At 58.4% G+C, this 378,766-nt stretch carries 362 protein-coding genes and 27 pseudogenes (1 of these 389 running past the window's edge); 177 read left to right on the top strand and 212 right to left on the bottom strand.

What is annotated here, in order from left to right; genetic code table 11:
- The 4 genes in view from AC1DV9_RS12345 to AC1DV9_RS12360 are tightly spaced (at most 60 nt apart) and all read right to left on the bottom strand, a layout consistent with a single transcriptional unit that may run on beyond the window.
- Nucleotides 1–213, bottom strand: partial view of a glutamine amidotransferase gene (locus AC1DV9_RS12345; RefSeq protein ID WP_477948092.1) — the start only. It extends 552 nt beyond the left edge of the window; only the first 213 of its 765 coding nucleotides appear in the window; it begins with the start codon at nt 211–213; its stop codon lies off the left edge, out of view.
- A 60-nt stretch (nt 214–273) separates the two neighbouring features.
- Nucleotides 274–1,278 carry a rhamnose ABC transporter substrate-binding protein gene (locus tag AC1DV9_RS12350; protein ID WP_477948094.1) on the bottom strand — a complete coding sequence of 335 codons (1,005 nt, stop codon included), beginning with the start codon at nt 1,276–1,278 and terminating at the stop codon, nt 274–276.
- Nucleotides 1,279–1,332: 54 nt separating this feature from the next.
- Nucleotides 1,333–2,343 carry an ABC transporter permease gene (locus AC1DV9_RS12355; RefSeq protein ID WP_477948096.1) on the bottom strand — a complete coding sequence of 337 codons (1,011 nt, stop codon included), beginning with the start codon at nt 2,341–2,343 and terminating at the stop codon, nt 1,333–1,335.
- Nucleotides 2,340–4,892, bottom strand: coding sequence for an ATP-binding cassette domain-containing protein (locus tag AC1DV9_RS12360; protein WP_477948098.1), 2,553 nt, complete (start codon nt 4,890–4,892; stop codon nt 2,340–2,342). The genes AC1DV9_RS12355 and AC1DV9_RS12360 overlap by 4 nt, the downstream gene beginning before the upstream one ends.
- A 287-nt stretch (nt 4,893–5,179) precedes the next feature.
- Between AC1DV9_RS12360 and AC1DV9_RS12365 the strand changes: the two genes are divergently transcribed.
- The 3 genes from AC1DV9_RS12365 (at nt 5,180) to AC1DV9_RS12375 (ending at nt 8,532) form a co-directional block, all read left to right on the top strand.
- Nucleotides 5,180–6,418 (top strand): ROK family protein, encoded by a 1,239-nt coding sequence (locus AC1DV9_RS12365; RefSeq protein WP_477948099.1) that lies wholly within the window; start codon nt 5,180–5,182, stop codon nt 6,416–6,418.
- A 231-nt stretch (nt 6,419–6,649) separates the two neighbouring features.
- Entirely contained in the window at nt 6,650–7,678 is a 1,029-nt protein-coding gene (locus tag AC1DV9_RS12370; protein WP_477948100.1) for an endonuclease/exonuclease/phosphatase family protein, read from the top strand.
- Between the two features lie 545 nt (nt 7,679–8,223).
- The gene (locus tag AC1DV9_RS12375; protein WP_112444331.1) at nt 8,224–8,532 is read left to right on the top strand and encodes a hypothetical protein; all 309 of its coding nucleotides are present in this window, start codon (nt 8,224–8,226) and stop codon (nt 8,530–8,532) included.
- A 125-nt stretch (nt 8,533–8,657) separates the two neighbouring features.
- On the opposite strand, the gene AC1DV9_RS12380 is transcribed toward AC1DV9_RS12375, so the two are convergent.
- A complete protein-coding gene (locus AC1DV9_RS12380) occupies nt 8,658–9,458 on the bottom strand; it encodes a transporter substrate-binding domain-containing protein (protein WP_477948102.1) in 801 nt (266 codons plus the stop codon).
- 127 nt (nt 9,459–9,585) lie between these two features.
- On the opposite strand from AC1DV9_RS12380, the gene AC1DV9_RS12385 reads away from it, so the two are divergent.
- From AC1DV9_RS12385 to AC1DV9_RS12400, 4 genes and pseudogenes are all read left to right on the top strand, one after another.
- Nucleotides 9,586–11,901, top strand: coding sequence for a putative bifunctional diguanylate cyclase/phosphodiesterase (locus AC1DV9_RS12385; RefSeq protein WP_477948103.1), 2,316 nt, complete (start codon nt 9,586–9,588; stop codon nt 11,899–11,901).
- Between the two features lie 260 nt (nt 11,902–12,161).
- Nucleotides 12,162–12,635: a ProQ/FINO family protein gene (locus AC1DV9_RS12390; RefSeq protein ID WP_442208195.1), complete on the top strand. Its 474-nt coding sequence runs from the start codon at nt 12,162–12,164 to the stop codon at nt 12,633–12,635.
- 83 nt (nt 12,636–12,718) lie between these two features.
- Nucleotides 12,719–12,929 (top strand): annotated as a pseudogene (locus AC1DV9_RS12395) (cold-shock protein); the annotation flags it as partial.
- 99 nt (nt 12,930–13,028) lie between these two features.
- Nucleotides 13,029–13,671 (top strand): annotated as a pseudogene (locus AC1DV9_RS12400) (L,D-transpeptidase).
- Nucleotides 13,672–13,758: 87 nt separating this feature from the next.
- Here AC1DV9_RS12400 and AC1DV9_RS12405 read toward each other — a convergent pair.
- The gene (locus AC1DV9_RS12405) at nt 13,759–13,908 is read right to left on the bottom strand and encodes a DUF1127 domain-containing protein (RefSeq protein ID WP_442208194.1); all 150 of its coding nucleotides are present in this window, start codon (nt 13,906–13,908) and stop codon (nt 13,759–13,761) included.
- 212 nt (nt 13,909–14,120) lie between these two features.
- On the bottom strand, nt 14,121–15,497 hold the full coding sequence (locus tag AC1DV9_RS12410) for a dihydroxyacetone kinase subunit DhaK (protein WP_442208193.1): 1,377 nt from the start codon (nt 15,495–15,497) through the stop codon (nt 14,121–14,123).
- Between the two features lie 26 nt (nt 15,498–15,523).
- Here AC1DV9_RS12410 and AC1DV9_RS12415 point away from each other — a divergent pair.
- Nucleotides 15,524–16,639, top strand: a pseudogene (locus AC1DV9_RS12415) (type IV secretory system conjugative DNA transfer family protein); the annotation flags it as partial.
- 286 nt (nt 16,640–16,925) lie between these two features.
- Here the strand turns inward: AC1DV9_RS12415 and AC1DV9_RS12420 are convergent.
- From AC1DV9_RS12420 to AC1DV9_RS12430, 3 genes are all read right to left on the bottom strand, one after another.
- Nucleotides 16,926–17,264, bottom strand: a complete 339-nt coding sequence (locus tag AC1DV9_RS12420; protein ID WP_477948106.1) for a hypothetical protein — start codon at nt 17,262–17,264, stop codon at nt 16,926–16,928.
- Between the two features lie 365 nt (nt 17,265–17,629).
- Nucleotides 17,630–18,046 carry a hypothetical protein gene (locus AC1DV9_RS12425; protein ID WP_477948108.1) on the bottom strand — a complete coding sequence of 139 codons (417 nt, stop codon included), beginning with the start codon at nt 18,044–18,046 and terminating at the stop codon, nt 17,630–17,632.
- An 836-nt stretch (nt 18,047–18,882) separates the two neighbouring features.
- Nucleotides 18,883–19,026: a hypothetical protein gene (locus AC1DV9_RS12430; RefSeq protein WP_162702813.1), complete on the bottom strand. Its 144-nt coding sequence runs from the start codon at nt 19,024–19,026 to the stop codon at nt 18,883–18,885.
- A gap of 333 nt (nt 19,027–19,359) precedes the next feature.
- Between AC1DV9_RS12430 and AC1DV9_RS12435 the strand changes: the two are divergent.
- Both AC1DV9_RS12435 and AC1DV9_RS12440 read left to right on the top strand, forming a co-directional pair.
- Nucleotides 19,360–19,864 (top strand): annotated as a pseudogene (locus AC1DV9_RS12435) (hydrolase).
- Between the two features lie 169 nt (nt 19,865–20,033).
- Complete coding sequence (locus AC1DV9_RS12440; protein ID WP_477948110.1) at nt 20,034–20,729, top strand: hypothetical protein; 696 nt, start codon at nt 20,034–20,036, stop codon at nt 20,727–20,729.
- 101 nt (nt 20,730–20,830) lie between these two features.
- On the opposite strand, the gene AC1DV9_RS12445 is transcribed toward AC1DV9_RS12440, so the two are convergent.
- Nucleotides 20,831–21,184 (bottom strand): response regulator, encoded by a 354-nt coding sequence (locus tag AC1DV9_RS12445; RefSeq protein WP_477948112.1) that lies wholly within the window; start codon nt 21,182–21,184, stop codon nt 20,831–20,833.
- Between the two features lie 320 nt (nt 21,185–21,504).
- On the opposite strand from AC1DV9_RS12445, the gene AC1DV9_RS12450 reads away from it, so the two are divergent.
- Nucleotides 21,505–22,707, top strand: a complete 1,203-nt coding sequence (locus AC1DV9_RS12450) for a GAF domain-containing sensor histidine kinase (RefSeq protein WP_477948114.1) — start codon at nt 21,505–21,507, stop codon at nt 22,705–22,707.
- 172 nt (nt 22,708–22,879) lie between these two features.
- Here AC1DV9_RS12450 and AC1DV9_RS12455 read toward each other — a convergent pair whose 3' ends face one another.
- Nucleotides 22,880–23,284 (bottom strand): GFA family protein, encoded by a 405-nt coding sequence (locus tag AC1DV9_RS12455; protein ID WP_477948568.1) that lies wholly within the window; start codon nt 23,282–23,284, stop codon nt 22,880–22,882.
- 859 nt (nt 23,285–24,143) lie between these two features.
- Entirely contained in the window at nt 24,144–24,521 is a 378-nt protein-coding gene (locus AC1DV9_RS12460) for a response regulator (RefSeq protein WP_442208187.1), read from the bottom strand.
- 548 nt (nt 24,522–25,069) lie between these two features.
- Between AC1DV9_RS12460 and AC1DV9_RS12465 the strand changes: the two genes are divergently transcribed.
- Entirely contained in the window at nt 25,070–25,285 is a 216-nt protein-coding gene (locus AC1DV9_RS12465; RefSeq protein ID WP_112389242.1) for a cold-shock protein, read from the top strand.
- 334 nt (nt 25,286–25,619) lie between these two features.
- Here the strand turns inward: AC1DV9_RS12465 and AC1DV9_RS12470 are convergent, their stop codons facing one another.
- Nucleotides 25,620–25,826, bottom strand: a complete 207-nt coding sequence (locus AC1DV9_RS12470) for a hypothetical protein (protein WP_112446079.1) — start codon at nt 25,824–25,826, stop codon at nt 25,620–25,622.
- Between the two features lie 322 nt (nt 25,827–26,148).
- Between AC1DV9_RS12470 and AC1DV9_RS12475 the strand changes: the two genes are divergently transcribed.
- Both AC1DV9_RS12475 and AC1DV9_RS12480 read left to right on the top strand, forming a co-directional pair.
- The gene (locus AC1DV9_RS12475) at nt 26,149–26,391 is read left to right on the top strand and encodes a hypothetical protein (protein WP_477948116.1); all 243 of its coding nucleotides are present in this window, start codon (nt 26,149–26,151) and stop codon (nt 26,389–26,391) included.
- Between the two features lie 239 nt (nt 26,392–26,630).
- Nucleotides 26,631–26,882: a hypothetical protein gene (locus tag AC1DV9_RS12480; protein ID WP_477948117.1), complete on the top strand. Its 252-nt coding sequence runs from the start codon at nt 26,631–26,633 to the stop codon at nt 26,880–26,882.
- Between the two features lie 500 nt (nt 26,883–27,382).
- Here the strand turns inward: AC1DV9_RS12480 and AC1DV9_RS12485 are convergent, their stop codons facing one another.
- From AC1DV9_RS12485 to AC1DV9_RS12530, 10 genes are all read right to left on the bottom strand, one after another.
- Nucleotides 27,383–28,078, bottom strand: coding sequence for a DUF1684 domain-containing protein (locus AC1DV9_RS12485; RefSeq protein ID WP_477948119.1), 696 nt, complete (start codon nt 28,076–28,078; stop codon nt 27,383–27,385).
- A gap of 359 nt (nt 28,079–28,437) precedes the next feature.
- Nucleotides 28,438–30,099 carry an alpha-amylase family protein gene (locus AC1DV9_RS12490; RefSeq protein ID WP_477948121.1) on the bottom strand — a complete coding sequence of 554 codons (1,662 nt, stop codon included), beginning with the start codon at nt 30,097–30,099 and terminating at the stop codon, nt 28,438–28,440.
- Between the two features lie 747 nt (nt 30,100–30,846).
- Nucleotides 30,847–32,316, bottom strand: coding sequence for an HAL/PAL/TAL family ammonia-lyase (locus tag AC1DV9_RS12495; protein WP_477948123.1), 1,470 nt, complete (start codon nt 32,314–32,316; stop codon nt 30,847–30,849).
- Nucleotides 32,313–33,314: an ornithine cyclodeaminase family protein gene (locus tag AC1DV9_RS12500; protein ID WP_477948125.1), complete on the bottom strand. Its 1,002-nt coding sequence runs from the start codon at nt 33,312–33,314 to the stop codon at nt 32,313–32,315. The genes AC1DV9_RS12495 and AC1DV9_RS12500 overlap by 4 nt, the downstream gene beginning before the upstream one ends.
- A gap of 11 nt (nt 33,315–33,325) precedes the next feature.
- Nucleotides 33,326–34,645 (bottom strand): LLM class flavin-dependent oxidoreductase, encoded by a 1,320-nt coding sequence (locus AC1DV9_RS12505; RefSeq protein WP_477948127.1) that lies wholly within the window; start codon nt 34,643–34,645, stop codon nt 33,326–33,328.
- Nucleotides 34,642–35,706: an LLM class flavin-dependent oxidoreductase gene (locus tag AC1DV9_RS12510; RefSeq protein ID WP_477948129.1), complete on the bottom strand. Its 1,065-nt coding sequence runs from the start codon at nt 35,704–35,706 to the stop codon at nt 34,642–34,644. Before AC1DV9_RS12510 ends, AC1DV9_RS12505 begins: the two co-directional genes overlap by 4 nt.
- Nucleotides 35,707–35,720: 14 nt before the next feature.
- On the bottom strand, nt 35,721–36,650 hold the full coding sequence (locus AC1DV9_RS12515) for an ABC transporter ATP-binding protein (RefSeq protein ID WP_310295334.1): 930 nt from the start codon (nt 36,648–36,650) through the stop codon (nt 35,721–35,723).
- Nucleotides 36,647–37,288: an ABC transporter permease gene (locus AC1DV9_RS12520; RefSeq protein WP_477948131.1), complete on the bottom strand. Its 642-nt coding sequence runs from the start codon at nt 37,286–37,288 to the stop codon at nt 36,647–36,649. Before AC1DV9_RS12520 ends, AC1DV9_RS12515 begins: the two co-directional genes overlap by 4 nt.
- Nucleotides 37,289–37,296: 8 nt before the next feature.
- Entirely contained in the window at nt 37,297–37,914 is a 618-nt protein-coding gene (locus AC1DV9_RS12525; protein WP_112389250.1) for an ABC transporter permease, read from the bottom strand.
- Between the two features lie 93 nt (nt 37,915–38,007).
- Entirely contained in the window at nt 38,008–38,889 is an 882-nt protein-coding gene (locus tag AC1DV9_RS12530) for a glycine betaine ABC transporter substrate-binding protein (protein WP_112446071.1), read from the bottom strand.
- Nucleotides 38,890–39,390: 501 nt separating this feature from the next.
- Here AC1DV9_RS12530 and AC1DV9_RS12535 point away from each other — a divergent pair.
- The 4 genes from AC1DV9_RS12535 (at nt 39,391) to AC1DV9_RS12550 (ending at nt 42,313) form a co-directional block, all read left to right on the top strand.
- Nucleotides 39,391–39,720 (top strand): hypothetical protein, encoded by a 330-nt coding sequence (locus tag AC1DV9_RS12535; protein WP_477948133.1) that lies wholly within the window; start codon nt 39,391–39,393, stop codon nt 39,718–39,720.
- Nucleotides 39,721–39,781: 61 nt separating this feature from the next.
- The gene (nadE, locus tag AC1DV9_RS12540; RefSeq protein WP_477948135.1) at nt 39,782–40,603 is read left to right on the top strand and encodes an ammonia-dependent NAD(+) synthetase; all 822 of its coding nucleotides are present in this window, start codon (nt 39,782–39,784) and stop codon (nt 40,601–40,603) included.
- 835 nt (nt 40,604–41,438) lie between these two features.
- The gene (locus AC1DV9_RS12545) at nt 41,439–41,630 is read left to right on the top strand and encodes an XRE family transcriptional regulator (protein ID WP_112389254.1); all 192 of its coding nucleotides are present in this window, start codon (nt 41,439–41,441) and stop codon (nt 41,628–41,630) included.
- 554 nt (nt 41,631–42,184) lie between these two features.
- Complete coding sequence (locus tag AC1DV9_RS12550; protein ID WP_477948137.1) at nt 42,185–42,313, top strand: hypothetical protein; 129 nt, start codon at nt 42,185–42,187, stop codon at nt 42,311–42,313.
- A 123-nt stretch (nt 42,314–42,436) separates the two neighbouring features.
- On the opposite strand, the gene AC1DV9_RS12555 is transcribed toward AC1DV9_RS12550, so the two are convergent.
- The 6 genes from AC1DV9_RS12555 to AC1DV9_RS12580 all read right to left on the bottom strand — a co-directional run bounded on the left by AC1DV9_RS12555 (nt 42,437) and on the right by AC1DV9_RS12580 (nt 46,896).
- Complete coding sequence (locus AC1DV9_RS12555; protein ID WP_477948139.1) at nt 42,437–43,543, bottom strand: Fic family protein; 1,107 nt, start codon at nt 43,541–43,543, stop codon at nt 42,437–42,439.
- A 484-nt stretch (nt 43,544–44,027) separates the two neighbouring features.
- Nucleotides 44,028–44,408, bottom strand: a complete 381-nt coding sequence (locus AC1DV9_RS12560; RefSeq protein ID WP_112389258.1) for a DUF6481 family protein — start codon at nt 44,406–44,408, stop codon at nt 44,028–44,030.
- Between the two features lie 31 nt (nt 44,409–44,439).
- On the bottom strand, nt 44,440–44,664 hold the full coding sequence (locus tag AC1DV9_RS12565) for a hypothetical protein (RefSeq protein WP_477948140.1): 225 nt from the start codon (nt 44,662–44,664) through the stop codon (nt 44,440–44,442).
- Between the two features lie 124 nt (nt 44,665–44,788).
- A complete protein-coding gene (locus AC1DV9_RS12570) occupies nt 44,789–44,998 on the bottom strand; it encodes a cold-shock protein (RefSeq protein WP_037135461.1) in 210 nt (69 codons plus the stop codon).
- Nucleotides 44,999–45,436: 438 nt separating this feature from the next.
- Nucleotides 45,437–45,706 carry a DUF982 domain-containing protein gene (locus tag AC1DV9_RS12575; protein ID WP_477948142.1) on the bottom strand — a complete coding sequence of 90 codons (270 nt, stop codon included), beginning with the start codon at nt 45,704–45,706 and terminating at the stop codon, nt 45,437–45,439.
- Nucleotides 45,707–45,741: 35 nt separating this feature from the next.
- Nucleotides 45,742–46,896 carry a sensor histidine kinase gene (locus AC1DV9_RS12580; RefSeq protein WP_477948144.1) on the bottom strand — a complete coding sequence of 385 codons (1,155 nt, stop codon included), beginning with the start codon at nt 46,894–46,896 and terminating at the stop codon, nt 45,742–45,744.
- 166 nt (nt 46,897–47,062) lie between these two features.
- On the opposite strand from AC1DV9_RS12580, the gene AC1DV9_RS12585 reads away from it, so the two are divergent.
- The gene (locus AC1DV9_RS12585; protein WP_477948145.1) at nt 47,063–47,800 is read left to right on the top strand and encodes a Crp/Fnr family transcriptional regulator; all 738 of its coding nucleotides are present in this window, start codon (nt 47,063–47,065) and stop codon (nt 47,798–47,800) included.
- Between the two features lie 19 nt (nt 47,801–47,819).
- Here AC1DV9_RS12585 and AC1DV9_RS12590 read toward each other — a convergent pair whose 3' ends face one another.
- Together AC1DV9_RS12590 and AC1DV9_RS12595 are read right to left on the bottom strand one after the other, a co-directional pair.
- The gene (locus AC1DV9_RS12590; protein ID WP_477948146.1) at nt 47,820–48,050 is read right to left on the bottom strand and encodes a DUF6894 family protein; all 231 of its coding nucleotides are present in this window, start codon (nt 48,048–48,050) and stop codon (nt 47,820–47,822) included.
- 136 nt (nt 48,051–48,186) lie between these two features.
- Nucleotides 48,187–48,687, bottom strand: a complete 501-nt coding sequence (locus AC1DV9_RS12595) for a sigma-70 family RNA polymerase sigma factor (protein WP_477948148.1) — start codon at nt 48,685–48,687, stop codon at nt 48,187–48,189.
- 1,287 nt (nt 48,688–49,974) lie between these two features.
- Between AC1DV9_RS12595 and AC1DV9_RS12600 the strand changes: the two genes are divergently transcribed.
- Entirely contained in the window at nt 49,975–50,205 is a 231-nt protein-coding gene (locus AC1DV9_RS12600) for a hypothetical protein (protein ID WP_477948150.1), read from the top strand.
- A gap of 1,020 nt (nt 50,206–51,225) precedes the next feature.
- Here AC1DV9_RS12600 and AC1DV9_RS12605 read toward each other — a convergent pair.
- The 4 genes from AC1DV9_RS12605 to AC1DV9_RS12620 all read right to left on the bottom strand — a co-directional run bounded on the left by AC1DV9_RS12605 (nt 51,226) and on the right by AC1DV9_RS12620 (nt 54,230).
- Nucleotides 51,226–51,483 carry a GlsB/YeaQ/YmgE family stress response membrane protein gene (locus tag AC1DV9_RS12605; protein ID WP_477948152.1) on the bottom strand — a complete coding sequence of 86 codons (258 nt, stop codon included), beginning with the start codon at nt 51,481–51,483 and terminating at the stop codon, nt 51,226–51,228.
- A gap of 341 nt (nt 51,484–51,824) precedes the next feature.
- Nucleotides 51,825–52,031, bottom strand: a complete 207-nt coding sequence (locus AC1DV9_RS12610; protein ID WP_477948153.1) for a hypothetical protein — start codon at nt 52,029–52,031, stop codon at nt 51,825–51,827.
- 1 nt (nt 52,032) lies between these two features.
- Complete coding sequence (locus tag AC1DV9_RS12615) at nt 52,033–52,233, bottom strand: hypothetical protein (protein WP_477948154.1); 201 nt, start codon at nt 52,231–52,233, stop codon at nt 52,033–52,035.
- A 1,493-nt stretch (nt 52,234–53,726) separates the two neighbouring features.
- A complete protein-coding gene (locus AC1DV9_RS12620; RefSeq protein ID WP_477948156.1) occupies nt 53,727–54,230 on the bottom strand; it encodes a DUF4142 domain-containing protein in 504 nt (167 codons plus the stop codon).
- 631 nt (nt 54,231–54,861) lie between these two features.
- Here AC1DV9_RS12620 and AC1DV9_RS12625 point away from each other — a divergent pair.
- Nucleotides 54,862–55,587 (top strand): Crp/Fnr family transcriptional regulator, encoded by a 726-nt coding sequence (locus AC1DV9_RS12625; protein ID WP_477948157.1) that lies wholly within the window; start codon nt 54,862–54,864, stop codon nt 55,585–55,587.
- Between the two features lie 172 nt (nt 55,588–55,759).
- On the opposite strand, the gene AC1DV9_RS12630 is transcribed toward AC1DV9_RS12625, so the two are convergent.
- The 5 genes and pseudogenes from AC1DV9_RS12630 to AC1DV9_RS12650 all read right to left on the bottom strand — a co-directional run.
- A complete protein-coding gene (locus tag AC1DV9_RS12630) occupies nt 55,760–56,041 on the bottom strand; it encodes a hypothetical protein (RefSeq protein ID WP_477948159.1) in 282 nt (93 codons plus the stop codon).
- Between the two features lie 804 nt (nt 56,042–56,845).
- Nucleotides 56,846–57,871: an ATP-dependent DNA ligase gene (locus tag AC1DV9_RS12635; protein ID WP_477948160.1), complete on the bottom strand. Its 1,026-nt coding sequence runs from the start codon at nt 57,869–57,871 to the stop codon at nt 56,846–56,848.
- A 50-nt stretch (nt 57,872–57,921) separates the two neighbouring features.
- Nucleotides 57,922–58,818 carry a DUF72 domain-containing protein gene (locus AC1DV9_RS12640; protein ID WP_477948162.1) on the bottom strand — a complete coding sequence of 299 codons (897 nt, stop codon included), beginning with the start codon at nt 58,816–58,818 and terminating at the stop codon, nt 57,922–57,924.
- 48 nt (nt 58,819–58,866) lie between these two features.
- Nucleotides 58,867–59,262 (bottom strand): CBS domain-containing protein, encoded by a 396-nt coding sequence (locus AC1DV9_RS12645; protein WP_477948163.1) that lies wholly within the window; start codon nt 59,260–59,262, stop codon nt 58,867–58,869.
- 365 nt (nt 59,263–59,627) lie between these two features.
- Nucleotides 59,628–59,771, bottom strand: a pseudogene (locus AC1DV9_RS12650) (HipA domain-containing protein); the annotation flags it as partial.
- Between the two features lie 13 nt (nt 59,772–59,784).
- Here AC1DV9_RS12650 and AC1DV9_RS12655 point away from each other — a divergent pair.
- Nucleotides 59,785–59,937, top strand: a pseudogene (locus AC1DV9_RS12655) (universal stress protein); the annotation flags it as partial.
- On the opposite strand, the gene AC1DV9_RS12660 reads toward AC1DV9_RS12655, so the two are convergent.
- Entirely contained in the window at nt 59,885–60,043 is a 159-nt protein-coding gene (locus AC1DV9_RS12660; protein ID WP_477948164.1) for a hypothetical protein, read from the bottom strand. The pseudogene AC1DV9_RS12655 and the gene AC1DV9_RS12660 overlap by 53 nt on opposite strands.
- A gap of 408 nt (nt 60,044–60,451) precedes the next feature.
- Between AC1DV9_RS12660 and AC1DV9_RS12665 the strand changes: the two genes are divergently transcribed.
- The 3 genes from AC1DV9_RS12665 (at nt 60,452) to AC1DV9_RS12675 (ending at nt 63,152) form a co-directional block, all read left to right on the top strand.
- Nucleotides 60,452–61,504 carry a sensor histidine kinase gene (locus tag AC1DV9_RS12665; protein ID WP_477948165.1) on the top strand — a complete coding sequence of 351 codons (1,053 nt, stop codon included), beginning with the start codon at nt 60,452–60,454 and terminating at the stop codon, nt 61,502–61,504.
- A 66-nt stretch (nt 61,505–61,570) separates the two neighbouring features.
- Nucleotides 61,571–61,960 (top strand): response regulator, encoded by a 390-nt coding sequence (locus AC1DV9_RS12670; RefSeq protein WP_477948167.1) that lies wholly within the window; start codon nt 61,571–61,573, stop codon nt 61,958–61,960.
- An 85-nt stretch (nt 61,961–62,045) separates the two neighbouring features.
- Nucleotides 62,046–63,152, top strand: a complete 1,107-nt coding sequence (locus AC1DV9_RS12675; protein WP_477948168.1) for an AI-2E family transporter — start codon at nt 62,046–62,048, stop codon at nt 63,150–63,152.
- A 525-nt stretch (nt 63,153–63,677) separates the two neighbouring features.
- Here the strand turns inward: AC1DV9_RS12675 and AC1DV9_RS12680 are convergent.
- Complete coding sequence (locus AC1DV9_RS12680) at nt 63,678–63,893, bottom strand: hypothetical protein (protein ID WP_477948170.1); 216 nt, start codon at nt 63,891–63,893, stop codon at nt 63,678–63,680.
- A 69-nt stretch (nt 63,894–63,962) separates the two neighbouring features.
- Entirely contained in the window at nt 63,963–64,172 is a 210-nt protein-coding gene (locus tag AC1DV9_RS12685) for a cold-shock protein (protein WP_477948171.1), read from the bottom strand.
- 646 nt (nt 64,173–64,818) lie between these two features.
- On the opposite strand from AC1DV9_RS12685, the gene nhaA reads away from it, so the two are divergent.
- Nucleotides 64,819–66,006 carry a Na+/H+ antiporter NhaA gene (gene nhaA / locus AC1DV9_RS12690; protein ID WP_477948173.1) on the top strand — a complete coding sequence of 396 codons (1,188 nt, stop codon included), beginning with the start codon at nt 64,819–64,821 and terminating at the stop codon, nt 66,004–66,006.
- A 30-nt stretch (nt 66,007–66,036) separates the two neighbouring features.
- Here nhaA and AC1DV9_RS12695 read toward each other — a convergent pair whose 3' ends face one another.
- A complete protein-coding gene (locus AC1DV9_RS12695; RefSeq protein WP_477948175.1) occupies nt 66,037–66,246 on the bottom strand; it encodes an acetyltransferase in 210 nt (69 codons plus the stop codon).
- A 125-nt stretch (nt 66,247–66,371) separates the two neighbouring features.
- Between AC1DV9_RS12695 and AC1DV9_RS12700 the strand changes: the two genes are divergently transcribed.
- The 3 genes and pseudogenes from AC1DV9_RS12700 (at nt 66,372) to AC1DV9_RS12710 (ending at nt 69,096) form a co-directional block, all read left to right on the top strand.
- Complete coding sequence (locus AC1DV9_RS12700) at nt 66,372–67,727, top strand: chloride channel protein (RefSeq protein ID WP_477948177.1); 1,356 nt, start codon at nt 66,372–66,374, stop codon at nt 67,725–67,727.
- 274 nt (nt 67,728–68,001) lie between these two features.
- Nucleotides 68,002–68,388 (top strand): annotated as a pseudogene (locus AC1DV9_RS12705) (GFA family protein).
- A gap of 108 nt (nt 68,389–68,496) precedes the next feature.
- Nucleotides 68,497–69,096 carry a hypothetical protein gene (locus AC1DV9_RS12710; RefSeq protein ID WP_477948179.1) on the top strand — a complete coding sequence of 200 codons (600 nt, stop codon included), beginning with the start codon at nt 68,497–68,499 and terminating at the stop codon, nt 69,094–69,096.
- Nucleotides 69,097–69,473: 377 nt separating this feature from the next.
- Here AC1DV9_RS12710 and AC1DV9_RS12715 read toward each other — a convergent pair whose 3' ends face one another.
- Nucleotides 69,474–69,692 carry a hypothetical protein gene (locus AC1DV9_RS12715; RefSeq protein WP_477948180.1) on the bottom strand — a complete coding sequence of 73 codons (219 nt, stop codon included), beginning with the start codon at nt 69,690–69,692 and terminating at the stop codon, nt 69,474–69,476.
- Nucleotides 69,693–69,881: 189 nt separating this feature from the next.
- Between AC1DV9_RS12715 and AC1DV9_RS12720 the strand changes: the two genes are divergently transcribed.
- The gene (locus tag AC1DV9_RS12720; RefSeq protein ID WP_477948182.1) at nt 69,882–70,322 is read left to right on the top strand and encodes a MarR family winged helix-turn-helix transcriptional regulator; all 441 of its coding nucleotides are present in this window, start codon (nt 69,882–69,884) and stop codon (nt 70,320–70,322) included.
- 88 nt (nt 70,323–70,410) lie between these two features.
- Complete coding sequence (locus AC1DV9_RS12725; protein WP_477948184.1) at nt 70,411–70,827, top strand: hypothetical protein; 417 nt, start codon at nt 70,411–70,413, stop codon at nt 70,825–70,827.
- Between the two features lie 85 nt (nt 70,828–70,912).
- Here AC1DV9_RS12725 and AC1DV9_RS12730 read toward each other — a convergent pair whose 3' ends face one another.
- The 6 genes from AC1DV9_RS12730 to AC1DV9_RS12755 form a co-directional block, all read right to left on the bottom strand.
- On the bottom strand, nt 70,913–71,215 hold the full coding sequence (locus tag AC1DV9_RS12730; RefSeq protein WP_477948186.1) for a hypothetical protein: 303 nt from the start codon (nt 71,213–71,215) through the stop codon (nt 70,913–70,915).
- 16 nt (nt 71,216–71,231) lie between these two features.
- Nucleotides 71,232–71,627, bottom strand: a complete 396-nt coding sequence (locus AC1DV9_RS12735; RefSeq protein WP_477948188.1) for a response regulator — start codon at nt 71,625–71,627, stop codon at nt 71,232–71,234.
- A gap of 717 nt (nt 71,628–72,344) precedes the next feature.
- Complete coding sequence (locus tag AC1DV9_RS12740; protein ID WP_477948190.1) at nt 72,345–72,833, bottom strand: invasion associated locus B family protein; 489 nt, start codon at nt 72,831–72,833, stop codon at nt 72,345–72,347.
- A gap of 44 nt (nt 72,834–72,877) precedes the next feature.
- The gene (locus tag AC1DV9_RS12745; RefSeq protein ID WP_477948192.1) at nt 72,878–73,138 is read right to left on the bottom strand and encodes a hypothetical protein; all 261 of its coding nucleotides are present in this window, start codon (nt 73,136–73,138) and stop codon (nt 72,878–72,880) included.
- 62 nt (nt 73,139–73,200) lie between these two features.
- Nucleotides 73,201–73,545 carry a hypothetical protein gene (locus tag AC1DV9_RS12750; RefSeq protein ID WP_477948598.1) on the bottom strand — a complete coding sequence of 115 codons (345 nt, stop codon included), beginning with the start codon at nt 73,543–73,545 and terminating at the stop codon, nt 73,201–73,203.
- 31 nt (nt 73,546–73,576) lie between these two features.
- The gene (locus tag AC1DV9_RS12755; RefSeq protein WP_477948194.1) at nt 73,577–74,563 is read right to left on the bottom strand and encodes an AraC family transcriptional regulator; all 987 of its coding nucleotides are present in this window, start codon (nt 74,561–74,563) and stop codon (nt 73,577–73,579) included.
- Nucleotides 74,564–74,735: 172 nt separating this feature from the next.
- On the opposite strand from AC1DV9_RS12755, the gene AC1DV9_RS12760 reads away from it, so the two are divergent.
- A complete protein-coding gene (locus tag AC1DV9_RS12760; protein WP_477948196.1) occupies nt 74,736–75,503 on the top strand; it encodes an alpha/beta fold hydrolase in 768 nt (255 codons plus the stop codon).
- A gap of 189 nt (nt 75,504–75,692) precedes the next feature.
- Here AC1DV9_RS12760 and AC1DV9_RS12765 read toward each other — a convergent pair whose 3' ends face one another.
- Nucleotides 75,693–76,400 carry a GlxA family transcriptional regulator gene (locus tag AC1DV9_RS12765; RefSeq protein WP_477948570.1) on the bottom strand — a complete coding sequence of 236 codons (708 nt, stop codon included), beginning with the start codon at nt 76,398–76,400 and terminating at the stop codon, nt 75,693–75,695.
- A 114-nt stretch (nt 76,401–76,514) separates the two neighbouring features.
- On the opposite strand from AC1DV9_RS12765, the gene AC1DV9_RS12770 reads away from it, so the two are divergent.
- From AC1DV9_RS12770 to AC1DV9_RS12790, 5 genes are all read left to right on the top strand, one after another.
- Nucleotides 76,515–76,934 carry an MbcA/ParS/Xre antitoxin family protein gene (locus tag AC1DV9_RS12770; protein WP_442208156.1) on the top strand — a complete coding sequence of 140 codons (420 nt, stop codon included), beginning with the start codon at nt 76,515–76,517 and terminating at the stop codon, nt 76,932–76,934.
- On the top strand, nt 76,931–77,641 hold the full coding sequence (locus tag AC1DV9_RS12775; protein WP_477948198.1) for an RES family NAD+ phosphorylase: 711 nt from the start codon (nt 76,931–76,933) through the stop codon (nt 77,639–77,641). The genes AC1DV9_RS12770 and AC1DV9_RS12775 overlap by 4 nt, the downstream gene beginning before the upstream one ends.
- 322 nt (nt 77,642–77,963) lie before the next feature.
- Nucleotides 77,964–78,350, top strand: coding sequence for a helix-turn-helix domain-containing protein (locus AC1DV9_RS12780; protein WP_477948571.1), 387 nt, complete (start codon nt 77,964–77,966; stop codon nt 78,348–78,350).
- A gap of 325 nt (nt 78,351–78,675) precedes the next feature.
- Complete coding sequence (locus tag AC1DV9_RS12785; protein WP_112517401.1) at nt 78,676–78,906, top strand: helix-turn-helix transcriptional regulator; 231 nt, start codon at nt 78,676–78,678, stop codon at nt 78,904–78,906.
- Nucleotides 78,903–80,153, top strand: coding sequence for a HipA domain-containing protein (locus tag AC1DV9_RS12790; RefSeq protein WP_477948200.1), 1,251 nt, complete (start codon nt 78,903–78,905; stop codon nt 80,151–80,153). Before AC1DV9_RS12785 ends, AC1DV9_RS12790 begins: the two co-directional genes overlap by 4 nt.
- Here the strand turns inward: AC1DV9_RS12790 and AC1DV9_RS12795 are convergent.
- Nucleotides 80,150–80,374: pseudogene (locus AC1DV9_RS12795) on the bottom strand (hypothetical protein); the annotation flags it as partial. The gene AC1DV9_RS12790 and the pseudogene AC1DV9_RS12795 sit on opposite strands and share 4 nt — an antisense overlap.
- An 88-nt stretch (nt 80,375–80,462) precedes the next feature.
- Nucleotides 80,463–80,744, bottom strand: a complete 282-nt coding sequence (locus AC1DV9_RS12800; RefSeq protein WP_477948202.1) for a hypothetical protein — start codon at nt 80,742–80,744, stop codon at nt 80,463–80,465.
- A gap of 971 nt (nt 80,745–81,715) precedes the next feature.
- On the opposite strand from AC1DV9_RS12800, the gene cyoA reads away from it, so the two are divergent.
- From cyoA to cyoD, 4 genes are read left to right on the top strand one after another with little or no spacing between them, the layout of a single operon-like run.
- On the top strand, nt 81,716–82,546 hold the full coding sequence (cyoA, locus tag AC1DV9_RS12805) for a ubiquinol oxidase subunit II (protein ID WP_477948203.1): 831 nt from the start codon (nt 81,716–81,718) through the stop codon (nt 82,544–82,546).
- A complete protein-coding gene (cyoB, locus tag AC1DV9_RS12810; protein ID WP_477948205.1) occupies nt 82,546–84,501 on the top strand; it encodes a cytochrome o ubiquinol oxidase subunit I in 1,956 nt (651 codons plus the stop codon). The genes cyoA and cyoB overlap by 1 nt, the downstream gene beginning before the upstream one ends.
- The gene (locus tag AC1DV9_RS12815) at nt 84,498–85,115 is read left to right on the top strand and encodes a cytochrome (ubi)quinol oxidase subunit III (protein WP_477948207.1); all 618 of its coding nucleotides are present in this window, start codon (nt 84,498–84,500) and stop codon (nt 85,113–85,115) included. The genes cyoB and AC1DV9_RS12815 overlap by 4 nt, the downstream gene beginning before the upstream one ends.
- The gene (cyoD, locus tag AC1DV9_RS12820; RefSeq protein ID WP_112389356.1) at nt 85,115–85,498 is read left to right on the top strand and encodes a cytochrome o ubiquinol oxidase subunit IV; all 384 of its coding nucleotides are present in this window, start codon (nt 85,115–85,117) and stop codon (nt 85,496–85,498) included. Before AC1DV9_RS12815 ends, cyoD begins: the two co-directional genes overlap by 1 nt.
- Nucleotides 85,499–85,729: 231 nt before the next feature.
- Here the strand turns inward: cyoD and AC1DV9_RS12825 are convergent, their stop codons facing one another.
- On the bottom strand, nt 85,730–87,916 hold the full coding sequence (locus AC1DV9_RS12825; RefSeq protein WP_477948209.1) for a bifunctional diguanylate cyclase/phosphodiesterase: 2,187 nt from the start codon (nt 87,914–87,916) through the stop codon (nt 85,730–85,732).
- A 140-nt stretch (nt 87,917–88,056) separates the two neighbouring features.
- Here AC1DV9_RS12825 and AC1DV9_RS12830 point away from each other — a divergent pair, with 140 nt between their 5' ends.
- Both AC1DV9_RS12830 and AC1DV9_RS12835 read left to right on the top strand, forming a co-directional pair.
- Complete coding sequence (locus AC1DV9_RS12830; RefSeq protein WP_477948211.1) at nt 88,057–88,293, top strand: hypothetical protein; 237 nt, start codon at nt 88,057–88,059, stop codon at nt 88,291–88,293.
- 26 nt (nt 88,294–88,319) lie between these two features.
- Nucleotides 88,320–88,928, top strand: a complete 609-nt coding sequence (locus AC1DV9_RS12835; RefSeq protein WP_477948573.1) for a J domain-containing protein — start codon at nt 88,320–88,322, stop codon at nt 88,926–88,928.
- 173 nt (nt 88,929–89,101) lie between these two features.
- Here AC1DV9_RS12835 and AC1DV9_RS12840 read toward each other — a convergent pair whose 3' ends face one another.
- The gene (locus AC1DV9_RS12840) at nt 89,102–89,377 is read right to left on the bottom strand and encodes a hypothetical protein (protein WP_477948212.1); all 276 of its coding nucleotides are present in this window, start codon (nt 89,375–89,377) and stop codon (nt 89,102–89,104) included.
- A gap of 87 nt (nt 89,378–89,464) precedes the next feature.
- Nucleotides 89,465–89,947, bottom strand: coding sequence for a hypothetical protein (locus AC1DV9_RS12845; protein ID WP_477948214.1), 483 nt, complete (start codon nt 89,945–89,947; stop codon nt 89,465–89,467).
- 184 nt (nt 89,948–90,131) lie between these two features.
- On the opposite strand from AC1DV9_RS12845, the gene AC1DV9_RS12850 reads away from it, so the two are divergent.
- Together AC1DV9_RS12850 and AC1DV9_RS12855 are read left to right on the top strand one after the other, a co-directional pair.
- Nucleotides 90,132–90,536, top strand: coding sequence for a copper resistance CopC family protein (locus tag AC1DV9_RS12850; protein ID WP_477948215.1), 405 nt, complete (start codon nt 90,132–90,134; stop codon nt 90,534–90,536).
- Nucleotides 90,537–90,666: 130 nt separating this feature from the next.
- Nucleotides 90,667–91,479 (top strand): DUF1206 domain-containing protein, encoded by an 813-nt coding sequence (locus tag AC1DV9_RS12855; protein WP_477948217.1) that lies wholly within the window; start codon nt 90,667–90,669, stop codon nt 91,477–91,479.
- Between the two features lie 152 nt (nt 91,480–91,631).
- On the opposite strand, the gene AC1DV9_RS12860 is transcribed toward AC1DV9_RS12855, so the two are convergent.
- The 3 genes from AC1DV9_RS12860 to AC1DV9_RS12870 are packed head-to-tail and all read right to left on the bottom strand — an operon-like array spanning nt 91,632 to nt 95,759.
- On the bottom strand, nt 91,632–92,705 hold the full coding sequence (locus AC1DV9_RS12860) for a lipocalin-like domain-containing protein (RefSeq protein WP_477948219.1): 1,074 nt from the start codon (nt 92,703–92,705) through the stop codon (nt 91,632–91,634).
- Nucleotides 92,695–95,103, bottom strand: coding sequence for an ABC transporter permease (locus tag AC1DV9_RS12865; protein ID WP_477948220.1), 2,409 nt, complete (start codon nt 95,101–95,103; stop codon nt 92,695–92,697). Before AC1DV9_RS12865 ends, AC1DV9_RS12860 begins: the two co-directional genes overlap by 11 nt.
- A complete protein-coding gene (locus AC1DV9_RS12870; protein ID WP_477948222.1) occupies nt 95,103–95,759 on the bottom strand; it encodes an ABC transporter ATP-binding protein in 657 nt (218 codons plus the stop codon). The genes AC1DV9_RS12865 and AC1DV9_RS12870 overlap by 1 nt, the downstream gene beginning before the upstream one ends.
- 658 nt (nt 95,760–96,417) lie before the next feature.
- On the opposite strand from AC1DV9_RS12870, the gene AC1DV9_RS12875 reads away from it, so the two are divergent.
- Both AC1DV9_RS12875 and AC1DV9_RS12880 read left to right on the top strand, forming a co-directional pair.
- Nucleotides 96,418–96,870, top strand: a complete 453-nt coding sequence (locus AC1DV9_RS12875) for a hypothetical protein (RefSeq protein ID WP_477948224.1) — start codon at nt 96,418–96,420, stop codon at nt 96,868–96,870.
- Between the two features lie 176 nt (nt 96,871–97,046).
- On the top strand, nt 97,047–97,511 hold the full coding sequence (locus tag AC1DV9_RS12880) for an OmpA family protein (protein ID WP_477948225.1): 465 nt from the start codon (nt 97,047–97,049) through the stop codon (nt 97,509–97,511).
- 63 nt (nt 97,512–97,574) lie between these two features.
- Here AC1DV9_RS12880 and AC1DV9_RS12885 read toward each other — a convergent pair.
- Nucleotides 97,575–97,949 (bottom strand): annotated as a pseudogene (locus AC1DV9_RS12885) (SDR family NAD(P)-dependent oxidoreductase); the annotation flags it as partial.
- 54 nt (nt 97,950–98,003) lie between these two features.
- Nucleotides 98,004–98,135: pseudogene (locus tag AC1DV9_RS12890) on the bottom strand (glutathione-dependent formaldehyde dehydrogenase); the annotation flags it as partial.
- Between the two features lie 156 nt (nt 98,136–98,291).
- Between AC1DV9_RS12890 and AC1DV9_RS12895 the strand changes: the two are divergent.
- Complete coding sequence (locus tag AC1DV9_RS12895) at nt 98,292–98,693, top strand: DUF2177 family protein (RefSeq protein WP_477948226.1); 402 nt, start codon at nt 98,292–98,294, stop codon at nt 98,691–98,693.
- Between the two features lie 274 nt (nt 98,694–98,967).
- Complete coding sequence (locus AC1DV9_RS12900; protein WP_477948227.1) at nt 98,968–99,321, top strand: DUF3140 domain-containing protein; 354 nt, start codon at nt 98,968–98,970, stop codon at nt 99,319–99,321.
- 306 nt (nt 99,322–99,627) lie between these two features.
- Here the strand turns inward: AC1DV9_RS12900 and AC1DV9_RS12905 are convergent, their stop codons facing one another.
- The 3 genes from AC1DV9_RS12905 to AC1DV9_RS12915 form a co-directional block, all read right to left on the bottom strand.
- Nucleotides 99,628–100,140, bottom strand: a complete 513-nt coding sequence (locus AC1DV9_RS12905; RefSeq protein ID WP_477948229.1) for a hypothetical protein — start codon at nt 100,138–100,140, stop codon at nt 99,628–99,630.
- A 196-nt stretch (nt 100,141–100,336) separates the two neighbouring features.
- Nucleotides 100,337–100,747, bottom strand: a complete 411-nt coding sequence (locus AC1DV9_RS12910; RefSeq protein ID WP_477948231.1) for a hypothetical protein — start codon at nt 100,745–100,747, stop codon at nt 100,337–100,339.
- A gap of 291 nt (nt 100,748–101,038) precedes the next feature.
- Entirely contained in the window at nt 101,039–101,407 is a 369-nt protein-coding gene (locus tag AC1DV9_RS12915; RefSeq protein ID WP_477948233.1) for an EF-hand domain-containing protein, read from the bottom strand.
- Between the two features lie 292 nt (nt 101,408–101,699).
- Between AC1DV9_RS12915 and AC1DV9_RS12920 the strand changes: the two genes are divergently transcribed.
- A complete protein-coding gene (locus AC1DV9_RS12920; RefSeq protein WP_477948235.1) occupies nt 101,700–102,113 on the top strand; it encodes a GlcG/HbpS family heme-binding protein in 414 nt (137 codons plus the stop codon).
- A 110-nt stretch (nt 102,114–102,223) separates the two neighbouring features.
- Here the strand turns inward: AC1DV9_RS12920 and AC1DV9_RS12925 are convergent, their stop codons facing one another.
- From AC1DV9_RS12925 to AC1DV9_RS12950, 6 genes are all read right to left on the bottom strand, one after another.
- The gene (locus AC1DV9_RS12925; RefSeq protein WP_477948237.1) at nt 102,224–102,925 is read right to left on the bottom strand and encodes a type 1 glutamine amidotransferase domain-containing protein; all 702 of its coding nucleotides are present in this window, start codon (nt 102,923–102,925) and stop codon (nt 102,224–102,226) included.
- Nucleotides 102,926–103,069: 144 nt separating this feature from the next.
- Nucleotides 103,070–103,459 (bottom strand): tautomerase family protein, encoded by a 390-nt coding sequence (locus AC1DV9_RS12930; protein WP_477948239.1) that lies wholly within the window; start codon nt 103,457–103,459, stop codon nt 103,070–103,072.
- A 198-nt stretch (nt 103,460–103,657) separates the two neighbouring features.
- Nucleotides 103,658–103,894, bottom strand: a complete 237-nt coding sequence (locus AC1DV9_RS12935; protein WP_477948241.1) for a tautomerase family protein — start codon at nt 103,892–103,894, stop codon at nt 103,658–103,660.
- Between the two features lie 36 nt (nt 103,895–103,930).
- Nucleotides 103,931–104,563 (bottom strand): DsbA family protein, encoded by a 633-nt coding sequence (locus AC1DV9_RS12940; RefSeq protein WP_477948243.1) that lies wholly within the window; start codon nt 104,561–104,563, stop codon nt 103,931–103,933.
- A 69-nt stretch (nt 104,564–104,632) separates the two neighbouring features.
- On the bottom strand, nt 104,633–105,346 hold the full coding sequence (locus AC1DV9_RS12945; protein WP_477948244.1) for an SDR family NAD(P)-dependent oxidoreductase: 714 nt from the start codon (nt 105,344–105,346) through the stop codon (nt 104,633–104,635).
- Between the two features lie 171 nt (nt 105,347–105,517).
- Nucleotides 105,518–106,063 (bottom strand): VOC family protein, encoded by a 546-nt coding sequence (locus tag AC1DV9_RS12950; RefSeq protein ID WP_477948246.1) that lies wholly within the window; start codon nt 106,061–106,063, stop codon nt 105,518–105,520.
- Nucleotides 106,064–106,804: 741 nt separating this feature from the next.
- Between AC1DV9_RS12950 and AC1DV9_RS12955 the strand changes: the two are divergent.
- Nucleotides 106,805–109,088, top strand: a pseudogene (locus AC1DV9_RS12955) (FdhF/YdeP family oxidoreductase).
- Between the two features lie 632 nt (nt 109,089–109,720).
- On the opposite strand, the gene AC1DV9_RS12960 reads toward AC1DV9_RS12955, so the two are convergent.
- Entirely contained in the window at nt 109,721–112,561 is a 2,841-nt protein-coding gene (locus tag AC1DV9_RS12960; protein ID WP_477948248.1) for an ATP-binding protein, read from the bottom strand.
- Between the two features lie 248 nt (nt 112,562–112,809).
- Here AC1DV9_RS12960 and AC1DV9_RS12965 point away from each other — a divergent pair, with 248 nt between their 5' ends.
- From AC1DV9_RS12965 to AC1DV9_RS12975, 3 genes are all read left to right on the top strand, one after another.
- The gene (locus tag AC1DV9_RS12965) at nt 112,810–113,478 is read left to right on the top strand and encodes a response regulator transcription factor (RefSeq protein ID WP_477948250.1); all 669 of its coding nucleotides are present in this window, start codon (nt 112,810–112,812) and stop codon (nt 113,476–113,478) included.
- Nucleotides 113,479–113,620: 142 nt separating this feature from the next.
- On the top strand, nt 113,621–114,655 hold the full coding sequence (locus AC1DV9_RS12970) for an alpha/beta fold hydrolase (RefSeq protein ID WP_477948252.1): 1,035 nt from the start codon (nt 113,621–113,623) through the stop codon (nt 114,653–114,655).
- A gap of 161 nt (nt 114,656–114,816) precedes the next feature.
- Complete coding sequence (locus tag AC1DV9_RS12975; RefSeq protein ID WP_477948254.1) at nt 114,817–115,854, top strand: LLM class flavin-dependent oxidoreductase; 1,038 nt, start codon at nt 114,817–114,819, stop codon at nt 115,852–115,854.
- 44 nt (nt 115,855–115,898) lie between these two features.
- Here AC1DV9_RS12975 and AC1DV9_RS12980 read toward each other — a convergent pair whose 3' ends face one another.
- The 3 genes from AC1DV9_RS12980 to AC1DV9_RS12990 all read right to left on the bottom strand — a co-directional run bounded on the left by AC1DV9_RS12980 (nt 115,899) and on the right by AC1DV9_RS12990 (nt 119,009).
- On the bottom strand, nt 115,899–116,360 hold the full coding sequence (locus tag AC1DV9_RS12980; RefSeq protein ID WP_477948256.1) for a YybH family protein: 462 nt from the start codon (nt 116,358–116,360) through the stop codon (nt 115,899–115,901).
- Nucleotides 116,361–116,556: 196 nt separating this feature from the next.
- Nucleotides 116,557–117,783: a YbfB/YjiJ family MFS transporter gene (locus AC1DV9_RS12985; RefSeq protein WP_477948258.1), complete on the bottom strand. Its 1,227-nt coding sequence runs from the start codon at nt 117,781–117,783 to the stop codon at nt 116,557–116,559.
- 140 nt (nt 117,784–117,923) lie between these two features.
- Complete coding sequence (locus AC1DV9_RS12990; protein ID WP_477948260.1) at nt 117,924–119,009, bottom strand: NAD(P)H-dependent flavin oxidoreductase; 1,086 nt, start codon at nt 119,007–119,009, stop codon at nt 117,924–117,926.
- 287 nt (nt 119,010–119,296) lie between these two features.
- Here AC1DV9_RS12990 and AC1DV9_RS12995 point away from each other — a divergent pair, with 287 nt between their 5' ends.
- The 6 genes from AC1DV9_RS12995 (at nt 119,297) to AC1DV9_RS13020 (ending at nt 124,554) form a co-directional block, all read left to right on the top strand.
- Nucleotides 119,297–120,022: an SDR family NAD(P)-dependent oxidoreductase gene (locus AC1DV9_RS12995; RefSeq protein ID WP_477948262.1), complete on the top strand. Its 726-nt coding sequence runs from the start codon at nt 119,297–119,299 to the stop codon at nt 120,020–120,022.
- Entirely contained in the window at nt 120,016–120,522 is a 507-nt protein-coding gene (locus AC1DV9_RS13000) for a RidA family protein (RefSeq protein WP_477948264.1), read from the top strand. The genes AC1DV9_RS12995 and AC1DV9_RS13000 overlap by 7 nt, the downstream gene beginning before the upstream one ends.
- Entirely contained in the window at nt 120,519–121,508 is a 990-nt protein-coding gene (locus AC1DV9_RS13005) for an enoyl-CoA hydratase/isomerase family protein (protein WP_477948266.1), read from the top strand. Before AC1DV9_RS13000 ends, AC1DV9_RS13005 begins: the two co-directional genes overlap by 4 nt.
- A gap of 87 nt (nt 121,509–121,595) precedes the next feature.
- Nucleotides 121,596–122,144 (top strand): hypothetical protein, encoded by a 549-nt coding sequence (locus AC1DV9_RS13010; RefSeq protein ID WP_477948268.1) that lies wholly within the window; start codon nt 121,596–121,598, stop codon nt 122,142–122,144.
- A 19-nt stretch (nt 122,145–122,163) separates the two neighbouring features.
- Nucleotides 122,164–122,799, top strand: coding sequence for a cysteine hydrolase family protein (locus tag AC1DV9_RS13015; protein ID WP_221119542.1), 636 nt, complete (start codon nt 122,164–122,166; stop codon nt 122,797–122,799).
- Between the two features lie 207 nt (nt 122,800–123,006).
- Nucleotides 123,007–124,554 carry an aldehyde dehydrogenase (NADP(+)) gene (locus tag AC1DV9_RS13020; RefSeq protein WP_477948270.1) on the top strand — a complete coding sequence of 516 codons (1,548 nt, stop codon included), beginning with the start codon at nt 123,007–123,009 and terminating at the stop codon, nt 124,552–124,554.
- Nucleotides 124,555–124,605: 51 nt separating this feature from the next.
- Here AC1DV9_RS13020 and AC1DV9_RS13025 read toward each other — a convergent pair whose 3' ends face one another.
- The 4 genes from AC1DV9_RS13025 to AC1DV9_RS13040 are packed head-to-tail and all read right to left on the bottom strand — an operon-like array spanning nt 124,606 to nt 128,447.
- The gene (locus tag AC1DV9_RS13025; protein ID WP_477948271.1) at nt 124,606–125,199 is read right to left on the bottom strand and encodes an NADPH-dependent FMN reductase; all 594 of its coding nucleotides are present in this window, start codon (nt 125,197–125,199) and stop codon (nt 124,606–124,608) included.
- A gap of 51 nt (nt 125,200–125,250) precedes the next feature.
- Nucleotides 125,251–126,279 carry a D-cysteine desulfhydrase family protein gene (locus AC1DV9_RS13030; protein ID WP_477948273.1) on the bottom strand — a complete coding sequence of 343 codons (1,029 nt, stop codon included), beginning with the start codon at nt 126,277–126,279 and terminating at the stop codon, nt 125,251–125,253.
- Between the two features lie 35 nt (nt 126,280–126,314).
- Nucleotides 126,315–127,124 carry an SDR family NAD(P)-dependent oxidoreductase gene (locus tag AC1DV9_RS13035; protein WP_477948275.1) on the bottom strand — a complete coding sequence of 270 codons (810 nt, stop codon included), beginning with the start codon at nt 127,122–127,124 and terminating at the stop codon, nt 126,315–126,317.
- Between the two features lie 36 nt (nt 127,125–127,160).
- The gene (locus AC1DV9_RS13040; protein WP_477948276.1) at nt 127,161–128,447 is read right to left on the bottom strand and encodes an epoxide hydrolase family protein; all 1,287 of its coding nucleotides are present in this window, start codon (nt 128,445–128,447) and stop codon (nt 127,161–127,163) included.
- 213 nt (nt 128,448–128,660) lie between these two features.
- Between AC1DV9_RS13040 and AC1DV9_RS13045 the strand changes: the two genes are divergently transcribed.
- Nucleotides 128,661–129,329 (top strand): VOC family protein, encoded by a 669-nt coding sequence (locus tag AC1DV9_RS13045; protein WP_477948575.1) that lies wholly within the window; start codon nt 128,661–128,663, stop codon nt 129,327–129,329.
- Between the two features lie 259 nt (nt 129,330–129,588).
- Here AC1DV9_RS13045 and AC1DV9_RS13050 read toward each other — a convergent pair whose 3' ends face one another.
- On the bottom strand, nt 129,589–130,521 hold the full coding sequence (locus AC1DV9_RS13050) for a LysR family transcriptional regulator (RefSeq protein ID WP_477948278.1): 933 nt from the start codon (nt 130,519–130,521) through the stop codon (nt 129,589–129,591).
- Between the two features lie 245 nt (nt 130,522–130,766).
- Between AC1DV9_RS13050 and AC1DV9_RS13055 the strand changes: the two genes are divergently transcribed.
- The 12 genes from AC1DV9_RS13055 to AC1DV9_RS13110 all read left to right on the top strand — a co-directional run bounded on the left by AC1DV9_RS13055 (nt 130,767) and on the right by AC1DV9_RS13110 (nt 144,852).
- Nucleotides 130,767–131,438: a response regulator transcription factor gene (locus AC1DV9_RS13055; protein ID WP_477948280.1), complete on the top strand. Its 672-nt coding sequence runs from the start codon at nt 130,767–130,769 to the stop codon at nt 131,436–131,438.
- Nucleotides 131,439–131,577: 139 nt separating this feature from the next.
- On the top strand, nt 131,578–134,238 hold the full coding sequence (locus tag AC1DV9_RS13060) for a PAS domain-containing protein (RefSeq protein WP_477948283.1): 2,661 nt from the start codon (nt 131,578–131,580) through the stop codon (nt 134,236–134,238).
- A complete protein-coding gene (locus AC1DV9_RS13065; RefSeq protein WP_477948284.1) occupies nt 134,235–134,609 on the top strand; it encodes a response regulator in 375 nt (124 codons plus the stop codon). Before AC1DV9_RS13060 ends, AC1DV9_RS13065 begins: the two co-directional genes overlap by 4 nt.
- Nucleotides 134,610–134,742: 133 nt before the next feature.
- Nucleotides 134,743–137,745 (top strand): PAS domain-containing protein, encoded by a 3,003-nt coding sequence (locus AC1DV9_RS13070; protein WP_477948286.1) that lies wholly within the window; start codon nt 134,743–134,745, stop codon nt 137,743–137,745.
- A 174-nt stretch (nt 137,746–137,919) separates the two neighbouring features.
- The gene (locus AC1DV9_RS13075; protein ID WP_477948289.1) at nt 137,920–139,218 is read left to right on the top strand and encodes an epoxide hydrolase family protein; all 1,299 of its coding nucleotides are present in this window, start codon (nt 137,920–137,922) and stop codon (nt 139,216–139,218) included.
- Nucleotides 139,219–139,860: 642 nt separating this feature from the next.
- On the top strand, nt 139,861–140,121 hold the full coding sequence (locus tag AC1DV9_RS13080) for a SemiSWEET family sugar transporter (RefSeq protein WP_477948291.1): 261 nt from the start codon (nt 139,861–139,863) through the stop codon (nt 140,119–140,121).
- A complete protein-coding gene (locus AC1DV9_RS13085) occupies nt 140,118–141,215 on the top strand; it encodes a sialidase family protein (protein WP_477948293.1) in 1,098 nt (365 codons plus the stop codon). The genes AC1DV9_RS13080 and AC1DV9_RS13085 overlap by 4 nt, the downstream gene beginning before the upstream one ends.
- A 978-nt stretch (nt 141,216–142,193) precedes the next feature.
- Complete coding sequence (locus tag AC1DV9_RS13090; protein WP_477948295.1) at nt 142,194–142,394, top strand: hypothetical protein; 201 nt, start codon at nt 142,194–142,196, stop codon at nt 142,392–142,394.
- Nucleotides 142,395–142,915: 521 nt separating this feature from the next.
- Nucleotides 142,916–143,146: a hypothetical protein gene (locus AC1DV9_RS13095; protein ID WP_477948297.1), complete on the top strand. Its 231-nt coding sequence runs from the start codon at nt 142,916–142,918 to the stop codon at nt 143,144–143,146.
- A gap of 352 nt (nt 143,147–143,498) precedes the next feature.
- Nucleotides 143,499–143,741: a hypothetical protein gene (locus AC1DV9_RS13100; protein ID WP_477948299.1), complete on the top strand. Its 243-nt coding sequence runs from the start codon at nt 143,499–143,501 to the stop codon at nt 143,739–143,741.
- Between the two features lie 9 nt (nt 143,742–143,750).
- The gene (locus tag AC1DV9_RS13105) at nt 143,751–144,317 is read left to right on the top strand and encodes a 3'-5' exonuclease family protein (protein ID WP_477948300.1); all 567 of its coding nucleotides are present in this window, start codon (nt 143,751–143,753) and stop codon (nt 144,315–144,317) included.
- A 283-nt stretch (nt 144,318–144,600) separates the two neighbouring features.
- Nucleotides 144,601–144,852, top strand: coding sequence for a hypothetical protein (locus AC1DV9_RS13110; protein ID WP_477948302.1), 252 nt, complete (start codon nt 144,601–144,603; stop codon nt 144,850–144,852).
- Between the two features lie 551 nt (nt 144,853–145,403).
- Here AC1DV9_RS13110 and AC1DV9_RS13115 read toward each other — a convergent pair.
- From AC1DV9_RS13115 to AC1DV9_RS13140, 6 genes are all read right to left on the bottom strand, one after another.
- Nucleotides 145,404–145,634, bottom strand: a complete 231-nt coding sequence (locus tag AC1DV9_RS13115; protein ID WP_112444000.1) for a hypothetical protein — start codon at nt 145,632–145,634, stop codon at nt 145,404–145,406.
- A gap of 830 nt (nt 145,635–146,464) precedes the next feature.
- Nucleotides 146,465–146,740: a hypothetical protein gene (locus AC1DV9_RS13120; protein WP_477948304.1), complete on the bottom strand. Its 276-nt coding sequence runs from the start codon at nt 146,738–146,740 to the stop codon at nt 146,465–146,467.
- Nucleotides 146,741–146,751: 11 nt separating this feature from the next.
- Complete coding sequence (locus AC1DV9_RS13125; RefSeq protein ID WP_477948306.1) at nt 146,752–147,051, bottom strand: DUF982 domain-containing protein; 300 nt, start codon at nt 147,049–147,051, stop codon at nt 146,752–146,754.
- A 77-nt stretch (nt 147,052–147,128) separates the two neighbouring features.
- Nucleotides 147,129–147,602, bottom strand: coding sequence for an Hsp20 family protein (locus AC1DV9_RS13130; RefSeq protein WP_477948307.1), 474 nt, complete (start codon nt 147,600–147,602; stop codon nt 147,129–147,131).
- A 165-nt stretch (nt 147,603–147,767) separates the two neighbouring features.
- A complete protein-coding gene (locus tag AC1DV9_RS13135; protein ID WP_112443995.1) occupies nt 147,768–148,058 on the bottom strand; it encodes a hypothetical protein in 291 nt (96 codons plus the stop codon).
- Between the two features lie 94 nt (nt 148,059–148,152).
- Nucleotides 148,153–148,425 (bottom strand): usg protein, encoded by a 273-nt coding sequence (locus AC1DV9_RS13140; RefSeq protein WP_112389380.1) that lies wholly within the window; start codon nt 148,423–148,425, stop codon nt 148,153–148,155.
- Between the two features lie 274 nt (nt 148,426–148,699).
- On the opposite strand from AC1DV9_RS13140, the gene groES reads away from it, so the two are divergent.
- From groES to AC1DV9_RS13155, 3 genes are read left to right on the top strand one after another with little or no spacing between them, the layout of a single operon-like run.
- Nucleotides 148,700–149,014: a co-chaperone GroES gene (gene groES / locus AC1DV9_RS13145; RefSeq protein ID WP_168600401.1), complete on the top strand. Its 315-nt coding sequence runs from the start codon at nt 148,700–148,702 to the stop codon at nt 149,012–149,014.
- A gap of 52 nt (nt 149,015–149,066) precedes the next feature.
- Nucleotides 149,067–150,695, top strand: coding sequence for a chaperonin GroEL (gene groL, locus AC1DV9_RS13150; RefSeq protein WP_477948310.1), 1,629 nt, complete (start codon nt 149,067–149,069; stop codon nt 150,693–150,695).
- Between the two features lie 54 nt (nt 150,696–150,749).
- On the top strand, nt 150,750–151,049 hold the full coding sequence (locus AC1DV9_RS13155) for a hypothetical protein (protein ID WP_477948312.1): 300 nt from the start codon (nt 150,750–150,752) through the stop codon (nt 151,047–151,049).
- Between the two features lie 83 nt (nt 151,050–151,132).
- Here AC1DV9_RS13155 and glgB read toward each other — a convergent pair whose 3' ends face one another.
- From glgB to AC1DV9_RS13180, 5 genes are all read right to left on the bottom strand, one after another.
- The gene (gene glgB, locus AC1DV9_RS13160) at nt 151,133–153,340 is read right to left on the bottom strand and encodes a 1,4-alpha-glucan branching protein GlgB (protein WP_477948313.1); all 2,208 of its coding nucleotides are present in this window, start codon (nt 153,338–153,340) and stop codon (nt 151,133–151,135) included.
- Entirely contained in the window at nt 153,337–156,633 is a 3,297-nt protein-coding gene (gene treS / locus AC1DV9_RS13165) for a maltose alpha-D-glucosyltransferase (RefSeq protein WP_477948314.1), read from the bottom strand. Before treS ends, glgB begins: the two co-directional genes overlap by 4 nt.
- A 1-nt stretch (nt 156,634) precedes the next feature.
- Nucleotides 156,635–159,814: an alpha-1,4-glucan--maltose-1-phosphate maltosyltransferase gene (locus AC1DV9_RS13170; RefSeq protein WP_477948315.1), complete on the bottom strand. Its 3,180-nt coding sequence runs from the start codon at nt 159,812–159,814 to the stop codon at nt 156,635–156,637.
- A 295-nt stretch (nt 159,815–160,109) separates the two neighbouring features.
- Nucleotides 160,110–160,475 carry a response regulator gene (locus AC1DV9_RS13175; protein ID WP_112389387.1) on the bottom strand — a complete coding sequence of 122 codons (366 nt, stop codon included), beginning with the start codon at nt 160,473–160,475 and terminating at the stop codon, nt 160,110–160,112.
- Entirely contained in the window at nt 160,472–162,148 is a 1,677-nt protein-coding gene (locus AC1DV9_RS13180) for a sensor histidine kinase (protein ID WP_477948317.1), read from the bottom strand. Before AC1DV9_RS13180 ends, AC1DV9_RS13175 begins: the two co-directional genes overlap by 4 nt.
- Before the next feature lie 122 nt (nt 162,149–162,270).
- On the opposite strand from AC1DV9_RS13180, the gene AC1DV9_RS13185 reads away from it, so the two are divergent.
- From AC1DV9_RS13185 to AC1DV9_RS13225, 9 genes are all read left to right on the top strand, one after another.
- The gene (locus AC1DV9_RS13185) at nt 162,271–162,531 is read left to right on the top strand and encodes a hypothetical protein (protein WP_112389389.1); all 261 of its coding nucleotides are present in this window, start codon (nt 162,271–162,273) and stop codon (nt 162,529–162,531) included.
- Complete coding sequence (locus AC1DV9_RS13190; protein WP_477948319.1) at nt 162,528–162,902, top strand: GFA family protein; 375 nt, start codon at nt 162,528–162,530, stop codon at nt 162,900–162,902. Before AC1DV9_RS13185 ends, AC1DV9_RS13190 begins: the two co-directional genes overlap by 4 nt.
- Before the next feature lie 59 nt (nt 162,903–162,961).
- Entirely contained in the window at nt 162,962–163,429 is a 468-nt protein-coding gene (locus AC1DV9_RS13195) for an MFS transporter (RefSeq protein ID WP_477948321.1), read from the top strand.
- A gap of 307 nt (nt 163,430–163,736) precedes the next feature.
- On the top strand, nt 163,737–163,874 hold the full coding sequence (locus AC1DV9_RS13200) for a hypothetical protein (RefSeq protein ID WP_477948323.1): 138 nt from the start codon (nt 163,737–163,739) through the stop codon (nt 163,872–163,874).
- A gap of 24 nt (nt 163,875–163,898) precedes the next feature.
- The gene (locus AC1DV9_RS13205; protein WP_477948325.1) at nt 163,899–164,186 is read left to right on the top strand and encodes a hypothetical protein; all 288 of its coding nucleotides are present in this window, start codon (nt 163,899–163,901) and stop codon (nt 164,184–164,186) included.
- A 124-nt stretch (nt 164,187–164,310) separates the two neighbouring features.
- Entirely contained in the window at nt 164,311–164,886 is a 576-nt protein-coding gene (locus tag AC1DV9_RS13210) for a type 1 glutamine amidotransferase domain-containing protein (RefSeq protein ID WP_477948327.1), read from the top strand.
- 27 nt (nt 164,887–164,913) lie between these two features.
- Nucleotides 164,914–165,111, top strand: coding sequence for a hypothetical protein (locus AC1DV9_RS13215; protein WP_477948329.1), 198 nt, complete (start codon nt 164,914–164,916; stop codon nt 165,109–165,111).
- A 601-nt stretch (nt 165,112–165,712) separates the two neighbouring features.
- A complete protein-coding gene (locus tag AC1DV9_RS13220) occupies nt 165,713–166,066 on the top strand; it encodes a DUF3140 domain-containing protein (RefSeq protein ID WP_477948331.1) in 354 nt (117 codons plus the stop codon).
- Between the two features lie 70 nt (nt 166,067–166,136).
- A complete protein-coding gene (locus AC1DV9_RS13225; protein ID WP_477948333.1) occupies nt 166,137–166,409 on the top strand; it encodes a hypothetical protein in 273 nt (90 codons plus the stop codon).
- A gap of 19 nt (nt 166,410–166,428) precedes the next feature.
- Here the strand turns inward: AC1DV9_RS13225 and AC1DV9_RS13230 are convergent, their stop codons facing one another.
- The 7 genes from AC1DV9_RS13230 to AC1DV9_RS13260 form a co-directional block, all read right to left on the bottom strand.
- Nucleotides 166,429–166,653, bottom strand: a complete 225-nt coding sequence (locus tag AC1DV9_RS13230; protein ID WP_477948335.1) for a hypervirulence associated TUDOR domain-containing protein — start codon at nt 166,651–166,653, stop codon at nt 166,429–166,431.
- Nucleotides 166,654–166,744: 91 nt separating this feature from the next.
- Complete coding sequence (locus AC1DV9_RS13235) at nt 166,745–167,107, bottom strand: hypothetical protein (protein WP_112389396.1); 363 nt, start codon at nt 167,105–167,107, stop codon at nt 166,745–166,747.
- Nucleotides 167,097–167,375 carry a DUF6894 family protein gene (locus tag AC1DV9_RS13240; RefSeq protein ID WP_477948337.1) on the bottom strand — a complete coding sequence of 93 codons (279 nt, stop codon included), beginning with the start codon at nt 167,373–167,375 and terminating at the stop codon, nt 167,097–167,099. The genes AC1DV9_RS13235 and AC1DV9_RS13240 overlap by 11 nt, the downstream gene beginning before the upstream one ends.
- 8 nt (nt 167,376–167,383) lie before the next feature.
- Nucleotides 167,384–168,340 (bottom strand): SDR family oxidoreductase, encoded by a 957-nt coding sequence (locus tag AC1DV9_RS13245; protein ID WP_112516767.1) that lies wholly within the window; start codon nt 168,338–168,340, stop codon nt 167,384–167,386.
- Between the two features lie 119 nt (nt 168,341–168,459).
- Entirely contained in the window at nt 168,460–169,074 is a 615-nt protein-coding gene (locus AC1DV9_RS13250) for a general stress protein (protein WP_112540224.1), read from the bottom strand.
- Between the two features lie 21 nt (nt 169,075–169,095).
- Nucleotides 169,096–169,407, bottom strand: a complete 312-nt coding sequence (locus AC1DV9_RS13255; protein WP_477948339.1) for a PepSY domain-containing protein — start codon at nt 169,405–169,407, stop codon at nt 169,096–169,098.
- Between the two features lie 60 nt (nt 169,408–169,467).
- Nucleotides 169,468–169,800, bottom strand: coding sequence for a hypothetical protein (locus AC1DV9_RS13260; protein WP_477948340.1), 333 nt, complete (start codon nt 169,798–169,800; stop codon nt 169,468–169,470).
- Nucleotides 169,801–170,067: 267 nt separating this feature from the next.
- Here AC1DV9_RS13260 and AC1DV9_RS13265 point away from each other — a divergent pair, with 267 nt between their 5' ends.
- The 3 genes from AC1DV9_RS13265 to AC1DV9_RS13275 all read left to right on the top strand — a co-directional run bounded on the left by AC1DV9_RS13265 (nt 170,068) and on the right by AC1DV9_RS13275 (nt 173,687).
- A complete protein-coding gene (locus AC1DV9_RS13265; protein WP_477948577.1) occupies nt 170,068–172,638 on the top strand; it encodes an HWE histidine kinase domain-containing protein in 2,571 nt (856 codons plus the stop codon).
- A 340-nt stretch (nt 172,639–172,978) separates the two neighbouring features.
- The gene (locus tag AC1DV9_RS13270) at nt 172,979–173,203 is read left to right on the top strand and encodes a hypothetical protein (protein ID WP_477948342.1); all 225 of its coding nucleotides are present in this window, start codon (nt 172,979–172,981) and stop codon (nt 173,201–173,203) included.
- 142 nt (nt 173,204–173,345) lie between these two features.
- Nucleotides 173,346–173,687, top strand: a complete 342-nt coding sequence (locus tag AC1DV9_RS13275; RefSeq protein WP_477948344.1) for a hypothetical protein — start codon at nt 173,346–173,348, stop codon at nt 173,685–173,687.
- Nucleotides 173,688–173,709: 22 nt separating this feature from the next.
- On the opposite strand, the gene AC1DV9_RS13280 is transcribed toward AC1DV9_RS13275, so the two are convergent.
- Both AC1DV9_RS13280 and AC1DV9_RS13285 read right to left on the bottom strand, forming a co-directional pair.
- Entirely contained in the window at nt 173,710–175,239 is a 1,530-nt protein-coding gene (locus AC1DV9_RS13280; RefSeq protein WP_477948345.1) for a PAS domain S-box protein, read from the bottom strand.
- A 789-nt stretch (nt 175,240–176,028) separates the two neighbouring features.
- Nucleotides 176,029–177,066, bottom strand: coding sequence for a FecR family protein (locus tag AC1DV9_RS13285; protein ID WP_477948347.1), 1,038 nt, complete (start codon nt 177,064–177,066; stop codon nt 176,029–176,031).
- Here AC1DV9_RS13285 and AC1DV9_RS13290 point away from each other — a divergent pair.
- A complete protein-coding gene (locus AC1DV9_RS13290) occupies nt 177,065–177,283 on the top strand; it encodes a hypothetical protein (RefSeq protein ID WP_112445408.1) in 219 nt (72 codons plus the stop codon). The genes AC1DV9_RS13285 and AC1DV9_RS13290 overlap by 2 nt on opposite strands.
- Nucleotides 177,284–177,837: 554 nt before the next feature.
- On the opposite strand, the gene AC1DV9_RS13295 is transcribed toward AC1DV9_RS13290, so the two are convergent.
- Nucleotides 177,838–178,038, bottom strand: a complete 201-nt coding sequence (locus AC1DV9_RS13295) for a hypothetical protein (protein ID WP_477948349.1) — start codon at nt 178,036–178,038, stop codon at nt 177,838–177,840.
- A 712-nt stretch (nt 178,039–178,750) separates the two neighbouring features.
- Entirely contained in the window at nt 178,751–178,942 is a 192-nt protein-coding gene (locus AC1DV9_RS13300; protein ID WP_477948579.1) for a DUF2934 domain-containing protein, read from the bottom strand.
- 216 nt (nt 178,943–179,158) lie between these two features.
- On the opposite strand from AC1DV9_RS13300, the gene AC1DV9_RS13305 reads away from it, so the two are divergent.
- The gene (locus AC1DV9_RS13305) at nt 179,159–179,371 is read left to right on the top strand and encodes a hypothetical protein (protein WP_112389410.1); all 213 of its coding nucleotides are present in this window, start codon (nt 179,159–179,161) and stop codon (nt 179,369–179,371) included.
- A gap of 404 nt (nt 179,372–179,775) precedes the next feature.
- Here the strand turns inward: AC1DV9_RS13305 and malQ are convergent, their stop codons facing one another.
- The 5 genes from malQ to AC1DV9_RS13330 all read right to left on the bottom strand — a co-directional run bounded on the left by malQ (nt 179,776) and on the right by AC1DV9_RS13330 (nt 186,795).
- A complete protein-coding gene (gene malQ / locus AC1DV9_RS13310; protein WP_477948350.1) occupies nt 179,776–181,551 on the bottom strand; it encodes a 4-alpha-glucanotransferase in 1,776 nt (591 codons plus the stop codon).
- Between the two features lie 104 nt (nt 181,552–181,655).
- Nucleotides 181,656–183,437 carry a malto-oligosyltrehalose trehalohydrolase gene (gene treZ, locus AC1DV9_RS13315; RefSeq protein WP_477948352.1) on the bottom strand — a complete coding sequence of 594 codons (1,782 nt, stop codon included), beginning with the start codon at nt 183,435–183,437 and terminating at the stop codon, nt 181,656–181,658.
- Between the two features lie 25 nt (nt 183,438–183,462).
- On the bottom strand, nt 183,463–184,239 hold the full coding sequence (locus AC1DV9_RS13320; protein WP_477948354.1) for an SDR family oxidoreductase: 777 nt from the start codon (nt 184,237–184,239) through the stop codon (nt 183,463–183,465).
- Between the two features lie 911 nt (nt 184,240–185,150).
- Entirely contained in the window at nt 185,151–186,461 is a 1,311-nt protein-coding gene (locus AC1DV9_RS13325) for a type II toxin-antitoxin system HipA family toxin (RefSeq protein ID WP_477948581.1), read from the bottom strand.
- Nucleotides 186,454–186,795, bottom strand: coding sequence for a helix-turn-helix transcriptional regulator (locus AC1DV9_RS13330; RefSeq protein ID WP_477948356.1), 342 nt, complete (start codon nt 186,793–186,795; stop codon nt 186,454–186,456). The genes AC1DV9_RS13325 and AC1DV9_RS13330 overlap by 8 nt, the downstream gene beginning before the upstream one ends.
- A 552-nt stretch (nt 186,796–187,347) precedes the next feature.
- Here AC1DV9_RS13330 and trpB point away from each other — a divergent pair.
- Nucleotides 187,348–188,607, top strand: a complete 1,260-nt coding sequence (gene trpB / locus AC1DV9_RS13335) for a tryptophan synthase subunit beta (protein WP_477948358.1) — start codon at nt 187,348–187,350, stop codon at nt 188,605–188,607.
- A gap of 29 nt (nt 188,608–188,636) precedes the next feature.
- Nucleotides 188,637–189,224, top strand: coding sequence for a response regulator transcription factor (locus AC1DV9_RS13340; RefSeq protein WP_477948360.1), 588 nt, complete (start codon nt 188,637–188,639; stop codon nt 189,222–189,224).
- 470 nt (nt 189,225–189,694) lie between these two features.
- Here the strand turns inward: AC1DV9_RS13340 and AC1DV9_RS13345 are convergent, their stop codons facing one another.
- The 3 genes from AC1DV9_RS13345 to AC1DV9_RS13355 all read right to left on the bottom strand — a co-directional run bounded on the left by AC1DV9_RS13345 (nt 189,695) and on the right by AC1DV9_RS13355 (nt 191,753).
- The gene (locus AC1DV9_RS13345; RefSeq protein ID WP_477948362.1) at nt 189,695–190,252 is read right to left on the bottom strand and encodes a fasciclin domain-containing protein; all 558 of its coding nucleotides are present in this window, start codon (nt 190,250–190,252) and stop codon (nt 189,695–189,697) included.
- Between the two features lie 173 nt (nt 190,253–190,425).
- Nucleotides 190,426–191,079 (bottom strand): ChrR family anti-sigma-E factor, encoded by a 654-nt coding sequence (locus AC1DV9_RS13350; RefSeq protein WP_477948583.1) that lies wholly within the window; start codon nt 191,077–191,079, stop codon nt 190,426–190,428.
- Nucleotides 191,076–191,753, bottom strand: a complete 678-nt coding sequence (locus tag AC1DV9_RS13355; protein WP_477948364.1) for a sigma-70 family RNA polymerase sigma factor — start codon at nt 191,751–191,753, stop codon at nt 191,076–191,078. Before AC1DV9_RS13355 ends, AC1DV9_RS13350 begins: the two co-directional genes overlap by 4 nt.
- A 588-nt stretch (nt 191,754–192,341) precedes the next feature.
- Between AC1DV9_RS13355 and AC1DV9_RS13360 the strand changes: the two genes are divergently transcribed.
- The 4 genes from AC1DV9_RS13360 to AC1DV9_RS13375 all read left to right on the top strand — a co-directional run bounded on the left by AC1DV9_RS13360 (nt 192,342) and on the right by AC1DV9_RS13375 (nt 194,834).
- Nucleotides 192,342–192,665, top strand: coding sequence for a hypothetical protein (locus AC1DV9_RS13360; protein ID WP_477948366.1), 324 nt, complete (start codon nt 192,342–192,344; stop codon nt 192,663–192,665).
- Between the two features lie 98 nt (nt 192,666–192,763).
- Entirely contained in the window at nt 192,764–193,372 is a 609-nt protein-coding gene (folE, locus tag AC1DV9_RS13365; RefSeq protein WP_477948368.1) for a GTP cyclohydrolase I FolE, read from the top strand.
- On the top strand, nt 193,369–193,716 hold the full coding sequence (locus AC1DV9_RS13370; protein WP_477948370.1) for a thiol-disulfide oxidoreductase DCC family protein: 348 nt from the start codon (nt 193,369–193,371) through the stop codon (nt 193,714–193,716). The genes folE and AC1DV9_RS13370 overlap by 4 nt, the downstream gene beginning before the upstream one ends.
- 131 nt (nt 193,717–193,847) lie before the next feature.
- Entirely contained in the window at nt 193,848–194,834 is a 987-nt protein-coding gene (locus AC1DV9_RS13375) for an NAD(P)/FAD-dependent oxidoreductase (RefSeq protein ID WP_477948372.1), read from the top strand.
- 298 nt (nt 194,835–195,132) lie between these two features.
- Here the strand turns inward: AC1DV9_RS13375 and AC1DV9_RS13380 are convergent.
- Together AC1DV9_RS13380 and AC1DV9_RS13385 are read right to left on the bottom strand one after the other, a co-directional pair.
- Nucleotides 195,133–195,473, bottom strand: a pseudogene (locus tag AC1DV9_RS13380) (putative quinol monooxygenase).
- Between the two features lie 333 nt (nt 195,474–195,806).
- Nucleotides 195,807–196,711, bottom strand: a pseudogene (locus AC1DV9_RS13385) (SDR family oxidoreductase).
- Nucleotides 196,712–196,787: 76 nt separating this feature from the next.
- On the opposite strand from AC1DV9_RS13385, the gene AC1DV9_RS13390 reads away from it, so the two are divergent.
- Nucleotides 196,788–197,411 (top strand): TetR/AcrR family transcriptional regulator, encoded by a 624-nt coding sequence (locus tag AC1DV9_RS13390; protein ID WP_112540269.1) that lies wholly within the window; start codon nt 196,788–196,790, stop codon nt 197,409–197,411.
- Nucleotides 197,412–198,115: 704 nt separating this feature from the next.
- Here AC1DV9_RS13390 and htpG read toward each other — a convergent pair.
- The 6 genes and pseudogenes from htpG to AC1DV9_RS13420 all read right to left on the bottom strand — a co-directional run bounded on the left by htpG (nt 198,116) and on the right by AC1DV9_RS13420 (nt 206,862).
- The gene (gene htpG / locus AC1DV9_RS13395) at nt 198,116–200,008 is read right to left on the bottom strand and encodes a molecular chaperone HtpG (protein ID WP_477948373.1); all 1,893 of its coding nucleotides are present in this window, start codon (nt 200,006–200,008) and stop codon (nt 198,116–198,118) included.
- A gap of 255 nt (nt 200,009–200,263) precedes the next feature.
- Nucleotides 200,264–200,503: pseudogene (locus AC1DV9_RS13400) on the bottom strand (DNA polymerase Y family protein); the annotation flags it as partial.
- A gap of 2 nt (nt 200,504–200,505) precedes the next feature.
- Nucleotides 200,506–200,722: pseudogene (locus AC1DV9_RS13405) on the bottom strand (ribonuclease); the annotation flags it as partial.
- A 59-nt stretch (nt 200,723–200,781) separates the two neighbouring features.
- Complete coding sequence (locus AC1DV9_RS13410; protein WP_477948375.1) at nt 200,782–204,681, bottom strand: CHAT domain-containing protein; 3,900 nt, start codon at nt 204,679–204,681, stop codon at nt 200,782–200,784.
- Nucleotides 204,678–205,469, bottom strand: a complete 792-nt coding sequence (locus AC1DV9_RS13415) for a hypothetical protein (RefSeq protein ID WP_477948377.1) — start codon at nt 205,467–205,469, stop codon at nt 204,678–204,680. Before AC1DV9_RS13415 ends, AC1DV9_RS13410 begins: the two co-directional genes overlap by 4 nt.
- A gap of 94 nt (nt 205,470–205,563) precedes the next feature.
- Entirely contained in the window at nt 205,564–206,862 is a 1,299-nt protein-coding gene (locus tag AC1DV9_RS13420; RefSeq protein ID WP_477948378.1) for a CHASE2 domain-containing protein, read from the bottom strand.
- 227 nt (nt 206,863–207,089) lie between these two features.
- Here AC1DV9_RS13420 and AC1DV9_RS13425 point away from each other — a divergent pair, with 227 nt between their 5' ends.
- Nucleotides 207,090–207,662, top strand: coding sequence for a DUF805 domain-containing protein (locus AC1DV9_RS13425; RefSeq protein WP_112389438.1), 573 nt, complete (start codon nt 207,090–207,092; stop codon nt 207,660–207,662).
- A gap of 851 nt (nt 207,663–208,513) precedes the next feature.
- Here AC1DV9_RS13425 and AC1DV9_RS13430 read toward each other — a convergent pair.
- The 16 genes from AC1DV9_RS13430 to AC1DV9_RS13505 all read right to left on the bottom strand — a co-directional run bounded on the left by AC1DV9_RS13430 (nt 208,514) and on the right by AC1DV9_RS13505 (nt 226,532).
- Nucleotides 208,514–209,299 carry an SDR family oxidoreductase gene (locus AC1DV9_RS13430; RefSeq protein ID WP_112516698.1) on the bottom strand — a complete coding sequence of 262 codons (786 nt, stop codon included), beginning with the start codon at nt 209,297–209,299 and terminating at the stop codon, nt 208,514–208,516.
- Nucleotides 209,300–209,344: 45 nt separating this feature from the next.
- Nucleotides 209,345–210,118, bottom strand: coding sequence for an SDR family NAD(P)-dependent oxidoreductase (locus AC1DV9_RS13435; RefSeq protein ID WP_477948380.1), 774 nt, complete (start codon nt 210,116–210,118; stop codon nt 209,345–209,347).
- Between the two features lie 10 nt (nt 210,119–210,128).
- Nucleotides 210,129–211,463, bottom strand: a complete 1,335-nt coding sequence (locus AC1DV9_RS13440; RefSeq protein ID WP_477948382.1) for a dihydroorotase — start codon at nt 211,461–211,463, stop codon at nt 210,129–210,131.
- Nucleotides 211,464–211,479: 16 nt separating this feature from the next.
- Complete coding sequence (locus AC1DV9_RS13445) at nt 211,480–213,171, bottom strand: thiamine pyrophosphate-requiring protein (RefSeq protein ID WP_477948383.1); 1,692 nt, start codon at nt 213,169–213,171, stop codon at nt 211,480–211,482.
- Nucleotides 213,164–214,072, bottom strand: a complete 909-nt coding sequence (locus AC1DV9_RS13450; protein WP_112389547.1) for an allantoinase PuuE — start codon at nt 214,070–214,072, stop codon at nt 213,164–213,166. Before AC1DV9_RS13450 ends, AC1DV9_RS13445 begins: the two co-directional genes overlap by 8 nt.
- Entirely contained in the window at nt 214,072–215,109 is a 1,038-nt protein-coding gene (locus AC1DV9_RS13455) for an NAD-dependent epimerase/dehydratase family protein (RefSeq protein WP_112540169.1), read from the bottom strand. Before AC1DV9_RS13455 ends, AC1DV9_RS13450 begins: the two co-directional genes overlap by 1 nt.
- Before the next feature lie 32 nt (nt 215,110–215,141).
- Entirely contained in the window at nt 215,142–215,894 is a 753-nt protein-coding gene (locus AC1DV9_RS13460; protein WP_477948385.1) for an SDR family NAD(P)-dependent oxidoreductase, read from the bottom strand.
- Between the two features lie 8 nt (nt 215,895–215,902).
- On the bottom strand, nt 215,903–217,336 hold the full coding sequence (gene hydA, locus AC1DV9_RS13465; RefSeq protein ID WP_112389446.1) for a dihydropyrimidinase: 1,434 nt from the start codon (nt 217,334–217,336) through the stop codon (nt 215,903–215,905).
- Nucleotides 217,333–218,592: an MFS transporter gene (locus AC1DV9_RS13470; RefSeq protein ID WP_112389447.1), complete on the bottom strand. Its 1,260-nt coding sequence runs from the start codon at nt 218,590–218,592 to the stop codon at nt 217,333–217,335. Before AC1DV9_RS13470 ends, hydA begins: the two co-directional genes overlap by 4 nt.
- A 3-nt stretch (nt 218,593–218,595) precedes the next feature.
- Nucleotides 218,596–220,686 carry a dipeptide ABC transporter ATP-binding protein gene (locus AC1DV9_RS13475; protein ID WP_477948584.1) on the bottom strand — a complete coding sequence of 697 codons (2,091 nt, stop codon included), beginning with the start codon at nt 220,684–220,686 and terminating at the stop codon, nt 218,596–218,598.
- Nucleotides 220,683–221,558, bottom strand: a complete 876-nt coding sequence (locus AC1DV9_RS13480) for an ABC transporter permease (RefSeq protein ID WP_477948387.1) — start codon at nt 221,556–221,558, stop codon at nt 220,683–220,685. The genes AC1DV9_RS13475 and AC1DV9_RS13480 overlap by 4 nt, the downstream gene beginning before the upstream one ends.
- 3 nt (nt 221,559–221,561) lie before the next feature.
- Complete coding sequence (locus AC1DV9_RS13485) at nt 221,562–222,575, bottom strand: ABC transporter permease (RefSeq protein ID WP_112389450.1); 1,014 nt, start codon at nt 222,573–222,575, stop codon at nt 221,562–221,564.
- A gap of 71 nt (nt 222,576–222,646) precedes the next feature.
- Nucleotides 222,647–224,317, bottom strand: a complete 1,671-nt coding sequence (locus AC1DV9_RS13490) for an ABC transporter substrate-binding protein (RefSeq protein ID WP_112516707.1) — start codon at nt 224,315–224,317, stop codon at nt 222,647–222,649.
- A gap of 163 nt (nt 224,318–224,480) precedes the next feature.
- Nucleotides 224,481–225,512, bottom strand: coding sequence for a GlxA family transcriptional regulator (locus tag AC1DV9_RS13495; protein WP_477948390.1), 1,032 nt, complete (start codon nt 225,510–225,512; stop codon nt 224,481–224,483).
- Nucleotides 225,513–225,863: 351 nt separating this feature from the next.
- Nucleotides 225,864–225,998 carry a helix-turn-helix domain-containing protein gene (locus tag AC1DV9_RS13500; protein WP_477948585.1) on the bottom strand — a complete coding sequence of 45 codons (135 nt, stop codon included), beginning with the start codon at nt 225,996–225,998 and terminating at the stop codon, nt 225,864–225,866.
- Nucleotides 225,999–226,001: 3 nt separating this feature from the next.
- On the bottom strand, nt 226,002–226,532 hold the full coding sequence (locus tag AC1DV9_RS13505) for a helix-turn-helix domain-containing protein (RefSeq protein WP_477948392.1): 531 nt from the start codon (nt 226,530–226,532) through the stop codon (nt 226,002–226,004).
- Between the two features lie 533 nt (nt 226,533–227,065).
- Between AC1DV9_RS13505 and AC1DV9_RS13510 the strand changes: the two genes are divergently transcribed.
- Nucleotides 227,066–227,674 (top strand): SOS response-associated peptidase family protein, encoded by a 609-nt coding sequence (locus AC1DV9_RS13510; protein ID WP_477948394.1) that lies wholly within the window; start codon nt 227,066–227,068, stop codon nt 227,672–227,674.
- A gap of 157 nt (nt 227,675–227,831) precedes the next feature.
- On the opposite strand, the gene AC1DV9_RS13515 is transcribed toward AC1DV9_RS13510, so the two are convergent.
- Entirely contained in the window at nt 227,832–228,110 is a 279-nt protein-coding gene (locus tag AC1DV9_RS13515; protein ID WP_477948396.1) for a hypothetical protein, read from the bottom strand.
- Nucleotides 228,111–228,507: 397 nt separating this feature from the next.
- Here AC1DV9_RS13515 and AC1DV9_RS13520 point away from each other — a divergent pair, with 397 nt between their 5' ends.
- Entirely contained in the window at nt 228,508–231,066 is a 2,559-nt protein-coding gene (locus tag AC1DV9_RS13520; RefSeq protein ID WP_477948397.1) for an AAA family ATPase, read from the top strand.
- Nucleotides 231,067–231,254: 188 nt separating this feature from the next.
- On the opposite strand, the gene AC1DV9_RS13525 is transcribed toward AC1DV9_RS13520, so the two are convergent.
- Both AC1DV9_RS13525 and AC1DV9_RS13530 read right to left on the bottom strand, forming a co-directional pair.
- Complete coding sequence (locus tag AC1DV9_RS13525; RefSeq protein WP_477948399.1) at nt 231,255–231,560, bottom strand: putative quinol monooxygenase; 306 nt, start codon at nt 231,558–231,560, stop codon at nt 231,255–231,257.
- Nucleotides 231,561–231,671: 111 nt separating this feature from the next.
- A complete protein-coding gene (locus tag AC1DV9_RS13530; RefSeq protein ID WP_477948401.1) occupies nt 231,672–231,929 on the bottom strand; it encodes a hypothetical protein in 258 nt (85 codons plus the stop codon).
- 408 nt (nt 231,930–232,337) lie between these two features.
- Between AC1DV9_RS13530 and AC1DV9_RS13535 the strand changes: the two genes are divergently transcribed.
- Nucleotides 232,338–232,610 carry a hypothetical protein gene (locus tag AC1DV9_RS13535; protein ID WP_477948402.1) on the top strand — a complete coding sequence of 91 codons (273 nt, stop codon included), beginning with the start codon at nt 232,338–232,340 and terminating at the stop codon, nt 232,608–232,610.
- Between the two features lie 821 nt (nt 232,611–233,431).
- Here AC1DV9_RS13535 and AC1DV9_RS13540 read toward each other — a convergent pair.
- Genes AC1DV9_RS13540 through AC1DV9_RS13550 form a run of 3 tightly spaced genes read right to left on the bottom strand, consistent with a single transcriptional unit; the run spans nt 233,432 to nt 235,883 of the window.
- Complete coding sequence (locus AC1DV9_RS13540) at nt 233,432–234,460, bottom strand: DUF2955 domain-containing protein (protein ID WP_477948404.1); 1,029 nt, start codon at nt 234,458–234,460, stop codon at nt 233,432–233,434.
- Complete coding sequence (locus AC1DV9_RS13545) at nt 234,450–235,559, bottom strand: HlyD family secretion protein (RefSeq protein ID WP_477948405.1); 1,110 nt, start codon at nt 235,557–235,559, stop codon at nt 234,450–234,452. Before AC1DV9_RS13545 ends, AC1DV9_RS13540 begins: the two co-directional genes overlap by 11 nt.
- 45 nt (nt 235,560–235,604) lie before the next feature.
- On the bottom strand, nt 235,605–235,883 hold the full coding sequence (locus AC1DV9_RS13550) for a hypothetical protein (RefSeq protein ID WP_477948407.1): 279 nt from the start codon (nt 235,881–235,883) through the stop codon (nt 235,605–235,607).
- Between the two features lie 398 nt (nt 235,884–236,281).
- Here AC1DV9_RS13550 and AC1DV9_RS13555 point away from each other — a divergent pair, with 398 nt between their 5' ends.
- The 5 genes from AC1DV9_RS13555 to AC1DV9_RS13575 all read left to right on the top strand — a co-directional run bounded on the left by AC1DV9_RS13555 (nt 236,282) and on the right by AC1DV9_RS13575 (nt 242,839).
- Nucleotides 236,282–237,559, top strand: coding sequence for an alpha/beta hydrolase (locus AC1DV9_RS13555; RefSeq protein WP_477948587.1), 1,278 nt, complete (start codon nt 236,282–236,284; stop codon nt 237,557–237,559).
- A gap of 36 nt (nt 237,560–237,595) precedes the next feature.
- Nucleotides 237,596–239,767 (top strand): mechanosensitive ion channel family protein, encoded by a 2,172-nt coding sequence (locus tag AC1DV9_RS13560; RefSeq protein ID WP_477948409.1) that lies wholly within the window; start codon nt 237,596–237,598, stop codon nt 239,765–239,767.
- A gap of 40 nt (nt 239,768–239,807) precedes the next feature.
- Nucleotides 239,808–240,239, top strand: a complete 432-nt coding sequence (locus tag AC1DV9_RS13565; RefSeq protein ID WP_477948410.1) for a hypothetical protein — start codon at nt 239,808–239,810, stop codon at nt 240,237–240,239.
- 69 nt (nt 240,240–240,308) lie between these two features.
- On the top strand, nt 240,309–240,956 hold the full coding sequence (locus AC1DV9_RS13570; RefSeq protein WP_477948412.1) for a MarC family protein: 648 nt from the start codon (nt 240,309–240,311) through the stop codon (nt 240,954–240,956).
- Nucleotides 240,957–241,069: 113 nt separating this feature from the next.
- Entirely contained in the window at nt 241,070–242,839 is a 1,770-nt protein-coding gene (locus AC1DV9_RS13575) for an adenylate cyclase (protein WP_477948413.1), read from the top strand.
- A 54-nt stretch (nt 242,840–242,893) separates the two neighbouring features.
- On the opposite strand, the pseudogene AC1DV9_RS13580 reads toward AC1DV9_RS13575, so the two are convergent.
- Nucleotides 242,894–243,165 (bottom strand): annotated as a pseudogene (locus AC1DV9_RS13580) (transposase); the annotation flags it as partial.
- A 137-nt stretch (nt 243,166–243,302) separates the two neighbouring features.
- On the opposite strand from AC1DV9_RS13580, the gene AC1DV9_RS13585 reads away from it, so the two are divergent.
- Both AC1DV9_RS13585 and AC1DV9_RS13590 read left to right on the top strand, forming a co-directional pair.
- Nucleotides 243,303–243,476, top strand: a complete 174-nt coding sequence (locus tag AC1DV9_RS13585) for a CrcB family protein (RefSeq protein WP_477948588.1) — start codon at nt 243,303–243,305, stop codon at nt 243,474–243,476.
- Nucleotides 243,473–243,909 (top strand): annotated as a pseudogene (locus tag AC1DV9_RS13590) (EamA family transporter). Before AC1DV9_RS13585 ends, AC1DV9_RS13590 begins: the two are co-directional and overlap by 4 nt.
- Before the next feature lie 235 nt (nt 243,910–244,144).
- Here the strand turns inward: AC1DV9_RS13590 and AC1DV9_RS13595 are convergent.
- Nucleotides 244,145–244,650, bottom strand: a pseudogene (locus AC1DV9_RS13595) (DUF6428 family protein).
- 42 nt (nt 244,651–244,692) lie between these two features.
- On the opposite strand from AC1DV9_RS13595, the gene AC1DV9_RS13600 reads away from it, so the two are divergent.
- The 8 genes and pseudogenes from AC1DV9_RS13600 (at nt 244,693) to chrA (ending at nt 250,643) form a co-directional block, all read left to right on the top strand.
- Complete coding sequence (locus AC1DV9_RS13600) at nt 244,693–245,049, top strand: ArsR/SmtB family transcription factor (RefSeq protein ID WP_060718455.1); 357 nt, start codon at nt 244,693–244,695, stop codon at nt 245,047–245,049.
- A pseudogene (locus AC1DV9_RS13605) lies at nt 245,046–245,555 on the top strand (arsenate reductase ArsC); the annotation flags it as partial. The gene AC1DV9_RS13600 and the pseudogene AC1DV9_RS13605, both read left to right, overlap by 4 nt.
- Nucleotides 245,529–245,987 (top strand): arsenic resistance N-acetyltransferase ArsN2, encoded by a 459-nt coding sequence (gene arsN2 / locus AC1DV9_RS13610; RefSeq protein ID WP_477948589.1) that lies wholly within the window; start codon nt 245,529–245,531, stop codon nt 245,985–245,987. The pseudogene AC1DV9_RS13605 and the gene arsN2, both read left to right, overlap by 27 nt.
- A gap of 5 nt (nt 245,988–245,992) precedes the next feature.
- Nucleotides 245,993–247,066: an ACR3 family arsenite efflux transporter gene (arsB, locus tag AC1DV9_RS13615; RefSeq protein ID WP_477948590.1), complete on the top strand. Its 1,074-nt coding sequence runs from the start codon at nt 245,993–245,995 to the stop codon at nt 247,064–247,066.
- Complete coding sequence (gene arsC / locus AC1DV9_RS13620) at nt 247,063–247,491, top strand: arsenate reductase (glutaredoxin) (protein WP_477948592.1); 429 nt, start codon at nt 247,063–247,065, stop codon at nt 247,489–247,491. Before arsB ends, arsC begins: the two co-directional genes overlap by 4 nt.
- Nucleotides 247,448–248,191, top strand: coding sequence for an arsenical resistance protein ArsH (gene arsH, locus AC1DV9_RS13625; RefSeq protein WP_162702708.1), 744 nt, complete (start codon nt 247,448–247,450; stop codon nt 248,189–248,191). Before arsC ends, arsH begins: the two co-directional genes overlap by 44 nt.
- Nucleotides 248,188–249,429, top strand: a complete 1,242-nt coding sequence (arsK, locus tag AC1DV9_RS13630; RefSeq protein WP_477948416.1) for an arsenite efflux MFS transporter ArsK — start codon at nt 248,188–248,190, stop codon at nt 249,427–249,429. The genes arsH and arsK overlap by 4 nt, the downstream gene beginning before the upstream one ends.
- Nucleotides 249,426–250,643 (top strand): chromate efflux transporter, encoded by a 1,218-nt coding sequence (chrA, locus tag AC1DV9_RS13635; protein WP_477948418.1) that lies wholly within the window; start codon nt 249,426–249,428, stop codon nt 250,641–250,643. Before arsK ends, chrA begins: the two co-directional genes overlap by 4 nt.
- Nucleotides 250,644–250,650: 7 nt before the next feature.
- On the opposite strand, the gene scpB is transcribed toward chrA, so the two are convergent.
- The 3 genes and pseudogenes from scpB to AC1DV9_RS13650 all read right to left on the bottom strand — a co-directional run.
- Nucleotides 250,651–251,328 (bottom strand): SMC-Scp complex subunit ScpB, encoded by a 678-nt coding sequence (gene scpB, locus AC1DV9_RS13640; protein WP_477948420.1) that lies wholly within the window; start codon nt 251,326–251,328, stop codon nt 250,651–250,653.
- A gap of 114 nt (nt 251,329–251,442) precedes the next feature.
- Nucleotides 251,443–251,787: a DUF1403 family protein gene (locus tag AC1DV9_RS13645; protein ID WP_477948422.1), complete on the bottom strand. Its 345-nt coding sequence runs from the start codon at nt 251,785–251,787 to the stop codon at nt 251,443–251,445.
- A gap of 4 nt (nt 251,788–251,791) precedes the next feature.
- Nucleotides 251,792–251,893 (bottom strand): annotated as a pseudogene (locus AC1DV9_RS13650) (hypothetical protein); the annotation flags it as partial.
- A 1,222-nt stretch (nt 251,894–253,115) separates the two neighbouring features.
- On the opposite strand from AC1DV9_RS13650, the gene AC1DV9_RS13655 reads away from it, so the two are divergent.
- Entirely contained in the window at nt 253,116–253,469 is a 354-nt protein-coding gene (locus tag AC1DV9_RS13655) for a hypothetical protein (protein ID WP_477948424.1), read from the top strand.
- Nucleotides 253,470–253,668: 199 nt separating this feature from the next.
- On the opposite strand, the gene AC1DV9_RS13660 is transcribed toward AC1DV9_RS13655, so the two are convergent.
- A complete protein-coding gene (locus tag AC1DV9_RS13660; RefSeq protein ID WP_477948426.1) occupies nt 253,669–253,998 on the bottom strand; it encodes a hypothetical protein in 330 nt (109 codons plus the stop codon).
- A gap of 300 nt (nt 253,999–254,298) precedes the next feature.
- Between AC1DV9_RS13660 and AC1DV9_RS13665 the strand changes: the two genes are divergently transcribed.
- The 4 genes from AC1DV9_RS13665 (at nt 254,299) to AC1DV9_RS13680 (ending at nt 257,588) form a co-directional block, all read left to right on the top strand.
- Nucleotides 254,299–254,493 (top strand): ribosome modulation factor, encoded by a 195-nt coding sequence (locus AC1DV9_RS13665; protein WP_477831467.1) that lies wholly within the window; start codon nt 254,299–254,301, stop codon nt 254,491–254,493.
- A gap of 119 nt (nt 254,494–254,612) precedes the next feature.
- Entirely contained in the window at nt 254,613–254,756 is a 144-nt protein-coding gene (locus AC1DV9_RS13670; protein ID WP_162698809.1) for a hypothetical protein, read from the top strand.
- 600 nt (nt 254,757–255,356) lie between these two features.
- Nucleotides 255,357–255,686, top strand: a complete 330-nt coding sequence (locus tag AC1DV9_RS13675) for a hypothetical protein (RefSeq protein WP_112540142.1) — start codon at nt 255,357–255,359, stop codon at nt 255,684–255,686.
- Nucleotides 255,687–256,796: 1,110 nt separating this feature from the next.
- Entirely contained in the window at nt 256,797–257,588 is a 792-nt protein-coding gene (locus AC1DV9_RS13680; RefSeq protein ID WP_477948428.1) for a GNAT family N-acetyltransferase, read from the top strand.
- A 238-nt stretch (nt 257,589–257,826) separates the two neighbouring features.
- On the opposite strand, the pseudogene AC1DV9_RS13685 reads toward AC1DV9_RS13680, so the two are convergent.
- Nucleotides 257,827–258,051 (bottom strand): annotated as a pseudogene (locus tag AC1DV9_RS13685) (HNH endonuclease); the annotation flags it as partial.
- 113 nt (nt 258,052–258,164) lie between these two features.
- Here AC1DV9_RS13685 and AC1DV9_RS13690 point away from each other — a divergent pair.
- Entirely contained in the window at nt 258,165–258,614 is a 450-nt protein-coding gene (locus AC1DV9_RS13690; RefSeq protein ID WP_477948430.1) for a hypothetical protein, read from the top strand.
- Nucleotides 258,615–258,837: 223 nt separating this feature from the next.
- Nucleotides 258,838–259,167 carry an HNH endonuclease gene (locus AC1DV9_RS13695; protein ID WP_112389470.1) on the top strand — a complete coding sequence of 110 codons (330 nt, stop codon included), beginning with the start codon at nt 258,838–258,840 and terminating at the stop codon, nt 259,165–259,167.
- A 238-nt stretch (nt 259,168–259,405) separates the two neighbouring features.
- Here the strand turns inward: AC1DV9_RS13695 and AC1DV9_RS13700 are convergent, their stop codons facing one another.
- The gene (locus AC1DV9_RS13700) at nt 259,406–260,377 is read right to left on the bottom strand and encodes an alpha/beta fold hydrolase (RefSeq protein WP_162698807.1); all 972 of its coding nucleotides are present in this window, start codon (nt 260,375–260,377) and stop codon (nt 259,406–259,408) included.
- Between the two features lie 70 nt (nt 260,378–260,447).
- On the bottom strand, nt 260,448–260,966 hold the full coding sequence (locus AC1DV9_RS13705; protein WP_112389472.1) for a Dps family protein: 519 nt from the start codon (nt 260,964–260,966) through the stop codon (nt 260,448–260,450).
- Between the two features lie 373 nt (nt 260,967–261,339).
- Between AC1DV9_RS13705 and AC1DV9_RS13710 the strand changes: the two genes are divergently transcribed.
- The 5 genes from AC1DV9_RS13710 (at nt 261,340) to AC1DV9_RS13730 (ending at nt 266,070) form a co-directional block, all read left to right on the top strand.
- Nucleotides 261,340–262,914 (top strand): ATP-binding protein, encoded by a 1,575-nt coding sequence (locus tag AC1DV9_RS13710; RefSeq protein WP_477948432.1) that lies wholly within the window; start codon nt 261,340–261,342, stop codon nt 262,912–262,914.
- Nucleotides 262,907–263,548 carry a response regulator transcription factor gene (locus tag AC1DV9_RS13715; protein ID WP_112389474.1) on the top strand — a complete coding sequence of 214 codons (642 nt, stop codon included), beginning with the start codon at nt 262,907–262,909 and terminating at the stop codon, nt 263,546–263,548. Before AC1DV9_RS13710 ends, AC1DV9_RS13715 begins: the two co-directional genes overlap by 8 nt.
- A 91-nt stretch (nt 263,549–263,639) precedes the next feature.
- The gene (locus AC1DV9_RS13720) at nt 263,640–264,011 is read left to right on the top strand and encodes a response regulator transcription factor (protein WP_112389475.1); all 372 of its coding nucleotides are present in this window, start codon (nt 263,640–263,642) and stop codon (nt 264,009–264,011) included.
- A 26-nt stretch (nt 264,012–264,037) separates the two neighbouring features.
- Nucleotides 264,038–264,343 (top strand): UBP-type zinc finger domain-containing protein, encoded by a 306-nt coding sequence (locus AC1DV9_RS13725; protein WP_112516722.1) that lies wholly within the window; start codon nt 264,038–264,040, stop codon nt 264,341–264,343.
- A gap of 53 nt (nt 264,344–264,396) precedes the next feature.
- Nucleotides 264,397–266,070: an FAD-dependent oxidoreductase gene (locus tag AC1DV9_RS13730; protein WP_477948435.1), complete on the top strand. Its 1,674-nt coding sequence runs from the start codon at nt 264,397–264,399 to the stop codon at nt 266,068–266,070.
- Between the two features lie 92 nt (nt 266,071–266,162).
- Here the strand turns inward: AC1DV9_RS13730 and AC1DV9_RS13735 are convergent, their stop codons facing one another.
- Nucleotides 266,163–267,278 carry an FAD binding domain-containing protein gene (locus tag AC1DV9_RS13735; protein WP_477948437.1) on the bottom strand — a complete coding sequence of 372 codons (1,116 nt, stop codon included), beginning with the start codon at nt 267,276–267,278 and terminating at the stop codon, nt 266,163–266,165.
- Nucleotides 267,279–267,288: 10 nt separating this feature from the next.
- On the bottom strand, nt 267,289–268,512 hold the full coding sequence (locus AC1DV9_RS13740; RefSeq protein WP_112389479.1) for an MFS transporter: 1,224 nt from the start codon (nt 268,510–268,512) through the stop codon (nt 267,289–267,291).
- Between the two features lie 153 nt (nt 268,513–268,665).
- Between AC1DV9_RS13740 and AC1DV9_RS13745 the strand changes: the two genes are divergently transcribed.
- Complete coding sequence (locus AC1DV9_RS13745; RefSeq protein ID WP_477948439.1) at nt 268,666–270,960, top strand: FdhF/YdeP family oxidoreductase; 2,295 nt, start codon at nt 268,666–268,668, stop codon at nt 270,958–270,960.
- 127 nt (nt 270,961–271,087) lie between these two features.
- On the opposite strand, the gene AC1DV9_RS13750 is transcribed toward AC1DV9_RS13745, so the two are convergent.
- From AC1DV9_RS13750 to AC1DV9_RS13760, 3 genes and pseudogenes are all read right to left on the bottom strand, one after another.
- Nucleotides 271,088–271,381 (bottom strand): type II toxin-antitoxin system RelE/ParE family toxin, encoded by a 294-nt coding sequence (locus tag AC1DV9_RS13750; protein ID WP_477948441.1) that lies wholly within the window; start codon nt 271,379–271,381, stop codon nt 271,088–271,090.
- A complete protein-coding gene (locus tag AC1DV9_RS13755) occupies nt 271,378–271,620 on the bottom strand; it encodes a type II toxin-antitoxin system ParD family antitoxin (RefSeq protein WP_112389482.1) in 243 nt (80 codons plus the stop codon). Before AC1DV9_RS13755 ends, AC1DV9_RS13750 begins: the two co-directional genes overlap by 4 nt.
- A gap of 420 nt (nt 271,621–272,040) precedes the next feature.
- Nucleotides 272,041–272,639 (bottom strand): annotated as a pseudogene (locus AC1DV9_RS13760) (ribonuclease activity regulator RraA); the annotation flags it as partial.
- A 152-nt stretch (nt 272,640–272,791) separates the two neighbouring features.
- On the opposite strand from AC1DV9_RS13760, the gene AC1DV9_RS13765 reads away from it, so the two are divergent.
- Entirely contained in the window at nt 272,792–273,442 is a 651-nt protein-coding gene (locus tag AC1DV9_RS13765; protein WP_112445647.1) for an HD domain-containing protein, read from the top strand.
- Nucleotides 273,443–273,451: 9 nt separating this feature from the next.
- Here the strand turns inward: AC1DV9_RS13765 and AC1DV9_RS13770 are convergent, their stop codons facing one another.
- Nucleotides 273,452–274,411: a GlxA family transcriptional regulator gene (locus AC1DV9_RS13770; protein WP_477948443.1), complete on the bottom strand. Its 960-nt coding sequence runs from the start codon at nt 274,409–274,411 to the stop codon at nt 273,452–273,454.
- Nucleotides 274,412–274,595: 184 nt separating this feature from the next.
- The gene (locus AC1DV9_RS13775) at nt 274,596–275,450 is read right to left on the bottom strand and encodes an alpha/beta fold hydrolase (protein WP_112389484.1); all 855 of its coding nucleotides are present in this window, start codon (nt 275,448–275,450) and stop codon (nt 274,596–274,598) included.
- Between the two features lie 125 nt (nt 275,451–275,575).
- Here AC1DV9_RS13775 and AC1DV9_RS13780 point away from each other — a divergent pair, with 125 nt between their 5' ends.
- Nucleotides 275,576–276,463: a LysR family transcriptional regulator gene (locus tag AC1DV9_RS13780; protein ID WP_477948445.1), complete on the top strand. Its 888-nt coding sequence runs from the start codon at nt 275,576–275,578 to the stop codon at nt 276,461–276,463.
- Between the two features lie 127 nt (nt 276,464–276,590).
- Here the strand turns inward: AC1DV9_RS13780 and AC1DV9_RS13785 are convergent, their stop codons facing one another.
- Nucleotides 276,591–277,694, bottom strand: a complete 1,104-nt coding sequence (locus AC1DV9_RS13785; RefSeq protein WP_477948447.1) for an aldo/keto reductase — start codon at nt 277,692–277,694, stop codon at nt 276,591–276,593.
- A gap of 97 nt (nt 277,695–277,791) precedes the next feature.
- Here AC1DV9_RS13785 and AC1DV9_RS13790 point away from each other — a divergent pair, with 97 nt between their 5' ends.
- Entirely contained in the window at nt 277,792–278,682 is an 891-nt protein-coding gene (locus AC1DV9_RS13790; RefSeq protein ID WP_477948449.1) for a LysR family transcriptional regulator, read from the top strand.
- A gap of 145 nt (nt 278,683–278,827) precedes the next feature.
- On the opposite strand, the gene AC1DV9_RS13795 is transcribed toward AC1DV9_RS13790, so the two are convergent.
- The 5 genes from AC1DV9_RS13795 to AC1DV9_RS13815 form a co-directional block, all read right to left on the bottom strand.
- Nucleotides 278,828–279,604 carry a molybdopterin-binding protein gene (locus AC1DV9_RS13795; protein ID WP_477948451.1) on the bottom strand — a complete coding sequence of 259 codons (777 nt, stop codon included), beginning with the start codon at nt 279,602–279,604 and terminating at the stop codon, nt 278,828–278,830.
- On the bottom strand, nt 279,601–280,440 hold the full coding sequence (locus AC1DV9_RS13800) for a cytochrome b/b6 domain-containing protein (protein WP_477948453.1): 840 nt from the start codon (nt 280,438–280,440) through the stop codon (nt 279,601–279,603). The genes AC1DV9_RS13795 and AC1DV9_RS13800 overlap by 4 nt, the downstream gene beginning before the upstream one ends.
- 108 nt (nt 280,441–280,548) lie before the next feature.
- A complete protein-coding gene (locus tag AC1DV9_RS13805) occupies nt 280,549–281,175 on the bottom strand; it encodes a hypothetical protein (RefSeq protein ID WP_477948455.1) in 627 nt (208 codons plus the stop codon).
- Nucleotides 281,176–281,240: 65 nt separating this feature from the next.
- A complete protein-coding gene (locus AC1DV9_RS13810; protein ID WP_477948457.1) occupies nt 281,241–281,831 on the bottom strand; it encodes a TetR/AcrR family transcriptional regulator in 591 nt (196 codons plus the stop codon).
- Nucleotides 281,832–281,888: 57 nt separating this feature from the next.
- Nucleotides 281,889–282,716, bottom strand: coding sequence for an oxidoreductase (locus AC1DV9_RS13815; protein ID WP_477948459.1), 828 nt, complete (start codon nt 282,714–282,716; stop codon nt 281,889–281,891).
- Between the two features lie 91 nt (nt 282,717–282,807).
- Here AC1DV9_RS13815 and AC1DV9_RS13820 point away from each other — a divergent pair, with 91 nt between their 5' ends.
- On the top strand, nt 282,808–283,719 hold the full coding sequence (locus tag AC1DV9_RS13820; protein ID WP_477948461.1) for an AraC family transcriptional regulator: 912 nt from the start codon (nt 282,808–282,810) through the stop codon (nt 283,717–283,719).
- A 47-nt stretch (nt 283,720–283,766) separates the two neighbouring features.
- Here AC1DV9_RS13820 and AC1DV9_RS13825 read toward each other — a convergent pair whose 3' ends face one another.
- The 5 genes and pseudogenes from AC1DV9_RS13825 to AC1DV9_RS13845 form a co-directional block, all read right to left on the bottom strand.
- The gene (locus AC1DV9_RS13825; RefSeq protein WP_477948593.1) at nt 283,767–284,456 is read right to left on the bottom strand and encodes an aspartate/glutamate racemase family protein; all 690 of its coding nucleotides are present in this window, start codon (nt 284,454–284,456) and stop codon (nt 283,767–283,769) included.
- Between the two features lie 276 nt (nt 284,457–284,732).
- Nucleotides 284,733–284,885 (bottom strand): annotated as a pseudogene (locus AC1DV9_RS13830) (aldo/keto reductase); the annotation flags it as partial.
- Nucleotides 284,886–285,009: 124 nt separating this feature from the next.
- Entirely contained in the window at nt 285,010–285,765 is a 756-nt protein-coding gene (locus tag AC1DV9_RS13835; protein ID WP_477948463.1) for an SDR family oxidoreductase, read from the bottom strand.
- A 116-nt stretch (nt 285,766–285,881) separates the two neighbouring features.
- The gene (locus AC1DV9_RS13840; protein WP_477948465.1) at nt 285,882–287,246 is read right to left on the bottom strand and encodes an MFS transporter; all 1,365 of its coding nucleotides are present in this window, start codon (nt 287,244–287,246) and stop codon (nt 285,882–285,884) included.
- Between the two features lie 137 nt (nt 287,247–287,383).
- Entirely contained in the window at nt 287,384–287,917 is a 534-nt protein-coding gene (locus AC1DV9_RS13845) for a TetR/AcrR family transcriptional regulator (protein WP_310295092.1), read from the bottom strand.
- Nucleotides 287,918–288,916: 999 nt separating this feature from the next.
- Here AC1DV9_RS13845 and AC1DV9_RS13850 point away from each other — a divergent pair.
- Nucleotides 288,917–289,336 (top strand): DUF4112 domain-containing protein, encoded by a 420-nt coding sequence (locus tag AC1DV9_RS13850; protein ID WP_477948467.1) that lies wholly within the window; start codon nt 288,917–288,919, stop codon nt 289,334–289,336.
- 507 nt (nt 289,337–289,843) lie between these two features.
- Nucleotides 289,844–289,963 (top strand): annotated as a pseudogene (locus tag AC1DV9_RS13855) (LysR family transcriptional regulator); the annotation flags it as partial.
- A gap of 958 nt (nt 289,964–290,921) precedes the next feature.
- On the opposite strand, the gene AC1DV9_RS13860 reads toward AC1DV9_RS13855, so the two are convergent.
- The 5 genes from AC1DV9_RS13860 to AC1DV9_RS13880 are packed head-to-tail and all read right to left on the bottom strand — an operon-like array spanning nt 290,922 to nt 295,750.
- The gene (locus AC1DV9_RS13860; RefSeq protein WP_477948469.1) at nt 290,922–292,301 is read right to left on the bottom strand and encodes a dipeptidase; all 1,380 of its coding nucleotides are present in this window, start codon (nt 292,299–292,301) and stop codon (nt 290,922–290,924) included.
- The gene (locus tag AC1DV9_RS13865; RefSeq protein WP_477948471.1) at nt 292,298–293,044 is read right to left on the bottom strand and encodes an SDR family NAD(P)-dependent oxidoreductase; all 747 of its coding nucleotides are present in this window, start codon (nt 293,042–293,044) and stop codon (nt 292,298–292,300) included. The genes AC1DV9_RS13860 and AC1DV9_RS13865 overlap by 4 nt, the downstream gene beginning before the upstream one ends.
- Nucleotides 293,041–294,057 (bottom strand): ketopantoate reductase family protein, encoded by a 1,017-nt coding sequence (locus AC1DV9_RS13870; RefSeq protein WP_477948473.1) that lies wholly within the window; start codon nt 294,055–294,057, stop codon nt 293,041–293,043. The genes AC1DV9_RS13865 and AC1DV9_RS13870 overlap by 4 nt, the downstream gene beginning before the upstream one ends.
- Complete coding sequence (locus AC1DV9_RS13875) at nt 294,054–294,755, bottom strand: creatininase family protein (protein WP_112444628.1); 702 nt, start codon at nt 294,753–294,755, stop codon at nt 294,054–294,056. The genes AC1DV9_RS13870 and AC1DV9_RS13875 overlap by 4 nt, the downstream gene beginning before the upstream one ends.
- 14 nt (nt 294,756–294,769) lie before the next feature.
- Complete coding sequence (locus tag AC1DV9_RS13880) at nt 294,770–295,750, bottom strand: GntR family transcriptional regulator (protein WP_477948475.1); 981 nt, start codon at nt 295,748–295,750, stop codon at nt 294,770–294,772.
- 202 nt (nt 295,751–295,952) lie between these two features.
- Here AC1DV9_RS13880 and AC1DV9_RS13885 point away from each other — a divergent pair, with 202 nt between their 5' ends.
- The 6 genes from AC1DV9_RS13885 (at nt 295,953) to AC1DV9_RS13910 (ending at nt 302,928) form a co-directional block, all read left to right on the top strand.
- Nucleotides 295,953–297,530, top strand: a complete 1,578-nt coding sequence (locus tag AC1DV9_RS13885; RefSeq protein ID WP_477948477.1) for an ABC transporter substrate-binding protein — start codon at nt 295,953–295,955, stop codon at nt 297,528–297,530.
- Between the two features lie 79 nt (nt 297,531–297,609).
- Nucleotides 297,610–298,548, top strand: a complete 939-nt coding sequence (locus AC1DV9_RS13890; protein ID WP_477948479.1) for an ABC transporter permease — start codon at nt 297,610–297,612, stop codon at nt 298,546–298,548.
- Complete coding sequence (locus AC1DV9_RS13895; protein WP_477948481.1) at nt 298,545–299,393, top strand: ABC transporter permease; 849 nt, start codon at nt 298,545–298,547, stop codon at nt 299,391–299,393. Before AC1DV9_RS13890 ends, AC1DV9_RS13895 begins: the two co-directional genes overlap by 4 nt.
- On the top strand, nt 299,390–300,397 hold the full coding sequence (locus AC1DV9_RS13900; RefSeq protein ID WP_477948483.1) for an ABC transporter ATP-binding protein: 1,008 nt from the start codon (nt 299,390–299,392) through the stop codon (nt 300,395–300,397). The genes AC1DV9_RS13895 and AC1DV9_RS13900 overlap by 4 nt, the downstream gene beginning before the upstream one ends.
- Nucleotides 300,394–301,401 (top strand): oligopeptide/dipeptide ABC transporter ATP-binding protein, encoded by a 1,008-nt coding sequence (locus AC1DV9_RS13905; RefSeq protein WP_112389500.1) that lies wholly within the window; start codon nt 300,394–300,396, stop codon nt 301,399–301,401. The genes AC1DV9_RS13900 and AC1DV9_RS13905 overlap by 4 nt, the downstream gene beginning before the upstream one ends.
- A gap of 12 nt (nt 301,402–301,413) precedes the next feature.
- Nucleotides 301,414–302,928 carry a carboxypeptidase M32 gene (locus AC1DV9_RS13910; RefSeq protein WP_477948485.1) on the top strand — a complete coding sequence of 505 codons (1,515 nt, stop codon included), beginning with the start codon at nt 301,414–301,416 and terminating at the stop codon, nt 302,926–302,928.
- Between the two features lie 3 nt (nt 302,929–302,931).
- On the opposite strand, the gene AC1DV9_RS13915 is transcribed toward AC1DV9_RS13910, so the two are convergent.
- Together AC1DV9_RS13915 and AC1DV9_RS13920 are read right to left on the bottom strand one after the other, a co-directional pair.
- Nucleotides 302,932–303,846, bottom strand: a complete 915-nt coding sequence (locus AC1DV9_RS13915; protein WP_477948487.1) for a proline iminopeptidase-family hydrolase — start codon at nt 303,844–303,846, stop codon at nt 302,932–302,934.
- Between the two features lie 53 nt (nt 303,847–303,899).
- Entirely contained in the window at nt 303,900–304,682 is a 783-nt protein-coding gene (locus AC1DV9_RS13920) for a LuxR family transcriptional regulator (RefSeq protein WP_477948489.1), read from the bottom strand.
- Between the two features lie 121 nt (nt 304,683–304,803).
- Here AC1DV9_RS13920 and AC1DV9_RS13925 point away from each other — a divergent pair, with 121 nt between their 5' ends.
- The 7 genes and pseudogenes from AC1DV9_RS13925 to AC1DV9_RS13955 all read left to right on the top strand — a co-directional run.
- Nucleotides 304,804–305,694 (top strand): proline iminopeptidase-family hydrolase, encoded by an 891-nt coding sequence (locus AC1DV9_RS13925; protein ID WP_477948491.1) that lies wholly within the window; start codon nt 304,804–304,806, stop codon nt 305,692–305,694.
- Nucleotides 305,695–305,745: 51 nt separating this feature from the next.
- Nucleotides 305,746–306,684 (top strand): ABC transporter permease, encoded by a 939-nt coding sequence (locus tag AC1DV9_RS13930; RefSeq protein ID WP_477948493.1) that lies wholly within the window; start codon nt 305,746–305,748, stop codon nt 306,682–306,684.
- Nucleotides 306,681–307,532: an ABC transporter permease gene (locus tag AC1DV9_RS13935; RefSeq protein ID WP_112389505.1), complete on the top strand. Its 852-nt coding sequence runs from the start codon at nt 306,681–306,683 to the stop codon at nt 307,530–307,532. Before AC1DV9_RS13930 ends, AC1DV9_RS13935 begins: the two co-directional genes overlap by 4 nt.
- Nucleotides 307,529–309,238: a dipeptide ABC transporter ATP-binding protein gene (locus tag AC1DV9_RS13940; RefSeq protein ID WP_477948494.1), complete on the top strand. Its 1,710-nt coding sequence runs from the start codon at nt 307,529–307,531 to the stop codon at nt 309,236–309,238. Before AC1DV9_RS13935 ends, AC1DV9_RS13940 begins: the two co-directional genes overlap by 4 nt.
- A 19-nt stretch (nt 309,239–309,257) precedes the next feature.
- Nucleotides 309,258–310,772 carry an ABC transporter substrate-binding protein gene (locus tag AC1DV9_RS13945; RefSeq protein ID WP_477948496.1) on the top strand — a complete coding sequence of 505 codons (1,515 nt, stop codon included), beginning with the start codon at nt 309,258–309,260 and terminating at the stop codon, nt 310,770–310,772.
- A 65-nt stretch (nt 310,773–310,837) separates the two neighbouring features.
- Nucleotides 310,838–312,184 (top strand): amidase, encoded by a 1,347-nt coding sequence (locus AC1DV9_RS13950; RefSeq protein WP_477948498.1) that lies wholly within the window; start codon nt 310,838–310,840, stop codon nt 312,182–312,184.
- 34 nt (nt 312,185–312,218) lie between these two features.
- Nucleotides 312,219–312,296: pseudogene (locus AC1DV9_RS13955) on the top strand (IS6 family transposase); the annotation flags it as partial.
- Here AC1DV9_RS13955 and AC1DV9_RS13960 read toward each other — a convergent pair.
- Nucleotides 312,274–312,552: pseudogene (locus AC1DV9_RS13960) on the bottom strand (non-homologous end-joining DNA ligase); the annotation flags it as partial. The pseudogenes AC1DV9_RS13955 and AC1DV9_RS13960 overlap by 23 nt on opposite strands.
- Before the next feature lie 464 nt (nt 312,553–313,016).
- Here AC1DV9_RS13960 and AC1DV9_RS13965 point away from each other — a divergent pair.
- Nucleotides 313,017–313,193, top strand: a complete 177-nt coding sequence (locus tag AC1DV9_RS13965) for a hypothetical protein (RefSeq protein ID WP_477948500.1) — start codon at nt 313,017–313,019, stop codon at nt 313,191–313,193.
- A 429-nt stretch (nt 313,194–313,622) separates the two neighbouring features.
- Here the strand turns inward: AC1DV9_RS13965 and AC1DV9_RS13970 are convergent, their stop codons facing one another.
- Complete coding sequence (locus AC1DV9_RS13970) at nt 313,623–313,898, bottom strand: hypothetical protein (protein WP_112389510.1); 276 nt, start codon at nt 313,896–313,898, stop codon at nt 313,623–313,625.
- Nucleotides 313,899–314,143: 245 nt separating this feature from the next.
- Between AC1DV9_RS13970 and AC1DV9_RS13975 the strand changes: the two genes are divergently transcribed.
- The 3 genes from AC1DV9_RS13975 to AC1DV9_RS13985 all read left to right on the top strand — a co-directional run bounded on the left by AC1DV9_RS13975 (nt 314,144) and on the right by AC1DV9_RS13985 (nt 315,954).
- On the top strand, nt 314,144–314,449 hold the full coding sequence (locus AC1DV9_RS13975; RefSeq protein WP_477948502.1) for a hypothetical protein: 306 nt from the start codon (nt 314,144–314,146) through the stop codon (nt 314,447–314,449).
- Nucleotides 314,450–314,573: 124 nt separating this feature from the next.
- Nucleotides 314,574–315,119, top strand: coding sequence for an IS110 family RNA-guided transposase (locus tag AC1DV9_RS13980; protein WP_477948504.1), 546 nt, complete (start codon nt 314,574–314,576; stop codon nt 315,117–315,119).
- A gap of 709 nt (nt 315,120–315,828) precedes the next feature.
- A complete protein-coding gene (locus AC1DV9_RS13985) occupies nt 315,829–315,954 on the top strand; it encodes a hypothetical protein (protein WP_477948505.1) in 126 nt (41 codons plus the stop codon).
- An 829-nt stretch (nt 315,955–316,783) separates the two neighbouring features.
- Here the strand turns inward: AC1DV9_RS13985 and AC1DV9_RS13990 are convergent.
- The 5 genes and pseudogenes from AC1DV9_RS13990 to AC1DV9_RS14010 form a co-directional block, all read right to left on the bottom strand.
- Nucleotides 316,784–317,113 (bottom strand): annotated as a pseudogene (locus AC1DV9_RS13990) (DUF993 family protein); the annotation flags it as partial.
- Between the two features lie 120 nt (nt 317,114–317,233).
- A complete protein-coding gene (locus AC1DV9_RS13995; RefSeq protein WP_477948594.1) occupies nt 317,234–318,466 on the bottom strand; it encodes an ABC transporter substrate-binding protein in 1,233 nt (410 codons plus the stop codon).
- A gap of 23 nt (nt 318,467–318,489) precedes the next feature.
- A complete protein-coding gene (locus tag AC1DV9_RS14000; RefSeq protein WP_477948506.1) occupies nt 318,490–319,542 on the bottom strand; it encodes an aldo/keto reductase in 1,053 nt (350 codons plus the stop codon).
- A gap of 10 nt (nt 319,543–319,552) precedes the next feature.
- Nucleotides 319,553–319,903, bottom strand: a complete 351-nt coding sequence (locus AC1DV9_RS14005) for a TIGR04076 family protein (protein WP_477948507.1) — start codon at nt 319,901–319,903, stop codon at nt 319,553–319,555.
- Entirely contained in the window at nt 319,896–320,666 is a 771-nt protein-coding gene (locus AC1DV9_RS14010) for a GntR family transcriptional regulator (protein WP_477948508.1), read from the bottom strand. The genes AC1DV9_RS14005 and AC1DV9_RS14010 overlap by 8 nt, the downstream gene beginning before the upstream one ends.
- Nucleotides 320,667–320,766: 100 nt before the next feature.
- On the opposite strand from AC1DV9_RS14010, the gene AC1DV9_RS14015 reads away from it, so the two are divergent.
- The 6 genes from AC1DV9_RS14015 (at nt 320,767) to AC1DV9_RS14040 (ending at nt 326,332) form a co-directional block, all read left to right on the top strand.
- Nucleotides 320,767–321,576 carry an ABC transporter ATP-binding protein gene (locus tag AC1DV9_RS14015; RefSeq protein WP_477948510.1) on the top strand — a complete coding sequence of 270 codons (810 nt, stop codon included), beginning with the start codon at nt 320,767–320,769 and terminating at the stop codon, nt 321,574–321,576.
- Nucleotides 321,573–322,313: an ABC transporter ATP-binding protein gene (locus tag AC1DV9_RS14020; RefSeq protein WP_477948512.1), complete on the top strand. Its 741-nt coding sequence runs from the start codon at nt 321,573–321,575 to the stop codon at nt 322,311–322,313. Before AC1DV9_RS14015 ends, AC1DV9_RS14020 begins: the two co-directional genes overlap by 4 nt.
- Nucleotides 322,310–323,221, top strand: a complete 912-nt coding sequence (locus AC1DV9_RS14025; protein ID WP_477948513.1) for a branched-chain amino acid ABC transporter permease — start codon at nt 322,310–322,312, stop codon at nt 323,219–323,221. The genes AC1DV9_RS14020 and AC1DV9_RS14025 overlap by 4 nt, the downstream gene beginning before the upstream one ends.
- Entirely contained in the window at nt 323,218–324,189 is a 972-nt protein-coding gene (locus AC1DV9_RS14030; RefSeq protein ID WP_477948515.1) for a branched-chain amino acid ABC transporter permease, read from the top strand. Before AC1DV9_RS14025 ends, AC1DV9_RS14030 begins: the two co-directional genes overlap by 4 nt.
- Before the next feature lie 4 nt (nt 324,190–324,193).
- The gene (locus AC1DV9_RS14035) at nt 324,194–325,654 is read left to right on the top strand and encodes an aldo/keto reductase (protein ID WP_477948517.1); all 1,461 of its coding nucleotides are present in this window, start codon (nt 324,194–324,196) and stop codon (nt 325,652–325,654) included.
- 294 nt (nt 325,655–325,948) lie between these two features.
- Complete coding sequence (locus AC1DV9_RS14040) at nt 325,949–326,332, top strand: MFS transporter (protein ID WP_477948519.1); 384 nt, start codon at nt 325,949–325,951, stop codon at nt 326,330–326,332.
- A gap of 1 nt (nt 326,333) precedes the next feature.
- Here the strand turns inward: AC1DV9_RS14040 and AC1DV9_RS14045 are convergent, their stop codons facing one another.
- Entirely contained in the window at nt 326,334–326,969 is a 636-nt protein-coding gene (locus AC1DV9_RS14045) for a GntR family transcriptional regulator (protein WP_477948596.1), read from the bottom strand.
- 621 nt (nt 326,970–327,590) lie between these two features.
- Between AC1DV9_RS14045 and AC1DV9_RS14050 the strand changes: the two genes are divergently transcribed.
- Genes AC1DV9_RS14050 through AC1DV9_RS14060 form a run of 3 tightly spaced genes read left to right on the top strand, consistent with a single transcriptional unit; the run spans nt 327,591 to nt 330,955 of the window.
- Nucleotides 327,591–329,207 (top strand): transposase, encoded by a 1,617-nt coding sequence (locus tag AC1DV9_RS14050; RefSeq protein WP_477948521.1) that lies wholly within the window; start codon nt 327,591–327,593, stop codon nt 329,205–329,207.
- Between the two features lie 6 nt (nt 329,208–329,213).
- The gene (locus AC1DV9_RS14055; RefSeq protein ID WP_477948523.1) at nt 329,214–330,095 is read left to right on the top strand and encodes a TniB family NTP-binding protein; all 882 of its coding nucleotides are present in this window, start codon (nt 329,214–329,216) and stop codon (nt 330,093–330,095) included.
- The gene (locus AC1DV9_RS14060) at nt 330,056–330,955 is read left to right on the top strand and encodes a TniQ family protein (protein WP_477948525.1); all 900 of its coding nucleotides are present in this window, start codon (nt 330,056–330,058) and stop codon (nt 330,953–330,955) included. Before AC1DV9_RS14055 ends, AC1DV9_RS14060 begins: the two co-directional genes overlap by 40 nt.
- Here the strand turns inward: AC1DV9_RS14060 and AC1DV9_RS14065 are convergent.
- On the bottom strand, nt 330,947–331,990 hold the full coding sequence (locus AC1DV9_RS14065) for a P-loop NTPase fold protein (RefSeq protein WP_477948526.1): 1,044 nt from the start codon (nt 331,988–331,990) through the stop codon (nt 330,947–330,949). The two genes, AC1DV9_RS14060 and AC1DV9_RS14065, sit on opposite strands and share 9 nt — an antisense overlap.
- Nucleotides 331,991–332,763: 773 nt before the next feature.
- On the opposite strand from AC1DV9_RS14065, the gene AC1DV9_RS14070 reads away from it, so the two are divergent.
- From AC1DV9_RS14070 to AC1DV9_RS14085, 4 genes are all read left to right on the top strand, one after another.
- Nucleotides 332,764–332,946, top strand: coding sequence for a hypothetical protein (locus AC1DV9_RS14070; RefSeq protein ID WP_477948527.1), 183 nt, complete (start codon nt 332,764–332,766; stop codon nt 332,944–332,946).
- Nucleotides 332,939–333,310 (top strand): hypothetical protein, encoded by a 372-nt coding sequence (locus AC1DV9_RS14075; RefSeq protein WP_477948528.1) that lies wholly within the window; start codon nt 332,939–332,941, stop codon nt 333,308–333,310. The genes AC1DV9_RS14070 and AC1DV9_RS14075 overlap by 8 nt, the downstream gene beginning before the upstream one ends.
- A 51-nt stretch (nt 333,311–333,361) precedes the next feature.
- Nucleotides 333,362–334,117, top strand: a complete 756-nt coding sequence (locus tag AC1DV9_RS14080; protein WP_477948530.1) for an SOS response-associated peptidase — start codon at nt 333,362–333,364, stop codon at nt 334,115–334,117.
- 165 nt (nt 334,118–334,282) lie between these two features.
- A complete protein-coding gene (locus AC1DV9_RS14085; RefSeq protein WP_477948531.1) occupies nt 334,283–334,636 on the top strand; it encodes a hypothetical protein in 354 nt (117 codons plus the stop codon).
- On the opposite strand, the gene AC1DV9_RS14090 is transcribed toward AC1DV9_RS14085, so the two are convergent.
- A complete protein-coding gene (locus AC1DV9_RS14090; RefSeq protein ID WP_477948533.1) occupies nt 334,633–335,202 on the bottom strand; it encodes a hypothetical protein in 570 nt (189 codons plus the stop codon). The genes AC1DV9_RS14085 and AC1DV9_RS14090 overlap by 4 nt on opposite strands.
- Between AC1DV9_RS14090 and AC1DV9_RS14095 the strand changes: the two genes are divergently transcribed.
- Together AC1DV9_RS14095 and AC1DV9_RS14100 are read left to right on the top strand one after the other, a co-directional pair.
- Complete coding sequence (locus AC1DV9_RS14095) at nt 335,191–335,658, top strand: hypothetical protein (RefSeq protein ID WP_477948535.1); 468 nt, start codon at nt 335,191–335,193, stop codon at nt 335,656–335,658. The genes AC1DV9_RS14090 and AC1DV9_RS14095 overlap by 12 nt on opposite strands.
- 265 nt (nt 335,659–335,923) lie before the next feature.
- Nucleotides 335,924–336,559, top strand: a complete 636-nt coding sequence (locus AC1DV9_RS14100; protein ID WP_477948537.1) for a hypothetical protein — start codon at nt 335,924–335,926, stop codon at nt 336,557–336,559.
- A 2,260-nt stretch (nt 336,560–338,819) separates the two neighbouring features.
- Here AC1DV9_RS14100 and AC1DV9_RS14105 read toward each other — a convergent pair.
- From AC1DV9_RS14105 to AC1DV9_RS14140, 8 genes are all read right to left on the bottom strand, one after another.
- A complete protein-coding gene (locus AC1DV9_RS14105) occupies nt 338,820–339,620 on the bottom strand; it encodes a c-type cytochrome (RefSeq protein ID WP_477944666.1) in 801 nt (266 codons plus the stop codon).
- Nucleotides 339,617–341,242 (bottom strand): b(o/a)3-type cytochrome-c oxidase subunit 1, encoded by a 1,626-nt coding sequence (locus AC1DV9_RS14110; RefSeq protein ID WP_477948539.1) that lies wholly within the window; start codon nt 341,240–341,242, stop codon nt 339,617–339,619. Before AC1DV9_RS14110 ends, AC1DV9_RS14105 begins: the two co-directional genes overlap by 4 nt.
- A complete protein-coding gene (locus AC1DV9_RS14115) occupies nt 341,232–341,795 on the bottom strand; it encodes a cupredoxin domain-containing protein (protein ID WP_477944669.1) in 564 nt (187 codons plus the stop codon). Before AC1DV9_RS14115 ends, AC1DV9_RS14110 begins: the two co-directional genes overlap by 11 nt.
- Complete coding sequence (locus AC1DV9_RS14120; protein WP_477944670.1) at nt 341,792–341,968, bottom strand: hypothetical protein; 177 nt, start codon at nt 341,966–341,968, stop codon at nt 341,792–341,794. Before AC1DV9_RS14120 ends, AC1DV9_RS14115 begins: the two co-directional genes overlap by 4 nt.
- Nucleotides 341,969–341,975: 7 nt before the next feature.
- Nucleotides 341,976–343,223 (bottom strand): c-type cytochrome, encoded by a 1,248-nt coding sequence (locus tag AC1DV9_RS14125; RefSeq protein ID WP_477944671.1) that lies wholly within the window; start codon nt 343,221–343,223, stop codon nt 341,976–341,978.
- On the bottom strand, nt 343,220–343,879 hold the full coding sequence (locus AC1DV9_RS14130; RefSeq protein ID WP_477944690.1) for a c-type cytochrome: 660 nt from the start codon (nt 343,877–343,879) through the stop codon (nt 343,220–343,222). Before AC1DV9_RS14130 ends, AC1DV9_RS14125 begins: the two co-directional genes overlap by 4 nt.
- Before the next feature lie 231 nt (nt 343,880–344,110).
- Entirely contained in the window at nt 344,111–344,533 is a 423-nt protein-coding gene (locus tag AC1DV9_RS14135) for a cupin domain-containing protein (protein WP_477944672.1), read from the bottom strand.
- A complete protein-coding gene (locus tag AC1DV9_RS14140) occupies nt 344,530–344,790 on the bottom strand; it encodes a hexameric tyrosine-coordinated heme protein (RefSeq protein WP_477944673.1) in 261 nt (86 codons plus the stop codon). The genes AC1DV9_RS14135 and AC1DV9_RS14140 overlap by 4 nt, the downstream gene beginning before the upstream one ends.
- 235 nt (nt 344,791–345,025) lie before the next feature.
- On the opposite strand from AC1DV9_RS14140, the gene hmpA reads away from it, so the two are divergent.
- Both hmpA and AC1DV9_RS14150 read left to right on the top strand, forming a co-directional pair.
- Entirely contained in the window at nt 345,026–346,234 is a 1,209-nt protein-coding gene (gene hmpA, locus AC1DV9_RS14145; protein WP_477944674.1) for an NO-inducible flavohemoprotein, read from the top strand.
- A gap of 78 nt (nt 346,235–346,312) precedes the next feature.
- Entirely contained in the window at nt 346,313–346,777 is a 465-nt protein-coding gene (locus tag AC1DV9_RS14150) for an Rrf2 family transcriptional regulator (RefSeq protein ID WP_037111757.1), read from the top strand.
- 202 nt (nt 346,778–346,979) lie between these two features.
- On the opposite strand, the gene AC1DV9_RS14155 is transcribed toward AC1DV9_RS14150, so the two are convergent.
- Nucleotides 346,980–347,111: a hypothetical protein gene (locus AC1DV9_RS14155; RefSeq protein WP_477944675.1), complete on the bottom strand. Its 132-nt coding sequence runs from the start codon at nt 347,109–347,111 to the stop codon at nt 346,980–346,982.
- A gap of 468 nt (nt 347,112–347,579) precedes the next feature.
- On the opposite strand from AC1DV9_RS14155, the gene AC1DV9_RS14160 reads away from it, so the two are divergent.
- From AC1DV9_RS14160 to AC1DV9_RS14175, 4 genes are all read left to right on the top strand, one after another.
- Complete coding sequence (locus AC1DV9_RS14160) at nt 347,580–348,029, top strand: carboxymuconolactone decarboxylase family protein (protein ID WP_477948541.1); 450 nt, start codon at nt 347,580–347,582, stop codon at nt 348,027–348,029.
- A gap of 32 nt (nt 348,030–348,061) precedes the next feature.
- Nucleotides 348,062–348,472, top strand: a complete 411-nt coding sequence (locus tag AC1DV9_RS14165; protein WP_018900510.1) for a hypothetical protein — start codon at nt 348,062–348,064, stop codon at nt 348,470–348,472.
- Between the two features lie 125 nt (nt 348,473–348,597).
- Nucleotides 348,598–349,500: a LysR family transcriptional regulator gene (locus AC1DV9_RS14170; protein WP_477944679.1), complete on the top strand. Its 903-nt coding sequence runs from the start codon at nt 348,598–348,600 to the stop codon at nt 349,498–349,500.
- 122 nt (nt 349,501–349,622) lie between these two features.
- Nucleotides 349,623–350,570, top strand: a complete 948-nt coding sequence (locus AC1DV9_RS14175) for an NADP-dependent oxidoreductase (protein WP_477944680.1) — start codon at nt 349,623–349,625, stop codon at nt 350,568–350,570.
- A gap of 92 nt (nt 350,571–350,662) precedes the next feature.
- Here AC1DV9_RS14175 and AC1DV9_RS14180 read toward each other — a convergent pair whose 3' ends face one another.
- The 9 genes from AC1DV9_RS14180 to AC1DV9_RS14220 form a co-directional block, all read right to left on the bottom strand.
- Nucleotides 350,663–351,598, bottom strand: a complete 936-nt coding sequence (locus AC1DV9_RS14180) for a helix-turn-helix domain-containing protein (RefSeq protein WP_477944681.1) — start codon at nt 351,596–351,598, stop codon at nt 350,663–350,665.
- A 305-nt stretch (nt 351,599–351,903) separates the two neighbouring features.
- Nucleotides 351,904–352,815 (bottom strand): helix-turn-helix domain-containing protein, encoded by a 912-nt coding sequence (locus AC1DV9_RS14185; protein WP_477948543.1) that lies wholly within the window; start codon nt 352,813–352,815, stop codon nt 351,904–351,906.
- A gap of 91 nt (nt 352,816–352,906) precedes the next feature.
- On the bottom strand, nt 352,907–355,732 hold the full coding sequence (locus AC1DV9_RS14190) for an ATP-binding protein (RefSeq protein WP_477948545.1): 2,826 nt from the start codon (nt 355,730–355,732) through the stop codon (nt 352,907–352,909).
- Between the two features lie 108 nt (nt 355,733–355,840).
- On the bottom strand, nt 355,841–358,447 hold the full coding sequence (locus tag AC1DV9_RS14195) for an ATP-binding protein (protein WP_477948547.1): 2,607 nt from the start codon (nt 358,445–358,447) through the stop codon (nt 355,841–355,843).
- Nucleotides 358,448–358,475: 28 nt separating this feature from the next.
- Nucleotides 358,476–359,810 (bottom strand): MFS transporter, encoded by a 1,335-nt coding sequence (locus AC1DV9_RS14200; protein WP_477944688.1) that lies wholly within the window; start codon nt 359,808–359,810, stop codon nt 358,476–358,478.
- Between the two features lie 294 nt (nt 359,811–360,104).
- Complete coding sequence (locus AC1DV9_RS14205) at nt 360,105–360,962, bottom strand: helix-turn-helix domain-containing protein (protein WP_477948549.1); 858 nt, start codon at nt 360,960–360,962, stop codon at nt 360,105–360,107.
- Between the two features lie 91 nt (nt 360,963–361,053).
- A complete protein-coding gene (locus AC1DV9_RS14210) occupies nt 361,054–361,989 on the bottom strand; it encodes a helix-turn-helix transcriptional regulator (RefSeq protein WP_477943351.1) in 936 nt (311 codons plus the stop codon).
- A 300-nt stretch (nt 361,990–362,289) separates the two neighbouring features.
- Nucleotides 362,290–363,219, bottom strand: a complete 930-nt coding sequence (locus AC1DV9_RS14215) for a helix-turn-helix domain-containing protein (RefSeq protein WP_477948550.1) — start codon at nt 363,217–363,219, stop codon at nt 362,290–362,292.
- Nucleotides 363,220–363,315: 96 nt separating this feature from the next.
- A complete protein-coding gene (locus AC1DV9_RS14220; RefSeq protein WP_477948552.1) occupies nt 363,316–364,293 on the bottom strand; it encodes an NADP-dependent oxidoreductase in 978 nt (325 codons plus the stop codon).
- A gap of 575 nt (nt 364,294–364,868) precedes the next feature.
- Between AC1DV9_RS14220 and AC1DV9_RS14225 the strand changes: the two genes are divergently transcribed.
- Both AC1DV9_RS14225 and AC1DV9_RS14230 read left to right on the top strand, forming a co-directional pair.
- Nucleotides 364,869–365,339 (top strand): DUF4126 family protein, encoded by a 471-nt coding sequence (locus tag AC1DV9_RS14225; RefSeq protein WP_477948554.1) that lies wholly within the window; start codon nt 364,869–364,871, stop codon nt 365,337–365,339.
- Nucleotides 365,340–365,861: 522 nt separating this feature from the next.
- Nucleotides 365,862–366,305: a hypothetical protein gene (locus tag AC1DV9_RS14230; protein WP_477943347.1), complete on the top strand. Its 444-nt coding sequence runs from the start codon at nt 365,862–365,864 to the stop codon at nt 366,303–366,305.
- On the opposite strand, the gene AC1DV9_RS14235 is transcribed toward AC1DV9_RS14230, so the two are convergent.
- From AC1DV9_RS14235 to AC1DV9_RS14265, 7 genes are all read right to left on the bottom strand, one after another.
- Complete coding sequence (locus AC1DV9_RS14235; RefSeq protein ID WP_477948556.1) at nt 366,302–366,940, bottom strand: TetR/AcrR family transcriptional regulator; 639 nt, start codon at nt 366,938–366,940, stop codon at nt 366,302–366,304. The genes AC1DV9_RS14230 and AC1DV9_RS14235 overlap by 4 nt on opposite strands.
- A gap of 123 nt (nt 366,941–367,063) precedes the next feature.
- Nucleotides 367,064–367,540, bottom strand: a complete 477-nt coding sequence (locus AC1DV9_RS14240) for a hypothetical protein (RefSeq protein ID WP_477948558.1) — start codon at nt 367,538–367,540, stop codon at nt 367,064–367,066.
- Between the two features lie 141 nt (nt 367,541–367,681).
- Complete coding sequence (locus AC1DV9_RS14245; RefSeq protein ID WP_477943344.1) at nt 367,682–368,329, bottom strand: TetR/AcrR family transcriptional regulator; 648 nt, start codon at nt 368,327–368,329, stop codon at nt 367,682–367,684.
- Between the two features lie 150 nt (nt 368,330–368,479).
- Nucleotides 368,480–368,941, bottom strand: coding sequence for a carboxymuconolactone decarboxylase family protein (locus AC1DV9_RS14250; RefSeq protein ID WP_477943343.1), 462 nt, complete (start codon nt 368,939–368,941; stop codon nt 368,480–368,482).
- 67 nt (nt 368,942–369,008) lie between these two features.
- Entirely contained in the window at nt 369,009–370,214 is a 1,206-nt protein-coding gene (locus AC1DV9_RS14255) for an adenylate/guanylate cyclase domain-containing protein (protein ID WP_477943360.1), read from the bottom strand.
- Between the two features lie 23 nt (nt 370,215–370,237).
- Entirely contained in the window at nt 370,238–371,869 is a 1,632-nt protein-coding gene (locus AC1DV9_RS14260; protein WP_477943342.1) for an MDR family MFS transporter, read from the bottom strand.
- Nucleotides 371,870–371,968: 99 nt separating this feature from the next.
- Nucleotides 371,969–373,138: an HlyD family secretion protein gene (locus tag AC1DV9_RS14265; RefSeq protein ID WP_477948560.1), complete on the bottom strand. Its 1,170-nt coding sequence runs from the start codon at nt 373,136–373,138 to the stop codon at nt 371,969–371,971.
- Between the two features lie 323 nt (nt 373,139–373,461).
- On the opposite strand from AC1DV9_RS14265, the gene AC1DV9_RS14270 reads away from it, so the two are divergent.
- Entirely contained in the window at nt 373,462–374,955 is a 1,494-nt protein-coding gene (locus AC1DV9_RS14270) for a mechanosensitive ion channel domain-containing protein (protein ID WP_477943340.1), read from the top strand.
- Between the two features lie 900 nt (nt 374,956–375,855).
- On the opposite strand, the gene AC1DV9_RS14275 is transcribed toward AC1DV9_RS14270, so the two are convergent.
- Nucleotides 375,856–377,010, bottom strand: a complete 1,155-nt coding sequence (locus AC1DV9_RS14275) for a porin (protein ID WP_477943339.1) — start codon at nt 377,008–377,010, stop codon at nt 375,856–375,858.
- Nucleotides 377,011–377,714: 704 nt separating this feature from the next.
- On the opposite strand from AC1DV9_RS14275, the gene AC1DV9_RS14280 reads away from it, so the two are divergent.
- Nucleotides 377,715–378,335, top strand: a complete 621-nt coding sequence (locus AC1DV9_RS14280; RefSeq protein WP_477948562.1) for a hypothetical protein — start codon at nt 377,715–377,717, stop codon at nt 378,333–378,335.
- Nucleotides 378,336–378,412: 77 nt separating this feature from the next.
- Here AC1DV9_RS14280 and AC1DV9_RS14285 read toward each other — a convergent pair whose 3' ends face one another.
- Nucleotides 378,413–378,670, bottom strand: coding sequence for a hypothetical protein (locus AC1DV9_RS14285; RefSeq protein ID WP_477948600.1), 258 nt, complete (start codon nt 378,668–378,670; stop codon nt 378,413–378,415).
- Between the last annotated feature and the right edge of the window lie 96 nt (nt 378,671–378,766).

Raw genomic sequence — 378,766 nt, forward strand, 5'->3', positions numbered from 1 at the left:
GGCTGCGTATGCCGAAAGCTGCTCCTTTGTTGTCGGGAACTCGCTTTCGCACCGCTCTCCGCCGATCTGGGTCACGTCAAACCCATGTCGTGTCAGGGCTTCGATCCAGCGAAGTCCTCCATTGGAAAAGCGAGCTGACGCGCTAACCTCATAGCCTTTCGACGCAAATGAGGTCACGTGGAAAGTCTCGCCAGCGAGAAGGACCGGCTTCATTTCGTTCTCCGATTTTTTGTTGGAGGTGGAGCGCTGGTAGCGCGCTCCACCCGTCAGGCTTCAGAACTTGAATTCATCGACGTTCTTCGGGGTGACGATCTCGGCTGGCCCAAGAAGCACTTCGCCCTTCGCACCGACCTTGTAGGAGCCCAGGCGTCCTGCCTCGAAGCTCTCGCCCTCCTTGCCCGTCACCTTGCAAGACGCCACCGCCTGCGCTGCGTAATAGGTCAGGTAGCCGAGATCCTCGACGTTCCACCAGATGTCCTGGACCGATCCGTTCTGGATGTATTTCTTGATGAGCGTCGCCGGTGCCAATCCCGTCAGCTTGACCTTGCCAAGTAGGCCCGCCTGATCCATAGCGCGTGCGGCTGCAGGCAGACCTATCCCGGCTGGGATGATGATACCCTTCAGGTTGGGAAATGCCTGTGCGAGCGCCAGCGCCTGCTGCTGGTTGACCTGCTCGCTTTCCTGGCCGTAGGCGACCTGGACCAGCTTCATCTTCTCGTATTTCTTGTCGCCCGCCATGCGCTTCTTCATGAAGTCGATCCAGGCGTTCTGGTTGGTTGCTGTCGGCGTCGATGACAGGATTGCAAACTCTCCGTCGTAGTTGATCATCTGACCCATCGATTCCAGCATCATCTCCGCCAGGCTGTCGCCGGCGGCCTGGTTCAGGAAGAGTGTTCTTGCTGCCTGCGAAACGTCTGAATCGTATGAGACGACCTTGACGCCCTGCTTTTCGGCGCGACGCAATGCGGGTGCGACCGCATTCGCGTCATTGGCAGAGATTGCGATCACACCAACCTTCTGGGAAACCAGATTATTGATGAAGTCGATCTGGGCCTCAGCGGTCGCTTGCGACGGCGCCTGCTTGACCGCCTTGCCACCGATCTCCTTGGCCGCCTCTTCGGCACCGGTCTGGGCGACCTGGAAATAGGGATCTGTATCGAGCTTCGGCAGGAACCCGACGGTCACTGGCTCCTTGGCGCATTCGGCGGCCTGCGCTGCGGCAAACGGCGCAACCAGGCACGACGCAACAAGAAGCGATCGAATAAGTTGGGATGTCATGCTGTTTCCTCCTCCAATGGATCCGGTACGATGTGGACAGGCCAGTCCCGGAAACTACTTGCCTGGTTTGATGTCGAACTTGCGAAGTCTGGCTCTGGCAAAGACACGTTCGGCCGCGTTGCTGGCAACGAGCGACAGGATCAGAAGCAGGCCGATGACAGTCCCCTGTGCATCCCCGCCGATCTGCAGAAGGCCGAGCACGTTTCTGATGGTGGCGACCAATAAGAGCGCCCACAGCACGCCCGTCAGTTTGCCCCGCCCGCCAAACACACTGATGCCTCCGAGCAGTGCGATGGTGATCACATCGAGCTCGATCCCGAGCGCGTTGTTTGCCCGCGCATTGGCCAGGCGTGCCGTGTAGACCATGCCGGCTGCGGCACAGACGACGCCTGATGTCACAAAAAGACCGAAGACCAACCGTGCGAGGCGAATGCCGGAGTAACGGGCAGCATCCGGGCTGCCGCCGACCGCATAGATGCGTCGTCCAAGCGGCATTTTTTGCAGGATCACGGCAAAGATCGGGGCAAGGATCAGGAATGGGACGATCGTTTCCGGGATCGGCGAGTTGCCAAGCGTGTCTATTCCGAAATCAAGGAAGCTATCCGGAAATTCGTTGATCGATCCTGAACCCAGGAGAATATAGCCGATGCCTCGAAAGAGAGCCATTGTGCCAAGGGTCACCACCAGCGATGGCAGCCCGAGCGCCGTCACCAGAATGCCATTGAACGCCCCGCACAGCCCGCCCGCAATCAACGTCAACGGAATTGCAGCAACAAGAGGCATGCCTGATTGGACCAGAAGGCCGAACAGAACGCTTGTCAGCGCCAGGATGCTTCCGACAGACAGATCGATTTCGCGCGCAATGATCAAAAGTACCATTGGCAAGACGATGAGGGCGCGTTCGGAAATGCCGGCAATCGCTTGCGAAATATTGAATGCGGACGCGAAATTGTCGACGCCTGCTACGGCATAGACAACGACGATCACCGTCAGTCCTGCGAGGAAATTATCCCAGTTTGCAAAGCGGCTGATGAAGTCAGGTCCCTGCGTGCGGTTCTCGCTCATTGCCCAACCCCGTGATGTTTCCCGGTTGCCCGGCGTGCCACATAGGCGTCGATGCCGATCGCAATCAGGATGACAAGACCGTAGACACCCTGAAGCCAAAGCGGGTCGACACGCACCAGCGTCAATCCATTGTTGATGACCAGAAGCATCAAGGCTCCTGCAGCCACGCCTAGGACCGTGCCCGAGCCGCCGCGAACGGCAACCCCGCCAACGACAACGGCGGCAATGACCGTCAGCTCAAATCCATATGCGACGCGCGCATCGACAGTGGCATAGCGCGATGCCCAGAGCGCGCCATCGAAACCGGCAAGCAGACCTGACATGCAAAAGGCAAGCAGCACACGCGATCGCGCCGGAATGCCGATCAGTTTCGCACCATCCGGATTGGATCCGATCGCGTAGAACTCACGCCCGATCGAGGTCGATCTCAGGAAATAGCCGACTGCGCCAAGGGTCAGGACGGCGATGATGAGAACAGCCGGAATGCCGAGGATTTCGGTTGCCGTCATGTCGAGCCATGACTGCGGCACCTGGTCTGCACTGACCTGCGTGCCGGCTGCCCAAAGACTGTTAATACCCCTGAAGACGGACATCGTCCCAAGGGTGACGACGATTGCAGGAACCCGTCCGTAGGTGACGATCAGCCCATTCAACAGCCCTGCCGCCAAGCCGATTGCGCAGGCCAGCAAGACGCCTCCAAAAACACCGATCTCTGGATGGGCATGAAGCGTCGAGGCTGCGCCATAGGCAGCCAGACCGATGATCGCCGCCACCGAAAGGTCAATGCTGCGGGTCACGATCACAAGCATCTGCGCCAGTGCCACGATCATCAGAAGGCCGGCATCCATGGCAAGCGCGGACAGATTGGCTCCGCTCAGCATTCGCACGTTCAGGATCGAGACCGGTATGACAACGGCTGCAATAGCCGCCAGAAGGCCAAGCTCGCGGTGCGCAAGCATGCTCTTTGCGGACGAAGGCTCGCGATGGTCCGGCTGTGAGGTGCTGTCTTGAGATGGACGCGCAACGATGCCGCCATCGACCTTGCTGACGACAGCGTCGGTCGCGGCTGCGATAATCTTTTCTTGGCTCGCATCCTGCCTGGAAAACTCGGCCGTGATGCTGCCTTCCCTGAGGACCACGATCCTGTCCGACATTCCAAGGAGTTCTGGAAGTTCCGACGATATCAGGATGATTGCCATGCCCTGGCTGGCAAGATCTGCCATCATGGCGTGGACGTCTGCCTTCGTCTGGACGTCGATACCCTGGGTCGGCTCGTCGAGAATGAGCAGGCGCGGCTTGGTCGCCAGCCATTTGGACAGCACCACCTTCTGCTGATTGCCGCCAGACAGGGCGCTGACCGACTGATCGTAGGAGCTGAACCTGAGGCGCAGGCGCGAAAGAAAAGGCTCGGCGATCCCGATCTCCTTGCGCCGGGATATCAGGCGTGTCGAGGTGGTTTCGTCCAGAACCGTCAGCGTCGCATTGGTCAGGATCGGGAAATCCATGACCAGGCTTTGACCGATCCGGTCCTCGGAGACATAGGCAATCCCCCTTTCCATCGCATCCTTCGGCGAGGAAAACTGCCTCGGATGTCCGTCGATCTCGATTGATCCTGCGCTCGGCTGGTCGATACCGAAGAGAACACGGGCGATTTCGGTCCGGCCGCTGCCGACAAGGCCGCCAAGCCCCAGGATTTCGCCTGCCCGGACATCGAACGTCGCGCCGCGAAATGCGCCATCCCTGCCAAGGCCCTTGATGCTGAGGACGACTGCGCCTGGCGCCGTTGCATGGTGAGGGTAAAGACCATCGAGCGACCGGCCGACCATCATCTGTACGGCCCGCTCGCGCGACAAGTCCGATGCCGGTTCTGTACCAACATGCTTGCCGTCGCGCAAAACGGCGATCCTGTCGGCGATCCGGTAGATCTCGTCCATGCGATGGCCAACAAACATCATGGCGACGCCGCGCGCCCGCAAGCTGTCGACCACGGAAAACAGCCGCTCGACTTCCCTTTGCGACAGCGCTGCCGTCGGCTCGTCCATGATCAGGACGGACGCGTCCAGAGATAGCGCTCTGGCAATTTCGACCAGTTGCTGTTCCGATGTCCTGAGGCCGGACAGCGGAGCCGTCACATCGACGTTGAGACCAACGATTGCCAGCAACCGGCGGGCGTCTGCCTCAATCCTCCGGCGATCGAGCCTCAAGCGAAGTCTGGTCTGCCCGATGAACAGGTTTTCGGCGATGCTGAGATCAGGAAACAATCCGGGATGTTGGTGCATCACCGCGATGCCGGCCTTCTGCGCCTCCAGCGGCGAAGAAAATGCCTGGGGCTCTCCCCGCACCAGAACGCGGCCATGGTCAGGATGATGGACGCCAGCCAGAAGTTTGACGCAAGTGCTTTTGCCTGCACCGTTCTCGCCCAGAAGCGCCAGCACTTCGCCGGCGCGCAGCTCGATCGAAACGTTGGAGACGGCTGCCGTTCCCCCGAAAACCTTGGTAACGTTTTCGAGCGATGCGACAACCGTCCCAGCGGCTTGGGAAGCAACCATGTTTGCCACGTCAAGCATTGGCGCCGGCCAGACCGTTCAGAAAATGGAATGGATAGCGATCATGCATCTCGTGGTGTCTCCTCTCAGCCGTCAAAAGAAATCCCAACTCCCACTGGGATTAATTAAAGCAATTTACTATAATTGTAGTTCGAACACGTCAAGGGGCAATCTGTCGGAGGTCACCCGTGCGGGCTAGCGGTCAAGACCTTGTGCAAATCAGAGGTGGCGGATAGGGCTTCTTAGATAAAGCAGACTGCATTTTTTGAAGCATCGATACTGGTAGGACCATGGCGGGCAAAGGCAGCAACTCGGTACAGTTACGGCACTACAACGAGCGTGTTGTTCTGGACGCGGTGCGCCGCTTCGGCCAGGCTTCCAAGGCAGAAATTGCCCGCTTTGCCCATCTGACACCCCCTGCTGTCGCCGGCATCGTCGATGCGCTGGTTCTTGGTGGCTATCTCGTGGAAAACGGGCGGCGCTACGGCGGCAAAGGCCAGCCATCTGCCATGTACGCTCTGGCAAGCGATGGCGCCTATTCAATCGGCTTCCATATCGGCAGGCGGTCGATGGATGCCATCCTGATCGATTTTGCCGGCAAAAGCGTAGCCTATGAGACACATGACTACGACCATCCGGATCCGGACACGGTCAAGCGGCTGGCAGCCAGTGCAGTCAACAGGTTCAAGAAGCAGCTGGGTCCGCAACCAAGCCTCCGCCTCACGGGTATCGGCGTCTCGGCGCCATATTTCATCGGTGGCTGGGATGAAGAACTTGGCTTTCCAGGCGACGTTCAGCTGGCCTGGCGCCAGTTTGACCTGAAGGCGCATTTCGTCGAAACCTATGCACTGCCCGTGATGATCGAGAACGATGCGTCGGCGGCGGCCGTCGCCGAACTCGTCTTCGGGCTCGGAAAGCAGTTCACCGACTTCCTGCATATCTCGCTTAGCACCTTCGTCGGAGCCGGGCTCGTTCTTGACGGTACGCTGCAGACCGGGCCGAACGGCAACACTGCTGCTTTTGGGCCATTTCCGGTAACCCATTCAAACCTGAGTTCCGTTCCAAAGCCCGCTGGTAGGTTTGAGGTGCTCCTCCACCGCGCTTCAATCTACACGCTGATCCATCACCTGAAGACCAATGGCATCGACATCAGCCGCGTCCGTGATCTGGAGCCGATGCCGGCACACGCTCGAAGGTTCGTCGAAGAATGGCAGGACGACTGTGCCGACGCGCTTGCCCAGGCCATCATCGGCAGTATCGCCGTTGTCGATGTCGAAGCCATTGTGATTGACGGGTTACTCCCCTCACCTCTCCTTCTTGATACGGTCAATCGCGTGCGAGGCTGTTTCACCCAGATGCTCCCCCCCGGGCTCATTGCGCCGAAGATTACAGCCGGCAATCTCGGTGCGCGTGGCTCGGCGCTCGGTGCCAGCATCATGCCAATCTATGCCCAATTCGGGCCGGATACCGGGGTGCTGATGAAAAAGGGCCTCGACAAGAAACCGCTGATGATCGGATCGCCGTCATGATGGTCGCAACGGCTTGGTACGAAGACTGCGCCGCGCAGGCGATCCGTCTTCGAGCCGAGAAGACCTGACGAGGTTTGGCGTCAGTGCCTGCGCCCAACGACCTCTTCCATGGCGCCGTCGCGAAGACGCCTGCTCCCAGCTTTTTCCTTTACACCACATGTGAGACAGTCAGTTACTTCCTACCGCCTTTCGGATAGCTGATGGGCACGTTCTCAAACCCATGGGACTTGAATGCGCAAGGCACTGACAGTCACGGTACTCGCGTCCGCCATCTTATACGCAGGCATGGTGATTGCCGTCGTTGCGTTTTCCGATCAGTTCTGGCTCCTCGATCTGCTGACATTTGCGTGGCAATATGTCGTGGTGGCAGGACTGGTGCTTCTCGTTGCCGCGTCTTTAACGAGAGCAAAACCCGCGGTTGCGATAACTATTTCAGCTCTCCTGATATCGATCTACCCCTATGCTGCTGTCCCGGTCGCCCAAACGGCCGCTCGATGCAGTTTTCGTGTTTTGACGGCCAACCTCTTCATCGAAAACACAAACGATCCGGATCAGTTTCTCGAGTTGATAAGAAAGGAACAGCCGGACCTTCTGGTGCTGCAGGAGACGCTGGACACTTGGCAGGACCCAATTCGCAATCTTGGCCTTTTTCCATATGAAACGACCCGGGACCTTATGACCTATGACCGGGTCAAGGTGTTTTCGAGGTTTCCGATCCTGCGTGAGAAAATGGTATCGGACCCCGCGATTGACGAGCAGTTCCACAAGCACCCCGTGCGCCTCGAGCTCGGCGGCTGGAACCGCCCTCTCGTCCTTTACGCGATCCATCCGGACACACCGCGATCTCTTCAGCAATGGCGTGAGCGGAATCTCCATCTGAAAACATTGGCAAGCAGCGTTAGATCAGACCTTCCTGCTTCCGACGTCGTCGTCGCAGGCGACTGGAACACACCACGCGCCTCCGGTTTTTACAGGGATGTCCTGAAGAAGACGGGCCTTGGCGTTGCGGGTGACGGTGATCCCTGGATAACAAGCCGCTTCAGCCTGAAACTGTATCCTTATTTCTACCTCGGTTCGACGATCGACCATGTCGCGGTTTCCGCTGCGTTAGCCGTCAGTGATCGACGGACGGGTCCAATGTATGGATCAAACCATCTTCCGGTCATTGCCGATATTGGACGTTCGGCGCCGGATGACGCGCAAGATCCGCGTCCCGACGGGGCGACAGATCGATCATCAGCCTGCGCATCGGCGCGCTAAGGACGAAGGCGCTAATGGAAGCCCGGGTGAGGATTTTCTGCAATTCAACTGCCCTGACATCATCGCCACACGCGCAAGCGGGCACATGGACCAGGGAACAACATCTGTGACGCATTTTCGGGCCGTGGCCGTTGCACACCTTGCCCGGCTCAAGTATCCGCGTTTGATTTGCAGGATCTGCGGAGCGACTGCCGGGATTGTGCTAAAAATAGCGCCAGTGGAGATGGCGCTAAGGTGATGCTCGGGAGTGAGCACTAGGGAACTGAGCATCGAAGAGGTTGTCCCTCCGCTCAACCATAGCGATATTTTGCCTTGATCAAAGGCTAAGCCCGAAAGCGCATATTTCTCCGAGCCTTGCGCCACGCTTTCCAGTCGCCGTCGGTCGACATCAGCGTATCCATCAGCGGAGGACTTGGCGCGGGGTGTTTCCACCAGCTGGTTTGTCTTGGAAGCGGCGCTCAACGCAGCGTGGCCACAGTCGCATTCGTGCTGCAGGTCCGGAACCCATCTGGAGACCCGTCGTTATCATCGAAAGGAGATCTTTGATGACCGAGAGAACCAAGACAATCGCCGGAATACCTGACAATGCGCCAGCCAGGGAGCAGCCAAGGATTGAGCCTCTTGTCGGAAGCACCGAAACGTCAGAAACCAAAACGGATATTCAGGCTCCACGCCCGCCCGGAGAAATCGACGCGCCTGTAGAGCACGCTAACGAAACCTTCCCTGACGATCACCCGAGCCTTGAAGCACTGCGGGAGGCGTCACGCCAACATACCGACGCCTTTGTCGTCGCAACCGATCTTGAGGATGCTGATCAGCGCGAAGCTGCGCCGGGGACACGCGAGCAACCCTAGTTACGGCCATATACCTGCCGCATAAAAGTCCGGGGCTGCAGGGGCGGCCAGGCTGAGGCTATTCTCCGGCGCGATCCACCATTGACAACGTAGCGGTGTTGGGCAGTCCAAATCGCGGATCGCGTCTACCTGATGCTGAAAGGAAAATACTTCGCATTGATTGTGTCGTAGACATCGCTCGCCTGGATTTTCTCAAGGGCGCCATTCAGCTTTCCAAGCAAATCCTTATCATCTGGACGCACCGCTATCCCCGCACCGTCGCCGAAATACTCAGCATTCTTGATGTCCTCGCCCTTGAACTCGCAGCAGCTTCCTGCCTTGGTGTTGGTCAGCCAGTCATAAACCGCAAGCTTGTCTTCAAAGATGATATCAACACTTCCTTCAGCCAGTTCCTTGTAAAGGTCGGGCGAGGCCTGAACCACGGCCGTCGATACATTGCCATAGTATTTCTTTGCGTATGCCTCCTGCGCCGTTGATGCAGTGACGCCAAGCCTCTTGTCTTTCAGGTCGTCCGGCGACGTACCTGCGATATCGGAGCCTTTGCGCACGATGAACACCGAGGGACTGTCATAATATTTTGCCGAGAACGCCACTTTCTCACGTCTCTCGGCGCTCATGGACATCGACGAAACGATGGCGTCATACTCGTTTGCGAGCAGGTTGGGGATCATGCCGGTCCACTCCTGGATGACGAATTCGCATTTGAGCGCGGCCGCCTCACAGAGGGCTTTGGCGACATCGACGTCAAAGCCCTGGAGCTGGTTCTCGGAATCTAGGTAGTTGAACGGTGGAAAGCCGCCTTCGACCGCCACGCGGACGGTATCGTGTTCGGCTGCCAGCAACGGAAACGGCGCCCCTGCAGCCATGGCCATCACCGAACCCAACACCAGCATCCGTCGCCTAATGAGCATCTTCATTTCTGGCATGTTGCGACCCCACCGTTCGTTGCCCCTATCAGGCTGTTGATGATGCCAATGAAACCATCAAAGGTTTAAGATGCTTACCCTTTCCAAGCACTAAATTTGCGGATCCTTGACAAGGTTTTCGTAATGAATGCGCGCCAGAATTGAAGCCGCCCCGGAGAGAAGCGCTTTGTCTGCATATGATCTGCCTCAACGTTTTGCCCAGAAAGCTGCCCGCTCTTCTGGAGCCACACTTGTGCTGCTCGCGATCAGCGGTGTTGCCATTCTCGGCCTCGTGTTCGTCGCGGCACTTTGGGCGGGGAAAGAAAGTGACGCTGCGGCGTTGGACCATCAGCGCAAACTCGTCAACGGCCGCCTTCAGGACCAGGTGGACCGGGTTTCGAAAGACATGCGCTTGATGGCTGCAGGCTTCTCGTCACTCCTGTCGGGAAATGCGGTGGCCGCGGATGGCGGATACGACAGTAGCACCGCCGAAGCTTTCGCCACGGTCGCAAAGACCGTGTTTGGTTACAACGGCACTTATCTGGTCACATCGACCGGCGATCTTGCGCTGGAGGCCGACGCCGAAACCGCCCGCCGGTACAAATGGATCCGCCCGCTCCTTTTGCCGATGATAAAGGAGTCCGATCTCAATGGCCCTGGGCAGAGCGAGACTAACCCAGAAAGGATCCATGTTGCTCTGATGAAACTGGAGGGGCGGCCGTCTATTGCGGGCGTCGCGAAAGTGACAGGGTCAATCGAAGCCAATGGCGTCAAGGTAACACCAGTGCAGCCCTTGTATCTCGCTGCTTTCCGCTTTCTCGATGGGGCCACTCTTGATGCGCTCAGCCGTGAGCAAGGCCTTGCCGGCGCCCGGTACGCGCGGACCGCAGACGCTGATGCAAACGAGGTCGCCTTCCAGATCGAGGCAACTGCTACGAACGAACCCATCGGTTTTATCATATGGACGCCGGATCTTCCCGGCTCACGCGTCGTTGCCCGTCTCGTGCCCCTCCTCTCGGTCGCAGGACTGTTGATCGGCGGTCTGTTCTTCGCTCTGATGGGACGCCTGAGAAAAAGTCTGAAGGAACTCGGCCGCAGCGAGGACCATGCTCGTCATCTATCCTATCATGACGTGTTGACGGGATTGCCCAACAGAGCGCTCTTTGCGGAGCGCTTTCAGCATTGTCTCGGCACCCTGGATGCTTCTGCCGGCGACGCCGTCGTGGCACTCATTGACCTGGATCGCTTTAAAGAGGTTAACGACACCTACGGACACCCGGCTGGAGACGAGCTTCTCCGCAGCGTTGTGATCCGGCTGAGCCCTCTGTTCGGAGAACGGGATATGCTTGCCAGGATGGGCGGCGACGAATTCGCCTTGCTCCTGCCCCCTGGGAGCGCAGCGGGGCGAGCGCTCCCGGAATTATGGGACGAGGTCGTCTCCGAGCTCGCCAAGCCATTCAACCTGCGCAACGGCGATATCGTTGTCAGGATTGGCGGCTCGATTGGTGCTGTTATTGTCAACGACCGGACCTTAGCCCGCAGCGAATACCTTCGCCGCGCTGACGTGGCGCTTTACGAGGCCAAAAGCCATGGAAGGGGTCGGTGTGTCGAGTATCACGAATATCTCGATACTCGAAATGTCGAAAAGGACAACCTGACTCAGGATCTTCGTCTTCTTCTGGGCTCCGCCAGCGATTCCATCACCCAAGAACATAAGGGCGAACTGGAAGTATTCTTCCAATCAGTCCACCTCGCTTCCGAAGAAATGCCGCTGTCGGGTGCAGAGGCTTTGGTACGGTGGAGGCATCCGCATCTAGGGTTGCTCACGCCCGACATGTTTATTCCGATTGCCGAGGAGGCCGGTCTTATCGATCAACTCGGGGAATGGGTGTTGAGAACTGCCGCGCTCAGAGCGGCATCATGGCCTATGGGCATCACGCTGGCCGTCAACGTTTCGCCCACCCAAGTCCGGCGCCGCGGATTTGGCGACCGCGTTCTTTCGATTATCAAGGAGGCTGGCCTCAGCCCCTCGCGTCTCGAACTCGAACTCACCGAGGCTGCGCTTTTCAACCTGGACCACGGCGCTCAGGAGACGCTTGCGATCCTTCGGGCGCACGGAATTCGCATTGCCTTGGATGATTTCGGGACCGGCTTCTCGTCCCTTAGCCATCTAATCCAATTCAATATCGACAGGATCAAGATCGATCGCTCATTTGTCAACTTGCTTGGAAGCCAGGCCGAGGGAGCTGCCATCGTTTCGTCGATCATCGGATTGAGCAGAACGCTCGGAAAAACCACTACAGCTGAAGGTATCGAAACCCAAGGGCAACGCGACTTCCTGATCGCGGCCGGTTGTACCGATCTGCAAGGCTTCTATTTTTCCCGCCCGATGGCGGGCGTAGATTTTGACCGGATCATTGCCAGAAACGAAGATGGCAATTCCAGGGCCGCAAATACCGGGTGATCCTTCCGAGCACTGTGTTTCACGGCACCGTACCCGCTAAACGCGCAAGCCAAGCTGTCAGTAATCATATACTCCAGTCGACCGTTCGTAATTCTGAGCGCCAGGCCTTCGTTCCGTTTAGCAACCCTACTCTTGCGATTCAAATCACATATTCCATCTTCTCGATCAGCTGACCTCGTGACAGGCTGGCCGGCCACTTGCCTTGTGACCGTTTCGCATTTTAATGACTGCAACAGTAACCCATATGAAAACAATCGCAGATGATGATGAGCGACGCGGAGTTGACGATGGAGAAATCGCAGAGGAAAGACACAGGTCCCATTCTCGCGACCGAGCTTGAGGTCAGGCGGGCCGAAGCCATCATCGAGATGCTCGTACGCACCATCGATATTCTGCCGTCGGAACCCGGCGACCCTGTCCGGCCATTCGCAATTGGTCTTTTCGACGAGATCAGGGGCTTGCTCAAGCCCGACAGGACCGTATCGAAGCTTCGGCGCGTCACCTCTGGCTATGTTCACTCGAAACGATACTACCTTGCCTGCGCTCGGCCGAACGCTGAGCGTTTCGATCTGGCAGGTGTTGCCGTCGGCAACGTGAGTGAGGCAGACCGGGAAAGTGCGCTGCAGAGCCTTGTTGCTTTGCAGTCAGCCCATGCAAAGCCTACCACCGCGCCAACGCAAGAGGACAGGGCCTCCAGAATTCGTGGGGGTCTCCTGCCACGAAAGTGGGAGTAGCCCACATCGCGCGCCAACGCGTAATCCGCCCGCCGATTTCCAACGACAACGCCGTTTCCGGCGGCCATCACTTGGACAGAGGTTTGGGATGTCGGCAAGGCTCTGAGTCTACCGGACAACATCATCAAAGCCTTGGCTTCGGCTTCTTAACGCCTGATAGCGGAGGTGCGGACATCGTGATTCACATCTCGGCACTTCAGGTTTCAGGCATCCAGTCGCTTCGGGAAGGCCAGAAGGTATCTTTCGACACCGAACCGGATAAAAGGCAAGGGACCGAAGGCTATGAACTCGAGCTTGAGACCGCAGAAACCTGGAAACCGGCAGTCTTGTCTGGCGGTCATAGTGCCGCCACAGAGTTCGGTGCAATCATCTGGTAAACATCGGGTGGTGCGAATGAGACTGCTGGCCTTCCTATTCTCGTTTTTCGTGCTAACAGCGGCTCACGCTAAGGCCCAGGTCTATGCGTCATACGATGGCTATGATGAATACAGCGGCTATAGCTACGACGATCCATACAGTCCCTATCCACCGCCTCCCTATTACGAGGACGAACCGCAGTATCAAGAGCCCGAGTTTCGGGAGCCGCACTATCGTCTACCAGACAGGGAGCGTCGCCAGCCTTTCCTACGTGCCGCGAGGGGAACCATCACCATCTCAACACGCCAGCACGTGCTTTCCTACACGACCTCGCAGGGACAGAAGTTCGTCTATCCGATCGCTGTAGGCCGCGAGGGCAAACAATGGTTCGGAACGACGAGGGTCGTTTCCAAGCGACCAACACCCCGAATGGCGTCCGACCGCCAGCATGCGTGCGAAGAACCCCAGGCTCCCGGCAGTGGTGAAGGCCGGGCCACAAAACCCGCTGGGTACACGCGCCATCTACCTTGCCGACGGTCTACTCCGAATTCATGGCACCAACGACCCCTCGTCTATCGGTACCAATGCCTCAAGTGGATGTTTCCGCATGTACCGGCAGGATGTCGAGGAGCTTTACGAGATGGTGCAACCTGGGACGCAGGTCATCGTGGGGAGATGATCCGTGGGCCGTAGCCGACCGTGAGTGCGCCACAAACGAAAAAGCGCCCACCGAATACCGGCAGGCGCTCGGGAACTGGTTGTGCGTTTACCGGCTAGAGGAAGCGGCACGGGCGATGTTGCGGATGTCGCCGCGATCAATGCCGAGATCGTGAAGTTCGCGATTGGTCATACGGCCCAGCTCGGAGACCGTCTGACGATACTTGCGCCAATTGTTCAGAGTGCGTGCTACGTTCATGATTATCCCCTTTCGTGGGCTTTCGAAACACAGCTGCCGGTGCTTGGCGCTTCGTTTGTTTCGATGACCTTTATGTAATGGAGTGACGGCTGATTTTGCAGCGCTAAGGCGCGATCCCAGCTATGCAGAGAACACATGACCTGACTAAAAAGTCATCAAGCCGCCACGTGATTGGCTAAACCATCGCTGAAGCCTCGCTGCCACTGCCGGAGTTAGCTTCGATCTGCGTCCCGCATGACCGGTCCGGATACAGCACGCAGCCAGATAACCACAGCCACCGCACCTGCATCAGGGTTCCCGATCGCACGCTCACCGAGATAGCTTGCCCTTCCTAGTTTAGGATGCATGGAACTGGTTAACCTCATACCTTCGGCTCCGGCGTCAACAGCGGAACGCCATGCAATATCGGCAGGGATGCCGGCTGCGACTTGGGTTGTGAACGTGCGAGCCATCGGGTGCAAGGCATCGACCATCGTACGATCGCCCGGCTTTGCTCCACCGAGATCCATAATCGCTTGGACCGCGTCCGAGAATGCGTCAGCGATGTCGAAGGCCGTCGGATCGGCAATGCCCTGAAGCCGGCGTGCAGCGCGCATCAACGCGGTGGCATAAAACGGCCCCGAGCTACCAGCGATGGCCTTCCTGATACGATCGGCGGCATCACTGAGGGCCGTACTGGCGGTGGAGAAGGAGCCGTTCGGAATGGCGCGCAATGCATCGGCGCCGCGGCGCATACTTGCTCCCAGGTCGCCATCACCGGAAACCCCGTCCAGCCGCGCAAGCTCGGGTTCCGCGCCGGTCAAAGCGTCCGCTATCCGGGCAAAGATTTCGCGTAGATGACCGGCGGCCTTGTTACCGATCGAGCCAGTTTCGGAGACAGTCGCCGGGCTGAACCTATCCCCAGTCGCAGTCACTGCAGGGTTCCTGTTGACCTTTCCGCCACCCGGCCAAGCAAGTGTGTCAACCGGATGATCGAGTAAGGCGAGGTCATCGCCAGAGACCGGCAGGACCGAGATCGAAAAGCCGGGCATGTCGAGGGCTGAGAGGAAGGTGCCAGCCCAGGCGCGGACAACATTGACACCTTCAGCTCGAAGCTTCGCCATTCCTGCCCGTGCCAGGATGGCGAGCTCCAGTGGCGGTGTCGATCCAAGACCGTTGATCAAGATCACTGCATCGTCACCCGACTTAGTCCTGCCGTCTGCCAGTATGGCATCAACGACGATAGCCACGAGCTCATCGGCGGGAGCAATATCCATTCTGCGAACTCCGGGCTCGCCATGAATGCCGAGGCCAACTTCAATTTCGTTCTCGCCAAGCACAAAGCCCGGCTTGCCGACGGAGGGAAGCGTGCATGACCCGAGCGAAATTCCCATTGACGAAACGCGAGTTGCCGCAGAGTTCGCCACCGCCACAACCTCTGCAAGCGGCAAGCCAATGGCTGCCGCCGCGCCCGCGATCTTGTGAACCAGGACAGTGCCGGCGATTCCCCGTCGGCGGTCCTCGGTCACGGTGTCACGAAGAGCGACGTCATCTGCCACGACGATGATCTCGACCGGAATACCACTTGCTCGGGCCATTTCCGCGGCCATTCCGAAATTAAGCCTGTCACCTGTGTAGCTTCAATGCCTACATCTCACTCAACGAACGCGCTGCGCGCTCGGCGCTCCTCGATATCCAGAAGGCGCTGGCTCCGTTCCGCAACGAGCGCGTGGTCGCGGCCACCGGTATCACCGACATCGACATCGCCTCTCTGCAGCGGCGACCGGTCACAATCTATCTCGCACCCAACATCACCGATATGACCATCCTTCGGCCACTGCTGACACTCTTCGTTCAGCAGATCATGGATCTCCTGACCCGCGAACATAATCCGGCTGCCCTGCCCGTCTACTTCCTTCTCGACGAATTCCGGCAGTTGAAACGAATGGACGAGATTCTCAACAAACTGCCCTATGTCGCGGGCTACAATATCAAACTAGCCTTCATCATTCAGGACCTGAAGAATATCGACGAAATCTACGGTGAAACCGCGCGGCACTCGCTGCTCGGCAATTGCGGCCTTCAACTCATCCTCGGCGCCAACGACCAGGCAACTGCGGATTATACCTCTCGTGCACTTGGGAAGCGGACGATCCGCTATCAGTCAGAATCGAGGACGGTCGAGTTGATGGGGCTTCCGCGCCGCACCAAGGTCGAGCAGATTCGCGAGCGCGACCTGATGATGCCGCAGGAGATCAGACAAATGCCGGAGGAGAACGCGATCCTGCTGGTCGAAGGTCAACGGCCAATCCAGACCAAAAAGATCCGCTACTACAAGGTCGAACCGTTCAAAACCGCTGCTGCTGCTCCGTATCGCATGGTCGAAATTCCTGAGGTCGAACTCACAGCGATGCCGATGGTGCCGGCCGTGCTGCAGGACGACGGACAGTCCCCGACTGAAAACCTTGAAAAGCCTGAACTCCCACAAGCAACCGACAAAGAAGCGTCTCCTTCGATAACGCCGAGATGGAGCGGCACTGCTGATCAGATTTCGAACGGCAGCATCCCGACGCAACAGGCGCCTGAAAAACTCGTGACAGCAGAGCTGCGTCTCATGAAGACGGCACAAAAATTGAAGGCCGCGGTCGAAAGAGTAGTCGATGACAATCCCAATCTGTCGCCAAAGCAGCGCAAGAGCATACACGACATCCTTGCAAACACAGTCCCTGATCCGGAGGAGATTGGCACCTAGGAACAGCACGCAGCCTAGTACGGAACCTGCGCTGGCTCGCCGCTGGCACCATCATGCGTGAGAGCGCCGATTGCGCTACACCTTGGGAACGCTGCCGTTAGCTGTCTTGCGCCATAGGTTTGTCCCGTTAACGGCAAAAAAGGCACGCGGAAAGTCTGGCATCAGCTCTTTTACTTGAGTTCGACAAGACATCCCGCATCACGTCGGGCCTCCTGCCTAGCCGGTCGTCAGCGTAGCTCTGCATCAATCTGTTGAGCCAGGAGTGATTGAGACGAGACGCGACCCCTCATCTGCCATCGAAGCGTGAGAGCATGTCTCTCAATTGGTCGTTCTGTGTTTCCAGTTTTTTGGCAAGTGTGGCCCTGAGCTGTTTGATATCATCATCCAAGTTGAACGCTGCGGTGACATATTCCCCACGCTCGTCACTTGGCGGCGGCTCAACCAGTTTGGCTGGGGCTTTGGCCCCTGCGGACTTCAAGGAGACCCGAGAGGCCTTGGCCGCTTTCTTCTTAGTTCGAAGATCGTAAGTCGGTCGAGCATCGCTGATCGTTAGCGCATCCTCGAAAACTTGATGCGCATCTCCGGGCTCTTGCGCTATCTCGGTGTGCGTCAGCTGTTCAGTCACCGCAGAGTTTTCGGAGGATACGTGGTGGGCCGAGACCCTGAGGACAACGCGCTCATGCTCGCGTACCATTGCATCTGCAACCGGGGCGGCCTGTGTGGTCCTCACCTCGTCAGAGGCAACGCTCGACGAGGCCTCTACGCTAGGGGGAATTGCCGGCTCATGGGCTGGTTTTGCAGCTTGAGCCGGGGCCCTAGACCTAAATTTCGAGATAATGTTCCATGGCGACATCGACGTTCCCTCTCGCTTGACGCGCCAATATACGCGGCGCAGAGACCGGATCGGAAAGTCCGATCGGGCGAACGATTCTCTACATGGAGTTTAACCGATGGCGGATGCGAAGCAAACCATCCGCCATCGACAGGTGATCACTTCAGTCCAAGACGGCTGCGAAGATCAGCGTTCTCACCGCGAAGCTTTTCTGCCAGCGATTTGCGGAGGCGCTGATTTTCTTCCTCGAGCTGGAGAAGTTCCGCGAAGTCGTCTGCCATAGGAGATGTGGCCGCTGTTGGCTTCGCAGAACGGTTTGGCCCGCGTTTGCCTGTCGTTGGGCTTGCTGCTGCGCGCTTACCGCGGGTCGCTGTGGCGCTGGCAGCTGCCGGCGATGCGGCAACTTCGGTTCGCTTGGGACGACCACCACGGTTTTTCTTAACGGGCTCCGCAACCGTTGCAGCGGCCTTCGCATCCACCTTTTTGGCACGCGGTGCACGTTTTTTCTTTGCCGGGGCTTCCGGCGCTACAGCGGCTGCGTCTGGAGCGATGCTTGGATTGTTTTCGTCGGCCATTGGCGTGTCTCCTTGTTTGGCAGTCTCGTTGTCGTTTGTAGATTCGAGGCTGTCAATATCGCATGCGATACTTCAGCATTCGAGCATCATGCCCAATGTCGTTTGCAAGTTCCTTGATGGCACTTTGGCGATCTCACATCGGCACCGGATCGGGTGACAATGTTGAGTGCGATGACACAGGACACTGCGCCGCCTGACGCGAACGCGCTTGGCACTGCACCCAACGTTTGTCGGATTGTCAGCCCGAACGTCGTTCCAAAATCACGACGAGTACCGCGCCACGCGGCAGAAGCAGGTAAGGGACAGCTGGGCCAGCCTTCGGTTGGATTTCCAGCAAATACAGAAATGCGAAGGCGAAAGGAATGGCAAGCACGACGGAGGTGGCACCATTGATGCAGCCGCCGTTGATACCACGCCACCTATAGCACCGCCCAACACGGCGGCGTATAGACCGCTGCTGACTGCGGTGAAGTTTTCCCCAACCTCAACGGGACTGCACTCCTAATTATCCAGTCAGCGAGCGCACGGGATCGCCGTTCTATTGAGGCGACCGAAGTGGTCAAAAATTGAGAAGAGGACGCTCCCGCTCAGCTCTCCGACAGACAGGCAATTCGCAAAGGAGCACGCCTGTTACGAATACAGCGTCTTCGTATCGTCAATGTAGCCCATTTCGACGAGCTCCGAATTGATCAGACCGGAGGCCCTCTCAATTGAGCGATTGAGGGCCTGAAGATTAATTTGCGACGATCGTCATCCACCGAGTCTATTTAGGTTTTTGGAGCGCACGCAGACCATACGAACCTCAGTGGAACTGGCCCGCAAAGGAAAACCCTGGCTTAGGCGACCCGCCTCCGCTCGGCCTCCGCCTTGATAGCGGCGTCCTTTGCCATTTTGATAAGGTAGACGACAAACGGTTGATCGCTGAGTTCGGCGAGTTTTTTGGCTGCTTCCAAATGATCAATCAGATGAACCTGCGACATATAAACCTCCGTTGCAAAGAGCATATGCATCATTGCTAATGAAGCTTAACCAAGGCTTACTATGCGAGGTTTGTCCTGCACGGTACAACGACAGAGGCTGTGGGTAACGTTTGCACTGCTAGGCCCGGCGGCCGCTCTGACGGCCCTACTTTGACGCAATGAGAGTGGGCGAAGATACATTCGAACTGCAAATATCTTTGTGCCCGCAAACCTGTTGGGTGTAACGGCTCGTGCGCTACCTAGATACTACGGTCTGTTTTATAGCGCGCTTGCTGCGTCAGAACCAACATGGTCTGCTGTCGACCTCCGAACTCAGAGCGCCAAATACTGCGGATGATGTTTTTCACCGGCGACACACATTTCGGCGATCCGCGTGTCCTCCGTCTGGATCGAGGGCCTTTCTCCAACATGGATGGAACGCGACGCAGCGCTTATCCGGAACTGGAAAAGACGGTCGGCTCCCAAGACGAGGTGGCATCTTGGAGACGTCATGGCGGCGAAGGCCGGCAGTTGCAACGAACTCCTAAGGAAGCTCACGGCCGCAAGCACCTGATCGTCGGCAACAACGATCCTGAGACGACGACGCAGTCGCGAGAAGGGGATAGCGTGCAACACTATGCCGAGCTCCAGCAGGGCGGTCACCACCTGATCCTTTGCCATTATGCTTTCCGGACATGGAACCAGATCGGAAAGAAGTCTATAGATCTGCTCGGCCACTCGCCTGGGCGGTTGAAGCGCCCCTTTCCCGCCAATCGACGTCGGAGTTGACGCACAAGGGCTGCGTCCTGTCACTCTCGATGTGATCCTTCGGAGAAGGCCGGTGGCCGAGGAGGAGTGAGATATAGTTGAGGACGATTAGCACGCGAGACGTCGGAGGACGAAAGCAGCCGGCGACCATTTTTACAGGCTATGGCGCCATTACCGCGAGTTATCTTCTGGCTTCGGTTAAAGTCGGAACATTCAACGCGCGTGCTCGTTGGCTACTAACCAAAAGAGGAGGAGCATTCATGACCAACGTCTACAACGAAAGCGCGCCCGTATACGCGGGCGACCTGGCCAAAAGTACTTTGACTGCATTCTTTGACAGCCGGGGCAACGCCGAGACTGCCATCGAAAAGCTGAGGTCGGCAGGCGTTGCCGACGTCCGTCTAATGCCGGGCTACGAGGCTGACGGCGAAAACGTTGCAAGCGAAAGGGAAGGTTCCGGGTTCTGGGCCGGGCTGGCCGACTGGTTCTTTCCCGACAATGACCGCGACGTCTATGCCGAGGGCCTTCGTCGCGGCGGCTTCCTCGTCTCCGCGTCGGTCGACGATAGCAACTACGACACGGCGCACGACATACTTGACGATGAGGGATCGATCGACATGGACGAGCGGGCCGACCTGTGGCGCGCCGAAGGCTGGTCGGCCGGCGGATATAACCAGCAGGCTGTAGCGTCCAAGGAGGACGTGTTCCAGGCTGATGCGACCGCAGGCAGCGTGACCGGCATCGGCCGATACAGCAGGAGTTCCAAAGCGACTTCGCCAAGGGTTCGCGGATATGATCTGGCTGAAGACATTTCGAGCGACGTTGTCGACGACGTTATCCCGACCGGCCACCAACGCGACGTGTCAGAGGGCGACCGCAATGCTAACGAACGGATGTCGCAAAGCCAGTCGATCGACGACTTACGGCAGAGCCAGAGCCTGCCAGGCAGTCGCTGATGCCGAAGACTTTCGAAGCCGCGCACGGTCAGCGCGGCCTCGTATGACTGTATCTGTAAGTGCGTTCGATTTCCGCTGCCTTTGATGCCAGCGAGCGGCGGTTATGCGGCGAGCCCGATCAAGGTTTGAGCCAACTCCTTCCGATTGTATGGCTTTGTGAAGAAAATTCCGCGCTCCGGCATCTGGTGAAGGAGCGGTTTTGTCATCGCAGATACAACAAGTATCTCAATCGGCGGATATCGTTCACGTACGGCCTTTGCGAACACGAGGCCATTCATTGAGCCGCGGATGTCGATATCCGTCAAAATTATTCGAATACCAGGCTCCGCTTCCAATAGCCGAAGAGCGTCGTCCGCGTTGTTTGCTTCGAAAACCTCGAAACCAATATCTTCGACAAGGTCCAGCGCCATCATCAAAAGAAGCGGCTCGTCTTCAACGACTAATACTTGGATCACCGGATCCTCCCCGTTAAGTAGTGCGAACTACCAGCCCGCAAGGGAGTTCCATAGCTTAATGACTATAATCGAAGGATGGCATTGTCGAGCCTGAGGTCGCTGTCTGTGGCGTTCCGCGAGCTTGAAGCTCTGGGCCGCTCAACATCAACGCACGATGCAACGGTTTTGCTTGCCAATGGATGAAACTAGACCCTTGCTGCCGAACAAGCCTCAGGTCGTCTCAAATTCAGTGAAACCCGCGCAGAAACCCTACATACGAGCGCTTTCAAAAGTGTTGGGGAACACCATATTCGCGGTATCATTAGTGTTGGGGCGGGCAAGTGAACGAAGACTTCCAAAAAGACATCGATAAAGTTCAGCGAATTTCCGCGGTTCCATCGATACTCGATGTCGTTTGCCGATCGACCGGAATGGGGTTTGCTGCAGTAGCCCGCGTCACGGAAGAGCGATGGATCGCATGTCAGGTCTTGGACAATGTCGATTTCGGGCTGCCGGCGGGTGGTGAGCTGAAGGTGGAGACCACTCTCTGTCATGAGATCCGGCAGCATCATGAAGTCGTCGCCATCGACGATGTGGCTGAAGACCCGACCTACAGTGACCACCACACACCGCGGATCTATGGCCTCCAAAGCTACATCTCGGTGCCGATCATCCTTCCCGACGGAACTTTCTTCGGCACTCTGTGCGCTATCCACTCCAAGACAGCGAAGGTCAACAACCCCGAGACAATAGGTACCTTTAAGCTGTTCGCAGAACTGATCGCCTACCATCTTGACGCCAGTGACAGGCTAGATGCCGCACAAATTGATCTTGACCACGAAAGAAAGCAGTCCGAGCTGCGGGAACAATTCATCGCCGTGCTCGGCCACGATCTTCGCAACCCGATCGCCGGCGTGGACGCCGGGATCAATCGGCTTCTACGTCATGGCTTAAACGACAAGTCGCCACAACTCTTACGCATGATGAAGGCAAGCCTGGTGCGCATGGCGGGACTGGTAGACAATGTCATGGACCTGGCGCGCGCGAGGCTCGGCGGCGGGATCAATCTTGACTTCGATCCCGACCGAACCATTGAGGACACGATCGAGCACGTCGTTCAGGAGTTCAAAATCGCACATCCCGAAAGAGCGATCGAGGTGTCCGTGGAGATCGAAGCTCCGCTGCGGATCGACCATGCGCGAATAGGACAGATGTTCTCCAATCTCCTTGGAAACGCCCTAACGCACGGTGCGCCAGACCATCCCGTGCGGGTGAAGGCAATCACCACGGATGACAAATTCGAGTTAAGCGTCGAAAATCGTGGCGAGCCAATTCCGCAGCAATCTCTCAATAAGCTTTTCCAACCTTTTGAAAGAGCAAAGGGTTCGAAGGGTCAGGGGTTGGGGTTGGGCCTCTTTATTGCTTCAGAAATTGCCCGCGCCCACGGAGGGACGTTGGGAGTTCTGTCCGACGAGAAGATGACTCGCTTCAGCTTCTCCATGACCAAGGAGTTTGATCCCGTTGCAAGATTGGCTCCGAAATGAGCGCCGTTGGACACCAAGGCATTGCTGGCACCGTTCAGGTTGCTCGCCGCCGCCGGAAAGATACCGCGCCCACGTCCCTTGCTGGACGTTAGACACCGAGGCAGATCGCATTGGCCATGCATCGGGACGATGCTAGCCCACCGCACCTTCCTCGCAAGTGCAAACCTCGGATTTAATCACCGCTGTATCGAGGCAAGGACCGAATATCTTGGGCCCAAGAAAGCTCCGATGAGCACCAAAACTGTGCGCGTGGTCTGAGATCTTGCCGCTGCGTTATGGTCCCAAGCCGGATTCCAACCTGATTGGCATCCTCGAGTTCGCCGGTCGTATAGATCGGCGAGCCGCAGTTGGAGCAAAAGTATTGCATTCTTCTGCGGCCGTTAGCGGCGGTCTTCACGTACAGCGTTGGATGGCCAGAAGTTAGGCGGAAGTTCTCACGTAGGGCCGTTACGGTCACGCGGTACGCCGCACCCGTAAGCCGCTGGCAGTCGTTACAATGGCAAATCGTGACGTCCTGGGCTTGGACCTTAGCGACGTACATGACCTGTCCACACTGGCACGCGCCGTCGATGTCGATATGCATCTCATCTCCAACCACTCATATCTTTGACGAAATAGGGGTTGAATGCCAGATGTCGATGTGACTGTGTCAGATTTCCAGACCCCTCACCGATAAAAATCGGAGTTCTTTGGAGCACTTGCAATCCCAACGAAACTCAGTGGGACCGAAAGACGTGGCGGACACCTTGGCAATACCAAAACACGCACTAAATGCGTCGTGGGCATGATGACTTCCCTCTTCGTTGTCTTGTCCGCTCCTATGCTCAATTCCCGAGCACAATTCAGCGCCACCTCCCAGCGGCGCTATTTTTTTCCTTGAATTCTGGGCTATTCGGATCCCCGTGTGGAATTGCCAGTGTCGAGCGGCCGATCCTGAGCGGACAGGTTTATGGGGCCCCCCTGAGAAACAGGACAGCGCCAATGCAGCGGTTTATGAGTTCACAACCGAGGAATTAGCAAGCCGCTTCGCGAGCAAACCAGTATCGACTTGGTCTTCACTTCACGTCGTCCCCCGAGTAGTCAGCCCGCTCGACAAAAATATGGACTCAACATGATGATGCGGAGATACCTCTTGACGTTGGACCGACACAATCGGCAGACCCGCAGCGGTCTTCCCACTGAAGCTAATATCATAGAGGCCTTGGCCGCGGGAGATCTGCCATCCATCATGCCGCCTGACTAGCTTGTTGCAACCATGCAAATGGATATCGAGGGAACGGCATCGCAATCCACGAGTCCACTTTGGACGCCATCAACATGTGGAAGCTTGAACTGAGGGTGGTCGCGTGATGATGGTCGGTGCGGCCCAATTTAGCCTCACCGCGTAGAAGGCAAATCGCCGTGCATATCTGGCTTCAGAAGCCCCAAGACGCGGTCTACCAGTCTGCAGCGACGTTCAAAGCCGTCTTTGACTTCGTGTCTGCCTTCGCCAAGCTCTGGAGAATTCGCTCGTCGGAAAACGGCTTCCCGATTACGTCGACTGCGCCGTCAAGACCGTGACCGACCTCTCGGGGCGTTCCAGTCACGAAGATCACTTTCGTTCCATAGCGGTCGATCAACCTTCTGGCCAAGGCGGCTCCACTCAACCCATCCGCTAGACCAAGGTCGACCAAAGCGGCCTCGACACGAGGGGCGTGAGCGAGCGCCTGTTCCACTGTGGAAACTGGACCAACCGTAGAATGCCCGGCGTCCGTAACAATCCGCTCAAGCTCCATAGCAATGAGCGCCTCATCTTCAACAATCAAAACCCGCATATTCTCCTCCTGAACATCCGACGAGTTAGGTCACGTTTCATGCCCGTCGAGGTTTGTTCACGGGTTTTTGACGGCGAGCCAGCGGCCTGATGAGGAGATGTGTGACCGCTCGCAATGATAGGACCCGACTCTCCATATGCTACGGCGCTCTAAGCCCTACCTTTCAGCAAGGCTGTCGCCGTAGCCTTCCCGGCCAGCTGCCCGTCATCCGCCCTGCCTGGAGCAAGGTTGCTTGCATAAGATGTAGCTCATAAACTTGGAGCTGCGCGATGCAAATTGTCATAGATACCATCTCGTGCGTTGATCGTAGAACCGATCGATTGCGACGGCGTTGTGCTGACTGTTCGGCGCAACGCGAGGGATATCCGAATTCCACTCTCCGCTATCGCAGACTGGAGCCCGATAGGCGGTGAACAAGGATCGCTTCCGCTTGATCGCTGGATCAAACGACGATCCGATGTCGTTTGCTTCTGACGTTGTTTTTATGGTTGCAGGCTTCCAAAAGCCATTGCATGTTGCTGCCCGTAAAAATGCCAAGGGGAACAAAAATGGCAACAGGTACCGTCAAATTTTTCAACATGGACAAGGGGTTCGGCTTCCTCACCCCGGATGGCGGCGGAGCGGATATCTTCGTCCACATCTCCGCGCTTCAGGCGTCCGGCATCCAATCCCTGCGCGATGGTCAGAAGGTTTCGTTCGATACGGAGCCTGACAAGAGGGGTAAGGGCCCCAGAGCCGTCAACGTGCAGCTTGAGACCGCATGAGGCTGTATGCCCCTGCGGTGCTGCCACAGAATTCTGTCGCAAGTAAACGGTGCCTTAAAAAGATAATCTTGGTCGGTTTCGGCACTCTACAACTACGCTTCGGAATTGAAAGCCGGGGCATTGGGCGCCTTCAAGCCAAGGCGAACGCTTTGGCCTGATGCCCACGAAAGTGCAAAATGAATGCCTGAAAAATCCTGCTCGGTGACCTTGCCCAGCTCGGTCACCCGAACGATGTATCTGTCTCCCGAAGGATGAGATCAACAGCCGACTGTTTCATTTTTTTGTCCCATGATCAGTGGAAATACAGTTTCGTGCGTCGGGATCGTGCGAACCACTAAGTCTGACGCGCTTCGCCCAACGCAGCCAGCAACTCGCTTTTGGTTGTATATCCGGCCTGCAAAAGGTCGAAGAGGCGCGATACCAACGAACATCCCTCCTGGCTGTTCGGACTGACGCGGTGAGTTTCACACCACTCAGCCATGGCCTCAAATACCGGTGTCACGTCATCACTGAACGAAATCGCGCGGAATAGCTCCGACATAGATCGCCCTCCTTGTTAGAGGGGCGAGAGCTCGTATTAACTCCCAAGCGGCCGTTGCCATTGCATTCCAGCCGACGAACAAACATACGCTTATCGGTCGATGCCGCCAATTAATTTTGACATGGTACGGTCTCACAAATTGCCCAACCTCAGAAAAGACTCTGAACTCTGAGTGACGTCATGGTCAACGCGCTCGTTTGGGGATCTTCATACATTGGAGGGCAAAAAGTGAAACGGATCGAGCCTCGGCGTACAATTTTGTCGCAATATCACCCATCGATAGTGGAAAGCTAACTAACCGAAACCAAGTCCGGAGTTGCCGATGTCCGACAAATCCTGCCCAGTCCCAACGCCCGAAGAGCGAAAATACATTGAGATCAAGGGCGCCGCAGAGCGCGCGATGCTCGACAAGGTTTTCGCGGCTATCAATGACGCTGCCGCGGAGGTCGCGGACAGATTTAGAGAGGCGGAACTGGCGTTCGAGCCAACAAGCGGCGACTATTTTAAGTTCACGGTCCAGCAGGTCATGTTCGTGAGCTTGAGCGGGGAGATCCCGACACTTTGAAGGGCGGCGATGCCGAGATCGGCCAGCGCATCGTCAACAACGGTCAGCATATTATCGACCACTACTGGCGGCGCGCTGGCGAGATAACTGACGGCGGCTAGAGCCTTGGCGTCATCCGTTCCGGCATGAAAGCCATATCCTCTTCTTCTGAGTTACCGCGCCGCTCCTCCACGAGGGGCCCGATGTCCTCGGTAGCCACGTAACGGAGCCTGTCGGTACCGTCAGTCGCAGCGTCTTATATGACATTCGCAACCTGTTTGCTCGTCGCCAAGCCACGGTTCTGGGCCTCAGCAATTGCTGGCCGCTTGGTCGACCTGCAGATGACTGATTTTGGTCTCACCGAATACCGCCGCAGAACTGATCTCTACACCACGGTCACCTTGGAGCCGGGATCGGTGATGGTCGTTCACACGGAAGGCGAGCAAGCATACGCTGAATGGGAAGAGGCAATCCCTTCTACCGTTCAGGGCGGGCGGCAGTCGATCGACTGAGATCAAGATGCTCTCTCAGCGCGGACAACGGTGGTCGCTTGAATGACGTTCTGAACGGCGCTCACTGCCATCATCGCGTTGTGAGACTTTGGCTGGAACCGTGCATCCGCGGGCAGGTCGCTCCGTGGAATATCCACCCTTTATGACGTCACCACGATGCCAACGCGGGGGATCGTGCTAACCAACATCTTGTCGAGGTCAATGCCGCTCAGTCCGGCATATCGACATCGGTGAAAACCGCGTCAATATCGAGTACGTCTGCCAAGAAGAGGCGGATGAGCATCTCATATTCTACGACGCGTACAGCTTATTCATCTCGGTTCCCCGTGGTTGTTCAGGGAGGTAACGCGATACGGGGGCTCGGCTCGCAGGGGATAACGGTGTGGTGGTCCCGTCGTTTTCTAGCAACGTCGTCTGATGCCCCCGAGTCCGCGCGCGCTCGTCGCCCCAACAGCGTCTGTCGCAGTCTGCTACCTTTTCGCATGACCTGTTTCAAGACCCTACCCCCAACGCTCCCCGCCCCGCACCGCGCCTCTTAGGCGATTGCCCGACGGTGCCAGTGGGCAGACGTAACGGCTGGAGTACGAGCAGGACGGGAAATAAGCAAAGTTGAAGTCGAGAATGGCGCTTCCGTCCGGGCGCAACGTACCGAGGTCGGCGCCCTTGATCGTATCGAGAAGGTAGCGCCCGCCTCCGTACGTTTCGTTGCCTGAGGTGGCGTCAGTGAAAGGTAGGAATACTCCGCCGCCGTAGCCCTCGATCCAGTAAAGCGTCAGTTCTCCTCCAAGCACATCCTGTAACCCGCCGGTACGTGAGAAGGCACGCATGGTCAACTCGCCATCAGCGCCCGTCGCAACGGTGATCCGTTCCTCGCGTGTTTCCTCGAGGCGGACAGTCAGACGCAGCGAAGGATCATAGGGAAACATTGCGGGGCCCTGATAACCTTGTCGGTCCTGGGCCTCGATGGGTGATTGGGGATGCCCCCGGAACAGTTGGGAACGGGTGTCGCACCACGTTTGCCAGGCGATCGCGGGGTCTTCGCTCGTTCGGATATTACAGTAGAGATCCGCAATGGTTTGCCGCCACTCCCACAGTTGCTCGATCGAGTTCACCGGACGCTCCTTTTGTAAAACCTTGCCTTCGCCGCCCGACCCGGTGGTCGTCGCGATCACTTGGGACTCGGCTTCATCAAACATAGGAACGGCCATCCGAAAGCCAACCGGATTCCCGCTAACTTCCGGTCTGGTCGAGACCAAAAAAATATGACTCATAAAGCGGGAGAGGTTTGCCGGCGGCTTTGGCGAAGGCGCGACCGCTATCGCCCCCCTGAATCCCGTGATGCTACGCGAAACCTTAGAGCCAGCGCAAACACCTCGATGGCTATTCCTTTTGGCAGTAGTTCGGAATCTCTAGTTACAACGTGGCGGTGTTCTCAAAAGAAGGCGTGTCCACACGAAAATCCCAATAGCCGATCAGCGGCGATCAAGGTCATCGGGCGATTGCTTTCATCTTCGGCTATGATCGTAATCGCGTCATGGGCGTCCGTCGACGCTCTTTACACTTCGCTACGCTTCAAAAGGTAGTCCAGGCCGCCGGATCGATACCAACGGAAGCCGTACGGCTCGAGCACCATTCGATGCTTTCCGCCTTGGTCGATATGGCTATCGTGGCCGTCGAGAATGTCGATCAGCACCGACGCGTCCTCGTTGTCTTCGATCCGGAAACTGATCTCGACAGGCTTGTCGTGGAAGCTGTGGATAATCGCCAATACGTTCCTCCTCCATTCGTAACGCAGGATCAGGACACCGGGATCACCGCAGTCGATGACTGCGAATTCGCCCCAGCCGATCTCCGGTGCCTCTTTCCGCATGCGGATCATCCGCTCAGTCCAGTTCAGCATGGATTCGCTGTCTCGGCGCTGAAACGCGACATTGACGTGATCGTATCCATATGGCCCATCGGAAATCACCGGTAGGACCGGCTTCTCGCCTTTGGTGAAACCTCCTTGCGGTTCGTTGGACCACTGCATCGGGGTGCGCGCGCAATTCCGCTCGGGAAGCGTCAGGTCATCGCCCATTCCGATTTCGTCGCCATATCGGAGGACGGGTGTGCCAGGTAGCGAATACATCAGGCTGTACGCCAGCTTGAGCCGGCGGACGTCTCCCCCAAGCATGGGCGCAAGCCTGCGCCGAATGCCGCGGTCGTATAGCTGCATGTCCTTCTCTGGCCCGAACGCGGAAAACACTGTTTGCCGCTGACTTTCCGTGAGCCTGCCGAGGTCAAGTTCGTCATGGTTCCTCAAGAACACGCCCCACTGCCCGGTCTTCGGCAGGTCTCCAGTGTCACGCATCGCTTTGACGAGCGGTCGAGTATCAGCACTTGCCATTGCATAGAATAGCGCTTGGTTGACATGGAAGTTGAACATCATCTGCATTCGGTCGCCGTCATCGCCGAAATATTCGAGGTTTTCCTTCGGCACGACGTTGGCCTCGGCGAGGATGATGCTGTCACCCTTCCGCCACTGAAGAAATTCCCGGAACGTCCGGAGCATTTCGAACTGCTCCCTGGGTTTCTTGACGTCTGCTCCCTTCTCGGCGATGACGAAAGGCACGGCGTCCATGCGAAAGCCCGAAACGCCGAGCTGAATCCAAAAACCCATGATTTTCAGAATTTCAGCCTGGACGAGCGGGTTCGCGGTATTCAGGTCGGGTTGGAAATCGTAGAAGCGGTGGAAATAGTACTCGCCGGATTGCTTGTCCCGCGTCCACGTTGACTTCTGGACCCCTGGAAACACCATCCCTTCGTCGGCGTTTTCCGGCTTCGTCTTCGACCAAACATACCAGTCTCGGTAACGGGAGTCCTTATCCGCCCTTGCCTCCTTGAACCAGGGGTGCTCGTCGGACGTGTGGTTGACGACGAGATCGATAAGAACGCGAATGCCCCGTTGTTTTGCGCCATGCGTGAACTCGACAAAATCACCGAGCGTGCCGTAACGAGGATCGACGTTATAGTAGTCGGACACGTCGTAGCCGTCATCTCGTCCTGGTGACGTTTGGAAGGGCATGAGCCATATCGCTGTGATGCCAAGGCCCGCCAAATAGTCGAGACGGCGCTGCAGCCCCTGGAAATCGCCGACGCCGTCACCGTTCGAGTCCATGAACGTTTCGACCGACAAGCAATAGACAACGGCGTTCTTGTACCAAAGATCGTTAATCATGCGTGTTGCTCCCGCCACCGAAGATGGTGACGGAAGCGCTTTAGAGCCCGAAAGGTTCCGAGCGCGCGCGCGGAGCGGTTCCTATCGGTGAGTGTCTGGCGACTACATCTTTGAAGATGCGACCTTATGCCTCGTTACTCGCCGAAGGTCACGAGGCCGTCGATGTCGCATGCCCGTGTTGGATTATATGCGACCTCCCATGCGTGGCCGTCGGGGTCGTCGACGTACCTACGAAAGCCCCGTGGCCGGGCGCGTCAACTTTGCGGATGAGTGTTCCCCAGCCTGCACCAACTTTTCGAGGAGCGGCTCTACTTCGTCCTGTTTGGGGACGTTGTGCGAAAGCGATGTTGCTGCTGGACCGGGACCAGCCTCGCGAGAGATGTCGTCCTCCAACGACGATCTGCGGAAAGTCCGAGGACGAACCCGCTCTTTGGCAGAAGACTATTTCGTCATTCTCAAATATCGGCTTCCAGCCAAAGCCCTCCGAGAAAATCGGTGGGAGCGTTTGAGGTCGGAAGCACCAAGCGCGAAATAGCGGAAATTTTCTGTTGCATGACCAACACCTCTCATTCGCGGCGCGCACCGTCGATTCACGGGCAGAATCCGTGGCTTACGACCTCTCATTCACGGAATATAGGAAGATAGTACCGGCTGTGACGGGAGGTCTGTTTCCCAGTCAACCAGGTGAGACCGGCGATCGCCAGCTAAGCGACGTGCCGATCGGCGCTCGGCTTCAGCTCGAAAAGGTCACACCCTTAACAGCTGGTCAGCGACAGCGGCGACATCTTCGCCGAGAGGGCGGTCTTCCTCAACGAACGGCGACAAAACGCGAACGAACGAATGCGTCTTTGCCGTCTCTCGACCACACCGATGGTGCGGACGCAGGTCGACGGCCTGAGCGGCGGCGAGTAATTCGCAGGCAATGACAAGCCGCCACAGGTCGAGCATCTTGCCGAATTTTCGAACGGCAAGCGCCGATTGCGTCGCATGGTCTTCCACGCCCTCGGACACGGTGAGGAAATCGAGCATCACCGGGTTGGCCTTGTGCCGGATATCAGCCATCAGCGCCGCGACCGTCTTCTGCAAAGGCACGAAACCGGCCGATGGTCCGCCGGCGAGAGAAAGGTAGCGCGGCAAGCCATTTCGGGCCGAACCGGTCAGCTGGATGAAACGGCCAGCGGAGGCCGAAGCCGCTTGAGCGACCGCGAGGCCAAGTGTCTCGAAAGCCAGTGCAAGCGATGGTGTATGAAAATTTCCGCTCGACAGAACCCGCTTTTCGTCGATCAGCACCACCGGGTTGTCGGCCGCCGCGTTAAGCTCGGTCTCGACAGTGGACCTGGCTGCAGAGAGCGCCGTCGCCAGGGAACCATGAATGGGTGCGAGGCAGCGAAGGCTGAGAGGGTCCTGCAGGGCCGTTGTTGTCTCGAACAGTGTCGATCCTTCGAGCGCGCTCAGCAGGCGCGCCGCTTCCTCTGCCTGCCCGGCTGCCGGACGGGCGGACTGTATTCCCGGAGACAGGATAAGCGGATTTCCACCAAGCGCCTCGAATGTCAGGCTGGCTGCCTTCCGCTGGGCGTCGAAAATGCGTTCCGCATCGAAGAGAAACAGAGCGCCTGTTCCGACGGATAAGGCGGATGCGTTGATGAGGGAAATCCCATCCTTCGGCAGCAGCCGGGCAGGCGAAAGGCCGGCCAGCCGCAAAGCCTCCTTCGCAGGGTGGAGCGTCCCCAGGAACTCAGCCTCGCCCTCACCCACAAGCGAGCGGGCCATGGCAGAAAGCACGACGAGATCGCCCGCGCCGATCGAACCCAGCGACGGCATGACAGGATGCACCCTGGCATTCAGCATCGCAAGCAGCGCCTCGAAGGCCTCAAGCGAGATGCCCGAGCCGCCAACTGCCAGCGTGGCGATCCGCGTGGCCAACACCGCGCGCGTCGCGTCGCGTTTCAGCGGCTCGCCGACGGCCATCCCCCGTCCACGAATGAGGGTCAGCTGGAAAGCCTCGAAATCGCCAGTGACCGCCGTCTTGAGGTTTGCCCCAAGGCCGGTATTCATCCCGTAGATTTGTTGCCCGGCTGCTGCCGCCTCCTCGAGGATGCGGCGAGCGGTCAGCAGACGGCCGCGAACGGTTGAGGATGCGGCGACCTCCTGATCATCTCTGGCAATCGCGGCGATATCCTCGATCGTGACATCTGCACCGGAGAACTCGATCGTCATGCGAATCTGAGCCTCTGGCCGATGCCTTCCTTATGGGCCCTCATCAACAATGCATGCCCAAGGGCTATATCGCTCAGCGACAGGCCACGATGCCAAAGGAGGATCGTCTCGTCGTCGTTCGCGCGCCCCGTCTTTAACCCGGCGACGACCTGGCCAAGCTCGGCATGCAATGTCTGTTCCGAGAGGCGGCCGGTCTCCACGTGAGCCCTCAGCGAGCCGAATTTGCCGGATTTGCATTGGCCCCAGTCATCAACGACCAGCTTGTCCATAATATCCGTCAGCGAAAGTTCGACCGCGCTCATCGTCCCATACGGGACGACGAAAGCACCCTTCTTGATCCATTCCGTCTTCAGCATCGGCTCTGGTTCGGAAAGACGCGATGCCTCGACGACGATGTCGGCGTCCTCCACGCAGTCGCGCCAGTTGTCTACGACGGTTATCTTCTTCCCGAGATCGGCTTCCAGCTTAGCACCGAAGGCTTCGCGGCTTTCAGTTCGTCGCGAATGAACGCGAATTTCGTCAAAATCGAAGAGATGGTCGAGAAGACGGACATTCCAGTAGGCCGTACCCCGCGCACCGATATGACCAAGTACCTTGGAGTTCTTTTTCGCGAGGTGGCGTGCGCCGAGCGCGGTAACCGCGCCGGTGCGCATATCAGTAATGACAGTCGCGTCGAGGATCGCTTTTGGCACGCCTGTGCGTGGATCGAAGAGGTTGAGCACGCCGAATTCGGAGGGATAGCCAAGTTTATAGTTGTCGACGTAATCGCCGACGACCTTGACCCCTGCAAGGCCGATCGGTGCAACATAACCGCGCAACACGTTGAAATGTCCGTGGAAACTCGCGTCGGGCTCGAGGTGGACCCGTGGCTCGATGACGGTCTGGCCATTGCCCTGGGCTTTGAGCGATGTCTCGATGGCGGCGAGGATTTCGGCGTCCGTCAATGCCAGTGCTTCGATGTCGAAGGCGTTCAGGTAGTCGATATAGATCGGGTCCATTGTCATCTCTTTTATCGTTTGGACGGGGCACCGACGCCGAGGTTTTGGCGCAAGGTGCTGCCTTCATAAGTTTCGCGGAAGACGCCACGGCGGCGTAGTTCCGGCACGACATGGGTAACGAAATCCTCAAGCCCCGAAGGAAACAGCGGTGCCATGACATTGAAACCGTCAGCAGCCCCTGCCCTGAAACGCTCTTCCATCGCGTCGGCGATCTGTTCGGGTGTCCCAACGACCTGCCAGTGGCCGCGCGCACCGGCGAAATGGCGAGCCAATTCGCGAATGGAGAGGTTCTCGCGCCGGCCGAGATCGATGATCAACTGCTGCCGGCTCTGGATCAGATTGGTCGGTGGCATGTCGGGTAGAGGCCCGTCGAGCGGATAGGCCAAGAGGTCCTGGATACTCAGATAGCTCGCCAGCAAGGCGACGCCGACCGCGTCCGGGATAAGTTCCTGGAGCTCGCGATATTTGGCCTTCGCCTCGCCTTCGGTGGACCCAATGATCGGCGAGATGCCCGGCATGATCTTGATGTCGTCGGGCTGGCGGCCGTATTTGGCCATCCGCGCTTTGACGTCGTCGTAGTAAGCCTTGGCCTCCCCCAGCGTCTGCGACGCGGCGAACACCACATCGGCAGTACGCGCCGCCAGTTCCTTGCCGACGTCGGAAGCTCCTGCCTGAACCATGATGGGGCGGCCCTGCGGCGACCTTTGGCTCTGGAGCACCCCCCCGACGGTGAAGTGCTTTCCGCGATGGGAGAGCGGATGGAGCCTGTCGTGGTCGAAGAACCTCCCTTCCCCCCGCGGAAGATACGCCCCCTGGTCGACGCCATCCCACAGAGCGAGCGCCGCGTTGGCGAACTCCTCGGCACGCTCATACCGCTCCGAATGCGGACGCAAGCCGCTGCTTGCGAAATTCTCGGCCTCCAGCTCGCTCGCCGACGTCACGAGGTTCCACCCCGCCCGACCGCCGCTCAATTGATCGAGCGAGGCGAAGGTCCGGGCCAGCCCGTAGGGATCGTTGTAGGTGGTCGACGCCGTTGCGACGAGGCCGACATGCGAGGTGTTGACGGCAAGGGCCGCCAGCAGGCTCAAGGGCTCGAACCCGGTGGAGCGGGCCGCCTGGCTCGCCATATCCGGATTGCGCTCGCGGATTGCGGCTGCGTCCTCCACGAAGATCATGTCGAACTTGCCACGTTCCGCTGTGCGCGCAAGCTCGATGAAATGGGCAATGTCGACACCAGCGGGCGCGTGGGCGTCGGGATGACGCCAGGCAGAGACATGATGGCCGCCGGCCATCAGAAAGGCCCCAAGACGCATCTTGCGATCGCTGCTCATGATGCGCTCTCTTCAGTGGCAGGATGGGGAGGACGTGGAAGTCCAAGCTGCGACCGCAACGTCTTGCCTGTTTTTGCCTCGATCAGCCCTCGCCTGCGCAATTCCGGCACAACGTCGGCAGTGAAAGCGTCCGCGGCCGACAATGTCGGCGGCAGGATCGTGAAACCATCGACCTTCGCCGCTGTCTGCCACGTCTGAAGCGCGTCGGCGATTTCGGTGAAGCTGCCGATCGGAACAAGTCCCGCAAGCACGTCGAGATTCGTGCTCTGCAGCCTATCGTATTGCGCTTGCGCGATCTCGCGGGTGGCGGCGGCGAAGGGAACGACGTTCGACAGCAGCCGCACATCGCCGCGCGAGCGACCAGCCGCCTCCAGCGCGGCCTCGAACAATTGAACAGCTTCGACTGTGCCTTCTCCCGATGTCTCCTGAAGCAGGACCACTTCGCCGAACTCGGCAGCAAGGGCATAGTCCGCAGTCGTCAAAAGGTGCGCGATAACCGGCCGGCCCTGAGGCGACCTGTTGACGTTGAGCGGTCCCCGGACCGAGAAATGTTCGCCCTGATGATTGAGAACACGCATCTTGGTGGGATCGAAGAAGCGGGCATTCTGCTTATCGTACACGAACGCGTCGTCCTCGAAACTGTCCCAGAGAGCCCGGACGAGATCGATATACTCACTGTCGCGCGCGGGCTCACCCGCTGACGGGATGTTAAACCAGCCGCTGCGGCCCTGGCTGATCTGATCGAGCGATGCAAAGCGGCGTGCAAGATTGTAGGGCTCGTGCTGAAATGTGGCCGCTGCTGCGAGCAACCCGAGACGCTCAAGCTTGGTGGCAAACGCGGCAACGAGCGTCGTGGGCTCGAAGGGTGTCGCGATAGAAGACAGCGCATCCAGCGGCCTAGCACCATGGAGGTCCGCGATCAGCGCGAAGTCGAAGCCGGCGTTCTCGACCTTTACCAGCTGCGACAGAAGCGCCTCAAATGAAAGCTCTTTGACGTCCGCGCCGTCGCGCCACGCCGACAAGTGATGTCCGAAAGGGGTAAGCGAAAATCCGAGAAGCATGGACATCTCCATTTTCAAATCGAAAAGATCGCATCACGCGTCAGTCTCCCGATGACCTCGTCACCGTCGACGACCGCCAGCTGGTCGCAATCTGCTGCAACCATGAGCGACAGGGCTTCGCGCAGATTGGCGTTACTTGGAACACTGGGGGCCGTCATCGGTGACGGTCCCGCCGTCATGGCGTCTTCAACTGAAAACAGACTGAGACGTTTGATCGCCCTGTCGATGCCGACGAAACTCGATACGAAAGCGTTTGCCGGGCGCGAGAGGATAGCGTCCGGCGTATCATATTGGACGATCTTGCCCGACTTCATAATGGCGATACGATCACCCAGTCGAATCGCCTCGTCGAGATCGTGGGTCACGAGCACCACGGTCTTGCGAACGCGTTTCAGGATTTGGCGAAACTCGTCCTGGAGGCGTGTGCGGGCGATTGGATCGATCGCTCCAAAGGGCTCGTCCATGAGCAGCACGGATGGATCGGCCGCAAGAGCGCGGGCAACGCCGATGCGCTGCCTCTGGCCGCCCGAAAGCTGACGCGGATAACGCTTCAGCATTTCGCCCGGATCGAGCCCTACCAGATCGAGTAATTCATCGACGCGCTTGGCGGTTCGGGCTTGTTCCCACCCTAGTAGGTTCGGAACTGCGGCGACGTTCTCGCCAATCGTCATGTGGGGAAAAAGCCCGACGTTCTGGATGACGTAACCGATATGCCGGCGCAGTTTCACGGGATCAGCCTCCGTGACGTTTTCGCCGTTTACGAAAATCCGTCCTTCCGTCGGCTCGATCAGGCGGTTGATCATCCGCATCGTCGTCGTCTTGCCGCAACCGGACGGGCCGATCAACGCGACTGTCGAGCCCTCGGGCACGTCGAGCGTCAGGTTATCGACCGACGGCGCAGTGCTTTCGCCGTAGCGCTTGGTGACGTTCTCCATGCGGATCATACGGCAGCTCTCTCTGAAAAAAGCAGTTTCTCGACGCGCCCCAGCACGAATTCGGTCGTCAGCGCGAGTATGGCGATCGGCACAGCGCCGACCAGAAGACGGGACATGTCCATCACGCCGATGCCGGTAGCGATAAAATCGCCGAGCCCGCCACCGCCGATGAAAGGAGCAAGCGTCGCACCTGCCAGAACCTGGACGGCAGCGGTGCGGGCACCGGCAAACATCGCGGGCGCGGCGAGCGGGATGCGGATTTTTCGCAATAGCTGGCTGCGGCTCATTCCCATGCCGATTGCAGCTTCGACCGCGTCCGCGTCGACGTCGCGCAGGCCAACAAAGGAGTTCAGGAGGATAGGTGGCAGCGCGAGCACAGTGAGAGCCACGATTGACGGCATGAGGCCAATGCCCAGAAGCGGCAGCATGATCGCTAGGATCGCCAGGCTCGGGACCGTCCTCAAGCCGTTGATGACATTGATCACGGCGAACGCCAGTCGGCCATTGGTCACGATCAGTACCGCGAGCGGCAACGCAATCACCAGCGCGATGGCAAGTGAAATGCCCGACATCAGGAGGTGCTGCCCAAGGGCGCGGAAAAACTCCGTCTGATGGTCGACAATCCAGAAGAAGGCCGTGCTCAGCATCGCCAACCTCACTGCCAGCCAACGAGCCGCTTTTCAGCGCGCGTCAGAAGGAAATCGAAGATGATCGCGAGAAGCGCCGTCAGAATGCCACCAACAAATATTTTCTCGGGATACTCCTGGTCGATGCCGATCAGGATGATGGTTCCAAGCCCGCCACCGTCGATGAACGCCGCAACCGTGGCAATGCCTATCACCGTGACAAGCGCGATGCGCGTCCCTGATATGATCAGCGGCATCGCAAGCGGCAGCTCGACCCGAAAAAGCCTCTGCCAGCGGCCGTAGCCCATGCCGTCTGCAGCCTCGAGCACGTCGGCCGGAACGCCGCGAATGCCTGTAACGACGTTTCGCAGGAGGATCAGCAGACAGTAGGAGGACAACCCGATAAGCGCCGGCTCCATGCCAAGCCCGACGAATGGGATCAAGAGTGCAAACAGCGCAAGGCTTGGAATAACGAAGATGATATTCGTCACGGTCAGTGCAAAGGCGTAGAGCCTTGGACGCCTCGCGCAAGCAATTCCGAGCACAAGCGCAATCACCATGCCGATCAGCACCGACGTGATCGACAGGAGAAGGTGCTGCCAGACGGCAAGCGCTATCTCGGGAATGTGCTTAGGTGCCCAGTTCAAATGGAAACGATCCTGCCTGCTGTCACGCCGATACAGCCAAGCAGAGAACTTGGCCGCATTTTGCTTCCGGGGGAATGAAAACCTTCACCGTAATCAGATGCCCTGCGACTTCAAGAATTCCGCGGCGACGTCTGCCGGTTCTTCCTTGTCGCGGTCGACCTTGGCGTTGAGACCACGCATCGTGTCATTGTCGAGTAGCGGGCTGATCTTGTTCAGTACCTCGGCAATCTTGGGGTTCTTAGCGAGAGCGTCCTGGCGGACCACAGGCACGAGATAGTAAGGCGGGAAGAGGTTCTTGTCGTCGTCAAGGATGACGAGCTTGTTGTCTGAGATCTGCCAATCCGTCGCGAAACCGTAGGAGACATCGAGGTCCTTGCTGGTCAAGGCGCTGTAACGAATTCCGAGCTTTGCGAATATCTTGAACTCCTTGAATTCGATACCGTAGGTCTGCTTCAAGCCCGGCAGACCGTCCTTGCGTTCGCTGAACCCGCCCTCTGCGCCGAAGGTCAGGTCCTTGGAAACAGGGCCGAGGTCGCTCAAGGTCTTGAGCTTGTACTTCTCGGCCGTCTCCGGCAGCGTAATAATCGCGTAGCCGTTATTGATCTTTGTCGGCTCGAGAAGCGTCAGCTTCAGGTTCTTCTCGTAATAACCCTTGACGTCGGAATAGATCTTGTCAGCGGAGCCCGACAGGTCGCCCTTAACCACTGCCGCGAGAGCGGTGCCGGTATATTCCGGATAGAGATCGATTTCGCCGTTGGTCAAAGCGGTGTGCGCAACAAGCGTCGCGCCAAGATTCAGATGACGATCCACTTCAACGCCCGCCTTCTCCAAAGCCTGGGCATAGATTTCAGCGACGACGAACTGCTCTGTAAAATTCTTGCTGCCGATCTTAACCGCATCGGCATGGGCCGGTGCGATGGCTGCAACGGCAACGAAAGTGCCCGCAATCATCGCTGCCAAGGTCTTCGAAATCATTGCATTCACCTCTTCGTTAAACTTCACCACGTGTTTTAAAAGCTCTAAATGACGTCGGCGCGCAAACGCGTGCCAATTTCTGCCTATCTAGGAGAAAATTGCCTTTGGGCCAGAGCTCGGCATTCATCCGCGGTGACCGACCCGTGGGGGTTCAAATTTGGTTCTGCCGGCAGAATTGCTTCGCAAAAATCATGATATGGTAGAATCGACTACATCTTGCGTGTTGATGACGGGTGGACGGACTCGGCGGCGGCGATCTTCATGAAAGCCTACCCCCATAAGGGTCTCGCTGTAGCCCATTCGTTGCTAGGACAATTTTATGACTGCACACTAGACGGTCCGCTGGTCCAACTAGCGAATGCAACACTAATCGAGGTGATTTCGAGACAGTGACCGGTCGGATTTGTCGTCTCATTGTGCCCGAAGGACTGCCTATCCGGTTCTGCGTCTGATCCCTTATTCCAACACATACAAATAACCAATCACTGAGGGACTGAACCTATGCTCTCCAAAGATCAGAAGCTTTCTTTCGCAGAGCTCTTCACGAGCCGCCGTCCGACGACCGAAGGCGAGGCAGATGCCTATCTTGAGGTGGAAAGCTTTCAGATGTTCGCCCCCCTTCATGACGGTAGCCATTTGGCCCGGCTTGCCTTGTCCAGTACAGAGACCATGGACATCGCGGTCAATCCGATCTGTGCACTTCGACTAGCGGCGACCCTTCTTGATCAGCTTGCCAAGTCAGGAGACTTTGTCGTCGATCTTTCGATTTACGATGCCGAGACGGGAGATCAGTTGGCACGTGTTCGCCCTTCAGGCTCCATCATTTCGTGAGCTTCGCCACATGTGAGACACGTCCACTTGAGAAGTTTCTATTTTGGGATGGAAGACAGACATGCTGCCTGTGCAAAAAGCGATAATCGGACGACTGGGCGTCTCCAGAGTATTCAGCCTGGATGCGGAAGCGGCAAAACGCATATCTTTCCTGGAGAACTACATGCGGGCATCGGCATGCCGCGTTTATGTCCTGGGTATCAGTGGAGGCGTCGACTCCCTCACCGCCGGGTTGTTGGCACAGCGCGCAGTCACGAATCTCCGAGCTTCTGGCTACGATGCGCGGTTCGCCGCTGTGAGGCTGCCTTACGGCGACCAGGCAGACGAGGTCGACGCGCAACTGTCGTTGGATACCATCAAACCCGACAGGATCGTCACCATTGATGTCAAGCCGGCCGCCGACGCTATGATGGCGGCCATATCAAAAGACGCAGGTGACCTTCTGGAGGTTGACCGCTTCCACTTCCATTTGGGGAACGTTAAAGCTCGCCAGCGCATGATCGCCCAGTACGCTCTAGCGGGTGCCACGCGCGGCCTCGTAATCGGCACCGACCATGCAGCGGAAGCATTGATGGGCTTCTACACGAAGTTCGGAGACGGAGCGGCCGACATCCTACCCTTGTCGGGCCTCAACAAGCGTCGTGTTCGTGCCCTCGCCCAACATCTCGGCGCACCCGAGCAACTCGTGTTCAAAACCCCCACGGCCGACCTAGAGAGCGATGCTCCGTTGAGGCCCGACGAAGATGCCTACGGTGTAACCTACGACGAGATCGACGATTTTCTGGAAGGCAAGGAAATCAAACAAAGCTCGCTGGACCGCATCGTGACGATGTATCGTGCGTCGGAACACAAACGCGCCCTGCCCGCTGCACCATCGGAGTAAACGCTAGACGATGGCTTAGTCCAAGGGGGCCGATCACTATTCCGGATAACTTTTCGGCGGCCATTGCGTGTCCCCAAACGATTTTGGCTGTGACAGGATCATTCGCGATCGCCGCCGTCTGAGCACTGTCTGGCAATCGCGCCCACCCATGGAGCCCAGATAGATAGCGGCTCCATGCCCATGGCGAAATCTAGGGATACCGGAGCCCTCTCGTTCCGTTACGTTAGGCGACGACAGTGTCCGCTGTCAGTCGGCCGATGGCGACCTCCATTGACCGATCTCCTGATATTTACGGCCCTCTTCACCCCCCGTGAGAGGGCCTTTTTTTCGGCTATTGGCCTTCTCCGAAACCAAAGGGTCCGAGGGCGCTCGACCTTCAGGAAAGGGAGCGACCCTCTCACCCCGCGCGCAAGCCTCACGCATGCGCCGGCGGACGCCGCTGCGGAGGCTCGTGTGATTTGGTGTGGCCGATCTAAAATGGGGTCGTAGCGATCCCTTCTCAAGACCGTGACGTGACGCGTCCATTACTGGACAAAGCGTGTTGATGCGTTTGAAGGAGCGGCCACACCTTCCCATATGGACGAAATCCCCAAAGGAAAATTATCATGGTGAGCAGGATCAGAAAGACACTGACTGTGGAGCAACGGGCGGCAGCTTTCGAACATACCAACAAGATTGCTATGGACTTCGCCGACGAGGAGCGGCGACTGTGCCACGAAAAGAGCGAGCGTCTACGCCGGATAAGGCTCGCTGGGAACCAAAATCCGACCTCGAAATAGTTCGGCGGAACCAGAATTCTGCTTCGCCGTTAAATGCGGCGAGAAGGAGCATTGAAATGGATCAGATTTCGCACATACCGCAGTCGACAGCTGCCAGCCTCAAGGCGTCTCGTATAGCCAAAAACTACAGCTTGGAGGACCTCGCGATCGCCACCGGACTGACCGTATCCGAGATTTCAGTCGCCGAGGATGAGCTGGGCACAGCTCCATCATCTCATGTTGAGCGCATCAAACACGCGTTGGCATGAACTTATGGCGCCAACTCGATTGGCGCTATCCGCCCCACACCCTTATGGGACACCCAAGGGGAAGTCTTATGCCCGGCACTTTTTCTTCCATCAGCGTATCGCATTCGACCTCGATTACCGCGGCCAGGCCGTGCAGGCTTGGGAGACTGTTGTTGACGCCTCCGACACTGAAGGGATCGAGGAGGCGAAACAGATGGCGTCCAGCCACGCTGGCGTCCTTGTCGTTCGTCGTGATGGAAATCCGGTCGTCGGCGAAGAAGGAGACCCGGTTGTCGTGTATCGCTCCGGAAAGACGGACGGTCTACGGCCGCTGCTCTTGAGGGCAACGACACCTTCGAACTCAATGTCATGAAACGGCAGCCATATTGGACCAAACTGGGAACCGTCGATGGGGATTGCCGTTAGGCAGTCTCGAACCATGGAGAATACGATGGCACAGGAAACTACTCTCGGAAATCCAATCCCTGTTCGGAGTTATCAGCTCTGGCGCTGATGACACCCAGCTTGCACTTCCCGCTCCTAGAGGACTGGAAGGCCTTGCTTGGCCGGAGTTTTTGGCGGCCGACACACTGTGGCTCACGCCGTTGAAAATCGGCCTCGCGACGACGCTGGCCGCGACGACATTTGCCTTCAACCCGTTCTTCGCTTTCAATGTCGGTGGTTTCGATAAAATCGCACCATGAGCCACGGGGGTAGGAATGTATGGTATCTGAGCCGGAAGCCGTATCCTCGCGACCTTCGAGCGGAATCGAATAATCGTTCACCAAGATAATAACGTTGTTGGAGTTCATTAGACTAGCTGCAATTTATTTCCGCAATGACAGCGAGTACCGGGTATGCCGACGTTCGCCGGTACGCGTCAGCGCACCGATCTCCACGAGCTGCTGAAGATCGCGTGTTGCTGTAGCGCGGGATGTAGCTGTGATCGAGATGTAGTTTTCGGCACTTAGCCCCCCCTTGAAGCCTGCCGTGCCTTCCTTGAAGATGCGCGCGACTACCTTTTCCTGGCGCTCGTTGAGCCGGCCCCGGAAACGATCATAGAACTGTGCTTTCTGAATGAAGAAATCGATGCGCTCAAGCGTCGCCCGTTGAGCATCCAGGATCGTTTTCGAGAAGAAAATGATCCAATCTGTGATATCAAGTTTGCGTTGGTGCCGCTCAAGCTCTGAGTAGTAGGCCTTCCGGCTCTTCTCGATTGTGAAGGCGAGTGAAATGAGGCTTGGCTGCCCTATGTTTTGCGCCAGGGATTTCTCGGCGAGCGCGCGCCCAATTCGGCCGTTGCCATCCTCGAATGGATGTATGCTTTCAAAGTAAAGATGGCCTACTGCTGCGCGCGTCAAAGCTTGAAGCGACATGTGGCCATCTGGCCCGGATTGATTGAACCATGCGATGAAGGTCTCCATCTCAGTGGTAACCTGGCGGGACGGGGGAGCCTCGAAGTGGATTGTGGGCTTCTCGAATGGACCTGACACGATCTGCATGGCGTCTTCATGCTTGCGATAAGCGCCAACCGTTTCAATATATCGATTTCCGGCCATCAGCATTGAATGCCACTGGAACAGTCCCTCACGACGCAGCGGCCTATGCCAACTTCGATAGACATCCGCCATCATCTCGGCGATCCCCCGCTCTTGTGGGCGGATCTGTCTGCCATCAGTGTCTAGCCCGAACTGCCGACGGAGCGATGACTGAACACTCGCGCGGTCCAGAAATTCCCCCTCAATCTCTGAGGTCTTGACCGCTTCGTCGCTCAGCAACTCAATGCGAAGTTGGTTGCTGTCGTCATCGTTGAAATGTCGAACAGCACCGATAACCTCGCCGGCGGATTGCAAGAATTTCTGCTCCAATGGTACCAGGCTTGCGGTATCGTACCTGAAGTTTGGCCAATCGGGGTTCTGCCAGTTCCATTTCATGAGTTATAGCCGCCTTCTCTATAACTCATAATTATTGCCATAGGTGAGTTATTGCAAGCCTATCTATGCCTCAGCACAAAAGTCTGCGGCTCTCCATTCAAGAGCCAGCGATCGACAGGTAACCACTTGCCCTAAACATATTTTGTCAACGGGCGCCCCTATTTCCGCTTGGTGTCGACAGAAACGGAATGAGCATGACAAAACACGACCCGTCATCACGTCAGTGAAAAAGTTCGGAATTCTGCGAGCTTCGCATCGCCCCAATCACATCAAGGCGAGTGTTGGTGAATATACGGCCATCTCTGGCCAGATTGATCACCTACCGGAAATCGCCCCCGCTTCTGAATGGCCGTATCGACTGGACGATGTTCATTCAGGCCTGTGGGATCGAAGCAGGGTTGACGGCAGAACTGAAAAAGTAGCTCCGGCCAGGCCCAGATGCAATCATCCACGGACCATCCAATAAAAGGTGGGTCCCTGGATACTAAGCATGCCGGGCCTTGCGGGCGGCATAACGTCTGTCGCGCTCGGCTTTGCGAGCGGCCTCATCTTGAACAACCCGTGATATCCGGGCATTCTCTGCCGCCTGTCGCGCCTCGATCTCTGCCGCAGCTGCTGCCTCGATCGCCGCCTGTTCTTGAGCCGCAAGGGTCTCGACCCGGGTAAGCTCCTCATGCTTCAGCCGATCCCGTTCCGCACGGCGCGCCTCGCGCGCTTCAACAAGAGAGATGCGCTCGGCCTGTCTGGCGGCCTGTGACGGCTCAGCCGCCGTCTTTGCAGCTCGGTAGCTCGTGAGAAGAGCTGTCTTGGCGTCCGCAGCAGCGGAGCGTCGGTCGGTAAGTTCGTTGTTTCTGGCGTGTCTCAAATTTTTATCCTGATAGTTGTCGTTGGGATGATCAGCCGGCCTTGGCTCGTTTGGCAAGCAGCGCAGATGTTGCAGACATCCGGTCGGCTTGCTCCTTGGCGAGGCGCGCTTCGCGCAGCCTGAACGTCTTGGCATCGCGCGCCTGGGCCACGGATTCAAGCTCTTCCGCCGCATTGTTCTTGGCGAAGAACTCCGTCTGAAGATGGCCGAAGGCGGTCTCGGCCTGCTGGCGAGATTTACTATATGTCTCTGTCATTGAATGTCCTCGATGTCAGCTATGACGCCAAAACGAAAAAGGCCAGGCGAATTGCCTGGCCTCAAACTGATAGTTGCCTCCGGCGATGCCAGTACATCCGTGGTCAAAGGGAAGCAGATATCTATTAAGCGTTCTGCAGATTGCAGGCCGACATCTTGCCCGACTTGTTGTCGCGCTCGAGTTCAAAGCCGATCTTCTGGCCTTCGACCAGCTCACGCATTCCTGCGCGTTCGACGGCAGAGATGTGGACAAAAGCGTCAGCGCCGCCATTGTCAGGCTGGATGAAGCCGAAGCCCTTGGTTGAATTAAACCATTTTACTGTGCCAGTGGTCATGATGAACCCTTTCAAAGCATAGAGTGAGGAACCGCGAAGCTTATGCCACGCAGACGAAAACCGACTATTTTTGAAAGGGAAGTTCGCTTAAAACGCGGTGCCAATCGCGCGGTAGACAAAGCTCGGCAAGCAAAAGATCGATGAGCTATCATATACGACAGGGGAGCGGGTTCGTCAACGGTTAGTCTTCGAGGACCGTGCTATTCGTCTTCTGGTTGAGCTCTCGCGCGCAAGACTCACGCGTAGTCGGGCGATAGACCGACGTTCCTCTTCTTAGCAGTTCCTTCAGATTTCGTTCAGCTTTTCCTTCTTCAAGGTCCAGAGTTATACGCCAGTGTGCATCATGCAAAATGGTCGACGCTGTTTGGACAGAAAATGAAAGATCGACCTTTGCCAAGCACAGCAATGCTCTTAATCGTGCTGCAGTGTGAAAACTGGTCAGGCAAATGGGATCGAGGCTTCCAGTGAAGCTGCAACGAAGGCCTGCCGGGAGAGCTCCAGATCCCCCTCCGTCTCAAGCGCGGCGTGACACCGGTTTATGGCGCGTTCGAAAAACCAGCCGCCCCCTGCCGGCCACTCCCGTAGCGACCGTAAGGCATCTGCCGGCCCGTATATCAATCGCGCTGCCCCGTCACCGAGGCCAAGTTGGACGGGCCGCGCCCAAGATAAGACTTGCTGCATTGCACAATTCCTTTCTGTCAACAACATTCCGGCCGGGCGAATGTTCCGTGAACGGCTTGCAGTTAGATGAATGGTGGTGCTTCCTGGACGGACGCAGATCCGTTTTCGGCCGTCACGGACACCCCTTTTCTCTCAATTTCGGGAAGCGATCGGCATGCGGTCGCATCGTTCTCCGTTTGATACGTTCCTGACAGGACAAAGCGGACGCCTTCAGGCAGGTAGGCTGTGTCGCCTACGCCGGAGAAATAGGATGCGACGATCTTGTTCGCCAGACTGGAACCGAAGCCGGCTCGCTTCGGCGGCCTCACGGGTGGGCCGCCTTTTTCCTCCCAGACAAACTCAGATCCTCGCGCGCCGGAGGTTTGCCAGGTGATTTTTATAGAGCCCGTGTCGTTCGACAGAGCACCATATTTGAGCGCGTTCGTTGCCAACTCGTAGACCGCAAGCGATAGGCCGATCGTCTGCTGCGTCGACACATGAAGTGTCGGGCCGAGAATTGTCACACGGCCTGGGTCATCAAGATGAGCTGCGAGGCTTTCTCTGACCGTTGCGGCGACAGCGACGTCTGCAGGCGTTCCATGCAACATGTTTTGGGCCTTGCCTAGAGCTGCTATTCGATGGGTGATCGTTTCGCGCGCCTGGTCGAGCGTCTCGGCGTGCCGAAGGCTTGCACTGACCACCGCAGTCGTCACTGCCATCGAATTTTTGACCCGGTGCACCAATTCATGGCGGAGAACCTCCTGAGCACCTAGACTCCGCACCATCGCCGTGGTGTCGACGGCGACATCGATGATACCGGCGACATTGCTATCATCGTCGTAAAGCGGGCTATAGGAAAACGTCCAGAAAGTCTCTTCATCATAGCCATTACGGTCCATGACGAGGCGCATATTCTCCGTGTAGGTGCCACTGCCAGACAGTGCCTCGTCGACAAAGGGCTTAACGTCATCCCACACGTCCGACCATATGACCGGGAAAGGCTTTCCCAGCGCACCGGTTTCCTTCGCACCAAGGAACGGCTTGTAGGCATCATTGTAAAGTATGTTGAGGTCGCGCCCCCAAAACAGGCATATCGCATGGCGCTGATGTAGCATCATCTGGACGACTGCTTTCAACGCAAGCGGCCAGGTGTCGATCGCGCCGATGCTCGTTGGGCCCCAGTCGTGATCGCGAATAGCCTCCGCCATATCTCCGCCTGCTCGCAGGAAATCACCCATCGCCTTATCCCCGCCGGTTTGCGGACCGACCAGACGCGTCGTTACGCGTTTACATAGTTAATAGCGAACTTCAGGCTATGTCGGTTTGGCTAGGGTCTCGCTCCCATGCTATGTCCGTAAGCGGACAGTTCGGCATACATATCGCGCTGATTCTAAGGAACCCTCGGTGGCAAATGCGTTCATTCGAAAACTGGATAGCTTTGATACTCTACACCCTGATGACCGGGCATGGCTGCTTTCCGTTGCCAGCCGAACAAGAGAAATCGGCGCGGACCGTGATCTCATCAGGGAGGGAGACAATCCGGAGAACGTCCTGCTCATGCTCAACGGCTTCGCTATGCGCTACAAGCTCACCGCAGAGGGGCGACGCCAGATATTCGCCTACCTCATCCCCGGCGATTTCTGCGATCTCCATGTCGCATTGCTAAAAAAGATGGATCACGGCATCGGCACGCTCAGTCCTTGCCGTGTGGCTCACCTTTCGCCTGCAACGATCCTGGAGTTGACGGAGAGAAGACCATCCCTCACTCGCGCGCTCTGGATGTGTTCTCTTGTCGATGAGGCGACGTTGCGCGAATGGCTAGTGAACCTCGGACAACGGCCTGCTCCCCACCGGATCGCTCACTTGTTTTGCGAATTGCACGAAAGGATGAAAGCTGTTGGATTAACAGATGAAGGCACGTTCGAACTTCCGTTAACACAAGCGGAACTGAGCGACACGATGGGGCTTTCGATTGTGCACGTGAACAGGAGCTTGAAAGAACTGCGAGAATCCGGACTGGTCACCCTCAAGAACGAGCGCATCGTCATCCCCAACGTTCATCGTCTTAAGGCATATTCTGATTTCGATCCCAGTTATCTGCATCTTCGCTGGCCGCAGCAAGGGAGCGGCTTAACGCAGTGAGCGGTTGAAGGCGAGCCGCTCAGAGCCCGTGGTGGTCAACCGAAACGTTGACGCCGAAGACAATCATATCATCTGCATCGGTGACGATCATCTGCCAGGCCTGGCCCTTCCACCTGTGCTCTCCGTCGCTCAGCATCTGCCCGGCGGCCCGGACCGCTTCGATACGCATTTCATCCATGCTGGCAAGCTCCAGTCCAATGTCGTCAAGAATGGCCTTGCCGTTCATGATGTGAAAGAAATAGCGTGGCATGGCGTTGCTCCCTGTTGGTGGCGGGAGCGCTTGGTCTCTCTGTCACGGACTGGCCGGAAAGGGTGCCGGTGATCCCTCCGTTAGATACGCAAAGGCTGGGTACGGCTAGGTCATATGTTATGTTAGCCCTATCACGCTAGATGGTACCGCCCATCTGTTGCGTGAGGGCAAGGCGGACGCGGTTCACGCGGCTTTTGATGGTGCCGACGCGACAACCACACCGTCGAGCCGCCGCCTCGTAGCTATCGCCATCAACCAGGACAGCGTCGAATGCCGAACGGTGGTTCGGCGAAAGGGTCGCCACAGCGGCCTCGAATTCGCGCAGGCGCACTGCCCATTCCTGTGACGGAGGCACGGAAGCGAGGGCCGATATGCAATCTGCAGCCCCGGGCGCTTCTCGCGCGCTTTTATGATATCGGGTGCAAAATGTATTGCGCAGAATAGTGAATAACCATGATCGCAGCCGCGTTCCGGGCTCGAATTTATCGATATTTGCAAGGCCGCGGACCAGTGTCTCTTGGACGAGGTCATCCACTTCGCTCTGATCGCGCGTGAAGCGCGTCGCGAACCTGCGTATTTCGGGCATGAGCCTAATCATGTCGGCCTCGACGGCGTTCTTGGCATCGGCAGTTCGCATAGAAGCTCCTGGAAGGTTGTCGGTAAACTGGCTGGCGCGATAGCCTTCACACACAGGAAGGCCCGCAAATTGTCCCGCCACGCCCCCTTGAGCGACGCGACCGTGATGGGAGGCTACCGGGTCCGCTCGTCTGACTTGGACTTACGCTTCTGCGCATCGAACTCCATCACATATGTTAATCAATCGCCTTCATTCACGCGGTGGCCCTGTTCCGTCGTAGGCGTCCCCCCGTCCCGTTTTCCAGGGCTATCAATGCGGGGCTTGGCGCAGAAAAGAGGACTCTGGTGGGGGGGCGGGTCGTACACTTGACGTGCATCGACTTCGGCAGGAACCGATAACTTTACTCGCAGGAAACTTCGCTGCGTGACGTTGGTTCGCTTATTTGGTCACGCATAAGGCGAAATCCGGCGAGTTGTGACAACACAGTACGCAGTCTGAAGGCTCGCAAGACCATAGGCATCCGAAGCGCGAAGCGGACGGTAATGGGATCTGAGGAGGCCAGAACCGAGACCCGTCAGTTAAATAAAATTGAGACTTTGGAATGCTGGGAGGCTGTCCTCGATACCCGCGCCAGGCTGCGGTTCTCGCGCTCTCGCGGTAGCCCATGCCCATGCCCATGCTTCGCCAAAAACCAGCGCCCGAAAACTATCCGCCAAGGGCGCTTACGTTCTCCTTGAAGCCAACCGAGAGAGCGTGATCTCACACTGATCGCGACGGGATCGGAACTGGCTCTCGCGATCGAGGCGCGCGCGGCGTTGCAAACGCGGGATCACCACCGCAGCGGTATCGATGCCATGCCAACTGCTGTTCGGAGCAGGGCCAATCCTACAAGCGTTCCGTGCTCAGTGAAACGCGGGCGCGGGTAGCAATTAAAGCTGCCGTACAAAGATCCTGGGGACCGCTATACCGGCATCGGCGGCGGCTTCGTTGGCATGCACCGGATCGGTGCCTCGGGTAAGATCAACGACGTTTACGCCAAGTTCGAAATCTCAGTCGATGCCCTGGTTCGCACAGCCCGAGACCTCATCGGGAGCGATCGCAACGGAAAATCCGGATACCCGGTTGAATGACCAATTTCTCTCCGGGAACTTAACGACAGGCGGAAGGTTTGGGCGCCTGTGAAGGTCTGCCGATTTGCAGGACAAGCGCATCGGAAGCGTTCAGACGAATCTACGCGCACGCGCACAGCAGACCAAGGAAGATGGCGCGTAAACGCGTTATCCCGCACTGTATGCGGACGTCAGGTCGCTCTGTTAGAGGCCGCAATAAGCACGAAAGGTATATCCTATGACGAAGACAATAATACCGCCGGAGACTGATGACGCCCGAGCTTCTGACAGCGCGGATGCCGACCGGCGCCGCGAGAAGCTTGGGAAGGAGGCTGGAAAGGGTCTGCGCATAGCCATGCCAGACAAACGCGACCGGGACACGAAAAAGATCAAGACACCCGTCAAAAGCGCTGCTTCCTCCGCGATCGGCACGCCAGCCGAGGGAATGGTCGAAGATGGGGAGGGATAATCTCCCAACAGTGCCGGGTCCCAGTCGTCAGGAGCGTGCCGGCGATGACAGAAAGCCATCATGGGCTTGCTGGTAAAGCGAAACAGGCGGGTGAGAATGCTATCGGGAAAGAGGATGGAGGGGATACCGATAGTGACAAGTGAGCCGGATGGGAGATCAGAAGCGAGAGCTTCCCGACCGTTGAAAGTCGAAGCGCTGTTACAAATCCTGACTCATTGAGTCCATCGATGACCAACCTTTTGAACTCAGTCTAGAAATGCGCCAGTGCTTAATACTGCACTCTGGATTTTCCCAAAACCCACGAAGGAGCGGAAAATGCCCAACCGATCTGCGTTCGAAGTGGCAGGACAAAACATAACCGAGGACCAGCGCAATATAGCCGCTTCTGAGGCCGAAATCGCCGAGGGTTTAATTCGCGGCGAAACTACCGCAATCGCTCGTGCCGACCTTTTAAAATGGCGGCAGTCTCTTCGATATCACTTGTTTGCGCGCGATCTAATGCAGGCAACCATCAGATCACAGCTTCGCCGGCCGCCTGAAACCTGATTGTCGCTGTCACGCAGGTTGAACCACCTGCCAACTGACCTTTTAGCACCACTCTAATTCTAGTGATGCAGGCCTGCTGTAGGTTTGTTTCGGCGTCACTGTCGCCGACTCTAAGTCTCGAACCACCGCTGGCGATTTCGTCCATTTACCTGGCTTCTTCGCCGACGGCATGGCCCCAGCAGATGATAGACGTCGTCTTCGGCTTCATAATTAATTTTAGCCAATGCAGCGCGCCAGATACCATAACTGGCGCCTTCGCATCGGGAATGACCTGGGCAACCTTTTCAATGACGAGATGGAGCGCTGTTGCTTTTCAGGCGGGAGCATCTCGACCGTTTTATCTGGTCCACCTCGCGTCAGGAAGATGTCTGACGGGAGGGCGTCGAACCGCTCGCTTGCCGACCATGTCCGGAGACACAAGACCGAAAATACTTGAACTCCGTGACGGTATTGGGGGGCCCCAGCGCGCTTTCCCTACGTGGTACGACGAAGCATGCGCGCGAGTGCGATCAGGATACAGGCGCCGATGAAGCCAGCGATCAGGTAACCAAGCCAGCCGGCTAGCGCGACACCGAAGAGCGACAGGAGAAAGTTGGCGACGATCGCGCCGACAATGCCCAGGATGACGTTCATCAGGACGCCCATGTTCGACTTCATGAACATCTCGGCGAGCCAGCCTGCGAGGCCGCCGATAATGATGGCCGCGATCCAGCCGATTTGTGCGTTTTCCATGTTGATCTCCGATGATTTCGAATGCCGCCGGCCGCGAAATTGCTGATCGGTCAGCACCGAAACACACGCAACCACCTTTTGTTCCGCCCGAGGGCGTTTCAGTCCGCAGTGGGCCAGTCGTTCGCAGTGTCGACTCCGTCGCGCTACCTCGTTGCCAGACCCGAAGTTCAAGTTCGAGGTGACCGGTCTGCGCGCTACCCGGAAAAGCACCGGGTTTGGAGAACGGCATGACAATCGCGCTCAAGGGAGAAGTCGTTTCGCCCGGTGACGCCACCGTGGTCGAACTCCGCGCCCGCCGTTGCTTCCGTTGGAAGTCGTCTGAGCCCCCAGGTGACGTCTCGCTACCGGGTCTCGCCTTCGTTCATTTTGGCTGGATCATAGTTGATGTCCCAGTCCTTGACGGGCTTTTTACCTGGCGGCGTCTTATGTTCCGTCGCGTCTTCCGACCCGGTGACGACGGTCGGCTTGGCGCTGGCCACACCGGTTGCCTTTCGATCACCGACCGACTTCGCATACTGGCCGTTCGCATCCTTTTCAACGTCCGTCATCTCATTCGCCTTTCTGCTTGAGGCCGTGGGAAACTTTCTTGACCACTGGATTGGCATTGGTTTCCCCATTGGCATCTTCGGCGCGGTCCGGATCGTCCTTCGCGGGCATGTATCCTGGCGGCGTGTTTTCCTGTGGCCCCTCCCAACGAGGAGACTGGTCGGTGGTACCTGGCGCACCGTCTTTCGGCTTATTCATTCCCATGATGCTTACTCCTTCTGCGAGGCTAACCTTCATCGCGAACGGATGTTCCGCTCTCGCACCTACGTCGGACTTTCGAAAAGAATGGCCAGACCACGATTTCTTTCCAAAGCGACGGCGGAGATGGAACCTCGGCTCTTGGGCGGACTTCCTGAGCAGACAGAAGAATGACGATGCCCGACCGAAAAATTCCCCAGTAGTGCAGTCTATTGAAATCGAACAGGCCGAAAAGCGCGAGCGTGTCTTGAAGGAATGGTTGAAGAGCCCCTCCGATCATCCGGGAGCGCCGTCACTCGGATCGCGTCTACGAGATTCGCGATGCTCTTGATGCGCTTCGACGAGATGTAGATCGCATGGCGGGCGGCCCTGCAACAGAGATGGCGTCCGGTGCGACATCCCCCGCCAAGTCGGAGGCTCGCACGTTTGTGAAGAGCGTCGAGGACAAGATCCGCGAGAGGCCGATCACAGCAGTCGCCGTCGTATCAGCCCTCGCGTTCGTGTTCGGTGCGGCGCCTAGAAGCGGCTCGCATCACAGCGAACGGATGTCATTCATGCGGCCGGGACCTGCCCCCAGGGCTTTATAGAGGAGGAGGCAGCGATGGCGGACGATCTACAGCTGGCGCGGCGCACGTGGTTTAAAGCGCTCAAACTCGTGCTCCCGCAAGAGATCGTCTCGCTCTGGGTGGGTCGTAGATCGCGGCCTTTCCCTGTAATACTGCTGGGAAGGACCAAGCTCGTGCCATTGTCAGCAAGTTCTGCGCGCTCGCGCGACGACGGCGTCGCATAATCCGCGCGTGGTCGACGGCGAGGAGCCACAGCGGCGGTCGGTGACGGCGGCGACCGCCGCTATTTCTTCCGGCTGCGGAATGTCGACACTTCGAGCGCTGGTGTCGGCGCTTGACAGACGGGCGGCATCTTCTGGAGACCCCAGACCGCCACTACACCGTCGTTGGCGGGATACTTTGGCGAAGGGCAAAACTTCGTCTCCTAGAGAACGAACGGAAACGCTTTATGTCAGAGCTGATCTCGGCGCGCAGCGCAGTGAAGGTACCCGCAGGCGTGGACGAGCGGCTGCGAGCCGCGCGGAAGGCCGTGGACGCGGCGAAGATAGTCGTGGAGAGCGCGGGCCAGGGGTGATGGACCGACGGAGCGCTGGATCTCAATCGGCATCTGGCGCGCACGACTGACTATGCGGACTAGTATTCGAAACAGCATATCAGTGGCTGTTAGACGAACAAAAGTGGTCTTCGAAGGTCTCTGCGCGTTTATGCGAGGCTGGGGTCTCCGCCCTCATCGTCGTCGGTGGTCGCTCGCTTAGCCTTGGCAGGCTCAGCGGGTCCACTTTTGAAGACATCATTTGAAGGCCTTCTCTTGCATTTTTTGCTAAGTCGTCTGGGCGCTTGTTAGATTCCGGGGTATCCGACGATCTGGTATCGTCGGTTTCCCGGTTCGCGGTCTTTTCGGTCACGATGCCTTTTTTGGTGAGGCTCGGCCCTTTATTTGGAGGTAAGGCCTTGGACGCGAACGAGATGCATCCGCAGATCGGGCAAAATCTTTCCCGCGGTGTTCTTAAGCTGTCCATCCGGACCAGATTTTGAGTATTCTTCGAAGAGTTTGACGGCGTCCTGATGGGCCGTAAGCTGAGTCGAGAGATAGGCCTGATCGAGATTTGCACTGTCGGCAGACGCCAGGGCATCCACCTTCTTTTTGCTGTCGGCATCGATCGAGGTGGGGACGGTCACGCCGTCGGCCTTCGCGGCGGCTTCCAACTCCGGGCCGGCCTTCCCGTGGTCCTTGAGCATGTCCGCAGCAAACTGCTTTGCGGGGCCGTCCTTGCCTTTTGCGGCTTCGACTTTCGCAGCCTCGATTTCGAACATGTTGGCGGAGGCTGCTTTCGTGGCGAACTCCTGAGCTGCCTGCTTCGGTCGTTCAGCCGCGAGGCAGGCCGTGCCTGCGAGGGTTGCTGCAATCATGATGGGTGCGATCTTCGAGATATTCATGGTGCTTTACACTCCGTTGCGCTCCTAAACCTCCAGTAGAGAGCGATGTTCCCGCCGCCAGGCATTCTTTGGTCTGCGCCCCCGGCCATTAGGAAAACGGCCGGTACCTTGAAGTTTTGAAGGTTTATCGTGGAACCAGAGGATGGAGGAGCTTGCTGCCCTAGCCTCCCGGCCCGGCAGGCGGGCCTCACCGCGCGCCGAGACCCAGCGAACGTTGGATGCCTCCGTTAATATCCGAAAATCGATTTTGTAGGGGCCGAAGAGCGCTCTGGTCGCAACGAACGCGGCGCGCACGGGGGTTGCGGTCTGCCGGATGAATCTTTTCAAACAAATGCACGAACGTCAGCTCGCCGTTTCCTATAGCCGGCACCCTTTTCCTCCATCACCAGCGTATCGTCGTCGACGTCTCACGTCCACAGCGCGACTCCCGCGGCTTTGGCGCCGCGAAGCTGAGAGAGTTCGATTCGTTACTGTTTGTTACGGACACTCTTCTTGTGGGAGTCCGCCTTCATTGGGAGTGGCACGAACGTAAAGAAAACACCTTTTGCGCGTACCGTTGAATATCGGTTGCTGACGTCTGGCGCGACCGGCTGGGAGACCGTTTTGCTCTTGCCTCATCAGGAAGAGCGATATGCAAAATCCCAACTCGTCCCCTTATCGAAACAACCTGCTGATCCGAATGAACCCAGAAGACTTGTCGCGCATAGCGCCGCACCTTCAGTTCCTGGATCTGCCCCGGAGCCTGGCCCTCGCCGAACCTGGTAAAGCGGGGGACTTCACGTATTTTCCCGAGAGTGGGATCGGATCTGTCGTCGTTCCATCAACGACCGAACCAGAAGCCGAAATCGGTCTGTTTGGCCGGGAGGGCCTGACACCTGCCGCCGGCGTCTCCGGTGTTCTTGCCAGTCCGTACCACGTCTTCATGCAAGTCCCGGGCGCCGGACACCGTATCGAGAACGTGCGCCTCCAAGCAGCGATGGCCGAAAGCGTCACCCTGCGGAATCTCCTCACCCGCTATCTGCATTCGGCGTCCGTACAGGTCGCCTATACGGCCTTCTCCAACGCCACCCAGCATATTGAGGCGCGTCTGGCCCGATGGCTGCTGATGTGCCACGACCGATCCGAGGGCGACGATATCGAACTGACCCACGAGTTCATTGGCATCATGCTGGCGGTGCGCAGACAGAGTGTGACGACGACTATCCATATTCTCGAAGGCAAACGCCTGATCACGGCCTCCAGAGCGTCCATAACCATTCGCGACAGAGCCGGTCTGAAAATGCTTGCGGGGGACGCCTATGGTATACCGGAGCGCGACTACGAGGCGAATGTGGGCGGCCTCGAGACGAAGGACTGAGCGCATCAGCCTCGACTAGACTTCGTTTCCGTCGACGTCCGGCTAGAAACAGCTCTATCGGCCTCCTGCTGTCGTCTGAAGATACGTGCGACGATCATGATAACCTCCGTCGTGGACGTTCCCTTTTCCATTTCGGCCCTGATACGGGCCATAACGAGCCGGTGATTGTCGGTCATGCTCTGACACCCGTCATTGCCACGCCTATCGCCTTGACAATGTCGGCCGAAATCGACGGCTTCGAGAGCCAATATCCCCTTGCGAAAGCCGGTTCGTCCTCCACTAGGGAATGGTCGTCGCCCGAGTGGACGACGAAGGGTATTTTCCTCTCGGCCAGCAGCCACACCTCGGCGTTGCAGAAGCAATCGCGAAGACCGGGATCGATGATCACGACGACCGGTGCCGTTGGCCAGCCAGGTGGTGGCGTCGCCAGACGACGATATGTTCCGCACCACATTAACCGGCCTCGTTGAGGACGTCCTCGACGTCGAGCGCAATCATTGGCTCGTCCCTCAAGCAGCAGGACGGTGCCTGCGCTGCATTTCAACTGCTGATGCATCGATTAAACTGACTGGCACACGGTGCCTGCTGGGAAACGTTCGCACGACGCATGGGACGCCGTCGTCAAGTCAGCATCAACCGCCTGGTGCACCCCATCGGTGCGGGGAGGCAAGCCCGAAAGACCGCTCTCGATCTTCTTTCGTCCACCGGAGGACGCTCGATCAAACGCACGGTACCGGACATTGCTTTGAATGTCACTGACAATCGGTCGAGCAACCACCCTGCTAGCGTTCTGCGCCGCCGTGGAGGACGTTCACCGTACGACGACTGTCGTCGTATTGGCGAACGCCCAGGAGCGCCACACCGCGAGCTTGGCATCTTGTTAAGAGCCGGCGTTCGTGTCGCGTGTCCCGCGACAGCAATCAGTACGGGAAACACCATCCACCGACCGATTAGATCTTAGAAAGCCGGGCTGGAATATGGGGCTGCATGCTTGCCGCCCTCCGGTACAATAGTTTGCGCCCCTCTTCTTTCGCATTCTGGGATTGACGCCGCGCCGCAATCAGCTGATGGCTGTCTCCGGAGGCTTCCTGCTCCCGGTTCCTATTCGGCTGGCTGCAAGGGGCGCTCGTGCTCCCCTTCCAGGCTGCTTTTTGGCTCCCCGGATTCGAGCGCGTGTTTTCTGATTTTGTCGCTAGCTATCGCCTGTTCTCTGTAATGAGGGCTTAGTTCGCCTGTCCATCTCGGCAAACACTACGATTCACTGGCCAATCTGGCGGAAGTCACATTGAGACGGGCTCTTGTCCGGCCGCCACCGCAAGAACTTGGTGCCATGTCGGAAACGATGTCCCGTCACCTGGTCAAAGCGCACTTCGACAACAAGCTCCGGTTTCAGCGGCTGCCAGTCGGATGAACGCTCGGTGCTCCACCGACTCGGTCCGCCGGGTGCCTTACCCGTGAATCCCGGCGGCTCGCGCAATGCCTCCAGCCGCTTTGTCAGGTCTGGCTTCTCTGCATCCAAAATGGCTGACGTGAAGCCCACGTGGTCGAGCTCGCCATTATCATTGTAAAGTCCGAGCAGAAGCGAACCCACTAGGTGACTATCATTCCCGTAGCGAAATCCACCGACCACACAGTCGGCGGTACGCACTCGCTTGACTTTTACCATCGCCCGTTCACCAGGGCGATAGGGCTCATCCAGCCGTTTGCAAACAACGCCATCGGTGTCGCCGCCGGACCCTGAAAGCCAGCTCGCAGCTTCCTCACGTTTGCGCGTGAACGGGGATACCACGAACTGACGGGGATTAGTGGGGATTGTCTTGCCAAACTCTTCCAGCCGAGCTCGGCGATCGGCAAGATGCTGATCGAGAAGCAGTACGCCGTCTTTGCCCATGAGCATATCAAAGGCCACAAGCCGCGCTGGCGTCTCGTTAGAAAGCTTGCGAATTCTGCTTTCGGCTGGATGAAGGCGCGCCTGGAGAGCGTCAAAGGCCAACCTCCCGTCGATCTCAACGACCAACTCGCCGTCTATGACGAAGCGGTCAACCGGGAGACTGGCCAGGAAGGCGATCAGTTCCGGAAAATAGCGACCCAACGGTTTTCCAGACTTTGATCGAAGGTCGACACGGACGCCACTCCTGAACACGATGCACCTGAAACCATCCCATTTCGGCTCGAACTGCCATCCCATGCCAGTTGGCAGGGCCTCCGCAGACTTGGCCTCCATCGGTTCAATCTCGACCGACATGCCGAGGTTGGCCTGTTTTTCCGCCGACTGTCTCGCCATCACGCCACAACTTTCATCGCTTCACCGTTTGTTGCATCGAAATGTCAAACTTACAGGGCGAGACTGAGCATCTCTGCTAGTCTCTTGGCATTTTTGATTGAATGACCGTCACGATCGTTGTTGAAATACGCCCATATCGTTTTCGCTCCGCTCCTGTTTATGCGCTCGGCCCAAACCATGAGCTCATCGTCAGAATAGTCGTGGCGATACCATTGTTCGATCCCGTGGAACCGAATGTAGATATCATCGGCGGTACATACGAGTTCGTCAGGCAACCGGGGACCGCTGCAAGAGCAAAAGATTGCCCCCGCTGCCTTGAAGGCGTTGAAAACCTCCTGGTTCCACCAGCTTTTGTGACGAAACTCGACGACATTCCTATGGCGTGAATCAAGCTGCGCCAGAATGGACTGCAGCATGTCCGGATTGTAGTGGACGCTCGGCGGCAGCTGAAACAGAAAGCATCCCATCTGCGGGCCGAGAAGATCGGCAATATAGCCGAAATCCTCAATCAGGGTCTTAGTCTTCTCAAACCGCTCGATGTGGGTGATCAGCTCGCAGACCTTGATGGTGTAGACGAAGCCCGGCCCGGCTTGGCGGATCCAGGTCTTGACCGAACTGATGGTCGGCCAGGAATAGAACGGCGCGTTGAGCTCGACTGTCGCGAAATGCTCTTGATAAATCGAGAAATATTGGCCCGGCGCAACATCCGAGGGATAGAAATTCCCTTTCCAATGCCAGTAGTACCAACCGGAGCAGCCGATATGAACGCGACCCAGGAGGCGATCCTCGGGCATTGGTTTGCCGGTCGGAGGTGCGGCAATCCGCACCTGATGCATCTTGGCGGCGCGATTGATGTTGGCCTCGCGCTGCTTCAGCCGACGTTCAGCGCGTCGCACGCGTCGTGCCGCGATTTCCTCCGCGGCTCGATCCTCGACCCTAGCCGTCATCTCGGTTGGCTCGCAGAGGCGTCGGTAGTTTCGTGCAGAGCAAGGACATCATTCATCTTGTGAGATTTCCTCAAGCGCGTCAGTCGCCAAATTGCCCTGATGCTCTATCGCTATGTCGCCGAGTGAGATGATGCCGGAAAGCTCGCCCTCACTGTTGAACACGACGAGCCGGCGCATCTGTAATTCAGCCATTCTCCTCGCAGCCTCAGCGATGTCGTCATCCTCAAGGCAGCTTTCGACCCCCTGCGTCATAACTTCGGAGACAGGCGTGAAACCATCCTTGCGCTCAGCGATGACGCGTATGACGATATCGCGATCAGTGATCATCCCAATGACGAGGTCGTCTTCAATCACCGGGATGGCGCCGCTATCTATCTCAGACATCATCCTTGCCACATCTTCGACGGTATCGGTCGGTTTGGCAGCGACCACCTGAGCAGTCATGAATTCTCGTACTCTCATCCAAAATCTCCTGTAGGTTGCGTTCTCGGTTCGCCGCCGATGCGTCGAGCCATTGGCGACAGCAAAGCCCGCCAGCGGCTTCCGATTGCTCTGTTACTTTGAGTTATTGTGGCTTTGTTCGCCGGCTTTTATGTGCTGCTCGTGCGGGCCACCCTGCTTGCCCGACGACGAGCTTGAGCTTTCCTTCGAGGACGCACTCTTGGCGCCACCAGACTTGCTACCGGCTTTGCTGCCGTGCGATCCCCTTGTCGATGCCATGATTTTATTCCTCCATGAGAGATCGGATTGATCTCGGAGCACTAACCCGGGCAAGAGCACAGTGTTCCTTCGGGCTGAAAGTCACCACACGGTGTGCGACGATCGGAATAGATAAGCGACCAGTTCTTCAAGTGAATGTCGCCATTGCCGGTCAGCGTGCTGAAGACCAGGCGGCGGATGAACTCGGCCACATCAGCCGTGCCCGTCTCGATTCCCAGAACACGACCGATCATTCAGGCGCTGTAGGCCGACGTCGTTCTTGTCAGCCGTAAAGCGTTCAACGACGAGAAACTGCAGAAACGCGTCATGGATGGCGCTTTGTTCGATACGCCGACGCCGATCATCATCAACCGCGGAAGGCGGCCGCTCTCGCCCAATTCCAAATCGATAGTGCTGGCATGTCGGCGCCTGGCTCTTCTCCATTCACCCGCTTTCGCGAGAGCGGATCGACCATCGTGACGGTGACGCGAAACATGATCGAGCCGAGCAGCATGCCAATCTTCATGGCGCACTGAGGGGACGCCATGGATAGCGGCTGATGCAATCGTCGGTGAAAGACTGCTGCAGGTTCTGCACGACTGGACGCGGCCTTTCCTGGCTTGTGCCTCCACTACCCGAGGAACGCTATCTCGGTACGAGCATGCAATCCTTCCTCAACTTCCGAGCGTTTAAAAGGGCTCGATGACGACAGCCCGAACGCGACGGCTGTCATGGTGCGTCCGGCCCGTTGTGTCAGCAAGGTCAAAACTAGCTGGATCGTCAAGAGCCTCCGGCTGCGATATCCCGGACGATCTTTGAACAGCCGCCTTAAAGTGCTACGGTATGCCAGAGCGTCCGTTTAGGTCTCCGTTGGCGGCGTTCCTGCCGAGTGATGGCTCGCTGAGCGAGTTTTCGGCCCCTGAGGGCCAATTCCATGTCAAGAGAACCGATTGCTCATTTTGAAGCGGCGAGCACGCTTGCCATAGTGGTCTCGTCGAACGAGCCGCTGCTTTTCCTGTCCGCAGACCAAAAGGTTATTGCAGCCAGTACATCGTTCTGCCGGACCTTTGAGATCGATCCCGCGACAATTCCCGGCAGGGCGCTCAGTGAGCTCGGAGACGGGGAATGGGCAATGCCGAAGCTTGCCTCGCTGCTAAAGGCGACCGCCTCCGGCAGTGCCAGGATAGAAGCCTACGAGATCGACCTCAAACGGTTTGAGCGGAAGACACGACAGTTGATCGTCAATGCGCAGGTTCTGGACGACGGCAACAAGGACCATATCCGACTGCTGGTAGCGATCACCGACGTGACCGATGCACGAGCCGAAGCGAAACAGAAAGACGACTTGGTCCGGGAGAAGGCAATCCTCATTCAGGAAGTTCAGCACCGGGTGGCAAACAGCCTTCAGATTATCGCGAGCGTTCTCATGCAGAGTGCGCGTCGGGTGCAGTCAGAGGAAGCTCGTGGACATCTTCACAACGCCCATAACCGGGTTATGTCGATCGCAGCGGTGCAACGACAACTCTCAACATCATCTGTCGGCATCGTCGAGCTTCGCAGCTATTTCACGCAACTTGGCGAGAGCCTTGGCGCTTCGATGATTGCCGATGAGGACCGGCTCTCTATCGCCGTCACCGTCGATGATAGCGCCGTTGAAGCTGACGTATCCGTCAGCCTGGGACTGATCGTCACGGAATTAGTGATTAATGCCCTGAAGCACGCCTTCCCGAAACAGGAGACGGGCAGGATTGTGATCGATTATCGCTCGGAGGCCAATGACTGGATCCTAACCGTCTCTGACAACGGCGTCGGCATGCCAGCAGGCAGCGCTACACCCAAGGCCGGCCTTGGCACTGGCATCGTCGAAGCGCTGGCAAGGAATTTGCAGAGCGAGATAAAGCTGTCTGATGCCAATCCCGGAACTGTCGTTACTATCAGTCACCGCGGCGGCGCCGACCGCCGAACCAGGATCCCGGCCGCGGCATAAAAACCGATCACTCACTGAACGCTAACCGCCCGGACTTTCCAGGCTCACACAGAAATCGAGTGGCATATGTTGAATGGCAAGGCAGTCGTGCTGGTGGTCGAAGACACCGCAATTCTTCGGATGGAAGCCGTCGACCTGGTGCAATCTGCAGGCTACGAGGCGCTTGAAGCAAACAGCGCCGACGAGGCAATTCGCATCCTGGAATCGAGAGCCGATATCGACCTGGTATTCACCGACGTGCAGATGCCGGGAACGATGGATGGTATCAAGCTATCCCACTACATCCGCAATCGATGGCCGCCGGTGAAGTTGATCGTGGTTTCCGGCATGGCGATCCTCGAAGCGAGTAGCCTTCCCGACGGAAGCCGGTTTTTCCCAAAGCCCTACACCAATCATGCTATAGCAGATGCAATGGCCCGCATGCTTTCGAGTGACTCCAAGATTCCCAACGCATAAGGAGCCGCCTCACCTGCCGAAGCTGTCTTGTGCTTAATTCGTCTATGGCTGGTGAAAAAAGAAACTGGCGGGGAGCAACGCAGGCATGTCAATTCAGCGTACGAGCTTTTACGTTCTTCTGGCAGTTGTGACGATCGCGTTCATCTGGCTGCTCATTCCCTATTATAGCGCTGTCTTCTGGGCCGTCATCCTCGCAATCATTTTCTTTCCGGTGCATAAGCGGCTGGAGCATTTGTTAGGCGGCCGCCGCGGCATTGCCGCCCTGCTGACGGTGCTGATGTGCATATGCCTCGTGATCGTGCCTGCAATGATCATTCTAGGTTCACTTATCCAGGAAGGAACCAGCCTGTACCAACGTGTCAGCAGCAACGAAATTGATCTCAACGGATATCTGGTCCGGATCCAGAATGCCCTGCCGCCCTTTATAGACAACTGGCTGACCTCATTGAAGCTCGGCGGGTTTCCCGAATTGGGCACGAACATTTCGTCTGCCGCCGTACAGGCGAGCCGGTCGATCGGCGGCAGCGTGCTCAGCTTTGGTCAAAATACGCTGCAGTTGTTCATCAGCTTCGGCATCATGCTTTACCTGCTTTTCTTCCTGTTCAGAGATGGCGCTGACCTCAGCGGCAAAGTCCGGCATGCCATCCCGCTCAGCGACGATTACACGCGGCAGTTTCTCGACAAGTTTTCCGCAGTGGTGCGGGCTACCGTAAAGGGAAACGTCATCATAGCGATCATCCAGGGCACGATCGGCGGCGTGGCATTCTGGGCTCTTGGTGTAGAGGCTGCTCTGTTGTGGGGTGTGACGATGACGTTCCTATCGATGCTTCCTGCAATCGGAGCCGCACTTGTATGGGGTCCGGCTGCCATCTGGTTGGTCCTCACAGGTGCCTGGCTGAAAGCATCGATCCTGGTCCTCGTCGGCATCTTCGTTATCGGGCTGGTCGATAATCTGCTGCGCCCACCGTTGGTGGGAAAGGGAACGCGGCTGCCCGATTACGTGGTGCTGATCTCGACAGTCGGCGGCATCTCCCTCTTCGGTATCAACGGCTTCGTCATCGGCCCCTTGATCGCGGCTTTGTTCATCGCCGCATGGTCGATTTTCGCCGAACAGCGCAATGCTGACCGATCAATGGCAAAACTATTGAATGAGGGTTCCCCGACCGCCCGGCACTTGGCACGACGAGAGTGATGAAGGCAGGTGATCGGACGAGCTTGCGAGCCTGTCCGATAGATCTGGCGGCGGTTCGCCTCCACGCTGACGCCCGGCAACTGGGACCAGTAACCACAAATCCGCGGCGCCATCGCAGATCGACAACATCGTCGTCACGATCGGCGACGCGCTGAACCGGGTTGCGTAAGAGCTTGATGCGGGCCGATGACCAGCCCGCACCACAGCCACACGACCGGAGAAAAGGTGATAGCACCTCCGCGCCGGTGCGCCGACTAAACCGGCCCGGCAAATGTCCGGCCCCGAAAAATTAGGTGGTGTCTTAGCTCGTTTCCTCCCGAGCAAGTTTGAGACGGCGGCCCTCGCCTCGTGCCCCAGATCGCCATCCGCCTAAATGCTCGCCTTGGACGGATTAGAAGGCGACCTTTGTTACCGATCAGGCGCATCGTATCCAAAATACTCGGCAATGGTCGTTATGATCAATTACCTCTCGAACGCAGGCTTACCGTTATGATTGACAGTAGTAAGAGTCTGCTAGTGCACGAATTAGTAACGCGCCCTCGGGATAGAGACGAGGGAAAAAGTATCGAGCGCCTGGACCGGAAACCGCAGCCACACGGCCCCCTTGTCGGTAATTGACGCAAGCAGGCCCTCATCGGTCAGCGACTTCAGAACGCGCCGTGCCGATGGATCTGGCAGACCGGTGATACGCGAAGCCTCTCCGCGCTCGAATTCGCCGCGGACAAGGGCCTCCTGAAGCAAGGGCGCGCATTCGTCTGGCAAAGCCTCCTGACGTTGGACATAGCGCTGGAGACGTCCTCCAAGTGTCTATTAAGCGTTCTGCAGATTGCAGGCCGACATCTTGCCCGACTTGTTGTCGCGCTCGAGTTCAAAGCCGATCTTCTGGCCTTCGACCAGCTCGCGCATTCCGGCGCGCTCGACAGCGGATATATGAACGAAGGCGTCAGCGCAGCCATTGTCCGGCTGGATGAAGCCGAAGCCCTTGGTGGAATTGAACCATTTTACTGTGCCGGTGGTCATGATGAACCCTTTCAAAGCATAGAGTGAGGAACCGCGAAGCTCGTGCCATGCAGACGAAAACCGACTACTTTTGAAAGGGAAGTTCGCTTAGAGCGCGGTGTCAATCGCGCGGTAGACAAAGCTCAGCGCGGGCGTCCAACGCTTCGCGCAAAGGACAGGGCTCGCTAATTTGAGTGGATGACGCGCATGCATGTCAGGTTCCGTATGTGATCGCAGCCCTGGTTTTCCTTGCCTTGGCACAGTTCGCGGTCGTCGGCGCTAGCGTTGCTGGATAGCTCAGGCACTAGGCCTCATCGTATGTGCTTGCTACACCGGTGGCGGCGCAATAGTATGGCCGACGGAAAGTGCGAGATAGAACAATCCAACGATGGCGACTGCTGCAACTGCAAAAAAAATCGTTTGAGAGGGACGCATTGGCGACCTCCTATCAGAAGAGACGGGATGCACGGCCCGGTTAGGCTATACATCGAACAGATAAGACGCTTCACGTTCCGTTCAAGCCTTCGTCGGAACGGACCACGCCTGCCGATTTCGCTAGGCAAACCAATCTCCAGTCTTTAGTTACCGAACAGGCGTGTGCTGCGTGCGCTGGGGATTCCCCTGATTGACGGAGACTGAGATCAACCTTCATCGAGGGAGCGAACCCATGCCGAAAACAATCCGAGGCCGCATCAAGTCCACCCTCCGGCAGTTTCTCGACAGCGAGGCGTCGGGCGGCCTGATCCTGATGGCAGTGGCCGCGCTTGCGATTGTCGTCGCAAACTCTCCGGTCGCCGACGTCTACTTCCACGCCCTGCATGTCTACCTGGGTCCGCTCAGTCTGCAGCACTGGATCAACGACGCCCTAATGAGCGTCTTCTTCCTTCTGGTTGGCCTTGAGATCAAGCGGGAGATGCTGGACGGACAACTGTCGAGCTGGAGCCGACGAATCCTTCCGGGTGCTGCCGCGGCGGGCGGAATGGCACTACCCGCACTGATCTACATCGGCTTCAATCTCTCAGACCCTTCGACCCTGCGCGGATGGGCCATTCCGACCGCGACCGACATCGCGTTCGCCCTTGGCGTCCTCTCCCTTCTCGGCGACAGGGTGCCAGCCTCGCTGAAGACCTTCCTTGCGGCACTGGCGATCATCGACGACCTCGGCGCGGTGATCGTCATCGCTATTTTCTACACTGCAGACATCAACGTGCTTGCGCTTGCCGTCGCAGCCGTCCTGATCGCGAACCTGGTAATCCTGAACCGATCCAGCGTTAAGAACATCTGGGCCTATCTCGGGCTTGGGGTTCTTCTGTGGATTGCCGTCTTCCTGTCCGGGATTCACGCCACGCTCGCGGGCGTCGTCCTGGCACTTGCCATTCCGCTGAAAGTCACCCCAGGCACGCCCGAAGCCGCGCACGAGGACTCTCCGCTCCACAAACTGGAGCACGCACTCCAGAAGCCGGTGGCTTTCTTCATCGTGCCAATATTCGGCTTCGCCAATGCCGGCGTCTCCTTTGCGGGCGCTTCGGCAAGCGTCCTTGCGGAGCCAGTGACCATCGGCGTCGCCGCCGGCCTTCTACTCGGGAAGCTTGGAGGCGTACTTGGAACGGTGGCGCTTCTGGTCAAATCCGGGTTGGCGCAACTTCCAGCGCGGGCGACCTGGTCGCAGATGACAGGTGTGTCGTTGCTTTGCGGCATCGGATTCACGATGAGCCTGTTCATCGGACTGCTGGCCTTCCCGGATGCGTCGTCTCAGGATCACGTGAAAATCGGGATCCTTGCGGGCTCGTTCGCCTCCGGCGTGGCCGGGGCCGCCGCCCTGATGGCGTCGCCCCGCAGGAGACTGCTGGCGTAGACCCGCAAGCGTTACAAGGTCCGATCGGCGTCAGGTATGTGACGCGAGCAGTTCTTGCAGTCTGCTCATATCGGTCACGCCGCCCTGAAACCACTTCAGCAGTTCACGCGCAGCGTCCCGCGCCTCCTCGCTATCGGGATCGATCGCATTCGTCAGGCAGTGGTTTTTCACCAGAGTCTGCATCATGGAAACGTGGTCTGGCTCAAGGGATGGCGATCCCCTTCCGAATGCACTGAACATAACGTCCTCCGTGGTTCGGCACGGAGCGATCCTACCCCGATCCCGCGCTTTTTCAATTGTCAGGGGTGATCTTCGGGCGCCTTTGGCATTAGAAAGGTTTCCAACCGTCACGTACCGAGTCCGCCATGCCGAGCCGTTACCGCTATTCCAAGCTCCTTCGCCGCTCCCGCGTGATCTGGGGTTCGTTTTCGGTCTGGAAACCGCGACTGGTGTTCTGGTGCGGGGCGCTCGCCATCGGCGTGATCAGCGTCGGCTTTGCCAAACTTGCGGATTTGGCGCAAAACGCATTCGGATCCCTCACCTCTTCCAGTCAATGGACCTTCCTGATGCCACTGCTGCTGACGCCCGCTGGCTTCATCCTGTCGGCCTACCTGGCGGCGACGTTAATTCCGAATTCGGGTGGAAGCGGCATTCCGCAGGCGATCGCGGCGCGACATTTGCATGACGCAGAAGACAGGACGCGGCTCTTGTCGCTGAAGATCGTTTTCGGCAAGATCGTGCTGACGGTGCTCGGATTGTTCTCCGGCGCCTCGATCGGCCGCGAGGGGCCGACGGTGCAGGTCGGCGCGTCGATCATGCTCGCCGTCGCCCGCTTTGGCGGCATGGCGCAGGCGCGCGGGCTGATCCTCGCCGGTTCGGCGGCAGGCATTGCGGCCGCTTTCAACACACCGCTTGCCGGTATCGTGTTTGCCATCGAGGAGATGAGCCGAACATACGAGTCGCGTGCCAACGGCCTTGTGCTGACCGCGGTGATCCTCTCTGGCCTGGCCGCACTCGGGCTTTCGGGCAGCTACAATTATTTCGGCATGGCGTCGGCTGCGCCGACCGAACTTCGCGACTGGGGATTGGTGCTCGTCTGTGGCATCGGCGGCGGGGCGCTGGGTGCTGCCTTCAGCGGCTTTGCCCTACATTTCGGCCAGAAGATCCGCCGCTGGGCGCAGCCGCAACCGCTGAAGCGCATGCTTGTACTGGCCGGCACCTGCGGACTAGCGATCGCCGTAATCGGCATCCTCTCCGGTGGCACCACCTTCGGCACCGGCTACGAACAGGCCCGCGGCGCCGTAGAGGGCCATGCGCTGCCGACGCTGTTCTTCGTCGAGAAACTGGCCGCCAGCTTCCTGTCGATGCTTTCAGGGATTCCAGGCGGCATCTTCGCGCCGTCGCTTGCGGTCGGCGCCGGTTTCGGCAGAACGGTCGGCTCGGCTCTCGGCACCAGCATCGCGCTGGCGGCGATCCTCGGCATGGCAGGCTATTTCGCGGGCGTGGTGCAGGCGCCGATGACGGCCTTCGTCATCATTCTCGAAATGACAGGCGATCACCAGGCCGTCATCCCGATCATGGCGGTGTCGATGATCGGCTACGTGACCTCGCGCATCCTTTCTCGCGAACCGCTCTATCACGGCCTGTCACGGGTGTTCATCGCCGCCGCCATTCGGGCGCGACGCGCGGCGGAGAAGGAATTGGAAACAACTCGAACCTGACACACTCGGCCGACGACCATGCGCAACTATCTCACTGACCGGTATTCTACTCGCCGCGAACATGACGGCTCCTGGACGATCTTCGATCTGTTCACCGGGCTCGCTGCGGACTACCACGGACGCCCGACAACTCAGATGGACGAGGACGGATCAAAGTCCCTGTGCATCGTCATGAATGCACTGGACAAGCAACGGCGGCGACAAATCTCGAAATAGCTCTCGCAGCGGCTTTGGGAGCGACACAGGTCATATGGAGGAGCACACAATGGCGCCAGTGAGACGAAAAGCTCGTTGTTCCTGTGGCCAGCTTTCGATCACCACCGAGGGAGAGCCGGTCCAGATCTCCGCCTGACACTGCCGGGAATGCCAGCGACGCACGGGCAGCGCATTCGGAGTGGCGGTCTTCTTCGACAGGGAGAAGGTGGCGGTTTCCGGAGCCTCGAATAGTTACACAAGAGCTGGCGACAGCGGGAGATCGATCGAGTTCAGGTTCTGTCCAGCCTGCGGGTCAACGGTCTTCTGGATACCTGAGTTCCGAAAAGATCTCGTCTCAGTCGCATTGGGATGCTTTGACGAGCCGTCGTCCCTGGTTCCGACACAGAGCGTCTACGAGGAAAGTCGCTTGAGATGGGTGGGGTTCGACCTGCCCGGCGGAGACTGACATTCCAGCGAGTTCTTGCCTGACGACCGGCTCCGCTTGCCCAACCAGCGCGGACCGCTCGCGGTATTGTCATTTCCCTCACGTCAAGAAATGAATTAGTATCATATCATGATATTTTCAGCAGCAGCGATAGGCCTGAAGGTCATCGGTTTCATAAGACCTGCCTTCCGTCGTCGACCGGACGTCCCAAGGACGGACGCCCGTGAGCTCGTGGCTGCGAGCCTTCTGCTTGACGAGTGGTGCAGGCGTTCGACGGTCAACCGAAGCGATCCGAAGGCCTATGCCACTATTGCAAAAATCGTCGCGCTCCAAGTGGCCGGCAAAACCATCAAGGACGTGCGGTTAGAGATTCTCTCGGAAGCTGCGTCGGACGCCGAAGACATCGAAAAGGGGAAACAGATGCAAAGATTCGACCTGGTCGACAGCCGGACCGCCTCGGCCTATCCGGGGCACGTCATCGTCGTCGCGGGCGACAACGTCAGGACAACCGGCGACCTCGCAATTAGAGGCCAACCTCATCAAAGCGAGGCGGAACCCCTCGAAGCCGCAATCCATCACGCCCTGTTGGGTCAGGCAGAGGGACGCGTTGCCAGTTGCGGTGCAAGACGATCTTGGACTGTGGCCTCCAAGGCTGGGAGAGCTTGTGCCCTGGACCCCCTAGCGCCGCTTGCAGAAGGCAGCAATCAACACACACCGGCGTGCCGTTAAGCCGCAATAATGTTCTGCAAATCTACGTGACAAACATAAAGTTGACGTCGAATTTCGCGCGCACTATATCATGCCATGATACAGGGGTTCGCATGCGAAGAGAGACGAAGATCTTATTGGGCGTGGTGGCGGGAATCATGATCACCGTTGTGGTCTGCCTTGCGTTATGGATGTCCTCGGAACCACACCAGCCTCAGTGGGAACCTCCGATTTCGGCTAAAACGAATGAATGAAGCGCCGTGTGCGACAAAGCACCCCTTTAGTGGTGCATGGCGAAATCCCAGCGCTTTCGCTCGCGGCCATGTACTCCCTCTACCCGGTGCTCCCTTATGGAAGGCAATTGCTCTGGGTCTGAAATCGGGCTCGAAAGAACCGCTTCAGGGGAGCGTTCCGCGGCGGCGCTCGTCCAGCGCGTTTACGACGGCACAAAGGCTATCGGCAACGCCCTCTTCCAATCGGTCGAGGGACCGTCCGAGATAATCCGCTGGCCAGCCGGTGAAGACGTCGAACACCGTCCAGGTGCCATCCCCTTCGACCCGCACACCGAAACGATCGGTCTCAGATAGCTGAGTTCTCGGCCTTCGATTACCAAGCATGATGTAATTTTCTCGCGACGTCACGAAATTGGCACAGTCTTTTTGCCACCATCGGGAGAATATGGTCTGCGAGCGATCCGCCGACGCCGGTGCTATGCACCGTCTCCCGCATCGGCAGCACTCGCGAACCGTTCTCCTGGCGTGGTTCGTCATTTATATCATATCATGACATTTTGGAAGGACTAATGAATGCCTCGATCGGGACGCCGGACATCCGGCCTGGCTGACGAAGTCTACGATGGCCTCGCAGGCTTCCGGCTCGCCATGCGGCGGTTTTTGTCGTTCAGCGAGGCGGCGCTTGCCGAGGCTGGCGTGACGTCCCATCAATATCAGGCTCTGCTCGTCGTCCGGACGGCGCCCGGCCGGCAGATTAGGCTTCGTGATCTCGCAGGACAGATGCTGATGCACCACAACGGCGCGGTCCAGCTTGTGGACCGCATGTGTTCCGCGGGTCTTGCGGAGCGGATCCCCGCGGAAGACGACAAGCGAAGCGTGCTGATCGGCATGACGACGAAAGGCGAGAAGGTTCTTGAAGCTCTGGCGAGGATCCATGTCGACGGCATGCTCGAAAACGAACCACTCCTGGCAGAATCACTTGCGCGACTGCGTCAGGTGACCGAACTCGCCTGATTGGCGTCACCATTTTTTGATCACACCGTGATTGACCGCTGTTCTCAAATTTGTATCATGCTATGATATAAACCAGAGAAGAACAGCTATGCAAAATCGCGAAAGGGGCTGGTCTGGGTACCGGCCTTCCAAGACTCTTTGGGGTTGGTCGATCGTCGGCGCCTCGGCATTGACGATGGTGCTCGGCTTCACCTGGGGCGGTTGGACGACATCAGGCAGGGCGAACGTCATGACCGAGATCGCCGTCCGCAACGCGAAGGCAGATCTGGTCGCCAGCATCTGCGTCCATAACTTTGTCACCGCGACCGACGCGGAGCATAATCTCAAGGCCCTGCAGGCAAAGTCCTCGTGGCAGCGCGACGACTTCATCACCGAGGGCGGCTGGGCCAAGATCGCGGGGATCGACGGCACCGTCACGAATGCCGCCGATACCTGCGCCGACCAGCTCGTCAAGATGAAGGAACTGCCGCAATCGGGAGGAGATGTGGGAGTGACCGACAGCTAGGCTTCGACCAGGCGTGATGAGATACCTGGTTGGCGCGAGGCCCGTCCGAAATGATTTCGGGCGGGCCATTTTCTTTGGAAATCCCCTACCGCCCGGCGCCCATGGCCTCTTGCAAAGCCAGCAATATCTCCTTGGTCATGAGATGGGCTGCCATCAGAACTGCGGGAGACAACGGTCTTCCCTCGCGGGCGTCGCGGAAAATCTTGAGGAGACCGACGAGCTCGACCGGGTTCTCGATGAAACCATCCAGCGCCTCTTCGACGTCCCTTGGGAATCGAGATCCTGCATCGCAGACGACCTCGCCGTCCTCGTTCAGCACTCCCCGTTCGATCAGAATGGTTTCCAGCCGGCCCAACCAGAGACCGAGTTCTGCACGTCTGTCGATCATGGTATCGACCCCTCCTTCACGCGAAAACACGCATCCCTTCCGGCGGTGAGCCGGGCGATCCCTCGCGAATCGCCCTTAGATACTCGAGAACACTGCCGATTAGCTTTGGCTGGGCGGGCTTCGATATCAGACCGATGACTTTTGACAGATCGGTGACGATCATTTCCGGATTGGCCGTGACCATGACAACCGCGACGCCGAAGTCGTTCGCGAGATACTGCGCAATCCTCGGCCCGGTGGCGCCGTCGCGAAGGTTGACGTCGACCAGGGCAATGGTTGCGAACGGGGCGAGCCGCTGCGCGCTCTCGAAACTGTCGGCAATCCCCACGACCACGTAGCCGGAACTCGCCACGATATCTTGAACATCCGCCGCGATCAGTGCGTCATCCTCCACGATCAAAATCTTTTCCATAAACCATCGCCTCCCATATTCGTTCATCCCGCATTCAGGATTGACATTATGAGCGAACAGTTAAAGAATGTCATGACATGATACAAGGGAGTGAACCATTGACCAGGAGCGCCATACTTTCCGCCGTGTTCGCAAGCTACGTCGCGGTCATGTTCGCGGTCGCGTCGATCCCCGCCGAGGCCCCGTCCGAATTGTCTCAGGCCGCACCGATCCAGACGTTAAACTAAACGCCAGGACTTGCGGGGCACTGGACGGGACCGCGTTGACGGTTGATCATGTCCCTTGACGTCAGACTCTTCTTGGCGGGCGTCGCCCTGCTCGTCGCAGCAATCTGGGGCGGTGCGATCTACGTCCTCCTTCAGATCTAAACGCCATTTTCATCATCATATGATATATTCCACAGCACCTGGAACCGCAGGGGCGTCGGGTCCATTACTCCTTTAAAGGAGTTTTGATCATGCAGCGTTCCCAACAAGAACTGAGCCCTCTCCCATCGGTGAACGAAACCGAGGTCGAACCCAGCTACGATGTGAGCAGCCTGCGGCGACGCTACGGTATCGGCCGACATGAAGCGGAGCGCCTTCTGCAAAGGTTTGGAAATTCTAAGCACGAACTAGACCTCCTACTTTCGGGTAAGGGCCGAACCCCGTCGCACCGTCTTCGAGAACTCGCGACGCCCGATAACAAAGCCGCGTTCGGGATCGGTTGAGCCCTGCTTCACTTGCAGCGATCGACCCGCTCCAAAGCAGCCGTGACCCCTGACAGCGAATAGTCGTAGCTGGTACGCGTTCCTCTCGCCGAGGTCGCCTGCAAGGTCATCCGGCTCCCTGATCGAAGCGCGGTGATGAGTTCGGGTTCCTGCGCGGCGTCCGCGACCCAGGCCGTATTGTCCTTTACGAACATCTTGAACGTCTTCTCGCCAACTGAAACCCGCACTGGCGATCCGGCCCTGACCGCATAGCCAAGGATCGCCTCCGGCTCGTTGCCGCCGCCTTTTTCCGCTGGCGCGATCAGGAAGTAATTCTTTCCATGATCGACGTCAGAGGGTCTGGCTTCCTTGGGCACCGAGAGCGCGTAGCAGACGGGCTTTCCATCTCTTTTGAAGGAGTAGACGCCCCAGTCGCCGGTCTGGGAGACCATTCTGGCCGCAGCATGGGCGGTAAGAGGTATCGACATGGCGACGAGGAGGCCGGCAAGCTTCTTCATTGTTTTCCTTTCTGAAAGTCAGGTCAGGGTCGGCGACGGACCATTTAATTTGGGCTGCCCGCCCGTTTGCCGCGGATGAACCTGACCTCTTCGGTGGTGACGCTCCCGTTCACGACGACACCTTCCCAGATCCTGTTGCCAAGCTGGCAGGTGACCAGGATCCCGTCATTTCCGGTCGCAGCAGTGGTCGAAACCGAAACGAGGTTTTGCATGCGGTATCGCTGGAATTCCTTGGTGGAGAGGCCCAAGCGGTCCGCAAGGACCTCGTCGGTCGGCAGATGCCGGGTTTTGATTGCGTCTGACACGACGTCAAGCTCCAGATAACAACAATATCATGCCATGATATAAAACATTACGCATTGACGGTTCAACGGTCTTGAACAAGAAAATTGCGGACACGTACGATTATGACATCGGCCGCACGAACCAGTGAAGCTCCTAGCCAGCCCGCATCGTCCAGGATATCGGCCGTTGTCGTGCGCATGAGATGATCATCCTCGACAAGCAAGACTGTCAAACGGCCGGCCGATATCGGGAGGCCGTTCCTTCGCCTTCCTTGCAAGCTCGGGGATTTCAGCGTGCCGGGCATGACCACGTCGGTGAAGAGCAGATCGATCGGAATGCCACTATCGATGACCGTCAGCGCGCTCGCAGCGTCCACAGCCTTGAAGGTGCGATAGCCAAGATCTGTCAGCAGGGCAATGACGATCAACAGACCCTGACGATCAGGACGGCGCCAACAATCAGTCGGACGATCTGACATCGACGGGGGGAACTGCGAATTGAGCTTTGAACGCTCGGCTGAACGCGGCCTCGGATTCGTACCCCACCTGTCTTCCAACATCACTCACACGCGCATTGGCCTGACGTAGCATTCCATGAGCGAGGGTGAGCCGCCAGCGGCTTTGGTACGACAATGGCGCTTCCTTGACCAGAAACGAGAACCTTTCAGCAAAGGCCGACCGGGACATTCCCACCGAGGTTGCGAGATCAGCCACGCTCCAACGGCGGAACGGCTCGTCGTGAATGGCTTTGAGGGCGCGGCTGATGCGGGGATCTGCCAAAGCGCCCACCCATCCGGTGTCACCGGGATTTTTGGTCTGCGCCCAGGTTCGGATGACGCGTATGATCAGAACGTCGATGAGGCGGGAGATCATGACTGAGGAGCCCGGATGTACCGCCTGGGCTTCCATCATCATGAAATGCGCCAACCCCTCAAGCCATCCGCCTGTCTGACCGCCCGATTTCTCAATATGGATGACGGCCGGCAGCACCGAGACAACCCAGGGCACGGACGTGCTTTCGAAACGAAACACTCCGCCGATTGTCTTGGTGCGTTCGCCGTTTCCGCCATGGTGCAATTCCAGCCGCTCGGCTGTGAACTGGTCCTGCATCAGGTCATCGGCATTCGCTGCTATCGCCTCCCCGCCATCATCGAGAATATGCCCAACACCGCGCGGCAGCATGATCAAGTCACCGGCGACCGCCTCAACTGAGGGTTCCCCCGCAAGCCGAACGGTCAGGCTCCCTTCCAGGACCACGAAGAAATAAGGCGATCCGGGTTCAAAGCTCATTGCCCACGGCCGGTTCAGCTCGGCGGAAAATATCAACTCTCCCCTTAGCCTTACCAAGTCGAGCATCTGCGACAAAAGATCGACGCGCGAAGCGAGCATGGCGGGCAAGTTGGACGATGGAGCATGCTTTTCGGAGTTCCGGTCATGGCCCTTCATAGGATCTCTCCATAAGTTCATAAGGTCTTCAGAACAAAAATATGAAGACAATACAGGATACTGTCCATAGAGATTGGTTTTTCCATAGCTCCTTGGTGCAGGCGTCTAGTAAATTGCAGATAATCCGAAATAAAATCAATCCATATCAAGCGCTACCTAAAGGAGCCCACCAATGAAAACTCTTATCATGTCCGCCCTCATGCTCTCATCCACCGTCCTGGGCATCGCGCCGGCCTTTGCCCAGACCAATCCCGCGAAGGCCATCAAGAACATCGTGCTGGTCCATGGCGCATTCGTCGATGAGACGAGCTGGGACGGCGTCGCAGCCATCCTGACCGCCAAGGGCTACAAGGTTACAGCCGTCAAGAACCCGCTGACATCGCTAGCCGATGATGTCGCTGCCACAAATGCAGCCCTTGATGCACAGGATGGCCTGACTGTCCTCGTCGGACATTCTTGGGGCGGCGTCGTGATCGGTGAAGCGGGCAACAACCCCAAAGTAACATCGCTGGTCTATGTGTCCGCGTTTGCGCCGGACAAGGGTGAGACGATTTCCGCGCTCGCAGCGAGTGGCCCTGCCACGCCGGGCGTCAAGGCAATCCGGCCCGACGCGAAGGGCTATCTGACCATCGACCCTGCCGTGTTCCCAAGCGCGGTGGCCGGCGATCTGCCGAAGCAAATCGGCGAACACCTGGCGGCCCACCAGATGCCCATCAATCACACAGCGTTCGATGCCGCCGCCGAAGTGGCCGCCTGGCACGACAAACCGAGCTGGTACGTTCTGAGCGCTCAGGATCTCACTCTCGATCCCCATGCACAAGCGTTCTTCGCCGAGCGTATCAAAGCCAAGCTGACGACCGTCGACGGTAGCCACGCTTCCTTAGCATCGCACGCGGCAGAAGTCGCAGCCGTTATCGAGGCCGCGGCCGGCGCCAAGTAATGCCACCATTCCGACAACGCCGCCGATCTGATCGGCGGCGTTGTTAAAAACCAATTTGTACGTTCTAAATCGATGTCGGTGCCGTTCTCCGACACATAGGATCGGAGAAACATCTAAAAGTTGCAGGCCAATCGCACGCTGGCCACCCGCGAAAACGCTCCTGTCAGTCCTTGGGCCCAACGCCCAATCTTAGCAGGAATACGCGCCGCATCGTCTCGGGGGAGGCCAAACCCGCACCGCGAGCGACCGACGCGACTGATGTCCCGGTTTCCAGCAGACCCTGCGTCCTTTCGAGCCGTATCTCCACCGCCTCGCTCGGTGTGCGACCCTTCTTTGCCGATAGTGGCGAGCAAAAGAGCGGCGGCTCATTCCAGCCCTGTCCGCTAGTGTTTGGAGCGTGAGAGAACCCGCCAGATTGGCCGACACCCAGGCGTTGAGGTCCGAGAACCTGTCGTCGGCCGCCTGAAGCTTTAGCGGCGCACTGTATGGTGACTGACCTCCCGGCCGCTTGCCAACCACGACGAGTTCGCGTGCCACAGCAAGCGCGAGAGCGCGGCCATGATCTTCTTCAACCCCCAACAGGGCGAGATCGATGCCTGCCGTAACACCTGTGGAAGTCCATATCACCCCGTCGCGCAGAAAGATCGGGTCGCGTTCAAGGCCGACCTGCGGATACCGCCCGGCAAATTCATCGCAGCGGTGCCAGTGCGTGACAGCACGGCGACCATGCAGCACTCCGGGCTCGGCCAGCAGAAACGCGCCGCTGCAAACCGACGCCTTCCTCCGGACCCGGGACGCGCGGTTGCGGACCCGTTCAATCAGTGCCGGCCTGGTACAGGCGATATTCACCCCGCCGCGGCCGGCGACATTGGCCGTGTCCGGAACGATGCCGGACACCGGCGAGCCTTCGGCCAAGAGCCGGCACCGTATTGGAATGTTCGGTCAAAAATTTTCTACGCCATCTAGACAATTGGGTCTTTTAAGACTAGATGTGGACAAAAGGAAACGTCAATGCTGAATGTAATCAAAATTGGTGAGCCTGAACCGGAAGTCGGGTTTGAAGCCAACTACGCGCTCGACGAGATACGTGCGATGCAGCGAACGGTCATGAACATTTTCGACAGATGGGGTGTTTCCGACGTGGATGCAGCTACGATTTTAGGAGGAATTTCGCCGAAGACCTATAGGCGCTGGAAAGATGACGACTATGGCCGGGTAAATCGCGATCTGGCCGACAGGATGTCGAATATTCTGGGCATCCATAAGGCGCTTAGGATCATCTTTGCAGAGCCTCAAACAGGATATGCATGGGTGGACGCCAAAAATTCCGGCTTCGCGGGCCTGTCTGCGCTCGACGTGATGAAGCGTGGCAGTATGGAAGATATCATGCGCATTCGACGCTACCTTGATTCAGTGCGCGGTGGCTGGTGAACGTCTTCAAAAGCAGGGTAAATTGGCCGCAGACCCATCGCCTGGTTATGTCCCATTATCCGCCGATCGATCTCTATGACGATGTGGCCGATCCACGCGACTGGGAAGCACTGGCGCAGGCCCAAGCGAGAACTAATCCGAGAATCTACGAGCAGATCGGCGACCTGTCACTGGTTCCATCTGATCGGCGCATCTCGGGTGACGGAGCGTCTTGGGTCATGGCGGCGTTCACACACATATCTCCACATCGGAGCTCTCGCTTCAGCGATGGCTCCTATGGTGTCTACTACGCAGGAAATAGTCTCGAGACGGCACTACGCGAACATACCTTTCACATGGCACGGTTTTATGCAGCCAGCGCGATACAGCCCGGATGGGTCTCGCAGGTTCGACAACTGATCGGATCGATCGATGCTGACTTGGTCGATCTGCGCGGCGGTGAACACATCGACATACTTCGTCCTGACCTCGATACCTATTCCGCTGCGCAGTCGTTTGCAAAAACCGTAAGGCATGATGGCGCAAACGGCATTGTATACCCCAGCCAACGACACACAGCGGGGCAATGCATTGGTGCCTTCTATCCGGATGTCGTTACCGCGCCACGCCAGGGAGATCACTTTCGGTATCATTGGAACGGGCAGGACGTCGATTTCGTGCAAAAGATCACAGGTCAGCGAACGGTGTTTGACCTGACCTTGCAATGAACGAGGTCAAAAAACGTGCGTTTGCCAACTATGCGATCGACGCTAAACTATCTCTACATGGTCGGGAGCGCTGACTAGAGACGGTCTAGTACTCAGCATTTGCTATCATGGCGACCAAGTACGCAAAGACGACTAATGCCAGCCTCCCCACCCAGGTACGGGGCCGACTGAGCCGCCCATCATTTGAGCTTCCGCCGCCCGGTCGCGACAATGCCGAGGAAGTTCCGAAGGCACCCGCCAAAATCTCACCCGTTCGACATGAAGAACTCATATCAGTGACCGATCCGGCCTCCATTACATCGATCTTCATGTCGGCAAACGGATCGGACTGCTGCGAATCCACCCCGGGCTGTCACAAGTCGAGTTGGCGAAACAGGTCGGCGTGAGTTACCAGCAACTCCAGAAATACGAGAGCGGCAGAAATCGCGTCAGTGCCCGCATGATGCACGAGGTCGGCGTTGCGCTCAGCGTGCCGGTGGGTAAGTTCTTCGAAGGGCTGCCCTCCCAAGATAATGCCGCTCACCATCTTGTGGCAGAGCTGGATGCTCGATTGCTCAAAGCTCTCGATGTCGAGCGGTTCTTGAAGAACGCCCTATGGGCGTATCTTGACAGCAGTCAGAGACCGAATGAACGGATTGAGCAAACTAGAATGCGTCGAGCCATCAGTGTTTGGGGAAAAGATCCTGTGGATCGGCCCGGAGCGGTTTAGGATTTTCGATGTCCGCTCCGGACGCTGCAACGGGAGCAGAGGTATCTGAAGCGCTCGTGAAGTTTTTACAGGGGCAGACACCGAAGTCAATTTTGGCTTGGGCACACGTACCCGAGTAAATTCGACTCTCCAAACATTGTTTAATCCAATCTTTTTGACCACCGAGAAACGGAATGACCTTGCCTAGGAGACATCTATAAACGAATTTCCCGATCGGGAAATTTCATGGACGAAAGACATCAGTAGCCGTCAATTTTCCCGATCGGGAAATTCTTCTCGACAACACGCCTGATATCTTGCTATTTTCCCGATCGGGAAAATGAAGATGGCAAAACAAGTCAGAAATACATCGGATATCGGCGCCCTGATACGCAGCGCACGCAAGGAGCAAAACTTGCGGCAGGATGAGCTTGCCGGAGTTGCTGGCGTCGGTCTTCGCTTCATTGTCGATCTCGAAGCCGGCAAGCCAACGGCCCAGATTGGGAAGGTCTTGCAGGTTTTGCAAACGCTCGGCTGCTCCGTCGATATTCTGTCCCCTGGCGAGCGTAGGCAATGACGGCAAAAACTCTCAACGTTTGGTGGGATGGCAGCTTTGTCGGTCAGTTCACGCAAGGCACGGCGACATTAGTTTCACCTATTCTCAACCTTGGCTTGATGACGAGAAAGCGCTTCCGCTCACTCCCGAAGCGGCCAGAGCAATTCTCCCGCCGAGAATGCCGCCCGTTCTTCGGCGGCCTTTTGCCCGAGGAGAGCCAACGCCAAGTCGCCGCCCAGGCATTGGGTGTTTCACCTGCGAACGACTTTGCGCTTCTCGACCGCTTAGGTGGTGACGTTGCAGGCGCTCTTCAGCTCCTGCCTGAAAATCAAAAGCCAATTGAGATAGCGCCGCTTGCAAAGCGACTGCCGACTCCCCTTGATGATGCAGGAATCGTTCGAGTTTTGGACGCACTTCCGATGCGACCTCTCCTGGCCGGCGAAGAAGGCTTGAGCCTGTCTTTGGCCGGTGCGCAATCCAAGGTGCCGATTGTTCTGATCGGCGAGCAGATAGCACTTCCGCTTCCCGGCCAGGCGACCACGCATATCCTGAAACCGCCTATCGCACGCTTCGTGGGAACAACCGAAAACGAAGCATTTGTGATGAGGCTCGCCGCCACCATCGGCCTCGATGTAGCCCCAGTGGAGCCAAGGTCTGTTGAGGGGCGTTCGTTTCTCTTGGTTGAAAGATATGACCGCGCGCGCGATGGACGCGGCGTGGTGCATCGCATCCACCAGGAAGACTTCTGCCAAGCGCTCGGCGTGCCACCCGAAACGAAATATGCGAGCGAAGGCGGCCCCACTTTCAAGGACTGCTTCGAGCTATTGCGACGAGTGTCGCCGCGCCCTGCAACTGATGTGCTTAAGCTACTGGACGCCGCGATCTTCAACCTGGTTGTCGGAAACGCCGACGCCCACGGCAAGAATTTCTCGATCCTCTACGACGATCAGGGACCAAGAATGGCCTCGTTGTACGATCTGCTTTCTACGATCGCCTATCCAGACCTTTCACCGAAAATGGCCATGAGGATCGGGAAACGTGCCACGCTTGCCGAGATGGACGCTGTTGGATGGCAGACTTTTGCGAAGGAAGCTGGAGTTGGCTTACCTTTGGTGCGCCGCAGAATTACAGACTTGGTCGACTCCACCGCTGAAGCCGTAGCGAGAGTAGTGGAAGACATCTCAGACCTCTGCATCGATTCCGCTAGGATAAATCACTTTGCGGATCTGATCGCAGGCCGCGCCAAACTCGTCAGGGTGTCGATTTAGCCGCTGTCTTCCACGTCGGGATCGGGCACAAGAATAGGCGAAGGCTTTCCGGACGACAGATCGGGATGCCGCGGCTCGTCTTCGGGTGCGCTTTCATCGCGGACGCGGTCGATTTGGCGAAGCACACGCGCGGCGGAGTCGCGAGAGCCGCCGTCCGCCGTCATAGCTAAGAGCTTCCGCCGAAGTTCCGTCGCTGCAACGGGAAGCACGTCGAACGCACCGCGCCAGCAAGCGGCGGCTGCGGGTGTGACCGGACGAACTCAACAACGAGTTCACGAACCTCTGGCAGAAAGCTGCTGTGGAAAGGCCTCAGCTTTCGCCGCGTCTTTTGACCAGCGCGGCCTTAGCCTTGGCTATCGCCGATGCAATCCCAATTGAACGCCAGTCGGCCTGTGCTTGGTCCCTCTCCCGGATATGATCTAGGTACGCAGCACGAGCTTCCTTCATCGTGATGTGCCCATCTGCCCAATTCTCCAGAAGCTCAGCGAACCGAAGATCAGCATCGACTTGGATCCCCAGCGACTGCGCCCTTGCAAGTGCTTCATTGATCGTGACCCGTCGTCGATTTGAGACATCTCCTTCGTCGGTCATGATGTCCGATCTTCGTTCGTCTTATCGATGAGGCCAGCTTCTCTAATCAACTCTTGCCGCTCAACACCTTGGATAATAACGCGTGCATGGTGCTCGCCGTCGGATTGGACGTCGAGGGCGATGCTGGGTTCCATTAAGATCTTCGCTAGCGCTTTACGGGAAGCGCGGACTTCGTCGTCAGCTTCAACGAGTATTGTCGCAGTCACGAGAAACGCGGGCAAGTTCACCTCTCAAAAATTGATTTCTACGATTATCAGATTCTCGACAACACATAGAGGGCGCCTGACGGCTTAACACTGCCTCGGTTCGGTTTAAAACGCGATTGTCAGATCTGGTGAGCTCTTTCCATGCTGATCAGGCGCATTTGCAAGTCTGGCCATTGGCGATCAAACGGCAAGGGTGACGCTGCTGTGGTCAACGGTCAGCTCAATGTGACCCTAAGCCTTTGGCCTCCCCCGGCCGCCGTTGAACCTACTTTCGCGGCGCCTCCGGCCAGCGCAAACAATCAGCACCGTGAAAGTTCAACGTCTCCTGCGCACCTGCTCAACGCTCAATGCAACGCATTGAGACATTTGATTGGGTTGGCTGAGATCACGATATGAAGCGTCCACTTGGACGCTGCCTACACGACGGGTCAATCAGTTCACCGTTGTTGTCGCACTTGCCGGCCGCTGTGGGTCACCTGGATGAACCTTGTAAGAGTACCAACCTGCCAGCGCAAAAGCGACGACAACAATTGCAGCAACGTAGGCGATCATAGTGCGGTAAGGTCTAGGTCGATCGTTCGCCAAATTAATCCTCCGGCAGCTACGCGGGCTAAAGTCGGCTGACCCGGCCCTGATGATGAGAACCCAGCGCTCGGCACAATGTTCCGTGAAGCCTCGGTATCCTGCAGCACCGACTTGAAAGTCGGCCTGATCAGTATACTTCGCCACTAAGGCCTAAGGTCATCGGGGCGTCAGGAAAAAATCGTGTTCACGAGCGGTATCATTAACCCCGAAGGACCCATCGCTTCAGCCGAGGCAAAGATACTGTTCAATGCCACAGCCATCATGTTGGCGGTCATTATTCCAGTCATAATTGGGACGATCGCTTTTGCTTGGTGGTTCCGCGAGAGCAACAAGAATGCCCGGTACCGGCCAGACTGGACATACTCTGGGCATATCGAACTTGTCGTCTGGTCCGTCCCCACATTGGTTGTTCTCTTCCTCGCGGGAATAACCTGGCTCGGCACCCACCAGTTGGACCCTTTCAAGCCGATCGCTTCCGACCAGAAAGTCTTGAACGTCCAAGCAATCTCGCTCGATTGGAAATGGCTGTTCGTGTATCCCGACGACGGCGTAGCAACCGTCAACCACCTCGTCATCCCAGTCGGTCGCCCCGTGCACTTTTCAATCACCTCGGCTTCGGTAATGAACAGCCTGCTGATCCCCCAGCTAGGGAGCCAGATCTACGGGATGGCCGGGATGGTGACGCAGCTAAACCTCCAGACCGACCACGCCGGAACGTTTCGCGGGCTGTCGGCCCAATTTAGCGGCCAAGGCTTCTCGGACATGGTGTTTGATCTTCAGTCACTTGCACCAGACCAATACAAGACCTGGTTAGATCAGTCCCGAGCAAGAAACGATATGCTGGACGAAGCTGCTTACTCTGACTTGATGAAGGACCGCACACCCAGGCTGGTACAAACCTTCGGGAAAATCGAGCAGGGTCTGTTCGACAAGGTTGTCAAGCAATCAGGCGGCACCGCCGACTTTCCCAATCAGGCAACCGCCACCCCAACCGCCATGGAGACGCGCTGATGCTCGGCAGGCTTGATTGGAATGCGATCCCGCTTGATCAGCCTATTCCGCTAATAGCCGCAGGCTTTGTCTTGCTGGCGGCCTTGTCCCTGTTCGCCACTATCACTGTGAAAGGGTGGTGGCCCTATATCTGGAACGAGTGGATCACCAGCGTCGATCACAAGAGGATCGGCGTCATGTACGTGACGCTAGCGTTCGTCATGCTTATGCGCGGATTTGTCGACGCCATTATGATGCGGACCCAGCTTGCAATGGCGGCCAATGGGGAGCCAGGGTACCTTCCACCCGAGCATTACAATCAGATCTTTTCCGCCCATGGGACGATCATGATCTTCTTCGTGGGAATGACGTTCATGGTCGGCTTGATGAACTTTGCGGTTCCGCTGCAACTGGGCGTCAGGGATGTCGCCTTCCCGGTCCTCAACTCGGTCAGCTTTTGGCTAACGGCGGCAGGCGTGCTGCTGATCAATCTGTCGCTGGTCATCGGCGAGTTCGCCAAGACCGGATGGCTAGCCTATCCTCCATTATCTGAACTGACCTACTCGCCAGGCGTAGGCGTCGACTATTACCTTTGGGCCTTGCAGATTTCTGGACTAGGGACGCTGCTGTCTGGGATTAACCTGACGGCGACGATCCTGAAGCTACGGGCTCCAGGCATGGGCTACATGCGCATGCCGATCTTCTGCTGGACGGCGCTGGCCTCTAATCTGCTTATCATCGCGGCGTTCCCAATCTTGACCGCAACTTTCGGGATGCTCCTGCTGGATCGATACCTCGGCTTCCACTTCTTCACGAATGACCTTGGCGGGAACGCCATGATGTACATCAACCTCATTTGGGCGTGGGGACATCCCGAAGTCTACATTCTCATTCTACCGGCCTTCGGGGTTTTCTCGGAGGTAATCGCGACGTTTTCGCGCAAGTCCCTTTTCGGGTACCGTTCGATGGTGGCCGCAACGATGGCAATCTGCGTTTTGTCGTTTCTGGTTTGGCTGCACCATTTCTTCACGATGGGAGCCGGTGCCGACGTCAATGCCTTCTTTGGCATCATGACGATGATCATCGCGATACCGACCGGCGTAAAGATCTTCAACTGGCTGTTCACGATGTACGGCGGGCGCATCCATTTCGCCCTCCCGCTTTATTGGGCGCTGGGGTTCATGGTGACCTTCGTGATTGGCGGCATGAGCGGCGTACTATTGGCGATCCCGCCCGTGGATTTTAACCTGCATAACAGCCTGTTCTTGGTTGCGCACTTTCATAACGTCATCATCGGCGGCGTCCTGTTTGGAGCCTTCGCCGGATATAACTATTGGTTTCCCAAAGCATTCGGTTTCAAGCTCAACGAACGCCTTGGCAAGGCAGCGTTCTGGTGCTGGTTCGTCGGCTTCTATCTTGCCTTCATGCCGCTCTATCTGCTTGGCCTGATGGGCGCGACCCGGCGCATGCAACACTACGACGATCCGACATGGCAGCCATTGATGATCATTGCTCTTTGTGGGGCAGCGCTTATCCTGCTCGGGATCGTCTTTATTGTGCTCCAGCTCGTCGTCAGCATCAGGAACCGTGATCAAAATCTCGACGAAACGGGCGATCCGTGGAATGGCCGCACGCTCGAGTGGTCGACAGTCTCCCCGCCCCCGGCCTGGAACTATGCTGTCCTTCCCAAGGTGACGAGCCTGGATGCCTTCTGGAAGACAAAGCAAGACGGCGATAGCCGCGACCGCAGTGAACCGGTGGAGGCCATCGACGTCCCGCAGAACACCATGATCGGAATCACGCTCGCCTTCTTTGCGGTCATCCTGGGGTTTGCAATGATCTGGCATATCTGGTGGATGGCAATCGTCGGCGGGCTCGGCTTTGTGGTGGCCTGCCTAGTCTATGCCTGGCGGACGTCCACGGAGACCAAGATTCCCGCTCATGACTTGATTGCCACCGGAGTGCTTCGAGGATGAGTGACGCCAGCGTAACCGGTGACGAAGCCACAATCCCGCTCTCTGAGCGTGGACCAGCTTCCAAGGAGATGGTCGTCCGGTTCGGGTTCTGGCTATTTCTCCTCAGCGATATCGTTGTCTTCGCTGGATTGTTCGCCGCCTATGCGGTCTTGTCGAAGTCGACGGCGGGCGGACCGACCGGGCCCGAACTGTTTAGCCGGACCCATACGTTTATCGAGACCACCTGTCTTTTGCTGTCGAGTTTTGCCTGCGGTTTGATGACCGTTGGGGTCGAGATCCGCCAGCGGATGCTGATCTACCTATCGGCACTCGCCACCTTTATCCTTGGCACTTGTTTCCTTGGTCTTGAGCTGAGCGAGTTTATCGATCTCGTTGCACGAGGAGCCGGGCCGACACACAGTGCGTTTCTATCCGCGTTTTTTGCCCTGGTAGCCACTCATGGACTGCATGTTACCGCAGGGCTGCTGTGGCTCATCGTCATGATGGCGCAGGTAGCAACCCTTGGGTTGCGAGACATGGTCTTAAGGCGCTTGTTCTGCTTCACGCTATTCTGGCACGCGCTGGACATCGTCTGGGTCGCTGTCTTCACCATTGTTTATCTGGGAGCGAGCTGATGGTTGACACAACTGGCCGCCGAGACAATGAGCAAGCGAAAGCTCCCGGCGAGCACGGCAAAGGGAAGGCCGCGATCAAAAATTACGTTGCGGGTCTGATCCTTGCCTTCCTTTTGACAGTAGCTTCCTTCTGGGCAGCGCAAACAGACCTTATATACGCCCCAGCCGTTCCGGTCTTGTTAGCCGCTTTGGCCATAGGACAGATGGGGGTCCACCTGGTGTTTTTCCTGCATATATCGAGCGGGCCAGAGGACACGAACAATGTTTTGGCGCTCGCGTTCGGGGTATTCGTGGTCGGATTGGTGGTTCTTGGCTCGATGATGATCATTCACAATCTCAACGTCAACATGATGCCGCCCGGGCATCTCATGGATATGGGATAGCGAAAGGCACCCGACTTGCGTTGCCATTTCTGAATACGATGAGGTCGACAAGTTGCAGTCAGTTGTGACGTCAAGCGCCACTTCATCTCACTCGATCTACTAAAATCTGCATGGCTTGGACTCTTCTCCGGCAGCCAGCGGACGACCCGCGTGCCATTCCGACACCGATGTCCCATCATTCGGCGCCCTGGTGATGGCCTGTTCAGCCACTGAACGGAATTTTCCTTAAGTCTACGCTCGGCGAGCATTGCCGGTATGGAGTTCGCTTATCAGTTCCGGGAGCAGGGGCTTGGATAGGATATAGCCTTGGAGATCGTCGCAACCTAGCTCACTGAGCCATGCTTTCTGCTCGATAGTTTCTATGCCTTCTGCCGTAATCTTCAGTCCTTTGGCGCGGGCAAGACTGATCATCGCCTGGACGATCGCGTCATTGTTCTCTGCGGTCCCATAGCTTGCAACGAAGCAACGGTCGATCTTGATGCGGTCAACATCGAGCTGCTGCAAACGTCCAAATGACGAGAACCCTGTTCCGAAATCGTCGAGCGCGAACCGAACGCCGATTTGACGCAGAGCGTTGATATTGCGGCGACAGGTGTCCTCGTTTTCGAGCAACGCGCTTTCGGTGATTTCGATCTCTAACATCGCAGGATCAAAACCCGTCTTTTCGAGAGCCGAAATTACACGTAGCGCATAGGTTTCCCCCCGCAACTCGACCGCCGAGGCATTGACTGCCACAGAAAGGTTTGGCCAAGCCCTGGCGTCGCTTAAAGCCGTTGCCAGTACGCATTCGCCCAAGCTATCGATAAGGCCCGCCTCCTCGGCGATCGCGATGAACGTGTCCGGGGAAATCAGCCCTTTTGACGGGTGCCGCCATCTGGCAAGTGCCTCAACGCCCACCAAATGATTGCTTTTTGCGCCGTAGACGGGTTGATAGTGCACTTCAATCTGGCTTCCGCTTTTAATAGCCGTGCGTAAGTCCTGTTCCAGGTCGCGCCGCATTTTGACCATCTCGTCCATATGCGGCCCGAAAATCACGTAACGATTGCGGCCGGTGCTCTTGGCGCTATAGAGCGCGATGTCAGCCCTCCGCAAGATGTCGGTGGCATCCGACTTGCCGCCAGATGAGAAAGCAATACCGATGCTCATACCAATCAAGATTGGCTGACCATCGATCTCGAAAGGTTGACGAACCACAGAGATAAGCTTTTCCGCCAGCTGTTGGACCCCACTTGAAGTTGGTTCCTCAATGAGGATGGTAAACTCATCGCCGCCAATCCGAGCGACCATTATGTCGCTTCCAACCGTCGCCTTTAGCCGCGCCGCCACATCAACGAGTAAGCTATCGCCGGCCGGATGGCCCAATGTGTCATTGACCTGCTTAAAACGGTCAAGGTCGAGGAAAAATACAGCTGCCGCGGATTTCGCCAGGACCTGGTCGACCTTGGCGTTGAATGAAATACGGTTCGGAAGTCCGCTTAGAGCGTCATGATGGGCGAGATAGAAAAGCTCGCCCTGGCTTTTGCGCAAACGGTCCGCGCGGCGCTGTAGAAGCATGACGAAAGCTGCAACTGCCCCCAGCATCAAGAGTGCTGCCAGCGCAAAAACTGGCCTGGTCGCTTCAAGCACGGCCTTTCCAGGCAGGAATGGCTCCCAACTGAAAAATCCCATACTGCTCCCGTCATGTGACGTCAGTGGAAAATAACGGCGGTTGGGATTGCCTCTGCTCCAGTCGAACTGCATTCCGGTAAACAAGTAGCGCGAACCGAGCATCTGAGTGAAGTCGCCGTCCAGATAACGTACCGCGATGTGGAGTGGCTGTTCGCCTGCGAGCTGTTTAATCTCGCCGCTATCGGAGATGATCGGTTTGACGCTTACAACTGCCGGGCTACCGTTGATGCTTACTATATCGCTCTCGCCGATGCTGAGTGTCCGGCCGGAAGTGCCGGATGTATCACCAGCAGCCAGGCGTCGACGAAGTTCATCGATCAGCGTTCGGACCTTCACATAGACAGTCGGATAAGCTTTCTCCGGATCGTTGTCGGCGTCCGAAAATCCATATACCAGGTTATTGGCAGGCCCGATCACAAATGCAGCGTCGTGGCCAAAGTAGGTATGCATCCACTTGCCGAGATTTGCTTCTATCCATTCGCGATTCCCCTCACCTACTTTGCGAACAGCATCGTCCCAAACGGTTGCACTTTCCTGGTCGTGAGCAATTCTATCCTGCATCTCGCTGACGATCCGGCTGACGAGACTTTCCTGGCGCTGGACCGCCGTTTCGTCACTTTGGCGAGTGGCCCATACCATTGTTCCATAAATCGCCCCGACCACAACGGCCCAGCAAGCAACCGATACAAGGAATTTTAGGGAGACAGAGACAGACGTGTTTGATGGAGACATTTGGACGACTTCCGGCACACAATCGCCTATCACTAGCCCTTACCTGGTTAAGAACAAGCAAAGATGCCAATGTATGGTTGCTTACCGAGCCGTCGCAATCGGGGCCATTTTGACTGTGACAGGCTAAGACGGATCGAAGCGCCGAAGCATTTGTTTGAATGCTGATCGTTCTGCAGCCTCAGTTTGGCCGCAAGTTGGCGCCGAAGCCGACTAATTTTTCCGTTAACGCGGAGTTGGTTTCGACTGCCGATGTCTCTAAGTCCACACGTGTGAATTTGGTCACCACCAGCGTGCCAATAGAACTGATGCTCGGACCAGCTTTTTCTGCGGCAGTCATAAATGAAATTGTCCGGGATATCATCACGCCACACCGCGAAGTTGAAGCTTGCCCGTGACGCAGCGTCCACCATATATCAGCCTGATGACCGTTTCAAAGATCTTCGTTGGCATTCGGCCGATACGCGCTAGCCGCCAAAAGCACACTGAACAGAGCGGCCCCAAGTGTCAGTGGGAAGGCTGCGAGAATTCGGGCACCCAGAGGGCTCCAGTGGGTGGCGCTGCGGAAGGGCTGTATCTTCTGTTTTGTGCTGAGCATTCACGCCAATACAACAAGGGCTACGACTATTCGCCAAGTAAGTCGGACCCCGTTGTTGCAAAGTACCAGCTCGATGCCGCGAGCGGCAAAATTCCGGCGCGTGGTGTGAGGACAAACGCGCATAACTTGGAGACACCGCTCCCTTCATCTGTTCCCTCAGGCTCAGCGAAATCACTCAGGGCACGCGGGAAAGCCAGCTATTCAGCAGGCACCAAATCCTCGGCTCATCAACGCAGGTTAAGGCCGCTTGAAGCCCAAGCTTTTGACACACTTGGGCTGTCACATACAGCAAGTCCGGACGATATCAGGCTCCGCTACAAGGAGAAGCTGAAACTCGATCATCCAGATTCCAATGACGGCAGTCGACACTCCGAGGATCGGTTGCAGGCTACAATAAAAGCTTATAGGGTGCTGAAAATAAACGGCTTTTGTTAAACGAAAATCACTTCGTCGCCCTGCCCGCTGTTTACTTCGGTACTCGCATCTGGTCGTGAACTGGAAATCTCCACCAGCGTTCTCCGCGGCAACAATCTCGGCGGCAATGGCCAGTGTTACCGTCCCAAGCCTATGATGCCGACGCCAAAGTGAGAGGCATCGCGTTTCAGCGATTACATCCGGAAAACGATCTCGCCGTCCTCCTCACGACCAAGGAGATACCAGCGGCTTGCTGGTACCCATATACAGCTCACAGCGAGCGCACCATCATCTTCACCGCGTGAAACTACCGCGTCAGCATCGACCCCAAGCTCGTCGTCTGTGTCTACCGCACCGATGAAGGCTGCTGCCTGGGGATCTGGCTCCCTCCTCAGCTTTTCCGCCAGCGGACCAGTGGGGATCAATGAGAGTATGAGGTCGATTTCGTCGGCCTCGACCCGCACCCACATGGCAATATCTCAGTTTGACCTTCGAAATCATGATCGAGTTTCCTCGGCGGCAACTACGTCACGCAATACACCGCTGACAATCCTCTATTAGCCAAACCTGACCAGCATGCACTTAAGCAGCCGATTTTCAGCGATGAGCCTATCCTTTCGGGCCTGCGCCTCATGACCACAGACGGCGGCCTTCTCACTTTTGCGCGATCTGCCAAAATCCTTTTCCATTTTGAGCTTTGCATGCTGTGGCGCCAAGGCACTTGCCGGTTGCCGAACAGCTTTGCGGTTCGTCGAACCAATGGGCCTGCCTAGATCAGCCGGACTTTGGGATATCGCGCCAGGTAAACTTATAATGTGGCTTGCGGGTAGATCAGAGACATCATCGAGTTGGCCTGTGATCGTCACTAACGCATTCGAGTTCTCATCTTGCGTTGGCAAAACGACGCTGGCGATGATTTCATCCAACCGTCGAATCCAATCTCTATATCTCTCGCGGAGGGGATTGCCTTCGGGAAGAGCGTCAAACTTTGCAACCGCCAAACGGCGTTGATCGCGATGTAGTGCTTCATCGAATTTCATGTCGCCACCTGCCTTTTAAATACGAGTAGCAAGAAAAGAACATAAAGGGAACAGAATTTATGCCCTTTGGATTCAACAATGGCGCCAGCTGGCCGATTCAGCTTGGCACCTCGTAGTCTTGCAGCGCTCGGAACGGATAGCAGCGTCGCGAATTATCACCGCAAGAACGGAAACGGAGTCGATTATGTATAGGTTTGCACATGCAATCGCCATTTCGGCATTTCTCGGCCTCACCCCGATGGCAAATGCAAGCATCAACCCTACCCCCGATATGCATGACGATGTCAATTTCAACGACAACATCAGTCTCACCTTTACCGCGCCAGTGGATCCTGAACGTTCGGAAGTTGAGATTTTCGGAGCAAGCGAACCCATTCCCACAGGTACGCTCGAATATGGAGCGGATCGGACGAATTTGTTGATCCCCGTTTCGGACAAGCTTCCGCCTGGCCTCTACATCGTGCAGTTCACGGCATACTCGACGCTTGGGCAGCCGGTGACAGGAACATCCGCAATTACAGTGCCAGAGCGACCTTCGTTAACAAGGTGCATCGAATTGCCGTCAGCAGCGGATGCTACCAGCCGATAACACGCCCGCGCTCATTTTTCGCCTACAGGAATTCGTCGGCGACGTGGCAAATTCGGGACCACGATGGGGCCCGTCCGGCCAGGAACCGTTTTACAGCCTGCTCGTTTACGAGCGGCGGGGAGATCGAAAAATGAACGAACCAAAGTTTGAATGGCTTGCCCGAGCGGGCTACAGCGCCCGAGGGATTGTCTTTTTGCTTGTGGCAGGGCTCGCTCTGTTTTCGAGTTTTGGCGGTGGTAAGCCGGACACCAAATCTGCGCTCGACTCACTGCTTGACCAGCCCTTTGGCAAATTATGGCTCGGACTGATAGGGCTCGGTTTGCTGGGGTTTGTGGCCTGGCGACTTGCTCAATCAATTGCCAATGCCGACAATCACGACGCAAGTGCGAAAAGTTATCTGATCCGAGCTGCCCTTCTCGGGAGTGCCGTTACGTATATCGGCCTGGCAATTTACGCTTTCAAAGGCGCGCTGGGCGTGGGATCAGCAGGCGATGGTGGCGAAAAAGATCTTGCCGAGTGGGCGATGTCGCAACCGTTTGGTAGATATCTGGCCGGTGCCATCGGCGTCGGGTTTTTGGTGGGCGGTATAGCGACCGCACTCAAAGGAATTTCTCGAAAGTTCGAAAGGTACTTAAAGCTCGATCAGAGCCGACCGCTGATACTAGTTTGTATCTACGGGTTGGTTTCACGCGGGATTGTCTTCGCGATCGTCGGGATTTTCTTCTGCTACGCAGCATTCAGCGTTGACGCCGATCAAGCTGGGAGCATGAGTGATGCACTGACTTTCGTGAGGCAGCTTCCGCTTGGCGGGGTGTTGTATCTTGCGGTTGCCATAGGCCTTGCCGCGTTTGGGGTCTACAATCTGGTCGAAGCGCGATATCGAACCGTATCCACACCGAGCCTTTCCAAGGTGAAACGTGAACTGCCGCTATCTCACAGGTAACAAGCACTGATTTCGACGCAAGTGCGGGCGAAGATGGACTTGGCCTTTGCCTGCTGCATGACCTGGAAATTGTCCGCGACCTAGCGCCTTTAAGTCGCGAACTTGAAAGGCCGCATAAGTCTGCATCTCCTCTAAACCTGAGCTACTGGCTCCTACCTGTAGCCCGTCATCTCAAGGTAGCCTACGCCGGTGGTGGAGCCTTCTAACGAAACAGGGCCCTCCCAGTACGGCGTGGACGTTGCCATCCATGATTGATCGTTTAAGGGTCGCGTTTGGATATTCAGCGATTTTGAGGGGATCTCTATTCGCCATGACACCGGAAGCTGCCTCCCATCGACCGTCGCGGTACGCAATGGTGTGAGATGAACCTGGTCTTTTGTTAGCCGCAGTGTTTGTCCATCGGGAGAGATCCAGTTCGCTGAGATAAACCCATCCTTGTCGTCACGGAGACGAAACGCCATCAGCTTCTCCCCGCCGACCAAGTGCAGCGAAAACCAATCCCACCCAGTTTGGTTCGAAGCCAAGGGTTGAGAAGACCATTCCCTGTCGAGCCAAGCGTTACCGCTGACCGTGATGGGCCTCCCCGATGCCTCGATAGTTCCGGAGACCTGATAGAACGGCTGGGAGTAGTAGTAGCTCGCCTGCCCGCTTGCCGACTTGACCGAGAAACCTTTATCACCTTGGAGAACCAGTGGTCCTTCGGCCTTGAGGTCCAGAGCGTAACTAAAGTCCTGCCCAGCGGCTTTTAGAGAGAGATTTGCCAAAGCACCGGAGCTGGAATTGTCAGCGGCTGACATTGTCCAGTCGTCTATCCAGGCGCGGAAAGGCGCGGCCGTCACGCCCGCCTGACCAACGCCGCCACGGCCCAACCGCTCCGCAACGTATTGGTGGTCGGACGTCGTTATGGCCGCATGTCCGATCCAGATCTGAGGATCAGCGAAGCCAGCCTTACTTTCCGGGGCAAGCGCTGATCGGAAAAGCGTCCACTGTGCTCCATATTGCTTGCCATCTTGCCCCTTGAGATTGGCGGTCACGTACCACCATTCGATGCGATAGTCCGGGTGCGCCCCATGGTCTCTTGGAAACGATAATTCGGAGCCGTGCTGAGGAATCGCAAAGCCTTGGGCGTCCGATCCCAGTCCGGCAAACCCTTGCCCCAGCGTATTTCCCGCTGAACCCATCATGGCGGCGCCCAGCAATATTAAAGCAACGGCTCTACCGTTCATTGGCAAAAATCCTAAGCAGATCGGCCGGATTGATCGTTGCAAGGCGACGCACCGGAAGAAGTACCGAAGCGAGAGCCGCGAGAAGAGCGATAGCACCGAGCAATAGCCAGTCCATGGGGAACACTTGCATGGGTAGTCGCCATCCGAATGCCTCAACGTTGACACGGGCCAGCAGCACCCATGCCAACACAAGACCCAAGGGTATCGCCGTGACGAACGTGGCTAGCCAAAGCGCCAGCGTTCGGGCGACCTCATACAGTGCCAGATCACGCCGACGCACCCCCATCGCCCAAACGGGCGCCAGTTGGGGAAGCCGAATTCCCGAGAGTGTCAAGAGACTGGAAAACATGGCGAAACCGGCTACAGCCAAGGTGAGCACGTTAAGGGCCCCCGTAACCTTGAACGTCTGATCGAAAATCGCCCGCGATTGCCTCTTGAGCGAGGCTTGATCCACGACGGCGGTTTCTGGGAGACCAAAATCCTCGATTAGCTGTCGCTTCAGCTCCGTCGACCGTTCAGGCGGAACACGTACGCCGTATCGAAGCTTGGCTACCTGAGGGTAATGGGCGACCAAGGTGTCGATCCCGATGATAACCTGCCCATTTGGGTTTCCGTAATCAGAGTAGACTCCTACCACCTTAGCATTCCAGCCCCCCGGCATGGCTACGAGCTCTCCCATTCGCGCTACCCCGCGCCGCCACATCTGCTCGTTGATCAGAGCACCCTCACCTTTGGCGATCTTATCCCAGACCTCATTCTGTGACGCGATCAGGGGCCAATGGTCGCGGTAGGTCGGGTCGTGCGCAACGCCAAAGACATGGACCTCCTCGCCGGTAACGTCGCCATCCACACTCCAGATTGGAAGGACCGATGTGGAGTGTGATGGAAGCCAGGCCCGTAACCTCGCCGCCTCGGCTTCGTCTTTGGCCGTAACGTATAGTTCGGCGGCCAAACGTTGATCGAGCCATCCGATGAATGTTAGCCTGAAACTGGAAACCATCGTGCCGACGCCGATATTCGCCGATAGCGCCAGTAGCAATGCCATCAACGCGAGTGAAAGCCCCGGAAGCTGAAGGCGGGTGTCCGCCCAAAACCATTCGACAAGTGCGTTATGCGACGTACGTTGCATGGCGGCGAGAAAGGTTGCCAACACGGCCGGAAGCATGAGGGCCGCGCCCAAAAGCAAGCATGCGAGCACCGCGAAGCCTGCCACTAATCCGGACGCGGCTATCGCCAAAACACCTGCAAGGAGTAGGAGCACCCCTCCCACCGCCGCCTGGATTAGCAATCCTCGCATAGACTCTCTCGCCCATGCTCGTGGTTGCGCGGCCGCGAGGATGGGAAGTTTCCAGACCCGATAGAGGCTTTGAGCGGACGAAATTGCTGTCCCGGCAAGCGCCATCGCTAGCCCTGCGAGCCACCAGTCCGCGCGTATAGAAAGTGATCCGGAGACATTCGCCCCGTAAAGTCCGCGAAGGGTTGCGGCGACCCCCGGCATGAGGATCGACGCAATCAGGTATCCAAGCACGAGCCCAATGACGCCGGATGCGACAGCAAGTATCGAAAGCTCAACAACAAGCATCGCAGTTAGCTGCCGGAGGGAAATGCCAAGGGATCGTAGCGTCCGAAACGTGCTGCGACGTTGTTCGAAGGTAAGCCCGGTAGCGGAGTAAACGATGAAGAGGCCAACGATGAAGGAAAGAAAGCCAAAAGCAGTCAGATTAAGGTGGAAGCTGTCAGTTAATTGCGCGACGTCGGGCTGCTCAACCGGGTGCCGGATCAAGAGCCCAGATGAAATCTGTTTGACGGCGATGGCGCTGATTTCCTGGTCGGAAGCGACTGTCAAACGATCAATCCTGCCATGCTTGTCAAGCAACCGATCAGCGACCGAGATGTCCACGAATGCCGCGCCTTCAGGAACGTTTTCGTCGATCCGAAAGCTCATGTCCGTATTGCCGCGCAGCCGTTCCGCCGTTTCGCTGGACAACACCAGCTCTCCGACAGGAGAGATGAAGCCGGTGAGATCGCGTCCACTCGTCACCCTCAGCACATAACCCTCTTTTGGCATCGTCAGAGGATCTATGCCGATTAGCCGGATGCGGATCGTGCCAAGGCGCAGATTCCCTTCGATAACCGGCGAGACATCGAAGCCGAGGCGTCGAAGCTTCCCATAGATCTCGTAGGGAATCCCGGTGCCGTCGTTAGCCACAATTTGAGCGAGAGACCCTTGCTCCAGAACAGATGCGGCGCGAGCATAGCTGGCCCTCGCCTCAGAATTGATTGCTTGCACACCAGACCAAAGCGCTGTCGCAAGCGCGATCCCCAGCACTAAAGTGAGCAGCTGCAGAGGTTTACGGCGCCAATGCGATAAAAGCGCGGAAAACGCTACCCAGCTCATTAAGCGATCTTTCCACCACGAAGATGTACAGTGCGGTCCAGCCGAGCCGCGAGCCGCGTCGAGTGGGTAACAAGAAGCAATGCCGACCCCGCGCTGCTCGCCAGGTCAAGCATCAGGTCCAGAACGGCGTCACCTGTCTGCTCGTCGAGATTTCCTGTCGGTTCATCAGCAAGAATGAGCTTCGGTCTTGCCGCCAGAGTGCGGCCTATGGCGACACGCTGTTGCTGGCCTCCTGATAGCTGCTCGGGATAACGGGTTGCGTACCGCTGCAAACCCAACGCCTCGATCAAAGTCTTTTCCCAAGCACCGTCGTGGCGCTGAGCCAACTTGGCGTGAAAAGAGATGTTTGCCGAGACGGTCAAGGAGGGGATCAGGTTGAACTGTTGAAAAATAAGCCCGACCTTGGTCCTTCGGTACTGGGCTCGCTCGCTCTCGGTGTATTTGCTGAGATCATCGCCATCCATGACGATTGCCCCGCAGTCTGCACGATCGAGTCCGCCTGCTAAGTGGAGAAGTGTGCTTTTCCCGCTACCGGATTCACCAGTAAGAGCGACCGTCTCACCTGACGCCACACCAAAATCGATCCCTTTCAAAATTTCGATTGTACCTTCCGCTGTCGGGTACGATTTTCGAACATTGTTGACGGTAAGGATCATTATTTGCTCAGGTCACTTCCGAGAACTAGCCGATCTAAATGCACTATGCGGGAAGGCGCCCGTCTACAAGATCAGAGTTGCTTATTGCAGAGGCCCCAGGCCTGGGGCTATTCGCGAGGACCCTCGGTACCAACTACCAGCCACAGCCATGCGCAGGAGGCGGCTCCGCGTATTGCGGTATTGGACAACAACCCTAGCTTCATTGGGTTCCATCACCCAATCAAAAAACCGTGGCGACTGCGAATGTCTGTGGAATTTAGTCCAAGGCGTCCGATCACAAAGAAACGCCCATGACGCGGAAGGCATAATAAAGGGCCTCTGTTGAAAGGAGTCTGCAGAGCGAACGAGATCCCCGGGTTCAACAGTACGTTCAAGCTCATGGCGAGCCATCAAAGATGGTACCCCGCTTTCCCCGGAAAAGTTCGCGTGCTCTTTCATTGGCCCCTGATTCTATCGAGAGAAACCCATCTAGAGGTTTGTCTGAATCGAGGTCATAGAGCCGGTGAGCTAGACTGCGGAATGAAACGGTCGGTATAGCGGACATTTTGCCAAGTAGCCGTCACTGACATAACAATACTTTGGATAACCGATATTGCTGATTGCCTAAATTAGGATGCGCTATCACCTTGTGGTGCCATATAACTCGGAGGAATGGGACTTGCTCAATCGCGTGCTATCAATCGTCACGGTAACCACCCCGTTGCTCGCCGCCACGCTCGCCCTGGCCCAAAATCTCCCGCCAGCCGTTGAGCTTCAGCCTGGCGTTTCGGCCAAGATCCTCGATTTGAAACGCGTCCCAGGTCAGCAGATCGTGCAGCTGGATTATGAGATCAGCAACACCGGAGACGCCCCTGTGAACCTGGCGGAGATCGGCATCGGGCGTGCAAGCTACGGTCTTAATGACATCACCTTGTATGACTTCCCCAACAAAATCAGTTTCAAGATAGGCGTCGCGAGCGAGTGCCTTTGCACACAGCCGCCAGAAGCGCCACTCAAGCCAGGTGAAACATTCAAGGCATGGGCATGGTTCGCGCCGCCTGAAAGCAACCCGGGTCCGTTTGCCGTTCGCTTCGGATCAACGCTTCCCGTGATGGACGTTCCTGTTCAATGATAACCAGGCTACCAATTCGAACACTCTCTCTGCTAGTAGTCACAATAGGCACAACGCAAGCACAAGAAGCCCCTACCGTGGCGCCGCCGAATTTTTCGGCCCGCTCGCTTAGCGTGGGCTTCGTGTCACCCTCGATCGGCTATTCGTCACCCCGCATCGAATTTCGGTCACCACCAATGACGCAAGAAGAGCTAGCATTGGGACCAAGGCCAAAGGCGCCTCCCTCGCCGATCGTCAAGGGCTTAGAGGTGACCGAGGTAGAAGGCGGCGTTCGATACACTCTGTCGGCGGACATCCTCTTCGATTTCGACAAGGCGACACTGCGTCCGAAGGCTACCCAAGCCCTTCAAGCGATGGCCAGTGATGTCCGTCAACGTTTCAAGGAAGCAAGCTTCGTTGTTGACGGATACACGGACAGCAAGGGAAGCGACGCCTATAACCTCAAGCTGTCACTCCGAAGAGCGGCGGCCGTAAAGGACTACCTCGCGACGGAGGCGAAGTTCAATCCATCGACTGTCGCAATCGAGGGACGCGGTGAGGCCAACCCAGTTGCCCCCAACGAGACCCCTGACGGGCAAGATGATCCCGACGGCCGTCAGAAAAACCGACGCGTCGAAATCTTGGTCAGGCCCACCGACTAGAACGATAAGTGCGAAGGCCCCCTGGTGCCATGTAAACAACAGTCAGAGCTCTTCCCAGAGCTTTCAGTACTTCCCCATTCCAGGCGCTGCCATCTTCGCGTGCTGCGCGGCGAGAACAGATACGGGAGTGACGTTTGCCATGGCCGCTTGGAACTTGTTCTTCCAGCCGGCTACGACGTCGCCCGCCCCGTTCAACATAGCGTCGAAGCCGACCTTTGCGACATCCGCAGGGTCATCCTTTCCGGCCTGACCGACGTCGGTATCGAGCATATCGGCGCTTTCGGAGAACCGGGCGTGGGTGGGTCCGGGCATGAGGCAGGTCACCGTTACGCCTGAGTCGTTGAGCTCGTTCAGGAGTTCGAACTATAACCTTTTCAGAAACGCCTTGCTGCCGTTGTAAACTGCTTGATAGCTGCCGCGGCTGAAACCAGCGATCGCCCGTACTCAAGATCATGCCAGCACATCATGTGCGCATTTGGATGCCAATCTGCTCAGGTGGAGGTCGGCACGGCAGATTGCGCGGGCGGTCACCTTGATAATCGCGTCGCGGCCCTCCTCGATCTTCGGCTCGGGAACGCTCTCGCATCGAATGTCAGGTTTGCCGTGCCAAGTGAGCGCCTTCATTGTTCCCTCAAATGGCGATCGCCGTCGTCAGACGCAAATCTCGAGTTAGGGATCTTGTTCCATGCGCAAACACCATCAAGTCCGTCGCGGATGCTTACGGAACAACGATGCGATGGGTGGGTTGGGTTGAACGCAAAACCAACGAAAGATCGTCCGATGAGACTTCTGAGCATTACTTACGCTGGCACGCTGATTTCGTTTCTACTGCTTGATGCATTATGGCTCGGCGTCATTGCTAAGAGCTTCTATCGAGATCAGCTCGGCGACCTGATGCTCGCTTCTCCAAACTTGGCCGCCGCCGCAATCTTCTACCTTGTCTTCGCCATAGCAATTGTCATCCTCGCAGTGCGGCCTGGATTGGGCGCAGGCTCGGGATGGACGGCCGTCGTGTACGGTGCAGTTCTCGGACTTGCGGCGTACGGCACTTACGACGTGACGAACATCTCGACACTCCGCGGCTGGCCTCTTCATCTGACCATTGTTGACATGATCTGGGGCACGTTCCTGACCGCTATTGCGAGCGCAAGCGGATATGCGACCGCTCGCTTTTTTGGCTAGGAGCACCCTTCGGGCGCTGCAACACGGTGAGCCGGCTCTGTCATCGGCCTCGTTTATTGACATAATGCGTTCATCCGCGACCTGCACACTCGCGAAATTGGTTGTCCAATACACCTGCTCAATAAGAGACTTCGGCTCGCACGCGATGCACTTGGACTTCGCGGACCACCGCCCGTCCTCGCTTCACGTATGTCTCCGTCAGGATCCGACCTTTGCGCGAACTTTTCGTGACGCGCTGCGTTCGTCCTAGTGTCGGGCCGTTACAGGAGAGCCGATGACGAAAGACAGCGATATCGACACCGATCAGGTGTGGGCGGAATTCGGCGACGCCCTGAACATGTCCGCCTCAGAGCTGGAGAAGTGGCTGCGCACGGAGGAAAGCCTCGACAATGGGTGGAAGGCGGACGGCCGCCAGGAGTCGATCGATCATCACTCCGGACGACTTATCGTCGATATCAAGCACAAGAAAAGGGCAGACCTGAGGGATGAGGACTATGAGCATATGCGAAAAGACGTAGGCTACGTGCACAGGCATCTCGCCCAAGGCGGACCGAAGGTGGACAAGGAGCGTTCGGCGTGGCGCTACTCGCTAATGAACTGGGGGCACGATCCCTTGAAGAAGCGGTAAGGAAAAGCCGAAACCTCGCGCGGAACTTCGTGGCATTCTCGCGCTTAATCGCAAAATCAAAGGAGCCACCATGCCATACGTCGCATCCCCAAGCCATCCCGCCAACGACCCCACCCGTATCGAGGATTTGAAGCAATGCTTGGACAAGGGATACCCACTTGACGGAGAGCTTCTCACCATCCACCTGAGATCTTCTTCGCCATAGTGCGGATCATCTCAGACGTTCAGGCAGGTGGATTTCGAACTTCGACCCAGAAACGGGCGGAGCAAGAGAAGTAGCCCTTACCGCTCTACGAATTTATGGGCTCACGGCCTGGAAGACATTTGTTTTCGCTCGTTATAGTAGGCAGCCTCCAGACTATCGATCTTCGAACTACGAATACGACCGTTAGAACGCAGAAACTTGATCATCATTTCGATGTCGCTGCCGCCGGGCGCGTCGCCCGCAGGGACACGCTTTCCGGAATGCTTCTGCGTCCAATATCGGATCTCGCGCTCAGCAGGGGGGTAGAACGTTCCGAGTCGATACAATCGAGTTTCCGAGCGGGCCCATCGAGGATTCGGGCCTGCGTCGATTTCGACCGTCCGGGAGGTATGGCCGTGCGTGCCATCCTCGATCTCAGGATGTCCGAAAAACCAGGCATGGATCCATGCACCGTCTTGAGCTAACGCCCATCCCTCAAGTAGTGGACTCAACGACAGTTCCGCTTCGAATTTGGTGTCCCGAGCGCTCATTTCCTCACGTGATGATTTGGACAATTGGTTCCTCCCGCCTTCCGGTTCTGCTGTGGCGAACTTATCGACATCATGTCCGTCCATTCGAAATATTGGCGGTGGCAGCGATCCGGCAACTAATTCGGTCGGTCGCGCTCGGATCAACGGCGAGCTTTCATTACCTCCCCCAGTGTCGGCCCCATCTCCACAACGACGTCCACCATATCATCCAACGCGATCACACAAACCAGCCCGTTTTCCGCCTCGGTGATCGCCGGCCAGCCTTCCGACGCGGACGTTGTCACGATGAAGAGCCGACGCCGCGTTTCGCCCCCAACCGGAATTCCTCCAGCCTCGACGATTGCCTTCTCGACCAGCATTCTCGCTTCCGCGGTCCCGATTTGACGACGGTCTTTGCGCGCGCGAGCTGCTCCTTCAGAACGGGTTCGATCCTCTTAAGCAGCGGGCCGTCGACCCGCCCGGCGCTGTCAATCAGCCGCTCGTCGACGCCTGGCGGCAAGGAAGCCAGGGTGCGGTTCATGCCCAGGTGGCGGTCGAGAATGATCGCGAACCGCGTCGCCCCGTCGAGGTCCAACGCGACGCCGTTACCATGATGACCGACGAAGACCTGCTCCGCGGCCATGCCCATGTGGATCGCGATGTTGTCGAGATAGAACTGGCTTGCCGTTGTTGGCGAGTTTTCCGCCTTCAAGCACGGCCCCGCCGAGGATCTGACGCTCCAGGGGCTGACGCACGACTTTCGATGGAGACGCGCGACACTTTGCAGGCGCCCGTCGCGATAGCGACGACGGCATGGCCTAGTTCATGGATCGTCGGCGCCCAGCGGAACTTCTCCGAGAGCGGCACGAGGCCGAAAGACTTCCCATGACGTCCGCCACGGTGCCCGCCCTCCGGTCGCAGTGGGCGATGCGCCGGCCGGCTGATGTCGGTTCTTCTTCCCGTTGGCGAGACTCCAAGGTGCTATCCTCGATTTCCTTGAATCCTAGCCATTTTTGTCGGGACTCTCTTCAAGGATAGCGGCGGCCTGTAATGCAGCAGGGTCGATCTGCAGGTGCAGGTAGTCGAGCATTGATTTCAAAGTCGTATCGGTCAAGTTCGCGGGCATCAGGACACCAGTCGAACCCATCTCGGCCCGATCGACGAAACCGTTGCCGTCGCGGTCCATCTTCGCGTTCATGTCCACCGTAGGGTTGCCGCTCTCATCCAGTTTAAGCCCCGGTTTGAGGACCTCGTTGAAGTTCGCGAACTCCTCCGAGTTCAGCTTATCGTCGCCGTCGCGATCAAATTTGGTGAAAGCATTGTTGAGCATCTGGGACAGTTGCGTCCCCGTCGAGGCCGTGGGCGAGGTCATGTCGTTCCTCCTGAAAATGAAATATGCGCGGGGCGCGTGCAAGCAATATGCAGGGCAACTTGAGCAGAGCTGGATTCTCAGTCCGCTAACTGCCGTTGGCTGGGCGGGTTTTTGCGATTTTGACAACCTCTCCGCTCCGTCGGAATGGTTCCCGCGGGTGGTTGGTCCCTCCCTCCCTCGCCCATCGTGCGAGGGCACACTTTGGTATCGTCAACACCAAGGTTCAGTAGCGAAGCGGTCTCTTCGGCCGCAAGGTTGCCGACATCACTGAACTTCTTCTAGGGACCTCGAAATGGACCTGCTTGCACTGGCAAAGGACATCGCCAAAAGGGTGGAGGAAGAGGCGTCCACCGCCAACGTGCCGGTGACCGTCACCGTCCTCGATGTTCATGGGAACTCGGTCCTGCAGCATAGGATGAATGGCGCGCTAGCCTTCTCGATGTTGATCTCCCACCGCAAGGCGTACACCGCCGCACTGACGCAGCAACGGACATCCGACCTGTTCGAACTCGTACAGCCTGGAAAGGAGCTGTTCCATCTGATGTCGCAGGACTGCTTCTGCGCAATGGGTGGAGGCGCGCCCCTTATCCATGACGGCGTGGTCGGCGGCGGCGTTGGAATCAGTGGCGGCACCGTCGCCCAAGACGTGGGAATACTCGAGGCCGCTCTTCAGCCTCGAAGCCACGACCTTCGGAAATCCCTCTAAAAGCAGCGCTTTCCACGGCACCAGTTCAACTGCGTACGATCGTAACAGGGTACTGAAGAAGCCGCGGACAAGCGTACACGGCCTCTTTTCGCTTCTCGGTAGCCCACTCCCTAGGCGACGACGGCGCCTGCTTTCACACTGGTGAGGACTTTGATGAGGGCATGCGCTCCCGCGGTGGAAGATGCTGGATTCTGCCCAGTTATCAAGATGCCGTCCGTGATCGCAAAGCTCTCCCAGTTCGCCTTCTTCTCATAGAGACCGCCGAGACGTTTGAGCTCGTCCTCAACGAGGAACGGGACGACCTTGGTCAGTTGCACTTCCTCCTCCTCGCCGTTGGTAAAGCCCGTCACGCGCTTTCCCTTGACGATCGGCGCGCCTCTATACGTGACGCGGTGAAGCACGGCCGGGGCGTGGCAGACTGCCGCCACCGGCTTGCCGGAGTTGTAGAAGGATTCGATCAGATTGATGGAGTCCGGATTGTCAACGAGGTCCCACATGGGTCCATGGCCGCCCGGATAGAAGACGGCGTCGAAATCTTCGGAACGGACATCGCTCAGCTTCTTGGTCGTCGCAAAAACCTTCTGTGCGGTCTCGTCGGCCTTGAACCGAGTCATGGCCGGCGTCTGATTTTCCGGCAGATCGCTTTTCGGATCGATCGGAGGTTGACCCCCCTTGGGAGACGCGAGGGTCAAGTCGACGCCCGCATCGCGGAAGACGTAGTAGGGTGCGGCGCCCTCCTCCAGCCAGAAACCAGTCTTACGGCCCGTGCTTCCAAGGGTGTCATGCGAGGTAAATACCATGAGGATCTTCATGCTTAGTCTCCTTCCACTTGTCTGGGTTGACAGCCGGTCGGCTGCACGAAAGGAAGCATGTAGAGGATCGGCTTGCTTTGCATGTGCACGTTAGTATATCCGATACCTTAGTGTTGGCGGACCAGACCAGAGATTCTGCTCGTATCAAAGCTCGCCTGTCAGGAACTGAGCGTTGCCCATGCCAAACGACCAGTCCTCATCCGAGTTGATGTGCATCGCGACCATCACGTCGGACGGCGGTATGTTGCAGCGAGTTTGAAGCGCGCGCGCGAGGCTTGAATAGAAAGCAACCTTGGTATCTCTTGGCCTCGGACGGCTGGTGATTTCGAGCAGCAGGAATTTTTCGGTCCGGGCGACGTCGAGCCCGGTGTCGAGAGCGCGAATATGCGACGCTTCATATTCCTGAAGTATCTGGTACCGATCTCGCAGTGGAACTCCGAAAGACGCCACGACGACGTCGTGGATGGTGTCGAGCAGGATGGCGACGTCCTCCGGAGAACGTCCTTTTTGGACGTGGATTTTGACAAGGGGCATTGGCGTCTCCAAAGTTACTGAACACGGCTCCCGAGAACTATCCTCCTTCAGACAATCAAAGCTATTGCACGATAGTATCCCGACGGCTCGCTTTCGCCGGGAGGATAGCGAAACTCACTGAGTTCGGTCGGCACCAAAAACATGCACGCCGCCGCTGATCACCGGCGGCGTGCATCATTCCTGGGAGTCACTTTAGGGTCAGGCTTTTCCTTCGGCTTTCTTCTTCCGGTATTGCACGGTGGGAAGACCACCCCAGCCCCAGTTGTTCAAGTCGACTTCCTCGATCACCACGTAGGTCGATTCCAGCGGCTTGTTGAGTACGTCGAGCAAGACCTGGCTGACGCCGGCGATGATTGCGGCTTTCTCCTCTGACGTTACCGAGGTGCGGCCAGGGGTTGTACCTTCACGGGTTACTTGTACGGTGACGATGGGCATTTCCTATTCTCCTTGTTCGATAACCTCGTCGATCTGCTAGGCGGCAATTGCAGCGAGGTGCATCTCGAGTTCGTCGACATGCGCATACCCGGCGCCGACCTTGCTGAGAGTTCCAGCCTTCTTCAAGAACAAGGTCGGGAAGCTTGAAACACCTATTGCTCGCACAGTCGCGAAGTCCGTCGCGGCATCTTCGATCGTGCTACGCTTCTTCCATTCCGCAAGGAATTCCTCCGGGCTGACGGGGTGACCGAGTTCGGCGAGCGCGCGGGAACCCGTCTCTGCAAGAACAGCTCCGTCCGTCGTGTCGAGCGCATCGACATAGAAGGCATGCTGGAATGCCCGGAAGACACTCAGAAGGTCAGCTTCGGGCTTGAGGATGCGTGCGGTCACTACTGCACGGCACACGGGTTCGGTGTCGTAAACGAAGCCTTTTCTCGCAAGAAGGCCTTCGCGGTTGAAGGGTACGCCGCTTGCCTCTTCGACCTTGCCCCAGTGGTGCAGTCTGAACTGCTTGCCCGCGTCGTCGAGAACATCGGTCGCGCCAGCGCGTAGTCCGCCGAGGATGATCTTCAGTGATACGTCCGGACGCCGCTCGAGGAGCAGCCCCATCTGTTTGCTGAAGCCATAGCACCACGAGCACATCGGATCGGCGGCTAGTACAAGTTCCATTGTCTTTCCTTTCACTCGCATGCAGGACGCGCGGCGTGTTGACCGCACGCCCGACATGATGTTCGAGGCCTACCAGCGACCGGCGTTCTGGCCACCGTCGACATGGAGTATCTCGCCGGTGACGAAGCTTGCGCCCTCGAGGTAGATCACGGCATCGACGATGTCGCCGATCTCGCCCATGTGGCCGACGGGATGCAGTGCGGAGAGGAATTCGTGGGTCTCTGGCGCATGCATCGGGGTCTTGATGATGCCTGGAGACACGGCGTTCACGCGGACGCCCGTCTTGGCGAACTCGATCGCCAGTTCCTTCGTGACGGCGTTCAGGCCGCCCTTCGTGAGCGAGGCAAGGGCCGTGGGAACGGTCGAAACCGGCTGGTTCACAAGGCTGGTCGTGATGCTGACGATGTGGCCGGAACCCTGCTTGAGCATCTCCCTTGCAGCCCGCTGCGTGATGTGGAAGAAGCCCGAAACGTTCACGCCAAAGTTTAGATCGTAATCTTCCTGGGTAAAGTCGACGAACGGCTTGGCAGTGAATACGCCCGCGTTGTTCACCAACGTGTCGATCCGGCCGAAACGGTCGATCGCCTCGCGGATGACGCGCTCTGCGGTCTGGGCGTTTGAAATGTCGCCCGCCACGACATGTACGCCATCGTCGGACCCCTGCTTGATCGAACGCGAGGTGGCGATAACGCGGTAGTCCCGCGCGCGGTAAGCGCGGACGAGACCTTCACCAATGCCCTGCGATGCACCGGTGATAACGGCGACCTTCTGCTGATTGCTCATGATGTACATCCTTTCAATTGCATCGGTCCTCTGCGGGCCGCCCGTCGCCCTCGGCGTCGGTGCTACTGATTTAGATGCTGTCGACTATCGGGAGAATTGCCACGCTGCGGTAATCACTGAACCGTTTTTCGGCACAATCACTGGCGTGCTGGGCGGCGGCCTGGACAGGCGCTACGATCCCCACACCGCCGTAGTTAGCTCCTTCGTAAATGCGGTATCCCCCTTGCGCCCCGGCAGACGGGTCGTGATCTCCTGAACAGTCCACTCGTTTCCATCCGGGTCATGAAAGATAAAATACGATGCGTAGCTTTTCCGCTCCGGGTTCAGTCCAGCAGTGATCCCAACGCCGTTGGAATGATGAAAAATTCCGCCAACGTCATGGAACGGTTCGCCCGTTTCGACGTCCCGCAAGGCGAGATCAGCACGTGCCGCCGGTAGATCCGAGACAACGAGGTGCAATCCTCGCGATGAACCAGCGGGGGCCGTGGTTATGTTGTGCCCGAACATCACGGAGCATCCAGATCCAGGCGGAGTGAACTGCACGATACGGTAGTCGTCGCCTTGAAAATCGATATCGAAATGCCATCCGAGTGCTGCGTAGAAACGTTTGCTTCTGTCGACATCGGAGACAGCGATCACCGCAAGCTCGAGCGTCATCGTAACACCCGCAATGGTCCGCGGGGCTTCCTTGCTGGATTGTCTCAGTTCGCTGTCCATATCAGTGCTCCTATGAGATGATCGCCGACGGATCATTCAGGTGGCGACCTGGCCTAGGCTTATAAACTCTCACCACGCACGCCATTGCACTTAGGTATCGCCGGCCTGGGCGCCAGCAGGGCGCGGTGGGTGGGATGTACGACACCATCGTACCGTAGCACCGTCGAGCAGAAGAAATCATCATAAGCCCGGTGTCGCGTCGGGTGCCCGAGGCTAAGGCAAAACCATTCATTCAACAAAAGGCGAGTCAAATGGCAAATACGGCAACAATAGCCGAATCTTCGAAGCCACCGGTCATCACCGCAGGAGAAATGCTCGAACGAGGTAGGCGTCTCGACCTTGCGATTGAGGCCCTTCGTACCAAGGTCAGACAGAGGGAAGCCTCGGGCTGGCTTGCTTACAAGCACGAAACCGCACGTGGGCCAGAGCGGCCCGCTGCCTAAAACTGTTCGAGCACACAGGACTGTGGTCGTGGCCTGCGAACGTCCAATACCAAAGTGCACTTATGGGGGCTGCGCGGACGGGTTAGCTTTACGCATCGCCTACCCCTCCAGGGCGATAGGCTCTCAAGAGCACTGCGCTCCAGCACTCCTCCCCTCTGCCGGAGCGCGCGGATCCGCCAAGGTCCGCCAAGGCCGTCTTCATCCGCCCGGAGACGGCCTTTTTTTGAAGTCACCCTCCGTAAGCAGCCGTAGCGCACGTTCACCGGATCTGGCTATCAATTCGAGCGATGAAAGAACTGTGATGAGCAAACGTCCCGACGGAATCAAACGCTACGACCACCCGGCCGGCGGCTGGGACGCGCTAAAGGCCGTCGCGAAGACGCTGGCCCACCAACAGATCGTCGCGCAAGGCAGCAAAACTCTACTCAAGGCCAACCAGCCGGAGGGATTCGACTGCCCAGGCTGCGCATGGCCCGACCCCAAGTATACGTCTTCGTTTGAATTGAAACGGCGCCAAGGCAATTGCGTGGGAGTCGACCGCCAAGCGCACCGACGCTGAGTTCTTCAAGCAGCATAGCGTCTCCGAGCTCTGGACGTGGACGGATCATGAGCTCGAAGACGCCGGCCGCCTGACCTTGCCGTTGCTGTACGACCCAGGCACCGATCGCTTTGAACCGATCGCCTGGGACGCGGCATTCGCGCTGATCGCAGTCGAGTTGAACAATCTCGACGATCCGGACCAAGCCGAGTTCTATACCTCCGGCCGTGCCTCCAACGAAGCAGCCTTCCTCTATCAGCTATTCGTTCGCGCCTAGGCACCAACAATTTTCCCAGTTGTTCAAACATGTGTCACGAGGCAACCAGCGTAGGGCTTCCGAAATCTATCGGCGTTGGCAAGGGAACCGTCACGCTCGAAGACTTCGATCATGCGGACGCGATCTTTAGCTTTGGTCACAATCCGGGCACGAACCATCCGCGCATGATGTCGACATTGCATGCGCGGCGCGCCGCGGCGTTCCAATCGTCGTGTTCAACCCCCTGAAGGAGCGCGCGCTTGAGCGGTTCGCCGCTCCTCAAGATCCGGTCGAGATGGTCACCTTGTCCTCAACGCCGATTGCTTCGGCCTACCACCAAGTCCGTGTCGGCGGGGATCTGGCCGTTTTGAAAGGAATAATGAAGGCGGTACTGGAACGAGACGAAGCGAGTGTCGCCGCGGGCGGCGCCGGCATACTTGATCGAAATTTCATCGGCGAACACACCGTGGGATTCGAGGTGCTCCGTGCGGATATCGAAGCTACCACTTGGCAAGAGATAGTCGCTGTCACTGGCCTGACCCGGCATGCCATCGAGAGCGCAGCCGGCGTCTATGCCAATGCGAGGAATGTTATTGTCTGTTATGGCATGGGCATTACACAGCATGCCAAGGGCACGTACAACGTCCAGCAGATCGCAAACCTTCTGATGCTGCGAGGAAACATTGGGCGAGAGGGTGCGGGGATCGCGCCCATCCGAGGCCACTCCAACGTGCAAGGAGATCGGACGGTAGGAATAACCGAAGTTCCCAGCAAAGCACTTCTCGATGGCATGGAACGGGCCTTTGGTTTCCGCCCGCCGAGCGACAAAGGTCATAACGCGATCCAAGCCGTGGAGGCCGCCATAGCTGGTCGAGCAAAGGCGCTAATCTGTCTTGGCGGGAACCTCGCGGTCGCGATGTCGGATTCCGGGGCCACATTTTCGGGCATGCGGAACCTTGATCTGGCCGTCCACATCGCAACGAAACTCAACCGCTCTCATCTACTGACGGCGAAGACCACACTCGTTCTGCCATGTCTTGGACGGACGGACCTTGATATCCAGGCATCCGGCCGCCAAGCAGTCACCGTTGAGGATTCGATGTCCATGGTTCACGCTTCACGGGGGTTTCTTCAGCCACCCGGCGAACTTGTCCGATCCGAGCCCGCGATCATCGGAGGGATCGCAAGTGCTACGCTTGGTGACCGATACGGTATAGACTGGGAGGGTATGATAGCGGACTATGATCGCATCCGCGACAAGATCGAGGAGGTGTTTCCCGACTTCCACGACTTAACGTTCGTGTGCGCAAACTTGGCGACTTCAGACTTGACGTTGCTGCTTCGTTTCGGCGGTGGAACACGCCGGAGCGAAAGGCCAACTTCCTTCCGTCTCCTGGTATCTCAGAGGATCCGCCTGTCGACGGCGAAGGCGTCTTGATGCTGACTACTATTCGAAGCCACGATCAATATAACACCACCATCTATGGATTGGACGATCGCTATCGCGGCGTATTTGGTCGGCGCGACGTGATTTTCATGAATACGGAAGATCTCAAAGATCGAGGCCTCAAGGACGGCGATCGCATCGAGGTCCAAGGGCTAATCGGCGCGGTCGATGACAAGCATCTCGTTTGCGGTTTCACGGGGGTCGCCTATGACATTCCGAGGGGCTCCATCGCGGGCTACTATCCGGAGATGAATGTCGTCATGTCGCTCCGAGACTTCGATCGTCAGTCCGGCACGCCGTCCTACAAGGGAGTGCCAGTCAGGGTGAGGCGCGCAGACTGACAACGGCGGGACGGCGAAAAGCATCGGTTTGCCATGCAGATGGGCCTCAAGACTTGAGAACCGTCCTGACGGCAAGTAGTTGCCTGAGCCTTTCTTGGTCGGTGACCCCGGCCCGGTACCAAGACAAAAGGTCCCGCGCCGCATTCTCGGCCTCGGAACTCTGTCGATGACACTGCTGGCTCTCGCAATACTCCTTAAGCAGACCCCGCATCATGAACACGTGCTCCGCGCTCAGCACTACCCCGCAAGTGCTAAAATGCAGCTTCATCATATCCGCGTCCCTGTTGCTGTTCATAAGGGATTCGACCGATTGCATCGGGGCCGCACCGGCGAACACATAGCGAGCGACTGTTCCGAACCTAAATGGGTTTCACCGGATCGGGCTGGCACCCACACCCGGACCGGAGCTGACGGCCGCTGTATCGATACCAGGGCGCCAGCCAGCACCGCCATTGCAAACAAGATTACGACGCCGGGAAAGATACTGCCTGAGGGCCTCGGACTTCTGTAAGACATAGCGATCTCCTGACGCCTGCCGATAACCGGCTTGGCTAGGAGCCCACTTTGGCAAACAGCAAATGCGAAAGCTGTTGCACATAGGTATTGGCAATACTTTGGTGTCCCTGACTTCGTCAGTGATTTCCACCAAGCAACCTCTTCGCCAGTAAGAGTCGAGGGGTCGAAAAACCCTCCCGGAACTGCTGGTAGACGGGAAGGAGGATTTCTTGTGCCGCTCGGAGATCACCGCGGCTGACCAAATATTCTGCGTAGCTGATGCCGGCTGTAAGTTCCCAATACAAGCAGCCTTGAGCCGATGCTCTTTTGCCGGCTTGCCGAAACAGGTCTACCACTAAACTCTCGTTCACGCCTTGTGCAGCAACGATTTCTGCTTTCTTTCGTAGAAGTTCAGGTATGAACCAGAGGTAGTTTTTTTCCACTGAAAATTTTTGCGCCTCGTCGACCTCCAAAAGCGCGTCGTCCAGACGTCCGGCCGCCTGCAACGCGGTAGCGAGTTCAGACATGAAAAACGGATAGAACAGCAGATACGAGGATTCTTGCATGCCTTGAATGCCGGCTCGAAGATATTCGATCCCCTCGGCAGGCGAGCCTGAGCGTGATGCTAGGCTTCCTCGGATGCTTATGCCAACTGCGTAGAACGGTTTCAGGCCGTGCTGCAGGGCATGCGCAGTAAGTTCTTCGCCCCACTGTCGTGCTCGCGCCTCGTTGTCCAGGCTGAGAGACACGAACGCGGACGCCCAGGCCAGCGCGACGCAAGACACGAACGGTTGCTTGGTTGCACGGGCTTCATCGACTGAGGCTTCGGCCACCCGAGAGGCAACGTCCAATCGCCCCAACGAGAGCAAGTTGACGGTATCATGAGCCATCGAGGACGTCCGAATGTCCGCTCCGAGCCTGAGCATGTCCGTAAGACGACTGCTGGACGGCGAGTTAGACGCCGCCCAATCAAGTCGCTCATGAGCATCGAGGTGGTGGGCCTGATAGGTCTGCGGGATTCCCGACAGCCAAGCTGCGGTCGCGCGGGACCTCGCATCGCCCTGGCCGGCGCCTCTTTCGTACTCTTGCGCGTATACGAGCGCATCATCCAGTTCGACTGACCGAGCGCTAAAAAGCCATAGGGCGCTTGTCACCCGTTGCCGATAGTCCTGATCATCCAGCTCTTTAGCGAGCATCAAGGCGCGTGCAAGCACCGCCCGCCCTTGCTGGCTCATGCCCTGAGTATAGATCATGGCGAATCCCAGGGCGCACTGCAGGACAAGTTCCGTACGTCCCCCCTCTTCTTCTTTCAGGCAGGACAGCGCCTTTCTCGCCCATTCGCCTGCTTCGGAGACGAGCGAGGTCGCGGTCCAAAAATCGGAGGCAACTGCGGCGAGGTCTGCTCCCAGTTTTCCGTCGCCCTCCGGAGAAAGCGCCCAAGTCAACGATGCTCGGAGATTGTCGATCTCTCGGCGATACCGCCCTAGCCCATCGACTGCCGACCGCAGCGATTCTTCACTCGAAAATGGCCGGAATAACGAATGGAAGAAGGCAGTCGTACGCCTCATCGTCATTCGATAGTCGGTGCCCCTGCCAAGCTTTTCCAGCGAATAGACCCGCACCGTCTCCAAAAGCCGCCACCGGGGGGCTGCCTCCGTTCCGTCGAAGGTCACCAACGATTTCGTGACCAGGTTCGAGAGCCCCTGTGCCGCCTCTTCCTCGCCCTCCCCACTGGCGGCCATCGCGGCCTCCAAGGTAAACCCCGCGGGAAATACGGACAGACTACGCAGAAGGTGGCGCTCTACTTCAGGCAGTAACTCGTAGCTCCAATCGAGTGCGGCCCGAAGCGTGCGGTGTCGAGGCAAGGCAGTACGGCGTCCGCCCGTCAGCAAAACGAAACGGTCATCCAAGCGGCCGGCGATCTGTTGAAGTCCTAACGTCGCGGCACGGGCAGCGGCGAACTCTATGGCGAGCGGAATTCCATCGAGATGCCTGCATATACCTGCGATAATCGAGACCCTCTCTTCGCTCGTCGTGAAGTCGGACTGCAGCGCCCTTGTTCGGGCGACAAATAACTGAACAGCACTGTGACTTAAAGGATCACCAGCCTTTTCGTTCACCGGCACATCAAGGGGGGGAACACGATATGTGTACTCTCCTTCGATCCGGAGAAGCTCCCGACTCGTTGCGAGAACAGAAACATTCGGGCAGCCGCGCAGCATGGCTTCCACCATCTCGGCCGCGGCATCTACGACATGTTCGCAGTTGTCGATCAGAAGCAACATTTTGCGGTTGCCGATTGCCCGCGCAACGAGCTCGGGAGAGACGTCGTCACCTTGAAGGCGCAAATCGAGAGCCTGTGCGAGTGTAGTCGGAACAAGACTTGGATCTGAGAGGGAGACCAGCTCCACAAGGAATGCGTCCCCATCGATCGTCGGTCGCAAGCGGCGCGCGACTTCGGACGCGAGGACGGTTTTTCCGATCCCACCGGGTCCGGTAAGGGTCACAATTCGATAGGCCGACATGAGCGTTACGATTTGTGAAATTGCAGCCTGGCGGCCGATCAGCTCGGACGCCGCCTCGGGGATGCTATTAGCAAAACCCTCTCGTTCGCTCGACAGCGCGAGCGTGACCGGCGTCGGTTCGGTGAGCCGATTTTCGGGTTCCGTCCACTCGCCCAGTAGCCGATATCCGCGACCGGACACCGTACGCAGCAAGTCCCGGTCCTTTCCAAGCGCACGCCGAATTGCAGAGATATGGACTTGGAGCGTGTTGTCCTCGACGACCATTCCAGGCCAGACGCGCTTCATCAGTTCGTCTTTCGTGACGATCCCACCCGAAGAAATCGCAAGCGTTTCGAGGATATCGAATGCGCGACTACCAAGCGGAACGGGAGCGCCCATAGCTCGCAGCTCTCGTTTCTCGAGATCGAGCTCCCATCCGGAATGCTCGAAAAGGCTTATCTCAATCTGTCCCAAAGCGATCCGAATCTACCTGGTTCAATAAGCATGGATAAAATCACAGACGGGCAGATTGCGCCAATGGTGCGTCAACAACCTTTAAGGGAAATTTTCAGCTTTTTTCAGGATCTCTCACACCACTTAAGTCGCGGACCCCTCGGTGCTGGTCTAAAAACGCGAAGCGCCTTCAAATCCAAGGTGCGTGCAGCATCCATAATATCTCACATGCGCGTCGCTTTCGCGCACGATCGATGAGGACGAACGGCATGTACCGGACGCAGAATCCTACTAATCCTTCGACAATGGCGACAACATTATCAAGTGATGCTTTGGTCGCCGTCCTGGACAACGGCGCAGAATTTGATCCCGATCTGCATCAATATTTTTCGGGCATGGGCTGGCGACTTGAACAGTTCAACTCAGCCTCCGACTTACTGAGCGGGGCCCAAGCTGGATGTTTCAACTGCATCCTTGTCGATGCGAGCATGTCTGATTTTCCGGTTTCTGATCTGGCGCGATTGATTTGCTCGTTTGCGGTGCACTGCCCCATCGTCGTTGTCACCCCGAGAAACAGTCCTGCCACTTCTGTCGCCACAACTCGGTTCCGGGTGGCATTCCTCCCCGAGCAGGATGATCCCTCCATGATCGCAGCGGAGGTGAATGCATCGATATGTGCATTCAACGAGGCCCACCGTTTGGAGGCCTATTTTCTCACGCTAACTCCGCGAGAACGACAGGTTATGAAGTTCGTCGTGGAAGGCTTGCTGAACAAGCAGGTGGCGTTCAAGTTGAACATTAGCGAGATCACCGTGAAAGCTCACCGCGGCCGTTTAATGCGGAAGATGAACGCCAGAACCCTTCCCGATCTTTTATATATGGCCGCAAGACTTGGCCCAGCTTCAGGCTCCATCCCACGCGAGCTGTCGGCATTCTGACGCGCCGCGGCGCCCCATGCTTTAGCACTCCCGTGCGTACCGACACCATTGGACAGTAGCGCATTTCTACCACCTGTCTGAAATGGACTTGCAAGCGCCTGCCGCGCGGCAGGCCCAACAAGCGATCATTGGAGACACAGCCATGAGCAACTCATACAACGCGACCTGGACGCGCCGCTCCTTCGGCGCCGTGGCACTCGGGCTGACGGCGGCGGGAATCCTTGCGAAGAGTGCTGCCACGGCCGACAGCGGCAAGGCAGACCGTTCCGATGGCCGGGCTCTCGTCGCCGACAAGCAGATAGACGCCGGCGATCTGAATGTCGGATACGCCGAGCTCGGCCCTGAGGGTGGACCGGCGGTTTTTCTTCTTCACGGCTGGCCCTACGACATCAACGCCTTCGCCGAGGTGGCGCCTCTGCTCGCGGAGCGGGGTCATCGTGTGATCGTGCCGCATCTACGTGGATACGGAACCACCAGGTTCCTGTCCGAGGACACTCTGCGCAACGGCCAGCAGTCGGCGCTAGCTGTCGACGCCATCAAGCTGATGGACGCCTTGAAGATTGAAAAGGCGACAGTCGCCGGGTTCGACTGGGGTGCGCGGACCGCCGACATCGTCGCCGCGCTCTGGCCGCAACGATGCAGGGGCCTAGTGTCCGTCAGCGGTTACCTCATAGGAAGCCAGTCTGCCGGAAAGGCGCCCCTGCCCCCGGCCGCGGAACTTCAATGGTGGTATCAGTTCTACTTCTCCACGGACCGCGGTCGAGACGGCTATGAGAAATACACGAACGACTTCGCCAAGCTGATCTGGCGTCTCGCCTCGCCGCAGTGGAAGTTCGACGACTCGACCTTCGAACGTAGCGCAAAGGCATTTGCAAATCCCGACCACGTCTCGATCGTCGTTCATAATTACCGCTGGCGGCTGGGCCTCACGCAAGGTGAAAACCGGTTCGACGCATTTGAAACCAAGCTTGCGTCAGGTCCCGAGATTCATGTGCCGACGATCACGATGGAGGGCGACGCCAACGGAGCGCCTCACCCCGATCCCAAGGCTTACGCCACAAAGTTCAGGGCGAAATACGAACATCGTCTCACAGCGGGCGGGATCGGCCACAATTTGCCCCAGGAGGCGCCCGATGCGTTCGCGAAGGCGGTAATAGACGCCGATTCCTGGGCGTGAGCAACCGGGGTCCCGACGCGCTCGATTATCGAAAAAATCGATGATCACCATCCGAAAAATCAGACTGGCGCGGCATCGTCTGGTCGTGAGATGGGGAGCTCTGCCGGGAAGGCCTCACAGTGCCGCAGCTGCCGGTACGAGCCCCTTGAAAGGATTGAGCGTTGGAAATCGGTATCGATAGTTTTGCAATGCTTCTCCCCCAACCTGACACCGGGCGTCTTCAGCCGGCGGTCGATCGGATGGAGAGCGTACTTGCCGAGGTGGAGCTGGCGGACCAGGTCGGTCTCGACGTCTTCGGAATGGGCGAACATCACAGGGAGAACGCGCTGGACTCCGCGCCTGCGGTGATACTCGCCGCAGCGGCGGCGCGTACAAGTTCTATAAGGCTGACGAGCGCCGTCGCCGTTCTCAGCGCCTCAGATCCCGTGCGGCTTTTTCAGGAGTTCGCAACGCTGGATCTGATATCCCGAGGACGGGCGGAGATCGTGGTTGGTCGTGGTTCTTCCGTGGAGGCCTATCCTCTGTTCGGCTTCGACCTGAGGCACTACGACGCACTTTTCGCCGAGAAGCTCGACCTGTTGCTCAAGATCAGGGAACAGCCCAACATCAAATGGCAAGGCCGGTTTCGTCCTGCGCTCAATGGAGAGGGCGTCTTCCCTCGCCCGCATCAGCCCTCATTGCCCATCTGGCTTGGCGTGGGCGGCACGCCCGAGTCCTTCGTCCGCGCAGGGACACTGGGCCTGCCTTTGATGGCTGCCATCATCGGTGGAAGCTTCGAGCGCTTTCTGCCCCTGGTCGAACTCTATCGTCGCGCGTGGCTCGCTGCGGGGCATCCCTCGGGGAACCCGAGGGTGGGCGTCCACGCTCTTGGCTTTGTCGGGGAGACCGACGAGGCTGCGCAGAAAGCCTTCTTTCCAGGCTGGTTTCAAATGTTCACGGACGCAGGAATAGAACGAGGCTGGCCGCCGCCGACGAAGGCTCAATTCGAACACATGTGCGGGCCCGGCGGCGCGTTCCTCGTCGGCGGTCCGCAGACGGTGGCCACAAAGATAGCTCATATCAACAGAACGTTGGGAGGAGTTGCTCGCATCACCTTTCAAATGAGCACGGCCGCGCTCGACGCGGAAGCGATGCGTCATTCTATCGAGCTGCTGGGAACCGACGTCGCGCCTTTGGTACGGGGACAGCTTCACGACTAGCGGGGCGGCGCGTAGAGCGCCGATGTACGCCGTCGTCCGTTTCCTCAGCCGAAAATCAATTTCTGATAGGCGGCCAGCATCTGCGGGTCCTCGACGGACCCGTGATGATGAAGCTGTCGCCAAGCTCCTTGCTTTCGTACGAACCACCGGGTTGTCCGGAAGGCGACGTCGAGCGTCTTGGTCGCCGTCCTGCAGACTCCACGTTCGCGGCCGACGAACAGATGCCACTCTCCGCCGCCCTGGCTGGTGAAGTCGTGGAAGGTCACTTGGACCTTTGTTTCTCCCGTGAAGAGCTTCGAATACCCGTCAGCGATCTGAACCCAACCGCGGCGGATGCCGCCGATCGGGTTATCCATGCTGGGTTCCGAACCGCCAAGCCAGACCTGTTCGAGCCCCTTGAGATCGCCAACGTTGAAGGCTCGATAGAACCGTATCAGGGCATCCAAGGCGGTTCCATCGTCCTGCGCCGCCTCGACGCCGCTGACTTCCGTGAGATGCTGGTCCATTGCTTTCTCCATAATTCCTAGAAGGTGGCTGACACACTTGGGACTGTTGCTGTCGTCGTGCTGGCCGACTTGGTCTATCTGCCTTAACGCTGGAGGAGCATGCGCAATCGATCCCGAACCATCTATTGTACGATGGTGTCACCGATGATTTTGGAGATGGTGACGACCGCACCGGAGGATTTCGAGCGGGTAGTTTTCAACTAGCTCGAACCGAGCGATCTCCGAGCTTTGCCTTTCGCTCGCTTGGAAACAGCAGGATCATCGCAACATAGATCGCGGCGCCAACGACAAGGGCGATACTGGCCACGGCAAGCGCAAGATCGAACCCTGCATCTACGTTTTCCGCGTGCCTCATGATCACTGCTACCACAGGCGGGCCCATGATCTGTCCGATCGCGAACACCGCCGTCAGCAGTCCCATGTAACGCGCGTGGTGGCTTGACCTGATCCGCCTGACCTCGTTCATCGCGAAAAAGCTGATCGCAGTGAACGGCAGGCCGACGAGAACGCTGCTGAGCGCAAGGCCAACTGCATCCTGCCAGATAACGGACAAGCCCACCCCGACCGCCTGCACGAGGTATGCGGCAATCAGATGGAGGCGCACGTCGGCACTATGGTTCACGCGCGCCGCGAGCAGCGATCCGAAGACTGCAGCGACACCAAACAGCGGCCAGAAGACGGTGAGCAACGGGGAACCGGGAATACTGTTCTTCGCGATCACCGGAAGATAGGTCGCCGTGACGATGTAGCCGAAGCCGGCCAGCCCGTAGGCGATCGCAAAGAGTGGCATTTCTGATTGCGGCACCTTGCCGGACGCCCGCGTCGAAGTCCCGACCGAGTAGGCGTCGGACGGCTTTGAATGCTTCCCGAAGGTTTTCCAGATGACGGCGCTGATGGACGCAGAGAGAGCGGCAAACACAAGCCATGCCATGCTGCCCGACAGTCCGAGCAAGGTCATCCCGCTGGCGGCCAACCCGGACGCTGCGATGCCGGCCCCCGGACCGGTGAATATGGCGCTTCCGATCGAGCTGCCGGTTCGCGAAAGCTGGGCCAGACACCAACCGGAGGTGAAGACGAATCCGATCGCCGACGCAACGCCTGCCAAGAAACGGAAAGCCACCCAGGCATCGGCGTAGGGCACCGACATCAAAGCTGTAACCAGGACCGTGAACACCAGTGCTAGGCGTATCACGAAGGTATGGTTCCACCTTCTCGGTACTGCCATCGCCGCCAATGCACCAACCAGATAGCCGACATAGTTGGCAGTCGCGAGTTCTCCGGCTCGCGAAAAATCGAGGACGCCGTCGTGCAGCATCATCGGCAGGATTGGAGTGAATGCGAACCGACCAACGCCCATGGCGATGGCGAGGGACGCCGATCCAGCGAGCACGACCACATATGGGCTGGGGCTTTGTTTAGACATGACGATGTCCTTTGTTCGATTGGAGACCGTCGCCACGAGCTAGCGACGGCTCTCCTTCAGATAGATTGGTCGAGGTCTGCGTGAACCGTCTGTCTGCGGCAGGCTGTCTGCCGAGATGCGGAAGGATCTTCGGGATGCCGTCAGGTAGGACTACGGCGTGCGATTACGTCCAACGCGGAATGATTGAGGTCTCGCGTCAATTCCTCGGCACCAACTTTCAAAGCAAGACGGGAGGCCTGACCCACCCAGAGGTTCGTAAAATCGTTCCTCGACTCCGCCTCGGCTTTTGCTCTGATGGGAAGGAGAGCTCCTCCGGCAGTTGGGAATGCGGGCACGGCGTCTGAAATCGGACCCAGATCTCGCATGAGGCGGTTTACGACGCCTCTCGCCGGACGGCCGGTGAAAACGTTTGTTATCGCGGTGCTGTCATCGCTGGCGGAGGCCAGCGCCTCTGCGTGAAGTGCGGGGATCCTCGCCTCTGGGCAGAAGAGGTATGCAGTGCCGACTTGGACGGCGGAAGCTCCCAGCATAAGGGCCGCGGCGACACCCCGCCCGTCGGCGATCCCGCCGGCGGCGATGACTGGCACCCGTACGGCATCGACCACCTGCGGCAGGAGCGCCATTATCCCAACCTGTGTCGTCATGTCCTGGCTCAAAAAATTCCCGCGATGTCCGCCGGCCTCCAAGCCCATGGCGATGACTGCATCGACGCCGTTTTTCTCGAGCCAGACGGCCTCCGCCACGGTTGTCGCGGATGACATGATCTTCGCCCCTGTCGCCTTCACACGCTGCACCAGCGACTTTTCAGGCAGCCCGAAATGAAAGCTCACGACCTCCGGTTTCAAATCCTCAACCACCTCGCAGAACGAAGTATCGAATGGTGCACGGCCCGCTGCGGCGATCGGCGCGGCAGGGTCGAGTCCTGCGTCCACGAAGTAAGGGGCGAGCAAAGCTCTCCATCGCATCTGCGCTGCCGGATCATCTGCGGGTGAAACATGTGAGAAGAAGTTCACGTTCACGGGCGCGTCGGTGCCGGCGCGAATCTCATGGATGGCCTGGCGCAGCCCTTCGACGGTCAACAGTGCGCTTGGGAGAGAGCCCAGACCGCCGGCCTTGGCCGCGGCGACGACCATTTCGACCGTCGTCGCGCCGGCCATCGGCGCCTGGATGATGGGAAGCTCAATTCCAAACAGGTCGAGAATTCGGCGATCGGGCCAGCGGTTCATGTGGACTCCTTGTCGTGCTTGACTTTGCGACGCTGATACCCTCGGCCACGACCCGCGTCTATTGGACCTTGGTGTCCTTGGAGAGCAACCCGATCCGAAGGTATCGGGAACACCTTGGTACAATATCGGGGCCGGCTTTTCGGAGCGATGGTCTTGGCAGAGCGGACGACGGCGCGACCGCCGGGCAGCTCCCGGCCGATGGCTGGATCAACGCATCGCACGAGGAAAAAAGCGACGACCGCGACCGGGCGGCCGTAGGAATCCTCGTCGCCAGAACGGAGGCAGGCATGAGCGTGCACAAGACTGTTATCATCACCGGCGCGTCGCAAGGCATCGGCGCCGGACTGGTCAAGACGTTCCTCGACAAGGGCTGGAACGTGGTCGGAACCTCCCGAAACATCAGCGAGAGCACGCTGTTCGACCGCGCAGGCCGGCTGGAACTGATCGGCGGAGACGTAGCGGATCCCGAGACCGCCGAGCGGGTAGCGACTGCGGCGGTGGAGCAATTCGGCTCGATCGACGCCCTGGTCAACAACGCCGGGGTCTTCTTCACCAAGCCGTTCCTCGAATACACCATCGAGGACTTCCGACGCCTGTGCGCTACGAACGTCGAAGGGTTCATTCATTTTACGAAGCACGCCATCGGCCAGATGCTCCGCCAGAAGTCTGGCGGGAGTATCGTGACGATCACGTCGTCCTTGACGGACCACCCGATCGCGGGCGTGACGGCGTCGCTCCCGATGATCACCAAGGGCGGCCTCAACGCGATCACGAAGAGCCTCGCGCTGGAGTTCGCCAAGGACAACATCCGGGTGAACGCGCTCTCGCCAGGCGTCGTCGACACTCCTCTCCACGCGAAGAACCCGCGGACCTTCCTCGAATCCTTGTCGCCGATGGGAACTATCACGGCGGTTCAGGAGATCGTCGACGGCGTTGTCTATCTGACGGAATCCTCCAACATCACCGGGGAGGTGCTGCACGTAGACAACGGCGCACATCTTGGCAAATGGTAGCCGCGGGCGCAGAGGCGCGGATCAAGGAAATGGCGATATGCCTTCCGAAGGCGCCCACGCCATTCGGCGCGTACGTCGAAGCGTTTCAATCCGGATCGCTGCTTTTCCTGAGCGGCATGCTGCCGGTCGCCGGACATGTGCCCCTTTATACTGGCCTCGTGGGCCGCGAGCTGTCGGTGGCCGAAGGCTACGACGCAGCGAGAGCGGCCTGCCTCAGCGGGCTGGCCGCGGCGCAGTCGCAGCTAGGAACGCTGGACCGAATCCGATCGGTCGCGAAGCTGGGCGTCTATATCGCCTGCCCCGCCGATTTCCATGAACATCCCAAGGTCGCCGATGGAGCGTCGGAGCTGTTGCTCGACGTGTTCGGCCCCGCCCGCCTCCCACCCCGCGTCGTCCTCGGCGTTTCCAGCATACCGCTCGGAATGCCAGTCGAGATCGAACTGGTCTTCGAGATCGGGCCAGCGTTTGCATCCCAAACCCAAGAACGGAGACAGCCATGAAGGTCAGACAACCGACCAGGACAAGCGCCATCGCGATGTCGTCGAAAGCCCTTACCGCCGCGGCGCTATTGCTCCTTCCGGCGCTCGCCCTATCCGGTCAGACGAAGGTCGCCGAAAAGGTCGATAGCGGTGCGGAGGTCAAGGCCGACCAAGGCCAAGAATATGGGCAGATCAAGGTTGACAAGCGCACGCCCGCCTACTGGCGTGTCACCTTCGACAATCCGCCCTTCAACATCTTCGGACCGGAGACGATCCCACAGATGGAAAAAGTCGTGGCCGCGATCGAGAGCGATCCCAAACTCAGGGTCGTCGTGTTCGACAGCGACGTGCCGGGGTTCTTCCTCACCCATTACAACTTTACGCCGCCTCTCGCCGAATCCACCGGCCTCCCCTCCGGCCCGACCGGGTTGCACCCCCTGCCCGACATGCTGGTCCGGATCAGCAAGTCGCCGGTCGTCTCTATTGCCATGATCCGCGGCCGCGCGACGGGCGTCGGCAGCGAGCTCGCCCTCGCCAGCGACATGCGCTTCGCGAGCCGTCAAAAGGCAATTCTGTCCCAATGGGAAGTGGGGGCGGCGCTCGTTCCCGGCGGCGGCCCTATGGCAAGGCTGCCGCGGCTGATGGGGCGTGGCAGAGCTCTCGAAGTCCTACTCGGATCCGATGACATCAACGGCGATCTCGCCGAGGAGTACGGCTACGTAAACCGCTCCTTTGATGACGACAAGCTCGACCCGTTCGTCGACGCCCTCGCGAGACGGATCTCCGGCTTCGATCGACAGGCGATCGCCGATACCAAGCGCCTGGTCGATTTCGCGAGCCTTCCGAGCGATCCCGAAATCGCCGCCGGATGGGACGCCTTCATCACGTCGGTCCAGCGTCCGGCGGCGCAGAAGAACATCGGACGGCTCATGGAAATGGGCCTGCAGAAGGATCCGGACATCGAGGCGAGGCTCGGACACTACACGCAAACTCTGGCCGACAAGTAGGCCGAGACGGTGCTCGCGCGGTGAGCGGCAGGTCGCGCGCGTGCATCGGACATCATTTAACGCACTCAACGACAATGGAGATATCCCATGCATAGTCTCGAACATCAGATCGTCGATTCAAGCTTTTCGGCAATCATCAGCGCACCGATCGAGAAGATCGACATACCGACCTGGTGCTTCAACCTACCGGAAAAGGAATATCAGGGCTGCTCGCCTGCCCACATCGCGGCAGGCTTCACCACTGCAGCCGACGGCACGCGAATGTCGATCAACGTCGAGACGATCGGCGGCAGCCTGATGGTCCAGCATTATCACGAGACGCTCGGCGAAAGGCATCACCTCATCCTCGACTCCGATTCAGACGTCTTTACCCCGAACGGACGCGTCACTATCCACGTCACCTGGGAACTGAGTGTGAAGAAGCTGGATGCCAATCGCTGCGAATTCACCAACCGCGTCCAATCCTTTGCGACGGACGAAATGATCGCCTTTCTCGATCGCCAGGGAATCCCGTTCGAACTCTTCCGGACGCAGCGACAGCCGATGTCCATCGCCCACAACAAGGGCGAGACGCCGCTCTTCGCTGCCAGCATCGAACGGGCGGCCCTGAAGAATTCTGCGACGAAGGCGGCATGAATCGGCGAAGGAGAACATCATGACTGAACTATCCTTCGACAGGAGCAACACCGGGCTGCTGGTGGTCGATCCCTACAACGACTTCATTTCCGAGGGTGGCAAGATCTGGCCGCGGATCAAGGAGGTCGCCGAGGCGAACAACTGCGTTCCGCACATGCTCGAAGTGCTGACCGCCGCCCGTGAAGCGAAGCTGCGGGTGTTCTTTGCGATGCATCATCGCTACCGGGCCGGCGACTACGAGAACTGGAAGTTCGTAGCGCCCATACAACGCGCAGCTTGGAACCGCAAAAGCTTCGAGTTTGGCACGTGGGGCGGCGAGTTCCGCGCCGAGTTCGTGCCCGTTGCCGGAGAGGTCGTCGCCTCCGAGCACTGGTGCTCGAGCGGCTTCGCCAACACCGATCTCGATCTCGAGCTGAAACGGCACGGCATCCAGCGGGTCATCGTCATCGGATTGGTGGCCCACACCTGCATCGAAGCCACCGTCCGCTACGCGGCCGAACTTGGATACGACGTCACGGTCGTCAAGGACGCGGTTGCCGACTATTCGCCGGAAATGATGCACGCGGCTTTGGAGGTCAACCTTCCGAGCTACGCGAGCGCCATCGTGGATACCAAGGAAACCGTCGCCGCGATCGCTCTCTCCCAGACGGCCTGAACTCCTCCCGTTGCCAACACCCATCCGGCGCGCGTCCCACCGCACGCCGGATTTCTCGAATCGAAAAGTAATACTATTTGCCCTTCTGGGGTTGGCACGTGCTTTGCCGAACATTATTTGAATTCGACAGCTAGCCGCCGACGCATCGCATCAACCCTCCCGATTTCCATGGAAGGCGGCCTGCTCATCAACTTGAAAGGATCTACGATGACACTCTCCGGCGACCTTCTTATCGGCGGCGCGCACGTGCGCGGCGCGGCCGCAGCGTTCTCCGCGACCAATCCGGCCAACGGCGAAACCATGGAGCCGAACTTCACAGGCGCGACGAAGGAACAGGTCGAGCAGGCCACAGCTTTGGCGTGGGACGCCTTTCCGGTCTACAAGGAGACTTCGCTCGAAGATCGTGCTCGGTTCCTTGAAGCCATCGCGGATGGAATTGTGGCCATCGGGGACGAACTCGTCCTGCGAGCGATCGACGAGACGGGACTGCCGCGCGGCCGCATCGAAGGAGAGCGTGCCCGGACAGTCGGACAGCTTAGGCTATTCGCGAAGGAGGTCCGAGACGGCGCTTTCCAGGAGTTGCGTTTCGATCCCGCCGACGTCGACCGCAAGCCGGTGGCGAAGCCTGATCTGCGGCTTCGCAACATTGCTCTCGGACCCGTTGCGGTCTTCGGGGCGTCGAACTTCCCCCTCGCCTTTTCTGTCGCTGGTGGCGACACCGCCTCGGCCCTCGCCGCAGGCTGTCCTGTGATCGTCAAGGCGCACTCCGCCCATCCCGGAACCTCCGCACTCGTTGGTAAGGCCGTTGTAGACGCCGTGGCGGCATGTGGGCTTCCGTCGGGAACTTTCGCGCTTTTGTTCGACGTGGGATTCGACGTCGGCCAGACCCTGGTCGCCGACCATCGTATTCGCGCCGTCGGCTTCACCGGCTCGCGCCGTGGCGGGACCGCTCTGATGAAGATCGCATCTGAGCGGAAGCAGCCGATACCCGTCTACGCCGAAATGAGTAGCATCAACCCAGTCATCCTCTACCAGAACGCACTGCTCGGCCGGGGCGCGGAAATCGGAAGATCGTTCGCGGCTTCGCTGACCCTCGGCGCCGGTCAGTTCTGCACGAATCCTGGGCTGATCATCGCGATCGAGGGTGCGGGTCTCGACATCTTCATCGATAGCGCGGCGGCGGCCTTGGCGGAAGCGCCGGCCCAGACCATGCTGACAGGCAGCATCTGCGAGGCGTATCGAAAGGGCGTAGCGAGGCTTACGTCGTCACCAGCCGTATCGCAGGTTTCTGCCGGGAAGGACGGAACGGCCCATCAGGCCTCGGCCGCGCTTTTCCAGACCACGGCGGCTTCCTTTCTCGCCAATCCCGAGCTTCAGGAAGAAGTCTTTGGCGCGGCCGGACTGATCGTTCGCTGCAGTGACCACGACGATCTGCACAGGGTCGTGGAATCCTTGGAAGGTCAGTTGACCATAGCGCTACACGTGGATGCCGGGGACGAGGCCGCCGCGGCCCAGATGATCCCACAGTTGGAACTTCTCGCCGGCCGCCTCCTTGTTAACGGCTTCGGGACGGGCGTCGAGGTCTCCCCGGCGATGGTCCATGGCGGCCCTTATCCGGCGACGTCGGACGGAAGATCGACGTCGGTGGGTACCTTGGCGATCTACCGTTTCCTGCGCCCGGTGTCCTACCAGGACTTCCCGGCAGACCTACTTCCAGCTTCACTCACGCATAGCAATTCGGTCGCTCGTGTGTAGACAATAAGCCGAAGCGGGGGCGCTGACGCCCCCGCTCTTGTCTTGCATTGGTTAGACCTCTGAAGCCTTGGCAGCCATCGTGGCCTTCGCCCACCAGACCAGCTCGTCCAGCGCAGTCTTCGCCGACGGCAGCAGATTTGCTTCGATCTCTTCGATCGGCTTGTTGCCGCCCATCGAGAAGACGGTGAAGAAGTCGCTGCCGCCGATATGAACGGCCGCATGCGTGGAAACCATCTGCAGCTCGACGCCGATTCCGCGCAGATGCTCGAGCGCGCGCGACCCGCCCGCGGTGCCGTACGCGATCGCGGTGAACGGCTTGCGTGCCCATTCCACGTATGACTGATCGAGGGCGTTCTTCAGCACGCCGGTGATCGAGCGATTGTATTCCGCGACGACGAAGATGTATCCGTCGTAGCGCGCCACGGTCTGCTGCCAACGAACGGCTTCCGCGCTCTGGCTTGCTGCGTAGGCGTTCGACGCGACTTCGTCGAAGAACGGCAGCGGGTGGTCGCGCAGATCGACGATTTCGACGTCGATGTCGTCGCGGGCCTGAGCCTGCTTCAGTATCCACTGTGCGGGCTTGTCGGCGAAACGCGTCGGCCGGGTGGAGCCGACGATGATGGCGATTTTCGGTTTCGTAGTCATGGCATTCCTCATTTTATGTGGGTTGATGATGATGATCCTCGGGAGAGAGGGTCAGGTGCTGCTTAGTGCGTCTGCATAGGCATAAAGCCCAGGAGAACCTCCCGTCATGACGAACAGGACGTTCGATCCCGGCGCGATGACTTCGTTTTCGATATCGGACAGCAGGCCGGCAAAGGCCTTCCCTCCGTAGACGGGATCCAGAAGCAGGCCCTCAGTGCGGCCGACAAGGCTGATTGCTTCGACCATATCTGACGTCGGCATGCCGTATCCGCCACCAAGATGCGCGCCCTCTATTGCCAGTTCCTCCCCTCGAACTCGGTGTTTCTCCCCGAGAAGGTTGAAGACAGCGTTGACTTTTTCCACCGTCGCAGCGATGCATTCCTCCGCTGGGGAGAGAACAGTATACGCTCTGATCTTCGAGGGATCTTTTCCGGCTAGAACAGCTCCTGCGACCAGACCGGCGTGCATGCCGCCGCTGCCGTTCGGGACGATCATCTGGTCGAATTCGATGCCGATCTCGGTCGATTGAACTTCGACTTCGAGTGCACAGTCGACGTAGCCTAAAGCTCCGACCGGCGTCGAACCGCCAAGCATGCCCACGAAAGCCTTGCCTCCGGCCGCGGCGATATCCGACGCGCGGCCCCTTGCGAACGCGCCCGCATCGTCGCCCGTGCGCAGGAGGTGGACGCGGGCGCCGAAGAGCCGGTCCAACAAGACGTTGCCGTTGGCCTGGTAGATTTCGGCAACCCGGGGCACCATCTGGGCCAGGACGACCTCGCAGGCCAGCCCGGTTCTGGCGCAGGCGGCGGCGGCCAGACGGGCGAAGTTCGACTGCACGCCGCCGGTTACGACGAGAGTGTCGCAGCCCTCCGACAGGGCTTCCCCGATTAGGAATTCGAGCTTGCGCAGCTTGTTGCCCCCGCCCCCGAGTTCCATCAGATCGTCTCTCTTCGTCCAGATCGAGACGCCCCGTCGACGCTCGCCCAGGACTAGCTCCAGACGATCCAACCGCTGGATCGGCGTGGGTCCGTTCAGCAAGCGAACGCGCGGAAACCGGTTCAAAAGATTCCAGTCGGACATCTCAGCTTCTCTTCTTTTGTGTTTTCCCACCGCTCTCAAGACTCCAGTGCCGGCGTCCGGTAGCGTGGGGCGGGAATGTTGCGAGAAAGGTTCGGCATCAGCTTCTGACGAGCCGCCTCGTATGCGTCCCAGTCGGCGATGTCGGGAACGGACGGAAGAGTGATCAGCTCGCCCATGTCGAGACCGGCAAGCGCCGCGTCAACCGCGTCTTCCGCCTTCATGACGATCTGGTCCGGAAGACGGTCGAGCGAGCCGCCTGACGCCTCCCAGAACGGCGTCTCAACCGCGCCGGGAAGTACGGCCTGGATTCGGATGTTCTTTTCTGCCAGCTCCTTCTGCAGAGAGAACGTCAGGGCGATGACGAACGCCTTCGTCGCTCCGTAGACGCCGTTGAGGATCTCGGGTGCGATCCCCAATGCGGATGCCATGTTGACGATCGTTCCGTGCTCGCGTGCTACGAACGACGGAGCGACCGCATAGACGAGACGGGTCACGGCCGTGACGTTCAGCTTGATCATCCGCTCCATCGCCTCGACGTCGGACATCAGGAGAGGCTCGACGGCCCCGACGCCGGCATTGTTGACCAGCATCGTGATCGAGGGGTCGCTTCGAAGAATTCCCTCGACCTTGAGAAGATCCTCTTTCTCGCCCAGATCCGCGCGAATCGTCTTAACGCTGCGGCCTGTCGCCTGCGCTATGTCTTTCGCAACCCTTGTGAGCGAATCCTGACTACGCGCCACGAGTATGAGGTCGTAGCCGCGGCGGGCGAGGCGGTCCGCGTAAAGCGCACCGATGCCGGAAGACGCGCCGGTGATCAGGGCAGTGCCCTTTGGAAAGTTCGTCATGGAAGTTGTCCTTGCTAGAGTGAAAAAGTGTCGCCGTCAGCGCAGCGTTCTGAACGCCGCCCGCAGCTCCGATGCAAATAGGTCCGGTTGCTCCCAGGCGGCGAAATGGCCGCCCTTGTCGACTTTGTTGTAGTAGATGAGGTTGTGGTACGCCTTCTCCGCCCAGCTCTTCGGAGCTTGGTAGATCTCACCGGGAAAGACCGTGATGCCGGCCGGAATCTTGACGTCGACGGCGTTGAAGTTGTTGGCGTTGTTCTCCCAGTAAAGCCGCGCGCCTGACGTGGCGGTTCCTGTGAACCAGTAGAGGGAGATGTCGTCGAGCATCTCGTCCTTGGTCAGCGACTTCTCCGGATCGCCGCCGCTGTAGGTCCAGTCGGCGAACTTGTCGTAGTACCAGGCGGCGAGACCGACGGGTGAATCGGTCAGCGCATAGCCCAACGTCTGCGGCCGCGTGACCATCATCAGGGCGTAGCCGGCGCCTTTCGTGTAGAGCGCGTTCATCTGCTCGTAGGCGGCCTTCTCGTCCTCGGAAAGACCGGCCGGCGCGGGTTCGCCGTCGGCGAGAGCCTTCGCAATGTCCGGAGGAACGGTCGCCGGCATGTTGGTATGGATGCCGAGCAATCCTTCGGGCGCCTGGGCGGCCATCTTGTCGGATACGACGGCGCCCCAGTCGCCGCCTTGCGAAACGTATCGATCGTAGCCGAGCCGCTTCATCAGAACGTGCCAGGCACGCCCGATGCGGTCCGGACCCCATCCGGTCTCGCTTGGGACTTCGGAGAAGCCATAGCCGGGCATCGACGGTATGACGACATGGAAGGCGTCGTCTGCAGCGCCGCCGTGTGCGGTCGGGTCCGTCAGTGGTCCGATGGTCTTGACGAGCTCGAGCACCGATCCCGGCCAGCCATGAGTCATGATTAGCGGCAGCGCGTCCGCGTGCTTGGATTTGACGTGAATGAAGTGAATGTCGAGGCCGTCGATCCTGGTCATGAACTGCGCATGCGCGTTGAGCTTCTTCTCGCCCTTCCGCCAGTCGTATTCCTTGCCCCAATATTCCACGAGCGGCTGCAGCTTTTGAAGCTGGGCGCCCTGAGAACGGTCCGGAACGGTCTCTTTGCCGGGCCATCGCGTGGCTCGGACGCGGCGTCGAAGCTCGTCGACTTCCTTCTGCGGGATAGCGCATTTGAAAGGGCGGATCGCATCGTCTGCCGTCGCCGCCCAAATGGGCTTCGGCAGAATGCTGAGGGCGGCGGTCGCGGCCGTGACAGCAAGCAGTTCGCGCCGCGTCGGCGACAGTGAGGTTCTCGTTTCTACTCCTGCTGACATGACGTCCTCCTTTGAAACTGAATGGTCGGAATGCGTCTTAGGGATCGTCCGGCAGGGCTGCCGAAGATATTGTTCGAAGGTATCGGCGATACCAATGGATCGGTTGCCGACCTATCCGACCCATCGACACCTTCGAACAATGGACATCGGGGACGGCGACGGCGCATCGTTCCGATCGCGGTGAGAGTGACCGCGATCAACAGGGAGATCGAGATGGCTATCCAGGAACCCACCCCAAGCAATTCGGCGCGCGCAGATCACATCGACATGAAGCTCGAAGTCGTTGTCATTCCCGTGTCCGACGTCGAACGCGCCAGGTCCTTCTACACCGGCCTTGGCTGGAGGCTCGACGCGGACGTGTCTGGCAAGGACGGCTTTCGCGTCGTACAGGTGACCCCGCCGGGCTCGCCTTGCTCCGTTATCTTCGGATCCAATGTGACGGCCGCCGCAGCCGGTTCCGCTCAGGGCCTCCACGTCGTGGTCACCGACATCGAGATGGCGCACGCCGCTCTTGCCTCCCGCGGCGCCGAGATGAGTGGCGTATTCCACGACGCTGGCGGCGTCTTCCACCACAAAGACACCGACCAACGCCTACCAGGACCACATCCGTCCCGTTCGAGCTACGGTTCTTTCGCCTCCTTCTCCGACCCCGACGGCAACGGCTGGCTGATCCAGGAGGTCACCGCAAGACTTCCCGGTCGCATCGACGCCAAAGGCGCTGCGTTCACATCCGCCGGCGATCTCGCACAGGCGCTGCGAAGGGTCGCTTCGGCCCATGGCGAGCATGAGAAGCGCGACGGCGGCAAGCACGACGACGCCTGGCCGGAATGGTACGCCGACTATCTGGTCAAGGAGCAGGCTGGCCAAACCCTACCAACGTGACGACGTCAAACTTTCACTTCACTGCTTTCGATCTGAAAGCCTGCGCCCCAGGCGATCCTCCCCGCCCGAGCGTCGCGCAAGAACGCCGGTCCTCTCGGGCCGGCGTTCCCGCTGATTACCGGCGACACTCGTCCGTCCGCCTCGGGTAACGAGCGCCGAGCCGATACCAAGCTCATCGCCGCGAACAGGAGATTAGCCGGGGAGGACGCCATCGAGAACCGTCGTTTGCCTGCAGGCAGCCAACCGCGTTTCGGCACAATTATTCGAGGCTGCCGGATTCCGCGGCGATGCGTCCGAGCTGCGAACGCAGACGCGGGACTGCAAAGTCGATGAAGGCTCGAACTTTCGGAACCGCTGCCCGCCCTTGAGGGGTCAGAAGGTGGACAGGCAGCGCAGGTGGCTCCGCCTGCGGAAGAACGACTCTGAGGCGACCGTCTCGGACATATTCCGCCACGTGATATGAGTAGAGCCGGGTCACGCCCATTCCCTCGGCGGCGGACGCCGCGGCTGCTCTGACGCTGTTGACCAGATAGCGTGGGGTGAAGTGTATGGTTCTTGGGATGGACGTGCCTTTAACTGGCGCGAAACTCCAGGATTCGAGGCCGAAGTTCGAGAAGGCGATCAAGTCATGCCGGGAGAGATCCGACGGCTCGTCGATTGCGGCTCGGCCGTCGAGATATCGCGGCGCCGCGACCAAGACGCGTCTGACATCTCCGCCGATACGCGTGGACATGTGCGTCGAGTCGGCGAGATTGCCGATCCTCAGGGCGACGTCAACTCCCTCGTCGACCAAGTTCACGAAGCGGTCGAGCATCAGGAACCGCGCCGAGACGTTGGCGTTCTCACGAAGGAAGCTATCGAGAATCGGACGGAGCACCTCTTCGCCCAGGATGGGCGGCGCAGAGATTGTCAGCGTTCCTCTGGGAGAGGATCGCTCCGAACCGGCGATCATGTCCGCCTCTTCGAGATCGGCCAGCACCCTGCGGCATGCTTCGACATATCTCTGGCCCGCCTCGCTCAGCTTTAGACTCCTTGTTGTGCGGTGAAGCAGCTCCACGCCGACATGTTGCTCAAGCAGACCCAATGATCGACTGATCGCAGTCGGGGAACGCTTCAGTCTACGAGCGGCGCCCGCCAGACTTCCTTCTTCGACCGCAGTGACGAACACCTTCATTGCATCGATACGATCCATACATGCTCCTGACCGCTTGGGCGCCGGCGAGCCGCGGGAAGTTGCCGGTCATCAGGCTTCTAAACAAGAAGCAAGCAACGCGCGACCCTTCAGGCCCGATACCATCGTACAATGGACTTCCGCGCTGCACCGCTCATTCTGTCCAGGCTGCTAAGCGAACTGATGATTTTGTCGCCAAGCGCACATTTTGTGATAGCATTTTTCGGGAAGTTGGCGACGACCTGGACAGCTCTTTGGGAGAGCACATGTACCGGATGACCTCCACGGTGACGACTTCGAAAGTAGGCGATCAGGATCGACCGACAGTCTTCGTCGTTGATGACGACATCTCAGTGCGAGAATCGCTGGAGCTGCTGATTGGCTCCGCCGAATGGCGACCCCTGCTCTTCGACTCCGCGCAAAGTTTCCTCGAAGCACCGGTTCTCGCGTCTCCCTGCTGCCTGGTTCTTGACGTGAATATGCCAGGACTGAACGGCCTCGATCTCCAGAGCATGATTACAACGAGCCGGAGCAGGATGCCGATCATATTCGTATCCGGTTTCGGCGACGTCCCGACGACCGTGAAAGCTCTCAAAGGAGGCGCGTTGGATTTCCTTACCAAACCGATCGAGACAGTTGCGTTCCTTGAGGCCGTGAGGTCGGCGTTGGAACGAAGCGCGGCCATGTTGCGTGACGATTACGACTCGCTCGCGCTGCAAGGTTGTTACGAGGCGCTCACCAAGCGCGAACGGGAGGTCATGGTGCGCGTGGTCAAGGGGCTTCTCAACAAGCAGGTGGCTTACGAGTTGGATATCAGCGAGATCACCGTCAAGGCCCATCGCGGCCAAGTCATGCGGAAGATGTGCGCCCGAACTCTTCCGGACCTCGTGAACATGGCTGCGCGCCTTCGGCTTGAGGAATCTGCAGAAATTAACTGAAGACAAAACTCTCGACCGGCGAGCGGTACAACCTGGTATGACCCGGCGGTAAAGGCACAACCGATACCATAGGATAATATACGGCTAGTTGTTTAAGACGCACGATTTCCGAGGGTGCAATCCCGCGAAAAGGATAGATATGAGCGTGGAACTCGTTCGGGTTCTGGAAGCGTTGCCAGGAATGGCTTTTACCGCCCTTCCCAATGGCAGCATCGATTTCATGAACAGCAACCTTCTTGATTTCCTCGGGCTTGCCGAAGCTGTGACGTTTTGGCCCCTAGACGCTTCCCCTGCAGACCTGCGGAAAACAACACAGCAATGGCACGCGCTGCTGTCCGGACGAGAGCCTTTCGAAATCACATTGCCAGTAAGTCATTCCTCCGCCTCGTCGAAAGAGTTGCATGTCCGTTGCAAGCCATCGATCGACAACAATCGAGTGGAGAGGTGGTACGGCTTGGCGACGCAGGGGCCGGACATTGCATCGCGACCAGATATGCGAGACGGCGCCGCCGAGAAGGCATCGGAAAATCAAACTGTCTTGGAAAGCATACCGGCTGGCATAGGAGTGCTTGATGCGGACGGAAACGTCGAGGCGATCAACGGCCACCTCCTGCAATACTACGGCCGGTCGCTCGATGAACTACGCTCCTGGGGCCGAAGTGACGTAGTCCATCCCGATGACATGCCGGGATTAACCAACGCCGTTCAACAGGCGGTCGTCAGAGGCACGGCCTACGAGATCGAGGTACGGCTCCGGCGCGCCGACGGCGAATACCGTTGGTTCCAAATCGTCGGTTATCCCCTTGCAAATAAAAGCGGCGGCATCGCCCGCTGGTACGCACTCCATATAGATGTCGATGACCGCCGGAAGGCCCAGGACGCGCTACGATCCAACGAAATGGAGCTTAGGAACATCGTCAATGCGATGCCACTCACCGTGTGGACGAGCCGCCCCGATGGATACTGCGACTTTGTCAACGATAGATGGCTGGAGTATGCCGGACTGAATGCCCAACAAGCGGAAGGCTTTGGTTGGGAATCCCTCATTCACCCGGGCGATGCGAGCCATCTCGCCAAGTCCTGGAACGCTTCTCTCGCTTCGGGTCAGCCTGCTGATTTCGAAGCAAGAATGCGCGGAGCCGATGGCGGATACAGGTGGTTTCTGTTTCGAGCGGCGCCGCTCCTGGGCGAAGATGGCAAGATCGTCAAGTGGTACGGAACACACATCGATATCGAAGATCGGAAGCGCGCGGAACGTGCGCTTGCCGAACGAGAGCGTGAGTCCCGTTTGATAGTCGACGGCATCGCAGGCATGATCGCGATCTTCTCCCCAGACGCCCAGTTGATCGACGGCAATCAGCAGATCCTCGACTATTTCGAGCGTCCGCTCTCGGAGTTGAACGACTGGTCGAGCAACGGCATCACGCACCCGGACGATCTTCAGACCTGCATCGATAGCTTCATGGGTTCCATAGCCACGGGGGAACCATACGATTACGAAACCCGATTTCTTCGGCACGACGGCACGTGGAGATGGTTCCAGCTTCGAGGGCTTCCCCTTCGCGACGGTGAAGGCAAGATCATCCGGTGGTATGGGCTATTGACGGATATCGACGACCGAAAGCGGGCTGAGGAGAAGCTGCGGAGAAGCGAGGCGTTCCTCGCGGACGCCCAACGCCTCAGCAAAACAGGGAGCTTCTTGCTCAATCTTGGCACGAGCGAAGTCACCTGGTCGGCCGAGACCTATCGTATCTTCGAAGTCGATCCGACCACGCCGGTGACGCTCGACGTCGTCTTGTCCCGTCTGGATTCCGATAGCCTGGCTACCGTGGAGCACGTCGTTGAACAAGCCAATAGGGGGGACGGCGACTTCGACTACGACATAACCCTGATTACGCCGAGCCAATCGCCGAAATACATTCGTGTGCTTGCTCATAGTGAGGGGAACAGGGACGGGGATCAGGAATTGATCGGCGCCGTGCAAGACGTTACCGACAGCCGGAAGGCGGAAGATGCGCTGAATAAGGCTCGTTCAGAATTGTCCTATGTAACGCGCGTTACCAGCCTTGGCGTGTTGACCGCATCGATTGCTCACGAGGTAAATCAACCGCTGGCTGGTATGATAACCAATGCGGAGACCTGCCTTCGCGTTCTGGCTTCAAATCCTCCGGATCTCGATATTGCAAAGGACACAGCTCGTCGGATGATCCGCGACGCCAACCGCGCTGCCGGCGTGATTACCCGTCTCTGGGAGATGTTTAGCCGCAAACCGCCCTATCTTGAGGACGTCAACATCAATGAGATCGCGGGGGAAGTCATCGCACTGATATCGAGCGACCTACAGCATGCGAAAACGTCATTGACCACCGACTTCGCCGACGATCTGCCGAGCGTGACCGGCGCTCGCGTGCAGCTTCAGCAAGTCATTATGAATCTCCTTAGAAATTCGATCGAGGCGATGCCGACCAGGGGAGATCGTCCAAGACGAATTCGCTTAAGAACGGAGTGGGGCCCTGGAGAAGTCCGCCTGTACATCGAAGACACCGGCATAGGATTCGCCCCCCAGGAAGCAGATCGCATTTACGATGCCTTCTATACCACGAAGTCAGACGGCATGGGGATCGGGCTATCGGTAAGCCGTTCGATTATCGAGAACCATCACGGTCGGCTGTGGGCTGCAACAAATGCCGACCATGGAGCCACCGTAGGCTTCTCGGTCCCAACGCCTCCCAACGGCGATGGGGAAACCACCGGTCGGTCGGCGGTACCGGCGGCAAGTGATATACAGAGGAATTTATGAATAGCCGCAAGAAACATATCTCCGTTGTCGATGACGACGAGTCTGTCCGTGAAGCTCTACCGGATCTCCTCCGCTCGTTCGGTCTGTCTGTTGAAGCTTATTCGTCCGCTGAGGCGTTTTTGAATTCTCAATCGTTGCAAACCAGCGACGGAATGTTCCTCGACGTGGCCATGCCCGGCATGACGGGCCCGGACCTTCAGCAGGAACTCGTTCGGAGAGGCCGAATTATTTCAATCATATTCATAACGGCGATCAAGGATGAGGACGTGCGGTCGAGGTTGATGCGTGCCGGGGCTTCTGACTGTCTGTTCAAGCCGTTCAGCGCCGAAGACCTTCAGAATGCGTTGCGACACGCATTCTTGTTGGACTGATATAAAAGGTCCAGCAATCGGATACGTGGCAATCCGGCATACGAATAGGTACTAAAGTGTCTAGTGCCGCGCAGTAGCCGTCAAATGATCAATATTGTAGGCTCTCGCCCATAAAGTGGGCTTTGAGTGGACGATGGGGATAGAGGTCTTTCAGTTGTTTGATGCGCTGCCCGGCGTGGTCTGGACCATGCAGAAGGACGGCCGTGTCGGTTTTGTCAACCGGAGCTGGATAGAGTTCACGGGGCTGCGTCCGGCGTCCGGGCAGGATTGGCGATGGGAGGATGCGGTGCATCCGGCCGATGTCGACGCGGTCTCGGGGCATCTGCAGGACCTCATGCACGTCGGGGCCGAGGGAACGTTCGAAGCGCGCCTTCGGAACGCCGCGGGTGAATTTCACCATTTCGTCATCCAGTGGGCCCCATTGGAAGAAGCTGTCGTCGGCGCAGCGAATTGGTTCGCGGTCGCGACCGATATTCAATCCATTGTTGAAAAACGGGAGAAGTCGGAAGCCGCACTCGATTTCCAGCTCGTCGTCGATAGCATCCCGATACCCGTGGCCGTGACAACACCTACTGGGGAAGTCGAAGGCCTCAACCAACTGACCCTCTCATATTTTGGGCTTAGCCTTTCGGATCTGAAGGACTGGAAGGCTTCGGAAGTCGTGCACCCGGACGACCTGAAGGAAACCATCGAAGCCCAGATCGCAGCTCATATGGCGGGTACGTCTTACAACGTTGAGAGCCGCCATCTTCGCGCCGACGGTATTTACCGGTGGCATAACGTGCTGGGTCTGCCGCTGCGAGACCGGTCTGGCACGATCCAGCGGTGGCTGCACTTGCTGATCGACATCGACGACCGCAAAAACGCCGAGGTCGCGCTTGCAAACAGTGAACGCGAGTCGCGCTTGATTGTCGGCACTATTGCCGGAATGGTCGCGCTCTTTACGTCCGAAGGCCGGTTGAACGGCGCAAATCAACAGCTTCTTGACTACTTCCAACTCCCCCTCGAGGAGGTGATGAACTGGGCGACCAACGGCATCACGCACCCGGACGACCTGCAGCACTGTCTCGAGACATTTACGGCTTCGCTCAAAACGGGAGAGCCCTATGACTTCGAGACTCGCTTCCGTCGCCATGATGGCGAATTTCGCTGGTTCCAGGTCCGCGGCCACCCGGTTAAAGCCGATGATGGCGGCATCGTCCGCTGGTATGGTCTGCTGACTGACATCGACGATCGGCGCAAGGCGGTTGAGGCGCTGCGCGAACGCGAGGTTGAGCTGCAATTGATTGTAAACTCGATCCCAGGCCTAATCATCGTGCTCCGGCCCGACGGGGCTGTGGAGAGCGTAAACGATCAGTCCCTGCGTTATTTCGGCTATGATTTCAACGAGCATCAAAGGTGGAAGACCAACGATATCATTCATCCTGACGATCGAGATCGGGGCGTGGCAAGATTCGCAGAAGCGGTCGTTTCTGGTCAGTCATACGAGGTGGTGGAAAGGCTGCGCCGGCACGACGGCGTCTATCGATGGTTCCAGGTGCGGGGAACTCCCGTGCGCGACCACGCGGGCGTGGTCGTCCGGTGGTACTTCCTGTTGAATGACATCGACGACCGCAAGCATGCCGAACTGGCGCTGGCCAACAGCGAAAGAGAATTCCGCCATATCGTCAATATGGTTCCGGGCCTGATCATACTTTCGCAGCCTGATGGAACGCTCGACGGGAGCAACCAGCAGCTACTGGACTATTTTGGAATCTCTCTCGACGAGGTGCAGCACTGGTCGACGAACGGAATAACTCACCCTGATGACGTGCAAGTCAATATTGACACCTTTATGGGAGCGCTAAAGAGCGGAAATCCTTACGACTACCAGAGCCGCTACCGACGACACGACGGCGTTTTTCGATGGTTCCAGGTACGTGGACAGCCACTTCGGGACTCGGAAGGAAAAATCGTCCGGTGGTATGGCCTGCTGACGGACATCGATGATCGCAAGCAGGGCGAAGATGACCTGCGAAGAAGTCAGGCCCTCCTTGTTGCAGGGCAGCGCTTGATCAGGACGGGCACGTTCTCCTGGCATGTGGAAACTGACGAGCTGATCTTGTCCGACGAATGGCTTCGTATCCTCGAATTTGAAAAAGAAGAAGTCGTCACCTTTGACAGGATCACGGAGCGGATTCACCCGGACGACGTCGCGCTATTTGCAGGGAAGATCGGCGCCGTGCGCGAAGGCGACGAAAACTCGGAATACGAGGTCCGCCTTCTCACCCGCAACGGCGACATAAAGTACGTTCGCGTCATCGGCGAGGTCATAATTCACCGGAATGGAAATCGGGAATGCCTTGGCGCGATCCAGGACGTCACGCAGAGGCGCTTAACTGAGGAAGCGCGCGACCAGTTGCGCACCGAGCTTGCGCGGGTAACCAGCATCCTCAGCCTCGGCCAGATGTCGGCGGCGATCGCGCACGAGGTGAACCAGCCTTTATCTGGCATCATCACGAACGCAAACACCTGTCTGCGGATGCTTGCAGCTACGCCGCCCGACATAGAGACGGCCCTTGAGACGGCGCGGCGCACGATCAGGGACGGCAATCGTGCTACCGAGGTGATTGCCAGGCTGCGTGCGTTATTCAGTAAGCGCTCCATCGAGTTCGAAGACGTCGATATCAACGACGCGGTGGATGAGGTAGTCGCCTTGTCTGTAGGTGATCAGAGACGCAACGGGATCGCTATTCGAACGCACTTCGCGAACTCTCTTCCCCCCGTCAACGGCGACCGCGTCCAGCTTCAACAGGTGATCAACAACTTGCTTCGCAACGCCATTGACGCGGTATCCGGCGTGAAGGATCGGCTAAGATTAGTCGAAATCAAAACCGAACTCGGCGGCGATGGGCAGATAAGCGTCGCAGTTAGCGACAACGGAATTGGTCTCGATCCGGACGGAAGTGCGCGGATCTTCGAAGCGTTCTACACGACGAAGAACAATGGGATGGGCATCGGTCTTTCAGTCTGTCGTTCGATCATCGAAAGTCATGGCGGGCGGCTGTGGGCTGAGGCAAACCAAGGGCCCGGCGTCACCATGCACTTCTCCGTTCCGTGCGCCGAAGAGGCAAGCATCACGGCAGCCTCGCAGTGAAAAGCTAGAATCCTGCCCCGCTCCGGTGGCCTGATCCGGTCACCTCCGCAAGACAGTCGAGCAGTCGGAACCACCCGATACAAAGGTGTCGGACATACCTTGGTGCAATTGTCGCAGAACTCCCTCGGTGCAAAATTCTTCTTCGTCACATAACGCACGAGCAAGGAGGACGCCATGTCCCGAGTAGAGCCAAATGTCACCCGTCGAACGCTGCTTGCAGTCGCGGCGTCCGCCAGCGCCATCGGAGTTTTTCCTGAAGTGTTCGCAGCAACCGGCAAGGTATCCGAGCTTCGACCCTTCAAGTTTGCCGCGTCCCAGGATCAACTCGCTGATCTCCATCGACGCGTTGCCGCCACCCGCTGGCCGGACGAAGAAAATGTCACAGACGACAGCCAGGGCGTCAGGCTCGACACTATTCAGAAACTCGCCACCCGTTGGAAAACCCACGACTGGCGAAAGGTCGAGGCTCGGCTAAATTCATTTCCGCAGTTCCTTACGGAGATAGACGGCCTCGACATTCATTTCATTCACGTCAAGTCGAAGCACGAAAATGCGCTTCCGATAATCATCACCCATGGCTGGCCTGGATCAGTCATCGAACAGATGAAAATCATAAAGCCACTCACCGATCCTACCGCCTTCGGCGGCACTGAAGCGGACGCTTTCCATGTGGTCATTCCTTCTCTTCCCGGCTATGGCTTCTCCGCCAAGCCCAGGCAGACGGGCTGGAACCCGCCACGCATCGCTGAGGCCTGGGCCGTGCTAATGCAGCGCCTCGGCTATACGAAATATGTCGCCCAGGGCGGTGACTGGGGCAATGCAGTGACCGAACTCATGGCGGTGCAGGAGCCTGCCGGTCTCATCGGCATCCATACAAACATGGCCGCCACCGTGCCGGCCGACATTGCCAAGCTGCTTTCCGCGGGGGGGCCTGCGCCGGCCGATCTCTCCGCCGATGAAAAGCGCGCTTATGAGCAGCTCGACGATTTCTATAAGAACGGGCTCGGCTACGCGATCGAGATGAACAACCGTCCGCAGACTCTTTACGGCATCGTGGATTCCCCGATCGGGCTCGCGTCCTGGATGCTTGATCACGACATCCGGAGTTATCGGATGATCGCCCGCTCCTTCAACGGAGAAGAGGAGGGTCTGACGCCTGACGATGTCCTAGACAATGTCACGCTTTACTGGCTGACCAACACGGCGATCTCGTCTGCACGGCTCTACTGGGACAATGCGCATTTCCCTTCCGGCGGCTTCTTCGATCCGCGCGGCATCAAAATCCCCGTAGCTGTCAGCGCCTTCCCCGACGAAATCTACCAGGCGCCGCAGAGCTGGGCAGAGAAGGCCTATCCGAAGCTGATCCACTATAACAGGCCGCCGAAGGGCGGGCATTTCGCCGCCTGGGAACAGCCAGAGTTGTTTACCGACGAACTGCGCGCCTCCTTTAAGTCGCTGCGGGACCAGATCTGACGTTGTCCAGCGGCGCAGTCGCCGCTCTTGGCAAGGATTACTCAAGCCTCAAACGCCTCCAAGACGCGTTGAAAACACCTGCCAACTTAAATTGTGCGCTAGCGATTACGGGCCCCATGGCGCCCGTAATCGCTAGCGCCAGAAAAAATCGGCTCAAAGAGTATAGGTGTTTAAGCAGCTTGCGACACCACCCCGAGCTGGTTCTACAAACCTTTCGACCAAGCAGTTGAGCCTGCTTTGGCCAGCTTGTCGAGCATCCCTCGCAGCTCAACTGCGTCCTTGTATTTTAACCCGGTTCCGACCGAACCGAGTACTGAAGGTCGTCGCCCCTGCGCGCGGCAAGAGAAGGCTCCCGGCGCCGCCGCGCGTAACCTCTGCGGCCGTCGCGTTCCAGCCCGCTGTGCTCGGCACTGCCTGCTACAGCAGAGGTTTGAGGACATCCTGCCGCATCCCCGAAAGGCCGGCTCTCAGCGCAAAATTTCCCGAGGGTGCGCATCCGAGCCTTCGGAACCGAAATATTTGTTCCGGGACTTCCATCGTGAAAGACTGGAGGTGTAGAGCGGTCGTGCAGGTCGTTTGTCGACAGGGCCAAGGAACATCATACTGACAGCGAAGTTCATTGGACGAATTCTCGAGGAGTCCATGGATCCTATTTCTCTCGTCGGCTACGCCGCCTCTTTCTGCTCTGTCGTGAGCTTCATTCCACAAGCCTCAAAAGTCGCGCGCACCAAGGACACAGCGGCAATCTCGATCCGCATGTACATCCTGACGGTAACCGGCTTCGCCCTCTGGACCGCGTTCGGCTCAATGAAAGGCGAGATTCCGATCATTCTCGCGAACAGCATCTGCTTCTGTCTTTCAGCCTTCATCCTCGCCGCGAAGCTACGAGGGCGTCGAAAATGAGCGATCAGTTGCAGATCAGCCATCACGAGGTCTTTCGTCGGCCTGGTCATTTTTCGGCGTGGCCGGCCAACTATGGTCTTTGGGCTTGGGATGAGGAAATCGTAGTCGTCTTCGCTGACGGTAAACTGGGCAGGCAAGGTGTGCTCCACGCCCGTGACAAGAGTCACGAGTTCAAGCCAATGCAGGCGAGAAGCGTGGACGGCGGCGCCACATGGTCGCCCGAGACTTTTGCGGGCTTCGTGCCGGGAGGCAAGAGCCTTTCCGCCGACGAGCATCTCGCTGTACCGTTGCGCTCAGGCTCCAAGCTTCGTGGGCAAGACATTCCAGCTCTTTCTACCCCTGTCAATTTTCTGGATCCTGAAATCGCAGTGATGGTTGCACGTACCGGCCTTGACGGTCGCGCCCATAGCTGGTTCTACCTCACGAGAAACCGCGGCCGGCGTTGGGAAGGACCATTTTTATTCAAGGGGCTCGACCTCAAAGGCCTAGCCTCGCGGACTGATATCGTCCCCCTATCAGACGATCACGCCCTCTTCATGATGACCGCAGCAAAGTCCGACGGCACCGAAGGTCGCTGCCTCTGCGTTGCGACAACCGATGGCGGGTTGACGTTTCATTGGAAGAGTTCCCTCCCGTTCGATGGAGACGGGTACGCCATCATGCCGTCGAGCCTGCGGCTTTGTGACGGTGCGATAGTTAGCGTTGTCCGACGCGGCCGGGGAATTGATCAACCGGGCTGGCTGGAGGCCTTCCGGTCTGAAGACAACGGTGCCACGTGGCATCCGTTAGGCATTCCAGTCGAGGATACCGGACCTGGCGGCAATCCCGGAAGCCTTGTTCGGTTGGGCCCGCAGCGCCTTGCTCTTGTCTACGGGTTCCGGGGCGACCGCCCTGGCATGCGTATGGTCACCAGTTCAGACGGCGGACGGAAATGGTCGGAGACGATCGACATCCGCAGGGACGCAGTGCTGCCGGACATAGGATATCCCCGTTCCGTCGTCCTCAACGACGGGCGTATCCTCTCTCTCTACTATTACAATTTCGGGAAGGAACGCTTCATCGCGGCGTCCACCATTTCGGGCGACGGTCATTAGTTCGGCCCTCGTGCCAACCCGATGTCGGCGTGGAGATCGCCCATGCCAATATCGCAGTCGTCTCGCCTCACCGGGTCGACCACAGTCCCAGGCCTCTCCTCCGCTAGTAGTCAACTGGATGACGGCATAACGAACTACAGACTGTCAAGGAAGAGCTTGTCCGTTGCAGCGAGAGGCAAGGTTTATGATCTAGTGGGGACGGCAGCGGCCGGGCGAAGCCCGACCGCTGCTTTGTTCACGCAAATGGGAAGACTCACCGGTTGGGCTCTTCGCCGCGCGAACCATCAATCGCCGTTTCATCGTCCACCGAATGTTCGAACTCGTCATTGGAAGGGTCACGGTCGTCGCTGAAAGTTGTGATTTGAATGAGGACGGCCTTAGCGTGACGTACGGCTGCATCGCCATCAAGTCATCCGTCGGAAGCGAGCTTCACAGCCACCAGCTCGTCGCCTTCTCCACGGAACTCGACCGTGATCATCCCGTCATTCAAATTTCCGATATGGGTTTCGATAAGCTGCATCTGACTACCTCTGTTGTGACTCTGTTGTGATCGGAGAAAACTTATTTGCCGCTGAAGAGGTTCCCGTGCGGAAGTAGGCAGACATGCGGTCAGTTGCCAATAGTGCGACTAAAGCTTTGCGCCGGTACGGCGGATGTCGATCACACTAAGGCTGTGCCGACTCGGTCGACAGGGTGCGCTGAGAGACTGCCCCGTTCTAATGATGGCACCGTCTCGGTGGGTGGGCTCTGTTTATCAGGCGACCCTGCTCGGTCATCCAGATGTGGCGTTGATGGACCTCTACGTGCCTTGATTGGGGCGGGCCTCTGTCCGAAGGTGAAACTCGGGCCGCTTTGCGTACTGAACGGTACCAGCGCAGCCCAGTGCGAACAGGCCTTCGAACATTCTGCGGAACAAGGATCAAGGTGCCGAAGTTTCTAAACGGGACCATGAAGGTCTCAAACAGAGGAGAAAACACCATGGCAAATCAAGGCGGATCGCACGAGCAGCACGCGAAGGCTGGTCAGAGTAAGTCGGGCTCCAAGCAGGCTTCCCCTGGCAAGTCTTCGACCGCGAAGTCGGCGTCGCCCGACACCGGCAGCACGTCCTCCGGTAAGCAGGGCGGCTCGCATGAGCAGCACGTGAAAGCGGGCCAGCAGAGCCATAAGAACAGCCATTGACGTTTTGAGGCCCGCGCTTATGGCGCGGGCCTTATGCATTAAGGCGAAGAACATGCGGTATTTTCTGAACATCCGGGACGGCCGAAAACTGCTTGTCGACCCAGACGGCACCCAATTCGAAACTGTCGACCTTGCCATCTAAAAAGCTAGGGCGAGCGCCAGAGATTTGTTGGCCGAAAATTCGCAACGGCGAGCATGTGGACGGGCAGCGTTCCGAAATCAGCGACCCCGATGGAGCAGTCGTCGCTACGGTCATCTTCAAGGACGCCCTTCTCTTTTGTCGTTCCCGGCAATCGTTGAAACTCTTGCCCCAAAGCCGATAAGATTCCGATGGGAACTTAAGCTCAGGGCGGTCGCGCATGGTGATGAGACTTCGGGTTGACACGATAAATCGGTTATCTATCAGCAAACTTGTGCGTAAGGTTCTTGCGGTCTCCATCGGTCCTGTCATCCCAGCTTAAGAGGAGGCCCGGGGAACAGCTTCCGTGTCTGCGAGTTCCTTCTGAACAAGGAGAACGACCATGACCGCCAAGTCCATTCCAGGCTCAGTTAAGCTTCCTCCGAAGTCTCTGAACAATGATACTCAGGACGACGAGCTGCCCGAGACCAACGTCGACGACCGCCGCGCGCCGCCGGTGAACATAGGCAACAGCCGCGAGGCGGGCGACGGTCTAACTGACGCCGATCCGACCACGGGCCGCGCCGGCCCGAACGACCGAATTCCCGCTCCGCAGACGGCCAACCGGGATTGATGCGATGGAAGAGCGCAAGGGATATGCCAATGCCGACGAGGTGCAAGCCGACGACCTCTGCCGGCGGAGAAAGATGTTCGCCGACAACAGTCTGGCAAAGAAGGCACCTTAGACAGGTCGGACGACGACCAGCGGCTTCCGCAGCACGCGCCATCCGAAGAGGAGCAGAAGATGACAAAGATCACAACCGGCCCCAACGACGCCCCGAAGATACCAGCCTTCCTGTCGAAGCGACGGAAGAAGAAGCTCTCTGGATAAAGGCAAAGGTCGAGGGCACAAACGACGAAGAACGCAAGGATGACGCCCGCGATCTCGCAGCGCAGCTCGCCCGTCCCAAACACGGTACCGCCTGATGCCGGGAACGTTCTCCTCGCTCAGCATCGTCGCCTACGACCTTGATGACCGAGGCGAGCCCGTCCAGGCATGGGAGACCGTAGTCGGCGAGACGGAGGCAGAGGCCATCGGCGAAGCAAAAGAAGCAGCCGGCCACCACGCCGGCGTTCTTGTGGTGCGGCGAGATGGCCGTCCCGCAGTCGGAGAAGAAGCCGACCCCGTCGTCGTTTTCCGGCTAGGTAGAACCGGCGACTTCGACTAGAGATCTATCATGAACGTGTTCCTCGATTTCGAAGCTTCCTCGCTTGGCAAGCACAGCTATCCGATCGAAATCGCATGGGTGTTCGAGGACGGCCGGGCACGGTCCCTCCTGATCGCCCCGGCGCCGAACTGGACGGATTGGTCGGCAGAGGCCGAAGGCATCCACGGCATCTCCCGAACGGCGCTAGCCAATGAAGGCGTTCCGGTTACCCTTGTCGTCCAAGAGATGATGGCGACGCTCGCAAATCATGATCTCTACGCGAGCTCACCGTCGTGGGATGGGAAGTGGCTCAGCGTCCTCCTTCGCGCTGGTGGCGTTGCGAGACACGCGCTTCGCGTTCGCAAGTCGGACGATCTCTTCGTTGAATTTGCTTCGAAGCGGCTTCACGACAGCCAAATGCGGGGCGTCGACCCTGCTGCGCTCGTCTCCGAAGTTGTCGCCGGCTCAGAGCCCGCTAGGCCTGCCCATCGCGCGCTCCCGGACGCCGCCCTAGAACTCAAGAGATTGCACATGGTGCAAGAGGCTGTCGAGAGCTTAGTCGCCGCGCCGTCGCGTACCCAAATCGCCGAAGGGTGAACCAACCGACTCCGGCTTTGAGACTGGTCGGCGAATTCTAAGAAACGACGGCGAAACCGATATCTTTGAGATGAAAGGAGGCAACATCCTCGATCCGCCTTTCCGCGATGACAAGCTGGGCGTCGCTCATCCCCGCTTCGTACGCGGGCATATCCCCGACCCGCTACATGTGGTGCGCAACATGGCATGCGCGTTGTGACCGGGAGGACGCGTCATCCGTGCGACGACGACTACGACGGACTACTGTTCTTGCCCGAGCCACCGGGGTTTTCACCGGTCTGGCATGCGTACCAGCGAACCTATGATAGGCATGGGAAACAATCCCGTCGTCGGTCGTCGCCTCGCGCAGTTGCTTCATCAGGCTGGCTTAGTTCCTCGCCGCAACACATTCGTCTTCTTCGGCGGCGGCTGCGCAGGCGATCGCGATTTCGAAGACCTAGTCCGGAACACAGCAAGTATCGTCGACGAAGCGATCGACGACATCATCGCAACCGGGCTTTCGCGAGACGCCGCCCAGCAGCGCGCGACGCTTTGATCGCATAGAGGCGCCGGATTCGGCGGTCTGGCGGGCGCTGAACGTCACTGACCTGCCGGTGTTGCGATGGGTTCGGTACAAGTGGCGAGGGTCTTCAAATCATCGTCCAGATCGTCGGCCTATGGCAAGCCGAGTCAATCATCCCGTTGCTCGCTGCTGGAGAGCATCAGCTCGACGCGCGGCCTTTGTCCTCAACTCTGAATGTTTCCATTGATGCGACACGGCCTTTTCGAAATGGGCGCCGTGCCGCTCTGCCATAAAGTCTATCAGACGCCGCACCGAACGCCGCATCTTCGCTAGCCGCTCGCCTCGATCACGCTGGTGATTACCGCCGAACGGAGGGACGCGGCCCCAATTTACCGGCACTCTGGATGGGCCGTGTTCTTGTCGAGGTCTGGCCCTGGAAGTCGGCTTCGGGCAATGAAAAGGAATTGCGAAGCAAACCCGCGTCTCGCAACGGCATCAGAGAACGAGAAATCCCCTCTAGGACTACTGCTCTAGGGACAAGCTTGTCATCCTGCCAAGTGAGATGCCGCCAGCCTGTAAGCGCTTCACTGTGCAATCCAGGCAAAGCGCCATTCGTCGGGTTGACCTAGCGCGTAATTATATCTGGCCGTACCGGTCAAATCTTGTCTGGCCTTCATCTCGTCCATCAGCCAGGCTGCAGATGGAATTCCCGGCAGCTGACAACGATGCACCGCTCCTGCCACTTCATCAAGGGTTCCCACCCCGATGTTGGGAATGGCTCCAGGCCTCATCAGGGTCCAACTGTACTGTTTCATGCAAGCTCCACCATGACGTGTTACATAGCGCGCCCTCCACACTTTGGGGGGCTCGGCCGCGCGGCCACGTGCACACGACCGAATACAAAAATGCACTTGGCCGTGTTCTGGTTCCTGCGCGGCTACACTGAAGTCCCGCACACTAAGCGTGTTGCCATGTCTTCGGCTTGATGGTTCAATCGGCACGGCTGAAACAGGCATCAGCCTTCTGGACCCATCCAGCTCTTGGCCCGCCCGGCGTTCTCCGGCGGGCCTTTTGCTAGATTGGCGAATCTCCAACAGAGCATTGACGTCATCGTTTGACGGGACGTTCAAGACTTTGCACAGGCCCACGCTTGTACGATCTCCACAGTGCGGCTGGAAGGAATAGGCATGATCGTCGGTAACTACGGCCGCGCGAGGTTCACCCGCGAGGCCGTGGTAGATCAAAGCAAGCCAACAGCGCCCGGGGTAAACGACACGCTTCTGATTAAGCACGGGCCGCGGGGCCTCGAGCCTTGGCCGCAATATGCGCTGCACGGTCACGATGAGGGCAGTTCCTTGAGACTTAGCGGGGTTTGATCACCTGCCATGTCGCTCGGTTGCCGCCACCATCTAGGCGGCAGCCGAAACCCTAAACGGGATCGCTACCACAGGAAGTGCGTGTCTGCATTCCAGCCTTCGTGTCGGCTCATACGGGCAACGTGTCGCCACATCGATACCGTCGTTTCGATGCACGGCTTTCGAACACCGTGCATCTCCTCGACCACAGGGCCAAATCCTCATCTTTTTAAACCGCAGTCCGGCATCCCATTGGGGAAAGGCCCGTACTTCCGGTGTGGTGCACGGAACTAAGAATTCCGCAAATCGAGTTCTATTAGTGCTGACTGAACCTCATCGATTAAGACCGGTTCTGGCGTTCCCGGCAAGTGCCGAAGCGCCGGCTTCGAGTCGACCGCGTAAAGGTCGGACGCCCACGCAGCAAGGATCGTCCGTTTGTCATCGGTCGAGAGAGACGACGCCTCTACAACATCTGCCGGCCGTCTAAGATGCATCCCCCGCATCAACACAATCGGACCCATTGTTGCTGCATTGTCGATCAACTGCTGCAACACGATGTGCCTCATAATACTTGACCTCACTGCACGTGGGGATCGCGGTCGCTTCGCGCGCGAGACGCCACGACAGCAGATGTTTGAGGCGCAAGAAGTTCATGCTTCTGCGCGAATGCTACAAACAAACCACGCGCCGTCTCCGCTTCGATCTCGCCACGAAGCGCCGCCTGGCATGCTTTAAGGGCGACTGAATGCGCCGTGTCCGTGAACGAAGTGGGCCACTCAACAAGATGTCGGTAAGCATCCATGACGGTGCGAACTTCTGCAGGAAAGCCAAGGCCGACGAGAATGGTGACAGGTTTTCTGAACATATCGGGTTTCATCGTTCTCTCCTTTCCAACCCGGAATGTCGATGGGCGCCATCGCGATGGCGCCGCTGACCATTGAATGAACTAAAAGGTCACGCCGCCTTCTGCGCTTCGATCTGCGCAGGAGCAGTCGACGTCAACGCAGGCGTACTCTGGATTGAGATCTTCCTGGGCTTCAATGCTTCAGGGATCTCACGGAGCAACTCAATCGAGAGAAGACCGCTGTTCAAATCTGCTCCGTTCACCCGGACATGGTCGGCAAGCTCGAACCGGTGTTCAAACGGGCGTCCGGCGATGCCGCGATGCAGGTAGCCATCGGCCGGTGTCTCCTGCTTCTTACCGGTGACGGTCAGCAGATTGGACTGGAAAGTGATATCGAGATCGTCCTGTGCAAATCCAGCCACCGCAATCGAGATCGTATAGGTGTCGTCATTGTTCTTGACGATGTCATAAGGCGGCCAGTCGTTGGTCGACCGGGCACGCTGGGCGTTCTCCAGAAGAGTGAAGATCCGGTCGAAACCTACGCTCGAGCGGTAGAGAGGTGCGTAGTCGTAAGATGTTGCCATAGCCATATCCTCCTTGAAGCAACATGGGTACGAGAGTGCCAAAAGCGGCGCTCCCGGCGAAGTCAGCCCTGTCTCAGCGGCTGGCAGTAATCGATTTGGTTTTAGCGATTTTCCGTTTCAAGATCGGCTGCGCATTTTTTTCGCCGATCGCAAGTTGCCCCATCGTCAGTGCACTGAGCGACTAAGAACGCGATGTGGGTACGCTGCTTTGAACTTCGAAATCATCGCGCAGGCTTGCTGCAGTACCCGTTCGGTCGCTTCGGGATTGTCGCGCGCAAGTTCGTCGGCGTTTATGCGGATCGCTTGCGCCATATTCGCCGACATCACAGCGAAACGGCCCTCACCGTAGACAAGTGCATCTTGCGAAGCAGTCTCGAGCCAGCGCGCGAAATCAACAATGATCTCCTCCCTCTCCGGGATGCTGGCACCTTTGATGACTTTAATGTTTTCTTCCACGTGGTCTCACTCCATACAGACGTGGAAAGCGACCGGACTGATCAAGCCCCGATCGCCGGGTGAGCTAGGAAGCGGAAATATCAAAATCAAGAGTTCAGTGAAGCTTGAACTCGCCCTCGACACGGCGCCATTCGTTCGGTCCAATCAGACGCCGGTGTGTATAGCGGACGGAGTGTAGCGGTCCGTCGAGGCTGTTGCGCCAGAAGTCCAGGAATTTGCGCATTTCTGGAAAGTCCGGTGCAAGATCGTAGTCCTGCCAAACGTAGGTTTGCAGGACGGATTCAAAATCGGGAATGCGGTAGAGGATGTGCGCGGTGGTGAGGCCGTAGCCGTTAAGCTGACGCTCGAAATCCGACGAGAATTGCATGCTTCATCTCCGTTTCATGACACTGCGAAGGTGACGTAAAATCATCCATCTATCAACAGTATTCTTAAACCATCAAAGGCGTTTATTGTTCCTTTCCAGTATATTAGCAGCCGGCGACATCGAGTGCTAATTTTTTCTCCCGCCCTCTTGAAATCACAAAATCTCGAAAATAAATTTTGAACGCGAACGCTCAGATGAGGTTCGCCCCGTCCGGATTGGTCACCCGGTCCGGCAGGGGATTTTGCGTCATCTTTTTTGTCCAATGGAGGAAAACATGTCGTTCCGACCGCTTCATGATCGCATTCTTGTCCGTCGGGTTGAATCCGAAGAAAAGACCAAGGGTGGGATCATCATCCCTGACACTGCCAAGGAAAAGCCGCAGGAAGGCGAAGTTGTCGCCGCTGGCCCTGGTGCACGCAACGAGGCTGGCCAGATCCAGGCGCTCGACGTCAAGGCTGGCGACCGCATTCTGTTCGGCAAATGGTCCGGCACCGAAATCAAGATCAACGGCGAAGATCTGTTGATCATGAAGGAAAGCGACGTCCTGGGCATTATAGAAGCTCAGGCCGAGCAGAAGCGGGCCGCGTAATCACGCATTACCGCCCATCAGTCAAAAAGCTGCCTATTGAAGGAGTGAACAAATGGCTGCGAAAGAAGTCAAATTCAACACCGATGCACGCGAACGCATGCTGCGTGGGGTCGATGTCCTTGCCAACGCCGTGAAGGTCACGCTTGGCCCAAAAGGCCGCAACGTTGTCATCGACAAGTCCTACGGCGCGCCGCGCATTACCAAGGACGGTGTTTCGGTCGCCAAGGAAATTGAACTAGAAGACAAGTTCGAGAACATGGGCGCCCAGATGCTGCGCGAGGTGGCATCGAAGACCAACGATCTCGCCGGCGACGGTACCACCACCGCAACTGTCCTCGCCCAGGCGATCGTCAAGGAAGGCGCCAAGGCCGTCGCCTCCGGTCTGAACCCGATGGACCTTAAGCGCGGCATCGATATTGCCGTCGACGCCGTCGTTAAGGAACTGAAGACCAACGCCCGCAAGATCACCAGCAATTCCGAAATCGCCCAGGTCGGCACCATCTCGGCCAACGGCGACGAAGAGATCGGTAAATATCTAGCAGAGGCGATGGAAAAGGTCGGCAACGAAGGCGTCATCACCGTCGAGGAAGCCAAGACCGCCGAGACCGAGCTCGAAGTTGTCGAAGGCATGCAATTCGACCGCGGTTACCTCTCGCCGTACTTCGTAACCAATCAGGACAAGATGCGCGTCGAGTTCGAGGACCCCTATATCCTCATCCACGAGAAAAAGCTGTCGAACCTTCAGTCCTTGCTGCCGGCCCTCGAAGCCGTCGTGCAGTCCTCCAAACCGCTGCTGATTATCGCGGAAGACGTCGAGGGCGAAGCTCTTGCTACGCTCGTCGTCAACAAGCTGCGCGGTGGTCTGAAGATTGCGGCTGTCAAGGCGCCGGGGTTCGGCGATCGCCGCAAGGCGATGCTCGAAGACATTGCCATCCTGACCGGCGGCACTGTCATCTCCGAAGATCTCGGCATCAAGCTTGAGAACGTAACGCTCAACATGCTCGGTCGAGCCAAGAAGGTGGCGATCGAGAAAGAAAACACCACCATAATCGACGGCGTTGGCTCCAAGTCCGAGATCGACGGCCGCGTCGCCCAGATCCGGGCGCAGATCGAAGAGACCACGTCCGACTACGATCGCGAGAAGCTGCAGGAACGTTTGGCCAAGCTGGCAGGCGGCGTTGCGGTGATCCGTGTCGGTGGCTCCACGGAAGTCGAGGTCAAGGAGAAGAAGGATCGCGTCGACGACGCGCTTCATGCAACGCGTGCCGCCGTCGAGGAAGGCATCCTGCCGGGCGGTGGTGTTGCGTTGTTGCGGGCTGTAAAGGCACTCGACGATCTTGCAACCGCCAACCAAGACCAGAAGGTTGGTATCGAGATCGTCCGCAGGGCGATCGAGGCCCCCGTTCGCCAGATCGCCGAAAACGCTGGTGCCGAAGGCTCCGTCATCGTCGGCAAGCTGCGTGAAAAGACCGACTTCTCCTTCGGCTGGAACGCCCAGACCGGCGAATACGGCGATCTTTATACACAGGGCGTCATCGATCCGGCCAAGGTCGTGCGGACCGCACTCCAGGATGCGGCCTCGGTCGCCGGCCTTCTGGTCACGACCGAGGCGATGATCGCCGAGAAGCCCAAGAAGGATGCCGCGCCGGCGATCCCGGCTGGGGCAGGCATGGATTTCTAAACAATCGGGCCAGGCTCGCCCCACTCGCTGGGGCGAGCCAATCGCGGAGTGGTTATGAGCTTGCCATCGAAAGAAGACGCGCGTCTGTGCGCGAGTGTTGTCAGGGAGATCGCACGGGCCAAAGGAATAACGGGTGACCCGACCTCCGTCGGAGCGCTGACGGTAGCAGTCGCCAGACTCTTCAATAAGGGTCTGCGGGACCGCGAAACTCTTCTGTCAGAGGCAATGACAATCGTCGATGAGCTGATGTCTGATAAGGAACGTGACTCGCTTTCCGGCGTGCTCCGACACACGAACCGAGGTGCCATCGATCGTCTATCGAGCCAGACGATGAGTGAGGACAACCAGCAATAACAGCCAAGCCGGCCACTTAGCACTGCTTCATCCGGTGAACATCATCCCCGTAAGACGTCTCGACGACGTATGCGTCTGCCGCCTTACTCTCGGATGAACATAACCGTGGATAAGGGCGGCAAGTCCGCCTCTATAGAAAACGATCGACCATGCGCGGCATTGGTTTGGGACTGAGCGTCTGAAGTTGCCATGCCGGAGCCACCATATACTGTATCATCGGTGCTGAGGATTCGGCGCCAAAGGCCGTCCAACGGCACGCCTATCCGGTAACGGTGCCGTGGTACCGGCGTAAAGTTTGATACGATGAGGCAGACGGCCTTTTTCTTTTCGTCGTACCGGATCATCGCCAGCACAGAATGTTCAGCATCGTCAGCGACAGCCCACTCGAATCCATCCGAATTCAGGTCTCCGTATTGTAGGGGCGGAAAATAAGAATACACTCGGTTCAAATCCCTGACCAATCGCTGGAGCCCGCCATGGCGAGGCTCGTCGAGCAGATCCCACTCGACTGAAGTGTCGTGGTTCCACTCGCTCCGCTGTCCGATGTCGCACCCCATGAACAAAAGCTTTTTGCCTGGATGGCCCCACATGAAACCGTAAAGCGCTCTTAGGTTTGCACGCTTCTGCCAGTCGTCGCCCGGCATCTTCGTCAGCAAAGAACCCTTACCGTGCACCACCTCGTCATGGGAAAACGGTAAGACAAACCTTTCCGTGTAGGCGTAGATCATCCCGAATGTCATAGAGCTGTGATGGTATTTGCGATAGACGGGATCATCCGACATGTAGTGGAGGGTGTCATGCATCCAGCCCATGTTCCACTTCATATCAAAGCCTAGGCCGCCATCTTCGGGCGACGCCGTCACCTTTGGGAACGCCGTTGATTCTTCGGCGATCATCAAGACGTTCGGGTGGCGTTCATGCACGACGCTATTAAGATGCTTGAAAAATTCGATGGCTTCCAGGTTCTCGCGGCCCCCATACCGGTTGGGTATCCATTCCCCTTCTGGCCGGCTATAGTCTCGGTAAAGCATCGAGGCCACGGCGTCGACACGAAGTCCGTCAACATGATACCTGTCCAACCACTCCAAAGCGCTGGCGATCAGGAAGCCTTTCACCTCGGCCCGGCCCAAGTTGTAGATCAGTGTATTCCAGTCGCGGTGATACCCTTCTCGCGGGTCCTCGTGCTCGTACAAAGCCGTTCCGTCGAACCGAGCGAGGCCCCAGACGTCACTGGGGAAGTGAGCTGGAACCCAGTCCAGAATGACGCCGATATCACTATCGTGGCAGCGGTCTACGAAACAGCCGAAGTCCTCTGGCGTGCCATACCGTCCTGTCGGCGCAAACAGCCCTAAAGGCTGATATCCCCATGAACCGCCGAACGGATATTCCATGATCGGCAAGAGCTCGACATGGGTGAACCCCATTTCTTTGACGTACGGTATCAGCCGCTGCGAGAGCTCGAACCAGTCGAGTGACCTGCCCCCGTCGGTCATTTCCCGTAGCCACGATCCAGCATGGACCTCGTAAATCGATATCGCACGACCCAAAACGTTTGTGCTTGCGCGTTTCTCCATCCACCGAGCGTCGCGCCACCTGACGGGTTCAGGGGACGCAACGACGGAAGCCGTAGACGGCGCGGCTTCAGCAGCTCGTGCGACTGGATCGGCCTTCTGCGCGAGCACGCTCCCCTGACCATCCAAAATCTCGAACTTGTAGCGCTCTCCAACCGTCAGATCCGGAATAAAGATCTCCCACACGCCAGCCTCGCGCCTCAGGCGCATAGGATGTCGTCGACCGTCCCAGGTGTTGAAGTCACCAACAACCGACACCCGACGGGCATTCGGCGCCCAGACGGCAAAACGGACACCCTCAACGTCTTCGACCCAAATCGGATTCGCGCCGAGCGCCGATGCAAGTTGATAGTGCGTTCCCTGGGAAATAAGATGAAGGTCGAGTTCGCCGAGCAGCGGAGCAAACCGATAGGGATCGTCGGTTTCCTGCGCGCCACCTGGCCAGAGGATTTTCAGCCGGTACTTTGCGCCGCTTTCGACCGAAGCTTCGAAGAATCCAGCCGGGTGCACTCGCGCCGATACCGCGAGAACCGTGCCGCTGAGGCTGTCAAGCAACTCGACGCCGAGCGACCCTGGAAAAAACGTGCGGACCTTCGTCTCGCCGTTGGCTGTTTCATGCGGACCGAGAACGCCGAAAGGGTCCCCGTGCCGGCCCTCGACGATCGCAACCAGTTCATCGGGATCAAGATCCGATGTCATCGCTACTGCTTGCTGTGTCATGCAGGCTCTCCTTGGAGCCGCGACACGATTTCGGCGAAACCAAACAGAGGTATCGGAAGCCACTTCGGCCGGTTGCGGGCCTCGTAGGCGATTTCGTAAGCGGCCTTCTCCAAGAGAAAGATGTCGAGGAGTTCTTGTACCGTCTGGGGATCACTTGGCAGGTTCGACGATCCAGCCAAGGCATGAGTGTAATTTTCAAGAAAAAGTCGTTTGGCGGAAGTGCCGAACCGGACGATAAGTTGGCGCCGGCGTTCATCGTGATGGTCGGAAACAGCGTCGTTCTCGAGCGTCGCGGTTGCCACCAGGTAGTCTAGCGAGCGTAGTAGTCCCGCCGCGTCCCGCAGGGGGCTCGTCTTGGCACGACGCTCCGCGAGATTGCGCGCAGGTTCGCCTTCGAAGTCGATGATGACGGCGTCGCCTTCGGTCACCAAAATCTGACCCAGATGGAAATCGCCATGGGCGCGCGTAAGAAGCGTCGTCGCAGATTTTTCAGATCGCCGAGCCGCGAGATCTAGGATCTGGTCCCTCTCAGCTAGCAGCGACCGAACTGCATCTTCGAGCGGGCCCTCAATAGTATCAGCGATCTCCTGCAGTTTCGAGAATGCATACGCGATTTCCCCGGTGACCGATCTTTTGATCGTGTCGACGTCCGCCAATCCAGCCCGGCGGGGTGCGAAAGACGGATCTTCGGTCGGCTTGGCTAGCAGCACATGCAGCTCCCCGAGGCGCTGGCCGATCATGGCCACGAAACTGAGAAGTGGCCTTAATTGATCGTCGGCAGCGTCCAGCTCGGCTTCGGTGGTCGCAACCTCGTCGGCAACGCGGCGCAGATTGGCGAGCATCCAGTTCCACGCGTCTCCCTGGTTGCGGATAGCGCCTTGCACGACGATAAGTGTTGAGCGGCGCCCTTCTCCGTCGGTGCGAGCGACCTCGCCAAGAAGGGGTGCAGTGTGTTCATATTCCTGCAGGGTTAGATGGCGCGTCATCTCTACTTCGGGATGGATGCCTTCAAAGACGTGCCTAATGAGTTTTATCATTGCGACGTCGCCAACGATGAGAGAACTATTAGACTGCTCGGCTGATAACCACCTGATTTCCATCTCGTCGTTGATATCCAGGCGGTCAAGGAAGTCGGTTCCAATATACTCTATGGTCCCGGACCGACCGGTGATCTTAGATCGATTTTTCAGACCCTCGATGATCCCCCGCGCCATGGGCTCGACGGTAAATCCATCCGTCAAGAAACCGACACGCCGCCCTTGCCGAATTCTCGCGAGGGCCAGTTGTTGCCCGAGGATGTTGGGCGTGGTGTCATCCCATTCGATCGCGAGCGGAAGCTGATAGCTTTCGACGTGATCGGGCAAGACTGCCTCGACTTCACCGAGCACGACGCCGTCGGCGAAGGGTATGGAGCTCGCCGAAATCAGTCTCGCCGACTGAAGCGGCTGGTCCTTTGCGCCGAACCATCGCCGTCTCGCCAGGTACGCCGGAAGAATGTCGCCGGCCAGCACGGCTTGATGTGGAGTTTCATCGAAAAGTTCGGTGAGGCTGCGCCGGATCACAACCGTATGAAAATCTGGAAGTTGCTCCGGCGGAGCGGTGCGCCATGCGGGACCGTCCGATTGAGCGTTGAGTTGAAACCAGAAGAATCCGTAGGGTGGCAGCGTCAGAAGATAGGTGAGCTGCCCGATCGGCGGAAAAGGCGACATACCCGTAAGCTCGACAGGCACTCGACCCTCGTAAGCCGAGAGGTCAAGTTCGACGGCTTGAGGGACTCGCGACAGGTTGGCCACGCACAGTATCACCTCGTCGTCATGCTCGCGGATATAGCCCAGAATGCGCCGGTTCTCCGGTGTCAGAAATCGGAGCGATCCTCTGCCGAAAGCGGGATGGCGACTGCGCAAGGCCAGCATTCGGCGCGTCCAGTTCAACAACGAGTGCGCGTCTGAAGTCTGGGATTCGACGTTGAGGGCCTCATAGCCATATTGCGCGTCCGAAACGGGCGGAAGCACCAAGCGCGCAGGATTGGCTTTAGAAAACCCGCCGTTACGATCGGGGGACCACTGCATCGGTGTGCGAACGCCGTCGCGATCTCCGAGATAGATGTTGTCGCCCATTCCGATCTCGTCGCCATAGTACAGCACAGGTGTGCCACGCATCGATAGAAGAAGTGCGTTCATCAGCTCGATCCGCCTACGGTCGCGCTCCATGAGCGGTGCGAGACGGCGCCGGATGCCGAGATTGATACGCGCCCGCTTGTCGGACGCATACGTGTCCCAGAGGTAGTCGCGTTCCGCATCGGTCACCATCTCCAGCGTCAGCTCGTCGTGATTTCGCAGAAAGATTGCCCACTGGCATGTATCAGGAATGTCCGGGGTCTGCCGCATAATGTCTGTGATCGGAAAGCGATCCTCCTTTGCAATTGCCATATACATCCGCGGCATGAGGGGGAAATGAAACGCCATGTGGCACTCGTCTCCATCCCCGAAATATTCGCGGGTATCCTCCGGCCACTGGTTGGCCTCGGCAAGCAGCATGACGCCAGGATGGGTTTCGTCGAGCGCCGCTCGGATCCGCTTCAGGATTGCATGCGTTTCCGGCAGGTTCTCGTTATTCGTCCCTTCACGTTCAACCAGGTACGGGATTGCGTCCAGACGAAAACCATCGATTCCCGTCTCCAGCCAAAAGCGCATCACAGACAGCAGTTCTTTCATTACGAGTGGATTGTCGAAATTAAGATCGGGCTGGTGCGAGTAGAAGCGATGCCAGTAGTATGCCCCAGCGGTCTGATCCCAAGTCCAATTGGATTTCTCGGTGTCTATGAATATGATGCGGGTCTCGGGGAATTTACGGTCGTTGTCAGACCAGACATAGAAGTCGCGTTCGGGGCTCCCCGGAGCAGACTGCCTCGCCCGTTGAAACCAGGGGTGCTGGTCGGAGGTATGGTTGATGACCAGCTCCATAATCACCCGGATGTTCCGATCGTGGGCGGCTGCAACGAATTTGCGGAAGTCGTCAATCGTGCCGTAATCGGGACTGACGCTGCCATAGTCTGCGATGTCGTAACCGTCGTCGCGCCGCGGTGAAGGAAAGAAGGGCAGCAGCCAGATGGCATTGACGCCAAGCGCCGCAATGTGATCGAGCTTTTCGAAGAGTCCTTCGAAATCCCCTATCCCATCGCCGTTGGCGTCGTAGAACGACTTAATGTGCAACTGATAAATGATGGCGTCCTTGTACCACAGCGTGGAGTCCGCAGTCTCGGTCCGGTTCTCGCTTGTCGACACGGCGTCCATTTCAAATCTCTCCTGTTCTGACGCGCCAGATTGCGAACGGCAAATGCCACGGATCCAGCCGGAGCGTCTGCCACTTGCCCGTAAGCAAGAACCTTCGGCCGCTGACCAGGTCCTCTAAGTCCAGCGTGCCGCCATCGTCTTTTCCAAACTGCCATAACGGGATCTCGACAGTACTTTCCTCGATTCCGTGAGGGTTGAGGCAAATCCCAACGAGCAAAACATTGTGACGGCCGGGCGCCGCCTTCTCAAAAAACATCACATTGGGATTTGAAGAACTGAGGAGTGTAAGACCAAGGTGGGAATGGAGAGCGGAATTGTCGCGCCGAATGCGGTTCAACATCGTGATTTCAGGTTTTATGTTGCCGGGACGGTCGTAGTCCCAAGCGCGAATTTCATATTTCTCGCTGTCAGCATATTCCTTGCGCTTGACGTCCGGACGGCCCTCGCAAAGTTCGAAACCGTTATAGACGCCCCAGAGCCCTGACAGCGTCGCAGCCAAGGCAGCGCGGATGGCGAATGCTGGCCGTGGAGCATCCTGGAGGAAGTCCGGATTGATGTCGTGCGTGTTGACAAAGAAGTGCGGCCGAAAGAATTCCTTGGCCTCGGTCTGGGTAATCTCCATCATGTACTGCTCGAGCTCCCACTTGGTGTTGCGCCAAGTGAAATAGGTGTAAGACTGCGAAAAGCCGACCTTGGCCAAGCGGTACATCACCTTCGGTCGCGTAAACGCTTCCGACAGAAACACGACGTCTGGGTGACGAGCGCGGATGTCGCCAATCAACCACTCCCAGAAGGGGAACGGTTTGGTGTGCGGATTGTCCACGCGGAACAGTTTGACGCCCTCGTCCACCCATAGCTGGACAATATCGCGCAGTTCCTCCCAAAGGGCGGGCACCGCGTCTTTGGAATAGAAGTCGACATTGACGATGTCTTCGTACTTCTTGGGCGGGTTTTCGGCGTAGCGGATGGTGCCATCCGGGCGCCATTCGAACCAGCCTGGGTGATCCGTTAGCCAAGGGTGGTCCGGGGATGCTTGGATCGCGAGGTCCAACGCAAGTTCCAATCCATGTTCTCGGGTTGCCTTGGCAAGACGCCTAAACCCTTCGAAGCCACCGAGCTCCGGATGTATTGCATCATGGCCCCCCTCCGGCGACCCGATTGCGTAAGGGCTGCCGGGATCGCCCGGCTCCGCCCTAAGACTGTTGTTACGACCTTTCCGGTTCGTACTTCCGATCGGATGAATGGGGGGAAAATATAGGACGTCAAATCCCATGTCGCGAATTGCCGATAGTCGGCTGATGACGTCGTCGAACGTGCCGTGACGCTCGGTGTCACCGCTTTGCGACCGCGGAAAGACCTGGTACCAGCTTGCGAATGCAGCCTGCACTCGTTCAGCGTCAACAAGCGAGGGTGGTGAACGGGTGCGGAATGGACGCTCGTCGGCTTCCGACATCAGTGCCGACAGATGAGAAGACAGAAGCACCTTCATCTTTTCACTAGGGTCGCTATTTGCCAAGATTTTTAAAATTTCAGTGATTTTTTCTCCGGGGGCCGCCATTCTTTCGCTGGCCTCGCGCAAAAGCGCCTCCCCCTCGATCAATTCGAGCGTGAGATCCAAACCAGCTTCAGCTTTCTTTGAGAGTTCATGGCGATATATGGCAAACGGATTTTTCCAAGCTTCAACGCAAAATTCATAGCGACCGATCCTGTCGAGCCGGAATTGCCCCACCCACCGATCGTTGTTGTCGAGGATGAGAGGAGATTCCGTCCAGTTGGCATCATCAACGGCACGATACAGAAGAGACGCTGCCAGCCGATCATGGCCATCGGCGAAAATGTCCGCTTTGACGGAAACCGTCTCCCCGACAACGCGCTTTGCGGCAAAACGCCCTTTATCGACTTGCGGCTCGATATTCTCGATTGCGATCCGTTCCGACTCATTAGACGCCGCTCCCGGCGAAGACACGCTCTCGCTGACAATCTCGTCGCCTACGGCCGCATTGAGCAGTTGAAGTTCTCCAGCCGCTAGGAATCTAGGTTCGCTTCCGGGAGCTTGGACAAAAAAAGGCGCTGCGGCCTGTGAGACAATTTCCCAGGGCAAGGGACTGGGCCGGCGAAGGTCTCGGTTGATGACCACGATCCCCACCCGCTCCGCCACGCGAAGGTCATCGTGATCGGCTAAGGTTATGGCGGTTGCTTGCGGAGAAGTCACGTATGCCGTCGGCACCATCGGCCTTGAGGAGGCAATGGCGTCGTTGGCCTCCCGGACTGACGAGGAAATATCGAATGCTCCGCCAGACCGAAGCATGTCGAAGTCTAGTTCTCCGCCACGCGTCACGTCGAGCGGAAGTACGGCACCAAATTCGAAACCCATCGGAATCAACAACCCGTCTCCGAGAGCGGCGGACAGCCGGAGGGCACGCAAGGATCTTCGTTCTCGTACCTCGCGACCTTCTGTTCCGTGGGCTAATCGTCTAGCGAAAGGCGCTTCTGGAAACGCCACCTGCAGGCCTAGCGCTCGTTGTAAACGGTGTTCTTGGAGAAACCATCCCTCGCGCATGTCCCACCAGGCAAGAGACGAAAATACGCCATCGAAGCCGCGGCCTTCCAATCTGGCGCGAAAGGCGAAATCGGTACCGGGCGTATAGACGAGCCGCAACGGCCGTTTATGCCCGAAATTGAACCCACCCAGGCGTTGCAAATCCAAATCCCCAAGCCGCTCCAGTCCCAAGAACCGGAAGCCGGCGACGCCGAGTTCGGAAAGCTCCGAAACGCGTGCAATGAGAGCTTGGACGTCTAACGTCGCGCTGTCGGCGTGTCGCCATGGAGCAGATGGTGCGTGACGGGGATCAAGAGCCCCTAACCCGACGCCCCCTTCTGTTCGAAAGGTTGCAATCGGTGCGTCCATCATGAGGCCCAGGCCTCTAGATGCTGCGCTTTCACATAGAAACGATAGGTGGTCATTCAACGAGTTGGGAAGCCTCGACCCGTTATCGATAAATTTGCGACTTGAAACGTCTACGATGCCACCGCAAAAAAGCGGTGCGGTCATCACTGTGTCAAAATGCAATGAGGCAGCGTGATCTAGGGTTTGCAGCCAGCTATTGGCGTCCGAAAGATCAATGAGGTTCACATAGTAAATCCGAGGTCTCGAAATTGGTAGTTGGCGCGCGGGCATCATAAACGCTGTCTCCAAGGTCGGGCATGGCGGGGCGCAGTACGCCAACCAGAGCCAAAGAAACTTCGAAATATGGCTGTTGTTCCACCCTAAACCGATGTTCCGGCGGTATCGCCCCGAAAGCGAGGTGGCTGTCGCCCGCAGCCTGCAACTCGAATGGATCATTTCTGACCGGGGGCGACACCATATCGATGACCCACAGGTGGATTACGGCAATCTCTGGAGAGACTGGAGTACCACTGCCGACAACGTAAACGTCGGCGTTGAGGCAAGGCAGCCGGGACGGCCTGCACATAGCCTAGGCGGCCATCCGGACCAGTGTTTCGGCAACCATGCGACTGTCATACGGTTTCGGAATGAAAACGCCGCGCTCCGGAATTTCGTTGCTGCCTGGACGCTGTTTGCCTGAAACGATGAGAATTTCGACGGGCGGCCAGCGGTCGCGAACGGCCGCGGCTAACTTCAAGCCATCCATGGAACCCGGCATGTCGATGTCGGTCCAGAGGATGACGATTGCAGGATCGCTCTCAAGAAGCGCGATCGCTTCATCGGCGTTGCTTGCTTCGATGGCCTCGAAACCAGCGTCTTCGACGACCCCGACCGCCATCATCATCAAGAGAGGCTCGTCTTCCACTACGAGGATTTTGGTGCGACTCGCAGTCATTTTCCCTCCTCGCTTTGAACCCGAGCGTCCGCGGTAGCGAACGGTTCCACCGTGAAACCAACTTCAAACGCCAGGCCTTCGGGCCGGTAATCTGGGTTATAGCGGGCTTTTGCGGCAGCAGGAAACGCTCTTTCGATGAGAATGGATCCAAACCCCTTGCGCGTCGGTGCTGAGACTGGCGGGCCGCCTGTTTCCGTCCAGAGCAGGTAAAGCCGCCCGTCGCCGTAAGTCCATTCGATGGAAACCAGTCCGCCATCGCTGCCAAGGCTTCCGTACTTGGTAGCGTTGGTAGCCAGCTCGTGAATGACGAGCGAAAGCGGAAGCGCCAGGTTTGCAGGCAGGGCAACCTCCGGCCCATCAATTCGGAAGCGCTGGTGATCGTCGCCCCCGTGAGACCGCAGCGCGGTCTCGACCACCTCTCGCACGGTAGAGGCGCTCGCGTCTTTCGACAGAAGGAGATCGTATGTCGATGCCAGAGACGACAGTCGGCTCGCGAACGAATGGTAGGCGTCGGGATCGGCCTTGCTGAAGCTCTGACGGGCAATAGCCTGCACAAGGGTAAAGCCGTTTTTGACACGATGCGCAAGCTCGCGGACCAGAAGCATTCGCTCCTCCTCGGCCCGCTCGTTCTGGACGCGACGACAGTCGAGCTCGTCGAGAAGGGAATCGAGCGCAGCGCCCACGGCGTGCATTTCGTCGGTGGGTTTCATCGAGGTGCGGGCCGTAAGCTCGCCCGAACGCCAGCGATCCATGACCGAGGCGACCGAAACCACTGGCGATATCAAGAACCTGGTCCCCACGAAGAAAGCCGCCAGGAAGGCAACAACAACGCCTCCAACGATCGCAAGGACGTTGATGGTCGTCGCCCGGTTGATGGGGGCGAACGCCTCGTCCTTCGAGAAGCCAGCGCTCACATAGAGGGGACTGCCGCCCGGCGTAATTGGCTGATAGCCAAGGACACGCTCGGTTCCATCCTGGCTCACCACCTCGATCACGCCCGGCTGCACGGCGTGGACCAGCTTTTGAAAATCGTGAGGGATGACAGTTCCAACGAAACGTTCCGGCTGTGGCACGCGCGCGAGGATGGTGCCGCCGCTATCTGCGATCGTGACGGCATTGCCTGGAGCGACCCCGCGCTCGGCGATGCGTTTCTGAAGCCAGTCGAGCTTGACCCCGCTAACAACCACCGCCTTCGTGGTGCCGTCAACGACCACCGGCATCGCCACGGGCAGAACGGCCGTGTCCGACATCCTGCTCTTTGTGTACGTCCCGACGACGAAGTCCTCGCCGGCGACGGCAGCCGTGAAGTAATCACGATCGGAAAACGTCACGCTCGCAGGGGCTTCAACGCTTCCGCATACGGGCCTGCCTTCGAGATCGACGACGAAGATCATCCGGATGTTCGGGACGCTGGATGCAACCGACCTAAGGAACGCGTTGCAGACGTCGGGGTCGAGGTTCCGCACTGCCGGCATGGAGCGCACGGAGATGAGAAGCGAGTGCAGTCCTTCGACGATCCGCTCGACTTCTGAGGACGCCTGCCGGGCCGCCTGCGCAGCTTGTGCGCGCACTTCGTCGTTGCGCTGACTCCGCATCGCATACTCGTTATATCCGAGCATTGCGACGACCGGAGCAAGCGCGGCGACGGCGACGGCGACAAGCTTCCTTCTCATGAGACTCCCTCTCGATAAGGGTGGTTAGCATGCCGAAAGATTGTTGGCTATCGGGGCGCGGCGAGACGGGCTTGGCCCATGGCCGCGTTGCACTAGATAAGGTGTCAAATGGAGGAAACAGAATGACGAAACTTACATACCATGTCGGTGCGCACGACGGCGGCTACGGTTACAGGCTGGGCGACGTCTGGTCGGAGACTTTCGCCGACCATGACGTGGCGTTGTCCGCTGCGAAGTCGGCCGCGGAACGGCAGCATCTCGAAGGTCGCGACGCTGAGATTTCCTATCAACTTTCGGATGGTCGCTGGCACAGCGAGCACGTCGACGGGGGAGATCGTCCGGATACGGAGGTGGTGGACGACGGAACAGGAGCCCCGAAATGACAACACTGACCGGTTCCTGCAAATGTGGAAACGTCCGAGTTGCCCTGCGTGGCAACCCGGTCAGGATCGGCATCTGTCACTGCACCGACTGCCGACAGGAAAGCGGTTCGGCCTTCACGTTTTTCGCAGTGTGGCCGGCTGCTGAATTCGAATCCAAGGGCGAAACGCGCGAGTTCGCTGGACGGCGCTTTTGTCCGAACTGCGGTTCCAGGTTGTTCTCGGCGAACGAGGACGAGGCCGAGATCAAGCTCGGCATCCTCACCGAGGCGCCCACACCGCTCGCACCGACGTACGAATTATGGATAAAACGGCGGGAGAAATGGCTTCGGCCCATTGAAGGAGCGGAGCAGTATCTCGAAGATCGGACATGAGCTCCGATAAGCGGGACTGAAACTCATCCCGGTCTTGGAGCCTGGTTTTCTTGCGGGGAATGAATGCGCGCATCTCTATCCGCTCTCTGCTTCGAAGCTATTTCGGTGTCGTCGGGCCGCTGATTTCGAATGAACTCGGACTCTCGCCTGTTGAATTCGGTTGGCTTGCGTCTGCGTTTTTCGGATCGTTCGCGGTGCTACAAATTCCTGTCGGCATCGCCTTCGATCGCTGGGGCATGCGGTTACCGATGACCTTAATGATGATCGCGGGCGCTGCAGGTTCAGCACTTTTGGCGGCTTCATCCGATTTCTGGTCCGCCGCCGCTGGTCAGGTTGCGATCGGAATTGGATGTGCGCCGATGGGCGTTTTCTACTATCTCGGACGACTTCATTCACCAGACAAAGCCGCCCGCCTGGCGGCCACGGTGAGTTCTGTAGGTTCCGTGGGAGCGCTGCTCTCAGCGTCTCCGTTATCATGGTTCACGGCAGAGTGCGGGCGGCGCGCTGCATGCTGGCGGCCTCGATGATGATGCTGGGCTGCGCCTTCTCAGTCGCGGCAACCCTACGACAGACAGGCTCGTCGTTAAACGCTGTTCAGGTAAGCGCCGCTAGCTCGTGGAGGTTGTCCCACCTCCTCTATCTCGTACCCATCTGCTTCACGCCCTCGCTCGGAGGCACTTTTCGAAAACGCTTGGGCTGGACCGTACCTTACGGACGTCTTCGGGCGCGACACCGATGTTGGCGCAGTACTGACCGGGGTGAGCATATTCGGAGTTGCGACTTCGCTCGCATTGCCATTCGTGCTACTCAAATGGCATACATGGTCGGACACTCGTGACCGCCACCTATGTCATCGGCCTTCTAAGCGCGGTTCTTCTCGCCCTCTCACCGGGATCAAGCGTGTTTGCGGCATCCGCAGGGTTGGCACTGCTCTACGCCACGGGCAACATTCATCCGGTGGCGATGACCTAGGCTCAGGCATTGCTCCCGGATCGAATGCGAGGCATCGGACTTGGCGCGCTCAACACGCTCGTCTTTCTTGGCGTGTCGGCTTCATCCGCCATCTTTGGCGCGCTCGCCGAACTTCGTCTCAGCGTCGCCTGGACGTATGGCCTGATCTTCGGAACAACGGCGATGGCCCTGGCAATCGCGCTTGGAACCTACGTGACCTGTCATCCAAAAGGCTGTGGGGCAAAAGACTACGCCTTCGTTGGATTGAAAGCGACTTTCCGATTGCCGCCAACGCTCGTTGATGCCGGTGCCACTGGCATCGATACGCGCTGAGCGCAGTGGCCGGTGTCACGATCCAACCAAAAATCGCTGATCTCGAGCTGGGAACTTCGACTTCCAAAAGGGGTTTTCTACCGGTGACCTCACGGTCGAAATCTCAACAACTAGGAAGACAACGATGACTCTCGAAGGCAAGAAGATCGCGATCCTCATCGCACCCCGCGGCACCGAAGAGCCCGAGTTCAAGAAGCCCAGGGACGCGGTCGAAGCCGCTGGCGCGACGGTTACCGTCGTCGGCATCGAGGCTGGAGAAGCCAAGACAAACAACAGCGACCTTGACCCCGGTAGCTCCTATACGGTCGACAAGAAGGTGACGGATGTCGCCGCAAGCGACTTCGACGGCCTCATCATTCCAGGCGGATGCGTCGGCGCGGATAAGCTGCGAGCCGATGCCGACACCGTGTCGTTCGTCCGGTCGTTCTTTAAGCAAGCGAAGCCCGTCGGTGTCATCTGCCACGGTCCGTGGCTGTTGGTGGAAGCAGACGTCCTGAAAGGTCGTACCGTGACGTCCTACTCGTCGATCCGGAAAGACATCGAAAACGCGGGTGGAACGTGGGTGGACAAGGAGGTTGTCACCGACAAGGGGCTCGTTACGAGCCGCAAGCCAGACGACCTGCCGGCGTTCTGCGCGAAAATCGTTGAGGAGTTCGCAGAGGGAAAGCATCCCGAGCAGGCTCGTAGCGCCGTAGCGTAACCTGAGCCCAATTGGCGAGGACATTCAATGTCAGGGATCATCGAAGGCTTCGAACAACGCCATGTTCGAGGTGATGGCATCGGCATCGACACGCTCGTTGGGGGCAGCGGACTGCCGCTGCTCCTTTCTCCACGGCTGACCGCAAACAAGAATGTGCTGGACGGCCGTGGCACCGAAACGACCGATATGTTCACCGTCGTCGTGCCCGACCTTCGAGGCTACTGACGGAGCGGGAAACCGGATACCGGGGCCGATGTCTATTCGAACCGCGCGATGGCCCGCGACCAGGTCGCGTTGTGAACGAATTGGGTTTCGAGCGGTTCGCCGTCGGCGCGCATGACCTGGGCGCCCGCGTTGCATATTGGCGGTGACCCGGCTAGCGAGCCTGGACGTTATCGACTGCGGACATGTGGCGAACATACGAGCGAGAGAAGATGTTCATCATAGCATTGGTCCATTATGGCCAACCTGATAGTCTTCGGGAAAACTGATCGGCGCGGACCCCAAGTGGTTCATATGCTACATCCTCGGACATCAATCGGGTCAGGTATTCAGTTTCTCGAAGACAGCTTCTCCGACTACGTCACGTGCGCGAAAGACCGGCGACCGTCCGTGGATAGCGCACCGGCTGGCTTTTAGATCGCTGTTGATCGGCGGTTAAAAATGCGCCGCGTCCTTGAACGCGGAACGAATGGATCGTGCGTCGCCGCGTTTCGGCGAGATGTCCGTTGAGATCTCTCTCCTCACCACAGGTATTACGCGCGAAACTTTCCGCGATAACCGGCGTTCGTCGTCGTACGGGTGTGGAGCATTTCAGGAGGATCAAATGACAAAAGACAGCGACATCGACACCAATCAGGTCCTGGCTGATTTCGCCGAAGCGGTGAACATGTCGCCTTCGGAGCTGGAGAAGTGGCTGCGCACGGAGGAGAGCCTCGTCAACGGGTGGAAGGCGGACGGCCGCAAGGAGTCGATCGATCATCACTCCGGACGACGTATCGTCGATATCAAGCACAAGAAGAGGGCAGATCTGACGGACGAGGACTATGAGCATATGCGAAAAGTCGTAGGCTACGTGCACAGGCATCTCTCCCAAGGCGGACCGAAGGTGGACAAGGAGCGTTCGGCATGGCGCTACTCGCTAATGAACTGGGGGCACGATCCCTTGAAGAAGCGGTAAGGAAAAGCCAAAACCCTGCGCGGAACTCCCGGGCACGCTCGCCGTTAATCCTAAAATCAAAGGAGCCACCATGACCTACGTCGCATCCCCAAGCCATTCCGCCGACGACCCCGCCCGGATCGAGGATTTGAAGCAATGCCTGGAAACGGCACGAAGGCACTTGGACGAAACTTCGAGCGCGTCCGATGAAGACAAGGCGGCCGAATTGTTGACATCGGCGGTCGATGCCGGCTGGGAAGAGGCTGAAGTTCGCTCAGCGGTCTCCAGCGCTGCGAGCGAGCAAAAAGATAACGACGTGTTTCTGACGCCGACCCTCGGGATCGTTCCGTCGTCGTCCATGTGAAGCGTGCGGTCAGCTTGGTTTAGGGTTTCGAACTATCGCCAGTCTTGGTCAGGCTACCTGGCTTGTGAGCTGCGCGCTTGGCAGTCTTTTCGCTTTCGACGATGTATTCGGGATTGGATCGTGACGCCTTGACATCGTGGCCCTTGATCTTGGTTGGCGTCGTCTGTTTCTTCACGACCTTGCCTTTGGATTTCCCTTGACTGGTGTCCCAGGTGACTTTGTCGCCCTTCTTGAGGTCGCTCATCGATTTCTCCGTTCGGTTATTCGTTCGGGCAAATTCGAATGCTTGGGGCGAGACCACTCGCCCCAGAGTTTGCGGTGTTGGCGATCCCGATCTATTTAATTTTCTCGGTTCCGGCTGGCGTCGTCACCTGTGTCGGGCCGCTGCCACTGCCACTCGGAGTCGGAGAACGATCGGTCGCTTCGGGCGGACGGCTGCTGCCGTCGGCTGCGTTGTTGTCGAACGTTCCGGCGCCGGACGGCTGTGCGTTGATCGGATCGGCCTTCGTCGAAGCCGTGGGCTCGGCGTCTCGATCGATACTCTCGCCCCAAATCTCGACCCCGCCCCAGGCGAGCAGTGCGAGCAAGATGCCACAAACGAGAACGATGAAGACCGGCTTCCCGAAGCTGCCCTGGCGTGCTTCGATGGCGGTTTCGGTGACCTTGGGCGATTCGGTGTCGTTACTTCTAGTGACCATGTTCGGTCTCCTCGGTTATTGGATCTGCAGTTGCGGTCTTGTCGATTTCCTCGAGAACAAGCCTGATCTCCCGGACCGGTTTTCGTTCTTCGTCGAAGACCTCGACGGACAGCATTTTGTATTCACTGGTCGGAAGCCCATCGGCTGCCATTTCGGACAGCGCCGTGCGCGCTTCCTCGATCGCAGCTTCCGCAGTGTCGAAGTCGTACAGCATCTCCGCAGGACGGACGCCTTCGTGGTCAAGCAGTTGAAAGTAGAACTTCGCCATCTCCAACCTCAGTAGCCGCCGACGATGGGGAGGATTTCGCCGGTGATGTAGCTGGACATCTGTGGCGATGCGAGGAAGACGTAGGCGGGCGCAATCTCCTCAGGCTGAGCGGCGCGTTTCATCGGCGTCTGACTGCCAAACTTCGCGACGTCGTCGGCCTGCTTGTCAGAAGGATTCAACGGCGTCCAGACCGGTCCGGGCGCGACGGCGTTGACGCGGATGCCCTTCGGGACGAGCTGGCTGGACAGGGCCTTGGTAAAAGCGTGAATGCCGCCCTTCGTCATCGAATAGTCGAGCAGCTCCTTAGAGCCTTCCAATCCGGTGACCGATCCGGTGTTGATGATCGCCGACCCGTTGGAGAGGTGAGGAATTGCGGCCTTGGCCATATAGAAATAGCCGTACAGGTTGGTCTTCAGTGTTTCGTCGAAATGCTCGTCGGTAAGATCCTCGATTTCGGCGGTATGGACCTGGAAAGCGGCGTTGTTGACGAGGATGTCGAGACGAGAGAACTGCTTGGCAGTCTGGGCTACAGCGTCACGGCAGAACTTGGGGTCTTTCACATCGCCCTTGATAACCAAGCAGTGGCGGCCTTCCTTCTCAACCACGGCTTTGGTGTTTGCCGCATCCTCGTTCTCGTCGAGATGGACTATGGCGACGTCGGCGCCCTCGCGTGCGAACAGGATCGCGACCGAGCGGCCAATGCCCGAATCTCCACCGGTGATGAGTGCGACCTTGTCCTTCAGCTTTCCCGACCCCTTGTAGAACGGCGCATCGTAGAGCGGCATGAGCGGTAGGTCAGCCTCGGAGCCAGGCTTCTTCTGATGCACTTTCGGGAAAGGCGGTTCCGGGTATTTCCGCGCACCCGCCTGCATCGCGCCGCTAGGCGTCGATTTTGACTTTTCGTCGGCCTTCGCGACCTGGTCTTGGATATCGCGCTGCTTTGCTGCGGTGGCTTTCGATGACATCTCGATCTCCTTTCGATCGTGAGAGGACAACGTCGGCGCCGCGAAAAAGTCCCGCCGACCCAAATCAAAAAAGGCCCCGCAGCGACTGCGAGGCCTCCGATGGTTTCCTATAGAACAAATTACAGACGGTTGACGCGATAACGGTCGCGCTCGGCGGCGATCTGCTCGTTCGTGTAGGGACCGGCGGTCTCGTCGAAACGTGTCCAACCCTGCTCGGCATAACGTGCCCGACGCTCTGCGACGTTTACCCGCGGCGATCTGTTGAGGATCGCGTCTACGGACGTGCGACGGTCGTCTTCCACACGCGCCGTCACGACAGAGCCGCCGCGACGAATGCTTTCAGCATAGAAGTTGGCATCTTCTTCCGGCACACCGGATTCGACCATCGCGCCGACGATCCCGCCGACGGCGCCGCCAGCAACGGCACCAGCGACTGCGCCAGCCGCCGTGGCCGCGAGCCAGCCCGCAGCAACGACGGGACCAACGCCTGGAATGGCAAGGAGGCCAAGGCCGGTCAGCAGACCGCCCGCGCCGCCAGCCAGGGCGCCGAGGCCTGCACCGGCGCCGGCACCTTCGCCTGCCCGGTTGCCTTGCCCTTCGACATCGACGTCGCCATTAGCCTTGTTGGTGACTATGCTGATGTCGTCCGACGGGACGCCCGCATCTTCGAGCGCTTTCACGGCCGCCTTTGCATCGTCGTAACTGTCATACAGTCCTGTGATTGTGGTCTTCATGGGGATTCCTCCGTTATATTTTTACTTGGCAAGCGTGACGTTGCCCTGGAAGTCCAGGGAGACGTTGGCGGACTTGCCGTCCTTGGAAGCGGTGGCGCGCCAAACGCCCTGATCGTCGAGCTTCAGACCGGATACGTCGGTGTAGCCGGCCTCTTCGATGCGGGACTCGGCCTGAGTTTCGGTGAAGCTGTTCTTACCCGCGACAGGTGCACCGGGATTTTGCTCGGTATTGACCGCTGGCGTCGTCTGCGAGGTGGTCGGCGTTTGGCTCTGGGCAACGGCCGCTGAGGCGACAAGCGCGAGGCTCGCGGTCAGAAGGATAATTTTCTTCATGGGTGTTTCCTCTTGGTTTGTGGATCGAAAACACGCGGAAAACCTAGAGGTTCCAATCATTTATTTGTGACGGAGAGCGTTGCAACCGGTCGCGTCTACTCTATGAAGGGATGGCGCCGTACTCGGGCAGTTTGAAGTCGTCCGCGCCGGATAAGACAGCTTGGTCACGAGCTGCTTAATGCCCGGCGTGTCAGAGACGCGCAGAACGCCTCGCTGCGAGGCGACGCCCAGCAAGGTCTGTGGCTGCAGCATTTTTGGAGCGAATTTCGGGACGTTCTGTCCCTTTTCCACATAGGGCCGCATAATTTCCTCGTAGCGCTCCAGTGCTTCCTGAAAGTAGGATGAGCGAGACAATTCGCCGGCCAGAGCATAGACGCCGACAAGGTGTGCCATCGCTCAGTTGCTAGATACTCGCAACGCCAGATCAATTCGATTGACCTTCTACCGATCGCGACGGGACTGACCAAGGCGGAGATTGGTCGCTGTCGATCCGAATCTTTTGCTGGCGTTCATCCGGCCGTTAAGACGCCGTTCTTCTTGATCAGCATCTTCGATAATCCAATATCAGTAACCAATCGTATAAGTCTTCATCAGCGGTTGCTGGTCGCCGGACGCTATGGCAGACAGGCATTCCCATTCGAGAAAGCAGGATGTCCGCCATTGAGTTATGATAGGTCCAAAGTCGATCTGAGCAATTGCGATCGGGAACCGATCCATATTCCGGGCAGCATCCAGCCTCACGGAGCAATGATCGTCCTGAACGAGCAAGGGATGGTTTCGTTCGTTTCGAAGAATATCGACGAATTTCTAGGCGATACCAATCGCGACTATGTCGGCGCGGAGCTTGCCGATCTGGTCGGTACGACCGTCTCCCATGACATCGCAAACGCCGTCGCTCGGGCCGGGGCTGGCCAGATCGCAGGCGTCGTGCTCAAGGCGAAGCTCTCGGAAGGCGCGAGCGTCGCCGACATCACAGCCCACCGATACGAGGGCCGGACGTTCCTCGAGCTTGAGCGGCCCGCCTCTCCGGAGGACACGGAAGTGGCGCTCCATCTGACGCAATCGTTGATCCGACGGGTGGACGGCTACCGGGAGTTCGACCCGCTATTCAAATCAGTCGCGCGGCTCGTCCGCGCGATGCTCGGCTACGACCGCGTGATGGTCTACCGGTTCCTGCACAACGGGGCCGGTCGGGTGGTCGCGGAGGCGAAAGACCCTTCTCTGGGTAGCTTTCTGGGCCAGCACTTCCCGGTATCCGACATCCCGGTGCAGGCGCGCAAGCTTTACGTCAAGAACTGGATCCGTGTGATCGGCGACGCATCGTTCGTCCCCGTGCCGCTCCTTCCGAAGATCGCCGAAGGCGATCCGGCCGTCGACCTCTCGTTTGCCCATCTTCGAAGCGTCTCCCCCATCCACTGCGAATATCTACGAAATATGGGCGTCGCCGCCTCGATGTCGATCTCGATCGTGTTAGACGGCCGGCTCTGGGGCCTCATCGCCTGCCACCATAACACGCCAAAATGGCTCTCCATCCCGCTGCGCGTGGCGACCGAACTGTTCGCACAGTACTTCTCGCTGCATGTGGCCGCCATCGAGCATCGCGAACAGCAGGCGTCCGCCGCGGCGACGCGCAGTCGTCTCGATGCGATCATCGCAGGCGTCGATCACGCCGACCCGGTCGAGGTTACGCTTCGCAGAAGGCTTCGAGAATTCTCCTCTCTGATCGCCAGCGACGGGGCGGGGCTATGGTCGCGTGGTGAGTGGGCGTCGTATGGCGTTTCCCCATCGGAGACGGCGATACCGCATCTGATGGAAATCATCGGCAAGAAGGCGGGCCGGAACATCTGGGACACGCAGGACCTCCAGTCCGAGACCGGTGAGGTCGAAGAGTACGGTACGCGCATCGCAGGGCTGCTAGCGATTCCGATTTCAGTCTCTTCGCCGGATTTCCTGGTGTTCTTCCGAAGCGAGGAGGCCCATCAAGTCGAGTGGGCAGGCGAACCGCGAAAGAACGAGGAGCTCACCGAGAACGGCGTCAGGCTATCGCCGCGCGGCAGCTTCGATACCTGGAGGGAAGACGTCAGGCACAAATCGCTCCCGTGGTCGAAGGCCGACGTCGTCGTGGCCGAATCCATCAGGGGATATGTCCGCGACGTGATGCTGTCGCACAACGACGCCACCGAGGAGCAGCGCGAACGGACCGAGAGCCAGCGAAAGCTGTTGAATTCGGAGCTGAACCACCGCGTGAAGAACATCCTCGCGCTGGTGAAGTCGATAGCGACGCAGACCGGGGCGAACTCCCAGTCGGTCGACGAATATGCCAAGTCGTTCGAAGGGCGGCTCCGGGCGCTCTCGTTCGCTCACGACCAGTCCTTCGGTAGCCGGGACGGCGGCGAACTCAGGGGCCTGATCGAGGCCGAGGCGGATATGCATCGGGTTGCAAAACTGCCGGATCGCATCCAGATTTCGGGAGATCACATCGGCCTGACCGAACGGGCGTTCGGCGTCTTCGCTCTGCTTCTGCACGAGATGATGACCAACGCCGCGAAGTACGGCAGCCTTTCCGTTCCGTCCGGAAAGCTGGAGATATCCTGGACGATCGCCGAAAATGGCGACTGCCATCTTTCCTGGAAGGAAAGCGGCGGCCCGGAGGTCGTCGTGCCGACACGCCGCGGTTTCGGTTCGAACTTGATCGAGAAGACCGTTTCGCACGACCTTGGGGGAGGCATCGACCTCGAGTTCGCCCCTGCCGGCCTCGAGGCCACAATCATGATCCCCGGCGAGCACCTAAGCGAGGTCGTGGAAAACTTGCAGCCCGGCAGCCCAGCCATCGCGGAAGCCGCGTTCAAGCCGTTGGACCGAATGAGCGTCCTGCTCGTCGAGGATCAGTCGCTGATCGCGATGGACACCGAGGAACTGCTGAGGTCGATCGGTGCCGAAGAGGTTTCGATCGCGGCCAATGTCGCCACCGCCTTGAAAATCCTTACCGAGGGATCGCCCGACTGTGCGGTTCTCGATCTCAATCTTGGATCTTCCACATCCGAGGACGTCGCGAAGGAGCTCGAGAAGCGTGGCATTCCATACGTCTTCGCGACAGGCTACCGCGACGGCGTCCATATCCCGGCAGACTTCGCAACTATTCCCGTGGTTCGAAAGCCCGTATCGCAGGCAGCGTTGTCGAGTGCGGTCGGGACGGCGCTAGGCATAGGGCCGACGAGACCGGGCCGCTAAAGCATCCCCAATCTTGCCAAGTGTCGCGGCCGCCTTAGCTACGCGGCGAACTCCATCCTGGAGATCGTGTGCGGTCAGGCACGAACTGGGTACGCGGCGTTTTGACCACGGATGTACTGGCACTGGTGTGAAGGCGATGTCGACAAGGTAGGTGCGATTTTTTCGCGGCCTTTTCTCATTGCGCTCTACCTCATATCAATTTTAAGAATAAGACAGGGACCGTACGGCGATCCGCGTCACCTGCCTCGGCTCCCCGTTTCCCGAAGGACTCAGCAAGCGCCATTTCCAACAGTTCATCGCGAATCCCCGCACATGCGAACATCGCTACCGGCGAAATCCGTTGGGCGTGGAAGTCGCCGCCTCGTCTGGTTACCAGGAACACCGCACCACGACGATGCATGTTGTTCCAATCACTCTTCGTGAAACGCAGATCGGTCGCCAGCGCAAGATCGGCCTTCCGCCGTTCTTCAGCCGATCCAGTCATATGTCCGCGGGGCGCGTCGCTCCGGCGTTCACACAGATGACGTCGGCGGCACCGAATTCCACCGACCCGTCGTCGCACTGAACAATGGAGACATTCGGGTAGGATGAGAGATTCGCGGCCGCACACGCAGCCAGATCGAGCGCGACCTCGACCGCCGTCGCTTTCCCAAAGACATTGACGAAACTCGCCTGATCGCCGGGTAGAAGCCTGCCCCGACACCGACATGTACGACGTGCTCGACCTCACACTGCGCCGCGTTCGACACGAACAAGGCATGGATGGTGGGCTGCCCGTCGTGGGCGAAGGCTTCGATTGCGGCATCCGGGTCGGCTACCTTCCCACATCGTTTCCAGTAAGATTGGATCGCTCCGCGCGCGCCTCTACGCAAGCGCCTGCGTACGTGCCGGAGAACGGCGAACCCAAGGGCCCGGCAGACATCCTGAAACACTCGGCGATCACGCCTGGTACGGACAGGTGGACCTTCACAAGGGACGACCAGTCCGCTTGCCCGATTCGAGCATCGAGCGATTGGGCCGAACACTGGACGGATCTTGATCTTGCCTGAGGTGGTCGACTTCAAAAAAGCTTCAGAAGCACCGCCTGCCCTGACAGGCTTCTGCCAGCGCGTTCGACAACTGAGCCTGGCTGAACGGCTTCGATAGCCGCACGACCCCGGCCAGATCGCCGACGCCGTCCGGTAGCTCCGCATAGCCTGTAGCAAGAATGATCGGAAGCGTCGGGTACCGCGCGTGGATTTCCTGACACAGGCGCGCCCCTGTCATGTTGGGCATGGCGTGATCGGTTATAACGACATCCGGCGGAACGCCCGTCTGCAGCGCTGCCAAAGCCTCCTCGCCCGAAGATGCCTGAATGGTGTCCATGCCCAGATCCTCGAGCAGGAGAACCGTGTTCATGAGAACGAGGGCGTCGTCGTCGACTACAAGAACGGTTAGCGCTTTCGGAGCGGGCTCGAACGGCACATCTGGTGTTACCGGAGCCCTTGTTTCCACTTCGGTGCTATCGGCGACGGGAAGCCACAGCTCCGCGGTCGTTCCCTGTCCCACCTGGGACTTCAGGATTAGCTCGCCGCCGGACTGGGCCATCAGGCCGTGCACCATGGGAAGACCGAGGCCCGTTCCCTTGCCAACGCCCTTGGTCGTGTAGAAGGGCGTTGTCGCGTTGGCCAGCGTCTCGTCATCCATGCCCTCCCCCTGATCGCGGACAGAGAGGCAGACGTAGTTTCCGGGCGGCAAGGTCGAGCGGCTAGGCCGGTCGGATCTGCGCTCGGCGGCGATGGTGATCTCTCCACCGCCCGGCATGGCATCGCGGGCGTTGACAACGAGGTTGAGAAGAGCGCTCTCGAACTGATTGGAATCGCTGCGAACCTTCGGCAGATCCGGTGGGAACTTGCTGGTGATCACGATCTCGGGGCCGATGGTGCGCCGCATGAGCTCGGTCATCCCACCGACGAGGTCGCCGACGTCGACGGGGGCGAGCTGAAGCTCCTGGCGACGAGAGAACGCAAGCAGCCGCTGCGTCAACGTGGCGCCGCGTTGAGCTCCCTGAATCGCGTTGTCGATGAGATCTATGACGTCCTGCCGGACTGCTCTTTTCCTTGCGATCTCCAGGCTTCCGAGGATCGCCATGAGGAGATTGTTGAAGTCGTGTGCGAGTCCGCCGGTCAACTGCCCGACCGCCTCCATTTTTTGCGCTTGGAAGATCGCTTCCTGCGCCGCCCGCTTCTCACTGATGTCGCGCGTGATCTTCGCGAAGCCGATCAGTTCGCCCTGGGAGTCCCTGATCGGATCGATGATGACGTTCGCCCAGAAGCGCAAACCGTCCTTTCTCAAACGCCATCCCTCCCGCTCGAAGCGCCCTTCTTCCTGCGCAAGCCGAAGGGCAAGTGCCGGCAGGCCGCTCTCTCGATCTTCGTCGGTGTAGAACGTGGAGAAGTGTCGACCGACGATCTCCTCCTCCTTGTAACCTTTGAGACGCTCGGCGCCTGGGTTCCAGCTCGTGACGAAGCCGTCCGGGTCGAGCATGTAGATGGCGTAGTCGGTAATGGCCTCGATGAGCAGGCGGTAGCGCTGCTCGTTCCTGATTTCGGAATCGTTCATGATGCCTCCCCGTCTGTCGCCACCGACAGCCTTGAAAATATATGATCGGAAGAGATTAAACCCACCCCGGACTAACGTCTGACACCGCTGTCAATTCGTAGACTTGTGGTCTGATATCATGCAGTTGTCAAAAATCGCAATAGAGAGCATCGACTGGAATATTGCGTACAAAGATATCCGAAATCGACGTCGCTGTAGGCACGGGTAAGAAGCCGCCGCAAGCTTTCTGCGCGTGTCGCAAATGACCTTGGCCGAAGGGATTGGCGTGACATTCCAGCATGTCCAAAAGTATGAGAAGGGCACGAACCGCATCGGTTCAAGCCGGCCAGCTCAGATTGCCCTCGTCCTCGGCACCAGACCCGGATCCTTGTTCGGCAAAGACGAAGCCGGCACGTCCGCGGCGCCTCGCTCCCTCGAGCTGAGGGCGATATCGATATGTACAAGGGGGGACGCGTATGGTGCCGGTCTCCTTGAGCCCCAGGTGACGGATCGCTTGGAAAAATCGGGGAGCGACCGGCGGATCCCGAAAGATTCGCATCCGCTCAAGCATCTTTGTGCAGCCGCGGCATTAAGTCTTCCGACTGCCAAGCCCCCCGTCAACCTCTACGGGCCACGTCGTTCAGCATCCCATGCCACTTGCAAGCTTTCGAGAGGGTGCCCGCGTCTGCGACGGGTCACGCGGTACCGGTGGGCGGCAAACGGCATCAATGCTGGAAAAGACAGCCCATTCGGGCGCTATAGTCATCAGGTGCCCAACGCGAGTGGAAATAGATAGACATTATCCGCAGATTACTTGCCGCCTTTTCCACTGTTACTCTTGCTGCCCCCGTTGCCGCTGTTGCTCTTTCCACCGCCTTTTCCGCTGCCACCACCGTTACCATGTCCACCGCCATTCCCGTTGCCGCCGCCATTACCCTTCCCGCCATCGCTACTACCCTTGCCGCCGTTGCCACCGCCATTGCCGTTTCCACCGCCGTTGCCCTTGCTGCCACCATTCCCATTTCCGCCGCCGCTACCCTTGCCACCATCGCCCTTCCCGCTGTCGCTACCTTTGCCGCCCTCTCCATTGCCGTCGGAGTCGCCGCCCTTGCCGGAACTGCCCTTCCCCTCGCCGTTATCGGCAATGTTGGCACTGGTGTCGTCAGCTCCTTTTTTTGACTTGCCCCTGTTTTCAGGCGCGGCGTCGGGTTCGCCGGACAGCTTCTTGGCGCCCAGGGCCGGAACGACTGCAACTGATGGCGCGACGGACGTTATGGAAGGCTTTGACACCGCTCCTGCGACGTCCATGCCGCTCTTCCGGTCCACAGTCGCGCTCTGTCGGGGCCCAACGTTGGCCTGTTGACCGCTTCCGAAAGACGTGACCTGCACAAGACCGCGATCTACGGCAACCGATGCCTTAGTCTTGCCGACCGTCACGTGGAAGATCGTACCCTTCACAACGGCGGCCAGATAGGGAGTCTGTACTGTTGTATGCGGCTGGCTCCGCTTTTCGATCTCAAGATCGAGTTCCCCGACCTGCTGGAAGACCTCCGTCTTTCGCGGCGAAAGGAAGCCGCCCGGCTTTGTCGTAATCGCAGCCAATGTGTTCGGCTGGAACCCAATGCTTTCAACACCACGCACGAGCTGAACGCGGTCACGAGGGCCTGTGGAGATCCAGGCTTTGTTTGGCACCACATCGCCCACACGTAGGTTGGTCCACTGTTTCCGGTCAATAGTGTACCTAACCTGGCTGGTGGTCTTGGCAACCTGCCAGTCATCACCGGACGCGTGTGCGACAAAGGGTGCCAGGAAAAGGAAGAAAAGCAGGATACGAACGAATGTAGACATGGATGCGATGCCCCCAGATATTGAGGGCGACTTAATCACGGCCAAACTTAAGAATAATTTTAAATCATCGAGTGATTTCGGGGAAGGTGGCCTTTGGTACGTTACCGGACAGGCCGTAAACGAGGTCCGCAGTCGGCTGCTGGGCATCATCGGGATCTGGATGCTGGCCTCCACACTCTTCCGTCGCGGCAATACCCGCGGGGAAGGCGAAGGCTGAAGACGAGACGCATGCGGAATGGTGGCATCGGCCCCATCTAGGAGCAGGAGCAGGCGGCGGTCAAACGGCGCGCGGCGCCGGCATTGCCACGATGGCGATGAGGGTCAGGCCATCGAGAAAGCGGCGCCCGCGCTTATCATGGCCGCAAAAATCTAAAGAAGAAACCTCGGAACTACCATTTGCCCTTCGGTCCCGAGGTTTTCCATGCGCACCAGCATTACCGCGATGGGTATCTCAGGTCCATCACAACCAAAATGCTAAAGTAAAGGCGCCCGATTCGTCAACGCAGGTTTGGTTTTCTCAAAAATCCTGCCACAATCGGACGCGCCAGGCCGGCCCCTCGCGAGGCCCCTTACCGGAGAACTCATCACAAAGAGTACCAAGCGTCTTGTGAAGCAGGCGTGACCGAACCATTTCCAGACTAGGGGGTGGATCAAGCAAATATGCACACGGAGTTCCCTGGTACGCCGGGAGTGGCGAGCGATCCGAACCTAATGTGGCAAGGCTTGTCGGAGACGCCTGTCGAGTTTCAAACCGAGGGCGTGTCAAGACAGTCACGTCAACAGTTTGGTCAAGTCTTCCTCAGCCTTAACCCCGTGGCGAAACGCCCAAATGATCTTGTTTGCCAATTCCTTCTGTCGCATTTCGAGCACGATTTGTTTGGAAGCGCAGAGACGATCAAATACGCGCTCACAGAGGGTTACTTCCTCCTGAGCGAGTGAAAATTTTGCTTGGGCCAGTTGTTCTTTGATCATGACCTATGCCTAGTGAATGTCGCGCTGCTGTGAAGGTAGAAGTGCTGCATCTTTGTCCCCAATGAGCTTGAGCGACTCCCAGTCTGGTAGATCCTTCTCGCTGAGTCGTTCCCTGAACAGCGCAGAGCATCCATCCCGCCGCCTCGACTTCTCCGCCTCCATATGGACCTGAATCTGCTCTATGCAAGGCCACGACGCAAGGGCGCGCTGATCCCCCTTCCCAGGGAAGGGTTGCGGCCACGATCCTCGCCTTGGAATAGGCATTGGCGATCCGCTGTTTCGCGGCACCGTCACTTTCCAAGATAACGCCCAAGGTGAAGACGATCGTCTCCATCAAATGTTGGCGTCATCATCGGGTCCCACCAAGAAGGTACCTCCAATCGGAAAATTCAGACCCTGCGACGTAACGGCGACAGATTGCAATTTTTGAATGTAACAAAAAAGGGCATGTCGAGCAGCGCGATGCCGACGCCTCGATCATGGGATTGATGGGTTCGTCCGGTTCGAGATGGCGCCGCGGCTCTTCTTGCGGGACGCGCTCGGGATCTTGAGGCGGCGTATCAATGGGCGGTGGTGATGGCGGCGGGACGATGGGTTCATATGGATCGCAAAACGTCAATTCGCTGCTCTCGTTCCGGCTACCTTAGCGATCAGCACATATCTCGCGGAAGGGCTGGTAGATGCCGGCCCTTCCTTAGTGTCAACGCTGTCGTTAATCCGACGCGGCCATCGACGGTGGCCGAGCATGCGCGCCGGATGATTTTTCGCGGCGTTTGTCGTTGAACTCCTCGGAAGCGTACTTATTTGCCTCGGTCCTCATCGGCTTGGCCTGGGCATGTTGGTCTTCCGCACGCTGCCAGTGATCATCGTGCTTGCCGTTAGGCCTGCCTTCATCTTCCCAAATCCTCTAGGCGCGCTCGCGTCTTTCCTGGTCCTTATCCATTATCGCTCCTACTGTGACTGACCTTAAACTTGCATTGAAGCCCTCCGATTCCGCTCGTTCGATGACACGTCGGCCAACTCCGACCGACGGCTGCCGCGGTCGTGCACGTTATCCCATGCCTCGAAGGGAACTACCAAACCCGCCAGGCATTCTGCTGCAAACCTTCAGGAGGCCCAAGTGACGAAGTTTAAGCAGACCGAGCGCCAGCGTCCGCTCCGCGGCAGGCCCTACACCGTGCAAGAATTCAGGTCGAAATACAGCCTCGACGCCAAGACTGCTGAGGATCTCTTCGCTCGGTTTGGACCATCCTCCGTCGAGTTGGATTTGTTGATGGCGGCGAAGCGGCGGACGCCGTCCCTCCAGACGATCACTCAGGACATCGCTGTCTGACATACGGCGATACCGGTGGGGGGGCGTCGAGTGCGTTTCATGCGGAGGCGCCTGATCCTTAAGCGAAAGGTGCTTTTCGCTCGCGTCGCCGAGGCAAAGTGGGCGGTCGATGCCGACAACCATGAATGGTACACGACCTGAAACTTCGATTGGGGCCGGTCTTTATGGCAGGAAAGCGACCTTTTGCCGATTAGCGCATGTCGCAGTTGCCGAGAGGAGGCGGGCAAGTGCAAGAGCCTGCGGGCGAGCCACAACGTGTCTCCGCGACGTGGCCCTTCGACCAAGCCCGGCCAATAGCGGCTCGCGGATCACAACTTACGCGAGCCGCGAGCCTCGCGCTCTTGCGATTGATATTGTGCGATCGTCTTGGCCGCGCGTTCATTCACTCCAGACTGCGATCGTCATCAGCGTTCCTCCTGCATAGCAACGGCGATATGCCGAACGAGCACGAGTCCTTCTAGCCGCTCTATCGATACCGAAAGCTTCGGCTTCCAGTTCGGATAGCTGTCCCTAGTGCCAGGAATGTTCGTTGGACGCTTTTCGCCCGTCATATCTGCCAGCCTCACGGCGGCCAGCACAGAACTCGTTTTTGCAATGAAGCGATGCGCGCTCACGATGAGCTTGCTCAGCTTTTCCTCGCTGACTGCCGCGGCGGGTGTCCTTAGTGGGGGATCCGTATGCGCGTTTCTCAAAGCGACCATCATCTCTTTTCGCTCACGCCGCCGTTCCTTGCGGTGTTCTTCCGTCATGTGCGGTGGAACGATGCCGTGCTCCGCCCTTGTCCTGATGTCCGCATCTCGCCACCAGCCAGCCAAGGTCTGGTGATCGTGCGTGGAGATGCAAGCAAGCGATAGTCTCGGGTATGAGCAAGGGGACCTAAATCCATCTTTCTCGCGCTCGTAAGACAGAATGCGGTAGGACAGGATATGCGCTCGGGAAAGATCATCCTGAAGTCCTTCCGGAAGCATCCCCAGATCTTCTCCGATAACCAGGCAACGATATTTTGTCGACGCGTCGGCTAGGATCTGGAGAAGCCTTTCCTGCGGATAGTCGACATAGGCACCCTTCTCCGGACCTTTGTCGGCGGGAACCAGGAAAAGCCGCTTCAAAGCCGCGGCATGATCGATCCTGATGGCGCCAGCATAACGCATAGCAGATGCGACCATTCGCAGGTATGGCGGATTTTTCCCAGCTGCAATTTTAGCCGGATGAAACGCCGCAAGATGCCAGTCCTGACCCTTGGGCGCGAACGGGTCGGGCGGGCTCCCGACCGTTGCTGCGGAAATGTAGGCGTCACGTTCGCTCCAAGTGGCCGAGCCATCGACCGCTTCTCCGACGGCAAGGTCGAAATAGAGCCCGACCCGCAGACCGGCCTCACGCGCGGCCTCGGCGGCATGCGATAGCTGCCGATCGGCGATCCATTGCAGCCACATGTGGAAACCGATCGTGTCGGCATGTTCCTCGACGAGCGCCGCGACCTCGACGCCATAAGGAAGGTGCAACTCTTCAGGCCAGGACGTCCAGCCCGCGCCAAGGCCTCGCGCCACCATTAGTGCCGACAGGGTTTCGAAAATAGCGTGCCGTCGTAGGTTTTCACCGCCCTCCTTGACAAAGCCCTGGAAGTCGCGAGAAGCCTTTGACTGCCGATCGGAGGAAATCCGCCATTTCTCCCAAAGCGCGCGCAGAGCGGACAGCTTGGTTTCGGCAACTCCGACATAATCGACGAGATCGGTCGACCGCAGCTCTTGGAGCCGATCTTCAAGATCTGAGTTCGCCTCGAACCCTTCGACCTTGTCGACCGCGATGTATAGGGGATTGATCATCTGACGGCTTGAAGGCTCGTACGGACTGCACCGGTTTGGATCGGACAGAAACGGTGCATGCAGCGGGTTGAGACCGATGAAATCGGCGCGAAGCGACCCCGCGAGGCCAATCATTTCGATCAGGTCCTCGAAGTCGCCGATACCCCAGTTGCGCCTCGATCGGAGTTCGTAGAGCTGCAGGGTGATCCCCCACACGCGGTGCTTTTCAAGAAACTCCGGTATAAAGGACTGAGGAATGACCTTCTTACCGTGCCGTCTTGCCGACTTCCGTTCAGCAGGTTTGTCCAGAGCGTCGACCATCACGCCGAGTGCCTCAAGGAGCTGGTGCTTCGTGGCGTCCGCGACCGGCACGTCCACGTTATCCGGGCTCGGTCTCGTCAACGCGATACCGTGCCTTTCCGCTAGTAGGTCGAGACGCGAGCGGACTTGACTGTTATTTGAGGACGATCGCGTCACAGCATTTATCTCCGGGCAGACGAAACGCTGAAGGCGACGGCCCACGTTCCCAGAATGTTGCCGCTGATATCTCCCAGTGAGTAGATCGTTTCGCCAATAGGCGGTGCTAAGACCTTCGCCGGCTTGTTGGATAGGTTCGCAAGCAGGTGGAGCTCCGCACCATCGCGGGTTCGCCACTTGACCGCCGTCACCGCATCCTCCTGACAAAATTTTCCCGCTCCGCTTCCAACGTGCTCGATCATCGGCACGATGCGCTCATGGCGCAGAGCGAGAAGAGATCGGTAAAAATGGAGCATTTCAGACGCGTCGGTGTCAGACAGTTTGGACCAATCGAGCTTAGCCGCCTCAAACGTGGTGCGAGCGGTGGGATCAAGAAGGTCGTCCGCTTCGAAACCCGGAAGTCGTGAAAGTTCCTTGCGCCGTCCCGTCCTCACCTTTTCGTTCAGCTCGTTGTTGAAATCGCAAAAATAGGGGAAATTTTCGCGTGCTCCCCATTCTTCGCCCATGAAAAGCATAGGGATTTGAGGAGACAGCAGATAGATCGACGTCACCGCTTTCAGGGGGGCGAGCGGTCGGTATGTAATCATCCGATCGCCATGCGCGCGGTTACCGATCTGGTCGTGGTTTTGAATGAACGATATGAACGCGGTGGGTGGCAGGTCACCCGTGGGCTTACCGCGAGTTTCCCCACGATAGCGCATGTGGTCGCCTTGGAACACGAAGCCCTCGGCAAGCGCCCGGCCCATCTTTTCGGCGTCGTCCGCGTAGTCCTGATAATATCCGAAGGTCTCGCCGGTTGCGGCGACGTGTAGGACATGATGCACGTCGTCGTTCCATTGCGCTGTAAAGCGGACAGCTCTGCCCTCCTCATCTCGCTTCAGCAGGTCGCTGTCATTGTCTTCATTCTCGACGATGAGATGGACATGCCGATTTCCCGCGGCGTCGCAGACACGCCTGGCCAGTTCGACGAGAACATGCTCGTCGCTGTCGTCGTTGATTGCATGCACGGCGTCAAGGCGGAGTCCGTCAAGCCTGAACTCCTTGATCCAGTAGATTGCATTCTGGATGACAAATTCGCGAACGGGCCGAGACTGGCTGCCATCGTAGTTGATCCCGTCGCCCCAAGGCGTCTTGTGGCGGTCGGTAAACAGCGGCGCATAGCTCGGCAGATAGTTACCATCCGGCCCGAAGTGATTGTACACGACGTCCAGAAATATCGATAACCCGCGCTCATGGGCGGCGTCGACCAGCGCCATGAAGTCCTCGGGACGTCCGTAGCTGCTGTCAGGCGCATAAGAAAGTACGCCATCGTAGCCCCAATTGTAGCCACCGGGAAAATCACTGATCGGCATGATCTGGATAGCCGTGATGCCGAGCCGGGCCAGATGGTCAAGCTTGTCCATTGCCGCGCGAAAAGTCCCTTGTGGCGTGAACGAGCCGACATGCAGCTCGTAGATGACTGACTCTTCCCAAGGGCGCCCGATCCAGTTGTCGGCTTTCCATTGGAAATGCGTAAGATCGACGACTTCGCTTGGGCCACGCACGTCTTCAGGCTGATGGCGTGAACCTGGATCGGGCACTTCAGAGCCGTCCGGAAGCACGAAATTGTAAAGACTGCCGGGACCGGCTGCGCTCGTCCGGAATCGATGCCAGCCTTCCTCGTCGCGCTTCAATGGTATAGGGTCAACGTCTTTCAGCTTGAGAAAGACGCTGTCCTTAAGCGGCGCCCACAGGCGGAACTCGACGCCGTCTTCGAAGATAACCGGACCGTAGCTGTATTCGCGCATTGTTAAACCCTGCTTTCCTGTGAGACTAGCGGAGCAGCCCCTGGCCGCCGTCCACCCAGATTGGAGACCCGGTTACGTGGCGGGACTGGTCGGACGCAAGAAATGCAATAACGTCAGCGACGTCTTCGCTGCGGCCTGGACGACCCCCCGTGATCGGGACCTGGCCTGCGGGCCAGACGACTGGGATAGCGGTCTCGTCTTCCTTTCGAAGACGGGTATTCGCGTCGATGCTTGTTTCGATCTCGCCGGGGCAGACAGCGTTGATACGAATATGGTGGCGAGCAAGCTCCAGGGCGAGCTGCTGGACCATCGCAACTTGTCCGGCTTTCGTCGCCGTATAGGCGGTAGCGCCCGGAGTCGTAAACGTGCGGGTGCCGTTGATCGATGATACAACCACGATGGAGCCCCCTCCCGATCGCTTCAACTCGGGAACGCTGGCGCGGATCGTAATAAAAGTTCCGGTTAGGTTTACGGAGATCGTGGCGTTCCACTCGGCGACCGTCAGATCGTCGATCGGCGCCCAGACGCCGTTGATACCGGCGTTGGCCACGACGACGTCGAGTCGGCCGAACTGCTTGACAAGCTGGCCGACAGCGTCTGCCATCTGTCGTTCGTCGGCGATGTCGGCCAAGAGCGAAACACCTTCGCCGCCAGCGGCGTCTATCTCCGCTACGGTGGAAGCAATTTCGTCCGCGGTACGTCCGAGCGCGCCGATCGCGAAACCGTCGCTGGCCAATTTCAGTGCCGCAGCTTTACCAATTCCAGATCCAGCTCCCGTGACCAGGGCGACGGCTACGCTCATTGCGATCTCCTCATTTCCGAATTGGATAAACAACGAAACTTCGTCGCGGTTCCATGGCACCTTTCCCCGTACGGTTGAAGACGAGAATGTGCTTCGGAAGTCTCTGAGAAGCGCTGTTCAGAACGCGCTGCCTACGCCTTAGCGTCGACAAGCCAGTTCCTCGTCACCGACTTCGTCGAGTTCTTCACCAAACAGCCGGGTCCGCGGCCGGCCGTTCGAGGTTCAGGAACGTGGTCCAAACGATTGACCGATCACGGCTGACATCGCACGAGCAATTCGCCGAACCGATCGGCGGGCGAGCTAGGTGCGGGTGCTCCAGTGGCTCAAGAAACGAACCAGCCCCGTCCTTCAATAACGCGAGAACAACTTTGGGCGGACTACCTGCTAGCTCGCTTCATCTGGCGATTTTTTTAGTCTATCGATCCAGATCATGTCGGGGAGGCAGGTTGATCATAGATTCCATATAACCTGAGGCTCAACCCACGACGAGCGCGGGGCGAGTCTCCGCTTAGAAGCGAGGCCAACGGCATCCGCTTCGATATTGACACCCGGGTTAGCAGGACAATGGTTCAATTGCAGCAACGGGCTTGCATGGTCCTAGCTGCGCGCTACCAGCCCTATTTGAGGCCTAATCCAAAGAACGCGCAACGCGTTGAGAGTCACAGTCACGTCGGTGAACTCCTTAATGATCGCTCCTTGCACGGGTGTGATGAAGCCTAGGGTAGCAGCCACCATGTCAACAATTGACATCCCGATGCCAGCCACGACGCTTTGCATCGCGATACGCCGGGAATAGCGGATCGAGTAGTCTAAGAGCACCAGCACTCGTTACCGTGAGACAAGATCGGCCCGTTGCCGTCGCGGACAGCAAAAGGAGTCCGTGACAAAGCACGTTGCACCTGCGGGTTTAGCTATGCTTGCTCAGCCCTTATCGTGTCTGCCATTGTTGCCAGTTCGCTCGCGTCACCATTAAGGCCGTAGAACGCATAAGGGTTTAGGAACTGCCTTCCCCAAAACAGGGTTCTATCCACCTCGCCGAGCGCAGCTTCAGCGCACAAGGCTCGCCAGTTACTTCCGATTGTTCGCAGTTGATGGCGGACGATTTCGATTGCCTGAGCCTGGTTCAAGTGGAAATGCGACGCTGCAGCGAGACACGTTACGATCTTGCTGCTCCTGTCCTGTTCGATGACGAGCATCGCCTGGCCGACTTCCCCTCCTGCACGCGGTTGCGGACAAATATCGTATGCCGGTGTGAGTGAAAGCGAGGCGCCGTCCCAAAAGGCGGCATGATTTCTGGCATGATCGTCGGTATTGCCAACGAGAATATTGAAGCACAGACGCGAAAATAGCTCTCTCAACGTTTCAGGAACGGCTGTAAAGCGAATGCGCACGGTTTCCGCCAGATCCTGATAACTGGCATATCGCGCGTGCATTTCATCGAGCGCAAGCATGGTCAAGGCGGACACCATCGACCGGCGATACCAAGCGTTGCCGGAGTGAATGCGGTCAAATCGCTGGACCAGCAATACGTCCTTGCCGGAAGCACGAACGATTTTGACAGGCGACACGCTAAGTCCTGAAAGCGCAGCCAGGCGCATGGCGATATATTCGCCCTTCACCACGCTATAAGTGTCAGAGCTGCTTGAGAATTTTGCGATGTATTTGCGCGCGTCGTCGTCGATCAAGGCTTTCGGCCTCGCCCCGCCAATCGAGCTGCCGTGATGGAGCGCCTGATCCAGTTCGGGGCTGAGGGGAAGGTTCTTTTCAACCCGCTCTGCGGCAGTCATGAGTTGATCAAGCGTGGCGTGGCCGGTCCCTCGGCCAATATAGCGCGTCGCCGATGCTTGGAAATCGAGCGCCCCAATTCGGTCTGAGCCTGACTCAAGCAGAAATGTCAGTTCATCAAGCTCCAGTCCATTCAGTTCGCCTCCCTTCACGCCGAGCGAGCGATTGAGGATAACCCGACGTCCCCATGCGTCGGGCGACGCGTCACGAACGGAACTCGGCATTAATAATCCATGAAGAGGGCGTATCTCGCCCGCTTCGAGCGGCAGTTCCGGAAGATAGAGGGGAAACGCGCTCGGGTTTTGGAGATAAGACCGACCATAAACGAAGCTGATCTCCCCATTTGTCACGACAAGACGGCCGGCCACCACCGGATCGGCGCTTTCCGACAACCACACCCATACGAACGCCTCTGTCGGCTGCGGCTTTTTAGAAATCATTGTCGATCGCGATCTGTTTGCGTGGACGCGCATATTTGGGCAGGAGAGTGAGACGTTTCTGGAGTTCTTCGTTTCTGAAGGTCATTCCGCCGATATCGTCGTCGAAAAGGCGAATCCCGAGAACGGTACACGCCTCAAAGGCAACGCCCAGCTCTACTTTAGGATCTCCCTGTTCGAGCCGCTGTACAGTCCCGCGTGTCACGCCAAGGCGGTCGGCAAATTCCTGCGCCGTCATCTTCCGTGATTTGCGTTCAAGCTGGATCATGTTTCCTAAAACGCTGACGGCAGCAATCGTGTATCGTGCGTAACTCTGCTTTTTTGTCGCCGGCATTGATCGATCCATCAGTCATATTGGTTTAATATGCATTATGTATCGCACAAAAGCAAATATTCTGTCATCTCTGGTCAAACGAATGATCTATACATCGATCATATGACGCCGATAAGCGCAATGTATCGAGCATTCTCTATCGATTGCGCACGATGCTTTCATTGAAATTGACGTGGGATTCCATATTGCGCAGCGGCCACTCGGTTTGCGGTGCTACCCGCTGATGCAAGGTGAAGCTTGTTAAGCGCCCTGTGAACATAGCAGCCTCCGACAGACGAAAGTCACTGGATCACAGTCATTCAATGTCATGCGTGCTCGCGCAACGAGATGAAAGCTACGGCAGCCGTGAGCAGCAATGCCGCGATCGGGATGCCGTCGAGCGGACCGAGGAGTTTCCCCAAGAGCGCAAAGCTAAACACACGGGTGCGTGGAATGTTTCGCAAATGTTTCGAGCCCCTTCCTACCGATCCGCTGAAATCGATTTGCTCGTTGCAACAACAGAACATCTAAACTGACCCACTCGCGTACAATCGGATAAACGAGGAGAACGCGATGCAAGATATGAATTCTGCGATGCCCGATAATAATGGATTTTTTGGTCAATTCGGCGGGAGCTTTGTCGCGGAAACCCTGATGCCGCTTTTGCTCGATCTTGGAACTCAATGGCAGGAGGCTAAAGCTGATCCATCATTCTGGGAACGCTTTGCATACCTGTCGCGGCACTATGTCGGACGCCCAAGTCCGCTCTATTTTGCCGAGCGTCTGACAGCCGCTCTGGGAGGCGCACGTATTTACCTCAAGCGGGATGAACTAAACCACACTGGATCACACAAAATCAATAACTGCGTCGGCCAGATACTGATCGCCCAAAGGATGGGCAAGCGCCGTATCATTGCCGAAACAGGCGCCGGCCAGCATGGGGTCGCAACTGCGACAGTCGCAGCGCGCTTTGGCCTCCAGTGCATCATCTACATGGGCGCCAAGGATATCGAACGACAGGCGCCGAACGTTTTCAGAATGAAGCTTCTGGGCGCAGAGGTAAGACCTGTCACTTCTGGGAACGGAACTCTTAAAGACGCCATGAATGAAGCACTTCGTGATTGGGTGTCCAACATCGACGACACCTATTATCTGATTGGCACCGTCGCCGGGCCACATCCGTATCCGGAAATGGTCCGAACACTACAATCGATTATTGGCACCGAAGCACGCAAGCAGATCCTCGAATATGAAGGGCGCCTTCCAAACCTCCTGATTGCGGCAGTCGGCGGCGGCTCGAATGCGATCGGTCTGTTTCATGCATTTCTCGGTGATCGTGACGTTGAGATGATCGGCGTCGAGGCCGGGGGCCGAGGCGTCGATACGGATGAGCACTGCGCTTCGCTTTCAAAGGGAACGCCAGGCGTCCTGCATGGCAATCGCACCTACCTTCTCCAGGATCTCGATGGTCAGATTCAAGAAGGTCACTCGATTTCGGCAGGTCTCGACTATCCCGGAGTTGGGCCGGAGCACGCGTGGTTGAAGGAGCAAGGCAGGGTTTCGTACAGATCAGCCACCGACCGGGAAGCGCTCGATGCCTTCCAGTATCTGGCTACCGAAGAGGGGATCATCCCGGCTCTGGAGCCGTCTCATGCATTGGCGGAGTTGATCAAGATTGCCCCCGAGATGCAGGCGGAAGCAATCGTCATTCTCAATCTCTGCGGCCGCGGCGACAAGGACATTTTAACGGTCTCCAGTTTGATCGATGGCGATAACCGACGCTCAGGGAAAGGCCAGTGGGGTGACCAGTCACCGGTAATTTTCCAGGGATAGGAGCCCAGAAGCTCAGCAAGGAGAACGCCATGATCGGTTTCGGTTCAACGGTGACTTCAGCGGCAGCAGATTCGAATGCCAGGCGCCTGGTTCTTTTAGTTGACTACGACTGCGCGTTGTCGGAGCGATTTGGCAAAGCGCTCCAGGACCGCGGATTCGACACGGAAATCTATAATACGGTCAACGATGCGATCGATGCGCTCGGACTTCGCCGTTTCGATATCGTTATAACGGACCTCCCGATCGGTGATCGGAGCGGTCTCGAAATCGTGGCAGAGGTGCGCGACATTTCTCCTGAGACCAGAACTCTTGTCTTGACCGGTTATGGGACCGTTCAATCGGCGGTGACCGCAGTCAAACTTGGCGCAACCGACTTTCTGAGCAAACCCGCCGTCGCGGACGAAATCCTCGAGGTTCTCGGTGTGGAAAACGCATTAAAGTTGTCTTCAGGCGATGCCATCAAATCAGCCGAGCTCATTCGCTGGGAGCACGTGACCAGCGTGTTTGCGGAAATCGGAAACAACGTGTCGGTGACTGCCCGTCTCCTCAACATGCACCGTCGAACGCTGCAACGGGCGGCCGGAAAAATAACTGGACGAACTGCAACGCGACGCTAGCTTCTCCCGCCCATTGGAGAAAGCTTTGCCGAACACAAGCGATTGCTTATGTCCTGCAAACTTTTGATCTGGGCGAAGGCGCGGCCGTAGGAACATTGTCTGGCTCGGAAGCCTTACACGCCAGCATACCGATCTAAAGCCCCTATGACCGAAGCGGGTCACCAACATACCAGCTGGGGCCGGCAACATTTTGGCGAGCCAGTCACACAATATCGGGGAAATCCAATGAGCTATGAGGATGGGATGACGATCTACTACGATCCTCTAACCAAGAGCGTCGTTATCGTCTTTCGTGGGGAGACGATAACCCTAAAGGGGCCATTTCCAAACATGAGATTAGGGATAACCGCAGGGGAAGAGTTCTGCGAGGATCGGGGATGGCGGTCGGATAAATCGACCCACCGCGGCGGTTCTGTAGACTAGCCCTCCGGAATTTTGCCGGGACGCGGACACGCGCCCCGGCATGTAGACTACATCTTCGGCAAAAGCACCTTATCGACGACATGGATGACGCCGTTCGCCTGCTTGACGTCGGCGATCGTGACATGCGCCGTGCCGCCGCTTTCGTCCGTGAGCGTGATCTTGCCCATGCTTTCCTTGGCCTTCAGCACGCAGCCGCCGACCGTCTTGATGTCGTGCTCGCCGCCATCGTCCTTGATCATCTTGGCGACTGTCGCGCCCATCGCATCAGCGGCAACGACGTGGCAGGTCAGGATCTTGGTGAGGGTCGCCTGGTTTTCCGGCTTCAGCAGCGTTTCGACCGTGCCCTTGGGCAGAGCAGCGAAAGCTTCGTTGGTCGGAGCAAAGACCGTGAACGGGCCTTTCCCCTCAAGCGTTTCGACCAGGCCGGCCGCCTTGACAGCTGCGACGAGCGTGGTGTGGTCCTTGGAGTTGACGGCGTTTTCGATTATATTTTTATTTTCGTACATAACAGCGCCTCCGACATTCGGATTTGCAGCGTACGCGCCGAAAGCGCTTGTTGCTGTCACAACGGCCGCTATGGCGGCATTGGTCAACATCCTGTTCATAATCGTCTCCTCTCGATGCCGGCCTTATGGCTCGGTATCCGTTGTACGCGCGATATGAACGCCGGTTTGCTATTAAATTAAATTATTTCAGATACTTGAGATGACATCCTAGCACAGTAAACCATGCCCACTCCACGGGAGCGAGCAATGACGCTTTAAGTCCAGTCCTGACCCTATATCCCCAAAATCGGCTGCAACCACCGCATCAATCTGCTTGTGAACCGCAATGGCGCGTCGGTGACCGCGAGGCAGATGCAATCCTTCTCAATGCTGGCTCGGGGCTGATGCATCAGATCACCCTCTGCCATTTCAACATCCCCTCGCCTAAAGGTGGCGACTTCGTCACTAAAGCTCCCGTCGAGAACAAGGGTAAGCTCCAAGCCGCCATGGGAGTGTTCCGGAACGGGCTGACCAGCCGGTATCTTCAGCAGTCGAATGGTGGTCGTTGTGTCTTCGGTCGGAATAATCATTTGAGCGGCTCCACGGCCGAGCCGGCGCCACTTCAAGCCGCCAGCCTGTTCAACGTAAGACCTCAATGGCTCGGGAAAAGTATGATTGGCCGCCGTAGACTTCTTCAACGGCAAAACATTTTCAATCTCACCTGCTTCAATTCTGGCTTTTAGGTTGTGCCAGCTTTTCGATACATCTTTTTCATCCGCGTCTTCGCACTGAAGAAAATACCCTCCGACGCTTTCGAGCACGTCTAGCTTGGCGCGGCAGGCCGGACAAAGTGCGAGGTGGGTGGCAACAGCGACGCTCCAGCCTTCCGCCAAACTCCCAGCGGTGTAATGTACGAGCATGTCGTCATCGAGATGGTGACTTATCATTTTGCTTCGTCCTGAAGCGCCATCCGCAGTTTCTCGCATGCAAGCCGTATCCTCGATTTTACCGTTCCAAGTGGGAGGTTGAGTTTCTGTGCTATCACCGGGTGCGTCAGACCGTCGAAAAATGACATCCGCAGCACCTCCACATATTTGCCTTTCAGCGACAGCATCGCCTGACGCAACAACTGTGCGTCTTGCTGGCGCTCTATTCCAGCATCTGCCGGTTCAATCTCGTCGGGCACAAAAGCCGGATCATTGACGTCAAACTGGGGGTGCGCGCCTCGGCGCATTGCGTCGATCCTGCGATTGCGCGCGATCGTGAAGATCCAGGTGGACGCCTGTGCTTTCGATGGATCAAATAATGCGGCTTTGTGCCAAACCTTCATCATGGTGTCCTGCGTAAGCTCTTCTGCCAGCACGCGATTACCTCTTGTAAGGCGGACCATGTACGATCGGACCCGAGGGTGGAAATGCCTGTAAAGAATCTCGAACGCGTCGGCATCGCGCGAGTTCGCCACTGCGGCCATCAACGACGTGATCCGCGCGGAATCGAGTTCCTGATGTCCTTCCTCCAACGCTCGGACCTTTCGTTCCAATCCCGGCGGACGCCAAGCGGTCGCCGCATTGGCTGATGTTTCGTCATGCAAACCGGTTCGGAGCGGTGCTTCTATGTGCATGCGAGCCAATACGCCCCGAAACCAGAATAGATCAAAAAGGAAATGCAAATTTTGGCTTGCTGCTCGCCGCAGTTGATGTTCACAGGCTAGCGATCATCGCAGATTAGACACATCCGCAATTGCAGCATGGAAATGCGCCGCGAGAAACACGACGCCGTAAGCTAGCGAAACAATAACCGTCACCCGCAAACGCAACCATATGTACTAACGCCTTTCGCAATTTGCTGAGCAGATTCTGTAGTCCGCAGCGAGCAGCAGCCAAAAAAGGCGGAAGTTGTACGGCTATCGATAATAGCGGCCTCGGGAACATAAGCGTCGCAAAAGAAATCAGGGCAAGTGCGTTGCTCGCGACCAAAACGCCGAGATCGGATCTGGTAGCAGCCTGCAGCTGACCCCAATGGGCTCCAGCCATGAAGCAGGCGATCATCGCGACGTATGCAACAAAAAATGGATGCGGTGCTCAGTCCGGCGGCGGTCTCGGGGAGGAGGGCGAAAATCCAGAACGGAATCGCACCTGCATAGGCGAGCCCGACTGATACTTGGCGACTAAAGGGGTTCATTTAGATACCTCAACGCGTTTCGGGCGGCGTGATCGATGATGCTCGCGAAAGGGCCAATCGGCCACTTGACTGCAATAATGATTTCGGCCTCGTCTTGGACCAATTGAAAGGCAAAGTTGTCGCCAGTCAGTTCTCACTGATCTTCGGGTTAAAAGCCGACAATTTTGAAAGACTGCCCCTCCGCGATGCAACGCTCGATCAGCACCCGTTCGGCATCAACGTGCTCTTTTCCACCCGTGGTGATCGAACCCTGCCAGAAGATCTCGTTTCGAACGTCGAAGCCTCGGCGAGCACATATCTCACGCGACAAGGGAGCTTCTTTCGAATGTCGGCGTTCACGACCCAATGCTGAACGCGGATCAAAACCGCGAAGGTGGAGACAAGAGCGTTTTGATCTGAAACGGCAGAGCCAGCGTAAGCCTCGTCGTTTATGAATGTCAGGAGTATTTAATGGATGCCATCGCCAACAATGCGGGCCATATGGCTGCCATCGATCGGCCAAGTCAGGAAGAAGCGGAGGCTGCCGTGCGTACACTTATCCGGTGGGCGGGCGACGATCCTTTCCGGGAAGGCCTGCTTGACACGCCAACGCGTGTGGTCAAAGCCTATCGCGAGTTGTTCTCCGGCTACGAGAACGCTTCCGAAGACGTGCTGTCGAGGACGTTCTCCGACGTTAAAGGATATAAGGACATGGTGATCGTCAAAGACATCCCTTTCCATTCGCACTGTGAACACCACATGCTTCCGTTCTACGGAGTGGCCCATGTCGCATACCTCACGAACGGGGCCGTGCTTGGTCTTTCCAAGATGGCGCGACTGGTCGATCTCTACGCCCGTCGCCTCCAAACTCAGGAGACGATGACCTCCCAGATCGCCCATTCGCTCAGTGACACCCTTCGGCCAAAGGGTGTCGCGGTGATGATTGAGGCGGAACACATGTGCATGGCCATGCGCGGCATTGCCAAACACGGCTCTAAGACGCTCACCACCACTTTCACAGGGCTGTTTGAGACGTCACCGGCCGAACAAGCGCGCTTCATAATGCTGGCGCGCGGATGACTGAAAAGCTTACGGTCTGGTTCGACAGCAATTGTCCGCTTTGCCGGCGAGAAATTGCTCTGCTACAGCGGCTAGATCGGCGCGGCGCGATCCGCTTCGTCGAAGCCTGCGATCCTATGACCGTTTGTCCACTTGAGCGGGCGGAGGTACTCTCCCGCTATCATGCCGAGGAGGAAGGCACGCTCCTTTCTGGCGCAGCGGCATTCGCGGCAATGTGGCGTGCAATCCCGGTATTGCGCCCCTTTGGCTTGCTCGCAGGATGGCAACCGGCCACCCCGCTGTTCGACGTCGCATATCGCGGCTTCCTTCGAATCCGGCCTCGTTTGCAAAGGCTTTTCAGATGAAGTGTCCTTGTCGGCTAGTTCCACACGGCCGTTTCGGCCGACTGGAGGTCCGCGGCCACCTCGCCGGCGTTGTGCACCCGCCTCGATCTGACAAACACCATTCTGCGTAGGATCAATCCAAAGGAAGTGTGATGTCCGATCGAAAGAAAATTGCAGTCATAGGGGCCGGGATTGCAGGGTTGACTTTCGCACGATCGCTGCATGGCATGGCTGACCTTACGATCTTTGAAAAGAGTCGCGGTGTCGGTGGCAGAATGGCAACCCGACGTGCCGGCAAAATCACGTTCGATCACGGCGCCCAGTATTTTACCGTTCGCGACCCCTCGTTCCACGCAATGTTAGAGCCAGCACTCGAACGAGGCTTAGTCGAAACATGGTCAGGAACCATCGGTTCGTCATCGATGGGCTCCGCATCAATCGTTGACGAGAGCGATCGTTCGCCAAGATTTGTGGGCGTTCCAGCTATGACGGCCTTTCCAAGGTGGATGTCACATGGATTGGACATCCGGCTGCATGCCAGAATTGATGCAATCGAAGGAAGCCCGTCTAATTGGATAATCACTACCGGTTACGAGCGGGCCGGTCCATTCGACTGGGTTGTCGCCGCCTGTCCTGCTCCCCAGGCGATGGCCTTGATGCCTGCGAATTACAGTGGCTTTCGACCCGCAGCCAGCGCAAAGATGAATGCTTGCTTTACACTTATGCTCACCCTTCAATCACGTCCCTTACGACGCCACTGTGCGGTGCGCTATGACGACGAGGTGATCGCATGGGTCGCCGACTGCACGTCACGCCCGCAACGCTCGCCTTGGCCGGCGCTTGTCGTTCACTCGCAAAACCAATGGGCCGATCGATACGTAGATGACGACTTGGAAATCGTGCGCACTGCCATGCTCGACAGCCTAGCTAAACTGCTGCCGGGTCTTCCTGATGAAGTTCTGTCGGCTGATATCCATCGCTGGAAGTTTGCTAACGTACAGACAGCCAGTGAAAATGACGTTCTTTTAGACGTCGAAAATGGCCTTGCTGCATGCGGGGATTGGACGATTGGAAACAGGGTCGAAGCAGCATTTCTAAGCGCAGTGAGGCTTTCCAAAGCTATAGGAGACCGGTTGTAACGGACATTGCAGAGCCGAATGGCACAATTGACGGCGTGTTCGAAACAGACCGTAAAGATTAAAATGGAGCAAGGGGCAATTTAGGGAAATTGAAGTAAGACAGCCCTTCGCGGCGACCAGTTCCAGGGTCGCAGTGCTGTCAAATTCAAAACCAACAAACCGGACAGGCGGAAGACGCCTAGAAGGCTTGGACTAGGCTAAAGTCAGTTGCGGGCGCCAGGTCATCCTGACGCCATTCTCACTTCAGCTAAGACACAGCGCAATTTGGTCCATTCGGATCACAGAGATCCCGTAATGCTCACGTCCGCTTATCCGCAAGGATGGACAGCTTGTGGACCTGTGGCGGCCTGGCGAACAGCTCGCCTTCTGCGGCCTTTGCCATCAAGGCCGCGGCGACTGGCCGTTTAAGTGCGCTTCCCTTCCACTCTCATCGTCTAACGTATCGAAAATTGCAAACGAACTAGGGCCCTCCTGGATCGCATACCAGGACATCGTGCCGGGCTCGGCATCGACCAACGATAGGGCTGATCGGAGAAATGCGGCGACCGCCTCTTCCTTGCCGGGCTTCGCCTCGGGCGGAACGTAAAGCGCGAGTTGGTCATGACTACCTCCACGGGCACCTAATGTGCCGAAATTCAAAGAACTCGCTAAGGACGTCAAATGTTAGGAGATGAAGATTGCCACGTTAGCCCGCGACCGGTGCTAGCAGCGCGTGGCGAACTCCTGGTTGAATGTTTCGGTATCAGTCGCCTCGAAAGGAATCGACCGCCGACCCCACAAGCTGGCGTCCTCAACGAGAGCAGCCAAGTCACTGAACCAAGAGATTTCCTGGCGCACCCGATCACCGATCTCCCGCTGAGCGCCGTCGCACTGCATTGTCATGTCCCTACAAGCAAAGCAACGCGCAAACAGACATGTGTGCGGGCGTTTAAGAGCCGGAGGCACTTTTCGTCAGCTCCGGATAAGGATATTTTAAAGGCCAGTCATACGTTGGGAGATCTCCCAAAGCTGCTGACTGGCGGCTTTATCGAGAGCCTGTTGCGGGATGCTTGCCGGTTGCGGATGTCCGCGTGTTTCGCCAAGGCGATCGGGCCCATAGTAGCCGCCTGATTTGGCCTCCTTCGCGGTGGCGGCGAACAGCTGCGGTAAAGCGCCTTGCGCGACGGGCTGGAAGAGAAACCAGAGATAGGTTCGCGCCAGACCCTGCAAGCTATTTCGTCCGGGTGCATTGTGCAGCAGATCGGTCCGAGAGATCCCGGGATGTGCCGCTATGCTTGAGACGCGCCACCCTGCAGCTCGGCTTCGAGCCTGGACTCGAGCGCAAACATCAAACATGCAAGTTTCGACTGGCTGTAGGCCTCCATCGGACGATAGTGCCTCTCAGAATTGATGTCGTCAAAATTGATCTTTCCTGCACGAGCTGCCACGCTGGACACGGTGACGACACGGGCGTCCGTCCCCCTTGATAGCAGTGGCATCAGATGAGCCGTCAATGCGAAATGGCCGAGGTAGTTCGTTCCGAATTGCAACTCGAAGCCATCCCGCGTTTCCTGCCGCTTCGGCGGCACCATGATGCCGGCATTGTTCACCAGCAAATCCACGCTCTCCCTCTCGTTTTCCATCCGCTGGGCGAACGACACGATTGAGGAGAGATCTGCAAGATCGAGTGTGTCAAACCGCACAATGGCTTTGGGAGCGGCGTATTTAACGCGCGATACAGCGTCGGCACCTTTTTCAGGATCGCGGCCGGCTATGGTCACATCGCACCCTGCGCGGGCGAGCGATAGAGCGGTTTCAAGCCCTAGTCCACCCGTTCCTGTCACCACGGCGGATCGCCCGCGCTGATCTGGTATGTCGGTCTCGGCCCACTTGGTCATTTCACGCCTCTTCCATCATTCTCGCACTTGGTGTAAAGTTAATATCGCACTGAGTGTAATTATACAAGAGGCTGTGGTGAAGAAAACCGAGCGTGACGTTCAAGCAGGCGATGGCCTGCGGGAACGAAAGAAGCGCGAGACAAAAAAGCGCATAACCGAGAAAGGCATCGCTCTTTTCGTCCAGAAAGGAATCGACCACACAACCCTTGACGAAATTGCCGCGGCCGCAGGGATTTCGCGCAGAACCTTCTTCTACTACTTCACGTCGAAGGACGAGATTCTGCTCTCTCTCCAAAGTGGGATCGGCGAGATGTTGGCGGATGCGGTGCGAAAGGCTCCCGCGACCTCGACGCCGATTGACGCGGTACGAGATGCTGTGGTGAGCGTGTGTAATGCGATCCCAACGGACGACATGATCGAGATGGATAGGTTGATGAGGACCAGTCCAAGCGTTCAAGCGCGCAAGCAGATATCATACGTGCAGCAAGAACTTGAGATATACGACGCGCTCAGAGAGCGGTGGCCCGAGCCTGAGCGATCAACGGCGTTGCGTGTCGTCGCTATGGTTTCCGTCGGAGCGATGCGCATTGCTGGAGATATCTTCAACCAGGAGAAAGGCGCTCGGCCAATGGCCGAACTCCTTCAGGAAGCATTCGGCAGCGTCGTCCGGGAGGTCCAGTCAGGGTCCACGTATGAGTGATCTCGACGAGATCCGGAGGCCGGTTAATTTGAGACAAGAGCCTAACAATATAAGGTCTGGATATGTCCCACCAATGCAGTCAATGCAGGTCCGATATGGAAGAGGGTTTTTTGCTCGAGAAAGGGGACAGCGCCCTCTTGTCATCAGAGACCTGGGTTGAAGGAAAACCTGTAAAGAGTTTATTTTCCGGTTTAAGCCTCAAAGGCAAAGCGGTTTACGAGGTGGTGACGTTCCGTTGCATTGCTTGTGGTTACCTCGACTCATATGCTTTGAAGAAGCTTTAAGATTAGGCGAGCGGGCGATCGGTAGAAGCGGACTGATCATTGGCATCCTCGTGCCGTGAAGGACTAAAATCGCCAGCCTAGTTATTAGAAGATGTTGGTCCGTCCGTTGCCCAAACGGCTGCACAAATCGCATCGATTTCAAGTGGTGTCGGGAACCAGACATCATCGGCATGACGGCTGATGGCCTGCTGCGGCTTTAGGAGCGACGCGAGGTTCGTTTCATACAAGATGCGGGCGGCAATGCTAGATCGGGACATCGCCATCTGTTGTGGCGTTCGAAAGGCGCCGGACACGGTGCGGCAGGGATCAAGCTTCGCTGTGAAGGCTGCTATGCAGCGAAGCTTGATCCGACCAGTTTTCCAGCAAGACTGCAAATTGTAGGTTTTTGACCTGCCAGCAAGAGGTCGTTTGGGTGTGGCGCTACCTCGCCCGTCCGATCGCCAATGCAAACAGTCTGGCCTGCCTTTCGGCGAAAGCGCGCGGATTGGTAGGCTTGTCCCCGTCGAGAATGCGGGCTTCGTCGAGCAGGAGCCAGGCGGCATCTTCGCGAAACGCCTGATCGTCCATCGCAGCGATGCTTTTCACGAGTTCGTTCTGCGCATTGATTTCCAGGATCGGCTTCGAAGCGGTCTGTAGCCGCCCTGCCCCCTGCAAAAGTTTCTCGAGCTGTCGATCTGGCCCATGTTCGGAGGCGACCAGGCAGACGGCACTTTCGGTCAACCGACCGGAGACCCGCACGTCGGTAACCTCCTCTTTCAGGCTAGCTCTCGCAAAATCGATGAATGCCGCGACGTCGGGAGAGGCTTCCAGGGCCTGCTTATCTGTGCTTCCCTCGCCGGTAATGTCGTCCAGATCGGCAAGACCCTGGGTGACCGACTTGAAGGACTTTCCCTCGAAATCTGGGACATTCGTCGGCCAGAAATTATCTACGCCATCTGTAAGGAGAAGGACTTCGATACCTCTGGCTCGAAAACCTTCGAGTTGCGGCGACGATTTTAGTTGGTCCAGACTGGAGCCGCTGATGTAATAGATCGCCGACTGCCCCTCTTTCATCGACGCCAGGTAGTCGGCCAGATTACGGGTCGTCTCACCGCCCACGGTACTGCGGAAGCGGGCCAGCTTCAGCAACTGCGAGCGCCGCTCGAAGTCTTCGTAGATCCCTTCCTTGAGGATCGCCCCGAAGAGGTCCCAGAATTTGGAAAACGTCTCGGCTTCGCCTTCGGCCATTTTCTCCAGCGCGGTAAGGATCCGGCTGGTCACGCCTTTCTTGATGGCGCTAAGCACCGGGCTTTCCTGAATCATCTCGCGGGAAATGTTAAGCGGCAGATCCGAGGTGTCAACGATGCCGCGGACGAACCGCAGGTAACGCGGCAGCAACTCGGCTTCGTCGGTAATGAAGACGCGCTTCACGTAAAGCTTCATCCGACCCTGGCGGTCTGGATCGAACAGGTCGAAGGGCTGAGAACCGGGGATGAAAGCGAGCGTTGTGTATTCGTGGCGACCCTCGGCGCGGAAATGCACATTGGCCAGTGGCTCGTCATACTGACCGGAGACACCGCGATAAAAATCGTCATAGTCCTGTTTGGATATCTCGTTTTTCGGCTTTGTCCAAAGTGCTGCGCCATCGGAAACCTGCGACGGCTCAGCACCCTCTTTTTCAAGAAGGCGAATGGGGACAGGCACGTGGCCGGACTGGTCGCGAATGATCTTTTCGACCGTCCATTTGCCCGTATACTTCTTTGCGTCCTGCATGAGATGCAGCACGACACGCGTGCCCCTCGCCGGCGCCGCTTCGAGATCGACTGCGACGATGTCGTAACTTCCCTTGCCGTCGGACGACCATTTCCAGGCTTCGTCCTGACCAGCACGGCGAGAAATCACGTCGACCCGTTCGGCGACCATGAACGAGGAATAGAAGCCGACGCCGAACTGGCCGATCAATTCAGCCTTTTCACCAGCCTTGGCAGCCTCAAGCCGCTCCATGAACGCCTTCGTGCCAGAGCGCGCGATCGTGCCGAGCGCGTCGATCATTTCATCGCGGCTCATGCCGATGCCATTGTCCTCGATGACGAGGGTCAACGCCTCTTCATTGAGGCTCACGAGAATTCCCGGCGGGGTCGAATCCGCCGAGAGCTGCGGCCGGGAAATCGACTCGTAACGCAGCTTTTCGCAGGCATCCGCAGCATTCGAGATCAATTCGCGGAGGAACACATCCTTGTCCGAATAAACAGAATGCACCATCATGTGCAGCAGCCGGCTGACATCGGCTTCGAATGCGTGCTGCTCAGGCTGCCGATCTTCTACTGTCGTCATCGATAATCCCCGTTGCTCAGAAATGCCGGTCAGATGGCTCTTACACCACCGGATTTCAAGCGCCAATGACAACCCACGCTCAAGGATTTCCAGTCAGCGCATTCATCGTCTCTGCAGCCGTAGCCACTGACTTGACCGTGGTGGCGTCACACACATTTTTCTGCTCGGTATGGAAAATCAACTCGCTGCACACTTGGAGCCAAGGAAATGCGCGTTCATCACCGGTTCGGCGGACGGTCTTGGCCTTGCCGCGGTGCGCCGGACGCCAAGCCCCCGGCGCTGGAGTTCGCCCACGAGCTGCTTCACCAAGCGACCAAGAGATTTATTGATGGTCTCGGCGGCACCGATTGGCTCCGCGACCGCGCGGGAGACCTCTATCCATTCTGGGGTGGGAACCGGGTCGATCGGTTCGGACATGCGACCGAAAATCTGACCGAGCCGCCGGCCGATCTCCGGACCAAACCGGAGAGCCAGCGGTGCGCGGGCCGTGTTCGCACTCAGTCGGAAGCTTCGCCCAACGTGTCGGCGACATACGCGCCTCGAGTCCCCGTGGGCCGAGGCAAACCGGTCGTCGTGTCCCTCGATGTTTGGTGTTCAAGCTCGGTAGGTGGCGTCGTAATTTGCGAAATGCTTGAGATAGAACGAGAAGCCGAGTGACGTGACAAACCAGCCCACCGTCACCAGACCTGCGCCCCACGTCAGCCACCAAAGCTTGACGTCTCTGCAAGAAAGACGGCTGATTGAAGGAGTTTGAGCACGAACTCTACGCCGCCTCAATCCGCGCCGACCACCTCAAATGGTCCCCAGAACAGCGGATGGGCATACCTGCCCTCGTCGCTCGACCGCAATTCGCGCATCGCATCTCCCAGTGCCGACGAGTAGGTCTTATACTTCCCGCTACCCCGGTTTTCAAACATTCTCGTCGTCAAGGCCGCGGTCGCCGCCGAGTCCACAGCCCAGTGTGACACCACCAGGTTTCGGGCACCTGCGAAGAAAAACGCCTTGGCTAGTCCCGAAAGCCCTTCCGCTCCGGCCTGTTCGGGCGCGGCGGTGTTACATGCCGAGAGGAGGACGACCTCGGCATTGAGGTTCAACGCAGCTATATCGCTGGCAGAAAGATATCCGTCATCGGTCGGCGTCGCCACCTCCGGCGGCGTCATGATAAGCCCAGGTTCCTGAACCCCAGTTATCTCTCCGGCGAGCAGGCCATGGGTCGCGAAGGCGAGTGTTTGGAACCTGGTCAGGTCCTCGCCCTTCAAGGACGTCTCCGTCGCCATTTGTCCAAGCAACAACGAGCCGTCAGGTGCATTTAGGCTCTTTTGTAAGGCCCTTAGCTCGTCGGCCGTTTCCGGCAACCTTGGAAGCGCCCGGATATCCTGCACATTCGCGCCACCCCGGAGGGCGACCAGCTTCGAGGCAGCCAGACCGCCGCGCTCGGTATCAGGACTGCCATCCAGAACAGGGTCACCGATCCCAAGCAGAGGCTCCCCGCCCGGTTTCGCGCCGGCTCCGGCTCGCAGCGTCATCAGTGATGCGACCGATGGCACGCGCGTCATGGTGTACTTGTCCGATAGCCACTTCGCGCCGCCGAAATCATCCCGCGCCATCTCTTCAGTCAGCAGCACTGCGAAAGGAATGCTCTCAAGAGAGCCGTCCGGCACCAAAATCAGGTGTCTCGGCGACATGGTCCACTTGGCTTCAATCGGTTCGAAGAGTTGGCGGTATAACTGATATGCCGCCTCCCCGCGAAAGGCAGGAACCCGTCCTCCGCGCAGTTCGAGCCCTCGCCTGAGCTCGTGCACCAAGTCGTTTACATCGTCCGAAGACATCTCCGTCTTGATGACAGTCGTCTTGGCCTTGCTCGCAGCCACAACCAGGAAGTTGTCGCCCGTGTCGAGAAATGCGATCAGAGCCTCGTCGTCAGACAATGCGGCAGTCGCCTGCTCAACCGACACGGCGACCGTGCCTGATATCTCGACGTATTTAGGAAACTGCTTGGCCAGCTCCAAATCAATGTCGTCAACCTGGACGGCCAACGCCTTGCGATCCGCAACTTGATCAACCGGGGTTGCAAGCCATTTCTGACGCAATTCTTCGCGCTGCTTGGCAAGAGTTGCCAACTGCGGAGACACCGCAGAAAGCCTCGCACCCAGACGGGCAATGGTTGCACCCGTCCCACTCGGCTTCATCATCTGGACGATCTCGAAGACCGCTTCCACGTCGTCAGGAGAGAGCTCACGCCCGTCGACGAGAACGGAAAGCGCTTCGTTCAGAGCCGGGCGAGCAACCCGAACGATGACCTCTCTGGTTTCGTTGCGTGAAAAGCTCTGCAGACCGAGGACGAATTCGACGTACGATACCAGCGATCGGGCGTCCGCTCGAGCTGACAGATCATCGTGAAGCTGGGTGCCCGCGATCATCCGCCCGTGATAGGACCCGATCACCCGCTCCCAGTCCAGACTCGATTGCGCGCCCTCGCCTAAGCCTCCTCGGGTGTATGCGAGGTGTTCCGGGATGTGCTTTCCAAAGGCGGCACTGGCAAGAAGCGGGCGATCCATGAGAAGCCATCTCCAGCCGTCGAGATATGTCTGCTCCTCATAGGTATCCGCCAGCCAAAGACTGAATATCGTTTGCGGAGGGCTTGCGGACTGATAACGCTCGATAGCCGGAAGAGCCCATGATTTCGCCATGTCGACCTTTCCAGCCTCGAAGAGCGCGGTAGAGATGAAAGCTGCGTCGAAGTCGTCAGACACCTGGTCGGCAAAGCGAGTGTCGTTCGGCGTTTGCTGGATATAGGTGTCGTGGTCCTTTGGCGTCTTGAGAAACGCCTGCTCGCGCTTCGAAAGCTTACGCTCCTGGAACTGAGCCACCTCACCAGGCGAGAACGCGGCTTTCGCCAGAGGCCGGAGGGCTGCGTATTCGGGAGCCGCGAGAAGTTTCAGAATTCGCCAATTCGGAATAGCGAAAAACGGCTTGACCTGTCCTAGCTCAAACCTTTTCGAGGCACTCTGCAACTCGGCACGCAACTGATCAGGCGAGATCGCCGCATCATCGGCGCAAAACGACGCGCGCACGATCGCCGGCAACTCCGTTGGTTGTTGGGCGCAAATCGCCTCAGCGACCTTCGGACCGATGATTGCCAACTTCGAAACAGGACCGGGGCCCTCCTCCTCGTCGCCTTGAAGCAATGCTGCCGGCCCCAGCCGCCTTAACGCTTCCATGAACGCATCTGGTTGGTCACGGATGATGGCCGCGTAGAAGGCATATTCAGCCGATGATGGAGCATCCACGTCGGTAAGACGCTCATAAGCCGAGAGAAAGCTGTCCGGAGAGCCGTAATAGGCCTCGAAGGCAGACATCAGCCCGAGGCTGTCCGCAAGGAACTTCTGCCCGATAGGTGTCTCGCGGACGTCGACGGGCAGCAGGTCGATACCCATCTCGACCAACTGCCGCCCCTGCCCGATGATACCTTGCATTCGCATCCATCCGGCCCACTGAATGGACGCAGCACAAAATGGAGGGATGACTGGCTGGCTTCGATCAAAGCCAGGCAGGTCAAAACCACTGTATCCGGTGTAGTTCCCTGGAATCAGCCGGCAGAAGTAAGCGGCATTCTCACGGCCTCCAGAATCGTAGATTTCCTGCCATTGCGATAGCAAGGTGAACAGGTTGTTCCTCCCTTCCGCGATGAACGGCATAAGATTGTGATCGACGAAGAATTTAGTTGCAACGTAGTCGTAGGGCCCCATCTCATAGGCGGCCTTGTCGTCGCTCCAGCTGACGGATTGGCCGGCGTCGGGATCATCGTAGATGAAAAACGGCCGCGGCTTCATCCGGCCGATGAATAGACTGCGATCGCTCTCGCTTGTCGCTATCGAAAACAAGGAAGCGATCTCCTCATAGGCCGCATCGCGTTTGCCTGCCTCAGCAAGGCCGGCAGCCTTGCTGCGAGATGCTTCGAGCTTCGCGATGAGCGGATTGCCTTCCGTCTCGGCAATTCGTAGCCGCTTGAGTGGACCATCCAGGCTCGCGTGCCCACTTCCGGTCGGAACGTTGTAGACGTTTCGCGCGATCTTAATCTCTGCTTCGGCTACCTTTCGTTTCGTCTCAGGACCTTCTACGGCGTCAAACAATGTCGGGAAAAACTGAAGTTGGTAGGCATTGTCGTTGTATCGCTTCCAGTGAATGGCAAGTCCATTTCGCAAGTTGGACTCGGCGCTCTTCTTGTCGCCCAAGGCAAGATACGCCATACCTGCAAACCGGTAGGCGCGTGCCCGTTGGATGATATAGCCGTCATGCTCTGCCTGATAGGGCTTCAGCATGTCTGCGCCTGACACCAGTGCGGCGGTCGCTCTCCTGAGTTTGTCGGTTTTGGCTTTACCCTGCAGGAAATTGGCCTGCTTGTAAGCCACTTCGCCGATGTCGCAGAGCAATACGCCAACCTGTCGGCTGGTTTTGCCGAACTGAACCTCGCTTGCTTCAATCAACCGCCGAAGCACCACGACAGCGTTATCCAGCTGGTCGGATGTCACGTAGTCGGTCTGGATGATTTGCTTGATCGCGGAATGCTCCGGCCCTGTGATCATGCCTTCCATCGCCGAGCTCGCCGTGGCAGCGGCGAAATAGAGCAAAGTGCTGAATGCCGTCGTGACGAACAAGCGGAAGAACCTCATGGCCAGTCTCCGTATTCGATCGCGCTGATCAGGGCGGTCTTCACGCGGGGTTCGAGTGCAAGACCTTTGATCTGCTGGACGCCTTCGAATGCCCAGTCGCCGCCGCTCTTCGAGATTGCCGCGACGATTTGGGACGCCCGGTCGTAGTCATCCATGGGCTTTGCAGCTTTCTTGTCCTCGAAAGCTGCGATCCCGTGGATGTTGTAGGAAACCACCTTGGACGCATCGGCCACTTCCAGGCGAAATGCTTTGCCAGGCTCGATGAGGATATGAACACTGCCAGTGCGAGCGCCATCGGCTACGATGCCGTCGACCTTCTTGCCGTCAGAAGCAATTGCCTTCAGCCGGAAGGGTGGCTTGCCGTCCACCCAGCGCACCTCAAGCGTCCTGCCTCCCGCGACAAGCAAGGGCTTCGCCACATTGTCCAGGGCGGGAACGCGAAGGCCGTAGGACTCCCTGCTGCGCATCGGCTTCGACTTGCGTTCTGGGTCCCACCAGCCCAAGACTTCCGCCAGTTGCTGATATCTGCTCGAAACGTCACCTGTCAGTCCGGAGGACGGGACAGAATACGTCGAAACGCGACTGGTCGAGCATCCCGGCTCCTCGGACCTCGATGTGTCGGGTGAGAGCAATAGTCCGCAGGCCCCGCCTCGATTCAGTTTAATAAAGCCGGGGTCTGGAACATCGAGGCGATCCCCCTCCTCCAACACACTCCCCAGTTGGAACTCCATTGTTGTGCCCGATCGCGTGCCGATGATGGCGGCCGCGCCGTCGTAGTCGACGATCACGGCCGCCGGCTGTCCCGCCAGAGATGCCACGGGAGCAAAGAGAATACAGCTCGCCAGTATGAAACATGTCGGTTCTTCCAACATCCAGACACGTCTACCCATTGAGAAACGACCTCCAGCTGCGCCCCTCAAGAAACCCGCGGCATATCGATTCAACAGACTCCAGTGCAATGACCAGCACCCAGATCACGATGGCGTACTGGACGACAGACTGGGCGGAGGCAGCGCCAAGATTGATGTTGCAGGTGGTGTACACAACGATCCCCACCAGCAGCGCCAACGGGGCCGCGATCAGAGATTTGAAGGTGAAAGTCAGAAATGCGACGAGGCCCGCGAGGAACATGCTCGATAGGATGACGGCGACCGTCGTCGGATACTCTGCGGAAGCAATAGCCTTTGTGGAATTGGCGACCGCATTTGCGATCACGCGCATTCCTTCCATTTCCCCGATCGGTGTGTCGTGGAAGTCCCCGTTGGAGGCATAGCTGTTTCCAATGATAACGAAGCGATCCGCCAACGCACTGGCAGCGATGGGACGCTGAGCAAATTGGTATCCCGACAACTGAATAAGAGCAGGCCCATGACCATCTTCGACCATCATTGCGGACATCGCAGTGTCACTCTTTGGGAATGAAAACTGGATTGCCAAGCTCTTCTCTGCGTCGCTCAACCACCTTGGCACAGCACTCGGCGTGTCTTGCCCTTCGCGAGCGCAGCCTGCGCCGTCGCGGCTGCCAAGATATCTCTGAGCAGTCTCGACCATCGCCGTGCCACCCAACTTGTATGCATAAGACAAAATCGCCGGAGACAGGAGAGCTTGGCAGGCACCCTTAGGCACCTCCCAAAGGTTCCAGTTTCTAACCTTGGCACCGTCACCCACCTCAAAAAGAACGTTCACCCAAAAGAGCGGTTTTCCGGCTTTGAAATGCATATCAAAGTCGGACGGCGAGGCAGGGAGGCTGTTCCCGTCGGGGTCGAACGAAAGCTCTCTTGGGAAGAGCAAGGGCGGGTCTGATGGTCGCCATCTGTCGAGTAAGTCGTGCAGTACGTCGGCGTCCTTGCCACCTCCCGCGGATATATCGAGGTCAACAAGGATTGCCCGCGGACTGGATGTCCTCGCCTTCTCTATCAAGCCGGCGATGATCGCCTTGGTGATTGGAAAAGGACGTTGCCACGCCTCGAAGCTTTGGTCATCGATGCGCACCAGCGTCACCGGCACGCTGGGCAACGAAAGGAAGCCGAGGCCCTGGGAAACAGCGTGAATCTTGTCGAGAGTTGGGTTGTCCGTGATGGATTCCACCCATTCCTTCAACCAGAATGGTGCGACAGCCGCAATCAGCCCAAAAGCTAGCAATGTCACAATAACAAGCCTGTAACGGCTACGTAACTTCATCGCCCCACACGCCAGACACGAGATTTCCCCGGCCGGATCAGATCACGGACGCCGATATTACGCAATCATGTCCATGTAACCAATTCGGATAATGAAAATATGTTCGCTACGTATCCTGCGACTTACTGGTCGATTTGACAGAACTGAATTGGACGAAAGCGGGACATTGACTTGAGTGCGAGGCCAAAACTAGAAATTTATTCGGGCGTTATTCAAAGGGGGAAACTATGGAAAGCCTTTCGGTCTGGCATATGCTTGTTGTTCTTATTGTATTCGGGTTGCCGCTATTCTTCGTGTTCAAGAGCCCACCGTCAGGCGTAAACCGCTTTGGGCAGGCTCCTTCTTCAATGGGGTTCGGACAGGCGATTTCGACGTTCTTTAAAAAGTACGCGACGTTCGAAGGCCGCGCCAGCCGATCGGAATTCTGGTTTTCATTCTTCTTCCTCGTCATCGTTTCGGCAGTTCTCAGTGCTATCGATCCGACGGATGCTCTGTCTGGCCTCTTTAGTCTCGGCGTCCTTCTTCCAACCATCGCTCTCGCAACCCGTCGTCTGCATGACCTGAACAGAAGCGGCTGGCATCAGCTCCTGTCGTACCTGTTTCCGGTTGGAACCATCGCGCTGATTATCTGGTACTGCACGGCCGGCACCGACGAGGTCGCGCCCGCCACTACGAAGGCCGCGGGCGGCACCATGTCTTCGAACGCCGTCGAGGTGCTCGAGCGACTCGCGAAGCTGAAGGATAGCGGCGCAATCAGTGGCGACGAATACGATGCCGAGAAGAGGAAAATCCTGGGATGACGGCCGTGCTGCAAAGCGGTCAGAACTTCGCCGTGAGCGTAGCCCGAAATGTGCGCCCAGGCGAAGTGTTCCCGCCGTCCAAGGCATCGACATAGAATTTGTCTATGAGGATTTCCGCCTGGAAGTCGAGGCTGACACTGTCGTTTATCTTATAGGTCGCGAACGCGTCCACCACCGTCTAGGCACTTCCGATTGCGCGCTGACCACTGCTTGGGTTCATCCAGACACCCGGGCTGTTGGCGTAGGTCCGGCTGTAGTCGGGCTTGGAGTGACGTCCTCCAACAAATAGGAAACACCGTAGCTGAGGTTCACGTCGCCATCGTCAGCGTCGAACGTCATCGCATTCGAGACGTCTCCGCCGAACGTGTGCCCGGGACTTCCCCGCTCCGCTGGACTTTCGCTGGTCCGATTTCGAGGACGGCATCCATATCCCACCTGAGATCGCCGGTTGACGCTCGGTAGCGAGCTATCGACGGCCTAGCCATCGTAGCCAAATATTGCAGGCTCTCGACTGCATTGTCTGTTACAACGTTAATACCGGCAACCCAAGCTGCTCGGAATAAATCGGCGTCGATTTGTTCGCGGTTCATTGCTTTTCCTACGGCCGGATCGTGCGATCGAATCGCAGCCAAGGTCGGGATGCCGCTGATGCTCCCAGGGTGCGTGGGAAGAACCGCGCCGCTCACCGGCGCGGCAGCCCTTTGTGGCGTCATTCAGGTGGGTGAAATGCTCAGCCCGTCGCCAAGCTCTTGGAGGGCCCAGATCTCGTCGGCGCAAATGCGTTTACGCGCGAGCCCGGCGACATGCTCGGGACGTCCGGAATTATGGTCAAGTCAATCAGCATGATCTCCTCAAACGCTGGCAATCAAGCCGCCATCGATGCGAATGACCGACCCTGTGAGGTAGGAAGCGCGAACGCTCGAGACGAAAGCGACGACATCGGCATATTCCTGCGGATCGCCATAGCGGCCGACTGGGATCGACGCGGTGCTCGCCGCCGATACCTCTTCGACCGCCTTGCCTTCTCGCTTCGCCTTCTGCTCGTCGAGGAAGCTGATACGCTGTGTGGCAACGCGTCCCGGCAGGACCACATTGACGGTCACGCCATCGCGGCCGACCTCGCCGGCCAGGGTCTTCGACCAGCCGAGAAGCGACATGCGTAGCGCGTTCGATAGGCCAAGATTGGGAATCGGCGCGACCACGCCCGATGATGTCGAGGTGATGATGCGGCCCCACTTCTTTTGCCGCATACCCGGAAGTACCGCGTCGCTGATGGCGATGACCGACAGGACCATGCTGTCGAAATACTTGCGCCAGCTATCGGCGCTCTGGCCTGAAACGACTGTCGGCGGCGGGCCGCCGGTGATGTTCACAAGCACGTCCACCGAGCCGAACTGCTTGTCGATAGCCGCGAGATTGGGGGGCAGCACGCCGAGATCGCCAACGTCCCATTGAAGCGCCATGGCCGAACCGCCAGCCGCGACGATGTCCGCGACCGTCTTGTCGGCGGCCTCCTTGTTAATATCGGCGACAGCGATCTGCGCACCCTCCGCTGCCAGCGTCCGGGCAATCGCTCCGCCAAGTCCTCCGCCAGCGCCCAATACCAGGGCAGTCTTGCCTTTCAATCCGAGATCCATGGTCTCTTTCCTTTCCGTTATTTCAAATTTTGCGCGGCGCTGTGATCAGCCCGCCATCCAGCCGCCGTCGACCATCAGGTTGACGCCGGTCATGTAGCTCGCCATGTCGCTTGCGAGGAAAAGTGCGGCACTCGCGACGTCGCTCGGCTCGCCGAGCCGCGGCCAGGGCGTGCGGCGTCGCGAGTATTCGAGTGCGTCGGGAGCGTTGGCGACACCCGGTTTGCCGGTGACGATCTTGCCAGGAGCGATCGCATTGCAGACGATTCCTGCTTCAGCGTGGTCGACGGCAATTTGCCGCGTCATCTGCACAATCGCACCCTTGCTGACGCCATAGGGAAAATCACCCGGGCAGGCGACCATGCCATGCTGCGACGAAATGTTGATGATCCGGCCGCGCGTGTCACCGACCAGCTCCTGCTTAAGAAACTGCTGAGCGGCCCGCTTGCAACAGTAGAAGTACCCGGTGACGTTGACGGCAATCACCCGATCCCATTGTTGCGGCGACGTCTCGAGGAGATTGGTCGACGTATAGATCGCGGCATTGTTGACCATGATGTCGAGCCGGCCGAACTCGGCTACAGCCTGGGAGATCAGCGCATCGACATCGGCCCAGCTGGAGATGTCAGTCTTGACAAAAACGCTCTTTCCGCCTGCGGCCACGATGCGCGAGAGGGTGGTTTCGCCCCCCTCGATCGGAGCGTCGGAAACATCGGCGATCACGACCGTCGCGCCCTCCTCGGCATAGCGAAGCGCGATCGCACGGCCGAGACCGGAGCTTGCGCCTGTCACGATGGCAATTTTCTTGTCGAGCAACGGCATGGACGTTCCTTTATGGAGCTCTGCGGACGACAAGGCCGCGTCCGGGACAAATGAGGGTTCCGTTGCAGACGATGCGCTCGCCGCGCAAAAAGACGTCGGTTAACAGGCCAACAGTCTGCTTGCCATGGAAAGGCGTGTAGGCGGCTCGGGAGACCTGTTCGGCATCGGTAATGGCAGTCGATCGTCTCATGTCGACAATCAGGATATCGGCATCCCAGCCGACCGCGATCGCCCCCTTGGAGCGTCCGAGGCCGAAGCGCTGCGCAGGATTGTAGGCACAAATCCGCACCAGGTCGGCAAGTCCCAGGACCTTGTCCGCAACGAGGCTGAGTATCACCGAAAGCAACGTCTGAAGGCCCGGCATGCCGCCGGGAATGTCGGCAAACGAACCATAGGGGGCAGACTTTTCGGCCGGGCTGTGCGGTGCGTGGTCGGTCGCCATGATGGTGATCAGGCCCTCCGACACCGCATGCCGCAAGGCGGCGACGTCACCACGGCCCCGGAATGGAGGGGACCCCTTCAGCCGGGCACCGCCGGTCTTGTAGTCTTCCGAGGTGAAGAACAGGTTTTGCGGCGTTGTTTCGACGCTGACGTCAGCCATCCCCTGAAGGCGGCGCCAGGTTTCGACGCCGAGTTTCGAGTTGATCTGGCGGACATGCACGCGCGCACCCGTTTCGGCCGCAGCCAGGACAGCGCGGGCGATACCGCTTGCTTCGGCGAGTGGCGTCCGGCTTGCCAGAAACGTTGAAATGTTGCCGCTGGTGTCATGAAGCCCGCTTTCATCGAGGATCGACTGGTCACCCGGCGAAACGCCGATCACCGTAGCGGCTTCCGCCAGCCGGCGAAGCATCCGCGTCACCTGATCCAGACTGTCGAACCGGTATTCGACGGGTACGTCTGCGGTGAACAATTCAAGAGATACGGGCGAGAGCGCAAGCAGGTCATCCAGGTTCTCGCAATTCTTCGAAACCACGGCCTGAAACCCGACATCGACATTCAGCCTGCCCGCGGCACTCTCCATCTTGTCTGACAGTTGTTTGGCTGTTGCCGTCCAGGGATCGTCAGTCGGCATGTCGAGGATGGTCGTCACACCGCCAAGAGCGGCCGCATGCGTGCCGCTTACAAAGTCTTCCTTTTGCGTCAGTCCAGGTTCTCGCAAATGCGCATGTGCATCCACGAGCCCAGGCAGTAGCAGCTTGCTGCCGGCGTCAATGAAATCGCGCGCCATCGCGGTCTCGCCCGGCGCGAGGATAGCCGCCACGCGCCCATCGCGAATGCCGACATCCGCGGGGCGCTGACCGTCTGCGTTGACGACCGTGCCGCCTAGAATCATGGTATCGAACACGTCCGCCTCCGCTTCTCTACCGCACGCCCGCGAGCCGTGGTTCCTCGTGCGTGACGACCTCGATGAGCGCCGCCTGACCGGCCGTGACCCTCTCAAGAGCACGCAGCAATGCCGGCCGCAGGTTCTGCGGTTCCGTCACGCATTCGCCATAGCCGCCGAGGGCTTCGGCGATCGGCGCATAATTGCCCGTCACCCGGTTCGCGCCATATTTCTGCGTGGCGACAGGCATGCTCTTCGCATAGCCGCCGAGCACGTTATTGCGAAGCACGATGGTCAGAACCGGCAGATTGCAGCGAATAGCCGTTTCGAAGTCTATGCCGACCATGCCGAAGGCGGACTCTCCCATCAGGTTGACGACCGTCGCCTCCGGACGGGCTAGCTTGGCGCCCATCGCAAAGCCAAGGCCGCTGCCGAGCTGTGTGGTCTTGCCCCAGCCGATATAGCTGCCTGGCGTGCTCGCCACGTAAAACGGGCAGAACTGGTCGCGCGGGTTGCCGGCATCGTGCGTGACGATGGAGGTCTTCGGATTGATCGCCTGCATGATCTCCCAGACGACGCGGTAGGGCGAGATCGGCGTGCTGTCGGATGTCAGCAGCGGCATCCATTTTTCCATGAACGCCGCGCGCACTTCGGCTATCTCCGCAGCCGGCTGCGGCCGTTTTCCACGGATCAAGCGATTGTCGCGGATATAGGCGGTCAACTGCCTGAGAACGGAGGCGGCATCGCCGATCACCCCTTGGGCGATCGCGTAGTCCTTCCCGAGATCAGCTTCACCGAGAGTCACATGGAGGATGGTTTTATCTTCCGGAATGGGCAGGATGTAATAGGAGCGGGTCAGGCTGCTGCCGATGGCGAGCACGACATCCGCCTTTTCCAGGAAATGATCGATCGTCGCTGGCCGTGCCCGTCCGGCAGTCCCAAGCGCAAGAGGATGATCTTCGGGAAAACCACTCTTGCCGTTTGGCGTCGTCATGACGGGAATGTTCAACAGTTCGGCCAACGCGACCAGTTCCTGCGTCGCCGATCCGGCCAGAATTCCCTGACCGGCCAGGATTACCGGGTTGCGCGCGGCCATCAGGGCTTCGGCCAGATCGGCCACCTCAGCGCCACCGGCCTGCGGCACGCTGCTGCGCGGGCGGCGATGGTCGGCAGGCTTGGCATCAAACCTTTCGGCAAGCAGGTCGATCGGCAGTTCCAGCAGCACAGGCGCCGGTGGACCGTTTCTGACGCGCGAGATCGCCGCATGCATCAGTTTCGGCAGATCGGCGACTTGGCTTGCCGCCTCGCACCATTTGGTAATGTGACGAAAGTTGCGGCAGGATTCGAAGTTCGGCGACACCGCTTCCGAGCCGCGCGGATAACCGGTTGGCAGGAACAGCATCGGGACGCCGTCATTGAAGGCCTGGGCGATGCCGGCAAAGGCACTCTCGGCGCCCGGGCCGTACTGCACGGTGACAACGGCAAGCTCCCTGCCAGCCGTGACCCGGGCGTAGCCCTCGGCAATGTTGACGGCGACGCGTTGGGTACGGGCGATCAGCGGCGGAATATCGAAAGCCGCCGATGCATCGAAAAGCTCGCTTGCCGGAAAACCGATGATTTGCTTGACGCCCTCTTCCTTGAGGACGCCCGCAATATATTCGGCCCCGCTTATCGTTCCCGGTTCCACCTGAATACGCTTGTCCGGCATTGCATGCGCACTATCAGCCATGATGGTCGATCCAGTATTGAGCGATGTCTTCGCGTCGCATGAAGGCAGCGCCTGGCGTCTTCTTGACGTGCTCGATGACATCCCGCAGGCCCGATGCCCTGTTAGGCTGGCCCATCCAGCGGGCGTGCACACCGATCGTCAGCATGCGCCCGCCTGTCTCGTCTGCTTCGCCGATCATGTAATCGATCGCCGAACGGCAATCCTCGGCAAAATCGCGCGGGTTGCTGTAGCCGGGGGCAATCAGGTAGCGACTGTCGTTCAGCGTCTTCGAATAGGGCACGATCAGAAGTCGCGTGCCCTCATGATCGAGGAAGTAGGGAAGATCGTCATTGCAAGGGTCGGAATAATAGAGGAAGCTGCCTTCCTTGACGATCAGATCCCGGGTGTTGACGCTTGGAAAGGAACGGCAGTTCCAGCCCATCGGCCTGCCGCCGGTCAGTTTCTCGTAGAGAGCAATCGCTTCGTGAAGCTGCTCCTCTTCCTCATGGCGCGGCATGCTGGAATACTCGCTCCAACGCAGACCATGGCCGAGCAGATCGTGGCCGCGTGCATTCATCCAAGCGACGACGGCCGGGTTCTTCTCGAGCGCAACGGCGCAGGCCGAAACCGTGACGGGAATATCGTAACGGTCGAACAGGCGTGCCAGCCGCCAGACGCCGGCGCGGCTGCCATATTCAAAATGGGTCTCGGTGCCGAGATCGCGCAACGGCGGACTGTTGGGAATATTGTATTCGCCCCAGTTGTCGTTGCGCCCGTCCTCGAGCCAGGAATATTCGGCGCCTTCCTCGTAGTTCAGCACGAGGTTGATCGCCAGCTTGACGCCACCCGGCCAGGTCACGAACGGCGGCTTCGGACCGTAACCAATAAAATCGCGCGATTGATCTTGTGCAGCGGTGCTCATCATTGTCCTTCGCTCTGATTTTCGTTTTCGACGATCCAGTCCATATAGTCATGGAAGGATTGCTTCCCGCCGCGTGGCTGCCAGCCGGTATCGCGGGTGATGCGGGCGATGTCGTAGGCGCCCCACATGCCGTCTTTCAGCGAGATGTCCTGGATGATGTTGCCGGTCTCATCGGAACTCACATCCACCTGCAATCCGGGCACACGCTCCTTCGCCCAACCGACGATGTCGCCGATCGTCGAGGTCTCGCCGCTGCCGATGTTGTAGTGGCGGTAACGCAGGCGCTCCGCAAAGAGCAGCGCGATGATCGCCTCGGCCACATCCGTGGAGGTGACATAGTCGCCGACGGGTTCCAGGCTGTTCGGCCGGATCGTCTCGTCGGCGAGCGCCATATGGGCGACGCGGTTCGGCACATGGCGAAAATTGCGGCTGCCGGTGACCCTGTCCATCGGCCCATAGACCGACGCGAGCCGGACAGAGGCGGCCGACAGGCCGAAGAGATCGGCGTAACGGTTGACCACCATCTCGGCCGCAAACTTGGAGATGCCGTAGAGCGTCAGCGGCGCGACATAGCCGTCCTCGGGTAGCGGTTCACCCGTCCAGTCCGGCCCGTGATGGCGGTAAACGGAGCCCGAGCTGACAAAGACCAGGCGCTGAATACCGGGCCGTTTTCTCAGCCATTCGAGAATATTGACAGTGCCCATCAAATTGACATCGACGATCCTGGCAGGATCTTCGGCTTCGGGCTGACGCTTTGCCTCCGCGGCACTGCCGCGAGAAATCGGGGTGACGGTCGCGCCATGCACCACATAGCGGATATCGTGGCTGTCGAGGACGGCCTCCCACTGCTGGGGATCACAAATATCGGCCGTGACGACCGTGAGCCGATCGCGGACCGGCGCAAAATAGCGTTCCGCCATGGCATCCAGGCCCGCACGGTCGAGAGTAACGACGCGCGCCTTGGCATCACGTTCGAGCCATGTCCTTGCGAGGACGCTCATGACGAAGCCGGTTCCGCCGGTAACGAGAAGGGTCATTTCAAATCCATCCAAAAACTTCAGCAAAAATCTCAGCGCGTCGCATAACCACCATCGGCCATGAGATCGGTTCCGGTGATGAACGAAGCATCCGGTGACAGGAGGAAGGCGGCAGCGGCGGCGATTTCGTCGGGCTGGGCGATACGGCCGAGCAGATGCGCCGGTCCGAGCCCGGTATTGGCTGCCGCAAGGTCCGGCCAGCGTTGCAGCAATCTCGGGGTAGCCACAGCACCCGGCGAAAGGCTGTTGACGCGAATGCCATCGGCCGCGTGATCGACCGCCATGGCCTTGGCGAGATGCACCAGACCGGCTTTGGCGGCGCAATAGGCAACGGCTTTGCCGGTCGCCACATGGGCGAATTGCGACGCGATAAAGACCACCGATCCGCCGCCACCGCTGGCAATCATCGCTGGGAGCGCGTGCTGGCTTGCCAGAAAGGCGCCGGTCAGAATGACGTCGATCTCCAGCCGCCATTGCTGTTCGGCGAGATCGATGACCGTGCCGTCCATCGATGGTGCAGCAGCGTTGTGCACGAGGCCATCGAGGCGACCGAAACGCTTTACGCCGCCGTCCACCGCATGCCCGACCGACGCCTTGTCGGTGACGTCGCATGGGACACCAAACGCCTGGGGACCGAGGGATTGCGCCAGTGCAGCCACGTCATCGGACGACCGATCCGCACAGATCACTGAGGCGCCTTCGTCTATGCAGCGGCGCGCGATCGCCGCGCCGATACCGCTCGCGGCACCCGTCAGAAAGATCACCTTGCTTTCAAGGCGTGTCATCGGCGCCGTCATGATGCGAGAACCTTCGAAAGCCCCTGCTGTGGCGGGAAGGAGCGTTCTCTGGCAACGAACCGGCCGCGGCCGGGTTCAGTCAGAATCTTTCCGTCATCCCAGACGATGTCGCCGCGCGAGATCGTCATAATCGGCCAGCCTTTGACGACCTGCCCTTCATAGGGCGTGTAGTCGGTGGCGTGATGCAGCAGCGAATTGGTGATCGTTACGCTGCGATCCGGATCCCAGATCGCGATGTCGGCGTCCGCGCCGGTGACAATGCTGCCCTTGCGCGGAGCAAGCCCGAACAGCCGCGCCGGAGCGCCCGACGTCAGATCGGCGAATTTCTGCAGCGAGATCAGGCCGCCATTCACACCCGCCGAAAACAGAAGGGCAAGCCGCGTTTCGATGCCCGGAATACCGTTCGGAATACGATGGAACGGTGTCCCCGGCCCGCCTGCGATCTTGTCCGCATAGTGCCAGGGCGAATGATCCGAGGTGAAAACCTCGAGCGTCCCGTCCAGGATGCCTGCCCAGATCGCCGGCTGGTTCGACTTGTCGCGCGGCGGCGGCGTGCAGACGCATTTGGAGCCAGACAGATCGTGCGTGTCGATATCTTCGGCCGAAAGGAAGAGATATTGGGGGCAGGTTTCAGCGTAGATCGGCAGGCCGCGGGCTTTGGCGCGGCGGATCTCCTCGACAGCGCCCCCGGCTGCGACATGGCTGACGAGGATCGGCGTCTCGATCAGTTCCGAAAGGCTGATCGCCCGGAAGGTCGCTTCACGGTCGCCGATCGCCGAATGCGCCTTTTCGTGGTAACGCAGTTCGGTCTTGCGGGCGGCAATGAATTTTTCGGTCAGCCAGCGGATGCAGGCGTCATTTTCCGCATGCACCATGACCATCGCGCCTTGTGCACGAGCGAGATCGAGAACGTTCAAAACCTCGTAATCATCGAGCTTCAGCCCGTCGTAGGTCAGATAGATCTTGATCGAGGTGCAGCCCTCGGCAATCAGCTGAGGGATCTCGTTGCGCAGGACCTCCGCCGAGGGATCACCGACGATCAGATGAAAACCGTAGTCGATATGTGCTTTCGGGCCGGCACGCTGATGATAATCGTCGACAATGTCGCGCAGCGACTGGCCGCGCATCTGCATGGCAAAAGGTACGACGGTTGTCGTGCCGCCGCACATCGCCGACAGCGTGCCGGTGTTGAAGTCGTCTGCGGTCGCCTTGCCCTCCCAAGGTTGCTGATCCATGTGGCAATGGCTGTCGACGCCGCCGGGCAGCACGATACGCCCCTCTGCCGCGACTTCATTCTTGCCCTCGGGCAGATCCGGCTCGAGCGCGGCAATCACACCGTCACGAATGCCGATATCGATCTGCTTTGTCGCGTCCGGCAGCACCACACGGCCACCACGGATGACGAGGTCAAAAGGCTTCGTGGACGTCATTCGCTTCCTCCCGGGACGAGGCAAGTTTTGGTGGCGCCGATCGGACGGCGGATGAGATTGAAGCAGGCGGCCGCGGCAACCAGGAAGGCTCCGCCCCCAAGCAGCAAAAAGAGCGCCTGTGGTGCAAACAGCTCCATCAGCTGTGCGGCAAGCCCGGGGGTCATGATGTTGCCGATCGAATAGAGCAGCAATAGGCTGCCCGATGCCGAGACCATATACCGGCTGTCGAGCTGCGAGTTGGCATAGGCGATGCCGACAGGATAGATCGTCAGTGCAATTGCGCCATAAGCGAAGAACAGGCCGTAGAGCAGTGTCTGCGAATAGGTGCCCGGCCATGAGATGGCCGCGCACAGTCCCGCTCCAGTCAACCCCTGGATCAGCAGCAGAACGCGCCGATCCATGCGGTCCGACAGCCATCCGACCGGCGCCTGCGCCAGCATGCCGCCGAGACTGAAGGCGGTTACCAGCGTCACCGCGACGGACGCGTCGAGTTTGATGCGCTCCGCGTAAATCGGCGTCATCGTGTAGACATTCATGTTAGTCATGCCTGCCTGGAACACGCAGACGACGGTGACCGGCGCGAGAGCGGCCAGCCGCCAGATGCCGTAGCGATGTCCGGAATGGGCATTGCCCGCTTCGACAGTGACAGCCAAAGGCAGTCGCAACGCAGGCCACGGTCGGCCGACGAAGCGGGCATAGAACAGTCCGAACAGAATGACGCCGAGACCAAGCTGAAAGAGATAGGGAGAGGCTGCGCCGGCCGCCTCGACAAGCAGTTGCGCAAACAGCGTCGCCAGCGACGTCATCAGCATATAGAGCGAGAAATAGGCTCCACGGTTCTTCTGATCGGCATAAAGGTTGATCCAGCTTTCGGAGACGACGAAAAGCGTTGCGATCGAAAAGCCGTTTATCAGCCGCAGGCAGAACCACACTGGAGCCGCTTCCGTCAGCATGTAGCCGGCAGAGCCCAGCGCGGCGAGAAATGCGACGATATGGAAGGCGATCTCATGCCCAAATCGGACAACCAGGAAGCGGGCTGACAGGCAGCCTCCCAGAAAGCCGATCGGAAACGCCGTCAGCAGCAACTGGACGACGTGCGGATCGAGCGCGGGATCGCTGAGATGCAGCGACACCGTCGTTGTTAGAAGCGAATTACCGGTGGCAACGATGCAGATGCTTGCCATCACATGGACGATCGCACGCAGGCCCGCGGCGCTTCGCCATAACTTGCCGATCGTTCCGTCGGGCTCGTGCATTGCTTATGCCTTTCCGGCCTGGGGAAAAACGGAGGCCTGGGCGGCGAGAGCTGCCTCGTCGATATGACACAGGATCTCATGCGTGCCGGACATCTTGCGGAGCGGCGGCGCAACCGTGTCGCAGATGCTGCCAAGCTTGCGGTGGCATCGCGTCGAGAAGCGGCAGCCGGCTGGCACGTTGACGGGGCTTGGTGTCTCGCCGGACAGGTGAATGCGCTCGCGCGGCAGTTCGTCCAGATGCGGGCTGCGGATAGCGGAAAGAAGTGCCTCGGTATAGGGATGCGACGCACCGCCGAACACTTCCTCAACGGTCCCCTGCTCCATGATCTTGCCGAGATACATGACGACGACCTTGTCGGCGACATGACGAACCAGTGCCAGATCGTGGCTGATGAACAGCATCGTCGCATGCTTCTCCCGCTGAATGTCGAGCAGAAGGGTGACGACTGCCGCCTGAACCGAGACGTCGAGCGCGGAAACCGGTTCGTCGGCTACGATCAGCGAGGGCTCGGCCGCAAAAGCGCGGGCAATGGCAATGCGCTGCTTCTGGCCACCGGAAAGCTGGTTCGGCTTCCGCTCCGCGACTGCCGGAGACAGCCGCACCATTTCCAGAAGCTCGCGCACACGCTGCTCGATCTCGGCCTTGCCCTTGCGGATACCGAACTTCTTGATCGAACGGCGAATGGAGAAGGCGGCGGAATGCGACGGATTGAGCGTGCTGTCGGGATTCTGGAAGATCATCTGAACCTGTTGCAGCAACTCGCGCGGGCGCTCACCGGCCTGCAGTTCGGCAATATTTTCGCCGGCCATTCGGATTTCGCCCGACGTCGCCTTGTCGAGACCCGTGACGATGCGTGCCAGCGTCGATTTCCCGCAGCCGGACTCGCCGACCAGTGCGACGATCTCCGCCTTTGCCGCTTCGAAGGTGACCGCTTCGTTAGCCTTGACGAACTTATGATGGCCGACAGGATAGAGACGGCTGACGTCGGACAAAGCTATCGCGGTCGATTTCTCAATGACCGTTCTCTCGACAGGGGCTAGCGCCGCCTCCGTCGTGGAGATCTCAGGCCAGCGGACGCATCGCACCAGATGGTCGTCGGCCGCGCGCTCCATGGCAAGTCCGGGGCGATCGCAAAGACCGGAAACGAAACTGGAACAGCGCGGCCCGAACAGACAGCCTTGCGGCCGTTCCTGCGGCAGCGGGATCGAGCCCGGGATAGCCGCCAGCGTGCGGGTGCGCTTGTCGCCTGTGATGTCGGGGATGCAGTCGATAAGACCGCGTGTATAAGGGTGTTTCGGCCGGCGGAACACCTCTGAAGTGGTTCCCTCTTCAACCATTTGGCCGGAATACATGATACCCAGACGATCGCAGCTTTCCGCGATCAGGCCAAGATTGTGCGAGATGAACAGCAGGCTGGTGGAATAGCGCTGGCGCAGTTCGGCAATCAGGTCGATGACCGCAGCCTCGACGGTGACATCGAGACCGGTCGTCGGCTCATCGAGCAGCAAGAGGGACGGCTTGGCGAGCAGTGCCATGGCGATGACCACGCGCTGCTGCTGGCCGCCGGACAGTTGATGCGGATAACGCCGCGTCATCTCGCCGGGATCGGGCAAACGCACATCTGAAAGCATCGCCTCGGCCATGGCCAAAGCGTCTTTCTTGCTCGCGCCCATATGCAGCAGGGGGACCTCCGCAAGCTGCGCACCGATTGTCTTCACCGGGTTCAGCGCGCTCATCGGGTCCTGATAGACCATGGCGATCTGGCGCCCGCGGATGGAGCGCAATTCCTTCGCAGATGCGTTGACCAGTTGCTTGCCGTTGAAACGGATGCTGCCGCCGGCAATCACACCGGTATTGCCGAGATAGCTCATGATCGCCATCGCCGTCGTGCTCTTGCCGCAGCCGGATTCTCCAACCAGGCCATAGCTCTCCCGGGGCATGACTTTGAACGACAGATCGGGGATCGCGACCACCGTCTCGCTCTTGCCGCGGAACTCGATACGCAGGTTCTGAATGTCGAGAACCGGTTCAGGATCGATCGATGGGGTGATGGACATGGCCGCTCCTTGGAGATTGGACGCGATGACGTTCATGGTTTCCATGCCTCCCGCACGCCATCGGCAAGCAGATTGAAGCCGAGGACGAGGCTGACGAGCGCAGCCGACGGGATCAGCGACATGTGCGGCCAGACATTCAAGACAGTCACGCTCTCCTTGACCATTCCGCCCCAATCCGGGTTCGGTGGTGGCAGGCCGAGGCCGAGGAAGCCGAGAATACCGATGGTGATGATCGTGTAACCGATGCGAAGACAGGCATCGACAATCAGGAGGCTGCGGCAGTTCGGCAGCAATTCGACGATCATGATGTAGAGCGTACTTTCCGCCCGCAGCTTTGCCGCCGAGATATATTCCTGCTGTTTCAGACCGAGCACCAGGCCGCGGGTGATGCGGCCGATACCCGGCGCCGAGGCAATCATCGTCGCGATGACGATATTGAGGACCGATGGGCCAATATTGGCAATCAGGATGACGTAGATGACCAGGACCGGGAAGGCGAGGATGATGTCGGAGAAGCGGCTGATGAGAACGTCGACCCAGCCACCGTAATAGCCTGCAACCATCCCCATCGTGATGCCGACGACCATCGCGACCGCGACAGACAGAGGCGCGACGGAGAGAACGGTGCGGGCACCGAAGATCAGCCGCGACAGCATATCTCGGCCAAGAATATCGGTTCCCAGCCAGTGGGCCGCCGAGGGATATGGATTGCCCATCGCCATCACGTCAGAATCCGTCGGCGACGGCAGCGGCAGGATGGGCGCCAGAAGGGCCGCGAGCACCCAGAAGAGAACCAGACAGAGCCCGACAACAGCCGTGGGCGAGTGCAGGATGCGCATCCAGTTCGCCCGTGCGGCTCGCCTCGGCGGCGCGATGACTGCCACGGTGATATTGTCTTGAACAGCCATGATTTACCTCACCCGGATGCGTGGATCGAGCAGCATGTAGCCAAGGTCGCCGAGCAGCTGCGTGATGACGGCGATCGCGACGGTGATCAGCGTGGCGGCCTCAAGCGTCGCGATATCGCCGAACAGGCTTGCGTCGAGGATGAGACGGCCGAAACCCGGATAGGCAAAGACGAGTTCGGTGACGACAACGCCGCTGATCAGGAAGTTGATTTGCAGCAGAAGCACGGTGAAGGGCGCGATCATCGCATTGCGAAGCGCGTGGCCGAGGACCATCCGTCGTGTGCTCATGCCCTTGAGGATTGCCGTGCGAATATACGGCCGCTCCATGACGCCGATCATCGAGACGCGGATCATGCGGGCCACATAGCCGAAGTCATAGATGACGAGGACCGCGACGGGCAGCACGAACTGGTAAGGCACTGCCCAGCCGCCATCGCTGTTGAGCGGGCTGGTGCCCGGCAGTATCGGCCAGAGGATGACGAAAAGCGTCACCAGGAAGACGCCTGAGGCAAATTCCGGAATAGAGGTGAAGGTGATGCAGATGACCGAGAGTGTCCTGTCGAGCACGCCGCCCTCTCTCAATCCCGATAGGATACCGAAGATGATCGATAGCGGCACGATCAGCAGGAATGCCAGCCCGGCGAGGATAGCGGTATTGCCGAGGCGATCCCAGATAACGTCATTGACGGGCAGCTTGTTCAGCGTCGAATAACCAAAGTTACCGAAATACTGGGCACCGCGCGGGTCCGTGAAGTTCAGGCCGGTGGCCGGATCCTGAAGCGGATCGGGGACTGCGCCGACGAGTACGCCGAGCCAGCGGCCGTAGCGTACGAGCAACGGATCATTGGCCTTCAGTTTCTGCGACAGCAGGTCGACCTGCTGCTGGGTGGCGAAAGGACCAAGCGACTTGCGTGCCACGCTGCCGGGAGTGAACTCGCAGACGGCGAACACGAGAAACGAAGCACAGAGCATCGTCACCACCATCATCGCCAAACGCTTGAGAAGAAAATTCGCCATAGCCGGAGCAATCCGAATGTCCGGGCCCAGTGCCCGACCGCGCGAACGCGGCCGGGTCGCCAGCCGGGAGGTTAAGCCGAGATCGCGTACTGGTGCGCGAAGATGTACTGCGAAGGATGGAGCTCGAAGCCCTTGACCTTCTTGTCCATGACGGTCGAAAAGACACGCCAGAAAGGCTGAACGATCGGCCCGTCGTCCTGCATGATCGCCTCGATCTTCGCCATCACCTTGCTGCGTTCCTTCGGGTCGAGAATGCCTTCGGCCTCGGTCAGCAGCTTGTCGAAATCCGCGTTGGAATAATTGGATTCATTCCATGCGGCGTTCGAGCGGTAGGCGAGCGACAGCGTCATGATTGCCAACGGCCGGTGGCCCCAGGCCGTCAGGCTGAACGGCGACGTCGTCCAGACTTCCCAATACTGGGCGCTCGGTAGCGCCTTGATATTGACCTTGACCCCGATATCCTTGAACTGTTCGGCAAGGACCTGGGCCGTATTGAGTTCCCAGATCGGGTCCGGGCGTGTCGTCATGTCGAATTCGAAACCGTCCGGATAGCCCGCATCGGCAAGAAGCTTTTTGGCCTTCTCGACGTCGCGCGGATATTTCGGAAGTGCCGCGTATTCGGGATGCGAGGGCGCGACATGGTGATCTTCGGCTGGAACGCCAGCGCCGAGAAGTGCTGTCTGAATGACCTTGTCGCGGTCGATCGCATAACGCATGGCCTGGCGAACGCGCTTGTCCTTGAACTGCTCGATATCCGGGTGCATGCGGGCGACGACCGTCTGCGTCGTCTCGACCTGATAGACGCCGACATGCGGGAAGTTCTTCATCGCGTTGATCTGGACCGCATCGGCCTCCGACAGGCCATCGACCTGCTTGGAGGCCATGGCGGCTATACCGGCACCGGGATTGTCGCCGAGGTCGACATATTCGAAGGTGTCGAGATAGGGACCTGTGCCCCAGTAATCGCTGCGAGCCTTGTACTTGGCACCCTTGCCAACGACATATTCGGTAATGGCGAAGGGACCCGTGCCATTCGCATCAGCGCCGAAGGCACCTTTTTCTTCCGGATCGATGATGAACATCGGGTAGTGATAGAGGTGCTCGGGCACGGCGATCTGCGGCGAGGAACAGTTGAGGCGAACGGTGTGATCGTCGACCTTCTCGATGGCGTTGTCGGCCCAGAGCTTGCTCGACTTCTTCGGGTTGCCCTTCTCGTCCTTTTCGCCAGTTTCGTATTCCTGGACGAGGTAGCCGGTGAAGAGGCCGAGCATCGATGAACCGATTGCCGGGTCGCAGACACGCTTCAAATTCCAGACGACGTCGTCGGCCGTCAGAGGACGGCCCTTGCGCCACTTCACATCCTTGCGAAGGTGCAGCGTCCATGTCTTCAGGTCGTCGCTCACTTCCCATTTTTCTAGAAGATAGGGATGCGTGATGTTGTTGCGGTCGGTCAGGGTGAGATACTCGCAGACCTGACGGATGACGTTCGACTTCTCGGCGAAGTCGGCCAGATGCGGATCCTTGATTTCCATGCAGCGCATGCCGATGCGTAGGTTGCCGCCCTTCGGCATGTCGTCTGCCAGAGCGGCGTCGCCGGGCATCGCCAGACCGGCCAGAGAATAGGCAGTTGCGGCAGACACGCCGAGCAGCGTCGCTTTGCGAAGAAATTCGCGTCGCCCGATCACGTCGTTCGACATCTGTTCGACCAGGGTCGGGATATAGGAATGCTGATTGTTGTCCACTGCAGTGGTCTCCTGTTGGCGCCTAGCTGTTCCAAATCTTATCGGTTGGCCCGCAGGCAGTCGTCGCCTGACTGGGCCTGCAGGCTTTTGCCCGTCGACCGTTCCGTCGTCAAAAAAAGTAAGACTAGGTTACCCTACATTATATGCACCGATGCGACGTCTTCTATGCGTCAATCGACATAGTGCGCAAGGTGAGCCGTTCACGCTGCTTCTCAGCGCGCCGCGTGGCCACCGGGCTCTCTTTGAAAAGCCGGCGATAGAAGCGGCTGAAGTGCGAAGCGGATTCGTAGCCGCAGATCTCTGCGATCTCCGCCACGGAGAGCTCCGTATCGACAAGCAACTCTCTGGCACGTCCCATGCGCAGATCGATATAGAATTGCGACGGGCTTTTCCCGAGTGATGCGCGAAATAGACGTTCGAGCTGTCGAAGGGAAAGTGCGACACTCTTTGCAAGTACAGATATTTCGACCGGGTCGCCAAGCGTCGCCTCCATGCGGCGAACGACGAAGCCGAGCTTGGCATTCTTGATGCCGAAGCGATCTTCCGGCGCCATGCGCTGCACATCGTCCTGCCTTCGAATCCGCGGATGGTTAAACTGATCCGAAATCAGCGATGCAAGTCCGTGGCCTTCGACGGCGGCGATCAGATATAGCATCATGTCGAGAGTGACCGTGCCGCCCGAGGACGTCAGAAAGCGTCCGTCGATTGCAAAAATATCGTCCGTCGCAAAACAGTTGGGAAATTCGCTGCGGAAGCTTGCCAGCGATTCCCAATGAACCGCGCATCGGCGGCCCTCGAGCAACCCGGCCTTGGCGAGAAAAAAGACAGCCGTGCTGACAGCGCCAAGTATGCAGCCTTCCGAATAGATTCGGCGCAGCCACGCGAAGATATTGCTGTCATATGCGTCTGAGTAGTTGATACCAGCGCAGAGGATAACGACATCGCATCGCGGAGCTTTGCTGATAGCCGCATCGGCATCGAAGCCAAGTCCGCTGCTGGAGCGGACATGTAATCCGTCGAAAGAGATGAGCACCCACTCGAAGCGCTGGGCCTTTGCCAATCGGTTCGCCTGCCTTAGCGAGTCGAGAGCCGCAGCGAAGGTCATCAGTGGGAAGTTCGGAACGAGATAAAACCCGATCCGCACTGGCCGGTCGCCCGGCGCTAAATGCTTAAGCGAGGAGGTTTGATCGTTCATCGAGGCTATATTCACCGAATAGTGGCAAACCACTTAACCGATCACCCATTGTAATCGCTTCTCCCAGTTTGGCGCCGCAAACCTATTACAACTTTTGCGGACCATAGGGTCCGAGTGGAACTATTGCACATAAAGCGGACTGTCGGAAGCGTTGTCGGAGGACTGGGTAATGAGATGTGCTGCCGACATCCGGCAATCTACCATGGGTGGCGTTTCCTTGTAGAGCGATGGGGGATTGTTGGAAGTGCCGTAATTCCGCGAGCTCTAGCGCTTGCCCGCGATATCACCATTAGCTTTGCGGCAGTTGACAGCAAGCCCCAGGGCAACGGATGAAACGGCTCGCATGGGAGATCAATCTTGAGGGACGGCAACATGCCTAGAGGAGATCATGCGGCGCAGGCCCTGTAGCGAGATTACGCCGCGTTCCTGCAGGTCCGTGAAGGCCCTGCAGACTGTCTCGGCGGAGATCCCCAAAATGTCGGCGATATCCTATCGCGAGATGGGCAGCGCGAGACCGTTGCACGTCCCCGCTGAGAGACGTCGGTGAAAGTAGAACAGGAGTTCCCGGACCTTTTTCTGTGCCGTCATCGTAGTGGTCACCAGAAGTTGCTCCTGCAACCGTTCCAGCGCTTCCACGATTTGGATTCTGATTTCGATTGCCGTCTCCGCGTCCTCATCGGCGAGAGCCTCTACACGGTGGCGCGGGTAGAAGGCGATCAGTGTCCCTTCGGTGACGGCCTGGACAGCGGATCTGTGAAGGAGACGGGCCGTAACCAGAAGAGATCTCCCGGCAGGTAGATATCGACAAGCTGCCGGCGCCCGTCGGTACGCATCAGATATTTGCAGGCTGCCCCCCGAAACGACACGGTACCAGGTGTCGGTGCGCTCTTCTTGGACGTAAATGTCCTGCTCGCGGCGGAAGCGGCGAAGGTGGGACAGGGCCTGGAGCCTTGCCGGCTCTGCCGTCAGCACTTCTGGTAGGCGATGCAGGGCGATAGGAGTTTCCAGAGCATCAACCATTATAAATCCCCTTTTCTCGACGATGCCGAAGGCTTGATATCCGCCCTGCTTGTTCGAAAGGGAATTAGGGACCTCTCCGTACCGTAAAATTCCTTAATCTACCGACATGATTATCTCCCTAATGCTGACGGACGTCAGTGAGCCCTGAAATTCAGTGGTATGCAACAAGCTCATGTTCTTCACGTTGTGGCGATAGTGTGCGAAGATCTCTTTCCGGGTCCTGCCCGAAACGGCAACCCGACAGCACGTGTCGCGACATGCGTTGATCAGTCGAGCCTTGAAAACACCCTGCAGGGATCGAGCACGCTCTGCGTGATCCGTAGCGGCTCTTTGGCCGCCCCGGAAGGATCGTCCGATGTTGTCGGGCCGACCCCAGGGTATCGGCTGTCCTAGATCGAGTGCCAGCGCGCGGAGGAGCAGCGTCCCTTGCTGACGGCGGACGTCGAAGTCACCAAGCACGACTGAGCGTCAGCACAGCTTTAACCGGTTCTCACGGAGACTCCGTGAAGAATCCTAAATGATCAGGTTTGACGATGTGCAGCGAATACGAACAACGCATTTGCTACGCCGAATACAGCAATGTGATGCAAGATCTGGCGCTTGGGATCCCGGCACGACAATCGGAACTGGATTTGGCGCCGCGTGCCCAAATCAAAATCGGCGATATGGGTGCCGTAATACGCTGTGTGGGCGACAATACTGTCGAGCTAGCACAGATGAAGTTCGGTTTTCCGCCGGCCAGGAAGCACGGTCCAGTATTCAACATTCGATCGCAAGGAAAAAGTTTCAGCGATGGTCATCGGTGTCTCATTCCGGCTAGCGCATTCTTGGAGTCTACCGGAAGAAGGCGTTCGAAGGGCAAATATCGCTTTGAGCTCGTTGGCGCGCCATTTATGGCCATCGCCGCGATCTGGCGGCCCGGCCGGAAAAGCCAGCCTTCGGCGTTCGCGATGTTAACGACACACCCCGGGCCTGATGTGGAGCAGTTCCATAATCGACAAGTCGTCGTCCTCCGACCGAGTGATTGGAAGGCATGGCTTGATCTTGAGAGGTCCCCAGCTGAGTTATTGCAGCCGCTATCACGGGGCTCGCTGAAGGTGGAGGAAGCCAAGCCGCCCGAGTTTGGGATGGGATTGAGCTAGCTGCTTGTGCGTCAAGCTATAGCCGACGCCTCGGATGGTCGTGATGGCGCAACTCGCGACATCGAGTTCTGCAAGCTTGCCGGTAACCGCCTAAGTGTCCAGTCGAAAGTGGGTGCGTTCATCGAGGGCATATTGCCACCCAGTGGACTTTGCATGCTCACTGATTGTAAGTAACTACTCCTTGGACAATGGCACTGATAGCCACCAATGCGGCGGCTGTTATCCCGACAAAAGCGTACACCTTTTGCCCGAAAGTTAAGACAATACGCTTCGCGTTGACTTGCTTTCCCTGCCAATAAAGCCCGCCGTGCTTGTCAATGCCCAGACAATCCAGTTCATCCATCACGATTTTCCGCACGCCCTTAGGCCAATTGTTGACGGCGGGCCGTCGCAAAGGCACTTCTTCCATTCCATGTGGTTCGTCATCGTCCGCCACGAAGCGTCCTCCACCTCTTTAAATCGCGACAGAGACTAGACGGAACACATTACGGTCGCCTCGTAGCACTGAGGGACAAGGTGGGCAGAGTCTGCCCCAAAGTTGATGCCCGTGGGTGACGTGTCCCTCGGGATGCGAGGGATGGCATCACCGACTTCGGAGCGGATCAAACCTTCAGCCTAGGGTGCCATTTTTGTGACCGTCATCTCAAGGTCCATGCCAAAAAGTTGTTCCTGTACGCATTCGTGAGCAACAATAGGGTGTTTGACGGTCGTCGTAGTTGACGACCGTCAATTTGTGTCCAAAGTCTCGGGGCTATCCTTGCGGCGCGACGCTCTCCGCTAAGTGCAGGATCTCATGTACAATCTCCGTCCGACGTGCAACTGCGGAAAACCCAATGCCGAATCGACCTATCGACAATGCTGTGGAGGCGACCGAAAAGCTTCAAGGCATCGTTCGCGTGCGAGGTGCACGAGAACATAACCTTAAAAACGTCGACGTCGACATCCCGCGGGACGCGCTCGTCGTCTTCACGGGCGTCTCCGGTTCCGGAAAATCCTCGCTCGCATTCAGTACCCTCTACGCCGAGGCCCAGCGCCGGTACCTCGAATCCGTGTCTCCCTATGCTCGCCGTCTCTTCACCCAGATGAGCGTGCCAGACGTCGACCAGATCGAAGGCCTCCCACCCGCTGTCGCCCTGCAGCAGCAACGCGGATCGCCAACGGCACGCTCCTCGGTTGGAAGCGTGACGACAATCTCGAACCTCCTTCGGATGCTGTATTCGCGGGCGGGCACATATCCGCCGGCCCAACCGCACCTCGATGCAGAGTCGTTCTCGGCGAACACGCCGGAGGGTGCCTGCCCGCAATGCCACGGTCTCGGTCGCGTACACGAGGTGACCGAGGCGTCCATGGTGCCCGATCCCTCGCTGACTATCCGCGAGCGCGCAGTTGCGGCATGGCCATTGGCATGGGGCGGGCAGAACCTCAGAGACATCTTGATCACGCTTGGCATCGACGTCGACCGGCCGTGGCGGGAGCTTCCAGAGAAGATCCGCCAATGGATCCTATTCACGGACGAACAGCCGGTCGTCCCGGTCTATCCGGGTCTCACGCGTGATCAGGTGAAGCGTGCCATGGCACGGAAGGACGAGCCCTCCTACATGGGCACCTTTTCCAGCGCCCGACGACATGTCACCCATAGCTTCGCGACGACGCAGAGTGCGATGATGAAGAAGCGGGCTGCCCGCTACATGATCAGCAGCGCCTGTCCGCTCTGCGAGGGCAAGCGGCTGCGGAAAGAGTCACTCTCGGTGAGGTTCGAGGGCCTCGACTATGCAGAAATGAGCAGACTGCCGATGGCGAGGTTTTCCAACATCTTCGCACCTTATGCGGATGCCGATGCCAGGAAGCTTAAGACCATGCGGAAAGAACATCCGGAAAAAGCCATGGTCGTCCAGCGTATCGCAGCAGACCTCTGCCGACGGATGGATGTCCTTCTCGATCTCGGCCTTGGCTACCTCACACTCGAGCGGAGCACGCCGACCCTGTCTCCGGGCGAGCTCCAGCGGCTTCGCCTGGCGACACAGGTCGCTTCAAACCTCTTCGGCGTCGTCTATGTCATGGATGAGCCCTCTGCAGGCTTGCACCCGGCCGATACCGAAGCGCTGTTGCGGGCGCTCGACGGGCTGAAGGCGGTCGGAAATTCGCTGTTCGTCGTGGAGCACGAGCTCGACGTCGTCCGCCACGCGGACTGGATCGTCGACGTGGGTCCGGCAGCCGGCGAGCTGGGCGGGGAGATCCTCTACAGCGGCCCACCGGAAGGTCTGCGGAAGGTCGAGCGATCGGAGACCGTCAGGCATCTTTTTGCGGAAGCCGGCAAACCGGCTGGACGTCGGACAGAACCGGATGGATGGCTTCGCCTATCCGGCGTCACAAGAAACAATCTCCGTGATGTGGATTGCAAATTTCCGCTGGGAGTCATGACGACGGTGACCGGTATCTCTGGGTCTGGCAAGTCGAGTCTGGTCAGCCAGGCGCTCGTCGAGCTTGTCGGCGAGGCACTTGGCGTTCCTGTTCGTGTGGTAAACGATGCTGAGGACGAGGCCGCCTTGGAGGTAGAGCCGGGGACGCCGACGCAGGGCAGGATCGAAGGTGGGCTCGACAAAATCCGGCGCCTCATAGAGGTCGACCAGAAGCCGATCGGCCGAACGCCCCGGTCCAACCTCGCGACCTATACCGGGCTCTTCGATCATGTTCGCTCGCTGTTCGCCGCCACACGGGAAGCGAAGAAGCGTAATTACGACGCCGGTCGGTTCTCCTTCAATGTCGCCAAGGGCCGCTGCCCGCGATGCGAGGGAGAAGGCTTTGTCATGGTCGAGCTACTCTTCCTGCCAAGCGTCTATGCCCCGTGTCCAACTTGCCACGGCACCCGCTACAACCCGCAAACTTTGGAGATCCGGTACCGGGGCAAGAACATCTCGCAGGTCCTGGGACTGACCGTTGCGGACGCCTCGGACTTCTTCGACGACGCTCCGAGCGTACGGGCATCCCTGAAAGTTTTGCGCGAAGTAGGCTTGAGCTACCTCAGGCTTGGTCAGCCTGCAACCGAGTTCTCTGGGGGCGAAGCACAGCGCATCAAGCTGGCGACGGAATTGCAACGAGCCCAAAAAGGTGGCGCGCTCTACGTGCTGGACGAGCCGACGACCGGTTTGCATCCTTCGGATGTCGAGCGGCTGCTCGCACAGCTCAATGCGTTGGTCGAGACCGGCAACACGGTGATTGTCGTCGATCACGACATGACCCTCGCTGCGGCCAGCGACTGGGTCATCGACATCGGGCCAGGTGCCGGAGATGAAGGCGGCCGGATCGTCGCAAGCGGGACACCGGAGCAGGTTGCCCTTGCAGGAAATAGCCGGACAGCACCTTATCTCAAGCGCCTTCTCTCGCCCAACTGACAATCAAGTCAATCGAGACCATCAGCTTAAAGGTCGTTGCGCTTCAAGCAGATGCCGTTCGGGTCGCGCTGTCAAGCTCATGCAAACAGGTATCATTCCGGGTAGCGAGCGTCGGCAGCATCGAAGCCGCGCACTTGGCAGACTGAGAGCTACGCCTCATTTTCGTCAGTACTTTGAGGTTCTGGCGCTCATGGCCGCTTGTCGGCGAGGATAGCCAACTTATGGATCTGTGGCGGCTTGGCAAACAGGTCTCCTGCCTCTGCATTGGCCATCAAGGCCGCAGCGACTTGGCCATTTAAGTGAGCATCTCTTCCATTCTCGTCGTCAAACGTATCGAAGATCGCAAACGAACTCGGACCTTCCTGGATCGCATACCAGGAAATCGTGCCTGGCTCGGCGTTGACGAGAGGTATGGCTGATCTCAGGAAATCGGCGAGCTCCTGTTCCTTGCCGGGTTTTGCTTCAAGCGGAACGTAGAGCGCGAATTTGGTCATGACCATCTCCATGGGCACCTGATCGTGCCGCAAGCTGCTATACCACGTTTAGCCGCCGAATGTTTCGAGATCGGGCAAATAAAAGAAGTCCATAGGAAAGCTCGGGTTGATCTAAGATGGCGCCCCCCTCGGAATGGTTAAGTCGGCACTGTCTCGGCCAAAGGCGATGAGGAGATCGGCAAGTATCTCGCGGAAGCGATGGAAAAGGTCGGCAATTAAGGCCTGGACCTCAATACTACCGTATAAGCACCGGTGCGATTGCAGGGCTGCAAGCCGACCACGGGTGAGATTACCCATTTTTATCGCGATCCACGTGATATTTTGCATTTGCTGCCTGAGCCTCATCCTCTGTTTGTTGATGTTGCTCATCCGCATGTTTCCACTCTTCAACCCCTGGCGCCGCCCCGTCTTCGTTGCCAGGTGTTGGCCCGGGTCCATCTCGTTTCTTACTGTCATCCATCTCATCACTACCTTTAAACCAACCACGCTGCCGTCCGAACTCCCACAGCCCCGCATAGTTCCCCGGCGTGAACCAAGAGTCCCCGTGGTGCGGTGCCAGCGCGTTAACCGGCGAATTAGTCACTGGAACAATTCGTACCAATAGCGGTTCGCTGCTGGGTTTTCTTTTAGTCGCAACTTCATTAGATGGACGGCGGCACTCTTTGCCCGTCTGAATGCTACCCAGCGACTGCAGACATAAACGCCCGTCAAGTTCTCCCTAGGCGAGCCTTTTTGTGTGTCGGAGGCAAGTGTATATTGGTGACGGGAGGCGTTGAGATGGCATCGGCAATAGATCATGTCGCCCACGGGTGGGCTTTGCTCGCGATACGACTTCCGGAGCTTCGTCCGCTTGCAACAGAGCGCCGCCGCGTTGCCGAGCTGTGCGAATGTTACAGCATCGCGGTGCTGCACTTGCGCACGCTTGCACCCGATTCCAAGTACATCGGTGAATATGAGGATATGATCTCCGGCATCGAGCTCGAAGTATCCGCCTACCTTGAGCAATTTGCCGGCATAAGCGCTAGGCGCGGGCTTCCAAGCGATCCGTAGCCACTGTCTCATGACGGCGGCAAACCAAATTCGTGCGATAGACGCGAGGCAAGCGTCCGACACCTCGGCGATTACGAGCAGGCTGCTAACGCCCCTCCGAGCGTCTTAATCCGTTTCGCTCCTCGATCGTCGGCGCGGCGACCTCCGCGTGGTTCTTTTTTATGTGTTCATCCAAGGCTGCAATCTGATCCCGCCGTTGCGCCTCGACCTGTCCGCTAATCGTCAGCAGCGGCGGTAGCGCTCTCTGCCGCTTCAAAGTTCCGTCAAACAGACCGGGGTCCGAGATCGCATATAAGTGTCCAGATTGACCAGCGCTACGTCGCAACAGAGGAGCCAGTCCGGAACGCGGCGGATCGTGGATACGGCGACTGGGCTTCCTGCGGCAACAAACGGCAGAGAGTTCGTCCAGCTTACTGCAAAAGACGTGGAACCGCTGGCGGCCTCCTCCAAAACCGACGGGCCGGATGACGGGGTCGGCCCGTGCTCTGTGCTCCTGTGAACGAGCGCCTTAACGAGATATGAAGCCATCGACACGTGAATAGGCTGATGAGCGGTCCCAATGGTTGCCGAGATTGCATCAATTTCTGAACCGAACCTGCAATCACCACACCAACTTTCTGCTCTCGCTTTGAAAGGCGATTCGTTCCAACTCGTAGCACTTTGCCCGCCCGCTTATTGTCTGGAAAGTTGGAGAAGAACGGATCCGATTGTGCCTAGTAACGTCGCAAAAGTCTTCGCCCCGCGTGACGCTCCCGGCGACAGGAGATGACGAGACGAAGCATATCAGCGATACGCCGACGCTGAGCGCGCGTGTGACCATCTCATCGCACCGCTTCCTTCCGGAGTGCAGGGTGCGGCCACAGGATTGCTGCAGAGAGCAGAGCGTAGAGCAGCGCCGCCCCAACATACGCGATCCGGGTGGCAAAGGATTCGGCGGCACTCCCCGGAATCGGCGATACGCCCAGCCCGAAGAGGATCAGGAAAATGGTTAGGGCGCCGGCGAATAGTGGAGCATCCTTCGCGCGACCAGACGCGCGACCGCCCAGAATCAAGACGACGATAAGGACTATAAGGAAGATGGATAGCAGATTGGGACGCAGGCTGAGGATGGTGTAGGAGACCGACGCGAGAACGCCCCCGAAGAGATTGACGACGACGAGTCCGACTGCCGTTCGGCTGCTTGCCGCGATGTCGAGCTGCCCGAGAAGCGACGCTACGGTGATCGGGATCACTGCCGCGGCCGTCAGGTTGTCGCTCGTCAGGCAGGCTACCATGGCGACAAGCAGAATGAGCGTGTTTGCCAGTGCCTGTCGGAAAGACGCCGGTCGGACAAGCGGCGGAGCGACGTCGACCGCCGCGCCATCGGGTTCGGGAAAGATTGCATGGGCAAGCCACATGAGGATCGTCCCTGACAGAACACCTGTGACGAGAATGGACAGGATGGAACCGGCAAGCTCCTTGTTCAAAATGCCAAGCAGCGGAACGATGATCGCCACGACCAGCACCAGAAACACCGCCGCACCGCCCTTCCCGGCCGACTGCATCAGGAAGCAGGAAAAGTAGGTGAGCCCGAGCAGCAGCAGAAACGGCGCGGGCCGATCACCGAGCACGCTTGTCACCGCCATCATCGCGAGCCCGGCGGCGAGGATGACAGCCGCAGCGCCAACCGTCTTGCCAAAGGGCAGTGGACGCGAGCTCGCCAGCAGAAACTGTGCAGCGAACAACGGGCCGAGAAACGACACAACGGCGCCGGAATAGACCGCGAAGGTGAATCCAACTGACACTGCAAACGCGACGCGTAGTCCCTTCCGTTTGGACTGATCGGCCCCGGCGTTCAGATCAGTTGACATAGGTTAGAACCGATTTTGTGCGGATCCAAAAAGATCCCCATGCATTCGTCACGGGATTGTCGCCCGTGTAGATGACCACGGTCGCCTGCGAGCCATATCTCACGCCGCCTTTCGGCCGGGCCTCTTCTGCGATGTTCAGTCGAACGGGAAAACGCTGCGCCTCCTTGACCCAGCCACTATCGTTCCTGATCGTCGGCAAGCCCGTGTTCGGATCGACGCCTCCCCCTTGGGAGACACCGTAACCGACACTCTCGACGCTCGCCGCGTACAATTTACCAGGAAGCGCGTCGAACAGGATCTCCGCCGGATTGCCAACGGCAACCTTCTCGAGGCTGTTTTCCTTGAATGCGGCGCTGATCCAGATGGTCCCGACGTCGATGAATGTCATTGCCGGTTGTCCTGATGCGACGACCTTGCCAACCGTGAGTTGGAGATTGGTAACAACGCCCGCGGCTGGAGCCTTCACAGTAGTGTGCACGAGGTCGAGCCTGGCCTTTTCGAGACCGGCGAGCGCGGTACGAAGCTGAGGATTGTCGTTTCCGGCCGGACCGAGCTGTTCCCTTGCCTTGGCGAGGTCGGCCTGCGCCCCCGAGACCGAAGCTTCTGCCTGATCGTAGGCAGACTTGGCCGTATCGAAGCGCGCCTTGGAGAAAACGCCGCGCTTCACGAGCTCTGACGCCCGAGCGTACTGGTCGCGAAGGTTGTCGCGATCAGCCTGGGCCTGAACAAGCTTGGCCTGTGCCGCGTCCACGGCGGCAGTCGATGCTCCGATCGTCTGTCCAACGCTCGCCAGTGCCGCCTCGGCTTCGGCAACAGCGAGTTCATAGCGTTCCGGATCGATCCGGAAGAGAACCTGGTCGGCTTCTACCCGAGAGTTGTCGGCGACGCCCACCTCGACGACCCGTCCGGTGACCTCCGGCGCGATCCCGACGACGTAGGCTTGAACCTGGGCTTGCGCGGTCGAGGGCGTGCGCCGCTCCATGAAGATAGAGAGCACGAACAAGACCGCAGCGATGAGGACGACAATGAGGGCCACCTTGCGCAACGGGCTTGGTGAAGCAGGATCTCTTACAGGCTCGGTCACAATTTCGGTTTCCACGGTATTCCTCTTTCTAAGCGCGTTACGAGAGGGCTACGACAGTCCTTAGCCGAAGGGCCGGACGGACGGTGGATGAAGAGAGCGCGTCTCGCCGTCGAGCGCTTGCTCGATCTCTTTCGCAAGCCCGGTGATCAATTCCTCATACTCCGCGCAACGCCCAAGGCGATCGGGATCTGTCGATGACTGCCAATTGGACAGTTCCCTTTGGGCTTCCGCGAGGTCCGCGCATATTTCGAGGAACGTCTCGTCCCGCGAGGCAAGGTCTTCTATCGCCTCGGCCCGAAGCGGAAACCGCAGCCTCACGGCCGCCACGCTTTCATCCATCGTCGACTCCATTTCCACAGCGCATGAATTATGCCAATTGGACGTGCCGGTCGGCAGTTTCTTCCGCAACTATGTTCGTGGAAGACGGGCGGGTCGTGCAGTATGTTACTGTATCATACATGCTCCGAGACGCCTTACCGGGCTCGCCAATTGTTCGATTGGACCGAAAACCGCCTGCTTTCGGGGCGCAAATGAAAATCCCTTATCTGATGAAGCGGAAGCGTTTTAGTGGCCACCATTCGCTGAAATGGGGATGTAACATACCCGATGTTACGCGTAACCACCTTGATGTTCGGCTAGCTTCTCCGCGGCCAGGTTCCCTCGCAATGCGCGAGGACCAGTCAGGGTGAAGCTGCGGGGCGTTGGAATTGAAGAGAGCGAACACGATCGTCGGCCGCATTTGCGCGGCACTTCCAGGTGGTTTGAAGACGGTTCCCCTTGTAGCGTTAATCGCGGTCGCAGGGTGCGGCAGCCATCCGAAGAACGTGCTCATCCCAGTCGCCGACACTTCGCCGCAATCGACGAAAGTCGACATGCTGGTGACAACGACAAGGAGCCGCTCGTCTGTCCAGGGAGAGATGTTCTCTGGTGAGCGTGCGCCTGCCCCGGCGTTTGCCGACATAACGGTTTCCATTCCACCCGCCAGCGTCCGAAAGGTCGGGGAAGTCGCCTGGCCGAAGCGGCTGCCATCCAATCCGGCGACAGACTTCGCCACACTGAAGGCCGACGAGATCACGCGCGACGATGCCCGCAAATGGCTCAGCGCTTCGGTCAGGAAAAGCCGCGACGGAAGCGTCCTGGTGTTCATCCACGGCTTCAACAACCGCTTCGAGGACTCCGTCTATCGTTTTGCACAGATCGTCCAGGATTCGGGCGTCCACAGCGCGCCCGTGCTCGTGACCTGGCCGTCGCGCGGCAGTCTGCTTGCCTACGGCTACGACAGGGAAAGCACGAACTACACACGCAATGCATTGGAGACACTCTTCCAGTACCTCGCCAAGGATCCCGAGGTGAAGGAGGTCTCCATCTTAGCGCACTCGATGGGGAACTGGCTGGCACTGGAGGCGCTGCGGCAGATGGCGATTCGCAACGGCCGCCTTCCCGCCAAGTTCGAGAACGTCATGCTCGCTTCGCCCGACGTCGATGTCGACGTCTTCCGCCAGCAGATCGTCGACATGGGCAAGCAGCACCCCAAGTTCACCCTGTTCGTCTCGCGGGACGATCGCGCGCTCGCGGTCTCGCGCCGCGTTTGGGGCGACGTGGCCCGGCTCGGCGGGATCGATCCGGAACAGGCGCCCTTCAAGAAGGAACTCGCCGACAGTCAGATCACGGTAATCGATCTCACCAAGGTCAAGGCAGGCGACAGTCTGAACCACGGCAAGTTCGCCGAGTCGCCCGAAGTCGTTCGTCTCATCGGCGCGCGGATTTCCGACGGGCAAACGCTGACCGACAGCAAGGTCGGCCTTGGGGATACGATCCTTGCGGCGACGACCACCACAGCCGCGGCGGCTGGTAGCGCTGCCGGTCTGATCCTCGCCGCTCCTGTCGCGATCGTCGACCCCAACACCAGGGATAACTATGCCACTGAAGTACAGGGCCTCACTGGGGCTCCCGGCCCGAAGGCGAAGGACACCTGCAAGAGCGACGACCCCTCACCCACGACGTGCGGACGATAGCCGCCCGGCCGCCAGTGTCAAAATTCAGGATGTACGATGCGCGTTTTTTCGAAGCAGTCGCCAGTCAAGACCATCATCCAGGTTGTTATGGTTTTGGGGTTCATGTCGTGCAGCGCAAACCTGGCGGCGGCACAGGTCGCGTCGCCACCGACTGAATCTGACACGACGCCGCCCGATAGCGTCAGGCAATTCGCGGACCTCATCAACGATCCCGCGGTCCAGAACTGGCTGCGTCAGCAGGTAACGACACCGGCCGCGGCTGCTCCAGTGGTGTCGGCGGACAGTGACACGGCTTCGTTCGCCACCGCGACCATGCGCCTTCGCGAACACGTGGCCGGCCTGCTCACGGGGGCGCAAACCTTTCCCTCGGAGGCCATGCGCGGCGCCGCCCTTCTTGAGAGGGACGTCGAAGCGAATGGCGGGACGCGACCAATCTTGCTGGTGATCGCCTTCGTCGCAGCCGGACTGGTGACGCAATGGCTGTTCCGGTGGATCACGACCGGATGGGGCGCGTGGATGGTTCGAGCCTCGGTTTTGACAGCACGCGAGCGGATGATCGTCGTGTTCGCCCGTTTGATCTGGGCGACGGGTTACGTTCTTTCCTTCGGACTGGGCAGCATCGGCTTCTTCCTCTTTTTCCAATGGCCACCTATCGTCAGGGAAGTCGTCGTCGGCTACCTGCTCGCCGTCGTCGTCTTTCGCCTGGCAAGTGCTCTGTTCGGCGTGTTGCTTGCCCCGCGCGGGTTGGTACACAACCAGTTCCGCGTCGTCCCTGTTTCAGACGAAGCCGCGCGCTTCTGGACGAAGCGCCTGAGCTACGCTGCAGGATGGTATGCTTTCGGCTGGGTGACCATCCGTCTTCTTGGCACGCTTGGCTTTTCCCTGCCCTCCCAACAGCTCGTGGCCTACGCGCTCGGGCTCATCCTGCTCGTCATTGCCATTGAAGCCGTCTGGCGGCGTCCGGTGGCGGTCGACCTGGTCGAACACCCACGACACATCAGTGTTCGCGCCCGACACTGGTTGTGGACCGCCTACTTCATCGGCGTCTGGCTACTGTGGGTGGTCGGCGCAATGAAGCTGTTCTGGATAGCGGTGGTCTGTGCGGCGCTTCCCGGAGCCGTTGCCCTCACCAAGGCATCGGTGAACAATCTCTTGCGCTCATCCGAACACGTTGAAGACGGTCACAAGCGAGGCACTGTCATATCCGTGGTGGTCGAGCGCGGCGTCCGGGCGGCGCTCATTGTCGGAGCAATCCTGCTGCTCGCCGAAGTGCTGGAGGTTCGTCTGACCGCGATGACGATGCAGGATAGCCCTGCCCTGCGCCTCGTGCGCGGAGCATTGAGCGCCGGTATCATTCTGCTGGTCGTGGACCTTGCCTGGAACGTCGTTAAAGTGCTGATCGACCGGAGGCTCGGCGACACCGAGGCGGCGCTGGAATTTGGCAGCGAACGAGAGCGACGGCGCACCCGCATGAGAACCTTGCTGCCGATCCTGCGCAACTTCGTCATGATCCTGCTTGCCGTCGTCGCCGTCATGATGGCGCTGTCGGCCCTTGGCGTGGAGATCGGGCCACTGATCGCAGGTGCGGGCGTCGTCGGCGTGGCGATCGGCTTCGGCGCGCAGACCGTGGTCAAGGACATCATCAGCGGAATGTTCTACCTGCTCGACGACGCCTTCAGGGTTGGCGAGTACATCCAGAGCGGCAGCTATAAGGGAACGGTCGAATCCTTCAGCTTGAGATCTGTCAAACTCCGGCATCAGCGCGGCGCAATCTACATCGTGCCCTTCAGCGAACTCGGAGCGGTCCAGAACATGAGCCGCGACTGGGCGATCGAGAAGATGACGATCACCGTGACTTACGACGCCGACATTGAGAAGGCCCGAAAGATCATCAAGAAGATCGGGCTTGAGCTGTTCGAGGATCCCGAGTTCAAGCCGATCACGATTGAGCCCTTGAAGATGCAGGGCATCGACAGCCTGGGCGACTCCGGACTTCTCCTGCGGATGAAGGTGATGACGCTTCCCGGCCAGCAGTTCACGCTGAAGCGCCGTGCGCTGCGCATGATCCATCAGGCTTTCAACGACAACGGAATCAGGATCGCCGTGCCGACCGTGCAGGTTTCCGGCGGGAAGGACGAGGGTGTTGCCGCTGCCGCCCAGCAGGCGCTGGCGACGCACAATGCGGCGATCGCTGTGGGAACTCAGTGAGTTTGTGTCAGGCGAAATGAAGAGAACCGGAGGAACTGCAATGAGAATGCTCACCATTCCAAGTCACCTGCTCGCGGCCCTGTCGGCGATCATGTTGGTCTTTGCACCCATGTTGGTGCCGTCCACCGCCGAAGCCCGCCGCGGCGTCGCGGCATGTGGTCCGAGAGGCTGCGCTGCCGCAGCGTGCGGTCCTCGTGGATGTGCGGCCGCCGGGCGGACACGACCGGGGTACCATCCGGCCTATCGCCCCGCCGTGCGGCCGGCATATCGGCCAGCGCGACGTGGGGTCGTGGTCGTCGCGCCTCGCCGTTACTGGCGTCCGGGAGCCGCCATTGCCGCCGGCGCTGCTATCGGCTTCGTTGCGGGCGCGGCCGCCGTATCGCTGGCAGGCACCCCACCACAACCCGGGCAGTGCTGGTACTACACCTCGCCCGCCAAGACGACAGGTTTCTGGGACGTCTGCCCGCGCTGAGGGTGTCCGAGCATACTGCCCTTCCCGGAGTGGGAAGGGTTCTAAGATCGTCAAAAAACAGAGGGCACCATGGACTTCACCATCATCGATGCGACGCTTGTCGGCAAACTCTTGCTTTTACTTCTGATCGGCATGGGGCCGAAAATTGCACTGGTGCCGTTCCTTGAAAAAACCCATGCGTTCGATACGGAAACCAAGGTCCGCATCGGCCGTCAGATGGTTCTGACGGCGCTGATCACGGCATTGATCCTGTTCGCCACAGGCGCGCTGCTGATGCGTCTGCTGCACATTACGGGCGGCGCCGTGGCCGTGGCGGGTGGCATCATCCTTGCCCTGATCGCCATCAAGATGGCATCGGGGCCGACGGAGAAGCCGCACGGGGAACTGGAGGCACCTGTTGACCCGGACAAGCTCGCCGTGTTTCCCTTGGCGGTTCCCTACCTGCTCAATCCGGTCGGCATCACCGTGATCATCCTTGCCTCGGGCGAAGTCGTGTCGATCGCCAGCGCGGCCCTGGTTGCAGGATTGATCCTCGTCGTCGGCGCCTTCGACTATCTGGTGTTCACGAATACCGACAAGCTCGCCAAGCGGATGAGACCGGCAAGCATGGTGGTGTCGGAGGTGGTCTTCGGGATCCTGCTAACCGCCGTGGCGATCCAGTTGATCGTCAGCGGGCTCGGTAGTCTTGGAATCATCACGCCGGCAGCCGCCCATTGACGGACGTGGACGAAAACACGTTCGGGGTGTAGGTTCCTCAGTAATGCGACGTTGACATGGCAGCTCCAGGGCAAGAGGGGTTCACAATGGCAACAGCGTTGATGGAGGGGTCCATGACAGCATCGACGCGAAGTGACGTTCCGTGTGCCGACGACATTCTGGCGCAGCTTGAACGCATCACGACCAGCCCAGAGTTCCCCGGAGGCAGCCGGGCGGCGGCATTCCTGCGCTATGTCGTCGGAGAGACGCTAGCCGGACGGAGCGGCCGGATAAAAGGCTATTCGATCGCCATCGAAGTGTTCGGTCGCGACGAAACCTTCACTCAGGACGACCCCGTCGTCCGTATCGAAGCGGGCCGCCTGCGCCGGTCGCTCGAGCGCTACTATCTCGTGAGCGGGAAGAACGATCCTGTCAGGATCGACGTGCCGAAGGGCGGCTACGTGCCGGCCTTCTCTTGGAACACCGAGGCCTCGGACGTGACCCGGATCGCACCGGCAGCCGTTCTTCCATTGTCTTCAAGCGGGCCATGGTGGCGCACCAAAAGGACAGCGTTTGCGTTGGTCGCAGCCGGACTTGCAGTCGTAGGGGCGGTTGCCATCGGTGGTCTCACCCTTCGTTCCCCGGCCCCTTTGGAAGGCGCCCCCTCCCCGGACCGACCTTCCCTCGTCGTCGCCCCTTTCGCGAACCTTGGCGATGGACCTACCGCTCAGCTCTACACGGTCGGGCTCACGGAAGAACTGCTGACGGCGCTGCCGCGGTTCAAGGAGATCAAGGTCTTCGGTCGCGAGACGTCGAAGTCCCTTTCTCCCGACGTCAGCGCGTCCGCCGTCCGTGATGAGCTCGGCGCCCGGTATATTCTGGCCGGTGGCGTCCGTGCCTCTGGTAGCCGGTTGCGTGTCACCGCACGTCTCCTTGATACCACCGACAACGAGATCGTCTGGTCGCAGGATTACGATAACGACCTCGGCTCCAGCGACCTTTTCGCCATCCAGTCTGACGTCGCAAGAAGGGTGGCTACAACAATCGCGCAGCCCTACGGAATAATGGCCCAGGTCGAGGCGTCCAACCCACCTCCGAATGATCCAGGGAGTTACGAATGCACCCTTCGCTTTTACGGATATCGCGCCGAACTGAGCGCCGGCGCGCACGCGAGTGTGCGCAACTGCTTGGAGAGCGCTGTGGCACGTCATCCGACCTACGCAACCGCATGGGCGATGCTATCGATCATCTATCTTGATGAGGGCCGATTCAAGTTAAATGCTGAGCCAGGGCAAGATGGTCCGCTGCAACGCGCCCTCCGGGCCGCAAAGCGTTCGACACAGCTCGATCCGGGCAATACCCGCGGCCTTCAAGCGCTGATGATGGCACTGTATTTCGACAGGCGGCCGGACGAAGGAATTCGGGTGGGAGAGCAAGCCCTGGCAACAAACCCGAACGACACTGAACTTATGGGTGAGTTCGGCACGCGGCTTGCGTTAAGCGGACAGTGGCAACGGGGAGCCGATATGCTCGATCAAGCCATAAGGCTTAACCCGGGAGGGGGTGGATTTTATCACGGCACGCGCGCCCTGGCTGCGTTCATGCTTCACGACAACAAAACCGCTCTGAGGGAAATAGAACTGGCGGATATGCAAAAATTTCCGCTCTATCATGCCGTTGCGGCCGTCATATACGGTGAGGTCGGCAGAATGGATGATGCGAATCACGCGATGATTGAGTTCGTTCGGATGCGACCAGACTTTCCGGCGCACATTGTGGAGGAATTATTGATGCGAAATGTTCAGGCCAGCGACGCAGCGCGCCTCGCAGCTGGGCTGCGGCGGGCGGGAATGGAGATACCGCAAGAACGTACGGGTGAAACTGATATCGTGGTTTCTCGCTGACTTTCGGGTTTGGTGGAGCGATACATCCCCTGCCCATGGTTATGCGGTTCTTCCTCAATTCCTGTGATTCAGCGGCATCATTCTCGCCCTCATCAGTTCCGGACCGGCGCGACCGTCCGTTGCTCGCTTCAGTACCTTGAGGCGGTTGATCTGACCTCGGCTTGACCGTTGCTCCAGGGGGGTTCGATTGCATTTCTTACGGCATCAATATCCCGGCGCAAAACGCTGGCGAAACGCATGATTGCCGTGGACTCGGTGTCGATGGCATCGTCGATCCATTCACCCAGTGCCTGCGAGCCCCTGCAGCGCAAGACGCCGCTGAACCGCACAAGCCGCCCATGCGAGCGGCGCGCCTGTTCGGCTTCGGCTTTCCCTACCGCACACTCGCCGTCAATGTTGTCGGCTCTGTCATCATGGGCCTGCTCACCGAATTCAAGAACTGCGCCTCTTCCTGACCACCGGGCTGCTCGGGGGTTTCACCACCTCGACCTTCCCGCTCGATGCCGTGACCCTGTGCGAACGCGGGCAATGGCGCCTTGCTGCCGGATACATCGCCCTTTCGCTGGTTCTTTCGATGGCCGGACTGTTTGTCGGCCTCATGCTGATCCGGCTGGCTGGGCAAGGACAAGCCGCATGAAAATCTTCCTCTCAAGCTGGCCGTTCTGGGCGCTCCTTTCGGCAGGCTTTGCAGCCCTGACGGCGATCTTCGCCAAGGTCGGCGTCGAGAACGTCAATGCCGACTTCGCCACCTTCATTCGCACCATCGTCATCCTGTTGGCCGCTGGCGCAATGGTCTACATCGCCGGCAATTGGGAGGAGCCCTCTTCGGTCTCTACCAGAAGCTGGCTGTTCCTCGTGCGTTCCGGCCTTGCCACCGGCGCCTCCTGGATTTGCTATTTCGGGCATTGAAGTTTGGCGATGCGGCCCGCGTCGCGCCGATCGACAAGCTGTCCGTCGTGTTCGTGTTCATTTTCGCTGTGCTGTTTCTCGGCGATCGCCTGACGCTTTCGAACTGGCTTGGTGCCGCGATGATCGCGGGAGGAGCCGTGCTCGTCGCCTACAGGGCTTGAGATCGACAAAGATAACAAGGGGGAGGATTGCGTGATGTTGAAGGAACAATGCCTGTGGCGCGAGTGGTAGGCCTGGTTCCCCGTCATCCCAATCGATGGTCACGTGTTCTGGCTGGAGGTGGTCTGGCGACGACGAAACCCTCAAACGGGACGGTGGGAGTACCGGTCGTTCCGATCGGACTTTGACAAGCAGATCGAAGCAAGCCGGCAAGAGATTCAATCAACACAGTCAAATCTAAAGGCAGCACGCTGCCCCGCAGCAAGTGGATTGAGCAGGCTCAGCAGCAAGCCAGCGATCACGCGGCTTGCAACTAGCCGCGCGCGGCAACAGTTCGACATGCTGTGCGCCATCGCGAAGCCTTGGTAATCCGGCGCAATAGAGCGACATTGGCCGCACACCGTCGCTGACCTCGAATGTCAGCTTGGCGGATCGGTCCAGCTTCAGATGCTCAGAGACCTTGCGGATGATGGCCGAAAACTTTCCGCCCGGCATGTGAGGTCGATCGTCCTCATCAATGTCCCACAGTTGGACGAAGATCTCCAACCAGCTTCCGGGTTTGCACCGCAGTCCAGCGCCGAGAAATGTCCGGCCTTGACCTCCGTCACATGGTAGCCCGCCTTCACCGGGTGCCCATCGTAGTGGAACACCAGATGCACGTCCTTGGCGCCGGCCAGTGTGTCGAGAAGGAAACCCAAGCTGATGTCTTCAGAAGAAATTCTGCTGTTGTCGATCGCGTTTATTTGCGGTAATCATCGTTTCAACTATTCAAGGATGATTGAAATATGGACCAGCGTCAAGCCCTCGGTGCGTTCGCCGCCCTCTCTCAGGAGACCCGTTTGCAGATCGTCCGCATCCTGGTGGTCGCTGGGCCCGATGGGATGGCGGCCGGGGCATTGGCCGAGAAGGTCGAGGTCTCGCCGTCGAATATCTCGTTCCACTTAAAGGAACTCGAGCATTCCGGGCTGATCGCTGCGCAACGACAATCCCGCTCGATCATCTACACCGCGAACTATGAAGCTCTGGGCGGGCTGGTGCGCTTCCTGATGGAAGACTGCTGCTCAGGTCATCCCGAAATCTGCGCGCCGGCCGCCGAGGTTGCCGCCTGCTGCGCTCCGACGGCCAAGGAGAACCTGCAATGACTGCCGACCGCGTTTATAATGTGCTCTTTCTCTGCGCGGGCAATTCCGCACGCTCGATCCTGGCGGAATCCATCCTCAATACCGAGGGAAAAGGCCGTTTCCGCGCCTTCTCGGCCGGCAGCCATCCGAAGGGACAGGTCCATCCCTGGGCGCTGAAAACTCTGGACGCGCTTGGCTATCCCGCGACCGGATTCAGCTCGAAAAGCTGGGATGTCTTTGCCGAGGCGCATGCCCCGCAGATGGACTTCATCGTCACCGTCTGTGACAACGCGGCGGGGGAAGCCTGCCCGGTCTGGCCTGGCCATCCGATGGCCGCCCATTGGGGTGTCGAGGACCCTGCTGCGGTAGAGGGTTCCGATATTGAGGTTGGCCGCGCCTTTGCCCTGGCGGCACGCTACCTCAAGAACCGTATTACCCTCTTCATCAACTTGCCGATCACCTCGATCGACAAGTTGGCGCTCGAAACTCAACTCCGTCAGATCGGTGCGACCGAAGGCGCCACCTCGCCGACGCTCCTTCCGTTAACCGGACATGAAGACGCACTCCGTAGCGCGCTCGAAAATGCCGACCTTCCAACGGATGATCTTGACGACGCAGGGCGAACATTCTTCCGGATTGCCCGTGGCGTCGATACGGTGGGCTATGGTGGATATGAGTTGCATGGCGACAATGCGCTGCTGCGGTCGGTGGTGATCACGCCTGACAACCGTCACAAGGGCCTGGGCCGTCGTGCGACTGACCTTTTGCTGCGACGCGCCTATGCGGACGGCGCACGCACGGGCTACCTTCTGACCACGAACGCCGCTCCCTTCTTCGAAACCCTCGGCTTCAGGCCGATAGACCGTGCGACGGCGCCGGCCGCAATTTTGCAGACCCGTCAGGCGGCCAGCCTTTGTCCCGCGTCAGCAGCGCTGCTCGCCAAGCCATTGCAGGGATAGCAACGATGTCCTCATTTGAACGCTATCTAACGGTGTGGGTGTTTTTATGCATCCTTGCAGGCATTGCCTTTGGTCACTTGATGCCGGATGTCTTTCAGGTGATCGGCTCCGCCGAAGTCGCCAAGGTCAACATTCCCGTCGCCGTGCTGATCTGGCTGATGATTATCCCGATGCTGGTCAAGATCGATTTTGCGGCTTTGAGCCAGGTCGGCCGGCATTGGCGCGGTATCGGTGTGACTCTGTTCATCAACTGGGCAGTCAAACCCTTCTCGATGGCGCTGCTGGGCTGGCTGTTCATCGGTTATCTGTTCCGGCCAATGTTGCCGGAGGTGCAAATCGATTCCTATATCGCCGGTCTGATCATCCTTGCCGCGGCACCCTGTACGGCGATGGTGTTCGTCTGGTCGAACCTGACCAAGGGCGAGCCCCTCTTCACGCTTTCGCAGGTCGCGCTGAATGACGCGATCATGGTGGTGGCGTTCGCGCCGATCGTCGGCCTGCTGCTTGGTCTTTCCGCCATCACCGTGCCATGGGCGACGCTGGTAATCTCGGTGGTGCTCTACATCATTCTGCCGGTGATAGTCGCCCAGATCCTGCGCCGCAGCCTGCTTGCTTCCGGATCATGGGCATCCCTCGACCGTCTGCTGAAAACACTACAGCCACTATCGTTGGTGGCGCTCCTTGCCACGCTGGTGCTTCTGTTCGGTTTCCAAGGGGAGCAGATCATCGCCCAGCCGACCATCATCGCCTTGCTGGCGGTGCCCATCCTGATCCAGGTCTACTTCAACTCCGGTCTTGCCTATCTGCTGAACCGGGTGTCAGGCGAGCAACATTGCGTCGCCGGTCCGTCGGCCTTGATCGGCGCCTCGAACTTCTTCGAACTGGCGGTCGCCGCAGCAATCAGCCTGTTTGGCTTCAACTCGGGCGCGGCACTTGCAACCGTCGTCGGCGTTCTCATCGAGGTGCCGGTGATGTTGTCAGTCGTCTGGATCGTCAACCGCAGCAAGGGTTGGTACGAGCGCGGCGGCGCCGTGCGAGCAACTTCCCATTCCAAATCCGAAGCCATTGAAAGGGTCTGACCATGGACGCCATCATCTATCACAATCCGGATTGCGGAACGTCTCGCAACACGTTGGCGATGATCCGGAACGCCAGCATTGAACCCACGGTGATTGAGTACCTGAGCAACCCGCCCTCACGCGATCGGCTTGTGACGATGATCGCTGACGCCGGTCTAACCGTGCGCCAGGCGATCCGTGAAAAGGGCACGCCCTATACGGAATTGGGTTTGGACGACATATCCTTGACCGACGATCAGTTACTCGACGCCATGCTCGAAAACCCGATCTTGATCAACCGGCCGTTCGTCATTACGCCGCTCGGCACAAGGCTTGCGCGTCCGTCGGAGATGGTTCTGGAAATCTTACCAGAAACGCATCAGGGCGCCTTCACCAAAGAGGATGGTGAAAAGGTACTCGACAGCGAGGGCAAGCGCATTGTCTGATTTGGCTGCTGCATCGTTGGAACACCTGCAACAGCCGGATCAGGCTGCATTGCGTCCGGCGTTCTCGACCCACAAGCCGCGCATCCTTATCCTCTACGGCTCGCTGCGGACCATCTCCTATAGCCGATTCCTGGCATTCGAGGCTGGTCGGCTGCTCGAGCACTTCGGCTGCGAGGTTCGGATCTTCAATCCGGAGGGTCTACCTCTGCCTGACGCCGAGCCGGTGAGCCATCCGAAGGTACAGGAACTGCGCGAGCTCTCGGCATGGTCGGAGGGTCAGGTGTGGGTCAGCCCGGAACGCCACGGCGCGGTGACTGGGATCATGAAGGCGCAGATCGACTGGATTCCGCTGTCGATCGGATCGGTTCGTCCGACCCAGGGAAAGACGTTGGCGGTAATGCAGGTCTCTGGCGGATCGCAGTCGTTCAATGCCATCAACCAGCTTCGTGTTCTCGGTCGCTGGATGCGGATGATCACGATCCCCAACCAGTCGTCGGTCGCCAAGGCCTTCCAGGAGTTCGACGCGGACGGGCGCATGAAGCCATCCTCCTACTACGATCGCGTCGTCGATGTCTGCGAGGAACTGGTGAAGTTCACCCTTCTGACACGGGATGCGTCTTCCTATCTCACCAATCGCTACAGCGAGCGGAAGGAAGAGGCTGAAAAACTCGAACAACGCGTGGGCCTGAAATCCATATGATGGAACGTCCGCCGATTGCCGCCATCCTCGCTTTGGGCCTCACGCAGATCATCGGCTACGGGACGCTTTACTACAGCTTCAGCATTCTCGCGCCAGACATGGCACGGGATCTGAACTGGTCGGCGGAATGGATATTCGGTGCGCTTTCGGCGGCACTTCTCCTGGGCGGACTGAGCGCGCCGTGGCTGGGCAGGGCGATAGACCACTTCGGCGCGGGCCGCGTGATGACGGCTGGTTCCGCAATTGCCGCTTCGGCCCTTATCGCCTGCGCTTTCGCGCCCGGCAAGATTGCCTTCGTTGCGGCGTTGATCGTGATCGAGATCGCCGCAAACCTGGTACAGTACGGCGCAGCCTTCGCGCTGCTTGTCCAGATCCGGCCGCAGACCGCCCAACGCAGCATCACTTATCTGACCTTGATCGCCGGATTTGCTTCAACAATCTTCTGGCCCATCACCACGACGCTGCATGCCCATCTCTCCTGGCAAAACATCTATCTCGTGTTCGCCGGACTCAATCTCCTGATCTGCCTGCCTTTCCATGCCTGGCTTTCCCATGGGCTTGCCAAGGGCCGCCGACAGGAACAGAGCGGATCGGTAAGCGTCGTTGACGGGGCTTTGCGTCCGGACGTCAGACGCCTTGGGTTTATTCTGATGGTCGCCGGTTTCTCGTTGCAGTCGCTCGTTAGCGCGGCAGTGTTGGTCCATATGGTGCCGCTATTGTCGGGCCTCGGTCTGGGCGCCACGGCTGCAACAGTCGGCACACTGTTCGGCCCGTCGCAGGTTTTGAGCCGGTTCACGAACATGGTGATCGGCGGCAATCTGCCGCCACTGGCTTTGGCAACGATCGCCGCGGCGCTCATTCCGGGTGGCGTGCTGATCTTGATCCTCACGGCGCCATCCGTGACCGGAGCGATGGCTTTTGCGATCGTTTTCGGTCTGGGCAACGGCCTGTTCAGCATCGTCACCGGCACCCTGCCGCTGACGCTATTTGGCAGCGAAGGCTATGGCAGATTTCAGGGTAAGGTTATGGCGGCGAGGCTCATAGTCTCTGCGACCGCACCGTTCGCCCTGGCGTTTGCCATGGCCAATATAGGCGCAACCTCCTCGCTCGCGATCACAACGGGGCTCGGCGCACTTGCAATTCTGGCGTTTCTGACGATCGCGAGACTTGCAAATGAAGGCCCGGCGGTTGTCAGGATCCAACTGAGAGAACTCAAGGGCGAGGCAGGAGCAGAATGACAGACAGCACGAGCACGGCCCAGACTCAAACGCCTGCCGGCACGCCCGCAGAAGTCTTTCTCACGTTCCTGAAGCTCGGCCTCACATCATTCGGCGGACCGATTGCTCATCTCGGGTACTTCCGGGAAGAACTCGTGCACCGACGCGCTTGGCTTTCCGATCACGCCTATGCCGATCTGGTCGCCCTTTGCCAATTCTTGCCGGGTCCAGCATCCAGTCAGGCGGGTTTTGCTTTAGGCATGATACGCGCGGGCTGGCTAGGGGCACTGGCGGCCTTTACGGCCTTCACCTTGCCATCTGCGCTGATCCTGTTGGTGTTTGGCATGTCTGCTGCAAGCATTTCGGGGCCGGTCGGCACGGGCGTGCTGCATGGCCTGAAGATCGTCGCAGTCGCCATCGTGGCGCAGGCCGTCTGGGGCATGGCGAAGAACCTCTGTCCGGATAAAGAACGAGCGGCAATTGCGGTCGCGGCCGTGGCGGTGCTCGCATTCATGCCGGGAGCCTTCGGCATGGTGAGTGCGATCCTGATTGGCGCAGGCGCGGGGCTGGCACTTAGCCGCGGCACTGGCACACCAGTGAGTGGCCATGTCACAATGCCGGTGTCCCGACAGGGTGCGGCTGCGGCACTCGTCGCTTTTTTCGGACTGCTTGTGATTCTGCCTCTGCTCGCGAAATACGGCCAGGCATTCGCTGTCGCTGATAGCTTCTACCGCGCCGGTTCACTCGTGTTCGGCGGTGGCCATGTAGTCTTGCCTCTTCTCGAGGCCGAAGTCGTGCAACCTGGGTGGGTATCCCCCGATGCATTCCTGGCAGGCTATGGTGCCGCACAGGCGGTCCCTGGGCCGCTGTTCACCTTTGCGGCCTACCTCGGCACTGTACTTGGACCGCAGCCGAATGGCATAGTTGGCGCAGTAATCGCACTGCTCTCCGTCTTCCTGCCAGGATTTCTGATTCTCATCGGCGTACTGCCCTTTTGGGACCGGTTTCGCTCGTCGGCGACAGCGCAGTCGCTTATGCAGGGAGCAAACGCTGCGGTTGTCGGCATCCTCGGCGCTGCCCTCTATTCGCCAGTATTCACAAGCGCCATCGGCAACATGCGTGATTTCACGCTGGCCCTCTCCTGCTTTCTACTTCTGATGTCGTGGAAGCTTCCGCCGTGGCTCGTTGTCGTTGTGGCTGCGGTTGGCGGCGTAGGACTGGCTCTGATTTCTTGAGAATGCCTCACGGAGGTCTCGTCCGTGAGGACAAAACAGATGGTCCGAATTCTAGGCTCCAATCTCCTTCAGTTGGTCGCAGCACCGAGAAATCGACGCTCGCATCTTCTTCACCATCAAAGAATTCCTCGGCCGCGACGGAAATGTCGTCGCCATAGGGGATGGTTCTGCTCAGCAATCCATCGTCTTCGAGTGCCTCGATATCAGGAAGATCACGCAGGGCATCAAAGCCAAAGGCTGATAGAAAATGCTTCGTCGTTGCAAAAGTGTATGGCGCTCCTGGAGCCGGACTGCGTGGTCCAGAAGAAATAAACCCGGCGCCACGTAGGAGCCAATCGTGTCGCGGCTGACTTCCTTGCTGAACTGCCTTGCCAAAGATCTTCGATAGTTTGCCGCGGGTGATCGGTTGGAAATATCCCACCGCCATCAGCACCATCGCCTCGAACTCCGACAGTGCCGCCGTCCCTTGTCGGAGCCGAGCAGGCGCGGATCGTCTCGGCGAACCGCGGGCGGGTTCGATGCTGCCACTCGCGACCGACACCAGCTCATAAGGCCGGGAACTGAGCTCCTCGCGCAGATCATCGATGAGAAGATCGATGCTGCAGTCTTTTCCGCCCGCTTGCGCCAGCGTCTCGCGGCTAACGGGTTCGGCGGAAACAAAGATCACCGCCTCCACGCCCACCATCCATTCCCGCCAGCGCAGATCTGATGGCAGGTCTTTGCTCGCGATCGAAGAGCACGTCCTGTCGTTCTTTAGCCTGGCGCCGACCGGTCTTGGCTGTGCTCACTGCTGCCATTGTCACAACCCAACCATCCGGAAGGAGGTGCGGCCGGAAAGCTCCCGCACCGCCTCGAAACTTTCCGACGCTCGAACAGCTGTGTGGCCGCCCCGGTGCGCCAGAACGGCCTCGGCCAGCCCAAGCGCCAGCACCTCGGCATCCGGGCGAACGGCAGAGATCGCCGTAATAAGGTCCGCCACCACGAAGGGTATTGCTCGCCCGGACTGAATGGCAGAATCGACGATATCGGGAATTGAGGCAAGTCCGTCGTCCCACCGAAACCCAGAAAGGTCGGCGATATCTTTGACGAATGAGGTGGTGACCGGTCCGGATCGGCGCGTCAACATTCGTGTCGCCAGAAACAACTTTCTAGCCGGGCCGGAATCCTCGACGGCGACGGTTAGCAGGACGGCGTCCCGGATAGCGCGCGCATTCCTCTTCGTTTCGGCCGAGCATCTTGGCAGCTACGGCGGCCGATTTGAGGGCAAGCCGATCGCGCCAGCAGCCAAGCTATGGAGGGTCGGCGCGATGCCGTAAGAAATGCAATCGAACTCTCTGGAGCAACGGTCAAGCCGAGGTCAGATCAACCGCCTCAAGGTACTGAGGCGAGCAATGTACGGTCGCGCCGGTCCGGAACTGATGAGGGCGAGAATGATGCCGCTGAATCACAGAAATTGAGGAAGAACTCAGTTAAGTGCGAAACGACAGCACGTTCATCGCTCGCACTCTCACTTCCCCATCTTGCCCCCGGCTCCACCGCGCTCGTGTCACGTGACTAACATCATCAGTTTTGATTAATTCCCGCCGGTGATACGTCTTGGCGGCCACCTTGTTGCATGAAGGGCTCGCCTGCGTATGGCGAGCCCTTCTCAAACGAGACGTGCCCTGGCATCCCTGCTGCGCAAGACTTCTCGTTCGCGCCGGGCTCTTGAACACCGCTTTTGGCGTTGAGGGCTTGGGAGGGAATCCTGGAAGATTAATTCCCTTGATCCTATCGGCTTTTTGACCCCGCATTTCTCATTGACGAAACCGCGGCTGCAACACCAGAGATTTCATCAGGCCTAATTCCCTCGGCAGCCTACGACCTGTCCGCGCGAAGACACTAGCGCGGAACCGGTATGCGGCCTTCCGAGTTACGCTACCGATGTCAATTTCCCGGACATCATACTCCACAGCACCCCCTTGCCCCGCTCTGAGCCGGGTTTTTCTTTGGCAACGGCATCAGACCAAAGTCCTAGGCATGGAACCGCGTTCAGTGGCCGGCGTTTTGAGCGCGTTATCACCTGTTTGGAGTAACTCGAATGAAAGCTATTATCATCGCAGGCATGATCGGCCTGGCTTCTATATTCTCATCGGCCACTCCCAGTCTCGCGGATAGCGTAACAGTGACGGTCGGAGACAGTCATCATGGCCGGTCATGGGATCGCCATCATGACCGTCGGGATTGGCGCCACGGCCGAAACTACTATCGTCATGGCCCGCGATGCCGCGTCAAGACCGTTCGGTACCGGCACCATCACCGCTGGGTCTACTCCAAGAAGCGTATCTGCCGCTGGTAATGCTCACGAGCGGCGCCATCCACGCTCGGAGGCGCCGCGAGCCTCTTCATGTCGATATTGGAAAACATACATTCAAAAATTGCAATCTAATCGCGGTATGAGCTAGGTTCCCCGTCGATACGTTGGAGGCCACCTTGCCTGATCAATCTGATGAAAGCCGCCACTTGATGAAAACACTGATTTTCACATTGGGTGTCATCACTGAAAGCAATGAACGAGAAAAGCAGCAAATAGCCGACGCCTACTCGGAGGCTCGTTCTCTGGCCGCCTCGATCCCCTGGGCTGACGGATCTGCGAGACCAAGAATCACTGCCTGTCTTGAGCGCTTCAACGAGTGCAAGGAAGCGGAAAGCGTCGAAGCCGCCGCATGGCTCTTAACTGCCACGCAGGAGCGTGTTGCCGAGAAGGATCTGCCGGATTGGGAGACGCTTAAAATCGTTGCCGACAAGGCTGCAGGAATGTTGCCTCGACCTCGTAGATCGCATTGATCGCCCACAAGCTATGGCTTGTCCGCCCGCCCTTGTCTTCGTGTCGGACAGCTCTCGTTCAAGCCGCTGCTGGTTCGTCTTCAGATCCATGATGACGTCCCTGGCGCCGCACACGCTGCCCTGCGATTCCTTCATGTCGCTGAGCTGTCGCTGTTGGTCGAGGAACCGCTGATCATATGCCGCGAAGACGCGATCGAGTTCAGCGCGCGGCACCTGGGCGTCTCGAAGGTCTTTGACCGCATTCCACACCGCGCTGCGTCCGCCACTGCATCTCGTCCTTGCTGACCATCTTATCGACCAGTGTTGCATTAGCCGTCGAGGTGCTGGCGGTTTGAACCTTCGCGTCTTCCCCGATCTGCGTAATGTTGTCCTCAATTGGCTGCAGCGCAAGAAGCCCGAAGCCGGCAAGGATGGTGATCGTCACCGAGCTGAAGCCGATGATGATAGACCACTGGGTCTTCGAGCCGCCGCCGACCTCGTTGGAGAGGGTGTTGATCGCGGCGTTGAGCTGCTGGAAGCCCGTGTTCATGTTTGAGCGAAGATCGGAGAGTTTTTTGCCCTAGTTCCCGACGCGCTCCAATAGGCGAGCCCAGGAGGCCATAGGATCGAACCGTCTCCGTTGTTGCTCATTTCCAGACTCCCTGCCATCCCTGCCCTTGCCCTTTCGATGCCACGCTACGCTCGATTGTCATGCCTTAAGAAAAGCCGCCCCCGATGAGCGGCTTGGAGTGTTCGGTTGCCCACAATTTATGAACGGCCGTGGGGTAGGGCATTGAAATTCGACCACCCGGAATTACTTGGAAATACCGTTGGTAATGAGGGTGCCAAAATGTGCTTACTGAGAGAAGTTGAAGAGGCCGAGCAACAGGGGCGTGACCTTGCAAGGTCTGGGGGTCTTGCGTCTTCAAACCCATACGCCGACCGCCTAGATCTGCACTCCGCTTGGCTGAGAGGATACCGTTCGGCGTGGGCAACCGTGATAGTCCCAGCCCTTCCAGATGGCGACAAAACAGAGAAACGATAACGTTGCGGGGGGCGCAGAAGGAGACCATCCGGGGCAAAAATTGGCTCCCGCTCGTTAAGCTTCGATCAAGATATATTAGACGACACTCATTCGCGTTGGAGGACGCGCCGGAGGAGCAAATGACCAAGCCACTTCTTGTTGATCATCTTACCGTTTGCGCCAAGCTTGCCCGTTCTGACGGGAACCCACTGATCGAATATTTGATACGCATGGCCCTTCTGGAAGCCAAACCAAAAGGGACGAGAGAGCAGAGCGGGAATTGATACACCCGCAACGCCGCCACTTTCGGCGCGAAGGCCCGGTAGCAGCGTTACCGGGCCTTTTCCGTTAGTGGACGCGGTTCCGACGTGCCCACTTGTGATGCCACGCTGTGCCTCAATCGCAGCAAGAGAACCCTTACGGTTGACAGCCGTGAGGGTTATTCGTTGATGGAAGGGAAAAAGCCGCCTCACGCGAATGAGGCTCAGGAAAGCCTTAGGAACGTGAGGCGGCTCGATACGATGGCAGTGACACTCATCGTATTTGTAAACTTGGCGAGGTCATCAACGCGGCTTTGGAGAGCGGACAATGACCTCTAAACAGATGTCACCAACTGTCTAGATGAAGGGTAGCGGATAAAACTCCAGATGCAAATGGTCTTGGCCGAGCTTTTATCCAAAGCTTGACGGAACGCGCTCCTGCCAAGCGCGTTCCGCATGGCGTTAAAGCCGAAGGAGGGAAGGCTTACGCCACTCAACAACATCGAGATGAGTCGAGAGTTCCGTCAACCTTTAGTGATCCAGTCGGCCGGAACATCAAGGTTCAGCACTTGTTCTCTCCCCGTGTTGCCATCCGGTGACAATTCCTGAAGGAGGAAACATTAAATGAAAATGAAACTCGTAGCCGCATCGCTTCTCGCTCTCGGCATGGCAACTTCGATGTCTTATGCTCAGTCCAACCCGGTTCCGAACAATATGGCGACCGACAAGAACGCCAATGAAGATGCCGGCGGCGGCGCCAATGGCGACATGGACAGCACTGGCACCAAGACGATGAAGCCGATGTCCACCGATGGTACGATGACCAATAGCACGACCAAGACCAACTCAACCGACTGCAAGGACGGCTCCAACACCAAGGGCGCTCTCCAGACCCAGGCGGGCAAGAGCGACGCTACTCCGCAGGGCGTGGCTTGCGGCGAGAACAACCAGTAAAATCTCGCTTTATCGAGAACGAGGCCGGCACGTCCGGCCTTTTTCTTTGCGCGGAATTTATAACCGTGCGCCGTCCCTACCCATAGGTAAGACCTGTATAATGCGACGGTGGAAAATCACATTCAAGGGCGTCGGTCAAACGGGGGCAGTTTGAGCCGTGAACGTTGACCATCAGCCCAAGCAGTCGCATAGGCCTCGAATTTGAAGCTTTGGCTGGTCACGACCCCACCGTCAAGCACGTAGACCGCCCAACCGTCGCCCAACTTCACCACTTTTACAGAATCTTCCACGTCGCTCCCCGCGCAAGGCAGATGGCGATGATAGACCGGTTCAACAGGAGGAAAAAGCCCATTTGTTTGCTTCATTGTTTTCAGATGAGGGTGGGAGGCTTTAACGCCTGCTTCGCCGACTATCGGGAACTCCCATGCGCTCTACATTCGGAAGGGGTCCACACACCCACCGCACAGATTCCGGCCGCGGTATCGTCGATCGCTTTCTGATCTTTCAGCGTGGCGCCCTTTGCTCCGGTGAGCGAGGTCCCGACGATAGCCCTAGTCGTGGATGACAGGCTTTTCTTCGATGCAGTCACACTTTGCTTGAGACCGGTAACTTCTCCGGGGTCAGGCGGCGCGCAAGAGGGGTGGCTTGGGTTTGAAGATCGAAGGCACGTTCGGTTCTGGCTGTCAAAACCGGTGCCCTCAAGCGATCGCGAAGTTCGCCGTTCAGCGCGGCCGTCCGAACTTGCATGAGCACGTGCGCGCCGTGGAGCGACCATCGCATTGCAGTAGAGATGCGAACGGGGACTTCAAGGGAACCGAGGCAACGGGGAAGCGCGCCATCCCTCGACCCAGCGATGCCCCTGCCAGTCCGCCGCCGATGATGATCAGATCGCATGCCGTGCTGCCCATTGATCGCTCAGCCAATATGTCGCATCGTAATAGTATCATCTACTCGGCAGGGGTCTAGGTAGTGCTTTCAATCACTTGCTCTCAGCGCCTTGAGCAAGAACATGTCGACGCTTTTGAGCCACGGCCGCCACTACCGACAACGATCCCCGACTTTGGCCGGTCGTTCAAACGATGCTAGCGTCGGAGCAACATGGAGGCGCACATGGCGGGATATTTCGGAACCGACATTCAACAGCGGCTGCAAGCTCAGGCCGAGGAAAGTGCGGAGTTCATCGCCCACACTCCTGGAGCGTGCCAGGCAGGACGTACCATGGGGTGTGACGATCCCAAGCAATTTGGATGGGATAGAATTGGCGAAATCGTCGAGCGAGACGGAGTTTGTGGCTTCAGACTAGTGGACACCGCCGATGTGCCTGAGATCAGTTCCGAACTCTTTGCACGCGGCTGCAGGTTCGACACCTGGGAGGTATTTCTTGCCGAACGCGATGCGGCGTTGCTCGCGTCCTGCAAGATCGCGAGCGAGCCGCTACCGAGCGGTCTTTCCCTGTGGACGATCACGGACGATCCGGAGAACCAGCAAATCAAGGACACGCAGGCCATGATGGCGAGCGCCGGACTTGTCCCCTTTTCCGGATCGATGTTAACGGGAAAGATCGGCCGTTCGGTGACGATCATGATCGGCGACGAGGCCGGAGTTGTGGCTACCGCACACGGTTACATTCCCCACAACGCTTTCAGTCCCTACAGAGGATATGCATGGGGCGGTTTGGTTGCAGTAGCCGAAACTCATCGTGGGAGAGGCCTCGGCAAGTTAGTCAACGCCCTAATGATTGAGCGAGTGCTTAAGGAGCTAGGGGCAAGCCATATTTACGAATTGGTCTCGGCGAGCAACGTGCCTTCGAGACGAATGGTCGAGGCTTGCGGGTTAACGTTGGAGCTGACACTCACCTGTGGAATCGCCACGCCACAAGAAAGCGCGCGTTTCACGAAGTAGTGGGCGCCAAGTTACCAAGACTGTCATGACGGCTATTTGCGCACAGGCGACATGGCACTGCGATGGAGGCATGTCCGCTTTCTGGCATTTAGGGGACGGCCGTTACGTCCGAAAAAGAGGCGCAAAACGGTCGTTACGCGCGAGCCACATATGGCTCAAGAAAATACCTTTTCGGCGTCTTCGCCTTGGAGGGATATGAACCCGCGGCATGCTAATATTTGAATGTATTCTCACGATGCTATTGTAGAAATTGAGGATGCGGGCGCTCGTGAATCCCTGCCGGCGAGATCGCCTTTCCAGTCTTGTTGATGAGACCCTGGATACTGTCGCGATCGTTTGTATGGCGTGAGACCAGAATCTCAAGATCGTCTGACAAGCCGATAAGGCCTCGATCAAACATCCAATGTGCAGTTCCGGAGAGCGCAATGCCGTTCGACAAGATGTCTGGTCCATTTGCTTCAAGAGTTCATCCGCCCCTACCCCACAAGCCTGATCATCCATCGCAAACGGTCGCCGATCCTAAACCGCCATTTCGACCGGACCGCGATCGGACAAGCCTGTGGGATCGAAGACGAAATGGCTGAACTGAAGAAGCAGTTACGGCCGGCACTGGATGCGATCATCAGATGGCTGAAGGCACCGCCCGTCGCAGAAGACGATCCTCCGGCGAAGCTGTCTACGCGCGCAAGCAAGGTCGCACCGGCCAGAAAGACCGCGGCCGCCGCCTCGACCAGAAAAGCCCAACGCGCTGCCGCAGACGGAGTTTTCGCACGACACACAGCGACGTCCCGCGGCCCGGCGCCAAAACCGATCAGCCCTTTTCCGGATCCGCTGTTTGACGCGACCGACGACCCTGCGAATTTCCCGGGTGCGCTGATATACCTTATGGGCCGATTTGGCGACAGCTATTGGCAGCTCTGTCGGGCAGTCGGTTGCGAGCTTCGACATCCTGCGGCGGATCGAGCAGCGCTATCGATTACATCGAGGCGCCCCGGCGATCTCGCCGAGGCGCTTAAACTGATATGAACCGACGACCTGCCAAAGCGCAGACCGCAACTTATGGACAATATTGTACAATTCTCTCGCTTGTCTCTAGGACCGACCAACTGGTCGTCTTTACTCCCCTCGGTTACTCCGATGCAAACGCAATTGCCTTGCTGAAACCGGCTTAGTGTTGTCGGCATGTCGGGGATGGTCTAACAAAGCCGCGCGGACGCAGTGTGACGGCCGACAGAGAGACACCAAATCGATGGCACGCAAGTACAGAGACGATTTCGCTTCGCAAGATGTCGAGTCAGAGCCGGTCATCTGCCCGCTCTGCGAGCGGATAATACCTGACGACCAGATCGAGGACCACCATCTTGTTCCCAGGAGTAAGGGTGGCAAGATCAAGGTGCCATTGCACGGGATATGCCACAGCCACATACATGCAGCCTTCACGGACGCCCAGTTGGCGAAGAAGTTCTCTACTGTCTCAGCTATTCTCGAGGATCCAGAGATTCAGAAGTTCGTCAATTGGGTAAAAACAAAACCACCTGGCTTCGATGATGAGGCAGAGAAGCGTAGCCGACGTCGTTGAGAATTGGCAACGAGACTGCCCGCGTAAGGCTTGATTTAAGATTTCCAGCACATTGTCCGCCGGACACAACGCTTTTACTCTCTCCTGGTAAAAGCAATAATTCGGCATACTTCGCGTTGAACGGATTTGAACCAGTACTTTACGGAAACGGAGTTTTTGCCCAGCCAAGGCCCGTAGAGATCAGTGAGTATGGCGGCCTGAATATCAGCCGCCATACTCGTATCAGAGCTGAAGGCTACTACGCCTTAATGAACGCCAACAGGTCCGGATTGATTACGTCGGCATGGGTTGTCAGCATCCCGTGCGGGAAACCTTTATAGATTTTCCGGGTGCTGTTCTTCAGCAGTTTTGCTTGGAGTTCCACGGCGTCCTTGTAGGGAACGATCTGGTCGTCATCGCCTTGTATGACCAGCATCGGCACGGTGATTGCCTTGAGGTCTTCTGTCTGGTCGGTTTCAGAGAAGGCCTTGATGCCGTCGTAATGCGCCTTGGCGCTGCCCATCATGCCTTGGCGCCACCAATTGTCGATCACGCCTTGCGACACTTTCGAGCCTTCCCGATTAAAGCCGTAAAATGGGCCGGAAGCAACATCGAGGAAGAACTGCGCGCGATTGGCCGCGAGAGCGTTGCGGAAACCGTCGAACACTTCGATCGGTGTGCCATCCGGATTACCTGCGGTCTTGACCATCAGCGGCGGAACGGCGCTGACAAGAATAGCCTTGGCGACACGGCCCTGCGGCTGCCCATATTTAGCGACGTAACGAGCGACTTCGCCACCACCTGTCGAATGGCCGATATGGACGGCGTTGCGCAGGTTGAGGTGCTCGGCGACAGCTGAAGCGTCGGCGGCGTAATGATCCATGTCGTGACCGTCGCTCACCTGTGACGAACGGCCGTGGCCGCGGCGATCATGTGCGACGACGCGGTAGCCCTTGCTGACAAAGAACAGCATCTGGGCATCCCAATCGTCGGACGACAAAGGCCAGCCATGGTGAAACACGATCGGTTGAGCCTCCTGCGGACCCCAGTCCTTGTAGAAGATTTCAATGCCGTCCTTTGTGGTCACGAAACTGTGGGTCATTGATTCAATTCCTTGCTGATGAGGAGAAATTTTCTTTTCAGATGCCGAGGCCGGAATAGCCAAAGCCAAAGAAATGGTGGTGCCAGTTAGCAGAACCTGCCGACGGGAAAGGGAAAATTCGTTGGTCACGAGATGTCTCCAAGATTTCGAGCCGACCAAGTCCGTATCGGCCGGCATCGCCGTTGACGGGCCGATATGTTTACTGGGCGCCGCGGGTGCTTTCGAACAGGAACCAGGCGCGGCGCTCGGCCTCATCGACCCAGTTTTCGATCAGGCTTGCAGTCGCGATATCGCCGTGCTCGTCGCAGAGATTGTGGGTCTCCTTCATCAACGACACCAGCGTGAGGTTGTCCTCGCGGAGTTCGGCCAGCATGTCGGCGGGGGTCACGAAATCAGCATCGTTGTCGAGCAGGCGCTGAACCTTGGAAATATGGCCGATCGAACGAATGGTCGTGCCGCCAATCTTGCGAGCCCGCTCGGCGACATCGTCCGTCATCGCAAAAATCTGTTCGCCCTGCTCATCGAGCATCAGGTGATAATCGCGAAAATGCGGCCCGCTCATGTGCCAGTGGAAATTCTTGGTCTTGAGATAGAGCGCGAAGACATCGGCCAGAAGCGTTGTCAGCGCGCCAGCGATATCGTTGGTCGCGTTCGTGCCAAGCATTGTCGGGGTTGTGAGCGGCGACTTGCGGTGTTTTTCAGCGAGCGTGCGGTCCATGATGATCTCCATTTGGGTTGTGCGAGTTGATGGAATTTTTTTAGACGAGGCAGCCACCCCACGGTATCCAATGCTTGGCTAGTCGAACCCACACCTTGGTATAGTTTCGCATCTCTCTTACTGAAGTTAGGTTTCCGGGGTCTTCGATCCTCCCGAGAAGACGTGCTGGGCTTCATGCCCTGGAAGGTTGGTGCCCCCTCTCCCGAACCTTCGGATTCGCAATCCAACAAGGCCATTCCAGCCGCTCTGGGATGGCCTTTTCTTTAAGGCACCTTTGAGATTGAGTGTGCAGCGGAATAGCCGATTTTGGGTTTGCGTTTTTCTGGCCGGGATGGCTTGATGGCGTAATTGGCATCCATCTGGAAAATTGGCATTGCGCTTATTTGGTCTTGTGAACCCGAAACAACGGTTATCACCCTATGAGATAGGGGTTGTCTCTTTCGCTTTTCTGCTTGCCGCCACGCTTTTCTATCTCGACACGTTCACGGACATCCAAAGCGCGCTTGCCACACTCTACGTTATCACGTTGCTTCTGTCGGCGGAAACGTTGACGGAAAGAGGGACGCTGCTGCTGGCGGGCGTCTGCATCAGCCTTTCGGCACTCTCCTATGTCGCCGGTCATGGGCTGCAAAGCGACCTTGCCGCAGCACTTCGCCTGACTGTTGCTATTGCAGCCATGGTTATCACCTGCCTCCTGATCATTCGAAACCAGCGTGCGCGTCTGGCTTTGATAAAATTCAACACCGACTTACAGAGCAGTGAGGAGCGCTACCGAACGATCTTCGAACAGAGCCGCGTCGCCCTGTGGGAGCGCGACTACTCTCAGGTCCGCGCACTGTTAGTGAAGCTCCGTGAAAATGGCGTTTCCGACCTGCAGGCTTACGCCCGGAACAATCCCGACTTCATCGCAGATTGCATCGCTTGCATCCCAACGGTCGCCGCTAATGCCGCTGCACTCGAGCTCCTCGGCCACGTCGATGCGCGGAATGTCAGCTCGATGCGCCGCTATATTGCGCAGGACGACGCAACGTTTCTCGAACTGATGGTGGCAATATTCAATCGAGAAAGCTCCTTCGAAGGAAAAGGCTCTATCATCACCAGCGACGGCACGACCAGGCTGGTCTTGCTGACGGTTGGGTTTCCGGAAGATGTCGCCAACTTCGACCGGGTCATCGTTGGCATGTTCGATATTACCGAGCGCGAGATGGCGCAAAAGGCACTGTTCGAAGCCCAGGCGGAACTCGCGCTCGCATCGCGAGCCGCAACGGTCGGTGCGCTTTCGGCATCGCTTGCACATGAACTCAACCAGCCGCTCGGCGCGCTTGTTGTCAATGCGCAGACCTTGCAGCGCTGGCTTGATCGCGATCCGCCGGATCTGGCCGCTGTGTCCCGCTCGGCTGAGCGGATCGTCAGAGACAGCCAGCGTGCCAGCGACATCATCCAAAGCACCCGATCGATGCTTAGCGAGCGCACGCCGGTCCTTGAGTCGGTGTCACTTGCCGATCTCGTCAGCGAGACGCAAATGTTGATGGAGAGCGAGCTCGCCAAAAACCGGATCGCATTTGACACCAGTGAAACGCCTGGGATAACGGCGGTCAGCGCCGTCCGCATCGAATTGCAGCAGGTGATGATCAACCTGTTCACCAATGCTGTCCAGGCCATGGCAGCAACGCCAGAGCAACATCGACGGATATCGGTGACGATCGAACCGGCGGAGTGCCAGAGCGTCAGTATCAAGGTTCATGACAGCGGCCCCGGCCTCAGCCCCGAGGTGCTCAAAAATCTGTTCAAGCCGTTTTGCACCACCAAAGCAACCGGTCTCGGCATGGGTCTTGCAATCTGCCGCAGCATGCTGGAAGCGCGGGGCGGTACACTGACCGCCGACAACCACGCCGAAGGCGGCGCACTGTTCCAAATGACTGTACCGATCGAGGCTGTCCATGAATGATGCCAGAAAGTCCGCAAAAGCTCAGGGCAATGACACTCCGGTGGTCTATGTCGTTGACGATGATCCCTCGATCCGCGACGCACTGGTCGATCTGTTCCTGTCGATCCGAACCGAGGCGCACGCCTTCGAGGGCGCCCAGGACCTGCTGGACAAGGCCGATCTCAAGCGACCGGGCTGCATTCTGCTCGACGTGAGGCTGCCCGGCGCCAATGGTCTCGACTTCCAGCTTCATCTGGAAAAACTTGGCAACCAGATGCCGATCATCTTTATGACCGGCCACGGCGATATACCGATGACCGTGCGCGCGATGAAGGCAGGGGCTGTCGATTTTCTGGCCAAACCGTTTCGGGACCAGGATATCCTCGATGCAGTCTCCGTTGCTTTCCAAAAGGACCGTGAAGTCCGTCAGCAATCGGCGGCCAATGGCGCCGTTGCTGACTTGGCAAAGACGCTGACACGCCGCGAACATGAGGTCATGGCAGCCGTCGTGCAGGGCCTGATGAACAAGCAGATTGCCTTCAACCTCGGCATCAGTGAGATCACGGTCAAACTGCATCGCGGCAATGTCATGCGCAAGATGGACGCGCGCTCGGTAGCCGATCTGGTCCGCAAAGCCGAGCTGCTTGGGCTATAGATGGGAGAACCTAGACTCTTGTATGGTACAAGGACCGGTCTCGAAGGGGCATATACCGGGTTGTTGATCCAACACGGCAAGGCCAGAGAAATTGCACAAAACACCAGTCATAGCCATCGTCGACGATGATCGGTCGATCCGCGAAGCGCTTGACGATCTCATTTTGTCCTGCGGCTATCAAAGCCGGCTGTTCACATCCGCGGAAGAGTATCTCGCTGCGCAGGATCGCGCGTCGATCGATTGCATGCTCGTGGATGTCAAAATGCCCGGTCTCAATGGCATCGAGCTGCAGGCTGCGTTGAATGAACAGGATGCGCGCAAGCCGCCAATGATCTTCATGACGTCCTATAGCGACAATAAAACAAGGGCGGCGGCGATGAGTGGCGGCGCTTTTGCCTTTCTCGGCAAGCCCGTAAATTTTAGCCAATTGGTCCAGTGTCTCGAACAAGCGCTGAAGCACTGATCCACATGCCAACGAGGAGTAAATCCATGTCGCACGGCTGCTATCACACATCGACGATCCGGACGGTTCGGCCCAAAACCCTCGGCTGCGAGGAATGCCTGGAAACAGGACAGGCGTGGTTTCACCTGAGACTCTGCCGCGAATGCGGCCATGTCGGCTGCTGCGACCAGTCGCCTGGCCGTCACTCGACCGCGCATTTTCATGCGACAGGGCATCCGGTCATCGAGGGCTACGACCCGCCCGAGGGCTGGGGTTGGTGCTATGTGGACGAGATCATGGTCGATCTGCCGGATCAGACGCCGCAACGTGGTCCGATACCGCGATATTACTGAATGGAAGCGCCCATCGGCATTCGCCAGATGACATTGTATCCACGGGAGAATTCATGGCGGATCTCAGCACCCGACAGCACCAGATGTTTCCGGTGCTTGAACCCCATCAGATCGCCACGGCAAAACGTTTTGCCAGTGGCGACCCACAACATTTCAAAGCCGGGGATTTTGTCTATAGGGTGGGAGATCACGCAGCCCCTGCCTGGCTGGTGCTTGAAGGATCAATGGATGTCTTTCACCATGATGGCCTGTCGCATGAGGCGCCTATCACCACACATGGCGTTGGCCAGCTGTCCGGCGAGGTCAATCAACTTTCGGGCCGCCCGACATTGGCCGGTGCACGGGCCGGTTCGGACGGCTGCACCGCGGTTGCGTTCGATGCACCACATCTTCGCGCCCTGGTGATTGGCTCGGCGGATGTCGGCGAGATTATCATGCGCGCCTTTATCCTGCGTCGTGTCGGTTTGATCGATGCCGGGACAGGCTCGGTTCTGATTGGTGCTCCCGGCAATGTCGCGTTATCCCGCCTGCAAGGGTTTCTTGCCCGTAGCGCCTTTCCCTATCTCGTGCTCGATTCTTTGTCCGAGGGTGAAGGCCGCTCGTTGATCGAACGCTTGGGCATCCTCGCCTCAGAGCTGCCTCTTATGGTCTGCCCCAATGGCACCGTGCTGAAAAACCCGACCGATGCGGAAGCCGCAGCGTGCCTGGGCATGACGCCTGAACTCACGCCCGGCAAGCTTTATGACGTTGCCGTTGTCGGCGCCGGGCCCGCCGGCCTGGCCACCGCCGTTTATGCCGCCTCCGAAGGGCTCGAAGTCATCGTCATCGACGAGCGTTCGGTGGGAGGACAAGCAGGCGCTTCCTCACGCATCGAAAACTATCTCGGCTTCCCGACCGGCATATCCGGCCAGGCACTGGCCGGGCGCGCCTATAACCAGGCACTTAAATTCGGCGCGGAAATGGTCTTGCCAGTCGCGGTGAACAGCCTGATTGCGCCCGAGGGCGATACCGGAGTGCTGACGCTGGAGCTCGCAGGTGGAAAAGCCGTGACGTCGCGATCAATCGTCATTGCGTCCGGTGCGCATTACCGGCGTCCGAATATTGCCAACATAGAGAGCTTCGAGGGCAATGGTATCTCTTATTGGGCATCGTCAATCGAGGCGAAACTCTGCGCCGGCGAAGAAATCGCCCTGGTCGGCGGCGGCAATTCGGCTGGCCAGGCCATCGCTTTTCTCGCACCTCAGGTCAGGAAACTGCATCTCGTCATCCGGCGCGCGCTCGAAGAGACGATGTCGCAATATCTGATCGATCGCATCAAGGCTTTCCACAATGTCGAACTGCACATGCACTGCGAAGTGGATGCGATCGAAGGCGCTCCCGCAGGCGGCCTGAAATCCGCTACCCTGCGCAATCGGCTGGATAACAGCGAACGACAGCTGTGCCTCCATCACCTTTTTCTGTTCATCGGAGCCGATCCCAATGCAGGTTGGATCAGTAACCGCGTCCATACCGATGAGAAAGGCTTTATCGTTACAGGCCAATCGTTCGATGCGCTTTGCAGCTTTTCCCGCCAGCCCCTACCGTTGGAGACCAGCCTGCCGAATGTTTTCGCCATCGGCGATGTGAGGGCCGGATCGACAAAACGGGTGGCGGCCGCAGTCGGGGAAGGTGCAGCCGTCGTCTCCCAGATCCACGCTGCGCTCAGCCTGATGAAGACCCCGCACTGAAGCATTCGGATTTCTTGAAATCAAACGACCCGCTGGCGGATGCCAACGGGTTTAAATGTCATTCTCTAACGTGATAGACAATCGGTCGGCGCTCAAATTGCCGATGCACCAAGCTGCCGACCGTAAGCAACGATTTCCCGCCCGACGACGCTGCGATCAACCTCGAACCGCTGCAGGGCGGCAGCAAGGTCAACCGCGGACGCCAGGCAGTTACTCAACGCCATGACATCGCCGGCTGCTTTCGACACGCCCATTGCGGTGTGCGGCCGCGCGACGAAGGCGGCGTCACCGATCAAGACGATTGAACGACCGATCATACGGGGTGCCTCGTAGTCGAAAATACCTTGGATCGACGGGCTCGGCTCCGCTTCAACCGCCAGCGCAAATTGGGTCGGGAGTATTTGTCTCGCATCGGCACGTAAGGCTTCCAGACGGTCGCCCGACAGACCGCCACGCGGCAGCGAAAACGTATGCATCCGCTTAAAGAGATCGGTGAACGTGCCGGCAAGTTCGCTTGGCTGCACCTTGCGATACCAGACCCAGTTGTAGCGCCTGCTCTCGATATTCATCTCGCCCTTCGAGCCCGGCACCAGATAGCCGAGAATATGAACCCCCGGCCGAACATAAAATGAAAACCGATCGAGAAGCAGAGCGGCGCTAGAGGGCAGACTGGCTTCCGGGATCAGCCCGCGCCATGCGACATAGCCGGAATATCCGTTCTGGAAGTCCTCCGGGTTGGCGCCCTTCCGCACCACCGAGCCGAGACCATCGGCGCCGATAACAAGATCGGCTGTCTCCCGCGACCCATCGCCGAAGACCAATTCGGCGCCACTGTCACCATCCAACACGTCGATGACATCCCTCCCCAACAGGTAACTCCCCGACGCGATACGCGAGGCCACCGTTTCGAAAAGGACGTCCCATGAGATTTGCATCTGGGGCATGTTGACGGTCTGGGCGACGCTGCCATCCTTATTGAGATAGATGCGTTCCTTAGCGAGCACACCGACACGCGCGACGTGCTCGCAGCCGATCAGCCGGAGGATATGTAGAAGGTCGGACTGGCCGACCAGGCCCGCTCCCCGGCCGGCAAGACCGTTCTTCGATCGCTCGTAGATGCGAACATCGTGGCCGGCCTGCTGTAACATGATGCCGGAAAAGAGACCGGCGAGCGAGCCGCCGACGATTCTGATACGAAGCTGTTTCATGGTCCCCACCTCAGTGTCCCATAACCGTTGGCGAATGCCGGCGATGATGAAAGATTTTAACGGAGAAGGCTGCGATGCCGAGTGCCGCGCCAAGCAAGCTGACGGAGAGCCAGCCGCCCTCGCCCCAAGCCAATGTCGCCAGGGCGGAGCCTGCCGCCCCACCGAGAAACATACCGGTCATGAACACCGTATTGAGCCGGCTGCGCGCATCGGCATCGAGCGCATAGATGATGTGCTGGTTGGAAATCAACGCACTTTGTATGCCGAAGTCGAGCACGATAACGCCTGCAACCAAGGAAGCGATCGATGCCCAGACGCCGAAGATCAGCCAGGCGACGATCGTCAGTGCGGCGCCCAGCCAGACAACGAAGTGAGGTCCCCGCTTATCGGCAACCCGGCCTGCGAGCGGCGCTGCGAATATGCCGACCGCACCGACGATACCGAACAGACCCGCAACGTCCGCACCGAGCTGGTACTTCGGTCCCGCGAGATAGAGCGCCAGGACGGTCCAGAAGGCGGTGAACGACGCAAACAGGAATGCCTGAATGATCGTTGCAGCTCGCAATGCCGGATGGCGCTGCCACAGCTGGCCGAGCGACCGGATCGCCTGATGATAGCGTAGGGTCGATGTCGGCCGGTGGTGCGGCAAGACCGCCAACATCAGGCCTGCGGCGACAAGCGCGAACGGCACCGCGATCCAGAACATCTCCCGCCAACCGGCATGTTCGCCGACGAAGCCCGACAGGGTGCGGCTGAATAATATACCCGACAGCACGCCTGCCATGACCGTTCCGATCGTGGCGCCGCGCTTTTCCGGCGCGGCCAGAGACGCGGCGAAGGGTACAATCTGCTGGGCGACAGTGGAACACACGCCGACGATAACCGAGGCTACGACCAGCATCCAGGCAGTCGGCGCAAGTGCCGCGAGCGCCAGCGCCGCCGCCAGAACCACGAACTGACCGATGATCATGCGACGGCGATTGACGAGGTCACCAAGCGGCAGCAGCAGGAACAATCCCAAGGCATAGCCGAGTTGCGTCGCCGTCGGAACCATGCCAGTGATCGGTTGCTGACTGAATTCCGCCTCCATAAGGCCGAGCATCGGCTGATTGTAATAGATGTTCGCGACTGCAATGCCGCCCGCGACGGCCATGGCCAGCAGCGCTACTTGTCCGATCGTATCATTGTGCGTGGCGCTTGCCACACTGCCCTGCATCTGTTCTGTCTTTTCCATCATCCTGCTCCATCGTCAATTGATGTGAGCAAGCTATGTCCAACGGCGTTGCACGCACACCCAATGGACGTCTACTCGGACCTATACAACGGTCTAGGTTCGCATCGATGCGTTCGATGCTAGACCTATCGAATACCATGAAGGGAAATTGCGATGAGCGAGAAGCGGCCGGATGGGATTGAGAGTTACACAGCGCCAGCTGGTGGCTGGGGCGCGCTGAAGGCCGTTGCCAAAACGCTGGCCCGTCAACAGATCATCGCCGAGGGCGCGGCGACACTGTTGAAGGCCAACCAGCCCGAGGGTTTCGACTGTCCCGGCTGCGCCTGGCCCGATCCAAAGCACACAAGTTCTTTCGAATTCTGCGAGAACGGCGCGAAGGCGATCACCTGGGAATCGACAGCCAAGCGCGTCGGCCCCGATTTCTTTGCTTCGCATTCGGTGTCTGATCTCTGGGACTGGAGCGACCACAAGCTTGAAGACCAGGGCCGCCTGACACATCCGCTGATCTACGACCATGGCAGTGACCGCTATGTCGCGATCGAATGGGAGGACGCATTCAATCGCATCGCTGCCGGGCTGAACAGTTTGCCCGACCCTGACATGGCCGAGTTCTATACCTCCGGCCGCGCGTCGAATGAGGCGGCATTCCTGTTCCAGCTGTTTGTTCGCGCCTACGGCACCAACAATTTCCCCGACTGTTCCAACATGTGTCATGAGGCCACCAGCGTCGGCCTGCCGCTGTCGATCGGCGTTGGCAAAGGCACGGTGACGCTGGAGGATTTCGATCATGCTGACGCGATCTTCTCGTTCGGTCACAATCCCGGCACCAACCATCCGCGCATGATGACCACGCTGCACGAGGCTTCGCGCCGGGGCGTGCCGATTGTCGTCTTCAATCCACTCAAGGAGCGGGCACTGGAGCGGTTCGCAGCGCCGCAGAACCCAATCGAGATGACCACCCTCTCCTCCACGCCGATCGCGTCCGCCTATCACCAGGTTCGTGCCGGCGGCGATCTCGCCGCCCTCAAAGGCCTGATGAAGCGTATCTTTGAGCGCGACGCGGTTGAGATCGCGGACGGCAGAGCCGGCGTGCTCGATCGCGAGTTCATCGCCACCCATACGACCGGCCTCGATGCGCTGAAAGCCGATGTCGAGCAGACCGAATGGCCTGAGATCATCGAAAAGTCCGGTCTGTCGTTTGAAGCGCTGGACAGCGCCGTCGATGTTTATCTCAAGGCGAAGAACGTTATCCTCTGCTATGGCATGGGCATTACCCAGCATGCCCATGGCACTGCGAACGTACAGCAACTCGCCAATTTCCTGATGCTGCGCGGCAATATAGGCCGGGCGGGCGCAGGTATATGCCCGTTGCGCGGCCACTCCAATGTCCAGGGCGACCGGACGGTTGGCATTACGGAAATTCCAAATGCCGCCCTCCTCGACGGCATGAAAAAAGCCTTTGGCTTTCGACCACCTTCGGAAAAGGGCCACAATGCCGTGGAGGCGATCGAAGCCATTATCGACGGCAGGTCAAAGGCCCTCGTCTGCCTTGGCGGTAATCTCGCCGTCGCCATGTCGGATCCTGAAGCGACGTTCGCCGGGATGCGCAAGCTCGACCTGGCCGTGCATCTTACGACGAAGCTCAATCGCTCACATCTCCTCCTGGCAAAGACGTCGATCATTCTGCCGGTGCTGGGCCGCACGGATCTGGACATTCAGGCGTCGGGGCGTCAGTCCGTCACTGTCGAGGATTCCATGTCGATGGTGCATGCGTCGCGGGGGTTCCTAAAGCCGCCAAGCGACCATCTGCGCTCGGAACCCTGGATCGTTGCCGGCATGGCCAAAGCAACGCTTGGTGACCGGTACGGCATCCATTGGGACGACATGGCCGGCGACTACGGCCTGATCCGCGACAAGATCGAGATCGTCTTTCCAGATTTCCATGATTTCAACACCCGCGTGAAAACGCCCGGTGGCTTTCGCCTAACTGTGGCCGCATCGGAACGGGTGTGGAATACACCATCCGGCAAGGCCGAATTTCTCGTCGCGCCGGGGCTCGATGAGGATGCGCGCTTGCGCGATCCCGATGCTCTCGTGCTGACCACATTGCGCAGCCACGACCAGTACAACACCACCATCTACGGCCTCGACGACCGGTACCGCGGCGTCTTCGGTCGTCGCGATGTGATCTTTATGAACCGCAAGGACCTTGAAATGCGCGGTCTTGCCGACGGCGACCTTATCGACATCGAAGCGATTTCGGAAACTGGTGGCAGAACCGTAGCCGGGTTTACTGCGGTTGCTTATGACATCCCGCCGGGTTCAGTTGCCGGATATTACCCGGAAATGAATAAGGTCATTGCGTTGGCCGACTACGACAGGAAATCAGGGACACCGGCTTACAAGGGGATTCCAGTCAGAATCCGCGTGACAGACCTCGCCCCCTGATCAGGGCGCAGCCTGCCGCGGAAAAACACGGCGGTCTATTCGGCTGCATCACCTGCTGTTGAAGTTCAGTCGCCTTGAACCAATTCGAACCTAAGGCACACAAAACCCCACAGCTCCATCCGTGGCGCTACATTGAAATACTTGCCCAATCTTCATGCCCGTGGCGAATTCGCACTACGAAAATTTTCTCATCTTCTTCAACCCGATAGACGATGAGATGTGCTTTGAAGGGATGAATTCTGACGGGCGGTTCGATCTCATTTCGTTCGCGTGCGATGCGTGGGTTAGCAGCTATCAGATCAAATAATACGAAAAGTTCATCGGGGTAGCGTTTTGCTTGATCTACTCCGAACATACGGGCACCCTGCTCGGCGATCGCAATGATGTCTTCTTCCGCCTCGACAGAAAGCTTAAAACTCATGACTCGCTGGCACGAGCCATCGCCTCAGCGAAGAGTTCATCCTTTGATCGAATGCCAACGCCACTTTGGAGCCCGGCCTCGACGAAACTTTGCATGGCGGCAATCTTGTCGTTTCGTGTCTGGTCGCGTCTGATCAGGTCGCGTACGTAGTCGCTAGCGTTCGAATATCGCCCAGTTCTGGCCTGCGCCTCCACCCAATCCTTCATCGGGTCTGGAAGAGATACGTTCATTGTCGCCATCGGAAACCTCCATTTGAAGGGATCATATTCGATTTTGGCAAAGTTTGTCAAATATCCCACATCTGTGTGTGTCAGAACCGTCCCCCATTCTTTCTTGAGCTCCCTGCTTCGATACCTCCGAGATCGACGCCCGCGAGCCGCACCAACTTTTCTATGGAATCGCCACTCGCGAGCAAATATGAGACGACAGCAGTCGGATAGACGTTTTCACCGCATGCAACATATCGAGTGGCTAGAACCTGCCCTCGACGTGACGCCAGTTTCGGCGTCGGTAGTTCACCAAACTTGCGTCGACACAGCGAAGTAAAAGAAGGGCGGTGACGGCTACACCGATTAGCAGGATTTCCATTCTGCGACCTTCCTGATGTTTTCAGAAGCGCCAGAGCCGAGCGCCGACCCAGGCGTCTCTACGACCGTTTATCAGGCGTTGTTCTTCTTCCACTCTTCGTAGCGCGCCTTGTTTTCGGCGTTGGCAGGGTACAGGCCGGACAGCGCTGCGCCATTGTTGACTTCTTGCATGATCCAGCCCTCCAGGCGCTCCTGCTCCGTGGCGGCTTCGAGAATATCATCAATCATGGCTTCCGGGATGACAACAGCACCATCGTTGTCGATGACGATGACGTCGTTGGAGAATACGGCAACACCACCGCAGCCCACGGGCTGGTCCCAATCGACGAATGTCAAGCCGGCGACGGACGGAGCGGCCGCGCCAGAGCACCACACCGGCAGGTTTGTCCCCAGCACTCCGTCAAGATCGCGCACCACGCCATCCGTGACTAGCGCGGCGACGTTCCGTTTCGCCATACGCGCTCAGAGAATGTCGCCGAAATGCCGGCATCCTTGATGCCCATCGCGTCGACGACCGCAATGCAACCGTCGGGCATGGCTTCGATGGCCGCGCGCGTGGACTTGGGAGAGGACCAGGATTCCGGTGTCGCCAGGTCTTTGCGTGCAGGAACAAACCGAAGCGTGAAGGCACGACCGACGATGCGGCCCCGGCCAGGCTTGATGGGGGAAGCGCAATGGCAGATTTCCGCCCCTTGTTGGCAGGATCTGGCCCCTGAAGCGAATTGATCGAATACTGCAAACAGGAGGAAGATGAGACCTGCGGCGAGTGATCGACCGCATCGGCGCCGGTGTGCCGCTTACCTTTAAATCATGAGGTTTTACAATGACTAACGAAACGAAGGTCGTCGCTGGCATCAAGGTCCCTGATAGCGCGATGGCGAAAGCGGCAGCAGAGCTGGTCCGTGACACCGAGACGGATCTTCTCTTCCATCACTCCAGCCGCGTCTTCCTGTTTGGCGCCCTGACAGGAGAACGCAAGCAGCTCAACTACGATGCCGAGCTTCTTTACATCGGCGCCATGTTCCATGACATGGGCATCATGGATCGGTATGCCAGCGACACGGAACGTTTCGAAGTTGACGGTGCCAATGCCGCGCGCGACTTTCTTTCGGCCTATGACATCTCGGAACGCGACGTCGACGACGTTTGGGACTCGATCGCCTTGCACACGACCCCTGGGATTCCACAGCATAAGCGCCCGACGGTCGCGCTCGTGACCGCCGGCGTCGAAATGGACGTGCTCGGAATTGCCTATGACAGTTTCACCGATTCACAGCGACAAGAGGTCTGCACATGCCATCCGCGAGGGCTGAAGTTCAAGCACGGTATTCTGTCCTCTTTCTGCCTGGGAACGATCAGAAAGCCGGAGACCACATTCGGCAATGTCAAAGCCGACGTGTTGGCCTACATGGACCCGACCTATAAGCGTGAGAACTTCGTCGATCTCATCCTGAACTCGAAATGGGAAAGCTGACCGGCAAGGTCAGTTGATCAGAAACTGATCCCGATACTGTGTCGGTAGGATTCCGAGACGTTTCACAAACACCTCCCGCATGCGCTTGGGATTGCCGAATCCGCATTCGTGCGCAATCAGCTTCAGAGGCTTGCTGGTTCCCTCCAACATAGCGCGCGCCGCATCGATGCGCGCACTTTCAACGAACTGGGCCGGTGTAGAGCCGGTGCTTGCGCCGAACGCCCTGGCAAAGTTGCGTTCGCTCATCCCACATGCGGCTGCGAGGTCGGCAACAGACAGGTTCCGACCGAGGTGTTCCATCACATAAGTGGTCACCCCGGAAATTGGCGATCCGGCGTCCAAGGAGAATTCGATGTATGGGCTGAACTGCGACTGCCCTCCCAATCTCTGAGCAACAACGACGAGCCGCTTGGCAACGGCCAGAGAGATGGCCGGTCCGTGGTCCTCGCGAACCAAGGCCAACCCCAGATCGATCCCCGCAGTCACCCCTGCCGACGTCACCAAAGGACCGTCCCGCAGATAAATCCGGTCATAGTCAACATCCGCACCTGGATATCGGGTAGCCAGTTGCCTGGCATTCTGCCAGTGCGTCGTGACTTTTCGGCCATCAAGAAGCCCAGCCCCGCCCAGCAAGAACGCACCTGTACACACAGAGCCGTAAACAACGCTGAGCAGTGCGAGGCGCTGAATGCAATCGACAATTTCAGACGGGGCCTCAGAGGTGGGCAAGGATGGGCCACCAGGGACGAGAAACAGATCGAGGGGACTGTCTGCCTGCTCATAGTCGAGATTCGAGGCTAAGATCATACCATTCGACGCCGTAACATGTCGATGCGACGGGCCTATCGTCATGATCTTGTAGCGCTGATCAGGCTCGATAAAAGCATTGGCTTCGGCAAAGACATCCAGCGGTCCGGAAACATCCAGGGACTGGACCCCTTCAAAAATCAGCATGCCGATTGTTTTCATCGCAGCGTCCGTTTCAACAAGCCGTCCAGAGTTCAATAGAACATATGTAACCAGCGCCAAACCTTTGATTTCTTGCCGAACCGTATTTCAAGGAACCTACGAGTCTTCCTCGCTTTGATTCGCATTGCGATTTATTTTCTGGTCCACGGTGAAACGCAGCTCTAATTCATGATCTCGAAGAGGCCTACGCAACCACTCGCAAGGTGGCCTTTGAGCCACTGCCAGCCAGCGACCGAACGAAGGACAGGATGCGCGGCGTCACCTGTTCGGCCATTTCCGTGTGGGGATAATGTCCGGCACCTTCGACGATCATGGTCTCAGCATTGAGTTTTCTGGCCAGCGTATGGGCTTCGGCGGCGGCATCTTTGAAATCGGGGTCCTTGGTACCCATGACGATCAGGGCCGGCACTTTGGTCTTCTCTAGGATCGCCGCGGTATCTGCCTTGGAAAGATTGATCATCGCGCGGAGGGCGTCCATCCGTGCCGGCTCCCGCAGGTTTCTCGTGATCGCCGCCTTGACCTCAATATGGTCCGCAGGCTTTTTAGTCGGAAACAAGCTGTCCCAATACATGGTCCAGAACCCGACGCGCCAAGGTCCGGCAAAACCAATGCCCAAGGCCAGCTTCTGGACGAAAGACACTTCGAGATCGCGAACGATCGGCCCAAGGAGTACGACGCCGTTTACCTGTTCGGGTGCATCCTGTGCCGCCCATAAGGCAGAGCCTGCGGCAAAGGAATTGCCTAAGATGGTGGCTGAACCGGCGCCAAGCTTCTTCAGCACTGCGACGGCGTCACGACCGACGGCACGCGCTGAGTAATCGCTCCACTTCGCCGTGGTCTCCCCGTAGCCGCGGGCATCCATGGTGATGACGCGGTAGCCGGCTTGCTGCATCATTGGGTTCAGGTAGCGATATTCCGAGCGCAGATCGCCCATGCCGGGGATCGCCAGAATAATCGAACCGTTGCCCCCAGTATCTTCAAATGCGACGCGGCCGCCTTCTGTCTCGATGAACTGTGTCTGTGTGAAAAGAGTGCTCATGGTGGTTGGCCTTGTTCCTGGGTTGGCCGGCCTGTCGGCGGCGGCGATCTCTTGTTGACGCTTTCAAGCTAGCCGTATTATTTTTGGTCCGAAATTGCCCATTTTGGCATAGGATCGATCCAAAAATGAATAGCCTTGACTGGACCCTGGTTCGCTCCTTCCTTGCTGTCGTCGAATGCGGCTCCCTTTCGAAGGCGGCAAAAAGTATCGCGGCAACCCAGCCTACCCTGAGCCGACATGTTCGTGAACTGGAGGCCGAACTCGGCATAAGCCTGTTCACCCGCTCCGTGCAGGGCCTCGATCCGACAGCGGCGGCTCTTGGCCTCATCGAAGATGCACGCGCCATGGGAGCGGCGGCCGAGGCGTTAAACCTCAAGGCTCAAGGGCGTTCACAGCAATTGTCCGGCACGGTGCGGGTGACGGCATCGGTGATCGTCGGAAATCTAATACTGCCCGCGCTGCTCGCGACTCTGCGGCAAGCGGAACCCAATATCCAGATCGAGATCGTTACGTCGGACGCGAACCAGAACCTGCTTCGCCGCGACGCCGACATCGCGATCCGCATGGCCGAGCCGACACAGAACGCGTTGATTGCTCGCAAACTCGGCGACACACCCATAGGCCTTTTTGGCGCAAAGGGCTATTTCGATCGCCGTGGCCGCGTAACTTCGGTGGCCGACCTCCAAAGCCACGACCTCATCGGCCTTGATCGCAGCGATGTGTTGATCCGGGGTTTGGCGGCATATGAGGTGAAGTTGGCACGCGATGACTTCGCGCTGCGGTCCGATGATCAGATGGTGGGCTGGCACTTACTGCTCGCAGGTGGCGGAATTGGTATCGCGCAAGTTTTGCTGGCAAGCCGGTACAGTGAGCTCGAGCAAGTAGATGTAGGCCTGCAATTCCGGCCGTTGCCTGTGTGGCTGGTGATGAGCGAAGAGGTGCGCAGCAGTGCGCGCGTGCGGCGTGTCGCCGATTTCCTGTCGGATGCGTTGATCGATGTGCTGCGGGGTTGAAACTGCGGCATTCGTGCCACGAGGTTTCAATATACAGTCATCCTCACGCAAAACGCCTATGAATCCTGTCGATAAGCTCGCCTCAGGGAACGTCAATCGGACAAGTCCCTGAGGCGATCCACGTGGCTCAAACTGCTTGCCAACTCCGGACCTGATACCCTCCAAAAAGGCTCTTGCTCGGCAGATTGAAGATAAAATACGGATTAAGGAGCGGAAGCGCGGTTGCCTGTTCGAGCCGCAGCAAGTGCGCATCGTCCAGGATTACGTCGAGGGACGCAACGTTCTGAGAGAGTTGGCCGACCCGGCTCGCACCGATTAGGACAGAGGAGACACCGGGGCGTTGCACCACCCAAGCCAAGGCTACTTCCGCCGGTGAACGGCCGATTTTCGATGCTACTGCCTTGAGGACATCGACGACATCGAAATTGTGCTCGGTGAACAGCATGCCGCCGAAAGGATTGTCCCCATTGAGGCGCCCATCGCTTTCGCCTTCGGTCACAGATCCAGCCTTGTCGGGCAGACCTGTCGCACGGCCCGCATCACTGATCTTGTCGCGACCGTATTTTCCCGTCAGCAGACCAGCCGCTAGCGGGCTCCATGGCACCATCCCCAAACCAAATTCTGCTCCAGCCGGAATGAGATCCAACTCGATGCCACGGTCTATCAGCGAATAAGCATATTGCAGGCCGATCGGCCTGGGCAGGCCATTCGCTTCGGCGAGTGTCGCGACCTTTGCTACGTACCAGGCGGGCGTATTCGAAAAGCCGTAATGCAGGATTTTTCCGGCCCTGACGGCATCGGTCAGGGTTTGCAGAACCTCTTCCGCAGGCGTTGTGCGGTCCCAGACATGCATCCAGTACATGTCTATGTAATCTGTTTTCAGCCGCTTCAGGGAACCCTCTATGCCCATGCGAATGTTCTTGGCACCGTTACCACCCCATAACGGTGTGCCCTGCCCGCGCGGAAAGCCGGATTTTGTCGCGATCACTAGCCGATTACGCGTAGCCCTGTCGGCCATAAAAGCTCCGAGCATTTCCTCGCTGCGGCCGGCGGAATAGACATCCGCGGTATCGATGAAATTGCCGCCGGCATCGACATAAGCGTCGAAAAGAGCGCGCGAGGTTTTGTCACCCGCCCCCCAGCGCTCTGCCCCGAAGGTCATCGTGCCGAGTGCCAGCGGGCTGACGATCAGGCCGGATTTGCCGAGCGTCCGGTAACTGGTGAGGTCCATGGATATTCTCCGTCATTGTGATGCACAGGATGTAGCGCCAAGCCTTCCCAAGGATAAGTCGTTGATTGCGGCATGAACTTGTGAACAACTTGCATCAATGGAACGAAACGAACTCAATGACCTGATGGCATTCGCCGCAGTGGCGCGAGAGCGCAGCTTTACCCGTGCCTCCGCCATTCTCGGGATGTCGCCCTCTGCGCTAAGCCATGCGATGCGCGGCCTGGAAGAGAGGTTAGGCGTTCGGCTTTTGGCACGTACAACGCGCAGCGTGGCGCCGACCGAGGCAGGCGAACGTCTGCTACAATCGCTGACCCCAGCCCTTGCCGACATCGAGAATGGGTTAGAAGCATTGGCGGAGTGGCGCGACAACCCGTCCGGCACGGTCAGGATCACCACGTTTGCCTATGCTGCTCGAATGGTTCTTCTGCCGAAACTGCCGGCCTTCCTGCTCGCCAATCCGGATGTGCGGGTCGAGGTGAACATCGAAGACGGATTGACGGATATCGTCGCAGCCGGTTTCGATGCCGGTATTCGACTGGGAGAAGCCGTCGCCAAGGACATGGTCGCGGTGAAGGTCGGACCTGATTTGAGGACGGTGGTGGTCGGCACGCCTTCCTATTTCGACCGCTACCCTCCTCCACTGACACCCTATGACCTCGAACGCCACGCCTGCATCGGCTACCGGCTGACGACATCGGCCGGATTGTTGCCCTGGGAGTTCGAGAAAGATGGCAAGGAGATCAAGATCCGTACCAGCGGCCCTTTGGTGGCCAATGATGGTGATCTGCCGGCGGCTGCCGTTCGTGCCGGGGTCGGGCTGGGATATATCATGGAGCATGACGTGGCGGACGAAATCGCGGCAGGGACCCTTATGCAGGTGCTGACGGACTGGTGCCCTTCCTACCCAGGGTTCTATCTCTATCACACAAGCCGAAGACAAGCGCCGCCCGCGCTCAGAGCGCTGATTGATGCTCTCACGACAGCCTGAAATGCGCACCTACGCCTTGAAAGGAATCGAACCCGCGACCTACTCCTGCACCAACCGGCGTGGAGACGCGGTCGCTGAAATCGGCATGACTTTCTGAACTTTCCGATTGCTCATGACCTGACCCATGCGGTTTAGTGGCGGATGCCTAGATGCCGGCGTACCATTCGTACCCACGGTCTTCCCAATAGCCGCCGTGTCCGCCCCACAGGCCTGCGAAGCTGTCGACCAACTCGATGCGCATTATGTATTTTGCCTGTTTGTATCCCAGTTGCCGCTCGACCCTGAGACGCAAGGGGGCGCCGTGGCCGACGCTGAGTTCTTGACCGTTCATCTGGTAGGCAAGGATGGTTTGTGGATGAACCGCATCGATGAGATCAATGCTCTCGTAATAGCGGCCGCTACCATCGAGCGTCTTTTCAAGTTCATCAGCACAATGCAGCACGACATAACGTGCGGTTGGCTTCAGCCCGGTTAGGCGAAGCAAGCTGGCGAGGGGAACGCCAGTCCATTTGCCGATGGCGCTCCACCCCTCGACACAGTCATGGCGGGTGATCTGCGTGCGCGCTGGGAGCGCCTTTAGATCTGCGAGTGAAAACTCTCGCGGACGCTCAACAAGGCCGTCGATCTTCAGTCGCCAGTTTGCAAACTTGCCTTCCAACAGTTCCGCGTATTCTTCGCTGTCGGGCGCGCTCGTTCCATTGACGCGGAAAGAGGGAGAAATGTCCTTTTCGTCAAACTCACGCGCCAGAGCATCATGCCCTTGAAGCAGTCTCTGCGCCTTCATCGTCAGGTCCTCGGCTGTACCGAGAACATTGGACACCTGTGCGTTTTGGTCGAGCAGGTCACAGCCGCTGAGGGTCAAGGCGCTAGCGCCAAGAGTGCCACCAACCAGAAGGCGGCGTCGAGTAAGGAGCTTGCTCATGATTTCGGGCCTTTTTCCTGGATCGCATAGCGTCCGGTGATCATCGAGCGGATGTTGTTCCAAGTCCCCGAAAGGATCACCATCGCGACATGCACAATGACGAAGATGACAAGCGCCGACGCTGTGATGAAATGGAGCGTGCGCGCGGACTGGCGTCCGCCGAAAAGCTCGACCAAGGCGGGGAGAGCGGCGTCCACCCCCGGCGACATGGTCAGGCCGGTCAAAACCATCAGAGGCAGGAGGACGACAATGACCGCCAAATAGGTGAGCTTTTGAAGCGCATTGTAATGCATGGCCTCCTCCCCTTCGGGAAAGCGGAGACGAGCGTGGTCGAGAACCTCGCGGCCGAGATGGCGAGGCGAGAGTTCGTCCACCCTCGGGGCCAGGTCTCCCCTGAAGTGTCCGCTCAGCAGGCTGAAGCCAAGATAGAGAATACCATTGATCACAAACAGCCAGGCAAAGAAGAAATGCCAGCGTCGTCCAGCCGCGAGATCCTGGAACGAGGGGATTGTCGCCCAGGACGGGAAAGCTCGCGCAGTCGGCTCCCCATCGACATTGGAAACACCAAGGACGCCGGTTGTAGGGATCTGAAGCCCTGCGACACGCACGAAGCCGCTTAGCGTACCTCCATCGTCGTCGGAGCCGATTGTCAGAACGGCCGGGTCGCCGTTTGCGCCATATTGGCCCCAATAAAGCTCCGGGTGGGCATTGAAGATCTGCAGCCCGCTCAAAAGAAGGAAGCTCAGGCAAAGCACGTTCAGCCAGTGCGTGATGCGGGTCACGACCGAGTGGCGGCGGATAAAAACCATCCGAGGGTATCGAACATTCTCGTTCATCACGGCATCCTCCGCGCGTGGCATACGTCGGCTGCAGATCGCGCAGCCTGTGATGGTGGTCGCCGGTCGAACCCTTCTGGCGGCGGGTCCGACCGGCAAAGACGTGGCTCACATTGGAGGAACCACGCCATTCTTGCCGACCACCACCTGGTGGGCGATCGGGCCGGTTGCAGCCTTTTCGGCAGTGATAAAGACAACGGCCCCGGTAACGAGATCGTCCTTGCTCGCCGCAGCGATGGTCACGACAGGCGTGCCATCCGGAATGGAGATCTTCTTTTCATTGCCGTGATAAGTGACGGTTACAGTCCGACCTTCCACGCCTTTGACAGCATCCGCGACTGTCGCATTGGTCATGCTGCTGTCGGGCTTCAGATCCCAGCCGTAACTTCCTTCGCCAAGGCCTTTCATCGCCGGCGGAAAGATGAGGACTTCGAGCGCCCCATCGCCACCGCCGGTTTTTGGCAGGGATGCGATGCCGACAAAATCGCCCGGCTTGATGTCGGTAACCTTGGCATTTGCGACGCTTGCCACCTTCCAGTCGTCCGCGAGCGCGACATCAACTGTTTCGCCTTCGCGCGTCTTCACTTTCAGCGTTGAACCCTGGTAGTCGACGATGCTGCCGCGGACATGGATTGGTGCGGCTTTCTTATCTTCGGCAAGTGCGGCTGTCGAAAAGTTTGCCACGGAAAGGACGCTGGCGAGCGCGACGGCTAGAGCAGAGGCGACATTCTTCATTTTAACTTCCTACTAGTTGGTAGTTTGATGGACGTGATTTACCTGAGCAGGCTAGCCACGCAGGATTAGTGAGAGACAGTCGGCGTAAGGCGATTGAGAGCAGGTGACAGTATCGTCGAAAAGACCTCCGGTTTCCCGTAGGCTCTCGCCGAGAGCATCGCCCCATATACTGTCGCCAGAAATGCTTCGGCTTCGACAGGCGGTTCGCTCGTGAGATTGAGCGTCCCGCTTTTGTAGCCACGTTCCATGACCGCCGTCAGCCACGTGGAGATAAAGCGAAAGAATGCCGTCACCTCTGTTGCGACTTCCGGCGGAAGGGATGGCAATTCACTGGCGAGCAAAGCACACACACAATAGGGCCTACTCGCATCCTCTATGCATTTGGCCCAGTGGTTCGCATAGACCTTGAGGATGTCCAGTGCGTCTGGAACATTCTGCTCAAGGGTGACAACACTCGCCTGACCGTCTTCCCGGTAGCGCTTAACCAGCTCACGAACCAGATCGACCTTGCTGGGGAAATGATGGTGGATGCTGGCCTTGCGTACGCCGACCACTTCAGAGATATCTGCATAGCTGAACCCATTGTAACCCCCACTCATGATCAGGTTGCGGGCGGAGGCCAGGATTTCGTCGGAAGTGTTCGAAAGATTGCTCATGGGAGTTGTCTACCTTCTAGTAGGCAGATCGTCAATAGCAAAAAAGGCTCGTTTTTCCTAACCATCCGTGGAGATCGTCAGAGCTTTCCACGATGTGAGTTCTTGCTGCAAACGCTCGATCCGCGCTGTAACGTGGCTGAGGGCATCGCTGCCGAGCAGGAGCTGCGGCGGAGGATTGTCTGATCCAATGAGAGTAAGCACAGCGGCAGCCAGTTTTTTGGGATCACCGAGCTGCTTGCCGCTTACGGCCTGACGTGCCTCGCGGATTGGATCGAACAGGCTGTCGTAATCCGCAATCGACCTGTCGGTGCGCACCATAGAACGCCCAGCCCAGTCTGTCCGGAACGAGCCTGGGCAAAGCGTTGTCACGTGAACTCCAAACGCCGCCATCTCCGAACGCATGACCTCGGAAATGCCCTGAAGGGCAAACTTGCTGCCGCAGTAATACGCGATCCCGGGCATGGTGATCATACCACCCATCGACGTAACGTTGACGATGAAACCACGGCGGCGCTCACGGAACCTCGGAAGAAATGCCTTGGCCACAGCAACGGCGCCGAACACGTTCACATCAAACTGACGTCGCATCTCTTCAAGTGGCGATTCCTCGAGCACGCCCTCGTGACCGTAACCGGCATTGTTGATCAGCACGTCGACTGGCCCGTGTTCGTCCTCGGCTTGCTGAACAACGTCAGCGATGCGGTCGAAATCGGTGACGTCGCAAAGGACCTGGCGCAGTTCCGGGAGGGTCTTTGCCAGCGCTTCGCTTGAGGCTTCGGAGCGGACGGTCCCGATGACGGTGTGACCTGCTTCCATTGCGGCAGTGGCGATCGCCAGTCCAAAGCCCGAGTTCGCCCCTGTTATGAAAAACGTTCTGCTCGACATTTCTAAAACTCCTTGATTAATCGTGGATGACAGATAATCTGAAGGGGATCTTAACTCGATTGCGGATCCTCTAAGTGTTTTGCCTAATACTATGATTTTTGAAGAACGGTCCGTACTCCACGACCGGCTTGTCGCCGTGGCCGAACAACTGGCTCCTCGCCTTGGCTACAATCAGACAAGTATCAGTTGTGTCCGTATCCTGCGCACTGAAGCGGTACTGGATGACGTTCCGGTTCTCTATAAGCCGGGGGCAGTTTTCGTATTACAGGGAAGCAAATACGGAATCCTGGAAGGCGAAGTCTACCGCTATGACGAGGACCATTACCTCGCTGTCTCAGTACCCGTTCCATTCCGGATGACTTCAAAGGCAAGTCCACAGCGTCCATTGCTTGCCGTCTATCTGGAGTTCGATATGCAGATGGCGGCCGAGATTGCTCTGCAGGTGGAAGAACTTGCAGGTCCCTCAGACGCCAAACCGAAAGGGCTGCTCTCAAGCAGAATGGATCGCGATATCGAGGACGTCCTGCTTCGCCTGCTGACTGTGCTCGGCAACGCGGTCGATGTCGCCGTGCTTGGGAGCTCCATCCTGCGTGAACTGCATTATCGGGTCATATCGGGGCCGCAAGGTGACGCGGTGATCGCGGCCCTTCAGCGCAAAGGAACCTCGGGAAAACTGGTCGAGAGCGTGACGTGGCTGCGGGAGAATTATGCTACCGAAATTGCCGTCGCGGATCTGGCCAAAGAGGTAGGCATGAGCGTTCCTTCCTATCACGTCCATTTCAAGAACCTGACCGGCTCAAGCCCGATGCAATATATAAAGGCGATGCGGCTCCATGAGGCGCGACTTATGATCGCCCGCCGGAGCGGGACCATTGCAGCCGTAGCTGCGTCGGTCGGCTATGTCAGCCCGGCCCAATTCAGCCGCGATTTTAGAAGGCATTTTGGACGCACTGCGTCGGAAGAGGCGAAGTGGGTCCACCAGCATCTTGGTGAGCAGGGCTAACCGATGCTCTGGCACACTCCCAAAACAGTCGCCAGATGGGCAGCATGTCACTGCAAAGCAGCTCGAAGGGCGGCTTCACAGTGAACCAAGGTCGTATCGAAGACGGGGATGCTGACATTACCCTCATTCAACAGCATCCCTATCTCGGTACAGCCAAGGATTAGACAATCACTGCCTTGATCAATTAGTCGCTGCGCAATCCGTTCATACGTCAAGCGACTTTCCTCACGGACCACATCGCGACACAACTCGTCATAGATGAGGCGGTGGGTCTCCGCTCGATCATCGGCGTCAGGAATTATTGGTGACAGTCCTCGGGCGGTCAGGCGATCGGTGTAGAAATTCTGTTCCATCGTGAAAGCGGTTGCCATTAGCCCCGGCTTGCGGAACCCGCTGTCCAGGATCGCTGTCGCTGTTGCATCCGCGATGTGCACGAATGGGATCGACACCCCGCCGACAATCTTGTCCGCAACCTTGTGCATGGTATTCGTCGCCATAACAAGCAAGTCGGCACCTCCGCGCTCCAGAGCAATGGCTTTTTCGTTAAGGATTTTTGCCGCTGCGTCCCAATCAGACGATGCCTGTAATTTCTCGATCTCATCGAAGTCGACAGACCTAATCAGAAGCTCAGGGGAATGAAGTCCGCCCAGGCTCTCGCGTGTCAGCCTGCAGAGTTCCCGATAATAAATCTGGGTCGAGGTTGCGGACATTCCGCCAAGTATACCGATTGTCTTCAATGCTTTCTCCATATTCACGTGATTCAGTCTGTTCCGCCAAAACAGTCGAACCAACACTCTGTCGTCAGGAAAACCCGACGGCAGAGTGTGGAATGTAGTTGATCTCAAGAGGTTGTATTTCAGCGTCTGCGGGCCTGTGGACAGCGCGGCGACAGCGTCGTCCAAGTGCTGCAACTTGGTCGCGCCGATGATACCATTTGTCACAGACTTCATTCGGCCGTCCACCTTGATGGCGATGACGACGTCGTCTCTCGCAGAATAGTCCCTGATGGCGCGACCGAGAATTTCCTCGCTCGTTCCATCCGAGTAGACATTGGCGGTATCGAAGACGTTGGTCCCGAATTCGATCGCTTTGCGGATAAAGGGGCGGCTTTGTTCTTCCGTCAGCGTCCAAAGGTGGCTTCCGTGATCGGGTTCGCCATAGCTCATGCATCCAAGGCAGAGCTGTAAATCTCGAGGCCGGTGTTTCCAAGGCGCGTATATTCCATGTCCTGGCTCCAATTTCGCAGCGAGACCCTGGCTTGCCAATAGCAGGTCCCGCCTTGCTCAATGTTCAAGCGCTTATACCGCCGTCGACGAGAATGCCCGAGCCGGTGATGTAGCCAGCGCGCGGACCTGCAAGGAATGCAACGGCCTCTGCGACCTCTCGGGTCCGACCGTATCGGGCAATCGATAGGCTCGGCAAGATCGCAGTTGCTAGAGCGCCATCGGCAGGGTTCATATCGGTGTCGATCGGACCAGGCCGGACCAGATTGACGGTAATTTCCCGCGGACCCAGTTCGCGCGCTAGACCACGTGTAAAACTTTCCAAAGCGGATTTGGTCGCTGCATAGACGGCAATTCCCGCGAACGGGACAGCAAGGCCTGCATTGCTGCCGGTACTGATGATGCGCCCTCCGTCCGGGATGTGCTTCAACGCTGCCTGAGTGATCAAAAAGACGCCGCGCACATTAACGTTCAGTTGAAGATCGATCTCGTCCAGTGGCTGTGAAGAGAAATCGCCTGCAAACAGGACTCCGGCATTGTTGACAAGGATGTCGAGGCCGCCGAGGTCAGCGGCAGTCCGCTCAACCGCGGCTTTAGCAGCCTCCGGGCTCGCAGCATCAGCTTGAATGGCAATGGCTTTGCGGCCCATCACTCGTATCTCGGCTGCGAGGGCTTCGGCCTTTTCCGCCGACCTCTCAAAGGTGATCGCGACGTCAGCACCATCTTCGGCCAGTTTTAATGCGATGGCCGCACCGATACCGCGTGCCGCACCGGTCACGAGCGCTCGCTTTCCTGCAAGTGGAGGAGTAGGAATCTTGTTCATCGGGTTTACCTCAGTGTTGCATGTCGATCGGCCGATTTGTGCAAGGGTGGCCGAGTAGAGGGAATGATTGCACCTTCAACGTACTCGCCGATGGCCAGGCTTCTTAAAGTTTGCACTCATCGGTGGACTTCTTTGTTCGATGGAAGGCCAGCAGAAAGCCAACCTGCAACGAGAAGACAGAGACCAATCGCGACGGCTGCGATGCTGTAGGCATGGCCGATGGATCTCTCATCGGATGCTGAACCCAGGATTGAGAAAAACAATCCGCCGATAAGCGCTGTTGCCAAAGCGCCGCCTATCTGGAGCATCGAATTGATTAGCCCGGAGGCCAAACCCGCCCGCGTCGGGTCAACTCGCTGAACGACAGTCTTCACGAGATTTGGCAGCGCAATTCCCTGTCCGGCGCCAATGAGGAACAGAGCAACGAATAGGAACTCTGGTGCCCCGAATGAGATCAGGGCCGCGGTTCCGAACAATCCGGCCGCTTCCAGGGTCATGCCGGCGGCGGCGGAATATCTACCGAAGACGCGCAGGATGCTCCCGCTTGCGAATGGTCCGAGAACGAACCCGAGGGCCGCGGGAAGGATTGCAACTCCGGCCTCGAACGGCGTGCGGCCAAGGCCGCCCTGTTGGTAGACCGAGAATGTCAGCCAGAAAGCCGCAAAGACATAGAAGAACAGCGCTGAGAGCAGCCCGCGCTTCAATCCAGGGAGCTGGAGCAATCGAGGTTCGACAATCGGATCTCCCCCCGCGGCCCCTACCTTGAGCTCGTAGCGCCAAAATATCAGTAGAAGTGGCCCGGAAGCCGATAGCATCAAGATCGACCAGATCGGCCACCCTTGTTCACGGCCCTCAATGAGCGGCGATATCAGTGCAAACAACGCAACTGCGATCAGCGTCGCTCCACCCAGATCCAGCTTTCTCGCATGCTCCGATCGGGTCTCGCGCAACATTACCAGCGCGGCCGGCGCGGCTATCGCGATCACGGGAAGGTTGATGAGGAAAATAGCTCTCCATCCGAGGCCAAAGACATTCAGGGCAATCAGCGCCCCACCGAGAAACAGGCCAGCCATTGATGCCACCCCAAATGTCAGAGCATAAAAGCTGAGTGCCTTCGACTTTTCGTGGTCGGGAAAAATTGCATTAATTGACGCCAAAGCTTGAGGCGCCATGATTGCTGCAGCAAACCCCTGGAAGATACGGCCAGTGATCAGGATCGAGGGGGACCAGGCGAAGCCGCACAAGGCAGAGGCGGCGGCAAACGCGACCATTCCAGCCAGAAAGACGTTTCGTCGACCATAAAGGTCGCCAAGCCTGCCACCGGTGATCAGCATGACTGCGTAGGTGGTGGCGTAGCCTGAAATAATCAGCTGCATCGTTGAGGCGGAGGCCTGAAAGTCCTCCCGGATCGAGGGCAACGCCACGTTGACGATGAAGAAATCCAGCGGTGGCAGAAAAGCCCCGGTTAACAAGATGGCCAATGCCGTCCACCTGCCCGGATCGAGACTGTCCTTAGCGGCATGGGATTGTATCAATGTTCTCTCCATATCGAGACGCGAAACCGCTCATGCGGTTGCGAAATGCGCAAAATAGGAACTGAACGGTTCCTAATTTGCGTTTAGTCGAGCGGCTTCAGCGCGAAGTCGACCATCGCCCTGGTGTCGTCGCGATCCGCTCCAGTTTTCCCGAGAACTCTCATTCCTTGGATTTGGCACACGAGGAACCTCGCCAGAGTTCGCTCGTCCAGCCCACGATCAATCTCACCCAAGGCTTGAGCCCTTATGATGGCGGCCGCATAAAGATCCTGCAGTCGCCGGAACAGTCGTGCAATTCGAGCGGAAACCTCTTCGTCCGCGGGAAGCATTTCGACGGCGGACAACACGACAAAGCAGCCGCGCAGGCCTTTTTCGCCTGAAGAATCCTCGACCTGCCGCGAAAAGGCTTCTCGAATTGCGGCCTTTGGCGACGGGTTGGTATGCAGGATTTCGCCAAGCTTACGAATGGCATCTTCGATATAGACATCAAGCGCGCGGAGATAGACGCCCCGCTTGTCTGCGAACGCCTTGTAAAAACTACCTCTCGATAGCTCCATGCCTTCGAGCAGGTCGGGCAAAGATGCATCGTGATATCCACGGTCCCAGAACACGCCCATCGCCTTGCGGACTGCGTCGTCGAGTTCGAATTCGCGAGGGCGTCCAACGGTCGGGGATGTCTGACTGCGTCTAACCATGAAGATAATATGGAACCATTCAGTTTCTATTGCAAGTCATATTTTCTCGCGTGAGGTAATCGCTCGTTGTTTACAAGGCGGCGCCGCCGCTTAGCGCAAGGCTACAGCCAGCATGAACTTGCGTCAGCGATTGGTCGCATGCGAGTGAGCGAAAGCTCCTCACAGGTCGAGCAAATGATAGGCACAAGCCCCAAGAATATTCGGCTCGCGAAAAGTGCCTTACGGGTTCCCAATCCTTGGCTGCCACATCGTTTTTCGCATGCAGCCGCACTGGGTGCGGGACAAGAACGAAAGCCTGGGAGGAGGTGTGGAAGGCTTTTTCGAAACAATCGAACAGCAACTGGGAGGAGGTACTACGTCTGCATATCGAACCGACGCGAGAGAAGGTGCATCACTTCGTTAGCCAGATCATACCGATACTCCTCGCCTATCAAATAGACTTTGCTGCAGCGCGTTTTGCTGAAAGCGCATACCAATCCGACGTGACCAGCTCGATCATTGACAGCCGATGGCGCTGCTGTCCAACTCCCATGCCCAACTCCATGGAACAAAACGACTATCTGTTGCCTTTTGCCTGTTGGGGTCGCGGGTTGTGTCAACCGGACGTGACAGAGATGACGAACGCGATGATTTTCCGGTTTCTCATCGCGGCCAACGAAACGGCAGTTGAGCGTCTCACTTGTCGGGCCTGTATCTCGTCCCGTCTTCATCCGAGATGGGAGGCGGATTTGTACCGGGGACTGTAATGGCCAGCCACAAGCTATCGACCTACAAGCAAAGCGAACTGGTCCGCCAGTGGCATTCAAGGGATTACACGAGGACAAGCCGGCGGCTGGCAGGACAATTGTGACGGACAGCGCTCGCTGGAGCAGGCGACTAACAGGCGACTAAGCGGATGGGCAAGATGACGAAAGCGGAGCCATGACATACGAGCGAGCCCATAGTCAGCACACGGATTTCCGCAACATGGACCATCTGGCCCGCCTTCGCCGCATGCGTGGGTTGTCGCGGCTCATGGACACGGCGTTGCGCATCCCCGGAACAGACTTTACGTTTGGAGCAGATTCAATCATGGGGTTGGTCCCGGGCGTCGGTGACTTCGCCGGCGCTGCGATCAGTCTCTACATCGTGAACGAGGCGCGGCGGCTTGGCGTGCCGAACGACAAGCTTTTTAAGATGCTGGTCAATATCTGTTTCGATGCTGCGGCCGGAAGCGTCCCGTTGGTCGGGGACCTGTTCGATGTCTACTTCAAATCCAACCGCCGGAACCTCGACCTCGTTCTGGAACACTTCGGTCTCGACCATTCCGATCTTGATCGCAAACGACCGACAGGTGGATGAACCGGCATCGCAATGCGCAAACGCGGCCGGAAAGCGAATATTTCACAGGCTTAGATCGGAAGTCGGATGCTAAAGCCACTTCCAGCACTTGAGGCAATGCTCAAAAAACGGCTGAAGGGCTGGTCGCCGGATATGGTGTCCTACCTATCCACGAAAGCTTGCTGAAGCTCATTGCCGATAAAAAGAAAGCCGAGAAGCCGTCGAAGACCAAGACTTCGAAATCCACGAAGGATGATGACGAGGAAAGGAGCAACGTCTTAGACATCATGGACGCATTGAAGAAGTCGTTTCGAAGGAGCTGAAATCGCGCAAAGCTGGATGATCTCATGGCCTTTGGATTTGCCACGATCACAATCACGGCGAAAAGGTGCGTCATTGAGCGCCCAAAAATCGATGAGCCATCCGCAGATATCTACGCGGCTCCCAGAACGAAGTCGAAGACCGGTTCAGGCTGCCCCTGGGCCATCATCCGCGATGCCGGCTTGGCCTCAGCTATCGCTTCCGCACGAGATCCCTACCGGCACGTTGCTTATCAATGCGTTTGCGTCGGCGGCTCGCGAGGTAATGGAGCCGCTCATTCTCTCGTTCCTGCAGCGCTACCCGCAAATGCATGTTGATCGGGTGACAATGGTTAGCTTTTTAGTCGCTATCTTGATGAGCGTCGAGTCTGCCAGTCTCACATCATCTACTTAACGGCCAAGATTTAATAAAATGTAGGACATATGAATTCATGACAGTCAAAGAGTTTCGAATCTAGATTGCCGGCAATCAGTCCTAAAACCGCCTCCAGTCATCTCCCTCCCTCCTGCATCCGGTTCTCCGGTTTCGGACGCAATGCGGCGGTCGGTTTGGCGGCCGATCCGTCGGAAACTGAACGTCCGATGCCATCTCTTTTGGTGATTGATCTTCGCAGCATGAAGCTAATGTGATAGATTTACGCAGTTGGTGATGACTTTTCACAGGAGGGTCTAGGCCGAGCGACCCAAGTTCGCGACAATACTATTGGGTTAATGGCCTACGCACTGTGTGAATGATTTTCACGGACGTCCCTTGCCGGACCGGTAAGAACCGGCCGGCTATGCGGCGATCATCTCAAGGTTCGATTTGTCCTGGTTCCTGATGCTGCGCCTGGGGCTGCATCTCGGCCTTCATCAGAAAAACCTGCGACAATTGCTCGTCTGACCGCGCGGGCATTTCCCGACATCGGACGCTCTCGGCTCTGCTGAGCAGGGCACAGGGATCGTGAATCGGCATTATGGCTCCTCTTTTATCCCCCTTATATCAGATTGGACCGTTTCAAAACCTCGCAACGTGGAAAACTTCGAGCGGAAACAAAGCGATGGCGCGAAGACAAGGGTGAGGATTTTTATCCGCGTTTTGTTGAGTTGCGCGCAACATCGCTCTGCCCATATGGAAATTTAGACTCTGGGATCATATCCTGGTTTTATGAGAATTCAGGGCCATCGGGTGAAGGCCTGTCGCCCAAGCGGTCGTACGTGCCGAGGCCAGCACAGCGAGAACAATCAGTGGAAGCACGAAGACAAGTCCCGTCAGTTAGCGGAGACTGGGAGCGCCGGGCGGCGCGTCAATTGTTTTTCGCCAGGGCCAGTCGCCGCAGCAGCATGGTCCAGGCCCGCATGCCGAGCTTGAAATTCGAGAGCCGGAAGAATTCGTTCGGCGCGTGATAGTCCTCGTCGCCCGTCGAGAAGGAGAAGAAGATCGCGCCACAGCCGAGATGCTGGCGGAAGGCGCTGCCGATCGGGATCGTAGCGCCCATCGCAACCCGCAGTGGTTTCTGGCCGAGCAACTCGCCCAGGACCTCTTCCGAAATCTTCAGCGCCGGCAGGTCAGGATCGACGAAATCGGCTTCGCTGCCCGGGCCGTGTCGATGCACCGCGAGCTGGAAACCCTTCGGCAAGTGCTTCTGCAGATGACGGGTGATCGCCGCGATCACCACATCCGGCTTCTGCCCTGCAACGAGGCGGCAGGTGATCTTGGCACCGGCCGTGTTTGGAATGACGGTCTTGGTACCCTTGCCCTGATAGCCGCCCCAGATGCCGTTGAACTCCAGCGTCGGCTCCAGCCACTGGCGGATCAGCAATTCGCGGCCGGTATCGATCGGATCGCCACTGGCAACGCCGATTTCCTGGTAATAAGCGGCGCTGTCGAAATTCGACGCATCGATTGCCGTCAGGATGCGCGGATCGGGCGGTGTGACGCCGTCGAGAAAACCTTCGACGCTGACCCGGCCATCCGGCCCGTGCATCGAGGCCAGCAGCGCCGACAAGGCAGCAATCGGGTTTGGCGCGCTTCCGCCGTGACGGCCGGAATGCAGATCCTTGACGGCACCGGTCACCGTCACATCCAGCGCCGCGAGGCCGCGGCTGGCGACTGTGATCGACGGCTTGTCCGGCCGCCACATGGCGCCATCGGCCGAGAGTACGAGATCGCAACGGAGCCTGTCGCGGTATTTGGCAAGCGTCGGCGCAAAATGCGGGCTGCCGGATTCCTCCTCGCCCTCGATCAGCACCTTCAGATTGACCGGCAACCGCCCCTCGACGCGCATGAAAGCCTCGGCAACGAGGATCGGGATCAGCAGAGGTCCTTTGTCATCGGAAACACCACGGGCATAGAGCCTGCCATCGCGCTCGTCGGGCTCGAAAGGTGGCGTCAGCCATTTGTCCAGCGGGTCCGGCGGCTGGACGTCATAATGTCCATAGACGAGATAGGTCGGCAGGTTCGGATCGGCGATGATCTCGCCATAGACGGCCGGATGGCCGCTGGTTCCCAGCATCTCAACGGAGGCAAAGCCGGCCTTCTTCAACCGCTCCGAGACAAAGGCGGCTGCGTGACGGATGCCTTCGATGAAAGCCGGATCGGTGCTGACGCTCGGAATGCGGCAGAAGGCCTTAAGGTCTTCGACGGCCGCCGGATAATGCTCTTCCAGATAGGCCTCGACGCTCATTTGCCGCCGTCCACGCTGATCACCTGGCCGGAAACCCAGCCGGCATAATCCGAGGCGAAGAACATCACCATTGCGGCAATGTCTTCTGGCACGCCGAGGCGCTTCAGGGCGATGTTCTGCAACAGCCGTGCCTGCCCCTCCTCGCCCATCGCGTCCCATTGGAGTTCGGTCGTCGGATTGGAGCGGACGAAGCCGGGGGCGACGTTGTTGACGGTGATGCCCCACGGGCCGAGTTCATGCGCCAGCTGGCGCGTCAGTCCGATCTGCCCCGCCTTGGCGCTGGCATAGGCCTGGATGCCGGTCAGCGAAATGCCGAGGCCGGCGCCGCTGGAGATATTGATGATCCGTCCCGACTTGCGCTTTTTCATGACAGGCGCGACTGCCTGCGACATGAAGAAGGCGCCTGACAGATTGACGTCGAAGATCGTCTGCCAGTCGCTTTCCGAGATTTCCTCGATCGGCCTTCCGACCTGACCGCGCACACCGCCGGCATTGTTGACGAGGATATCGACATCGCCGAACTTCGGCACCAGCGCCTGGACATCGGTGCGATTGCCGACATCGAGCACATGAGCGGTCGTCCTGTCGCCGCAGAGCTTCATCGTTTCGGCAAGGCCCGCCCCGTTGACGTCGCAGACATGGACACGCGCGCCGCGGCTCGCGAACCCTTGCGCGATCGAGCGGCCGAAGCCGTGCGCCGCACCGGTGACGACAACTGTTTTTCCATCGAAGGAGATGTTCATGCCACCCTCGCAAGCTCTTCGATATTGTCCATCGAAAGCGGCCGCTTGCCGTCCTCGATCTCGTGAATCATCTCGATGACGCGGGCCGCAAGCGGTGTCGGAACGCGCGATTCTTCGCCGATCTCGACGACCGGCAGCACCTGCGCATCGACCTCGGTCTTGCGCTTGCGCACCGCCAGATCGCGCCAGATGCCGGAATGGGACTTGGCCGATTTCCGATTATGAACAGACATATCGTCGAAGGATTTGTCCGTCTGCTCGGGCGTTGCCAGTGGCCCGAACGCGGCCGGATGAAAACCGTCAAAGGCTTCCGGGCGGATATTGTTGATGGCGGCGACCGTCGCCACTTCGAGCGCCAGTTTGCGCAAGACCGGGCGGGCAATCGGATCATCCAGCACGTCGGCGATGCTATCATTAGTCAGCGCGGTGCCGAACAGCAGCGCACCGTAGATCAGCTTGCCCCAGAGGAAGCCCCAGATGTTGTTTGTGATCAGCGCCCTCGGCTCGAACTGTTTCATCAGGTCGTAGATGTCCTCGGCGCGATCCGTAAACCGCCCGTCGAGTTCGCCGATCACCACGGCGCCGTGGCCGCTATATTGCACGACGCCAGGCTCCAGATAGTCGGCGCCGAAATTGACGAAGCAGCCGATCACCCGGTTTTCGCCGGTGATGCGCGAGATCACCCTTTCGTTGAGGCCGTTCTGCGCCGACACGACGTAGCCGTCGGAGGCCAGATGCTGGACCAGCATCTTCGCCGCCGCTTCCGTGTGATGCGCCTTCACGCACAGGAATGTCCTGCCGTAGGTGCCGGTGAGTTCCTCGGGCAGATAGGCCTTGGCCTGCACGACATCCTCGAAGATCGGACCGACGATCTTCAGCCCCTTGGTATTGATGGCATCGACATGGTCCTTGACGTTGTCGACGAACATTACCTCGTGGCCGGCCCGGAGAAAGGCGGCGCCGAGCGTGCCGCCGATGGCGCCAGCGCCCCAGATCAGGATTGGATCACTCACGCCCAGCCTCCCTCGAGAAGCGCGCGCGTCTCTTCGACCGCCACATTCCATATCACCTGCATTTCCTCATCCGGCCGCTCGTAATAGCCGCCGAAGTTGCCATCGCCGAGATAGGCCTTCACCGCATCCGGCGGCATCACCCGCATGCGGGCCAAATCGATCATCGGCTTCTGCTGCGTCGGTTGCTTGACGCCTTCGAGACGCGTCCAGGGGAAATTCTCCATCCAGGAGGCATGCGAGGCGACCGTATCGATCTCCTGCACCTTGGCGAAGGTCTTCGGCGAGTTCCACCAGTTGTGGAATTTCACCGCAGTATCCGGATTATCGGCCATCCACTCGATCGCCATGCTGCCCGCCGGCTGGTTGCCGCCATGGCCGTTGACGATCAGGATACGGCGAAAACCCTGCAGCCTGAGGCCATCGAGAATGTCGCGCACCAGCCGGATATAGGTTTCCTGGCGGATGCTGATCGTGCCGGGATAGGAGAGAAAGTACGGCGTAATGCCATAGGCAACGACCGGGAAGACGGGAATGCCGAGCGGCGCTGCCGCATCGGCCGCGACCTTCTCGGACAGGATGGAATCGACCGAAAGCGACAGGCCGGCATGCTGCTCGGTGCTGCCGAGCGGCAGGATCGCTCGGTCATCGGTCTTCAGATAGGCTTCGATCTGCTGCCAGTTGGACTCCGATACTCTCATCGCATCTGCCTTTCCTAGACCTTCGCGTCGGCTTCGTTCCGTCTCGGGCTTTCCTCGCCCTGCGCCTGCACGTGGGCCGCGCGGATGATCGGCACGATCACCCGTTCGATATCGGCAGTATCGGGGGCATGGCGGTATTCGATGGCCTGCACGCCCTCGGGCAGCAGGCCGGTGACGCTCTCGGCGCCGGATGCATAGATGACGACGGAGACCTTCGAGAGCAGATCTTCCAGTCCCGTCGCCTCCAGCGTCGTCGCGGTGATTTCGCTGACATGCGGGGCGAAGCGCTGCACGCCAGTCTTCATGATCGGCAGGAAATCCGGGAAGCGCGAAATGACAGCGATCGAGGCCAGTGAATCCAGCGAAGCGAGCGCCCGGCGCGTCTCTTCCGACGGCGTAAAGCTGATCGTCACCACCTTGGTATTGGCGACCAGTGTCGCCACTTCGCGGTGGCGGTTGGCGAAAGTAACCGCAAGATCGGCAGAATTCGCACGTGCCTTGGCCGCCGGGTCGCGCTCGATCGCCGAGACCGTCAGCGGTTCAACCGTCACATCACGGCCGAGGCGCGCGGCGATGAACCGTGCATAGCTTGCCGTCGCGTCCTGAAAAATGCCGATCATGACGATCCGCAGCCGCGGACCGATGCTGTCGCGGTAAAACGCCCTTGCGTTGACGAGTGACACCAGATCGGCGGTGCGGATGCCAAGCCGCTGGCTCTCGTCGATCAGCTGGTCGATATGCAGATGCAAGTCGCTGGTATCGGCGCGGGCTGCCAGCCGTGCCTGGTGACTGTCGCTGACGAAAGTACCGGAACCGGGGCGCGTATCGATCAGGCCCGCAGCCTTGAGATCAGCATAGACCTGGCTGACCGTCATCGGCGCCACACCGACCTTCTCGGCCAGCTCTCTCACCGAAGGCAGGGCCTCGCCGGGCGCCAGTTCGCCGCAGGCGATACCGTATTCGATAAGCCCCTGAAGCTGCGTGCGCAGAGGCACTGGCAAATCCCGGTCGATGAAGAAATCCATGAAACCCGTTCGGCTAGCTGTTCTATTTATATATAACGGTTAGCTCGAAATCCGCTTGCAGGCAAGTGAAGCGTCTTAGGGTTGCCGCATAAAACTGGTTGACAGTCATTTTGCTGCGTGAAATCGTTATAGACAATAATAACAGTCATACCAAATACAAAAGGGGAATGCCATGAGAATGATCACTCGGGCGGCCATTGCCGCTGCAGTTCTACTGAGCACCGGTGTGTCTGCATTTGCCCTGGAGCGGGGCGGCACGCTGTCCTATGGCCGTTATGCAGACAGCCTGTTTCTCGATCCGGTGCTGAACGACGCCAATGTCGATATCTGGATCCTCTCCAACCTCTACGACACGCTGCTTCTGCCGACGGATGACGGTAAGGGCGTTCAGCCGGGTCTGGCCAGCGCCTATAAGCTTGCTGACGACGGCATGAGCGTGACGCTGACGCTGCGCGACGGCATCAAGTTCTCCGACGGCACGCCGATCACGCCGGAAGACGTCGCTTGGTCGCTGAAGAGAGCGTCTAAGAAGGACAACGGCATCTGGGGCTTCATGATCGAGTCCATCGATGATGTGACGACGGAAGGCGACAAGACCGTCACTGTCAAGCTCAAGCATCCCGATCCCGCCATCCTGGCAGCGCTGACCGTGTTCAACACCGGTATCCTGCCGAAGAAGACCTTCGAGGCCTCGGCCGGCGCGACCGAGGAAGAAAAGGCCAAGGCCTTTGCCGAGCATCCCGTCGGCTCCGGCCCGTTCATGCTGAAATCCTGGGATCGTGGCTCCAGCATGAAGCTGGTGCGCAACGAATACTACTGGGGCAAGGGCGAGGACGGCAAACCGCTACCGTATCTCGACGGTATCGATTTCGAGCTGATCCCCGATGACGCCACCCGCATCCTGAAGCTGACATCGGGCGAGATCGACGGCGCCGAATTCATTCCCTACTCCCGCGTAGAAGAGCTGAAATCGGCTGGCAACCTCGACATGGAGCTCTTCCCCTCGACGCGCGTCGAATACATTACGCTCAACGTGCGCCCGCAACTCGCTGGCAAGGACAACCCGCTGTCCAACGTCAAGGTTCGCCAGGCGATGAACTATGCCGTCAACAAGGATGCGATCATCCAGATCGTCACCCATGGCGTCGGCACGCCTCAGACTTCCTACATGTCGACGGCCACTCCGCTGCATGTCGGTGACAAGCCGCTCTATCCCTATGATCTTGAAAAGGCGAAGAGCCTGATGAAGGAAGCCGGCTTCGAAAACGGTTTCTCGACCAGCATCCTCGTGCTCGCCGGCAACCAGGACGAAGTCGGGATCTCCACGGCGCTGCAGCAGATGTGGGCGCAGATCGGCATCAAGCTCGAGCTGCAGCAGGTCGACAACCCGACTCGCACCCAGCAATATCGCGACGGCACCTTCGTGATGCGCAACGCCGCCTGGACCGACGATATCGCCGATCCGAACGAAATCACCTCCTACTTCGTCTATTCCAAGACGATCGATGCATTGCATACTGGCTGGAAGAACGATGAGGCCGACCAGCTGTTCGAAGCGTCGCAGAAGGAGATGGATCCCAAGAAGCGCGCCGAGCAATATGCGAAGATGCAGGAGATCTACAACGATCAGGGGCCGATCGTTTCGCTCTACGAGACACCCTATCCGGTCGCTCTGAGCAAGAAGGTTCACGGCTTCCTGCAGATCCCGCTTGGCAACAACATCTTCGCCAAGACCTGGAAGGACAAGTAAAGCCCGACCCAGCCTGCTGCGCGGGCCTCAGTGCGAGGCCCGCGGCCTTTTTCGACTAGAGGAAGACCAGGAGCGGCTATTGCCCCTTTTCAGTTTTATTGTCCGCCGCATATTGCAGATGATCCCGACGGTGATCTTCATCCTCATCGTCACCTTCGTTCTTGTGCGCCTGCTGCCCGGCGATCCGGCCAGCGCCATGATCGGCGACCGCGCCCTCGATGCCGATGTCGAGCGCATCAACCGGCAACTCGGCCTCGACCAGCCGCTGCCGATCCAGTTTCTATATTACGTCGGGCGCATTTTCACCGGTGATCTCGGCAACTCGATCGGCCTCAAGGTCTCCGTCATGTCGCTGATCCTGCAGCGCCTGCCAGTCACCCTGATGCTCACCCTGATGTCGGCAGTGATCGCCCTCGTTCTTGCTGTGCCGCTTGCCTTCGTCGCGGCGCTGAAGCGCGAGCAGCTTCCCGACAGCATCATCCGCGGCACTTTCCAGGTCGGCCTGTCGATGCCGGTCTTCTATGTCGGCATCATATTGCTGACCGTATTTGCCGCCCAGCTGAAGATCTTTCCGGTCGGCGGCTATGGCCAGACCATCGGCGACCGCCTCTATCATCTCTTCCTGCCGGCGCTGACGCTGGCACTGAGTTTTGCCGCCGTGCTTATGCGCAATCTGCGCGCCTCGATCATCGGCGTCATGAATGCCGAATATGTCGACTTCGCCACCGCCAAGGGCCTGCGCTCGCGCGTGATCCTCACACGCCATATCCTGCGCAATGCGCTGATCTCCACGGTGACGCTGTTCGGCCTGCAGATCGGCTCGCTGTTCGGCGGCGCCGTCATAACCGAGACCGTCTTTGCCGTCCCCGGTGCCGGCCGCCTCTTGATCGACAGTATCTACGGCCGCGACTATCCGGTGCTGCAGGGCCTGACGATCGCGCTTGCCATCCTGGTGTCGCTAACCTTCCTGGTCACCGACATCGTCCAGGCCTGGCTCGATCCGAGGATCGCCAGATGAGCGCCGAAGCGGCCAAAGCCGCACGCCCCGCGCTCCGCTGGCGCAAACTTCCCCGCTCGTTGATCTCCGGCGGCATCATGCTCGGTCTCAGCCTGATCGTGGCGATCTGGCCGTCGCTCTTCGCCCCCTACGATCCCGTCGCATTCGACTACAACGCGCTGCTAAAGCCGCCGAGCTGGGCGCATCCCTTCGGCACTGACAGCTTTGGCCGGGATGTGCTGTCGCGCGTCATCCACGCCTATACGCTCGATATGCAGATTGCCGTCTTCGCCACCATCGGGCCGTTCATCTTCGGCACCATCATCGGCGCCTTCATCGGCTATGTTGGCGGCATCTGGGAGGCGATCTTCGGCCGGATCGTCGATGCGACGATCACCTTCCCGTTCCTCGTCCTTGTCATCGCCATAGTTTCGGTGCTCGGCCCCGGTCTCGGCAACATGTATGTCGCCGTCGGCGTCGTCGGCTGGGTCTTCTATGCGCGTCTCGTCGCCTCCGAAATCAAGGTGCAGAAGCGGCTCGATTACGCCGACGCCGGCAGGGTCATGGGCTACGCGCCGCTGCGCATCGTCTTCCGTCATCTGCTGCCGAACGCCATCACCCCGGCAATCGTCTACTGGATGACCGACATGGCGCTCGCCATCCTGCTCGGTTCCAGCCTTGGGTACCTAGGCCTCGGCGCCCAGCCGCCGGCGGCCGAATGGGGCGTGCAGATCGCCGACGGCAAGAACTTCATGAACACCGCCTGGTGGATTTCGGTCTTCCCCGGCGTCGCGATCGTACTCACCGGCCTCGGTTTCAGTCTGGCCGGGGACGGTGTTGCCGAACTGTTGAGGGTCAGACGATGATGGGCGCAGCCAGCGAAAACAGCGGGCTGATCGTCCGCGGCCTGACGACCACCTTCGATACCCCGCTCGGCCAGGCGATTGCTGCCGCCGATGTCGATTTCGACGTGGCGCCCGGCGAAGTCGTCGGCCTCGTCGGCGAATCCGGCTCCGGCAAGAGTGTCACGCTGCGCTCGATCATGCGACTGATCCGTGAGCCCGGCCATGTCAGCGGCCGTGTCGAGTGGGACGGGCGCGATCTCGTCGCGATGCCGGCCGAGGAACTGCGCAAGGTGCGTGGCGGCGAGATCGCCATGATCTTTCAGGAACCGATGACAGCGCTCAACCCCGTATTGCCTGTTGGCGTGCAGATCGAGGAGAACCTCGTCGCCCATACGACGCTGAATGCCCGCGATCGCAAGGCGCGCGCCCTCGAACTGATGAACATTGTCGGCATCCCCGCCGCCGAGCGGCGCCTGCAGGAATATCCGCATCAGTTCTCCGGCGGCATGCGCCAGCGCGCCATGATCGCCATCGCGCTTGCCTGCTCCCCCAAGCTGCTGCTCGCCGACGAGCCAACGACGGCGCTCGACGTCACCATCCAGGACCAGATCCTTAAACTGCTGCTTGATCTGCGCGACCGTCTGTCGATGAGCGTCGTGCTCGTCACCCACGATCTCGGCGTCGTCGCCGCCACCTGCGACCGGATGGCGGTGATGTATGCCGGGCGGATCGTCGAGACCGGTACGGTGACCGATGTCTTCAGCAAGCCGCACCATCCCTATACGCGCGGACTTCTGGGTTCCGTGCCGCGCTCCGGTGCATCGCGCACCGTGCTGCAATCGATCGAGGGCACGCCGCCGAGCCTCACCAACCTGCCCGATGGATGCGCCTTCCATCCGCGCTGCACCTTCGCGACCGACCTCTGTCGGAAGGAACGGCCACCGCTGGAAACGGTTGGCGCGCCCGGGCGCGCCGTCGCCTGCTTTCATCACAGCCAGGTGGCGGCAGCGGAGGCCATCCTGTGAACGCGACCCTCCCTATCCTGTCAATCGACGGCATTTCCAAGCGCTTTGCCGGTCCCTACTCGCTAACGCGGCGCCTACAGGGCAAGCCGCCGCTTGCTGTCCAGGCACTGCGCGACGTGACGCTCGAAATCCATCGCGGCGAGACGCTCGGCATCGTAGGTGAGTCCGGCTGCGGCAAATCCACCCTCGCCCGCTGCCTCGTGCGGCTGCACGAGCCGGATGGCGGCGCAATCCGCTTCGAGGGGGAGGATATCGCCCGCCTGCGCGGCGGTGACCGGCGCGCCTTCAACCGCCGTGTGCAGATGATCTTTCAGGATCCCTACGGCTCGCTCAACCCACGCATGACCGTATCGCAGATTTTGGGTGAAGCGCTTTCGGTCCATAAGATGCGTCCGAAGGCGGAAATCCCACACCGAATCGCCGAACTGCTGGAACTGGTCCGGCTGCCGCAGGATGCGGCCGCCCGCTACCCGCACGAATTCTCCGGTGGCCAGCGCCAACGCATCGGCATCGCCCGGGCTCTTGCTGTCGAGCCTGAGGTAATCGTGGCGGACGAGCTGGTCTCGGCACTCGATGTCTCGGTGCAGGCGCAGGTCGTCAATCTGCTGCTGCAATTGCAGGAACAGCTGCACTTGACCGTCGTCTTCGTCGCCCATGATCTGAGACTGGTGCGCCATATCTCGCATCGTGTCGCGGTGATGTATCTCGGACAGGTCGTTGAGGTCAGCACTTCGGAAGCTCTCTTCACCGCCCCGCGTCATCCCTATTCCAAGGCGCTTCTCGATGCCGCACCCGAGCTCGATCCATCGCGCCGCACTCGCACGGTTGCCGCGCGCGGCGAACTGCCGAGCCCGCTCGACGTGCCGCCCGGCTGCGCCTTCGCCAGCCGCTGTCCGCACGCCTTCGACCGCTGCCGGGTCGAGCGCCCGCTTTTGACACCACGCGGGCTTGGCCAGCTGGCCGCCTGCCACCTCGAGGATTTCGGCGCAGCTCCGGCGCAATAAGGATTTGAGACGATGACCTATGCCAGCTTCGAAAGCGAAATCGCCAGGATCAACGACGTGCTCTGCGCCGTGAACCTCTTGACCTGGGATGCCCGCACCATAATGCCGCCGGGCGGCGTCGATGCCCGCGGCAAGCAGATCGCCACGCTGGTCGGGCTCGCCCGCGATCTCGCGACCGGCGACCAGCTCCAGCGCGCCATCGAGGATGCCCGCTCAGAGCTCAAGGGGGCAGCATACGGCGATCACCGCAAGCTGGCGGTCGAGCAGGCGGCCGAGGCGATCGGCACTCTCGCGCGCATCCCGGCAAAACTGGTCAGCGACGCGGCCGAGCTGAAGACCGTTGCCCAGGCTGCCTGGAGCAGGGCCCGCGCCGCCAATGACTTCGCGGCCTTCGCGCCAATGCTGGAACGGACCATGGAGATGCAGCGCGAGATCGCTGCGTCCATTGGCTATGCCGAGCATCCCTATGATGCGCTTGTCGGCACCTATGAGCCCGGCATGACCTGGTCGCGACTGCGCACACTCTATGGCGAACTGGGTGATGGCCTGCGGTCGCTGCTCGAACGCGCCAGGGAAGCCAAGGTCCGCTCCGAAATTCTCGAGCGTTCCTACCCCGTGGACAAGCAGCGCGCCTTCTCCAGCCTGATCTCCAGCCGCTTCGGCTATGACTTCAACCGCGGCCGCCTCGACGACACGGTCCACCCCTTCGAGATTTCCTTCACCCGCTCGGACGTGCGCATCACCGGTCGCTTCCGCGAGACCTGGCTGCCCGGCGGCCTCTTCGCCGTCTGGCACGAGGCCGGGCACGGCATGTATGAGCAGGGCATCTCCGAAGAGTTCAGCCGCTCCGTCTTCACGACCGATTTCGTCAATCTCTACGCCGTCGGCGGCACCAGCTTCGGCACGCATGAATCGCAGTCGCGCCTCTGGGAAAACCGCGTCGGCCGCTCGCGCCGCTTCTGGGAACTGAACTTCGCCGATCTGCAGAAAACCTTCCCCGATCAACTCGCCGACGTGATTGCGGAGGACTTCTGGCGGGCCGTCAACGCTGCCCGCCCCGGCTTCATCCGCGTCGAGGCTGATGAGCTGACCTATGACATGCACATCATGCTGCGCTCAGAGATCGAGGCCGGACTGATGGCTGGCGAAATCCGTGTCGGCGATCTTCCCGCGATCTGGCGGGAGAAGATCAAGTCCTATCTCGGCCTTGAGGTGCCCTCCGATACGCTCGGCGTCCTGCAGGACGTCCACTGGTCCTCAGGCATGGTCGGCTCCTTCCCGACCTATACGATCGGCAACATCATGTCGTCGCAGTTCTTCGCCGCCGCGAGCAAGGAGAAGGCGATTGCCGATGGGCTGGAGACTGGCGATTACCTGCCTCTGAAGACCTGGCTAAACGACAATATCCATCAGTTCGGCCGCTCGAAGAGCGCCAGCCAGCTGCTGAGGGATGCCACGGGATCGGACCTCTCGACCAGGGCCTATGTCGCCGACCTCGCCCGCAAGGTCGACGATCTCACAGCCTGACGGTCAGTCGTATTTCGACAGGAAGCCGGAGACGGTGGCGAGGCAGAGCTCCTTTTCCTCGACATGCGGCATATGGCTGGAATGCTCGAAGAGCATCCATTCGCATCCCTTGACGCGGTCGACATAGGGCTTGACGACCAGCGGCGTCGCCTCGTCGTATTTGCCTGATATCAACAGTGTCGGCGCCTCGATCAGCGGCAAGCGATCCTCGATCGTCCAGTCCTTCATCGTGCCGATGACGTGGAATTCGGTCGGGCCGTTCATGTTGCGATAAACGGTATTGTCCTCGTCCATGGCCGCGAAGGTGCGGGCCACATCATCTGGCCAGGGCGTGACGCGGCAGACATGCCGGTCGTAGAAGACACGCGAGGCGGCAATATATTCGGGGTCAGTGATCGTTCCTGCTTCTTCGTGCTTCAGCAGCGTATCCTGCACATCCTGCGGCAGCTCTTCGCGCAACCGGTTGGCCTCGGCGACCCAGGTATGCATGTTGGCCGGCGAATTGGCGACGACCAGCGCCTTCAGGCCTTTCGGCTGACGAACCGCATGTTCCGCGCCGAGCATGCCACCCCAGGACTGGCCAAGGAAGGCGTAGCGGTCCTGGATGCCGAGATGTTTCAAGAGCGCATCGAGTTCTTCGAGGAACAGCGCCGGCGTCCAGAAATCCGGCCCCTTGTCCGGCAGGCGCGTCGAATGGCCGTTGCCGAGCTGATCGTAATGGATCACCGCGCGGCCATCGAGGGCGGCGATGCCCTTGAAGGAATCGACATAGTCGTGTGTGCAGCCCGGGCCACCGTGGGCAACGACGAGCGGCAGCTTTCCGCTCTCGAGCGAACCGGTGATGCGGTACCAGGTGCGGTATTCGCGGAAGGGCAGATAGGCTTCTGTCGTCTGAACGGCGGCCACTGGCGTCTCCATCTGGGGGCAATGATGGAAAAAGCATAGCGTCGCCGCAAAGCCGAAGGCAGCTATCAGAAGTTATAGGATGGACGCTCGTCGAGAAGCCGATAATGCGTGGCGCGCACGACCGCCTGTGTACGGTTGCGGGCGCCGAGTTTCTTGGCCGCGGCGTTCAGATGCATGACCACCGTCGGCACAGAGCGGTCGATGATCCGTGAGATCTCCTTGGCCGATAGTCCCTTCGCCGAATAGCGCAAACATTCCCGCTCGCGCTCCGTCAGCCGGACCTTGCCGACGCTGCGCGCCTCGGCATCGAACAGCGAGAAGGCCGCCTCGTGGAAGACATGGGCCAGCAGGTTGAAATCGGCGATATATCGCAGGGCATGCCGCTCGAAATCGCCGTTGGCGCCGTAGCGGATCCCGGTCACCGTCGCATAATCTCCGCCCGGCATGTGGACGGGTACAGTGACGCCCGTCGACATGTCCCGTTCGCTCAGATAGCGCGTCACAGGCGCTGTGTCGTCGCTCATAAAGCGGCTGATCGGCGTGTCGGCGTCCGCGTTATAGTTCCAATAGAATGGGGCGGAGGTGCGCAACGCCACCTGCTGTACCGGATCGATGCGGAAATAGCCGCGGTCGAACCAGTATTCCCGCATATCCTCGGAAATGTTGCGCAGCTTCAGCAACGAGGGGATCATCACCGCGCCGTCAAGATCATAGGGAACCGGCGTGTAATCGTAGATCAGCGCCTCGAAGCCGAGCTGCTTCATGGCCTCGAAAACCTGGTCGATCCGCCCCTCCAGGGTTTGGTGGGCTGAGAATTGCCGTCTGATCGTGCCGATCTCGTCAAGCATGGCAGGCTCCATCGGTGGCTCACACCTATCACTTCTTATAGCTGGCAAAGAATGCGGTTTAAGATAAAAATTTAGCCATGCCCAATTATTGAGCAAGCGAAATCTTCTGCCGGAGCGGTCAATGTGGCGTGAAATCGAGCCTGAGGCGCGACATGAAATTGAGGTCGACGGCCATAAGGTCGTCGCCTACAGCTTCGGCAGCGGAAGCGAAACGGTTTTCTGCCTGAATGGCGGCCCCGGCCTGCCCTGCGATTATCTCCGCGAAGCCCATTCCTGCCTCATCGACAAGGGCTATCGCGTCGTCGCCTTCGACCAGCTGGGCACCGGCTCGTCCGATCGCCCAGCAGATCCGTCACTCTGGACGATCGGCCGCTATGTCGAGGAGACCGAAACCGTCCGCAAGGCGCTCGGCCTCGGCAAGGTTCACATGCTCGGCCACTCCTGGGGCGGCTGGCTGGCAATCGACTATGCGCTGACTTATCCCGAAAATCTCCAGACGCTGATCCTCGAAGATACTGTCGCCGACATGCCGCATCTGATCCTGGAGCTGGAGCGGCTGCGCGCCGCGCTCGGCCCGGAAACGGTGTCGATGATGCAGAAGCACGAGGCGCAAGGTACCTACAATCACCCCGAATATCTGGCTGCCATCACGATCCTCAACTATCGCCACGTCTGCCGTCTTCCGGAATGGCCCGCGCCGGTCCGCCGCTCGCTCGACGACTGGAACATGGGTCCCTACGAGACGATGCAGGGCCCGAACGAGTTTCTCTATATCGGCAACCTGAAGGACTGGAACCGCATTCCCGATCTGTCGCGGGTGACCGTGCCCGTTCTGATCACCACCGGCGAGCATGACGAACTGACGCCGGCCTGCGCGCTGCGGATGAAGCTCGCGCTGCCGAATGCCGAACTCAAGGTCTTCGCCAATGCCAGCCACATGCCCTTTTACGAGAACCCGCAGGATTATTATCCGGCGCTCACCGATTTCCTGTCGCGGCATGGGGCAAGCTGATGCAGTGTAGGGAGATCGAAGCCCGGCCAAGACAGGGGGGCCAGCGCCGCCATGCATCGTTATAAATTCATATTGACCCGTCCATTTCAGTTTCTGCCTGTTATTTTCGGCATTAGCGTTATCACTTTCATTCTCGTGCGCCTGATCCCCGGAGACCCGGCCCGCAATATTCTCGGCACCCGCGCCACACCGACCGCCCTTGCCAATATCCGCGCCCAATACGGCCTCGATCAGCCGATGTGGCTGCAATATTTCTACTTCCTGAAGAACCTCGCCAATGGCGAGATGGGCAGGTCTATCCTCTACAAGATCGACGTCCTGCCGCTGATCGCCACCCGCATCGAGCCGACGATAGCGCTGGTGCTGACCAGCGTCATCTTGTCGATCCTGATCGCTGTGCCGATGTCCGCGATCGCCGCCCGCAATGCCGGCGGTGCGCCCGATCATGCGGTGCGCGTCATCTCCACCTTCGGGATCGGCTTTCCGCCCTTCTGGCTCGGCCTGATGCTGATCATTCTCTTCAGCGTCGAACTCGGCGTCCTGCCGGTTTCGGGCTACGGAGCCACGCTCGGCGACAAGCTTTCGCATCTGATTCTACCGGCATTAACTGTGGCCTTGTCGCTGTCGACGGTGCTGACCCGCAGCCTGCGCTCGGCGATGATCGAATCCCTGAAGTCCGACGTCGCGACCGCGGCGCGTGCCCGCGGCATGCCTGAAAGCATCGTCTTCTGGCGCCATGTGCTGCCCAATTCTCTGGTGCCGACCATCAATCTTCTCGCCGTCAACATCGGCTGGCTGATCGGCGGCACCGTGGTGGTCGAGAGCGTCTTTGCGCTGCCCGGTATGGGCCAGCTCCTGGTCCGCGCCATCTTCTCGCGTGACTACATGGTCGTCCAGGGCGTGGCCATGACTTTTGCCTGTGCCACCGTCCTCGTCAATTTCCTGGCCGACATCGTCACCGTCGCCGTCGATCCGCGGGTAAAGCTATGAGTATCGGCACTCTTTCCCCACAACCGATCGCCTGGCGCCGCTTCTTCGGCCGCCGCCTGACGCTTGTGATCGGCGCCGGCGTTCTGCTGTTCTTTCTGCTGCTGGCAATCGGTGCACCCATCATCGCGCCCTATGACCCGATCCTGCAGAATGCCGATGCGCGGCTGCAGTCGCCGTCACTGGCGCATCTGTTCGGCACGGACAATTTCGGCCGCGACATCCTCTCGCGCGTCATCTGGGGCACCCGCATCGACCTGCAGATCGCTGTGATCGGCGTGCTATTTCCGTTCCTGATCGGCACGACGGTCGGCACCATCGCCGGCTTCTTCGGCGGTATCGTCGATGCCATCTTCATGCGCATCGTCGATATCATCCTCGCCTTCCCGTTCCTGGTGCTGATGCTGTCGATTATTGCCATCCTCGGGCCGGGGCTCAGCAGCTTCTATATCGCCATGGCGCTGGTGGGCTGGGTTTCCTATGCCCGCCTGATCCGGGCGCAGATGCTGGTACTGAAGAGCTCCGACTATGCGGTTGCCGCCGTCAGCCTCGGCTTCAGCCGGTTCAGGATCATGTTCCGTCACCTGCTGCCGAACGCCATTACGGGTTCGATCGTTTTCTCGATGTCGGATGCCACGCTGGTACTGCTCAGCGGTGCGGCGGTCAGCTATCTCGGCCTCGGCGTACAGCCGCCCCTCGCGGAATGGGGCGTCATGGTCGCCGAGGGACAGAGCTTCATCACCACGGCATGGTGGATCACGCTCTTCCCCGGACTTTCGATCGTGTGCCTCGCCTTTGGTTTCAGCATGCTGGGTGATGCGCTCGGCGAACTTCTTGGAGTTCACGAATGAGCGCCTCGGTCCTTTCCGTCCGCGACCTGACGGTCAAGGTCCATCTCGACGGCGGTACGCGCACCCTGATTGACGGTGTCTCCCTCGACCTTGCCAAGGGTGAAATCCTCGGCCTCGTCGGCGAAAGCGGCTCCGGCAAGAGCCTGCTTTGCCGCTCGATGGTGCGGCTGATGCCGTCGTCGCTGATCAAGATCGAGCAGGGTACGGTCCTTCTCGAGGGCCGCGATCTGACGGCGGTCAGCGATGCCGAAATGCTTCAGGTACGCGGCGGCGAGATCGGCATGATCTTCCAGAACCCGACGAGCCACCTGGACCCGGTGATGCGCATCGGCGACCAGATTGCCGAAGGCATCCGCTATCACCAGCGGCTTGGCGCCAGGCAGGCGCGAGCCGCTGCCGTCGAGATCCTGACCCAGGTCGGCTTTCCCGATCCGATAAGGCAATATGACAGCTATCCGCACGAATTTTCGGGCGGCATGCGCCAGCGCGCCATGATCGGCGTGGCGCTCTCCTGCAACCCGAAGATTCTGATCGCCGATGAGCCGACGACGGCCCTTGATGTGACGATACAGGCACAAATCCTGAAGCTGCTGCTAGAGATACGCGAAAAGCGCGGTCTGTCGATCATCCTCATCACCCACGACCTCGGCATCGTCGCCCAGACCTGCGACCGCATTGCCGTGATGCGCAACGGCAAGCTTCTGGAACAAGGCCCGAAGCGGACGATCCTGTCGCGGCCGCAGGATCCCTACACGATCAACCTGATCAACAGTCATCCCTCGATGCCCGACGAGGCGGCTTCGCCGGCAACCGCAGCCGCGCCCGCGCAAGCAACCGTCCGGCCGCTGCTCGAAATCGATGATCTGCATGTGCGCTTCAGGATCGGCGGCAGCCTGTTCAAGGCAGGGAACAAAACAATCAGCGCCGTAGCCGGCGTCTCGCTTCGCGTGATGCCCGGCGAAACAATCGGTATCGTCGGGGAATCCGGCAGCGGCAAGAGCACGCTGGCCCGCGCGGTCCTTGGTCTCACCCCGATCTCTTCTGGCCATGTTTCCTTCGACGGCATCAACCTGGCGCAGCAGCGCACGGCCGGTCTCGCCAAGCTGCGCCGCGAGGCGGCCATGGTCTTCCAGGACCCCTATAACGCGCTGAACCCGCGTCTCACCGTCGGCCAGATGCTGGGCGAAGTGCTGAAGGTTCAGGGCAAGGTGCCGGCGGCCAACATCCCGGCACGGATCGGCGAGTTGCTCGATCTCGTCGGGCTCGATCGTGAATTCGCCAACCGCAAGCCGCGCAGCATGAGCGGCGGTCAGTGCCAGCGTGCCGGTATCGCCCGGGCGCTGGCGGTCGATCCGAAACTCGTCATCGCCGATGAATGCGTTGCTGCACTCGACGTGACGATCCAGGCGCAGATCATCGCGCTGTTTCGCGAACTGACGGCGAAGATGAACCTGACGCTGATGTTCATTGCCCACGATCTTGCGATCGTCCGCAATCTCTGCGAACGCGTCGTCGTCATGTATCACGGCGAGATCGTCGAGGAGGGCCTCTCTGAAGAGGTCTTCGCCCGGCCGAAACATCCCTATACCGCGGCGCTCATTGCTGCCATTCCCGACATCGATCCCGACAGGCCGCTTCTTGGCGGCTCCAGCGCCGGGGAAGACATGCCATCGATGCCGGTTCAGCCTGCCAAACGCATACCATAACAAAGAAGGGAACAAGCACATGATCAACAGGTGGAAATCAATCGGGCTTGCCGCATTCATCGCCGGCCTGTCGCTGACGGCAAGCTATGCCGAAGCAGCCGGCGTTCTGACCATCGGCCGCCGCGAAGACTCGACGACCTTCGATCCGATCAAAACGGCCCAGAACATTGACAACTGGGTGTTCTCCAACGTCTATGACGTCCTGATCCGCGTCGACAAGACCGGCACCAAGCTGGAGCCCGGCCTTGCAGAAAGCTGGACCGCCTCGGAAGACGGCCTGACCTATGTCTTCAAGATCCGCGACGCCAAGTTCTCCGACGGCTCACCGCTGACGGCCGAGGACGCTGCCTTCAGCCTGCTGCGCATCCGCGACGATCCGGCATCGCTTTGGAGCGACAGCTACAAGGTGATCGATACCGCAGTCGCCACCGATCCGCACACGCTGACGATCAAGCTGAAGAACCCCTCGGCGCCGTTTCTGTCGACGCTGGCACTGCCGAACGCCTCAGTGATCTCCAAGGCAGGCATGGAATCGCTGGGGCCTGACGCCTATGCCGAAAAGCCGATCGCCTCAGGTGCCTTCACCGTCGATGAATGGCGCCGCGGCGACCGCATCATCCTGAAGAAGAACCCGAACTTCTGGCAGGCCGACCGCGTCAAGCTCGATGGCGTCGAGTGGATTTCGGTGCCTGACGACAACACCCGCATGCTGAACGTCCAGGCCGGTCAGCTCGATGCGGCGATCTTTGTGCCCTTCTCGCGCGTCGAGGAGATGAAAAAGGATGCCAACCTCAACGTCCTGATCGATCCGTCCACCCGCGAAGATCACCTGCTGATCAACCATGCGCATGGCGATCTCGGCAAGAAGGAAGTGCGCCAGGCGCTCGATCTCGCCATCGACAAGAAGGCGATCGTCGATGCCATCACCTTCGGCCAGGGCACTGTCGCCAATTCCTACATCCCGAAGGGCGCGCTCTACTACTACGCCGACAACCTGCAGCGCCCGTACGACCCTGAAAAGGCGAAGAAGATGCTGGCCGATGCCGGCGTCTCCAACCTGACGCTGAACTACCTGATCCGCGCCGGCGACGAAGTGGATGAGCAGACGGCGGTTTTGGTGCAGCAGCAGCTCGCCAGGGCCGGTATCACCGCCAATCTGCAAAAGGTCGATCCGAGCCAGGAATGGGATATGACGGTCGCCGGTGACTACGACATTTCGGTCAACTACTGGACCAACGACATTCTTGACCCGGACCAGAAGACCACCTTCGTGCTCGGCCACGACTCCAACAACAACTACTCGACCAACTACAAGAACGAGGCCGTGAAGGAGCTGGTTGCCAAGGCCCGCCTGGAGCTCGATCCGAAGAAGCGCGAGCAGATGTATGTCGACCTGCAGAAGACGGCGAAGGACGACGTCAACTGGATCGACCTCTACTACAGCCCCTACATCAACGTGGCGCGCAAGAATGTCGAGAATTTCTACCAGAACCCGCTCGGCCGCTTCTTCCTGGAAGATACGGTCAAGAACTGAGCCTTTGATCTGACGACTGTTCCGCCGCCTTGGGGCGGCGGAATTTTCCCCGAAGGAGAACGGCAATGGCCCCGGATGAAATCGCCTTCATGAGCGTTACCGAACTTGGGCGTGCGTATCGCGCCGGAGCGCTGTCGCCGGTCGATGTCGTCAGCGCAAGTCTTCAGCGGCTCGACGTGCTGGAGCCAAGCCTCAATGCCGTTGCCCAACGGCTGGACGCATCGGCGATCGCCGAGGCCGAAAAAGCCGCGACAGAGCTTCGCGCCGGCAAGGATCGCGGGCCGCTGCACGGCATTCCCGTCGCCATCAAGGATCTGATCGAGGTCGATGGCGCGCTGACCGGCTACGGCAGCAAGGTCCGGCTACCGGCCCTGGCAAGCGCCGACGCCCTTCTGGTAAAGCGGCTGCGCGAGGCCGGTGCGATCATCTTCTGCAAGGCCAACCTCTTGGAATATGCCTATGGCATCGCCCATCCCGAGATTGGCCAGACCAACAATCCACACGACACCGGACGCACCTCTGGCGGCTCCAGCGGCGGATCGGCGGCGCTGGTTGCAGCCGGCATCGTACCGCTGGCGACCGGCACCGATACCGGCGGGTCGATCCGCATCCCGGCCTCCTACTGCGGCATTTCCGGGCTGAAGCCGAGCTTCGATCTGGTGCCGCTCGACGGCGTCTTCCCGCTGTCCGGGACCCTCGACCATGCCGGACCGCTCGCCCGCGACGTTACCGATACCACGCTGCTGCTCGAAACGCTGAGCGGCAGACCCATGCCGCTGACGCCGCCATCACTGTCAGGTGTGAGGATCGGCGCCGTCCGCTTCCACTGCGCAAGCCCGGAGCTGACCCCGGCAGTCGCCGCAAATCTGGCCTGGGCGCTTGAGCGCCTTGCTGCGGCCGGCGCCATCGTCAAGCCGATCGATATTCCTGAACTGTCCCGCGCCAATTCCGAGCTCCGCCGCATCATCCTGCCGGAAGCCTCCGTCATCCACTCGCCGCTCTATTCCGAGAACCCGGCTGGTTACGCACCGCGCACGAAAGCGCAGGTCGAAGCCGGTTTTGAAGCCAAAGCCATCGACTATCTCCAGGCGCAGAAGTTTCGCGTCGAGTTGCGCAATGCGGTCGAGGCCGCCTTCGGCGACGTGGACGTGCTGATCGGACCAAGCGTCCCCTTCCCTTCCCCCGTCAAAGACCCTGAATTCACCGAGGATGGCGAGGAAGGCGAGATGCTCTCAAGCGGCTTCGCCAACATGACCGGCCAACCGTCGCTCAGTGTACCCTCCGGCATGGACGGCCACTTGCCGCTCGGCCTGCAGCTGACCGGGCCGCTAGGCGCGGATCACCGGCTGTTACAGCTCGCGCTCGGCGTCGAGGCGGCGCTCGCAGCGTGGCGGAAGCCGTCGTTCGCCTAAACGTAGAACTGCACCGCCGGCTCCGGCGGGCGCAGCCGCCATGCGTCCCATGCGCAAGCTTCTCAAGTGCCAAGGTGTCGCCCCGCGCGCGATGGTGACCGACAAGCTGCGTCATGCCCTCCACGGGTGAGAATACGGACCTTGCCATGGTCGAGATGGACTGCAAGACAGTAGCCCTCCCACTTTACCTCAAAGGCCCGCTGATGGCCTTTGGGCGGCTTGACCCTTAGAAGTGCCAGGCACGGCTCGATACGTGCCAGCATTAGGTCGAGGGGGAGATTTGGCTGCTGAGGATCGCGCTTGCGCGGCCGGGATCGAACAGGCTTTTCCGTTTGCAGCAGGGGCTTTGATTTTGGCGGCGTCGTCATGCCGCCAGTCCATCAGCAAATGCTTAAGATGCAGTTGAGGAAAACGGGGCCAAACTTAAAGGGGCGCCCTGGCGGGGCGGATCTCATTCGGAGGGCCTTCAGCATCCTGGACTGGCTGGGTCTGTTGAGGGAGATGCCGAAGGCCTCGCTTGAAACGGACGGCTAGATGTTTAGTTCCAGCGCAGACGCAATGAACTTCGGGGACCGCCATGCTAGAAGAATCATCGCTTGCTGAAAAAGTGACGCTGCTTGACGCGCTCGCCTCCCGGACTCGTTTCCGAGTCTTGAAGACTGCCCCAATCGACCACGTCCAAGAAGCTTTCATTCCTCCGGATGCGCGGCTTCATAAATTTCCGGCGAGAAGCGCAGAACCACTACTACTCGTGTCATCAAGACGGCGTCAGAAAGCTACTGCAGACTCTCGATAAGGGTGCTCCCGCTACGAACAATCCTGAGATGACGCGATGAGCGATCTTGACCGGCCAATGCAGTCGTCGAGCCAGCAGTTCGAACATCTCTGTACGCATCCGGACTGCAAACAGTGGGGCGGCTTTGGCTTTTCGTCCTCACAATCGATCGAGACGCGATGGTGGTGCTGGGAGCATCCGCACAAGGAACCGATCCGGCACATGCCGCGTTAATGGGAAGCTGGCACGTTCCTCGCTAGCACTCTGACTTCCCCACCTCGCCCCGGCCGCACGCTGGGGCTTTTTCTTTCGTCGTCACGTTCGTGTCACGTGACTCACATCATCAGTTGTGATTAATTCCCGCCCGATGATGCGCCTTGGCGGACCTCTTGGCGCATTGAGGGCTCGCCTGTGTATTGGGTGGCGAGCCCTTTTTTATGACCCGCCTGCCTTGCTCTTCATGTCCGACAGTTCGCGCCCAGAAGCCATCGGATCGAAGCTATTCCCGTTGCCGCTCATTTCCAAGCTCCCTGCCCTTGCCCTTGCAATGCGATGCCATGCTTATTTGTCATGCCATAAGAAAAGCCGCCCTTTATGAGAGGCTTAAGTGTTCGGTTACCCACATTCGATGGCACGGCGCTTTGCGCAGCTTGTTCCGGCCATTCAGTGGATGGTGCGGCTGCCACCGCTACCATGCTCGAACTTGGCTAGGAGATGGATTGCCTCCAGAACTAGATGCTCTGCGTTCTCCGTTTCGTCCCCGGCGATCGTCTCGGCGTTTATTTGAAGGCGATTACCGAGTTCGGACATGTCCTCCCAAATGGGATCGTCTTCATGTTTCGCGATCGATGCCGACATCAAGAGGCTTTCACCTAAGGTCTCAAGAAACTCGATGCGTTCCTCGGTGGTCATCTCGTCGAGTTTTTTAAGGTCCGCCACGATAGCTAGCTCTTCGGGATCATTGTGCCGAGGAATTTTGAAAAGACTTCCCGTCTGTAATTAGGCGGTCTAGACCGATATCAAGCCGCTACCTCCGCACGAGCGACGACAGACCTTTCACCGCAATCCTCTCCCGTATCGAGGCCCGAGTTATAATCCTCCCACATCATCCCAGGGAGGAGAAAACGGAACGGGTTAGCACGATTGGTCTGGACCTCGCCAAACAGGCCTTCCAGGTCCACGGAATGAACAAAGACGGGGACAAGGTTTTCAGCCACAAGCTGGCGAGAGCGGAATTGCCAGGTTTCTTTAAGAAGGATCGTGGATGCGTTGTCGCACTGGAAGCCACCGCCGGCGCTCATTATTGGGCGAGAGAGATTGAAAGGTCGGGGCACACGCCGTTGCTCATACCCGCGCAATACGTCAAACCATTCGTCAAACGGGATAAATCCGATGCTCTTGACGCCGAAGTAATTGCCAACGCCGCGACGCAGCCAGGAATGCGCTTCGTGGCCATCAAAAGTCCGGACAGCAGGCAATCACCACTCTGATGAAAACGCGAACGCTGTTCATTCGCCAGCGAACCTCCGCCATCAATGCGCTGCGCGGCCTTTTGGCTGAATTCGGATTTGTCGTCCCGTCTAGGACCATAACGTTGTCGAACTCAAGCAGATCTTGAGCTCTGACAAGAGCCACCTACCCGAGCCCGCGCGCACCGTGTTGAGAAGTGTCTACCAGCACATCGACGCTATCAACGAGCACATCAGCGGGATTGAAGAGTCGATCGATGACCAGGTTAAGAAAGATGATGCTACACAGCGCCTGATGACTATTCCAGGTGTGGGAAAAATCACGGCTGCCACTGTCCGAGCAGTCGTCCCGGACGCAACGCTCTCTAAAACGGCACGGCACTTTGCCTCGTGGCTTGGCATTACACCGAGGTCTTTTTCATCCGGTGGCAAGCTGAGTTACGGCCGGATTTCGAAGAGAGGAAATGGGGAACTTCGCAAGCTCCTGGTTATCGGAGCGTTTCCAATAGTCGCCCGCGCAAGGGGGCGCCAGAGTACAAATGAGTGGCTTTATTTCCTCGTAAAACGAAAGCCTTACACGGTGGCAGCCGTCGCGATTGCCAACAGAACCGCGCGTATTGTATGGGCACTTGTGACCAATGGCGGGGTCTACAGTTCCACCAAGGGCTTTCCGCAACCCGAGCTAGCATGACCCACTCGACTATCAACGGTTGACGATTGATCGAAACGCAGATCCAAACTGTGGAAGAGGCCGCAGATTGAATTGACCCTCAAAATCGCAGATTTTTCTGACCATTCACAACGTCAGGCGATTTGGCACATCAAGTGATGCCGTTATGGGCCCGGTTAGTCCCAGACCGCTCCTCTCAGCCCTTAAGGTGTATTCAGAACCTAAGGCTGAGACAAGATAAGATTATGAATGGGCACTGGGTGGCATCCGGCCCAAATGATACGCCCTTGCGGTAAGCGCCTTCACTGTGCAATCCAGGCAAAGCGCCATTCGTGGGGTTGTCCTAGCGCGTAATTAAATCTGGCGGTACCGGTCGAATCCTGCCTGGCTTTCATCTCGTCAATCAGCCAGGATGCAGATGGTATTCCCGGCAGATGACAACGATGGATCGCCCCTTCTACTTCATCAAGGGTTCCAAGCCCGACATTGGGAACGGCTCCGGGCCTCATCAGGGTCCAACTGTACTGTCGCATACAATCTCCACCACGCAGGGTCACTGCCACAAACACACGACCGGAGGCAGAAATGCATACAGCCCCTTCTGGTTCCTTCCAGCGCTAGCCGCTGATGATGGGGCGGTGGTGATGTCCGCCGGACTAAGGTCCGATAGCTGGAACCCGATAGAGCTTCGAGAGTTAGTCGCCTCGTAAATCAAATGAGGGGTGAGACTATGCTCTGGTGGCTACTGCTCGGTTATTCTTCGTTCGTCTTCACGGTCACCGCGATTCTTCTGGCGATCGTGCTTCGGCAATTGCGCGCACTTGCGCGCAACAACACCGTCGGTGCAGCCAGATAGTGGTCCAATCGAGAGTGCTCCACCATCGAGGATCTCAGCTTAGATTACTCCGATCCGAGAGGAAGATCCTCCGCCGAGGCCGTTTGACAACCACCGACTTTAGCCCGTATTGCCGGGGCCGCTCGTAGAGCGTTTAATGCTCTCGATATTGCGAGTTCGGCGCGAGTTAGTCTCGACGAAAGATCTAGGAATGCTCACACTACCCGTCCACACCAAAACGATCGCGACCTTAGAATACGATCCACACAAGCGCTTATTGGTGGCTCGGCTCCGCAGCGGTCAGTTGCGGTCGGTAAAAAATTTCCCGGTCTGCGCTGTTCTACGTATGATTAGCGGCTTACCCGCCGAAGCATCCACTTTTTTGCGTCCTATTGGCTGATGGTACGTCCATGAGAGAGGACCAAGAGGCTGCAGCGCAAGATGGAAGAAACAGCGCCCAAAAAGGGCTTCTATGTATCGCAAATCCTATCTTGATGGCATGGCGCAAGGGTTACGACGAGGAATGATCAATAATGATGGGCATCGAAAGGAAGCTACGCGAGGACTAACTCGCGAAGAGGCGCGTTATTGATAGAATTGTCGTCGAGGTGCAGGCAGATGCCGAAACTAAGACGCACGAGAAGGGCTCGCCTGTGTATTGAGTGGCGAGCCCTTTTTATTGGAACCCTCCCTGGTTCGGCAAGTTTTACACGTGCCGCAGCGATGCGGCGACACTCCCCCTAGCTTCGCTCGTCATTTGGCGGGGTTTACTTTTGCCGCTACCCCAGCCCTTGTGAGCTTGTAGCGCGGGGTCATTAGTCGTTCCAGATGATAAGCCGCATTTCTCGGTCGCGACCACATCAAAGATCCCGAGCAGCGCATGGCTGTAATGCTCGCCATCCCCCTCGATCATGTCAGCGTAGTTGAAATCGTCCCCGGTAAAGCACAAGACACCATCCGGAAGGCAGCGCCGGAGGATGACTTCCTTCTCTTCATCGAGAAGCGAGATCTTGATGCCTTCCACCTTGTCTTTGTTGGCTTCGATAATGCGGATGACGCTTTCGAGCGCCGAGCCGAAATCCGACGCCCCCCAATACCCTGCGAGGTTCGGATCGAACATATCGTCCAGGCCGTGAAGGACCACCTTGTCTTTGGCCTGCGAAAGTAGGTCCCCATAGACCTCTTCTTAGTCATCCGCAACGAGAAATGGGTGCCGATGGTGGTACAGCATCGGCACCTGTGCACGATACGCTGAGCCTTGCATGTAGTGGCTCGTGGAGCATCCTCGAGCTCACTCAATTCAATTTGCGGTCTTAATCTTGGTGACCTCTTCGGCGCTCAACTCACCGACCGTCGTCACCTCGCCGCCGCTGATCTTCCACAAGCGGAACGGACCTGTGATGTCGCCATACTTGTCGAAGCTGACAGGGCCGATAACACCTTCGTACTTGACCGGCTTGCCATTCTTGATGAGCTGCAGCGCCTTGGCGAACTCTTCCTTGCCAGCATGGATGGGCGTGCCACCCTCGGCGACGACCTCGTGCATGGCTGCCTTAATGGCGGCCGCATCTGCCTTGCCGGCCTTGGCGATCGCCAGCGCCACGATTGCACCCGCGTCATAAGAGCGGTCGGCGGCCGGAGCCGAAGGCGAGATGCCGCCGGAGAAGGCTTCGTAGTTGCCATTGAAATACTCGGTCGACGCCGTAGGGCTGGTGCCGGAGGAGGTGCCATAGGCATTCTCCAGATACTGCGCGCCGACGCTATCGATAAAGTCCTTGGAGTTCATGCCGTCGTTCAACAGGAAGGTCTGCTTGCCACCACCGGAAACCCAAGCGCGAGCAATGGTCGCGCCATCGACAGGCGTGCTGACGAGATAAAGCGCATCGGGGTCACCGTCCATCGCGGCGCTGGCTTCCGAGGAGTAGCTTGACTGCTTCTCGTTATAGGGCGTCGTCGAGGTGATCGTGCCGCCGAGCTTCTGATAGGCGGTCGAAAATTCCTTGACCATGTTCACGCCGAAGTCGTTGTTGACGTTGATGATCGCAATCTTCTTCAGGCCCTGGTCCATCGCGAACTTCGCGGCCGCGGTGCCCTGCAGCGCATCCGAGGTAATGGTGCGGAAGAAGACGCCGTTGGTCTTGCCGCTGCGGCCAAGCTCGGTCAGCGTTGGAGACGAGGATGCTGGCGAGACCTGCACCACGCCGGCCGGTGCCGTTAAAGATGTCAGGATCGGGATCGATACCGACGAGATGATGCCACCGATGATGACGGGCACCTTCTTGATGTTGACGAGCTGCGTCGCCTGGTCGACGGCGACGTTGCCCTGGCTCTGGCTGTCGCGAGTGTCGGCGACGACTTTGCAGCCATTGACGCCCCCGGCGTCGTTAATGTCCCGGAAGGCCATCTCGACGGACTTAGCGCCGGCCTGGCCATATTCACCGGCCGGACCGGTGAGCTCCATAACGAGGCCCACGGTGATGTCGCAATCGGCGGCCAGCGTCGGTGCCGTGGATGCCGCAAGGGCAGCTACCATGGCAGAAAGCAGGAATGTCGTTCTCATTTTTGTTCCCCTTTGTTGAGATTGTACTTCATGATGCTGCCGTGGCGGCCTTCCCTGTCCCGCTCCAGCGTATAGACGTCGCCGTCGAGCGGCTTTGATTGCGCAAGGATCGCATCGATCTCAACCCTGTCCTTCTCGCTTAGCGCGATATCGCCGATTGCAAGATTGGACGTCAGGTGATCCCGATTGCGGGCGCCGACGATGACGGCGGCGACGCCTGGCTTGGTCAGCATCGCTGCACTTGCGATCGTGGCAATATCGGTATCGTGCCGGTCGGCGATCTCGCGCAACGTCGACAGCAGCGCCTGGAATAGATCCCAACCGCCAAAATCGTCGATGATCAGCTTGTACTTCGTCAGTGAACGGTTCTCGAGCGGATGTTCCGGTTCCGGCTGGCCGAGCCAGCGATCGCCGAGGAAGCCGCCGGCGACGGTACCGTAGCAGAACAGCGCGAAGTTCTTTTCGCCGGCAAGCGCCGCCATGCGCTTTTCCGGGCGCCGGTCGAGCAGCGAATATTGCAGCTGCAGCGAGGTGAAGGGCACGTCGGAACCGATGATCGCTTTGATATGATCCGTGTCGAAATTGGTGCCGCTGATCTTGCCGATCTTGCCGGCCTCATGCAGCTCCTTCAGCCAGCCCGCCGTTTCCAGCCAGCCCTCGATATCATAGGCCCACCAGTGGAATTGCACGAGATCGAGGCAGTCGAGGTTGAGCCGCTTGCGCGAGGTATCGATGACGCCTTCAACATAAGCCTTGCTGATGTTTGGTAGGACCGTCAGATCGGGCACGAATTTGGTGTGGACGCGGATGCGCGACAGCGCCTGAATGCCACGCAGGTTCTTGTAGGCGACGCGAAAACGGCCCATCAGCTCCTCGACGCCTGTATAGATGTCAGCGCAGTCGAAAGTGGTGATCCCGGCGTCGGCAAAGGCGATCATGTCCTCGACAGCGCTGCCGCCATCGATCGCGCCGTGGCCGCCCGCCAGCTGCCAGCCGCCGCGAATGACGCGGGAGATTTCGTAACCGGGGGCGATGGTGATGCGCTGCATGTCTTTCAGCCTATTGGTCACTCAAGGGAACCGCCGTGGTGGCGGCATGGCTGAAACGGCGGATACCCGTGCGGGTGATCCTGAGCCGTGTCGAGCAATTGGGGTCCGGGCAAGCGATGTCGGCGTCCGTCGTCATCCAGTCGTTGCGATCCGTCGGGCGTTGCTTTGCCGCGAGCAGCGGCAGCACGGAGGAGAGCGAGTAGATCGAGATCCCCTGTCCCTCCGGCAGATGCAGCATCTCGCCCTTGAGCTCGAAATGATCGCCAGGCTTGGCGCCGCAGTAGACCGCGCCGCCTTCGGGAATGATCACGTCGACCCTCAGATCGAACAGGTCGAAGCAGTCGTCGATGGGTTCAGGCATGGTGACCTCCCGACGCATTGCCGTTGGGTTCGGCGTCCAGCCGCCCGCGGATGAGATCGAAGGAGCGGCTGATGTCGTTGGAAAGCGATTGCATCGCGGCCTCGGCATCGCGATTTTCCAGCGCATCGAGCAGCGCCCAATGATGATTGGTGGCAGCAAGTCCGCCCTGTTCGTCATGAATATGCGCGGCCTTGCGAATGATCGCGCCCGACTGCAGCCACAGGCTCTCGACGATCGGGATCAGCACCTGCGAGCGCGCCGCATGATAGATGTGGAAATGGAACTGCTGGTTCAGCGCCGAGGTGACATGGCCGATATCCTTGCCATGCTGCTCGAAAGCGAGATCGCAATCGACATTGATCTGCTTCAGCACGGCAAAATCGTCATTCGTCAGATTGGGCAGCGCCAGCGCAACCATCTGGCCCTCGATCAGGATGCGGGCGCGGGCCAGATCGTCGAGACGCTCGCGCGTGATCAGCGGCACGCGCACCGAGCGATTGGGCAGCGATTCCAGTGCCTGCTCGGACACAAGGCGGCCAAGCGCCTCGCGGACCGGCATGGTGCTGGTCTGTAGCCGCTCGGCCAGATCGACGATGCGCAACACATCGCCGGCGTCGAACATGCCGTTGATTAGCGATTTGCGCAGCTGCGCGTAGACGCGATCCTGCAGTGTTTCCCGCCCGACCGGCGACAGCGCGTCGTCACGATCGTGACCGCCATCGATGGGCTTCCTCGCATGGGCGCCTGCAGAGGGGACTACCATCTAGCCTGCTCCGTGGAACGCCGCTTTTTTCGGTTGCTTTTCACCATGGGGTGAAGTTTGATCAAACATCATCAATCAAATCAAGAGACTTCTTTTCTCCATGCCTTTGCCAGTGCCAGACGCCCCAACGAAAGCGGCAGAACCCGCGAGAGCCGTGATCGACGCGTGCGAACTGGTGAAGTCGTTTCAGGGCAATGTGGCCGTCGGCGGCATGTCGCTCAGGCTTGGCGAAGGCGAGATGGTTGGCCTCATCGGCCCGAATGGCGCCGGCAAAACCACGTTGTTCAACCTGATTGCCGGAAGCCTGAAGCCGACATCCGGTGAAATCTGGATAGGCGGCCGCGAAGTGTCGCAGGAAAGCCCGGAACAGAGAATTGGCCGCGGCGTCGGCCGGACTTTCCAGATCCCGAAGCCGTTTCTCGATATGACTGTCCTGGAGAATGTGCTCGTGGGCGCACAGGCCCAGGATGGCGAACGACTTTCCGCAAACTTCCTACGCTTTGGTTACGTCAGGCAGCAGGAGCGGTTGGCGATCGAGAAGGCGCGCGCTCTGCTGGAGTTCGTGACCTTGTCGGGCCTCGAGGGGCAGCCCGCAAAGGTTCTCTCGGGTGGACAGCGCAAGCTGCTCGAACTCGCGCGCATCCTGATGGCCGATCCCCAGGCTGTCTTGCTCGACGAACCGGCGGCGGGCGTCAACCCGGCGCTGCTGGAAACAATCATGGAACGCTTATTGGAGCTCAATGCGCAGGGCAAGTCGATCCTGCTGATCGAGCACAATATGGATATGGTGTCGCGGCTCTGCAACCGCGTTGTCGCCATGGCGCTCGGCAAGCCGCTGGCCGAGGGCAGGCCCGCCGACGTCGCCTCCAATCCCGATGTTATCGAAGCTTATCTCGGAGCGGCGGCATGACCGCGCCGGCGCTTCAAACCCGCGCGCTGGTCGCTGGCTACGAACCCGACCTGCCGATCGTGCGTGGGGTCGATCTCTCGGTGGCGCCGAGAGAGCTTCTGGTGCTGCTCGGGCCGAACGGGGCCGGCAAATCGACCTTCGTCAAGGCGATTGCCGGCGTGGTGCCGATCCACTCAGGCAGCGTCCTGCTCGGTGAGCGGGAGATCACCCGCGTTGCATCCCACCGCAAGATCGCTGAAGGCCTCGCTTTTGTTCCGCAGACGGACAATATCTTCGCGACGCTGACCATCCACGAAAACCTGCAGCTTGCCGCCGCCGTCCTGCCGAAGGCTCTGCGAGGCGAACGGATCGCCGCGCTCTATCGTCGCTTCCCCGATCTCGCCAGCAAACCCACACGTTTGGCCGGCGCATTGTCGGGAGGACAGCGGCAGATGCTGGCCGTTGCCCGCGCGCTCATCGTCGATCCCTCCGTGCTCATCCTCGACGAACCCTCGGCCGGCCTGTCGCCCAAAATCGTCGGCGAGGTGTTTTCGATGCTGAAAGAGATCAACGCCGGCGGTGTCACCGTCATTCTGGTCGAGCAGAACGTCAAGGCGGCCGTTGCGATCGCCAACCGCGCCGTCATCCTAGTCGAGGGCAGGATCAGGCATGAGGGCGAGGCGTCCTCGCTGCTCGCCGACCCGTTGATCGCCAAGCTCTATCTCGGCACCACCAAGCGGGCGGCGGAGGCACCATGAACCCTCAATTTCTCATGGATGGCCTGGTCGCCGGCGCGATGATCGGCCTTGGCGCCATCGGCGTGACGCTTACCTATTCGATCCTGCGCTTTGCCAATTTCGCGCATGGCGAGATGCTCTCCTGGGGCGCCTATCTGGCACTCGCCGTCAGCGGCGGCCTCGGGCTCTTGTCGACCACGTTGACGAAGCCGATCGGCCCCTTCTCCTTCGGCTGGTCGCTACCGCTTGCGGCCGTGATCGCGATCCTGCTCACGGGCTCGCTGGCGCTCGCCGTCGATGCGTTGCTGTTCGGCCGTCTGCGGGCGCGCGGCGGCGCGATCATCATTCTCGTCATGGCGAGCTTCGGCGCCTCGCTTGCGCTGCGCAGCCTGCTCGAATTCATCTTCACCTCGAAGCCCGCCTATTACACGAAGGCGCTGCAGATCGCTGTGAAGATCGGCGGCGGCCTGCGCGCGACGCCCGATCAGCTCCTGTCGCTCGGCCTGTCGCTGGTTGCGGTCGTCGCGATCCACCTGCTGATGACCCGCACCGACATCGGCCGCTCCATGCGCGCCGTGAGCGAGAATCCGGCTTTGGCGGGCATTGCCGGCGTCGATGTGCGCCGTGTGATCCGCGTCGTCTGGTTCGTCGGCGCTGCCCTCGCCTGCATCGCCGGCATCATGACCGGGCTGCTCGTACAGATCCGCCCCTATCTTGGCCATGACCTGCTGCTGCCGCTGTTTGCAGCCGCAATCCTCGGCGGGATTGGCAGCGTTCCCGGCGCGATGATCGCTGGATTGATCGTCGGCCTGTCGGAAGCAGCAGCCGTGCAGGTCGTCGGCGCTGAGTGGCGGACGGCTGTCTCTTTCGTCATCCTGGTGGCGGTGCTGCTTCTTCGCCCGCGCGGCCTGTTCGGGAGGGCGGCATGAGCCTTGATCTGATCGCCTACGCAGCCTTCTTCCTGACGATGGCACTGACCTATGCCATCATGTGCCTCGGCCTCAATGTGCAGTGGGGCCAGACCGGCCTCTTCAACGTCGGCATCGCCGCCTTCGTCGCGATCGGCGCCTATGTGTCGGCGCTTTTGACGACGCCGGATGCGCCCGGCCGCTTTGGCGGTTTCGACCTGCCGATCGCCATTGGTTGGCTCGGCGGCGCGCTGGTCGCCGGGCTTGCCGCCTGGCTGGTCGGTGCGCTCACCATAAGGCTGCGATCCGATTATCTCGCCATCGCCACCTTCGGCGTCGCGGTCACGGTGCAGCTCTGTGTGCTGAACCTGCAACCGCTAACCGGCGGCGCCTTCGGCATCGGCTTCATTCCGCGCCCGTTCGGCAGCCTTGCCGCTGATCCGCTGGCATTTTCCCTTTCCAATCTCGCGCTGATGGCGGGCGTTGTGCTGGCGCTCTATCTGGCGCTCCAGCATCTCGCCAAGAGCCCCTGGGGCCGCGTGCTGCGCGCGATCCGCGAGGATGAAAGCGCTGCACAGGCGCTCGGCAAGCGGCCTATCCGCTTTCGTCTGCAGGCCTTCACCATCGGCGGCGCCATCATGGGGCTGGCAGGGGCCGCGCAAGGACATTTCATCGGCTTCATCGCTCCCGACAATTATCTGCCGATCCTGACCTTCCAGGTCTGGGCGATGCTGATCGTCGGCGGCTCCGGCAACAATCGCGGCGCCATACTCGGCGCGGTGCTGGTCTGGGGACTGTGGGCGCTGTCGGCGGCCGCCGTCTCAGCGTTCGTGCCGCCCGAACAGCAGGCCCGCGCGGCGTCGCTGCAGATCGTCATGATCGGCGTCGGGCTCTGCCTCATCTTGCTCCTGCGCCCTCGCGGCATTCTCGGCGCCTCAAATGCGCTGGCATCGCTGACGAGCAAGCGCAAACAGACATCCAGGGAATAACGACATGTCCACCACGCCCCCACGCATAGCCCTCACCAAGGATCTCTCCATCAGCCGCATCGTCTGCGGTCTCTGGCAGGTGGCCGACATCGAGAAGATCGGCACCGTGATCAATCCCGACAAGGGCGCCGATGTGCTGCAGGCCTATGCGCTGGATGGTTTCGATACGTTCGACATGGCCGATCACTATGGTTCGGCGGAGCTGATCACCGGTCGCCTGCTGTCGCGCTATCAGAACGGCCAGCGGCCAGTCGCCTTCACCAAATGGTGCCCGGAGCCGGGACCGATGACGGCTGATGTCGTGCGTCGTGGCGTCGAGGAGCGGTTGACGAGACTTGGTGTCGACAAGGTGGATCTACTGCAATTCCACTGGTGGAGCTTCGAGCATCCAGCGTGGCTCGACGCACTGCACGAGATGCAGCGCCTGCGCGGGGAAGGCCTGATCGGCGCGCTCGGCCTCACCAATTTCGATGCTGGACATCTGGCGCTGGCACTCGCCGACGGCATCGAGATCGCCAGCAATCAGGTCTCGTTCTCCCTCGTCGACCGCCGCGCGGCCGGTGCGCTCTCGAAGCTCTGCGCCGATAGCGGCGTCAAGCTTCTCGCCTATGGGACGCTCTGCGGCGGATTTCTGTCCGAGAAGTGGCTGGGCCAACCGGAACCGACTGGTATCGCCGATTGGAGCCGCTCGAAGTACAAGCGCTTCATCGACGCCGGCGGCGGCTGGCAGGCCTTCCAGGGCATTCTCAGCACAGCCCAAACCATCGCGACCAAGCACGGCGTGTCGATCTCCAACGTCGCGAGCCGCTGGGTTCTGGAGCACGATGCGGTGGCCGCCACCATCGTCGGCGCGCGCATCGGCGAAAACGAGCATCGCGGCGACAATCTGAACGTCTTCTCTTTCGCGCTCGACGAGGAGGACCACGCCGCGTTGAACGCTGCCTTTGATAAGACGCAGTCCATTCCCGGCGACTGCGGCGACGAATACCGCAAGCCGCCATTCCTCACGGCATCCGGCGACCTCAGCCACCATCTCGATGCCATTCCATCCGTCTACACGGCTGAGCCGGTACCCGGTCGTCCCGGCCGTTCGCGTGTCTCATCCGGCAGCATCTGGGAACCGATCGCGGGCTATAGCCGGGCCGTCAGGGTGGGGGATCGCATTATGGTCTCCGGCACGACCGCGACTCATGGCACCAACCGCTGCGTAGCGCCCGGCGATGCCGGCGCGCAGGCGACCTACATTCTCGACAAGATCGCCGCCTCCATTTCGGCGCTTGGCGGCAAGATGGAAGACGTGGCCAGGACCCGCATCTATCTGCGTGATGCCAATCAGTGGGAGCCGGTGTCGCGCGCGCACGGACGCGCCTTCGCCTCGGTTCTTCCTGCCAACACGCTGATCGAGGCCGGCAATCTGATCGGCGATTACGAGGTCGAGATCGAGGCGGAAGCGATCTGCGACTGAGTACATGCAACATAAAGTAGGGTTAGACGCTTTCCCTATCAACATCATTCGTGTTGATGGAGGTGGCGGTACCGGTGCTTGGCTGCACTTCTGTATCTGTCCGAGGAAGAAATTGCCCCCAGCGAAGTCACTGTAAAGTTCATTGACACGCTACCTACTAGAAGGTAGCGAAAATGCGTGATTCCGATGATCTGATGAATTTTGGCGACAATCGAGGGATTAAGCCTAACTGAGGAAGAGGATGCTGATGCATCTGCCTGATTGGCAGTTGCCGCAGGCACGATTGGCGCCTTGATGGCAACCCTCGACATCTCGATCGTGAATTCTTCGCTCCCAACAATCGCTGGCAATATCGGTGCTAGCGGAACGGAAGGAACATGGATATCGACAGCATACCTAGTGGCCGAGATCATCGTCATTCCCCTCGCAGGTCAGCTCGCCAGGGTGCTCGATCTGCGCACCTTCCTGCTAATAGCCGCAGGCCTATTCACTCTCTTTTCAGTGTTTGCGGCCTCGCAAAACCTCACAATGATGATCATCGGGCGCGTTGGCCAAGGCTTCACGGGAGGCGCCATGATCCCGACGGCCCAAACAATTACTGCCATGCGGCTACCACGTCACCGGCCCTTTGTCGTGTCGAGATGGAAGCCAGGGCAAGCTCCGGCGAACGCCCGCTAGGCTATCGCGCTATGACAGGATGCCTGGGAGTGGCGAAAACGATGCTCGCGGTGCTTACCAGCTCCACGTGGTGGAACGCATGCTCGCCAGCGGCTTTCGCGTCTGCGCGAAGGATGGCTTCGACGATAAGGTCGTGCTCTTGATAGGACTTCGCCAACCGGTCAGGCAACCGAAACTGGGCGCTGCGGAACGGCGCCAGCCGCGCCCGGGTAGCGGTGACCTGTTCGAAAATATGATCGTTGTGGGCACCCCGATAAAGCCTGGTGTGGAATGCGGTGTTGTGGGCGGCGTATTCCTCATAGCTGGCCGTTTGAACATGGCGCACTGACTTGTAGTGTTCCATTTCCAATGACCGCCGCTCCTCCACCGTCATGCGCTCGGCCGACAACCGTGCGCATACTCGCTCCAACTCCGCCATAGCCTCGAACATGGAATGCAAATAATGCTCACTCACATTGGCGACTACCGCGCTCTTGTTGGGTTCGCGGGCCACCAGCCCCATTGCGCATAGTTCCCGGAGCGCTTCGCGCACCGGCGTGCGGGAAACCGAAAAACGCTCAGCCAGAGAGCCTTCGTCGAGTTTCTCGCCTGGCAACAACGCACCGGTCACGACCAGATCCGCCACCGCGCGGACCATCTGCTCCACTGTGGTTCCTGATCTGACAACGTCCTTTTTCTTGATCTCGTACACGCAGTCTCTCGAATCTCTATCTTACATACAGTTGCCGAGCCTCGGAGATTTGTCAAATATTCAATAAAAACAATTTATTAAATCGCATGATAACCGCTCTCCTCCTGATCTGCCCTACATAATGAATAAATAATCACCAATGGGTACTTTTTAGACATTCTTACGGTCAAACTGTATGCAGTTTCACGATCGTCAGTTGCCATAGGTGCTTTTGTCGTTTGTAATCAACGACGTAAATTCTGGCACGGTCATTGCATACACTTTCAATCGTATTCGTCCCATCGGCTTTGCCATCAAGGAGCATCCAATGACCAATCTCCTTTCCCTGAACCGCCGCAAATTCCTTTCGCTCACAGCCGCCGGCGCGGCTGCGACAGCGCTTCCCGGTTTTCTACCCACAACGGCTTCCGCTGTGGGTTTGCATTTAATCGTGAGATTCCGTCCCAACACTTTCAAAACGTTAGCTCGGCATGTAATTTGAGACTTAGCACTTAATTTGAGACCGCCTCTTGGATTTTAGCACTTAATGTGAGATTCATTCATTGATGAAATCCGCGGTGCTTTATTATGGATGATCAGTTTCCAGACGAAATTGACGAAAAGCTTTGGGAAGAGGCTTGTCGACGCGCCGGCGCAATCCGAGAGTTTCTGAAGCGTCGGTCTGGCGATGTAACATCCGGGGATATGGCGCTCCTTGCTGTCGAACTCGGCGTCAGCCGAGCAACTGCCTTCCGTCTTATCAAGCTATTTCGGGGTGGGGGAACGGTGATGGCGCTAGTGGAGCGAAAACCTGGCCGTCCTGACGGCCGACGCGTGCTCGACAAAGGCCGAGAAGAAATCATCCTCACCACGATAAATCGGTATTACCTGACAAAGAACCGCCCAGGCATCTCCCAATTGGTTCGGGATATCCGAACGAGTTGCCTCTCGGCGGGGCTGAAGCCGCCACATCGCCGGACGATCGAAACTCGTCTCAAGGACATCAACCTTCACAAACGCGCCAAACAACGGGGCGAATCCGAAATCGTGAAGCGGACAACCGCCGTGCCGGGAGGGCTCACCGCCTCGCGTCCACTCCAGATCGTCCAAGTCGACCATACGAAAGCAGATATCTTTGTCGTCGACGAGGAGACGCGTCTTCCCATCGGGAGGCCCTGGCTAACTCTGGCAATGGATGTCTGCAGTCGGATGGTGACAGGGTTCTACCTCGCGATGGACGCTCCCTCCCGACTTTCGACAAGTTTGTGTTTGCTACACTCTGTCTTTGACAAATCACCTTGGCTACGAGAGCGCGAGCTCATTGAGCCGTGGCCGGTGGCCGGCCTCCCTGAGACACTACATGTCGACAACGGCAGCGACTTCAGAAGCCGAGCTTTTAAAAGGGGCTGCGACGATGCTGGCGTAGCGATCGACTGGCGACCACCGGGCGAACCGCGCTTCGGCGGGCATATCGAGCGGCTGATCGGCACCCAAATGGGAAGACTCCACTTGTTACCCGGAACTACTTTCAGCAATGCACGGGAGCTTGGCGAATACGATTCGAAGCGGCATTCGGCGCTGACTCTGCGCGAACTCGAGCGATACATCGCCCTCGACATTGTCGGTAACTACCATCACTCAATCCACCGCACTCTGGGCCGTCCGCCCATCGCGGTATGGCGCGAGCACGAGGGTGAAATTCCGCTCCGCTTGCCGCCGGACCGGATGCGATTTTGGCTGACATTCCTCCCCGAGCAGGAGCGTACATTGCAGCCTACCGGGATCCATCTCTTTGGAATGCGCTATTGGTCGGCAGCCCTGAGTGCCGACGTCGGGACTGCAGATCGCCGGCTGCTCGTCAAATACGACCCAAGGGATATGTCTCGTGTCTTCGTGCGACGACCATCAGGCAGCTTTGTGGAAGCTCGTTACGCCGATCTCACCTTGGCTTCGGTAACGCTACACGAAGCCTTGGCTGCAAGGCGCACTCTGCTGGCGAAAGGGCGACGAGAGGTGGACACCCGCGCGATCGTCGGTACGGCAATTGAGCAACGCAAATTGGTGGATGCCGCTATGAAGGCGACAGCCACAGTACGACGAGGCAGCACTTCCAGCTTAAAAACGAAAGTGGATGACAGCGGTTGGGGCTCGCTTCGGGGAATCGACTCCAGCAAACCTGTGGCTTTCGACGAGGACATGGAGTGAGCTGGCATGACCACAGAAATCTCCCACCTGACCGTGACCGCAGCCGAACTGCTCAGTGAAGCTGACAACCAGCGTATCCGCGCCATAAGATCACGTCGCTGGCTCATTTACCCGCGTGCAAAGCAGGTACTCGATCGGCTGAACCTCTTGGTCGATCATCCGCGTGGGACGCGAATGCCGTCGCTCGCCATTTATGGTGACAGCGGCATGGGCAAGACGATGATCATGAAGCGCTTCCGTGACCAGCACCCACCAAGCTTCAACTCGCTTACCGGCAGGCTAAAAACACCGGTTCTGGCAATGGAGATGACCAGCCGGCCTGGCGAACGGCGGTTCTACGCCGAACTTTTGACCCTGCTTGGCGCACCACAGCGACCACGTGCCAATATTGCCCAAATGGAGCAAGCGGCACTGCGGATCATGGAAGCGATTGGCGTGCAGGTTTTGGTGATCGACGAGGTGCACAACATTCTAGCTGGGACCTATCGTGAGCAACGCATCGTATTAAATACCTTACGTTTTCTCAGCAACCGCCTCCAGATCTCACTCGTCTGCTTCGGCGTCAACGACGCCCGCGAGGCCATTGGTGGCGATGTTCAATTGGCGCGTCGCTTCGACCAGTTCACACTGAGCCGCTGGGCTGCAAATGAGCAATTCGAAATGTTGGTCGCCTTGATACTGCGTAATACTCCATTGCGGCACCCATCGGTGCTAACCGCGAAATCATTGCGCCGAATACTACAAGTCACCGAGGGCATCACAGCCAACATCTTCCACATCGTCAACTCACTGGCCATCGAGGCAATCGAAAGCGGAAGAGAGAGAATTACCGACGAAGCCATTGAGAAATGGGAGCCCGAATTCGACTCCGACGCAGCATTCGCGTGAAGGCAAGCCTATGCGAACGGCGACTGCCGGTAAGGCTGGCTCCATGCGCCGACGAGCTTTTGTCGTCGTGGATTGCCCGACATGCCGCATTCTATGCGATCTCTCCCTTGGCCATGCTTCAGCATTGCCTTCCCGAATTGCTATCATTGCGCGCCGCCGATTTGAATCTTATCGACGATCAAGTCGCTCGCATTGCCCATATGTTCTCGATCGAGCCCATTACGGTCCGCCGTATGACGTTCTCGAATATTCCACAATCATCACGCCGAATGATCGCAAGGGAGCCTCGACAATCATGCTCTACCTGTCGGCAAACGGCCGACGGATTGCCCGTCACCCTTCGAAGCCAATTCCTAGGCTGGCGGATCACCTGCCCGCGTTGCGGAGGCACACTGCAGCCAATTGGCGAAGGTTACGGCAAAGCTCCCTTCGCCGGCTTTCACCATGCCGCGCTGATGGGGGAAGAAATGCTCGACAACGAGGCTGAGCGTGATATCCAAAGCTGGGTATCGCCGAGTGAGATTGCCCGTCTCCTGCTAATGCGACGCGTTCCAAAGTCGCTGCCCGGTTACGAACCGTCGGGCTATAGAGTGCTCGGTGTCATTATTCCTGATCTCGACGGCGTTATGCAGATGGAAATCTGCAATCTTCCGAGTCCGGCAAACCCGATCTTGCCCTTGTATTTACGCCCTGCCCTCCTGGCAGGTGTGGCCATTGTCCAGCATGCCGGGCCCGAAATGCTTCGTATGCTGAGTGGCCATATGAGGGGTGAGAACAAAACCCGCTTCGACAGCGCTATAGAAGAGATATTAGACTGTTCGCGTCAGGCGCTTGGGCCATCACAGTTGCACTTAATTTGAGATTCTCGGCCGATAGAATCTCAAATTAAGTGCGAAATGAGAAGAGAACGGTCGCAATCTCACAGTTAACTGCCAAACGACAATATTGTCGAGCACCAGAACGACGCGCGACGTTTTTGATTGAATTACGCCCAGAACCTCCCGGAGCGTGCTTTGAAACTCAAAGTCGTTGGGGTCAGTCTCTCTAATATACTGAGTGACTTTTTGATCCTCGTACTGCTTCGCATTAATAAGCAGCGTCCTCGATAAATCTTCTCGGTACCGCGTGAAAAACGGGGTCCACCCCCGCTTCCAAGCGGCATCCAAATCTTTCCGGTCCCGCAACAGGGCCAAAATGAACGGTGCCGCCACGAAAGCAAGCATTGCAAGCGATGGGCCCGACAGTAAGAACCGCCAATGCTCCTCTCCTGCAGCGTCGAACGCGGATTTCGCCCAAATGTAAAACAGCGGCAAGATCGGGATCAACACAACTACCACAACACCCCACCAATCCAAAATGGAGTGGTTGTTCGAGTGAACCTCTCTGATCTTCCCCTTAACCTTGCGTTCAATTTCGACAACTTTGACGTCTTCTGCCGGAAACGTAGCTCGCGACCAATCCAAAAAATGCTCCAAGAATGACCGACGAAACGATGAGCCTTGGGATTGCCAAATATCAAAAGTGAAAAAATGATACGCTACACCCGTTTCGGACTGTAGCAACGCGAGCTTTTGCTTCGCGATCTCAACTACAGTAGACTTGCCACTCCCCCATGGACCGTCAAGACCGATTGCGCGGTCATCGCCCTCAAACCCGGCAATAGCCCGCGCCAGAGCATCTGCTGTCCGGTCATGGCCCTTGCCATGAAAGGCATCTTGCTTGGACGGCTCGTCGATCAGGATTTTGCGTTTAACTACAGTTTGTTTCGCCACAGCGCAGCCTAGAAGTGATTGATCAAAACGATAATAATCAAATAGAAGTTGTGAACGGCCCGCACAAGATGTCCCGTTATTTCCTTCGCCGAGTTGCGCCAAACGTCCACAGAATTTATCCATAGCCTCGTTACGCGAACCCGGAGTCGATAGTCTTTAAGAAATCTTAAAGAATACCTTGTAGAAAAATTCAACTAACATTACACAAATCAAGTATCTGCAGCTTGTGACTGGGCGTCTGCTATTGGAGATTAGTGCACATTTACGAGAGTGTTCGGGATCAATTCACGCTATGTGCCGATATTGTTCCCTAGTACATATACACCTACTGTTTTAGGCTTAACTTGCAGAACATAAGCTCGAGACATCCTCCCGTTATTGTCGCTAGTGTAAATTACCTCGAGTGGCCGCTAGCCTCGTAAGTCGAATGCGCCATCGTAAACATGTTGACTTCGGGGCAAATTGGAACAAAATAGGAACACCCATAAATCAGCACGTAACGGAGTTGGCCGTGAAAGCTGCGCCAAAGGATTTCGCACGTCCTGGAAAACCAAGAGCGATCTACTGGACACCCCCGTCGGACGCGACGTTGGCGGAGGTTCACCCGCTTTTGAGTGCTGTGCTGCTCATGTTGCCCGATCGAGGTCGGCTCGTCATCCAGTCCTGTCAAGTTTTCGACGCCGCGACCGCCTGTCCGAGAGGGAATTTCGATGTAGCTGCTGATCCGGCCACCGGGAGAGCGTGGGGTTACTTTGACAAAGGCAACACCGATCGCCCGATGAAGAAGCCTATCGAGTTCGTATACGGTGGGCCTGCCGCTGGGATCGTTGAAGCCTTCTACCGCCGATACCGGGAGCAAGACATTGGAAGCTAAACGCCAGTCAACACGACAGGACTTGGACTACGAGGTCGAGGCAGCCCTTGCTTTCCATGACGACGACGCGCGCGCCACGGTGGCGACGCTCTTGGCGGATATCAAGCATTTGAGGATGCAATTGGCTTTGGCCGAAGGCGCTATGAGCCGAGGGATGACCAGGGGCTGGAAGCCCCAACTCGATCGAGGAAGCGACGATGCTTGATCGCGGCAAGTCTCCCCGAGCAACGCGGTCCGACGTGGCGTTCCGAAAATGGTGGGACAGCCAGCCGCCGAGTTTTCGCGATCGAGCCGATGAGGCCGTCGCGAGGATGTCGTATCAACAGGGGTATGTAGCGGGTAGGCAGGCCGATCTTGATCGATATGTCTTCGTAGTGGGGCGCTTCCGCATCACTGTTTGGGCTACCGGCATGCAGGACGCCAAGCGAAAGGCGGCCAGCGAGGCGGACTTGCGAGCTGCCAAAAACGGCTGGAAACGACCTGTGGGTGGCTGGACTGTAAAGGAAGTCACTCAAGCCCGCCAAGAGCCAGCCCGTCTAACCGAAGGCAGCGGTCTTATCGGAGCTTGAGCCAATCCGTAAAATGGCCGACGTTCTCGACAGGATAAGGAAACGCAGCCCATGTGCAACGCATACAACGTTACAACAACCCAAGACGCCATCCGGAATTTCGTGTCGGTCACGCACGACATCATCGGCAACATGGAACCCTCCATCGACGTCTTCCCAGACCGGCCAGCACCGATCGTGCGAAACAACGAAGACAGACGCGAACTCGCCATGGTTCGGTGGGGTATGCCGTCATCTCAGAAAGCCCTGCTCGACAATGCCAACAAGCGGGCCGACAAGTTGCGCGCCAAGGGCATAGCCGTCGACTTTGCCGAGCTCCTACGAATGGAGCCGGACGGCGGCACGACTAACATCCGAAACACGAGCAGCCAACATTGGAAGCGATGGCTGCGGGTTGAAAACCGCTGCGTCGTGCCGTTCACCAGATTTGCCGAACCGAACCCTTCGCGGAGAGCCGAGCTTGGACGGACGCCGAATGCTTGGTTTGCCAGTACTGGCAATCAGTCCCTAATGTTTTTCGCTGGTATGTGGGTCAAGGATTGGACGAGCGTCCGAAAGGTCCGCGAGGGTCTGATCACGACCGATCTCTTTGCGTTTCTGACGTGCGAACCGAACGACATCGTTGCCCCGATCCATGGGAAGGCGATGCCCGTCATACTGACGACCAAAGAAGAGGTCGAGACATGGCTGACGGCTCCGTGGGAAGAGGCGAAAAGCCTGCAGCGGCCCCTCCCCTCAGCCCTATTGAGAACCGTTTCGGTGGACACCGCAGAAAACAAGGAGCCTGACCTCTTCGCGGCGATGTGACGTGCGCAGCAAAACCTCGCGATGCCGATCCGTTCGCGTGTCGGCCACGCAGTTCAGGATCACACCCCGTGATTGCTGCTGGCCACCACCCGCAAAAAACTGTGATTGCTTGCCCCTTTTCCAGATCACGAGTTGTGATAGCGTACTTTCGATTGGAGGACGCCAATGTCGCAAAGAAACGCTACCATCTGGATTCCACTCGCGCTCGCGGTAGCTGGTGTCGCGATGGGTGTGATAACCACGCAATTTTCATCAAAACTTCCGATGTGGACGATTGCGATTGCGACATTGGTGGTAACTGGACTGGTTGCGTGGGCCATTTATCTGGCATTTCAGCCGCACTATCCGGATCGCGTGAAAGGTGGTTCAGGTGGTGAGGCCCTAGTGTCTGGCAAGGATAGTCGGGCTGTAGGAGGACGCGGCGGCGATGCCGGACGCAGCAATGGCGGCGAAGGCGGTGCGGCCACGGTGCTTGGAAACAGATCGATTGCCAAAGGTGGAAATGGCGGCAGCGGTTAAGGTTCGGCGCTTGATGAACTCCTTCGATCTTTCGGCTGTGCAAAAAACTTGAGCAACAGTCCGGCCAATTCTACCGCCAACTCAGGCGATATCGTCAGGGCATGCGTGTAGACAGGCTCGCGCTGCCCATTAGGCCCTAAGCAGGGCCCGCCATTTCCGAACGCTATCCTTATGAGATCATCTGACTCCTTGGTATATACGAACTTTGTCGCTGCAAATTCTTTGATCCCGGGTCTGAAGGCTGCTTGCCACTGTTTTAGCGAGAGGCCGTCAACGGCCTTATCATCATCCATTGGGAAAACCTTGTAGATCGAGATACGTCCATGAACCGGAAGGGCGCTGGGGGGCGCGGCGGGAACGCCAGTGTACACGGAAATGATAGCACAGCGGAAGGTGGCCGGGCTGGGAATGGGATGCTCCACGATGGTGGAGATGGCGGTCATGCAATTGTGGTCGGAAATAATAGTGACGCACTCGGAGGGCTTGGCGGAGGAGGAGGTGTCGCGAGGGGTGGACGCGGAGGTGATGCCTTTATTTTTCCTGATGCCGCCGCGTTGCAAGATCATATCAAAGGAAGACTACCCGAAGCACCGGGCGAAGCGGGACGTGGCGGCGATGCTTATGCCTCGGGTGAAAACACCTTTGTGGCCGGCGGGCAAGGTGGAGAAGCTTCACAACCTGATGGACGTGGAGGAAGAGGCGGTCGCGCGTTTATCTCCCCCTTACGAGAGGTGAACAGCAAGCTAAGGCAGTCGCATATGCGGTGGCCGTACTTTGAACCTATTACTGAACCGGGTCGTGGCGGTGACGCACCGGACACACCGCAGTATATGGCCCGGCGTCTGATAGTCGAGCAACTCAAAAAAAACTACTATTTTCAATATAACGCTTCATTGGAAGATGTTTGGTGGGACCGCGAGTTCGTTCCGCTTCAGTGGATCAATGAGCAACTTGAGAACGGCGGACATTTTTGGCGCGCAAGTGTTGTGGACGACGAATACGAGTTCCACGACCTTGGTTGATGGCGCAGGCCATCGCGGCAGACAAACTTGGAAGGAATCGACGACCGGACGGTGTGACGCCGCTCGGCGACAGGGCGCACGCCGGTCGCAACCGAACATTTACAGTTAACGTCTATGGACACGTGCCAGAGACGATCGAGGCCGTGCGGTGTCAGAGCAGAATATCAATGCGTGGCGACGAGAATGCATTTGGTTGGCGCACGACCAAAAGTGCTTTTACTGCGGCCGTCCGCTTTTGTTCCGCGATATGGAAATCGACCATTTCGTGAAGAAATCAATATCCCCGCAGGAGTTCGCATCGCTAGTTGTCCATGGAGCCATAGAATCGGATTTCGACGTCCTCGGGTTGGGAAATCTTGTGCCGGCATGCAGGCGCGATAACTGCGACAAACACGCGTTGACTTTCGGGCCGCGATTCATCGCTATCGAAGTGCTGAAGATCGCCGAGAAGGCGAAAAAGGTGACGCGGGAACTTGAGATTAGCAAATACAATTTTGAGCTGGATCAGTTCCTGCGCAAAGTCGAAAAAGCCATAGAGTCGGGCAGTTTTTCTCGTGATGAGTTACTCGGGTATCTTAGGGTGGACGAAAAGGCCGACCCACCAGAACCGTCAGATCAGACAAAACCTCCGCGACCAAAAATCCTTATCACAAATAAGGCGTTAACTGGATTCCGGGCGTTAGGCGTAGAGGCCGCGCACGAGTTAATTTGGTTAGTTAGACATATGGAAGCCGGTCACTTGGCCAACTTCAAGCCCCTTCGCCTCCGAGGAATGAGCCTTATCGAGTTTCGCGTAGCGAGGTATGCGAGGGTATATGCCGAAATAAGGGATGATTGCATTGTCATCCACAATGTGCTGACAAAGAAACAGGCTCGCAAGGAGCTGACACACGTGATCTGACCAACGCGGTCCATAGCATCTCGTGTCACTAAGCTTGAAACGCGCTTCACAGTTCCGTCCGATGCTTTGTTCAGATCGAGCTTGGAGTACCTTTCGAGGGTCTGCGCTTACTAAAATCGCTTCCTCTCGGTGACCGTAGATGGCGGATCGCTCTCCGAGATTTGGTCGCGGTGGGTCGGGAGGATCGTTGGGTTCATGGAAGACAGCATTGACGTGGGGGTCAAGGGCGGCAAGCTGGACTACCCAACCGACGTATGGAAATCTGAGGGTTTCCCCTCACTAAACGATCGCCCCGCCCAAGGTCGAAAGCGGAGGCAGCATACTGTCCGATTCCTCGTCTACTCGAAGTCGGTGGCTACACGGCGGAGCGTTTGTTTCATCAACTAGTAATGAGCCACAAACCCGCCACGGCCATGAAGGTCAAAGGGACGAAAAATGCCAGGAGCAATCTCATCGCAGCTGTCTCCACGGCGTCCTGACGCCTATCATCCTCGTCGGAGCTGGACACATGTCTCATCGCTTTCCTCCTTTGTTATTTGATTACTCGGCGGCCGCCGCACGACGCGTCGACGTCTGCGGTTCCTAGCCGTGCCACCGTCGTAAGTGGGGGAGCTGGGGCAGCGGACAGCCCATCGCCGCCCTTCCCTCGGATGGAGAGCGGGGACCTGCGCGGCTAGGGCGTCCGTCTCCTCCTTCACTCCACGCCTGCTGAGGGAGCCTTTGGAAGAAGCGATCAGTCGCAGGCCAACTCCGATGCTCCTTTGAAAAAGCCTACATCTTACGAGCGGAATTTTCTTTTACGGAACGGCAGCTCTTGGAAGCGTTCGGCCATAGTAGGACCGCTGCCGCATCTCAGACAAAACGCATGGGGTGGAAGATGTCCGCTGCGTAAAACTGCCGGTTAAAACGTTCAAGATCACACGCGACGCGTTATGTAATCTGATGTGGAAGTGAGGCACTTCTCCCAGTCTCCTCCTTCAAGCGGCACGTCCCCGCCGCTCCCCGGCCCCCTCTCGCCGGGCATCTGGCTGCCCTTCGACAACGCGTCCGCTCGAAGGGCAGCCTCTACCCAAGCACGGAGATGACGGAAAGCGCATTTCATATGCGGAATCCGTCCGGGATAGCCCATCCACTCGTCTCCCTCTAGCGTTTAACTTCGTGAACACGAATGACGGCGCTGAACACGTTATCTACCTCGTGCCTTACATTACGAGCGATGCCCTGGCAGTCAGTCCAAAGCCCCCGCCAAAAGACGGGTCTTCGTGCGTCCAAACGATCAGAGTATCGCCGTCGGACACCGCCTCTCCTTTACCGCCCACGATCCGGGAAAATGGCTCAAAGCGAAGTCTTGCACCCTCCCACTGCTCTGCGATCGTGGGCTTCGGGTTCAAATTGTCGACGTCGTCTTCGCAATGCAGTTTCAGTAGGAACGTCGCCAAGGACAGTGGGAGGGTGATGAGCGGAAGGTCAGGGCAAGCTTAATCGCAGGAGGGCGTACAGCGGTTAATCTTAAATTGCACCATGAGGCGCTGCGCGGCGACTTGCAGTTTTCAGTCTGTTCGCAAGTTCTGACCCTGCCGGCGTAGCCCATGCCAACTCCAGTCGTCCGACAGTTCGTTCCGGGCGTCGTTCAACGCATCGCTAGGAAGCGGTGCCAACAGATATCGGCGTGCCGCAGCTATCTGATCCGAGCGCCCCATGGCCGACAGGCAAGGAACCATTTCTTGGGCGGCTAACGAGAAAAACGAGCCAGTCTTATCGGGATTGGTTGCCGCAAACCACGCGATAAATGTCCCGAAAAGCCGCTGGGCTCCTTCTTGCAGCGATGGAGTAATCAAAACTGCGACTCGATCATGTCCCAATGTAGGTGGATTGCAGCCAACAACTGGCGGCGCGCGGCGTCAATCTTGTCGATTGTCGTCAAGAGGTTCGTCACTCACGCTTCAGTGGATGGAGTCCGCATGGTATTAATCATCGCTCTTCCCGACCATCAACTTCTGCCAACTGTTGCAACGATACGTGCTCAGTGTCCTAACGCGCTTGTGCCTGCATCGAACGTGTCCATCCGGTTATATCGAGGTACTAAACGTGCAAGATGGAGACTTTCGTGACGGCTAAATTAGCAGTCGAAGGAGCGGTCCTCCCCCGTCCTTCAGCGGCACCGTTCCCGCCGCACCCGGCTGCTCCCCTCCCGCCGGGAATGGCCGTCCTCTGGCGATGCGTCGAGCTGGAGGGCGGCCTTTTTTCCATCCCAAACCTCTCAGTTCGAGACAAGCGATCGTGAAGCATAATACTCCGCGGCCGCCGAGATTTCCGCTTCGGTCATATGCCGCGCGATTGTCCGCATCTGCTGACTGACATCATTTGTCCGGTTGCCCGCGGCAAATGAGTGAAGCTGGGCTTTGATATAGGTGGCGGACTGCCCTTCGAGCCAAGGACTTCCAGGTTTGTTTTCGATGGTTCCATGACATGACCCGCACGGGGCGATACCGCGCATCGGGGAACCGCTCTGAACGATCAAAGGCGCGGCGTCGGCGTCCGACGGATGAAATCCCGGAAGACGCGGTAGGAACGCGTAATACGCCGCTAGGTCGCGCATGTCCTGCTCGGTCATGGATTTCAAGAAGGGGCTCATCACGGCATTCACACGGGCTCCAGTTTTGAAGTCCTGCAGCTGTTTGTAGATGACGCTCGCGTACTGCCCTGCCAGGTTGGGCGAGTCCGCCCTGCTGATCCCTGTGGGGCCGTGGCAAATAGCGCATTGCTGCGCCAAGGTCGCTCCTCTTCCTACAGAATCCGCCGGCGGATTTCTGAATTCCGATGCTCGAAGGACCACGGCGGATGTCTGATACGGCGCGACCTCACCCTGGTCCGCCGATCGTTTGCTTGGAACACCGGCGGCGCTGCAAATGGTATCCCAGATGCCTCCGATGGCGGTGCCGTCCAGAGAGGGCGAAACGACAAATCCATAAGCCGCGGACGCGACAAATACAGCCGCGGCCAAACCGACACTGACACGAAACCATTTGTTCTTGAGATTAAAGAGCCGGTCGTCGTTCATTTTTGTGTCCCTACGTAAAACGCGGGAACATTGGTATCCGACCGCCATGCAAGCTGCGCGATCGGAAAACCGTAGTTGCTGATCGTCAGCCCAACCATCAAGACAATCCACAAAGCATGTCCATTCAAAGCTGCAGGCACCCGGGTTGGTGGGTGGACAGCGACAGCGAAACGGTAGGGTCCTGCTTCAGCGGGACGAGCAGACTGACTGCGGAACAAGATCACAAAGAACACGATTGCCGACGCGACCAGCACAAATCCACCAAACGCCGACATCACCACAGGGATAGCCTCGGGCGCAATCAGCGGGTCCATGTAGTCGAAAAACGCCATGCGACGCGGCATGCCCAATATGCCCACGTAGTGCCAGGGGAATGTCGTCACAATCATTCCTATGAACCAGAGCCACAGCTGAAGCCGCATCAGACCGACCGACATGATCTCGCGCCCGGTAAGATGGGGCCAAAGATCGTAGGCGATGACGAAGTACATGATCACGATCGCACCGCCGAATATCAGATGGAAATGTCCCGTGATCCACTGGGTGTTGTGGATCGAGGCGTCGAGCTGATAGCTCATGTTGATCAGGCCGCCCGCGCCTCCGAAGCCGAGCATGATGAACGAGAACGCCACCGCCAGCATGACCGGGTTGCGCCAGGGCAAAGCCAGCAACCAACCAAACGGACCGCGGCCGCCTCGCAGGCGACCAGCGATTTCGACCGATGCGCAAATGGTGAAAACCGTCAGCAACGTCGGGAGGGCCACAATCGCCGTAAAGGCAGAATGGATGAACTTGAACCCTGCTCCGACCTGCGGATCGGCGAATGTGTGGTGTATACCGATGGGCATTGCCACAACGAGAAACAAGACAAAGGAGATGCGGGCCATGGCGTCGCTGTAGAGCTTTCCTCCGATCGCCCTGGGGACGATCGTGTAGTAGGCGATGTAGGTCGGCATGAGCCAGAAATAGACGATCGCATGGAGGGTCCAGGAGAAGAACACGCGGGCGAGGCCTGCGTCGATCGTGGACTTGAAGCCAAGCGCGACCGGTAGAATCTGGAAAATTAGCTCCGCCGCTGCCCCGACGGCCGTCCAACCCCACAGCCATGAGCTTGCCACGTTGGCGTACATCGGCAAGGGGACTGCGGCTCCCGGGTTGGCCCTCTTCCAGACCGCGAGATTGATCGCCATCAACGCGACCCAAATCCAAGACCCCAAGACGACAAGCACGACGCCGATATAGTAGCCGGGGTTACCGATTAGGGGCGGATAGAAGGTGTACAAGACGGAGGCCCAACCGAGCGAGACCGGCACCATTGCCGTTACGCTGCCGATCACAACAAGCCAAAAGCCTGCCCATGCCCACCGTCTGCCCACCAGTTTCTGGTTCAGGGAGGTCTCACTGATGGCGTATCCGAAGCCCATGGCGACAAGCGTGGGAAAGACATAGGCCATGACTGTCCCGTGGGCCGTCAGCGACCTGTAGTACCATTCCGGATTTCCGATCCACGCAGCCATCGGACTGCGAATGAACATCTGCCAGGCACCGAGCAGAAGCGCCAGACCGAAAAGGCCGAAGGCCAACCAGAAATGGGCCAGTATCAGGCGTTTGCTACTTAGCACAGCTCAGCCTCCTCTGCGTCTCGGAGAGAGCCAGGAACTCCTCCTTCGTCACGACCTTCACGCGGCCCCACATCCCCTCATGTCCGACCGAACAGAATTCCTGGCATGGCATTAGGTGCTCCCCGGGTTCGGAAAAGCTGGCATGCTGGACGGAAACGTAACCGGGAACCAGCATCGTGTTCACGTTGGTGCCCTGCACCAACAGGCCGTGCACCACATCGGCACTGGTGGCTCGCAACGTAATGGGGGTGCGCGCCGGGACAAGAATGCACTGCGGGACGAACGAATACTGTTGTCCGATCGCGCGTACGGTCACCGAGCCATCAGGCTCGATCGCGCTGCCCAAATTGCCTTCGGAGAACTCACCCCCAAGGTGAAGGGTTGTCGGGTCGATCGACTCGACCTGGGCCTGAGGCATCGTTGCTTGATGCACGCCCGCGTAGGCTGCCATCCCGGTCAGAAAAGCTATGATGACGATCGAGATTGCCGCCCATCGCTTCTCTATCCTGGCGGCGACGCCTGCGCTATGCGAACCCTCGTGGACATCGCTCATATTACCCCTCCCCGGGGAACGAAGACGAGTGCGTAAAAGAGCACCCACATCAACACGACCAATGCGGTCGCTATCCCGGCGACGGTCAACGCACCAATCGGACCCGAGCTCACGATCTGTTCGATCTCGTCGTCCCTTGCTTCCGAAACATCAATCTCACCGGAATCGATCATCGAGACCTCACTGAAGGGGCGCTTTGCGCAATTCGTTAGCCTCGTCGGCACTGACGGTCGTCCCGCGGTTGCCCCATGATGTCCTGATGTAGCTGACGACGGCCGCGACCTCATTGTCGGATAGGGTGACAGCGAACGGCGGCATTCCATGCGGCATTGGATTACCTTTGGTGCCGGGTGCGTAACCACCGTTCAAAACCATTCGGATGGCGTTGACGGCTGACTCCATCTGGATGGATTGATTTGCCGCAAGTGGAGGATAGTGAGGCGGTCTTCCCTCGCCTTTAGAACCGTGACAGCTGGCGCATTGGCCGTCGTACACCGTCTTCCCGAGGCTGATCAGCAAACTGCTTTCCGAGCGGGGCAGTCGCGAGCTGGGCGGCTCGGGCGAATCCTGGGCGATGCTCTTGAGGTAGACCGCCATCGCCTTGGTGTCTTCGTCGCTCAAGTACTGAAGACTATTGTAGACAACGTCGGCCATCGGACCGTAGACCGCACCGCGCGCCGAGACGCCCTTCTGAAGCAGATCGGTGATGTCCTTGATGCTCCAGTCACCGAGGCCAGCTTCCTTGTTGGAGGTCAGCGACGGAGCGTACCAGTTTTGCATCGGTATCAGGCCGCCTTTGAAAGCTTCGGAGTCGGAGCTTCCGCCGAGGGCGTTGATAGGGGTGTGGCACATTCCGCAGTGTCCGAGGCCCTCTACAAGGTAGGCACCCCTGTTCCACTCCTCGGACTTGTCCTCGTTAGGACGGAATTCGCCCTCGCGAAAGAACAGCGTTCGCCAACCGAGTACGAGTGACCTGTTGTTGTATGGAAAGCTCAGCTCGTGCTCACGGTCCTTTTGCGAGACGGGTTCAATCGTCTGAAGGTAGGCATAGATGGCGTCGCTGTCGGCGCGGGTCACCTTCGTATAGGACGCGAAAGGCATTGCAGGGTAGAGCAATCCCCCGTCCGGAAAGCGGCCATCGTGCATGGTCTTATAGAAGTCGTCTGCGCTCCACTTACCGATCCCGGTTTGCGCATCGGGAGTGATGTTCGATGTATAGAGCGTGCCGAATGGTGTCGGCATGGCACGCCCGCCTGCGAAAACACGGCCCTCGGGTGCGGTGTGGCAGGCGATACAGTCACCCGCCCTCGCCAAATACTCGCCCTTCGCAATGACAGAGGGATCGACGGTGGCCTTGGGCTTAGTTTCCTGCGAGTAGGAAACCGAGGCGAGCAGGACGAGCACAATGGAGATCGGAAGCTTCTTCATTTGTGTTCGTCCTCGCTTGGCTGACTTCCGCATGCGAAAGGCAAAGCGTAGCTGTTCGCGGGAGCCGGCGATGCATCTGCAGGCGCTGTCACAGAAGCTAGCCAAGCAGCGACCGCGCGAACGTCGTCTTCCGTGAGATGTCCCGCCACGATCTGCATGCAGTCCGGCGCTATCGCAGTTCTGGTGCCGTATCGCCAAGCTCCCAGCTGCGCGCTCAGATATGTCGCGCGCAACCCCAGCAAGCCCGGTATGGCGGGCTCCTGTCCTGTCAATTTGGCACCGTGACAGCTAACGCACGCCGGAAGGCCCCTCTCGATGTCTCCCTGCTTGGCTATCGCCTCGCCATGCGCGAGGACGGTTTCGCTCACTTCGTTGGCAGTAGCGACTGGCAGAGGTGGCCGTTGATCAGCAAAATAATCTGAGATTTTCTTGAGATAGTCGTCCGGCATGAATTGCAGGAGGTAGTTCATCGGGGGGTATTTGCGGCGGCCGCTACGGAAGGCGAGCAACTGATTGTAGAGATATCCCGACGGCTTTCCCGCCAAGCGCGGAAAGTACGGATCGTTGGTGCCTTTACCAGCGGCACCGTGGCACGGGGTGCATGGCTGAACGCGAGCTTCCATCGTGTCGGGCGCTGATATGGTCTGCCCGAACATTTGTCCGGTCGCCAACAGCGACAAACAGAACGCCAAATAGATGGTCTTTCCGGTTTTCACTCGCCACCCCATCTATCTAAGACGCGACCTCCCCGAGGTTCTACGGTCATCGCCTACGCGCGAATTGGACAATTCGGACATCCGTGGCCTTATCTGCGCAGAATCGTCGCGGCACGGCCGCGGCTGACGGCCACCGCTGCGAACAGAACTGCCCCCAGTCAACGCGCCTTGCTATTTGTCCGGCACGGTCAGGTTCTTGTCGTCAGAATCCACGACGAAAACCGCCAAGAGGCTCGCGGATTCCGTCTCACTGGCATTCTCACTAATCGAGTGACTTGAACCTGGCTCTTCGTAGAAGCTTTCGCCAGTTTTATAGACCTTGGTCTCTCCATCGTTCACTTTGCTCCGGATCGATCCGGACAAGACGTGAGCGAAGATGAATGCCGACTTGGCGTGGTGATGCGCCGGGGACTTTCCACCCGGTTCGTAAGTGACAACCGCGGCGATCATGCTCTTACCCGGGACATTAGGAAGTTCATGCTGGAAAACGGGTTGCACATGCTCGCCGACATCGTGCGCGCGCGCGACCAACGCCGAAAATTGGAGACAGGTCGCGGCTACCAAACATGTCGCGATACGGAGCTTGTTCATCATACGGTTCCTTCGTGGGCGGGCACAGGCTGCTTGTTCCAGTGGTTATTGGCAGCGGCCACTGTCTGGAAATTGATCGCGATAACCTGGGACACGAGGATCAGACTGTCGGCGTCCTGCTCATAGACCTCCCTTAGCCTGGAGCGGACCTCGTCGGACGGTTGGGTCACCTTAACCCCCATGCGGGACAGCTTTATCGCCAGCTCCCAACCCGCCTGCGGGGTGGTAGTGATTAATGAAGTCAGCCAAGGCTCAGCCATCGATCCTCTCCGTGGTTAGGACTCCGACTCCTAGCGGCCGCGATCGCGGATATCTGTCACGAACAGGGCGGGACTAGCACAAAACGGACGTGATCTTCGCGACCACGTCTGTAGACAATACGGCATACGCAAGAAGATGTGACAGATCATCGCAAGCGATAAACATCTATTGATGATAGATGTTTAAAGGCCTAATCATCCCGCCATCAGTCAAAACACAAAAAGGAGATGACCGATGTCAAAGCTTCTGAGCGAAGAAACCAAGGCGGTGGTCAGGGCCACCGTTCCCGCCCTGCAGGCCCATGGAACCGCCATCACGGCCGCAATGTATGAGCGCCTCTTTAAAGACGAAGAGGTGCGCGAACTGTTCAATCATTCAAACCAGGGCGAAGGTGGACGACAGACGAAAGCGCTCGCCCAAGCGATCCTGGCTTACGCTCAAAATATCGACAATCTCGGTGTTCTCGCCTCTGCGGTGGAGCGTATCTCGCAGAAGCACGTGGGCTTGAGCATCAAGCCGGAACATTACCCCTATGTCGCAACGGCACTTCTCGGTGCGATCGGTGACGTTCTTGGCGACAAGGCTACTCAGCCTGTCCTCGATGCATGGGGAGAAGCTTTCTGGTTTCTCGCCAATATCCTGATCGGGAGGGAAAAGGCGGTCTACGATGAGCTTGAGGCGGCCGACGGCGGCTGGATCGGCTGGCGGGAATTCAGGGTTGCTCGTAAGGTCGACGAAAGCGAAATCATCACCTCGTTTGTCCTCGAGCCGGTGGACGGCGGTCCGGTATTGCTCCACAAGCCGGGGCAATACCTAACCTTCCGCATCCCAATCAACGGCCTTGGCCCACAGAAACGCAATTACAGCATTTCGTCAGCGCCAAACGGCCACACGTACCGCATCTCAGTGAAGAGAGAGCCGAACGGGCTGATCTCGAACCATCTGCACGACAACGTTCACGAGGGTTCGATATTACAGGTGGCCCCGCCGACCGGAGACTTCTTCCTTCGCGAGGAGTCGGAGCGGCCAGTCGTCCTCCTGAGTGGCGGCGTCGGCCTTACCCCGATGGTCAGCATGTTCGAAGCACTCGTCTCGTCCGATAAAGCCGTTGACGTTCATTACGTTCATGCGGCGCAGAACGGGCGCGTTCACGCCATGGGCAAGCACGTGCGTACGCTTCGAGAGAAGAAGCAGAATGCCAATACAGCATTCTTTTACGGCGATCCCCACGAGCACGATCGGCAAGGCGAACACTACGATCACAAAGGCTACATCACAGTGGATTGGCTCTCAGACAATACGCCGATTGAAGAGGCCGACTTCTACCTTTGCGGTCCCAAACCCTTCCTTGCCGCGTTCGTTAACGGTTTGGCACGGGCGGGTGTGGACCAGAACAGAATTCATTACGAGTTCTTCGGCCCGGCGGACGGCCTGCAAGAGTAGGTACCATCGACGGGGCGGCTTGGCCGCTGCCCCGTCGCTATGCTACATCGCCTATAGATGTTTATGACGGAGCCAAGCATGCGTCTGACGGTATATTCCGACTTTGCCCTGCGGCTGATGATGTACCTTTGCCTGAACCACGACAGGCTCTCCACGATATCCGAGGTTGCGGAAGCGTACGACATCTCGAAGGCACACCTGATGAAGATCACCAACGAACTCGGGCAAAAGGGCCTTGTCGAAACGGTGCGCGGGCGGCAGGGAGGAATGCGCCTCGGCAAATCCGCGTCCGCGATCAGCGTCGGGGAAATCGTACGCGCCTGCGAGCCAGATTTCGCCATCGTTCCCTGCTTTGAAGCCAAGGGTGCCGTCGTGTGTGTCATCCAGCCGGCCTGCGTATTGAAACGAGCGCTCGCGGCAGCAACGGCCGCATTCCTCGAGACACTCGACGGTTACACACTCGCCGACCTCGTGAGGCCGACCGTTCCTCTTCGATCCTTGCTAGGTTTGGACAGTTCGACGAGCGGCTTGGCTGCCCATTGAGCGCCGACAACTCCTGAGCGAAAGGCCTGCGCAAGACCGGAAGCGCATTGGTTTCGACAACGATCAGGCTCGAGACCCATGCAAATAACATCCGCCAACATCTTCGATTTGGTGACCCGCACGATGGTCAACGGGGTCGACGCAAAAAGATGCCACTACGCTGTCCAGCGATCAGCTATGGAGCGCGGATCATTGGCGTCAGCTAGCCGACGATGGCGATGCCGAGGTCCGAGCAGCCCAGAAGATCGCCGACGCCAAAGAGGAACTGGAGTTTCTCCAGCGCTCCGGTTTCCCTCCGGATGTCGTCGCAAGACTTGCCCAGGAGTTGCTTCACAAGATCTCCTCAGCGATGGGCGAATACGCGGCGTCTGCCGCGGATCACTCGGCCCCCCTAACCGGGGACGTCCAGGTGCCGCCGGTTGCGACCTCTCAGCCTGTCGATACCGCAGTCCTGACAAATCCCGAGGCAGCTGACGCTGGGAAGATCGCGCAAGTCAACGGCGCTTACCTTAGCGTTATGGACGATAAGGATCGCCCGGGTCTGCCCAACGGCGACGATGAAACAAACGATAGTTTCGAGGCTTTAAGTTCGGAGATCAGGGCGCTTCTAGCCTAAGCTGAACGCGAGAGGGGCAGCCAATCGCTCTGATCAGGTCGGCGGGCGACATGTTTTCCGCTTTAGACGCACCGGTTCAGTTTCGTCCGGTTTTTAAAACCGGCGACCAACTCGTTCTATAGCTGGCCACCAGCTCCCCTAAAGTCCCTCGTTGCAGCGAATGCGCCCAGAAACAGGGGACTCCAGATGGCACGAAGGCTCGACTACCAGTCGCTCGCTTCCGAAGGGATGCAAGCATTCGGCGCTGCATACCGTTACATCAGCCAATGCGGTCTCCCCACTGAACCCATCGACCTTGTCTACCTCCGAGTTTCGCAGATCAACGGATGCGCTTACTGCATGGAAATGCACAGCCGCGGTCTGATGGAAAACAATGTCCCGATTTCGAAGATACTCTTAACGTCGACTTGGCGCGAGGCCGGGGATTTGTTCGACGCGCGGGAACGCGCCGCCCTTCAATGGGTCGCAACCGTCACCCTGATCAGCGTCTCGCATGTCCCAGACGACGCTTTCGCTAAAATCCGCGGCCTCTTCGACGAGAAGGAAGTCGCCGACCTAACCATCGCGATCGGTCTTATGAATGTGCTCGATCGTATGGCCATAAGCTTCCGCGTCCCTCCGAGCATCGGACACTGACACCCTGGAGACAGCCCGGATAGGAGCAAGACATGAAGACCCAACCGGTTGAAATCGTACGACGCTTTTTACAGCTCCCCGCATGCAAGAAAACACTTTCGAACATCGTTGCCGGAGACGTCACCCTGATCGCCCCTGACGGAGTGTTACCTAGTCAAGTGTCTCGGCTCCCCGGACTGGACGACTGTAAAACAGACGTTCTGGATGCCGCAGTAGCACTACTCCACTGCTCCACAACTCGGCGCGTAACCGTCAGCTCTATTTTCGGAGCGGGGGCTAATGTTGCTGCTTTTGGCACCGTTACCGAGGTTATGTGTTCGGGCGAAGATGTCGCAACTCCCTTCTCGCTTTGGATCAAAGTCTCCCACGGGCGTATCACCTACATTCAGTACCTCGACGGTGACTCGAGAGCCGACACCCTAAGAAAGTCGAAAGAAGCGTGAACTTCTCCCGGCAACATCGAGACGTATTGAAACACGAGTTGAGAGGTGGCATGCCAGGGTGAGGGTGTGAAATCTGCTAGCCAGGCGGAAGCACCGCCAACTTTCAGCCCGCAATCGGTGGACATATGGATCGTCTTACAAGTCTTCTCGTGTTTGGTCGTGTCGTGGAAAGCGGAGGATTTTCTGCAGCCGCCCGAAGGCTGAACATGTCGGTGACCATGGTAGGCAACCACGTCCAGTCGCTGGAAGACAGGTTGGGAGTGCGTCTTCTGAACAGGACGACCCGGAAGGTCAGTCTAACCGAGACGGGCAAGTACTATTACGAGCGCTCCGTCCAGATACTCGGCGATCTCGAAGAAGCCGACCGGACTGCCGGCGCGCTTAATACCACGCCCAGAGGTACGCTGAGGGTTTACACCAGCAGCGCAATCGTCAGGTTTCTCAATCCCATCGTGACGGAGTTTCTCGAGAGTTACCCAACGATTTCGCTTGATATCAACATCGGCGAACGGATGGTCGACATGATCGAGGACGGGTACGACCTCGCCATTCGGACAACCCCTCCCCCGGATTCAAGTTTGGTCGTTAGAAAGCTGACGCCTTGGCGTCACGTTCTGTGCTGCTCTCCCGGATACCTTGAAAACCATCCGATGCCCGCGGAGCCTGAAGACCTCGCCGTGCACAATTGCCTTCGATACGCCTATTACCCCTTCGGTGACGAGTGGCGGTTTGAAGATGCGGCAGGCTCCGAGCAAAGCGTCAAGATCGCGGGCAACGTGATCTCGAACAGCGCGGAGACGCTCCGGTATTTGACGGAAGCCGGTAAGGGTATCTTTCTCGCACCGAGTTTTGTCATCTTCGAGGACATCGCAGAGGGGCGGATGGTCCGGATCATGCCTAAGTTCAGCCCGGTCGAATTCACAATCAACGCGATCTATCCCAACCGCAGCCATCTCCCAACGAAGGTGAGGCTTTTCCTTGACCTCTTGGCGGAACGGTTTGCCGAGCATCGAAAGTGGATGGCCTAGCCGGTCATTGTCCAGCGTGGCTTGCATATCCTTCCCGAATTGTCCGGATTATCGCTCGGCCTTGAATGAAGCATCTTCTGTCTGTGACGGCCCACATGGCCACTTTCTTCAGGAGAACTGAAATGTCCACTCAGAAAACAATGCAGGCTTTCCGCGTCCATGAATTCGGAGCGCCCTATGTCATCACGTCAGAGCAGCTTGAAGTACCGGTCCCCGGCCCGGGCGAGGTCTTGATCAAAGTAAATGCCGCGGGCGTTGGCCCATGGGACGGATGGATACGGAGCGGCCACAGCGCCCTGCCGCAGCCTCTGCCGCTTACCCTGGGTTCCGATCTCTCGGGCGTTATCGAAACGGTCGGCCCGGACGTAAACGGTTTCGAGGCTGGCGACGAAGTTTACGGAGTAACCAACCCGCGTTTCATCGGCTCCTATGCGGAATACGCGATCGCTCTCGCTTCCATGATCGGTCATAAACCCAAGAAAGTCGACCACGTCGAGGCTGCCTCTATCCCTGTGATCGCTTCCACTGCCCGGCAGGCTCTATTCGATCATGCAGGCCTAAAAGCTGGACAGGCTGTTTTGATCCATGGCGCAGCGGGCAACGTCGGAGCATACGCCGTTCAATTCGCCCACAAGGCCGGCCTCAGGGTAGTAGCCACCGCTGACGCAAGAGACATCGAAACAGTCCGAAACCTCGGTGCCGATCAAGTGATCGACTATCAGAAAGAGCGCTTTGAGGATGTGGTCAAGAATGTCGATGCAGTCATCGACCTCGTCGGCGGAGAGACCCAGACCAAATCTTTTGCTGTCTTGAAGCGTGGCGGAAAACTCGTTTCCGCTGTTTCCAAGCCCGATCAGGAGGTAGCTGCTTCATTTGGCGTGAGCGCGAGTTTCTTTTTGGTGGCGGTCAATACACGTGAACTCAACGAAATCGCCGAGTCCGTCGACGATGGAAGTCTCAAGACAAAGGTTGGTACCGTCCTTCCCCTGACCGAAGCAATAAGGGCTCACGAAATGCTGGAGGGAACGCGCGAGCACGCCAAGGGGAAGATCGTTCTCAAGGTCGACTGATTGACCAGCGACTGCATCCTCGCTCCGGTGATAGCCGGAGCGATAATCTCTTTCAGCGGCCGGACATCACGAGCGATCAAGCATACGAACCGTCAGTGCCTGAGAAATTCGTTTCTGTTCGCGCGAAAGAACTCCGGCGGGTTACCAAGGACCGCCATGAACGAGGCGGTCATGTGGGAACCGTCAGGGTACCCCGCCATGCGAGCGATCTCGTCGATCGGTTTGTTACTCTCCCTTAGTAGCGAAATGGCTTTGTCGGTACGTCTCCGAGCCAGCCATTCCGGGGCACTGGTTCCCGTTTGCTGACGAAAAAGCATTACAAATTCGCCCTCGGAAAGTCCGCAGACCGCAGCGAGTTGCGCCAGGGCTATGTCACCGTCCAAATTCGCGTCCATCATTTCCATTGCGGCACTCAATCGTTTGCCGCTGATCCTTGGTGTGTTCAGCTTTCCCCTGTCCAGTTTATGCGAGTATGTCGCTAGGAGGTGGCTAGCGACGGCATTGACGATATGGTCCACAAACAAGGTGCTCGCGTGACGGCGGTTACGAAATATAGGAACCAGTCCTTTCGCCAGATGGAACATGATGAGGTCACTGAAAGCGAAGCTGTCAGGCAGGGCAAGCTCGCTCGACGCATATCCCAGTTCGGCTGCAACTGTGTCGAGGAAGGTCTTGGACATGTAGAAATGGACGTGTTGGAATCGGCGAATTCCGGACGCGTAGGCTGGGGTCCTCAGATCGAAAATAGAACAGGAACCGCGCCGCAGTTCTCCGCTCAGGAGAAACTTGCCGTCGATCCACAGCTGATAGGGCGTGGAATCTTCAAGTCTGACGACAAACACGTACGCCTCGTCATATGGCAGTGGTGCCGAAACCGCGTTGCCGTCTCGTCTACCTGTCACCAGGGAAATCGATGCATCCACGCGACGGGTAATGACCTGAGGATTAAACGCCAGAAGAAAACGGTCCTCCATTTGGCGGACGTAAGAGGCACTATGGCCGCCAGCCTGCATAATCTCGATCGACATTAACAAATCCTCGGGACCGGAGTTCTGACCAGCAACAATGCAGCAAGAACACATCCCTGCATTGTACGAAGCGGACAATAATTCTCGGTTCCGTCGATCTTAAAGATGAGTGATCGAGTCCGAAACCGAACATGCATATCGTCTTGGTGCAAGCGCGCTCCGCGGCGTCGAATTATGATGGCCACTGAAGCGGATACTCTGTCTCCCCTCATCCGCTTCCCAGCGGCAAGAGCCGCCGCACCCGGTGTCCCCCACCCGATGGTGCCGCAGACTGCCCCTCGAATCCGACGAGGGGCAGTTGCACCTCATCGGCGACCCACCATCTCACGCCGCCATGCGCTCGGCGTTGTTCCAACGATGGTAGTGAATACCCGAGAAAAATGACCAGGGTCAGCAAAGCCGACGCGAAGCGCGATCTCCGGGAGACCGGAATCCGGCTGTGCGACAAGCATAATCTTCGTCACCTCAATTCGACGATAGCGGAGCCACTCATGAGGCGATCTGCCCACAGTCGAAACGAATGCCCTCGTGAAATGCCTTACCGATAACCCACATTCCGCGGCGAGGTCGGCCAAGCCTGGAGGACTGGCAAGCCTAGCATCCATCATGTCAAGAACACGCCGCTGCTGCCATGGGGCTAGACCGCCTTTCGTGACGGCAACGGCGCTGCGATCTGCGTAGTTCATGGCGAGATGGCTAACGAGCGCCAGACCGACATGATCGAGGTAAAGTTGATTGCAGACCTGCCCTTGGACCAACGCGCCACGAGCGGACAGGATCAGATTTCTGATGATGACGTCGGCCATCCCCATGCCCGGCTCATATCGAAGGTTCGACAATCCGGTCGCTCGTTCGTCGTATATCTCGTCAAGCGCTGCGCGAGGAATGTGGCAGTAGACCGTATGAAACGGTCGGTCCATGATCGCACGCCCGTCGAGACGCATGTCGTTGAATGTAACCTGTCCCTTGCTCAAATCGCGGACCGGTGCGGCCCGTCCGTCTTCCCAATACTTGTATTGCGGAAAATCCTGCATGATCACGCCGACTATGTAAGCGTCTTCATGTACCCGAGGCGCAGTTTGGAACGGTACATGCCGATCGGACTTGAGTTCGACAAAGCTGAGCGTCCTCCTACGTCCCGCATGCGAGACCGCCGAGGGTGCCTTGTCGAGCTTGAACCGCCCCCCGAGCTGAGTGGCGACATCAGATGCGCGCATAGTGCTCTCCCTTTCGATAAGGGTTATTGGCCGCGAGACAGCTCTGTATTGTCGATTTCGGATATCAGTATAACAAATCGGCCATCAGCATTCAGGCGAGAGTTTGGAGAACCTTGTCCGCAACCGACACGTCCGATGTGCCCTGGCCCTCCGCTATGCGTTCCCTAACCGAGCTCAGCAAGGATTCGGCTTCGTTGTCGCGCCCGCCAGACATCCACACGCGTGCGAGTACGGTCGCGCTGCGCAGTTCCCACGCGACCGCCTGCTGCTGTCGCGCAATTTCCAGCGACTTCTGAAGAAGCTTTTCGGCGGCCAAAGTGTCATTGGGATTGTTGTCGAGAAGCAACTCTGCGTCGACCCGGAGCAATTCCGGTGTGCACCAACTTCTCTCGATTATGCGCTCGCTGGCTCCGTACGCGGCCTGCTGATTAGGACAGAGCAGCGTGGCCATAGTCTCCTGTTGGAGACTGCCCTGCGGAGCGACAAGACCGGCGACTGACGATGCGTCGCCCGTCGTGCGGTTTTGGATAATGGCATGGAACATCTTCCCCCAGGAGTGCCAGTGGCCTAGCGTGTAACGAGATGCCGCATCAAGTAGCGTCATCGTCCTTTCAAGAGCGCGCTCGTTTTCACCCCGCCACAGCAATATCGGACAGGCCGCTAGTGCGAGCACCTGGCACAGAGCCATAGGGCCATCCTCCTTCGACAACTCGATCGCGTCGTCGATCACGGCCAGCGCACGATCCCCCTTTCCCTCTAACCAGAGGGTGCGGGCCAGGACAATCCTCATCGAGACCCGCCTATCGACCTGCACGCTTCCGTAAGCTACCGGGATATTCACTACGGGATGCTGCAGGACGAGCTTCGCGAGTTCCGCAGCTCTGGTATGCTGTCCACTGAAGTGAGAAATCTGTGCAAGCACCCTCCTCACACCGAGTTTGGCGATGTCGTCGTCCACCCTTTCCGCGAGCTCCATCGCCTGCTCTATGTGCTCCAGAGCGACTGCGTAGTTTCCCATACCCAAGTTGAACGCGGCAGATACCATATGAGGTTCGATGCGGAATCGATCGTCACCTATCTTATTGGCGAGATGAGCAGCCCGGACGAGACCCGCCTCGTTGAAGCTTACGGGCCGTACCTGGTTCTGGTTTAGAATCCCATAAACCAGGTTAAGGCGCATTTCGGCAAGCAACTCGGGTGGCGCGAGCTCGCGTGCGTGCTGGATCGCCCGCTCTACATGAGTGCGAAATTCGTCCACCAAACCCATCTGCAAGCCCAGCGGGACCATAAGCGCCGACAGTACCACCCCGGGGGCCGTTTCACCGTTCTCGGAAAACGCCCACGCAAGAGCCTGTCTTGCATCGCCAAGTATCGGTTCGTACGCCTCGAGCCATGAAGCTCGGCGCGTGTTCTGCCACTCGTGCTCAGCGCGACGAAGGACATCTGTCACATAGTCAAGATGAAGCCGCTTGACTCGTAAAGATTCATCCACTTCGCCGAGCTTTTCCAGCGCGTAGAGCCTTGTGCTCTCCAAGAGACGATAAGCGATCGTCCCTGCCCTGCTTGACGGATGCAAAAGCGACTTTCGAACCAGGCTGGCAACGCCTTCCCGTACCGCAAAGGGATTGAGGTATTCATCGCCCGCGACCATTACAGCGGCCTCTAGCGAAAAACTCCCTGCGAAGATGGACAACCGCCGCAGAAGCACGCGCTCGGCATCGGCCAGCAACTCGTAGCTCCAGTCGAGCATTTTACGGATCGTCTGATGCCGCTGGACCGATGTCCGCCTGACGACAGCCAGAACCTTCAGACGGTCCTCGAGACGTTCCGCGAGTTCGCTGACACCGAGAGTTTCGGTACGAGCTGCCGCGATTTCGATCGCAAGCGGGATGCCATCCAACCGTCTGCATATCTCGGCGATGGCGGGCAAATCCCGCTCTCCCATGAGCCAATTCTGATTGCACGACATGGCACGTTCAACAAATAGCTCTATGGCGGGATATTCCAGCGCGGTTTCCATTGTCAGCTCTTCCACATCGCTCGGGAACCCAAGCGGCTGAAGTTTAAAGAGCCATTCTCCCTGCGCCGAGAGCGGCTCGTGCGACGTTGCAAGCAGCTTGACGTTGGGTGCACCACCGAGGATCGCTTCCGCCAGCTCGGCTGCAGTGGCAATGACGTGTTCGCAGTTATCCAGAACTATCAGCAGGTCTTTCCGACAGAGGAAGTCCACCAGACTGCCAATAGGTCGATCGGATTCGAGGGATACATTGAGGGTCGCGGCGACCACATGCGGCACCATGGCTGCTTCTGAAATGGTCGCGAGATCGACGAAGCACGCGGGCGCGTCTATGCCTTCTTGAAAGCGGTGAGCCACCGCGAGTGCGACTGTGGTCTTCCCCGTTCCTCCCGGACCGACGACTGAAACTAGCCGCTGCCGGGTCAGCAATCCTAAAATGTCGCCGATATCGCCTGCTCGACCTACGATCCTGGAAAGTGGCAGCGGCAGGCTGGAGGAGATCGGCGCTCCATCGTTTGATGCCTTTGGCCCAAGCTCAGACCAGGAATCCAGACGTTCGACGTTCGCGGTGAACCGATACCCCTGACCGACAACGTTGTCGATCAGCCTCAGATTTGCTGAAGCGTCCTGGAGTGCCCGGCGGAGGGCGTTGATGGTGACCCGCAGGTTACCTTCCTCGACGTGCGTCGATGGCCAAGCGGCCGCAAACAATTCAGCGTTGGTCAGAATTTCACCGGGCCTGCTAAGAAAAGCGTGAAGGATCGCCCCGGCTCGGCTTCCCAACTTGAGTTCTCTTGACCCCAACACGAGAGTTCTCGTCGCGGGATAGTAGATCAGCTCCTCAAAGGCAAAGCCAATGTCGCGGGTAAGCTTCCGCTCGGTAGCGGCCGGATTTGCCAATACTGAATTCCGCAAGCCTTCCCGCATAGCACTGTCTATTTTCTCGATAACGCTGTCCTCAAGAACAACGGAATGTACACCTCATTGCCCATCCTGTGCAATCACGCGTCACCAGTGCTCTATTCGTCGCTTCCATGCAACAGCGCCCTGCATCTCCGCTTGGCGCAATGCCTGCTCGAAAAGACGGACCGCGCGTGCTCGGTCCGTCGCATAAAGACGCGACGCCCGGATTCTGAGTATCTCAGGCGCATTCCAACTCACGATTCCACTCTCGACTCTTTTCAGCGCGTTGGAGCTCAGGAATCGATCGTCGAACGTGGGCAGCATGTCGCTGACCGAGACGTCTCTCAGCTCGTCGTCTTCATCCACGAGCTTCCCGAAGGAGGACGGAGTGAAGCGACCGCGCATATACGAGATAGCGTCGCCAAGGTTTGACGCAAGCCGTCCCCAATAGGCGTATTTGTTACGGATCGCGATGCCAAGCGCTGTCTCCGTCAGCGGTTCTGCCTGATCTAGCAGTCCTAGCCAAAGCGCCAACGGAACGGCACACATGGTCAACGCGAGACAAAGTGATGACGCGTGTTCGCGTGCACGCTCTAGGAGCTCTGCGTTTAGAGCCTGAGCTTCGTCGTCCCTTCCTTGAAGGAACGCCACCCTCGCCAGGATAATCTTCATGGACACTTTGTGACTGATTTTCGAAAATGGCAGATTCTCAAAAGGGCTCTCCACAACCGCCTGCGCCAGCTCCTTCGCATCGGTCTGATGGCCCTCGAAATGAAGGGTCTGGGCTTTGAATCGCATGGCCGCGACCCTTAGCGCTTCGCTGTCCAGCTTTCTCGCGAGTTCGGTCATGCGGTCTGCTGCAACTGTCGCTGTCGGATAGTCTCCTCGGACAAAGGCATCCCCCCATTCCGAGTAGATGGCTTCCGGCGTTTCCGATCCAGTTCGTTCCCGCCACTCGAGCGCCGCGTTGCGAGCTCTATCATACGCTGCCGTCTCGCCGAGCTGTGTCAGCTCGGCGTTCAGTGACAAGCCGAGGGCGAGCACGTCAGGCGAAGCCGCCGGGCCGATATGACCCAGCCTCGCCATCGCTTGGTAGAGGCGATCTCTGTATTCTTGGAAGAGTTCGAAGTGTTGCGCGAAAGGTGCCGACGCAACCGTCAGCTTTGCGGCGATTTTGTCGTCGCCTCCTGAGGAAAAAGCCCATTCTAAAGCCGCCAGCACGTCGTCGACAAGGTCGCCGTAATGCCCAGCCCACGTGACGGTGTCCATGGACAGAAGGTCCGTCGGTGCATCCCTCATCAATTTCAGCATTAAATCTGCATGAAGTCGGCTGGCGCGCTGTCTCCGCTGTTCAGAAGCGAATTTTGCGACAGCATAAGTCCGGGTGATTTCAGATAATTTGTAACGCGATACGCCATCGCGCACGTCCGCGCGCAGAAAGGACTTCGCCGCAAGATCGGCCAATGAAACCGCCACATCGGCGGGTGTCAGGTCCTGACCTGCCGCTACGGCAACCGCATGATCAATCCCGAAGCCGTTACAAAATACAGAGACGTCCGCGAAAACCTGCTTCTCAGGCGGCGACAATGTTTCGTATGTCCAGTCCAGCAGGGTTTTTAAAGTACGGTGTCGAGCAACCGCCGTTCGGCGGCCCGGAGTTTCGAGTATCGTTCGCGTCCCATTTTCACTGTTAAGCTCTCTAAGGCCGAGGACGTCGACGCGGGTCGCCAACAGCTCGATCGCGAACGGATTTCCGTCGAGCTTGCGACAGAGCCCTATCAATTCTGAGGTGTCGCACTCTGAAAGGGAAAAGCTCCGGGAAGATGCAGCCGCCCGCTCCAAAAAGAGCCGCAAAGCCGAAAAGCGCATTGCGTCGACCTCAAGCAGGTTGTCCCCACTTGGGACTTCGAGACCGGGGAGACGCAGAACTCGTTCGCCAGGAACCCGGAGCGGCTCGCGGGAGGTCGTCAATATCCGGATATGCGGAGCGCTGGTCAAAAGCGCTTCCACAACAGCAGCGGTGGATTCGATGACGCGATCGCAATTGTCCAACACGAGAAGAGCGCGTTGGGTCACCAGCAGCGGTCCCAATTCCTTGCTATTGCAAACAGCCTCGTGTCCGAAAGCTTTCCCCACCGCGGACACCACAGGCTCTGCTGCCGACAACGTCGATAAATCCACGTAATTGATCGGCTGCCCGGAGTTAGCGGCACTTATCGCCACTGTGCTTTTGCCGGAACCGCCGGCACCGACGATCGTCACGAGCCGCCAGGTCGCTAACGCGGTTTTGATACCGGCCACGAAGTCATCACGTCCGATCGGAGGCTCGATCAGCGGAGGCAGCGCACCGGCGAGCGCGGCCTCCGAAAAGGTGACCACGCTTTCGCGTTCAGCCCGGATTGGAGCCACGAACGAATAGCCGCGTCCATGTTCATTGGATATATAGTGTGCGGTGAGATTACTGTCGCCGAGCAGCCTTCGAAGGGAACTCATGTGTGCCCGGAGGTTCGCGGCATCGGTGCCCACTGCTGGCCATCCCCGAGAAATCAGTTCGTCCTGTGAAATGAGCCTGCCCGGCGTTTCCAGAAGGATTGCCAGAAGGTCCGTCAGGCGTTCGCCCATTCGCAAGGGCTGGCCATCCTGGTAGAGAAGACGTTCGTCCTCATCCCACTCGAACGGTCCGAACCCCAACAGGCGACCTGTGACTTTCAAAACTCTTTCCTTCGCTTCCCTGTATCTCTCATTTCAACTGACGGCCCGCACGACCGGACGGTCCCCAACCTAGCACCAGTCCAATGAAGAGAACCAGCGTACCTGCAATGACCGTGAACATAGCATACGCTCCGTGTGATTGCAGTACGGGCAGTAGTGCAAGCGGCGTCAAAGCCGAACCGATGCGATTAGCCGACCAGGCAAATGACGTCGTCATCGCGCGACGACTGTTCGGAACCATCTCGGCGGCGTACAAAAACAACACGGGCAGAAAGAGCGAGACCAAAAGATTGAAGGCGATCCCGCAACCTATCAGCCACATCGGAACGGTCGTACTAGCAAACAAAAGGCCGATGAGCGCCATCGCCGTGGCACTTGCGATCAGAGCCGTTCGCCGTTGCACCTTGTCGATGAAATAGCCTCCAACGATTGTTCCCAAAATCGGTCCGACCGTGGATATGCCGAGATACAGCAGTGAGTCTTGGAGATTTATGCCTTTTTGGACTAAAACGGCCCCAGACAGCAAGGTGAAGCCAACTGTCGCCCAAGGGGTGAGGAAAAACACAAGCACTAGGAAGCCTACCACGAAGCGGTCAGTACGAAACTGATCGTCTTCGGTCGAGATGGACTTCGGGACACTCGGGAGATGTTTGAAGCGAGAAACGGGTCTCGATGCCTCGAAAGCACGAGCAGTGACGTTTGCCTGTGCGTCTCTTCCCTTGGACATCAACCAAGGCCCGGACTCCGGGAGCCGGTAGAACAAGAACGAACACACGGCGGCTCCAGCCCCGCCGAACAGAAAACCCCACCTCCAGGCGTCGAACCCCAGGGGGGCGATGGGCGTGAGCCAGCGGACCAAGAAGATGAAAATCGTCGGCCCTGCATATCCGAACGCGGTGGCGACCATGACGAGTTTTCCCCGTTGTGCAGCAGGGAGGATGTCGGACAAATAAGAGAACATGAGAGGCGGATAAGCTCCGAGGGCCAAACCCGACAGCATCCGGAAAGCGACAAGCCAACCGACATCCGGAGCGAAGGCAGCGCCCACTGATGCAAGTGCAAGCGTAGCCATCACCGACGTAAGGCCGATACGCCTGCCGTGCCGGTCTGCAAGCCAGCCGAAAAGAGGCGCTCCCGCGATCGCCCCAATGTAAACCGCTGACAGAAGCCAGGAAATTTCCGTCTTGTCTGCGGCATACGGCGGCGACGAAAATACAGCCGCCAGGATTGAGCCGAAAGCAATTTCCGCGAGATCGAAGCTAAAGCCAAGCGCGCACGCTCCGATGATGAGCAGGTGGAGCCTCTTGAGCGATCCTGCCGACGTGGGAATGATGGGTTGGTTTCCTTGCACGCCGGTCTGCATTCGTCCCCCCTGTAAAATGAAGCCTACAAGCGGCGATAGGAGGAATTGCACCAAGACGTGAGTTAAACCTTGTTAAAAAGCGAAGGAGTTAGATTGAATTGGGGGTGCATCATGAGACATTGCGGCGGAACCGCAGGTTTGATCCAATGTCCCCGCATGGTACTAAGGGGTGCCGCAAAAACTCCCCTCAAAACGATATAGAAGCGTTGCCCGTCGATGGTCCCGACAGAACGTTGAGTCCACTGCTCTTCATCCACTGAAGCGAAGCCTGTAACCGCAATCTGCGCGAGCCGATCAGGGGCTGCTCTGATCGAGGGAACGCCTCCATTTCGCTGGGGACGTGCCGAACTCCTTCGTGAACACCCGGGTGAAGTGGCTCTGATCTGAAAATCCGCAGCACACGGCGGTCTCCGCCAGTGATGTGGTCCGGTCTATCAGGATCGCCTTAGCGTGTTCAAGGCGTGCAAGAACCGACCACTGATGCGGTGAAGTTCCGACCGTGTCGGTAAACGATCGCGTGAAATGACGGGTCGAAATTCTGCAAGCCTTCGCGACTTCGGAAAGGTTCGGCGTCGAACGCATGTCCCCGGAGAGCATCTGCTTGGCGATCTTCAACTGCCATGGTGCGAGCTGATTGCAGTTACGGCCACTGGCACTCTGCGAACGTCCATATCGCTCAACAGCATGAGCGCAAAGAGCAAGGATGATCTGCTCAGCGAAATGTGTGTTGCCACCGTTTTCGCTCCTGTGGCTGAGTTTCAAGCACGTTGCCAAGTCAGAGATGACCTCGTCCTCGATCTCCTGCCCCCGCTCGACGGACAAGCCGTAGAAGTTCTTAATTCCAGATTTTCGCGCACATTTAACGAGGGCATCGGTTGGCAGGAAAACCTCAAAGTGCTGCCCGTCGTCGCCAGAACCCGTATGGCAGCCTTCGACAAAAACGACGTTCTTGGACGAGCCACCAGCTTGAACGACGACAGTGATGCCCTCCACATGCGCCGCACCAATCAGTTTATTCGTGACTGCTTTTGGCAGATTGGAGGTCGATTCTCCATTTTGCGCGGCGGAATGGGCGCGACTTGGAGTTCCCCAATCACCCGAGCGCTCAGCGAAATCAGTACTTTGCTGCTGTCGGCTGCCAAACTGGTTCATGACCCGCTCCAAAGCTATCAATGGGATCACTCTGGAGCCTAAATCATTAGTGAGCGAGTTAAACTCCGTTAAAAAAGGCAACTCGCGTAGTTTAACTCCCACTATTGATTGAATACTTGGCCTTTCTCCATGCCCCCGGCGTCATTCCGACCAATTGCGCAAAAACCCTTGTGAAATGGCTTTGGTCAGCAAACCCGCAAGCGAGCCCGACGTCGCCGAGACAAGCGTTCGTCTGACTCAGCAGTAACTTGGCCTGCTCGACGCGAGCGTTCTGAATGTAAAGGTGAGGAGCTGTGCCCATCGTTTGTCGAAAGGCTCGTTGAAAATGACGATGCGATATCCGACACTCGTCCGCAAGGTCGCCCACGGTGAGACCGCCCTCTGTTCCGGCCGCTATGAGCTCTTGTATTCGCTTTTGCTGCCATGGAGCCAAGCCGCCTCGGCGTCGACGACTGTGAGGAGTCATTCCCCCATACGCTTGCGCCAAGTATGCTACCAACGCCGCTCCGACATGGTTAAGACGACCATCCTCGCGCCGCTCGCCCGAGCGCAGCGCCGACATTAAAACCTTCATAAGATTGATGACGGTCTCGTCGTAGACGCCTCGACCCACTTGGGAAACCAAGCCCGCGATTTCTTCGGACTGGCAAGCCTCGGCCGCCTCGTCGAGCGCATGGCGGGGAATGTGCAGGTTAATAGAATGAAAGGGGTGCTCGAAGTTCAGACGCATGGGGCGATTGAGGTCCTGAAATACGGCCTCCCATGGCCCGACGTTCACCGCCGGACATTCGGCATCCACCTCCCCAATGCTGACAAACCGAACAGGGGAAAGGTAAAGCGAGACCATATACGCGTCCTGGCGGGGAAGCGGTTTGGTCTCCAGTCGCTGGTTGGGTGATCGAATTTCCGTAAGCTCCAGTACCGACAGGGCCGCGGTCTTAATAACAGCGCTTCGCGCGCTTTCGTTTTGAAAGGCAGTGCGGAGCTCGCGGCCGAATTGCCCACCTCCGGGTTCAACCTCTGTCATCGTCCTGGTACTCCTCCGTAGACACAAGCTGTGGCTTAGGGAGGAATGTTCGGGCAATGGCAGAGTGCCCGTTGGCGCGCGCGGAGACGCTCTATATGGCCATGGCGTCCAAATCGTTCTCTTATGTTCAAAAAAACGCGTTGCCGCTTCGTCCCGGCAGCGGGCGGGCTCAGCTAGACTGGGGCGTCTAAACAGAGCGGCACTGACGAGCTATCTCATCGATGTCGGGACGGTGCCGCGAAATATAGAGGCGGCTTGCGTTCGATCCTGAGAGGAAAGCGAGGGCGCTCTTGCACAGTCTTAATGCTGCACACGCCAAATCTCGGGGTGGACCCCGACATGACGGCTGAAAGCTGCGACGAAGTGAGGAATGTCTACGAATCCCACGATGTCGCGTACTTGATCCAGCGGGATGAATGGCCGGACAAGCAAAATATCGCGCGACGTGCCCACCGCACAAGCTTCCAGCCACCGCCAGGGCGGCATCCCGGTTGTCTTTCTGAATGACCTCGCAAATTCAAGGGCGGGCAGCCCACACTGTGCCGCGATGTCGTCGAGGGAAATCCCACCGTCCAAATGTGCCCGCAACATCTCGCATGCCATCGCCTTTTGCCATGGCGAAAGCTGCTTTGGTTCGGCCATGCGCGTTGGCGACCGCCCGCTGGAGACCCCGTAGGTCCGCAATACGTGAGATGCCGTGGCCATGGTCACATGATCCGTGAAAAGTCGGTTGGGATGTTCCGCCCTCTTGAGCGAAGGGAGAATTGTCTTTCCGAGTGTCGCTAAAACGCGGTCCTGATGCCCGTCCATGAGGGAAAGTCGAAATTCGTCGACCGTCGCCAGACCCTCGCGCTCCGCTATCTGGTTCAGGGCTGACTTCGGCATGTGGAAACTGACGTGATGAAACTCTTCCAACACTCTAACGGAGGGTTCGCTTCTCAAGTCATAAAGGACCGTAGTTCCGGCAGCCAACGGGTTGGTCTTCATGAAATCATTGGCGATCCAGAGGTCATACGTCGGACTGATGCTGACATGGATTGTCACCAGCAGGCTGTCTTCGGAAGGAATGGGCGATGACTTTTCGGGATCGGGCGAACGGCAATGCATCTCGGTCACGGTGATCGGAGCCTTGTCCAGTTGCCGCATGACCAACGGCTGGCGCGGCTCGAAACTGAATTTCGAGTGCATCCACCGATCGAAATCCACATCGTCACGCTCGGTACCGCTCATGTGCTCCCCCGGATTTCGCCCGGCTGACAATGGCGGCACCTTCCGGCTAAATCTTGCAGCGAACAGACTGATTTGTACGATTGCGGCCAAAACCGTTCAGTCGACTGTCAGGACGATCTTCCCGGATTTGTGAGAACGGTCGCCGTCAAGCATCTTGTGCGCCTCAGAAGCCATCGACAATGGTAGGACTTCCCCGACATTCGTGGAGAGCTCACCCACGTCGATCGCTGCGGCAATATCGATCAGGTCAGCACTTGTGACATCGACGAGGAAGAACCGTGCGTCGACCCGAGCCGCTGCCGCGATCTCCCTATCCGGCTGCGACACGGCGGAAACTAGACGACCTCCAGGTCGCAACACCTCGAAAGAGCGCCGTTGCGTATCTCCTCCGATAAGGTCGATGACCGCATCGAAATCGCGGGTGACGTCTTCGAAGCGTGTCTTCCCATAATCGATGACGTTGGTTGCGCCGAGACCGTAGAGATATCTCTCGGCGGCCCCGGAGGCGGTCACCGTGATATGTAGTCGTGCCCTGCTTGCAAGTTGGACCGCATACGATCCAACGTTTCCGGCACCCCCGTGAATTAGAACCCTTTGGCCCGCCCGAAGCTGAGCATGCTTGAACAATGCCTGTTTCGCGGTAACCGCGACGACCGGCACCGACGCGGCTGCCACGTCGTCAATGGTAACGGGTTTTTTTGCCATCATCTCCGCCTCCGCAAGGGCGTATTCCGCATACGCTCCGACGAAGCGCGAATTGGTAACGCCGAAAACAGAGTCTCCTTGTTTAACGCTTACAACTCCGGGGCCAACATTGGCGACCACCCCGGCGAAGTCGGAACCGAGTGTCAGGGGAAGAGGTTGCGGTAGTGCACTTTGGCCCGCGCGTATCCAACCGTCCCACGGGCCGACGCCGATCGCGCCGATTTTCACGAGGACTTGCCCCGGTCCCGGACGTGGGCAAGGAAGGCGTTCAGCAAGGATGACATCCGGTCCGCCGAACTTGTGGACGCGGTAGGCGGTCATAGTCCTGTAGCCTTGGTGGTTGGTCTTGGTAAGCTCGAGCATCGACATGCAAATCTCCCATGCTTGCAGCAATTAATTCCTCTGATTTTCGGAATTTGGTGGAATACAGTCTGGAGCGAAAACCGCCTGAATGGCCTGTTTCGGCCACTAAAATCGAAGCAAACCGTGAAGGTTGCCTGCCGCCCCCAATCACGGCCGTGGTGTTCCAAAAGTGGCGAAACGGTACAATCCCGTCTCCTCCCATTGTGTAAAGTTCAGGACGTTCCCCCAGCCGTGCGACAATCGCACGGTCGCAGACGAGCCATCCGCCGGCCGTGCTGCAAACTGCCCGCCGAGCCCTCAGCCTCCTCGGCGGGCCCTTTTTTAAAGTGGGGCGCAAGCGTAGCGGCAGGAGACGACATGCCGAAATTTCGAACGACAGAAACACCTGAGCAGGCTTCCGCCGGGTTTATTGGACTTCTGATCATAGCGGGAATCCTCGCGATCATAGTGGCGTTGTGTGTAGCGTCCGGCCCCGTGCCAGGCCATCCTATAACCACCCACGTCTACGTTCCCGGTGTGCCGGATGATTGATCCCGCTGCGGCCGACTCGCTTATCGTAACAAGATTTTTCGGAGCGATTTATGTTAGTATTGTTGGCCTTTTCGTTAGGTCTTGCGTCGGGCTTACGGGCTTTCACCGCACCCGCTGCGGCCTCATGGGGCGCGCTCCTTTTGATTTACATCGTACCCTCCACGTCGTGGCTTTATTTCATGTCATCGAGATTGGCAGCGGGAATTTTAACAGCACTGGCTTGTTTCGAGCTGTTTACCGACAAGCTCGCCTCCACTCCTTCTCGGTTGGTGCCCGTTCAAATTTCTGCCAGACTTCTGACAGGTGCGGTTTCTGGCGCAACGCTGGGAGCGATTCATGACCTCACATTTTTGGGTGGAGCCGCCGGAATTCTCGGTTCGCTAGCGGGAACACTCGGAGGCTCGATGGTCCGCGAAAGATTGGCTCGGTTATTTGGGCGGGACCTTCCGGCTGCTTTGATAGAAGATTCTGCCTGCATCGCACTGGCAGCGGTCTGCATCTTGGCATCACAATCTCTCTAGGAGCTATGGATATGCCCGTGGCGAGCTATCGAGCGAAATTTCTGGAAATTCTGTGTCAAGTCTGCGACCTCGCAACCACCGACGAGAGACCTGACGACTTTAACTGGAGGGCCGATTACATAGCTCGAAATTCGCTCTGGTACAGGTTCCAAGGGCGCGGCTGCTCGCGCGAGAGAGCAGCAGACGGACGGTTGCTCGACATCGACACGGGACATGTGCGGCATTTAAGTGTTTCTCTGCTGTCTTTCTCGATGCTCGAGTTCGACTGCAACGCTCTGATTGCGGCATACAACGGCCCAAATCTCTCCCCTGTCTGCGTGGCTCAGGGTTTGATCGGCTCACACAATGCCACACCGGAGATCGTCTCGCTCCATATCGAGCGAACTGCAGGGTGCGAGTTTGCACGTGCAACGAAAATAGAGACGTCGATCATTTTTATAGGTTTCAAGCACGAATGCGACGCAGGTCCAAACGAAACCCTTCTAGCTCGGGAGCCATCCCTGACGTCCCCGCACTGGTACCATGAACGACACTTTTTCGGGAGCGCGGCAGTCTAACCCGCGGGATCGCCGCGCTGCCCACGGAGGCGAAGTATCGGGGTCTTCATTAATCGACCGACTGCCGCAAGGGACTTGGTTGGGTTTGCGCAGCATCATTCAAAAGCGTGTCACCTATGCAATCGTCGGCTCGAAAAGCTGCGGGCCCGGCTTCGATACATCAGTACCCAGCTTACACGTCGATCCACGAGGCAGAGAAGGCCGTCCCTTTTTTGTCCGAGAAGCATCCCGGCTGCAGCCGTGCAATGCTTCGGTCGACTGGGACCAGTCGACCGTTCAACTGCGCGATCGTTTCGAGCTGAAAATATTGTGTTCGGTCAGAAGCGAGGCAGCCCTCACCGCAAGCTACCCTGCCTTGGATGCCGTGCTATCGGGCGACGAGCAACCCACTTTGATGCCTCGCGTCTAAGTACCGCTCCGTACGCCTTGCAAGAAAAGCCGAACAGACGTCCTCAGACCGAGCTCGATCCGCTCGTTGTCTGCGGTCAGACCTAGCAGCGCAAGTCTACTCAATCGCCCTATTACGAGGCTCAAGAACAGTTCAGCTGCCATGTCGAAATCGTCAATTTCGACCTCACCACGCTCCGAGAGTTTGTGCAGCAAGTGAGCAATACCACTTTGCCCGCGTTGGAATCCTTCACGATCCATCAAACTTCCCAGTTTCGGAAATCGTGGAGTTTGTGAGATCACCATTCGGTAGATCGCTGTTGTTTCTGGGCGGTTTACCAGCTCAAGCGCATGACGCCCGACTTCGAGCAGGACCTCAGTTGCGTCACCTTCTGTTGCATCGAAATCAAGGTTCTCAAAAAGCTCGCTGATCTGCCTGCGCACCACTGCTGCGAACAACTGAGCTTTGTCGTCGTAGCGGGTGTAGATTGTGGCCTTACTGACCCCAGCGCGCGGGGCAACCGAGTCGACCGAGGTGGCGTCGAAACCGTTTTCGGCGAACAATGCAGCGGCAGCGTCGATCAATCGTTGTTCTAAAGCGCCCGACTGAACGCGTTTTGGCCGTCCGCCCCGTTTTCCGGTTTTCAGCATTCGCATACGTGCTTGTCCGATTCATACCTTGCCTTTGGCAATAGTACTTCGGGTGTAGGTGACTTCGCCCGTCGGATATAGTTGAAACACGTCACAATCGTTTCATTCTAGGCTTACCACCTCCGTAATTTAGTGCGTTCGATGAGCCGGTGGCTGCTCAGAAAGAAGCGAAAGAGTGCGGATCAACTGGAGTGCAGCGGAATCGTTTTTCTCCTGCCGCGCCACCTCATAGGCAGCGAGACAAAGATTTTGGAGCTTCGCTGAGGCCCGTCCCTTGTCTATCTCGGTGACGATACAGGTGAACAAGACATCACCTATAGACCGCCCCTTCATAACCACCAGTTTTGTCTTTCCGTCGGTTTGAAGCTCGAAGACTTCATGGATTGTATCGCAACGCTCGATACATGCGTAAATGGCCTGCGAGATTCTCGGACGGTCCTTCGAGCTAATACCCGCCAGGAACATGGCAATGGTGACACCAAGATGGCAGTCGTCCTCGTCTAGGCCGAAAAGCAGTGCCGCCACGTCATCAGCGATGACAATATCCTGGTTTGTAAACCATGTAATAAGACCGCTGCTGAGCTCCATAAAGTCAATGCATTCCATCGCAAGCTACCCGTAAAAGAGAAAGCGACTCGCGTTCGCATTTTTAACACTGTAGCGACTTTTTTGTCTGTTGCTAGAGTGCAGGAGAATGTCTTCTGGGGGTCGGCCCTATATCGGTCGCGGTAAAGCCCCAGGGAATGGTCACCGAAGTGACTGCAGCTCCCGTAAATACGCTATCGCTGCATGGCTGTACTGCCGCTTGACTTCGTCCCATTCCAACGAACGCATGATCGGGTCTTGACCTCGCACCTTGGTCAAAGCGGCGTTAGTAATGATTGAAAATATTACCTTTGCCGCCGTCTCTGCGGTCTGGTGCTCAAGTCCGGCAAGATGCGTAGATAGCCCAGCGTTGAACTGAGAGTATATCGCCGAGCGTACGTTCTGTCCCGTCTCAAGCATCTTTGGGCTGGCAGCGCGAGGATCGAAGAGAGCTCTGTGCAGCTCCTCGTCGCTGGAGAAAACCCCGATGATCGCTTCGGCAAACGCTTCGATAAACGAAGCTACATCGCGAGCTGACTCCGTTTCAACCGCTGACCTCACGGCCTCGGCGATACGGCCCGCGACGGCATCTTTCAGAGCATGCAAGATGTCGTCTCTTCCTTCGAACCGTCGATAGATATTTCCGATCGGAATTCCTGCCAACGACGCAATCCCGCCGATTGAAAACCCGTCTACCCCTTGCGCACGCAGTAGGGAATCTGCGGCGGCGAGAATCCGCGCTCGGGTTTCCCGGCTGCGATTTTGCTGTGGTGCCAGCCTTGAAGGAGGCTGTGGATCGAGCTTCGTCATGAAGCCTAGTACCATGCCCCCGCCCACCATGTCATGTGATTGCCGGCGTGTCAGGGAGCGAAAGCCACAGCGGCCGCGACACCATGGTAGGTAGTCGCGTCCGCCGGCCCGAACCGGGGCCGCCTGCTCCCGGTCCGCACTCATCCCGGGTTAGACTGCTTTGCTAGCGCCTTCGACGAGATGGGGAACACGGAAGCTGATCGCCAAGCGGTTCCAGACGTTGATCGCACCGATCGCAACGGTGATCTTCGTCATATCTTCTTCCGAGAAATGCGCCTTCAAAGCTTGGTAGTCGCTATCGGGCGCGCCTGTCTCGGCGATCTTCGTCACCGCGTCAACCCATCCAAGCAGAGCGCGTTCCTTCTCGTCGTAGACCGGCGACTCGCGCCACACGCACATTAGATTGATCCACTGTTCGGACATGCCGTCGTGACGGGCCTCCTTCACATGCATGTCGACGCAATACGCGCAGCCATTGATCTGCGACGCGCGCAGCTTGATAAGGTGGATGTAGCGGGCTTCAAGACCGCACTTCTGAACGTGCTCGTCCAGGGCGGCGACTGCCTTGTACGATTCAGGCGAAGCCTTGCCGAAGTTGAAACGTGGTTGCATTTTTCTTTTCCTTGGTTGGTTGCGCGGCGCGCGTCGCGCCGCCGCAGGTCGGCGACGTCGTGAGGCCTCAATCGGCTTGTCGGTCCGACGTCGATATCGTGAAGAGCTCGATCGGTTCTTCGAATCCCTTCAGATGGTGGAATCTTGTGGAAACGACGCGTGTGGTGCCGACGCGCTCCCGAAAGGCGTCGGACATAAGCACGGCCTTTCCAAGCGTGCCGCATGCCGTCTGTATGCGACTAAGCAGGTTCACGTCCGGGCCGATGACAGTGAAATCGAGGCGTCTTCCGGAGCCGATATTTCCGTAACTTACCCTGCCGTAATGCAAGGCGACCGCTGCCCCGACGCTCACACCATCCACTGCGAAACCCGAAAGCTGGTCAAGTACCCGGTCTGTGGCCGCCAGCGCCTGTTCGCATGCCGCTGCCGCGTCGGAACTCGGAAAGAACGCCAGAACGGCGTCACCCATGAATTTGAGGACTTCCCCTCCATAGGTGGTGATAGCGGGTACGACCACGTCGAAGTATGCGTTCAGCAACTCCAGCACCTTCTCGGCGGGCAACTGGTTTGACAGCGCGGTGAAGCCACGGAGGTCGCAGAGCAGGAGCGCTGCTTCCATCGTCTCGATCTCACCCTGCCGAATGCGTCCCGCCAGAATACGCTGGGCGGTCATTGGCCCGATGTACACGTCGAGCAAGGATAGCTCGGCCTGACGCATTACCCGCATTTCGCATGTGTTCCGCAGCGCGGGAAGAATCCGCTCTATCAGTTGCACTTCCGAAAGCGAGAAACCCGATGGGCGCTTTGTCGCGAACACCGCCGCGCTGACAGGGCCATCGACATTGCACAATGGGGCGATCACGAGCTGCACCAGCGCTCTGTCCTCAAAGACGTCTATATGCTGCCACGGCCACTTCGTGTCATTCGCATCAACGATCATCGGCTCGCGCGAGTCCATTACCTGACGAAGCGGGCTGGTCGCGAACGCCATTTTCATGCCGTGCTCCCGGTCGTGGACCTCGACAGGTTCTCCAGGTGCCCACGCGAGCGTGCGGCCGAGGATTTCAGGATGCAGCGTCATCAGGTGAAGCGTCAGCCGGTCGATCGGTAGTCCGATCTGGCGCAGCCTCTTCCCGAGGCCAGCAATCAGCCCGGCCTCGTCTATAGAGTGGCATTCGTCGCCCGAAAGCCATTCGAGAATGGAAAGCACGGAAGACTGATCGGCGTTAAGGGCGGTCGCGCCCTTGTCTTTGCGCGTAATACGGTTCTGCATGGTGATAGTCATTGCCATAGTCCTCAATGAGCGCCTGCGCCGGAAACGTGGCCGGGCTTTTTCAGAAGAAGCGTGGCCAGCAGGGCAACAACAAGCGCCGCGCCGAGCAGGAAGAAGGTGTCACTGAACGCCATGATATTTGCCTGCTTGCGGACACTGCCTGCCATGGCGACCAGCGCCTTATGGGTGGCGGTGGCCTGGTCGCTGACACCGTGCGACATGAAGTAGTTGGTAAGGCGTGCGACACGAAGCCTCGTGGCTTCTTCGAAAACACTGACGGAGTTCGTAAGGATGTTCGAATGGAACTGCTCGCGTTTCGATATGAAGGTCTGCAGCGACGCAATCCCCACGGCACCCCCTAGATTTCGCATCATGTTGAACAAGGCGGAAGCGGAGCCTGCGTTTTCCTGCTCGATTCCAGCGGTTGCGATCGCAGAGAGCGGCGTGAATACCATCGCCTGTCCAACTGCGCGGACCACGTTGGGCCAAAAAAGCTGGTCACTGCCGTAGTCGCCTGTCATGTGCACGTTCATGAAATTCGATGCGGCAAAAAGCGCGAAACCGAAGACGATGAGCAGGCGCAGGTCAAAACGCTTCATCAACCGTGGAACCAGCGGGATCAGCAGCAGTTGCGGAATCCCCGTCCAGGCAAGAACAAGGCCGATCTGTTCAGAATTGTAGCCCTGGATACGCGACAGATATATCGGAAGCACGAACGCTGAGCCGTAAAGGGCGATCCCCAGCAGGAAGTTCGCGACAATACCAAAGCCGAAGTTCCGGCGAAGCAGCAGGCGCAGGTTCAGCAGCGGATGTGCGGTTCTCAGTTCGATGATCAGGAAGAGCGTAAGCGAAACTGCGGCGATGGCAGACAGACGCACAATGAAGTCCGAACCAAACCAGTCGTCTTTGTTGCCTTCTTCGAGGACCGTCTGGAGGGCCGCGAGACCGACCGACATCGTGACGATGCCCGGCCAGTCACCCTTTGCAAGCAGGCCAAGGTTCATCGGAGCGCGGTCGAGGGACGCCCAGAGCATTGCGATCATGATCGAGCCAGGGACCAGGTTAACGTAGAAAATGAATTCCCACCCATAATTCTCCGTCAGGTAACCACCGATGGTCGGACCGATCGCAGGGGCGAATGTGGCAGACAGCGCAAACAGCGCCAGTCCGATCGGCTGCTTCGGCTTAGGAAGAAGCGTGATGATAATTGTAAAAGCCATCGGGATGAGCACGCCACCCGAGAAGCCTTGGATCGCCCGCAGAACGATCATCTGTTGAAGGTTGACTGCGAAAGCGCAAGCCATCGAGAAAAGTAGGAATAGGACCGCGTTAACAAGCAGGTAATTGCGGACGGAGAAAACCCGGGCCAACCATCCGGAAAGCGGGATCACCACGATCTCGGCGATCAGGTAGGAGGTCGAAATCCAACCACCGTCGTCTTTGCCAGCGCCGATAGCGCCCTGGATGTCCGCTAGGGAGGCATTGACGATCTGAATGTTTAGGACCGCCATGAAAGCGCCGAGCGTCGAGCCGACAACCGCGCACCACATGCGCAGCGAGCTCATTTCCGGCTTCGATGGCGCAAGTGGAGCTGCTGGAGCTTGCCCGGCCTGCTGCGGCTTGTCGTTGTTAACTGCGAGCTGAAGAGTGGCCATGACTAATCTCCTTCCGGTTCGACCGGAATCTCTCACGACGATGGGTTGCTGATAATCGGGAAAGGATGGGTAGGACTGTCCGCCGCGAGCGGATAATCGCTACTTCTCCGAGGACTGTTGCGCTGCCTTGGTATCGATTTCCGGCTCGGCGGACATGCCAGACCTCAGACGGCCGGCGATCTCGTCGTTGTCGAGGACGATCTTCACGGGGATGCGCTGGACGATCTTCGTAAAGTTGCCCGTGGCGTTGTCCGGAGGAAGAAGCGAGAACTCGAGACCGCTCGCCGGAGAAATACTGTCGACGTGCCCCTTGATGTCGAGATCAGGAAAGCTGTCGACCTTAACGTCGACCAGTTGCCCAGGCTTCACGTAAGTAAGCTGGGTCTCTTTAAAGTTTGCTACGATGTAAACCGAGTGTAGCGGAACAACGGCCATTAACTGGGTGCCTGCCGACACGAACTGGCCAACCCGGATCGATCGTGCGCCGACGGTTCCGTCGACGGCTGCGGCGATGTCGGTATACGACAAATTCAGTTCTGCCTGGCTCGCCACTGCCGCGGCTCGGTCGCGCTGTGCGACGGACTGGGTGCGTTGCGTCTCCAGAACGGGAACCTTGTTTTTGGCGGCAACAAGTGCTGCCTGATCGCGTTCGAGAGCGGCCGAGGCCTGGTCCATGAGCGACTGTGTCTGCTCTGCTTTCGACTGACTGCCCGCGCCGCTGACAATCAGGCGGGCGTTACGCGCGGCCTCCGACTTGGCGTAGACAAGCGAGGCGTTGGAAGCGTCGACTGCCGCTTTGGACTGGCCGATCACGGACTTCTGCAATTCGATCTGGGCGTCGATGTTTGTGATGGCTGCCTCTGCGGCCTTGACGTCAGCTCGAGCCTGATTGAGCGCCGCCTGGAAATCGCGATCGTCTATACGAGCGACTACCTGACCTGCTTTGACGACATCGTTGTCATTGACAAGGACTTCCTTGATATAGCCCGCCACTTTTGGGGCCGTCGTCGTGTAGTCAGCCTTCACGTAGGCATCATCGGTCGACTCGATAAAACGGCCGACGGTCCAATAATGGTTGCCGTAGTGCACTCCGTATGCCGCGCCGGCCAAAAGAACCAAAGCGAATATGCTCTTTTTTACGACTGACTTGCGCGATTTCGCCGGGGCTGCGGGAGCAGGCGTCTCAGCGGGGGCAGACGGGACGTCCTTGATCTTGCGATCGGCTTCTGCAGACGTCTCGAAGACTTCCTTGCGGGGCAATTCGACCATTGAAGTTCTCCTTCGTTGCGCCAAGAGCGCGGGCTGTTCTGATGAGCCCAAGATGCGCCGCTAGGTGACGATTGATAATCCGCTGATCTGTTGAAGCATCATACACTGAGAGCGGATAATCGGTTGAGCTGTGGACATCGCCGCCGGAAAGCGGCGGGCGAAATTATCGTGTCGCCTCCGTGCAAGACTTGGCCTTGTCTCACACGCTAGCGTCGGCATTCCCTGCGCGATCCGCAGCGTCCCTCACTTCGCGGTGGCTGCACGGACGGGCGACGATCTGAGACACATCCCCTTCCCGCGAGATACTGGAGCCAGCATCCCAGATGCCCTACGAAGTGCTATACGACTTCCGTATTCAGCTGTTCGGCCTCGTTGCCTTGAGAATTGCAACCCGCGTGTTCGGCAGGGCAACTCCTCCCATCAAGCTCTTCCTGAACGCGTCATTCTTCTCGGCGTTGACCGCAGTCCTGCTCTACCATCAGATCGCACCCTACGAGGCATCGCCCTCTCCCGGGTCGCGGGTCGTCGGAGCCAGTCAGGCGATCGGCAAGTCCATTTGGTGGATATCCGGGTCGATGCTACTTGTCAGCCTCATCCGGCTCTTTCTGGTTTTCGAGCGCACACCACGAGAAGGACGACTGCTTCAAGACGTCCTGGTCGGGCTGATCTTTGGGGGCACCTTCCTGTCGATCGCATCGAACGTGTTCAATATTCCAGTTGGCACGTTGATCGCGACCTCCGGGGTCTTCGCCATCGTTCTCGGCTTGGCGCTTCAAAACACGCTCGCGGATGTGTTCTCGGGAGTGGCGTTGAATCTCGGCAAGCCGTATCGGATCGGCGACTGGGTGGTTTTGGACGATGGAATACAGGGACGCGTCGTCGAAACGAACTGGCGCGCGACCCATCTCCTTAACGGTGCCAATGACCTTGTAGTCGTTCCGAACAGCGCATTGGCCAAGGCCAGAATTGTAAATCAAAGCAGCCCCGACGAAACACATGGCATCACGCTCAAGCTGAGAATGAAGCCAACCCACTCTCCCGCCACCATCGAAGACGTGATGCGCACGGTGTTGTGGAGCAGCAATCACATCTTAAAGCATCCCGAGCCTTCTGTTCGGATCACTGCACTGGATGCGACTGCCGTAGAGGTCGAGCTTGCATGCCGCGTCAGGGACATCACTCGCACCGTAGATGCCAAGAACGAACTCTTCGATCTTGTCTTTCGCCACGCTCGTGCGTCGAACTTGGCAATGGCGTCGACTGCCGGCTTTCCTGAATACCCCCCAGCCACAGTTACGGAAGCTCAATCCAGGGGAACGCCGTGGCGGCTGGTCAATTCGATCGCGATTTTCGCGGCGCTCTCTGATGACGAAAAGGAAAAGGTGGCGGAGACTTTGGTGAGGAGAGTCTTTGACAAGGATACCATGGTCGTGGCGGAGGGCGAGATTTGCCACGGCTTGTTTATCGTGCGGAGCGGCGTCGTCGTTGTCGAAAGGCAGCTTGCCGAGAAGGTGGTCGAACTCACCCGCCTTGCCCCGCATGACTGCTTTGGCGAACGAAGCATACTTTCGGGATTGCCGGAGACGGCGTCGAAGAGGACCCTGACGCCAGTGGTCGCTTACGAGATACCCTCGGAGGTTCTACGCCCAATCCTTACCGAAAAGCCGTGGTTGCGGGATCAGTTGCGAGCCCTCTCCCATCGTCACGCCGAGCATGATCACCACGTCATGGCCGAGTTGGTAAAGACTCCGAAGCAGCAGACATACTCCTTCGCTGACCGGATCAGGCACTTGTTCGATGCCTCGGAAGATTTGTGAGTGTAACATCTGAAGTCTGCCGGGGCTCGCCGCCATCCTGCTTCCGATTGGCTTGGTCGGGATGGGTTAGCCGGCGCGGTTCTACTGGAAGAGAACGATGATATTTTCTCAAAGTGGTGATGTCCGCTTTCGGCCCACCAAGAGCACGCTAGCATTCACCCCAACGAACCTGAACGGCGGATGAGAGATTTAAGGGAAGAGCCGCCCTCACCTTTCGTGGTAGGCAAAGGAGGCTCGCATTGTGTCATAGACCGGGTCTCGCAATGAAAGGTCGTTATGCGGCATATCCTCTCAACGATTGTTGGTCTCGTGATGATTTTAGCCGGAGCCTACACTTCGGTTTGGCTAATCCGTGAGAACAGCTTCTTTACAGCCTTAGCTTTCGGAATCCCGCCGCTGCTAGTCACCTTTGCGGGCATCGTCTTAACCTGGGAAAACTTTAGCAGCTGGATGGGCTGGAGGCAGTCAGAAAGGCGCTGAACGTTTCCGCGAATCTGCCAACTCGATGTGACGCGGAGTGCAACCCTTGCAACCAGAGCAGCCTTCGATATTCGCCAGACTCAAAGCGCCGTGGCCCAGTCTACCTGGTTCTAAACACGAACACTGCTAAAATGCCGAACGGTTGTTGCACATGTTTGCTTCATGACGTTTACGCTCCTCAAGGCTGCCTATCGATCAAAAGTAACTCGATGATGCAATCATAACGCGAAGACCCATTGCCAATTAGCTGCAGAACCGTTCATTGCTGCAACCACGGGACCGATACCATTGATCCCCTTGCCAAAGTTCTCTATTTGTCCCGGCGCGTGGAAAGATGCTAAGTCCGACCTAATGCCGCCACATCAGCCATCCGCTGTAAAAATGGCGGCGAATTGCCTTAGTGCGCTTTCGTCTATCGCCTCAAAAGTTGCGCTCAAGCCTGAAGAAGCCTTCCACCCAATCCGCATCCAGCTTGCCTTTGAGGGCATGGTCGCCGTAGTCTTCGCTGACATAGGTCGCAGTAGCCTTCGCGCTTAGCTCCGGCACCACCCGATAGTCCAACGTCACGCCTGCTCGCCAGAAATCGCCGTCGTCCCATGATCCATCAGCGTCAGTGGTGATGTTTTGATTATACTGCACGGCCGGGGTGACCGAAAACTTGTCGTTTACCGCAAAAGCGTACTGAGCAATGAAGCCCCACTCTCCGAGATTGTAGTAAGCGTTCCCGCCGTTCGCCCCCCGACCCAGTCCGCTGGACCAAAGGATCGCGAAGTCGAATTTGCCTTGTCCGATATCGGTGCCGACCCGCGCGGTCACCGCACCTTCATCGTTGCCGCTATCATAGCCTCCATACACGGCCCATGTGTACCCGCCGACCTTGCCACCGACGGAAGCGTCATATCCGGGACTGTTGCTGTAGTCGTCTGCGCCGGTGGTAAAAGGTCCGCCGAAGGACGTTCCAGTCCCACCTAGTTCTTCCAGGGAGAAGCCGCCGTAAAAATCACCGTTTTCGTACTGGAACCGAATTGCATTGAAATCGGTGGCATTCTTCATTGCCTCTGTTTCGCTTGAGAGGTCGTCATCCCACCAGTTCAGGAACTTGCCGACGCGGAAGCCTCCTAATTCAATGTACGCTTCCTCGATAAAGGTGCCGTCGAGGTTTTCACCGAGGTCAGTCGAAGCCCCGCCACCTGCCCCTCCGATAACGAGATCGCTGGGTCGATAATTCGACTCCAGCACAATCTTACTCGACAGCGTGCCGTAATCGGTTTCGTTTTTGGCGTCAAACCAGACCTTTGCCCGGGTCCGCGCTCCCCAATCTTCGGCCGTGTTGTTCTGGTAAGCGTCCCCGAATCCGAAGCCGACGTCGAAACGAACATAACCGCCGACGCGTAAACAGGTTTCGGTCCCAGGGATAGAGAAGTAACTGGTACCATACGCGTCGCAGACCAGAAGGTGTTCAACAGACTCCGGCTCTGCAGCCACAATTGCATCATCGGCTCTCGAGGGCAAATCAGTGAAGAAACCGCCCGATGCTGCTATCACAGTGAGTTTTACTAACGTCTGCGTTTTCATTTGACCCCCTCCAAATAACGGGCGAAGACATGGGGCGGAAAAGGCCTCATCCCGTTGGACACCTGCGACATCTCGCATCCTCGACGCCCTACCAACGCCGACAACTATGGGATTGGACGTTTAAGCCAAGCCTGGGGCTTTAAGGACCGGAAGTGCAAAGTCATCAAACTTTGAATACTTCTTTCACCAAACCTGCTTCTCGGCGGCGTAGAGTGGTCTTGTCCTCGCAGGGCTTGGATTGGCGGCCGCCGGAAAGCGACCAAGCTCCTAGCCAGTTTGAGGTTCGCCCTCTTTGAATCCCCCCCCGCTCGGTTACTCCCCGAGCGATTTGGCCCGCCTTTGGCGGGTCTTTTTTGCGCCGCAGACGATGGCGTCCTTGTCCAGCCAAGGTCTCCATCAGGCATTGACGAAGGCTGACGAGCGCAGCCATGGTTTCGGCGGGCGTGTCCAAGGCGATTGTCTTTGATCGAGTTGTCGCATCGGCCATTTTACCTGCCTTATTCACTTCGCGGGGCGACGATGGGCGCGGTTGGCCTGCTGGCGCAACTAAACGAAGGTATGTGGTGAGAGACAGGTTACTTCCAGGCGCATCTGGCCTGAAGCAAGGTAGAAGTCAGAATTTTGTTGAACGCGGATGGTGAGAATGGCACCGTCGACAGCATGTGCCGCAAGTCGACTTCAACTCGATCGAAAGTGAAAGACGGATGACGACCAAGACTGATGATACGCCAGTAACCATTCGCCAGGTCGATCTTATGGTGCGGGACGAGAATTCTGTTCCAGTTCGGAGCACCACCGATGATCCGTATCCAGCAGGTATGACGCTTGAAAAGCTCAAGGAAGTCATAAGGATGTCAGAGGCCTACATTGATGGCACATTGAAGATATCTATCGCGTCCGACACCAGAGCCATGCAGCTATCTGCGATGACGGCAGCCGCCTCTACGGCTTTGCTTGTTTTCGGGCTAGATAACCTCGTTGACCCAACGACGACCACGTACTCGGTGCCGTCAGCATGCTTTTCAAGCGCGGTCGTCTTGATAGCCGCGCTATTCTCCGCCTTGTCGGCGGCCAAGCCCCGAAATTTCGCAATTCCCGGCACGGTACTAAAAAATTGGGGCGACGAAGAGCGAGAGGGTGACCTCCGTCTCGCTCTGTGGGGACAGGCCATGCATTATTCAGAGATGGCCACGGAAAACCTGGAAGTCCTCGCGAGAAATTCCAAAAAAATCAAAGCTGCACTCAAACTGCTGGCTGCGGCACCAGTCGTGGGGGCGTTAGCTGCCGCAGTAACGTACGCAGCGGAACACCGTTTCTGGTTATAGCGCTTGATGTTACGGTCGTGGCCTCGGGGGCTTCTGCGGTGGCTTGTCTGGCTTTTGCATTACCATCTCAGGTCCTCCTAGCGTCGCGCTGCAAGGTTAGACGGAGTCTTTTGCAACTTCAAGCGAGCGGTATTCAGATGGACAAACGTTTCCCGAAAGCTAGTGCGCGCTAGCACAACCACCCTGCCCGTTTTCTTGGTCAGCAGCAGCGCCACAGCTGCGATAGCCAGCACGACACCGATAACCGCAAAGGTGTCGCTAAATCCCATGATCAGTGCCTGACTGTTGGTTTCCATGCGGAACTGAGCCGGTTTTTCCACCGAGAAGTGAGCCACCTCTCAGTATGGTTTTCTGATCAGGGTTTGGTCAAGGGATTGGCCTTTTCTCCTCTCTTCTGTGCTGCTGCGGCCGAGCTGGCCTTGAAGCGAAAG

The organism is Rhizobium sp. 01L410 (genome assembly GCF_056400165.1).

Excerpts from the sequence above, each read along its gene's own strand:
- AC1DV9_RS13250 (WP_112540224.1), bottom strand. The coding sequence starts at position 169,074 with ATGAAGACCACAATCACAGGACTGTATGACAGTTACGACGATGCAAAG.
- AC1DV9_RS14060 (WP_477948525.1), top strand. The coding sequence starts at position 330,056 with ATGGGAGCCCGAATTCGACTCCGACGCAGCATTCGCGTGAAGGCAAGC.
- AC1DV9_RS12480 (WP_477948117.1), top strand. The coding sequence starts at position 26,631 with ATGACATTCGCAACCTGTTTGCTCGTCGCCAAGCCACGGTTCTGGGCC.
- AC1DV9_RS13850 (WP_477948467.1), top strand. The coding sequence starts at position 288,917 with ATGACATACGAGCGAGCCCATAGTCAGCACACGGATTTCCGCAACATG.
- AC1DV9_RS12475 (WP_477948116.1), top strand. The coding sequence starts at position 26,149 with ATGTCCGACAAATCCTGCCCAGTCCCAACGCCCGAAGAGCGAAAATAC.
- AC1DV9_RS12515 (WP_310295334.1), bottom strand. The coding sequence starts at position 36,650 with ATGATCCGCATGGAGAACGTCACCAAGCGCTACGGCGAAAGCACTGCG.
- AC1DV9_RS13550 (WP_477948407.1), bottom strand. The coding sequence starts at position 235,883 with ATGGATGAAAGCGTGGCGGCCGTGAGGCTGCGGTTTCCGCTTCGGGCC.
- AC1DV9_RS12465 (WP_112389242.1), top strand. The coding sequence starts at position 25,070 with ATGGCAACAGGTACCGTCAAATTTTTCAACATGGACAAGGGGTTCGGC.
- AC1DV9_RS13155 (WP_477948312.1), top strand. The coding sequence starts at position 150,750 with ATGAGCTTGCCATCGAAAGAAGACGCGCGTCTGTGCGCGAGTGTTGTC.
- AC1DV9_RS14130 (WP_477944690.1), bottom strand. The coding sequence starts at position 343,879 with ATGTTCGGGCAGACCATATCAGCGCCCGACACGATGGAAGCTCGCGTT.
- AC1DV9_RS12930 (WP_477948239.1), bottom strand. The coding sequence starts at position 103,459 with ATGCCCCTTGTCAAAATCCACGTCCAAAAAGGACGTTCTCCGGAGGAC.
- AC1DV9_RS13220 (WP_477948331.1), top strand. The coding sequence starts at position 165,713 with ATGACAAAAGACAGCGACATCGACACCAATCAGGTCCTGGCTGATTTC.
- AC1DV9_RS14280 (WP_477948562.1), top strand. The coding sequence starts at position 377,715 with ATGACGACCAAGACTGATGATACGCCAGTAACCATTCGCCAGGTCGAT.
- AC1DV9_RS14075 (WP_477948528.1), top strand. The coding sequence starts at position 332,939 with ATGCTTGATCGCGGCAAGTCTCCCCGAGCAACGCGGTCCGACGTGGCG.
- arsH (WP_162702708.1), top strand. The coding sequence starts at position 247,448 with ATGGTGAAAAGGTACTCGACAGCGAGGGCAAGCGCATTGTCTGATTTG.
- AC1DV9_RS13175 (WP_112389387.1), bottom strand. The coding sequence starts at position 160,475 with ATGACTGCGAGTCGCACCAAAATCCTCGTAGTGGAAGACGAGCCTCTC.
- AC1DV9_RS12625 (WP_477948157.1), top strand. The coding sequence starts at position 54,862 with ATGCAAAATCCCAACTCGTCCCCTTATCGAAACAACCTGCTGATCCGA.
- AC1DV9_RS14250 (WP_477943343.1), bottom strand. The coding sequence starts at position 368,941 with ATGCAACCACGTTTCAACTTCGGCAAGGCTTCGCCTGAATCGTACAAG.
- AC1DV9_RS12895 (WP_477948226.1), top strand. The coding sequence starts at position 98,292 with ATGAGACTTCTGAGCATTACTTACGCTGGCACGCTGATTTCGTTTCTA.
- AC1DV9_RS12570 (WP_037135461.1), bottom strand. The coding sequence starts at position 44,998 with ATGACCACTGGCACAGTAAAATGGTTTAATTCAACCAAGGGCTTCGGC.
- AC1DV9_RS13800 (WP_477948453.1), bottom strand. The coding sequence starts at position 280,440 with ATGAACGAGAATGTTCGATACCCTCGGATGGTTTTTATCCGCCGCCAC.
- AC1DV9_RS14025 (WP_477948513.1), top strand. The coding sequence starts at position 322,310 with ATGAACCCTCAATTTCTCATGGATGGCCTGGTCGCCGGCGCGATGATC.
- AC1DV9_RS13975 (WP_477948502.1), top strand. The coding sequence starts at position 314,144 with ATGAACAAAGACGGGGACAAGGTTTTCAGCCACAAGCTGGCGAGAGCG.
- AC1DV9_RS13170 (WP_477948315.1), bottom strand. The coding sequence starts at position 159,814 with ATGATGCCCGCGCGCCAACTACCAATTTCGAGACCTCGGATTTACTAT.
- AC1DV9_RS12665 (WP_477948165.1), top strand. The coding sequence starts at position 60,452 with ATGTCAAGAGAACCGATTGCTCATTTTGAAGCGGCGAGCACGCTTGCC.
- AC1DV9_RS14165 (WP_018900510.1), top strand. The coding sequence starts at position 348,062 with ATGAAGACCCAACCGGTTGAAATCGTACGACGCTTTTTACAGCTCCCC.
- folE (WP_477948368.1), top strand. The coding sequence starts at position 192,764 with ATGGATGCCATCGCCAACAATGCGGGCCATATGGCTGCCATCGATCGG.
- AC1DV9_RS12880 (WP_477948225.1), top strand. The coding sequence starts at position 97,047 with ATGACGCAAGAAGAGCTAGCATTGGGACCAAGGCCAAAGGCGCCTCCC.
- AC1DV9_RS12835 (WP_477948573.1), top strand. The coding sequence starts at position 88,320 with ATGACCGTTTCAAAGATCTTCGTTGGCATTCGGCCGATACGCGCTAGC.
- AC1DV9_RS12545 (WP_112389254.1), top strand. The coding sequence starts at position 41,439 with ATGGATCAGATTTCGCACATACCGCAGTCGACAGCTGCCAGCCTCAAG.
- AC1DV9_RS13525 (WP_477948399.1), bottom strand. The coding sequence starts at position 231,560 with ATGACCAAATTCGCGCTCTACGTTCCGCTTGAAGCAAAACCCGGCAAG.
- AC1DV9_RS13350 (WP_477948583.1), bottom strand. The coding sequence starts at position 191,079 with ATGATAAGTCACCATCTCGATGACGACATGCTCGTACATTACACCGCT.
- AC1DV9_RS12725 (WP_477948184.1), top strand. The coding sequence starts at position 70,411 with ATGCAAAATCGCGAAAGGGGCTGGTCTGGGTACCGGCCTTCCAAGACT.
- AC1DV9_RS13330 (WP_477948356.1), bottom strand. The coding sequence starts at position 186,795 with ATGCCGGCGACAAAAAAGCAGAGTTACGCACGATACACGATTGCTGCC.
- AC1DV9_RS13015 (WP_221119542.1), top strand. The coding sequence starts at position 122,164 with ATGACTGAACTATCCTTCGACAGGAGCAACACCGGGCTGCTGGTGGTC.
- AC1DV9_RS13745 (WP_477948439.1), top strand. The coding sequence starts at position 268,666 with ATGAGCGAGAAGCGGCCGGATGGGATTGAGAGTTACACAGCGCCAGCT.
- AC1DV9_RS14170 (WP_477944679.1), top strand. The coding sequence starts at position 348,598 with ATGGATCGTCTTACAAGTCTTCTCGTGTTTGGTCGTGTCGTGGAAAGC.
- AC1DV9_RS13910 (WP_477948485.1), top strand. The coding sequence starts at position 301,414 with ATGACCTATGCCAGCTTCGAAAGCGAAATCGCCAGGATCAACGACGTG.
- AC1DV9_RS12785 (WP_112517401.1), top strand. The coding sequence starts at position 78,676 with ATGGCAAAACAAGTCAGAAATACATCGGATATCGGCGCCCTGATACGC.
- AC1DV9_RS13995 (WP_477948594.1), bottom strand. The coding sequence starts at position 318,466 with ATGGTAGCTGCCCTTGCGGCATCCACGGCACCGACGCTGGCCGCCGAT.
- AC1DV9_RS12615 (WP_477948154.1), bottom strand. The coding sequence starts at position 52,233 with ATGGGAATGAATAAGCCGAAAGACGGTGCGCCAGGTACCACCGACCAG.
- AC1DV9_RS12940 (WP_477948243.1), bottom strand. The coding sequence starts at position 104,563 with ATGGAACTTGTACTAGCCGCCGATCCGATGTGCTCGTGGTGCTATGGC.
- AC1DV9_RS13035 (WP_477948275.1), bottom strand. The coding sequence starts at position 127,124 with ATGACGAACTTTCCAAAGGGCACTGCCCTGATCACCGGCGCGTCTTCC.
- AC1DV9_RS13090 (WP_477948295.1), top strand. The coding sequence starts at position 142,194 with ATGGCAAATCAAGGCGGATCGCACGAGCAGCACGCGAAGGCTGGTCAG.
- AC1DV9_RS13795 (WP_477948451.1), bottom strand. The coding sequence starts at position 279,604 with ATGAGCAAGCTCCTTACTCGACGCCGCCTTCTGGTTGGTGGCACTCTT.
- AC1DV9_RS13230 (WP_477948335.1), bottom strand. The coding sequence starts at position 166,653 with ATGAGCGACCTCAAGAAGGGCGACAAAGTCACCTGGGACACCAGTCAA.
- glgB (WP_477948313.1), bottom strand. The coding sequence starts at position 153,340 with ATGACACAGCAAGCAGTAGCGATGACATCGGATCTTGATCCCGATGAA.
- AC1DV9_RS13140 (WP_112389380.1), bottom strand. The coding sequence starts at position 148,425 with ATGCAATTCTCGTCGGATTTCGAGCGTCAGCTTAACGGCTACGGCCTC.
- AC1DV9_RS13065 (WP_477948284.1), top strand. The coding sequence starts at position 134,235 with ATGAATAGCCGCAAGAAACATATCTCCGTTGTCGATGACGACGAGTCT.
- AC1DV9_RS12460 (WP_442208187.1), bottom strand. The coding sequence starts at position 24,521 with ATGCGGGTTTTGATTGTTGAAGATGAGGCGCTCATTGCTATGGAGCTT.
- AC1DV9_RS13770 (WP_477948443.1), bottom strand. The coding sequence starts at position 274,411 with ATGAAAACAATCGGCATGCTGATTTTTGAAGGGGTCCAGTCCCTGGAT.
- AC1DV9_RS13665 (WP_477831467.1), top strand. The coding sequence starts at position 254,299 with ATGTGCTTACTGAGAGAAGTTGAAGAGGCCGAGCAACAGGGGCGTGAC.
- AC1DV9_RS13370 (WP_477948370.1), top strand. The coding sequence starts at position 193,369 with ATGACTGAAAAGCTTACGGTCTGGTTCGACAGCAATTGTCCGCTTTGC.
- AC1DV9_RS12790 (WP_477948200.1), top strand. The coding sequence starts at position 78,903 with ATGACGGCAAAAACTCTCAACGTTTGGTGGGATGGCAGCTTTGTCGGT.
- AC1DV9_RS13275 (WP_477948344.1), top strand. The coding sequence starts at position 173,346 with ATGTACGACGTGCTCGACCTCACACTGCGCCGCGTTCGACACGAACAA.
- AC1DV9_RS12815 (WP_477948207.1), top strand. The coding sequence starts at position 84,498 with ATGAGTGACGCCAGCGTAACCGGTGACGAAGCCACAATCCCGCTCTCT.
- trpB (WP_477948358.1), top strand. The coding sequence starts at position 187,348 with ATGCAAGATATGAATTCTGCGATGCCCGATAATAATGGATTTTTTGGT.
- AC1DV9_RS14245 (WP_477943344.1), bottom strand. The coding sequence starts at position 368,329 with ATGACGAAGCTCGATCCACAGCCTCCTTCAAGGCTGGCACCACAGCAA.
- AC1DV9_RS13495 (WP_477948390.1), bottom strand. The coding sequence starts at position 225,512 with ATGAACGATCAAACCTCCTCGCTTAAGCATTTAGCGCCGGGCGACCGG.
- AC1DV9_RS13000 (WP_477948264.1), top strand. The coding sequence starts at position 120,016 with ATGGTAGCCGCGGGCGCAGAGGCGCGGATCAAGGAAATGGCGATATGC.
- AC1DV9_RS13815 (WP_477948459.1), bottom strand. The coding sequence starts at position 282,716 with ATGTCGAGCAGAACGTTTTTCATAACAGGGGCGAACTCGGGCTTTGGA.
- AC1DV9_RS13715 (WP_112389474.1), top strand. The coding sequence starts at position 262,907 with ATGAATGATGCCAGAAAGTCCGCAAAAGCTCAGGGCAATGACACTCCG.
- AC1DV9_RS12605 (WP_477948152.1), bottom strand. The coding sequence starts at position 51,483 with ATGGAAAACGCACAAATCGGCTGGATCGCGGCCATCATTATCGGCGGC.
- AC1DV9_RS13780 (WP_477948445.1), top strand. The coding sequence starts at position 275,576 with ATGAATAGCCTTGACTGGACCCTGGTTCGCTCCTTCCTTGCTGTCGTC.
- AC1DV9_RS13100 (WP_477948299.1), top strand. The coding sequence starts at position 143,499 with ATGCCGGGAACGTTCTCCTCGCTCAGCATCGTCGCCTACGACCTTGAT.
- AC1DV9_RS13085 (WP_477948293.1), top strand. The coding sequence starts at position 140,118 with ATGAGCGATCAGTTGCAGATCAGCCATCACGAGGTCTTTCGTCGGCCT.
- AC1DV9_RS12555 (WP_477948139.1), bottom strand. The coding sequence starts at position 43,543 with ATGAAATGGAACTGGCAGAACCCCGATTGGCCAAACTTCAGGTACGAT.
- AC1DV9_RS13120 (WP_477948304.1), bottom strand. The coding sequence starts at position 146,740 with ATGAGGCACATCGTGTTGCAGCAGTTGATCGACAATGCAGCAACAATG.
- AC1DV9_RS12575 (WP_477948142.1), bottom strand. The coding sequence starts at position 45,706 with ATGTTGTTGACAGAAAGGAATTGTGCAATGCAGCAAGTCTTATCTTGG.
- AC1DV9_RS13530 (WP_477948401.1), bottom strand. The coding sequence starts at position 231,929 with ATGAGCAACATCAACAAACAGAGGATGAGGCTCAGGCAGCAAATGCAA.
- AC1DV9_RS12915 (WP_477948233.1), bottom strand. The coding sequence starts at position 101,407 with ATGACCTCGCCCACGGCCTCGACGGGGACGCAACTGTCCCAGATGCTC.
- AC1DV9_RS13485 (WP_112389450.1), bottom strand. The coding sequence starts at position 222,575 with ATGGCGAATTTTCTTCTCAAGCGTTTGGCGATGATGGTGGTGACGATG.
- AC1DV9_RS13570 (WP_477948412.1), top strand. The coding sequence starts at position 240,309 with ATGGACTTCACCATCATCGATGCGACGCTTGTCGGCAAACTCTTGCTT.
- chrA (WP_477948418.1), top strand. The coding sequence starts at position 249,426 with ATGACAGACAGCACGAGCACGGCCCAGACTCAAACGCCTGCCGGCACG.
- AC1DV9_RS12630 (WP_477948159.1), bottom strand. The coding sequence starts at position 56,041 with ATGTGGTGCGGAACATATCGTCGTCTGGCGACGCCACCACCTGGCTGG.
- AC1DV9_RS13900 (WP_477948483.1), top strand. The coding sequence starts at position 299,390 with ATGATGGGCGCAGCCAGCGAAAACAGCGGGCTGATCGTCCGCGGCCTG.
- AC1DV9_RS13240 (WP_477948337.1), bottom strand. The coding sequence starts at position 167,375 with ATGGCGAAGTTCTACTTTCAACTGCTTGACCACGAAGGCGTCCGTCCT.
- AC1DV9_RS12370 (WP_477948100.1), top strand. The coding sequence starts at position 6,650 with ATGCGCAAGGCACTGACAGTCACGGTACTCGCGTCCGCCATCTTATAC.
- AC1DV9_RS13180 (WP_477948317.1), bottom strand. The coding sequence starts at position 162,148 with ATGAGAAGGAAGCTTGTCGCCGTCGCCGTCGCCGCGCTTGCTCCGGTC.
- AC1DV9_RS13410 (WP_477948375.1), bottom strand. The coding sequence starts at position 204,681 with ATGAGGTTCTTCCGCTTGTTCGTCACGACGGCATTCAGCACTTTGCTC.
- AC1DV9_RS14200 (WP_477944688.1), bottom strand. The coding sequence starts at position 359,810 with ATGCAGACCGGCGTGCAAGGAAACCAACCCATCATTCCCACGTCGGCA.
- AC1DV9_RS13375 (WP_477948372.1), top strand. The coding sequence starts at position 193,848 with ATGTCCGATCGAAAGAAAATTGCAGTCATAGGGGCCGGGATTGCAGGG.
- AC1DV9_RS12740 (WP_477948190.1), bottom strand. The coding sequence starts at position 72,833 with ATGAAGAAGCTTGCCGGCCTCCTCGTCGCCATGTCGATACCTCTTACC.
- AC1DV9_RS12365 (WP_477948099.1), top strand. The coding sequence starts at position 5,180 with ATGGCGGGCAAAGGCAGCAACTCGGTACAGTTACGGCACTACAACGAG.
- AC1DV9_RS13075 (WP_477948289.1), top strand. The coding sequence starts at position 137,920 with ATGTCCCGAGTAGAGCCAAATGTCACCCGTCGAACGCTGCTTGCAGTC.
- AC1DV9_RS13460 (WP_477948385.1), bottom strand. The coding sequence starts at position 215,894 with ATGACACGCCTTGAAAGCAAGGTGATCTTTCTGACGGGTGCCGCGAGC.
- AC1DV9_RS13320 (WP_477948354.1), bottom strand. The coding sequence starts at position 184,239 with ATGAGCGTAGCCGTCGCCCTGGTCACGGGAGCTGGATCTGGAATTGGT.
- AC1DV9_RS14220 (WP_477948552.1), bottom strand. The coding sequence starts at position 364,293 with ATGTCGATGCTCGAGCTTACCAAGACCAACCACCAAGGCTACAGGACT.
- AC1DV9_RS12500 (WP_477948125.1), bottom strand. The coding sequence starts at position 33,314 with ATGGACCCGATCTATATCGACTACCTGAACGCCTTCGACATCGAAGCA.
- AC1DV9_RS14225 (WP_477948554.1), top strand. The coding sequence starts at position 364,869 with ATGTTAGTATTGTTGGCCTTTTCGTTAGGTCTTGCGTCGGGCTTACGG.
- AC1DV9_RS12935 (WP_477948241.1), bottom strand. The coding sequence starts at position 103,894 with ATGCCCATCGTCACCGTACAAGTAACCCGTGAAGGTACAACCCCTGGC.
- AC1DV9_RS13765 (WP_112445647.1), top strand. The coding sequence starts at position 272,792 with ATGACTAACGAAACGAAGGTCGTCGCTGGCATCAAGGTCCCTGATAGC.
- AC1DV9_RS13020 (WP_477948270.1), top strand. The coding sequence starts at position 123,007 with ATGACACTCTCCGGCGACCTTCTTATCGGCGGCGCGCACGTGCGCGGC.
- AC1DV9_RS12595 (WP_477948148.1), bottom strand. The coding sequence starts at position 48,687 with ATGCGAACTGCCGATGCCAAGAACGCCGTCGAGGCCGACATGATTAGG.
- AC1DV9_RS14055 (WP_477948523.1), top strand. The coding sequence starts at position 329,214 with ATGACCACAGAAATCTCCCACCTGACCGTGACCGCAGCCGAACTGCTC.
- AC1DV9_RS12520 (WP_477948131.1), bottom strand. The coding sequence starts at position 37,288 with ATGCTGAGCACGGCCTTCTTCTGGATTGTCGACCATCAGACGGAGTTT.
- AC1DV9_RS14185 (WP_477948543.1), bottom strand. The coding sequence starts at position 352,815 with ATGCGCGCATCTGATGTCGCCACTCAGCTCGGGGGGCGGTTCAAGCTC.
- AC1DV9_RS12620 (WP_477948156.1), bottom strand. The coding sequence starts at position 54,230 with ATGAATATCTCGAAGATCGCACCCATCATGATTGCAGCAACCCTCGCA.
- AC1DV9_RS12380 (WP_477948102.1), bottom strand. The coding sequence starts at position 9,458 with ATGCCAGAAATGAAGATGCTCATTAGGCGACGGATGCTGGTGTTGGGT.
- AC1DV9_RS12860 (WP_477948219.1), bottom strand. The coding sequence starts at position 92,705 with ATGAACGGTAGAGCCGTTGCTTTAATATTGCTGGGCGCCGCCATGATG.
- AC1DV9_RS13345 (WP_477948362.1), bottom strand. The coding sequence starts at position 190,252 with ATGAACAGGATGTTGACCAATGCCGCCATAGCGGCCGTTGTGACAGCA.
- AC1DV9_RS13190 (WP_477948319.1), top strand. The coding sequence starts at position 162,528 with ATGACAACACTGACCGGTTCCTGCAAATGTGGAAACGTCCGAGTTGCC.
- AC1DV9_RS12600 (WP_477948150.1), top strand. The coding sequence starts at position 49,975 with ATGACGAAGACAATAATACCGCCGGAGACTGATGACGCCCGAGCTTCT.
- AC1DV9_RS12760 (WP_477948196.1), top strand. The coding sequence starts at position 74,736 with ATGAAAACTCTTATCATGTCCGCCCTCATGCTCTCATCCACCGTCCTG.
- AC1DV9_RS13290 (WP_112445408.1), top strand. The coding sequence starts at position 177,065 with ATGGATGCGATGCCCCCAGATATTGAGGGCGACTTAATCACGGCCAAA.
- AC1DV9_RS14160 (WP_477948541.1), top strand. The coding sequence starts at position 347,580 with ATGGCACGAAGGCTCGACTACCAGTCGCTCGCTTCCGAAGGGATGCAA.
- AC1DV9_RS12730 (WP_477948186.1), bottom strand. The coding sequence starts at position 71,215 with ATGATCGACAGACGTGCAGAACTCGGTCTCTGGTTGGGCCGGCTGGAA.
- AC1DV9_RS13110 (WP_477948302.1), top strand. The coding sequence starts at position 144,601 with ATGCGTACCAGCGAACCTATGATAGGCATGGGAAACAATCCCGTCGTC.
- AC1DV9_RS13130 (WP_477948307.1), bottom strand. The coding sequence starts at position 147,602 with ATGGCAACATCTTACGACTACGCACCTCTCTACCGCTCGAGCGTAGGT.
- AC1DV9_RS13675 (WP_112540142.1), top strand. The coding sequence starts at position 255,357 with ATGAAAATGAAACTCGTAGCCGCATCGCTTCTCGCTCTCGGCATGGCA.
- AC1DV9_RS13925 (WP_477948491.1), top strand. The coding sequence starts at position 304,804 with ATGTGGCGTGAAATCGAGCCTGAGGCGCGACATGAAATTGAGGTCGAC.
- AC1DV9_RS13055 (WP_477948280.1), top strand. The coding sequence starts at position 130,767 with ATGTACCGGATGACCTCCACGGTGACGACTTCGAAAGTAGGCGATCAG.
- AC1DV9_RS13215 (WP_477948329.1), top strand. The coding sequence starts at position 164,914 with ATGTCAGGGATCATCGAAGGCTTCGAACAACGCCATGTTCGAGGTGAT.
- scpB (WP_477948420.1), bottom strand. The coding sequence starts at position 251,328 with ATGGTGGGCGTGGAGGCGGTGATCTTTGTTTCCGCCGAACCCGTTAGC.
- AC1DV9_RS14120 (WP_477944670.1), bottom strand. The coding sequence starts at position 341,968 with ATGATCGATTCCGGTGAGATTGATGTTTCGGAAGCAAGGGACGACGAG.
- AC1DV9_RS14180 (WP_477944681.1), bottom strand. The coding sequence starts at position 351,598 with ATGTCGATCGAGATTATGCAGGCTGGCGGCCATAGTGCCTCTTACGTC.
- AC1DV9_RS14010 (WP_477948508.1), bottom strand. The coding sequence starts at position 320,666 with ATGGTAGTCCCCTCTGCAGGCGCCCATGCGAGGAAGCCCATCGATGGC.
- AC1DV9_RS12830 (WP_477948211.1), top strand. The coding sequence starts at position 88,057 with ATGCTGATCGTTCTGCAGCCTCAGTTTGGCCGCAAGTTGGCGCCGAAG.
- AC1DV9_RS13600 (WP_060718455.1), top strand. The coding sequence starts at position 244,693 with ATGGACCAGCGTCAAGCCCTCGGTGCGTTCGCCGCCCTCTCTCAGGAG.
- AC1DV9_RS14080 (WP_477948530.1), top strand. The coding sequence starts at position 333,362 with ATGTGCAACGCATACAACGTTACAACAACCCAAGACGCCATCCGGAAT.
- AC1DV9_RS13915 (WP_477948487.1), bottom strand. The coding sequence starts at position 303,846 with ATGGAGACGCCAGTGGCCGCCGTTCAGACGACAGAAGCCTATCTGCCC.
- AC1DV9_RS13835 (WP_477948463.1), bottom strand. The coding sequence starts at position 285,765 with ATGAACAAGATTCCTACTCCTCCACTTGCAGGAAAGCGAGCGCTCGTG.
- AC1DV9_RS13740 (WP_112389479.1), bottom strand. The coding sequence starts at position 268,512 with ATGGAAAAGACAGAACAGATGCAGGGCAGTGTGGCAAGCGCCACGCAC.
- AC1DV9_RS13105 (WP_477948300.1), top strand. The coding sequence starts at position 143,751 with ATGAACGTGTTCCTCGATTTCGAAGCTTCCTCGCTTGGCAAGCACAGC.
- AC1DV9_RS12865 (WP_477948220.1), bottom strand. The coding sequence starts at position 95,103 with ATGAGCTGGGTAGCGTTTTCCGCGCTTTTATCGCATTGGCGCCGTAAA.
- AC1DV9_RS14020 (WP_477948512.1), top strand. The coding sequence starts at position 321,573 with ATGACCGCGCCGGCGCTTCAAACCCGCGCGCTGGTCGCTGGCTACGAA.
- AC1DV9_RS13690 (WP_477948430.1), top strand. The coding sequence starts at position 258,165 with ATGGCTGAACTGAAGAAGCAGTTACGGCCGGCACTGGATGCGATCATC.
- AC1DV9_RS12410 (WP_442208193.1), bottom strand. The coding sequence starts at position 15,497 with ATGGCCGCGGAAATGGCCCGAGCAAGTGGTATTCCGGTCGAGATCATC.
- AC1DV9_RS14230 (WP_477943347.1), top strand. The coding sequence starts at position 365,862 with ATGAACGACACTTTTTCGGGAGCGCGGCAGTCTAACCCGCGGGATCGC.
- AC1DV9_RS13750 (WP_477948441.1), bottom strand. The coding sequence starts at position 271,381 with ATGAGTTTTAAGCTTTCTGTCGAGGCGGAAGAAGACATCATTGCGATC.
- AC1DV9_RS14255 (WP_477943360.1), bottom strand. The coding sequence starts at position 370,214 with ATGCAGAACCGTATTACGCGCAAAGACAAGGGCGCGACCGCCCTTAAC.
- AC1DV9_RS12905 (WP_477948229.1), bottom strand. The coding sequence starts at position 100,140 with ATGGACGGACATGATGTCGATAAGTTCGCCACAGCAGAACCGGAAGGC.
- AC1DV9_RS12800 (WP_477948202.1), bottom strand. The coding sequence starts at position 80,744 with ATGACCGACGAAGGAGATGTCTCAAATCGACGACGGGTCACGATCAAT.
- AC1DV9_RS13115 (WP_112444000.1), bottom strand. The coding sequence starts at position 145,634 with ATGAAACAGTACAGTTGGACCCTGATGAGGCCTGGAGCCATTCCCAAC.
- AC1DV9_RS13865 (WP_477948471.1), bottom strand. The coding sequence starts at position 293,044 with ATGAACATCTCCTTCGATGGAAAAACAGTTGTCGTCACCGGTGCGGCG.
- AC1DV9_RS13260 (WP_477948340.1), bottom strand. The coding sequence starts at position 169,800 with ATGGCACACCTTGTCGGCGTCTATGCTCTGGCCGGCGAATTGTCTCGC.
- AC1DV9_RS13680 (WP_477948428.1), top strand. The coding sequence starts at position 256,797 with ATGGCGGGATATTTCGGAACCGACATTCAACAGCGGCTGCAAGCTCAG.
- AC1DV9_RS12430 (WP_162702813.1), bottom strand. The coding sequence starts at position 19,026 with ATGTCGCAGGTTCATCTGATTGATCATTTGGAAGCAGCCAAAAAACTC.
- AC1DV9_RS12845 (WP_477948214.1), bottom strand. The coding sequence starts at position 89,947 with ATGAAATTCGATGAAGCACTACATCGCGATCAACGCCGTTTGGCGGTT.
- AC1DV9_RS12580 (WP_477948144.1), bottom strand. The coding sequence starts at position 46,896 with ATGGGTGATTTCCTGCGAGCAGGCGGAGATATGGCGGAGGCTATTCGC.
- AC1DV9_RS13695 (WP_112389470.1), top strand. The coding sequence starts at position 258,838 with ATGGCACGCAAGTACAGAGACGATTTCGCTTCGCAAGATGTCGAGTCA.
- AC1DV9_RS13860 (WP_477948469.1), bottom strand. The coding sequence starts at position 292,301 with ATGAGCGTCGAGGCCTATCTGGAAGAGCATTATCCGGCGGCCGTCGAA.
- AC1DV9_RS14105 (WP_477944666.1), bottom strand. The coding sequence starts at position 339,620 with ATGAACGACGACCGGCTCTTTAATCTCAAGAACAAATGGTTTCGTGTC.
- AC1DV9_RS12950 (WP_477948246.1), bottom strand. The coding sequence starts at position 106,063 with ATGGACAGCGAACTGAGACAATCCAGCAAGGAAGCCCCGCGGACCATT.
- AC1DV9_RS12470 (WP_112446079.1), bottom strand. The coding sequence starts at position 25,826 with ATGTCGGAGCTATTCCGCGCGATTTCGTTCAGTGATGACGTGACACCG.
- AC1DV9_RS14135 (WP_477944672.1), bottom strand. The coding sequence starts at position 344,533 with ATGATGAACAAGCTCCGTATCGCGACATGTTTGGTAGCCGCGACCTGT.
- arsK (WP_477948416.1), top strand. The coding sequence starts at position 248,188 with ATGATGGAACGTCCGCCGATTGCCGCCATCCTCGCTTTGGGCCTCACG.
- AC1DV9_RS14090 (WP_477948533.1), bottom strand. The coding sequence starts at position 335,202 with ATGATCTTGCAACGCGGCGGCATCAGGAAAAATAAAGGCATCACCTCC.
- AC1DV9_RS12715 (WP_477948180.1), bottom strand. The coding sequence starts at position 69,692 with ATGCTTGGTAATCGAAGGCCGAGAACTCAGCTATCTGAGACCGATCGT.
- AC1DV9_RS12490 (WP_477948121.1), bottom strand. The coding sequence starts at position 30,099 with ATGATTAACGATCTTTGGTACAAGAACGCCGTTGTCTATTGCTTGTCG.
- hydA (WP_112389446.1), bottom strand. The coding sequence starts at position 217,336 with ATGACGTCCACGAAGCCTTTTGACCTCGTCATCCGTGGTGGCCGTGTG.
- AC1DV9_RS12530 (WP_112446071.1), bottom strand. The coding sequence starts at position 38,889 with ATGATTTCGAAGACCTTGGCAGCGATGATTGCGGGCACTTTCGTTGCC.
- AC1DV9_RS13775 (WP_112389484.1), bottom strand. The coding sequence starts at position 275,450 with ATGAGCACTCTTTTCACACAGACACAGTTCATCGAGACAGAAGGCGGC.
- AC1DV9_RS13560 (WP_477948409.1), top strand. The coding sequence starts at position 237,596 with ATGCGCGTTTTTTCGAAGCAGTCGCCAGTCAAGACCATCATCCAGGTT.
- AC1DV9_RS13895 (WP_477948481.1), top strand. The coding sequence starts at position 298,545 with ATGAGCGCCGAAGCGGCCAAAGCCGCACGCCCCGCGCTCCGCTGGCGC.
- AC1DV9_RS13045 (WP_477948575.1), top strand. The coding sequence starts at position 128,661 with ATGGCTATCCAGGAACCCACCCCAAGCAATTCGGCGCGCGCAGATCAC.
- AC1DV9_RS12485 (WP_477948119.1), bottom strand. The coding sequence starts at position 28,078 with ATGTTTGATGAAGCCGAGTCCCAAGTGATCGCGACGACCACCGGGTCG.
- AC1DV9_RS12565 (WP_477948140.1), bottom strand. The coding sequence starts at position 44,664 with ATGACAGAGACATATAGTAAATCTCGCCAGCAGGCCGAGACCGCCTTC.
- cyoB (WP_477948205.1), top strand. The coding sequence starts at position 82,546 with ATGCTCGGCAGGCTTGATTGGAATGCGATCCCGCTTGATCAGCCTATT.
- AC1DV9_RS12840 (WP_477948212.1), bottom strand. The coding sequence starts at position 89,377 with ATGTGGGTGCGGGTCGAGGCCGACGAAATCGACCTCATACTCTCATTG.
- AC1DV9_RS14035 (WP_477948517.1), top strand. The coding sequence starts at position 324,194 with ATGTCCACCACGCCCCCACGCATAGCCCTCACCAAGGATCTCTCCATC.
- AC1DV9_RS14150 (WP_037111757.1), top strand. The coding sequence starts at position 346,313 with ATGCGTCTGACGGTATATTCCGACTTTGCCCTGCGGCTGATGATGTAC.
- AC1DV9_RS14030 (WP_477948515.1), top strand. The coding sequence starts at position 323,218 with ATGAGCCTTGATCTGATCGCCTACGCAGCCTTCTTCCTGACGATGGCA.
- AC1DV9_RS13875 (WP_112444628.1), bottom strand. The coding sequence starts at position 294,755 with ATGAGAGTATCGGAGTCCAACTGGCAGCAGATCGAAGCCTATCTGAAG.
- groES (WP_168600401.1), top strand. The coding sequence starts at position 148,700 with ATGTCGTTCCGACCGCTTCATGATCGCATTCTTGTCCGTCGGGTTGAA.
- AC1DV9_RS13935 (WP_112389505.1), top strand. The coding sequence starts at position 306,681 with ATGAGTATCGGCACTCTTTCCCCACAACCGATCGCCTGGCGCCGCTTC.
- AC1DV9_RS12640 (WP_477948162.1), bottom strand. The coding sequence starts at position 58,818 with ATGACGGCTAGGGTCGAGGATCGAGCCGCGGAGGAAATCGCGGCACGA.
- AC1DV9_RS13435 (WP_477948380.1), bottom strand. The coding sequence starts at position 210,118 with ATGCCGTTGCTCGACAAGAAAATTGCCATCGTGACAGGCGCAAGCTCC.
- AC1DV9_RS14115 (WP_477944669.1), bottom strand. The coding sequence starts at position 341,795 with ATGAGCGATGTCCACGAGGGTTCGCATAGCGCAGGCGTCGCCGCCAGG.
- AC1DV9_RS13965 (WP_477948500.1), top strand. The coding sequence starts at position 313,017 with ATGAGCGATCTTGACCGGCCAATGCAGTCGTCGAGCCAGCAGTTCGAA.
- AC1DV9_RS12710 (WP_477948179.1), top strand. The coding sequence starts at position 68,497 with ATGATATTTTCAGCAGCAGCGATAGGCCTGAAGGTCATCGGTTTCATA.
- AC1DV9_RS12660 (WP_477948164.1), bottom strand. The coding sequence starts at position 60,043 with ATGAAGATTGGCATGCTGCTCGGCTCGATCATGTTTCGCGTCACCGTC.
- AC1DV9_RS12590 (WP_477948146.1), bottom strand. The coding sequence starts at position 48,050 with ATGCCACGCTATTTCTTTCACATCATGAACGGCAAGGCCATTCTTGAC.
- treS (WP_477948314.1), bottom strand. The coding sequence starts at position 156,633 with ATGGACGCCGTGTCGACAAGCGAGAACCGGACCGAGACTGCGGACTCC.
- AC1DV9_RS14235 (WP_477948556.1), bottom strand. The coding sequence starts at position 366,940 with ATGCGAATGCTGAAAACCGGAAAACGGGGCGGACGGCCAAAACGCGTT.
- AC1DV9_RS12870 (WP_477948222.1), bottom strand. The coding sequence starts at position 95,759 with ATGATCCTTACCGTCAACAATGTTCGAAAATCGTACCCGACAGCGGAA.
- AC1DV9_RS13820 (WP_477948461.1), top strand. The coding sequence starts at position 282,808 with ATGATTTTTGAAGAACGGTCCGTACTCCACGACCGGCTTGTCGCCGTG.
- AC1DV9_RS13060 (WP_477948283.1), top strand. The coding sequence starts at position 131,578 with ATGAGCGTGGAACTCGTTCGGGTTCTGGAAGCGTTGCCAGGAATGGCT.
- AC1DV9_RS13790 (WP_477948449.1), top strand. The coding sequence starts at position 277,792 with ATGGAACGAAACGAACTCAATGACCTGATGGCATTCGCCGCAGTGGCG.
- AC1DV9_RS13235 (WP_112389396.1), bottom strand. The coding sequence starts at position 167,107 with ATGGTCACTAGAAGTAACGACACCGAATCGCCCAAGGTCACCGAAACC.
- AC1DV9_RS12700 (WP_477948177.1), top strand. The coding sequence starts at position 66,372 with ATGCCGAGCCGTTACCGCTATTCCAAGCTCCTTCGCCGCTCCCGCGTG.
- AC1DV9_RS12720 (WP_477948182.1), top strand. The coding sequence starts at position 69,882 with ATGCCTCGATCGGGACGCCGGACATCCGGCCTGGCTGACGAAGTCTAC.
- AC1DV9_RS13945 (WP_477948496.1), top strand. The coding sequence starts at position 309,258 with ATGATCAACAGGTGGAAATCAATCGGGCTTGCCGCATTCATCGCCGGC.
- AC1DV9_RS13445 (WP_477948383.1), bottom strand. The coding sequence starts at position 213,171 with ATGGCTGATAGTGCGCATGCAATGCCGGACAAGCGTATTCAGGTGGAA.
- AC1DV9_RS13940 (WP_477948494.1), top strand. The coding sequence starts at position 307,529 with ATGAGCGCCTCGGTCCTTTCCGTCCGCGACCTGACGGTCAAGGTCCAT.
- AC1DV9_RS13735 (WP_477948437.1), bottom strand. The coding sequence starts at position 267,278 with ATGAAACAGCTTCGTATCAGAATCGTCGGCGGCTCGCTCGCCGGTCTC.
- AC1DV9_RS13050 (WP_477948278.1), bottom strand. The coding sequence starts at position 130,521 with ATGGATCGTATCGATGCAATGAAGGTGTTCGTCACTGCGGTCGAAGAA.
- AC1DV9_RS13080 (WP_477948291.1), top strand. The coding sequence starts at position 139,861 with ATGGATCCTATTTCTCTCGTCGGCTACGCCGCCTCTTTCTGCTCTGTC.
- AC1DV9_RS13285 (WP_477948347.1), bottom strand. The coding sequence starts at position 177,066 with ATGTCTACATTCGTTCGTATCCTGCTTTTCTTCCTTTTCCTGGCACCC.
- AC1DV9_RS14140 (WP_477944673.1), bottom strand. The coding sequence starts at position 344,790 with ATGGCTGAGCCTTGGCTGACTTCATTAATCACTACCACCCCGCAGGCG.
- AC1DV9_RS14125 (WP_477944671.1), bottom strand. The coding sequence starts at position 343,223 with ATGAAGAAGCTTCCGATCTCCATTGTGCTCGTCCTGCTCGCCTCGGTT.
- AC1DV9_RS14205 (WP_477948549.1), bottom strand. The coding sequence starts at position 360,962 with ATGAACCAGTTTGGCAGCCGACAGCAGCAAAGTACTGATTTCGCTGAG.
- AC1DV9_RS13725 (WP_112516722.1), top strand. The coding sequence starts at position 264,038 with ATGTCGCACGGCTGCTATCACACATCGACGATCCGGACGGTTCGGCCC.
- AC1DV9_RS14270 (WP_477943340.1), top strand. The coding sequence starts at position 373,462 with ATGCCCTACGAAGTGCTATACGACTTCCGTATTCAGCTGTTCGGCCTC.
- AC1DV9_RS12990 (WP_477948260.1), bottom strand. The coding sequence starts at position 119,009 with ATGAACCGCTGGCCCGATCGCCGAATTCTCGACCTGTTTGGAATTGAG.
- AC1DV9_RS12390 (WP_442208195.1), top strand. The coding sequence starts at position 12,162 with ATGATGATGAGCGACGCGGAGTTGACGATGGAGAAATCGCAGAGGAAA.
- AC1DV9_RS13295 (WP_477948349.1), bottom strand. The coding sequence starts at position 178,038 with ATGATCAAAGAACAACTGGCCCAAGCAAAATTTTCACTCGCTCAGGAG.
- AC1DV9_RS12375 (WP_112444331.1), top strand. The coding sequence starts at position 8,224 with ATGACCGAGAGAACCAAGACAATCGCCGGAATACCTGACAATGCGCCA.
- AC1DV9_RS13575 (WP_477948413.1), top strand. The coding sequence starts at position 241,070 with ATGACAGCATCGACGCGAAGTGACGTTCCGTGTGCCGACGACATTCTG.
- AC1DV9_RS13340 (WP_477948360.1), top strand. The coding sequence starts at position 188,637 with ATGATCGGTTTCGGTTCAACGGTGACTTCAGCGGCAGCAGATTCGAAT.
- treZ (WP_477948352.1), bottom strand. The coding sequence starts at position 183,437 with ATGCGCGAATACAGCTACGGTCCGGTTATCTTCGAAGACGGCGTCGAG.
- AC1DV9_RS12635 (WP_477948160.1), bottom strand. The coding sequence starts at position 57,871 with ATGGCGAGACAGTCGGCGGAAAAACAGGCCAACCTCGGCATGTCGGTC.
- AC1DV9_RS12385 (WP_477948103.1), top strand. The coding sequence starts at position 9,586 with ATGCGCGCCAGAATTGAAGCCGCCCCGGAGAGAAGCGCTTTGTCTGCA.
- AC1DV9_RS12770 (WP_442208156.1), top strand. The coding sequence starts at position 76,515 with ATGCTGAATGTAATCAAAATTGGTGAGCCTGAACCGGAAGTCGGGTTT.
- AC1DV9_RS13755 (WP_112389482.1), bottom strand. The coding sequence starts at position 271,620 with ATGGCGACAATGAACGTATCTCTTCCAGACCCGATGAAGGATTGGGTG.
- AC1DV9_RS12900 (WP_477948227.1), top strand. The coding sequence starts at position 98,968 with ATGACGAAAGACAGCGATATCGACACCGATCAGGTGTGGGCGGAATTC.
- AC1DV9_RS12980 (WP_477948256.1), bottom strand. The coding sequence starts at position 116,360 with ATGGACCAGCATCTCACGGAAGTCAGCGGCGTCGAGGCGGCGCAGGAC.
- AC1DV9_RS13845 (WP_310295092.1), bottom strand. The coding sequence starts at position 287,917 with ATGGGCGTGTTCTGGGACCGTGGATATCACGATGCATCTTTGCCCGAC.
- AC1DV9_RS13205 (WP_477948325.1), top strand. The coding sequence starts at position 163,899 with ATGCGAGGCATCGGACTTGGCGCGCTCAACACGCTCGTCTTTCTTGGC.
- AC1DV9_RS13885 (WP_477948477.1), top strand. The coding sequence starts at position 295,953 with ATGAGAATGATCACTCGGGCGGCCATTGCCGCTGCAGTTCTACTGAGC.
- AC1DV9_RS13475 (WP_477948584.1), bottom strand. The coding sequence starts at position 220,686 with ATGAACGTCATCGCGTCCAATCTCCAAGGAGCGGCCATGTCCATCACC.
- htpG (WP_477948373.1), bottom strand. The coding sequence starts at position 200,008 with ATGACGACAGTAGAAGATCGGCAGCCTGAGCAGCACGCATTCGAAGCC.
- AC1DV9_RS14210 (WP_477943351.1), bottom strand. The coding sequence starts at position 361,989 with ATGACAGAGGTTGAACCCGGAGGTGGGCAATTCGGCCGCGAGCTCCGC.
- AC1DV9_RS12360 (WP_477948098.1), bottom strand. The coding sequence starts at position 4,892 with ATGGTTGCTTCCCAAGCCGCTGGGACGGTTGTCGCATCGCTCGAAAAC.
- AC1DV9_RS13985 (WP_477948505.1), top strand. The coding sequence starts at position 315,829 with ATGCTCTGGTGGCTACTGCTCGGTTATTCTTCGTTCGTCTTCACGGTC.
- AC1DV9_RS13705 (WP_112389472.1), bottom strand. The coding sequence starts at position 260,966 with ATGGACCGCACGCTCGCTGAAAAACACCGCAAGTCGCCGCTCACAACC.
- AC1DV9_RS13930 (WP_477948493.1), top strand. The coding sequence starts at position 305,746 with ATGCATCGTTATAAATTCATATTGACCCGTCCATTTCAGTTTCTGCCT.
- AC1DV9_RS13920 (WP_477948489.1), bottom strand. The coding sequence starts at position 304,682 with ATGCTTGACGAGATCGGCACGATCAGACGGCAATTCTCAGCCCACCAA.
- nadE (WP_477948135.1), top strand. The coding sequence starts at position 39,782 with ATGCTGCCTGTGCAAAAAGCGATAATCGGACGACTGGGCGTCTCCAGA.
- AC1DV9_RS13670 (WP_162698809.1), top strand. The coding sequence starts at position 254,613 with ATGACCAAGCCACTTCTTGTTGATCATCTTACCGTTTGCGCCAAGCTT.
- AC1DV9_RS13430 (WP_112516698.1), bottom strand. The coding sequence starts at position 209,299 with ATGGATCTCGGATTGAAAGGCAAGACTGCCCTGGTATTGGGCGCTGGC.
- AC1DV9_RS14005 (WP_477948507.1), bottom strand. The coding sequence starts at position 319,903 with ATGCCTGAACCCATCGACGACTGCTTCGACCTGTTCGATCTGAGGGTC.
- nhaA (WP_477948173.1), top strand. The coding sequence starts at position 64,819 with ATGCCGAAAACAATCCGAGGCCGCATCAAGTCCACCCTCCGGCAGTTT.
- AC1DV9_RS12675 (WP_477948168.1), top strand. The coding sequence starts at position 62,046 with ATGTCAATTCAGCGTACGAGCTTTTACGTTCTTCTGGCAGTTGTGACG.
- AC1DV9_RS13785 (WP_477948447.1), bottom strand. The coding sequence starts at position 277,694 with ATGGACCTCACCAGTTACCGGACGCTCGGCAAATCCGGCCTGATCGTC.
- AC1DV9_RS13520 (WP_477948397.1), top strand. The coding sequence starts at position 228,508 with ATGCCGAATCGACCTATCGACAATGCTGTGGAGGCGACCGAAAAGCTT.
- AC1DV9_RS12405 (WP_442208194.1), bottom strand. The coding sequence starts at position 13,908 with ATGAACGTAGCACGCACTCTGAACAATTGGCGCAAGTATCGTCAGACG.
- AC1DV9_RS13070 (WP_477948286.1), top strand. The coding sequence starts at position 134,743 with ATGGGGATAGAGGTCTTTCAGTTGTTTGATGCGCTGCCCGGCGTGGTC.
- AC1DV9_RS12350 (WP_477948094.1), bottom strand. The coding sequence starts at position 1,278 with ATGACATCCCAACTTATTCGATCGCTTCTTGTTGCGTCGTGCCTGGTT.
- AC1DV9_RS14175 (WP_477944680.1), top strand. The coding sequence starts at position 349,623 with ATGTCCACTCAGAAAACAATGCAGGCTTTCCGCGTCCATGAATTCGGA.
- AC1DV9_RS14015 (WP_477948510.1), top strand. The coding sequence starts at position 320,767 with ATGCCTTTGCCAGTGCCAGACGCCCCAACGAAAGCGGCAGAACCCGCG.
- AC1DV9_RS13210 (WP_477948327.1), top strand. The coding sequence starts at position 164,311 with ATGACTCTCGAAGGCAAGAAGATCGCGATCCTCATCGCACCCCGCGGC.
- AC1DV9_RS12355 (WP_477948096.1), bottom strand. The coding sequence starts at position 2,343 with ATGAGCGAGAACCGCACGCAGGGACCTGACTTCATCAGCCGCTTTGCA.
- AC1DV9_RS13805 (WP_477948455.1), bottom strand. The coding sequence starts at position 281,175 with ATGAAGAATGTCGCCTCTGCTCTAGCCGTCGCGCTCGCCAGCGTCCTT.
- AC1DV9_RS12495 (WP_477948123.1), bottom strand. The coding sequence starts at position 32,316 with ATGACGATCGAGTTCTCCGGTGCAGATGTCACGATCGAGGATATCGCC.
- AC1DV9_RS12755 (WP_477948194.1), bottom strand. The coding sequence starts at position 74,563 with ATGAAGGGCCATGACCGGAACTCCGAAAAGCATGCTCCATCGTCCAAC.
- AC1DV9_RS13095 (WP_477948297.1), top strand. The coding sequence starts at position 142,916 with ATGACCGCCAAGTCCATTCCAGGCTCAGTTAAGCTTCCTCCGAAGTCT.
- AC1DV9_RS14275 (WP_477943339.1), bottom strand. The coding sequence starts at position 377,010 with ATGAAAACGCAGACGTTAGTAAAACTCACTGTGATAGCAGCATCGGGC.
- AC1DV9_RS14240 (WP_477948558.1), bottom strand. The coding sequence starts at position 367,540 with ATGGAATGCATTGACTTTATGGAGCTCAGCAGCGGTCTTATTACATGG.
- AC1DV9_RS12510 (WP_477948129.1), bottom strand. The coding sequence starts at position 35,706 with ATGCTTCTCGGATTTTCGCTTACCCCTTTCGGACATCACTTGTCGGCG.
- AC1DV9_RS12855 (WP_477948217.1), top strand. The coding sequence starts at position 90,667 with ATGAACGAACCAAAGTTTGAATGGCTTGCCCGAGCGGGCTACAGCGCC.
- AC1DV9_RS14215 (WP_477948550.1), bottom strand. The coding sequence starts at position 363,219 with ATGAGCGGTACCGAGCGTGACGATGTGGATTTCGATCGGTGGATGCAC.
- AC1DV9_RS13195 (WP_477948321.1), top strand. The coding sequence starts at position 162,962 with ATGAATGCGCGCATCTCTATCCGCTCTCTGCTTCGAAGCTATTTCGGT.
- AC1DV9_RS13255 (WP_477948339.1), bottom strand. The coding sequence starts at position 169,407 with ATGAAGAAAATTATCCTTCTGACCGCGAGCCTCGCGCTTGTCGCCTCA.
- AC1DV9_RS12850 (WP_477948215.1), top strand. The coding sequence starts at position 90,132 with ATGTATAGGTTTGCACATGCAATCGCCATTTCGGCATTTCTCGGCCTC.
- AC1DV9_RS14050 (WP_477948521.1), top strand. The coding sequence starts at position 327,591 with ATGGATGATCAGTTTCCAGACGAAATTGACGAAAAGCTTTGGGAAGAG.
- AC1DV9_RS13025 (WP_477948271.1), bottom strand. The coding sequence starts at position 125,199 with ATGACTACGAAACCGAAAATCGCCATCATCGTCGGCTCCACCCGGCCG.
- AC1DV9_RS12735 (WP_477948188.1), bottom strand. The coding sequence starts at position 71,627 with ATGGAAAAGATTTTGATCGTGGAGGATGACGCACTGATCGCGGCGGAT.
- AC1DV9_RS13225 (WP_477948333.1), top strand. The coding sequence starts at position 166,137 with ATGACCTACGTCGCATCCCCAAGCCATTCCGCCGACGACCCCGCCCGG.
- AC1DV9_RS12610 (WP_477948153.1), bottom strand. The coding sequence starts at position 52,031 with ATGACGGACGTTGAAAAGGATGCGAACGGCCAGTATGCGAAGTCGGTC.
- AC1DV9_RS12645 (WP_477948163.1), bottom strand. The coding sequence starts at position 59,262 with ATGACTGCTCAGGTGGTCGCTGCCAAACCGACCGATACCGTCGAAGAT.
- AC1DV9_RS13470 (WP_112389447.1), bottom strand. The coding sequence starts at position 218,592 with ATGCACGAGCCCGACGGAACGATCGGCAAGTTATGGCGAAGCGCCGCG.
- AC1DV9_RS12685 (WP_477948171.1), bottom strand. The coding sequence starts at position 64,172 with ATGACCACCGGCACAGTAAAATGGTTCAATTCCACCAAGGGCTTCGGC.
- AC1DV9_RS14000 (WP_477948506.1), bottom strand. The coding sequence starts at position 319,542 with ATGCAGCGCATCACCATCGCCCCCGGTTACGAAATCTCCCGCGTCATT.
- AC1DV9_RS13355 (WP_477948364.1), bottom strand. The coding sequence starts at position 191,753 with ATGCACATAGAAGCACCGCTCCGAACCGGTTTGCATGACGAAACATCA.
- AC1DV9_RS12695 (WP_477948175.1), bottom strand. The coding sequence starts at position 66,246 with ATGTTCAGTGCATTCGGAAGGGGATCGCCATCCCTTGAGCCAGACCAC.
- hmpA (WP_477944674.1), top strand. The coding sequence starts at position 345,026 with ATGTCAAAGCTTCTGAGCGAAGAAACCAAGGCGGTGGTCAGGGCCACC.
- AC1DV9_RS13185 (WP_112389389.1), top strand. The coding sequence starts at position 162,271 with ATGACGAAACTTACATACCATGTCGGTGCGCACGACGGCGGCTACGGT.
- AC1DV9_RS13005 (WP_477948266.1), top strand. The coding sequence starts at position 120,519 with ATGAAGGTCAGACAACCGACCAGGACAAGCGCCATCGCGATGTCGTCG.
- AC1DV9_RS13420 (WP_477948378.1), bottom strand. The coding sequence starts at position 206,862 with ATGAAGTTACGTAGCCGTTACAGGCTTGTTATTGTGACATTGCTAGCT.
- AC1DV9_RS14260 (WP_477943342.1), bottom strand. The coding sequence starts at position 371,869 with ATGGCCACTCTTCAGCTCGCAGTTAACAACGACAAGCCGCAGCAGGCC.
- AC1DV9_RS14065 (WP_477948526.1), bottom strand. The coding sequence starts at position 331,990 with ATGGATAAATTCTGTGGACGTTTGGCGCAACTCGGCGAAGGAAATAAC.
- AC1DV9_RS12505 (WP_477948127.1), bottom strand. The coding sequence starts at position 34,645 with ATGAGCAGCGATCGCAAGATGCGTCTTGGGGCCTTTCTGATGGCCGGC.
- groL (WP_477948310.1), top strand. The coding sequence starts at position 149,067 with ATGGCTGCGAAAGAAGTCAAATTCAACACCGATGCACGCGAACGCATG.
- AC1DV9_RS12670 (WP_477948167.1), top strand. The coding sequence starts at position 61,571 with ATGTTGAATGGCAAGGCAGTCGTGCTGGTGGTCGAAGACACCGCAATT.
- AC1DV9_RS13280 (WP_477948345.1), bottom strand. The coding sequence starts at position 175,239 with ATGAACGATTCCGAAATCAGGAACGAGCAGCGCTACCGCCTGCTCATC.
- AC1DV9_RS13125 (WP_477948306.1), bottom strand. The coding sequence starts at position 147,051 with ATGAAACCCGATATGTTCAGAAAACCTGTCACCATTCTCGTCGGCCTT.
- AC1DV9_RS12425 (WP_477948108.1), bottom strand. The coding sequence starts at position 18,046 with ATGGCCGACGAAAACAATCCAAGCATCGCTCCAGACGCAGCCGCTGTA.
- arsB (WP_477948590.1), top strand. The coding sequence starts at position 245,993 with ATGTCCTCATTTGAACGCTATCTAACGGTGTGGGTGTTTTTATGCATC.
- AC1DV9_RS12535 (WP_477948133.1), top strand. The coding sequence starts at position 39,391 with ATGCTCTCCAAAGATCAGAAGCTTTCTTTCGCAGAGCTCTTCACGAGC.
- AC1DV9_RS13480 (WP_477948387.1), bottom strand. The coding sequence starts at position 221,558 with ATGGCTGTTCAAGACAATATCACCGTGGCAGTCATCGCGCCGCCGAGG.
- AC1DV9_RS14085 (WP_477948531.1), top strand. The coding sequence starts at position 334,283 with ATGTCGCAAAGAAACGCTACCATCTGGATTCCACTCGCGCTCGCGGTA.
- AC1DV9_RS13450 (WP_112389547.1), bottom strand. The coding sequence starts at position 214,072 with ATGAGCACCGCTGCACAAGATCAATCGCGCGATTTTATTGGTTACGGT.
- AC1DV9_RS13510 (WP_477948394.1), top strand. The coding sequence starts at position 227,066 with ATGTGCAGCGAATACGAACAACGCATTTGCTACGCCGAATACAGCAAT.
- AC1DV9_RS13425 (WP_112389438.1), top strand. The coding sequence starts at position 207,090 with ATGGAAAGCCTTTCGGTCTGGCATATGCTTGTTGTTCTTATTGTATTC.
- AC1DV9_RS12965 (WP_477948250.1), top strand. The coding sequence starts at position 112,810 with ATGTACCGGACGCAGAATCCTACTAATCCTTCGACAATGGCGACAACA.
- AC1DV9_RS12440 (WP_477948110.1), top strand. The coding sequence starts at position 20,034 with ATGACCAACGTCTACAACGAAAGCGCGCCCGTATACGCGGGCGACCTG.
- AC1DV9_RS12985 (WP_477948258.1), bottom strand. The coding sequence starts at position 117,783 with ATGTCTAAACAAAGCCCCAGCCCATATGTGGTCGTGCTCGCTGGATCG.
- AC1DV9_RS13730 (WP_477948435.1), top strand. The coding sequence starts at position 264,397 with ATGGCGGATCTCAGCACCCGACAGCACCAGATGTTTCCGGTGCTTGAA.
- AC1DV9_RS13565 (WP_477948410.1), top strand. The coding sequence starts at position 239,808 with ATGAGAATGCTCACCATTCCAAGTCACCTGCTCGCGGCCCTGTCGGCG.
- AC1DV9_RS12945 (WP_477948244.1), bottom strand. The coding sequence starts at position 105,346 with ATGAGCAATCAGCAGAAGGTCGCCGTTATCACCGGTGCATCGCAGGGC.
- AC1DV9_RS14045 (WP_477948596.1), bottom strand. The coding sequence starts at position 326,969 with ATGGTCCGCGCGGTGGCGGATCTGGTCGTGACCGGTGCGTTGTTGCCA.
- AC1DV9_RS13245 (WP_112516767.1), bottom strand. The coding sequence starts at position 168,340 with ATGTCATCGAAAGCCACCGCAGCAAAGCAGCGCGATATCCAAGACCAG.
- AC1DV9_RS13040 (WP_477948276.1), bottom strand. The coding sequence starts at position 128,447 with ATGTCAGCAGGAGTAGAAACGAGAACCTCACTGTCGCCGACGCGGCGC.
- AC1DV9_RS12920 (WP_477948235.1), top strand. The coding sequence starts at position 101,700 with ATGGACCTGCTTGCACTGGCAAAGGACATCGCCAAAAGGGTGGAGGAA.
- cyoD (WP_112389356.1), top strand. The coding sequence starts at position 85,115 with ATGGTTGACACAACTGGCCGCCGAGACAATGAGCAAGCGAAAGCTCCC.
- AC1DV9_RS13810 (WP_477948457.1), bottom strand. The coding sequence starts at position 281,831 with ATGAGCAATCTTTCGAACACTTCCGACGAAATCCTGGCCTCCGCCCGC.
- AC1DV9_RS14040 (WP_477948519.1), top strand. The coding sequence starts at position 325,949 with ATGGCAACCCTCGACATCTCGATCGTGAATTCTTCGCTCCCAACAATC.
- AC1DV9_RS13030 (WP_477948273.1), bottom strand. The coding sequence starts at position 126,279 with ATGTCCGACTGGAATCTTTTGAACCGGTTTCCGCGCGTTCGCTTGCTG.
- AC1DV9_RS12970 (WP_477948252.1), top strand. The coding sequence starts at position 113,621 with ATGAGCAACTCATACAACGCGACCTGGACGCGCCGCTCCTTCGGCGCC.
- AC1DV9_RS14265 (WP_477948560.1), bottom strand. The coding sequence starts at position 373,138 with ATGGTCGAATTGCCCCGCAAGGAAGTCTTCGAGACGTCTGCAGAAGCC.
- AC1DV9_RS13455 (WP_112540169.1), bottom strand. The coding sequence starts at position 215,109 with ATGACCCTTCTCGTTACCGGCGGAACCGGCTTCGTCATGAGCGTCCTC.
- AC1DV9_RS12995 (WP_477948262.1), top strand. The coding sequence starts at position 119,297 with ATGAGCGTGCACAAGACTGTTATCATCACCGGCGCGTCGCAAGGCATC.
- AC1DV9_RS13535 (WP_477948402.1), top strand. The coding sequence starts at position 232,338 with ATGGCATCGGCAATAGATCATGTCGCCCACGGGTGGGCTTTGCTCGCG.
- AC1DV9_RS13505 (WP_477948392.1), bottom strand. The coding sequence starts at position 226,532 with ATGGTTGATGCTCTGGAAACTCCTATCGCCCTGCATCGCCTACCAGAA.
- AC1DV9_RS13540 (WP_477948404.1), bottom strand. The coding sequence starts at position 234,460 with ATGTCAACTGATCTGAACGCCGGGGCCGATCAGTCCAAACGGAAGGGA.
- AC1DV9_RS13950 (WP_477948498.1), top strand. The coding sequence starts at position 310,838 with ATGGCCCCGGATGAAATCGCCTTCATGAGCGTTACCGAACTTGGGCGT.
- AC1DV9_RS13010 (WP_477948268.1), top strand. The coding sequence starts at position 121,596 with ATGCATAGTCTCGAACATCAGATCGTCGATTCAAGCTTTTCGGCAATC.
- AC1DV9_RS12925 (WP_477948237.1), bottom strand. The coding sequence starts at position 102,925 with ATGAAGATCCTCATGGTATTTACCTCGCATGACACCCTTGGAAGCACG.
- AC1DV9_RS13660 (WP_477948426.1), bottom strand. The coding sequence starts at position 253,998 with ATGAACACGGGCTTCCAGCAGCTCAACGCCGCGATCAACACCCTCTCC.